446 protein-coding genes, 3 tRNA genes and 2 pseudogenes (2 of these 451 running past the window's edge) are annotated in these 456,266 nt (G+C 67.6%); 222 read left to right on the top strand and 229 right to left on the bottom strand.

Annotation, left to right across the window (positions count from 1 at the left end; all coding sequences use genetic code 11):
* On the top strand, positions 1-384 hold the 3' portion of the coding sequence (locus OG976_RS14525) for a pirin family protein (RefSeq protein WP_328349969.1). The gene continues 372 nt to the left of window position 1, outside the view; only the last 384 of its 756 coding nucleotides appear in the window; its start codon lies off the left edge, out of view; the stop codon is at positions 382-384.
* Entirely contained in the window at positions 365-1,633 is a 1,269-nt protein-coding gene (locus OG976_RS14520; RefSeq protein ID WP_328349967.1) for a PQQ-dependent sugar dehydrogenase, read from the top strand. Before OG976_RS14525 ends, OG976_RS14520 begins: the two co-directional genes overlap by 20 nt.
* 4 nt (positions 1,634-1,637) lie before the next feature.
* On the opposite strand, the gene OG976_RS14515 is transcribed toward OG976_RS14520, so the two are convergent.
* A complete protein-coding gene (locus tag OG976_RS14515; protein WP_328349965.1) occupies positions 1,638-1,916 on the bottom strand; it encodes a GlsB/YeaQ/YmgE family stress response membrane protein in 279 nt (92 codons plus the stop codon).
* A gap of 281 nt (positions 1,917-2,197) precedes the next feature.
* Between OG976_RS14515 and OG976_RS14510 the strand changes: the two genes are divergently transcribed.
* Positions 2,198-3,232, top strand: coding sequence for a phosphodiester glycosidase family protein (locus tag OG976_RS14510; RefSeq protein WP_328363575.1), 1,035 nt, complete (start codon positions 2,198-2,200; stop codon positions 3,230-3,232).
* Between the two features lie 57 nt (positions 3,233-3,289).
* Positions 3,290-4,522 carry an HNH endonuclease signature motif containing protein gene (locus OG976_RS14505; protein ID WP_328349963.1) on the top strand — a complete coding sequence of 411 codons (1,233 nt, stop codon included), beginning with the start codon at positions 3,290-3,292 and terminating at the stop codon, positions 4,520-4,522.
* A gap of 81 nt (positions 4,523-4,603) precedes the next feature.
* Here the strand turns inward: OG976_RS14505 and OG976_RS14500 are convergent, their stop codons facing one another.
* From OG976_RS14500 to fadD5, 14 genes are all read right to left on the bottom strand, one after another.
* Complete coding sequence (locus tag OG976_RS14500; protein WP_328349960.1) at positions 4,604-5,302, bottom strand: YoaK family protein; 699 nt, start codon at positions 5,300-5,302, stop codon at positions 4,604-4,606.
* A gap of 16 nt (positions 5,303-5,318) precedes the next feature.
* On the bottom strand, positions 5,319-5,936 hold the full coding sequence (locus OG976_RS14495; RefSeq protein ID WP_442930334.1) for an Mce protein: 618 nt from the start codon (positions 5,934-5,936) through the stop codon (positions 5,319-5,321).
* Entirely contained in the window at positions 5,903-6,451 is a 549-nt protein-coding gene (locus tag OG976_RS14490) for a mammalian cell entry protein (RefSeq protein ID WP_328349958.1), read from the bottom strand. The genes OG976_RS14495 and OG976_RS14490 overlap by 34 nt, the downstream gene beginning before the upstream one ends.
* Positions 6,448-7,428: an RDD family protein gene (locus tag OG976_RS14485; RefSeq protein WP_328349956.1), complete on the bottom strand. Its 981-nt coding sequence runs from the start codon at positions 7,426-7,428 to the stop codon at positions 6,448-6,450. The genes OG976_RS14490 and OG976_RS14485 overlap by 4 nt, the downstream gene beginning before the upstream one ends.
* Positions 7,425-8,087 (bottom strand): hypothetical protein, encoded by a 663-nt coding sequence (locus tag OG976_RS14480; RefSeq protein WP_328349954.1) that lies wholly within the window; start codon positions 8,085-8,087, stop codon positions 7,425-7,427. Before OG976_RS14480 ends, OG976_RS14485 begins: the two co-directional genes overlap by 4 nt.
* Entirely contained in the window at positions 8,057-9,610 is a 1,554-nt protein-coding gene (locus OG976_RS14475) for a virulence factor Mce family protein (RefSeq protein WP_328349952.1), read from the bottom strand. The genes OG976_RS14480 and OG976_RS14475 overlap by 31 nt, the downstream gene beginning before the upstream one ends.
* Positions 9,611-9,624: 14 nt before the next feature.
* A complete protein-coding gene (locus OG976_RS14470; RefSeq protein ID WP_328349950.1) occupies positions 9,625-10,767 on the bottom strand; it encodes a virulence factor Mce family protein in 1,143 nt (380 codons plus the stop codon).
* Positions 10,768-10,775: 8 nt separating this feature from the next.
* Positions 10,776-12,401, bottom strand: a complete 1,626-nt coding sequence (locus tag OG976_RS14465; RefSeq protein ID WP_328349948.1) for a virulence factor Mce family protein — start codon at positions 12,399-12,401, stop codon at positions 10,776-10,778.
* A 3-nt stretch (positions 12,402-12,404) separates the two neighbouring features.
* Entirely contained in the window at positions 12,405-13,952 is a 1,548-nt protein-coding gene (locus OG976_RS14460) for an MCE family protein (protein WP_328349947.1), read from the bottom strand.
* A complete protein-coding gene (locus OG976_RS14455) occupies positions 13,949-14,989 on the bottom strand; it encodes a virulence factor Mce family protein (RefSeq protein WP_328349945.1) in 1,041 nt (346 codons plus the stop codon). The genes OG976_RS14460 and OG976_RS14455 overlap by 4 nt, the downstream gene beginning before the upstream one ends.
* Positions 14,986-16,200, bottom strand: a complete 1,215-nt coding sequence (locus OG976_RS14450) for an MCE family protein (protein WP_328349943.1) — start codon at positions 16,198-16,200, stop codon at positions 14,986-14,988. The genes OG976_RS14455 and OG976_RS14450 overlap by 4 nt, the downstream gene beginning before the upstream one ends.
* A gap of 4 nt (positions 16,201-16,204) precedes the next feature.
* Entirely contained in the window at positions 16,205-17,074 is an 870-nt protein-coding gene (locus OG976_RS14445) for an MlaE family ABC transporter permease (RefSeq protein ID WP_328349941.1), read from the bottom strand.
* 1 nt (position 17,075) lies between these two features.
* Positions 17,076-17,831 (bottom strand): MlaE family ABC transporter permease, encoded by a 756-nt coding sequence (locus OG976_RS14440; protein WP_442930536.1) that lies wholly within the window; start codon positions 17,829-17,831, stop codon positions 17,076-17,078.
* 275 nt (positions 17,832-18,106) lie between these two features.
* Positions 18,107-19,732 (bottom strand): fatty-acid--CoA ligase FadD5, encoded by a 1,626-nt coding sequence (fadD5, locus tag OG976_RS14435; RefSeq protein ID WP_328349937.1) that lies wholly within the window; start codon positions 19,730-19,732, stop codon positions 18,107-18,109.
* A gap of 145 nt (positions 19,733-19,877) precedes the next feature.
* On the opposite strand from fadD5, the gene OG976_RS14430 reads away from it, so the two are divergent.
* Positions 19,878-20,570 carry a GntR family transcriptional regulator gene (locus OG976_RS14430; protein WP_328349935.1) on the top strand — a complete coding sequence of 231 codons (693 nt, stop codon included), beginning with the start codon at positions 19,878-19,880 and terminating at the stop codon, positions 20,568-20,570.
* A 4-nt stretch (positions 20,571-20,574) separates the two neighbouring features.
* On the opposite strand, the gene OG976_RS14425 is transcribed toward OG976_RS14430, so the two are convergent.
* Complete coding sequence (locus tag OG976_RS14425; RefSeq protein ID WP_328349933.1) at positions 20,575-21,015, bottom strand: SRPBCC family protein; 441 nt, start codon at positions 21,013-21,015, stop codon at positions 20,575-20,577.
* Between the two features lie 30 nt (positions 21,016-21,045).
* On the bottom strand, positions 21,046-21,705 hold the full coding sequence (locus OG976_RS14420) for a TetR/AcrR family transcriptional regulator (RefSeq protein ID WP_328349931.1): 660 nt from the start codon (positions 21,703-21,705) through the stop codon (positions 21,046-21,048).
* A gap of 176 nt (positions 21,706-21,881) precedes the next feature.
* Here OG976_RS14420 and OG976_RS14415 point away from each other — a divergent pair, with 176 nt between their 5' ends.
* Both OG976_RS14415 and OG976_RS14410 read left to right on the top strand, forming a co-directional pair.
* Positions 21,882-21,992: a hypothetical protein gene (locus OG976_RS14415; protein ID WP_005142555.1), complete on the top strand. Its 111-nt coding sequence runs from the start codon at positions 21,882-21,884 to the stop codon at positions 21,990-21,992.
* A gap of 30 nt (positions 21,993-22,022) precedes the next feature.
* The gene (locus OG976_RS14410) at positions 22,023-23,162 is read left to right on the top strand and encodes a low temperature requirement protein A (RefSeq protein ID WP_328349926.1); all 1,140 of its coding nucleotides are present in this window, start codon (positions 22,023-22,025) and stop codon (positions 23,160-23,162) included.
* On the opposite strand, the gene OG976_RS14405 is transcribed toward OG976_RS14410, so the two are convergent.
* The 3 genes from OG976_RS14405 to OG976_RS14395 are packed head-to-tail and all read right to left on the bottom strand — an operon-like array spanning position 23,159 to position 25,861.
* Positions 23,159-23,983 carry an ABC transporter ATP-binding protein gene (locus OG976_RS14405; RefSeq protein WP_328349924.1) on the bottom strand — a complete coding sequence of 275 codons (825 nt, stop codon included), beginning with the start codon at positions 23,981-23,983 and terminating at the stop codon, positions 23,159-23,161. The genes OG976_RS14410 and OG976_RS14405 overlap by 4 nt on opposite strands.
* Positions 23,967-25,001, bottom strand: coding sequence for a taurine ABC transporter substrate-binding protein (locus OG976_RS14400; protein WP_328349922.1), 1,035 nt, complete (start codon positions 24,999-25,001; stop codon positions 23,967-23,969). The genes OG976_RS14405 and OG976_RS14400 overlap by 17 nt, the downstream gene beginning before the upstream one ends.
* A complete protein-coding gene (locus OG976_RS14395) occupies positions 24,998-25,861 on the bottom strand; it encodes an ABC transporter permease (RefSeq protein ID WP_328349920.1) in 864 nt (287 codons plus the stop codon). Before OG976_RS14395 ends, OG976_RS14400 begins: the two co-directional genes overlap by 4 nt.
* An 88-nt stretch (positions 25,862-25,949) precedes the next feature.
* Here OG976_RS14395 and OG976_RS14390 point away from each other — a divergent pair, with 88 nt between their 5' ends.
* Positions 25,950-26,426 (top strand): acyl-CoA thioesterase, encoded by a 477-nt coding sequence (locus OG976_RS14390; protein WP_328349918.1) that lies wholly within the window; start codon positions 25,950-25,952, stop codon positions 26,424-26,426.
* A gap of 60 nt (positions 26,427-26,486) precedes the next feature.
* Here the strand turns inward: OG976_RS14390 and OG976_RS14385 are convergent, their stop codons facing one another.
* Positions 26,487-27,668 (bottom strand): sensor histidine kinase, encoded by a 1,182-nt coding sequence (locus tag OG976_RS14385; RefSeq protein WP_328349916.1) that lies wholly within the window; start codon positions 27,666-27,668, stop codon positions 26,487-26,489.
* A gap of 22 nt (positions 27,669-27,690) precedes the next feature.
* Positions 27,691-28,335, bottom strand: coding sequence for a response regulator transcription factor (locus OG976_RS14380; protein WP_328349914.1), 645 nt, complete (start codon positions 28,333-28,335; stop codon positions 27,691-27,693).
* Positions 28,336-28,488: 153 nt separating this feature from the next.
* On the opposite strand from OG976_RS14380, the gene OG976_RS14375 reads away from it, so the two are divergent.
* From OG976_RS14375 to OG976_RS14360, 4 genes are all read left to right on the top strand, one after another.
* Positions 28,489-28,686, top strand: a complete 198-nt coding sequence (locus OG976_RS14375) for a hypothetical protein (protein ID WP_328349912.1) — start codon at positions 28,489-28,491, stop codon at positions 28,684-28,686.
* 51 nt (positions 28,687-28,737) lie between these two features.
* Positions 28,738-29,232, top strand: a complete 495-nt coding sequence (locus OG976_RS14370) for a hypothetical protein (RefSeq protein ID WP_328349910.1) — start codon at positions 28,738-28,740, stop codon at positions 29,230-29,232.
* Between the two features lie 118 nt (positions 29,233-29,350).
* Positions 29,351-30,568, top strand: coding sequence for an acyl-CoA dehydrogenase family protein (locus OG976_RS14365; protein WP_328363572.1), 1,218 nt, complete (start codon positions 29,351-29,353; stop codon positions 30,566-30,568).
* Entirely contained in the window at positions 30,565-31,359 is a 795-nt protein-coding gene (locus OG976_RS14360; RefSeq protein WP_328349908.1) for a tyrosine-protein phosphatase, read from the top strand. Before OG976_RS14365 ends, OG976_RS14360 begins: the two co-directional genes overlap by 4 nt.
* Here the strand turns inward: OG976_RS14360 and OG976_RS14355 are convergent.
* Positions 31,348-31,833: a DUF456 domain-containing protein gene (locus OG976_RS14355; RefSeq protein ID WP_328349906.1), complete on the bottom strand. Its 486-nt coding sequence runs from the start codon at positions 31,831-31,833 to the stop codon at positions 31,348-31,350. The genes OG976_RS14360 and OG976_RS14355 overlap by 12 nt on opposite strands.
* A 164-nt stretch (positions 31,834-31,997) precedes the next feature.
* Here OG976_RS14355 and OG976_RS14350 point away from each other — a divergent pair, with 164 nt between their 5' ends.
* The 3 genes from OG976_RS14350 to OG976_RS14340 are packed head-to-tail and all read left to right on the top strand — an operon-like array spanning position 31,998 to position 35,832.
* On the top strand, positions 31,998-33,530 hold the full coding sequence (locus OG976_RS14350) for a Re/Si-specific NAD(P)(+) transhydrogenase subunit alpha (RefSeq protein WP_328349904.1): 1,533 nt from the start codon (positions 31,998-32,000) through the stop codon (positions 33,528-33,530).
* A gap of 1 nt (position 33,531) precedes the next feature.
* Positions 33,532-34,953: a Re/Si-specific NAD(P)(+) transhydrogenase subunit beta gene (pntB, locus tag OG976_RS14345; RefSeq protein ID WP_328349902.1), complete on the top strand. Its 1,422-nt coding sequence runs from the start codon at positions 33,532-33,534 to the stop codon at positions 34,951-34,953.
* A 9-nt stretch (positions 34,954-34,962) separates the two neighbouring features.
* Positions 34,963-35,832, top strand: coding sequence for an EamA family transporter (locus tag OG976_RS14340; protein WP_328349900.1), 870 nt, complete (start codon positions 34,963-34,965; stop codon positions 35,830-35,832).
* Here OG976_RS14340 and OG976_RS14335 read toward each other — a convergent pair.
* From OG976_RS14335 to OG976_RS14315, 5 genes are all read right to left on the bottom strand, one after another.
* Entirely contained in the window at positions 35,829-36,524 is a 696-nt protein-coding gene (locus OG976_RS14335; RefSeq protein ID WP_328349898.1) for a haloacid dehalogenase type II, read from the bottom strand. The two genes, OG976_RS14340 and OG976_RS14335, sit on opposite strands and share 4 nt — an antisense overlap.
* 38 nt (positions 36,525-36,562) lie before the next feature.
* Positions 36,563-37,426 carry an SDR family oxidoreductase gene (locus tag OG976_RS14330; RefSeq protein WP_328349896.1) on the bottom strand — a complete coding sequence of 288 codons (864 nt, stop codon included), beginning with the start codon at positions 37,424-37,426 and terminating at the stop codon, positions 36,563-36,565.
* A gap of 94 nt (positions 37,427-37,520) precedes the next feature.
* The gene (locus tag OG976_RS14325) at positions 37,521-38,459 is read right to left on the bottom strand and encodes a class I SAM-dependent methyltransferase (protein WP_328363569.1); all 939 of its coding nucleotides are present in this window, start codon (positions 38,457-38,459) and stop codon (positions 37,521-37,523) included.
* Between the two features lie 101 nt (positions 38,460-38,560).
* Positions 38,561-39,202: a TetR/AcrR family transcriptional regulator gene (locus tag OG976_RS14320; RefSeq protein ID WP_328349894.1), complete on the bottom strand. Its 642-nt coding sequence runs from the start codon at positions 39,200-39,202 to the stop codon at positions 38,561-38,563.
* Positions 39,203-39,509: 307 nt separating this feature from the next.
* Positions 39,510-40,910, bottom strand: coding sequence for an aldehyde dehydrogenase family protein (locus tag OG976_RS14315; protein ID WP_328349892.1), 1,401 nt, complete (start codon positions 40,908-40,910; stop codon positions 39,510-39,512).
* A 138-nt stretch (positions 40,911-41,048) separates the two neighbouring features.
* On the opposite strand from OG976_RS14315, the gene OG976_RS14310 reads away from it, so the two are divergent.
* The 3 genes from OG976_RS14310 to OG976_RS14300 are packed head-to-tail and all read left to right on the top strand — an operon-like array spanning position 41,049 to position 44,313.
* On the top strand, positions 41,049-41,612 hold the full coding sequence (locus OG976_RS14310; protein ID WP_328349890.1) for a TetR/AcrR family transcriptional regulator: 564 nt from the start codon (positions 41,049-41,051) through the stop codon (positions 41,610-41,612).
* A complete protein-coding gene (locus tag OG976_RS14305) occupies positions 41,609-42,133 on the top strand; it encodes a hypothetical protein (protein WP_328349888.1) in 525 nt (174 codons plus the stop codon). Before OG976_RS14310 ends, OG976_RS14305 begins: the two co-directional genes overlap by 4 nt.
* 26 nt (positions 42,134-42,159) lie before the next feature.
* Positions 42,160-44,313 (top strand): FUSC family protein, encoded by a 2,154-nt coding sequence (locus OG976_RS14300; protein ID WP_328349886.1) that lies wholly within the window; start codon positions 42,160-42,162, stop codon positions 44,311-44,313.
* Between the two features lie 6 nt (positions 44,314-44,319).
* Here the strand turns inward: OG976_RS14300 and OG976_RS14295 are convergent, their stop codons facing one another.
* Positions 44,320-45,297 carry a pirin family protein gene (locus tag OG976_RS14295; RefSeq protein ID WP_328349884.1) on the bottom strand — a complete coding sequence of 326 codons (978 nt, stop codon included), beginning with the start codon at positions 45,295-45,297 and terminating at the stop codon, positions 44,320-44,322.
* Positions 45,298-45,333: 36 nt separating this feature from the next.
* Positions 45,334-47,037 carry a phosphoenolpyruvate--protein phosphotransferase gene (locus OG976_RS14290; RefSeq protein ID WP_328349882.1) on the bottom strand — a complete coding sequence of 568 codons (1,704 nt, stop codon included), beginning with the start codon at positions 47,035-47,037 and terminating at the stop codon, positions 45,334-45,336.
* Positions 47,038-47,140: 103 nt separating this feature from the next.
* Between OG976_RS14290 and OG976_RS14285 the strand changes: the two genes are divergently transcribed.
* The 4 genes from OG976_RS14285 (at position 47,141) to OG976_RS14270 (ending at position 51,313) form a co-directional block, all read left to right on the top strand.
* Positions 47,141-47,920, top strand: coding sequence for a DeoR/GlpR family DNA-binding transcription regulator (locus tag OG976_RS14285; protein ID WP_328349880.1), 780 nt, complete (start codon positions 47,141-47,143; stop codon positions 47,918-47,920).
* Positions 47,917-48,930: a 1-phosphofructokinase gene (gene pfkB / locus OG976_RS14280; protein WP_328349879.1), complete on the top strand. Its 1,014-nt coding sequence runs from the start codon at positions 47,917-47,919 to the stop codon at positions 48,928-48,930. Before OG976_RS14285 ends, pfkB begins: the two co-directional genes overlap by 4 nt.
* Before the next feature lie 16 nt (positions 48,931-48,946).
* Complete coding sequence (locus OG976_RS14275) at positions 48,947-50,959, top strand: PTS fructose transporter subunit IIABC (protein ID WP_328349878.1); 2,013 nt, start codon at positions 48,947-48,949, stop codon at positions 50,957-50,959.
* A gap of 96 nt (positions 50,960-51,055) precedes the next feature.
* Entirely contained in the window at positions 51,056-51,313 is a 258-nt protein-coding gene (locus tag OG976_RS14270) for an HPr family phosphocarrier protein (protein WP_328349877.1), read from the top strand.
* 2 nt (positions 51,314-51,315) lie between these two features.
* Here OG976_RS14270 and OG976_RS14265 read toward each other — a convergent pair whose 3' ends face one another.
* The 4 genes from OG976_RS14265 to OG976_RS14250 are packed head-to-tail and all read right to left on the bottom strand — an operon-like array spanning position 51,316 to position 55,074.
* Entirely contained in the window at positions 51,316-52,518 is a 1,203-nt protein-coding gene (locus OG976_RS14265) for an NAD(P)/FAD-dependent oxidoreductase (RefSeq protein ID WP_328349876.1), read from the bottom strand.
* Positions 52,519-52,533: 15 nt separating this feature from the next.
* Complete coding sequence (locus tag OG976_RS14260; protein ID WP_328349874.1) at positions 52,534-53,913, bottom strand: MBL fold metallo-hydrolase; 1,380 nt, start codon at positions 53,911-53,913, stop codon at positions 52,534-52,536.
* Positions 53,914-53,947: 34 nt separating this feature from the next.
* Positions 53,948-54,202: a metal-sensitive transcriptional regulator gene (locus OG976_RS14255; RefSeq protein WP_328349872.1), complete on the bottom strand. Its 255-nt coding sequence runs from the start codon at positions 54,200-54,202 to the stop codon at positions 53,948-53,950.
* Positions 54,199-55,074 carry a sulfite exporter TauE/SafE family protein gene (locus tag OG976_RS14250; protein WP_328349870.1) on the bottom strand — a complete coding sequence of 292 codons (876 nt, stop codon included), beginning with the start codon at positions 55,072-55,074 and terminating at the stop codon, positions 54,199-54,201. Before OG976_RS14250 ends, OG976_RS14255 begins: the two co-directional genes overlap by 4 nt.
* Before the next feature lie 187 nt (positions 55,075-55,261).
* On the opposite strand from OG976_RS14250, the gene OG976_RS14245 reads away from it, so the two are divergent.
* The 3 genes from OG976_RS14245 (at position 55,262) to aqpZ (ending at position 58,683) form a co-directional block, all read left to right on the top strand.
* A complete protein-coding gene (locus OG976_RS14245; protein WP_328349868.1) occupies positions 55,262-56,719 on the top strand; it encodes a chloride channel protein in 1,458 nt (485 codons plus the stop codon).
* 10 nt (positions 56,720-56,729) lie between these two features.
* Entirely contained in the window at positions 56,730-57,788 is a 1,059-nt protein-coding gene (locus OG976_RS14240) for a cupin domain-containing protein (protein WP_328349866.1), read from the top strand.
* 136 nt (positions 57,789-57,924) lie between these two features.
* Positions 57,925-58,683, top strand: coding sequence for an aquaporin Z (aqpZ, locus tag OG976_RS14235; protein ID WP_328349864.1), 759 nt, complete (start codon positions 57,925-57,927; stop codon positions 58,681-58,683).
* A 56-nt stretch (positions 58,684-58,739) separates the two neighbouring features.
* On the opposite strand, the gene OG976_RS14230 is transcribed toward aqpZ, so the two are convergent.
* From OG976_RS14230 to OG976_RS14215, 4 genes are all read right to left on the bottom strand, one after another.
* The gene (locus OG976_RS14230; protein WP_328349862.1) at positions 58,740-59,282 is read right to left on the bottom strand and encodes a Dps family protein; all 543 of its coding nucleotides are present in this window, start codon (positions 59,280-59,282) and stop codon (positions 58,740-58,742) included.
* Between the two features lie 77 nt (positions 59,283-59,359).
* Positions 59,360-60,271 carry a DNA-3-methyladenine glycosylase family protein gene (locus OG976_RS14225; protein WP_328349860.1) on the bottom strand — a complete coding sequence of 304 codons (912 nt, stop codon included), beginning with the start codon at positions 60,269-60,271 and terminating at the stop codon, positions 59,360-59,362.
* A 3-nt stretch (positions 60,272-60,274) separates the two neighbouring features.
* Positions 60,275-60,637, bottom strand: coding sequence for a DUF427 domain-containing protein (locus tag OG976_RS14220; protein ID WP_328349858.1), 363 nt, complete (start codon positions 60,635-60,637; stop codon positions 60,275-60,277).
* Positions 60,638-60,654: 17 nt separating this feature from the next.
* On the bottom strand, positions 60,655-62,025 hold the full coding sequence (locus OG976_RS14215; protein ID WP_328349856.1) for an NAD(P)/FAD-dependent oxidoreductase: 1,371 nt from the start codon (positions 62,023-62,025) through the stop codon (positions 60,655-60,657).
* A 225-nt stretch (positions 62,026-62,250) separates the two neighbouring features.
* On the opposite strand from OG976_RS14215, the pseudogene OG976_RS14210 reads away from it, so the two are divergent.
* A pseudogene (locus tag OG976_RS14210) lies at positions 62,251-63,006 on the top strand (L,D-transpeptidase); the annotation flags it as partial.
* 1 nt (position 63,007) lies between these two features.
* Here OG976_RS14210 and OG976_RS14205 read toward each other — a convergent pair.
* Genes OG976_RS14205 through OG976_RS14195 form a run of 3 tightly spaced genes read right to left on the bottom strand, consistent with a single transcriptional unit; the run spans position 63,008 to position 64,942 of the window.
* Positions 63,008-63,394 carry a cupredoxin domain-containing protein gene (locus OG976_RS14205; protein ID WP_328349854.1) on the bottom strand — a complete coding sequence of 129 codons (387 nt, stop codon included), beginning with the start codon at positions 63,392-63,394 and terminating at the stop codon, positions 63,008-63,010.
* Between the two features lie 31 nt (positions 63,395-63,425).
* Positions 63,426-64,445 carry an NAD-dependent epimerase/dehydratase family protein gene (locus OG976_RS14200; protein WP_328349852.1) on the bottom strand — a complete coding sequence of 340 codons (1,020 nt, stop codon included), beginning with the start codon at positions 64,443-64,445 and terminating at the stop codon, positions 63,426-63,428.
* Entirely contained in the window at positions 64,442-64,942 is a 501-nt protein-coding gene (locus OG976_RS14195) for a nuclear transport factor 2 family protein (protein WP_328349850.1), read from the bottom strand. Before OG976_RS14195 ends, OG976_RS14200 begins: the two co-directional genes overlap by 4 nt.
* Before the next feature lie 102 nt (positions 64,943-65,044).
* On the opposite strand from OG976_RS14195, the gene OG976_RS14190 reads away from it, so the two are divergent.
* A complete protein-coding gene (locus tag OG976_RS14190; RefSeq protein WP_328349848.1) occupies positions 65,045-66,019 on the top strand; it encodes a bifunctional methionine sulfoxide reductase B/A protein in 975 nt (324 codons plus the stop codon).
* Between the two features lie 77 nt (positions 66,020-66,096).
* Here OG976_RS14190 and OG976_RS14185 read toward each other — a convergent pair whose 3' ends face one another.
* Entirely contained in the window at positions 66,097-67,425 is a 1,329-nt protein-coding gene (locus tag OG976_RS14185; RefSeq protein ID WP_328349846.1) for a cytochrome P450, read from the bottom strand.
* 113 nt (positions 67,426-67,538) lie between these two features.
* On the opposite strand from OG976_RS14185, the gene OG976_RS14180 reads away from it, so the two are divergent.
* Positions 67,539-68,159: a TetR/AcrR family transcriptional regulator gene (locus OG976_RS14180; protein WP_328349844.1), complete on the top strand. Its 621-nt coding sequence runs from the start codon at positions 67,539-67,541 to the stop codon at positions 68,157-68,159.
* On the opposite strand, the gene OG976_RS14175 is transcribed toward OG976_RS14180, so the two are convergent.
* The 3 genes from OG976_RS14175 to OG976_RS14165 are packed head-to-tail and all read right to left on the bottom strand — an operon-like array spanning position 68,149 to position 70,343.
* The gene (locus tag OG976_RS14175) at positions 68,149-69,327 is read right to left on the bottom strand and encodes an alcohol dehydrogenase catalytic domain-containing protein (protein WP_328349842.1); all 1,179 of its coding nucleotides are present in this window, start codon (positions 69,325-69,327) and stop codon (positions 68,149-68,151) included. The two genes, OG976_RS14180 and OG976_RS14175, sit on opposite strands and share 11 nt — an antisense overlap.
* Before the next feature lie 51 nt (positions 69,328-69,378).
* Positions 69,379-69,882 (bottom strand): hypothetical protein, encoded by a 504-nt coding sequence (locus OG976_RS14170; RefSeq protein ID WP_328363566.1) that lies wholly within the window; start codon positions 69,880-69,882, stop codon positions 69,379-69,381.
* A gap of 2 nt (positions 69,883-69,884) precedes the next feature.
* A complete protein-coding gene (locus OG976_RS14165; RefSeq protein WP_328349840.1) occupies positions 69,885-70,343 on the bottom strand; it encodes a PPOX class F420-dependent oxidoreductase in 459 nt (152 codons plus the stop codon).
* A gap of 69 nt (positions 70,344-70,412) precedes the next feature.
* Between OG976_RS14165 and OG976_RS14160 the strand changes: the two genes are divergently transcribed.
* From OG976_RS14160 to OG976_RS14140, 5 genes are all read left to right on the top strand, one after another.
* Entirely contained in the window at positions 70,413-71,456 is a 1,044-nt protein-coding gene (locus tag OG976_RS14160) for a zinc-binding dehydrogenase (RefSeq protein WP_328349838.1), read from the top strand.
* Positions 71,457-71,562: 106 nt separating this feature from the next.
* A complete protein-coding gene (locus tag OG976_RS14155; protein ID WP_328349837.1) occupies positions 71,563-72,837 on the top strand; it encodes a GTP cyclohydrolase II in 1,275 nt (424 codons plus the stop codon).
* On the top strand, positions 72,834-74,081 hold the full coding sequence (locus OG976_RS14150; RefSeq protein WP_328349835.1) for a URC4/urg3 family protein: 1,248 nt from the start codon (positions 72,834-72,836) through the stop codon (positions 74,079-74,081). The genes OG976_RS14155 and OG976_RS14150 overlap by 4 nt, the downstream gene beginning before the upstream one ends.
* Positions 74,082-74,090: 9 nt before the next feature.
* Positions 74,091-74,720 (top strand): uracil phosphoribosyltransferase, encoded by a 630-nt coding sequence (upp, locus tag OG976_RS14145; RefSeq protein ID WP_328349833.1) that lies wholly within the window; start codon positions 74,091-74,093, stop codon positions 74,718-74,720.
* A gap of 60 nt (positions 74,721-74,780) precedes the next feature.
* A complete protein-coding gene (locus OG976_RS14140) occupies positions 74,781-76,679 on the top strand; it encodes an ArnT family glycosyltransferase (RefSeq protein ID WP_328349831.1) in 1,899 nt (632 codons plus the stop codon).
* On the opposite strand, the gene OG976_RS14135 is transcribed toward OG976_RS14140, so the two are convergent.
* Together OG976_RS14135 and OG976_RS14130 are read right to left on the bottom strand one after the other, a co-directional pair.
* Entirely contained in the window at positions 76,680-77,777 is a 1,098-nt protein-coding gene (locus OG976_RS14135; protein ID WP_328349828.1) for a fatty acid desaturase family protein, read from the bottom strand.
* Between the two features lie 17 nt (positions 77,778-77,794).
* A complete protein-coding gene (locus OG976_RS14130) occupies positions 77,795-78,841 on the bottom strand; it encodes a ferredoxin reductase (RefSeq protein WP_328349826.1) in 1,047 nt (348 codons plus the stop codon).
* Positions 78,842-78,911: 70 nt separating this feature from the next.
* Here OG976_RS14130 and OG976_RS14125 point away from each other — a divergent pair, with 70 nt between their 5' ends.
* The 6 genes from OG976_RS14125 to OG976_RS14100 all read left to right on the top strand — a co-directional run bounded on the left by OG976_RS14125 (position 78,912) and on the right by OG976_RS14100 (position 85,045).
* Positions 78,912-79,610, top strand: coding sequence for a TetR family transcriptional regulator (locus tag OG976_RS14125; RefSeq protein WP_328349824.1), 699 nt, complete (start codon positions 78,912-78,914; stop codon positions 79,608-79,610).
* Between the two features lie 45 nt (positions 79,611-79,655).
* The gene (locus OG976_RS14120) at positions 79,656-80,357 is read left to right on the top strand and encodes an HAD family hydrolase (protein WP_328349822.1); all 702 of its coding nucleotides are present in this window, start codon (positions 79,656-79,658) and stop codon (positions 80,355-80,357) included.
* 23 nt (positions 80,358-80,380) lie between these two features.
* A complete protein-coding gene (locus OG976_RS14115) occupies positions 80,381-81,118 on the top strand; it encodes a pyrimidine reductase family protein (protein WP_328349820.1) in 738 nt (245 codons plus the stop codon).
* Positions 81,115-81,543: a hypothetical protein gene (locus OG976_RS14110; RefSeq protein ID WP_328349818.1), complete on the top strand. Its 429-nt coding sequence runs from the start codon at positions 81,115-81,117 to the stop codon at positions 81,541-81,543. The genes OG976_RS14115 and OG976_RS14110 overlap by 4 nt, the downstream gene beginning before the upstream one ends.
* A gap of 100 nt (positions 81,544-81,643) precedes the next feature.
* Positions 81,644-83,773: a glycogen debranching protein GlgX gene (gene glgX, locus OG976_RS14105; RefSeq protein WP_328349816.1), complete on the top strand. Its 2,130-nt coding sequence runs from the start codon at positions 81,644-81,646 to the stop codon at positions 83,771-83,773.
* A gap of 225 nt (positions 83,774-83,998) precedes the next feature.
* On the top strand, positions 83,999-85,045 hold the full coding sequence (locus OG976_RS14100; protein WP_328349814.1) for a DUF4185 domain-containing protein: 1,047 nt from the start codon (positions 83,999-84,001) through the stop codon (positions 85,043-85,045).
* 6 nt (positions 85,046-85,051) lie between these two features.
* On the opposite strand, the gene OG976_RS14095 is transcribed toward OG976_RS14100, so the two are convergent.
* The 6 genes from OG976_RS14095 to OG976_RS14070 form a co-directional block, all read right to left on the bottom strand.
* On the bottom strand, positions 85,052-85,657 hold the full coding sequence (locus tag OG976_RS14095; protein WP_328349812.1) for a GNAT family N-acetyltransferase: 606 nt from the start codon (positions 85,655-85,657) through the stop codon (positions 85,052-85,054).
* Between the two features lie 9 nt (positions 85,658-85,666).
* Complete coding sequence (locus OG976_RS14090; protein WP_328349810.1) at positions 85,667-86,596, bottom strand: SDR family NAD(P)-dependent oxidoreductase; 930 nt, start codon at positions 86,594-86,596, stop codon at positions 85,667-85,669.
* Positions 86,593-87,393: an enoyl-CoA hydratase-related protein gene (locus OG976_RS14085; protein WP_328349808.1), complete on the bottom strand. Its 801-nt coding sequence runs from the start codon at positions 87,391-87,393 to the stop codon at positions 86,593-86,595. Before OG976_RS14085 ends, OG976_RS14090 begins: the two co-directional genes overlap by 4 nt.
* Before the next feature lie 43 nt (positions 87,394-87,436).
* Positions 87,437-89,890 (bottom strand): beta-propeller domain-containing protein, encoded by a 2,454-nt coding sequence (locus OG976_RS14080; protein ID WP_328349806.1) that lies wholly within the window; start codon positions 89,888-89,890, stop codon positions 87,437-87,439.
* A gap of 96 nt (positions 89,891-89,986) precedes the next feature.
* Complete coding sequence (locus OG976_RS14075) at positions 89,987-91,219, bottom strand: NRAMP family divalent metal transporter (protein WP_328349804.1); 1,233 nt, start codon at positions 91,217-91,219, stop codon at positions 89,987-89,989.
* Positions 91,216-92,070 carry a magnesium transporter MgtE N-terminal domain-containing protein gene (locus OG976_RS14070; RefSeq protein ID WP_328349802.1) on the bottom strand — a complete coding sequence of 285 codons (855 nt, stop codon included), beginning with the start codon at positions 92,068-92,070 and terminating at the stop codon, positions 91,216-91,218. The genes OG976_RS14075 and OG976_RS14070 overlap by 4 nt, the downstream gene beginning before the upstream one ends.
* A 160-nt stretch (positions 92,071-92,230) precedes the next feature.
* Between OG976_RS14070 and OG976_RS14065 the strand changes: the two genes are divergently transcribed.
* Positions 92,231-93,526 (top strand): acyl-CoA dehydrogenase family protein, encoded by a 1,296-nt coding sequence (locus OG976_RS14065; protein WP_328363563.1) that lies wholly within the window; start codon positions 92,231-92,233, stop codon positions 93,524-93,526.
* On the top strand, positions 93,527-94,171 hold the full coding sequence (locus OG976_RS14060) for a TetR/AcrR family transcriptional regulator (RefSeq protein ID WP_328349800.1): 645 nt from the start codon (positions 93,527-93,529) through the stop codon (positions 94,169-94,171).
* A gap of 9 nt (positions 94,172-94,180) precedes the next feature.
* Here OG976_RS14060 and OG976_RS14055 read toward each other — a convergent pair whose 3' ends face one another.
* From OG976_RS14055 to OG976_RS14040, 4 genes are read right to left on the bottom strand one after another with little or no spacing between them, the layout of a single operon-like run.
* Entirely contained in the window at positions 94,181-95,089 is a 909-nt protein-coding gene (locus OG976_RS14055; protein ID WP_328349798.1) for a TIGR03564 family F420-dependent LLM class oxidoreductase, read from the bottom strand.
* A gap of 22 nt (positions 95,090-95,111) precedes the next feature.
* Positions 95,112-95,918, bottom strand: coding sequence for an acyl-CoA thioesterase (locus OG976_RS14050; protein ID WP_328349796.1), 807 nt, complete (start codon positions 95,916-95,918; stop codon positions 95,112-95,114).
* Entirely contained in the window at positions 95,915-97,117 is a 1,203-nt protein-coding gene (locus tag OG976_RS14045) for a CoA transferase (protein WP_328349794.1), read from the bottom strand. Before OG976_RS14045 ends, OG976_RS14050 begins: the two co-directional genes overlap by 4 nt.
* Before the next feature lie 24 nt (positions 97,118-97,141).
* The gene (locus OG976_RS14040; protein WP_328349791.1) at positions 97,142-97,441 is read right to left on the bottom strand and encodes a hypothetical protein; all 300 of its coding nucleotides are present in this window, start codon (positions 97,439-97,441) and stop codon (positions 97,142-97,144) included.
* 84 nt (positions 97,442-97,525) lie between these two features.
* Between OG976_RS14040 and OG976_RS14035 the strand changes: the two genes are divergently transcribed.
* Genes OG976_RS14035 through OG976_RS14015 form a run of 5 tightly spaced genes read left to right on the top strand, consistent with a single transcriptional unit; the run spans position 97,526 to position 100,315 of the window.
* Positions 97,526-97,702, top strand: coding sequence for a hypothetical protein (locus OG976_RS14035; protein WP_328349789.1), 177 nt, complete (start codon positions 97,526-97,528; stop codon positions 97,700-97,702).
* A gap of 12 nt (positions 97,703-97,714) precedes the next feature.
* Complete coding sequence (locus OG976_RS14030) at positions 97,715-98,224, top strand: metallophosphoesterase family protein (RefSeq protein ID WP_328349787.1); 510 nt, start codon at positions 97,715-97,717, stop codon at positions 98,222-98,224.
* Between the two features lie 18 nt (positions 98,225-98,242).
* Complete coding sequence (locus tag OG976_RS14025) at positions 98,243-98,695, top strand: MarR family winged helix-turn-helix transcriptional regulator (protein ID WP_328349784.1); 453 nt, start codon at positions 98,243-98,245, stop codon at positions 98,693-98,695.
* Complete coding sequence (locus tag OG976_RS14020) at positions 98,692-99,501, top strand: ATP-binding cassette domain-containing protein (RefSeq protein WP_328349782.1); 810 nt, start codon at positions 98,692-98,694, stop codon at positions 99,499-99,501. The genes OG976_RS14025 and OG976_RS14020 overlap by 4 nt, the downstream gene beginning before the upstream one ends.
* Positions 99,491-100,315 carry an ABC transporter permease gene (locus OG976_RS14015; protein ID WP_328363560.1) on the top strand — a complete coding sequence of 275 codons (825 nt, stop codon included), beginning with the start codon at positions 99,491-99,493 and terminating at the stop codon, positions 100,313-100,315. Before OG976_RS14020 ends, OG976_RS14015 begins: the two co-directional genes overlap by 11 nt.
* On the opposite strand, the gene OG976_RS14010 is transcribed toward OG976_RS14015, so the two are convergent.
* Entirely contained in the window at positions 100,312-100,773 is a 462-nt protein-coding gene (locus OG976_RS14010) for a nitroreductase/quinone reductase family protein (protein WP_328349780.1), read from the bottom strand. The genes OG976_RS14015 and OG976_RS14010 overlap by 4 nt on opposite strands.
* On the bottom strand, positions 100,770-101,615 hold the full coding sequence (locus OG976_RS14005; protein ID WP_328349778.1) for an NAD(P)H-binding protein: 846 nt from the start codon (positions 101,613-101,615) through the stop codon (positions 100,770-100,772). Before OG976_RS14005 ends, OG976_RS14010 begins: the two co-directional genes overlap by 4 nt.
* A 102-nt stretch (positions 101,616-101,717) precedes the next feature.
* Between OG976_RS14005 and sigI the strand changes: the two genes are divergently transcribed.
* Complete coding sequence (gene sigI / locus OG976_RS14000) at positions 101,718-102,569, top strand: RNA polymerase sigma factor SigI (RefSeq protein WP_328349776.1); 852 nt, start codon at positions 101,718-101,720, stop codon at positions 102,567-102,569.
* Between the two features lie 2 nt (positions 102,570-102,571).
* Here the strand turns inward: sigI and recD are convergent, their stop codons facing one another.
* From recD to recC, 3 genes are read right to left on the bottom strand one after another with little or no spacing between them, the layout of a single operon-like run.
* On the bottom strand, positions 102,572-104,305 hold the full coding sequence (gene recD, locus OG976_RS13995; protein ID WP_328349774.1) for an exodeoxyribonuclease V subunit alpha: 1,734 nt from the start codon (positions 104,303-104,305) through the stop codon (positions 102,572-102,574).
* A complete protein-coding gene (gene recB, locus OG976_RS13990; RefSeq protein ID WP_328363557.1) occupies positions 104,302-107,601 on the bottom strand; it encodes an exodeoxyribonuclease V subunit beta in 3,300 nt (1,099 codons plus the stop codon). The genes recD and recB overlap by 4 nt, the downstream gene beginning before the upstream one ends.
* The gene (recC, locus tag OG976_RS13985) at positions 107,601-110,879 is read right to left on the bottom strand and encodes an exodeoxyribonuclease V subunit gamma (RefSeq protein WP_328349770.1); all 3,279 of its coding nucleotides are present in this window, start codon (positions 110,877-110,879) and stop codon (positions 107,601-107,603) included. The genes recB and recC overlap by 1 nt, the downstream gene beginning before the upstream one ends.
* 63 nt (positions 110,880-110,942) lie before the next feature.
* On the opposite strand from recC, the gene OG976_RS13980 reads away from it, so the two are divergent.
* Positions 110,943-111,734: an SDR family NAD(P)-dependent oxidoreductase gene (locus OG976_RS13980; protein WP_328349768.1), complete on the top strand. Its 792-nt coding sequence runs from the start codon at positions 110,943-110,945 to the stop codon at positions 111,732-111,734.
* Entirely contained in the window at positions 111,734-111,943 is a 210-nt protein-coding gene (locus tag OG976_RS13975; RefSeq protein ID WP_328349766.1) for a hypothetical protein, read from the top strand. The genes OG976_RS13980 and OG976_RS13975 overlap by 1 nt, the downstream gene beginning before the upstream one ends.
* On the opposite strand, the gene OG976_RS13970 is transcribed toward OG976_RS13975, so the two are convergent.
* Both OG976_RS13970 and OG976_RS13965 read right to left on the bottom strand, forming a co-directional pair.
* Positions 111,912-113,141 carry a sensor histidine kinase gene (locus OG976_RS13970; RefSeq protein WP_328349763.1) on the bottom strand — a complete coding sequence of 410 codons (1,230 nt, stop codon included), beginning with the start codon at positions 113,139-113,141 and terminating at the stop codon, positions 111,912-111,914. The two genes, OG976_RS13975 and OG976_RS13970, sit on opposite strands and share 32 nt — an antisense overlap.
* Before the next feature lie 2 nt (positions 113,142-113,143).
* Positions 113,144-113,815, bottom strand: coding sequence for a response regulator transcription factor (locus OG976_RS13965; RefSeq protein ID WP_328349761.1), 672 nt, complete (start codon positions 113,813-113,815; stop codon positions 113,144-113,146).
* A 66-nt stretch (positions 113,816-113,881) separates the two neighbouring features.
* Here OG976_RS13965 and OG976_RS13960 point away from each other — a divergent pair, with 66 nt between their 5' ends.
* Positions 113,882-114,817 carry an FAD:protein FMN transferase gene (locus OG976_RS13960; protein ID WP_328349759.1) on the top strand — a complete coding sequence of 312 codons (936 nt, stop codon included), beginning with the start codon at positions 113,882-113,884 and terminating at the stop codon, positions 114,815-114,817.
* Entirely contained in the window at positions 114,814-115,035 is a 222-nt protein-coding gene (locus tag OG976_RS13955; RefSeq protein WP_328349757.1) for a ferredoxin, read from the top strand. The genes OG976_RS13960 and OG976_RS13955 overlap by 4 nt, the downstream gene beginning before the upstream one ends.
* Before the next feature lie 10 nt (positions 115,036-115,045).
* Here OG976_RS13955 and OG976_RS13950 read toward each other — a convergent pair whose 3' ends face one another.
* The 9 genes from OG976_RS13950 to OG976_RS13910 form a co-directional block, all read right to left on the bottom strand.
* Positions 115,046-116,368 carry a maltokinase N-terminal cap-like domain-containing protein gene (locus tag OG976_RS13950; RefSeq protein ID WP_328349755.1) on the bottom strand — a complete coding sequence of 441 codons (1,323 nt, stop codon included), beginning with the start codon at positions 116,366-116,368 and terminating at the stop codon, positions 115,046-115,048.
* The gene (gene treS / locus OG976_RS13945) at positions 116,365-118,119 is read right to left on the bottom strand and encodes a maltose alpha-D-glucosyltransferase (protein ID WP_328349753.1); all 1,755 of its coding nucleotides are present in this window, start codon (positions 118,117-118,119) and stop codon (positions 116,365-116,367) included. Before treS ends, OG976_RS13950 begins: the two co-directional genes overlap by 4 nt.
* Before the next feature lie 123 nt (positions 118,120-118,242).
* Positions 118,243-119,217 carry an NADPH:quinone oxidoreductase family protein gene (locus OG976_RS13940; RefSeq protein WP_328349751.1) on the bottom strand — a complete coding sequence of 325 codons (975 nt, stop codon included), beginning with the start codon at positions 119,215-119,217 and terminating at the stop codon, positions 118,243-118,245.
* A gap of 63 nt (positions 119,218-119,280) precedes the next feature.
* Positions 119,281-119,748 carry a GreA/GreB family elongation factor gene (locus tag OG976_RS13935; protein ID WP_328349749.1) on the bottom strand — a complete coding sequence of 156 codons (468 nt, stop codon included), beginning with the start codon at positions 119,746-119,748 and terminating at the stop codon, positions 119,281-119,283.
* A 135-nt stretch (positions 119,749-119,883) separates the two neighbouring features.
* Positions 119,884-120,057, bottom strand: a complete 174-nt coding sequence (locus OG976_RS13930) for a CsbD family protein (RefSeq protein ID WP_328349747.1) — start codon at positions 120,055-120,057, stop codon at positions 119,884-119,886.
* A gap of 83 nt (positions 120,058-120,140) precedes the next feature.
* Positions 120,141-121,193: an ABC transporter ATP-binding protein gene (locus tag OG976_RS13925; protein WP_328349745.1), complete on the bottom strand. Its 1,053-nt coding sequence runs from the start codon at positions 121,191-121,193 to the stop codon at positions 120,141-120,143.
* On the bottom strand, positions 121,190-121,927 hold the full coding sequence (locus tag OG976_RS13920) for an ABC transporter permease (RefSeq protein WP_328363554.1): 738 nt from the start codon (positions 121,925-121,927) through the stop codon (positions 121,190-121,192). Before OG976_RS13920 ends, OG976_RS13925 begins: the two co-directional genes overlap by 4 nt.
* A 65-nt stretch (positions 121,928-121,992) precedes the next feature.
* On the bottom strand, positions 121,993-122,853 hold the full coding sequence (locus OG976_RS13915; protein WP_328349743.1) for an ABC transporter permease: 861 nt from the start codon (positions 122,851-122,853) through the stop codon (positions 121,993-121,995).
* Between the two features lie 5 nt (positions 122,854-122,858).
* Positions 122,859-123,986 (bottom strand): ABC transporter substrate-binding protein, encoded by a 1,128-nt coding sequence (locus OG976_RS13910; protein WP_328349741.1) that lies wholly within the window; start codon positions 123,984-123,986, stop codon positions 122,859-122,861.
* Between the two features lie 151 nt (positions 123,987-124,137).
* On the opposite strand from OG976_RS13910, the gene OG976_RS13905 reads away from it, so the two are divergent.
* Complete coding sequence (locus tag OG976_RS13905) at positions 124,138-124,938, top strand: HugZ family pyridoxamine 5'-phosphate oxidase (RefSeq protein WP_328349740.1); 801 nt, start codon at positions 124,138-124,140, stop codon at positions 124,936-124,938.
* Here the strand turns inward: OG976_RS13905 and OG976_RS13900 are convergent.
* The 3 genes from OG976_RS13900 to OG976_RS13890 form a co-directional block, all read right to left on the bottom strand.
* Positions 124,935-125,177 (bottom strand): hypothetical protein, encoded by a 243-nt coding sequence (locus tag OG976_RS13900; RefSeq protein ID WP_442930333.1) that lies wholly within the window; start codon positions 125,175-125,177, stop codon positions 124,935-124,937. The genes OG976_RS13905 and OG976_RS13900 overlap by 4 nt on opposite strands.
* On the bottom strand, positions 125,177-125,389 hold the full coding sequence (locus OG976_RS13895; protein ID WP_328349738.1) for a DUF3072 domain-containing protein: 213 nt from the start codon (positions 125,387-125,389) through the stop codon (positions 125,177-125,179). The genes OG976_RS13900 and OG976_RS13895 overlap by 1 nt, the downstream gene beginning before the upstream one ends.
* An 80-nt stretch (positions 125,390-125,469) precedes the next feature.
* On the bottom strand, positions 125,470-126,828 hold the full coding sequence (locus OG976_RS13890) for a cytochrome P450 (RefSeq protein WP_328349736.1): 1,359 nt from the start codon (positions 126,826-126,828) through the stop codon (positions 125,470-125,472).
* A gap of 139 nt (positions 126,829-126,967) precedes the next feature.
* Here OG976_RS13890 and OG976_RS13885 point away from each other — a divergent pair, with 139 nt between their 5' ends.
* A complete protein-coding gene (locus OG976_RS13885) occupies positions 126,968-127,192 on the top strand; it encodes a hypothetical protein (protein WP_328349734.1) in 225 nt (74 codons plus the stop codon).
* Here the strand turns inward: OG976_RS13885 and OG976_RS13880 are convergent.
* Positions 127,182-127,787, bottom strand: coding sequence for a TetR/AcrR family transcriptional regulator (locus OG976_RS13880; protein WP_328349732.1), 606 nt, complete (start codon positions 127,785-127,787; stop codon positions 127,182-127,184). The genes OG976_RS13885 and OG976_RS13880 overlap by 11 nt on opposite strands.
* A gap of 69 nt (positions 127,788-127,856) precedes the next feature.
* Between OG976_RS13880 and OG976_RS13875 the strand changes: the two genes are divergently transcribed.
* Positions 127,857-128,660: an SGNH/GDSL hydrolase family protein gene (locus OG976_RS13875; protein WP_328349730.1), complete on the top strand. Its 804-nt coding sequence runs from the start codon at positions 127,857-127,859 to the stop codon at positions 128,658-128,660.
* A gap of 310 nt (positions 128,661-128,970) precedes the next feature.
* Positions 128,971-130,113, top strand: coding sequence for an MCE family protein (locus OG976_RS13870; RefSeq protein WP_328363551.1), 1,143 nt, complete (start codon positions 128,971-128,973; stop codon positions 130,111-130,113).
* A 3-nt stretch (positions 130,114-130,116) separates the two neighbouring features.
* Here the strand turns inward: OG976_RS13870 and OG976_RS13865 are convergent, their stop codons facing one another.
* Positions 130,117-131,019 (bottom strand): LLM class F420-dependent oxidoreductase, encoded by a 903-nt coding sequence (locus OG976_RS13865; RefSeq protein WP_328349728.1) that lies wholly within the window; start codon positions 131,017-131,019, stop codon positions 130,117-130,119.
* A gap of 15 nt (positions 131,020-131,034) precedes the next feature.
* A complete protein-coding gene (locus tag OG976_RS13860; RefSeq protein ID WP_328349726.1) occupies positions 131,035-131,721 on the bottom strand; it encodes a TetR/AcrR family transcriptional regulator in 687 nt (228 codons plus the stop codon).
* Positions 131,722-131,822: 101 nt separating this feature from the next.
* On the opposite strand from OG976_RS13860, the gene OG976_RS13855 reads away from it, so the two are divergent.
* Positions 131,823-133,385 carry an MFS transporter gene (locus tag OG976_RS13855; protein ID WP_328349724.1) on the top strand — a complete coding sequence of 521 codons (1,563 nt, stop codon included), beginning with the start codon at positions 131,823-131,825 and terminating at the stop codon, positions 133,383-133,385.
* Between the two features lie 71 nt (positions 133,386-133,456).
* The gene (locus tag OG976_RS13850) at positions 133,457-135,127 is read left to right on the top strand and encodes an acyl-CoA synthetase (protein ID WP_328349722.1); all 1,671 of its coding nucleotides are present in this window, start codon (positions 133,457-133,459) and stop codon (positions 135,125-135,127) included.
* Here the strand turns inward: OG976_RS13850 and OG976_RS13845 are convergent.
* The gene (locus tag OG976_RS13845; RefSeq protein ID WP_328349720.1) at positions 135,124-135,951 is read right to left on the bottom strand and encodes a mycofactocin-coupled SDR family oxidoreductase; all 828 of its coding nucleotides are present in this window, start codon (positions 135,949-135,951) and stop codon (positions 135,124-135,126) included. The two genes, OG976_RS13850 and OG976_RS13845, sit on opposite strands and share 4 nt — an antisense overlap.
* 98 nt (positions 135,952-136,049) lie before the next feature.
* Here OG976_RS13845 and OG976_RS13840 point away from each other — a divergent pair, with 98 nt between their 5' ends.
* Positions 136,050-136,712: a YoaK family protein gene (locus tag OG976_RS13840; RefSeq protein WP_328349718.1), complete on the top strand. Its 663-nt coding sequence runs from the start codon at positions 136,050-136,052 to the stop codon at positions 136,710-136,712.
* Here OG976_RS13840 and OG976_RS13835 read toward each other — a convergent pair.
* Positions 136,670-137,476 carry an SDR family NAD(P)-dependent oxidoreductase gene (locus OG976_RS13835; RefSeq protein ID WP_328349716.1) on the bottom strand — a complete coding sequence of 269 codons (807 nt, stop codon included), beginning with the start codon at positions 137,474-137,476 and terminating at the stop codon, positions 136,670-136,672. The two genes, OG976_RS13840 and OG976_RS13835, sit on opposite strands and share 43 nt — an antisense overlap.
* Positions 137,477-137,480: 4 nt before the next feature.
* Positions 137,481-138,332, bottom strand: a complete 852-nt coding sequence (locus OG976_RS13830) for a TIGR03619 family F420-dependent LLM class oxidoreductase (RefSeq protein WP_328349714.1) — start codon at positions 138,330-138,332, stop codon at positions 137,481-137,483.
* A gap of 97 nt (positions 138,333-138,429) precedes the next feature.
* Here OG976_RS13830 and OG976_RS13825 point away from each other — a divergent pair, with 97 nt between their 5' ends.
* The 5 genes from OG976_RS13825 (at position 138,430) to OG976_RS13805 (ending at position 144,842) form a co-directional block, all read left to right on the top strand.
* On the top strand, positions 138,430-139,902 hold the full coding sequence (locus OG976_RS13825) for an adenylate/guanylate cyclase domain-containing protein (protein ID WP_328349712.1): 1,473 nt from the start codon (positions 138,430-138,432) through the stop codon (positions 139,900-139,902).
* 124 nt (positions 139,903-140,026) lie between these two features.
* Positions 140,027-140,584: a TetR/AcrR family transcriptional regulator gene (locus tag OG976_RS13820; RefSeq protein ID WP_328349710.1), complete on the top strand. Its 558-nt coding sequence runs from the start codon at positions 140,027-140,029 to the stop codon at positions 140,582-140,584.
* A gap of 13 nt (positions 140,585-140,597) precedes the next feature.
* Complete coding sequence (locus tag OG976_RS13815; protein ID WP_328349708.1) at positions 140,598-142,862, top strand: molybdopterin-dependent oxidoreductase; 2,265 nt, start codon at positions 140,598-140,600, stop codon at positions 142,860-142,862.
* 22 nt (positions 142,863-142,884) lie between these two features.
* Entirely contained in the window at positions 142,885-144,453 is a 1,569-nt protein-coding gene (locus OG976_RS13810) for a class I adenylate-forming enzyme family protein (protein WP_328349706.1), read from the top strand.
* Positions 144,450-144,842: a DUF6941 family protein gene (locus tag OG976_RS13805; RefSeq protein ID WP_328349704.1), complete on the top strand. Its 393-nt coding sequence runs from the start codon at positions 144,450-144,452 to the stop codon at positions 144,840-144,842. The genes OG976_RS13810 and OG976_RS13805 overlap by 4 nt, the downstream gene beginning before the upstream one ends.
* 3 nt (positions 144,843-144,845) lie before the next feature.
* Here OG976_RS13805 and OG976_RS13800 read toward each other — a convergent pair whose 3' ends face one another.
* The 5 genes from OG976_RS13800 to OG976_RS13780 are packed head-to-tail and all read right to left on the bottom strand — an operon-like array spanning position 144,846 to position 150,403.
* Entirely contained in the window at positions 144,846-147,020 is a 2,175-nt protein-coding gene (locus tag OG976_RS13800; protein WP_328349702.1) for a molybdopterin-dependent oxidoreductase, read from the bottom strand.
* Positions 147,021-147,027: 7 nt separating this feature from the next.
* Complete coding sequence (locus tag OG976_RS13795; protein ID WP_328363548.1) at positions 147,028-148,236, bottom strand: cytochrome P450; 1,209 nt, start codon at positions 148,234-148,236, stop codon at positions 147,028-147,030.
* Between the two features lie 8 nt (positions 148,237-148,244).
* Positions 148,245-148,949, bottom strand: coding sequence for an NIPSNAP family protein (locus OG976_RS13790; protein ID WP_328349700.1), 705 nt, complete (start codon positions 148,947-148,949; stop codon positions 148,245-148,247).
* Positions 148,946-149,146 carry a ferredoxin gene (locus OG976_RS13785; protein WP_328349698.1) on the bottom strand — a complete coding sequence of 67 codons (201 nt, stop codon included), beginning with the start codon at positions 149,144-149,146 and terminating at the stop codon, positions 148,946-148,948. Before OG976_RS13785 ends, OG976_RS13790 begins: the two co-directional genes overlap by 4 nt.
* Positions 149,147-149,161: 15 nt before the next feature.
* Positions 149,162-150,403 carry a cytochrome P450 gene (locus OG976_RS13780; RefSeq protein ID WP_442930332.1) on the bottom strand — a complete coding sequence of 414 codons (1,242 nt, stop codon included), beginning with the start codon at positions 150,401-150,403 and terminating at the stop codon, positions 149,162-149,164.
* 104 nt (positions 150,404-150,507) lie between these two features.
* Between OG976_RS13780 and OG976_RS13775 the strand changes: the two genes are divergently transcribed.
* Both OG976_RS13775 and OG976_RS13770 read left to right on the top strand, forming a co-directional pair.
* Complete coding sequence (locus tag OG976_RS13775) at positions 150,508-151,056, top strand: TetR/AcrR family transcriptional regulator (RefSeq protein ID WP_328349694.1); 549 nt, start codon at positions 150,508-150,510, stop codon at positions 151,054-151,056.
* The gene (locus tag OG976_RS13770) at positions 151,053-151,985 is read left to right on the top strand and encodes an LLM class flavin-dependent oxidoreductase (RefSeq protein WP_328349692.1); all 933 of its coding nucleotides are present in this window, start codon (positions 151,053-151,055) and stop codon (positions 151,983-151,985) included. Before OG976_RS13775 ends, OG976_RS13770 begins: the two co-directional genes overlap by 4 nt.
* Before the next feature lie 2 nt (positions 151,986-151,987).
* Here OG976_RS13770 and OG976_RS13765 read toward each other — a convergent pair whose 3' ends face one another.
* On the bottom strand, positions 151,988-152,998 hold the full coding sequence (locus OG976_RS13765; protein ID WP_328349690.1) for a zinc-dependent alcohol dehydrogenase: 1,011 nt from the start codon (positions 152,996-152,998) through the stop codon (positions 151,988-151,990).
* 144 nt (positions 152,999-153,142) lie between these two features.
* On the opposite strand from OG976_RS13765, the gene OG976_RS13760 reads away from it, so the two are divergent.
* Positions 153,143-153,895, top strand: coding sequence for an SDR family NAD(P)-dependent oxidoreductase (locus OG976_RS13760; RefSeq protein ID WP_328349688.1), 753 nt, complete (start codon positions 153,143-153,145; stop codon positions 153,893-153,895).
* Here OG976_RS13760 and OG976_RS13755 read toward each other — a convergent pair.
* Together OG976_RS13755 and OG976_RS13750 are read right to left on the bottom strand one after the other, a co-directional pair.
* Positions 153,892-155,100 carry an FAD-dependent oxidoreductase gene (locus tag OG976_RS13755; protein ID WP_328349686.1) on the bottom strand — a complete coding sequence of 403 codons (1,209 nt, stop codon included), beginning with the start codon at positions 155,098-155,100 and terminating at the stop codon, positions 153,892-153,894. The genes OG976_RS13760 and OG976_RS13755 overlap by 4 nt on opposite strands.
* Before the next feature lie 9 nt (positions 155,101-155,109).
* The gene (locus OG976_RS13750; protein WP_442930535.1) at positions 155,110-157,014 is read right to left on the bottom strand and encodes a potassium transporter Kup; all 1,905 of its coding nucleotides are present in this window, start codon (positions 157,012-157,014) and stop codon (positions 155,110-155,112) included.
* Between the two features lie 135 nt (positions 157,015-157,149).
* Between OG976_RS13750 and OG976_RS13745 the strand changes: the two genes are divergently transcribed.
* From OG976_RS13745 to OG976_RS13730, 4 genes are all read left to right on the top strand, one after another.
* A complete protein-coding gene (locus OG976_RS13745; protein WP_328349682.1) occupies positions 157,150-157,893 on the top strand; it encodes a (Fe-S)-binding protein in 744 nt (247 codons plus the stop codon).
* Positions 157,890-159,356 carry a LutB/LldF family L-lactate oxidation iron-sulfur protein gene (locus tag OG976_RS13740; RefSeq protein ID WP_328349680.1) on the top strand — a complete coding sequence of 489 codons (1,467 nt, stop codon included), beginning with the start codon at positions 157,890-157,892 and terminating at the stop codon, positions 159,354-159,356. The genes OG976_RS13745 and OG976_RS13740 overlap by 4 nt, the downstream gene beginning before the upstream one ends.
* The gene (locus OG976_RS13735; RefSeq protein ID WP_328349678.1) at positions 159,353-159,979 is read left to right on the top strand and encodes a LutC/YkgG family protein; all 627 of its coding nucleotides are present in this window, start codon (positions 159,353-159,355) and stop codon (positions 159,977-159,979) included. Before OG976_RS13740 ends, OG976_RS13735 begins: the two co-directional genes overlap by 4 nt.
* Before the next feature lie 108 nt (positions 159,980-160,087).
* Positions 160,088-160,513 (top strand): hypothetical protein, encoded by a 426-nt coding sequence (locus tag OG976_RS13730; RefSeq protein WP_328363545.1) that lies wholly within the window; start codon positions 160,088-160,090, stop codon positions 160,511-160,513.
* A gap of 4 nt (positions 160,514-160,517) precedes the next feature.
* Here OG976_RS13730 and OG976_RS13725 read toward each other — a convergent pair whose 3' ends face one another.
* Together OG976_RS13725 and OG976_RS13720 are read right to left on the bottom strand one after the other, a co-directional pair.
* The gene (locus OG976_RS13725) at positions 160,518-161,381 is read right to left on the bottom strand and encodes a rhomboid family intramembrane serine protease (RefSeq protein ID WP_328349676.1); all 864 of its coding nucleotides are present in this window, start codon (positions 161,379-161,381) and stop codon (positions 160,518-160,520) included.
* A gap of 43 nt (positions 161,382-161,424) precedes the next feature.
* Positions 161,425-163,185, bottom strand: a complete 1,761-nt coding sequence (locus OG976_RS13720) for an N-acyl-D-amino-acid deacylase family protein (RefSeq protein ID WP_328363542.1) — start codon at positions 163,183-163,185, stop codon at positions 161,425-161,427.
* A 378-nt stretch (positions 163,186-163,563) separates the two neighbouring features.
* Between OG976_RS13720 and OG976_RS13715 the strand changes: the two genes are divergently transcribed.
* The 6 genes from OG976_RS13715 to OG976_RS13690 all read left to right on the top strand — a co-directional run bounded on the left by OG976_RS13715 (position 163,564) and on the right by OG976_RS13690 (position 167,060).
* Positions 163,564-164,001, top strand: coding sequence for an STAS domain-containing protein (locus tag OG976_RS13715; protein ID WP_328349674.1), 438 nt, complete (start codon positions 163,564-163,566; stop codon positions 163,999-164,001).
* Between the two features lie 28 nt (positions 164,002-164,029).
* The gene (locus OG976_RS13710) at positions 164,030-164,665 is read left to right on the top strand and encodes a class I SAM-dependent methyltransferase (RefSeq protein ID WP_328349672.1); all 636 of its coding nucleotides are present in this window, start codon (positions 164,030-164,032) and stop codon (positions 164,663-164,665) included.
* A gap of 68 nt (positions 164,666-164,733) precedes the next feature.
* Entirely contained in the window at positions 164,734-165,144 is a 411-nt protein-coding gene (locus OG976_RS13705; protein ID WP_328349670.1) for a VOC family protein, read from the top strand.
* Positions 165,145-165,167: 23 nt separating this feature from the next.
* Complete coding sequence (locus OG976_RS13700; protein ID WP_328349668.1) at positions 165,168-165,653, top strand: peroxynitrite isomerase; 486 nt, start codon at positions 165,168-165,170, stop codon at positions 165,651-165,653.
* Positions 165,650-166,900 (top strand): lipase LipE, encoded by a 1,251-nt coding sequence (lipE, locus tag OG976_RS13695; RefSeq protein ID WP_328349666.1) that lies wholly within the window; start codon positions 165,650-165,652, stop codon positions 166,898-166,900. The genes OG976_RS13700 and lipE overlap by 4 nt, the downstream gene beginning before the upstream one ends.
* A 37-nt stretch (positions 166,901-166,937) precedes the next feature.
* Positions 166,938-167,060 carry a hypothetical protein gene (locus OG976_RS13690; protein WP_328349664.1) on the top strand — a complete coding sequence of 41 codons (123 nt, stop codon included), beginning with the start codon at positions 166,938-166,940 and terminating at the stop codon, positions 167,058-167,060.
* 73 nt (positions 167,061-167,133) lie between these two features.
* On the opposite strand, the gene OG976_RS13685 is transcribed toward OG976_RS13690, so the two are convergent.
* The 6 genes from OG976_RS13685 to OG976_RS13660 are packed head-to-tail and all read right to left on the bottom strand — an operon-like array spanning position 167,134 to position 171,125.
* A complete protein-coding gene (locus OG976_RS13685) occupies positions 167,134-167,436 on the bottom strand; it encodes a DUF2694 family protein (RefSeq protein ID WP_328349662.1) in 303 nt (100 codons plus the stop codon).
* The gene (locus OG976_RS13680) at positions 167,433-167,750 is read right to left on the bottom strand and encodes an ESX-1 secretion-associated protein (RefSeq protein WP_328349660.1); all 318 of its coding nucleotides are present in this window, start codon (positions 167,748-167,750) and stop codon (positions 167,433-167,435) included. The genes OG976_RS13685 and OG976_RS13680 overlap by 4 nt, the downstream gene beginning before the upstream one ends.
* A gap of 12 nt (positions 167,751-167,762) precedes the next feature.
* Positions 167,763-169,166: a DUF4226 domain-containing protein gene (locus OG976_RS13675; RefSeq protein ID WP_328349658.1), complete on the bottom strand. Its 1,404-nt coding sequence runs from the start codon at positions 169,164-169,166 to the stop codon at positions 167,763-167,765.
* A gap of 51 nt (positions 169,167-169,217) precedes the next feature.
* A complete protein-coding gene (locus OG976_RS13670; RefSeq protein WP_328349656.1) occupies positions 169,218-169,562 on the bottom strand; it encodes a DUF4226 domain-containing protein in 345 nt (114 codons plus the stop codon).
* A gap of 40 nt (positions 169,563-169,602) precedes the next feature.
* Positions 169,603-170,391 (bottom strand): C40 family peptidase, encoded by a 789-nt coding sequence (locus OG976_RS13665; protein ID WP_328349654.1) that lies wholly within the window; start codon positions 170,389-170,391, stop codon positions 169,603-169,605.
* Entirely contained in the window at positions 170,385-171,125 is a 741-nt protein-coding gene (locus OG976_RS13660; RefSeq protein ID WP_328349652.1) for a helix-turn-helix domain-containing protein, read from the bottom strand. The genes OG976_RS13665 and OG976_RS13660 overlap by 7 nt, the downstream gene beginning before the upstream one ends.
* A gap of 129 nt (positions 171,126-171,254) precedes the next feature.
* Here OG976_RS13660 and OG976_RS13655 point away from each other — a divergent pair, with 129 nt between their 5' ends.
* Positions 171,255-171,668, top strand: coding sequence for a WhiB family transcriptional regulator (locus OG976_RS13655; protein ID WP_328349650.1), 414 nt, complete (start codon positions 171,255-171,257; stop codon positions 171,666-171,668).
* A 10-nt stretch (positions 171,669-171,678) separates the two neighbouring features.
* Here the strand turns inward: OG976_RS13655 and OG976_RS13650 are convergent, their stop codons facing one another.
* Positions 171,679-172,818, bottom strand: a complete 1,140-nt coding sequence (locus OG976_RS13650) for a Rieske 2Fe-2S domain-containing protein (RefSeq protein WP_328349648.1) — start codon at positions 172,816-172,818, stop codon at positions 171,679-171,681.
* A 96-nt stretch (positions 172,819-172,914) separates the two neighbouring features.
* Between OG976_RS13650 and OG976_RS13645 the strand changes: the two genes are divergently transcribed.
* The 3 genes from OG976_RS13645 (at position 172,915) to OG976_RS13635 (ending at position 179,473) form a co-directional block, all read left to right on the top strand.
* Positions 172,915-173,514, top strand: coding sequence for a TetR/AcrR family transcriptional regulator (locus tag OG976_RS13645; RefSeq protein ID WP_328349646.1), 600 nt, complete (start codon positions 172,915-172,917; stop codon positions 173,512-173,514).
* 97 nt (positions 173,515-173,611) lie between these two features.
* Positions 173,612-175,849, top strand: coding sequence for a hypothetical protein (locus OG976_RS13640; protein WP_328349644.1), 2,238 nt, complete (start codon positions 173,612-173,614; stop codon positions 175,847-175,849).
* 840 nt (positions 175,850-176,689) lie between these two features.
* Positions 176,690-179,473 carry an ATP-binding protein gene (locus tag OG976_RS13635; RefSeq protein WP_328349642.1) on the top strand — a complete coding sequence of 928 codons (2,784 nt, stop codon included), beginning with the start codon at positions 176,690-176,692 and terminating at the stop codon, positions 179,471-179,473.
* Here the strand turns inward: OG976_RS13635 and OG976_RS13630 are convergent.
* Positions 179,437-179,748, bottom strand: coding sequence for a hypothetical protein (locus tag OG976_RS13630; protein ID WP_328349640.1), 312 nt, complete (start codon positions 179,746-179,748; stop codon positions 179,437-179,439). The genes OG976_RS13635 and OG976_RS13630 overlap by 37 nt on opposite strands.
* A 160-nt stretch (positions 179,749-179,908) precedes the next feature.
* On the opposite strand from OG976_RS13630, the gene OG976_RS13625 reads away from it, so the two are divergent.
* From OG976_RS13625 to OG976_RS13600, 6 genes are read left to right on the top strand one after another with little or no spacing between them, the layout of a single operon-like run.
* Positions 179,909-180,205, top strand: a complete 297-nt coding sequence (locus OG976_RS13625) for a hypothetical protein (protein ID WP_328349638.1) — start codon at positions 179,909-179,911, stop codon at positions 180,203-180,205.
* A 31-nt stretch (positions 180,206-180,236) separates the two neighbouring features.
* Positions 180,237-180,662, top strand: coding sequence for an EVE domain-containing protein (locus OG976_RS13620; RefSeq protein WP_328349635.1), 426 nt, complete (start codon positions 180,237-180,239; stop codon positions 180,660-180,662).
* 30 nt (positions 180,663-180,692) lie between these two features.
* Positions 180,693-181,661: a pirin family protein gene (locus tag OG976_RS13615; protein WP_328349633.1), complete on the top strand. Its 969-nt coding sequence runs from the start codon at positions 180,693-180,695 to the stop codon at positions 181,659-181,661.
* Positions 181,662-181,668: 7 nt separating this feature from the next.
* Positions 181,669-182,013 carry a GNAT family N-acetyltransferase gene (locus tag OG976_RS13610; protein WP_328349631.1) on the top strand — a complete coding sequence of 115 codons (345 nt, stop codon included), beginning with the start codon at positions 181,669-181,671 and terminating at the stop codon, positions 182,011-182,013.
* A gap of 28 nt (positions 182,014-182,041) precedes the next feature.
* Positions 182,042-182,872 carry a thioesterase family protein gene (locus tag OG976_RS13605; RefSeq protein ID WP_328349629.1) on the top strand — a complete coding sequence of 277 codons (831 nt, stop codon included), beginning with the start codon at positions 182,042-182,044 and terminating at the stop codon, positions 182,870-182,872.
* Between the two features lie 9 nt (positions 182,873-182,881).
* A complete protein-coding gene (locus OG976_RS13600) occupies positions 182,882-183,655 on the top strand; it encodes a cyclase family protein (RefSeq protein WP_328349627.1) in 774 nt (257 codons plus the stop codon).
* Positions 183,656-183,658: 3 nt separating this feature from the next.
* Here OG976_RS13600 and OG976_RS13595 read toward each other — a convergent pair whose 3' ends face one another.
* From OG976_RS13595 to OG976_RS13575, 5 genes are read right to left on the bottom strand one after another with little or no spacing between them, the layout of a single operon-like run.
* Complete coding sequence (locus OG976_RS13595) at positions 183,659-183,937, bottom strand: hypothetical protein (RefSeq protein WP_328349625.1); 279 nt, start codon at positions 183,935-183,937, stop codon at positions 183,659-183,661.
* Between the two features lie 34 nt (positions 183,938-183,971).
* Positions 183,972-184,730, bottom strand: coding sequence for a YqjF family protein (locus OG976_RS13590; protein WP_328363539.1), 759 nt, complete (start codon positions 184,728-184,730; stop codon positions 183,972-183,974).
* Positions 184,714-186,057 carry an APC family permease gene (locus OG976_RS13585; RefSeq protein ID WP_328349624.1) on the bottom strand — a complete coding sequence of 448 codons (1,344 nt, stop codon included), beginning with the start codon at positions 186,055-186,057 and terminating at the stop codon, positions 184,714-184,716. The genes OG976_RS13590 and OG976_RS13585 overlap by 17 nt, the downstream gene beginning before the upstream one ends.
* 13 nt (positions 186,058-186,070) lie before the next feature.
* The gene (locus tag OG976_RS13580; protein WP_328349623.1) at positions 186,071-187,723 is read right to left on the bottom strand and encodes an amidohydrolase; all 1,653 of its coding nucleotides are present in this window, start codon (positions 187,721-187,723) and stop codon (positions 186,071-186,073) included.
* Positions 187,720-188,700 carry a nitrilase-related carbon-nitrogen hydrolase gene (locus OG976_RS13575; RefSeq protein WP_328349622.1) on the bottom strand — a complete coding sequence of 327 codons (981 nt, stop codon included), beginning with the start codon at positions 188,698-188,700 and terminating at the stop codon, positions 187,720-187,722. The genes OG976_RS13580 and OG976_RS13575 overlap by 4 nt, the downstream gene beginning before the upstream one ends.
* A 75-nt stretch (positions 188,701-188,775) precedes the next feature.
* Between OG976_RS13575 and OG976_RS13570 the strand changes: the two genes are divergently transcribed.
* Entirely contained in the window at positions 188,776-189,378 is a 603-nt protein-coding gene (locus tag OG976_RS13570) for a TetR/AcrR family transcriptional regulator C-terminal domain-containing protein (RefSeq protein WP_328349620.1), read from the top strand.
* Here the strand turns inward: OG976_RS13570 and OG976_RS13565 are convergent.
* Positions 189,375-190,355: a carbon-nitrogen hydrolase family protein gene (locus tag OG976_RS13565; RefSeq protein WP_328349618.1), complete on the bottom strand. Its 981-nt coding sequence runs from the start codon at positions 190,353-190,355 to the stop codon at positions 189,375-189,377. The two genes, OG976_RS13570 and OG976_RS13565, sit on opposite strands and share 4 nt — an antisense overlap.
* Positions 190,352-191,713 (bottom strand): NAD(P)/FAD-dependent oxidoreductase, encoded by a 1,362-nt coding sequence (locus OG976_RS13560; protein WP_328349616.1) that lies wholly within the window; start codon positions 191,711-191,713, stop codon positions 190,352-190,354. Before OG976_RS13560 ends, OG976_RS13565 begins: the two co-directional genes overlap by 4 nt.
* Positions 191,714-191,899: 186 nt before the next feature.
* Here OG976_RS13560 and OG976_RS13555 point away from each other — a divergent pair, with 186 nt between their 5' ends.
* Positions 191,900-193,039: a LuxR C-terminal-related transcriptional regulator gene (locus tag OG976_RS13555; RefSeq protein WP_328349614.1), complete on the top strand. Its 1,140-nt coding sequence runs from the start codon at positions 191,900-191,902 to the stop codon at positions 193,037-193,039.
* Between the two features lie 22 nt (positions 193,040-193,061).
* Here OG976_RS13555 and OG976_RS13550 read toward each other — a convergent pair whose 3' ends face one another.
* Both OG976_RS13550 and OG976_RS13545 read right to left on the bottom strand, forming a co-directional pair.
* The gene (locus OG976_RS13550) at positions 193,062-193,529 is read right to left on the bottom strand and encodes a nuclear transport factor 2 family protein (protein ID WP_328349612.1); all 468 of its coding nucleotides are present in this window, start codon (positions 193,527-193,529) and stop codon (positions 193,062-193,064) included.
* Positions 193,526-194,062, bottom strand: a complete 537-nt coding sequence (locus tag OG976_RS13545; RefSeq protein WP_328349610.1) for a carboxymuconolactone decarboxylase family protein — start codon at positions 194,060-194,062, stop codon at positions 193,526-193,528. Before OG976_RS13545 ends, OG976_RS13550 begins: the two co-directional genes overlap by 4 nt.
* 109 nt (positions 194,063-194,171) lie before the next feature.
* Here OG976_RS13545 and OG976_RS13540 point away from each other — a divergent pair, with 109 nt between their 5' ends.
* Positions 194,172-194,759 (top strand): CGNR zinc finger domain-containing protein, encoded by a 588-nt coding sequence (locus tag OG976_RS13540; protein WP_328349608.1) that lies wholly within the window; start codon positions 194,172-194,174, stop codon positions 194,757-194,759.
* Positions 194,760-194,763: 4 nt separating this feature from the next.
* Here the strand turns inward: OG976_RS13540 and OG976_RS13535 are convergent, their stop codons facing one another.
* Entirely contained in the window at positions 194,764-195,030 is a 267-nt protein-coding gene (locus OG976_RS13535; RefSeq protein WP_328349606.1) for a YdeI/OmpD-associated family protein, read from the bottom strand.
* 243 nt (positions 195,031-195,273) lie between these two features.
* Positions 195,274-195,900: a stage II sporulation protein M gene (locus OG976_RS13530; RefSeq protein ID WP_328349604.1), complete on the bottom strand. Its 627-nt coding sequence runs from the start codon at positions 195,898-195,900 to the stop codon at positions 195,274-195,276.
* A 39-nt stretch (positions 195,901-195,939) separates the two neighbouring features.
* On the opposite strand from OG976_RS13530, the gene OG976_RS13525 reads away from it, so the two are divergent.
* The gene (locus OG976_RS13525) at positions 195,940-197,154 is read left to right on the top strand and encodes a serine hydrolase domain-containing protein (RefSeq protein WP_328349602.1); all 1,215 of its coding nucleotides are present in this window, start codon (positions 195,940-195,942) and stop codon (positions 197,152-197,154) included.
* Between the two features lie 9 nt (positions 197,155-197,163).
* A complete protein-coding gene (locus OG976_RS13520; RefSeq protein ID WP_328349600.1) occupies positions 197,164-197,889 on the top strand; it encodes a phytanoyl-CoA dioxygenase family protein in 726 nt (241 codons plus the stop codon).
* A 25-nt stretch (positions 197,890-197,914) separates the two neighbouring features.
* Here the strand turns inward: OG976_RS13520 and OG976_RS13515 are convergent, their stop codons facing one another.
* Positions 197,915-200,782: an MMPL/RND family transporter gene (locus OG976_RS13515; RefSeq protein ID WP_328349598.1), complete on the bottom strand. Its 2,868-nt coding sequence runs from the start codon at positions 200,780-200,782 to the stop codon at positions 197,915-197,917.
* Positions 200,779-201,216, bottom strand: a complete 438-nt coding sequence (locus OG976_RS13510) for an MmpS family transport accessory protein (protein WP_442930534.1) — start codon at positions 201,214-201,216, stop codon at positions 200,779-200,781. Before OG976_RS13510 ends, OG976_RS13515 begins: the two co-directional genes overlap by 4 nt.
* A gap of 215 nt (positions 201,217-201,431) precedes the next feature.
* On the opposite strand from OG976_RS13510, the gene OG976_RS13505 reads away from it, so the two are divergent.
* Positions 201,432-202,058, top strand: a complete 627-nt coding sequence (locus tag OG976_RS13505; RefSeq protein ID WP_328349594.1) for a TetR/AcrR family transcriptional regulator — start codon at positions 201,432-201,434, stop codon at positions 202,056-202,058.
* A 23-nt stretch (positions 202,059-202,081) separates the two neighbouring features.
* On the opposite strand, the gene OG976_RS13500 is transcribed toward OG976_RS13505, so the two are convergent.
* From OG976_RS13500 to OG976_RS13490, 3 genes and pseudogenes are all read right to left on the bottom strand, one after another.
* Positions 202,082-204,016: a DUF2075 domain-containing protein gene (locus OG976_RS13500; protein WP_328349592.1), complete on the bottom strand. Its 1,935-nt coding sequence runs from the start codon at positions 204,014-204,016 to the stop codon at positions 202,082-202,084.
* A 324-nt stretch (positions 204,017-204,340) separates the two neighbouring features.
* Complete coding sequence (locus OG976_RS13495; RefSeq protein ID WP_328349590.1) at positions 204,341-204,847, bottom strand: GNAT family N-acetyltransferase; 507 nt, start codon at positions 204,845-204,847, stop codon at positions 204,341-204,343.
* Positions 204,844-205,152: pseudogene (locus OG976_RS13490) on the bottom strand (type II toxin-antitoxin system TacA family antitoxin); the annotation flags it as partial. The pseudogene OG976_RS13490 and the gene OG976_RS13495, both read right to left, overlap by 4 nt.
* A gap of 116 nt (positions 205,153-205,268) precedes the next feature.
* On the opposite strand from OG976_RS13490, the gene OG976_RS13485 reads away from it, so the two are divergent.
* Entirely contained in the window at positions 205,269-206,669 is a 1,401-nt protein-coding gene (locus OG976_RS13485) for a 13E12 repeat family protein (RefSeq protein ID WP_328349588.1), read from the top strand.
* 77 nt (positions 206,670-206,746) lie between these two features.
* Here the strand turns inward: OG976_RS13485 and OG976_RS13480 are convergent.
* Positions 206,747-206,829 (bottom strand) — tRNA-Leu (locus OG976_RS13480).
* A gap of 224 nt (positions 206,830-207,053) precedes the next feature.
* Here OG976_RS13480 and OG976_RS13475 point away from each other — a divergent pair.
* The 7 genes from OG976_RS13475 (at position 207,054) to pknB (ending at position 216,710) form a co-directional block, all read left to right on the top strand.
* On the top strand, positions 207,054-208,478 hold the full coding sequence (locus tag OG976_RS13475) for a DUF3662 and FHA domain-containing protein (RefSeq protein WP_328349586.1): 1,425 nt from the start codon (positions 207,054-207,056) through the stop codon (positions 208,476-208,478).
* Positions 208,479-208,629: 151 nt separating this feature from the next.
* On the top strand, positions 208,630-209,097 hold the full coding sequence (locus OG976_RS13470; RefSeq protein WP_328349584.1) for an FHA domain-containing protein FhaB/FipA: 468 nt from the start codon (positions 208,630-208,632) through the stop codon (positions 209,095-209,097).
* Positions 209,094-210,653, top strand: a complete 1,560-nt coding sequence (locus tag OG976_RS13465) for a PP2C family protein-serine/threonine phosphatase (protein WP_328349582.1) — start codon at positions 209,094-209,096, stop codon at positions 210,651-210,653. The genes OG976_RS13470 and OG976_RS13465 overlap by 4 nt, the downstream gene beginning before the upstream one ends.
* Positions 210,650-212,056: an FtsW/RodA/SpoVE family cell cycle protein gene (locus OG976_RS13460; protein ID WP_328349580.1), complete on the top strand. Its 1,407-nt coding sequence runs from the start codon at positions 210,650-210,652 to the stop codon at positions 212,054-212,056. The genes OG976_RS13465 and OG976_RS13460 overlap by 4 nt, the downstream gene beginning before the upstream one ends.
* Complete coding sequence (pbpA, locus tag OG976_RS13455) at positions 212,053-213,528, top strand: D,D-transpeptidase PbpA (protein WP_328349578.1); 1,476 nt, start codon at positions 212,053-212,055, stop codon at positions 213,526-213,528. Before OG976_RS13460 ends, pbpA begins: the two co-directional genes overlap by 4 nt.
* 66 nt (positions 213,529-213,594) lie before the next feature.
* A complete protein-coding gene (locus tag OG976_RS13450; protein WP_328349576.1) occupies positions 213,595-214,833 on the top strand; it encodes a serine/threonine-protein kinase in 1,239 nt (412 codons plus the stop codon).
* Positions 214,830-216,710, top strand: a complete 1,881-nt coding sequence (gene pknB / locus OG976_RS13445) for a Stk1 family PASTA domain-containing Ser/Thr kinase (RefSeq protein WP_328349574.1) — start codon at positions 214,830-214,832, stop codon at positions 216,708-216,710. Before OG976_RS13450 ends, pknB begins: the two co-directional genes overlap by 4 nt.
* Positions 216,711-216,726: 16 nt before the next feature.
* Here the strand turns inward: pknB and OG976_RS13440 are convergent, their stop codons facing one another.
* Positions 216,727-217,425 (bottom strand): aminodeoxychorismate/anthranilate synthase component II, encoded by a 699-nt coding sequence (locus OG976_RS13440; protein WP_328349572.1) that lies wholly within the window; start codon positions 217,423-217,425, stop codon positions 216,727-216,729.
* A 27-nt stretch (positions 217,426-217,452) separates the two neighbouring features.
* On the bottom strand, positions 217,453-218,244 hold the full coding sequence (locus OG976_RS13435; RefSeq protein WP_328349569.1) for a DUF881 domain-containing protein: 792 nt from the start codon (positions 218,242-218,244) through the stop codon (positions 217,453-217,455).
* A gap of 47 nt (positions 218,245-218,291) precedes the next feature.
* Here OG976_RS13435 and crgA point away from each other — a divergent pair, with 47 nt between their 5' ends.
* Positions 218,292-218,573: a cell division protein CrgA gene (gene crgA, locus OG976_RS13430; protein ID WP_328349567.1), complete on the top strand. Its 282-nt coding sequence runs from the start codon at positions 218,292-218,294 to the stop codon at positions 218,571-218,573.
* Between the two features lie 156 nt (positions 218,574-218,729).
* Positions 218,730-219,146, top strand: coding sequence for a PH domain-containing protein (locus tag OG976_RS13425; protein ID WP_328363536.1), 417 nt, complete (start codon positions 218,730-218,732; stop codon positions 219,144-219,146).
* Positions 219,147-219,165: 19 nt separating this feature from the next.
* On the opposite strand, the gene OG976_RS13420 is transcribed toward OG976_RS13425, so the two are convergent.
* Positions 219,166-219,711, bottom strand: a complete 546-nt coding sequence (locus tag OG976_RS13420; protein ID WP_328363533.1) for a peptidylprolyl isomerase — start codon at positions 219,709-219,711, stop codon at positions 219,166-219,168.
* Between the two features lie 58 nt (positions 219,712-219,769).
* On the opposite strand from OG976_RS13420, the gene cwsA reads away from it, so the two are divergent.
* The 3 genes from cwsA (at position 219,770) to OG976_RS13405 (ending at position 223,530) form a co-directional block, all read left to right on the top strand.
* Positions 219,770-220,177: a cell wall synthesis protein CwsA gene (gene cwsA / locus OG976_RS13415; RefSeq protein ID WP_328349565.1), complete on the top strand. Its 408-nt coding sequence runs from the start codon at positions 219,770-219,772 to the stop codon at positions 220,175-220,177.
* A gap of 5 nt (positions 220,178-220,182) precedes the next feature.
* Positions 220,183-221,541: an L-serine ammonia-lyase gene (locus tag OG976_RS13410; protein WP_328349563.1), complete on the top strand. Its 1,359-nt coding sequence runs from the start codon at positions 220,183-220,185 to the stop codon at positions 221,539-221,541.
* 441 nt (positions 221,542-221,982) lie between these two features.
* Entirely contained in the window at positions 221,983-223,530 is a 1,548-nt protein-coding gene (locus OG976_RS13405) for an Ig-like domain-containing protein (protein WP_328349561.1), read from the top strand.
* A gap of 112 nt (positions 223,531-223,642) precedes the next feature.
* Here the strand turns inward: OG976_RS13405 and OG976_RS13400 are convergent.
* The 10 genes from OG976_RS13400 to dnaA all read right to left on the bottom strand — a co-directional run bounded on the left by OG976_RS13400 (position 223,643) and on the right by dnaA (position 235,610).
* Positions 223,643-223,715, bottom strand: a tRNA-Ala gene (locus tag OG976_RS13400).
* Between the two features lie 134 nt (positions 223,716-223,849).
* A tRNA-Ile gene (locus OG976_RS13395) sits at positions 223,850-223,923 on the bottom strand.
* Positions 223,924-223,987: 64 nt separating this feature from the next.
* Entirely contained in the window at positions 223,988-224,920 is a 933-nt protein-coding gene (locus tag OG976_RS13390) for a DUF3566 domain-containing protein (RefSeq protein WP_328363014.1), read from the bottom strand.
* A gap of 33 nt (positions 224,921-224,953) precedes the next feature.
* Positions 224,954-227,473 carry a DNA gyrase subunit A gene (gyrA, locus tag OG976_RS13385; protein WP_328363012.1) on the bottom strand — a complete coding sequence of 840 codons (2,520 nt, stop codon included), beginning with the start codon at positions 227,471-227,473 and terminating at the stop codon, positions 224,954-224,956.
* Between the two features lie 28 nt (positions 227,474-227,501).
* Positions 227,502-229,532, bottom strand: coding sequence for a DNA topoisomerase (ATP-hydrolyzing) subunit B (gene gyrB / locus OG976_RS13380; protein WP_328363009.1), 2,031 nt, complete (start codon positions 229,530-229,532; stop codon positions 227,502-227,504).
* 223 nt (positions 229,533-229,755) lie between these two features.
* Complete coding sequence (locus OG976_RS13375; RefSeq protein ID WP_328363006.1) at positions 229,756-230,334, bottom strand: DUF721 family protein; 579 nt, start codon at positions 230,332-230,334, stop codon at positions 229,756-229,758.
* Complete coding sequence (gene recF / locus OG976_RS13370) at positions 230,331-231,479, bottom strand: DNA replication/repair protein RecF (protein ID WP_328363002.1); 1,149 nt, start codon at positions 231,477-231,479, stop codon at positions 230,331-230,333. The genes OG976_RS13375 and recF overlap by 4 nt, the downstream gene beginning before the upstream one ends.
* Before the next feature lie 8 nt (positions 231,480-231,487).
* The gene (gnd, locus tag OG976_RS13365) at positions 231,488-232,381 is read right to left on the bottom strand and encodes a phosphogluconate dehydrogenase (NAD(+)-dependent, decarboxylating) (protein WP_328362999.1); all 894 of its coding nucleotides are present in this window, start codon (positions 232,379-232,381) and stop codon (positions 231,488-231,490) included.
* A gap of 24 nt (positions 232,382-232,405) precedes the next feature.
* Complete coding sequence (gene dnaN / locus OG976_RS13360) at positions 232,406-233,599, bottom strand: DNA polymerase III subunit beta (RefSeq protein WP_328362996.1); 1,194 nt, start codon at positions 233,597-233,599, stop codon at positions 232,406-232,408.
* 508 nt (positions 233,600-234,107) lie between these two features.
* Positions 234,108-235,610 carry a chromosomal replication initiator protein DnaA gene (gene dnaA / locus OG976_RS13355; protein WP_328362994.1) on the bottom strand — a complete coding sequence of 501 codons (1,503 nt, stop codon included), beginning with the start codon at positions 235,608-235,610 and terminating at the stop codon, positions 234,108-234,110.
* Positions 235,611-236,172: 562 nt separating this feature from the next.
* Between dnaA and rpmH the strand changes: the two genes are divergently transcribed.
* The 9 genes from rpmH to OG976_RS13310 all read left to right on the top strand — a co-directional run bounded on the left by rpmH (position 236,173) and on the right by OG976_RS13310 (position 242,264).
* Positions 236,173-236,316, top strand: a complete 144-nt coding sequence (gene rpmH, locus OG976_RS13350) for a 50S ribosomal protein L34 (RefSeq protein WP_057149900.1) — start codon at positions 236,173-236,175, stop codon at positions 236,314-236,316.
* 18 nt (positions 236,317-236,334) lie between these two features.
* A complete protein-coding gene (gene rnpA, locus OG976_RS13345; protein WP_328362984.1) occupies positions 236,335-236,685 on the top strand; it encodes a ribonuclease P protein component in 351 nt (116 codons plus the stop codon).
* Positions 236,682-236,996, top strand: a complete 315-nt coding sequence (yidD, locus tag OG976_RS13340) for a membrane protein insertion efficiency factor YidD (protein WP_328362981.1) — start codon at positions 236,682-236,684, stop codon at positions 236,994-236,996. The genes rnpA and yidD overlap by 4 nt, the downstream gene beginning before the upstream one ends.
* Positions 236,989-238,068 (top strand): membrane protein insertase YidC, encoded by a 1,080-nt coding sequence (gene yidC, locus OG976_RS13335; protein WP_328362979.1) that lies wholly within the window; start codon positions 236,989-236,991, stop codon positions 238,066-238,068. Before yidD ends, yidC begins: the two co-directional genes overlap by 8 nt.
* A gap of 34 nt (positions 238,069-238,102) precedes the next feature.
* Positions 238,103-238,648, top strand: a complete 546-nt coding sequence (locus OG976_RS13330) for a Jag family protein (RefSeq protein ID WP_328362976.1) — start codon at positions 238,103-238,105, stop codon at positions 238,646-238,648.
* A gap of 50 nt (positions 238,649-238,698) precedes the next feature.
* Positions 238,699-239,391 (top strand): 16S rRNA (guanine(527)-N(7))-methyltransferase RsmG, encoded by a 693-nt coding sequence (gene rsmG, locus OG976_RS13325; RefSeq protein ID WP_328362973.1) that lies wholly within the window; start codon positions 238,699-238,701, stop codon positions 239,389-239,391.
* Entirely contained in the window at positions 239,388-240,332 is a 945-nt protein-coding gene (locus OG976_RS13320) for a ParA family protein (RefSeq protein ID WP_328362970.1), read from the top strand. Before rsmG ends, OG976_RS13320 begins: the two co-directional genes overlap by 4 nt.
* Positions 240,329-241,297: a ParB/RepB/Spo0J family partition protein gene (locus OG976_RS13315; RefSeq protein WP_328362967.1), complete on the top strand. Its 969-nt coding sequence runs from the start codon at positions 240,329-240,331 to the stop codon at positions 241,295-241,297. Before OG976_RS13320 ends, OG976_RS13315 begins: the two co-directional genes overlap by 4 nt.
* A gap of 229 nt (positions 241,298-241,526) precedes the next feature.
* Positions 241,527-242,264, top strand: coding sequence for an acetyltransferase (locus OG976_RS13310; RefSeq protein WP_328362964.1), 738 nt, complete (start codon positions 241,527-241,529; stop codon positions 242,262-242,264).
* Positions 242,265-242,270: 6 nt separating this feature from the next.
* On the opposite strand, the gene OG976_RS13305 is transcribed toward OG976_RS13310, so the two are convergent.
* From OG976_RS13305 to OG976_RS13270, 8 genes are all read right to left on the bottom strand, one after another.
* Complete coding sequence (locus tag OG976_RS13305) at positions 242,271-243,479, bottom strand: N-acetylmuramoyl-L-alanine amidase (RefSeq protein WP_328362961.1); 1,209 nt, start codon at positions 243,477-243,479, stop codon at positions 242,271-242,273.
* Between the two features lie 138 nt (positions 243,480-243,617).
* Positions 243,618-243,950 (bottom strand): thioredoxin, encoded by a 333-nt coding sequence (gene trxA, locus OG976_RS13300; RefSeq protein WP_328362958.1) that lies wholly within the window; start codon positions 243,948-243,950, stop codon positions 243,618-243,620.
* A complete protein-coding gene (gene trxB / locus OG976_RS13295; RefSeq protein ID WP_328362955.1) occupies positions 243,947-244,930 on the bottom strand; it encodes a thioredoxin-disulfide reductase in 984 nt (327 codons plus the stop codon). Before trxB ends, trxA begins: the two co-directional genes overlap by 4 nt.
* Positions 244,931-245,043: 113 nt before the next feature.
* Positions 245,044-245,559, bottom strand: coding sequence for a hypothetical protein (locus OG976_RS13290; protein ID WP_328362952.1), 516 nt, complete (start codon positions 245,557-245,559; stop codon positions 245,044-245,046).
* A 17-nt stretch (positions 245,560-245,576) separates the two neighbouring features.
* The gene (gene sigM, locus OG976_RS13285) at positions 245,577-246,104 is read right to left on the bottom strand and encodes an RNA polymerase sigma factor SigM (RefSeq protein WP_328362949.1); all 528 of its coding nucleotides are present in this window, start codon (positions 246,102-246,104) and stop codon (positions 245,577-245,579) included.
* A 45-nt stretch (positions 246,105-246,149) separates the two neighbouring features.
* On the bottom strand, positions 246,150-249,551 hold the full coding sequence (gene murJ / locus OG976_RS13280; RefSeq protein ID WP_328362947.1) for a murein biosynthesis integral membrane protein MurJ: 3,402 nt from the start codon (positions 249,549-249,551) through the stop codon (positions 246,150-246,152).
* The gene (locus OG976_RS13275) at positions 249,548-251,884 is read right to left on the bottom strand and encodes a hypothetical protein (RefSeq protein WP_328362944.1); all 2,337 of its coding nucleotides are present in this window, start codon (positions 251,882-251,884) and stop codon (positions 249,548-249,550) included. The genes murJ and OG976_RS13275 overlap by 4 nt, the downstream gene beginning before the upstream one ends.
* 2 nt (positions 251,885-251,886) lie before the next feature.
* Positions 251,887-252,684 (bottom strand): NUDIX hydrolase, encoded by a 798-nt coding sequence (locus tag OG976_RS13270; RefSeq protein ID WP_328362941.1) that lies wholly within the window; start codon positions 252,682-252,684, stop codon positions 251,887-251,889.
* 88 nt (positions 252,685-252,772) lie between these two features.
* Here OG976_RS13270 and OG976_RS13265 point away from each other — a divergent pair, with 88 nt between their 5' ends.
* Positions 252,773-254,224 carry a CCA tRNA nucleotidyltransferase gene (locus OG976_RS13265; RefSeq protein WP_328362938.1) on the top strand — a complete coding sequence of 484 codons (1,452 nt, stop codon included), beginning with the start codon at positions 252,773-252,775 and terminating at the stop codon, positions 254,222-254,224.
* Positions 254,225-254,230: 6 nt separating this feature from the next.
* Positions 254,231-254,743: a pullulanase gene (locus tag OG976_RS13260; RefSeq protein WP_328362935.1), complete on the top strand. Its 513-nt coding sequence runs from the start codon at positions 254,231-254,233 to the stop codon at positions 254,741-254,743.
* A gap of 5 nt (positions 254,744-254,748) precedes the next feature.
* Here the strand turns inward: OG976_RS13260 and OG976_RS13255 are convergent, their stop codons facing one another.
* Entirely contained in the window at positions 254,749-255,525 is a 777-nt protein-coding gene (locus tag OG976_RS13255) for a TIGR03084 family metal-binding protein (protein ID WP_328362933.1), read from the bottom strand.
* Positions 255,526-255,534: 9 nt separating this feature from the next.
* The gene (locus tag OG976_RS13250) at positions 255,535-256,824 is read right to left on the bottom strand and encodes an MFS transporter (RefSeq protein WP_328362932.1); all 1,290 of its coding nucleotides are present in this window, start codon (positions 256,822-256,824) and stop codon (positions 255,535-255,537) included.
* A 77-nt stretch (positions 256,825-256,901) separates the two neighbouring features.
* Between OG976_RS13250 and OG976_RS13245 the strand changes: the two genes are divergently transcribed.
* Positions 256,902-257,507: a YqgE/AlgH family protein gene (locus OG976_RS13245; protein WP_328362930.1), complete on the top strand. Its 606-nt coding sequence runs from the start codon at positions 256,902-256,904 to the stop codon at positions 257,505-257,507.
* Here OG976_RS13245 and OG976_RS13240 read toward each other — a convergent pair.
* From OG976_RS13240 to OG976_RS13230, 3 genes are read right to left on the bottom strand one after another with little or no spacing between them, the layout of a single operon-like run.
* Entirely contained in the window at positions 257,504-258,481 is a 978-nt protein-coding gene (locus OG976_RS13240; RefSeq protein WP_328362928.1) for a bile acid:sodium symporter family protein, read from the bottom strand. The two genes, OG976_RS13245 and OG976_RS13240, sit on opposite strands and share 4 nt — an antisense overlap.
* Before the next feature lie 4 nt (positions 258,482-258,485).
* Entirely contained in the window at positions 258,486-258,824 is a 339-nt protein-coding gene (locus OG976_RS13235) for a hypothetical protein (protein WP_328362926.1), read from the bottom strand.
* A gap of 23 nt (positions 258,825-258,847) precedes the next feature.
* Positions 258,848-259,789, bottom strand: coding sequence for an LpqN/LpqT family lipoprotein (locus tag OG976_RS13230; RefSeq protein ID WP_328362924.1), 942 nt, complete (start codon positions 259,787-259,789; stop codon positions 258,848-258,850).
* Positions 259,790-260,039: 250 nt separating this feature from the next.
* On the opposite strand from OG976_RS13230, the gene leuS reads away from it, so the two are divergent.
* Positions 260,040-262,904: a leucine--tRNA ligase gene (leuS, locus tag OG976_RS13225; protein ID WP_328362922.1), complete on the top strand. Its 2,865-nt coding sequence runs from the start codon at positions 260,040-260,042 to the stop codon at positions 262,902-262,904.
* Between the two features lie 15 nt (positions 262,905-262,919).
* On the opposite strand, the gene OG976_RS13220 is transcribed toward leuS, so the two are convergent.
* Entirely contained in the window at positions 262,920-263,645 is a 726-nt protein-coding gene (locus tag OG976_RS13220; protein ID WP_328362920.1) for an SDR family oxidoreductase, read from the bottom strand.
* A gap of 53 nt (positions 263,646-263,698) precedes the next feature.
* Between OG976_RS13220 and ggh the strand changes: the two genes are divergently transcribed.
* Positions 263,699-265,039 carry a glucosylglycerate hydrolase gene (gene ggh, locus OG976_RS13215; RefSeq protein ID WP_328362918.1) on the top strand — a complete coding sequence of 447 codons (1,341 nt, stop codon included), beginning with the start codon at positions 263,699-263,701 and terminating at the stop codon, positions 265,037-265,039.
* An 8-nt stretch (positions 265,040-265,047) separates the two neighbouring features.
* On the opposite strand, the gene OG976_RS13210 is transcribed toward ggh, so the two are convergent.
* From OG976_RS13210 to OG976_RS13195, 4 genes are all read right to left on the bottom strand, one after another.
* On the bottom strand, positions 265,048-265,503 hold the full coding sequence (locus tag OG976_RS13210; protein ID WP_328362917.1) for a MarR family winged helix-turn-helix transcriptional regulator: 456 nt from the start codon (positions 265,501-265,503) through the stop codon (positions 265,048-265,050).
* A gap of 61 nt (positions 265,504-265,564) precedes the next feature.
* On the bottom strand, positions 265,565-266,314 hold the full coding sequence (locus tag OG976_RS13205; protein ID WP_328362916.1) for an amino acid ABC transporter ATP-binding protein: 750 nt from the start codon (positions 266,312-266,314) through the stop codon (positions 265,565-265,567).
* Positions 266,314-268,080, bottom strand: coding sequence for an ABC transporter substrate-binding protein/permease (locus OG976_RS13200; protein ID WP_328363530.1), 1,767 nt, complete (start codon positions 268,078-268,080; stop codon positions 266,314-266,316). The genes OG976_RS13205 and OG976_RS13200 overlap by 1 nt, the downstream gene beginning before the upstream one ends.
* Positions 268,081-268,129: 49 nt before the next feature.
* Entirely contained in the window at positions 268,130-268,795 is a 666-nt protein-coding gene (locus OG976_RS13195; protein WP_328362914.1) for a GntR family transcriptional regulator, read from the bottom strand.
* 131 nt (positions 268,796-268,926) lie between these two features.
* Between OG976_RS13195 and OG976_RS13190 the strand changes: the two genes are divergently transcribed.
* Positions 268,927-270,099 (top strand): cytochrome P450, encoded by a 1,173-nt coding sequence (locus OG976_RS13190; protein ID WP_328362912.1) that lies wholly within the window; start codon positions 268,927-268,929, stop codon positions 270,097-270,099.
* A 1-nt stretch (position 270,100) separates the two neighbouring features.
* On the opposite strand, the gene OG976_RS13185 is transcribed toward OG976_RS13190, so the two are convergent.
* From OG976_RS13185 to OG976_RS13160, 6 genes are all read right to left on the bottom strand, one after another.
* Positions 270,101-270,886 carry an LLM class F420-dependent oxidoreductase gene (locus OG976_RS13185; protein WP_328362910.1) on the bottom strand — a complete coding sequence of 262 codons (786 nt, stop codon included), beginning with the start codon at positions 270,884-270,886 and terminating at the stop codon, positions 270,101-270,103.
* 19 nt (positions 270,887-270,905) lie between these two features.
* The gene (locus OG976_RS13180; RefSeq protein ID WP_328362907.1) at positions 270,906-272,978 is read right to left on the bottom strand and encodes a PhoX family protein; all 2,073 of its coding nucleotides are present in this window, start codon (positions 272,976-272,978) and stop codon (positions 270,906-270,908) included.
* Positions 272,979-273,042: 64 nt separating this feature from the next.
* A complete protein-coding gene (locus OG976_RS13175; RefSeq protein WP_328362904.1) occupies positions 273,043-273,969 on the bottom strand; it encodes an alpha/beta fold hydrolase in 927 nt (308 codons plus the stop codon).
* A gap of 61 nt (positions 273,970-274,030) precedes the next feature.
* Positions 274,031-275,140 (bottom strand): inositol-3-phosphate synthase, encoded by a 1,110-nt coding sequence (locus tag OG976_RS13170; protein ID WP_328362901.1) that lies wholly within the window; start codon positions 275,138-275,140, stop codon positions 274,031-274,033.
* A gap of 51 nt (positions 275,141-275,191) precedes the next feature.
* Entirely contained in the window at positions 275,192-275,737 is a 546-nt protein-coding gene (locus OG976_RS13165) for a PadR family transcriptional regulator (protein WP_328362898.1), read from the bottom strand.
* Between the two features lie 109 nt (positions 275,738-275,846).
* The gene (locus OG976_RS13160) at positions 275,847-276,704 is read right to left on the bottom strand and encodes a DUF1707 SHOCT-like domain-containing protein (protein ID WP_328362895.1); all 858 of its coding nucleotides are present in this window, start codon (positions 276,702-276,704) and stop codon (positions 275,847-275,849) included.
* Positions 276,705-276,816: 112 nt separating this feature from the next.
* On the opposite strand from OG976_RS13160, the gene OG976_RS13155 reads away from it, so the two are divergent.
* The 18 genes from OG976_RS13155 to OG976_RS13070 all read left to right on the top strand — a co-directional run bounded on the left by OG976_RS13155 (position 276,817) and on the right by OG976_RS13070 (position 295,166).
* Complete coding sequence (locus OG976_RS13155; protein WP_328362892.1) at positions 276,817-277,248, top strand: DUF5318 family protein; 432 nt, start codon at positions 276,817-276,819, stop codon at positions 277,246-277,248.
* Complete coding sequence (locus OG976_RS13150) at positions 277,241-279,751, top strand: transglycosylase domain-containing protein (RefSeq protein WP_442930481.1); 2,511 nt, start codon at positions 277,241-277,243, stop codon at positions 279,749-279,751. The genes OG976_RS13155 and OG976_RS13150 overlap by 8 nt, the downstream gene beginning before the upstream one ends.
* Positions 279,751-281,400 (top strand): glycosyltransferase family 87 protein, encoded by a 1,650-nt coding sequence (locus tag OG976_RS13145; RefSeq protein ID WP_328363524.1) that lies wholly within the window; start codon positions 279,751-279,753, stop codon positions 281,398-281,400. The genes OG976_RS13150 and OG976_RS13145 overlap by 1 nt, the downstream gene beginning before the upstream one ends.
* Positions 281,369-282,007, top strand: a complete 639-nt coding sequence (locus OG976_RS13140) for a DJ-1/PfpI family protein (RefSeq protein WP_328362889.1) — start codon at positions 281,369-281,371, stop codon at positions 282,005-282,007. The genes OG976_RS13145 and OG976_RS13140 overlap by 32 nt, the downstream gene beginning before the upstream one ends.
* Before the next feature lie 110 nt (positions 282,008-282,117).
* Entirely contained in the window at positions 282,118-282,408 is a 291-nt protein-coding gene (rpsF, locus tag OG976_RS13135; protein WP_003931678.1) for a 30S ribosomal protein S6, read from the top strand.
* Between the two features lie 76 nt (positions 282,409-282,484).
* The gene (locus OG976_RS13130; protein WP_328362886.1) at positions 282,485-282,985 is read left to right on the top strand and encodes a single-stranded DNA-binding protein; all 501 of its coding nucleotides are present in this window, start codon (positions 282,485-282,487) and stop codon (positions 282,983-282,985) included.
* A gap of 55 nt (positions 282,986-283,040) precedes the next feature.
* On the top strand, positions 283,041-283,298 hold the full coding sequence (gene rpsR, locus OG976_RS13125; protein ID WP_328362883.1) for a 30S ribosomal protein S18: 258 nt from the start codon (positions 283,041-283,043) through the stop codon (positions 283,296-283,298).
* A gap of 17 nt (positions 283,299-283,315) precedes the next feature.
* A complete protein-coding gene (rplI, locus tag OG976_RS13120) occupies positions 283,316-283,774 on the top strand; it encodes a 50S ribosomal protein L9 (RefSeq protein WP_328362880.1) in 459 nt (152 codons plus the stop codon).
* A 481-nt stretch (positions 283,775-284,255) separates the two neighbouring features.
* On the top strand, positions 284,256-285,635 hold the full coding sequence (gene dnaB / locus OG976_RS13115; protein WP_328362877.1) for a replicative DNA helicase: 1,380 nt from the start codon (positions 284,256-284,258) through the stop codon (positions 285,633-285,635).
* 308 nt (positions 285,636-285,943) lie between these two features.
* Positions 285,944-287,176 (top strand): ankyrin repeat domain-containing protein, encoded by a 1,233-nt coding sequence (locus OG976_RS13110; RefSeq protein ID WP_328362874.1) that lies wholly within the window; start codon positions 285,944-285,946, stop codon positions 287,174-287,176.
* A gap of 104 nt (positions 287,177-287,280) precedes the next feature.
* Positions 287,281-288,342 (top strand): GGDEF domain-containing protein, encoded by a 1,062-nt coding sequence (locus tag OG976_RS13105; protein WP_328362871.1) that lies wholly within the window; start codon positions 287,281-287,283, stop codon positions 288,340-288,342.
* A gap of 321 nt (positions 288,343-288,663) precedes the next feature.
* Positions 288,664-290,277, top strand: a complete 1,614-nt coding sequence (locus OG976_RS13100) for an arylsulfatase (RefSeq protein WP_328362868.1) — start codon at positions 288,664-288,666, stop codon at positions 290,275-290,277.
* A 27-nt stretch (positions 290,278-290,304) separates the two neighbouring features.
* Positions 290,305-290,655 carry a cupin domain-containing protein gene (locus tag OG976_RS13095; RefSeq protein WP_328362865.1) on the top strand — a complete coding sequence of 117 codons (351 nt, stop codon included), beginning with the start codon at positions 290,305-290,307 and terminating at the stop codon, positions 290,653-290,655.
* 44 nt (positions 290,656-290,699) lie between these two features.
* Positions 290,700-291,302, top strand: a complete 603-nt coding sequence (locus tag OG976_RS13090; RefSeq protein WP_328362862.1) for a CIA30 family protein — start codon at positions 290,700-290,702, stop codon at positions 291,300-291,302.
* A 29-nt stretch (positions 291,303-291,331) separates the two neighbouring features.
* Positions 291,332-291,772, top strand: coding sequence for a pyridoxamine 5'-phosphate oxidase family protein (locus tag OG976_RS13085; protein WP_328362859.1), 441 nt, complete (start codon positions 291,332-291,334; stop codon positions 291,770-291,772).
* Between the two features lie 98 nt (positions 291,773-291,870).
* Complete coding sequence (locus tag OG976_RS13080) at positions 291,871-292,371, top strand: DUF4262 domain-containing protein (RefSeq protein ID WP_328362856.1); 501 nt, start codon at positions 291,871-291,873, stop codon at positions 292,369-292,371.
* 222 nt (positions 292,372-292,593) lie between these two features.
* On the top strand, positions 292,594-293,733 hold the full coding sequence (locus OG976_RS13075; RefSeq protein WP_328362853.1) for a GGDEF domain-containing protein: 1,140 nt from the start codon (positions 292,594-292,596) through the stop codon (positions 293,731-293,733).
* 44 nt (positions 293,734-293,777) lie between these two features.
* Positions 293,778-295,166, top strand: coding sequence for a DUF2236 domain-containing protein (locus OG976_RS13070; protein ID WP_328362850.1), 1,389 nt, complete (start codon positions 293,778-293,780; stop codon positions 295,164-295,166).
* Here the strand turns inward: OG976_RS13070 and OG976_RS13065 are convergent.
* Together OG976_RS13065 and OG976_RS13060 are read right to left on the bottom strand one after the other, a co-directional pair.
* Positions 295,163-297,301, bottom strand: coding sequence for a DNA gyrase subunit A (locus OG976_RS13065; protein ID WP_328362847.1), 2,139 nt, complete (start codon positions 297,299-297,301; stop codon positions 295,163-295,165). The genes OG976_RS13070 and OG976_RS13065 overlap by 4 nt on opposite strands.
* 9 nt (positions 297,302-297,310) lie before the next feature.
* Positions 297,311-299,344 (bottom strand): toprim domain-containing protein, encoded by a 2,034-nt coding sequence (locus OG976_RS13060; RefSeq protein WP_328362844.1) that lies wholly within the window; start codon positions 299,342-299,344, stop codon positions 297,311-297,313.
* Positions 299,345-299,703: 359 nt separating this feature from the next.
* On the opposite strand from OG976_RS13060, the gene OG976_RS13055 reads away from it, so the two are divergent.
* Together OG976_RS13055 and OG976_RS13050 are read left to right on the top strand one after the other, a co-directional pair.
* A complete protein-coding gene (locus OG976_RS13055) occupies positions 299,704-300,660 on the top strand; it encodes an alpha/beta fold hydrolase (RefSeq protein WP_328362841.1) in 957 nt (318 codons plus the stop codon).
* Positions 300,661-300,773: 113 nt separating this feature from the next.
* Positions 300,774-301,970 carry a lycopene cyclase family protein gene (locus OG976_RS13050; protein WP_328362839.1) on the top strand — a complete coding sequence of 399 codons (1,197 nt, stop codon included), beginning with the start codon at positions 300,774-300,776 and terminating at the stop codon, positions 301,968-301,970.
* Here OG976_RS13050 and OG976_RS13045 read toward each other — a convergent pair whose 3' ends face one another.
* Entirely contained in the window at positions 301,971-302,735 is a 765-nt protein-coding gene (locus tag OG976_RS13045; RefSeq protein WP_328363521.1) for a DUF1906 domain-containing protein, read from the bottom strand.
* Positions 302,736-302,893: 158 nt separating this feature from the next.
* On the opposite strand from OG976_RS13045, the gene OG976_RS13040 reads away from it, so the two are divergent.
* Positions 302,894-303,619, top strand: coding sequence for a spermidine synthase (locus OG976_RS13040; RefSeq protein ID WP_328362837.1), 726 nt, complete (start codon positions 302,894-302,896; stop codon positions 303,617-303,619).
* 61 nt (positions 303,620-303,680) lie between these two features.
* The gene (locus OG976_RS13035) at positions 303,681-304,100 is read left to right on the top strand and encodes a hypothetical protein (protein WP_328362835.1); all 420 of its coding nucleotides are present in this window, start codon (positions 303,681-303,683) and stop codon (positions 304,098-304,100) included.
* Positions 304,101-304,125: 25 nt separating this feature from the next.
* Here the strand turns inward: OG976_RS13035 and OG976_RS13030 are convergent, their stop codons facing one another.
* Together OG976_RS13030 and OG976_RS13025 are read right to left on the bottom strand one after the other, a co-directional pair.
* Positions 304,126-305,640 carry a serine hydrolase domain-containing protein gene (locus OG976_RS13030; protein WP_328362833.1) on the bottom strand — a complete coding sequence of 505 codons (1,515 nt, stop codon included), beginning with the start codon at positions 305,638-305,640 and terminating at the stop codon, positions 304,126-304,128.
* Between the two features lie 17 nt (positions 305,641-305,657).
* Positions 305,658-306,206, bottom strand: coding sequence for a dihydrofolate reductase family protein (locus OG976_RS13025; protein ID WP_328362831.1), 549 nt, complete (start codon positions 306,204-306,206; stop codon positions 305,658-305,660).
* Positions 306,207-306,320: 114 nt separating this feature from the next.
* Here OG976_RS13025 and OG976_RS13020 point away from each other — a divergent pair, with 114 nt between their 5' ends.
* Positions 306,321-306,656 (top strand): hypothetical protein, encoded by a 336-nt coding sequence (locus OG976_RS13020; protein WP_328362829.1) that lies wholly within the window; start codon positions 306,321-306,323, stop codon positions 306,654-306,656.
* A gap of 9 nt (positions 306,657-306,665) precedes the next feature.
* Here the strand turns inward: OG976_RS13020 and OG976_RS13015 are convergent, their stop codons facing one another.
* The 5 genes from OG976_RS13015 to OG976_RS12995 form a co-directional block, all read right to left on the bottom strand.
* The gene (locus OG976_RS13015) at positions 306,666-307,607 is read right to left on the bottom strand and encodes an ABC transporter substrate-binding protein (protein ID WP_328362827.1); all 942 of its coding nucleotides are present in this window, start codon (positions 307,605-307,607) and stop codon (positions 306,666-306,668) included.
* Between the two features lie 91 nt (positions 307,608-307,698).
* The gene (mmuM, locus tag OG976_RS13010; protein WP_328362825.1) at positions 307,699-308,607 is read right to left on the bottom strand and encodes a homocysteine S-methyltransferase; all 909 of its coding nucleotides are present in this window, start codon (positions 308,605-308,607) and stop codon (positions 307,699-307,701) included.
* Positions 308,608-308,668: 61 nt separating this feature from the next.
* A complete protein-coding gene (locus OG976_RS13005; protein WP_328362823.1) occupies positions 308,669-309,610 on the bottom strand; it encodes an SDR family NAD(P)-dependent oxidoreductase in 942 nt (313 codons plus the stop codon).
* Positions 309,607-310,077 (bottom strand): nuclear transport factor 2 family protein, encoded by a 471-nt coding sequence (locus OG976_RS13000; protein ID WP_328363519.1) that lies wholly within the window; start codon positions 310,075-310,077, stop codon positions 309,607-309,609. Before OG976_RS13000 ends, OG976_RS13005 begins: the two co-directional genes overlap by 4 nt.
* 50 nt (positions 310,078-310,127) lie before the next feature.
* A complete protein-coding gene (locus OG976_RS12995; RefSeq protein ID WP_328362821.1) occupies positions 310,128-310,874 on the bottom strand; it encodes an SDR family oxidoreductase in 747 nt (248 codons plus the stop codon).
* A gap of 239 nt (positions 310,875-311,113) precedes the next feature.
* Here OG976_RS12995 and OG976_RS12990 point away from each other — a divergent pair, with 239 nt between their 5' ends.
* Complete coding sequence (locus OG976_RS12990; protein WP_328362819.1) at positions 311,114-311,995, top strand: universal stress protein; 882 nt, start codon at positions 311,114-311,116, stop codon at positions 311,993-311,995.
* Between the two features lie 126 nt (positions 311,996-312,121).
* On the top strand, positions 312,122-313,033 hold the full coding sequence (locus tag OG976_RS12985; RefSeq protein WP_328362818.1) for a coiled-coil domain-containing protein: 912 nt from the start codon (positions 312,122-312,124) through the stop codon (positions 313,031-313,033).
* Positions 313,034-313,057: 24 nt separating this feature from the next.
* On the opposite strand, the gene OG976_RS12980 is transcribed toward OG976_RS12985, so the two are convergent.
* Entirely contained in the window at positions 313,058-313,618 is a 561-nt protein-coding gene (locus OG976_RS12980) for a TetR/AcrR family transcriptional regulator (RefSeq protein WP_328362815.1), read from the bottom strand.
* Positions 313,619-313,804: 186 nt separating this feature from the next.
* On the opposite strand from OG976_RS12980, the gene OG976_RS12975 reads away from it, so the two are divergent.
* Genes OG976_RS12975 through OG976_RS12960 form a run of 4 tightly spaced genes read left to right on the top strand, consistent with a single transcriptional unit; the run spans position 313,805 to position 317,922 of the window.
* Positions 313,805-314,233: an MmpS family transport accessory protein gene (locus OG976_RS12975; RefSeq protein ID WP_328362812.1), complete on the top strand. Its 429-nt coding sequence runs from the start codon at positions 313,805-313,807 to the stop codon at positions 314,231-314,233.
* Entirely contained in the window at positions 314,230-317,139 is a 2,910-nt protein-coding gene (locus OG976_RS12970) for an MMPL/RND family transporter (protein ID WP_328362808.1), read from the top strand. Before OG976_RS12975 ends, OG976_RS12970 begins: the two co-directional genes overlap by 4 nt.
* Positions 317,136-317,459 carry a DUF732 domain-containing protein gene (locus tag OG976_RS12965; protein WP_328362805.1) on the top strand — a complete coding sequence of 108 codons (324 nt, stop codon included), beginning with the start codon at positions 317,136-317,138 and terminating at the stop codon, positions 317,457-317,459. Before OG976_RS12970 ends, OG976_RS12965 begins: the two co-directional genes overlap by 4 nt.
* Before the next feature lie 31 nt (positions 317,460-317,490).
* Positions 317,491-317,922, top strand: a complete 432-nt coding sequence (locus OG976_RS12960; RefSeq protein ID WP_328362802.1) for a DUF5078 domain-containing protein — start codon at positions 317,491-317,493, stop codon at positions 317,920-317,922.
* A 23-nt stretch (positions 317,923-317,945) separates the two neighbouring features.
* Here OG976_RS12960 and OG976_RS12955 read toward each other — a convergent pair whose 3' ends face one another.
* Positions 317,946-319,688, bottom strand: a complete 1,743-nt coding sequence (locus OG976_RS12955; protein WP_328362799.1) for a ParB/Srx family N-terminal domain-containing protein — start codon at positions 319,686-319,688, stop codon at positions 317,946-317,948.
* On the opposite strand from OG976_RS12955, the gene OG976_RS12950 reads away from it, so the two are divergent.
* On the top strand, positions 319,666-320,163 hold the full coding sequence (locus OG976_RS12950; protein WP_328362796.1) for a hypothetical protein: 498 nt from the start codon (positions 319,666-319,668) through the stop codon (positions 320,161-320,163). The two genes, OG976_RS12955 and OG976_RS12950, sit on opposite strands and share 23 nt — an antisense overlap.
* A 145-nt stretch (positions 320,164-320,308) precedes the next feature.
* Here OG976_RS12950 and OG976_RS12945 read toward each other — a convergent pair whose 3' ends face one another.
* Positions 320,309-321,682, bottom strand: coding sequence for an APC family permease (locus OG976_RS12945; protein ID WP_328362793.1), 1,374 nt, complete (start codon positions 321,680-321,682; stop codon positions 320,309-320,311).
* Positions 321,683-321,833: 151 nt separating this feature from the next.
* Between OG976_RS12945 and OG976_RS12940 the strand changes: the two genes are divergently transcribed.
* Positions 321,834-322,697, top strand: coding sequence for a universal stress protein (locus tag OG976_RS12940; protein WP_328362790.1), 864 nt, complete (start codon positions 321,834-321,836; stop codon positions 322,695-322,697).
* 27 nt (positions 322,698-322,724) lie between these two features.
* On the opposite strand, the gene OG976_RS12935 is transcribed toward OG976_RS12940, so the two are convergent.
* From OG976_RS12935 to OG976_RS12915, 5 genes are all read right to left on the bottom strand, one after another.
* Positions 322,725-323,756, bottom strand: a complete 1,032-nt coding sequence (locus OG976_RS12935) for a fused (3R)-hydroxyacyl-ACP dehydratase subunits HadA/HadB (protein WP_328362787.1) — start codon at positions 323,754-323,756, stop codon at positions 322,725-322,727.
* Positions 323,757-323,863: 107 nt separating this feature from the next.
* Positions 323,864-324,358, bottom strand: coding sequence for an ASCH domain-containing protein (locus OG976_RS12930; protein WP_328362784.1), 495 nt, complete (start codon positions 324,356-324,358; stop codon positions 323,864-323,866).
* A 22-nt stretch (positions 324,359-324,380) separates the two neighbouring features.
* Positions 324,381-325,046, bottom strand: a complete 666-nt coding sequence (locus OG976_RS12925) for a cyclase family protein (RefSeq protein ID WP_328362781.1) — start codon at positions 325,044-325,046, stop codon at positions 324,381-324,383.
* A 74-nt stretch (positions 325,047-325,120) separates the two neighbouring features.
* Positions 325,121-326,362 (bottom strand): acyl-CoA dehydrogenase family protein, encoded by a 1,242-nt coding sequence (locus OG976_RS12920; protein ID WP_328362778.1) that lies wholly within the window; start codon positions 326,360-326,362, stop codon positions 325,121-325,123.
* Between the two features lie 31 nt (positions 326,363-326,393).
* Positions 326,394-327,029 (bottom strand): TetR/AcrR family transcriptional regulator, encoded by a 636-nt coding sequence (locus OG976_RS12915; RefSeq protein WP_328362776.1) that lies wholly within the window; start codon positions 327,027-327,029, stop codon positions 326,394-326,396.
* Positions 327,030-327,216: 187 nt separating this feature from the next.
* Between OG976_RS12915 and OG976_RS12910 the strand changes: the two genes are divergently transcribed.
* Positions 327,217-328,215, top strand: a complete 999-nt coding sequence (locus OG976_RS12910; protein WP_442930533.1) for a glycoside hydrolase family 6 protein — start codon at positions 327,217-327,219, stop codon at positions 328,213-328,215.
* A gap of 12 nt (positions 328,216-328,227) precedes the next feature.
* Here the strand turns inward: OG976_RS12910 and OG976_RS12905 are convergent, their stop codons facing one another.
* A complete protein-coding gene (locus tag OG976_RS12905; RefSeq protein WP_328362770.1) occupies positions 328,228-329,175 on the bottom strand; it encodes a threonine ammonia-lyase in 948 nt (315 codons plus the stop codon).
* Positions 329,176-329,262: 87 nt separating this feature from the next.
* Here OG976_RS12905 and OG976_RS12900 point away from each other — a divergent pair, with 87 nt between their 5' ends.
* Positions 329,263-330,339, top strand: a complete 1,077-nt coding sequence (locus tag OG976_RS12900) for an NAD(P)H-dependent amine dehydrogenase family protein (protein ID WP_442930476.1) — start codon at positions 329,263-329,265, stop codon at positions 330,337-330,339.
* A gap of 8 nt (positions 330,340-330,347) precedes the next feature.
* On the opposite strand, the gene OG976_RS12895 is transcribed toward OG976_RS12900, so the two are convergent.
* Complete coding sequence (locus tag OG976_RS12895; RefSeq protein ID WP_442930532.1) at positions 330,348-331,115, bottom strand: bestrophin-like domain; 768 nt, start codon at positions 331,113-331,115, stop codon at positions 330,348-330,350.
* Positions 331,116-331,302: 187 nt separating this feature from the next.
* Between OG976_RS12895 and OG976_RS12890 the strand changes: the two genes are divergently transcribed.
* Together OG976_RS12890 and OG976_RS12885 are read left to right on the top strand one after the other, a co-directional pair.
* Complete coding sequence (locus OG976_RS12890) at positions 331,303-331,965, top strand: L,D-transpeptidase family protein (protein WP_328362761.1); 663 nt, start codon at positions 331,303-331,305, stop codon at positions 331,963-331,965.
* Between the two features lie 2 nt (positions 331,966-331,967).
* Positions 331,968-332,732, top strand: a complete 765-nt coding sequence (locus tag OG976_RS12885; protein WP_328362758.1) for a DUF1906 domain-containing protein — start codon at positions 331,968-331,970, stop codon at positions 332,730-332,732.
* Positions 332,733-332,735: 3 nt separating this feature from the next.
* On the opposite strand, the gene OG976_RS12880 is transcribed toward OG976_RS12885, so the two are convergent.
* The 3 genes from OG976_RS12880 to OG976_RS12870 all read right to left on the bottom strand — a co-directional run bounded on the left by OG976_RS12880 (position 332,736) and on the right by OG976_RS12870 (position 335,643).
* Positions 332,736-333,968 carry a serine hydrolase domain-containing protein gene (locus OG976_RS12880; protein ID WP_328362755.1) on the bottom strand — a complete coding sequence of 411 codons (1,233 nt, stop codon included), beginning with the start codon at positions 333,966-333,968 and terminating at the stop codon, positions 332,736-332,738.
* Between the two features lie 73 nt (positions 333,969-334,041).
* A complete protein-coding gene (locus tag OG976_RS12875; protein ID WP_328362752.1) occupies positions 334,042-334,695 on the bottom strand; it encodes a nitroreductase in 654 nt (217 codons plus the stop codon).
* A gap of 15 nt (positions 334,696-334,710) precedes the next feature.
* Positions 334,711-335,643 carry an NADP-dependent oxidoreductase gene (locus tag OG976_RS12870; RefSeq protein WP_328363517.1) on the bottom strand — a complete coding sequence of 311 codons (933 nt, stop codon included), beginning with the start codon at positions 335,641-335,643 and terminating at the stop codon, positions 334,711-334,713.
* Positions 335,644-335,757: 114 nt separating this feature from the next.
* Between OG976_RS12870 and OG976_RS12865 the strand changes: the two genes are divergently transcribed.
* A complete protein-coding gene (locus OG976_RS12865) occupies positions 335,758-337,230 on the top strand; it encodes a carotenoid oxygenase family protein (protein ID WP_328362749.1) in 1,473 nt (490 codons plus the stop codon).
* A gap of 53 nt (positions 337,231-337,283) precedes the next feature.
* The gene (locus OG976_RS12860) at positions 337,284-338,186 is read left to right on the top strand and encodes a winged helix-turn-helix transcriptional regulator (protein ID WP_328363514.1); all 903 of its coding nucleotides are present in this window, start codon (positions 337,284-337,286) and stop codon (positions 338,184-338,186) included.
* A 6-nt stretch (positions 338,187-338,192) separates the two neighbouring features.
* Here the strand turns inward: OG976_RS12860 and OG976_RS12855 are convergent, their stop codons facing one another.
* Genes OG976_RS12855 through OG976_RS12840 form a run of 4 tightly spaced genes read right to left on the bottom strand, consistent with a single transcriptional unit; the run spans position 338,193 to position 342,804 of the window.
* Positions 338,193-338,477: a hypothetical protein gene (locus OG976_RS12855; protein WP_328362746.1), complete on the bottom strand. Its 285-nt coding sequence runs from the start codon at positions 338,475-338,477 to the stop codon at positions 338,193-338,195.
* Positions 338,474-339,667: an amidohydrolase family protein gene (locus tag OG976_RS12850; RefSeq protein ID WP_328362743.1), complete on the bottom strand. Its 1,194-nt coding sequence runs from the start codon at positions 339,665-339,667 to the stop codon at positions 338,474-338,476. Before OG976_RS12850 ends, OG976_RS12855 begins: the two co-directional genes overlap by 4 nt.
* A 40-nt stretch (positions 339,668-339,707) precedes the next feature.
* Positions 339,708-341,933, bottom strand: a complete 2,226-nt coding sequence (locus OG976_RS12845) for an acyl-CoA dehydrogenase (RefSeq protein WP_328362740.1) — start codon at positions 341,931-341,933, stop codon at positions 339,708-339,710.
* A 4-nt stretch (positions 341,934-341,937) separates the two neighbouring features.
* Positions 341,938-342,804 (bottom strand): amidohydrolase family protein, encoded by an 867-nt coding sequence (locus tag OG976_RS12840; protein ID WP_328362737.1) that lies wholly within the window; start codon positions 342,802-342,804, stop codon positions 341,938-341,940.
* A gap of 211 nt (positions 342,805-343,015) precedes the next feature.
* On the opposite strand from OG976_RS12840, the gene OG976_RS12835 reads away from it, so the two are divergent.
* The 13 genes from OG976_RS12835 (at position 343,016) to OG976_RS12775 (ending at position 355,430) form a co-directional block, all read left to right on the top strand.
* A complete protein-coding gene (locus tag OG976_RS12835; RefSeq protein ID WP_328362734.1) occupies positions 343,016-343,633 on the top strand; it encodes a TetR family transcriptional regulator in 618 nt (205 codons plus the stop codon).
* A 113-nt stretch (positions 343,634-343,746) separates the two neighbouring features.
* A complete protein-coding gene (locus OG976_RS12830) occupies positions 343,747-345,264 on the top strand; it encodes an aldehyde dehydrogenase family protein (protein WP_328362731.1) in 1,518 nt (505 codons plus the stop codon).
* Positions 345,264-346,229 carry a PDR/VanB family oxidoreductase gene (locus OG976_RS12825; protein ID WP_328362728.1) on the top strand — a complete coding sequence of 322 codons (966 nt, stop codon included), beginning with the start codon at positions 345,264-345,266 and terminating at the stop codon, positions 346,227-346,229. The genes OG976_RS12830 and OG976_RS12825 overlap by 1 nt, the downstream gene beginning before the upstream one ends.
* Positions 346,230-346,311: 82 nt before the next feature.
* Positions 346,312-347,604, top strand: coding sequence for a cytochrome P450 (locus OG976_RS12820; RefSeq protein WP_328362725.1), 1,293 nt, complete (start codon positions 346,312-346,314; stop codon positions 347,602-347,604).
* A 26-nt stretch (positions 347,605-347,630) separates the two neighbouring features.
* The gene (locus tag OG976_RS12815; RefSeq protein WP_328362722.1) at positions 347,631-348,029 is read left to right on the top strand and encodes a hypothetical protein; all 399 of its coding nucleotides are present in this window, start codon (positions 347,631-347,633) and stop codon (positions 348,027-348,029) included.
* Between the two features lie 24 nt (positions 348,030-348,053).
* Complete coding sequence (locus OG976_RS12810) at positions 348,054-349,202, top strand: NAD(P)-dependent alcohol dehydrogenase (RefSeq protein WP_442930474.1); 1,149 nt, start codon at positions 348,054-348,056, stop codon at positions 349,200-349,202.
* An 83-nt stretch (positions 349,203-349,285) separates the two neighbouring features.
* Positions 349,286-350,566: a PucR family transcriptional regulator gene (locus tag OG976_RS12805; protein ID WP_328362719.1), complete on the top strand. Its 1,281-nt coding sequence runs from the start codon at positions 349,286-349,288 to the stop codon at positions 350,564-350,566.
* Between the two features lie 88 nt (positions 350,567-350,654).
* Positions 350,655-351,941, top strand: a complete 1,287-nt coding sequence (locus tag OG976_RS12800) for a LuxR C-terminal-related transcriptional regulator (RefSeq protein ID WP_328362716.1) — start codon at positions 350,655-350,657, stop codon at positions 351,939-351,941.
* A 54-nt stretch (positions 351,942-351,995) separates the two neighbouring features.
* Positions 351,996-352,820, top strand: a complete 825-nt coding sequence (locus tag OG976_RS12795; RefSeq protein WP_328362713.1) for a cutinase family protein — start codon at positions 351,996-351,998, stop codon at positions 352,818-352,820.
* A 40-nt stretch (positions 352,821-352,860) separates the two neighbouring features.
* A complete protein-coding gene (locus OG976_RS12790; protein ID WP_328362710.1) occupies positions 352,861-353,277 on the top strand; it encodes a nuclear transport factor 2 family protein in 417 nt (138 codons plus the stop codon).
* A gap of 2 nt (positions 353,278-353,279) precedes the next feature.
* Positions 353,280-354,095: an SDR family NAD(P)-dependent oxidoreductase gene (locus OG976_RS12785; RefSeq protein ID WP_328362707.1), complete on the top strand. Its 816-nt coding sequence runs from the start codon at positions 353,280-353,282 to the stop codon at positions 354,093-354,095.
* 97 nt (positions 354,096-354,192) lie between these two features.
* Positions 354,193-354,783 carry a DNA-binding protein gene (locus OG976_RS12780; protein WP_328362704.1) on the top strand — a complete coding sequence of 197 codons (591 nt, stop codon included), beginning with the start codon at positions 354,193-354,195 and terminating at the stop codon, positions 354,781-354,783.
* Between the two features lie 11 nt (positions 354,784-354,794).
* Positions 354,795-355,430, top strand: a complete 636-nt coding sequence (locus OG976_RS12775; protein ID WP_328362701.1) for an RES family NAD+ phosphorylase — start codon at positions 354,795-354,797, stop codon at positions 355,428-355,430.
* Here OG976_RS12775 and OG976_RS12770 read toward each other — a convergent pair.
* Both OG976_RS12770 and OG976_RS12765 read right to left on the bottom strand, forming a co-directional pair.
* The gene (locus OG976_RS12770; RefSeq protein ID WP_328362698.1) at positions 355,423-355,818 is read right to left on the bottom strand and encodes a type II toxin-antitoxin system death-on-curing family toxin; all 396 of its coding nucleotides are present in this window, start codon (positions 355,816-355,818) and stop codon (positions 355,423-355,425) included. The two genes, OG976_RS12775 and OG976_RS12770, sit on opposite strands and share 8 nt — an antisense overlap.
* Positions 355,815-356,018, bottom strand: a complete 204-nt coding sequence (locus tag OG976_RS12765) for a CopG family transcriptional regulator (protein ID WP_328362693.1) — start codon at positions 356,016-356,018, stop codon at positions 355,815-355,817. The genes OG976_RS12770 and OG976_RS12765 overlap by 4 nt, the downstream gene beginning before the upstream one ends.
* A 128-nt stretch (positions 356,019-356,146) precedes the next feature.
* Between OG976_RS12765 and OG976_RS12760 the strand changes: the two genes are divergently transcribed.
* Both OG976_RS12760 and OG976_RS12755 read left to right on the top strand, forming a co-directional pair.
* The gene (locus OG976_RS12760; protein WP_328362690.1) at positions 356,147-356,413 is read left to right on the top strand and encodes a hypothetical protein; all 267 of its coding nucleotides are present in this window, start codon (positions 356,147-356,149) and stop codon (positions 356,411-356,413) included.
* A gap of 59 nt (positions 356,414-356,472) precedes the next feature.
* Positions 356,473-357,189: an NUDIX hydrolase gene (locus tag OG976_RS12755; RefSeq protein WP_328362688.1), complete on the top strand. Its 717-nt coding sequence runs from the start codon at positions 356,473-356,475 to the stop codon at positions 357,187-357,189.
* Between the two features lie 7 nt (positions 357,190-357,196).
* On the opposite strand, the gene OG976_RS12750 is transcribed toward OG976_RS12755, so the two are convergent.
* Together OG976_RS12750 and sodN are read right to left on the bottom strand one after the other, a co-directional pair.
* Complete coding sequence (locus OG976_RS12750) at positions 357,197-358,864, bottom strand: DUF1254 domain-containing protein (RefSeq protein ID WP_328362685.1); 1,668 nt, start codon at positions 358,862-358,864, stop codon at positions 357,197-357,199.
* Between the two features lie 126 nt (positions 358,865-358,990).
* On the bottom strand, positions 358,991-359,416 hold the full coding sequence (gene sodN / locus OG976_RS12745; RefSeq protein ID WP_328362682.1) for a superoxide dismutase, Ni: 426 nt from the start codon (positions 359,414-359,416) through the stop codon (positions 358,991-358,993).
* 67 nt (positions 359,417-359,483) lie between these two features.
* On the opposite strand from sodN, the gene OG976_RS12740 reads away from it, so the two are divergent.
* Positions 359,484-359,777, top strand: a complete 294-nt coding sequence (locus tag OG976_RS12740; protein WP_328363508.1) for a S26 family signal peptidase — start codon at positions 359,484-359,486, stop codon at positions 359,775-359,777.
* Positions 359,778-359,781: 4 nt separating this feature from the next.
* Here the strand turns inward: OG976_RS12740 and OG976_RS12735 are convergent, their stop codons facing one another.
* Positions 359,782-360,720, bottom strand: coding sequence for a lytic transglycosylase domain-containing protein (locus OG976_RS12735; protein ID WP_328362679.1), 939 nt, complete (start codon positions 360,718-360,720; stop codon positions 359,782-359,784).
* Between the two features lie 81 nt (positions 360,721-360,801).
* Here OG976_RS12735 and OG976_RS12730 point away from each other — a divergent pair, with 81 nt between their 5' ends.
* From OG976_RS12730 to OG976_RS12715, 4 genes are all read left to right on the top strand, one after another.
* Complete coding sequence (locus OG976_RS12730; RefSeq protein WP_442930473.1) at positions 360,802-361,386, top strand: M15 family metallopeptidase; 585 nt, start codon at positions 360,802-360,804, stop codon at positions 361,384-361,386.
* An 80-nt stretch (positions 361,387-361,466) separates the two neighbouring features.
* Positions 361,467-362,249 (top strand): maleylpyruvate isomerase family mycothiol-dependent enzyme, encoded by a 783-nt coding sequence (locus tag OG976_RS12725; RefSeq protein WP_328362676.1) that lies wholly within the window; start codon positions 361,467-361,469, stop codon positions 362,247-362,249.
* Positions 362,246-362,962: a mycothiol-dependent nitroreductase Rv2466c family protein gene (locus OG976_RS12720; protein WP_328362673.1), complete on the top strand. Its 717-nt coding sequence runs from the start codon at positions 362,246-362,248 to the stop codon at positions 362,960-362,962. The genes OG976_RS12725 and OG976_RS12720 overlap by 4 nt, the downstream gene beginning before the upstream one ends.
* 52 nt (positions 362,963-363,014) lie before the next feature.
* Positions 363,015-363,368, top strand: a complete 354-nt coding sequence (locus OG976_RS12715) for a VOC family protein (protein ID WP_328362671.1) — start codon at positions 363,015-363,017, stop codon at positions 363,366-363,368.
* On the opposite strand, the gene OG976_RS12710 is transcribed toward OG976_RS12715, so the two are convergent.
* The 6 genes from OG976_RS12710 to OG976_RS12685 all read right to left on the bottom strand — a co-directional run bounded on the left by OG976_RS12710 (position 363,343) and on the right by OG976_RS12685 (position 367,693).
* Positions 363,343-363,816: a DUF4262 domain-containing protein gene (locus OG976_RS12710; protein WP_328362668.1), complete on the bottom strand. Its 474-nt coding sequence runs from the start codon at positions 363,814-363,816 to the stop codon at positions 363,343-363,345. The genes OG976_RS12715 and OG976_RS12710 overlap by 26 nt on opposite strands.
* A gap of 71 nt (positions 363,817-363,887) precedes the next feature.
* Positions 363,888-364,232, bottom strand: a complete 345-nt coding sequence (locus OG976_RS12705) for a hypothetical protein (RefSeq protein ID WP_328362665.1) — start codon at positions 364,230-364,232, stop codon at positions 363,888-363,890.
* Between the two features lie 16 nt (positions 364,233-364,248).
* Entirely contained in the window at positions 364,249-365,223 is a 975-nt protein-coding gene (locus OG976_RS12700) for an esterase family protein (RefSeq protein ID WP_442930471.1), read from the bottom strand.
* A 67-nt stretch (positions 365,224-365,290) separates the two neighbouring features.
* A complete protein-coding gene (gene nagA / locus OG976_RS12695) occupies positions 365,291-366,427 on the bottom strand; it encodes an N-acetylglucosamine-6-phosphate deacetylase (protein ID WP_328362662.1) in 1,137 nt (378 codons plus the stop codon).
* A complete protein-coding gene (nagB, locus tag OG976_RS12690) occupies positions 366,428-367,213 on the bottom strand; it encodes a glucosamine-6-phosphate deaminase (protein WP_328362659.1) in 786 nt (261 codons plus the stop codon).
* Between the two features lie 9 nt (positions 367,214-367,222).
* Complete coding sequence (locus OG976_RS12685; protein WP_328362656.1) at positions 367,223-367,693, bottom strand: PTS sugar transporter subunit IIA; 471 nt, start codon at positions 367,691-367,693, stop codon at positions 367,223-367,225.
* 134 nt (positions 367,694-367,827) lie between these two features.
* On the opposite strand from OG976_RS12685, the gene OG976_RS12680 reads away from it, so the two are divergent.
* From OG976_RS12680 to OG976_RS12670, 3 genes are all read left to right on the top strand, one after another.
* Entirely contained in the window at positions 367,828-369,399 is a 1,572-nt protein-coding gene (locus OG976_RS12680; RefSeq protein ID WP_328362653.1) for a PTS transporter subunit EIIC, read from the top strand.
* Between the two features lie 178 nt (positions 369,400-369,577).
* The gene (locus OG976_RS12675; protein WP_328362650.1) at positions 369,578-370,036 is read left to right on the top strand and encodes a hypothetical protein; all 459 of its coding nucleotides are present in this window, start codon (positions 369,578-369,580) and stop codon (positions 370,034-370,036) included.
* 85 nt (positions 370,037-370,121) lie between these two features.
* Positions 370,122-370,406, top strand: a complete 285-nt coding sequence (locus tag OG976_RS12670) for a hypothetical protein (protein ID WP_328362647.1) — start codon at positions 370,122-370,124, stop codon at positions 370,404-370,406.
* Between the two features lie 3 nt (positions 370,407-370,409).
* Here OG976_RS12670 and OG976_RS12665 read toward each other — a convergent pair whose 3' ends face one another.
* A complete protein-coding gene (locus tag OG976_RS12665; protein WP_328362644.1) occupies positions 370,410-371,801 on the bottom strand; it encodes a WS/DGAT/MGAT family O-acyltransferase in 1,392 nt (463 codons plus the stop codon).
* A 197-nt stretch (positions 371,802-371,998) separates the two neighbouring features.
* On the opposite strand from OG976_RS12665, the gene OG976_RS12660 reads away from it, so the two are divergent.
* A complete protein-coding gene (locus OG976_RS12660) occupies positions 371,999-373,231 on the top strand; it encodes an acyltransferase family protein (RefSeq protein ID WP_328362641.1) in 1,233 nt (410 codons plus the stop codon).
* A 130-nt stretch (positions 373,232-373,361) separates the two neighbouring features.
* Positions 373,362-374,066: an Rv0518 family GDSL lipase gene (locus OG976_RS12655; RefSeq protein ID WP_328363501.1), complete on the top strand. Its 705-nt coding sequence runs from the start codon at positions 373,362-373,364 to the stop codon at positions 374,064-374,066.
* Between the two features lie 10 nt (positions 374,067-374,076).
* Here OG976_RS12655 and OG976_RS12650 read toward each other — a convergent pair whose 3' ends face one another.
* Positions 374,077-374,940, bottom strand: a complete 864-nt coding sequence (locus OG976_RS12650; RefSeq protein ID WP_328362639.1) for a DUF4344 domain-containing metallopeptidase — start codon at positions 374,938-374,940, stop codon at positions 374,077-374,079.
* Positions 374,941-375,041: 101 nt separating this feature from the next.
* Here OG976_RS12650 and OG976_RS12645 point away from each other — a divergent pair, with 101 nt between their 5' ends.
* Together OG976_RS12645 and OG976_RS12640 are read left to right on the top strand one after the other, a co-directional pair.
* The gene (locus OG976_RS12645) at positions 375,042-376,637 is read left to right on the top strand and encodes a S53 family peptidase (RefSeq protein ID WP_328362636.1); all 1,596 of its coding nucleotides are present in this window, start codon (positions 375,042-375,044) and stop codon (positions 376,635-376,637) included.
* Positions 376,634-377,374, top strand: a complete 741-nt coding sequence (locus tag OG976_RS12640) for a hypothetical protein (RefSeq protein ID WP_328362633.1) — start codon at positions 376,634-376,636, stop codon at positions 377,372-377,374. The genes OG976_RS12645 and OG976_RS12640 overlap by 4 nt, the downstream gene beginning before the upstream one ends.
* Positions 377,375-377,378: 4 nt before the next feature.
* On the opposite strand, the gene OG976_RS12635 is transcribed toward OG976_RS12640, so the two are convergent.
* Together OG976_RS12635 and OG976_RS12630 are read right to left on the bottom strand one after the other, a co-directional pair.
* On the bottom strand, positions 377,379-378,269 hold the full coding sequence (locus OG976_RS12635) for an aminoglycoside phosphotransferase family protein (protein ID WP_328362630.1): 891 nt from the start codon (positions 378,267-378,269) through the stop codon (positions 377,379-377,381).
* Positions 378,266-378,403, bottom strand: coding sequence for a hypothetical protein (locus OG976_RS12630; RefSeq protein ID WP_328362627.1), 138 nt, complete (start codon positions 378,401-378,403; stop codon positions 378,266-378,268). The genes OG976_RS12635 and OG976_RS12630 overlap by 4 nt, the downstream gene beginning before the upstream one ends.
* Here OG976_RS12630 and hrpA point away from each other — a divergent pair.
* Entirely contained in the window at positions 378,396-382,349 is a 3,954-nt protein-coding gene (gene hrpA, locus OG976_RS12625) for an ATP-dependent RNA helicase HrpA (protein ID WP_328363498.1), read from the top strand. The genes OG976_RS12630 and hrpA overlap by 8 nt on opposite strands.
* 158 nt (positions 382,350-382,507) lie before the next feature.
* Positions 382,508-382,738: a hypothetical protein gene (locus tag OG976_RS12620; RefSeq protein ID WP_328362624.1), complete on the top strand. Its 231-nt coding sequence runs from the start codon at positions 382,508-382,510 to the stop codon at positions 382,736-382,738.
* Positions 382,739-382,812: 74 nt separating this feature from the next.
* Here the strand turns inward: OG976_RS12620 and OG976_RS12615 are convergent, their stop codons facing one another.
* Entirely contained in the window at positions 382,813-382,980 is a 168-nt protein-coding gene (locus tag OG976_RS12615; protein WP_328362621.1) for a hypothetical protein, read from the bottom strand.
* A 200-nt stretch (positions 382,981-383,180) separates the two neighbouring features.
* On the opposite strand from OG976_RS12615, the gene OG976_RS12610 reads away from it, so the two are divergent.
* Together OG976_RS12610 and OG976_RS12605 are read left to right on the top strand one after the other, a co-directional pair.
* Positions 383,181-384,188, top strand: coding sequence for a patatin-like phospholipase family protein (locus tag OG976_RS12610; protein WP_328362618.1), 1,008 nt, complete (start codon positions 383,181-383,183; stop codon positions 384,186-384,188).
* Positions 384,189-384,205: 17 nt separating this feature from the next.
* Positions 384,206-384,835 carry a nitroreductase family protein gene (locus OG976_RS12605; protein WP_328362615.1) on the top strand — a complete coding sequence of 210 codons (630 nt, stop codon included), beginning with the start codon at positions 384,206-384,208 and terminating at the stop codon, positions 384,833-384,835.
* 1 nt (position 384,836) lies between these two features.
* Here the strand turns inward: OG976_RS12605 and OG976_RS12600 are convergent, their stop codons facing one another.
* From OG976_RS12600 to OG976_RS12575, 6 genes are all read right to left on the bottom strand, one after another.
* Positions 384,837-385,871, bottom strand: coding sequence for a phosphotransferase (locus OG976_RS12600; RefSeq protein ID WP_328362612.1), 1,035 nt, complete (start codon positions 385,869-385,871; stop codon positions 384,837-384,839).
* A 169-nt stretch (positions 385,872-386,040) separates the two neighbouring features.
* On the bottom strand, positions 386,041-387,237 hold the full coding sequence (locus OG976_RS12595) for an acyl-CoA dehydrogenase family protein (protein WP_442930531.1): 1,197 nt from the start codon (positions 387,235-387,237) through the stop codon (positions 386,041-386,043).
* Positions 387,200-388,393: an acyl-CoA dehydrogenase family protein gene (locus tag OG976_RS12590; protein ID WP_328362607.1), complete on the bottom strand. Its 1,194-nt coding sequence runs from the start codon at positions 388,391-388,393 to the stop codon at positions 387,200-387,202. Before OG976_RS12590 ends, OG976_RS12595 begins: the two co-directional genes overlap by 38 nt.
* A 48-nt stretch (positions 388,394-388,441) precedes the next feature.
* The gene (locus OG976_RS12585; RefSeq protein WP_328362604.1) at positions 388,442-388,876 is read right to left on the bottom strand and encodes a DUF6636 domain-containing protein; all 435 of its coding nucleotides are present in this window, start codon (positions 388,874-388,876) and stop codon (positions 388,442-388,444) included.
* Between the two features lie 2 nt (positions 388,877-388,878).
* Positions 388,879-389,304 carry a type II toxin-antitoxin system VapC family toxin gene (locus tag OG976_RS12580; RefSeq protein ID WP_328362601.1) on the bottom strand — a complete coding sequence of 142 codons (426 nt, stop codon included), beginning with the start codon at positions 389,302-389,304 and terminating at the stop codon, positions 388,879-388,881.
* Positions 389,301-389,537, bottom strand: coding sequence for a type II toxin-antitoxin system Phd/YefM family antitoxin (locus OG976_RS12575; protein WP_328362598.1), 237 nt, complete (start codon positions 389,535-389,537; stop codon positions 389,301-389,303). The genes OG976_RS12580 and OG976_RS12575 overlap by 4 nt, the downstream gene beginning before the upstream one ends.
* A gap of 109 nt (positions 389,538-389,646) precedes the next feature.
* Between OG976_RS12575 and OG976_RS12570 the strand changes: the two genes are divergently transcribed.
* The 16 genes from OG976_RS12570 (at position 389,647) to eccA (ending at position 409,849) form a co-directional block, all read left to right on the top strand.
* Complete coding sequence (locus tag OG976_RS12570) at positions 389,647-390,543, top strand: DUF1295 domain-containing protein (RefSeq protein WP_328362596.1); 897 nt, start codon at positions 389,647-389,649, stop codon at positions 390,541-390,543.
* On the top strand, positions 390,540-391,664 hold the full coding sequence (locus tag OG976_RS12565) for an NAD(P)/FAD-dependent oxidoreductase (RefSeq protein ID WP_328362594.1): 1,125 nt from the start codon (positions 390,540-390,542) through the stop codon (positions 391,662-391,664). The genes OG976_RS12570 and OG976_RS12565 overlap by 4 nt, the downstream gene beginning before the upstream one ends.
* A 78-nt stretch (positions 391,665-391,742) precedes the next feature.
* The gene (locus OG976_RS12560) at positions 391,743-392,924 is read left to right on the top strand and encodes a DUF5631 domain-containing protein (protein ID WP_328362591.1); all 1,182 of its coding nucleotides are present in this window, start codon (positions 391,743-391,745) and stop codon (positions 392,922-392,924) included.
* 103 nt (positions 392,925-393,027) lie between these two features.
* On the top strand, positions 393,028-393,345 hold the full coding sequence (locus OG976_RS12555; protein WP_328362588.1) for a DUF2710 family protein: 318 nt from the start codon (positions 393,028-393,030) through the stop codon (positions 393,343-393,345).
* A gap of 58 nt (positions 393,346-393,403) precedes the next feature.
* Positions 393,404-394,897: a type VII secretion protein EccB gene (eccB, locus tag OG976_RS12550; protein ID WP_328362585.1), complete on the top strand. Its 1,494-nt coding sequence runs from the start codon at positions 393,404-393,406 to the stop codon at positions 394,895-394,897.
* 2 nt (positions 394,898-394,899) lie between these two features.
* On the top strand, positions 394,900-398,979 hold the full coding sequence (eccCa, locus tag OG976_RS12545) for a type VII secretion protein EccCa (protein WP_442930469.1): 4,080 nt from the start codon (positions 394,900-394,902) through the stop codon (positions 398,977-398,979).
* A gap of 118 nt (positions 398,980-399,097) precedes the next feature.
* Entirely contained in the window at positions 399,098-399,400 is a 303-nt protein-coding gene (locus tag OG976_RS12540; protein ID WP_328362583.1) for a PE domain-containing protein, read from the top strand.
* 3 nt (positions 399,401-399,403) lie between these two features.
* Positions 399,404-400,639, top strand: coding sequence for a PPE domain-containing protein (locus OG976_RS12535; protein WP_328362581.1), 1,236 nt, complete (start codon positions 399,404-399,406; stop codon positions 400,637-400,639).
* 135 nt (positions 400,640-400,774) lie between these two features.
* Positions 400,775-401,080, top strand: a complete 306-nt coding sequence (locus tag OG976_RS12530) for a WXG100 family type VII secretion target (protein ID WP_163805926.1) — start codon at positions 400,775-400,777, stop codon at positions 401,078-401,080.
* Between the two features lie 33 nt (positions 401,081-401,113).
* Positions 401,114-401,401, top strand: a complete 288-nt coding sequence (locus OG976_RS12525; protein WP_328362573.1) for a WXG100 family type VII secretion target — start codon at positions 401,114-401,116, stop codon at positions 401,399-401,401.
* A 61-nt stretch (positions 401,402-401,462) separates the two neighbouring features.
* Positions 401,463-402,296: an ESX secretion-associated protein EspG gene (locus OG976_RS12520; RefSeq protein ID WP_328362570.1), complete on the top strand. Its 834-nt coding sequence runs from the start codon at positions 401,463-401,465 to the stop codon at positions 402,294-402,296.
* Complete coding sequence (locus tag OG976_RS12515; protein WP_328362567.1) at positions 402,296-403,324, top strand: MinD/ParA family ATP-binding protein; 1,029 nt, start codon at positions 402,296-402,298, stop codon at positions 403,322-403,324. The genes OG976_RS12520 and OG976_RS12515 overlap by 1 nt, the downstream gene beginning before the upstream one ends.
* Positions 403,324-404,805, top strand: a complete 1,482-nt coding sequence (gene eccD / locus OG976_RS12510) for a type VII secretion integral membrane protein EccD (RefSeq protein WP_328362564.1) — start codon at positions 403,324-403,326, stop codon at positions 404,803-404,805. Before OG976_RS12515 ends, eccD begins: the two co-directional genes overlap by 1 nt.
* On the top strand, positions 404,802-406,460 hold the full coding sequence (mycP, locus tag OG976_RS12505) for a type VII secretion-associated serine protease mycosin (protein WP_328362561.1): 1,659 nt from the start codon (positions 404,802-404,804) through the stop codon (positions 406,458-406,460). The genes eccD and mycP overlap by 4 nt, the downstream gene beginning before the upstream one ends.
* On the top strand, positions 406,457-407,992 hold the full coding sequence (gene eccE, locus OG976_RS12500) for a type VII secretion protein EccE (protein ID WP_328362558.1): 1,536 nt from the start codon (positions 406,457-406,459) through the stop codon (positions 407,990-407,992). Before mycP ends, eccE begins: the two co-directional genes overlap by 4 nt.
* 3 nt (positions 407,993-407,995) lie before the next feature.
* Positions 407,996-409,849 (top strand): type VII secretion AAA-ATPase EccA, encoded by a 1,854-nt coding sequence (eccA, locus tag OG976_RS12495; protein ID WP_328362555.1) that lies wholly within the window; start codon positions 407,996-407,998, stop codon positions 409,847-409,849.
* A 4-nt stretch (positions 409,850-409,853) separates the two neighbouring features.
* Here eccA and OG976_RS12490 read toward each other — a convergent pair whose 3' ends face one another.
* On the bottom strand, positions 409,854-410,696 hold the full coding sequence (locus OG976_RS12490) for a serine/threonine-protein kinase (protein WP_328362552.1): 843 nt from the start codon (positions 410,694-410,696) through the stop codon (positions 409,854-409,856).
* Positions 410,677-411,750, bottom strand: a complete 1,074-nt coding sequence (locus OG976_RS12485; protein WP_328362549.1) for a MinD/ParA family ATP-binding protein — start codon at positions 411,748-411,750, stop codon at positions 410,677-410,679. Before OG976_RS12485 ends, OG976_RS12490 begins: the two co-directional genes overlap by 20 nt.
* 495 nt (positions 411,751-412,245) lie before the next feature.
* Here OG976_RS12485 and gltB point away from each other — a divergent pair, with 495 nt between their 5' ends.
* Both gltB and OG976_RS12475 read left to right on the top strand, forming a co-directional pair.
* Entirely contained in the window at positions 412,246-416,844 is a 4,599-nt protein-coding gene (gene gltB / locus OG976_RS12480; protein ID WP_442930467.1) for a glutamate synthase large subunit, read from the top strand.
* Positions 416,837-418,303 carry a glutamate synthase subunit beta gene (locus tag OG976_RS12475; protein ID WP_328362543.1) on the top strand — a complete coding sequence of 489 codons (1,467 nt, stop codon included), beginning with the start codon at positions 416,837-416,839 and terminating at the stop codon, positions 418,301-418,303. Before gltB ends, OG976_RS12475 begins: the two co-directional genes overlap by 8 nt.
* Before the next feature lie 442 nt (positions 418,304-418,745).
* On the opposite strand, the gene OG976_RS12470 is transcribed toward OG976_RS12475, so the two are convergent.
* Genes OG976_RS12470 through OG976_RS12460 form a run of 3 tightly spaced genes read right to left on the bottom strand, consistent with a single transcriptional unit; the run spans position 418,746 to position 421,644 of the window.
* On the bottom strand, positions 418,746-419,603 hold the full coding sequence (locus OG976_RS12470; protein WP_328362540.1) for an LLM class F420-dependent oxidoreductase: 858 nt from the start codon (positions 419,601-419,603) through the stop codon (positions 418,746-418,748).
* Between the two features lie 14 nt (positions 419,604-419,617).
* A complete protein-coding gene (locus OG976_RS12465) occupies positions 419,618-421,270 on the bottom strand; it encodes a SulP family inorganic anion transporter (RefSeq protein ID WP_328362538.1) in 1,653 nt (550 codons plus the stop codon).
* The gene (locus OG976_RS12460) at positions 421,267-421,644 is read right to left on the bottom strand and encodes an ArsR/SmtB family transcription factor (RefSeq protein ID WP_328362535.1); all 378 of its coding nucleotides are present in this window, start codon (positions 421,642-421,644) and stop codon (positions 421,267-421,269) included. Before OG976_RS12460 ends, OG976_RS12465 begins: the two co-directional genes overlap by 4 nt.
* A 99-nt stretch (positions 421,645-421,743) precedes the next feature.
* Between OG976_RS12460 and OG976_RS12455 the strand changes: the two genes are divergently transcribed.
* Positions 421,744-422,754, top strand: a complete 1,011-nt coding sequence (locus OG976_RS12455) for a PHP domain-containing protein (protein WP_328362532.1) — start codon at positions 421,744-421,746, stop codon at positions 422,752-422,754.
* On the opposite strand, the gene dinB is transcribed toward OG976_RS12455, so the two are convergent.
* The 3 genes from dinB to OG976_RS12440 are packed head-to-tail and all read right to left on the bottom strand — an operon-like array spanning position 422,739 to position 427,220.
* The gene (dinB, locus tag OG976_RS12450; protein ID WP_328362529.1) at positions 422,739-423,944 is read right to left on the bottom strand and encodes a DNA polymerase IV; all 1,206 of its coding nucleotides are present in this window, start codon (positions 423,942-423,944) and stop codon (positions 422,739-422,741) included. The genes OG976_RS12455 and dinB overlap by 16 nt on opposite strands.
* Positions 423,945-423,969: 25 nt before the next feature.
* Entirely contained in the window at positions 423,970-426,501 is a 2,532-nt protein-coding gene (gene ponA2, locus OG976_RS12445; RefSeq protein WP_328362526.1) for a transglycosylase/D,D-transpeptidase PonA2, read from the bottom strand.
* A gap of 56 nt (positions 426,502-426,557) precedes the next feature.
* Positions 426,558-427,220, bottom strand: coding sequence for a TetR/AcrR family transcriptional regulator (locus OG976_RS12440; RefSeq protein ID WP_328362523.1), 663 nt, complete (start codon positions 427,218-427,220; stop codon positions 426,558-426,560).
* A 76-nt stretch (positions 427,221-427,296) separates the two neighbouring features.
* On the opposite strand from OG976_RS12440, the gene OG976_RS12435 reads away from it, so the two are divergent.
* Positions 427,297-428,766: a flavin-containing monooxygenase gene (locus OG976_RS12435; protein ID WP_328362520.1), complete on the top strand. Its 1,470-nt coding sequence runs from the start codon at positions 427,297-427,299 to the stop codon at positions 428,764-428,766.
* On the opposite strand, the gene rraA is transcribed toward OG976_RS12435, so the two are convergent.
* From rraA to OG976_RS12400, 7 genes are all read right to left on the bottom strand, one after another.
* Positions 428,763-429,245 carry a ribonuclease E activity regulator RraA gene (gene rraA / locus OG976_RS12430; protein ID WP_328362517.1) on the bottom strand — a complete coding sequence of 161 codons (483 nt, stop codon included), beginning with the start codon at positions 429,243-429,245 and terminating at the stop codon, positions 428,763-428,765. The two genes, OG976_RS12435 and rraA, sit on opposite strands and share 4 nt — an antisense overlap.
* Positions 429,246-429,288: 43 nt before the next feature.
* Positions 429,289-429,711, bottom strand: coding sequence for an Rv3852 family protein (locus tag OG976_RS12425; RefSeq protein WP_328362514.1), 423 nt, complete (start codon positions 429,709-429,711; stop codon positions 429,289-429,291).
* A 79-nt stretch (positions 429,712-429,790) separates the two neighbouring features.
* On the bottom strand, positions 429,791-430,717 hold the full coding sequence (locus OG976_RS12420; RefSeq protein WP_328362511.1) for a copper resistance D family protein: 927 nt from the start codon (positions 430,715-430,717) through the stop codon (positions 429,791-429,793).
* The gene (locus OG976_RS12415) at positions 430,714-431,172 is read right to left on the bottom strand and encodes a copper resistance CopC family protein (protein WP_328363493.1); all 459 of its coding nucleotides are present in this window, start codon (positions 431,170-431,172) and stop codon (positions 430,714-430,716) included. The genes OG976_RS12420 and OG976_RS12415 overlap by 4 nt, the downstream gene beginning before the upstream one ends.
* Positions 431,173-431,207: 35 nt before the next feature.
* Positions 431,208-431,906: a YcnI family copper-binding membrane protein gene (locus OG976_RS12410; protein WP_328362508.1), complete on the bottom strand. Its 699-nt coding sequence runs from the start codon at positions 431,904-431,906 to the stop codon at positions 431,208-431,210.
* 41 nt (positions 431,907-431,947) lie between these two features.
* On the bottom strand, positions 431,948-432,460 hold the full coding sequence (locus tag OG976_RS12405; protein WP_328362505.1) for a hypothetical protein: 513 nt from the start codon (positions 432,458-432,460) through the stop codon (positions 431,948-431,950).
* A 5-nt stretch (positions 432,461-432,465) separates the two neighbouring features.
* Positions 432,466-433,122 (bottom strand): DUF6474 family protein, encoded by a 657-nt coding sequence (locus OG976_RS12400; RefSeq protein ID WP_328362503.1) that lies wholly within the window; start codon positions 433,120-433,122, stop codon positions 432,466-432,468.
* Between the two features lie 210 nt (positions 433,123-433,332).
* Between OG976_RS12400 and OG976_RS12395 the strand changes: the two genes are divergently transcribed.
* From OG976_RS12395 to OG976_RS12385, 3 genes are read left to right on the top strand one after another with little or no spacing between them, the layout of a single operon-like run.
* Positions 433,333-434,331, top strand: coding sequence for a hypothetical protein (locus tag OG976_RS12395; protein WP_328362500.1), 999 nt, complete (start codon positions 433,333-433,335; stop codon positions 434,329-434,331).
* Positions 434,332-434,381: 50 nt separating this feature from the next.
* Entirely contained in the window at positions 434,382-434,873 is a 492-nt protein-coding gene (locus tag OG976_RS12390) for an ImmA/IrrE family metallo-endopeptidase (RefSeq protein WP_328362498.1), read from the top strand.
* Positions 434,870-436,006 carry a hypothetical protein gene (locus OG976_RS12385; protein WP_328362496.1) on the top strand — a complete coding sequence of 379 codons (1,137 nt, stop codon included), beginning with the start codon at positions 434,870-434,872 and terminating at the stop codon, positions 436,004-436,006. The genes OG976_RS12390 and OG976_RS12385 overlap by 4 nt, the downstream gene beginning before the upstream one ends.
* A gap of 45 nt (positions 436,007-436,051) precedes the next feature.
* Here OG976_RS12385 and OG976_RS12380 read toward each other — a convergent pair whose 3' ends face one another.
* The 4 genes from OG976_RS12380 to OG976_RS12365 form a co-directional block, all read right to left on the bottom strand.
* On the bottom strand, positions 436,052-436,450 hold the full coding sequence (locus OG976_RS12380) for a transcriptional regulator (RefSeq protein WP_328362494.1): 399 nt from the start codon (positions 436,448-436,450) through the stop codon (positions 436,052-436,054).
* A gap of 300 nt (positions 436,451-436,750) precedes the next feature.
* Positions 436,751-437,476 (bottom strand): TMEM165/GDT1 family protein, encoded by a 726-nt coding sequence (locus OG976_RS12375; protein WP_328362492.1) that lies wholly within the window; start codon positions 437,474-437,476, stop codon positions 436,751-436,753.
* Between the two features lie 265 nt (positions 437,477-437,741).
* Positions 437,742-438,275: a peptidase gene (locus tag OG976_RS12370; RefSeq protein ID WP_328362490.1), complete on the bottom strand. Its 534-nt coding sequence runs from the start codon at positions 438,273-438,275 to the stop codon at positions 437,742-437,744.
* Between the two features lie 147 nt (positions 438,276-438,422).
* Positions 438,423-438,581, bottom strand: a complete 159-nt coding sequence (locus OG976_RS12365) for a hypothetical protein (protein ID WP_167096640.1) — start codon at positions 438,579-438,581, stop codon at positions 438,423-438,425.
* A 584-nt stretch (positions 438,582-439,165) separates the two neighbouring features.
* Here OG976_RS12365 and OG976_RS12360 point away from each other — a divergent pair.
* Both OG976_RS12360 and OG976_RS12355 read left to right on the top strand, forming a co-directional pair.
* A complete protein-coding gene (locus tag OG976_RS12360; protein ID WP_328362482.1) occupies positions 439,166-440,197 on the top strand; it encodes a DUF4328 domain-containing protein in 1,032 nt (343 codons plus the stop codon).
* Positions 440,198-440,201: 4 nt separating this feature from the next.
* Entirely contained in the window at positions 440,202-441,026 is an 825-nt protein-coding gene (locus OG976_RS12355) for a glycerophosphodiester phosphodiesterase (RefSeq protein ID WP_328362480.1), read from the top strand.
* On the opposite strand, the gene OG976_RS12350 is transcribed toward OG976_RS12355, so the two are convergent.
* The 3 genes from OG976_RS12350 to OG976_RS12340 form a co-directional block, all read right to left on the bottom strand.
* On the bottom strand, positions 441,023-442,183 hold the full coding sequence (locus OG976_RS12350) for an LCP family protein (protein ID WP_328363490.1): 1,161 nt from the start codon (positions 442,181-442,183) through the stop codon (positions 441,023-441,025). The genes OG976_RS12355 and OG976_RS12350 overlap by 4 nt on opposite strands.
* Before the next feature lie 134 nt (positions 442,184-442,317).
* Positions 442,318-443,082 (bottom strand): CPBP family intramembrane glutamic endopeptidase, encoded by a 765-nt coding sequence (locus tag OG976_RS12345; protein WP_328362477.1) that lies wholly within the window; start codon positions 443,080-443,082, stop codon positions 442,318-442,320.
* A gap of 18 nt (positions 443,083-443,100) precedes the next feature.
* Positions 443,101-443,871 carry a DUF2470 domain-containing protein gene (locus tag OG976_RS12340; RefSeq protein ID WP_328362474.1) on the bottom strand — a complete coding sequence of 257 codons (771 nt, stop codon included), beginning with the start codon at positions 443,869-443,871 and terminating at the stop codon, positions 443,101-443,103.
* A gap of 93 nt (positions 443,872-443,964) precedes the next feature.
* Between OG976_RS12340 and pheA the strand changes: the two genes are divergently transcribed.
* The 6 genes from pheA (at position 443,965) to OG976_RS12305 (ending at position 449,869) form a co-directional block, all read left to right on the top strand.
* On the top strand, positions 443,965-444,885 hold the full coding sequence (pheA, locus tag OG976_RS12335; protein WP_328362471.1) for a prephenate dehydratase: 921 nt from the start codon (positions 443,965-443,967) through the stop codon (positions 444,883-444,885).
* Positions 444,882-445,568, top strand: a complete 687-nt coding sequence (locus OG976_RS12330; protein ID WP_328362468.1) for a histidine phosphatase family protein — start codon at positions 444,882-444,884, stop codon at positions 445,566-445,568. The genes pheA and OG976_RS12330 overlap by 4 nt, the downstream gene beginning before the upstream one ends.
* A 413-nt stretch (positions 445,569-445,981) precedes the next feature.
* Positions 445,982-446,242, top strand: coding sequence for a hypothetical protein (locus tag OG976_RS12320; protein ID WP_328362462.1), 261 nt, complete (start codon positions 445,982-445,984; stop codon positions 446,240-446,242).
* A gap of 42 nt (positions 446,243-446,284) precedes the next feature.
* Positions 446,285-447,895, top strand: coding sequence for a S53 family peptidase (locus tag OG976_RS12315; RefSeq protein WP_442930465.1), 1,611 nt, complete (start codon positions 446,285-446,287; stop codon positions 447,893-447,895).
* A gap of 16 nt (positions 447,896-447,911) precedes the next feature.
* Positions 447,912-449,126 carry a zinc ribbon domain-containing protein gene (locus OG976_RS12310; RefSeq protein WP_328362459.1) on the top strand — a complete coding sequence of 405 codons (1,215 nt, stop codon included), beginning with the start codon at positions 447,912-447,914 and terminating at the stop codon, positions 449,124-449,126.
* Positions 449,123-449,869 carry a hypothetical protein gene (locus OG976_RS12305; protein WP_328362456.1) on the top strand — a complete coding sequence of 249 codons (747 nt, stop codon included), beginning with the start codon at positions 449,123-449,125 and terminating at the stop codon, positions 449,867-449,869. The genes OG976_RS12310 and OG976_RS12305 overlap by 4 nt, the downstream gene beginning before the upstream one ends.
* Before the next feature lie 7 nt (positions 449,870-449,876).
* Here OG976_RS12305 and OG976_RS12300 read toward each other — a convergent pair whose 3' ends face one another.
* Together OG976_RS12300 and OG976_RS12295 are read right to left on the bottom strand one after the other, a co-directional pair.
* A complete protein-coding gene (locus OG976_RS12300; RefSeq protein WP_328362454.1) occupies positions 449,877-450,227 on the bottom strand; it encodes a metallopeptidase family protein in 351 nt (116 codons plus the stop codon).
* A complete protein-coding gene (locus OG976_RS12295) occupies positions 450,227-451,630 on the bottom strand; it encodes a septum formation family protein (protein ID WP_328362452.1) in 1,404 nt (467 codons plus the stop codon). The genes OG976_RS12300 and OG976_RS12295 overlap by 1 nt, the downstream gene beginning before the upstream one ends.
* Positions 451,631-451,760: 130 nt before the next feature.
* On the opposite strand from OG976_RS12295, the gene serS reads away from it, so the two are divergent.
* Positions 451,761-453,014, top strand: a complete 1,254-nt coding sequence (gene serS / locus OG976_RS12290) for a serine--tRNA ligase (protein ID WP_328362450.1) — start codon at positions 451,761-451,763, stop codon at positions 453,012-453,014.
* Positions 453,011-453,826, top strand: a complete 816-nt coding sequence (locus OG976_RS12285) for a DUF5718 family protein (protein ID WP_328362449.1) — start codon at positions 453,011-453,013, stop codon at positions 453,824-453,826. Before serS ends, OG976_RS12285 begins: the two co-directional genes overlap by 4 nt.
* Here the strand turns inward: OG976_RS12285 and OG976_RS12280 are convergent.
* Both OG976_RS12280 and OG976_RS12275 read right to left on the bottom strand, forming a co-directional pair.
* Positions 453,823-454,158: a hypothetical protein gene (locus OG976_RS12280; RefSeq protein WP_328362446.1), complete on the bottom strand. Its 336-nt coding sequence runs from the start codon at positions 454,156-454,158 to the stop codon at positions 453,823-453,825. The genes OG976_RS12285 and OG976_RS12280 overlap by 4 nt on opposite strands.
* Positions 454,155-455,705, bottom strand: coding sequence for an MBL fold metallo-hydrolase (locus tag OG976_RS12275; RefSeq protein WP_328363484.1), 1,551 nt, complete (start codon positions 455,703-455,705; stop codon positions 454,155-454,157). The genes OG976_RS12280 and OG976_RS12275 overlap by 4 nt, the downstream gene beginning before the upstream one ends.
* A gap of 74 nt (positions 455,706-455,779) precedes the next feature.
* Here OG976_RS12275 and OG976_RS12270 point away from each other — a divergent pair, with 74 nt between their 5' ends.
* Positions 455,780-456,266, top strand: the 5' portion of a protein-coding gene (locus tag OG976_RS12270; protein ID WP_328362443.1) for a lysophospholipid acyltransferase family protein. The gene runs 287 nt beyond the window's last position; the window shows 487 of its 774 coding nt (coding positions 1-487); it begins with the start codon at positions 455,780-455,782; the stop codon falls past the right edge of the window.

The raw sequence follows: 456,266 nt of genomic DNA, 5'->3' as shown, positions 1-456,266 counted from the left end.
TTCGTGCAGATGTGGGTGGTTCCGGACGAGGCGGGCGTCACTCCCGGCTACCAGCAGCTCGAGATCGACGACGAACTGCTGCGCGGTGGCCTGGTCACCATCGCCTCCGGAATGCCCCAACACCGAAACGAGACCGCGATCAGCATCCACAACCGCTACGCCGCACTGCATGGTGCGCGACTGCAGCCCGGTGACAGCGTGGCGCTGCCCGAGGCGCCGTATCTGCACCTGTTCGTGCCCCGCGGCGAGGTGACGCTGGAAGGCGCGGGTTCGTTGACCGACGGCGATGCGGTGCGGTTCACCGCCTCGGGTGGGCAGCGGGTCACCGCTACCGCGCCGTCGGAGATCCTGGTCTGGGAGATGCATGCCGGCTTGGCGGGCTAGTACCGGTTGCGCCGCCATTGTCGCGGTGGCGGTGGGCTGCGGCCACCCTGCGCCGCCCGCCCCGAGCGCTTCGGCGCCGGGCGGGCTGGCGCCGGTCACCGTGACAGTGCCTGCCGGCTTGGCCCAGTCGCCGCTGGACACCCCGCGCCAGGCGCTCGTCCCCCGGGGCTGGACGATGTCGGTCTGGGCACGCGTGCCCAATGCCAGACTGGCGGCCTGGGCGCCCGACGGCGCGCTACTGGTCTCGGTACCCGATGACGGCCAGGTCGTCCGACTGAGCGCCGACGGGCAACAGGCCCGCACCACGGTGCTGTTGGACGGCCTGGTCCAGCCCCATGGCTTGGCGTTCGATGATGCGACTCTCCTTGTCGCCGAAAGCAATCAGATCGACGCGTTCCGCTACGACAACGGAACCGCCACCGATCGCCGGGTGGTCGCCGGTGATCTGCCCGACGCGCGCAGTCCCGATCTCGGCGGTGCCTACGCGCATGCGCTGAAGAGCGTCGCCGTCGGCCCCGACGGTGCGGTGTACTTCTCGATCGGCTCGACCGGCAACATCTCGGCCCAGGACCGGACCGCGACGCCGCCCAGGGCGACGATCATGCGCATTGCGCCCGACGGCGGGCCGTTGGCGGCGTTCGCCACCGGGGTCCGCAACGGCACCGGGTTGGCGATCGCGCCGGACGGGTCGCCGTGGACCGCGGTGAACAACCGGGACAACGTCGCCGACCCGCGGCCCGGCCCGTCCTACGGCCGCGTCGACACCGACTACGTCAACGAGCACCCGCCCGAATCACTGGCGCGACTGACACCGGACCGCGAATTGGGTTGGCCGTACTGCAATCCCGACGTGGGCGGCGAGTTCGTCCGCGACATCCAGACCAACGCCGACGGCAGCGAACTCGACTGCGCGGCACTGACACCGGTGGAGCAGACCTTGGGCGCCCACTCGGCTCCGCTGGGACTGAGCTTCGTCGACGGCGAACTGCCCGAGCCCTTCGCCTCCGGCGCGCTGCTCGGCGTGCACGGATCGTGGAACCGTCAACCACCGCGGGCGCCGGAAGTGTCGTTCTTCCGTTGGAACGCAGGAACTCTCGAATCCCAGCAGACCTTGGTCGGCGGGTTCCAGGACGAGCAGGGTGACCGCTGGGGCCGACCCGTAGCCGCAGTGGTCGGCCCCGACGGCGCGGTGTACATCACCGACGATTACGCCGGTGCGGTGTACCGCCTCGCGCCGCCGGGGCGGTGACCCCTTAGCGGTGGACCTGGTCGCGCCGTCCGGTGATCGCGACGTAGATCCCGATCAGCACCACGGCGACCACGATGCCGACAAGGAACGGGATGATCGCGAATCCGCCGTTGGAGTTGGCGTATCCGAGCTGATAGCTGATCCATGATCCCAGGAAGGAGCCGATCACTCCCAGCAGGATCGTCATGATGACACCGATGTTCTGCTTGCCGGGCATCACCAGTCGCGCCAGCGCACCGACGATCAAGCCGACGACGATCGCTCCGATAATCGTTCCGATCATTGCTGCTCCTCGTGTTGGGCGGCCCCGGGCGGGAACCGCGCAGAGCACGTGTTCCCATTTCTGGGAGTCGATAACCTCCGGGCCGCGGGCAGGGGCGCATGCGCAAACACTTTTGACGGGCCCGTGACGGCGTTGGACCCGAACCGGAATGGGATTGTTACGAAAGTTGACTGTGTGATTGCTGTGACTACAGTGATTGTTGGCGTATTTCGACGTTCTTCACCGAAAGGGCAACTGTGCCAACCCCGGTCGCGATCATTCGCCGCGTCGCCGCCGCCTCGATGGCGGCGATCGCCTGCCTGACCTTGGCTGCCACCACGGGTGCGCCGGTGGCAGTGGCCGACGGCCGCGACCAGTTGGCTCAGGCGATCGCGACGACACGCGGCAGCTACCTCGTCTACAACTTCGGCAGCGGCTATTCCGCCCCGATGCTCAACGCCGCGGGCAACTGGTACGAGATGACCAACGGTGGCCATCTGATGATCATCAAGGCCGCGTCGCAGCGTCTGACTCCCCGGCTGCTCGTCGATACCCACACCGGATACCAGGCGCGCTGCGAGAGCACCCCCGGTGCCCGCACCCGCGAGGGACTCGTCCAGGCCTCCGAGACCTATAGCCCGCTGCAGGCCTGGCAGGCGCTCGGTCAGCCCACCATCGCCATCAACGCCAACTTCTTCGACGTGCGCTCGCAGCAGGCGGGTTCATGGAAGACGACGGGCTGCAGTTCGCCCCTGGGTGCTTACGTCGACACCACCCGCGGGCAGGGCCGCGCCAACGCCGCCGTCACCGGGACCATCGCCTACGCCGGAAAGCAGGCACTGTCCGGGGGCGACGAAGTGTGGACCGCTCTGACCACGATGATCCTGCCGGTGGCTGGGGCACCGTTCGTCGTGACACCCAAATCCCCCGACGACTACGACGCGGCATCACCGGTGATCCAGGGTCTGATGGACAAGGGCACGAGATTCGCCGCGGTCAGCGGTCTCAAGCTGCTAGCACCGGGTGACACCGGGCAGATGAACGACCCGGGCCCCAGCGCGGCCCGCACGGCGTTGGCCTACGCCCGCGACAAGGACGAGATGTACATCTTCCAGGGCGGCAGTTACACCCCCGACCAGATTCAGGACCTGTTCCGCGGATTGGGCAGCGACACAGCCATTCTGCTCGACGGTGGCGGCTCGTCGGCGATCGTGCTGCGCCGCGATACCGGCGGCATGTGGGCGGGTGCCGGGGTGCCGAAGGGGTCCTGCGACACGATGCAGGTGCTCTGCGACTCGCGTGAGCGGGCGCTGCCGAGTTGGCTTGCCTTCAGCTAGTTAGCCTTTGGAATTCGGCGGCGGTTTTTTGTCGGTGGCCTTTGCGATGATGTGGTCATGTCGTCGGCGGCCGCGGTAGTCCTTCCCAAGGAGCGTCTCGAGGGGCTCTTCGAGGAGTTGGCCGAGCTGGCCGGGCAGCGCAATGCGATCGACGGGCGCATTGTGGACCTTGTCGCGGAGATGGATCGTGATGGGTTGTGGGGGTTGACCGGTGCGCGTTCGGTCGCCGCGGTGGTGGCCTGGAAACTGGGCACGTCGTCGGCCAACGCCAAGGCCGTCGCTACCGTGGCGGGCCGGCTTGAGGAGTTTCCCCGCTGTGTGCAGGGCTTACGGGAGGGCCGGCTGTCCCTGGATCAGGTCGGGGTGATCGCCGCCCGCGCCGGCGACGGCTCGGATGAGCATTACGCGCAGATGGCCGCGGTCGCCTCGGTCAGCCAGTTGCGCACCGCGGTCGCACTCGAACCGCGCCCCGAGCCCGATCCGCGCCCCGAGCCGCGGCGTTCGATCACTAAGTCCGGTGATGAGACCTCGACCAAGTGGCGCATCACCCTGCCCCATGACGAGGCCGCCCTGTTCGACGCGGCGCTGGCCTCACATCGGGAGGCGTTGATCGCGCAGTGGACACACGATCACAACGAAAGCTCCTCCGACACTGCACCACCCATGCCGAACACCGTCGATGCGTTCATGCGCCTGGTGACCGACAGTTGGGATGCCGACGCGGCCCGGCGCCCGCACGGCCAGCACACCACCGTCGTGGTCCACGTCGACGTCGAACAACGCGCCGCCGCCCTGCATCTGGCGCCGCTGCTCTCCGACGCTGATCGCCAATACCTGACCTGTGATGCCACCTGCGAGGTCTGGTTCGAACGCCACGGCCAACCCATCGGCGCGGGTCGATCCACGCGCACCATCAATCGTCGGCTGCGCCGCGCCCTGGAGCACCGCGACCGCACCTGTGCGGTCCCCGGCTGTGGGGCCACCCGCGGCCTGCACGCCCACCACATCCGACACTGGGAAGACGGCGGCCCCACCGACCTGACCAACCTGGTCTTGCTGTGCCCGTTTCACCACCGGGCACACCACCGCGGCGACATCACCATCACCGGCCCCGCCCACCGACTCACCGTCGTCGACAGCGACGGCGACCCCCTGACCGACCGATCACTGGCACGACCACCCAACCAGCCGCCACCCGATGTCCCACCCTGCCCAGGACCCCTCGGCGAACGCGCAGACTGGCGCTGGTACCACCCCTACGAACCCAACCCACCACCATCACAGAACTGAGGCTGGCCCCTTGCGGCAACCATTTTCCGACCTCGTGATACAGATGAAATCGATTGGCGTATCGGGCTTTCGAGAACCGCGCTAGTTTTCGGGCACGGCAACCGGCGCAGGTTGCGGCCCGTAGCGGAAGATGGCCAGGCTCGCCGCAACCACCACGGCCGTCAGACCGATCACCGGTGCGACCATGAAGCGGGACATCGTCGCACCGACCGCCGCCCCTGCCAGCATCGTCACAACCACGCTATAGCGCAGCTTTTCACGTTGCCCGGTCCCGCCCGCAAGCCGGCTTTCACTGCCGATGCCGACGATCGTCGACGTCAGCACCGTGGTACTCAACTCCTGGATACCGAACTGACGCGCTGCTGCGTTCTGAGCGCCGAAGATGATCGCCAGTCCGGCGATCAGCAGCAGCTTGCCGTTGTCGTGATACGCCAGCACACCGGTACCCGCCAGGATCGCCAGCGCGGTCAGCAGCACCACTTCGGTGCCCAGTGCGGCGGTGATCCAGACCCGCACCTCGTAGGCGAGATGGCGGGCGAACCGTCCGCCAATGATGGTGCCCACCACGAAGCTGGCGAAAGAGACCACCGCTGCGGTCATGTCGACACCGGAGTGCGGCACGAACCAGAAGCCCAGGAAGATCACGTTGCCGGTCATGTTGGCCACGAACACGTGGCCCAGCACCAACACGCTGATGGCGTCGACCATGCCGGTGCCGAAGGTCAGCAGTAACAGGGCGGCGACGGTGGCGCGTTCCGATACGGGTGAGGCGACGGCCATCAGGCAAGTATCGCCGTCAGAGCTGCGGAGTGAGGTCCAGGGAGGTCACCGTGGTCATCTTCGTCACCAGCCAGTGCCCGCCGTCGCGCGTCAGCTGCAGACGATAGGACAGGTAGCGCATCGCCGGGATGTTCTTGGTCAGCGGGCTTGTCGAGGTGGTGTTGGTGTAGACGAGCGCGGTGGCCTCGTCGCCGTGCAGCGACTCGACCGCCGTTCCCACCACCTGGGTGTTGTTGGTGACCTGAGCCTGCTTGTTGGTCGGCACGATCGCGTCGACGTACTTGCGGTACTGATCCTGGAAGTCACCGGAGAGGTACTTCGCGGAGCGTTCCGGCAACTTGTCCATGTCATCGGGCGTGTAGGTCCACAACGTCGTGATGGCCTCAGCCGAGGTCTTGGCGATGTCCAGCTTGGTCGCCACGGCGGCCCGGTCAGCCAGATACGGCTGGACCGCGGCGCCGGCGAACGCTCCCCCGGCGACGAACAGGGCCGCGGCGGCGCCCACCACGAGCGCAGTCCTCTTGCCGGTCAACCACTTTCGGGCGGCGGGCTGTTCCGATTCGGGCGCGAGAGCCTCTTCCTCGGCGGCTGCCGCTTCGGTCAGATCACCTGAAGCAGATTGCTGATCTTCCACTGCTGCCCTTCCTTGGTCGCGGTGACCACCCATCGACTGCCGTTCTCGATCTTCTTGCCGTCGGGCAGGGTGGTGTTGGTGGTCGCGGCGACGACGACGTCCGCGCTGCCGTCGGAGTTCCAGCGTTCGATTCCGAGGTCCTGCACGTTGCCCTTGGTCGGCTCGGCCTGCGCCACCTGGATGACGATCTCGTTCAGCTTCTCCTGGTAGAGCTTGGCGAACTGGCCGGTGCCCTGAGCCAGAATCTTGTTGGCATAGTCGTTGGCGTGGAACGGATCCGGCGAGGTGTAGTCGGTGACGAATCCCCGCACGAAGCTCAGCACCGTCACGTCACGGACCGCGTCCCGGCGTTGCGTCTCGCGGTCCACCAACATCAGCGCGCTGACGGTCACCGCACCGATGATCGCCACGGCCGCCAGCGCGGCCACCGCAGCCAGAATCCACCGGCGCGGCGTCGGGTCAGGCATCCGGAAGATGCCCTCGGTACCCGGCTCGACCTTGCGGCGCGGGCTCATCGGCCCTGCCCCTGCGCGGCGGAGTTCGGCTTGGCCAGCACCGTGATGTTGGAGACCTGCCACTGGCCGTCGGCGGCCTTCTCGAAGTTCGCCCGGATCGTCGCGGTGATCATTCGTTGTTTGGGCGCCTCGCCGCGCTGGCCCTGCATCAGCAGGAGCATCACCGCAGAGTCGGGCGTATTAGTCAGCACCGCGCTGTTGGTCACCCAGTAGTCGTTGTCGACCGGTCCGGCCTTGCGCACCGCGTCCTGCTGGGCGACCAGCTGCGGCCGGTAGCCGTCGGTGACCAGGCCGCGGGCCCGGGCGAAATCGGCGTCGATACTCGCGGCGTCGTAGCTGAGCGTGTTCTCCACGATCTTGGGCCCCTGCGCAGCAACCTGCCTGCGGGCATCGTCGACGGCGTGGTCATGCCGGTACACCGACAGGTAGTTCAGTCCGGCAGCGGCCAGCGCGATCACGGCCGCACCCGCCAGTACCGCTGCTCCCAGCCGGCGGCGGTCGGGCCGCTCACCGTCGATGCGGTGCGCCTCGGTGCGGGCCAGCACGTCGGCGAAGGTCCGGCCCCGGGAATCCCACAACGGCCACAGCCAGCCGACGAACAGCGGGATGGTGTCGAGCAGGTGAGCGACGTCGCGCAGCAGCAGTCGCCACGGTCCGGGCCGGCCACCGGTTCGGGTGACGACCTCGATGCCGAACAGCGACCGGCCCAGCGTCCAGCCCGCGACTGAGGGCAGTACCCAACGGTTGACGGCCACTGCCAGGAACACCACCACGGCGAAGCCGACCGACAGCCACCAGAGCCACCCACGAAGCGGCGCCGACCAGGCGACCAGCATCAGCGTTGCGAGCACTCCGATGCCGGCCAGCACGTCGACGGCGAACGCTCCCGCCCGCGCGCCCCAACCGGCCTTCGGCACGGCAGGTTCGTCGGCGACGGTGTCGACGATCTCGGTGGTGCCGGTGTCGGTCACCGTCACTTACTCACCTGGGCGAGGTCGGCGATCTTGTAGGTGCCGTTATCGGGCATCATCTTGACCCGCAGGCGATAGCCCTGCTCCTGACCCTGTGCCTCGGTATTGGAGACCTTCACGCGCAACGCGACGAGGACGTCCATCGAGCCGTCGTCGTTGTGGCGCTCGACGGCTGCGCGCATGTTGGAGACCTGAACCTGAACCTTGGCGGCCTGGTAGGCGTCGACCAGCAGGCCGCTGTACAGCGTCGCCTGCGCGCCGAAGCCACCCGTCGCGCACTCGATGATCTTGCGTTGACTGGCTTCCATCGCACTGGCGTCCGGCGCCTGGGTCGCGGTGACGCAATCCATGGCCGCTGCCACGGCAGCCTGCTCGGAGCGCGCGGTGGCCGCGCTGGTCTGGTGCGACCGCATCGCCAGGTAGCCACCCGCAGCCAAGCCGACAGCGCCGATCACAAGGGCAGCGCTGACACCGACCAGCCAACGAGGACTGCTCAAACGAGAGACACGCGGTTGCGCGGTCGCCTCGACCGGATCCACGCCCGGTTCGGCATCGTCGTCGGTGATGGGCGGGTTCTGACTCGCCTGCTCCAGCGCCTCGCTGTGTTCGGCGTCGTCACCCGGCGGGTTGGGGGTCAGCCGGCCGGAGCCAGCATCTCCTTCCATCCGTCGTCTCCTGTACTGCTCGAGTTCTTGACGCTGTACTTCACACCGTCAGGGCCGACCAACTCACCACTTTGCGGGTTGTAGACGGCCGTATTACTTGCTGCCGGAGTGTAGTTGCACGGATTGGGTTGCTGTCCGTTGCACTGCACGGTCCCCGCCCCCGGTGGACTGAGCGGATCGCTCGTCGGCGGTGTCGGCGCCGGAAGCAGGTCCGCCGGCAGCGGGTTCATCCCGTTGTTGATCGTTGGTGCCGGTATCACGGTACCGGGGTTCACCGGTTGGTCGCATCGAGCACCGGGTGCCGGGCACGTCAATATCTGGTTGGGATCGCCGATCCACGGGTTGGTACCCAGTGGCGTGTACGGCTCGTTGCTGCGGCACTCCTCCGGGGTTGCCGCCCGCTTGCCCGGGATGTCGACGCAGGGGAAGTTCCGGGCGCCACGCACCACGTTCGCCGGGGTGTCCTTGGGGATCTTGCAGTAGAGCCCGTTCTCCACCGGCTTGCGGGACAGGTCGGCCGGAGCACGCCACTGGCTGGCGGGCAGGAAGCCCGTCAGACACGGCGGCGGCTGGTTGATCGTCAGTGCGAAGTCCAGTGCGGCCTGGCCTTTATACGGCGCGGACACCGCCTGGGCCACCGACGCGCCCTGCGGCAACAGCACCAGCGACTGCTCGACACCCTTGTTGTAGCGCTTGAGCATGTCGAGGATGACTTCCAGGTTCGCCAACGTCTGCGGCAATGCCTCACGGACGTCGCTGAACACCGCGGTCACCGCATCCGCAGTCGGGGCCGCCTGGCTCAGGCCACTGCGCAACGCCTGATCCTGTGCCGCGGTCTGCGAGGCGATGCTGTTCAGGTTCGCCGCCCAGCGCTGGATCGCATCCGAGGAGTTCACCTGGCTGTCGACGACGGGCGCCGAGTTCGCGATGATGTCGTTGACATCCTGGATGTTGGTCTTGAAATCGGTGACGATCGCCTGGGTGCCGTCGACCAACCGCTGCAGTGACGGACCCAATCCGCCCACCGCCAAAGCGGTTTCGTTGAGCAGCACCGGAATCTTGTCCGCAGGCAACGCCGCGAGGCCCTTGTTGGCCGCGTCGAGGGCGGGACCGACCTCCGAGGGCACCGTGCCCTTGGTGATGGTTTGCCCGTCGGCGAAGAACTTGCTGGGATTGCCGCTGTCGGACACCAGGTCCAGGTACTGCTCGCCGACCGCCGACACCGAGTGGACGTTCGCCGAGGCATCCAGCGGGATCTTGAACTTGTCGCCGATGCTCATCGTCGCGCGCACACCGGTTTCGGTCGGCTCGACGTCGGTCACCCGGCCGATCGTGATGCCGCGATAGGTGACGTTGGCAGTGCGGTACAGGCCGCCCGAGGACGGCAGGTCTGCCTTCAGCGTGTACTGCCCGACGCCGGCCAACGTAGGCAGCCGCAGGAAGTACACCCCCAGCAGCAGCAGTGCGATCACCGTCAGTACGCCGAACACGATGAGCTGCGTCTTGATGAAGCGGGTCAACATCTACTCGTCACCCCTCACTCGCCGCGCTCGACATACGGTCCGCCCTCGGCCATGTTCGGGTGTGGCGTGAACCGCACATCCGGGATCATCGTCTGCGGATCGCGGCCCCAGGACTGCTCGAGGGCGCGCAGCATGCCGGAGACACCGGTTCCGGTGAGGAACGCGTTGTCGAGCGCACTGAGCGTCAGGTCGAACGTGGCTGAGGTGTTGATGTAGTCACCGCGGATCACCTTCGGGATGTTGTCCACCGGGTACGGCGCCGTGATCACCAGCTTGAGGGCGTCGATCATGTACGGGCCGGCCTTGCCCAGCTGCTTGAGCGGGCGCTGCAGGTTCGCCAGGTTGGTGTCGAGATCCGCCCGAGCCGACGACAACGTGTTGGCGGTGACGTTGCTGAACCGGCCCAGTGCCTCGACGGCGCCGGTGAGCTTGTCCCGGGAATCCGCGAAATACTTGACCAGCGGCGGGAATTCGGTCAGCACCCGGTCAAGGGTGGCATTGCGGCTCGCGACGATCTGCAACAGCTCGTTGGTGGAGTCGATGGCGCGGGTCAGGTCCTCGCGCTGCTGGTTGAGCTGATCGGTGAAGGTGTCCAGCTTGCCAAGGAAGTCGCGGATCTGATCGGCATTGCCCGACAGGATGTTGGCGACCTCGGTCTGGATCACTTCGAGGTTGGGGATGCCGCCACCGCGCAGCACGGTGGCGATGCTGGCCAGCGTGCGCTCGGTGGTGGGGAACGACTGCGCGTTCTTCAGCGGAATCGTCGCGCCGTCGCGCAGCGGCTCCGGTGAGGGATCCGGCGGCGGGTCCAACTGGACGTGCTGGGTACCCAACAGACTTGTCTGGCCGATCCGCGCAATTGCGTTGGCGGGCAACTTGACTCCGGGCTGAATATCCAGAGTCAGCGTGGGGATCCAGTTCTTGAGCTCGATTGCCTTCACCGAGCCCACGAAGACGTCGGCAACCCGGACCCGGCTGTTGACGTTGAGCGCCAACGTATCCGGCATTTGGACGTAGACAATCATCTTGTCCCTGCCGCTGCCGGGGCCACCCGGCAGCGGGACGTTGGCGATACCGCGCCAACCGCAGGAGGTCAGCACCAGCGCCGCCACGGTCAGCACCAGCGCACGCCAGCCGTACCGGCGAGTGGAACTCATGAACGCGCTCACTGTCCGCTCCCCATCTCAGCCGGCAGTGCCGGACCCGCCGGGGCGGGGGCTGCCGGGCCAGGTGCCGGTGCGCCACCGTTGATCTGCTGCGACACCGGAAGCGGTCCGGGAATCACACCCGGCGCAGGCGCCGGCGGAGGCGGAGCACCCGGGTACCACGGCGGCGGCAACGGGTTGTACTCGCTGTAGGAGTTCGACGGGGCGCCACCCGGGGGGCCGGCCGGCGGAATCGACGTCGGGTCTGGCCCGCCCATCAGCGCGGCCAGTGAGTCCGGGGTGAGCATGTTGGCGGTGAACGCCTGCACGTCGACACCCTGCATGCCGGCCGCCACGATCCAGCCCGCCTCGTGGTTGCCGTGCGAGAACAGCGTGTCGCGCGACCAGATACCCGGCACCGTCGTGTCCTTGTATCCGGGCGGCGGCTGCAGGCGCGGCTCGGAGTAGGCGATGTACTTCGGCAGCGTCTCGGCCGTGGAGAACTGGTTGACGCCGAACGGCGGGAAATTGAACTTGGTCGCGTCCAGGATCGGTGCCAGATACTGCGCGCACATCTCGGCCGAATCCTGATACCCCAACCGGCTTCCCGCCTGGATCGCGCTGCAGAGGAACTGCATCGGGTTGGCCCAGCTGGCGATCGTCGGGACGGCCACCAACGCGCCGTGGGTCGGGTGATAGATGTTCTGCAGGTTGGCGGCCAGGTTCGGGTACACGTGCAACACCGTCTCGATGCCGTTGCGGGCATCGGGCTGCATCAGCGCATTGGTGGTGTCGGCCAGGTTGTTGATGTCCTTGCTGAGCACCGATCCGTTGTCGTCGACGAACTTGCGCGCCGTCGTCAGCAGGGTGTTGATGTCCTTGACCGCGTTGGCCACTTCCTGGTCGCTGTTGGTGAACGAGTTGGTGAACGTGGCCAGGTCGGTGTTGAGCGCCACCAGCTGCTGGTCGCTCTTGTGCAGGGCGTTGACGAACAGCGCCAGGCTCTTGAGGACGCCGAAGAAGTCACCGCGGCCCTCGTTGAGCGCGGTCACCGCGTCCGAGAGCCCCCGGAACGTCTTGTTGATCTGCTCGCCCTTGCCCTCCAGGCCATTGGCGAACGATTCCAGGGCATCGCCGAACGGGCCCTTGGGCTGATCCTTGGTGGGGCCCAGGGTCGTGACGAGTTCGGAGATCTGGTTGCGCAGGTCGTCCCACTCGACCGGCACCTGGGTGCGCTCGATCGGGATGACCGCGTTGTCGGCCAGTACCGGTCCGCCGGTGTAAGCCGGGGCCAGCTGGATCACGCGTGAGGCCACCAGGCTCGGGTTGAGGATGGTCGCGGACGCGTCGGCGGGCACCTTGTACTTGTTGGCGTAGTGGAAGGTGACCTTCATCTTGTCGCCGGCGGGCTCGATCTTGTCGATGTTGCCGACCCTGACACCCATGATCTGGACGCGGTCACCCGGGTAGAGCGCCAGCGCCTCGGAGAAGTAGGCGACCACGGTGTTGGTGGTCATCTTCTTGTAGAGCTGCCAGCCCACCAGGGCCCCGACGAGGCCGATGATGACGGCGAGGGTGCCGATGATGACCGACATCCGCGACATCTTCGGCAAGCCCAGATTGCGCACGTTCAATTTCGTCGACATCGGTTAGGCTCCCCCTCCCTGATCGACGGGTGCCAGGTCGCCGACCGGCGGCACCTGCGGACCCGGACCCGGCGGCGGGATCGGGCCGACGAGTGCGTTGGGCGGCGGGGCGTATCCGGGGATGTCGGTGGCCGGTCCCGGTGTCGGGGCGACCGGCACCGTGCGAGCTCCCGGCGGGCCGGGAGCCAACGGTGCGGCCGGTACGCCCTGCAGGCTCGGCGAGAGCTCACCCGGGAAGGCGGCACTCGGGACACCGGGGCTGTAGCCCGCGGCGGGGTTGGGTGCCGAGATCGGCACGTCGGCCGTCGGGTAGCCCGGTCCGCCGAACGGTCCCTGCGTCAGGCCCGCACACGGCAGCGGGTTGCCGGTTGTCGGGATGCCATCCGCGGGCGGTGTGTACGAGCAGGGTGAGCCCGGGCCGACTGCGGGGCCCGGATGGTCCGGGGTGCCTTCCAGCGGTGTCGGGGCCGGCGGCGGCGCACCGTTGGGCTGACGCTGACCGTTGGGGTCGGGGAACCGGAAGGCCGGCAACCCGGCGTTGCGCCAGAACTCCTCGGGATCGATACCGCGCTTCTTGAACGCGGCATCCACCCACGGCTGGAGGATCTGATACGGAATCAGGTTGACCACCAGGGTCTTGAAGTACGGACCCGAGCCGATGGCCTCGGCCAGTGCGCCCATGAACTTCGACGCCGTGATGAACACGTCGGCGAGGTCGGTCTTGTGTTTGGCCAGCACACCGCTGATCGTTTCGAGCTGCGTCAGAACGTGATTCAGGTTCGGGTTGTCGTTGATGAACCCGGCGAACTGCTGGGAGATCTGCGAGATGTTCGCCAGCAGATAGTCGATGGCGCGGCCACGCTCGTTGACGGCGGCCAGCAGGGTCTGCGCATTGACCGCGAGCCGGTTGATCTGCTCGCTGCGGTTGCCCAGCACGGCGGCGACCTTGTTGGCGTTGGCTAGCAGCAGCTTGAACTGGTCGTCACGCTTGCCGATGGTGTCCGAGAAGCGCGCCACGCCGTCAAGCGCCGCACTCAGGTGCGGGTAAGTCTGATCAATGGTCTCCGACAACACATTCAGCGACTGCTTGACCGTCTGAAGGTCCCAGCCCTGGGCGGCCTTGGTGACGTCGAAGACGGCGTCGTAGATCTGATACGGCGTGCTGGTCTGGCCCACCGGCAGAATGCCGCTCGGCTTGAGGACCTTGTCGCCGCGGGGCTCCACCTCGATGGCACGCCGGCCCAGGATCGTCTCGGTGCGGATCGCCATTCGGCTGTCAGTACCGACCTGCTTGTCGCCCAACGAGAAACCGACGAGCACGTGGTCGCCTTCGATGTCCAGCGACTTGACCGACCCGACCTCCATGCCGGCGATGCGCACCTTGTCACCGGGGTTGATGCCCGCCGAGTCGGCGAACTGGCCGTAGTACATCGGCTGCGCGAACAGCTGCGGAACGCTCGCAAAGCTCTGGCCCACGGCGACGACCAGAACCACGATCACGATGCCGGCCAGACCGTTCTTGATCCGGTTGGGTGTCTCTAGTGTCCTCATTGCGGGGTGCACCTACCCGTCGGCTGCTGGGTGATCTTCACGGTGCGCACCGGGCCGCCGGGCTGCAGGCCATTGAGCTTGAGGTTGATGTCGCACAGGTAGAAGTTGAAGAAGTCGCCGTAGATACCACCGGCGCGGCCGATGATCTTGATGGCTTCGGGCAGCTTGGTCAGCAGATCGTCGAGCCGGTCCTGCTGGTCGACCAGCGGCTGCTGAACCGTCTCGATCTTGGCGATCGTGTCCTTGAGGATCGGCCGATCGTCGGCCAGCAGGTCGCCGAGTGTGCCGGAGGCGTTGCTGATGTCGGCGATCGAGTTGGCCAGCGGATCGGCGCGGTTACGCAGCCCGGTGATCAGCACCTCGAGGTTGTTGACCGTCTGGTCGAATTCCTTCTCGTGCTTGACCGTCGTGGCCAGCACGGTGTTCAGGTTGGTGATCACGTCACCGATGGCCTGGTCCCGGTCGGCCAGCGCCGAGGTCAACTGCGCGGTCTGGTCGAGGATGTCGTTGATGGTGCCGCCCTGACCCTGGAAGACGGTGATCAGCGAGGACGCGATGGTGTTGACCTTCTCCGGATCGAGCGCCTTGAACAGCGGCTTGAAACCACCGATCAGCGCGTCGAGATCCAGTGCCGGCTGGGTGCGGGCCAGCGGGATGAACCCGCCGGGCGGCAGCACGCGGTCCGCACCTTCACCGGTACCGCGCTCGAGGTTGACGTAGCGGTTGCCGATCAGGTCCTGGTAGCGGATCTGCGCGGTGGTGGACTGGAACAGCGGCAGGGTCCGGTCGACGTTGAGGGTGACCTGAACCCGACGGCCACCGTCGAGAAGCTTGAGGTTGGAGACCTTGCCGACCTCGACGCCGCCGGCGCGGACGAACTCCCCGTCCCGCAGCCCGCTGGCATTGCTGAATTCCGCGGTATAGGCGGTGGTCCGGTCGAACCGGAACTGCCCGAAGACGACGATGATGATCGCCGTGAACAGCAGCAGCACGAACGAGAATGCCCCGAGTTTGAGTGCGGTGCCGGTGATTTTCATGGGTTGATCGTGTTCTCCCCGACTTGGCGTCCCCAGACGTACTCGTTGAGGAGCGGCTGACCCAACTCGAAGTGGTTATAGGGGGCGATCGAGGCGCCGTCGTCGACGACCAGGTACGGCGCCGGCCAGAAGTTACGGTTCACCTCTTGCCAGCAGCCGGGCGCACCGCCGGGCCCGCCGCGGCCGTTGATCCGGGGCAGGTTGTCAGGGTAGACGTAGGGATTGGCGGCACCCAGCAACTCGGTCACTGTGTTGAGCGAATATCCGTTGCCGCCAAAGGAATCCAGCGCCGGCTGCAGCGCCAGGGCCTCGTTGCGAATCTGGCAGTACAGCTGCGGGCTGTACTTGTCCAGAAGCTGGGTGGTCGGCACGAGATCGGACATACCACGCACGAAATAAGGTGCGCCACGCTCGAATACGTCGGCGCCGGTGTTGCCGAAGCCGGTGGCCGCCAGCAGCGCGGCATCGAGGTCACCCTGCTGCGCGTTGAGGCTGCGGGCGGTGGTTGACGCGTTGTCCAGGAAGCTCCAGAAGTCGGGGCTGGCCTTGGTGTAGACGTCCGCCAGGTTCGCCAATTGCTTGATGTTGGAGCGGATCTGGGGCATCTGCGGGTTGATGTCGTCGAGGACCGCGTTGCCGGCGAGGATCGACTGGCCGAACTTGGTGCCCAGCCCGTTCAGCGCTTCGGCGGCCGCACTCAGGGTCAGGTTGAGCTTGACCGGGTCGACCTTCTCCGAGATCGACGTCAGCGTCTCGAACAACGTGTTGAACTCGGTGGTCACGTGCGTCACGTCGATCACGTCGGAACTCGTGATGCGCGCCTTGCTCGGATTCTCCGGACTGGTGAATGCCACGTATTTGTTGCCGAATACGGTGCTGGCCTTGATCTGGGCATCGACGTTGGCCGGGATGAGCTTGATGAAACGCGGCTGGATCTCGAGGTTGAGCTGAGCCGCCTGCTGGCCGTCCCGGTTGATGGCCGAGATGGTGCTCACGCGGCCGATCTCGACGCCGTTGTAGGTCACCTTCGAACCCGGATCCATCACCAGACCGGCACGGTCGGAGACCATCGTCAACGATGTCTTCGGTGTCAGCTCGCCGCGCCACTGCGCGTAGATCAACGCCCCGATCAGGGCGGCGATGATCAGGAACACCACCCCCGCCAACTTGAGCGGGGGTCGGCGAGACGCGTTCAACGGATGTGAGGGCATGGCGCTAAACCGTGAGGTTGAAGTTCGGGTTGGTGCCGTACAGCGCCAACGAGGCCAACAAGACAACGGTCGCCACCGCGACCAGTGACGCGCGCATCGACACCCCGACCGCCTCGCCGACGCCGACCGGGCCGCCGCTGGCGTTGTAGCCGAAGTAGCAGTGGTTGATCATGACGAACATCGCGATGATGATCGCGACCACGAACGACCAGAACACGTCGTCGGGCCGCAGGAACGTGCGGAAGTAGTGGTCGTAGGTGCCCGTGGACTGACCGTAGAACACCGTCGTGGTCAGCTGCGCCGCCAGGAACGACAGCAGCAGCGCCATGGCGTAGAGCGGGACGATGACCACGATGCCGGCCAGGATTCGCGTCGACACCAGGTAGCTGACCGACTTGATGCCCATCACCTCGAGGGCGTCGATCTCCTCGGCAATGCGCATGGCGCCCAGCTCCGCGGTGGCGCCGGCGCCGACGGTGGCCGCCAGCGCGTGGCCGGACACCAGCGGGGCCACGACGCGCACGTTGACCAGAGCGGCCACGAAGCCGGTGAACGCCTCGACACCGATATTGCCCAGCGAGGCGTAACCCTGGATGGCGATCAGCGAGCCGCCGGACAGCGTCACGAAGCCGACGATGGCGATCGTGCCGCCGATCACCGCCATCGCACCGGTGCCCATGCCGATCTCGGCGATCAGTCGCAGCGTCGCGCGCCGGTAGTAACGCAGCGCGTGGGGAATCTGGCCGACCGCGGTGATGGTGAACCAGGCGACCTTGCCGACGTTCTCGGCGAACCGGCCGGGGGCCGACGCCCACTTGGTGGCGGAGTTGTAGGCGCGGGGGTACCGACTCCGCAGGACTGCTGATGTGCTCATGTCACCGCCCCGTTCCGAATCGGACACCGATGGTCGTCAGCACCACGTTCACGGCGAACAACGCGACGACCGAGAGAACCAGCGTCTCGTTGACCGCGGTGCCCAGGCCCTTGGCGCCGCCGGACACCGTCAGGCCGCGGTAGCAGCCCACCAGTCCGGCGATCAACCCGAAGATCAGTGCCTTGACGATGGAGATGATGACCTCGGGAAGTCCGGTGATCAGGGTCAGGGTCGACAGGTAGGCGCCGGCCGACACGTTCTGGCCGTAGACGCCGAAGATGAATCCGCCGACCAGACCGATGGTGATGACGGCGCCGTTGAGCAGGACCGCCACGAAGGTGGAGGCGACCACGCGCGGCAGCACCAGCCGGTGGATCGGATCGATACCGAGCACTTCGAGCGCGTCGATCTCTTCGCGGATGGTGCGGGCGCCGAGGTCGGCGCAGATGGCCGTCGATCCCGCGCCGGCCACCACGAGCACGGTGACGATCGGGCCTAGCTGCGTGACGGCGGCCAGGGCCGCACCGGCGCCGGAGGCATCGGCAGCGCCGAACTCCACCAACAGGATGTTGATGGTGAAGATGATGAGGATCGTGTTCGGGACGGCCACGGCCACCGTGGGCAGGAACGTCACCCGGAACAGGAACCAGCTCTGCAGGACGAACTCACGGAACTCGAACGGCCATTTGGTGATCGCCTTGGCGGTGAGCACACACATCCGGAAGAACCCGCCGACCGCGTTCAGCGGCGCGCGCATCCGGTCCTGGACATAGGCCGACACGGCCGTCGACGCGGTCACCGGGAGGCCTCCGTGACGAGATCGGGTTCGCCGTTGCGGCACAACATCTGCATGCCTGGCACTAACCCTCCTCGCCCCGACGCGCAACCTGTGACCGGCGTCACCCTACCGATGGGTAGTAACGCGGACCACAGGAATGTACCCGATGGAAAGCGGGCGGTGCACCGCATCTGCACTATTAGCCCTCCAACGTAATCTGTCCGGATCTTTCGCATGGGTAAACGTGTCTGTGGTCAGCCGGGATTTGCTGTATCCGAACCTGTTTCGGGTGCAGCGCCCGGATCGACGCTGGCGCCGAACCGAATTCGCAGCTCGGTCTTGAGTACCTTACCGGCAGGGTTGCGGGGCAGTGCATCAACGATTTCGAGAGCCTTGGGGTGTTTGTAGCGAGCCAGCCGCTCCTCGAGGAAGTCGGCCAGATCGGCCAGCCGAAGGTGCGCCTCGTTGATCGCAGCAACCGCCACCGGCACCTCGCCCCACTTGGCGTGCGGCCGGCCGATGACGGCAACTTCGGCGATCGCCGGGTGGGCCGCCAGGGCGTTCTCCACCTCGGCGCAGTAGATGTTCTCGCCTCCGGAGATGATCATGTCCTTCTTGCGGTCGACCACCCACACGTAACCCTCGTCGTCCATACGGACCAGATCGCCGGAGTGGAACCAGCCGCCGGCGAAGGCCTCCGCGGTCGCCTGCGGGTTGTTCCAGTAACCGGCCATCAGCGTGGGCGCCCGGTAGACGATCTCGCCGACCTCGCCCACCGGGACGTCGTTCATGTCCTCGTCGACCACCCGCGCCGCGACGGTGGGGATGACCTTGCCGACCGATCCGAGCTTCCGGATGGCGTCGTCGCCGAGCAGCATGCAGGTGACCGGGGACATCTCGGTCTGCCCGAAGGCGGCCAGGATCTTGCTGTCGGGGAACGTCGCGGCCATCTGGCGCAGCAGCGTGTCCGACGCCGGCGCCGCGCCCCAGGACAATGCCCGCAGCCGGACATCTCGGGGCTTGGCCTGCTGGGCCGCGCACACCGCCTGCCACTGGGCAGGCACCAGGAAGATGCCGGTGACTTTCTCGGCCTCGAGGACATCGAGTAGTTCACCCGGATCGAATCCGCCCAGGGGGTGGATGACTGTCGGGGTGCCCAGCAGCAGGCCGCCGAGAGTGTTTCCGATGCCGGCGATGTGGAACAGCGGCACCCCGATGAAGCCGACGTCGTGGTTGATGTCGGGTGCGGTGGTGTACATCGACGTCATCGCCTGGGCGCTGAGATTGGCGTGGGTCAGCACCGCGCCCTTCGGGCGTCCGGTGGTGCCCGAGGTGTACATGATCAGGGCCGCATGGTCGTTGGGAATGTCGACCGGCTCGGGTGGCTCTCCCGCTTCGGCGAGGAGGTCCTCATAACCGAGCACATCGGTGTCGCCGGCCTCGCCGGACACGATGACGGTGGACAGCGCGGGGGCCAGATCGCGGACAGCTTTGGCGACGTCGGCCAGCACCGGCTCGGTGACCACGACGGCGGCTTCGCAGTCCTGGACGAGGAACGCGAGTTCGGGCGGGGTGAGCCGGAAGTTCACCGGTACCGCGATCGCGCCGAGCCGATTGACCGCCAGGGTCGCTTCGACGAACTCGGGCCGGTTGAGCATCAGCACCATGACGCGGTCGCCGAAACGGACCCCGCGCCGGCTCAGAGCGCCGGCCAGTCTGGTGACCCGATCGTCGAACTGCGTCCATGTCGTGGTCTTGCCCATGAACCGGATCGCGGTGGCGTCCGGTTGCATCAGCGCATGGCGGGCGAGCTGGTTGGCCCAGTTCTGGCGGCGCGACAGATACGGCTGCTCAGTGGCCGTCGTCAACTGTGTGGTCACCTCGTCCTGTGCTCCGTTCGCCTGCTGTGAACGTTGGGTGAACGCGATACCAGAAAGCTCGATCGCCGTTATATTTGATCAAATCTGATGTCGCCCGCGTCACACTATTGGTTACCGGCGGCCCACACAAGTCCTCGGAGGTCACGTGAACGCACCGACCTCAGCACGCCCGGCGAACCCCCCGCGACCTCGCCGTTCCCAGCTGGCCGACGAGGTCGCCCAGCACCTGCGCGAGGCGATCATGACGGGCAGCCTGCGGCCGGGGACCTTCATCCGGCTCGACGAGACGGCCGCCCAACTCGGGGTCAGCATCACCCCGGTCCGGGAGGCTTTGCTGACCCTGCGCGGCGAGGGGATGGTGCGCCTGGAGCCCCGCCGCGGCTACGTCGTGCTGCCACTGAGCCGCCAGGACATCGCCGACATCTACTGGTTGCAGGCGACCATGGCCAAGGAGCTCGCCGCCTCAGCCGTCGAGCGCTTGACCGACGAACAGATCGACGAACTGGCCCACGCCAATGACATCCTGGCGAGCGCCGTCCTCGACGGCGACCCGGCAGCCATCGCCGCTGCCGAATTCAGCTTCCACCGGTCGTTCAACCGGGCCACCGGGCGCATCAAACTGTCCTGGTTCCTGCTGCACGTGGCGCGCTACATGCCCCCGCTGATCTACGTCACCGATATGGCCTGGGGTCACGCGGCGGTCGAGAACCACCGCCAACTCATCGACGCGCTGCGCCGCCGCGACCGGGAGACGGCGATGGGGCTCGTCGAGCAGGAGTTCGCCGACGGTGCCGCACGGCTGATGGAACAGCTCGAAACCAGCGGAATCTGGCGCTGACGCGTCAGGTGGCGGCTAGCTGCTCGGCGCGAGTCTTAAGACTGTTGGCCAGGTGCTCGAGCACGTCGCCGGTCAGTTTCTTGACCATCAGGCTGGGCACCGGCATCGAGGTCTCCACCTCGAGGTCGACGGTCAGCAGGCTGGCCGGGCCCATCGCCACCACCGAGAACAGCTGATCCTGCTTGGTGAACAGGTCACCCTGCTGAAGCACCGTCTGGATCTGACCCTCGCCCGGGTAGTAGACGGCCTGGATGAAGGTGCTCTCGTGGCCCTGGATGACCGTGTCGATCCGCAGCTGGCTGGGCCGGCCGTCGTCATAGCGCGCCAGGATGTAGACGGCTTTGACCTCGTCATTCCACTCGGGGTACGCCTCGAAATCGGCGACGATGCCCAGGATCGACGTGGCGTCGGCGTTGACCTCTAGCGTTTTGGAGACGAGCGGCATCGGCCGATCATATCCAGCTGCGCAGGGCGCCTAGGCGTGCGCCTTGTCGGCTGCGCCGCGGCCTTCGACGGCACCGAGCGGTGATTCCACCCGCACCTTCTCGTCGCGGATCAGGCCGCGCAGCAGGGCCGTGCTGAACTCGGCGGCGATCTCCTTGGCGCTGCGCCGGCCGTCGGGCCGTAGCCAGCGGTAGGCACCCAGGGTCATGCCGATGTAGCCCAGGGCCACCACGTGCGAGTCGCACTCGTAGAACTCCCCGCTGGCGATGCCGCGGTCGATCAGGCCGGTCACGTGCTCGAAGACCTGGGTCTCCTTGTCGCGCACCTCGGCGACCTGCTCGTCGGTGAACCACTCGGTGATGTAGGGCTGCTCCTGGAAGTACACCGCCGCCCCCTCGGGGTTGTCGGCGATGTTGTTCAGCAGCCGCACGGTGTACTGGTAGAGCGCCTCACGGGCGGTCCAGGACGGGTCGTCGTGCACGGCCAGCAAGGTGTTGTCGGCCGCCCGCTGGTAGATGTCGAACAGGATCAGCGACTTACTGGCGTAGTAGTGGTACACGGTGGCCTTGTTCAGGCCGACGACGTCGGCGACGTCATCCATCCGGGTGCCGTGATAGCCACGGGCGGCGAACAGCTTGGTGGCGACGGCCAGCAGCTCTTCGCGCCGGGTCATCCCGTTCTCGGGTGGCATGGTTGTCCTCGCTCGTCCTACTCCGACCGCAGCCGGCTATCTATCAACTGGTTGGACAGTTTAGGCAATGGCGATGATCGGTGTTGCAGTGCGTGCCGTCGGGCTAGACTCCCGGACAGTAAGTGCGGAGCTGGAATGCCTCGAAGTTGCGGCCGAAGGATGCGGAGGAAATAGGTATGGATCCGAATCCGGATTATGACGCGAGCGACGAGGTCGAGTATTTCTTCAGCTGGCTGCCCTGGGCATTGCGTGGGGTCTACCCACCGCCCGCCTACCCGCCGGTTTAGCCGAGCGCCCTCTCACCACTGCCGCCGCCGTTGACGGCCGGCCTGCGGGCCATGCTCGCCCGCGACCCTAATGAATCGCACCGTGCCGCGAGCTCCCTGGAGCTGTTGTTCGACCTGGTCTTCGTCGTCGCTGTGTCCCAGGCCTCCGGCGCGCTGCATCACCTGTGGGAAGAGCAGCACTTCGCGCACGGGATCGCCGCGTACGCGATGGTGTTCTTCGCGATCCTCAATGCCTGGATCAACTTCACCTGGTTTGCCAGCGCGTACGACACCGACGACTGGCTCTACCGGCTGACCACCTTCGTCCAGATGGCCGGCGCCCTGACCATCGCCGCGGGTGCGCAACGCGCCATGCTGGACAACGACTTTCGGGCCATTGTCATCGGCTACGTCATCATGCGGGTGGCGATGGCGGCCCAGTGGACGCGCGCCGCGATCAGCGACCCGGAGTACCGCGGCACCTGTGTGCGCTACGCCGTCGGCATCATCGTGGCCCAGTCACTGTGGGTCGCGTGGGCGGTGTTCGGCGGTCCGGTGTGGCTGTTCCCGGTGCTCGCTGCCGCGGACCTCTCGGTCGCCGTGATCGCCGAACGTCACCAGACGACGAATTATCACCACAGCCACATCGCCGAGCGATACGGCCTTTTCACCCTCATCGTGCTTGGTGAATCCATTCTGGCAGTGGCCAATTCGATCATCGGCGGCATGTCCAACGCAGCGGAGCGCAATGGGCTGATCCTCGTCGCGGCGTGCTCACTGGTGATCGTGGCCGCGATGTGGTGGATCTATTTCGACCGTCCGCAGCGCGACCACGCGGTCAGCTTGCCGCGGGCGTTCTTCTGGGGTTACCTGCACTACTTCATCTTCGCCTCGGCGGCGGCATTCTCGGCGGGCGTGGAGGTCGCAGTGGCCGAACACCTCGGCGAGGGCCACCTGCCCCATGTCGCGGCCGGCCTGACGCTGACCGTTCCGCTTGCCGTGTTCCTGTTCTCGACGTGGCTGGTGCTCGACTCGCTGCGCCGCGACGCACTTCAGGCGGTCGGCACCGTCGCACTGACGGTGGCCATGCTGGCCAGCGCGCTGCTGCCCAACCCCCTGGTCGGTGCCGCCGCCGTGATGGTCGCGGCGGCCGCACTGGTCAGCTGGCGCCACGCCGCTCAAAGCGCTTAAGCGGCAGCCGCTTTCACCGCCCGGCCGACCTCGGAACGCAGCCGGGTGTATTCCGGGGAACGGCGCAGCTCGTCGGGATCGATCCCGGTACGCGGCAGATCGACCGGCAGATCCAGAGCGACCTGACCGGGACGGCGGGTCAGCACCACGATCCGAGAGCCCAGGAAGGCGGCCTCGTCGGCGCTGTGGGTGACGAACACCGTCGTGCGGCCCGACTCGGCGCTGACCTGACGCACATCCTCCTGCAACCGTTCCCGAGTCAGCGCGTCGAGCGCGGCGAACGGTTCGTCGAGAAGCAGCAGCGAGGTCTCGGGGCGCTCGGAGGCCAGTGCCCTGGCGATGGCCACCCGCTGCTGCTGACCCCCGCTGATCTCCCAGATCTTGCGGTCCGCGATGGCTTCGAGCCCGACGCGGTGCAGCAGCTCATCGCGCCGGTGAGCGCGCCGTTCCCGCGGCGTCCCCGCGTACTTCAGCGCCAGCTCGATGTTGCCGCCGACATTGCGCCACGGAAACAGCCTGGGCTGCTGGAAGACCACACCCGCGGTCTTGCCGGGCACCGGATTGCGGCCCGAGACCGTCAGGTCACCCTCGGTCGGCGATTCGAACCCGGCGATCAGCCGGAGCAGCGTGCTCTTGCCGCACCCGGAGGCACCCACCAGCACCAGGAACGATCCCGGTTCGACGTCGAGGTCTACCGGTCCCAGCGCGGTCGTCGTGCCGTAGCGGTGCGCCACACCCCGAATGTGGATGCCGCCGTCGGTGTGTGAGCCCGCGCCGGTTGGCGCCTGGGCGCCTGCCACCGTCTCACTTGGTGATGACATCGGGCAGACCTTGGGTATAGATGGCGTCCTGGAACGTCTTCAGCGGTGCAGCAGCAGGGATCTGCTTCTGCTCGGCGAGGAACTGCGAGGCGCTCTCCAGGTTGGCGGCGATGTTGCCCGGGTTACCTTCGGTGCCCAGCCACTGCGGTGAGGCGACCTCCTGCGGTGTCAGGTACACGCCCTGCTTGAGCTGGCCTTCGACCTCGGCCGGGGACAGCCCGATCTCAGCGGCGATGGCCTTTGCCGCCGCGGCCGGATCGTCCTTGATCACGGTCAGTGCCCGCGCCTGCTGCTTGCGCCACACGTCGACGACCTCGGGCTTGTCCTTGGCGAAGGAGTTCGCCACCGCGGCCAGGTCGAGGGTCGGCTTGCCGTCCTGGGCCAGCTGCCGGCTGGTGATCAGGTCCTTGCCGGTCTTGCGCAGCTGATCCAGCGTCGGCAACCAGGTGTAGGCCGCCGCGATGTCGCCGCGATCCCAGGCCGCCAGGATCGCCTGGGGCTGCAGGTCGATCAGCTGAACATCGCTGGGCGACAAGCCATTCTGGGCCAGTGCGGCGAGCAGGCTGTAATGCGCGGTGGACGCGAACGGGGTGGCGACACGCTTGCCCCTGAGGTCGGCGATCGAGTTGATGCCGGAGCCGTTGCGGGCGACCAGCGCCTCGTTGTCGCCTGCGACGTCGAGGACGAAGGCCACGCTGTAGGGAATGTTGAGCGGGGCCGACAGGCCGCGCGCCACCGGGCTGGAGCCTAGGGCGCCGAAGTCGAGTTCCTTGGCGATGAAGGCGGTGTTCACGTCGGCGCCGGAGTCGAACTTGATCCACTTGATGTTGTAGTCCGGCAGCGCGTCTTCCAGCCACCGGTTGTTCTTGACGATGAGGTCGCCGCTGGGGAAGGTCTGGTACCCGATGCGCAGCGTCGGCTTGCCCGCATCGTTCTTGCCCTGATCGACCGAGCAGCCCGCCAACCCGATCATGGTGACCGCGGCAAGGGCGATCGCGGCAATTTTCCTGCGCTTCATACTTTTCCTCTCCAGGGGACGGCGCGGCGCTCGACCGAGCGCAGCAGACCGTCGATCACCAAACCCGAGATGCCGATGGCGAAGATGCCGACGAGCACCACGGGAGTGTTGTTGTAATTGCTGGCGTCCTTGACCAGGCCGCCGATACCAGGAATGCCGTTGAACAACTCGGCGGCGACCACCGACGAGTAAGCCATGCCGACCGCCAGCCGAATGCCGGTGAACGTCTCGGGCAGTGCCGACGGGATCACGATGTCGCGAACGACGTCACGCCGGGAGGCGCCCAGCGCGCGGGCGGCCTCCACCAGGCTGACGGGGACGGCGACGACCGCCGCGGTGGTCGCCACGGCGGCGGGCGGCAGTGCCGCCAGGGCCAGCAGCGTGATCTTGGGTGCTTCGTCGATGCCCAGCCAGATGACCAGGAGGAAGAAGTACGCCAGCGGGGGCAGCGCCCGCAGGAACGTCAGCCATGGTTCGAGCACGCTGCGCACCCACGGGATGGACCCCATCGCCAGGCCGAGCAGCACGCCGAGCGCGACACCGATGACCACGCCGACGAACACCCGGCGCAGGGTCATGTAGAGGTGCTCCCACAGCAGATATCCGGCGTAGCCACGGACTCCGTCGTGAGTGGTGGAGACATCGACGAAGGCGTGCCACACGGTGCTCGGGTAGGGCACGAACGTCTGGTTCCAGATCTCGCTGGCGGCGGCGAACTGCCAGAGGAGAAAGAAGACCAGGACCGAGAGCAACGGAAGACCGACGCGCGTGGCCAGGTCGCCCCATCGGCTGGAGGATCGCGGCTCGGCAGCAGCCGGCCGGGCCCCCTCATCCGGGGTCACGTCAACGAACACAGACACCCGGACACTGTGACGGCGTCCTCACAGGAAAGGAACGGCTGCGCTCAGCGCGAGTGAAAGTCCACGCAACAGATAGGCTCACCTGCTTGTGACCGAATGGACGACCATCGCCGAGCGGCCCCATCAGGCGCGGCTACAGCTGGACAACTATCCGATCGTCGACGCCGTGCAGGCGCGCTACGGCGATATGGACGCCAACGGTCACCTGAACAACCTGGCGCTGGAGTCGATGCACGAGAACGCCCGGGCCACCATGAACCGCTCGGTGTTTCCCGACATCTACGACGTCGCCACCCGACGGTTCCGGCTGGTGACGTCTCAGAACGCCGTGCACTTCCTGGCCGAGGCGCACTGGCCCGCCCTGGTGCAGACCGGGGCCGGTGTCGGACGGATCGGCCGGACATCGTTCGTGGCGTCCACGGGACTGTTCATCGGCGGCGCCTGCGTCGGCATCTGCGACACCGTCCTGGTGCTGCTCGGCGATGACGGCCCGGTGCCGTTCACCGATGACGACCGCGCCAAGCTGGTGAAGGTCAGCCTCGGCTCGCCGCCGAGATCGACGTAACGGCGCTGCGCACCCGCACTTTCGTGCCCGTTTGTTGGTTTCGGCGCGGGGAGGCGCTGTTCACAGTGCTTTTGGGGCGGGCGCCTGATCCGGCATGGTCACCACGGTCGTCGAGCCGCCGCCTGCGGTGTGGCTGAAGCCGAGCGAGCCACCCATCTCCTCGATGCCCACGACCAGTGAGGCCAGCCCGATGTGTCCGTCGGCCACCTTGCGGTCGAGCCCCGATGGGTCGAAACCCACTCCGTCGTCGACCACCCGCAGTACCACCGCCCCACCGGCCCGGTACAGCGCCACCTGCACATGGGTGGCGCGAGAATGCTTGTGCGCGTTGGCCAATAGTTCACGGGCGGCCCGATACAGCAGGGCCTGCGCCCGTGGTTTGCCGACCTCGTCGATGTCACAGTCGAAGGTGACGTCCCAGCGCTGCTGGTATTGCCGCACCAACTCTCGAAGCGCCGGACCCAACCCGACCTGGGCCAGTACCTGGGGGTGCAGGCTGGTGACGGTGTTGCGCAGCAGCGTGACCGTCTCCCGCAGCGCCGCCTCGACGCGGTCGAAACCCTCATCGCTGGGCCGGTCACGCAGATCCTCGAGATCCAGCCGGGCCGCGAGCAGGTTCTGCAGTGGTCCGTCGTGCAGTTGCTCGGAAAGCCGGCGATTGTTGCGCTCGTCGGCCTGCATCGATTCGGCAACCAACCGCTTGCGCACAGCGAGCAGCGCCTGCACCCGCGCCCGCCGCTTGGACAACACGAAGCACAGCGCGGTGGTCGCGGCCGCCAGCCACAGCAGGCACCCGACCTGGACGTAGACCACGTTGGGCAGCCCCACGGTGTCGTCGCGCTTGGAGTAGACGATCCAGGCGAGCAGGTAGCCGCCGGCCGCACTTAGCCCTAGCGCCGCAGTGAGTTCGGGGCGGTCCAGGAAGGCAACAGTGATCGGCACCAGGAAGAAGACTGGGAGCAGCCAGACCGTCGCGCCGCCGGAGGCCAGGCACAGCACCAGCACGACGAACACGTCCACCGCCGTCGAGGCGACCCCGAACCACCAGCGGATCGGGGTGCGTACGACGACCACCAGCCAGCCCAGGGCGAAGGCCGCGTACAGCAGCAGCACCCCGCCGTAGACATCAGGCAGCCAGTGTTCGACATCCTGGATGTACACCAACAGCGCGATGAGCACGATCAGCGGGAGACGCAGGACGGCGGCGACCCGGACCGGCTCGGTCGTCAGGTAGTCGAGCATGTGAGAAACCCCGCGCGGCACGCTACTCCAGCAGTCCCCTGCGCATGGCCTCGGCGACCGCCGCGGCCCGGTCGCTGACTCCCAGCTTCTCGTAGAGGCGCTGAACGTGGGTCTTGACGGTGGAGGGCGCCAGGAACAACGACCCGGCGATCGACGGGATGCTCTGGCCGTGCGCGATCATCCCGAGGACTTCCCGTTCCCGGGCGCTCAGCGAGGGACCGGACGGCTCGGCGCGACGCCGGATTTCGACGGCCAGTCCGGAGGCCAGCCGGGGCGCCAGGACGTCGCGGCCCTTCGCGCAGTCCAAGACGGCGTTGACGATCTCCGAGCGTGTCGAGTCCTTGGGCAGATAGCCGGCGGCACCCTGCTGCAAGGCGTGGTAGACGATTTCGGCGTCGTCGTGTGCCGACACCAGCAGCACCCGGGTCGCGAGCTCGTCGCGGACCACCGCGGCGGCGACCTCGGCGCCGTTCATTCCCGGCATCTGGTAGTCCAGCAGCGCGACGTCGGGCAGGTGTTCCTTGATCAACGCCAACGCCGACGGGCCGTCGTCCGCCTCGGCGACGACCTCGATCTCACCGCTGCCGCTCAGCGCCCGTACCAGGCCGTCGCGGAACAACGGGTGGTCGTCGCCGACGACAACGCGCACCTTGCTGTTCGCAGACATGGCGAGAGCTTCGCACAGGTTCCCCCAATCGGGGGACAAACACTTCATCACTGCCAGGGGCCACTCGGCGGACAGACGGCCGGGCCCAGGCGAGCGATAGTCGAATCACGGCCGAGAACCTTCGACCAGGAGCACCCAAGCAGGAGATTCGATATGAACCGCAACCTCTCTCGCCGCATCATCACCGCGCTGGCAGGGCCCGCGGTGGCCACCGGAATTCTGGCCGGCACGCTGGCGGTGAGCGCACCCGCCGAAGCTGCGGGCACCACCGGAACCACCGAGTGCAGTGCGGTGGCGATGCCGCCGGCCGCACCCCAGTCCGGCCCCAACACGTTCAACCTGCCCTGCTGACCCCAGGCGCCGAATGGCTTCCACCACAACCGATTAAAGAGGAGAGAGAAGATGACATTCCCGATCAACCATCCGGCCGTGAGGTTCCTGGCAGCACCCATCGTGGGTGCGGTGATTCTCGGCGGTGCCGCGCTGGGCCTGTCGAGCATCGCCTCGGCCGAGTCCGGCGATTCGTCGACCTCGTCGAGTGCGACGTCCAACCGGGGGCCGGGCGGCGGAGCCAAGTCCCCCGCGCAGCGGGGCCCGGGTGGCGGCGGCATCACCACCGCGCCGCCAGTGGCCGCCCCGGCTGCCGCCCCCAAGCCGAAGGCGGTGGAGCCGACCTCGCCGACCTCCCGCGAAGAGGGGCCCAAGAAGCCGAGCGCAGTTCCGGTCGCCCCGAGGCCGCCCGCGCCGTCGCCGAAGCCCGTGGGCCTGACTCCCGTCGAGGTCCCCGCTCCGGTCGTGCACACCCCGGTCGAGGTGCCCGGTTCGGCCAAGCTCGGCCCCGGCGGTGGCAGCGGTCTCACACCGATCAAGCCCCCGTCCCCCTCGGCCGGAGGATAGGAGGTGATGACGTAGCCGATCGTTCATTCACATGCCGTCGAGGCCTTCCCTTTGGTCATGAGGGAGGGCCTCGTCGTTGCGTTGACGCGTGTCATATCGTGACGGCATGGATTTCGCCATGTCCGCCAAGGCGGCCGACTACCACAAGCGCGTCACCGAGTTCATGGTCGAACACGTCTTTCCGGCCGAGAAGTCCTATGACGAGTACCGCGCCGCGGCCGGTGCAGGCGATTTCACCGTTCCACCAGTCGTCGAGGAACTGAAGACCCTGGCGAAGGCACAGGGGTTGTGGAACCTGTTCCTGCCTGCCGAATCCGGCTTGAGCAATCTCGAGTACGCGCCGCTCGCGGAGCTGACCGGCTGGAGCACCGAGATCGCGCCCGAGGTGTTCAACTGCGCCGCCCCCGACACCGGCAACATGGAGACCCTGCATCTGTTCGCCACCGAGGAGCAGCGCAAGCAGTGGCTGGAGCCCTTGCTCGCCGGCGAGATCCGCAGTGCGTTCTCGATGACCGAGCCCGCCGTGGCCTCCAGTGACGCCCGCAACATCCAGACCGCGATCACCCGCGACGGCGACGACTACATCATCAACGGCCGCAAGTGGTGGACCTCCGGCGCCAACGACCCGCGCTGCAAGATCCTCATCGTGATGGGCCGCACCAACCCGGACGCGGCCTCCCACCAGCAGCAGTCGATGATCCTGGTGCCCGTCGACACCCCCGGAGTGAACATCCTGCGGTCGACGTCGGTGTTCGGCTGGCAGGACCAGCACGGCCACGCCGAGGTCGTCTACGACAACGTCCGGGTGCCGGCATCGAACCTGCTCGCCGAGGAAGGCATGGGCTTCGCGATCGCCCAGGCCCGGCTCGGCCCAGGCCGCATCCACCACTGCATGCGCGCGATCGGGGTGGCCGAGCGGGCGCTGGCACTGATGACCGAGCGCGCCCGCACCCGCATCGCGTTCGGCAAGCCGCTCGCCGAGCAGGGTGTGGTGCAACAGCAGATTGCCTTGTCTCGCAACGAGATCGACCAGGCCCGTCTGCTGTGCCAGAAGGCGGCGTGGACCATCGACCAGCACGGCAACAAGGAGGCCCGCAACCTCGTCGCGCAGATCAAGGCGGTCGCGCCGCAGATGTCCTGCAACGTCATCGACCGGGCGATCCAGGTGCACGGCGGCGGCGGCGTCAGCGACGACTTCCCGCTGGCCCGGATGTACGGCTGGCAGCGTGCGATGCGCATCTTCGACGGACCTGACGAGGTCCATATGCGCAGCATTGCCCGCGCCGAAATCGGCTCTGAAAAAAGCGCTTTCGCAGAAGCGGCGACCAAGGGGTGAGCGGCGCACAGCTGTCCGGCGCGTGGAACTTCCGCGACGTAGCAGAGAGTACGGGCATCCGGCCCGGGTTGTTCTTCCGGTCCAGTGAGCTGAGTGGGCTCGATGATTCGGGCCGGGATGTCCTGCGCGGCTTGGGCGTTACCGATGTCGCCGACCTGCGCTCCCCGATCGAGGTCGAAAAGCGCGGCCCCGGTGCGGTTCCCGATGACGTGACGGTGCATCTGTTGCCGTTCCCCGACCTCTCCCACACGCCGACCGCCGCGCCGCACGAGACGGCGTGGGAGAAGATGATGACCGAGGCCACCCCGGACGACGACGTCATGGCCGCCGGGTCGAAGTGGATGAACGACGAGTACGCCCGGTTCGCCAAGCTGGCCGGAGCGCGCCGCGCCGTCCGCCAGGTCGCCACGCTGCTCGCCGACAACCGGCCGGTGCTGGTGCACTGCTTCGCGGGCAAGGACCGCACCGGGTTCTCCATCGCCGTCGTGCTGGAGTCCATCGGCGTTCCCCGCGAGGCCATCATGGCCGACTTCCTGCGCAGCAACGACGCGGTCGGCCGGTTGCGCGACCGGATTCTGGAGTCGGTGCGCAAACGCGAGGGGATCACCCCGGAGGTGGTGGCCTTCGCGGAGTCCCGCCTGCCGGACGGGGTGCTCGGCGTCCAGGAGGACTACCTGGTGACCGCGCGCCGGGTGATCGACGAGGAGTACGGCGGGCTGCCCGGATATCTGGAGGCCGCCGAGGTCACGGCCGACGACCTGGCGCGGCTGCGCGCGGTCCTACTGGGTTAGCACCAGCCCGACCACCCACACCGCGGTGGCCAGCAGGCCGCCGGCCAGTTCGACGCCGACCGACAGCGCGGCGCCCTTGACCGCGTGCACCGTCGACGCCCACGCTCGCCGGCGATCCCGGCGCTGGGCCAGCTCAGCGAGATACACGCCGAGCACGAACCCGAGTACGAGACCGGCCACCGGAACCACGAAGAACCCGATGACACCGGCCACCGCACCAATGGTCAGGCTCCAACCGCCGACGTCGGCGGCACGCATCCGGCGCACCGGCCAGACGTACTTCACCAGCAGGCTGCCACCGATGATCGCAGTGACCACCGCGAGCACCACCCACGACACCACGGTGTGCTCCATGACGGCCCACACCGCGATCGCGGCGAACACCAGCAGCGTGCCGGGGAGCAGCGGCACGATGATGCCGACCAGGCCGACAGCAATGGCCAGCCCAACCAGAAGGATTCCACCGGTGCTCACTGGTCCGAGCCTAGGACCTCATCCGTATGAGTGGACACCTGTCTGGCGATCGGAGCGCGAGGGTACAGCGCGAGGGTACTGAGTCCACAGGTGGACTCCGCCGTTTCATACACTGGCATTTTCCATCCGGCCTCGCCCACGACCAACCAGATCGGATCGCATCGATGCTCATCGGGATTCCGCGCGAGTCTCTAGCGGGAGAGACGCGTGTCGCCGCCACACCACAGACCGTCGGCCAGCTCATCAAACTCGGCTATGACGTCCTGGTCGAATCCGGTGCGGGTGTCGCGGCCAGCTTCTCCGACGAGGCATTCGTCGAGGCCGGGGCCGGTATCGGCACCACAGCCGAGGCGCTCGGCGCCGATATCGTCCTCAAGGTCAATGCACCCACCAGTGCCGAGATCACCGCACTGCGCGACGGCGCGACGCTCATCAGCCTGATCTCCCCAGCCCTGAAACCCGAGCTCGTCGAGGAACTGTCCACACGGCCCGTCACGGTGCTGGCCATGGACGCGGTACCGCGGATCTCACGAGCCCAGTCGCTGGACGTGCTGTCCTCGATGGCCAATATCGCCGGTTACCGCGCCGTGGTGGAAGCCGCGCACGCCTTCGGCCGGTTCTTCACCGGCCAGGTGACCGCGGCGGGCAAGGTCCCGCCGGCCAAGGTCCTGGTGGTCGGTGCTGGTGTCGCCGGGCTGGCGGCGATCGGCGCCGCGGGCAGCCTCGGTGCCATCGTGCGCGCCACCGACCCCCGCCCCGAGGTCGCCGATCAGGTCAAATCCCTTGGCGGAGAGTATCTTTCGATCGAATCAGCCGAGACCGAGGTTTCGGCGACCGGGTACGCCAAGGAGATGGGCGACGACTACAAGGCCCGCGAGGCGCAGCTCTACGCCGATCAGTCCAAAGACGTCGACATCATCATCACTACGGCGCTGATCCCGGGCCGGCCCGCACCGCGCATCATCACCGCCGACATGGTCGCCTCGATGAAATCCGGCAGCGTCATCGTCGATATGGCGGCGGCCAACGGCGGCAACGTCGAGGGCACCGTCAAAGACCAGGCCGTCCTCACCAACAACGGCGTGACGATCATCGGCTACACCGACCTGGTCGGCCGGCTGCCCACCCAGGCCTCGCAGCTCTACGGCACCAACCTGGTCAACCTCCTCAAGCTGCTGACCCCGGAGAAGGACGGCACGCTCGTCCTCGATTTCGACGACGTCGTGCAGCGCTCGGTCACCGTGGTCCGCGACGGCCAGACGACGTGGCCACCACCACCGGTACAGGTATCCGCTGCTCCGGCACAGTCTGCGACGGCAGCCCCGACGATGCAGCAGGCCAAGCAACCGATGACGATGGGCCGACGGCTCGGCGTCACCTTTGGTGCCGCCGCCGTGCTGTTCCTGCTCATCGCATTGTCCCCGGCCGCACTGCAGGTGCACCTAACGGTCTTCGCCCTGGCGATCGTGATCGGTTACTACGTCATCGGCCACGTGCACCACGCCCTGCACACCCCGCTGATGTCGGTGACCAACGCCATCTCCGGCATCATCGTCGTCGGCGCACTACTCCAGATCGGCCACGGTGACGTCATCGTCACCTCATTGGCCGCGGTCGCCGTCCTACTTGCCAGTATCAACATCTTCGGTGGCTTCGCGGTGACGCGTCGCATGCTCGCGATGTTCTCGAGGAGCTGAGTTGTTCACATTGGAAACGGCCGCCACCGCGGCCTACATCGTCGCGGCCCTGCTGTTCATCCTTGCGCTGGCCGGGCTGTCCAAGCACGAAACATCGCGGGCCGGAAACACATTCGGTATGGCCGGCATGGTGGTGGCCCTGGTAGCCACCATCGCGCTGGCCCTGGCCCGCCATATCGAGCCGCTCGGTCTGGGCCTGCTGATCGGAGCCATGGCCATCGGTGCCGCGATCGGGTTGTGGCGTGCCCGCGTGGTCGAGATGACCGGTATGCCCGAGCTGATTGCCCTGCTGCACAGCTTCGTCGGTCTGGCCGCGGTGTTGGTCGGCTGGAACGGCTACCTGCACGTCGAACACGATCTGGCCGGCGCCGAGGCCGCAATGCTCAACAGCGAGGGCATGCTCGGCATCCACTCCGCCGAGGTGTTCATCGGCGTGTTCATCGGCGCCGTCACCTTCACCGGATCGATCGTCGCCAACCTGAAACTGTCGGCGCGGATCAAATCGGCGCCACTGATGTTGCCCGGCAAGAACTTTCTCAATGTCGGCGCCCTGGTGTTGTTCGTTGCGTTCACCGTGTGGTTCGTCATCGAACCCCAACTGTGGCTGCTCGTCGTCGTCACGGTGCTGGCGCTGCTGCTGGGCTGGCACCTGGTCGCGTCGATCGGCGGTGGCGACATGCCCGTCGTGGTGTCGATGCTCAACAGCTATTCCGGTTGGGCTGCAGCAGCTTCGGGCTTCCTACTGTCCAACGACCTGTTGATCGTCACCGGCGCCCTGGTCGGATCGTCGGGTGCCTACCTGTCCTACATCATGTGCAAAGCCATGAACCGGTCGTTCATCTCGGTCATCGCCGGTGGGTTCGGCATCGAGGCTGGGCCGGCCGAGGACAAGGACTACGGCGAGCATCGCGAGATCACCGCCGAGGGAGCCGCCGAGCTCCTGGAGTCGGCCAGTTCGGTGATCATCACCCCGGGCTACGGAATGGCCGTGGCCCAGGCCCAGTACGGCGTTGCCGAGCTGACCCGCAAGCTGCGCGAGCGTGGTGTCACGGTGCGTTTCGGTATCCACCCCGTCGCAGGCCGTCTGCCCGGACACATGAATGTGTTGTTGGCAGAGGCCAAGGTGCCCTACGACATCGTGCTCGAAATGGATGAGATCAACGATGATTTCGAGAACACCTCGGTGGTGTTGGTGATCGGCGCCAACGACACAGTGAACCCGGCGGCGTCGGAAGATCCGGGCAGTCCGATCGCCGGCATGCCGGTGTTGACGGTGTGGAACGCCGAGCACGTCATCGTGTTCAAACGGTCCATGGCCTCCGGTTACGCCGGCGTGCAGAATCCGCTGTTCTTCCGCGACAACACCCAGATGCTGTTCGGCGATGCGCGCGACAGGGTCGACGACATCAACGCCGCACTGTAGGTCCACGCGGTGAACCGCCGCGTCCCGAAGTGGTCGGTGCCGATGTTCTTCATCGTCGGCGCTGTATCGCAATATGTCGGTGCCGCGCTGGCGGTCTTCCTGTTCGCCACGGCCGAACCGGCCACGGTCGCCTGGCTACGCGCAGCGGGAGCCGCCGTCGTACTGCTCGCCTGGCGCAGACCGTGGCGCTGCGGGTGGACGCGCCATGACCTCACCGTCGCCGCAGGGTTCGGGATCGTCACCGTCGGGATGAATGTGGCCTTCTTCGAAGCGATTTCACGTATCCCGCTCGGTACTGCGGTGGCAATCGAATTCATCGGACCCGTCGCCGTCGCGACACTGGGCACACGGCGCCCCCGCGATGTCCTGGCCGTCATACTTGCGGCGGGCGGGGTGGCGCTCCTAGTGGGATTGCAGGCAGGTGCCGACGCCGTCGGTGTGTTCTTCGCCCTAGTCGCCGCGGTGCTGTGGGCGGGTTACATCCTGCTCGGCAAACGGGTCGCCGAGGCGGGGTCGGGGCAAGGTTCCCTGGCCATCGGGATGGCTGTCGCGGCAGTGCTGCTGGCGGCACCTCTGCTGGCTGGTCAGCTACACACCGCTGCGCACGTGCTCACCGATCCCCGGACGTGGTTGGTCGGACTTGGTGTCGGCGTGCTCTCCACGGCAGTGCCCTACGCGCTCGATCAGTTCGTCCTGACGCTCATCCCCCGGGCCCGCTTCGCTTTGCTTCTGGCTCTGCTGCCCGCCACCGCCGCCGGTATCGGCGCGGTCATGCTGCATCAGTGGCCGACACCCACCGAACTTGCGGGTACCGCCTTGGTCATGGTGGCGCTGGTGATCAGTGCGGACGACTCGGTTGTCGAGGACACCGGAAACTAGAGCTTATCGGCCAGTTCGAGGAAATCCGTTGCGACGATATCGAATTCGTCGGCCTCGAACGGCACCCGATAGCGCCCTGCTTGTCCCCATTCCAGCGGACGGTCGACGTAGGCGGTACGCAGCCCGGCATCGCGCGCGGCACGCAGATCGCTCGGGTGCGCGGCGACCAGCATGACCTCTCCCGGTGCGACGTCCAAGATCTCCGCGCAGCCCAGGTAGGCCTCGGGATCGGGCTTGTAGTGCCCGAAGATCTCGGCCGACAGCACGCAATCCCACGGCAGGCCCGCATGTTTGGCCATGTCGGTCAGCAACGAGACGTTGCCGTTGGACAGCGTGGTGATGGTGTAGCGCTCCTTGAGCCGGTGCAGCCCGGCCACCGAGTCAGGCCAGGGGGTCAACCGGTGCCAGGCGCGGTTGAGGTCGTCGACGTCGACCTCGCTCGCCTCGATGCCGGCGTCGCGCAGCAGCTGGTCGAGAATCTCGCGGTGCAGATAGTCCAATCGAGTCCACGGCAGCTCGCCACGACGGACCCGGTCCATCGCCGGAACATAACCGGCTCGCCAGCTGTCGGCGAACGTCGCCCAATCCTGATGCACGCCTTGCTGATCGGCGAACCGTTCGAGTTCGGCGATGATGCTCGAACGCCAGTCGACGACGGTGCCGAAGACATCAAAGGCCAGCACGCGGACCATTAGAAGCCTCGCGTGCCGGCCGGTGATGCTGTCGTTGCTCAGCCCAGCTTGAAGTTGGCGTGCTGGGCAGCCGAGAGGTCGTCGATCTGCGCCCAGTTCGCGGCGACGTCATCGACGCTCGGCACGTGGTCGAAGGTGACGCCGTCGTTCTGGAACAGCGCGGCCCGCTGCACCTTGCCGCCGCCGACGATGAAGATCGACCCGTTGTCGGGCACCTCCTCGGTGCACAGGTAACCGACCACCGGCGCGACGTACTCAGGGGTGAGCTTCTTGAACACCTCGGGCGGCAGGATGTCCTCGGTCATCCGGGTCGCGGCGATCGGTGCGAGGGCATTCGACTTGATGTTGTACTTGGCGCCTTCCTGGGCCAGCGTGTTGATCAGGCCGACCAGTCCGAGCTTGGCGGCGCTGTAGTTGGCCTGCCCGAAGTTGCCGAACAACCCGCTGGTGGAAGTGGCGACGACGATGCGGCCGTAGCTCTGCTCGCGGAAGTGCGGCCAGGCGGCGCGGATCACGTTGTAGCCGCCGTAGAGGTGCACCTTGAGTACCGAGTCCCAGTTCTCGAAGGGCATCTTGTGGAAGGTGCCGTCGCGCAGGATGCCCGCGTTGCTGACCACACCGTCGACCTTGCCGAACTCGTCGATCGCGGTCTTGATGATGTTGGCGGCGCCGTCGGCCTCGGCGACAGAGTCGTAGTTGGCGACCGCACGGCCACCGGCTTCCTTGATCTCGGCGACCACCTGGTCGGCCATGTTGTGGCCGGCGCCGGTGCCGTCGCGCGAGCCGCCGAGGTCGTTGACCACGACGCTGGCGCCCTCACTGGCCAGCGTCAGGGCGTACTCACGGCCCAGACCACCTCCGGCACCCGTGACGACGATGACACGATCCGCAACTCCGGGCATGAGCTTCCTTTCTCCGGCGATTGGTAGCCCGGCCATCGTAGCCAACCAGCCGGTTGGCAATGGGGGCGGGACCGTCCGCTCGGAGGCGGCAGATCTAGGCGGTGCGCTCGGCGACGACGAAGGTGGCGAATGCGTTCGGGGTGGTGGCGATCGGCAGCTCGACCCAGCGCTCCAACCGCTTCATCTCCTCGACCGACGACACACCGGAGGCCGTCCAGCCGTGCGCGCCCAGCCACTCGGTGAGGTCCGCGCGGTCGGGGTCGTTGTAGGTCAGGTCGCCGATGTCGATCTTGCGTTCGATGCCGAGCTGTTCGGCGAACTTGTCGAAGCGGGCGCGGAACTCCTCGCGCCGGCTCTCGTCCTGGTGGCCCACCGCCTCGGCCGATACCCGGCTTCCGGGGGCGCTCAGCGCCGTGATCTGTTCGAAGAGCCGGTCCTGGGCGTCGGCGGGCAGGTACATCAGCAGGCCTTCGGCCAGCCACGCCGTCGGCTGCGAGGCGTCGAAGCCGTGCTCGCGGAGTGCGGCGGGCCAGTCCTGGCGCAGGTCGATGGGCACCTCGTGCAGCTCCGCGGCGGGGCGGACGTCGTGGGCGGCCAACGTCGCAGCCTTGTATTCGAGGACCTTCGGCTGGTCGATCTCGTAGACATGGGTGCCGGCCGGCCAGTCCAGGCGGTAGGCACGCGAGTCCAGCCCGGAGGCCAGGATGACGATCTGCCGGATACCCGAGGCGACCGCCTCGGCGAAGAACCGGTCGAAGAAGTGAGTGCGCACGGCCTGGTAGCTGCCCATGTTGGCGAACATCGCCGCGGCCTCCGGATCGGCCGAGGCCAGCCGGTCGGCCATGGAGTCGTCCAGCATGGATTCCCACATCCCGGTCCCTGCCCCGCTGACGAGGATGCGGGCGTAGGGATCGCGGATCAGCGCGTCGGGGCGGTCGGTCTCACCGGCTCGCGCGGCCGCAACCATCACGGCTGTCGATCCGACGCTGGTGGCGATGTCCCAGGTGTCGTCGTGGGTGCGCAGGTTGCTCATGGCGAAGTTCTTTCGATTGGGTGGCATCACCCCAGTTCAATGAGGTTCATAAGCGATGCTACCGAATAACTTAGCCGGGCTATGCGCAGCTGTGGCTGACCTCACGCATGATCGGAGGCACGCCACATCTCGCCGTTGAGCAGATTCAGGAACTGGTCCATGATCGCGACCAGGCGCTCCTGATCGCCGACGAAACCGGCGTAGAAGCCGAGACCCCACAACACCGCCATCAGCATTTCAGCGGCCGAATTCACGTCCATGTCAGGGCGAATCTCACCGGCCTCGATCGCATCCTTGATCGCTGAGGTGACGAACCCGCGGGTGAAGTTCATCGCGTCGTTATCGTCCTGGTCGAGGTCGGGATGCCGCTGCGACTCCAGCACCGAGGTGACGAGGAACGCGGCCACCGCCCGGTCCTGACCCTGGGCCGCCACGGCGGCGCTGATGAACGCCCGCAGCCTGCCGGCCAGGGTGCCTTCCCGCTGGGAGTGCGCCACCGCGGACTCGACGAGCAGCCCGTTGGTCTGCTCGACGACCTCCTGGTAGAGCAGGCGCTTGCTGGCGAAGTAATGGTTGATGGCGGGGCGGGTCAAATCCGCGCGGATAGCGATCGCCTGGAAGGTGGCAGCGTCATATCCCAATTCGCTGAACACCTCGCGGGCGGCGCGCAGGATGCGTTCGCGCGTTTCCGCCGCCTTAGCTGCGGGCGGTCTTCCTGGACCCCGACTGGCTGTATGCGGCACAGCCAAATTGTGCCACAACTAAGCGCTGAATTTGATGGCGGGCGTCATTTGCCTGTGGCACCGGGATTTAATGTGAGGACACGACGATTTTCACGTTTGAAACACGTTGCACCGCTTGCTGTTTCAGCACGCCTTCGCAAACTGGCAGCCCAGCTTTCTCAGTTAACTTACATCGATGTCGATTATCGACGGATGTTATTAACGCACGAGAATTCGCTAGGCTGCGCGAATTCGCGCGCGGATTCCCGATAGTTCGCACCCAGAGGGGCTATCGCCTGTTTGCCAGCCGGCGTTTGCCTGCTGGCGCTCACAACGCCCTGCGAATGATCTTCTTCGCCCGATCGCTATAGGGCGGGTACATCAGGCGCAGGTCCGGCTTCGCCGGCTTTGCGAGAACTGCGCGCCGGTGGCTGAGCGTCTCGAAGCCCCATTTGCCGTGATAGGCCCCGATACCGCTGGCTCCCACACCGCCGAACGGCAGCTGCGGCACCAGGCAGTGCACCGCGACGTGGTTGATCACCGCTCCACCGGACGGCATCCGGTCGATCAGGGTGCGGGCCTTTCGCTGATCGGCGGTGAAGACGTAGAGCGCCAGCGGCTTGGGCCGGGAGTTGACGAAGTCGACGGCCGCCTCCGTCGAATCGACGGTGAGGATCGGCAGGATCGGGCCGAAGATCTCGTCCGACATCACCGGATCGTCCTGCGGCGGATCCAGGACCACCGTCGGCTCGATGCGCAGGGCGGAGCGGTCGGACCCGCCACCGGTGACCACTGTGCCGGCGGTGGCGCTGATCAGGGCGGCCAGCCGATCGAACTGGCGCTCGTTGACGATCCGCAGCGACGGATCCTGTTCGCCGGAGCGGAACTGTGCGATGGCTGCGGCGATCTTGTCGCTGAGCTGGGCGGCGATCCTGCGGTCGGCCAGCACATAGTCCGGCGCGATGCAGGTCTGGCCCGAGTTGAGCATCTTCGTCCACGCGATCCGGCGTGCGGTGACGTCGAGGTCGGCGTCGTCGAGCACCAGCACCGGGCTCTTGCCGCCCAACTCCAGCGTGACCGGGGTCAGCGTCGGGGCGGCGGCCGCCATGATCTTGCGTCCGATCTCGGTGCCACCGGTGAACAACGCATGGTCGAAGCCCTGGGCCAGCAGCTCCTGCGTGGTCGACGCTTCACCTTCGACCACCCGGATCGCGTCGGTGTCGAGGTACTGCGGCACCAGGCGGGCGATGAGTTCCGAGGTGGCAGGCGCCAGTTCGGAGGGCTTGATCACCGCGGCGTTACCGGCGGCGATGGCGGCCACCAGCGGAGCCATGCACAGGTAGAAGGGGTAGTTCCACGGGCCGATCACCAGGATCACACCCAGCGGGTCGTACTGCACCCAGGCCCGGCCGGGCAGCTGTCCCAGGGGCAGACCCTGCCGCTTGGGCTTCACCCACTTCTTGAGGTGCTTACGGGCGAACGCCGCTTCGGCCTTGGTCGAGCCGATGTCGCCGAGCCACGCGTCGAAAGCGGGCCTGCCCAGGTCGCGACCCAGGGCCTCGGCGATCTCGGGTTCACGTTCGTCGCACATCCGCTCGATGGCCCGGAGCTGCTGGGAGCGCCATTCCAGAGGCCGCGTCCGGCCGCTGTTGAACACCCGGCGAACATCGGCCAGCACACCGGCGGTGCTATCGGCGGTGTGCTGATCACTCGTGATCTGGACAGTCATGCCATCTCCTCGCATCGATCCTCAACCACAAGCTTGCCCCATTACGGGGGTGGCGCGACACCCACGCTGCGAACTCGGCGCCGCCGAACATCCGCGACACAGCTATGCCATTGGGGAGTGGGAACTATCGTGTTCAGAATGGCCACCGTCGCCACCCGCGAGGCGTACTTCGAGACCGGCCTCGAAGTGTTGGCCGACAGCGGCTTCGGGGGGCTCAAGCTGGCCGAGGTCTGCAACCGGCTCGGGGTCACGACCGGTTCGTTCTACCACTACTTCACCAGTTGGCCGGCCTACAGCCGGGAGCTGGTGGCCTACTGGGTCGAGGACCGCACCGTGCGGGTGATCGAGGCGATCCGCGAGGAGACCGATCCCCGGCGTCGCATCGAAACCATCATTCAGGTGGGACTGTCGCTGCCGCACGGCGCCGAGGCCGCCATCCGGGTGTGGAGCTCGATCGATCCGCACGTCTACGACGTCCAGGCCGAGGTCGACCGCCAACGGTTCGAGATCATCTACCAATCCGCCCTCGAGATCGTCCGCGATCCCCGGCAGGCCCAGGTCTATGCCGCCTGGGCGGTGTACGTGTTCGTCGGCTACGAGCAGGCCACCCTGCCGCGGGAGCCCGGGATGTTCCACTGGATCGCCAGCCAGATGCTCGACGAGTTGGAGTCGGGTCGCTTCAGCACGGTGCCGCCGCGGTGAGCGCGCCCGCTCCCGCAGATCACACCGAATCCCCGCCCGACGAGCACGTTTTCGCGGTGCTGCGGGAACGGCTCTACGGTGCGATCTCATGCCTGGCCACGCTGGCGGTGCTGGCCCGATACACCACCGGCGACACCAGCGCGTGGTTCCGGGTCCTCGATGTAGCGGTCGCGACCGGCGGACTGTGGGCGGCGAGTCTGTTCGCCGACTTCGTCGCGCACCTCGGCGTTTACGGGAATCGCCCGAACCGCCGGGAGATCGGCCACATGCTGCAGGCATCCGGGCAGATAGTGCAGGCTGCCGTCATCCCGGTCGGGATTCTGGCGGCGGCCGCCTTCGGCCTGCTGGCGACCTACACCGCGATGTGGGTGGCGATGTGGGCCATCGTGGGCGAACTCGCGATCATCGCCTCGCTCGCGGTGCGCAAATCTGTATTGCCTTGGTGGCAAAAGGTTTTGACGGTGGTGTTACTGGCGTCTCTGGGCGCGGTGGTGCTGGTCATCAAGATGCTCGCACACTGATCGCCGAGAAGTTCTACGATCCAGCCATGTGGACCCCGGCTGGCTTGTGGCGCCGGGCGGCCAATCGGATCCGGACCCGCGACCCTGAAAACGACGGTGCCCGACGGGCCTTGCGCGCGGCCATCGTCATCCCGATCGCCGCGGCGGTCAGCTTCGCCGTCGGCGGCGGCTCCCAGACGCCGATGTTCACCATCTTCGGCTCGATCGCGCTGCTGATCGTGGTGGACTTCCCGGGCAACGTCAACGCCCGCGCCCTGGCCTACGGCGGTCTGGGTTTCAACGGAGCGGTGCTGATCAGTCTCGGCACCTTCGCCGCGCCGATCCCCTGGTTGGCGGTGACGCTGATGTTCGTCATCGGTGCCATCGTGAGTTTTGCCGGTGTGCTCAGCGAGATCATCGCCGCCGGTCAGCGGGCGACTCTGCTGACGTTCGTGCTGCCCATCTGCACGCCGGCCGGTCCACTCGGTGAGCGGCTCACCGGGTGGCTGATCGCGCTGGCGATCTGCGTGCCCGCCGCGCTGTTCGTCTTTCCGCCACGCCATCACGGAGATCTGCGCCGCCATGCCGCCACTGTCTGCGACGTCCTGGCCCGTCGCCTGGTGGGCGCGGCGTCGGGCGCCGAGCTCACCGCGGCCATGGATGCGCTGCGGGCCAACTTCCTCGGCGCCGCCTACCGCCCGGTGGCGCTGACCGCGGGCAGCCGCGCCCTGGTGCGCGTCGTCGACGACCTGCAGTGGCTGTGCGACCGGGTCAACGGCGACACCGGCGAGCTTCTCGGCCCGATGGCCGACCCGGCGGAGCGGGTGCTGCGCGACTGCGCCAGCATCCTGCGCATCGCCCGCCCGGCCGACCGCGCGTCGGCACGATCCGACCTGGCGGAGGCGCTGACCCAACTGCGCACGATCGCCGTCGGTGGCTACCGGCAGGACATCGTCGACATCCTCGCGGTACCTGATGACGATGCCGCGGTGGAGCTCGGCCGCACACTGCTGAGCCGGCGCACCATCGGTGCCACCGTCGCGGTGACCGGCCGGCTGGTCGGCAGCGCCGCCGCCGCCGACGCACGCCCGGTGTGGGCCCGCGTGCTGGGCAGGCAGCTGCCCGAGACCGGCGTGGCCGACCGGGTGTACTCGGAGACGGCGGCGGTGACCGCGCTGACCACCGGTTACCTGATCACCCGCGCGGTGACGGTGCGCAACAGCGTGCGCACCGGTCTCGGTCTGGCCCTTGCCGTCCTGGTGACCTTCGTCTTCCCCGTCCAGCACGGCTTCTGGGTGGTGCTCGGCGCCTTGTCGGTGCTGCGCAGCAGCGCGTTGACGACCGGTACGAGCATGATCCGCGCGATCAGCGGAACCGTCATCGGGTTCGTCATCGGTGCGGTCGTGATCGAGTTGCTCGGCGTCGACCCGGTGGTGATGTGGCTGCTGCTGCCGGTGGTGGCGTTCGGGTCGGCCTACGTGCCCGAGATCGGCTCCTTCACCGCCAGCCAGGCGGCCTTCACGATGATGGTGCTGATCGTGTTCAACCTGATCGTGCCGACCGGCTGGAAGGTCGGCCTGATTCGGGTGGAGGACATCGTCGTCGGAACATGTGTCGGGGTCGTCGTGTCGCTGCTGTTGTGGCCACGTGGCGCGAAGACGTCGGTGCAACGGGCTATCGACGCCGCCTGCGACGTGGGGTCGCGGTATCTGAGGGCGTCGGTGCAGCGGGTCACTCGGGGGGCGTTCGAACAAGCCGAGAACCAGGTCAACACCTTGAGCCACGACGCACTGACCGCGTCGCGGACGCTGGACGACGCAGTGCGCCAATACCTTTCGGAGAGCAGCGGGCCGATCGATTCGCGCGCGCCGGTGGTTCGGGCCTCGAGCCGAGCGATGCGGTTACGCGCGGCGGCCGACCTGATCGCCGATATCGTTCCGCCGCCGCTGGGGGTGTATCCGCAAGCCCGCCAGGTACTGGAGACCCATGCCGCCGCGGTGTGTGCGCGCCTGGACGGCAGTGACCCCACCGCGTCGCTGCCGCCGATCAGCGACGCGCTGGTGCCCGCGCTGCGGGCCGAGGCCGGTGCCGGTGATCTCGCTGTCTCGGCGGCCCTGCCGCTGGTGACGGCGGCGGCCAACATCGGCGAACTGGAGCTGACCTACCCGCCGGCCCTGGCCGCCGAGCCGGCACCCGCCTGAGCGTACTTACCCGCGTCCGGGCCGGTGCGGCATGAGGGCGCCGGGCGGGATCGTGCCGAAGCGGCCCGCGTTGAAGTCCTCGAGCGCCTCGATCACCTCCGACTTGGAGTTCATCACGAACGGCCCGTAGTGGAACACCGGCTCGCGAATCGGCCTGCCGCCCAACAGAAGAACGTCCATCCGTCCGCGGTTGGCGTCCTGCCCCGAATCAGCGGCGACGGTGATGCGGTCACCTTTGCCGAGCACCGCGAGTTGCCCCTGCGCAATCGGGTGCCCGGCCGCGCCGACCGTGCCGCGACCGGAGAGAACATAGACCAGCGCATTGAATTCGCTGGGCCAGCCGAGGTTCAACTGGGCGCCCGCTTCGATCGTGCTGTGCACCAACATGATCGGGGTGTGCGTGGCACCGGGACCGGCCCAGCCGTCGATGTCGCCGGCGATCAGCCGAACCAGCGCCCCGCCGTCGGCCGAGGACAGCAGGCGGACCGCGGAGCCCTCGATCGACTGGTAGCGCGGCTGCGCGAATTTGTCCCGGCGCGGCAGGTTGACCCACAGCTGTATCCCGTGGAACACGCCGCCGCTTTCCACGAGTTCGGCCGGGGGCGTCTCGATATGCAGGATGCCGGCACCCGCGGTCATCCACTGCGTGGCGCCGTCGGCGATCAGCCCACCGCCGCCGTGCGAGTCCTGGTGGGCGAAGCGGCCGTCGATCATGTACGTGACCGTCTCGAAGCCGCGGTGCGGGTGCCAGTCGGTGCCGCGGGGCTCACCCGGCGAGTACTCGACTTCGCCCATCTGGTCCATGTGGATGAAGGGATCGAGGTCGGCAGCGCTGACTCCGGCGAAGGCGCGCACGACGGGAAAGCCCTCGCCCTCAAACCCGCGGGGTCCGGTGGTGATCGACGTGACGGGCCGTTCGGTGTCGGCCGGGTCGGCGGCGCTCACCCGTGGCAATGACAACGTGTCTGCGGTAACTGCTGGCATGTCGAGAGTAACCGGACCGCAGTCCGATTAATTCCGTCAGCCCAGGACGGCGATGGCCGCGGCACGCGCCTCGGTCGCGCTGGCGGTCCGCAGCACCGCCTCGGCGGCCTCCTGGCACTGCTGCAGCGTGACCGATGCCAGCTTGGCGCCGACACCGGTGACCGCGGCGGCGGCCGCCGACAGCGACGTCACCCCCAGACCCGTGAGCACACACGCCAGCAGCGGATCGGCGGCGGCCTCGCCGCACACCCCGACCGGCTTGCCGGCCGCGGCACCGGCGCGGGTGGTCATCGCGACCAGTGCGATGACACCGGGCTGCCACGGATCGGTCAGCGTCGCCAGTTCGGCCGACATCCGGTCTGCTGCCATCGTGTACTGCGCCAGGTCGTTGGTGCCGATCGACAGGAACTCGACGTGTTCGAGGATCCGGTCAGCCAGCAGTGCGGCGGCCGGAATCTCGATCATCACGCCGGGCACCAGCCCGCGGGCGCGGGTCCGCTCGGCGAAGCGCTTGGCCTCGTCCGGCGTGGCGATCATCGGTGCCATCACCCAGGGCGGATTGCCGGTGGCCTCCGCCGCCGCGGCGATCGCGTCGAGCTGGCGTTCGAGCACCTCGGGATGGATGGCCTCGATGCGGTTGCCGCGCACACCGAGAGCCGGGTTCGCCTCGTCGGGGTGGCCGACGAACTTCAGCGGCTTGTCCGATCCGGCGTCCAGGGTGCGGATGACGACCTTGCGGCCGGCGAACGCGTCGAGCACCTCGCCGTAGATCGCGGCCTGCTCGTCGACCGTCGGCTCGGTGTCGCGGTTGAGGAAGCACAGTTCGGTGCGGAACAGCCCGATGCCCTCGGCCGGGGTTTCCCGCGCGGAGCGGGCGGCCGAACCGTCCTGCACGTTGGCCAGGATCGCGACCACATGGCCGTCAGCGGTCGCGCCGGGCCCGGTCCAGCCGGCCATCGCGGCGGTCGCGGCGTCCGCGGTCTCGACGGCGGCCGCGGCATCCGCCGGATCGGGCGAGAGGGTCAGCGTCCCGCGGGTTCCGTCGATCAGAACCTCTGTTCCGGGCTGCACCTCGTCGAGCCCGGTGACGGCGACCACGCACGGGATGCCGAGCTGCCGCGCGATGATCGCGGTGTGACTGGTCGGCCCGCCCAGCGTGGTGGCCAGCCCGACGACGAGGCTGGGGTCCAGCCCCGCGGTGTCGGCGGGCGCGAGGTCTTCGGCACACAGAATCGAGGGCGTGGCCGGCACCGGCACGCCGGGCTCTGCCAACCCACTCAGTTCGGCCACCACCCGGTCGCGGATGTCGCGCAGATCGGTGACCCGCTCTGCCATCAGGCCGCCGATCTGAGTGAACAGGTCGACGAACTGGGCGACCGCCTCGGCGGTGGCCCGCACCGCGGGCATACCTTCCTTGATGCGCTTTTCGGCGGCACCCAGCCAGGCGCGGTCCTGCGCGAGCGTCGCAGTGGCGGCCAGGACCTCCGACGCCGAGCCGGTGGCGCTGGCGGCACGCGCCCGCAGCCGCTCGGCGACGGTGGCCGCGGCGGCGGTGAACCGGGCCGCCTCGGCTTGCCGCTCGCCCTCGGGAATCTCGCCACCCGGGTCGAGATCGTCGAGTGCGGGTAGTCGGCCTGGACGGATCACCGGTGCGAAGCGGACCCCGGGAACGACCGGAACACCGGTGAGAACGGCGCTGGCGGGCGCATCAAGTGAAGTAGGCCGGGTAGAGGCTGACATGTGAACCAGATTACAACATACCGTTGACAAGTCAACACGAACGGGAGTAAAACAACACAAAGCAACATGAACGCACGGGCATAACCCACATAAACGGAGAAACGTGTACGCGGAAGAACGTCAACAGGCCATCGCGGCCCGGGTCCTGTCCCAGGGCCGGGCGTCCGTGGCCGAACTGGCCCAGGACTACGACGTCACCACCGAGACGGTGCGGCGCGACCTGGCCGCGCTGGACCGCGCCGGTCTGGTGCGCCGCGTGCACGGCGGCGCTGTCCCGATCCGCGCCCTGCATGTGGTCGAACCCGGGGTCGACGAGCGCGAGGTCACCCGGGCCGATTTCAAGGAGGCCATCGCCCGCGCCGCCACCGAGTTCCTGCCGCTACCGGGGGCGAGCGTCCTGTTCGACGCCGGCACCACGACAGCGCGGGTGGCGGAGATGCTCCCGCCGGAACGCCAACTGGTGGTGGTGACGAACTCGGTTCCCATCGCGGCGCGCCTGGCCACGATGTCTGCGGTCACCCTGCAGCTGCTGGGCGGCCGGGTTCGCGGCCTGACCCAGGCTGCCGTCGGCGAGCAGGCCTTGCGCGCGCTGGACACCCTGCGGGTGGACATCGCGTTCATCGGCACCAACGGCATCAGCGTGCGCCACGGGCTGTCGACTCCGGACAGCGACGAGGCCGCCGTCAAGCGCGCGATGGTGCGGTGCGCCAACTACGTCGTCGTCGTGGCCGACTCCTCGAAGGTCGGCCGCGAGGAATTCGTCAGCTTCGCTCCGATCGACAGCGTCGACGCCCTGGTCACCGACACCGAGATCAGCCCCGCCGACCGGGAACAGTTGTCCCAGCACGGCGTCGAGGTCGTCCTGGCAGGAGGGGAAGCATGATCGTCACCGTCACTCCGAACCCGAGCATGGACCGCACCGTCACGCTGCCAGGGGAATTGGTACGCGGGGCGGTACACCGGGTGCAGTCGGTGTCGAACGAACCGGGCGGCAAAGGCGTCAACGTCGCCCGCGCCCTCACGCTGGCCGGACTCGATACCGTCGCGGTGCTCCCGGCGGCCGAGCACGACCCGATCGTCGCGGCGCTGCGGTCCTACGGCGTGCCGTTCTATGCGGTGCCGATCGACGGCGCGGTGCGCACCAACCTGACCATCACCGAATCCGACGGCACCACAACGAAGATCAACGAGCCGGGCGCGGTGATCGACGCCCACGCACTGGACGCACTGACCCGCGCCGTGATCGAGCGCGCGGCATCGGCGAAATGGGTGGTCCTGTCCGGCTCGCTGCCGCCGGGAATGCCTGAGCGCTGGTATGCCGACGTGGTCGCCGCACTGGCGCCCTACGACTGCAAGGTCGCCGTGGACACCTCCGACGCGCCGCTGGCCGCACTGGCCGCCGGCTTCGGCCGCGCCGCCCCGGACCTGATCAAGCCCAACTCCGAGGAGCTCGCCGGATTGGCGGGCGTCGACGCGCAATCCCTGGAAGACGCTCTGGCCCAGGGAAATCCGGAACCCGTTGTCCAGGCCGCTCATCAGCTCATCGAGCGCGGCGCCAAGACGGTGCTGGCCACCCTGGGCGCAGCGGGCGCGGTACTGGTCAACGAGACCGGTAGCTGGCTGGCAACCCCTCCCCCGATCACACCCAAGAGCACCGTCGGCGCCGGTGACTCATCCCTCGCGGGCTACGTACGCGCCGACGTCGGCGGTGCCCAAGCGCCGCAACGACTTCAGATGGCCGTCGCCTACGGCAGTGGCGCCGCAGCGCTGCCCGGGTCGGCATTGCCCTCACCCGCACAGATCAACCTCGACGACGTCGCGGTCACCTCGATTTCGCCGTACCCCGCTTCGCCCGCCCCCTCCACTTCCCGCCCAGCTTCGCCCGCCCCCTAGCAAGAAGGCAGACATCATGACCAATCCCGTGTCCATCATCAGCACCGATCTGGTGCTCCTCGACGTCGACGCCGGCGCCGACAAGGAGTCGGTGATCAATCGGCTCGCCGGCCGACTCGCCGACAGCGGGCGGGTGACCGACCGCGAGGCACTCACCGCCGCGGCGCTGGCCCGGGAGGCCCAGTCGGCGACCGGCCTGCCCGGCGGCATCGCGATCCCGCACTGCCGATCGGCCGCCGTCGCCAGCCCGTCCATCGGATTCGCCCGGCTGGCACCGAAAGTCGACTTCGGCGCGCCGGACGGCCCGGCCGATCTGGTGTTCCTGATCGCCGCACCCGACGGGGCGGGGGCCGAGCACATGAAGCTGCTGTCCAGCCTGGCGCGTGCGCTGGTCCGCCCGGACTTCGTCGCCTCACTGCGGGCCGCTAAATCGGCCGACGAGGTGGTGGCACTCGTCGACGGGGTGGTCAACCCCGACGGCGCCGCGGCACCCGCCGCAGCGGCACCGGCGGCACCGGCAGCCAAGGGCAAGTCGATCGTGGCGATCACCGCCTGCCCGACCGGCATCGCCCATACCTACATGGCCGCCGACGCCCTCAAACTGGCCGCCGAGCGGGCCGGGGTGAACCTCGTCGTCGAAACCCAGGGTTCTTCGGGCAGCACACCGGTGAGTGCGGCGACGATCTCCGGCGCCGACGCCGTCATCTTCGCCACCGACGTCGGCGTCAAGGACCGCCAGCGCTTCGGCGGTAAGCCGGTGATCGCCTCCGGCGTCAAGCGCGCGATCAACGAGCCGGACAAGATGATCGCCGAAGCCGTTGCAGCAGCGGATAATCCGAATGCTCCCCGGGTGGAGGGCAGCGGGGCCACAGCTGAGGCCGGCGCACCGGCAGGCGGGGTCGGCTGGGGTACCCGGACCCGGCAGATCCTGCTGACCGGCGTGAGCTACATGATCCCGTTCGTGGCCGCCGGCGGTCTGCTGATCGCCCTGGGCTTCCTGTTCGCCGGCTACGACATCGCCAACAAGCCTGCGGGCGCGACAGATTCACTGGCGCACATCATCGCGACCACCAACTCGCTGACCAACCTGCCGGCCGGCGGCTTCACCCAGTACCTCGGCGCGGTGTTGTTCACCCTCGGCGGGCTGGCGTTCGGCTTCCTGGTCCCCGCGCTGGCCGGTTACATCTCGTTCGCCATCGCCGACCGGCCCGGTATCGCGCCGGGCTTCACCGCGGGCGCGGTGGCGGTGTTCGTCGGCGGCGGCTTCATCGGCGGCATCGTCGGCGGCCTCATCGCCGGCTTCGCCGCACTGTGGATCAGCAGCTGGAAGGTGCCGCAATGGTTCCGCGGACTCATGCCGGTAGTCATCATCCCGCTGCTCGCCTCGCTGATCGTCGGCCTGTTGATGTTCTTCCTGCTCGGCCGCCCGCTGGCCGCGATCACCTCGGGTCTGACGAACTGGCTCAACAGCCTCACCGGCGCCTCGGTGATCCTGCTCGGCGTGATCCTGGGCCTGATGATGTGCTTCGACCTCGGCGGCCCGGTCAACAAGGCGGCCTACGCTTTCGCCACCGCCGGCCTCAACGTCGCCGATCCCGCCTCGCTGCGCATCATGGCCGCGGTGATGGCCGCCGGTATGGTGCCGCCGCTGGCAATGGCGCTGGCCACCACCGTTCGGCCCGGCCTGTTCAGTGAGCCCGAGCGGGAGAACGGCCGCGCCGCCTGGCTGCTGGGTGCATCGTTCATCTCCGAGGGTGCGATCCCGTTCGCCGCTGCCGATCCGCTGCGCGTCATCCCGTCGATGATGGCCGGCGGAGCGGTCACCGGGGCCCTGATCATGGCCTTCGACGTCACGCTCAAGGCGCCGCATGGCGGCATCTTCGTGTTCTTCGCGATTGGCAACCTGCTGTGGTTCCTCGTCGCGCTGGCCGCGGGTACCGTGGTCGCCGCGCTCGCGGTCGTCGCCGCCAAGCAGTTCGCGAACCCGAAAGCCGAGCAAGAGGCCAACGCCACGCTGGCCGCTGCCTAACACGGTCTAACCGATCGCCCAAAGGAGACCTCTGGGCGTCAGTGTTCGAGTAGACATCTCCATAGCGTCGAGTGCGACTCAATCGAAGGGAACTTCATGCACACCAAGACCGTCATCGTCGGTTCAGCGATCGGGCTGCACGCCCGGCCCGCAGCCCTGATCTCCGAAGCCGTTGTCAAGGCCGGTGTTCCGGTATCGCTGTCACTGGACGGCGGCGAACCGGTCGACGCCGGCTCGGCCCTGATGATCATGACGCTCGGTGCCGGTAACGGCGCCCAGGTCACCGTCGCCTCCGAGGACGAGGCGGCCTGTGCGGCCATCGCGGAGCTGGTGGCGCAGGACCTCGACGCCTGACCTCAGGCGAGGCCCTTGAGCATCAGGTTCCAGTACAGGAACGGCAGCCCGTACTTCTTCAGATACCAGTACGCCCGATGCGGTGCGGTGGGGTCCAGACCCGGGAACGACGGCGTGAGGTTCAGGTCGTAGTCGAACTCGGCGAGCAGCATGTCGTGCGACGACGTGACGATGGGGCATGACGAATACCCGTCGTAGGAGCCGGTGAGCGGTCGACCGCCCAGGTGGGCGTCGATGTTGTCGACCACCACCGGGGCCTGCTTGCGCACCGCCGCGCCGGTCTTGGCGTTGGGTGAGGATGCGACGTCCCCGAGAGCGAACACGTTGGGATAGCGGACGTGCTGCAGGGTGTGCTTGTCGACCTCGACGTAGCCGGCGGCATCGCCGGTGGACAGCGGGCTGCGCTTGATCCAGTCCGGTGCCGACTGCCGCGGCACGACGTGTAGTACGTCGTAGGGCAGCATCGCGTCGCTGCCGCTGGGTCCGACCGCCGACACCGTCACCTTGCGGGCGTCCGCGTCGACCGCGGTCATCTCCGACTCGGTGTGCAGGGTGATGCCGTAGCCGGCGATCACCTTGTCGAGATTGTCGGCGATGCCGGGGATTCCGAAGATCCGCGGGCCGGGCACCACGAGATGGACGTCGATGTCGGACAGCACGCCCTGCCTGCGCCAGTAGTCCGACGCCAGGTACGCGATCTTCTGCCCGGCGCCTGCGCACTTCACCCCGCCGGTGGGCATGGTGAACACGGCGGTGCCCGACCGGGTGTTGCGGATGAACTCCCAGGTCTTGGGTGCCAGGTCGAACCGGTAGTTCGATGACACCCCGTCGCGGCCCAGCGTGCTCGCCAGTCCTTCGGTGGCCTGCCAGTCGAGCTGGATGCCGGGTGCGACCACCAGCACGTCGTAGCCGTAGGTGGCGCCGTCCGAACAGGTGACGGTGTTGTTCTCCGGGTCGAAGCTCTCGGCGGATGTGCGAATCCAGCTGGCGTCCTTGGGCATTACCGAGGATTCGGCACGTTCGGTGCTGCCGGCCTTGGCCTGGCCGCCGCCGACGAGGGTCCACAGCGGCTGGTAGTAGTGCTTGTCCGACGGTTCGATGACCGCGACGTCGGTGTAGCCCTTACGGAGCATGCGTGCGGCTACCGTGATTCCGGCAGTGCCGCCGCCGACGATCAGAACCTGGTGTTTTGCTGTCGTGCTCATGATTCTCGTTGCCTCTCAAGCGTTCTGGACTGCTTCGTCCCAGGCGCCGTAGCCACCCAAGACATCACTGACATCGGCGAAGCCGCGCTGGCGCAGCACGCTCGCCGCAACCGAGGAGCGGTAGCCGCCGGCGCAGTACACGACCGTCGGCTTGCCCGGATCGAGTTCACCGACCCGGTCCGGCAGTTGACCCACCGGAATGTTCACCGCGCCGGGGATCATTCCGGCAGCCGCCTCGCCCGGGTTGCGCACATCAACGATCTGCAGCTCGGGAACATCGGCCATCCGCTCGCCCATCGCGTTGGTGGTCAACCGCGACGCGACCTCGACGTCGTCGGGGTTGGCGAACATCACCTGGTAGGGCTCGGCGAGGACACCGACGACACGGTCGAAACCGATTCGGGCCAAACGGTTCTTGCCCTCCAGCTCCATGCCGGGCTCGGTCATGATCACCAGGTCGACGTCGGGCTTGACCACTGAGCCGGCGAATTCGGCGTAGCGCCCACCCAATCCGATGTTGACGGCGCCCCGTAGATGCCCGAGCGCAAACTCCTCCGGCGAGCGACCGTCGATCAGCATGGCGCCGGCGGTGACCGCATTCTTGACCTCGTCATAGGTCATCGGCGCGGGCATCTCGGTCTCGTCGAGCAGGTCGCGGTCCTTGCGGTTGAGGATCGCGTTGTAGACGAAGTAGCCCGGGGCGGGCGGCTGACCCTCGGTGACCATCTCCATGAACGTCGCCTTGTCCGAGGCGCGCAGCGCGTAGTTGGTCCTGCGCTGCTCGCCCATCGTCGACCACAACTCGGTCGAAAGGTTCTTGCCGCACGCCGAGCCGGCACCGTGGGCGGGGTAGACGCGGGTGGTGTCGGGCAGGGGCATCAACTTGTCGTGCAGGGAGTCGTAGAGCTTGTCGGCCAGTTCCTCGCGGGTGAAGCCGATGGACGCCAACAGATCCGGCCGGCCCACATCACCGATGAACAGGGTGTCACCGGTCAGCACGCCGTACGGGAGGGTGTCATCGGCGTGCTCGTAGATGACGATGCTCATCGACTCAGGTGTGTGACCCGGGGTGTGCCGGAATTCCAGCTGCACGTCACCGAGCGAGTAGCGCTCGCCGTCGTAGACCCCCATGAAGTCGAACTCCGGCTGGGCGATCGAGGAGTAGACGATCCGGGCGCCGGTCGCTTTGGCCAGTTCGAGGTGCCCGGACAGGAAGTCGGCGTGGAAGTGGGTTTCGATGACCAGCTCGATGGTCATGCCGAGTTCCGCTGCGTCGGCGATGTATTCGGACACGTCGCGTTGCGGGTCGACCACGACGGCGCGACCGGTGGTCTCGTCGCCGATCAGGTAGGACGCATGCGACAGGCATTCCAGGTAGTACTGGTTGAACTTCATGTCGGTCTTCCTTTCCGGGAATCTTGGGGGTGTGTCAGGCGAGCGCGAGAAACAACTTCTCGAGCTCGCTTTCGGTTAGTGGTGTCTTGTCGCCGGTATCGATTCCGGTGGCGCATTCGCGCAGCCCGGTGGCGACGATCTTGAAGCCGGCCCGGTCGAGTGCCTTGGACACCGCGGCCAGCTGGATCACGATGTCCTTGCAGTCGCGGCCGTCTTCGATCATCGAGACGACACCGGCCAACTGGCCCTGGGCCCGGCGTAGCCGGTGCAGCACTTCGGTGTTACTCATGCCGCAGCTCCGATTCGGGTGGACTGGCCGGTGAATCGGCGCAATGGGCAGGATGCGATGTGGTTGCATGCGAACATCGCTGCGGCTGCAACCACAGTGATTGCGGCGCAGGTGAATCCGACCACCGGGTGGATCTCCTCACCGAGGATCACCGACGCCATGCCCAGGACGAACCAGCCGAATCCCTTGCGCAGCAGTTCCGGATCGACCCGCCCGGCGAACCGGGCGCCGATCAGGGCACCGACGACCGCGGCGGCGATCACCATGCCGGCAAGAGACCAGTCGATCTGCACGCTGGACAGGTAGCCGGCGAATCCGGCGAAGGAGTTCATCCCGATGATCACCAGCGACGTGCCAACGGCGATCGGCATCGGTAGTCCGCCCAACAGCACCAGAGCGGGCACCAGCAGGAAGCCTCCCCCGGCGCCGATCAGCCCGGTGACCAGACCGACACCGAGGCCCACCGCGGCGATCTTCGGCAACGACAGGGCGGCGCCGGTCGCACTACCGGCTGAGTTCTTGCGGCCGCGCAGCATGGCGATCGCGGTGGCGACCATCATGATCGCGAACCCGATCAGCAGCACGGTGCCGGGAACGAAAGCTGCGATGTGCCCGCCCCCGTACGCGCCGACCATGGCGGTCGCACCGAAGAGGCCAGCGGTGCGCCATTGGACGCGCCCGGCGCGGGCATGGGACACCGCCCCCACCAGGCTGGTGGTACCGACCACCAGCAGCGAGGTGGCGATCGCCTGTTTGGTGTCCAGACCAGCCACATAGGCCAGCAGGGGGACGGTCAGGATCGACCCCCCGCCGCCGAGCAGTCCGAGCGAGATCCCGACGAAGACCGCCAGAACGACTGTCGCGATGACCATGGCGGGTGCCTCCTCGGCGTGGCTCGTATACCACTGGGGGTATGTGTTCCCGTCCTACGATAGATACCTATGGGGGTATATGCAAGTGTTCTCCGTCATACCCGTGGGGGTACAGGCGAGAAAGGGTCTTTGGTCCCACCCCGGGTGAGCAGGCCGCAGGTTCGGTTTGCCCAAGTAACATGCCGCTATGGCCGCGGCGGACCCCATCAGCGATAGCACGGCCCTCGGGAAGCTGGGAGCCTTCATCCGCGACTCGGGATACCTGCGTAAGTGGCTCATCCTGGGCGTTTCCATCGGCATCATCGCCGGGCTCGGGGCGGTCGTCTTCTATCTGGCGCTGGACTACACCGGCCGGTTCCTGATCGGTTACCTCGGCGGCTACGACATGCCGGAGGCCTTGGAGGCCGGCGGCGGAACCGGCTCGGGCAGCTTCGCCCGCCCCTGGGCGATCCCGCTGATCGTGTTCGGTGGCGCCCTGGTGTCTGCGTTCCTGGTCGCGAAGTTCGCCCCCGAGGCCGAAGGGCACGGGACCGACAGCGCCATCGAGGCCGTCCACACCGACCCGCGCTCCATCCGGGTGCGCGCCGTGGTGATCAAGATGCTCTCCAGCGCCCTGACCATCGGCTCGGGCGGCTCCGGTGGGCGGGAAGGTCCCACCGCCCAGATCTCGGCCGGCTTCGGTTCGCTGCTGACCCGGGTGTTCAACCTCTCCGACGGCGACGGCAGAGTGGCCGTGTCGCTGGGCATCGGCTCCGGAATCGGGGCGATCTTCGGCGCCCCACTGGGCGGCGCAGTGCTGGCCGCCTCGATCCTCTACCGCGAAGACTTCGACTACAAGGCGCTGGTACCAGGCTTTCTCACCTCGGGAACCGCTTACGCGATCTACGGGTCGATCATGGGCTTTGCCCCGATGTTCGGCTACGTCGAGCCGGACTACAGATTCGACCCGGCGCAGCTGGTGTGGTTCGCCGTCATCGGAATCGTCTCTGCCGCAATCGGTTACCTTTACGCCAGGGTGTTCTACGGAACGGTGTCACTGACCAACCGCCTGCCCGGCGGCAAGATCGTCAAGCCCGCCATCGGCGGCCTGCTGGTCGGCCTGCTCGCGTTGGCGATTCCGCAGGTACTCGCCAGTGGATACGGCTGGGTGCAGATCGCCACCACCCGCGAAGGTCTGCTGACCATCCCGCTGTGGATCATCCTCGTGCTGCCGATCGCGAAAATCGTTGCGACATCGCTGTCGATCGGCACCGGCGGTTCCGGCGGCATCTTCGGCCCCGGCATCGTCATCGGGGCATTCGTCGGCGCAGGGATCTGGCGGCTGGCCGACCTGGCCGGCGCACCCGCCGTCCCGGCCGGCCCCGCGGTGTTCGTCATCGTCGCGATGATGGCCTGCTTCGGCAGCGTGGCGCACGCACCGCTGGCCGTGATGATCATGGTCGCCGAGATGACGGGATCGTTCTCGGTGATCCCCGGCGCGATGGTCGCGGTCGGCGTGGCCTATCTGATCATCTGCCGCACCCCGGTGTCGATCTACCAGGCTCAGCGGCTCAACCGCGAGACCGCCGCCGCCGAACGGGTCACCGTCACGGCACCGGAAGTTCTCAGCACCCCCGTCGACGATGACAAAGAACCCGACAGGTAGGAAGGTCCACGTGCCCAGATCCCGTAGTTCGCATGCCGTTTCGCTCACCGAGGGCGAGATCGTCGAGGAATCCGACCTCGGCTCGATCCGCCGGGTCACCGCCGACAACTTCCCCATCCTGCGCGGCCTGTCGATCAAGCGGGTGGTGATCAATCCCGGCGCGATGCGCACCCCGCATTGGCACGCCAACGCCAACGAGCTGACCTACTGCGTCTCGGGTACCGCACTGGTCTCCGTTCTGGACAGCTACAGCCAGTTCTCCTCGTTCGTGGTCAGCGAGGGCGAGATGTTCCACATCGATTCCGGCTCACTGCATCACATCGAGAACATCGGCGAGGACGTCGCCGAGTTCATCATCGCCTTCCGCAATGAGCGGCCCGAGGACTTCGGCCTGTTCCCGGCATTCGGCGCCATGACCGACGCGGTCCTGGGCAACACCTACGACCTGGACGCCTCCGACTTCACCAAGATCCGGCGCAACACCACCGACCGCCCACTGGCCAGGCGCGCCGGTGATCCCGAGATCCCCGCGACGGCGTACTTCGGCGACCCGCACAAGTTCTCGCTGGAGGCGCAGAGCCCCCAGATCAGCCTCGCTGTCGGCTCGGCGCATCTGGCCCGCGTCCAGTACTGGCCGGCGCTGAAGGACCTGTCGATGTACTCGTTGCGGATTCGCGAGGACGGGATGCGCGAACCGCACTGGCATCCGATCACCGCCGAAATGGGTTATGTCCGAAGCGGATCAGCGCGTATGACGGTGATGGGACCGGGCGGCGAACTGGACACCTGGTACCTCAACCAGGGCGACGTCTACTTCATCCCGCGGGCCTATCCGCACCACATCGAGGTGGTCGACTGCCCGGGCTGGCACTTCCTGATCTTCTTCGACCAGCCCATGCCCGGCGACATCGGCTACCGCGCCTCGATCAGCGCTTACTCCCGCGAGGTTCTGGCCGCGACGTTCAACGTGCACATCGACGATCTGCCGAACTTTCCGTTCACCAACACCGACCCGTTGATCGTCACCCGCAACAACCCACTCGACGAGCACGCCATGGGCGAGGACTGATCAGGCGAGTACTGATCAGTGGGACCTAGGTCACCTTCTCGCGTCGATTAGGCAAAGGTTGGTGCGTTCGGCTGCGGGGGCATGACATCCTCACTCCGACAAACATGCGCACTTTCGACGGCGAGGGGATCGAAAAATGTCAGCTCCGACGATGGCACACAGGCTGGCGGCTGAGTTCGTCGGCACATTCTGGTTGGTTCTCGGCGGCTGCGGTGCAGCAGTTTTCGCCGCTGACCCGGCCGAGGACAAGTCGGTCGGGATCGGGTTTCTCGGCGTCTCACTCGCCTTCGGCCTGACCGTCCTCACCGGCGTGTACGCCTTCGGGGTGATCTCCGGCGGGCATTTCAACCCCGCAGTCACCCTCGGTGCGGCGATCGCCAAACGGGTGGAATGGAAAGCCCTGCCTGCCTACTGGATCACCCAGGTGATCGGCGGACTCGTGGCCGGTCTGGTGATCTACGTGATCGCCAAGGGAAAGCCGGGATTCACCGCCACCGGTCATCTGGCCGCCAACGGATACGCCGAGCACTCCCCGTTCGGCTACTCGCTGGCCGCCGTGGTGATCGCCGAGGTTCTACTCACGTTCATCTTCCTTCTGGTCATCCTCGGCGCCACCGACAACCGCGCCCCGAAGGGCTTCGCCGGGTTGGCAATCGGGTTGACGCTCACCTTGATTCACCTGATCTCCATCCCGATCTCGAACACGTCGGTGAACCCGGCCCGGTCCACCGGTGTCGCGTTCTTCAACGGTGACGGCGCCCCCGCGCAGCTGTGGGTGTTCTGGCTCGCCCCACTGGTGGGCGCGGCCATCGCCGGCGCGGTCTACCCCCTGCTGTTCGGCCGTGGCGAGGAACTCGCCGACCGCCCCGTGCGCGACGACGCCCTGGAGCGCTGAGCACGAAACAGTTCAGCCCCGCCACCGTTGGGTGGCGGGGCTGAACTGTTTCCACGTCAGCGGGCGGCCTTCGCGGCGCCCTTCTCGGTGGACTTGCCCTCGTGGGTCAGCGTGCCGCCGGCGCTCTCCAGGTGCGCTCGCACGAACCACTGGAACTTCTCCAGTTCGGCGGCTTGGCCGATCAGGATGTCCTGGGTGATCGGGTCCAACTCCTCGGTGGTGGCGATGGCCTTGCGGACGTCTTCGATCACGCCGTCGTAGACCAGGTCGAGCGCCGCCAGGTGTGCCTGCACGGTGTCGCGTCCCACCGAGTAGTCGTCCCACGTGCGGTCTTTGAGAATCGCGCCGGGGGTGCCCTGCGGTGAGGCGCCCAGGGTGGCGATCCGCTCGGCGACCTCGTCGGCGTAGGCACGGACCAATTCGACCTGGGGGTCGATCATCTCGTGCACGCCGATGAAGTTGGGACCCACCACGTTCCAGTGCACGTGCTTAAGGGTCAGGTGCAGGTCGTTGTAGGTGCTCAACTGCTTCTGCAGCAGGTCGGCGACCTTACGGCCCTGCGCCTCGGTCATACCGGGAACGGTGAACTTCGAACCCATGTGTCGCTCCTTCGTTTTCGCTGTCGAAGGCACGCATACCCGGGCGACCGGCCAGGTAATCAGGTCGGGGACCAGCGTCACAAAGTGCTGATCTGCTGCACCGGCAGCCGGGCTCCGCGGCGCGGCTCATAGGCCAGACCACTGACCTCGAGTAGGCGCACCGCCCGGTAGCGATGCGGTCGGACCGGTTCGAGCAGTTCGACCATCTCGGCGTCGTCGACCGGCCTGCCGATCAGAGTCCAACCGATCATCTTCGACACGTGATAGTCGCCGACGGACAGGGCGTCGGCGTCACCGAACGCCCGTTGCGCGGTCTCGGCGGCCGTCCACACGCCGACGCCGGGAAGTGAGGTCAGCGCGTCGCGGGCCTCGGCGGCGGGCCGGGTCACCAACCGCTCCAGCGCATCAGCCCGCTGCGCGCAGCCGATGACGGTCCGGGCCCGGCCCGGGTCGACGTTGGCGCGGTGGAATTCCCACGACGGGACCCGGCGCCACACCTCGGCCGACGGGGGCACCCGCATCCGCTCGGGAGCCGGTCCCGGCGCGGGCGTGCCGTACTTCGTCACCAGCAGGCGCCAGGCCCGAAAGGCGTCCGCGCCCGGTACCCGCTGCTCGATGACCGCGGGGATGAGCGCCTCGAGCACGCGGCCGGTGCGGCCCAGCCGCAGATGCGGCACGCGGGTGGCCGCCGTCGCGATCACCGGATGGTGCGGCTGGAAGTCGGTGGCGTCGTCGTCGGCACCCAACAACGCGGGCAGGGCTGCGACGAACTCCTCGGCTCCGGGCCCCCACGCCTGGCAACTCACCGCGTCCGGGGCCGCGCGCGCGATGCGTGCGGTGACCGGGCCGCTGGCCTGCAGGCTGGTGCGCCAGATCGTGCGCTGCGCGTCGAGTTGGTAGCAGGGATCACCCGGACCGCGACGCTGGGGAGCCAGCGTGTGGCCCGGGCTGACCGGGCCGGCGAACCGCAGTGTGCGCTCGACGGGCACGCGTCAGTCCGGGTCGACGCTGATGTCGGCTTTGTTCGGGTAGAAGGCCACGTGACCGGCGATCGCCGCGACCGCGGGGAAGGGCTGCTCGTAGACCCAGACCGCGTCCTCGACGGTCAGGTGACCGACGGTGACGTTGTAGTAGCCGGCGTCGCCCTTGTAGGGACAGTGCGTGCGGCTTTCACTGCGGTCCAACACCTTTGGGTCCACATCGCCGATCGGGATGTACTGGACGACGGGATAGCTCGCCTCCTGCAACCCCAGCGCGGCACGGGTGTCGGCGACGAGTTCACCATTGACGTGGACCCGTACCCGGCCCGAGGTCGGGGTGATCGTGATCGGATGCGCGGACGTCGGTTCCTTCATCCTTCGAGTATGCGCCGCTAGGGCCGCCGCGCGATGGTGTCTGCGACGACTGCGATCGGCGAGGTGCTGGACCGCCCACCTTCCTCGTGCCGGTCGGCCACCTTGTAAGCGGTGTACATCCCGCGCACCCCGATCCAGCGCAGCGGCTCGGGCTCCCAGGTCTTCGAGTGATGCCCGACCCACGGCATCGCGGTCAGCGGGGTGGCACGCTTGAGGACCAGATCGCTCAGGGTGCGCCCGGCCAGATTGGTGGCCGTCACGCCGTGGCCGACGTACCCGCCGGCCTCGCCCAGTCCGGTCACCGGGTCCAGGCTGACGCCGGCCGACCAGTCCCGCGGCACGGCCAGCACGCCGCACCACCCGTGGGCGATCGGCACTCCCCTGGTCTGCGGCAGCACGGTGTTGAGCACACCGGTCAGGTAGGTGATGGTGCCCTCGCCGACCGCGCCGTCGTTGTCGATCCGGGAGGCGTAGCGGTACGGAACCGCGCGACCACCGATGGCGATGCGATTGTCGGCGGTGCGCTGGGCGTAGAAGAAGCCGTGGGCCAGGTCGCCCATCGTCTCGCGGCCCTCCCAGCCGATGCGCGCCCAGATGTCGTCCGACATCGGCTCGGTGGCGATCATCGCGCTGTTCATCGGCAGCCAGCGCCGCCGCAGGCCCTTCATCCGGGCGGTGAATCCCTCGGTGGCCCGCAGCACGATCGGTGCCCGCACCACGCCCAGCGGGGTGTCGGCCCGGCCGGCGCTGATCGTCGTCACCGGGGTCTGCTCATAGATCGTGACGCCCATCCGCTCGACCACGTCGGCCAGCCCGCGGGCCAGTTTGGCCGGCTGGATGCGGGCGCAGTGCGGGTTGAACGAGCCCAGCACCAGGTGGTCGACGCGAATACGCTCGGCGGCCTGCGCCGCGGTCAGCATCTCGATGTCCTCGGTGCCCCACTCGCGGTCTTCGTCGGCCTCGGCGCGCAGCCGCCGGGCCTGGGCGGCGTTGCGCGCGACCTCGAGGTTGCCGCCCTTGACGATGTCGGCGTCGATGCCCTCCCGGGCAGCCACCTCGATGACCTCGTCGACGGCCTCATTGAGGGTCTTCTGCCAGGCCACCACGCTCTCGCGGCCGTACTGCTTGGCGAGCAGGCCGCGGTGCCCGGGAGCCAGCCCGGACAGCCAGCCGCCGTTGCGTCCCGACGCGCCGAACCCGGCGAACCGCGCCTCCAGGATGGTGATCCGCAGCGACGGGTCGGCCTTCTTCAGGTAGTAGGCGGTCCACAGGCCGGTGTAGCCGGCGCCGACGATGCACACGTCGGCGTCACGGTCACCGGGCAGAGCGGGACGGGGCTGGGGAAGTTCGGTGAACCAGTGCGAGACGGCGCCGTTGATCGTGGCCATGGTCGTCAATCCTCTCAGCCGGACCTGGCGGGCGCCTAATGAGTTATCCGCATCCAGGAACGGCCACTACAGTGTGCCGCGACCCCGCAGCCGACAGACCGGAGTGTTCGCATCATGACCTACGTGCGCCGCTTTCTCCTGGTCGTATCGGCCGCCGTGCTGGTGTCGTCGGGCGTCCTCACCGGCCCGGCCGGGCTGGCGCGGGCCGACGAACCCCTTCCGCCGGTCGCGCTGACCACGACCTCGGGTGCCGTGCTGCAGAACGGCGGCACCTACGGCGTCGGGATCGTCGTCGTCGCGCACTTCGACGCGCCCGTCGATCGCGCGGCGGCAGAACAGGCACTCGCGGTCACCACCTCGCCCCCGGTAGCCGGAGCATGGCATTGGGTGAACGACCGCACCGCGCACTGGCGCCCGCCGCAGTACTACGCGCCGGGGACCGCCGTCACGGTGGGCGCGGTGGACGCCCCGTTGGTGACGTTCACCATCGGCGCCTCGCACGTGGCGATCGCCGACGACACGACCAAACAGGTCAGCGTCTTCGACGGCGGCGCCCTGGTGCGCACGATGCCCACCTCGATGGGGCGCGGCGGAACCGAGAAGGTCGGTGACAAGACGCTGAGCTTCTGGACCCAGCCGGGCATCTACACCGTGCTGGACAAGAGCAATCCGGTGGTGATGGATTCCTCGACGTACGGTCTGCCGATCAACAATCACCTCGGCTACAAGGAGTCGATCCCGTACGCGGTGCGCATCAGCACCGACGGGGTGTACCTCCACGAACTCGACGCCACCGTGTGGGCGCAGGGCCACACCGACACCAGCCACGGCTGCCTGAATCTCAACGGCGACAACGCGAAATGGTTTTACAACTTCTCAGTGCCCGGCGATGTGGTCGAGGTCCGCAACAGCGGCGGGCAGCCACTGCAGTTGTGGCAGAACGGCGACTGGAGCGTGCCGTGGGATCAGTGGGCCAACTGACTCACGCCACGACCAGCTGCCCGTGCATGCTCGGGTGGTAGGTGCAGTGGTAGGCGTAGGTGCCCGGCTTGGTCGGCGCGGTGAACGTGGCGGTGCCCTTGCCGTCGATGTCGACGTCGAAGGCGTTGCCGGAGTCGGCGGTGACGGAGTGCTCGGGGCCGTCAGAGTTCACGACGGTCACGGTGGCGCCCGGAGCCACCGTCAGCGGTGAACCGAACTGCATGTCTGCGATCGTGATCGTGGGGCCAGCCGGTGCTGTGGTGGACGTCGCGGCCGGCGCGGCCGCCGTGCTCTCGGGGGTCGACGTGGTGGTTCCGGACGAGCAGGCGGTCAGGAACAGCAGTGCGGCAGCAACGGGTGCGAGCAGGGGTACGAGAAGTCGATTCATATCCGCGACACGTAGTGGCACCGCCGCGGGTTCAGTCCTGCCGGGCCGCCTTGGCCTGCCGCTTGGCTTCGCGCAGGCCGACCCAGAACCGCGCAGCTTCCCGGATCGACTCCTCGACCGGCCGCGGCTGCCAGCCGAGTTCGCGCACAGCCTTGCTGTGATCGAGGGGTCCTTCGGCGCGCATCAGGCGCAGTGATTCCAGCGACAGCCGTTCGTCGGTGCCCTTGAGCTTGGCCTTGACGGTCCCGAATGTCGCCAGCGCGTAGGCCATCGGCAGCGGGATGGTCTTGCCCGGCGGCGGTGCACCCGCCTCCTGCGCGGCGATCCGTGCGACGTCGGCGTTGCTGATCATCTTCTCCGAGATCAGGTAGCGCTCGCCGACCCTGCCGTGTTCGGCGGCCAGAATCATCGCGCGGGCGGCATCGTCGATCCCGACCGCCTCCAAGTCGATACCGCCCATCACGAACGGCAGCTTGCCGAACGCCGCTCCGGCGATGATGGCCCCGTGCGGGGTGCGGCCCCAGTCACCGGGGCCGTAGGTGGTCGACACACACATCGCGATGGCGGGCAGGCCCTTCTCGCGCGCATACCGCAGCACGAGTTCCTCGGCCTGCACCCGGGACCGGACGTAGGGCGTGAGTCCGCGGTCGGAGATGACGTCGGCCTCACTGTTCGTCTCGCCGCGGCGGCGGCGGACGGTGACATAGCTGCTGGTGAAGATGAAGCGGTGCAGGCCTGCGTCCTTGGCGATGTCGAGCACGTGGCGGGTGCCCTCGACGTTGGTGTGGAACAGCGGCGCGGGATCGCGCAGCCAGCCGCGGGCGTCGACCACGCAGTAGTAGACGTCGTCGACACCGGCCATGGCCGCGCGCAACGTCTCGTCATCCCAGATGTCGCCGACGAACCGCTGCACGTCGAGGTCATCGATGGAGATGGTGCTGGCGTTCTCGCGCACCATCACCCGAACCTGCTGCCCGGCGGCCACCAGTTGTCGGGTGACGTGTGAGCCGAGGAAGCCGTTGGCTCCGATGACGAGCTTGGGCGCGCTCACTTCTTACCGCCGTACTGCTCGAACCAGGCGGCCGCCTCCTCGTCGAGGGTTCCGAGCTGCTTGGCCTTCTTGCACCACCTGATGCCGGCCTGGACGAACTTCAGCGGGTTGTAGATGTCCTCCTGCCGCGACCACAGGCCGTCACCGGCGTAGGTGACGATCGAGATGTTGGTGGCGGTGATGATCGTGCCGTCACCGGGATCGCGCATCGGGTTGTCGAGTTCGCAGATGACCCGGCCGGTGTCCTCGTCGAACACCGACCACAGCGACGGGAATTCCGTCATGTAGCTGCCCGGAAAGGTGCCCATGGTCGTGGTGATCCAGGCGCGCACCTCGTCGCGGCCCTTCATGGTGCCCATCGCGTGCTCGATGTAGTCGACGTCGGGGGTGTAGTGCCCCACCCAGGCGTCCCAGTCGCGAGTGCGGGCGGCCTGGGCCACCGTGTCCTCGAACGTCGCGAATGCTTTGGTCAGTTCTTCACGGGAGAATCGCGCCACAGCTCCAAACTAGAACACGTTCTATCGATTCTGACCAGTCCCTGACGCGGGACTTTCCCGGCGGCGCCGCGGGTTGAAGATGACGCACACTAGGAAGGGACTATGGCGCGCAACTATCACAAGAACCCCGCGGCGCTCGATGCGTTGTCACCGGAGCAGTACAAGGTGACGCAACGCAACGGCACCGAGCGTCCGTTCACCGGCGAGTACTGGGACAACCACGAGCCCGGCATCTACGTCGACGTGGTGTCCGGCGAACCGCTGTTCGCCTCGGTCGACAAATTCGACAGTGGCACCGGCTGGCCGAGTTTCACCAAGCCGATCGACACCGCCAACGTCATCTCGAAGCGGGACTTCAAGCTGTTGGTGCCCCGCACCGAGGTGCGCTCGGCGCACGGTGACAGCCACCTGGGCCACGTCTTCAAGGACGGCCCGCGTACCCAAGGCGGGTTGCGCTACTGCATCAACTCGGCTTCGCTGAGATTCATCCACCTCGACGACCTCGAGGCGCAGGGCTATGGCGAATACCGGCGGCTCTTCGGTGCCGCCACGAAGGAAGGAAACGACGTGAGCGACGACAAGAGGGCAATCCTGGCCGGCGGGTGCTTCTGGGGCATGCAGGACCTGATCCGCAAGCAGCCCGGCGTGGTGTCCACCCGCGTCGGCTACACCGGCGGGCAGAACGACCACCCGACCTACCGCAACCATCCCGGCCACGCCGAGGCGATCGAGATCGTCTACGACCCCGCGGTGACCGACTACCGGGCGCTGCTGGAGTTCTTCTTCCAGATTCACGATCCGAGCACCAAGAACCGGCAGGGCAACGACGTCGGCAGCAGCTACCGCTCGGCCATCTTCTACCTCGACGACGAGCAGAAGCAGGTCGCGCTGGACACCATCGCCGACGTGGACGCGTCGGGCTTGTGGCCGGGCAAGGTCGTCACCGAGGTGACCCCGGCCGGTGACTTCTGGGACGCCGAGCCCGAGCACCAGGACTACCTGCTGCACTACCCCAACGGGTACACCTGCCACTTCCCGCGGCCGGGCTGGAAGCTGCCCAAGCGCGCACAGGTCTGACCCCGGGCCGAGCGTGCGTGTCGGTACGCCGACACGCCGCCTGTGGCGTACCGGAGTGCACGCTCGCGGGCCGGGCGTCAGCGGCGGCGGTAGACCACCACGCGTCCGCCCTTCTTGGGGACGTAGGCCACGCCTCGGTTGTGCCACTTCTCATCCGGGGCATCGGTGGTCGCAATCGTGAACTGCCGCAGGACGGTTCGCAACACGATGTCCATCTCCATGTTGGCGAACGCGGCACCGATGCAGCGCCGCGTTCCGCCACCGAAGGGCACCCAGGCGAACGTGTTCGGCTTGGCGTCGACGAATCGCTGCGGGTCGAACCGCTGCGGGTCGGGGAACATCTCCGGGTTCTCGTGGAGCTGACCCAGGCTGACCATGATCGAATAGCCCTGCGGGATAAGCCATTCGCCGAGTTCGTACATCGGTGCGGTGACGTGACGACCGGAGAAGTCGATCACCGTGCGGTTGCGCTGGACCTCGAAGAGCGTGGCCTGGCGGTAGCTGTTGTCGTCGGTGTCAGCCTCGGCGACCAACTGCCGCAACACCTCCGGGTGCCGTGAGATCCGCTCGAAGGCCCAGGCCAGGGTCGAGCCGGTGGTCTCGTGACCGGCCGCCAGCAGGGTCAGCAACTCGTCGCCGACCTCGGCGCGCGTCATCGGTGAGCCGTCCTCGTAGGTGCTGCGCAGGAACAGCGACAGCACGTCGGTACGGTCCTCGAAGTCCGGGTCCGCCTTGGCGCGGGTGATGAGGGTGTCGACCAGACCTTCGTACTGGCGCCGGTATTCGGCGAGCTTGCCCCAGGGCGTCCAGCGCCATTCGCGCGCCGGAGCGGGCATCACCGCAAGCCGGGAACCGAGCGTCACCCACTTGGGAAGCAGCTCGCGCAACTGTTCGAACTCCGCACCACCAGCACCGAAGATGGCCCGGAGAATGACGTTGAGGCTGATGCGCATCAGCGGCTCGAGGGTGGCGAACTCCTCGCCGTCGGGCCACGACGCCACCTCGCGAAGAGTCTCCTCCTCGACGATCGTCTCGTAGGCCTTGATGCTCCTGCCGTGAAACGGCGGGGTGAGCAGTTTGCGCCGAACCCGGTGGGCGGTTCCGTCCAGACCGAACACCGATCCCGGGCCGAGCAGCCGGCTGAGGTTGGGCTGGATGTTGTAGAGCACGTCGGGGCTCGTGGTGAAGATCTGCTTGGTCAGCGCCGGGTCGGAGACGACAACGGTGGGCCCGAACACCGGCACGTCCACGGTGAAGCTGCGCCCGAACCGGCGGGTCAGCCACTCGACCGTCGGCCGGCGCGACGCGAGGAACCCGAGCTTGAGCAGCGGGCTCGGGAGTGTGGGGCGGGGCGGCAGCTTCGGTTCCCGGCGGACGGGGACGTCGACGGTGGGCGCTTCGCTCATCTGTGACAGGCCTCCCAAGGTGGCGTGGTACTGCGTTGTACCACGGGCTTGTGGGGTACGGTACTCGGTGGTACCAGCCCTGACAAGGGGCTGGTCGACAGGGCGGAGATCAGGTGAGCGCACCCGCGAGCGCCCCGTCTTCCCTCGACGCCGTGCCGCCGGGCGGATTCCGGCGTCGCCTGCTCGATGGCCTGGCCGCCTCGATCGACGAGCGGGGTTACCGGGACAGCACCGTCGCCGACATCGTCCGCCACGCCCGCACGTCCAAGCGCACGTTCTACGACCAGTTCTCCGGCAAGGAGGAGTGCTTCGCCGAACTGTTGATGGACAACACCGAGCACATCGTCGCCCACATCCGGCAGGCCGTGGATCCGGATGCGGCGTGGAACGACCAGGTCCGGCAGGCCGTCGTGGCCTACGTCGACACCATCGAGGCGCGCACCGCGATCACCCTGAGCTGGATCCGCGAGCTGCCCGCCCTCGGCGAAGGCGCCCGCCCGATGCTGCGCCGGGGTTTCGGCCATCTGGTCGCCATGATCGTCGACCTCAGCGCCAACCGCGGCTTCCGGGACGCCGGCATCGCGCCGGTGTCCCGGGCCGCAGCCATCATCCTGGTCGGCGGATTACGTGAACTGACCGCCCAGACCGTGGAGGACGGCGACCCGGTGTCGAACATCATCGAACCCGCCGTCGCGGTGTCGACGGCGATCCTCGGCCCCAAAGCTACGGTTTGAGAAGCACTTTCACCATGCCGTCGGCCTTCTTCTGAAAGTCCTCGTACGCCTGCGGGGCCTCCTCGAGAGGCAGGCGGTGGGTGGCGAAGTTGTCCACTCCCAGCGGGTCGTCATCGGTGAGCAGCGGCACGATGTCGGGAATCCAGCGCTTGACGTTGGCCTGCCCCATCCGAAGCTGAATCTGCTTGTCGAACAACACCATCATGTTGATCGGGTCGGCTGCACCGCCGTACACGCCGGACAGCGAGATCGTCCCGCCGCGGCGCACCAGCGCGATCGCGGTGTGCAGCGCGGCCAGCCGGTCCACCCCGGCTGTGCGCATCACCGCCCGGCCGACCGGCGACGGCAGATAGCCCGCCGCGGTCTGCGCGAACCCCGCCACCGGCGACCCGTGAGCTTCCATGCCGACCGCATCGAGCACTGCGTCGGCGCCGCGGCCGTCGGTCTGCGCCAGCACCCGGTCGACGAGTTCGTCGCTGCGCGCGTCGATCACGTCGTCGCAATAGAGCCGGGCCCGATCCAGCCGGTCGGCCACCAGGTCGACGCCAACGACGCGATACCGGTTGCGCTGCGCGGCAATCCGGCACGCCATCGACCCGATCGGGCCGAGGCCGAGCACCACCAGGGTGCCGCCGTCGGGGACCGCGGCGTACTCCAGGCCCTGCCAGGCGGTGGGCAGCACGTCGGACAGGTAGACGAAGCGGTCGTCGGGCCCGGCGGCCGGCACCTTGATGTGGGTGTAGTTGGCCTGCGGGACACGCAGGTACTCGGCCTGACCGCCGGCGACCTCACCGTAGAGCTTCGAGTACCCGAACAGGGCGGCCCCGGTACCTTGGTCGCGGTTCTGTGTTGTCTCACATTGACTTTGCAGTCCCTCGCCGCACATGAAGCAGTGCCCACAGGAGATGTTGAACGGGATCACCACCCGGTCGCCGACGGCGATCTGATCCACCTGGGCACCGACTTCCTCCACCACGCCCATCGCCTCGTGACCGAGGATGTCACCGGGTGACATGAAGGCGCCGAGCACCTCGTAGAGGTGGAGATCAGACCCGCAGATGTTGGTGCTCGTGACGCGGATGATCGCATCGGTGGGTTCCTTGATCTGGGGATCGGGCACGGTGTCCACCGAGACGTTGCGGCGGCCATGCCAGGTCACTGCGCGCATGAAGGTTCCTCCTCGAATCGCATCGAGGCCGCATGCCCGCTGGGCCTGTCCTCAAACCTGGGGCAGGACAAACGCGAACGGCCGGGCAAACCCCAGACCGGACAACCGACGCGCCCGGATGTCCTCGATCGGCACCCCGACCAGAGACCCGGAGGACGGCTCGTAGCAGCGCATCGTGGCGCCGTCGATCTCGGTGAACAGCACCCAGTGCCGGGGCACCGCCGCACCGATGAGCATGGCGACCGGCCAGCCGGCCGCCACCGCATCGCAGACCGCAGGCAGGACGTCCCGGGGTCCGGCGGTGCGCCAGCGGTAGCGCACACCACGGGCGGTGCTGTGTGCGGTCAGGGCGCGGGCCATCCCGGCCGGGGTGGTGCCGAGCGCGCGGGGCCACACCGTGTTGACGACCCGGTGGACGCGGACCTGTTCGGCGTCGAACCACCGTTGCGGGTGTGCGGCGCGCAGTGGTGCGGCGTAGTTCTCGTCGAGCAGGGCACCGGCCATCACCGCCACACTGGGTCCGCAGGTGACGCCGTCGCGCTGTCGAAGCCACATGATCAGCCCGGCGGCGGGAAGCCGCCGGTGGCCACCGGCCCCCAGCTCTGCGGTGTCACCCTGATCAGGCATTTACCCTGATCGACCATGGCCTGCCGGTACTCCGCCCAGTCGGGGTGCTCACCGGCGACCGCCCGGAAGTAGTCGACCAGCGGTTCGACGGCCTCGGGCAGGTCGATCACCTCGGCGGGCCCGTCGACCTGCACGTAAGGGCCGTTGAACTCGTCGGAGAGCACGACCACGCTGGCGCGCCCGTCGCGGCGGATGTTGGCCGCCTTGGCCCGGCGCGGATAGCTGGCGATCACCAGACGGCCCTGCTCGTCGGCGCCGCCGGTCACCGGTGACGCCTGCAGCGATCCGTCGGCGCGGAAGGTGATCAGCACCATGCGGTGGCGGGGGCGGACGAACGCCAGCAGTTGTTCGCGGTCCACGGCTTCGGCCGTCGCATAGGTGCGCGCCATATCGGCCACTCTATCCACGGCGGTGCCGTGGGGGCGTAGTTTGTCTCTCGACGCCAGGAAGGACTGCCCATGGCTGCGACGATGCGCGCGGAACGTTTCTATGCCGACACGAAATCTGTTGTTCTGGAAGATGTTCCGATACCCGAGCCCGGTGCGGGCGAGGTCCTCGTCAAGGTCGCGTTCTGCGGCATCTGCCATTCCGACCTCAGCCTGATCAACGGCACCTTCCCGGCCCAGCGCCCGGTCGTCACCCAGGGCCACGAAGCCTCCGGAACCATCGCCAAGCTCGGCCCGGGTGTCACGGGCTGGGCCGAGGGCGACCGGGTGGTCCTCGCGGCGGGCCGGCCCTGCCTGCAGTGCCCCAACTGCCGGCGCGGTGACATGGCCAACTGCCAGTGGATTCAGTTGATGGCCTTCGCCTACGACGGCGCGTGGGCCGAGTACACCGTCGCCCAGGCGGCCGGGCTGACCCGCGTTCCGGACAACGTGCCGCTGGAGCAGGCCGCGATCCTGGCCGATGCGGTGTCGACGCCGTTCGGTGCGGTGGTGCACACCGGCAAGGTCAGGGTGGGCGAGTCGGTCGGGGTGTGGGGTGTCGGCGGCGTCGGCACCCACATCGTCCAGTTGTCCAGGCTGGTCGGCGCGGTGCCCGTGATCGCCGTCGACATCAACCCGGTCGTGCGGGAGCGGGCACTGGAACTCGGCGCCGACTACGCCTTCGACTCCCGCGACCCGGACCTGAAGGACAAGCTGGCCGCTGCCACCGGAGGCCGCAAGCTCGACGTGGCATTCGACGCCGTCGGGTTGAAGGTGACCTTCGAGCAGGCGTTGGACGCATTGACCGTCGGTGGCCGACTGGTCGGGGTGGGGATGAGCGCCGAGTCTCCGACCGTCGGGCCCACCTCGATGTTCGGGCTGAGCCAGAAGCAGGTGCTCGGCCACCTCGGCTACCAGAACGCCGACATCGAGACGCTGGCCACCCTGGTGTCGCGCGGCCGGCTTGACCTGTCCCGCTCGGTCAGCCAGATCATCCCGCTCGAGGACATCGCCGAGGGCATCCGCATCCTCGAGCACGCCGAGGGCAACCCGATCCGGATCGTGGTGGCGCCCTAGCGCGTCTGCGCCGAACGGCGCGCGCCGCCCAATGTGATTAAGCTGGCGCCTTTCCGGCAGTCGTCCACCGGCTGAGCACTGGAAACTCCTGAACCGAGGAGCCGATATGTCCGCCGAAGCGCCATCGCCTGCAGCACCGAAAGGGTCGGCCGGTCATATCCGGCTGACCTCGCATCGCGGCGCCGACGATGCCCTGCCGATCCGGTGGGGTGCGGCCAGCGCCGCTGAACGGGGCCCACTCATCGGCACCACCACCACGCGCAGCCACCGCAATGTCGTGGGTACCCACAGCGGCTCCTACAGCGTGTACCGCGCCCTGGCGGTGGCGGCCGGGGCGCTGTCCCGCGACCACCGTGCCGACCTCACCAACACCTCACCGACCCACCGCATCGGCCCCTACCCGCAGTGGAGCAGGCCCGAAGCGATCGTGAGCATCGACCCGTGGGGTGCGATGGTGGCCGAGGCGTTCGCCGGCGAGCTGGCCGCCGGCCACGACATCCGCCCGACCATCGCCGTGACTCAGGCGCACGTGATCCTCCCCGAGATCGCCGACGCCATCGACAAGGGCCGGCTGCATCCCGACGGCAGCGTGCTGCTGCCCGGCGGTGCGGCGCTGGTGACCAAGGCCGCCATCGAGCCGGTCTGGTACCTACCCGGTGTGGCAGCGCGATTCGGTTGCAGCGAAGCACATCTGCGCCGGATGCTGTTCGAGGAGACCGGCGGCATGTATCCGGAGTTGGTCACCCGCTCGGACCTCGAGGTATTCCTTCCCCCGATCGGCGGCCAGACCCTCTACATCTTCGGCGACCCGCACGATCTGGCCGATCCCACGGTGGAGCTGACCGCCCGGGTACACGACGAGTGCAACGGCTCCGATGTCTTCGGCTCCGACATCTGCACGTGCAGGCCGTATCTGACGCATGCCATCGAGGAGTGCATCCTCGGCGCGCAGCGCGGCGGGGTGGGTCTGGTCTCCTACTCCCGCAAGGAGGGCCGCGCGCTCGGCGAGGTGACCAAGTTCCTGGTCTACAACGCCCGCAAGCGCCAGGAGGGCGGCGACACCGCCGAAGGCTACTTCGCCCGCACCGAATGCGTTGCCGGAGTGCAGGATATGCGCTTTCAGGAGTTGATGCCCGACGTTCTGCACTGGCTGGGGATCCGCCGGATCCACCGTCTGGTGTCGATGAGCAACATGAAGTACGACGCGATCGTCGGGTCGGGCATCGAGGTCGGCGAACGGGTCGACATCCCCGACGAGCTCATCCCCGCCGACGCCCGGGTGGAGATCGACGCGAAGATGGCCGCCGGTTACTTCACCCCGGGTCCGGTGCCTGATGCCGCCGAGTTGAAGAAGCCCAAGGGCCGGGGACTGCACGGGTGAGTTCAGCCATCGGCGTCGACCTGGACACCCCGGCGGGGGCGGCGGCCGCCCTGCGCACCACGGCCGCGGTTCGTGAACGCGCCCGCCAGCTCACCGAGCGGGCGCGGGCAGGCGCGTCGCGCTGGTTCGTCGTCGACGACGAGGCCCTGCCCGCCGCCGCGGCCGAGGTCGCCGACGTCACCCGCATCAACTACCCGGATCTGCAGATCCCGTTCCACAGCCGGTGGCGCCACTTCGAGGCCGGTGGGCTGGCGCGCAAGGTTGACCTGGACCGGCTGCTGGAGCCGCTCGACGCCACGGGCCGGGCCCGGGCGATGGCCGACCTCACCGTGGTCAGCGTATTGCTCGACGCCGGCGCGGGAGCCGCGTGGACCTACCGCGAACCGGTGACCGGGATACGCCTGGCCCGCTCAGAAGGGCTGGGCGTGGCCAGCTTTCACGCCTTCACACAGGGACTGTTCTCAGCAGACCCCGACGATCCGCTGCGGGTCGACGCAGCAGGTTTGGCAGCGGTGACCCCGGAAAGCCTGGCCGAGGCGTTCCAGGCCGACGCCGCCAATCCGCTCGTCGGAATCGAGGGCCGGGTGGCGATCCTGCACCGCCTGGGCAACGCGCTGGCCGCCACACCCGGCATCTTCGGTGCGCACGGCAGGCCGGGCGGCCTTGTCGACAGGCTGCGGGCGGCGGCGGGCGACACCGTGCGCGCCCACGACATCCTCGCGCTGATCCTGACGTCTCTGGGTGGAATCTGGCCGAACGGCAACACTATTGGTGATCAGCCCGTCGGTGACTGCTGGCGCCACGACGCGGTGCTCGGTGCGGGTTTGACCGCGGGCTGGATGCCGTTTCACAAACTCTCGCAGTGGCTCACCTACTCGCTGCTGGAACCGTTGCGCTGGTCGGGGGTGACGGTCACCGATCTCGACGACCTGACCGGCCTACCCGAATACCGCAACGGCGGACTGTTCCTCGACACCGGCGTGGTTCGGCTACGCGAGGACGGTGTCCGCGATCGAACCCTCAGCGCCGCAGACGGCGTGGTGGTCGAGTGGCGGGCGCTGACGGTGGCGCTGCTCGACGAACTGGCCCCACTGGTGCGGTCATTGCTCGGCGTGGACGCCGAGCGGCTACCGCTGGCATGCGTGCTCGAGGGCGGCACCTGGTCCGCGGGGCGCGCACTGGCACAGCGGTTACGCGGCGGTCTGCCACCACTGACGGTGGCCAGCGACGGCACTGTGTTCTAGGGGGAAATCATGCGCGACATACATCTCGTCGATCACCCACTGGTGCAGCACAAGCTGACGCTGATGCGGCGGCAGGAGACCTCGACCAACACGTTCCGTCGGCTGGCCAACGAGGTGTCCACGCTGATGGCCTACGAGGTGCTCCGCGACACCCCGACCCACGAGATCACCGTGCAGACCCCGCTGGAATCCACCACCGGCACCGTGATCGACGGTAAGAAACTGGTCTTCGTCTCCATCCTGCGGGCAGGCACCGGCGTCCTCGACGGGATGCTGACGGTGGTGCCGGGCGCCCGGATCGGGCACATCGGGCTCTACCGCGACCCGAAAACGATGGTGGCCGTGGAGTATTACTTCAAGATGCCCAGCGACCTCCATGAGCGGGAAGTAGTAGTGGTCGACCCGATGCTGGCCACCGGGAATTCGGCGGTGGCAGCGGTGGACCGGCTCAAGGAGTTCCACCCCCGCTCGATCAAGTTCGTCTGCCTGCTGACGTGTCCGGAGGGCATCGCCGCACTGCACGACGCTCATCCCGAGGTACCGATCTACACCGCCGCGGTCGACCGCGCCCTCGACGAGCACGGCTACATCGTGCCGGGTCTCGGCGACGCCGGCGATCGGCTGTTCGGCACGAAGTAGCGCGCGCTCACAGCGTCCCCACACCGACCTGCCAGTCAATGGTCGGCCGGAGATGGATGAATGTCTGCTGTGACAACCACACACCCGGGCGAGGCGCCGCCGGCACCGGTCGATCCCGCGACTGGGCCGTCGCGGTCCGAACGCATCGGCCTGGTGGTGCTGCTGATCGGCACCGCCGTCCTGTACCTGTGGCACATCACCATCAATGGGATGGCCAATCAGTTCTACGCGGGCGCAGCGCTGGCCGGCTCCACCAACTGGAAGGCGCTGCTGTTCGGCTCGCTCGATTCGGCGAACTTCATCACGGTGGACAAGCCGCCGGTGTCGCAATGGGTGATGGGGTTGTCCGGTCAGGTGTTCGGGTTCAGCAGCGCCAGCATGCTGGTTCCCGAGGCACTCATGGCGGTAGCCACGGTGTGGTTGATCTACGCGGCGGTGGCCCGTATCTGCGGACCCCGGGCAGGCTTGCTGGCGGGGGCCGCCATGGCGCTGACACCGGTGGCGGCGTTGATGTTCCGGTTCAACAATCCGGATGCCGCCATGGTCCTGCTGATGACGGCGTCAGCGTATTGCACGGTGCGCGCCGTCGAGCGGGGCAGCGGTCGCTGGCTGGCCTGGGCCGGGGTGGCACTGGGCTTCGCCTTCCTGGCCAAGATGCTCGAGGGTCTGATGATCGCGCCCGCGGTGGGGCTGGCCTACCTGTTCGCGGCCCCGACCGATCTGCGGCGCCGGGTGCTGCACCTACTCGGCTCGGCCGCCGGTTTCCTCGTCTCGGCCGGCTGGTTCATCGTCTTGACGCTGGTATGGCCGGCCTCCTCGCGGCCCTACATCGCCGGATCCACCGACAACAACTTCATGAACCTGGTACTCGGCTACAACGGATTCGCCCGGGTGGCGGGCCGCAACCACGAGGCCTTCGGGTCACCCCATCCCCTAGGCGCCTCGGCCGGTGACCAGATCCGGTCGGCCCACCTGGGTGGCTTCGGCGGGCAGCGCGAGGGGCTGGTCCGGTTGATGTCCGGTGAGTTCGGCTTCGAGATCGGCTGGTTGGTCCCGACCGCCCTGCTGGCCATCGTGCTGGTGGCGATCTCCCGCGGGCGCGCACCGCGCACCGACCGGGTGCGGGCCGCGACGGTGCTGTTCGGCGGTTGGCTGGTGGTCAACGGGCTGGTGCTCAGCTTCATGAAGGGGATGGTTCACCCGTACTACTGCTTGTCGCTGGCACCGGCGGTCGCGGCACTGGTCGGGATCGGCGGGCACGAGATGTGGGGCCGTCGGCACAGCCTGTTCGGCCGGCTCGGGCTGGCGTCGCTGATCCTGTCGACCGGTGTCTGGAATTGGCTGTTGTTGGGCCGCAACGGCACCTGGCTGCCCACACTGCGGTGGACGATCCTGGTCGGCGCGGTGCTGGCCGCGGCCGCACTGGTCCTGTGGGCACCGACCCGGCGCCGGATGACCGTGGTGGCCGCAGGCGTGGGCGCGGTTGTGCTTCTGGCCGGCCCGGCGGCGTACGCGGTGGCCACCGTCGGCACCGCGCACCGCGGCGGCAGCCCGACCGTGGGGCCATCGCGACCCGAAAACGATGCCATGTCAAAGGCTTTCGGTTCGGTTCCGGACAACCCGAAGCTGGCCTCCCTGTTACGGGCCACCAGCAGCACGTGGTCAGCGGCAACGATCGGTTCGTCGACCGCGGCCGGCCTCGAACTGTCCAGCGGCACAGCGGTCATGGCGATCGGCGGGTTCACCGGCCGCGACCCCGTGCCGACACCTGACCAGTTCAAGTCCGATGTGGCGGCCGGCAAGGTGCGCTACTACGTCGTCGAAAAGGACTGGCGGGGCAAGGCCGGCGGCTGGCCATTCGGCGACAACCACACCGGCATCACCGACTGGGTCAACGCGACATTCCCGAAGACCCAGGTCGGCGATGCCGATGTCTACGACCTGTCCCGGCCGAAATAGTCAGGCAGCCTGAAGCAGCTCGGGAACAGCCTTGCGCACCCTCTCCGGCAGTGCGAGCTTGACGATCTTGCGCACCACCGACGCGAACTGCTTGGGCAGCGGCCCTGCGGTGTACGGGATTCCGTAGCGCCGGCAGATCTCCTGGATCTCCGGGGCGATCTCGGCGTAGCGGCGCGCCGGCAGGTCGGGGAACAGGTGGTGCTCGATCTGGAAGGACAGATTGCCCGACAGGATGTGGAAGAGCTTGCCGCCGGTCAGGTTCGCCGAGCCGAGGACCTGGCGGAAGTACCACTGCCCACGCGATTCGTCGCGGGTCTCCTCGACGGAAAACTCCTGTGTGCCCTCGGGGAAGTGGCCGCAGAAGATGATCGCGTAGGACCACACGTTGCGCATCAGGTTCGCAGTCATGTTGCCGGCGAACACGAACGGCGCGAACGGGCCGGCCAGCAGCGGGAAGGCCACGTAGTCCTTGGCGACCTGGCGGCGCGTCTTACGCCAGATCTCCTGCAGCACTTCGCGTTTGTCGGCGATCGAGATCTCGCCGGCGCGGATGCGGTCGGCTTCCATGTCGTGCAGGGCCACCCCGTACTGAAAGAGCACCATCAGCAGGAACGCATACAGCGGGTTGCCCAGGTAGTAGGGGCGCCACGGCTGATCGGGGCTCATCCGCAGGATCCCGTAACCGATGTCGCGGTCCATGCCGACGATGTTGGTATAGGTGTGGTGGGAGAAGTTGTGCGAGTGCCGCCACTGGTCGCCCGGGCATGCGGTGTCCCATTCGAAGGTGCGCCCGCACAGCGTCGGGTCGCCGGTCCACTCGTACTGGCCATGCATGACGTTGTGGCCGATCTCCATGTTGTCGAGGATCTTCGAGATCCCCAACAGCGCGGTGCCCGCCAGCCAGGCGGGCGGGAAGATGCCGGCGAACAGCAGCGCACGACCGGCGATCTCCATCCCGCGCTGGGCCTTGATCACCCGGCGGATGTAGTCGACGTCGGCCTGGCCGAGGTCGGCGATCACCCGGTCGCGGATCTCATCGAGTTCGCGGCCGAAGGCATCGGCCTGCTCGGGGGACAGTGTGATGTGTTGCTGGGTCATGGGATTCCCTTTCTGGTTTACAGCGCCAGCTCGACGTCACCGACGGGCACGGACACGCAGATCTGCACGTCCTCCTCGTCGGCGGTCGATACCGCGCCGGTGGTCAGGTTGCGCACCGCGCCGCGGTGCTTGCGTCGGGTGCAGGTATGGCAGATGCCCATCCGGCAGCCGCTCTTCGGGGTCAAGCCCGCGTCCTCGGCCTGCTCGAGCAGCGGGCGTCCGTCATCGGTGCTCTCGATTCCGCTGTCGCGGAACGTGATCCGTCCACCCGACGGGGTTTCGGGGATGACGAACGGGGTGGGGACGAAACTTTCCGAACTGACGTTGTCGCAGATGTTTCGGACTGCCTCGACGAGCGCCGGGGGTCCGCAGACGAAGACCGCGTCGTGCTCCGGCATGGCCGCCTGCAGATGAGCCGCGTCGAAGTAGCCGGTGAGCTCGCCGCCCGGTGAACGGGTGTAGCCGTGCAGCACCCGGGCCGGCAGTTCCGCCAGCTCTTCGCGGTAGTCCGCCTCGGCGGGGGTGCGCGAGTAGTGCACAAAGGCGATGTCGCCGTCGAAACCCTCGGCGTGCAGGGTGCGCAGCATCGACATCACCGGCGTGATGCCGCTGCCGCCGGAGACGAACAGGATGCGCCGCGGACGTTGCTCGGGAAGCACGAAGTCGCCGGCCGGATCGGACAGTTCCACCACCATGCCGGGGCAGGCATTGGCGAACAGGTACTCCGAGACCAGGCCGCCGTCGTGGCGGCCGATGGTCAGCTCGATCAGCGGTGCCCCCTCGGCGTTGGCCGGGGAGTAGCAGCGGGTGTGCCTGCGGCCGTCGATCTCCACGGAGAGGTTGACGTGCTGGCCGGCGCGATGGCGGCTGACCGCCTGGTTGGGCGCGAGAACAAGGGTGACGCTGCGCGGTGTGGACCGGCGTACGTCGACCACCTTGGCGCGTGCGTCGGTGGTCCAGGTCCGGTCCAACAGCTCGGTGTAGCGGTCCACACCGTGCGGCCCGGTGAGCAGATCGACCAGCGGCGAACGGAGCACCCTCTTGGTCAAAGTTTGAGTGAACATGTGTACACCGTTGCTGCTGAAAGCCCTAATCGTCAAGGGATACGCCCTGTCTGTGGTAGGGTTCACACCGGTGAACAGTCGTACGCCGAAGTCACGGCATGAACGGTCGTCACGCAGTTCGGCGAGGGGAACCACCTCCCGCGAAGAACGCAAAGAGGCCACCCGCCGCGCGATCATCGACGCGGCGCTGAAACTGCTCGACGAACGTAGCTTCAGCGGCCTGAGCCTGCGTGAGGTCACCCGCGAGGCGGGCATCGTTCCCGCCGCGTTCTACCGCCACTTCGACTCGATGGACGCCCTCGGCCTGGTGTTGATTGACGAGTCGTTTCGGACGCTGCGGGAAATGCTGCGCAGCGGACGGGCCGGCAAGCTCGACCCCAACCGCATCATCGAGTCCACCGTCGAGATCCTGATCGCCGGCGTCACCGATCAACGTGAGCACTGGCGTTTCATCGGACGCGAACGCTCCAGCGGGGTGACCGTGCTGCGCTACGCCATCCGCACCGAGATCCGGCTGATCACCTCCGAGCTGGCGACCGACCTGGCCCGCTTCCCCGGCTTGACCACGTGGAGCACCGAGGACCTCAACATCTTGGCCAGCCTGTTCGTGAACTCGATGATCATCATCGCCGAGGCCATCGAGGATGCCTCCGACCCGACGGCGCTCGAGGACATCAAACGCACCGCGGTCAAACAGCTGAGGATGATCGTGGTGGGCGTGGCAGGCTGGCGCAGCCAACCCGAGAACGAGGGCGTTACCGGCGATTAGGGGTGCAGCGGGCTTCAATGCTGCCCCAAGCGGGAACACCCCGGCATGACCACTTCACGTCCGGCCGTGCTGTTCGACATCGACGGCACTCTGGTCGACAGCAACTACCTGCACATCCATGCCTGGCAGCGGGCCTTTGCCGAGGAGGGTCTCGCGGTCCAGGCGTGGCGCATCCACCGCTCGATCGGCATGGACGGCACCACCCTCGTCGACACCCTGTCCGACGGCGCCGATGACGCTGTTCAGCAGCGGCTCAAGGACTTACACACGCGCTACTACGAGGCCTCCTCCCCGATGCTGGCCACATTGCCCGACGCGCGCGCACTCCTGGCCCGGGTGGCCGGCCTCGGGCTGCAGGTGGTTCTCGCGACGTCGGCCCCGCGCAATGAACTGGAACTCCTGCTCTCGACGCTGGACTGCGAGGATCTGATCTCGGCCATCACCTCATCGGAGAACGTCGACGAGGCCAAGCCGCGGCCCGACATCGTCAACGTCGCCCTCGACAAGGCGGGCGTCACCGCGGATCAGGCGGTGTTCGTCGGCGACACCGTGTGGGACGTCGAGGCGGCCGGACGGGCCGCGGTCCCGTGCATCGGTGTGCTCTCGGGCGGGATCTCCCGCGGCGAGCTCGAAGAGGCAGGCGCGGCAGCAGTTTTCGACGACGCCGCGGACCTGCTGGCCCACCTCGAGCGCAGCCCGATCTCGGCGCTGTTTCCGCACGGTGCGGCGCACGAAGTTTTGCGGTGATCGGGTTCGGGTAGAGGCTGCCCATGATCGGGCCGATCCACCAGTTGCATGCCAGCACAGGGCCGGTCGATGTCTCTGGGTACTACCGCGACCCGCCGGACGGTGTGCGCGTCAACATGATCACCTCGCTGGACGGGGCCGCCTTCTTCGGCGGTGTGGCGGGCCCACTGTCGGATGCCACCGACCAGAACCTACTGCTCACGCTGCGCGGCTACGCGGACGTCGTGCTTGTGGGTGCGGGCACCGTCCGGGCTGAGGGGTACGGTCCGGTGCGGCTGTCGGCTGCTCAGAGCGCCGAGCGCGCACGGCGCTGGGGTGTCACCTCCGCCCCGGCGATCGCGGTCGTCACCCATACCGGCCGACTGCCCGCCTCGTTGTTCGCTGAATCCGGCCAGCGGCCCATCCTGATCACCACCGCAGCGTTACTGACCGCCCGACCGGAGCTGACCGAGCTGACCGACGTCATCGTCGCCGGCGACACCGCCGTCGACCTGCCGGCCGCGATCGCTACTCTGCGCACCCGCGGCTTGAACCGCATCCTCTGCGAGGGCGGCCCGACACTTCTCGACGAGCTGGTGGCCGGCGACCTCGTCGACGAGATGTGCCTGACGGTCTCCCCCACCCTGGCCGCCAGCGCGGTCACCTCCCGCTCCGGCGCCCCCGCGCTGGCCGCCCCATTCCGCTTGAGGCTGCAGCACGCCATCACGATCGACGACTACGTCTACCTCAGATACGCCCGACGAAGGGAAGACCGACCATGACCGAAGCCGAGAATCGACTGGACCGACGGCCCGACGGCACCGACGACGACACCGTCGACGCCGTCGGATCACTCTCGGAGGCACTGGAATACGTCGAGCGGGCCCGCGGGCATCTGTACTCGTTCCACCAGCTGATCGGGCACGCCGACCTGCTGCTGGGTGAGACCTGCGACAAGCTGCGCGACGCCGGGCACCGCGACGTCGCCGACACGCTCGGGACCGACATGGTCGGGCGCAACGTGCTCTACGGCCGGTGGACCTTCCAGGTGGTCGAGGAATTCGACGACAACTACTGGAGCCGGCTGCGCGAACACGAACGGGACATCCGCACCCAGCTCATGGGCGGGCAACGCCACGTCTTCGAGGCCGAGATGAAGGAGCGCCGCCGAACCAGGGGGCGATCCGGCCACGAGGCGACACCCTGACCACGCTGCTTGTCACGACCGTCACAGCCGGCGGGGATTTGAGCATGTCCCATCCGGGGTACCCGCCACAGTCCGACCGCCGATCCTAGGGAGTACCGACGTGACCAACATTGCTTCTGAGGTGTGGCCGGGTAAGGCCTATCCGCTGGGGGCCACCTACGACGGGTCGGGCACCAACTTCGCGGTGTTCTCCGAGGTCGCCGAGCGCGTCGAACTCTGCTTGTTCGACGACGACGGCGCCGAGACCCGGGTCGTGCTTCCGGAGGTCGACGGATTCGTCTGGCACTGCTTCCTGCCCGGTATCGAGTCGGGGCAGCGCTACGGATATCGGGTGCACGGGCCCCACGACCCGGACAACGGCCATCGCTGCAATCCCAACAAACTTCTGCTCGACCCGTACGCGAAGGCGATCGACGGCCATTTCGACTGGGACCAGTCGCTGTTCGGGTACAACTTCGGCGAGCCCGGCAGCCGCAACGACGACGACTCGGCGGCCAACATGCCCAAGTCGGTCGTCATCAACCCGTACTTCGACTGGGGGGTGGACCGCCCGCCGCAGCGCGAGTACGCCGACAGCGTCATCTACGAGGCCCACGTCAAGGGTCTGACCCAGACCCACCCCGACATCCCCGAGGCGGCCCGCGGCACTTACTCCGCGATCGCCCACCCGGTGATCATCGATCATCTGAAGTCGTTGGGCGCCACGGCAATCGAGTTGATGCCGGTGCACCACTTCGCCAACGACTCGACCTTGATCGACAAGGGACTGTCCAACTACTGGGGTTACAACACGATCGGCTTCTTCGCCCCGGACAGCAAGTACTCGGCCAGCGGCACACCCGGCGGCCAGGTACAGGAGTTCAAGGCCATGGTGCGGGCACTGCACGAGGCGGGCATCGAGGTGATCCTCGACGTCGTCTACAACCACACCGCCGAGGGCAACCACATGGGGCCCACGCTGAGCTTCCGCGGGATCGACAACGCCGCCTACTACCGCCTGGTCGACGATGACAAGCAGTACTACATGGACCACACCGGCACCGGGAACAGTCTCAACGTCGGCCACCCGCACACGCTGCAACTCATCATGGACTCGCTGCGCTACTGGGTCACCGAGATGCACGTCGACGGTTTCCGGTTCGATCTGGCGGCCACGCTGGCCCGGGAGTTCTTCGAGGTCGACCGGCTGGCCGCATTCTTCGAACTCGTGCAACAGGATCCGACGGTCAGCCAGGTGAAGCTGATCGCCGAGCCGTGGGACATCGGACCCGGCGGCTACCAGGTGGGGAACTTCCCGCCGCAGTGGACCGAGTGGAACGGCAAGTACCGCGATACCGTGCGCGACTTCTGGCGCGGCGAGGACGCCAGCCTCGGCGAGTTCGCCTCCCGGTTGACCGGTTCGGCCGACCTCTACGAACACACGGCGCGGCGGCCGGTGGCCTCGATCAACTTCGTCACCGCACACGACGGTTTCACCCTGCTCGACCTGGTGTCCTACAACGAGAAGCACAACGACGCCAACGGCGAGGACAACAACGACGGCGAGAGCAACAACAAGTCGTGGAACTGCGGAGCCGAAGGGCCCACCGACGATCCGGAGATCAATGCGCTGCGGGCACGTCAGCAACGCAATCTGATCGCCACCACGGTGCTGTCCCAGGGGGTGCCGATGCTGTCGCACGGCGACGAGCTGGGTCGTACCCAGGGGGGTAATAACAACGGGTACTGCCAGGACAACGAGATCACCTGGATCGACTGGGCCAACGCCGACGCCGGGCTTCTGGAGTTCACCGCGCAGGTATCGGCTCTGCGCGGCGAACACCCGGTGTTTCGCCGCCGCCGATTCTTCAATGGCCGGCCCGTGCGCCGCCGCGGCAGCGAAGGCCTTCCGGACATTTCCTGGTTCCGTCCGGACGGCTCGGAAATGAGTGACGAAGACTGGGATTCCGGCTTCGGCAAGTCCGTCGCGGTGTACCTCAACGGGCAGGGAATCCCCGACTTGGACACCCGCGGGCAGCGGGTGGTCGACGACTCCTTCATGCTGTGTTTCAACGCCCATCACGAGCCGATCGAGTTCACCCTGCCGCCCGCGGAGTTCGGCAAGGCCTGGGATATCACGATCGATACGGCCGCTGGAACTGCGGAAACAGACGAATCGTCGGTTATCAAGGCCGGCGGGCCGGTGTGGGTGCAGGGCAGGGCGATGGTGGTGCTTCAGGCGCAGCCGTAGCCACAGCGACCGACTGGAATCGACCCCGGACAGACAGTCATGGCCGATCCCCTCCCCTCCGGGGGACCCGCCATGACTACTGCCCGAATTATCACCATCGGGAACCCCGAAGTGGGCTACTTCGACAAATGAATTCAAATTTTTTTCAAGTAGCCAGCAAACGGTAGAAAAGTGTTTGCGTAGTGCAAATTAGTGGGCCGGAAACCGCCGTGATGAACTAGCCCGATGGCGGCGGTGAGCGGTCCGGCCGGTGGGTTCGTGGGCAAGGTCAAAGACGTGACCGGGCCCGGCCTGACCGATGCCTGGGGAATGACGTGCACCGACCTCGGCGCGTCCGTCCGGGCGCCCGACGGCAGCCTGGTGTCGGTCTTCGGGGACACCTTCTCCGGCAACCGCGTCGGGGTTGGCGAATGGCGCTCACCGGTGATCCTGATCGGGACCGGCGACGCCACCCACGACGTCGTCTATCACCGGGCGGGCGGGGCCGACCCGCGATATGCCCGCCAACTGTGGCGCTACCGGCACTCACCCAGCGGCGGCCTGCTGCGCCGCGGCATCAGCACGGTGATCCCCTCGGACCTGTTGCGCGTCGGCGACGATCTGTTCCTGCACGCCATCGTCAACCGCGGCTTCGGCAATGTGGTGTGGACCGAGATCTGGCATTCAGCCGACAGCGGACTCACCTGGCGACACCTCGGCGCGAAGTTCCCCGCCCGGCTGCACTCCGGCCACAACCAGTGCTGGTCCTGGGATTTCGACCCCGATGACGGCTGGGTGTACGTCGTGTCCACCGGGTTCCAGCGCGACAAGGGGGTCATCCTGCAGCGCGTGCGCCCGCAGCATCTGGCTCACGGTGATCGTTACCTGGCCTGGGATCCGCACACCCGCGGATGGGGTGCGACGCCGGCGGCGATCACCCCGCCCGGGGAGACCTGGGGCGAGCTGTCGTTGCGCCGTCTCGGCACGGGCCGCTGGATCCTGGGTGGCTTCGTCTCCTCGGACTACGCGCTGGGCTACCGGGTGCTGACCGCCCCGACCGCCGACCTGGCCGCTGCCCCGCTGCAGCATCCGGTGACCGGCTGCTCCTGGGACGACGAGGACCACGCGGCGTGCCGGGTGGCCCAGTTGTACGGCGGCTACGTGCTGCCCGGCAGCCGCCTGGGCGTGCCCGGCGGGGTGGGTCTGATGGTCTCGCAGTGGAACACCGCGCGCGGCTGGCCCTATCGGGTCATGCAGTTCCGGGTGACGCTGGCCGACACCACCGTGTCCTGATCACCGTCAGCGCGCGCGACGCCACATCGGCCACAGCGTCGGCCCGCCGTCGGGGATCACGATCTCCCCGGTTACCACGAAGCCGAACCGCTCGTAGTACGGCACGTTCTCCGGGCTGCTCGACTCCAGGTAGGCCGGGGCGTACTCGGCGTCGCACCGATCCAGCCGGGACTGCATCAGGGCCCGTCCGAACCCGTCGCCGCGCACCTTGGGGTCACTGCCGAGGACGGCCAGGTACCAGTGCGGCTCCTCGGGATGGTTTTCCTTCATCAGGTCGGTGAGCACCCGGCTGACGGCCAGCCGGCCCCGGACGGCGCGCAGCACGGCAGGCAGCATCGCGATGTTCTCGCGCGAGGACTGCTGCCAGCGGCCGGGCGGATCCCACAGTGCGACGCCGCCGAGTCCGTCGTCGGTGGAGGCCACCTCGACACCGCGGCCCGGCAGGAAGTGATGGCGGGCCAACGCGCCGAACAGGCCCGGAAGCGCAGCGGTGCGCCGTTCGGGGTCAGGCTGCAGCCAGGTGATCACCGGGTCGTCGTGGAATGCCCGTCCCAGCACCCGCGCCAGTGCCGGGATATCGGATCGGCGCGCGGAGCGGACATCGATGGGCACCCCGCAAGGCTAGTCACCCAGATGAAGTTCGGCCTGCCGCGCCGACCACTCCCACAGCCGGGCGGCTTGCTCCGGGTCCACGGCGAAGGCCGCGTAACCGCCCACCACGCCGTCGTCCATCCCCGCATCGCTCCGCTCCTGCCCGCCGGGGGCGAACGGCTCGGCGATGCTGCAGTCCTCGAGGTAGAGGCCGCCGAGACCGTCGAGTTCCGGCGATGTCGCCGCCCACACGGTGGTCGCGGCGCCGTGCTCGGCGTCGGTGACCTCGAGATTGGCCAGCCTGCCGCTGTAGTCGTCGCGGGTCATGTGGCGGGCCAGTTCGGTGATCACCACCCCCGGGTGCACGGCGAACGAGTGCACGCCGCGCGGTCCCCAGCGCCGCTCGGCCTCCACGGTGAACAACACGTTGGCGGTCTTGCTCTGGCCGTAGGCCTGCCACTTGTCGTAGGTGGACTCGTCGTCGTAGTTCGGGTCCTCCCAGCGGATGCCGCCGTAGAGGTGGCCCCGGCTGCTGAGGTTGACGATGCGAGTGCCGTCGCCGAAGCTGTCGACCAGCCCGGTGGTGAAGACAAAATGGCCGAGATGGTTTGTGCCGAGCTGCATTTCGTAGCCCTGCGCGGTCCGGGACAGCGGCGGGGCCATGATTCCGGCGTTGTTGATGAGCACGTCGATGCGGCCGTGCCGGTGGGCGATGGCCTCGGCGGCGCCCTGGGCGGTGCGCAGGTCGGTGAGATCCAGTGGCACCACTTCACACTCCAGCACCGCGCGGGTCTTCTCCAGATCGCGCACGGCGGCGACGACCTCGGCCCCGGCGGCCTGCATGGCCTGGGCGGTCTGCAGACCCAGCCCGGAGGATGCACCGGTGATGACGACGACCCGTCCGGTCAGGTCGACGCCGTCGAGCACGTCGGAGGTGGTCTTGGCGCTGGGCGCGGTCATGCGGGGTCTCCTGTCTCGCCGGCCGTCGAACGCCATCGCGGTGCCCTGTGCTCCCGCCAGGCGGCCGGCCCCTCGGCGGCATCCGGGCCGCCCATCAACTTCAGATGCACCGTAGTCTCCTCCGCCGCCACCGCGTCGATGTTCGCCGCACCCCACAACAACCGCTTGCTGTAGGCCACCGACGCGGGGTTGGCGTTGACCGCGACGTCGCGTGCCATCTCCAGCGCCGCCGGCAGGACCTCCTCGGCGGGCAGGGCGCGGCTGGCGATCCCGAGGTCGGCGGCCTCGCGGCCGGAGAACGTGCGACCGGTCAGCAGGATGTCGGCGGCGACCGCGAGCCCCACCGCGTGCGGCAGCGTGTAGTGCACCCCGCAGTCGCCGATCATGCCGCGGCGCACCTGCGGGATGGCGAGCTTGGCGTCGTGGGCCACCAGCCGCACATCGCACTGCAGCGCCAGCGTCAGGCCGATGCCGATGGCCGGGCCGTTGATGGCGGCGATCACCAGCTTGCGGATCCGCCAGGCCGGCGGCTGCACCGGCGAGGCGCTGAACCCGTCACCGGGAGCGTCGAATGCCGCTGCGCCGGCGGCCATGTCGGCGCCGGAACAGAAGGCGCGCCCCGCCCCGGTGAGGACGACCGCGCGCACGGCGTCGTCGCTGTCACAGCGACGGTAGGCCGCACTGAGAGCGTTGGCGGTCTCACCGGAGAACGCGTTGAGCCGCTGCGGCCCGTCCAGGGTGACCACGGCGACACCGGCGTCGTCCACGTCGACCCGGACCGCGGTGGCGTTGCTCACGCAGCGATCTTGGCACACGGCCGGATGGCCGGAGCCGCGCCGATCAGACCTGCACGGGGGTGCTGAAGTCGGCCAGGTTGTAGGCCGTCACATGGTTGTCCGACACCGCGTAGAGCACGTCGCCGATGCGCACGGTGCGGATGACCGGCTCGTCGGTGGCGATGGAGCCGAGTTCGGTGATGCCGTCCGGCCCCACGCGCAACAGCTTCAGGCTCTGCCCATAGTGGTAGGCACCCGTCTGCGCGTCGTAGCCACTGGCATCCACCGGCACCACCAGCAGTCCGTCCTGCGCGGAGTAGAGCACCGCATGATGGTCGAATTGTGCCTGGCTCCAAGACCATTCGCCGTCCCCGTCGAGGAACTGCCGGTCCACCTGGACGGGATTCGACGGGTCGCTGACGTCGAACAGCGACGCATGCACGTGGTTGCGCCAGGTACCGGCCTCCTGCTCCTGGCCGATCCCGAGCAGCAGTCCGTCGCCGACAGGTTGGAGATAGTTGGAGAACCCCGGGATGACCAGTTCCCCGCGAAGTACCGGCGCGGCCGGATCGCTGAGGTCGACGGCGAACAGCGGGTCGGTCCGCAGGAACGTCACCAGGTAGGCCATGTCCCCGACGAATCGGACCGCGTACAGCTGCTCGCCCGGCGCCAGACCGGTCACCCGACCGACCTGCTGCAGGGTGTCCGCATCGAGCACGTACACGCCGTTGTCGTTGCGCGACGTCCAGCTGCCGTTGCCCCAGGCGCTGGAGGTGGTGTGCGTGGCCACCCGGAGGTGTCCGTCGTATTCGTCGAGGGCGAACTGGTTGATCAGCGTGCCCGCCACGACCGCCCCCGCCTGCCACTTCACCGAGGTGCCCGCGACGGCGAAGCGGTCGATGCGGGTGTCGCTCGAGGAACCGGAATCGGTGTAGGTGTAGTTCGAGGTCGCCAGGTACAGCCCGTCGCGCGTCATGTAGACGGTGCCGCCGGTGGGGGCCACCATCGCGGTCGCGCCGCCGGCTCCCGCGGTCACGGCCAACGTATGCGCGGAGTCGATGGACACGACCGTCACCAGCGACTGGTCGAAATCCGCCTTCGGCCGGACGATCTGGCCGGCCTTGGTGAGGACTCCGAGATCGACCACAGTGCCGTTCGCGTCGATGCTGTAGGCGTGCGGCAGCGCGGTGCTGACGATGCTGCCTGCCACCCGGGCGGCGTAGGAGTCCCACGTCTCGTAGGTGCGGTTGGCGACGACGGTCGGGTTGCCACCCCACCGGATCATCAGGTCGGTGAGCGCCGCGGGGCTGACCTCAACCGGGCCGCCCTTCACCGGGGTGTCGGTGTAGAGCGGTTCGGGCAACTTGATCGAGGCGTCCAGGACGACGTGCACCACGCCGTCGACGGAGCGCGCGTCGCGGTAGGCGCCGTCGTAGACCCGACGGGTGACCGCGGTCGGCGCGGTGGGGTCGGCGATGTCGTAGACGGTGACCGTGGTCTGCGGGTTCCATCCGCCCCAGGGTGCGAACGGGCCGGCCGGCTTGGCGTAGATGGCGCAGCACCAGCCGGACCCGGACTGGGTGATGACAGTCAGGCGGTTGCCGGAGAGGAACTGGCCGACGACATTGCCGGACAGGGTGACGGTGGAGACGACGTTGGTGTCGGCGCCGACGATCTTGAGCTCACCGTTGTGCGCGATGTAGATGTAGTGGCCGTCGGTCTCGACGAAGTCGGCCTCGTCAACCCCGTCAACCTGGGTGTTGGTGTCCGAGACGGTCCCGACCACGCCGGTGGATTTGAGGTAGGCGACGTCGAACAGCCAGGGGTAGCCGTAGTCGTAGACCGGCACGGTCTGGCCGAACAGGCCCTCGTAGCGCTGCTTGGCCAGTGCCAGCAGGTAGTCGCGCAGTTGCTGCTCGGTGAAGTAGGTGCCGCCGGGCGCCACGGTGGTCGGCAGCGACAGACCCCGGCGGATCAACGACAGTGCGCCCTGCAGGAATTCGGTGATCGGGCTGGCGGGCAGGCCGTTCAGCTGGTTGGCGGCGATGTCGATGAGGCGGCCGAACTCCGTCTTCAGCGCGATCATCTGGTCGGGGATGGCGGGCGTGAGCCCGCCTGACGGACGACCGGTCCTGGCCACCGGGATCCGGGCGGGCACGGTCTGGGCGGCAGCCGGAGAGGTCTCAGTCGATGCCGCAGCCGGTTCGGTGGTCTGCGCCGGGGTGAGGGCAATCGGTATCCGCCGTGCCGGGGCGGCTGCCCTGGGCCGGGTCACCGAGGTGGTTCGCGAACTGCCGCCGCCGCCCGAGCTGCCTGACGACGCGTTGCCCCGCGGGGCATGCCTGCCCGCCGCCGAGTGCGCCGCCGACCCCGTGTCACTGCTGGTTCCGGCCGACGCCGAGGACGAATCGTCGTCCCCGGTGGCGGCGGTAGCAACGGCTAGGCCCTGCGGGCCCGCCAGGGACAGTCCCAGCGCGAAGGCGGCCGCGCCAACCCGTGCACCACGTTTACCGGCCAACACCCCAACCCTTGTTCGTCCGACATTCACAGCGAGCCCACACTATCTGCACAGCAGCAGGCGCAGTGGGGTTTGCTGGTTACTTCTCGGCGTCGATCACGCGACGAGCGTGGTGATTCCCAGCGCAACGACGCACAGCACCACCACTGCGGTGGTCATGCCGTATCCGACGGTGGCGCGGGGGCCGATCGCGAAGCGGCCCATCAGGGCACGGTCGCGGCCGAGCCCGATCATGGCGAACAGCAGCGGGATCAGCAGCACCGCGTTGAGCACCTGGGTGCCGACCAGGATCGTGACCAGCGGAATCCCGGGTGCCAGGACGATGGCGGCGCCGATGAAGGTGATGATGCCGTAGGTCATATAGAAGGTGCGCGCGTCGCGGTAGGGGTCGTCGACCGCCGCCTCCAGGCCGGCGAACTCACAGACCGAGTAGGCGGTGGACAGCGGCAGGATGGAGGCCGCCAGGAAGGCCGCACCGATCAGCCCGATGGCGAACAGCGTCGAGGCAGCCTCACCGGCAAGTGGTTGCAGCGCGACGGCGGCATCGGCGGCATCGCTGATGCTGCGGCCATCGCGATGCAGGGTCGCAGCGCACGCCACGACGACAAAGAAGCCGATCACCCCGGTGAGTACCGCGCCGGTGACGACGTCGACACGTTCCAGTGCCAGGTCCTCGGTGCGCAACTTCTTGTCCACCGCGTAGGACTGCATGAACGACAGGCCCCACGGCGCCAGCGTCGTGCCCAGGGTGGCGGTGACGATCCCGATCGCCTGGCCCGTCATCGGCATGGTCGGCACCAGCGCCCCGTGCAGTGCCGCACCCCAGTCCGGCTTGGCCAGGATTCCCGAGGCGATGTAGGCCAGGAACACCGTGGACAACAGCAGCAGCAGGCGTTCGACGCGGTGAAAGCTGCCGCGTAGCACCAGCAGCGAGACGACCACGCCGGCGGCGGGCACGCTGACATAGCGGCTGATGCCGAAAAGCTCGAAACCCGCTGCAATGCCGGCGAATTCGGCGCACGTCGTGCCGATGTTGGCGACCACCAGAGCAGCGAGGACGGCACCACCGATTCTGACTCCGTAGCGCTGGCGCACCAGTCCGATGAGGCCCTGCCCGGTGATGACGCCCATCCGCGCGGCGAGCGTGTGGAAGACGATGAGCGCGATGGTGGACAGCAGTAACACCCACAGCAGCTGATAGCCGTGGTCGGCGCCCAGCACCGAGTAGGTGGTGATGCCCGCCGGGTCGTCGTCGGACAGCCCGGCCAGCAGGCCCGGTCCGACGACGGCGAGCAGGGCGGCCAGCCGGGTGTTCTTGCGGCCGGTCACGGCGGTGACCCGGTGCTGTGGTGGCGCCGCGGCCAGACCCGGAACCGCAGGAACTTGCGGCCGCCGAGTGCGGGCGCGTGCTGGAGCAGCGTGCGCCACCGCCGGGCGTGCTCGGCGGGCATGGCCGCCACGATGCGGGCGGCTTCCGGGTCGGGCAGTGCCCGCAGGACACGTTCGGCCACCGCGGGATGGGCGGCGCACACCACGTCGGCGGCCACACCGGGCCCCGTGGCGGCCAGGATCTCGGCGGCCGACTCGGTGTCGAGCCGGCTGACCAGTGCCGCCAGCCCGCGCGGGTCGAGGCGGTGCACGGCGGCGCGGGGGGTGGCCAGTTGCACGGAGTGCCCGCGTTCGGAGGCCAGGTGCAGGTCCGACCACGCGATGATGTCCTCGCGGCGGGCACCCGTGGCGGGCAAGCGCAACCGCTGCAGTACCGCGCCGAAGCCCACCTCGACGCCGACCAGTTCGAGGCGGCCCCCGCCGCTGCGGGCCAGCACGACGTCGGCCACCCGGGCCAGCCGCTGGCCCACGACGTCGACGACCTGGGTGTCCAGCACGTCGCGCGCCAGCAGGATCTCGCGGTCACCGAGTGCCGCGGTCAGGTCGTCGACGGCGAAGCGCCCGGCGTCTGCGGCGTCGAGCGCCAGCACCACCTGGTTGTGCCCGAAGTTGGTGACCTGCTCCCACGGGATCAGCAGCTGCGACCCGCGACCCCGGCTGACCACCACCCGGTCGGCGAGGGGCGGGCCGGACTCCTCCACCAGATCGGCCGTCAGGTCGGCGAGGCGGCCGATGACCCGGCCGTCCCGTCCGAGCACATCGTGACCGGTGACCCGGCTGAGCAACAGCACATCCGCAGCATGCCGCATGGGACCGTCGCGAGATTGAACCCACGCAAAAGAACTGCGAGTGCAGTGCAGCGTCAGCTCAGTCTCGGGAGCATTGATTAATGCAGTTGCATCAAGTTATGCTCGCGCCGCCTTGCCGCCGCCGACCCCCGAGGAAGCCGACATGTGGGATTTCGAGACCGACCCCGAGTACCAGAAGAAGCTCGACTGGGTCGAGGAGTTCATGCGTGACGAACTCGAGCCGCTGGACTTCGCGCCGCTGGACCCCTACGAGAAGAAGAACCCTGCCGTACTCGCGGTGCTGCGGCCGCTGCAGCAGCAGGTCAAGGACCAGGGCCTGTGGGCGGCGCACCTGAGCCCCGAGCTCGGCGGCCAGGGCTACGGTCAGGTCAAGCTGGCGCTGCTGAACGAAATCGTCGGCCGGTCCCGTTGGGCACCTTCGGTTTTCGGATCGCAGGCACCGGACTCGGGTAACGCCGAGATCCTGGCGCTGTTCGGCACCGAGGGGCAGAAGAAGCGCTACCTGCAGCCGTTGCTCGACGGCGAGATCTCGTCGTGCTATTCGATGACCGAACCGCAGGGCGGCTCGGATCCGGGCTTGTTCACCACCCGCGCCGAGCGCGACGGCGACTCCTGGGTGATCAACGGCGAGAAGTGGTTCTCTTCCAACGCCCGCAACGCGGAGTTCTTCATCGTGATGGCGGTGACCAACCCGGAAGCCCGCACCCACCAGAAGATGTCGCTGTTCATCGTGCCCGCCGAAACACCGGGTATCGAGGTGATCCGCCACGTCGGGGTCGGCGGCGAAGCCGACGAGCGGGCCGGGCATGGCTACCTCCGCTACAACGACGTCCGGGTGCCTGCCGACCATGTGCTCGGCGGCGAGGGTCAGGCTTTCGCGATCGCGCAGACCCGGCTCGGCGGCGGCCGCGTGCATCACGCCATGCGCACAATCGCATTGGCGCGCAAGGCTTTCGACATGATGTGTGAGCGCGCGGTGTCGCGGCAGACGCGTCGCGGTCCGCTGGGCGACTACCAGATGACGCAGGAGAAGATCGCCGACAGCTGGATCCAGATCGAGCAGTTCCGGCTGCTGGTGCTGCGCACCGCGTGGAAGATCGACAAGTACCACGACTACCAGTTGGTGCGCCGCGACATCGCGGCGGTGAAAGTTGCTATGCCGCAGGTGCTTCACGACGTGGTGCAGCGGGCCATGCACCTGCACGGCGCGCTGGGCGTCTCCGACGAGATGCCGTTCGTGAAGATGATGGTGGCGGCCCAGTCGCTGGCCATCGCGGACGGTCCCACCGAGGTGCACAAGCTGACCGTGGCACGGCGCACCCTCAAGGAGTACGAGCCCGTCGACTCACTTTTCCCGTCACAGCACATCCCGACCCGCCGGGCCGCCGCACAGGCCCGGCTGGCCGACCTCATCGAACACGAAGTCGCCGAACACTAGATGGCGCTGGACACCCGGCCGAAGCTCGTCGCGGCGGCCGAGCAGTTGTTCGCCGACCGCGGGGTGGACGCGGTCAGCCTGCGTGAGATCGCCCGGCAGGCAGGCACCCGCAATGTGATGGCCGTGCAGTATCACTTCGCCGACCGCGCCGGCGTGCTGGCGGCCATCGCCGCCAAGCATCTGCCGGCGGTCGACGCCCGCCGAAATGCCCTGCTGGACAACGCGGATCCCTCGATGCGATCGATGGCTGAGGCGTTGGTGCGGCCGTTGGCGGCCAAACTCGACGATGCCGACGGCGGGCCGGCGTTCCTGCGGATCCATGCCGACCTGCTCAACCGCGCGGTGCCGGCGTTCGACGTCACCGGCGGACCGGACAGCAGCCTGCAGCGCTGGCGCGACACGGTCGAACCGCTGCTGGATCCGGTCGCGGTGGCGCTGCACACCAGGCTCGCCGCGCTGATCTACACCGCAGTCGAATTGGGCAGGCGGGCCGCCTCAGCCCCGCACACCGACGACCGGTTGTTCACCAGCCACCTCATCGACACCGTGGCCGCGATGCTGGCCAGCACGCCGTCGGCCGAGACCCGGGCGCTGGCCGTGCAGCGGCAGGCCCGGCGGGCCAGGCGCAGCCCGTCGCGAACCTGAGCGTCGGGGTTAGGTCAGCAGGCCCTTGAGGGCCTCGCGGGTGTCGGCGGCCTCGTCGGGGGTCCCCGCAACCTCTACGGCCGCGAAGTCGGTGACGCCGATGTCGGCGAGCGCCGCGATGCGCTCCTGCACCTGGGCCGCGCTGCCGATGATCGCGATCTCGGCGGGCCCCACCACGCCCTCGCGGTCGAGCATGGCGCGGTAGCTGGGCAGCGAGCCGTACACCGAGAACTCCTCGGCGGCGCGGGCCGTGGCGGCGTCGAGGTCCTTGGTGACGCAGACCGGCAGCGCGGCGATGACACGGGGTGCGGGACGCCCGAACTCCTCGGCAGCCTTGTTGATGGTCGGGATCGTGTGGCCCGCCAGCGTCGCCGGACCGGTGCACCAGGTCAGCGTGCCGTCGGCCAGAGCCGCGGTGACCCGCAGCATCTGTTCGCCCAGGGCGGCCACCACCACGCCGAATCCGGTGGAGCCGTTGGCGTTGACGGCGGCGTGCACCCGGTAGAGCTCGCCGTCGAAGTTGGCGGGCTCGTTGCGCGAGAGCGGCATCAGCACACTGAGGTACTCCCGCATGTGGCGCACCGGCTTGTCGTAGCTCAGGCCGAACAGGTCCTCGATGACGAGCTTGTGGCTCAGCCCGATGCCCAGGGTCAGGCGGTTGCCCGAGGCGGCGGCCACCGTGTGGGACTGCTGGGCCAGCGCGTGCGGGTGGCGCGGGAACGTCGGCACCACCGAGGTGCCGAGTTCGATGCGTGGCACCTTGGTGCCCACCACCGCCAGCGCCGTCAGGGCGTCGTGCCCGAAGATCTGCGGCGCCCAGTAGGTGGCGAACCCGTCGCGCTCAGCGGAGGCGGCCTCGGCCACCACGTCGTCCAGAGTTCCGGTGTTGACCGCGCCGCCGAAGATTCCGTACCTCATGAGCCGACCGTACCGCGCCGGTTCAGGTGCGCGGCACCGCCAGTCCCTCCTGGGCCAGGGTGGCGGTCAGGACGCCGTCGGCGTCATAGAGCCCGCCCGTCATCAGACCGCGCCCGCGGGCCGCGGCCGGCGAGCGGGATTCGAGCAGGTTCCAGCGGTCGGCGCGGATCGGGCGGTGGAACCAGATCGAGGAGTCGGTGGTGGCGGTGCGGTGGCTGCGGTCGACCATCGAGTGACCGTGCACGGCCAGCACCGGGTCGATGCCGTAGATGTCGGTGACGTAGACCGCGGCGCAGGCGTGCACCAGCGGGTCCTGCGGCAGCGGTACGGTGATTCGCCACCACAGCCGCCGCACGAATTCCCCTGTGGTGCAGTCATCTTCGCTGCGAATGTCGATCTCGTCGAGCGGTAGCGACGGCGCCGGGCCGATCAGGCCGTCGACAGCCAGGCTCTCCGGGTCGACCGTTGCGGTCTGGTGGGCGTGTTCGGGACCGTCGGCGCTCACCGAGAACGAGGCGGTCGCGGTGACCAGCAGGCGGCCGTCCTGGCGGGCCAGCACCCGCCGCGACGCCGCCGTGCGGCCGTCGTACACCCGCTCCACCTGGTAGTCGACCGGCGCCCCGGCGTCCCCGCCGCGCAGGAACTGCACGTGCAGGCTGGTCGGGGCGGGCCCGGGGTGCAGCGTGCGGCAGGCGGCGGCCAGCGCTTGGGCTGCCAGGTGCCCGCCGTAGGCCCGCTTGTCGGGCGGTCCCGCGGCAACCCCGGTGAAGTGGTCGTCCGCGGAGCCGTCCGGAACAACGTCGAGCAGCCCGGGAAGAACGTGGGTCACGTTGCCACCGTTCCTGATTCGATGAGTCCGGCGATCTGCGCGGCGCTCAGGCCGAGGTGCTCGGTCAGGACGGCGGCGGTGTCGTCACCGAGTGCCGGTGCGGCGACGGCGGCGACGTGCGCACCGTCGACCGACATCGGCAGGCCGGGCGCCAGATAGGTTCCGATCCGCGGTTGGTCCAGGGCTGTGAACAACGGGTTGGCGGTCACCCGCGGATGCTCGGCGACCTCGGCGAAGCTGAGGTAGCGGTCCCAGAGCACCGAACTGCCCGACAGCGCGGCGCTCACCTGCTCAGCGGTGTGGGTGCGGAACCAGGCGGCGAACAACCCGGACAGCACGTCTCGGTGCTCGTAGCGCTGGCCTTCGTCGCTGAAGTCGGCACCGAGCGCTTCAGCCACGGCCGCAACGGCTTTCGTCGTACCGGTGAGGTCGGTGAGGTCGCGGAAATGCCTGCCGGTCAGTGCGACGATCATGAACGACACCCCGTCGCTGCTGGTGAAGTTCTGGCCGTACTGGCCAAACAGGTTGTTGCCCAGGCGTGGCCGCTGGGTGCCATTGACCATCACCTCGGCCAGGAAGCCGAGGTTGGCGGCGGTCGCGAGCGCGACGTCGTCCAGTGGCAGCCGGATGCTGCTGCCCTGCCCGCTGTTGTCGCGGCGGCGCAGGGCGGCCAGGATCGCCAGCGCGGCGTAGAGCCCACAGCTGACATCCCAGGCCGGAAGGACGTGATTGACGGGTTCGCTGTGCTCGGCCGGGCCGGTGACCAGCGGGAAGCCGGTGGCGGCGTTGACGGTGTAGTCCACGCCGGTGGACCCGTCGGCGCGGCCGACGACCTCGAGGTGGATGAGGTCGGGCCGCTGGGCGCTCAGGGTTTCGTAGGAATGCCATTGCCGGCCGGCCACATTGGTGATCAGGATCCCGGCCTCGAGAATGAGCCGCTGGACCAGGGCTTGACCTTCGGGGGATCGCATATCGGCCGCAACCGAGCGCTTGCCCTTGTTCAGTCCCGCCCAGTAGATGCTCTCGCCGGCGTCGGTCAGAGGCCAGCGGTGGTAGTCGGCCGCACCGCCGATCGGGTCGACCCGGATCACTTCGGCGCCGAGCTGGGCCAGCGTCATTCCGGCCAGGGGCACCGCCACGAAACTGGAGATCTCGACGATGCGGACGCCCGCCAGCGGCAGGTCAGCTGAAGCACTCACCGCACGAGTATGGCGTGCGGCCTGCTAGGCCACCGCGACCGGTACGCCCAGGCAGATCAGCATCAACAGCAGCAGAAACCAGGCCGCGCCCTGCCAGATCGGCCAGACGCCCTCGGCCTTCCACACCCGATAGGTGCGGACCAATGCCCCGACTCCGCCGGCGAACAGCGTGCCCGGCACGAGAATCCCCGCGATCAGGGAGTGCCAGACGACGGCGGCGGCGAACGCGACACCGGCCACCGCGACGACGATGACCACATAGGTCACCGCGGCCCGGAACATCGCCGGGTCATGCCAGCGTTTCTCGACGTCGTTGTTCGACATAGTCACCTCGTTTCCCAGCGTAGGCGCAGATAAACGCGGCCGGATACCGGTTGGTGGCCGCCGGTGCCGGGTAGTCCCGCGGTCATGACCCATCCCACAGATGAGAACAGCGAAGACGTCGGCTCCGACGAGCACGTGGCCTCCTCACGTGCCGGCAAGGACGACGACAGCGGCACCTACGTCGGGGCCACCGGACCGGACGACTCGTTCGACGCCGGTGAGACGGGCGCCGAGGCCCGCGCCGAGCGCGGAGGTCGGTGAGAGGATCGGGCCATGCGCCTGCTGCTGCTCGCCGACACGCACATACCGAAGCGGGCGCGCGATCTTCCGCCGCAGGTATGGGATGAGGTGCAGCGCAGCGACGTGGTGGTGCACGCGGGCGACTGGGTGAACGCCGCCCTGCTCGACGAACTCTCGCAACGCTCGCGGCGACTGATCGCGTGCTGGGGTAACAACGACGGGCCGGAGCTACGGTCGCGCCTGCCGGAGCGGGCCGACGTGACACTGGACGGTCTGCGGTTCACCGTCGTGCACGAGACCGGCGCGGCGTCGGGTCGTGAGGCGCGGATGGCGCAGCAGTACCCGGAGTCCGACGTGCTGGTGTTCGGGCACAGCCACATCCCCTGGGACACCACGGCCCGCACCGGTCTGCGACTGCTGAACCCGGGCTCGCCGACCGACCGGCGGCGGCAACCGTTCTGCACGTACATGACCGCAGAAACCGGGGCCGGGACGCTACGGGACGTGCGCCTGCATCAGATCGAAAGAACATTAGCTCTGTAACAGAGCTAATGTGGTGTGATGGACACCCGGACCGATCTGATCGCCGAGCTGTTCGGCACGGTCGGCCGGTTCCGCCGGACCGTGCGCCGGGCCGGCGGGCGCGCCTTCGGCACCTCGGGGTTGACCGAGTCACAGGCCGAACTGCTGCGGCTGGTGGGCCGCCAGCCCGGCATCTCGGTGAGCGCCGCGGCGGCTGACCTCGGCCTGGCCGCCAACACCGCCTCCACCCTGGTGTCCAAACTGGCCGGCGATGGGCTGCTGGTCCGCACGCCGGACCCGGACGACCGCCGGGTGAGCCGGCTTGCCCTGACCGCGCCGGCCCAGCAACTGGCGGATGCGTCCCGAGCGGCTCGTCGCGCAGCCCTGGCCGAGGCACTCGAGCGCCTCGACGCCGACGACACCGAGGCGCTCGCCGCCGGGCTGCGGGTGCTGGCCCGGATCACCGCGACAGTGCAGGAGAAACGACTATGACCGTTGCCGCCATCGACTGCCGGAATCTGACCCACCGCTACGGCGACTTCACCGCCGTCGACGACGTCACACTGCAGGTGCAGACCGGAGAAACCCTGGGCCTGCTCGGCCCGAACGGGGCGGGCAAGACCACTGTCGTGCGGTTGTTGACCACGCTGGCCCCCATCCAGCGCGGCGAGGTGCGCATCTTCGGCCTCGACGCCCGTCGCGACACAATGGACATCCGCTACAACCTCGGCTATGTGCCGCAACAACTTTCGATCGAGCCGGCGCTGACCGGCAGGCAGAACGTGGAATGGTTCGCCCGGCTCTACGACGTACCCCGCTCGGCGCGCAGGCAGCGGGTCGCCGAGGTGCTGGAGTCGATGCAGCTGCTGGAGGTGGCCGACCGATTGGCCGGCACCTACTCCGGCGGTATGGTGCGCCGTCTCGAGCTGGCCCAGGCCCTGGTCAACCAGCCATCGTTGCTGATTCTTGACGAACCCACCGTCGGCCTGGATCCCATTGCCCGCGACAGTGTCTGGTCCCAGGTGCAGACCATGCAGCAGCAGTTCGGCATGACGGTCCTGTTGACCACCCACTACATGGAGGAGGCTGACGTGCTGTGCGACCGGGTCGCCCTGATGCACCACGGCCGGCTGCAGGCGGTCGGGACACCGGCCGAACTCAAAACCCGGGTAGGTGCCGACGCCTCCCTGGAGGACGTGTTCCGCCACTTTGCCGGGTCTGGGCTCGCCGAGTCCGTCGACCAGTCGGGACTGGGTGCGATCCGGGCCGGCCGGAAGGCGGCGCGTGATGCGGGCTGAGTACGCGACCTCACCAGGGCTGCTGCGGGCGCCGCGCGGCTGGCGGCGGGTGCCGAACCTGGCGTCCCGGATGGAGACCTTCGGTTGGGTCGAGTTGCAGAAGCTGCGCCACGACCGCACCGAGTTGTTCACCCGGATGGTGCAGCCGGCCCTATGGCTGCTGATCTTCGGCACGACGTTCAATCGGTTGCACGTCATCGACACCGGCCCGGTGCCCTACCTGGCGTTCCTGGCGCCCGGCATCATCGCCCAGTCGGCGCTGTTCATCTCCATCTTCTACGGCATCCAGATCATCTGGGACCGTGACGCGGGCATCCTGGCCAAGCTCATGGTCACGCCGGCGCCGGCGCCGGCGCTGGTGACCGGCAAGGCGTTCGCCGCCGGGGTGCGCTCGGTCGCCCAGGTGGTCGGCGTGCTGGCGCTGGCCTATCTGATGGGCATTCACATGACCCACAACCCGCTGCGGATCATGGCCGCGATGGGTGTGGTGATGCTCGGGTCGGCGTTCTTCGCCTGCCTGTCGATGACGCTGGCGGGGCTGGTCCGCAACCGCGACCGGCTGATGGGCATCGGCCAGGCCATCACCATGCCGTTGTTCTTCGCCTCCAACGCGCTGTATCCGGTGTCGGTGATGCCGGAGTGGTTGCGTTGGCTGTCGCGGGTGAATCCGCTGAGCTACGAGGTGGATTCGCTGCGGCTGCTGTTGGTCGACATTCCCTCGGCGCACCCGTGGCTCGATCTGGGTGTGCTGGTGCTGGCTGCGGTGGCCGGCGTCGCCTCGGCTTCGGTGCTGCTGCGCCGCCTGGTTCGCTAACGCGGCTTCTTCGACGCCGCCAGCGGGTCGAAGCGGAACACCGGCAATGTTCCTGCCAGGGCTTCGAATTCGTCGGGGCTGCCCTGCTTGACGAGGCCTGATCGTTTCGCGAAGGCCACGCCGACGGGTACCGACACCGGGTAGGCGCGCAGCACCGGACGGGCTTGGTCGGCGTCGAGCTCGATGATCGCGATTCGCCGGGAACGCCTGCCGCGGCTCAGTGTCCCGGCGCCGGCGGCACGCGCATTGCGCGCCCAGTCAGAGCCCGGATAGCCGGCGACGGTGTACAACGCGCCGTCGTACTCGAACGGCGTCATGGGTGTGCTGCGGGGCTTGCCGGACGTGCGCCCGGGAACGGTGAGCACGTAGGCGGGCCCGGTGGGCACCCCCAACTTCTGGACGGCCATCATCAGGCGGTTCATCGGCTTGAGCCACCGGGGTGGGTGCGGATCGGTCATGGCTTCTCCTTGCTGAAGAGTGCGGTGTGGTCGGCCGCCCAGCGGGCGAACGGGGTAGCGGGCCGGTCGAGAATTCTCTCGACGTCGTCGGTGACCACCGCGGGCGTCGTCGCGGTCGCCTCCTGCATCGCGATGTAGGCGTCGGCGAACTGCGCCGAGAACCCGTTGGCGACGAACCGTTCGCGTACCGACTCGGCCGGGACTTCCAGATATCGCAGCGGACGGCGCAGGACGGTGCCGACGATCGTGACGAGCTCGCTGTTGGTCAGCGATTGCGGCCCGGTCAAGGGAATTCGCCGCCCGACGAGATCGTCGGTCAGCAGAGCGCGGGCGGCGACGGCGGCGATGTCGGCCTCGGCGATCGGCGCCGCAGATGCCCCCGCGTACGGCCCCGCGACGACGTCACCGGCGCTGATCTGGGCCGCCCACATGCCGGGGAAGTTCGACGCGAACACCGACGGGCGCAGGCTCACCCAGGACAGTCCGGATGCGACCGCGAGTTGCTCGCATTCCCGATTCCGGTCGCCGCGGTACCGGGACGGCTGGCGGGCGTCGTCGTCGTCGGCATTGATCGCCGACAACGCCACCAGCTTGGCGACGCCCTGGCGTCGTGCGCACGACACGACGTCGGCCAGGGCCGGACCCAGGGCGCGGGAATTGAGGAAGACCGCCGAGGCGCCCTTGACGGCGTCGGCTGCGTCGGCGAACAGCTCGGCACCGGCCGGCATGCGCGCGCCCTCCGCGCGGCGGGTCACCGCACGAACGTGCGCGCCTGCCCTCAGCAGCTGCTCGACGAGGGGCCTGCCCACATTGCCGCTCACCCCGGTCACCACGATGGTCATCGCGAGTCCTTTCTGTCGGTACCAGTAAGGACGAGGCGCAACTGTGGAAAGTGACAGGGCGTGCGCGGTAACTTTTTGCCATGCCGATTCGTCGTCTATGACATGAGTGATCCGATCGCCGGGCTGGTGCAGGCCCACCGCGCGTACCTGACCAACCTGGCCTACCAGATGGTCGGTGACATCGGCGATGCGGAAGACATTGTGCAGGAAGCGTTTCTGCGACTCTCGATGACCGGTGCCGGCGAGATCGACGACCCCCGGGGCTGGTTGACGGTGGTCAGCAGCCGACTGTGCCTCGATCAGGTCCGCTCGGCGCGCCACCGTCGGGTGACGGCCTCCGAACCCGAGGTGGTGGAGCGACGGGAACCGCTGAATCACCGCCCCGAACTCGACCCGAGCGAGCGGGTCACCCTCGACGAGCAGGTCCACGACGCACTGTTCGAGGTGCTGCACCGGCTCACTCCCCCCGAACGGGTGGCGTTCGTGCTGCACGACGTGTTCGGGGTGCCGTTCGACGAGATCTCACAGACCGTGGGACGCCCGTCTGCGACGTGCCGTCAGCTCGCGCGCCGGGCCCGCACCAAGATTCATGCTGCGAGCACGGGTGGCGCGCCTGTCGAGCCGGGCGAGCATCACGCCGTCACGGAGACGTTCATCGCGGCGTGCGCGGGCGCCGACCTGGAGGCGCTGACCGCCGTCTTGGCTCCGGACGTGTGGGGGGTCGGCACGATCCTCGCCGATCCGGCACCGCCACCCCAGGTCAACCACGGACCGGTCGCGGTTGCCACCAACCTGCTGCGCTATCTCGCCGGCGCGACGCTCGTCACCGAGACCGGTGGCCGGCCGGTGATCCTGGCCTACAGCCGCCGACGGTTGTTCGCCGTGGTCGCGTTGACCATCGGCAACGGCCAGGTGCTCAGCATCGAGGCGACGGCGGACCCGTCGGCGCGCTGAGGTTACTGCCGCAGCCGCCGGCTCAGCCCGGATGCGCGCACTGCCCGGCGCGCAACGGCGGCCCGCAGCTGCGCCTCGGTGCCCACCACCCGTACCTTGATGCGGGCCCGGGTGATCGCCGTGTACAGCAGCTCGCGGGTCAGCAGCCGCGAATCCTCAGGCGGCAGAAGCACTGTCACCTCAGCGGCCTGGCTGCCCTGGCTCTTGTGGATCGTCATCGCGTGCATGGTCTCCACGTCGGACAGCCTGCTGGTGGAGAACTCCACCGGCCCCTGTGCGCCGGCCATCACCGCGCGTAGCACGCCGTCGCGCAGCACGGTCACTCCGGTGTCACCGTTGTACAGCCCCAGCCCGTAGTCGTTGGCCGTCACCAGCAATGGCCGTCCGGCGTACCAGAGGGCCCATGGCGGTGTGTCGGTCACTTCGGCCAGCCAGCGTTCGACCTGCCGGTTCCACTGCGCCACCCCGAACGGCCCGTGCCGGTGTGCGCACAGCAGCCGGTGCTCTTCGAGAGTGCTCAGCGCCGCCACCCCGTCGCCGAGCACCGCCGCTTCCCGCAACCTCAGGGCATGGGGCACAAGGATATTGCGCAGGGCCTCGGCCGGGTCCGCGGTGTCCACCCAGTCGATGTGCGCACCACCGGCACCGAGGACCGCCACCGCCTCATCGGCCTCACCCTCACGAATCGCCTGGGCCAGGGCGCCGATCGAGGCGCCGAAGCGGTGCGAGGTGACGAGCTTGGCGACCGGGGTGTCACTGCGGGCACTGAGGCCCTCGACCAGATCGGCGAGCACGGCGCCCGCATCCACCGACGCCAGCTGGTCGGGGTCACCCACGAGCAGCAGCCGCGAGTCGGGCCGCACCGCCTCGACGAGCCTTGCCATCATCGTCAGCGACACCATCGACGTCTCGTCGACCACGATGACGTCGTGGGGCAGCCGGTTGTCCCGGTGGTGCCGGAATCGCGACGAGGTGTCCGGGCGTGAGCCGAGCAGCCGGTGCAGGGTGGTGGCCCGCAGCGCCGGTAGCCGTTCCCGGTCAACGGGATCGAGGTGATCGATCTCGATCTGGACGGCCTCCTGCAGCCGGGCGGCAGCCTTGCCGGTCGGCGCGGCCAGCGCGATCCGCAACCGCGGTGTGCCGTCGAGTTGGGCCTGTTGCGCCAGCAGGGCGAGCAGCCGCGCGACGGTGGTCGTCTTGCCGGTGCCCGGTCCGCCGGTGAGCACCGTCAAGCCGCGGGAGAGCGCGATCTGCGCGGCGCTGCGCTGCTCCTCGAAACCCGTGGGGAACAGCCGGGTGAAGTCCGGCAGCCCGGCGGTGGGCCGCGGGGCCGTCAGCGCCAGCACATCATCGGCGACCTGCCGCTCCTCGAGCCAATAGCGGTCGAAGTACAGCAGGCCGTCGTCGAGGTGCAGTACCGGCGGACTCCCGAGCAGCGGGCTGGCCGTCACCGCGGCCAGCCAGTCCTGCGGCACGGGCCAGTCCAGGTCGGGAAGGTCGACCTGAGCCGCGACCGCCGCGAGGTCGACGCAGACCGAGCCGGCGCGAACAGCCCGCACCACGAACGCCACGGCCAGCGCCACCGCCTCGTCGGTGTCACCGGCCAGGGTCGTCAACCGTTGGGCGACGAGCACATCGGCTGCCTCGATCACCCCCGCCTCGTTGAAGACCCGCAGCAGTCCGGTGGCGTCGACGGCGTAACGCCAGCTCGCGGTGTCCACCTCGTCGATCGTCATGCCGCCGCCTGCCTGCCGTCGAGCAGGTCGGACAGTTCGACCACCAGCGCCGCCGGCGGCTGCCAGCTGAACACCCCCGCCGGGTGGCCATCGGCCACCGGGGTGTCCGCGCCGCACATGCCACGCACGAACAGGTACAGCACGCCGCCGAGGTGGTGCTCTGGTTGGTAGCCGGGCTGCCGCCAGCGCAGGAACCGGTGCAGCACAACGCTGTACAGCAGTGCCTGCAACGGGTAGTCCGAATGCACCATCGCCTCGGCCATCCGGGCCCGGCCGTAGTCGGCGGCGGTGAGCGGCCGGTCGCCCTCGCCGAGCCAGTTGGTCTTGTAGTCGACCACCAGGTAGCGATGCCCGTCACCGTCGGGGACCCGCAGCACCGCATCGAGCGACCCGGACAGGTACCCGCGCAGTGACTGAATGCCGAGCGCATCGCCGGTCAGCCGGTCGACATAGCCGGCGAGCGGGTCGTCGTCGGCCAGGTGGCGGGCCAGGAGAGTTCCGACGTCGCGCAGCCGGATGTCCGGCGCCACACCGCGAAGATCGCCCCCGGCGAGGGGGAACTCGAAGTCCATCTCGCACAATCGATCTCGTAGCCCGATCTGGCGAAGCGTCAGACCGTCGGCCAGCGGGCCCAGTGGGGTGTCGTGCAGGGGCACAAGGGCCTGTGCCAGGTCGGTGGCCGAGGCGTCGACCGGCCACCACACCGCGTGCCGCTCCACCTGCGCGCGCAGTTCTTCGGCGAGGTCGTCGGCCAGCGGGTCAGCCGTCTCCAGGACCGCGTGCACAAGACTGCCGAACGTGGCCCCGGTCGGCATCCCGCCCATCGGGGAGGCAACGTCGGCACCGGCCGGTGCCGCGCTCACCGCGATATCAGTGCTCTCGTCGTCGAGTCCCGCCACCTCCGGTTCGCTGCCGACCCCCTGCGTCTCGGCCGCACGGATCAGCCCGGAGTACGACGTCCGGCGCCACACAGTGTCAATCCCACGGTGAAAGTGCCTGACATCCAGATCATTCCGCTGTGCGGGCACAACGAGCTCGGTCACCGGTGCGATCTGGGAGTCCTCCACGACCAGCCCGCCGACGGCTTCCCACTGCGTGAACAACGCCATCGCGTCGGCGTCGTCGATCTTCTCGGGATCGCAACGGTCCGGCACTGTCGACTGGCCGGGCCGCCTGCCGCGCAGCAGCCGGGACAGCCCGCCGTTGGGTTCGTCCCAAGACGGCGCCCACCACGCCACCACCTGCGACTGGGCGCGGGTTATCGCGACGTAGGTCAGCCGGGTCTCCTCACCGGCGGCCTCGCGCCTGCCCAGTACCTGGGCGGCGGCCAGATCAGGACTGGTCTCGCCGCCGATGTGCAGACAACGCAACTCCTCGTCGTGGAAGCGGACGACATCCTGCTTGCGCACATGGCGGTTGAAAGTGAACGGCAGATACACCACCGGGAACTGCAGGCCCTTGCTCACCCACACGGTCATGATCTGCACGGCCGCCGAGTCACTGTCGAGGCGGCGGTTGCGTTCCGGTGCACCGCTGCGCTCGTCGCGCTGGGTCCGCAGCCAGTCGCGCAGCGCCGTGAGGCTCAGGTGTTCGCGATGGGCGACGTCGTGCAGCAGTTGGGTGACGTGGGCGAGGTCGGTCATGTTGCGCTCACCGCCCGCCCAGGACAACACCCGCCGGCCCAGGCCGGCCCGCTGCGCCGCCTCGAACACCGCCGCCACACCCGCCTCCCGCGCATGGTCGGCCCACTGGCGCAGGGTATCTGCGGTCCGGTCGGTGAGATCGTCACCGCCATCGGCCAGGGTCTCGGCCGTCTCGCCGAAGAACATGGTGGCCGCCGCGGCACGGACCAGGCCCGGGCGGTGCAACTGGTCGAAGGCTTCCAGCAGGCACAGCCAGTCGTCGGCGGCCGGCGACTTCAGCACGTCGGTGTCCCCGGTGTAGACGGCGGGCACACCCGCCTCGACCAGCGCGTCGAAGCACGCCCGCGCGTCGAGGTGGCTTTCGGTGATCACCGCGATCTGGTGGGCCTGCAGCGGCGCACCGTCGAAGGTGGCCCCGCTGCCGAGCAGCGCACCGATGTCGGTGGCCAGGTCGCGGGCGATGTGCGCGCGCAGCGCGTCCATCTTGATGGTTCGGGTCCCGCCGAGCCCGAACGTCTCGCGCGACACCACCCGCAGCCGGAACGGATCGTTGTGCGGTGCCCCGGCCAGCCGGTGGCCGTGGTGGTGTGGCGTCACCTCGAGGACCTTGATGTCGGGGTCACCGAGTTCGGCGCCCCGCAGGACACGCTGGAGCCGGTCGACCAGCGCCGCGTCGCTGCGCCAGTTCGTGGCGAGGGTGCGCCGCTCGCCGGCGGTCTTGGCGGCGTGCAGGTAGGTGACGATGTCACCGCCCCGGAATGCGTAGATCGCCTGCTTGGGATCTCCGATGAGGATCAGCGTGGAGCGGCCGCTGAACGCACGCTCGATGACCTGCCACTGCACCGGGTCGGTGTCCTGGAACTCGTCGACCATCACCACCGACCAGCGCTGGTGCATCCGGGTGGCGGCCGGCGAGTCGGGTGATTGCAGGGCGTCGGCCAGCCTGCTCAGCAGATCGTCGTAACTGAGGATGCCGCGCCGCCGTTTGCGGCGCTCCAGTTCGGCCAGCACGTCGCGGCCGAAGCCCACCCGCACGGCGGGCTCCGACCCGGCCGGCGGCTGCAGTGGCCGCAGTTCGGTACCGGGATTGGCGACGACCTCACGGGCCAGTGTCAGCGCGTCGTCCCGCGTCAGGGGCGGCTGCTCGCGTTCCTGACCGAAGTGGCGGAGGTAGAGGTCGTCGACGATCTCGGACACCAGGTCGTCGAGACTGTCGGCCAGTGTCACGCCGGTGTCGCTGTCGCCCGCTACGCCAAGCGATTTCAGCACCAGGTTGCAGAACTGGTGGGTGGTGGCGATCGTCGCCGCGTCGAAGGATGCCAGCGCGTCACGCAGGCGATCGCGGCGGGCCGCGAGTTCGGCGGCCTCGCCGGTGACGAGCGCGGCCAGCACGCGGTTGGTCCCGACCGTGGTCGGGTCCTCGAACGCCGCCAGCGCTTCCTGCAGTGCGCGCCGGACGCGCTCGCGAAGTTCCTGGGTGGCCGCCCTGCCGAAGGTGATCAGGAGCATCTGGTCCAGGGTGGCGTGGCCTTCGGCGATGTAGCGGGTGACCAGCCCGGCCAGGGTGAAGGTCTTTCCGGTCCCTGCACTGGCTTCCAGCACCGTGGTCGAGCGGTCGGCGGGAAGCGGTCCCAGCAGATCGAATTCGTGCATCACGCACCGTCCTCGGCCACCAGGAGCGGCTCCCACAGGCGCACCGCGAAGGCACCCAGCCGGGTCGTCTCACCGTCGGTCTCCTCGCCGGGGCGAGGTGGTGTCAGCAGCGCGTTGAGGTCGGGTTCGCGGCCCCACACCCGTTCGATGGCGCGGTCGTCGCGCTCGTAACGCCACTTCGACAACGCCTCAGCCTTAGGGTCCTGGCGGCTGTGCCGGGCCGCGGCCCAGGCATGAGATGTCTTGATGGGCAGGGGAATCGGTTCCCGTCGTCCGGCGTCGTAGATGGCCACCAGCTCACGCAGGACGGCGACGGGATCGTGGCGGGGCTGCCCGAGCACACGTTCGGCGGCGCCGGTGCGCCGGCGTTGCCTGCCGATGCAGATCGCCGACCACGCGCCGGGCCGCGCCGCCGACAGCGCCACCAACGGGATCCACGCCTTGAGTAGATGCTGGGCGTCGAGCTTGGAGTAGGTGACCTCCACCAGCCGGCTGCCGTACACCGGGGAGACGGTGCCGGTCAGCCGGCGCCCGCCACCGAGGTCGATGTCGACGTCGTACGCCTGCGGTGAGCCGCTGCGATGGAACAGCGCCGCGCGGGCGAGTTCGGTTGCCTGATCGCGCAATTCGCCTGCCTTGCGCCAGCCGAGCCGGCCGGGCGGCAGGGAACCCCGGCGCCACTCGGCCTGGCCGGCCCGCTCGGGGTCCATCCCGGCCAGCATGTCGGTGAGCAGGCGCTGGCCGACGGTCCATTCCTGCAGTTTGTCGATCTCGACGGGCATGGCATCGTCGACCCCCTCGACCTCCCAGGGCAGGGTGAGGTCGAGTGCGGCGAAGAAGCCCTTGACCGGGTTGGCGAAGAACTTCATCAGGTCCGGCAGCGTCACGTCATCGGGAGGCGGCGCCGGTAGCGGGTGGGCCAGCAGGTCAGGTTGTTCGGGGCGCTGACCACGGGTCACCGACGCGGCATTGATCGCCGCGGTGTCGAAGGTGAACGGCTGCCCGGGCACCCCGAGCGCCCCCGGTGTGACGTTGCGAATATCGAAGGGCTGCAACGGGTGGCGCACGACGAGGTGTTCGCAGATCGGTGCTTCGGTGGTCCGGTCGAGTGCGTCGAGCAGTTCGGCCAGTGGCACGGCGGGCGGGCGCTGATGGCCGGAGTATTCGTTGGCTCCGGTGTAGGTGATGACGAGCTTCTCGCTGGCCGAGCAGATCGCGTCGAGCAGCAGTTGGCGGTCCTCGGAGCGAATGTCGCGCTCGCCGGTCAGGGGGGTCCGGGCCAGGGCGTCGTCGCCGTCGCGGACACCGATGCGGGGGAAGACGGTGTCGTCGAGGCCCACCAGGCACACCACCCGGTGCGGTACGGACCGCATCGGCACCATGGTGCAGACCGTGAGCGTGCCGGTACGGAAGTTGGCCCGGGTCGGGCGGCCCGCGAGGTGGCGTTGCAGCAGGGCGCTGACATCGGGCAACCGCATCGGGATTTCTGCACGCGGCCCGGCGGTCGCCACGACGTCGCCGAACTCACGTTGCAGCTGGCTGGTCTGCCAGGCATCGTCCCCGGCGGTGCGGGTGAGCAGTGCGACCCCGTCGCCGAGTGCGGTGATCCATTCGGCCAATGGCCTTACCCCGCGCAGTGATTCGATGACGCGTTGCAGGCGGGTGACGAACTCAGCGAGGCGGCCGGCCAGCTCCACGCTGTTGCTGCCGACGTCGTCGAGCGGCAGCGTCACGTCGAGCCAGGCCTGGGAGTCGTCGGACATCGCGACTCCTGCGAGCACCCGGTCGATGCCGAATCGCCAGGTGTTCTGGATGAACGGGATGCCGTAGGGGGCGCGGTGTTCGGTGTCCAGGCCCCATCGGATGTTGGCCTGTTGCACCCACCTGGTGATGCTCTCCAGGTCGTCGTCGGTGAAGCCGAACCGGGCCCGCACCGGCGCGGACTGCGCGATGTTGAGCACCTCGGTGGCCGTCACCCGCCCACCCGCAAGCGCGAGCATCTGTGACGCGACCGCGAGCAGCGGGTTGGTCTGCACCAGGGACCGGTCGGCCAGCCGAACCCGCAGCCGGTGGGCGGGGTGCGCGCCGGGGACGATGTCGCCGAGACCGAAGTCGGCGATGATCAGCGCCGCGTACGTCTCGATGTCGGGGCACATCACCAGGATGTCGCGGGGTTCCAGGGTCGGGTCGTCGGTGAGCAGACCGAGCAAGACTTCGCGCAGCACGTCGATCTGCCGGGCGGGCCCGTGACAGCTGTGTACCTGCACGGAGCGGTCGTCCTCGCGCAGCGACCTCCCCTGCGGGCGAACGGCGTTGGCGGCGATGTCGGACTGCAGCCAGCCCAGCAGGGTGTCGGGCCGGTCGATCCCGCCGAGGAATTCGTCGGTGGCCACCGCTGAGGGCAGGCTGCGCTGGAGCTCGCGCAGATCCCGGCCGAGGGTGGCCAGCAGGGGGTGGTTGACGCTTCGGTGGCTGAGGTCTTCACTGCGGGCGACGGTGCCACGCAGCGCGGCCAGCGCAGTCCACAGTTCGGCGCTGGGGTGCGGCAACCACAGGTGCACGTCATGGTGGGTGGACAGCGCCTCGATGAGCTCGATCTCGGTGCTCGCCAGCCGGGTGTGACCGAACAGCGAAAGCCGGGCGGGCAGTTCCGCACCGGATTCCTGAAGCTGCAGAACGGTTTTCGCGTGCCGCACATGGGGTGGGTCGATGGCCATCGTCTCGACCAGCGCACGCCACAGGTGGGGCTGCCACCCTAGATCCGCGTCGAGCTCACCGGGCGTGCCGTCGAGCCAGTCCACCAGCAGTTGCGGGCGCTGCCGGGCGTAGGAGGCGAACAGGCCGGCAAGGCGGCGGGCCACCGCGTAGCGCCGCCCCTGGCGCAGCTCCTTCTCCTCGCCGTCGTCGAAGTGGCCGAGGTGGGTGGCCAGGGTGCGGCACCACGGCTCGTCGAGACAGGCGTCGATGACCTCCAGCAGTGGCCAGGCCATCGCCTCCGGCGACCACGGGTCGTCGTCGCGGGTGCCGGTGATCGGCCCGGAAATGTGAGCGATCAGCGAGCCCGGCGAGCGGAACGACACCCCGGCGCAGATGCCGTCGGCGCTGGCGCCCCGGCCCAACAGGTGGGAGAGCCGCTGGCTGAGCCAGCGTTCCACGCCGCGGGCGGGCACCACCACGAGTTCCTCGGCAAACGGGTCCGGCTGTGGGGTGGCCAGCAGCGCGCCGAGGCCGTCAGCGAGCACATCGGTGCGCTCGGCGCGGTGTACGTGCAGGGCCATCGGCATAACCGTAAACCGCGCGTCCGACAGTTTGGCGCTGCCCTGACCGGGTAGCCGTCGGCCATGACTGACACCAGACCTTTGGCCCTGATCACGGGCGCCTCCAGCGGTATCGGACACCAGCTGGCCCGGCAGTTCGCCACCAACGGATATGACGTGATCGTCGCCGCCGAGGATGACGCCATCGTCACCGCGGCGGCGTCACTCGCCCACGGCGGTGCCTCGGCGGAGGCGGTCCAGGTGGATCTGCGGAGCGCCGAGGGGGTCGACCAGCTCTACCGCACGGTCGTCGAGGACGGCCGCCCCTTGGCGGCGGCGGCGCTCAACGCCGGGGTCGGCCGGGGCGGCAGGTTCATCGACACCGACCTGGCCGACGACTTCGACATCGTCGACCTCAATGTGCGGTCCACCATGCAGCTGGCCAAGCTGATCCTGCGTGACATGGCCCGGCGCAACTCCGGCAAGGTGTTGTTCACCTCGTCGATCGCCTCGACGATGCCGGGGTCCTACCAGCCGGTCTACAACGCCTCCAAGTCGTTCATCCAGTCGCTGGCCGAGGCGCTGCGTGACGAGCTGCGCGACACGGACGTCACCGTCACCTCCCTGATGCCCGGACCGACCGACACCAACTTCTTTCGCCGCGCCAAGATGGACGACACCGTGGTCGGCCGGATGCAGGACAAGGACGACCCGGCCGAGGTGGCGCGGCAGGGATACCAGGCCCTGATGCGCGGCGACCAGAAGGTGGTCGCAGAGTCGTTGAGCACCAAGGTGTTCGGTCTGGCGAACCGGGTGCTGCCCGACTCGGTCAAGGCCGTCGCGAATCGGGTGTTGTCCACCCCGGCGAACCGGTGATGGACGCAGAGGCCGACGGCGACAACGACGTCGACACCGACATCGAGCGCACCCGCCGGGAAATCGACGCCTACCCTGCCGAGTGGGGAGCCAAAAATATTGTGCGACAGTGGGTTCAGCAGAATGCGCCCGCGGCACGGTTGCCGGCGGCGCTGGCCTTCACTGTGCTGGGGTTGATCATCTGGCGGCGGCGGGCAGCGTCAGCGTGAACGTCGCTCCCTGTCCGGGAACCGACGACACCGTGATGTCACCGCCGTGGGCGTGGGCGATCTCACGCACCAGAGCGAGGCCGATCCCGTAGGACTCCCGGCCTTCGCGGGTGGTGTGCTCGGCACCGTGCGAGAACCGGGTGAACAGGGTGGCCAGCGTTTCGGTGTCGATACCCACCCCGTCGTCGGCCACGGCGGCTGCCACGGTCGCGCCCTTCCGGCTGACCAGGATCTGCACCGTGCCGCCCTCATGCTGGTGTCCCAGCGCGTTGTCCACCAGTGCGGTCAATGCACGGCGCAGCGCGGCTTCTGACCCGTTGACGTCGAAACCACCTGCAGCCGCGTTGCTTTCACACTCGTACGTCAGCGCAACACCCAGCGACTCGGCGTAGGACGACATGCTGTCGCGCACAGCGGCAGCCACTGCGGCGATGTCCACCCGGTCGCGCAGCGGCGTCCCGGCGGTCATCGTCGCCGAGGCCAGCAGGTCCTCGACGATGTCGCCGAGCACCCGGGTGTCGGCGACCAGTGCGTCAGCATCCTTCTGGACGGTCTGCGCGTCGGCGGTCCCGACCCGGTGCGCGAGCAGCTGGGCTCTGGTGTGCAGGACCGTCAGCGGCGCCCGTAGCTCGTGGGAGGCGTCGGCGACGAACCTGCGCTGCAGCGCCAGCGCCTGCGCCAGTGGTTGCACCGACCGGCGGGTGAACAAGGCCACCACGGCGATCGAGGCCAGGATGCCGACCAACTCCGCGAAGGCCAGCGACATCAGCAGTCGGCTCCGCCCGGTCTGGTAGGGCGCCATGTCCATCATCGCCACCACCCGCCCCTGCGGCCGGTCCACCGTCAGCGCCCGGAAATGCCGGCCCTCGGCATGAATTTCGCTGAAGCCGGCGGGTCCGGTCAACAGCGCCACGCCCGGCTGCCCACCGTCACTGAAGGAGGTGGCGCCGTCGAGCTGACGCATGGCCAGCTCCATGTCCGGCGGCGGGTCGTCGGTGTCGTCGGCGGCCATCGCGACGCTCTGCAACTCGGCGTCGATCTCGCGGTGCTGGGTGCGCACGTAGACCGCGAAGACGACGCCGCCGACCAGGAGCAGCACCAGGGCCAGCGCTGCGGAGGCCTGGAACGCCGCGACGCGGCCGGCGCGTTTGACGAGCGCGAGGTCACTCGGCGGGGCGGAGGTGTCGGTGGTGCGCATGCTCAGCCGAGCCCGAATCGGTAGCCGGTGCCGTGCACGGTCCGGATCACCTGCTTGCCGAGCTTGCGGCGCAGATAGTGCACGTAGAGGTCGACGGCACCGCTGGATTCCGCGCCGTCGAACACGGTGTCCAGCAGCTGGGTTCGGCTGAACACCCGCTTGGGTGCGCCCATCAAGGCGCCCAGCAGCGACGCCTCCCGCTCGGACAGTTCGACCTCGATGCCACTCGGGGTGTCGCCGGACACCCGCCGCGTCACCCGGTCCAACACCAGTCCACCCGCGCTGACGGTGGCGGTGTTGTCGGTGCGGCGCAGCAACGCCCGCACCCGGGCCAGGAGCTCGGGGATCTCGAAGGGCTTGACCAGGTAGTCCTGCGCGCCGGCGTCGAGGCCTTCCACCCGGTCCTGCACCGCTCCGCGGGCGGTCAGGATCAGCGCCGGTGCGCTGACCCCGCGGGATCGCAGCAGCGCGACCAGTTCCGCGCCGTCCATGACGGGCAGGCCGCGGTCCACGATCAGGGCGTCGTACTCGCCGGACAGGCCGCGGTGCATACCCTGCTGCCCGTCGTAGGCGGTGTCGACCCGGTAGCCCTCGTCGGTGAACAGCTCGGCAAGCATCGCGCTGAGCACGCGGTCGTCCTCGACGACCAGCAGCTTGGGCCCGATGTCTGACACGTTGTCGAGGGTGCCATGACAGCGGTGCCTACCGCCCGCAATGGCGATTCTTACAACGCTCAAAGAATGGTCGCCCACGCTGGGACCATGATGGCGTCGACGCTGGCCGGCCCCGGCCAGTCGCAGTGGAGCCGGTGGAGCACCGATATGCACCTGCTGGTCGCCGACCCGGCTGCGCTGGTGGCGGCCCGGGCCGTCGTCGACGCCGAACTCGACGTGATCGAGGAGGCCGCCTCGCGGTTTCGGCCCGACTCCGAGATCTGTGCGCTGGCCGGTGCGGGCGGTGCGCGCACCGCGGTGAGCCCGGTGCTGGCGGAGTTGATCGACGCGGCGCTCGAGGCGGCTCGGTACACCGACGGTGACGTGGATCCGACGGTCGGTTCGGCATTGATCGAGCTGGGCTACGACCGCGATATCGACGAGCTCGACCCGGCCCTGCCGCGGGTGGCCTCGATCGCCATGCGGGCGGACTGGTCGATGGTCGAGTTCGACGGCGGGACCGTCCGGCTGCCCGCCGGGGTGCTGCTGGATCTGGGCGCCACCGCCAAGGCGGTCGCCGCCGACCGGTGCGCGCGGCTGGTGCACGACCGCACCGGCAGCGGGGTGCTGGTCAACCTCGGTGGCGACATCGCCACGGTGGGGCCGGCCGCCGACGGCGGATGGCAGGTGCTGGTGGCCGACAGCGACGACGACCCGGTGTCCCGGGTGACGCTGGGCGCCGGCTCGGGCCTGGCGACATCGAGCACCCTGCGCAGGCGGTGGTGGCGCGACGGCGATCTGGTGCACCACATCGTCGACCCGCGTACCGGGCGGTCCGCCGACCCGGTGTGGCGAACCGTCAGTGTTGCCGCGGCGAACTGCCTTGCTGCCAACACGATCAGCACCGCGGCCGTGGTTCGTGGGCATCGGGCCCCGGACTGGATTGCGGGCCTCGGTGTTGCGGCTCGGCTTGTCGACCGCGAGGGTGCGGTGCGCACCATAGGAGGATGGCCCCAGACATGAGCGCATCGAAGACCCGGATGCACATCGACTGGACCCGGTGTGACGGTCGCGGGCTGTGCACCGAACTGCTGCCCGAGGTCTTCACCCGGGACGACTGGGGATATCCGTTGGCACACAAAGCCGCTCGCGAGCCGTTGATCGCCCCGGAATCGCTGAAGTATGCCAAGGCCGCGGTGAAGCGCTGCCCGCGCCTGGCGCTGCGGCTACTCGAGGACTAGCGGGGCAACCTCAGCCCACCAGGCGCGCGATCGAGCGCAGCGGGATGTGCAGCCAACCCGGCCGGTGTCGCGCCTCGTATGCCGCCTCGTAGACGGCCTTGTCCAGCTCGTAGGCCGACAGCACCGCCGACTGGTCCCGCGGATCGCTGTGGGATTCGGCGGCATACCCGTCGCAGAACGACGCGCAGTTGCGGTCCACCCACTCCTTGGCGCGCGCGGCCAGCTGCCGGTCGTTGGTCTGATCCACCAACTGCTGATAGGCGGCGTATTCGAAGGACCGCAGCATTCCGGCCACGTCGCGCAGCGGCGAATCCGGTTGGCGGCGTTCATCGAGCGGCTGCCCGGGCTCGCCTTCGAAGTCGATCAGCAGCCAGCGCTCGGGCGTCCGCAACACCTGGCCCAGGTGCAGGTCACCGTGTACCCGCTGCACCGTGATCGGCTCCTCGACCAGCTTCGCGTAGCGCTCCTCGATGGCCGGCACAAAGTCGGCCAGGCCGGGCACTGCGGCCGCGGCCGTCGAAAGCCGTTCGCGCATAACGTCGATCGGCAACACCGCCGTCGCGGTTCCCAACTCCTCGGCCAAGGTGGCGTGCACCGACGCGACGGCCTCACCCAGCCGGTAGGCCTCCCCGGCGAAGTCGCCGCCCACCTCATAGGCGTACAGGTCGCCCTCCGCGTACAGGTCTCGGGTGCTCGCGGTCGCCATGTTCCAGCCCTCTGCGGAGTTAGCGGCGTAGGCCGCAACCATACCCAGCGGGCACGGCTGGCCGGCGTCGGTGGTATCGAATGTCCCGAGAAGCCTTGCCACATGCTCATTCCCGGCCCGGCCCAGCACCCTGTTGAGTTCGATGTCCGGGTTCACTCCGCGCGCCACCCGGCGGAACACCTTCAGGATGGCCTGCTCCTCGAACACCACGCTGGTGTTGCTCTGTTCAGCATCCGACACCCGCGGCGCGGCATCCACCGGCAACTCGACATCGGGTTCCTTGCTGAACGTCACCTCGCCGACCGTCGCCGACGAGTCGATCAGCGACAGCAGGAACCGGGCCGCCGCCGGGTCGTAGAGCGCGTCATACGCGGTGTGATCTCCGGCCGAACCGATCGTCGCCACCGTGCCGTACTCGGACAGTGGTGCCGAATCCCATTGCACCAGAACCTGATAGCGCTCTGCGGTGCCGTTGCTGTAGCCGACGTCGAGAAGGATCAGGTCCAGTTCCTCGCGAAGTCCCACCACCACCGCGGGGTTGGCGGACGTCAACTCGCGTCCGCGGCCGGCATACCAGCGTTGGGTGATCAGCCAGTCGGCCCACGGCAGATTCTGCGCCGAACTCATTGCTTCTCCTCCGAAGGGCACAACCGAAACCAGTAGAACCCGTGCCCAGGAAGGGTCAGCAGATAGGGCAGCTGGCCGATCTTCGGGAACGGCACGTGCCCGGTCAGTTCCACCGGTATGTAGGAATTCCAGTGCTGCAGGTTCAGCTCGATCGGCTGCGGGAACCGGGACAGGTTGTTCACGCACAGCACGGTGTCCCCACCGTCGAGTTCTCGCACATAGGTCAGCACCGACGGATTGGAACCGCCGAGTTCACGGAACGTCCCGACCGCGAACGCGTCATAGCGGCGCCGGACCGCCAGCATGGTTCGCGTCCAGTTCAACAGCGACGTCGAACTGTCGCGCTGCGCTTCGACATTCACCGACTGATAGCCGTAGATGGGGTCCTGGTTCGGCGGCAGATACAGCCGTCCCGGATTAGCGGTGGAGAAGCCGGCGTTGCGGTCCGGTGTCCACTGCATCGGAGTGCGCACCCCGTCGCGGTCACCAAGCCAGATGATGTCGCCCATCCCGATCTCGTCGCCGTAGTACAGCACCGGCGATCCGGGCAGCGACAGCAGCATCGCGGTGAACAGTTCGATCTGGTTGCGGTCGTTGTCCAGCAGTGGGGCCAGCCGGCGCCGGATCCCGACGTTGGCCTTCATCCGAGGATCCTTGGCGTACTCGGAGTACATGTAGTCGCGCTCTTCGTCGGTGACCATCTCCAGGGTCAGCTCGTCGTGGTTGCGCAGGAAGATCCCCCATTGCGCCATGTCGGGGATCGCCGGGGTGTGCGCCAGGATCTCCGAGATCGGGAACCGCGATTCCCGGCGGACCGCCATGAAGATGCGCGGCATCAGCGGGAAGTGGAACGCCATGTGGCATTCGTCGCCACCCATGTCGGGGTCGCCGAAATACTCGACGACGTCGGCCGGCCACTGATTGGCTTCGGCGAGCAGCACCCGGCCGGGGAACTCGTCGTCGATGACCTTGCGGCAGTGCTTGAGGAACGCATGCGTCTCGGGCAGGTTCTCGCAGTTGGTGCCCTCGCGCTCGAACAGGTAGGGCACCGCGTCGAGCCGGAACCCGTCGATTCCCAGATCCAGCCAGAACCGCAGGACGTCGATCATGGCCTCCTGCACGACCGGGTTGTCGTAGTTCAGGTCGGGCTGGTGGCTGAAGAAGCGGTGCCAGTAGAACTGCTTGCGCACCGGGTCGAAGGTCCAGTTGGACTCTTCGGTGTCGACGAAGATGATCCGCGCATCGGTGTAGCGCTGGCTGGTGTCGCTCCACACGTAGAAGTCGCCGTAGGGGCCGTCGGGATCGCGTCGCGACTCCTGGAACCACGGGTGGGAGTCGGAGGTGTGGTTCATCACCAGGTCGGTGATGATGCGGATGCCGCGTTTGTGAGCGGCGTCCAGCAGGGCGACGAAGTCGTCGACGGTGCCGAACTCGGGCAGCACCTTGTAGAAGTCGCGGATGTCGTAGCCGCCGTCGCGCAGCGGCGAGTCGTAGAACGGCGGGAGCCACAGGCAATCCACGCCGAGCCACTCCAGGTAGTCGAGCTGTTCGATCAGCCCGCGCAGGTCGCCGGCGCCGTCGGAGTTCGAATCGTAGAAGGCCCGCACCAATACCTCGTAGAACACCGCACTCTTGAACCAGGTGCGGTCGGCGGGCAGGGCGTGCGCCTGGCCGAAGTCCTCGGCGTTCGGGTGTTCCACGACGCCGTGTTCGACGTGACTGCCCTCTGCAGGGTCGCTGGTCAACTCCATCTACGTTTCACTACCCCACACTGGCCGAACCGAATCGTCGCAAAGCACCTACATTGCAACGCCAATGGCCACTTATCGCACGCTGGAGCGAGTTTGGCGTGCAGTAAGTGGCCACTCGGGGTGCTAGTCGCGCACGCGGACGACGACCTTGCCCTTGGCGGTGCGGTTCTCCAGGGAAGCCACCGCCTCGGCGGCCTGCTCGAAGGGGTAGACCTCGGGCGCAGGCGCCGCCAGCTTGCCGGAGGTGAGCAGGGCGGCCAGGCCCTGCCACTGTTCGGCGAGTGCACCGGGGTGGCTCAGCGTCCAGGCACCCCAGCCGACGCCGACGACGTCGATGTTGTTCAGCAGCAGGCGGTTGACCTTCACGGTGGGGATCTCGCCGCCGGTGAAGCCGACCACCAGAAGCCGCCCACCGGGGGCCAGCGAGCGCAGCGAGTCGGTGAAGCGGTCGCCGCCGACGGGGTCCATCACGATGTCGACGCCTTTGCCGCCCGTGAGTTCGGCGACCGCGTCCTTGAATCCGTCGGCCAGGACGACGTCGGTGGCGCCGGCGGCCCGGGCGACCTCGGCTTTGTCCTCAGTGCTGACGACCGCGATGACCCTGCTCGCACCCAGCGCGGGGGCCAGCCGCAGCGTCGAGGTGCCGATCCCGCCGGCCGCGCCGTGCACCAGCACGGACTCACCCTCGGCCAGCCGGCCACGTTCGGTCAGCGCGAAGTACACCGTCAGGTCGTTGAACAGCAGGCCCGCGCCGGCTTCGAAGCTGACGTTGTCGGGCAGCGGGAACGCGCGATCGGGTGTCAGCACCGCCGTCTCGGCCATCGCGCCGGTGATCAGGGTCAGCCCCGCCACTCGCTGACCGGGCTGCACCGGGGCATCGGCGGGCGCCGAGCGCACCACACCGGCGATCTCGGCGCCGAGGGTGAACGGCAGTTCGGGTTTGTATTGATAGAGCCCGCGGGTCAACAGGGCGTCGGGGAAGGCCACACCCGCGGCGTGGACGTCGACCACGATGCCGCCGTCGGCGATGGGTTCGTCGATCTCGACAACCTGCACCGACTCCGGTCCGCCCAGCTCGGTCACTCTGATAGCCCGCATCGCACCTCCGCATCGACACCGTTGTGTCGTGAGTGTGTCACGGCAGTCGGGCGGCCCGGCAACCTACTTCGGCAACTCGATGGCCAGCAGCTCGACCTGCAGTTCACCACGCGGAGTCGAGTACACGACGGTCTCACCGGCCGTGCGGCCGAACAGGGCCAGGCCCAGCGGACTGTCGGCGGTCAGGGTGCTGTCTTCCTTGCCTGCCGGGGTCTCTTCGAGGAAATTGATCACCCGCATGCGCACCGGTTCTTCGCCGGGAAAGCGGATCTCGACCTCGGTGCCGTTGGGCAGCTGCCCGGCGACGTCGGCGTTGCCGCCCGCCAGCAGCCAGGCCAGCCGGCTGATCTGCTCGTCAAGGCCGCCCAGGTCCTCGGCGCGCTGCAGTGCGTCGGCGGCGTCACCGCGGTCGCCGACGGTGTCGGCGTCGCCCTCGATCTCGGCTCGCAACTGATCGCGTCGCTGCCGCAGGTCGGCGAGTTCCGCCTCGATGCGGCCACGTTCCTGCTCGGCAAAGTTCGTCTCGCTCATGGACGACAAGCTACCTCCGCGCCGGCCCGGTACACCCGGTTTTGTTTGGGTCGCCCGGTACCGGGCAGCAGTCGTGGCGGGTTGGGCCTCGGCGGCGAACCGCCGCGTCGGCCAACCCGCCACGCGCGCAAGCACTTACTTCTTGAAGGCGTCCTTGACCTTCTCGCCGGCGTCCTTCAGGCTCGACTTCGCCTGATCGAGCTTGCCCTCGTTCTCGGTGCTCTTGTCGCCTGACACCTTGCCGAGACCCTCTTTGGCCTTACCTCCGAGGTCGTCGACTTTGTTCGAGATCTTGTCTGAGGCGCTCATGAGCAACCCCTTTCCGTTGACGTCCTGACCAGTGTTGGCCCGAGCTCTCTTCGGGTACCTCGACGGACGCGCGGTCAAACCACTCAGCCGGTGACGCCGGACACCACCAGCACCGAGGTCTGTTCGACGCCGACGGTGACCCGGGTGCCCGGGCTCAGGTCGCGGGTGTGGGCGCTGGCGATCTGGGCGATGATCCGGGCGCCGTCGGCCAGGGTGCAGTGCACCAGGGAGATCGGGCCCAGGAACGACACGGACACCACCTGCGCGTCTCCCGACGGGTCCGCGGTGACCGTCACCGATTCCGGTCGCACCAGCGCGACACCGCGTCCACTCGTAATCGAGCCGGCCGCAACCGGTAACGCGTCGCCGAGCACGTGGGCGCGTCCCCCGGACACCTCGGTGTCGAGTCTGTTGTTGAGGCCGACGAATTCGGCGACGAACGGTGTCGAGGGCCGGGCGTAGACGTCCGACGGCGCGCCGATCTGCTCGAGGCGGCCCTGGCTCATCACCCCCACCCGGTCGGCAACCGCCAACGCCTCCTCCTGGTCGTGGGTGACGAACAACGTCGTGGTGCCCACCTCGAGCTGAACCCGGCGGATCTCGTCGCGCAATTGGGCACGCACCTTGGCATCCAGCGCCGAGAGCGGCTCGTCGAGGAGCAACACACGCGGCTGGATCGCCAGTGCCCGGGCCAGGGCGACGCGCTGCTGCTGCCCGCCGGAAAGCTGGCTGGCGTACTTGTGTTTATGCTCGCCGAGCCCCACCAGATCGAGCATGTCGGCGGCCTTGTCGGTGCGATCGCGCTTGTCGTGGCCACGCAGTTTGAGCCCGAAGGCGACGTTGTCGAGAACCGTGAGGTGTGGAAACAGGCTGTAGGCCTGGAACACCATCCCCATGTCCCGCTTGTTGGGGGCCACGTCGGTGATGTCGTGGGCGTCGACGGTCACCGATCCCGAGGTCGGCTCATCCAGGCCTGCCAGGATGCGCAGCGCGGTGGTCTTGCCGCACCCGGATGGGCCCAGCAGTGCGACCATCTCGCCGGGTTCGAGGTGCAGGGTCAGCCCGTCCAGGGCGCGCACGGTGCCGTATACCCTTGTCACATCGATGAAGTCGACGGCAACGCCGTTGCGGGTCATTCCTGTCCCTTCCGAGTGCTCACCGGTGTGGGCGCGACAACGGCCGCGTTGTGGTGTCGGCCGCGGGTCACCAGCGACAGGATCAGCAACAGCGCGAAGCCGAACACCAGCGTGGCCAGCGAGGCCGCGACCGACGTCGGCCCGTCGCTCTTACCGATCGCGACGATGACGACCTGCAGGTTCTGATACCCGCTCAGCGAGGCGACGGTGTACTCGCCGAGCACCACGGCGATCGAGATGAACGCCGCCGACAGGATGCCCGACCAGATGTTGGGCACAATGACTCGCACGATGGTGGTAGCCCAGCCCGCACCGAGCGAACGGGCCGCTTCGGCAAGGGTTTTCAGGTCGATCGAGGAGAGTGCCGCGTCGATGGACCGGTACGCGAACGGCAGCACCAGAACCACGTAGACAAACGTCAGGGTCAGTGCCGACTCGCCGAAGAAGTAGACCACCCAGAGGTAGACGTTGCGCAGTCCGACCACGACCACCAGGGCCGGGATGGTCAGCGGCAGCAGGCACAGGAACTCCACCAGCCGCCTGCCCCACGGTGCGCGCAACCGCACCCAGATCATCGTCGGTACCAGGATCACCAGCATCAGCACGACGGTGAACGCCGCCAGCAGCAGCGAGATCACGATGGCCTGGTACAGCATCTCGTTCTGCACCAGGTTCTTCCACGCCTGCAGAGTGCGGCCGCCGTGAATCAGGTTGCGGGTACTGAAATCCGCCATCGCGTAGAGCGGAAACAGGAAGAACACCGCGAAGGCGCCCAGCAGCGCCCATCGTCCCACCCGGTTCACTGCAGCCACCTCGCGGTCCTGCGGACAAGCAGGTTGTAGGCGGCCATCACCACAGCGACCACGACGACCATTTCCAACGCCAGCGCGTAGGCGAACCCGGACTGGCCGAGGACCACCTCGGAGGTCAGTGCCGTCCGGATCAGCAGCGGCACAATCGGACTGCCCTGACTGACCAACGCCGCCGCTGTGGCATAGGCGGCGAATGCGTTGGCGAACAACAGAAGTGCCGACCCGAGGAAGGCAGGTGCCAGCAGCGGGAAACCCACCTCACGCCAGTAGTCCCACCGGGTCGCGCCCAGGCTGACCGCGGCCTCGCGCCACTCGGCGCGCAAGCCCTCCAGGGCAGGGGTGAACACGATGACCATCAGCGGGATCTGGAAGTAGGTGTAGACCAGGATCAGCCCGCGCAGCGAGTACAGCCAGCCGTCGCCGGCCAGGTTGAACCCAAAGCGCTCGAACACCCACACCGTCAGCACACCGTTGAGTCCGATGGTGGCCAGGAAGGCGAACGCGAGTGCGACACCACCGAATTGGGCCAGGACGCTGCACAGCGACAGCACCACGCGGCGCAGCGCCGAGGTCGGTGAGCTGGTGAACACCAGCCAGGACAACACCGCGCCGAGGACGGCACCGATCACCGCTGTGCTCGCCGAGAGCAGCACGCTCTTGCCGAGCGCGGACAGCGCCGTGCCCGAGAACAGCAAACCGATCCGGTCCAGCGAGAACTGGCCGTCCAGATAAAACGCCGAGACGATGACCGTGACGGTCGGAACGATCAGGAAGATCCCGACGAACAACCCGAACGGCAGCAGCGGAACCGCTTCACGTAACCGTCGGCCCGCGACGCCGCCTGGCACGTATCTCAGCCGATCGCCTTGGCCCAGTTGTCGGCCAGGTACTTGCCGGCCTGGTCCGTCTGCGCCTGGTTCAGGATCACCGGCGTCCCGCTGACCGGCGGCAGCTTCTCGTAGGCGGCGGCGTCGATCGTGCCGGACTTGACCATGGCGTCGGCGCGCACCGGACGGGCCCCGCCGCCGAGGAACAGGTTCTGTCCCTCGTCGCTGTAGAGGAACTCCTGCCACAGCCGGGCCGCGGCCGGGTGCGGAGCGTCTTTGTTGATCGCCTGGAAGTAGTAGCCGCCCAGGACCGCGCCTTGCGGCACGAACACCTTCCAGCTGGGCAGTTTCTTGGTCACGGCGGCGTTGAGGTAATCCCAGTCGATGACCACCGGGGTCTGACCCGATTCGATGGTCGCCGGGGTCGGGTCGACGGGCAGGAAGTTGCCGGCCTGCTTGAGCTTGCCGAAGAAGGTGACGCCGGGAGCGACGTCGTCGGCCGAGCCGCCTTGCGACAGCGCCACCATGGCCACGCCGGAGAAGGCGGCGCCGGCCTGGGTGGGATCACCGTTGAGTGCGACCTTGCCCTTGTAGTCGGCCTTGAGCAGGTCGTTGACCGAACTCATATCGGGAACTTTGGCCGAGTCGTAGCCGATCGACATGTAGCCGCCGTAGTCGTTGACCCAGGTGCCGTTGGGGTCCTTCAACTCCGCCGGGATGCTGTCGAACGTCGCGACCTTGTAGGGCGCGAACAGCGCGGTGTTGGCCAGCGCCACGGACTGCCCGAGGTCGAAGACGTCGGGCGCGGTGCTGCGACCCTTCTGCTGGTTGGCGGCGTTGATCTCGTCCTGGCTGGCGGCGTCGGGCTGTGCCGAGTTCACCTTGATGCCGTACTTGTCGCCAAATGCCTTGATGATGGCGCCGTAGTTGGCCCAGTCCGGCGGCAGCGCGATGACGTTGAGCTCGCCCTCCTTCTTTGCCGCGGCGACGAGTCCGTCCATGCCGCCGAAGTCGGCGGCCGACGTCGCCTGTGCAGCGGCGACACCGGAGTTCGTCTGCTGGCCGTCATTCTTCTTCTCCGGCGGCGCGCAACCGACCGCGGTTGCGAGGACGGCGGCGCAGGACAGGAGGGCGATCAGACGTGCGGTCTTCATGACTGAACCTTCTTGTGAGCAGGTGGCGATGCGGTGGCGCCGCGGCGTCCACAGCGGGTCGCGAAGGTGAACGAGGTCGTCTCGATCGTGCTCCTTCACTGCCGCCCCGGGTGCGAATTGAGGCATTCGGCCGCCGCGGTATCGTGCCGGGGTGGCATCCCGTGATCATGGCGACCCTGGCGATGCCCCCTCGGTACCGCCGCCGCTGAGCCCGATCATCGACGACATCCGGCCCTCGGCGGCCGAGGAGGCCCGCACCATCGCCGCCTCCACCAACACCGGCGTGCTGGCGAGCCTGACCGCCGCCGGCGATCCGTGGGCCTCGTTCGTCACCTACGGACTGCTGGACGGCGCACCGGTGTTGTGCGTGTCGCACATGGCCGAGCACGGACGCAACCTGGCCGGCGATCACCGGGCCAGCCTGGCCGTGGTCGCGCCGAACAGCGAGACCGATCCGCTGGCCAGCGGCCGGATCACGTTGGCCGGGGTGGTCGAACACCCGGCCGGCGACGAATTGGCCGCCGCGCGCGAGGCGCACCTGGCGGCTGTCGACGCCGCCAAGTACTACATCGACTACTCGGATTTCTCGCTGTGGGTGCTGCGGGTGCACCGGGTGCGCTGGGTGGGCGGCTACGGCCGGATGGATTCGGCTACCGCGGCCGACTACGCTGCCGCCGATCCCGACCCGGTCCGCCCGCATGCCGCAGGCGCCGTCGCACATCTGAACGCTGATCACGCCGGTTCGCTGGCGGCGATGGCTCGCGCACTCGGCGGTTATCCCGACGCCACGGCGGCGGTCTGCTCCAGCATCGACCGCTATGGCTTGGATCTGCGTGTCGAGACGCCGCGCGGCGTGGCCTACACCAGGGTCGGATTCGGCGCGCCGCTCAACTCGGCCGATGAATTGCGTTCGGCCGCAGTCGATCTCACCGCACGCGCCCGCCAAGGCTAGCCGCCCAGCTCCGACACTGCGGAGTCTAGGGCTCCGGCCTGCTCGGCGAGTTCACGCTCCGACAGGTTCGTTCCGCTGCCGGCGACGAGTTCCGATCGGGTGGTGATCTGTAGTGCGCCCCGATAGTCGTCGGTGTCCAAGGCCGCCGGTTCGACGACGTCGACGCGCCCTTCGACGAGCACCAGCACGGCGTCGTCGTCGGCGGCGAGCAGGCGACGGACGTCGTCGGTCGTGATCATCACGCCCCGCGTCCGGTGCTCTGTTGCAGCTCGTCGATCAGTTCCGAGGCCTGCGCCTTGGTCATGTGCGCCGGGACCTCGACCCCGGCCTCTTGCGCCAATGTGCCCAGGTAGCTGCGCTGTGGTCCGGTCATCGGCTCGTCACCGGTGACCCAGTCCGACCGGTCCTTGGTTGGGTTCTCCTGCGCAGTGCGGTTGGGTTCGTCGTTCATCGTGGTCAGGCCTCCTCCGGCTGTCGGTGTAGCTATGCCCACGACAGCTCCGGTCTACGCCTACCTGACGAGGTTGCCGCCTACGAACTGGTCGCCAGTGCGCTGGCAGGACCGTTCGGGCGGGAGGCGTCGGCGCGGCGACGAACCACAGCCAGACCGCCCGCCCCGGGCGCGTTGGCGATCCCGCGCGAATGCAAGGACTCACCCGGCGCACTGGTCGGCTCGAAGGCGAACTCCCGCAACAGGGTTCGCAACGTCACGTTCATCTCCATGTTGGCGAACGCCGCGCCGATGCACCGGCGGATTCCACCCCCGAACGGTATCCAGGCGTAGTTGTCGGGCGGGCTACCGAGAAAGCGGTCGGGGTCGAAGGCCGACGGATCCGGGAAGCGTGACCCGGAGGTATGGGCCAGCGCGATGCTCACCATCACCACGTGGTCGGCTGGAATCACCCACTCGCCCAGCCGGATTCTGGTCAGCGTGCGCCGCGATGTGCCGTCGATGACGGGGCGCACCCGCTGCACCTCCCAGATGGTGGCCTGTTGCAGTTCCGATCCCCCGGCGTCGGCCTCCTGTTGCAGGCGGTCGAGCAGTTCGGGTTGCCGGCGCACCCGTTCCACCAGCCAGGCCAGGGTGGTGGCGGTCGTCTCGTGGCCTGCGGTGAGCAGGGTCAGCAGTTCGTCGGCGATGTGACCGTTGGAGATCCTCGAGCCGTCGTCGTAGCGCGCCCGCACCATCAGCGACAGCACGTCGGCGCGGTCCTCGAAGTTCGGGTCCGCCAGCGCCTCGGCGATCAGTGCGTCGATGATCTCGTCGTAGCGGCGCCGATACCGGCGCATCATCCCGCCCGGGCTGCGTGGACCGAAGTCGCGCCGGAAGGACCTGGGCAGGACCACCATCCGGGAACCCACCTCGACCGCGCGGGGAAGCAACTCCCGCAGTTCGTCGAAGGCGGTCCCTTCGGCCCCGAACACGGTACGCAGGATCGCGTTGAGCGTGATCCGCATCATCGACGGCAGAGTGGCGAATTCCACGCCCTCGGGCCAGGTGGCGATCTCGCACATCACCTCTTCTTCGACGATGGCTTCGTAACCCTGCATCCGCTTGCCGTGAAAGGGCGGCACCAGCAGTTTGCGGCGGGCGCGATGCTCGTCGCCGTCGAGACTGAACGTCGATCCGGGGCCGAGCACCTCGCCGAGGTTGGTGGCCCGCCCGACGAGCTCGCTACCCGTTGTGAACAGGTCCTTGATCAGTTCCGGTTCGCTGATCAGGACCGTCTTGCCGAAGATCGGCAAGTTCAGGGTGAGGCTGGGGCCGTATCGGCGTGCCAGGGCACCGACCGAGGTGCGCCGCGAGGCGACGAACTTCAGGCCCTGGATCGCCTTGGGCGTCCGGGGTCCGGGGGGCAGCCGGACTGGATCGGTCGTCGCCTCTGCCATGCGGTTACCCCTCATCTCGGTACATCGCTGTACCACAGACGGTACGCCGCTGTACCGAGGGGCACAACCCGCGGCGCCCGGATCGGCCCCCGTACCCTGACTTCAGGGCAATGGAGCACTGCGACGAGGAGATGGACCGATGGCTGTCAGCGGCGAGCGGCAGGCTCTGCGCGAATACGGCGAGGGGCGCGGCTGGTACACCCGCGAGGCGGAACGCGCCGATGTCTACACCCGCGACAAGTACCGCGTCCGGGTGATCTGGCAAGGGGATCAGGTGATCAGCGGGGCGTCGTACTTCGACGACGAGATGTTCGAGACGTACACCCGCGACCTCGACAAGGTCCGCGCCTGGCTCACCCGGTAGGGCCGAGCAGGGCGATCGCGGCGGCAACGGCCTCATCGGTGACGTCGCGCATCCGGCCGCCGCTTTCGACAGTCATCGCGGTGAGCTCGCGCAGACCCCCGATGAGCATGATCGCCCGCTGACGCGACACGGTCTTGATGCCGGCGGCATGCAATTCGTCAGTGTCGCTGAGGGTTTGGACCAGCGTGATGAACGCCTCGGTGACGTGCTGCTGCAGATCGCGGGCGGCCATGCCGAGCGCGGGCAGATCCCGTATCCAGCTCAGCATCACCGCCGGGTGTGACTCGGCGTTGGAAATCCAGGCCTGCACCGCCTGGCGGATCTGCGTCTCCCATGGGGCGGCCGGGTCGACGGCGGCCGAGATGACGTCGATCGCCGCCCGGTTGGTGTCGCTGAGCAATGCGACCAGACAGGCTTCGCGATCCGAGAAGTGTTCGTAGAAGGTGCGCCGGGAGGTTCGCGCGCGGCGCACGATGTCGGCGACGGTGGTGGCCGAGTAGCCGACATCTGCGATCGATGCGGCAAGGGCGTCGACGAGTCGCTGGCGCGGCGTCAGTTCGGTCGTCGCCCGCGGTGCCTCAGACCTCAACTTCACCGGCTGTACACCCCACCTTCCCGCTGCGTGCCGATCGTACTTCCGTACCAGCCATTAGAGTCCGACATCATGTCGGATAACGGGTTCGCCCGCTATGTCGCGATCGGCGACAGCCAAACCGAGGGCCTGTGGGACGGCGACGACACCGTCGGAGTGGTGGGGTTCGCCGACCGTCTGGCCGCCAGCCTCGACCACCGCTATCCCGGCCTGATGTACGCCAACCTCGCCGTCCGTGGACGCCGGATCATCGACGTCCTGAGCGACCAGCTGCCCGGCGCGCTGGCGATGAACCCCGACCTGATCACCGTCTGCATCGGGATGAACGACGTGACCCGGCCGGGCCGGGCGTTCACCGCCGCGCTTGCCGACCTCGACGAGGTCTACAACCGGCTGGCCGCCTCCGGTGCGACCGTCGTGACCACGACGTTCCCCGACGTCGCCAAGATGCTGCCGGTCGGCCGGCTCATCGGTGCCCGGGTCCGGCAGATCAACGACGTCATCTCGACCGCCTCGCGGCGCCACGGTTTCGCGATAGTCGACCTCTACAACGCGCCGTCGATGGCCGAGGCGCGCACCTGGAGTCACGACCGCATGCACGCCTCGGCCCTGGGACATCAGTTGTTCGCCGAGGCCGCGGCCGAGGCGCTGGGCCTTCCCGGCAGCAACCACGGCTGGGCCCTGCACAGCGGGGAGGTGGAACGCACCGGATTCTGGCCGCGGGTGTACGCCCAGGCGCAGTGGACCCACGGGTTGCTCATTCCGTGGCTGTGGCGTCATCTGCGCGGCCGCTCGTCGGGAAATGGCCGCGAGCCCAAATACCCTGCGCTGCAACCGGTTTCCGATCTCGCACGGCAGGCGATCAGCGCAGGCTAGCGGTCCGGGCAGTGAGCGTGACGGGCGTCACTTCCACTGCCGTCAGCCATCACCGTCACCCTGGGTCGTTTTGCTGAAAGCCCTGTTGACGAGCACGGTCGTGCGATAGTGAGCTGAAGGTGCACTGAACGACGGGGCGGAGGGGATCGCCGGTGCTTATCCGACCCGTCACCTCAGGAGATGAGGGTGCCATGAGTCAGGTTCACCGCCAGTGAGTGCCGAGAACAAACCCGCGTCCGGCTGGTGGCAGGAGCACACCCGCCACTGGCAGTTCCACCCCCCGCTCAAGACCGCGTTCACCGTCACGGCGATCCTGCTGACAATCCTCCTGGTCCTCGTCTACATGCAGTTTCGCGGTGAGTTCGCACCCAAGACGCAGTTGACGATGGTCTCCGACCGGGCCGGCCTGGTGATGGATCCCGGCTCAAAGGTCACCTTCAACGGTGTCGAGATCGGCCGGGTCACCAGCGTCGACGCCCTCAACCGCGACGGCGTCACCCGCGCCAAGCTGTCGTTGGACGTCGACCCCAAGTACATCGAGCTGATCCCGGCCAACGCCATCGCCGAGATCAAGGCCACCACCGTCTTCGGCAACAAGTACGTGTCGTTCCGCAGCCCGGCCGACCCCAGCAAGGCGCGCATCTCCAGCGCCGAGGTGATCGACGTGACCCACGTGACCACCGAGTTCAACACGCTGTTCGAGACGCTGACCTCGATCTCGGAGAAGGTCGACCCGGTCAAGCTCAACCTGACGCTGTCGGCGGCCGCCGAGGCGCTCGACGGGCTGGGTACCAAGTTCGGCCAGTCGGTCCTCAACGGCAATGCCGTGCTCGACGACATCAACCCACAGATGCCCCAGCTCCGCTCCAACATCCAGCAGCTGACCAAGCTCGCCGACGTCTACAAGCAGGCCTCCCCCGACTTCTGGGCCTTCCTCGACCACGCGGTGACCACCGCCCGTTCGCTCAACCAGCAGCAGGGCGACCTGGACGCAGCGCTGCTGGCGGCCACCGGCTTCGGCAACACCGGAGCCGACGTCTTCGAACGCGGGGCGCCGTACTTCATCGCCGGCCAGCGTGACCTGGTGCCGACGACTCGGCTGTTGGACACCTACAGCCCGGAGTTGTTCTGCACGATCCGCAACTACGCCACCTCGAAGGCCAAGGAGAGTGCGGGCGGAAACGGATTCTCCATCGACTTCCACATCGGCCTGACGGGCGCTCCGAACCCGTACGTGTTCCCCGACAACTTGCCGCGGGTGAACGCCAAGGGCGGGCCGGGCGGGGCGCCCGGTTGCTGGCAGGAGATCACCCACGACTTCTGGCCGGCCCCGTACCTGGTGGCCGACTACGGCGCCTCACTGGCCCCGTACAACCACTTTGAACTGGGCCAGCCGATCCTCACCGAATACGTGTGGGGACGTCAGGTCGGCGAGAACACCATCAACCCGTAGGGCCTAGAGCCCAAGTGCGGCAGCCAGTTCGCGCAGCGACGGGCGCGGGTCCCAGCTCTGGTCGCCGTCACCGAGTACCTGCACGACCACGTGGTCGGCACCGGCGTCGAGGTGCGCGGTCACCGAGGCGGCGGCCTGCTCCACCGAACCCATGCCGACGATGCCGCGGGCCAGTCGGTCCGAGCCACCCTTGACCAGGTCTGATTCGTCAAATCCCTGACGCAGCCACGAGTTCCGGTAATTCGGCAACGCTGAGTAGCCCTCGAGGTGCAGATGCGCCCGGCGCAGTTGTTCGTCGGCATCCTCGCCGACGACGACGGCCTGCTCGGAGACGATCCACTTGTCCGGACCGAGGATCTCGCGGGTGGTCGCCGTCTGCTCCGGGTTGACCAGGTAGGGATGCGCGCCGTCGGCCATCGTGCCGGACAGCTCGATCATCTTGGGGCCCAACGCCGCCAGCAGCCGAGTGGGCCGGCCGGTGCCGGCCTCGATGAAGTCGGGCAGCGCGGCCATGCGCTCCAGGTAGGTGCGCATGGTGGACAGCGGCTTGTCGTAGGACAGGCCGAACATGTTCTCCACCAGCGGGCCGTGGCTGACGCCGAGCCCGAGCACGAACCGTCCGGGATACAGCGCGTTCAGGGTGCGTCCGCCGCCTTCAGCGGCGGTCGCGAGCCGGGCGTGGATGTTGGCGATGCCGGTGCCGATGACGAGTTTGTCGGTGGCCTCGAGCAGCGCCGCCGACTCCACCAGGCAATCCTTCATGCCGACTTCCGGGATGAACAGCGAACCGTAGCCCAGCGATTCGATCTCACGGGCCACCTCTTGGGCGCCCGCGATGGGCCAGGTCATCGCGGCCCACCACACACCGATGCGGGACGGGAAATCGATGCGTGCTCGGTCGGTCACCGGCTGCTCCTTCGCTCAACTGTCGGCGGGAATCCGCAATGTGTCACCCGTCAGCATGGCGATCGAACTGCGGAGCTCTTCAGCCGGGGTCGGTGGCGGCAGTTCACCGTGGGTGCCCGCCCGGAACGAGTCGACCATCAGTGCCGCGAACCGGCGCCAGGCCTCCGGGGCATGTTCACGAGTCGCTTCCAGCACGCCGGCGTTGGCCAGCAGCATCACCACCACGTCGCCCACACCGATGTCGGCCCGTAGCGCACCATCCTGCTGAGCGTGGGCGATCAGCTCGGCGACCTTGTCCACCGTTTCGGCGGCGCGCTGCTCGATGACCGAACTCGCCGGGAACGCGGTGGTGAGCAGGGCGCGCAGGCCGGGGTCGGAGGCCTGCAGCGCGCACAGATCGAAGAGCAGATCGCAGAAGCCGTCCCACGGCCGCGGATTGGCCAGCGCCTTGTCGACCGCCTCGACATAAGCCGTCATATTGCGCTCGAAGGCCGCGATGGCCAGGTCCGTGCGGGTGGGGAAACGCCGGTAGAGCGTCGCCACCCCGACTCCGGCGCTGCGTGCGACATCTTCCAGGGGGACCGAAAGGCCCTGTTCAGCAAACAGCCTGGCGGCGGCGGTGACGATCCGCTCCCGGTTGCGTTCGGCATCGGCTCGAAGTGGCCTGGATCGCTCTACACCACGTTGTGCGGGAGGAATCACCACGTCAGGTTACCGCATAAGTGGAGGAACACCACCACTTATGGCTATCGTCGACCGCAATAAGTGGTGGATACCCTCCGCTTACTGAGAGGAGCCTCAACGTGGCTATCACCACGATGCACAGTCCCCAGGGTGCCCGCCATGCGCGGCCCCGTCAGGGGATGCGCGGGAATCCCTGGTGGATTCTGGCCGCGGTGTCGGCCGGCGTCATCATGGTCGGCCTGGACGCGTCGGTCGTCGCGATCGCCAACCCGCGCATCGCCACCGACCTCAATGCCTCGCTGTCGGACCTGCAGTGGATCACCGACTCCTACCTGCTCGCCCTGGCATCCCTGCTGATCTTCGGCGGCAAGCTCGGCGACATGTTCGGCCGGCGCACCGTCTTTCTCATCGGCGTGGTCGGTTTCGCGGTCACCTCCGTCGGCATCGGCCTGATCGGCACCGTCAGCGGCGTGAACGCCATGCGCGCGCTGCAGGGTGTGTTCGGCGCATTGCTGATGCCCAGCACGCTGGCGATCGTGCGCAACGCCTTTCCGCCACACAAACTCAACATGGCCATCGGCGTCTGGGGTGCCGCCTCGGGCGTCTCGGTGGCGGCAGGCCCGATCCTGGGCGGTCTGCTCGTCGAGCACCTCAACTGGGAATCGGTGTTCTACATCAACGTGCCCATCGCGCTGATCGCCGTCGCCATCGGCGTGGCCGCGATCGTGGAAAGCCGCGGCGAGACCGGCGGCCGGCTGGACGTGGCCGGCATCCTGACCCTGTCCGGCAGCCTGTTCCTGTTCGTCTACGGATTGATCAAGGCCCCCGAGTGGGGCTGGCTGGACCCCCAGACGGTGGCCTTCATGATCGGCGGCGTGCTGCTGATGGCGGCCTTCGTCATCGCCGAACGCAACGCATCCGACCCGATGCTGCCGCTGCGGCTGTTCGCCAACCGCTCGCTGACGATCGGCGCCGCCGCCACCACGATCAACTTCTTCGCCCTGTTCGGTGCGCTGTTCTTCATGACGCTCTACCTGCAGAACCTGCAGGGTTGGAGCCCGGTGGAGACCGGTGTGCGCACCCTGCCGCTGTCCGCGGCGATGATGATCACCGCCCCGCTCTCCGGTGTGCTCACCGAGCGGTTCGGTCCGCGCCCGGCGATGGTCACCGGCCTGCTCGGTGCCGCGGGCGCGCTGGCTCTGCTCAGCCAGTTGCAGGCCGACTCGGGCTACGGCGCCATCTGGCCTGCGTTCGCCCTGCTCGGTGCGGGCATCGGCTTGGTGCTGACCGCCAGCTCGGACGCGATCGTCGGCAATGCGCCGGAGGAGGATGCCGGGGTGGCCGGCGGCCTGCAGAGCACCTCGGTGCAACTCGGCGCCGTGCTGGGCACCACCATCCTGGGCTCGGTGCTCTCCAGCAAGGTCGGATCGTCCTTGACCGAGAAGCTGACCGCAGCGGGCACGCCCGCTCCGATCGCCGAAAAGCTCGCTCCGGCAAAGGAGCTGGTGGCCAAGGGTCTCGCGCCGTCGGTGCCCGGCGCACCGCCTGCGCTGGGCGCGGCGATCACCAGCGGAAGTCACGAGGCCTTCATGGCCGGCCTGCAGACCTCGCTGTGGGTCGGGGCCGCGGCGGCCGCGGTCGGTGCGGTGCTGGCGTTGTTCGTCCAGCGCGGGGAGAACTAGACGCTGCGCTCACCATCGCCTCTGGCACACTAGAACGCGTTCTAGTTCGGCCACACAGCGCAGGAGAGCCCATGGGCAGCAGCGGCGTCAGCTTCGACCTCTCATCGGTCTTCCACACCGTCGCCACCACGCTGCCGGACAAGCGAGTCCTGATCTGGCGCGATCTCGACCTGACCTACGCCCAGCTGGACGCCCGCATCGACGGCGTCGCCCACTATCTGACCGCGCAGGGCCTGGGCTGTCACACCGAGCGCGACCAGCTGCCGCCGCACGAGTCCGGTCAGGACCATGTCGGGCTGTATCTGCGCAACGGCAACGAGTACCTCGAAGCCATGATCGCCGGATACCGCGCCCGGGTGGCGCCGTTCAACGTCAACTACCGCTACGTCGAAGAAGAACTGCTGTACCTGCTCAACGACTCCAAGGCCAAGGCGCTGGTCTACGCCGCGGAGTTCGCCCCCAACGTCGCCGCGATCCGCGAGCAGCTTCCCGAGCTGACGGTGCTGATCCAGGTCGCCGACCACTCCGGCAACGACCTGCTGCCCGGCGCCGTCGACTACGAGTCGATCATCAGCACCCCGGCCCCGGTCGGTGGAATGCCCACGCCCAGCGGCGACGACCTCTACATCCTCTACACCGGCGGCACCACCGGCATGCCCAAGGGTGTGCTGTGGCGCCAGCACGACATCTTCATGTCCGCGATGGGCGGGCGCCCGTTCGGCTCGGACACCGTGCTGCAGTCCTACGAGGACCTGGCCGAGCAGGCCCGCACGAACGTCGGGGTGCGGACGGTCCTGATGATTCCGCCGCTGATGCACGGTGCGGCGCAGTGGGCGGCGTTCAACATGATCAGCACCGGCGGCTGGGTGGCGCTGCCCGACGACGTCGACCACCTCAACGCACCGGCGGTGATGCGGCTCGCCGAACGGGAGCGGGTGCTGAGCATCCCGGTCGTCGGTGATGCGATCGCCCGACCGCTGCTCGACGAGATCGAGACCGGGAAGTACGACCTGTCCGGGCTGCTGACGATCACCAACGGCGGTGCGCCACTGTCGCCGACGGTGCGCGAACGCTTGCTGGCCGCACTGCCCAACATCATGGTGCTCGACGCCGTGGGCGCCTCGGAGACCGGAATGCAGATGACCACGATGGCGGCCAAGGGCGTCGAGTCCAAGGCGGCCACGTTCACCCCGCAGCACGACACCGCCGTCATCTCCGCCGATCTCAGCCACGTCCTGCAACCCGGCGACGGCGAGGGCTGGCTGGCGCGGCGGGCCTACGTCCCGCTGGGCTACCTGGGCGACGCGGAGAAGTCCGCGCGCACCTTCCCCACCATCGACGGCGTGCGCTGGTCGATCCCCGGCGACAAGGCCAACTTCCTTGCCGACGGCCAGATCGAGCTGCTCGGCCGGGATTCGGTGACCATCAACTCCGGTGGCGAGAAGATCTTCGCCGAGGAAGTCGAACGTGCGGTGGCCAGCCACCCCGCGGTGTACGACGTGGTGGTCGCGGGCCGGCCCTCGGAGCGCTGGGGCAACGAGGTGGTGGCCATCGTGCAGTTCGCCGAGGGCAAGTCGGCCACCGACGAGGAACTGGCGAAGGCCTGCTCGGCGCACATCGCGCACTACAAGCTGCCGAAAGCCTTCATCCGCACCGACAAGGTGCTGCGCTCACCGGCCGGTAAGGCCGACTACCGCTGGGCCAAGTCGCTGGCAGCGGAAAGCCTTGGCGCTCAGGGCTAGATCTTCAGGTAGCCCTTGTCGGCGGGGATCTGCGCGGCGGTCACCAGCGCGGAGGCATCGCTGGCCAGGAACAGCACCACTTCGCTGACCTGCGCTGGTGGGGTGAGCGACTCGGTTGGTAGCGCGCCGGGCGAGAAGCTGTACACGTAGTGCGGGTGCGCCTGGAAGGTCTCATACATCGACTGGTCGTTGCCCAGCGCGGTGTCGACGCCGTAGGTGTGAATGGAGTTGACGCGAATGTTGTACTCCCCCAACTCGATTGCCAACGAGTTGGTCAGTCCGACCACACCGAACTTGCTCGCGCAGTAGTGTCCGGCACCGGGGACGGCCTTGAGCCCGGCGGCTGAACTCGTCACGATGATCGACCCGCCGTTGCCGGCCTCGATCATGGCGGGCACCGTCGCCTTGACGGTGTTGAAGACCCCGGTCAGGTTGATGTCGATGATCTCCTGCCACTGTTCGGCGGGGATCTCCCAGGTGCGGCCCCAACTCATCACGCCGGCGTTGGCGACGACGATGTCCAAACGGCCGAATTGCTCGACGGCATTGGCGATCACCCGGGTCTGGCCGTCGAGGTCACGGACGTCCACCCGTTCGGCGCTGATCTTGACGCCCTCATCCTCGACGAGGCGGACGGTGTCGGCGAGATCTTCCGGGGTTGCCGGCTGGTAACCGATGTGGTTGCCGACCGGCCCGCAGGCGTCGATGGTGACGATGTTCGCACCGGCCTGCGCCAGCCGGACGCAGTGTGCGCGGCCCTGACCGCGCGCCCCGCCGGTCACGTAGGCGACCTTGCCTGCCAATGGTTTCGTGGAATCAGTCACGGCCACACCATACGTTCGACGGTGCGCTGGATGGTCGGGAATGCGGGACAACGACGGCGAACCGGGAACAAATCGCGGCCGCTGCGGTTCTGCACCGTATGCGATCCACGAATGCCGGCCTGCTGATCCTCACCGTGGGCACCGGTCTGGTCGATGCCGTGTCGTATCTGGGACTCGGCCACGTCTTCGTCGCCAACATGACCGGCAACATCGTCTTCCTCGGGTTCGCCGCCAACCGCAGCTCAGGACTGTCGGCATCGCTGGCCCTGATTGCCCTTGCGGCGTTCATGTTTGGTGCGTTAGCCGGCGGAGCGGTCGGCCACCGGATCGGCGCATCGCGGGCCTGGCCGCCATCGGTCCTGGGCGCTCAGGCCCTGCTTCTCGGCGGCAGTGCAGGCGTCCTGGCGGTGCTGGGAACGGCGGCGGTCGGGCGGCCCGCGATCGTGGCCGTACTGGCCTTCGCGTTCGGTCTGCAGAACAGCACGGCGCGACGGATGGCGGTACCCGATCTGACCACGACCGTGCTGACGCTGACGGTGACCGGTCTGGCGGCCGACAGCCGTCTCGCCGGTGGACCCGGCGCCCACCCGGCCCGGCGGATCACCGCGATCTCGGCCATGCTCGCCGGGGCGGCCTGCGGGGCGTTGCTGGTTCAGGTCTCGGTCCCCGCGACCATCGGCGCGGTCGCACTGTGTGTCCTGGCCGCGGCGGTGCTGCTTCAGGCCGGACCGAAGCGGACCGAACCAGTAGCCTCGTCGTGATACCACCCGCCCGCGGCGTGGGTGCCACCGTCGACGTGCAGCGTCTGGCCGGTGATGTAGCGGGCCATATCGGAGGCCAGAAAGACTGCAACTGAGGCGATCTCGTCGACATTGCCGAGCCTGCCCAGTGGTACCGCCGCGCTGAGCTCCTGGCGGATTCCGTCGGGCGAGAGCCGCAGAAGCCCCTCGGTCACCGTGATGTCGGGAGCGATGGCGTTGACCCGGATGGCGTGCGGCGCCAACTCGAAGGCGGCCGTGCGGGTGTAGTTGATCACGCCCGCCTTCGCGGCGGCGTAGGCGGCGTAGCCGGGCGCCGCGCGCACCCCCTCGATCGAGGTCAGCGAGATGACGCTCCCACCGCGGTTGTCGGCGACCATCCGGCGGGCGACCCGCTGGGTGCACAGCAGCACATGCCGAAGGTTCGCCTTATACAAGGCATCCCAACCATTTTCGGTGGTGTCGAGCAGCGGCGAGGCGAAGACCCCGCCGGCGTTGTTGACCAGGATGTCCACCGGGCCGAGTTCGGCAACCGTGCGGTCCAGCGCGGCCTCGACCTGTGCGGCGTCCCGCACGTCGGCGACCACGCCCAGAATCCCCAACTCGTCGGCGGCGGCCGCGCAGGTCTGCGGGTCGCGTTCCCAGATCGCCACCTTCGCCCCGAATTGCGCCATCCCCGCAGCGATTCCGCGTCCGATGCCGGCTCCGCCGCCGGTGACCACCGCCACCCGATCGGTGAGCAGAATGTCCGCCGGCGCGATGGTCACGGCGCTACCGCTGGGCCGACGGCGCCAGCACGTCGTCGGCGAAACGTGCGATTCCGTCCAGGGCCTCTCGGGTCCGCGTCCACGGCATCACGATCAACCGGTCGATGCCGGCGTCGGCGGCCCGTGCCACGTCGTCGGCGGATCCGGCCGGTGCCGACGTGGTGACCTCGGGCCGGCCCCGGCGGCCGTGTTCCTCCCACAGCCCGGCGAGGGTGGCCAGCGAGCCCGGAATCTGGTCGAGGGTGTGGTTCATCGGAATCCAGCCCGACCCGAACCGGGCGACCCGTCGCAGTGCGGGCGTCCCGTCACCACCCACGTGCACCGGTGGGCCGCCGGGTTGCACCGGTTTCGGCTCGAACGCGACAGCGTCGAAGTCGAAGAACCGGCCGTGATGCTCGACGGTGGGCTCGGTCCAGAGAGCTCTGCAGACCTGCAGTGCCTCGTCGACGCGGGCACCCCGGGTGTTGAAGTCGAGGCCGACGGCGTCCCACTCCTCACGCAGCCAACTGGCCCCGATCCCGAACTCGAACCGCCCGTTCGAGACGATGTCGAGCGTGGCGGCGGCGCGCGCACTGACGAACGGGTGCCGCAATCCGATGTTGTAGACGTAGGTGCCAAAGCGGATGGTGCTCGTCTGGCCCGCCAGGAACGCCAGGTAGGCGATCGCGTCGTACATCGGGGTCTGCGGCGGGATGGGCGGATGACTGTCCCCGTGGTGCGGGCTGCCCGACATGGTCGCCGGCAAGACCAGGTGCTCGGGCAGCCAGACCGACTCGTAGCCCAGTTCCTCGGCGCGCATCGTCAGCTCTCGCCACAGACCGGGGTGCACGCCACCGAGTGGGATTCCGAACCTCACAGCGCGGATGTTACGCACCCCGCGACGCCCTCGGTAGTACTGCTCTCATTTTTGGAGAGCGTGATTCCGAGTGGTCGTCACAGTAGCGTTGACCACTATGACGGCGAGCAGGCTGAAGGTCCGCTACGCCAGGGCGCTGGCGCTCGGCCAACTGCTGGCCGCCGTCGAACTCACCCTCCTGATCATGCCGATCCGCCATGAAGTGGTGCCCGGGGCCCAGACGGTGTTCGCCAGGGACACCCTGATCGCCGGCATCGTGCTGTCGGTCCTCGGCATCGGCACCGCCATCGCCTACGCCGTGTACGTGGTGGACGTGAAGCTGCGCTGGTTCACCACCGGGCAACAACCCGACGCGCAAGACCGGATGTTCGTGCGCCGGCTGTTGCGCAACCAGTCGGCGGTGTTGGCCGGCATCTGGGCGGCCAGCGGGGTGGTCTTCATCATCGTCAACCGCGACGGCGGAGCGCCCGCGGCCTGGCTGATCGCCATGGCGATGATGTTCGGCGCCACCACCTCGGCCGGCGCCGCACTGCTGCTGTTCCAGCGCACCATGCGGCCCATCACCGCGGCCACCACGACGACCATGGGGCGCGACCGCACACCCGGCGTCCTGGCCCGACTGCTGTTGATGTGGCTGATGTCGAGCGCATTGCCCTCCATCGGCATCGCGGTGGTCGTGGTGATGCACTCACACGGCTGGATCATCGAGAAGAGCGCCAACATCGAGCTCCCCGTTGTCGTGCTGTCGCTCATTTCGGTTCTGGTAGGTCTGCGCGGGATGTCGATCGCTGCCCTGTCCATCTCCGACCCGGTGCGTGACGTCGTCGAGGCGATGGCCAAGGTCGAGCACGGCGAGATCGACGCCAAAGTCGAGGTATACGAACGCTCGGAGATCGGCCGACTGCAGAGCGGGTTCAACCGGATGGTCGCCGGGCTTGCCGAACGCGACCGGCTCCGTGACCTGTTCGGCCGCCACGTCGGACCGGATGTGGCCCGCCGCGCGGTGAGCGAACGAGGCACGCTGACCGGCGAGGTCCGCGACGCGGCCGTGCTGTTCGTCGACCTCGTCGGATCCACCCAGCTGGCGCAATCCCGCTCGCCGTCAGAAGTCGCCGAGGTGCTCAACCACTTCTTCGAGATCGTGGTGGCCGCCGTCGACGAGCGCCACGGGCTGATCAACAAGTTCCAGGGCGACGCCGTGCTGGCCGTCTTCGGCGCTCCCCTGCCCCAAAGCGATCCGGCGTCAGATGCGTTGGCCACGGCCCGCGAACTCGCGGTCCTGCTGCGCCGGCTTCCCTTGGTGGACTTCGGTATCGGCGTGTCTGCCGGGCCGGTGTTCGCCGGCAACATCGGCGCCAAGCACCGCTACGAGTACACCGTCATCGGGGACGCGGTCAACGAAGCCGCCAGGCTGGCCGACCTGGCCAAGCTCACGCCCGCCCGTGCGCTGTGTTCGGCGGTGGCGTTATCAAGTGCGGCACCACCCGAGCGTGCGCGGTGGGCGGAGTCCGGCGCCGAAGTGCTGCGCGGACGACTCGAGCCGACGGTGATGTCGGCGCCCGTGAGCTGACCGCTCGCCCCTTACCTCATCGCCTCTGCGGGGAGAGTGCCTCGCGGGCACTCGAACGCGATCTCCCCGCAGAATCGATGCCGAGTCTGGTGTGCAGCGATTATGTATGGTTACATACATAGCCATGGCGAGCCCTCGTGAACGCATGGTTGCCTCGGCCGCGCTGCTGATCCGCGAACGCGGCGCACACCCAACGGCGATCGCCGACGTTCTCGAGCACAGTGGCGCTCCGCGCGGCTCGGCCTACCACTACTTCCCCGGCGGTCGGAACCAACTGCTCTGCGAAGCAGTCGATTACGCGGCCGACTATGTTGCCGCGAAGATGGCGAAGGCCGCCAGCGGCGCCGACATGCTCGACGCGATGATCCGCTTCTACCGCAAGCACCTCATTGAGACCGACTTTCGTGCCGGCTGCCCCGTCCTGGCCGTCGCGGTCGAAGCCGGTGAACCTGGCGTTGCTTCACCGGTCCTGGATCGCGCCGCTGTGGCATTTGACCGCTGGAATAGCGTCATCGCCCAACAGCTCATCGCCGACGGGATGCCTTCCAAGCGGGCCGAAGAACTCGCGGTGTTCGTGACCGCCGCACTGGAAGGCGGCATCGTGCTGGCCCGCGCGGCCCGCGACATCGCACCACTGGACGTCGTCCATCGACAACTACGCGGCCTACTCGAGGCCGGCTAGAGAAGGAGCCCCCATGTCCGATGACTGGCAGCCCACCGCCTGCATTCTCTGCGAGTGCAACTGCGGCATCGTCGTGCAAACCAGCGTCCAGGACGGGGCCGGCCACCTGGCCAAGATCCGTGGCGACAAGGACCACCCCGGATCTCGTGGGTACACGTGCAACAAGGCATTGCGACTGGACCACTATCAGAACAACTCCAACCGGCTGACCTCCCCGATGCGGCGCCGCGCCGACGGCAGCTACGAGGAAATCGACTGGGACACAGCAATTTCCGAGGTCGCTGCCGGATTCAAGCGGATCGCCGACGCCCACGGTGGTGACAAGATCTTCTACTACGGCGACGGCGGCCAGGGCAACCACCTCGGTGGCGCCTACAGCAGCGCGTTCCTCAAGCCGCTCGGCTCACGGTACCGCTCGAGTGCGCTGGCACAGGAGAAGACCGGTGAGTTCTGGGTCGACTCCCAGCTCTACGGCGGGCACACCCGCGGCGAATTCGAGCATGCCGAGGTGTCGATCTTCGTCGGCAAGAACCCGTGGATGTCGCAGAGCTTCCCGCGGGCCCGCACCGTGCTCAACGACATCGCCAAGGACCCCGCCCGCTCGATGATCGTGCTCGACCCGGTGCTCACCGACACCGCCACGATGGCCGACTATCACCTACAGGTGAAGCCGGGCGCCGACGCCTGGTGCCTGGCGGCGATGGCGGCTGTCCTGGTCCAGGAAAACCTCTGCGACGAAACCTTTCTCGCCGAGCACACCCGCGGCGTCGAGGAGGTACGCGACGCGTTGCGCGACGTTCCGGTCAGTGACTACGCCCAACGCAGCGGCGTCGACGAGGACCTGCTGCGTGCGGCAAGCCGCCGTATCGCCGCCGCGGACAGCGTCGCGGTCTTCGAGGATCTCGGCGTGCAGCAGGCACCCAACAGCACGCTGGTCTCCTACCTCAACAAGCTGCTCTGGATCCTCACCGGCAACTTCGGCAAACGTGGCGGGCAGCATCTACATTCATCGTTCGCACCGCTGTTCAAAGCGGGCGGAGTCGGGCGCACGCCGGTGACAGGTGCACCGGTGATCTCCGGTCTCATCCCCTCCAACGTCGTACCGCAGGAGATCTTGACCGACCACCCGGACCGGTTCCGGGCGATGGTCGTCGAGAGCAGCAACCCGGCCCACTCGATCGCCGACTCGGCGGCCTGCCGCGCGGCGTTCGAATCCCTGGAACTTCTGGTGGTCATCGACGTCGCGATGACCGAGACCGCACGGCTGGCGCACTATGTGCTGCCGGCGGCCAGCCAGTTCGAGAAGACGGAATGCACGTTCTTCAATCTGGAGTTCCCGCACAACGACTTTCAGCTTCGTCACCCGCTGTTCGAGCCGCTGCCCGGCACCTTGGCCGAGCCGGAGATCTGGGCGCGGCTGGTGCGAGCTCTCGGCATCGTCAGCGAGGAGGACCTGCGACCGTTGCGCGAGGCCGCCAGGCAGGGCCGCGACGCCTACACCGCGGCCTTCTTCACCGAGTTGGCCGGCAACCCGGCGCTGGGCAAAGTGCTGCCCTACGTCCTCTACGAAACCCTGGGTCCGACCCTGCCTGAGCGCCTGAAAGGCGCTGCGGCACTGTGGGGTCTGGCGCAGAAGGCCGCCGTGACGTACCCCGATGCCGTGCGCCGGGCGGGGTATGTCGACGGCAACGCGTTGTTCGACGCGATCCTGGACACCCCGTCCGGGGTGACGTTCACCGCCCACGAGTACGGCGACGACTTCGCGATGATCAGCCACCCCGATGGCAAGATCGCCTTGCCGATACCCGAGTTGCTCGACGACATCCGCGCACTGCGGGACGTCACCCCCGGCTTGACCACAGCGGAGTTCCCCATCGTGTTGTCCGCCGGTGAGCGCCGGGCCTTCACCGCCAACGACATCTTCCGCAATCCGAACTGGCGCAAGCGCGACGCCGAAGGCGCGCTGCGGGTCAGCGTCTCCGACGCCGAATCACTCGGCCTCGTCGACGGCGGCCTGGCCCGGATCACCACCGCCGCGGGCAGTGCGGAGGCCCGCGTCGAGGTCAGCGCCACCATGCAAGCCGGTCACGCCGCCTTGCCCAACGGCTACGGCTTGGACTTCGTCGACTCCGACGGCGCGGTCCACGTCCCCGGTGTCTCGCCCAACGAGCTGACCTCGGCCGACTGGCGCGACGCCTACGCCGGGACGCCCTGGCACAAGCATGTGCCCGCCCGCATCGAACGTGTGTCTGCCGACCTCGCGGCGGCGACCGCCTAGCGTCGCCCTAGGATCGCGTTTTGTGCAGTGTCGGTGGGGTGAGGACGTCGAGGTAGGCCACTACGCGGGCCATCCCGGCCTGGTCTACCCGCAACGACCCCACACGTTTGACGAGTTGTTCGATGGTTCGCAGCGCTGGGCGGACCGGACGTTTCTGGTGCAGGGCGACCGGCGGATCAGCTTCGGTGAGTTCTTCGCCGCGGTGGACGCAGCGCGCGAGAAGCTCCGGGCGCTGGGTACGGAACCCGGTCAGCGCATCGTGCTGCTGGGCTACAACAGCCCGGACTGGGTCGTCGCGCTGTGGGCGATCTGGGCGCTGGGCGCGGTACCGGTGCTGGGCAACCGGTGGTGGAGTCCTCGGGAGGCCGAGCACTCGATCGCACTTGTCGCACCCGTCGCGGTCATCACCGACGACACCACCGTCCCGACCACAGCCCCCGTCCTCGACGTCGCCGAATTCGCCTCCTGCTTCGGTGATTTCACCGACGCGCCGCCCGCGCTTCCCGGTCCCGCCGACGAGGACGACCCCGCTGCCATCCTGTTCACCTCCGGCAGCTCCGGCATGCCCAAAGGTGTCGAGCTGTCGTTTCGCGGCATCGTGGCCAACCAGCAGAACGTCCTGGTGCGGTCACGGCAGCTGCCACACCAGCTGAATACTGAAGCGCCGCAACAGGTGAACCTGGTCTGCACGCCGCTGTTCCACGTCGGTGCATTGGCCACCCTGCTGAGCCAGATGATCACCGGCGGGCGGATCGTGCTCAACTCCGGCCGGTTCGAACCGGGCCAGGTGCTCCGCCTGATCGAAGCCGAAGGGGTTCAGCGCTGGGGCGGTGTGCCGACGATGGCGGTGCGTCTGCTCGAACACCCTGACTTCGACTCCTATGACCTGACCAGCCTGCGCGCCTTCCCGCTGGGCGGTGCCGCGGTATCGCCGGTGCTGCTGGACCGGATGGCTCGCAAACTGCCGCAGCTACAGGCCCGCGGCCTGGCCAATACCTGGGGCATGACAGAGGGTGCCGGGTTCTTCACCGTCGCCGGCAGCTCGGACCTGGCGACGTATCCCGCCTCGGTGGGCCGTCCCTACCCGACGGTGGAGCTGGCGATCGGAGACCCCGACGACCGCGGTGTCGGCGAGGTGCTGGTCCGCTCCCCCACCCTGATGCTCGGCTACGTCGGAATCGACGGCGGCCCCATCGATTCCGACGGCTGGCTGCATACCGGCGACCTCGGCCACCTCAACGACGAGGGATACCTGTTCATCGACGGCCGCAGCAAGGACATGGTGATCCGCGGCGGCGAGAACATCTCCTGCCCCCACGTCGAGGAAGCGCTGCTGTCGCACCCGGACGTCGTCGAAGCCGCCGTGATCGGCCTGCCGCACCCCGACCTCGGCGAGGAGCTGGCCGCCGTCGTGGTCCACCGCCAGGGCGGCCGGGCGCCGTCCGAGCACGAACTCGCCGAGCACCTGCGCGGTGTGGTGGCCTACTTCGCGGTGCCGACCCGTTGGGTGATCCGCGAACAACCGCTGCCGACCGTGGCCGGCGAGAAGGTCGACAAGAAGACACTCGCCGCCGAGTTCAGCCACCGATGAGAGCCATGGTGCTGCTGGCCAACAGCGGCCACCTGGACCAGAACGGGACGGTGCATGCCCTCGGGCTGGGCTGGACCACCAGCCCTACGCCGACTGCGCAGCACGTCCTGATCGTGTTCGTCGAGGTCCAGTGGTCGGAGCTGGGCCGATCCTTCCCGATCCGCGCGGAGCTCGTCGACAGCGACGGTGCCCGGGTGGCCCATACCGAGGAGAACACCATCAAGGCCCGCCGCCACCCGGTGCACCCGGAGGGCACGCCGGTCACCATCCCGTTCATTGCGACCATCCCGCCGCTGAAGCTCACGGTGGGTGAGCGCTACCAGTGGCGGGTGTCCATCGCCGGCGAGATGCACGAGGACTGGCTGGCCGGCTTCACCGTGACGGAGTGAGTGCTAGGACACCGCTTCGATGCGCACCGCGACGCCGTTGAGCACCGACATCCCCGCCAGTGTCTCGAGATCCTCGGGCCGGCTGGAGGTCAGCTCGTTGACGTTGGCTCCGGGCATGCTGTTGGCCAGCTGCCAGCCGCCGCGGTGACCCCACCCGTGGGGGACGGCGATGGTTCCGCTGCCGACCTCGTCGGTGACCACCACGTCGGTTTCGATGGCACCCTGGCGCGAGGTGATCCGGACCCGTCCGCCGTCGACGATCCCGGCGGCACCGGCGTCGTGCGGGTTGATCCGGGTGCGCTGCTTACGGTCGCCCTTCATCAGGGTGGGGCTGTTGTGCATCCAGGAGTTCTGCGACCGGACTTCGCGAATGCCGATGGCCAGCAACGGGAACTGCGCATCGTCGTGGCCGCGCGAGCCCAGCCGGCCGACCTCGGCGACGATCTCCGGCGGGTCGAGCCGGACCTTACCGCCTGGGTGGCGGACGACCTTCTCGAGCACCCCGGTCGGAACGTGATCGGCGAGCACCAACCCGTGCGGGTTCGCCCGCAGCTTCTTGAGGTTCAGCCCGCCGCGGCGCAACCCGAATCGATCCCCGTAGGGGCCCAGTCGCAGTAGCAGCGACATCAGGCTCTTCGGTGTCACGTTCATGATGCCCTTGCGTTCCAGCAGGGACAGAACGGGATTGAGGCGCTCTAGCGGTCCGGTGGCGAACAGTGACAGGCCCATCCGCTTGGCGATGTCGGCGTAGACCTCCCACTCCGCGCGGGCCTGTCCGTACGGCTTGAGCACGGCCTCGGTGGTCTGGACGAACACCGAGGGGCAGCATGCCGCGAAGGTGGTCGGCAGGTCGTCGCGCTCCAGCATGGTGGTCGCAGGCAGGATGTAGTCGGCGTATTTGTTGGTCTCGGTGACGTAGAAGTCAAGGGAGACAAGCAGATCCAGTTTCCGGATGGCCGCTTCCAGCGCGTCGCTGTTCGGCACCGTCAGCACCGGGTTGCCGGCCTGGACGAACAGGGCACGCAGTTGGCCCTCACCCGGCGTGGTGATCTCCTCGGCCATCACCGCCGCGGGGAATGTGCCGTTGACATCGGGCAGGTTGCCGACGCGCGAATGCGACTTGCCGTAGGTCAGGTTCCCGGACCGCTCGCCCATGTCCTCCAGCGGGATAACGGCATGCGACATCAGGGTGCCGCCGGGGCGGTCGAGGTTGCCGGTCACCAGTGTCAGCACGTCGAGCAGAAAGCTGACCAGGGTGCCGTGGTTGCCCAGGCATGCCCCGGTGCGCCCGTAGGCGGTCGCGGTGGGTGCGGTGGCGAAGTCGCGGGCCAGGGTACGAAGCGTGTCGGCGGTCACCCCGGTGCGGGTCGCGGTCTCCTCCGGAGGGAACGGCGCGCAGAGGGCGCGTAGCGCGGCACCACCGGTGGACTGCCGGGCGATGGCCGCGGCGTCGTCGAGGCCCTCGGTGAAGATGACGTTGAGCATCGACAGCAGCAGCCAGGCATCCGAGTCGGGTCGCACGGCGATGTGCTCGTGGGCGCGCGCGGTTTCGGTGCGGCGCGGGTCGATCACGACCACCCGGCCCCCGCGGCGGGCGATCGCGGTCAGGTCGTCCTTGATGCGGGGCGCGCGGACCGCGCTGCCCCGCGACACCAGCGGGTTGGCCCCGAGCATCAGCAGGAAGTCGGTGCGGGGCAGGTCCGGGAACGGCAGCTGGCTCACCGCGCCGTAGAGCAGCTTGCTCGCGACGAAGCGGCTGTTGATGTCCTGGGAGCCCGCCGAATACAGGTGCTTGGTGCCGATGCGCGCCATCAGCAGCCCGCCCCACAGTCCGGCCGCATACCCGAACGCGGTCGGGTTGCCGATGTACTGGCCCACCGACGTCCCGCCGTGGCGGGCGATGATCGCCGTCAGCCGCGCCGCGATGTCATCAAGTGCCACGTCCCAGCTGACTTTCTCGAACTGACCGTCGGATCGCCGGCGCAGCGGCGTCAGCACCCGGTCGGGGTCGTTCTGGACGTCGGTGAACGCGATGCCCTTCGGGCAGGCCCGGCCCTGGGATAGCGGGTGGTCCGGATCGGGGCGCAGCGACACCAGCCGGTCGTTCTCCACGGCGGCGATCAGCCCGCACATCGGTTCGCAGATCCGGCAGTAGGTAACGCGATTCTCGACCGACATCGAGCGATTATTGCACTTCGACGGGGACCGAGTTCCAGCCCCATTGGAAGCTCGACGGCGGACGCCAGGCCGCGTTCTCCTCGATGGCGTAGTCGGGCACCCGACGCAGCCACTCGCCGACCAGCACCGCGATCTCGAGCCGGGCCAGGTGATAGCCGAGGCAGAAGTGTTGGCCGCGACCGAAGGCCAACGACCGGTCGATGGGGCGGTCCCAGACGAAGGCCTCCGGGTCGGTGTACTCGCGTTCGTCGCGGTTGGCCGAGGCCAGCAGGCTGATGATCCGTTGGCCGGGCTGGACCGTGGTGTCGTGAATCGTGAAGGGCCGCCGAACCGTTCGGGCGAACCACTGTGCGGGTGCGCAGTATCGGATCATCTCGTCGCGGGCGACCGCAACGGTGGCGGCCGGGTCGGCGCGCACCGCGGCGAGCTGCTCGGGATGCCTGCTGAGTTCCCACAAGCCGTGCGCGACGATCTTGGGCACGGTCTCGGTGCCGCCGATGAACACCCCCAGCAGCTGGACGGCCACCTCGGCATCGGACAGCGCCGACCCGTCCGGCAGCCGGTAGTTCAGCAGCTGCTCGACGATCACCGAGCCGCCACCGGTGCGGGCCCGGGCGACAACCGGGATCAGGTACTCCAGGTAGCCCGGTCGGGCGTTGGCCACCTCGACACCGCTGCCCGGCTGTGCCAGGCTGCCGGCGTTCACGGTGGCCAGCACGTCGGCCGCGAGATCGGTCGGCAGGCCGATCAACTCGCAGACGATCGAGGCTGCGACGATGCCGCCGTAATCCTGGGTGAGATCGAACCTGCCGCGCGGCAACAGCTCGTCGAGACGCTGGTTGGCCAGCTCCTGGATGCGACTCTGCAGGGTGGCGGCCGGTTTCGGGCGGAACGGGCCCGCGGTGCAGCGCCGGACGTCGTCGTAGATCGGTGCGTCGAAGTTGGCGTGAAACGGCATGGGGTGCAACGCAGGATCGGGCACCGGACCGTCGTTGCGGTGCTCGAGCACCGCGGCCGAGGGCAGCGTGCCCTCGGAGGCGACGAAGGTGCCGTCGTTGATCTCGAGCACCCGCCAGATGTCGTCGAAGCGGGACAACGCGAAGGTGTCCAGGTCCTCGATGTAGTACACCGGGTGGCTGTCGCGCAGGGTGCGATAGAACGGCCGCGGGTCGGCCATCACCTCGGGATCGAACGGGTGATAGGAGAAGTTCTGCATCACCACCGCTATCGCAACGGGGACGGCGGGAGCGCCTGCAGGATGGAGTCCTCCCAGCCGTCGCGCAGGGCCGGGGCGACACTCATCCAGGTGACGATCTCGGCGGGTGGGCTGTCCTTCCAGGACGGGTAGTGATTCTCGAAGCAGTCCCAGTCACCGTCGAGCGCCCAGTAGTGGATCACCTCGTTGAACCGGAACGTCGTGATGAACGAGCCGAGCCAGCGTTTACCGGTGCGTTCCGACCATGGCACATAGAGTCGTTCGAGCTCGCGGATGTAGTCGTCCTGACGACCCGGCTTGGTCTGCATGACCTCCTGGATCACCAGCCCGGCACCGACTTTGGCGTCGATGAGTTCGGCCAGGGTGCGATTGCTGCGTCCGGCGTACATGATCCGGCCCTCACCGGAGGCGCCCACCCCGGCGAGGTAATCCGACCAGGCCACGAACGCGTCGCGGTGGCTGCCGCCGGGCGCCTGCGCCCGGCCGATCCCGGCGTAGTCGGCGAAGGCGTCGATCTCCCAGATGATCGTGACCTGCGGCCAGTTCCCGTTGTACGGGGTGCTCTCCCAGATCGAGAACAGCCGTGCACCAAGGGATTCCATCATCGGCTGGTATACGGCGGTGAACTGTTCGGTGAACCGGTCGCTGCGCTCGCTGCCCAGCGCGATGGTCTCGTGCAGGTAGAGCAGGGTGTGGCTGAAGTACTTCTTCACTGGTCGTCCTCGACCACGGTCAGCGCCGCGGCCGGGCACTGCGTCACGGCCTGCTGCATCCGCGCGCGGTCCGACTCGGGCCGGTGGCTGTCGTGCAGGCGCACCAGGCCGTCGTCACCGACTTCGAAGACGTCCTCGGCGATCGTCTCGCAGATGCCATGCCCGGTACATTTGCCGGGGTCGACCTCGATGCGCATAGTCCTCTGCTCTCGTCACCGCACGAATGCGGGCAGCCGCTTGATCCCGTGCACGAAGCTGCTCATCAGGTACTCCGGTTCGCCGAACTCGACGGTGACCCGGGTCAGCAACTCGCGGAAGATGTTTCGCAGCTCGGTGCGGGCCAGTTGGTTGCCCAGACAGAAGTGCGGGCCGCCGCCGCCGAACCCGAGATGAGGGTTGGGCGAACGCTGCAGATCGAATGCCTGCGGGCGATCGAAGGCCGCTTCGTCCCTGTTGGCCGAGCAGTAGAACAGGCCCACCTTGTCTCCGGCGGCCAGCTGCTGGCCGGCCAGCTCGGTGTCTTGGGTGACGATGCGCGCGAACTGCAGCACCGGCGTGGCGAACCGGATGAACTCCTCGACCGACTGGCTGATTCGGCCGTCGAAATCGGCCATCAGCCAATCCCGCTGGTCGGGGTTGGCTGCCAGGGCGAGCATGGCGTGCGACGTCGTCTGCTTGGTGGTGTCGTTGCCCGCCGAGGCCAGCAGGATCAGGAACGCGCCGATCTCTTCGTCGGTCAGACGGTGCCCGTCGACCTCGGCGTTGACGATGCTGGTCATCAGGTCGTCGGCGGGATGGCGGCGACGGAACTTGGCCAGTTCGATGCCGGTGTTGGCCAGCAGGAACATCTCGTTGATGGTCGCCTCGGCGCGCTCGTCGAGGCTGCTGTACTCGTCATCGCTCATGGAGAACAACTTCTCGGCCGCCTTGGCCACGGCTTCACGCTGATCTGTTGGGACGCCGAGCATTTCGGCGATCGTCATCATCGGCAGCCGGGCCGAGCAGGCGGCGACGAAGTCGACCTCACCGGCGCCGACCAGGTCGTCGACGATCGCGGCGGCGTTCTTGCGGACCTGCTCGTCGATCTGGGCCACGTTGCGCGGGGTGAACGCGGAACTGATCAGACGCCGGTACAGGGTGTGCTGCGGCGGATCCATCATCAGGAAGAACGTCGCGATGCGCTGCAGGTCGGCGGGCATCGGGTCCAGCGCGATGCCCTGTGCCGAGCTGAACAGTTCCGGATGCAGACTCGCGTGCACGATGTCGGCCCGGCGGGTCAGCGCCCAGAAACCGGGCTCGTCGGTGTCGAACACCGACGGGACCGGGGGATGCCAGCTCAGCCCGTCGGCGTGCCGCAATGCCGCGAAGGTCTGGTCCCGGACCTCGAAGTGCTGGCCCCAAAATTCGCGCGACGTGATGTCGTGCGGGCTGTAGTCACGGTCAACCTCAGGCACGAGCACAGCGTGACACTTTGGCGCATATTTGTAAATACAGTGGGATGCATCTCGGTTGCGTGAACCTGCGTGACACATTGGCCGCGACCTGTAATCCTGTACAGGTGAGCCACCCGCCCGCCGCAACCGATGCGACACTCGATGCCGACGAGACCTCGTCGCGTCACCGCATCCTGAAGGCCACCGCGGAGGTGCTGGCCCGCAACGGCCAGACCAAGCTCAGCCTGTCCGAGGTGGCCCTGCAGGCCGGTGTCTCCCGCCCCACGCTGTATCGCTGGTTCGCCTCCAAGGAAGAGCTGCTGAAGGCCTTCGGCGTCTACGAGCGGCACATGTTCGACGACGGGATCAGTCGTGCGACCGCCGGGCTGCGCGGAGCCGACAAGCTGGATGCCGCGTTGCAGTTCATCGTGTCCTACCAGCAGTCCTACTCCGGGGTTCGGCTCATCGACATCGAGCCCGAGGTGGTGATCGCCCAGCTCGGAAACATCCTGCCGGTCATGCGTACCCGCCTGGAGCGGCTGCTCACCGGGGCCAACGCGGGAGTGAAGGCGTCCACCGCGATCCGCGTCGCCGTCTCGCACTACGTCGTTCGCAGCGACGACGCCGAGGAGTTCCTGGCGCAGCTGCGCCACGCCGTTGGCATCAGGCAGTGAGCCGGCTCGACATCGGGGTGTACGTCCCGCAGATGGGGTTCACCTACCGCGACATGCTGCACCGCGCCCAGCGCTGCGAGGAACTCGGTATCGGCTCACTGTGGCTCTACGACCACATGTACGGGCCGGGCGTTCCGGGGATCGACTCGCTGGAGGCCTGGACGCTGGCCACCGCGCTACTGAGCCGAACAGAGCGCCTGCGGGTCGGACATATGGTCCTGTGCAACCAGTTTCGTCATCCGGCGGTGCTGGCGAAGATGGCCACCACCCTCGATCAGGTCTCGGACGGCCGACTCGTACTCGGTGTCGGGAGCGGTTCCATCGAGGACGAGCACCGCCGGATGGGCCTGCCCTGGGGGTCGTTCGCGGACCGCTCGCAGCGGCTGCGCGAGACGCTGGAGATCCTCACTCAGGCCTTCGCCGGCGAGCACATCGACTACAGCGGTGCGCATTACACCGTCCGCGACATGCCGATCAAACCCGGACCGGTGCAGCGGCCTCGCCCGCCGATCGTCGTCGGCGGCTCCGGGGAGAAGTACACCCTGCCGTTGGTGGCCCGCTACGCCGACGTCTGGAACGTGCCGACCTACGCCCTGTCAGAGATGCAGCACAAGCTGACGGTACTGCGGTCGCTGTGCGAGGACATCGGCCGCGATCCGTCGTCGATCGTGATGTCGGTGGAGGCGGTGCTGGCCATCGCGCCCGACCAGACGGCGCTGCCTGCCGTCCGCCAGTTGGCCGAAAAACGGTTCGGTGATCCAGCTTTCGGCCTGCACGACGGTGGACTGATCGGCACACCGCAGGCGATCGTCGACCGGCTCGGCGAACTGCACGAGATGGGCTTCGGCCAGGTGGTGTTGTTCACCCATGACCGGGCTTCCGACGCGACCCTGGAGCTACTTGCCGCCGAGGTGCTGCCCCAGGTGTGAGGTCAGTCGAAGGTGACGACGACCTTGTCGGCAGCGCCGGGCGTGAGCGCGGTCTGCAGGGCCTCCTCGACGTCGTCGAATCCGAAGCTGTGGCTGACGATCACGGCGTAGCGCTCCCAGTTGGCCACCAGATCCTTTGTCACTTCGAAGATCTCGGTGGGGTAGCCCATCGAGCCGACCACGGTGATCTCGTTGCCCATGAGGTTGACGAGGTCGATCGACACCGGCTCCTTGTGCACCGCGACGACCCCGAGCGTGGCCCCTTTCTTGGCGGCGGTCAGTGCGGTGGTGATGACGGAGGGCGAGCCGGCGGCATCGAGGTAGATGTCGGTGCCGGCCTTTCCGGGCCACATCGCCTCGCCTTTCCCGTGCAGTTCGATCAAGGCCGCCACGACGTCGTCCTCAGCGGCGTTCACGACGGCGTCGGCGCCCACCGTCAGTGCCTTGTCCAACCGTGATCCGATGAGGTCGACCACGGTGACGTGGCCGACGCCGATCGACTTGTAGGCGATGGTGGCGCCCAAGCCGATCGGGCCCGCTCCGAACACCACGACCTTGTCCGACGGCTTGGGCCGGGTCTGGTTGACGCCGTGGCGGGCGACGGCCATCGGCTCGTTGAGGGCGGCGACCGCGAACGGCACCTCGGGCGGGATCACCTCCAGGCTGATTCCGCGCACGGCGTTCTCGACGAGCAGGTAGTCGGCCAGGGCGCCGGTGGGGCCGCCGTTGCCGATGACGCCGGTCGCGGCGGCCATCGGGTTGACGACGACGTGGTCGCCCACCTTGAGGTCCTTCACATCGCGGCCAACGTCGACGATCTCACCGGCCGGTTCGTGCCCCAGCGGCATCCGGCCCTGCCGCGGCGGAAGGCCGCCGATCGCGATGTACAGCGCGTCGGATCCGCAGATGCCGCATGCCTTCATCTTCACGAGCACGTCGGCGGGTCCGACAGTGGGGTCGGGCACTTCGACGATCTCGGTCTTGCCCGCGCCGACGACCATGGACACCTTCATACCGAACTCCTCGAATCGTCGAATATTCGAACGGCGCAATGCAATTCGCGCCGAGCGATGGTTGACACCTGCGACGGGGGTCCTTACCGTGACCGCCATGGTAGGGCACACGGCCGCAGAGTCGCCGACGATCGAAGCATCTCGGTGAGCGGCCCGCTGGAGGGCACGCGGGTCGTCGTGACGGGCGCCGCCACCGGCCTCGGCGCCGCCGCGGTGCGCGCGCTCACCGCCGCGGGAGCCGGCGTCGTGGCGACCTACCACCGCACCGAGCCGGCCGAGGCCGGCGCGGCGACGTGGCTGCAGTGCGATGCCCGGGATCAGGACGCCGTCGGCGCGATGATGGACGCCGCGGTCTCGGCCCTGGGCGGTTTGGACGTCTTGGTCAATGCCGCCGGTTCGTGGCAGCAGGGTATCCCCGGCGCCATCACCGCCGCGGACATCGACGTCGCTTTCGACACCAACCTCAAGACGACGATCTTCACCAACCAGGCGGCGCACGCCGTCATGCGCGGGTCCGGCGGCCGGATCATCAATTTCGGCTCATCGGAGGCCGTGACCGGCAGCCCCATCTCGGCGGTGTACGCCGCGTCCAAGGGCGCGGTGCAGGCGTGGACGCGCTCGGCGGCCAAGGCCTGGGCAGCCGACAAGGTGACGGTCAACGCGCTGGCCCCGGCCATGCAGACGCGCGGCGCGCAGCGTCTCCGGGAGTTCCTCGGCCCGGCCGCCGCGCCCTTCATCGATGAGCAGATCCGGGCCAGCATCCCGCTCGGCGGGGCGCTCGGCGATCCCGACCGCGACCTCGGCCCGGTGCTGGTGTTCCTCGCCGGTGAGGGCTCGCACTTCATCACCGGCCAGCTGCTCGCCGTCGACGGCGGGCTGGTGATGCTCGGCGGTTAGCGCCGGGCGAAAGCCGGCGCCCGTTCCGGTCGCACCCCGACGCCGACGACGTAGGCCGGGACAGCCGACAGCCAGGGCAGCCGCTGGATCAGCTTTGTCATGGCCGCAGGCGGGTTCGCGCTCTCCCCCCGCAGGATCGGCTCCACCAGCTGCCGGTGCATGACCCGCTGCACGGCCTGGATCAGCGCCGCGGCGGGCAGCCGGCGGCGGCGGACCGCGGCCAGGTCCCGGTCGGTGACATCGCGCCGGCGCAGCGGATCGGCCAGCAGGGTCGCGGCGCCGACCGCGTCCTGGACGGCGACGTTGATGCCCACCCCGCCGACCGGCGACATGGCGTGGGCGGCGTCGCCGATACACAGCACCCCGTCGGTGTGCCAGCGCTTGAGCCGGTTGACCCGGACGTCGAGGAACTTCACGTCGTCCAGTGAGGTCAGGCTGTCGACGTTGGCTTCCGGCACCAGTTCGGTCAGTTCGGCCTTGAACGCGTCCAGTCCGGCCGCCCGCAGGCCGGGGTCGCGGCCCTTCGGGATCAGGTAGGCGATCTGGAAGTAGCCCTCCCGCGGGATCATGATGAGCACCCGGCCGGGCGCGGTCCGCGGGATCAGCGAGTACTGCGCGCCGCTGTCGCGGGGCAGCCGGAACCACCAGACGTCGAAGCCGACCGGGAACTCGCGGGCCTCCAGCCCGGCGCTCTGGCGCACCACCGACCAGCGGCCGTCGCAGGCCACGGTCAGCTCGGCGGCCAACTCGCCGTCGCCGTGCGGCGAGGTGTAGCGCACCCCGGTGGTGCGCCCACCCGTGCGCACCAGCCCGGTGACCTCGTGTTCCAGGAGCAGCGTGAATGTCGGCTCGGCCGCGGCGGCCTCGGCAAGCAGGTTGAGCAGATCCCACTGCGGCACCATCGCCACGTACGGGTGCGGTTGGCGCAACCGGCGGAAGTCGACCATGGTGAGGGACTTACCGTCGACGGTCAGTGTCGCCGCCTCGACCTTGCTCTGCGGCAGTGCCGCGAACTTGTCCCACAGCCCCAGGTCGTCGAGGAGCCGCAGAGTGCTGGGATGCACAGTGTCGCCGCGGAAGTCGCGGAGGAAGTCAGCGTGCTTCTCCAGCACGGTCACCTCGACACCGGCTCGGGCCAGGATCAATCCGAGCACCATCCCGGCGGGTCCCCCGCCCACAATCGCACACGTCGTGGAGTCGGTCATCCCTTCACGCTAGACCTCGATACGCGCCCCGATGATGACCGTCTGCTCCAGGGGCATGCCGAAGTAACCGGCCGCGTCGGCGGTCATGTGCGAGGTCGCGATGAACAGCCGTTTGCGCCACGGCGCCATGGTGGGTTTCTTGCCCGCGCACAGGTCCAGCTTGGACAGGAAGAACGAGGCGTTGTCGACGTCGATGATGCCCTCGGTGTCGGCAGGGTTGACCAGCCGTAGCGCCGCCGGGACGTTGGGGCGCTCCATGTAGCCGAATCGTGCTGATACGAAGAAGATTCCGTCGTAGTGGCTGCCGAGATCGTCGACGGTGATCCGGTCTTTGTCCGATACCCGCGGGACGGGCGGGGTGTCGATGGACATGATGATGATGTGCTGATGCAGCACGTGGTTGTGGTCGACGTTGGCGCGCAGCGACAGCGGCGCGGTCTCGCTGCCTCGGTTGAGGAAGATCGCGGTGCCGGGGATCCGCGGCAACGGCGGGTCGCGGCGGGTGATGTCGTGGACGAACTCGCGCAGCGGGCCCTCGGCGACATCGCGTGCCGCGGTGACGATCACCCGGCCGCGCTGCCACGTGATCAGAACCGTGAAGGCGATCAGACCGATCAGCAGCGGCAGCCAGGCGCCGTGCACGATCTTGGTCATGTTGGCGGCCAGGAACATCAGGTCCACCACCAGCAGCGCACCGCCACCGGTGGCCACCAGCCACAGCGGCCAGCGCCAGCGGTTGCGCGCGATATAGAGGAACAGCACCGTAGTGATGGTGATCGTGCCGGTGACGGCCATCCCGTAGGCATAGCCCAGGGCCGCCGAACTGCGGAACGCGAAGACCAGGATCAGCACCGCCGCCAGGAGCATGCCGTTGATCCACGGCACGTAGATCTGCCCGATCGAGGACTCCGAGGTGTGCGCTATCCGCAGCCGTGGCAGGTAGCCGAGCTGGGCGGCCTGGGATGCCACCGAATAGGCCCCGGTGATCACCGCCTGCGAGGCGATCACCGTCGCCGCGGTGGCCAGCACCATCATCGGTAGTTCCCAGCCGTTGGGCACCAGCAGGAAGAACGGGGCGTTGACCACACTCTGGTCGCCCAGCAGCAGGGCGCCCTGGCCGAAATAGTTGAGCACCAGGGCGGGCAGCACCAGCCCGAGCCAGGCCCACGTGATCGAGGCCCGGCCGAAGTGCCCCATGTCGGCGTAGAGCGCCTCGGCACCGGTCACCGCGAGCACCACCGCGGCCAGCGCGAAGAACGCGATGTGGAAGTGGCTGACCATGAACTCCAGCGCATAGGTGGGCGACAGTGCACGCAGGATCTGCGGATGGCCGAGGATGCCGCGCACCCCGCAGGCGCCGATCACGGCGAACCACACGATCATCACCGGCCCGAAGAACCGGCCGACGGTGGCGGTACCGTGCCGCTGCACCAGGAACAGCCCGATGATGATCACCGCGGTGATGGGCACCACGAGTTCGGCCAGACCAGGGTCGACGATCTTGAGGCCCTCGACCGCGGACAGCACCGAGATGGCGGGGGTGATCATGCTGTCGCCGAAAAACAGTGCAGCGCCCAGTATTCCGAGGCTCGACAGGATCGCGATGACGCGCGGGCTCGAGCGGCTCCCAAGCCGCTGTACCAGCGTGATCAACGCCATCACGCCGCCTTCACCGTCGTTGTCGGCGCGCATCACCAGCGTGACGTAGGTGAGGCTGACGATGATCATCACCGACCAGAAGACCAGCGACACCACCCCGTAGACGTTGGCCGGGGTGATCGGCACCGGATGCGGATCGTCGGGGTTGAACAGTGTCTGCAACGTGTAGATGGGGCTGGTTCCGATGTCCCCGAACACCACGCCGAGCGCACCGATGATCAGTCCGGTGCGGGCTTTGTGGGCGGTCGGATGCACCGGTATCGAAAAGTCTGTGCCCACAGCTGGAGTTCCTCATGTTCGGTCCGCCCGGCGTCGATCCCCGGCGACGTGGACTGAATCGTAGCCACCGGCATTCCTCGGCGCCGGTTAAAGGGACGTACGGTTGTGTGAATGCGGATCGCCCTGTTCGCCACCTGCCTGGCTGACGCGATGTTCCCGCGCGCGGCCATCGCCACTGTGCAGCTGCTCGAACGCCTCGGCCACGAGGTGGTGTTCCCGGACGGCCAGACCTGCTGCGGGCAGATGCACATCAACACCGGCTATCTCGGGCAGGCCACCGACCTGGTCCGCCACCACGTGGAGGTGTTCGAAGACGCCGGCTGCGACGTGGTCGTCGCACCGTCGGGATCGTGCGTCGGCTCGGTACGCCACCAGCACGCGATGGTGGCCAACCGCGCCGGCGACACCGCGCTCGCGGACCGCGCCGAGGCGGTCGCCGCGCGCACCTACGAGCTGTCCGAACTGCTGGTCGACGTCCTGGGCGTCCGCGACGTCGGCGCCTACTACCCGCACCGCGTCACCTACCATCCGACGTGCCATTCGCTGCGCCTGCTGAGGGTCGGCGACAAGCCGCTGCAGCTGCTGCGCCACGTTCGCGGTCTCACCCTGGTGGAGCTGTCCGACGCCGAGACCTGTTGCGGTTTCGGCGGAACGTTCGCCATCAAGAACGCGGACACCTCGACGGCGATGCTGGCCGACAAGATGGCGGCGGTCGCGAACTCGGGGGCCGAAGTCTGCACGGCGGGCGACAGCTCCTGCCTGATGCACATCGGCGGTGGGCTGAGTCGGACGCGCTCGCCGGTGCGCACCGTTCACCTCGCCGAGATCCTGGCCGCCACGGAGCCGGCGCCGTGAGCGCGTTCCTGGGTACCCCGGGGTTCGGCAACCTGCGCGGTGACGAGCCGTTTCCCGTCGCCGCGCGGCGGGAGCTCCGCAACACCCAGATGCGCCGCAACGTGGGGCACGCGACCCGCACGATCCGTACCAAAAGGCTTGGCGCGGTGGCCGAATGCCCGGACTGGGAGCAGTTGCGGGCCGCCGGAAGTGCACTCAAGCAGGATGTGCTGGCCCGGCTTCCGGAGCTGCTGGAGGAGCTCGAGAGCAACGTCGTCGCCCGCGGCGGCCACGTGCACTGGGCGCGCGACGCCGACGAGGCCAACCGGATCGTCACCGAACTCGTGCAGGCTGCCGGGGCCGACGAAGTGGTCAAGGTCAAGTCGATGGCCACCCAGGAGATCGGGCTCAACGAACATCTGCAGGCCCATGGCATCACCGCCGTCGAAACCGACTTGGCGGAGTTGATCGTCCAGCTCGGCCGCGACAAACCCAGCCACATCCTGGTGCCCGCGATCCACCGCAACCGTGCCGAGATCCGGGAGATCTTCGCCGCCGAGATGCCCGGCGCCGGCGACCTCACCGACGACCCGCGCGAACTCGCCATGGCGGCGCGCGCACATCTGCGCCGAAAGTTCTTGTCCGCCAAGGTCGCCGTCAGCGGAGCGAATTTCGGCATCGCCGAGACCGGCACGCTGGCGGTGGTGGAGTCAGAAGGCAACGGACGGATGTGCCTGACGTTGCCGCAGAAGCTGATCACGGTGATGGGCATCGAGAAGGTGGTGCCGCGGTTCGCCGACCTCGAGGTCTTCATGCAGCTGCTGCCCCGCTCGTCGACCGCCGAGCGGATGAACCCGTATACCTCGATGTGGACCGGTGTCCATCCCGGCGACGGCCCGCAGGATTTCCACCTGGTGCTGCTCGACAACGGGCGCACCAACGTCCTGGGTGACCCGGTGGGCCGCCCGGCGCTGCACTGCATCCGGTGCAGCGCCTGCCTCAACGTCTGCCCGGTCTACGAGCGCACCGGCGGCCACGCCTACGGCTCGGTGTACCCGGGTCCGATCGGGGCGATCCTGAGTCCGCAGTTGACCGCGACGCGCGACCACCACGACCCGAATGCCGCACTTCCGTATGCCTCGTCGCTGTGCGGCGCCTGCTTCGACGCCTGCCCGGTGCGCATCGACATCCCGTCCATCCTGGTGCACCTGCGCGCACAGCAGGTCGACTCGAAGCGCAATCCGCTTGCCGGACAAACACTTGCGATGCGGGCCGCCGCGTGGGCCATGGGTTCACCGGCACGCTTCGCGCTCGCCGAGAAAGCACTGGGGGCGGCCCGCCTGCTGGCCGGGTCGGATCATCAGATCTCGGCACTGCCGTGGCCGGCGTCGCGCTGGACCTCCTCACGGGACGTACCCGAGCCGCCGCGGGAGACCTTCCGGCAGTGGTGGGCCCGCACGCACGGCCCGGACGGTGCGCCATGACCGAGGCCCGCCGCGTCGTGCTCGACCGAATCCGCTCGGCGCTGGCCGCCGCACCCGCCGACGCCGTCGAGATACCGCGCGACTACGAGCGCTCGCCAATACACGGTCCCGGCGACGCAGACCGCTTCGCCGAGACCGTCGCCGAATACCGGGCCCAGGTGGTGCGCATCGCGGCCGCCGACATCGCCACGACCATCGCCGGGCTGGTGGGCTCCGATCGCCCGGTGGTGACGCCGGCGGACCTGCCCGCCGACTGGGTGAGCGGTATCTACACGGTCACCGATTCGGCCGAAAATCCCCTCGGCGTCACCGAACTCGACGCTGCCGCGGCCGTCGTCACCGGCTGCGCCCTGGGTGTCGCCGTCACCGGCACCATCGTCCTAGACGCCGGTGCCAGGCAGGGCCGGCGGGCACTGACCCTGGTACCCGACCATCACATCTGCGTGGTGTTCGCCGACCAGATCGTCGACACCGTGCCCCAGGCATTCGCGGCGCTCGATCCGCTGCGGCCCCTGACGTTCATCTCCGGTCCGAGCGCCACCAGCGACATCGAACTCAACCGGGTCGAGGGTGTGCACGGACCGAGAACACTCGACGTGCTGCTGGTGGAGACCAGACATTGAGATTCCGCTCGATTCGAGCGCCCGCACAGCATAGATTCGACTGGTTCGGCAGGACGGCCAGACGAAGGGAGCCCGCTCGTGCGGAGGATCGTGGTCAGCGTTGTGCTCATGATGGCGGCGGCGTTGAGCCTTGCCCCATCGGCATCGGCCGCCTTGCAGCCGGGCAGCTACAACGTCAACATCCCTGACCGGCGCGACTTCCACACCTGGATCTGGAGCGTCGCCCCCTGCAGTCCGCCGAATACGGTCACTCCTGAGTGCACCCGCATCTCGGCCGTCGCGCAGCCCATCGCCAAGGCCTACGCCTGGTACGGCAACGCGGTTCTGGTCAACGGGCAGTACACGCTGACCGTCGACGTGCCGGACGGGTTGCGTTGCGGCGACATCTATTACGGCCCTGTCATTCCGACCCACGACGTCTACACCTTCGACGCCAACACGCTGTCGGGAACGTTGCAGTCGTCCTTCGACGCCGGTTGCGACGGGGCACCGGGCGGAACGTTCACCTACCCGTTCTGGTTGACCCGGCTGTAGCGGCTCACGGCGCGATCAGCGCGCCGAAATGGTCGAGCAGATCGGCGGTCCGCCAGACAATCAGCCCGGTGAAGACCACCAGCGTCGCAATGGTGACGGCAACCTGTACGAGCGTGCGGTTGTCCCTGGGCGCGTACACGTAGGCGGCGGCGATCAACGCTCCCGTGGCCAGCCCGCCCAGATGCCCCTGCCAGCTGATCCCGGGCAGGGTGAAGGTCATCACCAGGTTGACGGCGATCAGGATGACCAGAAAGCGGATGTCGAGATTGAGCCGGCGGGCCACCACGAACGTCGCGCCGAACAACCCGAACACCGCGCCGGAAGCACCCGCGGTCGCCGAGCCGATCGGTGCGACCAGGTACACGAGCACCGAACCGCCCAGCGCGCTCAGCCCATACAACGCACCGAAGCGCAGCCGGCCCAGATGCTGCTCCAGGGGCGGCCCCAGCACGTAGAGCGCCCACATGTTGAACAGGATGTGAGCAATCCCGTAGTGCATGAATGCCGAGGTGATCAGTCGGTAGTACTCGCCGCTGGCGACCGCCGGCGCCCACAGCACCAGTTCCTGCCGTAACCCGCGGGAGGCCATGTCCAGGACGAACATCAGCACGTTCGCTGCGATCAGCCCATAGGTGACCACCGGAGCGCCGGTGCGCTGGACACCGCCGAATGCGGTCCGCACCGGGCGCACACTCTGTGCCCCGGCCGCCACGCAGTCGACGCACTGATGCCCGACGGCGGCGCTGCGCATGCATTCCGGGCAGATCGGCCGCTGGCAGCGGGCGCACCGGACGTAGGTCTGACGGTCAGGGTGGCGGTAGCAGGTCGGCGTCTCGGCCGGCGTCTCCGGTATGTAGGGAATGCTCATGATCCTGACACCGAAGATACTGGGTCGCCGGTCGGCAGGGTCGTCAGCGCATCCCGCGCAGCAGTGTGCCGGGGCGCGCCCCGGTATCGGCTCCGTGCCTGCGGGTGACGACGCCGCTGACCACGGTGGCGTCGTAACCACGCGCACCCTGCATCAGCCGGTTGCCGCCGGCCGGCAGGTCGTAGGCCATCAGCGGCACCTCCAGCGCCAGCGCATCCATGTCGATGACGTTGACGTCGGCCTTCTTGCCAACCTTGAGCACGCCGCGGTCGGACAGGCCGAACAGATTCGCGGTGTCCAGGGTCTGCTTGCGCACCACGTACTCGATCGGGAAGCGCGGACCGCGCTTACGATCCCGGGCCCAGTGCGACAGCATGAAGGTCGGGTAGGAGGCGTCGCAGATCAGCCCGCAGTGAGCGCCGCCGTCGGACAGGCCCGAGATGGCCGCGCGGTGCGACATCATCTCGTAGATGGCGTCGTGGTTGCCCTCGACGTAGTTGAAGAACGGCAGCATCAGCATCGCGGTGCCGTTGGACTCCAACATCAGGTCGTACATCGTGGCCAGTGGATCCTGACCACGCGACTTGGCGATGGCACCGACGGTCTGGTCCGGAGTCGGCTCGTAGTCCGGCGGATCGCCGATCGCGTAGATGGTGTCGACGCTGTACTGGATCATCGCGAACAGCGAGTCGAACAGCGGCAGCGGCTGGGCAGGCAGATCGGTCTCGGCCAGGATCGCCGCGCGCACTGCCGAGTCGGCCAGCTTGGCGCGCAGCTCCGCAGGAGACAGCTCGGCCTTCAGCTTCCGGAACGTCGGGCGGTGGGTGAAGGCGTGATACCCGGCGAAGCCGAACAGCATTCCGAACGGGCGGGCCGCGAACTGCGGGTGCACCCGGATTCCGTCGTCGAGGGCCCGGCCGGCGATCTCGAGCTGCTTGCGCCACAGGTCGGGTGCCGACTGGGTCTGGATGACCGGGAACGACAGCGGCCGGTCGATCTCGGCGGCGAGCCGGACCATCCAGTCGAGCTCCCTCATCGGGGCGTCCAGGCTCTCACCGGCCGTGCCTGCCGGGGCCACCTCGAACACGGCCTGGCCACCGGCGGCCATCGCCCGGCCGAGGGCGAACAGCTCGTCTTCGGCGGCATACGTGCCGGGAACGGGTTCACCGTCGACGGCACGGTGGGCTTCGGTGCGCGACGTCGAGAACCCGAAAGCGCCGGCTTCGATTCCCTCCTGCACGATGCGCGCCATGATGGCGATGTCGTCTTCGTTGGCGGGCTCGTTGCGCGCGCCACGCTCCCCCATGGCGTAGCCGCGTACCGCGCCGTGTGCGATCTGGGTACCGAAATCGACTGCCAAGGCTTGCTTTTCGATGACGTCGAGGTATTCCGGGAAGGACTCCCAGCCCCAGCTGATGCCTTCGGTCAATGCGGTGCCCGGGATGTCCTCGACACCCTCCATGAGCTCGATGAGCCACTGTTCACTGCCGGGACGGACCGGGGCGAATCCGACGCCGCAGTTGCCACTGATGACCGTGGTCACCCCGTGCATGGTCGACGGCTCGAGCAGGCCGTCCCAGCTGACCTGGCCGTCGTAGTGGGTGTGGATATCGACGAAACCGGGGGTCACGATCCGCCCGGTCGCGTCGATGTTCTGCACCGCCTCACCCTGCAGACCCGGGTCGTCGCCCTCCCTGCGGCGGATCTCGACGATCGTGCCGTCCTTGATGCCGATATCCGCTCGGAACGGCTTGTCGCCCGTGCCGTCGACGACGGTGCCGCCGGTGATCGTCAGGTCATACATCCATGCCTCCTCGGTGCCGACCGCCAGCGTAATCGCGATCACACTTCCGGGGTAGACACAATCTCAGATCTGTCATCACCCCCCAGCGCATAGATGAATACGGAATCAATTGTGCACGTCGTCAATATTTGCCGAAATTCCGAGTCTGTGAACTTTTCACATCCGGCAATGCTGTCCCTGATCTGGGAATATAGATATCCGTAATAAATTGTGGAAGTGCTACGAAATCCGTAGTAGATTTCCATCAGGTTGAATTAACAGCCACCCGGAGACGCCATTGTGCGAGGGCTGAACTCTCGCGGTGGGGGTCTTGAGTCCAAGGACCCCGGCCATGGTGCCGCCAGGACAACACCACGGATCTCGACTGACGGAGGCGTCATGTCTGTTGGCATTTCTTCTGCACCGGTGGTTGTCCCTCGTCCCGGGAGCAACCGCATCGAGCGCGGGCAGTTCCGTGCGCGCGAACTCAGCGAGAACACCCTGCTGGTCGCCGCCGTCGGCGAGATCGACGCAGCCAACTCCGCCGAATTCTTCGACTTCATTCAGGAGCATGTCGCGGGCTACCAGCAATTGGTGCTCGACCTGTCCCGGCTGGCGTTCTTCGGCACCGACGGTTTCTCGGCGCTGCACACCGTCAACGTGCGGTGCTCACGCAGCGGGGTCGAGTGGGTGCTGGTTCCCGGTCCCGAGGTGACGCGCGTCCTGCGGTTGTGTGACCCGGAGGGCGCGCTGGCCACCGCCGGCAACATCGTCTCGGCGGTGGCCGCCCTGGCACGAGGCCCACATCGGCACCTGCGGCTCACGCCAGGGCCCTGACCCGGGATTGGCTCCCTAGACTGGCGGCATGCCCCAGCGCGGTCGCAACTACAACGACGTCGTCACCCGGTTCTGGACACTGGCCGCCCCGCTCTATGACCTTCCAGCCCTGCAGCAGTGGGTGTACCGGCCGGCCCAGGACGAAGTCATCGCGGCGCTGCATGCTCACGGCGCCCGCCAGATCGCCGATATCGCTTGTGGCACAGGCATACTCGCCGACCGCATTCAGCGTGAGCTGGATACCGACGCGGTGTACGGCGTAGACATGTCCGACGGCATGCTGCGGGAGGCCCAGGCCCGCTCGGCACAGGTGAACTGGCTCAAAGGGCCCGCTGAGCAGCTGCCGTTCGACGACGACGCACTCGACGCCGTCGTCACCACCTCGGCGTTCCACTTTTTCGACCAGCCGGCCGCCCTGCGCGACTTTCATCGGGTCCTGCGGCCCGGCGGTATGGTGGCGGTGGCGACCATCAGCCCGCCCGCTCCCCCGCTGCTGCGCAAGCTGTCGGAAAGCCTGTCGAATCCGGCGCACAACCCCTCGCCCGACGAGATGAAGGCACTGTTCGCCGGTGCCGGATTCACGCTGACCGACCAGCATCGCGTAAACCGCCCGCTGTGGACCAAGGCGGTGTGGGACCTCATCACGATCGGCACCAAGACCTAGGGATTTGCTGACACCACCGGGCCGCTATCCTCACCGACGTCAGCCATTCTCAACGCAGAGGAACACCGATGGCCATCGAGCTGCTCGCCCCCAACGTCGAAATCGGTCTGGTGACCACCAACCTTGGCCCGATGGTGGAGTTCTACGAGAACTTCCTGGGTCTGCCCTTCCAAGGTGATCTCGATTTCCCGGGCGGCACGATGAAGCGCTACGGCCTGGGTAGCAACGTGCTCAAGCTCGTCACCCTCGACCAGGCGCCCGCCGCGCCCGCGGTGCGCGGTGGTGGTCCGGCCGCCGCCGGAATCCGCTACTTCACCGCGGTGGTGGCCAACGTGACGACCGCGGCCGAGCAGGTCAAGGCCGCCGGATACGAGATCGCGCAGGAACTCGCCGAATTCGCACCGGTACCCGGCATGGGCTGGATGTTCGTCGCCGACCCGGACGGCAACTGGGTGGAGCTCGTCGGCCCGCTGGGGTAACCCAAGCCCGTACGCTGACGGACGTGGCCGATCTGCATCCCGGTATCGCCGTGCTGGCATCCCTGCTCGGAACGTGGTCCGGTGACGGGCACGGCGAGTATCCGACGATCGAACCGTTCGGCTACCGCGAGGAAGTCACGTTCGGGCACACCGGAAAACCGTTCCTGACCTACAGCCAGCGCACCACGGCCAGCGACGACGGCCGCCCGCTGCACGCCGAGACCGGCTACATCCGGATGCCGTCGGCCGGCCGTATCGAGTTCGTCATCGTCCACCCGACCGGGGTCACCGAGATCGACGAGGGCGTGTTGTCCGTCGACGGATCCGAGCTCGGCATCGACGTGGACTCGACGTCGATAGGGCTGACCGGATCAGCCAAAGAGGTTACGGCGCTGAGCCGTTCGATCCGGGTGGTCGGCGACGAGCTGTCCTACACCGTGCTGATGGGCGCGGTCGGGGTGCCGTTGGTCAGGCACCTGACCGCGACCCTGCACAAGCAGCAGCGGTGACGGACTCCCCCGCCGCGGAAGGCCGGATCGTCGTACCGGCCGACCTCGATGCCGTGACCGACACCGGCGCCGAGGACCACAGCGAGGTGGCTCCGGTCGCGGTCGAACGGATCTGGCAGTCCGCGCGGCACTGGTACTCGGCCGGGATGCACCCCGCCATTCAGGTGTGCGTCCGCTACGACGGTGCAGTGGTGCTCAATCGCGCGATCGGGCACGGCTGGGGCAACGGGCCTGCCGACCCGGCGGACGCGGACAAGGTCCCGGTGCGTGTCTCGACACCGTTCTGCGTGTACTCGGCGGCCAAGGCGATCACCACCACGGTGGTGCACATGCTCGTCGAACGCGGCGAGTTCTCCCTCGATGATCGGGTCGTCGACTATCTGCCCGAGTACGGCCGTCATGGCAAGGAGTCCACGACTATCCGCCATGTGATGACGCACAGCGCGGGCATTCCGTTCGCCACCGGACCGCGGCCCAGCCTCAAGCGGATGAACGACAGCGAGTACACCCGCGCCAAGCTGGCCGAGATGAAGCCCATCCACAAACCCGGGTTGATGCACATCTACCACGGCCTGACCTGGGGCCCGTTGATGCGCGAAATCGTCTCGGCGGCAACAGGACGGGGCATCCGCGACATCCTGGCCGCCGAGATCCTCGACCCACTGGGTTTCCGCTGGACCAATTACGGTGTAGCCGAGCAGGATGTGCCGCAGGTGGCGCCGAGCCACGTGACGGGCAAGCCGTTGCCGGCGCCGATGGCCGCGGCATTTCGCAAGGCGGTCGGCGGCACGATGCAGCAGATCATCCCGTTCTCCAACACCCCGCTGTTCCTGACCGGGGTGATCCCGTCGTCGAGCACCGTGTCGACGGCCGACGAACTATCGCGGTTCGCCGAGATCCTGCGCCGCGGTGGTGAACTCGACGGTGTGCGAATCATGTCGCCCGAGACGCTGCAGGGCGCGGTGAAGGAGGCGCGGCGGCTGCGGCCGGACGTCGCCACCGGGTTGACTCCGCTGCGCTGGGGAACCGGCTACATGCTGGGATCGGACCGGTTCGGTCCGTTCGGGCGCCACGCGCCGGCCGCGTTCGGCCATACCGGGCTGACCAATGTGGCGATCTGGGCCGACCCGCAGCGGCGGTTGTCGGTCGGGGTGATCAGCAGCGGTAAGCCGGGGTGGCACCGGGAGGCGGGGCGCTACACCGCACTGCTGGACCGGATCGCCGAGGAGATCCCCCGCACGGGGTGAATTGTGGGGACCGGTCCGGCGGGTTACCGTTGCGGCCATGGGTGATTCGCTGCTGCAGCAGCAACTCGACGAGGTGCGCGCCCTGCTGCAGCGTGCGCGGGAGTTGTTCGGCGCCAATCCCGTTGCCCCGCCGGACGTTATCGCCCCAGAGCCCGACTAGCCCTGGACTAGCGAGATCGACACCAGGGTTGTGATCTCGCCCGATCCGCAGCCGTGATGTCGATGTCGCGCAGTTACTCGGGACCCCGCAGCTGGTGCCGCTGTAGCGCGGCAACGGCGTCGGTGAGATCCCGTTCGCTCGGCACGTCGGCCGACGGCGTGTGCCCGGCGGCGACAATCTCGGCGCGGACCTCCATCAGCGCTTTGAGGTAGGACACGTCGGCCGTGAGCAGTACCGCCTCGGCCAGGGTGTGGGCGTCGGCGTCCATCGCCGCCTCGGCGAGGGTGACGCTGTGCAGATAGCCGCCGCGGCAGGACCGGAACAGCACGTGCCCGCTGGGGTGGACGGCGTCGAACTCGGGATCGGGGTCGGTCATGGGCCGCCTTCGACGACCCGGTTCAGGTCGGCGGCGGCAGCGCTGTCCTGGAGTTCCCAGGTGTCCGCGGCGTAGCGCAGGTTGTCGGCGAGCTCCGCGTGGGCCTCGGATTGCTGCTGATAGCAGGCGCGGCGCTGGTCGAGCAGCTCGCGGCCGGCGTCACGCAGCTCGGCGAAGATCGGGCCGAGCGAGTCCAGGCTGGCCAGGACGTCGGCGTGGCTGGCCGGCGCGGCACCGAGCTGCTCGGCGGCCTGGTCGTGGTGGCGGGCCGCCCGGCGCAGCTCGTCGGGCACCACGTGAATGCGCTCTGCCATGTCGATCTCCTATCAGGACGGTCCGGCCGTCACCGCGGGCCGGGTCGGCGTCGGACGGTCCGACTTCGTGGGTGGGGCTTGCGGGCCCGGCTCCGGCGGATGCTCCCACCCTAGAAAGCTGGGGCCGGTCACGCTCGCGATGGGCTCGATTCGGGTGTTGAACACGGCCTTGCCGTTGCCCAGTGCGACCGCGTGGCGGTCGGCGAGCATGCCGATGTCACCGGGCTGGAGTCGGGTCGGATCGACCGGGCTGGCCACCGCGGTGCCCGGCGCGGGAAGGGTGATGCCCTGGGCCTGGAATGCCTCCGGGATCGGCGTGCCTGCCACCGCAGCGGTGATGGCGGCCGCCAGTTGCGGAGTGGGCGCGGTGACCGTGTCACCGTCGGGCAGATGCACCAGCGTCGGGTCTTCGGCTGCCGCGGCCGGTTCGGTGTCGGCATCCTCGGCGGACTCGTCGCTCGGTTCGTCGTCCGGTTCGTCGGCACCGGAAAGATCCAGCGGATCGTCCCCGCGCAGCAGATCCTCGGGCGCGGTGGTGTCCTCGATGCTGCGCGGCGGCGCACCGAGTGCCTCGAGGGCAGGCGCGAGCCCGGCGCCGGACGGGGCGGGCAGGCCGCCACCACCGAACCCGGGCATTGTGGGCAGCGACGGGATCATGGGTGCGGCGGCGGCCGGAGCGGCCGGCGGGGGTGCCGGTGCAACCGGCTCCTCGGCGAGCAGCGGATCCAGCATGGGATCGTCGAAGGCTTCGGCCGGTAGCGGGCTGGGCGGCGCCGGACTGGCCGGAGGCACCGCGGTCTCCCCCGTCGGCTCGACAGCCTTTGGCGGCGTGCGGGTTTCAGGCTCAGGACCGGGCTCGGTGGCGGGGGTGGCTGCGGAGTACAGCGACGCCAACGCCGCGGCCAGCGACGCCTTGGAGGTGGCGTCCAATCCGGCCGTCTCGACGACGGTCCTGATGTCGCGGAGCTTGTCGATGAGGTAGCGCTGAAAGGCTCGCGCGCCGGCCGGGGTGTCCAGGTCGGTGCGGGTCGTGACAGCCGCCTCGATTTCGTCCTGCAGTGCATCGAGCGCGTCGCGCCCGGCGTCATGAGTGGAGTGCGCGTTGAGCACGGCGGTGATGACCTGCAGGTCCACCTGTGCGCTCAGCGAGTTCTGCTGGGCCAGTGAGGTTTCCGCGACTCTGATCGCGTCGGCAGCACTCCCCTGCTGCGGCTCGCGGGCCGCGCCGAATACGTCGCGGTGCTGGGCCGCAATCTTGGCCAGCACCCCGTCGACGGCGTCGGGTGCGGTCACGTTCAGCGGGTTGGTGACCACCGCCAGATCATCGCCGGACAGTCCCGTCATCCAGGCGTCGGGACTGCCGGTGGCGGCGCGCACCCGCGCTATCGCGTCGAGCAAGTCTTGGTAGCTCGCCACCGGTGGCCTCTCATGCCGGGGACTGTATCCAGGCTTGTCCGGCGCGACAATTCACCCTTGGTAGCGGTGCAGAAGACCTTGTAGCGCAGCGGTCTTGGCCGCCGCGTCGGACTTGGCCGCGGCGACGAGATCGACGAGTTCGCGTTGTTTGTCGAGCAGGAAGCGGGCGAATTCGCGGCCCTGGGCGGGGGTGTCCGCGGCGTGCTGAACCACGGCGGATTCGATCTCGGCGGTCATCGCCTCGATCCGGCGAATGGCGTCGGCGGCCGCCGAGTGGGCGCCGGCGATGACGGCCGACAGTTCGGCGTCGGCGGCGGCGAGATCCCGGTCCCGCGCGGCGAGCACAGCACGGGCGGACTCCAGGGCCTCCCCCGACTGTCCGCTGTGCTCGGTCATGGCTCGACGGTACTCAGGGGGTTTTCGCCGAACAACTCACCTAGAGCGGTCGGCGGATCGCGATGTACGCACCCAGCGGGCTGATCCGCACGTTGGCCCCGGCATGGGGTGCCTCGATCACCAGGTTGTTGCCGATCGCCATCTGCACATGCCCGGCGTGCGGAAACACCAGGTCACCTGGGCGGACCTGCGGCCGGGGGACGGGTGTGCCGTCGTTGATCTGGTCGTAGGTGGTGCGGTCGAGTCGCACACCGGCCTGCGAGTAGGCCCACTGGACCAGACCTGAGCAGTCGAAGCGATCCGGCCCGGTGGCACCCCACACGTAGGGGCAGCCCAGCCGGGACAGCGCGGCGCGCACGGCGAACCCGGCGCGCGAGTTCGGCGGCGGCAACCGACGGCCGCGGCGGCGTAGCCGGTAGCGCAGGGCACGCATCAGGGCGAGCCGCCGCCGAGCCCGTCGCCTGGCGGCCAGTACGTGCGCGCGCTGTTCCCGCAGGCGGGCTGCCCTGCGGCGCAGGAGCTCTCGCTGTGCGACGGGATTGTCCGGCGGGGCGGCGGCATCGGCACGGGCCGCCTGCAGGACGGCGCCGGTTTGGCGGTGAGCGTCCTGGTGGTCGCGTGCCGCGTGAGCCAGGATCGTCGCCAACTCGGCATCCACGCCCCGGGAGGCGACCAGCTGGGCGATGCGTCGGTCGGCGGCGGTGCGGTAGGCGGCGGGTACGGCATCGGAGTGCACGGCCGTCGGTATATCGAGGTGTATCGCGGGGGTCTGCGGCGCGCCTGCGAACAGGGCGTGGGCCCGGCTCAGAACGTCGAGGTCGCTCACCACTGCCCCTCGACGAAGGCCCGGACGCGCGGCAGTGCGCCGGGCGGGATGACACCTCTGTTGCGGATGTCCCACATCTGGTCCGGGGTGACGCCGAGCAGTGCTGCCACGACGGACTCGGGCAGTCCCGAGCGTGTGCACGCCTGGTCGAATCGGGTTGCGATGGCGGCGGGCATGCGCGCCAGCAGTCCGGTGCGGATCGATTCGAGGGTTTGGAGTTGGGCCATCAGCCGGTCGGCGGATTCGGCGCCGGCGTTGACGGCGACCCGCCACGAGTTGGCGGCCAGCATCTCGGCCTTCACGCATTGGGCGATCACGGTCAGAATATACGTCTCGTATTCGTTTGACGTCTCCGCTGGCAGTCGGGCTATCAACGAGTTGAGCGATTCGAGGTGCGCTTCGGCGTGTGCCTCGAGCACGTCGGCGTCGTTGTGCCGGCTGACGACGATCTCCGAGGCCGCCCGGGGCTGGGCCGCCGGGGTGGCCGGACTGGCCAGAAGTTGGGCGAGTTCGGCCTCCGCATCGTCGGCCATGACCAGGCGCGAGTACGTCCCGGCGGGCAGTCCGAGCCCGTTCTCGACCTTCTGAACTGTGCCTTTGTGTGGTTTCCGGGCTCCGCGCTCCAGGAAGCTCAGACCCATGATGCTGACGCCGGTCTCGCCGGCCAGGTCGGCCAGTGACCAGCCGCGTGACTCCCGGAGCGCTCGAATGGCCGCGCCCGCCGCCTCTCGGCTCACCGACGGGCTCCAGCCATATACGGATCGTACACAGCGATCGCTGTTTATACGTTTTGATCTACGTTTCTCTTGCGCCTGGTGCTGCTGTCATATACGGTTCCGTCATCGAATCTCGACAAGGAGGCTCCGATGGACTACCGCCCCTGCACTGCCGATCCCGACCTGTGGTTCGGCTATTCCGACGACGACGCCAGCGACGGCGCCGCCAAGGCCCGCGTCTACGAGCAGTCCGCGATGCGGGCGCGCACCATGTGCTTGCGCCGTTGCCCACTGGCCCAGCAGCGTGCGTGCGCGCGCCGGGCGATCGAGGCGGGCGAGGAGTACGGCGTGTGGGCCGGGGTGAAACTTCCCGGCGGCCAGTACCGCAAGCGTGGGCAACTGGCTCACGCCCATGCGGTGCTGCGGCAGATCGCCGACGGACAGATCAATCCGCGCGAACTACCCGAAAGCGCGGAACTGCTGGCCCGCGGCGACGACCTGCCGGTTGCGCCGGCGACCGTGGTCCACCTGCGGATCGGCCAGATGCCCCGCACCGCCGCCTGAAACAGCTCGGCTAGCTCGATACCGTTGCAGTGGAGCGCTTTTCGAGGTTCTCCTGAACCTCCTGCTGCCACACCCCGTATGCGTGGGTGGTATCGACTTCCAGCTCGAAGCGATCGGTCATATCCGTGGTCACCTCGGCGGCGTCGACGTAGAACTGCTCGTACCACCGACGGTATTGGTACAGAGCGCCGTCTTCCTCGCACAGCAGCGGGTTCTCGATACGCGTCTTGTGCTTCCAGATCTCGACGTCCTGCAGGAAGCCGACTTCGTAGACCTTGGAGTACGACTCGGCAAGCTTGTCGGCCTTTTCCTTGGTCATCCCGTCGGGAACCTCGACCGAGACACCGAACTGAAGCATGAAGGAGTTCTGCGAGACCGGGTAGTGGCAGTTGATCAGCACCGAGTTGGCGGTGAAGTCCGGTCCCAGGTCGTTGTGCAGCCAGTTGATCATGTAGGACGGGCCGAAGTAGGTGGCTTCGGAGCGCAGCTTGGTGCCCTCCCACAACCTTTCCGGATGCTCGGTGAAGTCCTGGCGCGCTTTGGATTCCATGAACTGGCTGGCGGTGTGGCCCTCGAAGACGTTCTTGAAGTACGTCGGGTAGGCGTAGTGGATGTAGAAGAAGTGCGCCATGTCGACGTTGTTGTCGACGATCTCGCGGCAGTGGGCGCCCTCGATGAGGATCGAGTTCCAGGTCCACTTCGACCACTTGTCGGTGCCCATGCCCTCGATCTGCGGGGGGCTCAGTTCGGGCCCGGGGGTCGAGCCTTCGGGGTCGTGCCACACCATCAGCTGGCCGTTGACTTCGAGTGTCTGCCATTTACGGGTACGGGCCAGCTTGGGAACGCGGCGGGCGTAGGGGATCTCCACGCAGCGGCCGGTCGCACCGTTCCACCGCCAGTCGTGGAACGCGCAGGCGAGGTTGTCGCCCTTGATCGAACCCTTGGCGAGGTCGGCGCCCAGGTGCCGGCAGTAGCCGTCGAGAACGTGGATGTCGCCCTTGGTGTCGGCGTAGACCACTAGTTTCCCGCCGAACGCCTGGATTCCGTGCGGCTTGCCGTCACGGAAGTTTTCGGCCAGGCCCAAGCAGTGCCAGCCGCGGGCGAACCGCGTCATCGGCGTGCCCGGATCGATCTCGCGGATCTCAGTCATGGCGCATCCTTCTCGCTCTGGTGTGAACAGTGAGCACCCAGACCCAATTTAAGCACATGTGCTTAAACCTGCTCAACGTTTCGTACACTTCCTCTCGTGGACCGTGGAGCCCGTGCCCGCGAAGAACTGCTCGATGCGGCAGAACGCCTGATCGCCGAGCATGGTTTCGAGGTGCCGTTGCGCGATATCGCCAAGGCGGCCGGGCAGCGCAACAACTCCGCGGTGAACTACTACTTCCGCAGCCGCCAGGACCTCATCGACGCGGTGGTGGCCCGGCGGCTGGTGCCCATGGAGGCCCAGCGCCAAGCCATGCTCGACGGGATGTCCGCCGAGGAGATGGGCGACGCGCACGCCTTGCTTCGGGTGCTCGTCGAACCGTTCGGCAACCTGGAGGCCACGCATTACGCCCGGTTCCTCGAGGTCGTGCGAATCCGGCTGAACCGGGAACCCCAGAGTCCGGCCGAATCGGCGTGGCCGCGCATCACCGGGGCGATGCGCGAACTGGTTCCCGCACCCGATCGTGGCAAGCGCATCCGCAGGGTCGCCGCCGTCGCCACCACGATGTGGGCGCTGCTGGCCGACCGCGAACGTCGCGCCGAAAGCGGGGGAGCGGGCCCGGACAGCCTCGAGGAGATCGTTGCCATGCTGGCCGCGATGCTCACCGCGCCGCAGCGCCAGCAGGCCACCGCGAGATGACGCGCCGATCCTCTGCTCCAGGGAATTCCCCGTATCCCTTGGCCAAGGGCTCGCGCTAACGTCGCACCAGGATTCCCCACTCCGAGCGCGAGGAGGCATGTCCATGGGCGTGCCGAGAGAACAGGCCTTCGATAAACGGCGTGAGTTGGACGACGCCGAAGCCGACGACGACCCCGAACTGGAACATATTCGCCAGCACTATGTTCCATTACCCGGTGCCGAGTCGCTCATCCCAGCGGGCAGCCCGGACGCAGTGTCGGGCGACCGCTCAATCGGGGTGTGCGTCAGCGGGGGCGGTATCCGTTCCGCTGGATTCGCACTCGGCGTGCTCAGCGAACTCGACTGGGGTAAACCAGTTAGCTCGGCCGCCGGAGTGGCACCCCTGCGCCACGAAGCTGTCGCCCGCGACGAGTCCGTCCTCGGTCGCGCCCGATATCTTTCGGCCGTGTCGGGTGGCGCATGGGCGGCGACAGCATGGACTCTGCAGCGCGCCTACCAGCGTCCGGCCAGCGGAACCGAAGCCCACCGCGCGAATGCCGCAGACGAGGTCCTCGACTGGCTCACCACGCATAACCCGCTGCCCAAGTCGGGCTTTCAGCGGCAGAACTACTTGATGAACTGTCGCGGCGGATGGGCCGGATCGATCGCGTGGGTAGCTGTCTGCATCGGGGTCAACACCGCTCTCATCGGGTCTGCGATGACCGCGCTCGGATGGACGTTGGGAATGATCCAGCGTCGCTCGTGCCGGCTGTCCGGCCACATATTCGGGTCATCATGCTGGTTCAAACCCTCTGTCCCCGATGCATGGTTGGTCGCGGTTGCGGCGGTTTTTGCGTTGGGTGCACTATCTGCTCTGCTCTGGATGTTCCTGCCTCGCCTGAAGCGCGTTCTCGCCTTCGGGATGGCGCTGCTGGGTATTTCCGCTGTCGTGTGGTTGTTCGTTCTGGCCGTGCCGTGGCTATTCCGGCTATTCCACGGCGATCTCAACGAGGCGCGGGACGCATTGCTGGCCGCGATAGGTACCTCGGCAGGATTCACGATGATCGCCGGATTGTGGAAAATAGCGGGCGGCCCACTGGTGCACGAGGTCTTTGGTCCACTCGCCCGAGCGATCCCGAGACTTCTGGGCGTAGTACTGGCCGCCTCGTGGTCGGCGGTTGTGTTCCTGGTGATGTACCAGACCGCAGCAGGCCATCTGAGCCATCCCAGAACATTGGTGCTGGCAGGTATCACGGCGGCTGTGGTCATCGTGTGTTGCAATGCCAACTGGCCCACTTTGCACACCATGTTCTCCGCACGCCTCCAACGGTCGTTCCAACCCGAAGCGCTTCAGTCCGCGGGCGGCGACTGGGGCACCTGGGCGGACCTGGCAGCACGCAGCCAACCCGCTTGCAATAGTGGCGTTCCCGAGTTGATCCTGTGTTGTGCCCAGCAGCGCAGCGGCATCGCGCCGGGAGGCCTGCGGGCTGAATCTTTCACAATTTCACCGCAGTGGACCCGGCAAGGCCGCCGCAGCACCCCGACGCGGCTGTATTTGCGCGCGATCGATACGGTCGCGCATGGCCGGTACCGCAACATGGATCGGCCCGCGGGATGGCTGGCAACCACTGGTGCGGCATTCTCCTCGGCGATGGGCCGCTCCAGCTTGGGAAGCAGCAACGCCGTTTTGGCGGCCGCCAACATCGACCTTGGAATCTGGCTGCCCAACCTTCGCTGGCTGCAGACGCGCCGCGGTCCTGGTGCCGACATCATCGGGCCAACACCTCGACTCCTTCGGCCGGGCTTCCTCCACCTCATAGCCGAAATCATGGGGCAGTACCGCAGAAGCTACCGCTACTCGTTCATCACCGACGGCGGCCATTGGGACAATCTTGGTCTCGTCGAACTGTTGCGCCGGGGCTGTGACCGGATCGTCTGCATCGACGCCGGCGGTGATTCACCCGGAACATTCTCGACTCTGCGGGAATCGTTGGCGCTCGCTGCGCTCGAGCTCGGAATTGACTGGTATCCCGATGAATTGGACGAAGCGCTGAAGCCGTTGAGCCCTACACCACACAGCCCAGCTCGCACCAGCGTCACAACGTTCACGGTTCCGCGACCGTCCGCGTTTGCGAACTCACCGACCGATCGAGTGGTTGTGCATTACGCGAAGCTGCAGGCCACCGTCGACATGGACCTTGAGCTAAGACGTTACGCCGCCGCCGACCCCATCTTTCCTCGCTACTCGACACTCAAACAGACACTGTCACCTAAGCAGTTCGAGAAACTTGTCGCGGTAGGCAAGGATGCGGGCCGCCGGCTCAAACCACTTGTGCTGCATGACCAGTGCTGGTAGGCCCGCCAGAGGGCACGCGCAGACCCCGCTGCCGGGCGCTGCACTACTTGGCTAGTTGTTGTGCTGCAAGGTATTTCGATGCCAACTCGAATCACCCGCGCCGTTCCGCGGTCCACTGCGCGGGGCAGGACGTATTCGGCGACATACGCATTGAGCATCCCCCTGCCGAATAGACGTCCGGCCAGCTCGACCGCCGACTACCCGGCCGTCAGCGGTAGCAATGTTCAGGTGGCGCCGTGAGGGACGGTTGGGTTCCAGCCGAGGCGCGCCCAGCGTCGCAGCGGGCGGTGAGCAGGGGGCTGATCGCCGTCGGCGGCCGTGGCCCATTTCACCTTTCATTGCCCACTCACCGGGTCGGAGCAGGAGGCGCTCAGTGCGGCCTCGGGGTACGTCAGTGTGCAGGGTCTGCGGGCGGCGACGCTGTGCGAGGCCCCGCAGATCCACAGCTCGACCGACACCCGTCGGCTCCCTGCCCCAACCGTGTGTCGCGCTGCCGACCCGACGGACGTTCGGGGCACCCCTCGTCGGTCGGAGCTGCTATTCACAGCTGCCTACCGGTACCCCGTCGAAACCGCCTTGCCGGCGCTAGAGCTTGGTCCTGATACAGCGGGACCGTCAGCTCACACGACACATCGCAACCACCACCCCCTCCCCACGAGTCGGAATGCTGCCCTTGACGGTAGGGAGCAGGGCCTGGGCGCCGATACAGGGATTTCCCTGGTACTTGCCAGGGGAACAGGAGGCGAAGAACTGTGTATGGCCTTCTGTCTCGGGACGCGCCGCGGCCGCACTCTCGAGTTTCTGCTGCATCGGCCGGTACCGGCTGAGATCATGCTGTGCGTGGGTGGGGAGATGGTGGGTCGCGGCGATGAGGTGGCTGCGGCGCGAACAGTGTTGGAGCGGGCCCGGCAGGCGCCGGCAACACTGATCCTCGAAGGCCCCGCCGGAATCGGGAAGACCACCCTCTGGCGGGCCGCTGTCGAACACGCTGCGGCCGAGGGGTTCACCGTCTTGACCACCGCCGGGGCGCCCGCCGAGGTGTCGTTAGCGTTGGCCGCGGTGGGCGACCTGCTGGCCGGGATCGACCCCGCCGTCATCGATCGGCTCTCGCCATTGCACCAACAGGCCCTGCGCGCGGTGATCGCCGGCCTGGCGGGACCTGGCGGCGATGAACGGCTGGTAGCGACTGCCGTTCGGGCCGCCCTCGACGAATTCGCCTGCCGGCAACCGGTTTTGATCGCCATCGACGACGCCCAATGGCTCGATGAGGCCAGCCGACTCGTACTCGGCTTCGCCATCCGCCGGTTGAGCGGACCCGTCGGCCTGCTCGCCGCCTACCGCACCGAGGACCCCTCCAGCCCCGACCGTTCCTGGCTACACCCCCGCGACCCGCGCGCTCTGACCCAGGTGGCCGTGGGCCCGATGAGCCTGGGCGCCCTGCACGCACTCATCCGCGACCACCTGGGCATGTCACCACCACGCCCCACCATGGTGCGCATCCACACCCTCTCCGGTGGAAATCCCTTCTACGCACTGGAATTGGCCCGCGCCCTCACCGACGGTCCCAGCGGTGAACCGGCCGCGCTACCGCCCACCCTGGCCGGGCTGGTCCGCGATCGCATCGGCCAGCTCGACCCCGTCACGGCGCTGGCAGCGGTCACTATCGCCGCCGCCGTCGACCCCACTGTCGACCTGATCGCAACCGCCACCGGCCACAGCCACACCGACCTCGTCGAAATCCTCCAGCCCCTCGAAGCACGCGGGATCCTGAGCTTCGACGGCCACCGCATCCGCTTTACCCACCCGCTGATCGCCTCCGGGCTCACTACCACCACCGACCCCGCCACCTACCGAGGGGCGCACCGCCGTCTCGCCGACGCCGTCGATCAACCCGAACTCCGCGCCCGCCACCTCGCCCTGGCCACCCCCCACGGCGACCCTGACACGCTCACCGCCCTGGACACCGCCGCCGAAACCGCGGCCGCGCGCGGTGCATACAGCGTCGGGGCCGAGCTGATCACCCTGGCATTGCGCCTCGGCGGTGATTCCGAAGTCAGGCGGATGCGGTGCTCGGAGTATCTGTTCCGGGCGGGCGCCCTCGACGAAGCCGAGGGCATGATCGCGCCGATCGCCGAAACTCTGCCCGCGGGGTTCATGCGCGCCCTGGGCCTCATGCTGCTCGCCGGCATTCGCGGCTATCGCGACGGCCTCACCAGTACTACCAGCGTCTTGGCCCGCGCGGTCACCGAAGCCGAAGATCATCCGGCGTTGCGGGCTCAGGCCCGAATACTGCTCGCTCTGGCGACTGGACTCGGCGGTGACATGGCGGGTTGCGTCGCTCACGCACGACAGGCACGCGCCGAAGCCGAGACGACGGGCATCGACCCGCTGCGCAGCCAGGCGCTGGCCCTCTGGACACATGTCAGCTTCATGTACGGACTGGGAACCGACGAGCAGGCGCTGCAGGACGGGCTCGACATCGAAGATGCCGAATCTGGCGCACCTGCCACCGTGCAGCCCTCAGCGGTGTTGGCGATGAACCTCGCGTGGACGGGTCGCCTGCAGGAGGCACACACGGCGATGGAAGCGATAGCTCACAGATGTGCGGAGCGCGGCAACGAAGTCGACGTGGTCTGGGCCGCAGAGCAACTCACGATGATCGAGGTGCACCTGGGCCGCTACACCGACGCGCTGAAGACCGCCGGCGAAGCAGTGGAACGGGCCGAGCAGCTCGGCGGCCGCCTGCCCCTCATCACCGCCTACACCGCGGTGGCTGCCGCCGCCGCGTATCTGGGGCGCGCCGAGCAGACCCGGAGCGCAGCCGATCAGGCCATCGCATCCGCGACTGTGGCCGGATCCTGGTACCTCATCCGATCTCCACTGTCCAGCCTGGCTTTCGTCCAAGTGTCAGAAGGTCTGTACGCCGATGCGCTGCAGACACTTTCACCCCTGTTGGAGTTTTTCGACGCCGCCCATGAAACCGAGATCATGGCCGGCGCCTATCTTCCGGATGCGGTGGAGGCTTTGACGGCATTGGGCCGAATCGCGGAGGCCGAAGCCTTGGTGGCCGCACTGGAGACCAACGGCGCCCGATTGGATCGTCCCTGGATGCTGGCTGTCGGCGCCCGCTGCCGAGCCCTCATCCTGGCCGCGACCGGCGACCTCGACGCCGCCGCCGCCCATGCCGAGACCGCCATGACCCACCACGAGCGCCTGCCCATGCCCTTCGAACGAGCCCGCACTCAACTGTTGCTCGGCCAACTTCAGCGGCGGCGCCGGCGCCCCCAACTGGCCCACCACGCCCTGAACGAGGCCGCGACCACCTTCGACCACATCGGCAGCCCGTTATGGGCCGCGCGGGCCCACCGCGAACTTGACCGGTTGGCAACCCGCTCCACCGGGGCCATCCTCACCGAAGCCGAACGCCGCGTCGCCGAGCACGCCGCCGCCGGACTCAGCAACAAAGAGATCGCTGCCATCCTCTACCTGTCGGCAAAAACCGTCGAAATGTACCTGTCCAACGCCTACCGCAAACTCGGCATCCGCTCCCGCACCCAACTCAACGAACACCTCCGCACCACCAATGGTCAGCCGGAGAGCGGATCATCCTCAGCGAGGACATAACTCGTCACGCCGCCGGTGATTCGATCGACAGGACAGCCGGCTTCCTGACAGACGCGCCCGACGTCATCGGCGGTCTCCGCGCGAAACACCCCGAACACCATTTCGTCGTCCGGAACTGCGACCGTCAGCACCACCGAAACCCCGGTGCCACGGGTACGCGCACCCGCCGCGCTGTGGGCCAACCGCCCGGCGAGTTCGGCCAGCGACGTGTGCACCAGCGCCGACGAGTACCACTCGACCAGAAATCGACGGGCTGGCCCGTCAGGAACGCTCACTCGGCCACGCTAATCCTCCAGGTAAACGCCGCACACCAGGGATTTCCCTGGTGTTCAGGGTCCGAGCAGTGACACGGTGACGCGCCGGACGCGGTGGTTCGCGTTCTGAAAGCGGGTACGCGATAGAAACTGTGACGACGGTGTCGACGGAGGGCGGTCAATGAAGCTTGCGGTGGTTCTCGCCCTGGCAGGGCTGCTGGCGCTGGTCATCGCCCTCCTGACCGACAGCACCTGGCTCGCTCTCGCCGTCATCGCGCTGGCAGTGGTCGGCATTGTCTTTCTGGTGCGGGACTGGCGCGCTGACCACCGACACCATGCCGGCGGCACGGCAGACCCGGCGCCGGCCGACGTCGACGAGCCCACCGACAGGGTGCCTGCGCGGTTGAGTCCCGACATGTTCTCCCCGGACATCTCCGCCGACGACGGCGGTCCGTCGGCGGACGCCCGCGCGGACTGAACCTGTCAGACCCCGGTTCTAGGGTCGCGCCATGACGTACTGGATCAACACCGTCAGCGCCGACCATGTGCAGCGCGGAGTCGCAGGCGGTTTCACTCAGGCCAACCACGGCAAACCCCACATGCTGCACAGGATGGACCGCGGCGACTGGATCATCTTCTATTCGCCCAAGACCGCATTCTCCGGCGGTGAGCCGTTGCAGGCGTTCACCGCAATCGGGCGGGTCGCCGACGACGAACCTTTCCAGGTGCGGGTGTCGGCCGACTTCCAGCCGTGGCGGCGCGCCATGGAGTTCGTGCCGTGCACGGCCACTCCGATCCGGCCGCTGCTGGATCAACTGGAGTTCGTCGTCGATCCGCAGCGCTGGGGCTACAAGTTCCGCTTCGGCGTCTTCCGGATCGAGCAACACGATTTCGACCTGATCCGCTCGGCGATGACGCAGCCGCTGGCCGCGTGAGGTAGGCCGGCGGCGGGTAGGCTCGCAGGGGTGAGCAACCTCGAGCCTGCTCCACGTGAAGTACCTTGCCGTTCAACGGGCTTCGACGGTGTGGAGGTGCTGGAACCGCGCGAGGTACCGCTCGGTGGCCCGCGTGCGATCACGGTGCGGCGCACGTTGCCGCAGCGGGAGCGCTCGCTGATCGGGGCCTGGTGCTTCGCCGACCATTACGGACCGCAGGACCTTCGCGACGGACCGGGCATGGACGTGCCGCCACACCCGCACACCGGGCTGCAGACGGTGAGCTGGCTGTTCCGCGGCGAGATCGAGCATCGCGACAGCGCAGGCGTGCACCAGCTGGTGCGCGCCGGGGAGTTGAACCTGATGACCGCCGGCGCGGGCATCTGCCACTCCGAGGTGTCGACGCCGGACACCACCGTGCTGCACGGCGCACAGCTGTGGGTGGCATTGCCGGACTCCGACCGCGCTACCGCACGCGACTTCGAACACTATGTGCCGGAGCCGGTTTCACTATCCGGGGCAACCATTCGGGTGTTCCTGGGCGCGCTGGCCGGCCAGCGCTCACCGGTGCACACGTTCACCCCGCTGCTCGGTGCGCAGCTGGACCTCCCCGCGGGGGCACACGTCGACCTCGACGTCGACCCCGCCTTCGAGCATGGCGTCCTTCTCGACCAGGGCGTCGTGGAGGTCGCGGGCCGACGGCTGGCAGCCGGCGAACTCGCCTACCTGAGCCCCGGTTCGACCGCGTTGCGACTGCACAACCCGGCGGGGCAGTCGGCGCGGCTGCTGCTGCTCGGCGGGCCGCCGCTGCGCGAAGAACTGCTGATGTGGTGGAACTTCGTGGCACGCGACCACGACGAGATCGTCGAGTACCGCCGGCTCTGGCAAGACGGCGATGCACGGTTCGGCACCGTCAGTGGGTACTCCGGTTCGGTCGACCGATTGCCGGCCCCCCCGCTTCCGGCCATCCGCCTGCGGCCCCGCCGCAACCACCGTTAGGAGCACCATGACCACCGACAAGACCGGCGCCCCCACCACCGTCACCGCCGGCCCGGATCAGTTCGTCATCTCCGTCGACGACCAGCAGGTCGGCCTGGCGGCATTCGTCGAACGGGGTAACCAGCGGATCTTCCACCACACCGAGGTCGCCGACGCCTACGAGGGCCGCGGGCTGGCCACCATTCTGGTCGCCGAGGCACTGGCCCAGACGCGTGCCGCCGGGCTGCACATCGTGGCCGTATGCCCGTTGGTCGCCAGCTTCCTGGACAAGCACCACGACTTCAACGCCGTCGTCGACCCGGTCACCGACGATGTCGAGCAGTACCTCCGCCAGGCGGTGCACACCGGCTGACAGGACGCCGCCGCTATCGTGTGACCTCGTGGCGGAATCCGGCAGGACCAGCTCGTCGCTGGCGTACTTCGTGCTCGACGGCGACGTCTTACTTCCCGACCCCGTGAGTAAGGGTCCGTGGGGGCCGGCGATCAGCGGCCACGTCGTCGGAGGGATTCTGGCCCGCGCCCTGGAGAACGCCGGGCACAGCGACGGGTTCCAGCCCGCCCGCGTCACCGTCGACCTGCTGCGCCCCACGGTGATCGCGCCACTGCAAGTCCGGGCATCGGTGCGGCGCGAGGGCCGCCGGATCCGGCTCATCGACGCTGAGGTGGTGCAGAACGACGTGGTGGTCGCGCGCGCCGGCGCCGTCTTCCTGCGCCCCGGTGACAGCCACATCGGTGACATTTGGTCCTCCGACATCCAGATGCCGCCGATGCCGTCTGATCCGGGCCCGCTTCCTGACGACCTACCGATGTTCGTCTGGGGATACGGCGGGGAGGGTTCCAGCGGCGAGATCGGTTTCGCCGAATGGCACACAGGTGGGCCGAAGTACATGTGGATAAGCCAGCGCCGCGTTCTCGTCGCCGGCGAGACGATCAGCCCGTTCGTCGAGGCGACCATGGCCGCCGACGCCACCAGTGCGCTGACCCATTGGGGCACACAGGGATTGCAGTACATCAACGTCGACTACACGCTGAGCCTGACCCGACTGCCCAAGGGGCCTAACATCGGGATGGCTGCGGTGGTGCACACCAGTCACGATGGCATCGCCTCCGGAACGGCCGCCCTATTCGACGAGTACGGCCCGATCGGCAACTCGATGGCGGTGGCGGTGGTGAACCCGGTGGAGTCGTTTCGGCCGGGCTCGATGAAGTAGGAGAACACGATGCGCAGGTTCGTCGACATCTCGGTGCCCTTGCAGGCCGGCATCGCCTCCGACCCGCCCGGCCACCTGCCCGAGATCGACTACTACGACCACCAGCAGACCGCTGCCGAGGTGGTGTCGTTCTTCCCTGGCGCCACGGTCGACGACCTGCCCGACGGGGAAGGCTGGGCGATCGAGCGGGTTCGCATCACCACCCACAACGGCACCCACCTCGATGCGCCCTACCACTACGCCTCGACCATGGACGGCGGCAAACGCGCGATCACCATCGACGAGGTGCCGTTGGAATGGTGTCTGCAGCCCGCCGTCAAACTGGACTTCCGGCATTTCCCGGACGGCTACGTCACGACGGCTGAGGACGTCGCGCAGGAACTGGATCGGATCGAACACACGCTCTCGCCGTTGGAGATCGTGCTCGTCAACACCAGCGCCGGAACCCGCTACGGCGAGCCGGATTACGTCGGCAAGGGCTGCGGCATGGGCCGCGACGCCACCCTGTACCTACTCGAACGTGGCGTACGGCTGACCGGCACCGACGCCTGGAGCTGGGATGCGCCGTTCTCCTACACCGCGCAGCGTTACGAACGACACCACGACGCGTCGATCATCTGGGAGGGCCACCGCGCCGGACGCACCATCGGTTACTCCCACATCGAGAAGCTGCACAATCTGGAAGCGTTGCCCGCCAAGGGCTTTGAGGTGTCGTGCTTTCCCGTCAAAGTGCACAAGGCCTCGGCGGGCTGGACCCGCGCGGTGGCGATCTTCGACGAGTAACCGCTAGGGCCAGATACCGCCGACCGGGGGACCGCCTCCCGGCGGTGACTGGTTCTGCAGGATGCCCAGGCAGGTACCCAACGACTTGCCCGGGATGCAGGGGATGCCGCCGACCGTCGGCACGCCGCTGTTGGCCACGAAGCACTGCCCGGTGATCGGGTCGGCCAGGTGCCCGATCGGGCAGGCACTCGCCGGAGCGGCAACGACCACCGGCACACCGACGAACAACCCGGCGCAGGCAGCCGCCATCAGCGCCCGACCGATCCGTCGCCGTAGTGCCATGCTTCACAGCCTACGTCCAGCTTGGGTGCCGTCGTCAGGTAACCGCGCTGGGCCGGCCGAACTGGGTGCGCATCGCGGGGGAGTACAGCGCCCGCAGCCGCGGCCCGGCCAGCGGGACACCGGCCGCCGCGATCAGCTCGTCGTCGAGTTCCACCAGGTGGGCCGAGCGCAACGGCCACGCGCCGTGGGTGTTGGGCACCCACCAGGTCCGGCCGGCTTTGCGGGTGTGCGCCCCCCAGCGCGCGGTCAGCCACACCTCCAGCGGGGTGGGGTCCACCGGATCACCCGGGGCCACCACCACCCGGCTGCGCAGACCGCGACGGGGCCAGCGGCGCACGCTGTCGTAGCTGATCTCCTCCTTGGACAGCCGCACCCGCATCTTGGCCCAGGTGTACGGAATGCCCATGGCGATGCGGATCGTCGGGACCACCGCCAGCCGGGCGGTCTCCAGCGAGTAGAACAGCACGCCGTGCCGGCCCGCGTCGTCCACCGAGTACAGCCGCACGTTGGTCTCGGCGAAGGTGCCGAAGTAGGGCATCCGCAGCCCGCACCCCAGCGCCGTGTAGCCCATCCGGAACGGCACCAGCGCGATGTAGGTCATCCCGTCGGCGAACACATCCGGCCGGGTGCCCGCCGGGAACAGGTGGGCGACGTCGTCCGGACGAACCGGCCAGTGCAGGAAGGTCAGATCCAGCCAGGTCTGGTCGAACAGCACCGGGCGCGGCAGTGGCGGCGCCGTGACGGGATACCCGGCGAGTGGGTCGCTCACCCGCGGGTCACTCGTAGTCCAGATCCAGCACGGGGGTGGGCCGCCGGAAGCCGCGGGTGACGACCAGCAGCCACACGAATCCTATTGCCAGCCAGATCAATCCAATGGTCAGCGCCGTGCCGGACAGGCTCGTCCACAGCCACGCGGTGAGCAGGAAGCCGATGGTCGGCGCGACCAGGTTGAGCAGGATGTTGCGCTCCCGCATGTCCACGAAGTAGTGCTTGATCACCGACAGGTTGACCACCGAGAAGGCCACCAGCGCACCGAAACTGACGACGGAGGCGAGGATCGCCAGGTCGATCCAGACCGCGAGCAGCGAGATGACGCTGACGATGAGGATGGCGTACACCGGCGTGCTGAATTTCGCGGACACATGCCCGAACACCTTGCGTGGCAGGATGCCGTCGCGACCCATCGCGTAGAGGATGCGGGCTACCGAAGCCTGCGAGGTCAACGCCGAACCGAGTGCGCCGGCCACATACGCCGCGGTGAAGAACGTGTTGACGAACGCCCCGCCCGCGGCCAGCATCACGTCGGTCGAACCGGTGTCCACATCGGCGAACTTGTTGGACGGGAACACGAGCCCCGACACATAGGACAGCAGGATGAAGATGATCCCCGAGACGACGGTCGCGATCATGATCGCCTGCGGGACCGTCCGCCGGGCGTCGCGCGCCTCCTCGGACAGCGTGGATACCGCGTCGAAACCCAGGAACGACAGACACAGGATCGCCGCGCCGGCCAGGATCGGGCTCATCCCGCCCGCGGTACCGTCACCGGTGAAGGGCGCCAACAGGTCGACTGTTCCGTAGCCGCTGGTTTTGGCGATCGCGAGGGCGACGAACACCACGATGAAGATCGCTTGGATCGCGATGATGAGGAAGTTCGCCCGCGCCACCGACACGATCCCGACGATGTTGAGCACGGTGACGATCGCTATCGAGACGACGACGATGACCCACGCGGGAAGCGCGGGCAGCGCAGCGTTCAAGTAGAGCCCGATGACGAGGTAGTTCAGCATCGGCAGGAACAGGTAGTCCAGCAACAGCGACCACCCGGCCAGGAAGCCGACGGGTGCCCCGAAGGTGCGCTGCGTGTAGGTGTACGCCGATCCGGCCACCGGGAAGGCGGCCGCCATCCGCGCGTAGGACAGTGCGGTGAACACCATCGTGATGAGCGTGACGGTGTAGGCGAGCGGCAGTCGGCCACCCGAGGTTTCGGTGACGATGCCGTAGGTGGTGAACACCGTCAACGGCACCATGTACACCAAACCGAAGAGAACCAGCGACGGCAGGCCCAGCGCCCGCTTCAGATGTCCCTCGTGGGGGGCCGTGATGTATTCCGCGGTCATGGTCGTGCTTCCTCTAGTCGGTACCGGTGTAGGCGAGCTGGCCGCGCAGGTAGGTGGCGCGGACCGGGAGTGCGGGTAGCTGCAGCGCGGGGGTGCTGCGCGGGTCGTCGGCGAGCCAGACCAGGTCGGCACTGGCCCCGGGGGAGATACGTCCCCAATTGGCTTCGGCGAAGGCCTGGTACGCGACCGCGCCGGTGTAGGACGACAGGGCCAGATCGATCGGCAGGATCTCGTGTGGTGTCCAGCCGCCTTCGGGTTCGCCCTCGGCGGTGCGGCGCGAGACCGCCACCGCGATACCGTCGAGCGGGGCGCCCGAGGACACCGGCCAGTCCGACCCGAAGGCCAGCGCGGCGCCGGTGCGGTGCAGGGTTTGGATCTGGTACTGCCGGTCGGCGCGCTCCACGCCGAGGCGCGGAATCGTGAGCACGGTCATCAGCGCGTCCATCTGGGCCCACAACGGTTGCATGTTGGGAATGACGCCGAGGGCGGCGAATCGTTCCAGGTCGGCCGGGTCGACGAGCTGGACGTGAGCGATGACCGGCCTGCGGTCGCGGGTTCCGTTGCGCGCCTGGACATATTCGATGGCGTCGAGGGCCTGGCGCACCGCGGCGTCGCCGATGGCGTGGATGTGGATCTGCAGTCCAAGTTCGTCGACGCGCTGCGCGGCCTGCGCCAGCGAGTCGCCCTCCCAGGTCTGCATGCCCAGGTTGTCCCCCGAGTCGCTGCGCTCCTGCCCGCCGTGCGAATGCAAGCCCGAGCAATACGGTGCCAGCAGCGCACCCGTCTCGTTCTCCACCACACCGTCGGCGAAGAACTTCACGGTGTTCGCGGTCAGCAGCGGCGACCCGACTGCCTCGACGGCGGCCCGCGATTCGGCGTACCGGGTGATCTGGGAGTCGAAGTGGCGCGGGTCGGCGTAGAGCGCGAGGTTGAACCGCATCCGCAGGGCATCCTGGCGGGCCGCCTCGACGTAGGTGGCGACGTCCTGCGGCTCGACCCAGGCGTCCTGCACCCAGGTCACCCCGAAGGGGAGGTAGTAGTCGGCGGCGGTACGCAGCGCGGCGATGCGCTTGGCTTCGTCGGCGGGTGGCATCACGGCCGTCACCAAATCTGTTGCGCCCCATTCACGCAACGTTCCCAGCACGGACCCGTCTGGGCGGTGCGGTATCTCGCCGAGTACGGGGTCGGGAGTATCCGGGGTGATGCCGGCGCGGTTGAGGGCCTCGGTGTTGACCCACATCGTGTGGTAGTCCCAGGCACGCAGGGCCACCGGCCGGTCGGGGACCACCGAGTCCAGCCAGCGGGCGTCGAAGAGTCCGCCGGGGGCCAGGCTGCTGTCGTAGGAGGCGCCGACGATCCACTCCTCGTCGGGGTGTTCGTCGGCGTACTTCTTCACCGCAGCCAGGATCTCGTCGACCGACGTGCAGGGCCGCACCGCGGGGCCGGCGGCTTCCAGCCCGCCGTAGAGCGGGTGGGCGTGGCCGTCGCCGAAGGAGGGCATCAGGAATCCGCCGTCGAGATCGACACTGTCGCAGTCGATCCCGGCCGCCTGCTCGCGGGCCTGTTCACCGAGCGCGCGCACCACGCCGTCGACGACCAACAGTGCGTCGGACTCCACGCCGGTGCCGGTCCACACCACACCACCGGTGAACAGCGTCGCGCTCATTTGACCACCGCCGTCGCAGCGTGACCGACACCGTAGGGCTCCTGCGCCACCACCGGTCGGGTCAGGGCGCCGTAGGTGTCGGGGCGGCGGGTCAGCAGGAAGGGGAACAGTTCCAGCCAGTCGCGGCGCTGGTCGAGATCGAGATCAGCCACCAGCACAGCTTCCTCGTTTCTGGGTGCTTGCACCAGGATTCGGCCATACGGGTCAGAGATGAACGACGAGCCGTAGAAACTGACCTTGCCTTCGTTGCCGGTGCGGTTGGGCACGACCATGAACAGTCCGCTGTTGATGCCGTTGGCCACGATGACCTGCTGCCACAGCGGGCGGGTGTCGAAGTCGGGGAAGACCGGTTCGGAGCCGATGGCCGTGGGGTAGACCACGATCTCGGCGCCGGCCAGCGAGTAGTTGCGGGCAACCTCGGGGAACCATTCGTCCCAGCAGGTCGGCATGCCGATGCGGGCGTCCAGGCCCTCGGGTGCGTAGACCGGGTAGGGGTCGGCGGCGGGCCCGGGGCGAAAGTAGGTGTCTTCGTAGTAGCCGGCCGAGATGGGGATGTGCAGCTTGCGGGTGCGCCCGACGAGTTGGCCGTCGGGGGAGACCAGGATCGCGGTGTTGTAGCCCAGGCCGTCGGCGTCGGGCGCCTTCTCGTAGAGCGAGGCGTGCACGAAGATCCGGTTCGTCGTCGCTGCGGCGGCGGCGAGTTCGAAGGTGGGCCCGTTGTGGAGGTCCTCGGCCGCCGCGGACGGGTCGGGTCCGGCCGGGGAATCGGCGGGGTAGCGCAGCAGGGTGATCTCGGGCAGGAAGACGACGTTGGCGCCGTGGTCGGCGGCCTGGTCGATGCCGGCACGTAACGCGGCGACGAGTTCGGCGCGGTCGGGACGCCAGTGGTGCTGGACGAGTCCGACGCGCAACGGCGTCCGATGCGAGGGCGCCGAGCGGGACAGCGGCTCGAGTGCGGGGGAGGTCAGGGTGATCATCCGGCTCCTAAAACGAATGGAATTCGTTTAGTGTGAACTGGCTCATACTTCTTCGCAACAGGAATGGGGAATTTCATGGGCCGGCCACCGACACCGCTGCTGTCCACCGACCGGATCGCGGCTGCCGCCATGGAGTTGGTGAGCGCCACCGGGGGGTTCACCATGCCCGAACTCGCGCGAAAACTGCAGGTCAGCCCCTCATCGCTGTACAACCACGTGTCGGGACGCGATCAGATCGTCGAGCTGCTGCGCGAGCGTGCGATGTCGGAGGTGACACTGCCCGAGGACTCACCGGACCGGCCGTGGGCCGAGGTCGTGGCCGCGATCCTGCGCTCCTACCGCCGTAGCTTTGCGCGCTACCCGCGGCTGATCCCGTTGTTGACGGCGTACCCGGTGAACAGCAGCCACGCGATCCGGATGTACAACGTGCTCGCAGCGACGTTGGCGCGGGCGGGCTTCGATGCGGCCGACATGCTGCGGGTGATCACGCTGATGGACTGCTTCGTGCTGGGTTCGGCGTTGGACGTGGCCGCCCCGGAGGAGCCGTGGCATTCCAGCGACGAAGTGGGCCCGGATTTCGCGGCCGCCCTGGCCACCGGTGTGGGCAAGGAGGACCGGGCCGACGACGCGTTCGAGTTCGGGCTGGCGGTGTTGTTACGGGGGCTTTCGCGGGACTAGCGGCGCGCGTTCTCGCGCTGCCACGGAAAGCCCTGCAGCGCGTGCCTGGCTCGGTAGTGCGCGCTGCCGTGGGTGTTGAAGACGTACCAGCCGACACCCTGGTGCAGGATTCTGCTGGCGTCCGGGATCCACCGGCGATCCAGTACCGGGTCCAGCGGAGCCGGCGCCGCAAGTGTCACCTCAGCACTGATATGACCTTCACCGTCGGACTCGGTCAACCGCGCCAGGATCGTCCCGTCGCGATCACAGATCTGGGACTCGCCGATCATCGTCGTCGGCCAGGAAAGACCTGGCACGAAAGGGGTTTCACCGACGATCGGGCCGACGTGAGCCGCCTGGGCTACCGGCACACCGACGATGCGCGCCACCTGCCCGGGCAGCGCGGCCTGCTGCCGCTTCCACTCGCGGTGTTGATGTGCGCACCAACGGCCAAGCAGCCCAGGCCAATTGGTGGGCATCGACGGCCAACACATCCCGCCCAGCACCAGCCGGGCACCACGCGCCCGGACCCGTTGCGCGGTCGGGTAGCGGGCCCACTCCCAGCCCGACATCAGGCCGACGGTGGCGTCCAGGCTCGCGCATGCGACGACACCGTCGTCGTCACCTCCCCGGTAGTAGTTGTTCTCCCACGCCGTGGGTGTGTCTTTGTCGTGCAGGTGCACCGTGCCGTCGGGTTCGACGAGCGCATAGGTTCCGTAGGCATGCTCGCCGCGGACTGCGAGGAACCCGCCGCACACCACACAGCCGAGTTCGCGGGCGAGCCGGCGTAGCAGCTCGAGTGCCGGCCCGTCGACCGGAATCGGCGCGCCGCGAAGCACTTTGGCGTACACGTTGGGCGAGGTGATGGCCTCGGGCAGAACGAGGACCTCGGGCTGGTGCTCGCGATAGGCGTCTCGGGCCAGGCTCTCGACCCGCCGCAGGTTGGCCTCGACCTCGCCGAGTCGCAGCGCCGGCTGCACCACCGCGATGCGCGTCATGCCCGCGCTCCGACGGTGTCGACCGATCGCGCGAGGACTGCTCGACCGGCTTTGCGGCCCAGCCAGGCCAGCTTCGCCGACCCGGCCAGGTATCGCGGCAAGGGTTCGTAGTGTCCGAAGTACAGCCGGCTTCGCCGCAGCCACAGCGGCATCGCCCGGTTGCAGTTGATCATGTTGCGCAAGCTGACCAGCAGTGCCGCGGGCAGATCCTCTTTGAGCTCGGGGTGGGGGACCGGTGCGCAGATCCGGTTGCGCCGCTCGTCGGTGGTCCGGAGCAATTCCAGATGGGCGATGAGTGCGGCGCTGAAAGTCTGTTGGCACATGAACACCGGCTGCAGAACGACCGCGCCGCCGGAGAACAGCGGCACCGGCGGCAACTTGCCCAGACCGTTGGCCGTGCAGTCGACGAACAGGGTGTCATCCGGGCAGTCGACGGTTCCGTCGACGAGGTGGATGCGACCGCTGCTCAGGCGGGTGACCCGGCCCATGCGCACGACGTCGCGGACCGACCGCAGCTTGCGCAACTCCGCGTGGTCGACGGTGGCGCACCGCCATTTGGTCGGCGCCACGTTGGGATCGACACGGCAGACGATGTTGCGCCGTTCGAGGGTGGAGTAAACCTCATCGATGGCACCGGCGCCTACGACCGACTCCACGAACGCCGACACCGTCGGCAACGCCAGACCGGGCTGGACGCTGGAGCGGTTCCACAGCCATGAGTCGTTGGGAGCGATCCACTGAATCCGGCTGGGCGCCACACCTCCATCGAGCAAGAACGTGATGGAGTCGATGCCGGTCTTGCCCGCACCCACCACGACATAGCGCTCGTACGGGCGATCGACGTGTATCAGGCCGTTGGGCGGCACCACGGTGACCCCGTCATCCACCTGGTAGCGCGGCGGACGCGACGCGGGAATCTCCACCCGCATGTAGGTGCTGTCCACAACCCGCCGGTGGGCAACCACCCGCGTGACCTTGCCCGGCTCGACCAGCGACACCGCTTCGCCGTCGCCCCGATACTCCGTCAGCGACAGAAAGCGCACCCGGCCGGTGGCCAGGAACCGGTCCATCGCCTCGCCGAAGTAGGCGACGATCCCCGGGCCGCCGGTCAGCTCGCTGCCACCCTGACCGAGCTTGGTGGTGTTCAGTCCGTAAAAGGCCGCCGGCTGGTGCAGTCGGACGAAGGGGTAGGAGTCGTTCCAATGTCCCCCGGGTGCGCTACGCCGGTCGACGAAGACGATCCGCGCGGTGGAGTCCTCGGCGAGGATCACGTCGGCGAAGGCCATGCCCATCGCGCCCGCACCGAGAATCAGGTAGTCGCAGTCGACGCGCTCGCACGTCGGGCTGTCCGTGCTCATCAGTCACATGCCTTCCGGGGCGATCTGGTGCCCGAGGCAAAGCTACGGCCGCCGGGCCGATCCGACGACCCCCCGAAAGTCCACAAAACATAGGACCTTGGAGCGATATCCGCCCCCGTGCCGGGCTCGCAGCGGCTGCGGCGCGAATGGGGATGCCAGCGGCGGCGTCTGCGTTATGGTCGCGCGATGGCAGGCGGGCTGGCGGCGCGTGACGGGGCCGACGAGGGGCTGTCCGCCCGCATCGTCGAAGCTCTCGCCGAAGTGGGAGTCGACCTCGAAGCGGGCGGCTACACCTCCCTCACCGACGCGCTGGGTGAGGCCTTGTCGGTGGTCGAGGGCGATATCGATGCCCAGGCGAATGGAGAACTGGCCCAGCGCTGTCAGACGCTGGTCCGGCTGTTCGAACTGCGCGAGGAGCTGACCGAGAGCCACGCCCAGCGCCGACTGCGCACCTACGCCCGGGTGCAGCAAGCGCTGGGCCGACTGCGATCTGCCACCTCCGTCGACGCCATCGTCGCCGAAGCGCCGAGGGCTGTCTGCGAGGCCGGCAACTTCGATCGTTCGGTCATCTACGGGGTATCCGGCAGCGACATGCTCGCCGAAGCCGTGTACGTGCGCGGTGACCCCGATGCTGCACGCGCCTTCCTGGCCTACAGTCGCGAGCACCCCGCGCCGTTGGACGAGCGGATCATGGAATCGGAACTGGCCCGCCGCCGGGTGCCCCTGCTGATTCGGGATGCTCTGAACAATCCCAACACCTACAAGCCGCTGGTCGGTCACTACCAGACGAACTGCTACGTCGCGGCGCCGATCATGCCGGAAGGCAGGGTCATCGGATTCCTGCACGCCGACCGGGAACTCCAACGCCCGAAGGATCCCGACGGTGTCGACGAGTTCGATCGAGATGTGTTGTGGGCGTTCGCCGAAGGTCTTGGTTACGCGATCGAACGCGCGCACCTGGCGGAGAAGCTGCGCAGCCAGGCCGACGAGGTGGCGGCGCTGCTGACGCAGACCCGGTCGGTGGTCACCGAATATCTCGAGAGTCGGGTCGAGATGATCAGCGCGCCGGCGGAGGCCACCGCCGCGACTCGCACCGCGGAGGCCATGTTCGCCGGGCCGGAGTCCAAGGCCGACCGCACGCTGAGCCGACGTGAGCTGGAGGTACTGGCACTGGTGTCCGACGGGGCCACCAACGCCCAGATCGCCGCTCGGTTGTTCATCACCGAGAGCACCGCCAAGGCTCACGTCGGCCGCATCCTGCGCAAGCTCGGCGCGGGCAACCGCGTCGAGGCCGCGAGGATCTACCACCGCGCGCGAAACGAATGAGGCTGGGGCCTCAGGAGATTCGCTAGTCCAGCGGGATGTCGTGCCCGGGCCCGCGTTCACTGTCCGGCCGCGGCCCGAAGATACGGCGATCAGCCTGCGAGATCGCCACGTCGTTGATACTGGCCTCGCGGCGTCGCATCAGCCCGCTGTCGTCGAACTCCCACAGCTCGTTTCCGTAGCTGCGGTACCACTGTCCACCAGCGTCGTGCCACTCGTACTGGAAGCGCACCGCCATCCGGTTCTCCCGGAATCCCCACAAGCTCTTACGCAGCGCATAGTCGAGCTCCCGATCCCACTTCGCCGTGAGGAATGCAACGATCTCCTGCCGGCCGGTGACGAACTGATCGCGGTTGCGCCACAACGAGTCCGGCGTGTAGGCCAGGCTGACCAGATGTGGATCTCGGCTGTTCCACGCATCCTCTGCCGCCTGGACCTTCTGTGTCGCCGTGTCGAGGTCGAACGGCGGTATCGGTGGTCGGGGGGTACTCACAGCGTCACGGCCGGCCAGTCGTTGTCCACCTTGGCCAGGACGTTGAAGTAGTTGGTCAGGATGTTCAGCGCAAGGTTGGCGACCAACTCGCCGATCTCTTCCTCGGTGACCCCGCCGAGGCGGGCCGCAGCCAGATCGGCTTCATCCACGTCACCGGCGTTGGCGGCAATCGCGTTGGACAACGTCAACAGGGCCTCGACATGCGCGTCCTGCGATCGGCCGCGCCGCGCACTGTCCAGCTCCTCGGCGCTGAGCTTGGCAGCAGTGGCACCGAAGTGGGTGTGCGCGGACAGGCAGTACTCGCAGCCGTTGAGCTGGGCGGTGGCGATCGCCAGCCGTTCCCGGACCGGCCCGGACAGCACGCCCTTGGAGACGGCGCCGGACAGGGCGAGGTAGCTGCGGAGCAACCCCGGGCTGTTGGCCATCACCTTTGTCATGTTGGGCGTCACTCCCAGCGCTTTCTGGACCTGCGCCAATAGGTCGGCGGCGGTTCCGGTGGCGTTCTCGGGCTGAACCGCAGTGAAGGTGGTCATGTCGGGTCCTCTCAAATGTCTAATGGTTACTCGTGTTGGCAACCATTAGAAGTAGTAGCACGTTGGTCTAACGGATGCAAGTCCATTCACCCGTGATAATGTGGGACGCATGACGCCGGTCATGGTGTTGCCTGATGAACCGTTGCCAGTCCGGTTTATGAACACCATCTGGGCCGACACCTCCGGCGTGCACGACGCACTCGACTCGCCGGAGGCGCTGCGTGATTGGTTGGCCGCCGCCGGCGTCGGCGCTGACGACGAACTCGACGACCCCACCGAGGACGAGTTCACCGATTCCCGGATGCTGCGCGATGCCCTGCGTCGACTGGCCGCCCACAACACCGGGGATACTCGGGCCTCGGCGCTACCCGCGATCGACGTCGACGCGGCAGTGGCCGCGGTGAACGCGGCGGTCGCGGGGTTGCCTCAGATCCATCTGGTGGTTCACGACGGTCGGCTCGAATGCGAGCAGCTGGTGCGCGGTTCGGCGATCAGAACCGGCTTGGCGGCGATCGCCCGCGAGTCACTCGATGTCGTCACCGGCCCGACCGCCACCCGGCTGCGCGCCTGTTACGCCCCCGGCTGCGTGCTGTATTTCATCAAGGCCCACCCCCGACGGGAATGGTGCTCGGACGGCTGCGGCAATCGGGTGCGGGCGGCGCGGCACTACCAGCGCACCCGCGCCGGCCGGTCCTAGTCGGTCAGGCCTTGCCGGTGCGCTCGCGGTGCTTGCAGCCCGGCCAGCAGCACGGCCGCCGCTTGCCTTCTTCGAGTTCTTCCTGGGTGCGCAGGATGCGCCGTTCCCGGGTTTTCTGCTGCTTGGCGTCCTCGACCCAGCAGATGAATTCGTTGCGGCCCAGCGGCGTGCAGTCTTTCCAGAGTTCCAATGCGGTGGCATTGGCGAGCAACGCGGCACGCAGGTCTGGTGGAAGTTCGTGGACGACGCCCCCCGGCACCTGAGTGCTCATGGGCTCCAGATTAGTCGCCTGCTCCCGGTTCTGGGCCGTGCCTAAGTGCACCGCGGACCTGTCCTGAAGCCGTGCACTGGTTCGACGAGTACGGCAACATCATCGACCTGGACGACGACACCACTTCTCGGCGAGATTAGGCCGAACAAGCCCCGACTGGCTCGCCCTGCTCGGCGACGAACTGCTCATTGATCTCGGCATACTTCCTCGCTGGGGTGCCGACAGTTTGGGGCCGGACCGGCGCTATAACAGCCAGTCTGCCAGCGGGTGCACTAAGTAGCGCAACGAGAACGCCTCGTATACCGCGCCCACGACGAGCAAGGCCAGAGCCGGCAGCATCAGCCAGCCGAGGTCCTTCAGCCCGCGACGGTAGCCCTGCCGACGGGTCTCGGCTCCAATAGTTCGGGGTTGCATCCAGGAAGTGCCGAGCAGATACACACCCAACACCAGCAGGAGGTAGGCCTGAAACTCGATGATCAGCGTGAGCGAGTGCGGGATCAGGGCCACCCAGCCGATCTCGCTGGTTGGGACGAGCGTCATCCCCGTCGTAAAGGCCCAGTAGGCGAACAGCGCAATGCCGGCGAACGGCACGACCATCGACGGCGCAACAATGGTCAGCGCACCCAGCTTGAGTGTGTTGACCGCGAGAATCGTCAGTGCGAATAGCCAGGGGCGGGCGATCAGCGACTGGACGAGATCCGCTGTGCCGTCTTCCTGTAACCGTGTGTATTGCGCCTGGCTGAGTTCCGGGATGGCCAGCGCCAGACCGAAGCCGACCAGAAACACGCCGTACGTCGCCGCGTTCGCCGCCAGATATACCCCGGCGTTCTCAGCGATGATGCGGAACGGACGCCATTGTCGGACGGTCATTCCGACCCTCCTCTCCACTCTGCACCTACCAGTACCGCGGTGTTCGGCGCTGGCCGAAGGAAGTCGACCACCGCCCAACAAGGCGCCCATGGTCTACCCCGCCTCAAGGCGATTGATTCTCTGGTGCCGATATCGTCGAGACTCCAACGACGCGCGGCTGCCCGGGCAGCCCGGACCCCTGCGCGCCACATTTCAGGAGAAGCGACGTCAGGAGTCCTGATTACAGTCAGTGGAGTGCATTCCGCAGCATGTCGCTCTCCCGGACTTGGACCTGCGACAGGCGACTCCGATCTGATCGCGCGCCTCGGACCGCTGGTGCGAGCCGCAGGTCTCGGCGAACGAGTCAGCGCCGTCCACATCCGGGGCAGCTTTCACCGCGCCGCACACTTCGGGGCGGGACCCGACACGGTGTACGAAATCGGATCCATCACCAAGACCATGACTTCGCTGCTCTTTGCACACGCTGTCGAGTCAGGCGAGCTGGGCGCCGATACGCCTCTTGGGGACTTGCTCGATCTTGGCGGCAGCCCCGCGGGCCGTGTGTCACTCGAGGACCTCGCCAGTCACCGGTCCGGGCTGCCGCGCATCGCCCCTCGTGCCCGAGATCAGGTGCAGGCATATGCCGCCGTCCTGCGGCACCGCAACCCGTACACCGCGGATCTGCCGACGTTGCTCGCACAGGCCAGGGTTGCGAAAACGACTGGCAGAGGGGCGTTTAGGTATTCCAACCTCGGTACAGCTTTGCTCGGCCAGGCACTAGCGGTCCATGCCGGGGCCGGCTATCCCGAGTCGCTGGACCGCCAACTGTTCGCCCCGCTCGGGATGAAGCACTCGACCACTCCATTGTCCATCCGCGATCTGCCCGACGCTGCACCAACAGGATGGAACGCGCACGGCAAGAGCGAGCAGGCATGGACGTTGGGCGCCTACGCACCTGCCGGTGGCGTGCGCTCAACACCGGCCGACATGGCTCGCTACGCACAGGCCCTGCTCGACGGTACAGCGCCAGGCCTTACCGCGCTCCAACCGCGATGGGCCGCCGACAACCAAAGCCGGGTGGGTTACGCATGGTTCACCGATCGAGTCGCAGACGTGGACATCACCTGGCACAACGGCACAACAGGTGGCTTCTCCAGCATGCTGGCACTCGACCGGAACGCCGCCGCCGCTGTGGTCATCTTGGCCAATACTGCTGTTGCGGTTGATGAGATCGCGATACGCCTTCTGGTGGATGTGGATGGATGCGACGGGTAGACGCACAGTGTGATCGACATCGACGCATTCCTGCGGGACGGGTTCGTCAAGCTCGAACGGGCTGACCTACGCGCGGCGGCCGACGAGGCGCGCGCGGCGCTGTGGCAATCGATCGGGCTCTCGCCCGACGATCCGTCCACCTGGCACCAACCCGTCGTGTGGGCTGCCGACCTCACCGGAGGTGGACCCTTCCAGCGCTTGGCCAACAGCCCCGCCCTCGCCGACGCACTCGACGCGATCTGCGGGGCGGGTGGCTGGATACCGCGATACTCCTTGGGCAACATCCCGATTCGGTTTCCCGTGCAGCCCGGTGTCGACGACCGCGGGTGGCATATCGACGCCAATACCCCGTGCGTTGACGGCTCATGGCTTGTCAGCGGCCGGCCGCACACCATGCTGGCACTCACCTTGTTGTCGGAGGTGGGCGAGGACGACGCCCCGACCCGGATCCGCGTCGGCTCACACCACGATGCTGTGACGGTCTTCGCCGACCATCCCGAACCATGCACGGCCGCAGAGATCGCTCCGCTGCTCGATGCAGCCAGTGCCGAGCGTCCCGTCGCCTACGCCGCCGGTTCGCCAGGTGACGTGTACCTGGTGCACCCCTTCTGTCTCCACGCCGCCGACGAACATCGCGGCACGAAGCCGCGCTTCATGGCGCAGGCACCCGTGCAGCTCACCGAACCGCTGACGCCGCAATCACACTCGATCCTTGGCGCGGTCTGGAGAGGCTAGCCAGCCACGCCATGCGAACGCGCCGCTACGTCAGCGCTTCCTCAGGTGACTTCTGGATCGGGGCCGGCCATTTGGCCGGGACCGGGCGCTGACGGACCGGCACCGGCCACCAGAACCACTTACCGAGCAGCGCGGCAATCGACGGTGTCATGAACGACCGCACGATCAGCGTGTCGAACAACAGACCCAGACCGATCGTCGTCCCGATCTGTCCGAGGACCACCAGGTCGCTGAAGATGAACGACCCCATGGTTGCCGAGAACACCAGGCCCGCGGCCGTGACCACACGCCCGGTCCCGGCCATCGACCTGATGATGCCGGTGTTCAAGCCGGCATGCAGCTCCTCCTTGAACCGGGACACCAACAACAGGTTGTAGTCGGCGCCGACCGCGAGTAGCAGAACGATCGCCAGCGGTACCACGATCCAGAACAGATGGATACCGAAGATGTACTGCCACACCAGAACTGACAATCCCACTGAGGCTCCCAGTGACACCGCGACCGTGCCGACGATCACGATTGCCGCGACGATGCTGCGGGTCACGAACATCATGATCAACAGGATCAGGGCCAGCGCGGCCAATGCGGAGATCAGCAGGTCGTACTTGATGCCCTCCTGGAGATCCTTGTTGGTCGAGCCGATTCCCGCCACGTAGATCTTGGCGTCGGACATGGGCGTCGCCTTCAGCGCATCGAACACCGCGTCTTTCATCGCGTCGATGTGCGGGATGGCCTCCGGGTCGGCCGGATTGCCCTGGTGGGTCACGATGAATCGGGCAGCCTTGCCGTCCGGCGAGAGGAACAACTTGAGTCCCCGCTTGAAATCGGCGTTGTCGAACGCTTCAGGCGGCAGGTAGAACGTGTCGTCGTTCTTCGCGTCGTCGAAGGCCTGCCCCATCGCCGTGGCGTTCTGCAGGGCTTCCTCACTCTGGGCGTTGGTTCCACCGGTGGTCGCGTAATTCGACAGCGTCAGTTCACGATTGCGTTCCTGGATGGCGATCTGCGGCGGAATCAGGGCCACCAACTGCGGTTGCAGCGCATCGAGTTTGTCCAGGCTTGCCGTGATGTTGGTGAACTTGTCGGACAGCTCGGAGATCCCGTCCAACGAGTCGAAGACGTCACGCAGCGCCGAACACATCGGGATGTCGAAGCAGTGCGGCTCCCAGTAGAAGTAGTTGCGCAGCGGGCGGAACTGGTCGTCGAAGTTGGCCAGTTTGTCCCGCAGTTCGTTCATCGTCGCCACGGTGTCGTGGAACGCCTCGGTCTGCTCGTGGGTGACCGCCGCGCTCTGCTGCTGCAGGGCGAGCTGCTGATGGAGAACGTCGAGGGTTTTGTCGATCTCGCCGGCCTGCCTGAGCAGATCGTCGGCCCGATCCTTCTGATAGCCGAGGTTCATGATCTGACTGGCACTCGACGCGCTGATCTGAAAAGGAATGGAACTGTGCGTGATTGGAGTCCCGAGCGGACGGGTGATCGACTGCACCAGCGCGACGCCGGGAGTGTGCAGAACCGCTTTTGCCGCGCGCTCCAGGATCAGCATGTCCGCAGGGTTGCGCATGTCGTGATCGGTTTCGATCATCAGCAACTCGGGGTTGATCCGCGCCTCGGTGAAGTGCCGCTCGGCGGCCTCCATCCCGACGACGCCGGGCGCGGTGGCCGGAATGTAGGGCCGATTGTCGTAGCTGGTCTGATAGCCGGGTAAGGCGAACAGCCCGATCAGCGCCAGCCCGCACGTCACCATCAGGATGGGCCCCGGCCAGCGCACGATGGCGGCGCCGATGCGGCGCCAACCACGAGCACGCAACTGTCCCTTGGGTTCCAACAACCCGAATCTGGTGGCGATCAGGAGTACGGCTGGACCCAACGTCAGTGAGGCCGCCAGCGTGACCAGCACCCCGATCGCGGCGGGGACGCCGAGGGTTTGGAAGTACGGCAGCCGGGTGAACGCCATGCACGCCACCGCCCCGGCGATGGTCAGTCCCGAACCGACGATGACATGGACGGTGCCCCGGTACATGTCGTAATAGGCCGGAATTCGCTCCAGCCCGTTGCTGCGCGCCTCCTGGTAGCGACCGACGACGAAGATCGCATAATCCGTGCCGGCCGCAATGGCAAGCAGGGTAAGGAGATTCGTGGCGTACGTGGACAGGCCGATGACCCCGGCGTGGGCGAGGAAGGCTACGACACCGCGGGCCGCCGCCAACTCGACGGCGACCGTCACCAGCACGATGAGCATGGTGATCACCGAGCGGTAGACGAACAGGAGCATGATCGCGATCACCAGGAAGGTGATGGCGGTGACCTCGTGGGTGCCTGCGCTGCCAACTTCGAAGTTGTCGGTCACCAGCGGTGACGCCCCGGTGACATAGGCCTTGACGCCCGGCGGGGGAGGCGTGTCGGCGACGATTTTGCGTACGGCGTCGACGGATTCGTTCGATTGCGCTTCGCCCTGGTTGCCGCGGAGATAGACCTGCGTCAGGGCGGCCTTGCCGTCCTTGCTCTGGGAGCCGCCCGCAGTCAGCGGATCACCCCAGAAGTCCTGGACATGCTCGACGTGCTTGGTGTCCGCCTGGAGCTTCTTGACGAGTCCGTCGTAGAACGTGTGCGCTTGCTGGCCCAGCGGCTGCTGCCCTTCGAGCACGATCATCGCCGCGCTGTCGGAGTCGAACTCGTGGAAGACCTGACCGATATGCCGCATCGCCTGGATGCCCGGCGCGTCGGGGGCGTTGAGGCCCACCGACCGTTCCCAGCCGACCACTTCGAGCTGGGGCACCGCGGCGTTGGTGATCGCCGCGATGGCGACCCACGCCAGCACGATCGGCACCGCCAGTTTCCGGATCCAGCGCGCGGTCCACGATCCCTCGACCAGGGTTTCGGTGCTGTGCTGGCTCATGCCGTCTTGTCCAAGCAGGCGATGTATCCGTTCACGTTGTCCGACGACCTTTCGTCCTTGACGATCCCGTTGACGGTGATCCGGCAGCCGATGGTGTCGCCGTCGCCTTGGGCGCGCAGGTCGGCGTACATGGTCGGGTCATCCGTCGTGAGATTGATCGACCACGGCAGCGGCACGTCGGCGACGCGTTGCGGCTGGGCGTGGATGTCGAGGTAGTTGATGGTGGCCGTGGACCCAGGGGTTCCGTAGACCTCGAACAGCACGTGCTTGGGGTTGTATCCGGTGTTCTCCAGGGCTTCCGACCCGGACCGGGAGATCTCGTTGTTGGAGCCGAAGATGCCGTGTAATCGGTCGACGGTGAAGACGACGAGGGCGACCACCAGGACGGCCACGATGGTTATCCAATGCCGACGCGCAAGCTTGCTCACCGAGATCCTGCTCAAGCCTCAGCCTTTCGAGTAACCCCGCCGACGATGACACCCCGCCCCGCCGTGCAGACCGCCACACCGAAAGGAAACGGTACGGTACCGTACTGTCGGTAGCAACTGCTTGACGACCGACGAAAAGCCTGCTCTCGCCGTTGCGGAGCTGCAACGTCGTAGCTCCACTCGGCTATTCCCCGGCTGAAAGAGCGGAAGGAGGCGCGTCGATGTCCGACCACACGGACGACTCGATGTGCTGTCCGTGGAGCGAGCGCGAAGCGCAGCTGCTGGCGATCACGCTGGAGCTGCTGCAGGAACACGGATACGACCGCCTCAGCGTCGACGCGGTGGCCGCCAAAGCCAAGGCCAGCAAGGCGACGATGTACCGACGGTGGCCGTCGAAGGCGGATCTGGTGCTGGCGGCCTTCATCGAAGGGACCCGCGCAACCGCCACACCGCCCCACACCGGTTCGTTGCGCGGTGACTTGTTGGAGATCGGCCGTGGGACGTGTGAGCAGACGCAGGAGCACATGCGCACCCTGCGGGCCGTGCTCAACGAGATGACGCGCAACCCGGCCCTGCAGGAGGTCATGCAGGAGCAGTTTGTCCGACAGCGCAGATCGGTGTTTGAGAGCGTGCTGGCTGACGCCGCGAAGCGCGGCGAGATTCCGTCGTCGACGATCCACGAAGAGCTCTTCGATCTGATGCCGGGGTATCTCGTGTTCCGATCTGTGGTGTGCGACCGGCCGCCGACCGACGAGACGGTCGAAGCCGTCGTCGACCGTGTCCTGATTCCGCTGCTGAAAGCGGGGCAGTCGAGTAACGCCGCGCAATCTGGAGCGGGCACAACGTAGTCCGGGCCGACTTGGCGCGTGGACTATTCGAGCCTGCTCAGCTCCACTTCGGGGATGTTGGTGTGGCCATAGCCATTGTCAGTTACACCAGAACCGACCATCGAGCGCAGCGCCTGACGTGTTTCACGGTCGGTGGAATAGATCACCGTGCCAATCATCCCGCGGGTGAGCAGGACTTTGTAAACATGCCGGACGAGGACGTCGAACCTACTGTCGGGCACCCTGTTCGAATTGCGGAAGTCAGGGTCTTTGCTTGCTTCGCGGACGCTGACGAATCTCCCCCCTCGCCACACTAGATCCGGCCCGATGATCACACCATTCCAGTCGTACTCAAAACCCTGAGCCGTATAAACACAGCCGACTTGACCGAAGCCGCCTTCATCGGTGGCCCATAGCGCACTGGGCGGCGCATCTCCCATGCGCCGCTCGCTCTTGCTATTCCACGGGCGCGACCACGCCCCAATCCGAACGTCAGGAACAAGCGTCCCGTCTTTGCCGGCATCACTCCACGGCCAGCAGTACCCCGCAGTGATCCGCGCGGTGTAGCCCTTCTGCATCTCGCTTCGCAGAAGGTGCTCCATCTCCTCAGGGGTTTCGGCGACACGTACGTCGAACTGCGGATCACCCGACCACACGACTGGTGGCTCATTCTCGGCGAGACCCAGCAGTCGGACCGCCCAACGCACGTATTCCTCGCTGCCGCCGCATCGGAACTGCTCGCCCAACGCGATGTGCTCAAAGCCGAGCCCCAGGTGACTTGCGTGGCGCTCTATCTGAGCGAGGGTGCCCATCTCGCCGGGACGCACGACCTGATGTTCGTCGAGAAGGAATACCGGCACCCGGGCGGCGGCGACGAGTTCGTCGATCTGCAGGCGGTCGGTCCTGTGTTCCGCCCGTGTGAATCTATTCGCGGAGGTTTGTCTAATGCGGTGAGCCTCATCGAGAACAAGCACGTCCAAGCCATTGGGGTCGGCGGTCATGAACTGGTTGAAGTATTTGAACAGCGCCTTGACCTTTGGAGCCCGGACAGCGGCAACTTTCCGCAGCGTCTGGGTGAACGACCGGGAGCCGGTTGCATGGATGACGGTGCGACCGCGACGAGCCAACTCGCCGACCAAAGACAGCGCGATGACGCTTTTGCCACTGCCCGGACCGCCTGTTATCACGATGACCCGCTTGGTGTTTCCGGCACGGGCATGCTCAACGGTGTGCATGACCAGATCGACTGCGAGTTGCTGGTTGCCGATCAGTCGAAATTGCGGCCGGTCGCGGATCTCAGCAGCCGCAAGCTTCAGGAGTTGTTTCGACGGAGCCACGGGTGAGTTGATCAAAAGGTCAGCCGCTTGGCGTCCAGGCCCGGGCGCGAGTCTGGAACGGAGGAATTCAAGCATGGAACCCCGGTCGGCAGCGGTGAACAGGCGGCCTGTCGTCGACACGGGTACCGCGAGCAAATCCTTGACCAGCGCAGGATCGGTCGCGTTATGCAGGTATGCCATTCCGGCCAACGCATCAGGCTGGTCTGCCAATACGCGAGCGAAGTCACACAAGTATTCGCAGTAGCCGCGCACCTGAATCACCGGATGCAGCCGCGGGCCACCCGGAACCCCTGGCACATCAAGGATTTCCGGGTCGCCTTCGAAGGCGTATGCAGCCGACCACTGCTTCAACTCCACGACGACATAGGAGGCTTCGCCGGTTCTCGGATGTGTCCCAGCGAGAACAACATCGGCACGCTGCGACGTCAGCGGCAGGTGATACTCGACGAGCATCTCGATTTCCCCGAGCCCGGCATCGACAAGATCCGCTGCCAGGATTGGAATGCTCCGCTTCCAAGAGGTTTGTTCAGCAGGAGCAGCGCGGCGCCCAGTTCGATAGAGCATCTGCTCCAACAAATGCTCCACCAACGACTCCGGTGCCATCTCACAAACGCGTGCAGCGGTTGTCCGGATGAGCGTCACGTTGAGTCCCCCAGGGCAGCACGAACACAGTCGTGCGGGTGGGGACATATCTGTGGCAGCTGCTACCAGCTGCAGAAGTCCGTCGGACCGCGGAGATCATGCTAATTCAGTTGCGAAGCAGGTCCAGCGCGACCGCCGTGGGGAAATAGATATGGCGATTACGAATGCCCCTCGTGGGCCGGTCTGCTCGGCCTATTGCAAGTCACGATGTGCTTTCCTCGAAAATCTGTGTAGACATCCGCTTGCGTGACACACCAGGGTCGTTGGGGCCGGGCACGGTCCAAGTTTCACTGTCCCCGTTCTTGCTCGGTGCAGGGTCTGAACTCACCAGCGCGGGTCGAGCAGAGCGCGGGCGTCTTTGATCAACAGCAGCAGGTGCAGCGGATCCGTTGGTGAGGGCTCGAAGTCGAAGTGCGCGTAGAACGTGCGAGCCGGCTCATGCAGAGCATGCACCAGTAACGCCCGGACGCCGATAATCTCGGCGGCGGCCACTGCGCGGGTGATCGCGTCCCGCAGCAGTGCAGCGCCCAACCCCTTGCCCTGTTCCCTACGGTCGATTGCCAGCCGGGACAACAGGATCACCGGCACCGGGTCGGGCATGTTGCGCCGTACCTGGCCGGGGGTCCCGGCGCGCTCTACCGCCGCCGAGGCCAATGCGTAGAACCCGACGACACGGCCCTCCCGACACGTCACGAAGCACCGAGAGGCGCCTTCGACGTGGTTGGCCAGCGCCCGGCCCCGCAAGTATTGGTCCAGAGTGGGCTCACCGGAATCGAAGTCGGCGACCACATCGTGCTCGCTGATCGGACGTGGCGCGCTGTAACCGCTCACTCGTCGAAGATCGAGGGCTCCGCGAACAACCTCTCCAGCCGCGGCTTATGCGACACCGGCCGGTCCAGCACCTCCACGAACTCCGACCACGCCGCCGCGTCGAGCATGAACAACCGGCGATCGGCGAGCACTTCGCGGGCGTGCGCCAGCGTCGCGGTCACCGTGAAGTTGGTCAGGTCGGTGCCCTCCACTTCTGCCGCGCGACGAATCACCGCGTCCTGCTCAGCAGTCAGGCGCACCGCGAACCGCTCCGTCTTCGTAGCCATACATGCCATTGTGTGCCCGATAGGCACACAATGCAACGATTGCTCCGCCTCTGCGAACGAAGCGTGGGGATGGGGGACGACAGCCTCCTGGCACCTCGGCCATCAGCGGCGCCCGGCCGCCGAAACTTGTCGGTGCTCGAATGTATGTTCGAAGCATGATCCAGGTTTGCGGCGTCAGCGCCGGTGCGCCGGGTGCTTTCGGCGACCTGGGGCAGGCGTTGACCCGGTTGTCCGAGTTAGACCTGGCGACTCTGACTCCGCGCGAGATAGTGCCGGCCCTGGAGTCCCTGCAGCTGGTGCGCAATGCGCTGCCCGCTGTCGAGCACCAGCTGCTGGCCACGCTGCAGCGCCAGACGACGCCTGGTGAGCTTGGCGACGCACCTACCTGGGCAGTGTGGCTGCGCGACCTGCTGCTTCTGTCATCGGCTGAGGCGCGCCGTCGGGTGGACCACGCCAAGGCGCTCGGGCCACGGACCTCACTGACCGGCCAACCCCTCGGACCCGAACTACCGGCAACCGCTGCCGCCCAGGCTGACGGGCTGATCACCGAAGCGCACGTCGCGGTGATGACCGACTTCGCCGACCGGATTCCCGAAGGTGTCGACCCGGAGGAGGTCGCCGAGGCCGAGGCCAACCTCGCCGAGCTGGCCGCCGCGTTCACGCCCGAAGAACTGCGCACACTGGTCACCAAGCAGCTCTACTGCTGGAACCAAGATGGTCAGTTCACCGACGTCGACCGTGCCAAGAAACGCGGCATCGTCATCGGCAAGCAAGGCCCCGACGGCATGAGCCGAATCGCGGGCTGGCTTACCCCGGCGATGCGGGCCAAATGGGAAGCGGCCCTGAAGAAAGAGGCGGCCCCGGGGCACAACATTCCCGGGAATCCCACCGCCGTGGGCGCGGAGACCACCGAAGATCAGATCAAGGCCGACACGCGCACGCCCGCTCAGCGCACCCACGACGCGATGGAAGCCCTGCTCACCGCATTCCTGGCCGCTGACGTGCTCGGCACCCACCGCGGGCTACCGGTCAAGCTGATCATCCGCGCCGACTTGGCTGACCTCGAAGCCCGCACCGGCCACGCGTTGACCTCCAGCGGGTCGATGATGCCCATCTCAGATGTCATCGCACTGCTCGATGGCAAGCAGGCGCACCACTATCTGGCGATTTTCCAGGGAGCAAAGTCGCTGCAGCTCAACGAAGGCCGGTCGAAGCGTCTCGCCACCGCCGCCCAGCGTCTGATGCTCTTCGCCCGTGATGGCGGCAGCACGCGGCCCGGATCCACAACTCCGTTCGACCATTGCGAGGTCAACCACAACATCAAATGGGCCGCACCACACAACGGGCCCACAGACATCGACGGATTGTCGCTTATGTCCGGACCGGACAACCGCATCCTCGAAAAGGGCGGATACACGGTCACCCTCGGCAAGGGAGGTATCGAATGGCGGCCGAGCCGCCGATCCACCCGCCGACGACCACCCCGCAACTACTACTTCAACCCTCATCAGATCGTCAAAAGAGGGGACGGCGCAGACGACACGGATCCGCCGTGATCGCCGGCCTCGCCGATCATCGTGGACACCCAACGAAAAAACCCCGGCCGAAGCCGGGGTCTATCCGCTCAAAATTGTGGGCGAAGGGGGACTTGAACCCCCACGTCCCGAAGGACACTGGCACCTGAAGCCAGCGCGTCTGCCATTCCGCCACTCGCCCAAAACAACCGGGGGAGCGTATCAGGTCTGCGGGATGATCCCCAACTCGCGCCCACGGCTTCTGATCAGCTTACGGCCCAGGTCACAGTCCTGCGTGTGCGCCCCTGACCTGGTGTAATTCGATTCTCAGAGTTCTCATGGTGACGGCTGAACAACCAGGGCCGATACCATGCAGGAGAAACAAAGGGTGGTGCAACACGCGCCGGACTCGAGGCAGGCGGTGAGATGAGTAACCAGAGAGGTCTGGTTTCACGCATCGAGCGCAAACTCGAGAACACGGTGGGTGATGCCGTTGCCCGGGTATTCGGTGGGTCGATCGTTCCGCAAGAAGTAGAAGAACTACTGCGCCGGGAGGCCGCCGATGGTGTGCAAACGCTGCAGGGCGGCCGTTTTTTGGCGCCCAACGACTACGTCATTACCCTCAGTGGGTCCGACTTTGAGAAGGTCAGCGCCGATCGCGATCTCACATCGGACACTTTTGCCAAACACTTGGGGGGATACATCCAGGAACAAGGGTGGCAAACGTATGGTGATGTCGTTGTCAGGTTCGAGCACTCGCCCAACCTGCACACTGGCCAATACCGTGCGCGTGGCGTCGTCAATCCGGACGCCAGCCCCCACCCGACCGCAGGCGCAACCGCCCCAGCAGAATCGAAAGATGCGTTCACCGCAGAACCAGGAGTACCACCGATGAGCGACAACCCGAGTTACCGCGGCGACCAGGGTCAGGGGCGGCCCGCCGACGACTACTACGAGGACCGCGACCGCTACGCCCGCCCGGCCGACGAGCCGCGTGGTGGCACTCCCGCTCCCGAGCAGCGCGGCCCGTACCCGCCCGACCAGGAGCGTCCCGGCTACACCCCGCCGAACGAGCCGGGCTACCCGCCGCGTGGCGGCTACCCCGAGCAGGGCGGCTACCAGCAGGGCTACCCCAGCCAGGGCGGCTACGAGCAGCGTCCCCCGGCCGGCTACGGCGGCGGCTACGACCAGGGCTACCGGCAGCCGCCTCCCGGCTACGGCCCGCCGCCGCAGGCGCCCTACGGCCCGCCCGCCGGCGGTGGCTACAACGCCCCGTCCGGTGACTACGACTACGGCCGCGCACCGGGCCGCCACGAGGAGCCCGGCTACGGGCGTCCCGAGTCCCGCCCGGGCTACCCCGACCAGGGCGGCTACGAGCAGCAGCAGGGCTATCCCGGCCAGGGCGGTGGCTACGGCCGCCAGGACTACGCCCAGCCCGACTACCCCCGCTACGAGCAGGGGGCGGGCTACGCCGAACCGGGACGTGACTACGACTACGGCCAGCCCGCCGGCGGCGGCTACGCCGGCTACGGCCAGCCGGCCCAGGGTGACTACCCCGGCGCCGCCCACAACGTCACCCTGCAGCTCGACGACGGCAGCGGGCGCACCTACCAGCTGCGTGAGGGCGCCAACGTCATCGGCCGCGGGCAGGACGCCCAGTTCCGGCTCCCCGACACCGGGGTTTCGCGCCGGCATCTGGAGATCCGCTGGGATGGCCAGGTGGCGCTGCTCTCCGACCTCAACTCGACCAACGGGACGACGGTCAACAACGCGCCCGTCCAGGAATGGCAGCTGGCCGACGGTGACGTCATCCGGCTCGGCCACTCCGAGATCATCGTCCGCGTTCACTGAGGTCGGCGGGGGGCCGAGCCTTGGGCGAAGCTGGGTGGCTTCACCCTCGTCGGCCCCGGCGTCCCAGTATCGTGACGGTGCCGAAGTCGGCCCGGTGTCAGCGGGTATCGCCGGGACGGCGACAGCGGTGCGAGGACGGAGAGGACGCCGGATGCAGGGACTAGTTCTGCAGCTGACGCGCGCCGGCTTCCTGCTGTTGCTGTGGCTGTTCATCTGGTCGGTCCTGCGCATCCTGCGCAACGACATCTACGCCCCGACCGGGGCTGTCATGGTGCGCCGCGGTCTGGCCCTGCGCGGTGCGCTGCTGCCCTCGCGTCAGCACCGCAGTAATGCCCGCTACCTTGTGGTGACCGACGGTGCGCTGGCCGGCACCCGCATCACGCTGGGCAGCCAACCGGTGCTCATCGGCCGCGCCGACGACTCCACGCTGGTGCTGACCGACGACTACGCCTCCACCCGGCACGCCCGGCTGTCCCAGCGGGGTTCGGACTGGTACGTCGAAGACCTAGGATCGACCAACGGCACATACCTCGACAGGGCGAAGGTGACCACGGCAGTTCGCGTTCCGATCGGCACGCCGGTACATATCGGCAAGACGGTAATTGAGCTGCGCCCGTGACCCTCGTCCTGCGCTACGCCGCCCGAAGCGACCGCGGCCTGGTTCGCGCCAACAACGAAGACTCCGTCTACGCCGGAGCGCGCCTGCTGGCCCTGGCCGACGGTATGGGTGGCCACGCCGCCGGTGAGGTGGCCTCCCAGCTGGTGATCGCCGCCCTGGCCCATCTCGACGACGACGAGCCCGGCGGGGACCTGCTGAGCAAGCTCGACGAGGCGGTGCACGACGGCAACACGGCGATCGCCGCGCACGTGGAGATGGAACCCGAGCTCGAGGGCATGGGCACCACGCTCACCGCAATCTTGTTCGCGGGCAACAGGCTTGGGCTGGTGCACATCGGCGACTCGCGTGGATACCTGCTGCGCGACGGCGAACTCACCCAGATCACCAAGGACGACACCTTCGTCCAGACCCTAGTCGACGAGGGCCGGATCACCGCCGAGGAGGCGCACAGCCATCCGCAGCGCTCGTTGATCATGCGCGCGCTGACCGGGCACGAGGTGGAGCCGACGCTGATCATGCGCGAGGCCCGCGAGGGTGACCGCTACCTGCTGTGCTCCGACGGGCTGTCCGATCCGGTCAGCTTCGAGACCATCCAGGAAGCGCTGCAGATCGACGACGTCGCCGAAAGTGCCGACCGGCTCATCGAACTGGCGCTGCGCGGTGGCGGACCGGACAACGTCACCGTGGTGGTGGCCGACGTCGTCGACTACGACTACGGCGGCCAGACCCAGCCGATCCTGGCCGGAGCGGTCTCCGGGGACGACGATCACGTCGCGCCCCCCAACACCGCGGCCGGGCGCGCCTCGGCCATCAACCCCCGGCCTAACGTCGCCAAGCGGGTGATGGCCGAACCCGAGCCGCCGCCAAAGCCGCGCTCCCGCAAGCGAATTGTCATCGTTGCCGCCCTCGTGGCGTTGCTCGCGATCGCCGGGTTGGTCGTGGGCCGAGAGGTCATCCGCAGCAACTACTACGTCAGCGCCTACAACGGCACGGTCGCGATCATGCGCGGCATTCAGGGTTCGATGCTGGGCTACCCGCTGCAGGAGCCCTACCTGCTGGGCTGCCTCAACGACCGAAACGAGCTGTCCCAGATCAGCTACGGGCAGGCCACCGACAACCTGGGCTGCCAGCTGATGCGGCTGCAGGATCTGCGGCCCTCCGAGCGCACGCAGGTCTCGGCCGGACTGCCCGCGGGCAGCCTGGACAACGCGATCGGCCAGCTTCGCGAACTGGCGCGCGGTTCGCTGCTGCCGCCCTGCGCCCCGCCAACCCCGACACCGGCACCCACTCCGACACCGGCACCGTCGTCGGCCCCCGCTCCGAGCCCGGCACCCACCAGCGCCTCGCGCTCAGCGGCGCCCACGCCGACATCGGCGGCACCGCGCACCACCACGGTGCCCTCACCGAGCCCGTCGCCGACTGCCACCAGTGGTGAAAGTGCCACGGCAGCAACGGAGTCCGTGGTGCCGACCGCGCCGCCGAGCCCGTCGCCGACCGTGACCCAGTTGCCCGCGCCGCCGCAGAAGCCGGGTGTGGACTGCCGGGCGGCGGCATGAGCACCCAACCGCAGGCCCCCGTGACGGTGGCGCCGGTGGCCCCGACCCGACGCAACACCGAGTTGGCGCTGCTGATCTTCGCGACGCTGATCACCGCGGTCGCGCTGATGATCGTGGAGGCCAACCAGGAGCAGGGGATGAGCTGGGATCTGGCCAGCTCCACCCTTGCCTTCCTGACTCTGTTCATCTGCGCGCACCTGGCGATCCGGCGCTTCGCGCCCTACGCCGACCCGGTGCTGCTACCGATCGTCGCGCTGCTCAACGGCCTTGGCCTGGTGATGATCCACCGGCTCGATCTGGTCCCCGGCGAGCTGGCGGCATCGGCCCAGGGCCCCAGCGACTCTCAGCAGATGTTGTGGACGCTGGTCGGTGTCGTCGGCTTCTCGTTGGCTCTCGTCTTCCTCAAGGACCACCGGATCCTGGCCCGCTACGGCTACGTCTGCGGCCTGGTCGGCCTGGTGTTGCTCGTCATTCCCGCGCTGCTGCCGGCCAGATTCTCCGAGACCAACGGCGCCAAGATCTGGATTCGCTTCCCGGGCTTCAGCATTCAGCCCGCGGAGTTCTCCAAGATTCTGCTGCTGATCTTCTTCGCCTCGGTCCTGGTGGCCAAGCGCAACCTGTTCACCAGCGCCGGCAAGCACGTCCTGGGCATGGACCTGCCTCGGCCGCGCGACCTCGCGCCGCTGCTCGTGGCGTGGATCGCCTCGGTCGGTGTGATGGTGTTCGAGAAGGACCTCGGCACCTCACTGCTGCTGTACGCGTCGTTTCTGGTGATGGTCTACATCGCCACCGAGCGGTTCAGCTGGGTTGCCATCGGCTTGACGTTGTTCGCCGCGGGCAGCGTGGTGGCCTACCACCTGTTCGGCCATGTTCGGGTGCGCGTGCAGACCTGGCTGGACCCGTTCGCCGACCCCGAGGGCGCCGGCTACCAGATGGTGCAGTCGCAGTTCAGCTTCGCCACCGGCGGCATCTTCGGCACCGGCCTGGGTAACGGCCAGCCCGGGACCGTGCCCGCCGCGTCGACGGACTTCATCATCGCCGCCGTCGGCGAGGAGCTCGGCCTGGTCGGCCTGGCCGGCGTGCTGCTGCTGTACACAATCCTGATCGTGCGCGGGCTGCGCACCGCGATCGCGGTGCGGGACAGCTTCGGCAAGCTGCTGGCCGCGGGGCTGGCCTCCACACTGGCCATCCAGCTGTTCATCGTCGTCGGCGGTGTCACCGGACTGATCCCGCTGACCGGCCTCACCACACCGTGGATGTCCTACGGCGGCTCATCGCTGGTGGCCAACTACCTGCTGCTGGCGATCCTGGTGAAGATCTCCCACGCCGCGCGGCGGCCGATCATGACCAACCCGCACACCCCGATCGCGGCGGCCAGCACCGAGGTGATCGAGCGAGTATGAACACCTCACTGCGACGTATCTCGATCATGATCATGGCGTTGATCGTGCTGCTGCTGGTCAACGCGACGGTCACCCAGGTGTTCCGCGCTGACGGCCTGCGGGCCGATCCGCGCAACCAGCGGGTGCTGCTCGACGAGTACTCCCGGCAGCGCGGGCAGATCACCGCGGGCGGCCAGCTGCTGGCCTACTCGGTGTCCACCAGCGGCCATTACCGGTTCCTGCGGGTGTACCCGAATCCCTTTGCGTACGCACCGGTTACGGGCTTCTACTCGCTGCGCTACTCCAGCAGCGGCCTGGAGCGTGCCGAGGACACCATTCTCAACGGCTCCGACCAGCGCCTGTTCGGCCGCAGGCTGGCCGACTTCTTCACCGGCCGCGATCCGCGCGGCGGCAACGTCGACACGACGATCATCCCGCGGGTGCAGCAGGCCGCGTGGGAAGCGATGGAGCAGGGCTGCAACGGGCCGTGCAAGGGCTCGGTGGTGGCGCTGGAGCCGTCCACCGGCAAGATCCTGGCGATGGTGTCCGCGCCGTCCTACGACCCCAATCTGCTGGCCACCCACGACACCGAGGAGCAGGGCAAGGCCTGGCAGCAGTTGCGCGACGACCCCGGCTCGCCGCTGACCAACCGGGCCATCGCCGAGACCTTCCCGCCCGGCTCCACGTTCAAGGTGATCACCACCGCCGCCGCGCTGCAGGCCGGCGTCAGCGATACCGACCAACTGACCGCCGCCCCCCAGATTCAGCTGCCCAACAGCACCGCGACCTTGGAGAACTACGGCGGCACCCCGTGCGGTGACGGCCCGACGGCCTCGCTGCGCGACGCATTCGCCCGATCCTGCAATACCGCCTTCGTCGAACTGGGTATCCGGGTGGGTGCCGAAGCACTGCGCAGCACCGCGCAAGCGTTCGGGCTGGATAGTGCACCGGCGCCGATCCCGTTGGAGGTCGCCGAGTCCACCACCGGCCCGATCGTCGACGCCGCGGCGCTGGGAATGTCGAGTATGGGTCAGAAGGACGTGGCTGTGACGCCGTTGCAGAACGCGGAGGTGGCGGCAACGATCGCCAACTCCGGGGTGCTGATGCAGCCCTACCTGGTCGACAGCCTCAAGGGGCCCGACCTGTCGAACATCGCCACCACCGCGCCGCAGGAGCAGCGGCGTGCGGTTTCTCCCCAGGTCGCCGCTAAGCTAACTGATTTGATGATCGGTGCCGAACAGCTCACCCAGCAAAAGGGAGCGATTCCGGGCGTCCAGATCGCCTCCAAGACCGGTACCGCCGAGCACGGCACCGACCCGAGGAACACCCCACCACATGCTTGGTACATCGCGTTCGCCCCGGCACAGAACCCGAAGGTCGCAATCGCGGTGCTGATCGAGAACGGCGGCGACCGCCTCTCCGCAACCGGTGGGTCGCTGGCCGCGCCGATCGGGCGGGCAACTATTGCGGCGGCATTGCAGGGGGCATCGTGAGCCCGCGCAGTCGAGCGAAGCGAGGCAAGCCATGAGCCCGCGCAGTCGAGCGAAGCGAGGCAAGCCATGAGCCCGCGCGTGGGAGTGACGCTGTCCGGCCGGTACCGGCTGCAGCGCCTCATTGCGACCGGCGGCATGGGCCAGGTGTGGGAGGCCGTCGACAGCCGGCTGGGCCGGCGGGTGGCCGTGAAGGTGCTCAAGGCGGAGTACTCCTCTGACCCCGAGTTCGTCGAGCGGTTCCGCGCCGAGGCGCGCACCGTCGCGATGCTCAACCACCCCGGGATCGCGGCCGTGCACGACTACGGCGAGACCGACATGGACGGCGAGGGCCGCACCGCCTATCTGGTGATGGAACTGGTCAACGGCGAGCCGCTGAACTCCGTCATCAAGCGCACCGGCCGGCTGTCGTTGCGCCACGCCCTGGACATGCTGGAGCAGACCGGGCGCGCGCTGCAGGTGGCGCACGCCGCCGGTCTGGTGCACCGCGACGTCAAGCCAGGCAACATCCTCATCACCCCGACCGGCCAGGTGAAGCTGACCGACTTCGGTATCGCCAAGGCCGTCGACGCCGCCCCCGTCACCCAGACGGGCATGGTGATGGGCACCGCGCAATACATCGCGCCCGAACAGGCCCTGGGCCACGACGCCACCGCCGCCAGCGACGTCTACGCGTTGGGAGTTGTTGGCTACGAAGCGGTTTCGGGCAAGCGTCCGTTCGTCGGCGACGGCGCCCTGACGGTGGCGATGAAGCACATCAAGGAGACACCGGCGCCGCTGCCCGCCGACCTGCCGCCCAATGTGCGTGAGCTCATCGAGATCACCCTGGTGAAGAACCCGGGCATGCGCTACCGCAACGGCGGCCAGTTCGCCGACGCGGTCGGCGCGGTGCGCGCCGGTCGTCGTCCCCCGCGGCCGAACTCCGCACCGACCATCCGGGCCACCCCCGCGGCGATCCCCGGCAGTTCGCCGCGACTGCCCGCCGTCGCACCCACCCCCGCACCGCGTCCGCGCCCGGCCACCGGCGGACACCGCACCCAGCCGGCCCGCCGAACCTTCTCCTCGGGTCAGCGCGCGCTGCTGTGGGCAGCCGGCGTGCTGGGCGCCCTGGCGATCATCAGCGCGATCCTGATCGTGCTGGCCGACCGCGACCGGCGCAACACACCGCCGGTGCAACGCACGGAGACCGAGACGGTCACGCCGAGCCCCAGCGCGCAGCCCGCCCCGTCGGGCTGGGATGGAACCGGTCTGGTGATCCGGTTCGCCGCGATCGAACACGCCCACCCCGACGACGAGACACCGTCATGACCACCCCGCAGCATCTGTCGGATCGCTACGAACTGGGCGAGATCCTGGGCTTCGGCGGCATGTCCGAGGTGCATCTGGCCCGCGACACCCGTCTGCACCGCGACGTGGCGGTCAAGGTGCTGCGCGCTGACCTGGCCCGCGACCCCAGCTTCTATCTGCGGTTCCGCCGCGAAGCCCAGAACGCCGCGGCGCTGAACCATCCGGCGATCGTGGCCGTCTACGACACCGGCGAGGCCGAGACGGCGACCGGCCCGCTGCCCTACATCGTGATGGAGTACGTCGACGGGGTGACGCTGCGCGACATCGTCCACACCGACGGTCCGATGCCGCCGCGGCGGGCCATCGAGGTGATCGCCGACGCCTGCCAGGCGCTGAACTTCAGCCACCAGCACGGCATCATCCACCGCGACGTCAAGCCGGCCAACATCATGATCTCCAAGACCGGCGCGGTGAAGGTGATGGACTTCGGCATTGCCCGCGCACTGGCCGACGCCGGCAACAGCGTCACCCAGACCGCCGCGGTGATCGGCACCGCCCAGTACTTGTCCCCGGAGCAGGCCCGCGGCGAGTCCGTCGACGCCCGCTCGGACGTCTACTCGCTGGGCTGTGTGCTCTACGAGGTCCTCACCGGCGAGCCGCCTTTCGTCGGTGATTCGCCGGTGGCGGTGGCCTACCAGCACGTCCGTGAAGACCCGGTGCCGCCGTCGCAGAAGCATTCGGGCATCTCTGCCGAACTCGACGCCGTCGTCCTCAAGGCGTTGGCCAAGAACCCCGAGAACCGCTATCAGACGACGGCCGAGATGCGCACCGACCTGGTTCGGGTGCACAACGGCGAGGCGCCCGAAGCACCCAAGGTGTTCACCCCTGCCGAGCGCACCTCGATGATGAACGCCACCCCCGGCGTGCCGTCACGCTCCGAGACCACCGACGAGATTCCGCGGCCGGGCCAGTTCGTCGAGCGGGACCGCTCCGGCGGCTCGATCGGGCGCTGGCTGATCGCCGTCGCGGTGCTGGCGATACTCACCGTCGTGGTGACGGTCGCGATCAACATGGTCAGTGGCAGTCCGCGCGACGTGCAGGTGCCCGACGTGCGGGGCCAGGCTTCAGCCGATGCGATCGCGGCCCTGCAGAACAAGGGCTTCAAGATCCGCACCCAGCAGAAGCCGGACAACACGGTGCCGCCCGACCATGTCATCAATACCGATCCGGCGGGCAATTCGCAGGCCGGGGCGGGCGACGAGGTCGTCATCAACGTCTCCACCGGGCCCGAGCAGCGCGAGGTTCCTGACGTGTCCTCGCTGAGCTACGCCGAGGCGGTGCAGAAGCTCAAGGCCGCCGGGTTCGGCAAGTTCAAGCAGACCGACTCGGCGTCGGCGCCGGAGCAGAAGGACAAGGTGCTCTCGACGATCCCGCCGGCCAATCAGACCTCGGCGATCACCAACGAGATCACGATCGTCGTGGGCTCGGGGCCACAGACCGCGGCGGTACCCGTGGTGTCCGGGCAGACGGTGGACGTCGCGGGACAGATTCTCACCGCCTCGGGCTTCCTGAAGTTCTTCCCCGTTCCGGTCGACGGCACCGAGCCCAACGGCCAGGTCGTCGGCTCGGAGCCGGCGGCGGGACAGATCGTTCCCCAGGACACCGTGATCCAGGTCCAGGTGTCCAAGGGCAACCAGTTCGTGATGCCCGACCTCAAGGGTCAGTTCTGGCTGGACGCCGAACCGAATCTGCGGGCACTGGGGTGGACGGGTGTGATGATCAAGGGCCCCAATGCCGACAACAGCGGCGTCCGCAGCAATGGCGTGGTCACCCAGAGTCCCGCGGCGGGCACCGCCGTGGACTTCGGAGCGACGGTCACGCTCAGCTTCGCGTCGTAGCCGGGGTAGCCGGGCCTCAACCCCCGGTCGCTGCGCTCCTGCCCGCCGCTAACAGCGGGTCGTTGGCGGTCGCGTGCCGCACGGTGTCGGCCACTTCCTGCTCGAGCCGGCTCACCAGAGTCTCGGCGGGCGCGGCGCCGCAGTAGCCCAGCCAATTGGCCAGCATCCGGTGACCGCCCTCGGTCAGGATCGACTCGGGGTGGAACTGCACCCCGTGGATGGGCAGCTCAACGTGGCGCACCGCCATGATCACGCCGCCGCGAGTTTTCGCTGTCACCTCGAGCTCGGCGGGCACCGTCTCGGGCAGGATCGTCAGCGAGTGGTAGCGCGTCGCGGTGAAGGGATTCGGAAGCCCTTGCAGCACACCGGCATTCGTGTGATAGACGGTGCTGGTCTTGCCGTGCAGCAGTTCGGGCGCCCGGTCCACCGTGCCACCGAAGGCCACGCCGATCGCCTGGTGACCCAGGCAGACCCCCAGCAGCGGTGTACCCGACGCCGCGCACGCGCGCACCAGCGGGATAGAGGCCCCTGCGCGCTCGGGTGTGCCCGGGCCGGGACTCAGCAGGACGCCGTCGAATTCCGCGGCGACAGCGTCGGCGTTGACCAGGCGGGCATCGTCGTTGCGCCAGACCTGCGCGTGCACGCCTAGCTGGCCCAGATACTGGACCAGGTTGAACACGAAGCTGTCGTAGTTGTCGACGACCAAGACCTGCACCGTGCAAGGTTACCTGGGACTATCGCCTCAATATCCGACAGGACCGGCGGGCTGGGCGTAGCGCATCCGCACCGGTTCGGTGTAGCCGGCGACCTCGACGTCGGAGCGCACCTGCTCGCTGTATCCGAGCCCGAACCGCACCACGTACTGCTTGTAGAGCGTGACGAGCGGCGCGGCGCCCAGCGCGGCCTGCATTGCGCCCGCGTCGCCGATCGCGGTGACGACGTACGGCGGGCTGTAGGTGCGGCCGTTGAGCAGCAGGGTGTTGCCCACACAACGGGGCGCGGAGGTGTTGATGATCCGCTGGTCCTGCATCTGGATCGCCTCGGCGCCAGCGCTCCACAGCGCGTTCAGGACGGCCTCGATGTCCTGCTGATGGACCACCAGGTCGTCCGGGGACGCGTCGCGGGGAAAGCGGCCGTTGGCGTCGCGCTGCGCGTCCGAGAGCGTCACCACCAGGCCGGGGCCGTGCACCGGCTCCAGCCCGGCGTCACCGGCGAGCTCGTCGGCGCGGGCTTTCATCGCCGTCAGCGCCGTGCCTGCCGAGGCACCATGGGTGGAGTCCACCTGGGCGGCCAGGGCATCACGCTGGGCGCTGAGCCGGTCGACGGAGTTCTGCGCGTCGTGCACCAGGTCCACCAGCCGTGGTGCATCGCTGCGGCGGATCTCACCGCCACCGGAGACCCCGTGGGTGGCGGCCAGCAGCAGACCGGCCAGCAGGCACACCACCGGGACGCCGTAGCGCCACGCCGAGTGCGGGGCCGCGGTCGTCGTCGGTGCCGCGTGTGTCTGGTCGCGGCGTCGCTGCGTTAATCTCATAGTCGATCTGCGCACCATCGTCGCACCGATTCGTCCCGAAGGTACCCATGCCCAAGTCCAAGGTTCGCAAGAAGAACGACTTCACCGTCAAGTCGGTCAGCCGTACCCCGGTGAAGGTGAAGGCCGGACCGTCGAGCGTGTGGTTCGTCGTGCTGTTCATCGGTCTGATGCTGATCGGGCTGATCTGGCTGCTGGTGTTCCAGCTTGCGGCCTCCGGGTACGACACCCCCAGCGCGCTGCAGTGGATGTCGAACCTGGGCCCCTGGAACTACGCGATCGCGTTTGCCTTCATGATCACAGGGTTGTTGCTCACGATGCGGTGGCGGTGAGTGTCGGCGACATCCGTTTGGGCTTGCGGCTGTGCGCCGGCCGTTACCGTGCTGGCAACCTACTGGTAAACCAATCACATCGATGTGATTCATCCCCATTGTTGATAGCGCCTGTGGATAACTGCATTCCCCACGGTGAAGGCAGCCGAGGACCCCGTGCAGCAAACTGAGTGGGCGCCCAATCCGGCGGGTATCGCAGCTCTCGGCCTCGTGGGTTTTGTGATGGCTATCGCCTGTGTGACCGTGGTCACAGACCCTCCGGGGCGCATTCTCACCGGCGTTGCCGCGGTGGGCCTCATTCTGTTTGCAACCGGCTCCTGGCGTGCCCGGCCCCGGCTGGCAATCACGCCTGAGGGCCTGGTGTACCGCGGCTGGTTCCGTTCACAGACTTTGCGGAACCCGGACATCTCGCTGATCCGCATCACCGAGTTCCGGCGCATCGGCCGCAAAGTCCGACTTTTGGAAATCGACACCACCGACAACCGGCTGATCGTGCTCAGCCGGTGGGACCTGGGTACCGAGCCGCTGACCGTGCTCGACGCGCTCACCGCCGCGGGCTACGCCGGGCGGTGAGCTGGGCAGCGCCCAGACGTCAGGAGATGGTGATCGACTCGATCACGACCGCCTCGGTGGGCCGGTCGTTGCGATCGACGGAGGTGGTGGCGATGGCGTCGACGACCTTCTGCGACTCCGGGTCGACGACCTCACCGAAAATGGTGTGCCGGCGATTCAGATGCGGGGTCGGGCCCACCGTGATGAAGAACTGCGAGCCGTTGGTGCCCGGCCCGGCGTTGGCCATGGCCAGCAGGTACGGCTTGTCGAACTGCAGCTCACCGTGGAACTCGTCGGCGAACTTGTAGCCCGGCCCGCCGCGGCCGGTGCCGGTCGGGTCGCCGCCCTGGATCATGAAGCCGTCGATGACGCGGTGGAACACCGCACCGTCGTAGAAGGGGCCTGCGGTGCTGCCCGACGCGTTCTGCGTCGAGTACTCCTTGGTGCCCTGGGCCAGGCCGACGAAGTTGGCAACGGTCTTGGGGGCGTGATTGCCGAACAGGGCGATCTTGATATCGCCGCGGTTGGTGTGCAGGGTCGCTGTCGCGGTCGCAATGGGGCTCGTCACGAATTCACAGTGTGCCACTAGCGCCCGCTGCGCCATCTCCCGGCCACCCGGTGCAGGGGTGTGGCAGTGTTGAGCCATGGGCCGAAAGACCGAACCGAAGCTCACCTCCCGGCAGCGTCTGAACCGCGGACTGCACTACACCGCGGTCGGCCCGGTCGACGTCACGCGCGGTGTGGTCGGGTTGACCGTGCACTCGGCCGAGTCGGCCGCCGCGGGCGTGCGCCGCCGATACCGCAACACCCGCGCCGCCCGCCAGCAATTGGCCCTGGAGGCGGCCGCGGTCAAACAAGTGGTCTCCGAGTTGCCTGCCGCCCTGCAGGAGGCGCGCACAGCGCCCCATCGCCGGCGGCGCCTACTGGTGTTCGGCGGTCTCGGCCTGGCGACACTGGTCGGCGGTGCGGTGGCGTTCAGCATCGTGCGCCGCTCCATGCAGCCCGAGCCGTCCGCGCTGCCCCCCAGCGTCGAGGTCGCCCCGAAGCCGTAGTGGCCATGGCCGTTAGCGTCTTCGACCTGTTCTCGATCGGCATCGGCCCCTCGAGTTCGCACACTGTCGGGCCGATGCGGGCCGCCGCCCGCTTTGTCACCCGGCTCGCCGAACGGGGTGTCCTCGGCTCGACCGAACGGATTCGGGTGCACCTGTACGGATCCCTCGGGGCCACCGGAGCCGGGCACGGAACCGTCGGCGCGGTGGTGCTCGGGCTGGCCGGTGCCGATCCTGAGACCGTGGACCCCGCCGAGGTGACCAGTCGCGTGCAGGCCGTGCGCGACACCGGACGCCTGGTGCTAGGTGGTGGCCGGACCATCGACTTCGATATCGACTCCGACATCGCACTTCGCCTGGACCGCTTGGATTTTCACTCCAACGGCATGGCCTTCGAGGCACTCGGCGGCGGCGGGGAGCCGCTCGACCGGCGGATCTACTTCTCCGTCGGCGGCGGAGCGGTGCTCGACGAGGACGAGGCGGCGGCACCGGTTGGTGGCCTCGCCGAGGTGCCCTATCCGTTCGGTACCGCAAAGGAATTGGTGGCACTCGCTGTCGGTCGCCGGTGCAGCATCGCCGAGTTGATGGCCGACAACGAGCGGGCACTGGGCCGCCACGAGGACCTCCGCGCGGGTGTGTTGGAGATCTGGGCGGTGATGCAGGACTGCGTGCGCGCCGGTCTGGCCCACCGCGGCGTGTTGCCGGGCGGGCTGGCGGTCAAGCGCCGAGCCGGCGCACTGGCTGTCCAGTTGGAGGCCAAACCCGACGACCCGTTGTACGCGCTGGACTGGACGACGGTGTACGCGCTGGCCGTCAACGAGGAGAACGCCGACGGCGGCCGGGTCGTCACCGCACCGACCAATGGCGCCGCCGGGGTGATTCCCGCTGTGCTGCATTACTATTCGCGCTTCGTCACCGGGGCATCGGACGACGGGGTGGTGCAGTTCCTGCTGACCGCGGCCGCGATCGGTGTGCTGTTCAAGGCGAATGCGTCGATCTCCGGTGCCGAGGTGGGCTGTCAGGGTGAGGTCGGCTCAGCGTGCTCGATGGCCGCGGCCGGGCTGACGGCGGTGCTCGGCGGGACGCCGGCACAGGTGGAGAACGCTGCCGAGATCGGCATCGAGCACAACCTCGGGCTCACCTGCGATCCGGTGGGCGGCCTGGTGCAGATTCCGTGCATCGAACGCAACGCGGTGGCCGCGGTCAAGGCCATCACTGCCGCGCGGATGGCGATGCACGGCGACGGCACCCATTACGTGAGCCTCGACACCGCCATCAAGACCATGCGCGAGACGGGGGCCGATATGGCCGAGAAGTACAAGGAGACCGCCAAGGGCGGACTCGCCCTCAACGTCGTGGAGTGCTGAGCACGTAAGGGCTGGTGACCACTTCTGGAAGTTGGCGGTCATCAATTCCGCCAACTGGTTGGACCAGCTAACCCAGCTGTGCTAATTTCGCGCAACCTTTCCATAACAGCTGGTCACCAGGGGGTCGCCGTGACGATGTCAAGGATTTCGGCTGGGCTGGGGTCTGCCGCCGTCGTGCTGGGCCTGTCGATCGTGGGCCCGCAGGCAATCGCCGCAGCCGACAGCGGCAACGGGGATTCGTCTGCTGCGCCGAGTTCTACCACCGGACGCCACCAGCGGGCGGCAGCGACTGCACCCGCCGGCCGCGCAGGTGGAGCCGCTACCACCAGCGGCCACACTGCCGCTACGCGGTTGCGTTCTGCGGCCGCAGTGCCGGTCGGTACCGTGCCGCCGAGTTCACCAACTCACCTCACGGCGTCAGCCGCAGCCCGCCGCGCGACGGTGGACTCGGTTGACAAGGGATTGAACCGGACCGCGGCGGTGGGCGAGCCGGTGCCGACGCGGAGTCCGGATCCGATCGAGTCAGAGCTCGTCGCGGCCCACGATCAGACCCGCTCGGCGAGCGCGACGGCGTCCGGCGGCGCAGCAAGCACCGGGGTCTCGGCGCGAGTCTTCAATTCCCCACCGCAACTGACGCCGGCCGATCCGCTCGGCGGACTCAACGCTGCGGTAACCCGCTGGTTCGACGGCACCGCGTCGCTGCTGGGCAACCTGCCCGCTTCGCCGATCAGCGAGTTCCTCCAAGGTGCACTACTGCTGGTCAGGCGTACCCTCTTCAACCAGACTCCCACCGTCGATCCGATCAATTTCATGATCGAGCCGAACGGTGAGACGGTCGGAAGCCTCAAGGCCGTCGACCCCGAGGGCGATGCGCTGACCTATTCGCTGGCACAGCAGCCAACCTATGGGACGGTCCAGATCACGCCGGATGGGGTGTACACCTACATTCCCGGACCCGACTTCAACGGCTATGACTCCTTCACCGCGACCGTCAGTGATCGTGGATTCAACCTGCTCGATCCATTCTCGAGCCGGTCGACCGAGGCGTTCGTGGAGGTTCCCTACTGGTCACAGGGCGGCTACTCCAGGGGGTTCACCGTCACCAATCTCACCGGAAGTTCCATTACCCTCAGCAAGTTCGTTTACGACCGCGCCAATTTCGAGGGCTCGGTCGGATCGCCGCCCGTCGGCACGGTGCTGAAACCCGGCGACACGGTCCGCTTCGAGAGCACGCAGTACCTCAACCCCGCCAGCAACTATCAGACCACCGCAACCTTCACGAGCACCGCGCCGGACGGCACGCCCCGCAAGTGGGCAGTGAATATGTACGTCGACTCCCTCTCAGTGGTGAATCCGGACAATTCGAAGGCTTCGTGCACCACGGGCGACTGCACCTTCACCCGGCCCGACGGCTGGACTCAAAACGGGAACACCTACCTTGTCGACCCGGCCGGCAGCACCTACACGATCGATAGCGGACAAGGCCAGAAGCAAGCCCAAATTCTCAACTCGCTGTGTAGCAACGGCTCGGCCAAGTGCAGCTTCTCACCCAAGACCTTCGAACAGACTCAAACGAAACCCCGCGTAGTAGCCACCGCGGAGAACAAGGGCTCGACGACGATCACGTCGACCTTCACTCGGACGGAGACAAGTGAGACGACGACGAGCCTGACTCTGTCACTGAGCGCGAAGGCCACGATTCTGCAGCTGGTCGAACTCGGGATCAGCCGGGAAAGCACCCAGAGTTGGACTGAAAGCACGCAGTACCAATTCTCGATACAGCAGCCCATCGAGCCGAACTCGGTCGGAATCCTGGAAGCTCGCGACCCCATCAAGCGGGTTACCGGTGACTTCGTCGCGACGATCGGGAACACCACCTACCGACTGAACGACGTCACCTTCGAGACCCCCGATCCTGATCCGACTCGGCCCGATGGCGGCCGGCCCGTATACACGGTCAGGACCGTGCCGCTGGCAGCCGCCGTCTGAAGGAGACCCGCTGACGGCGGACCGCACCCCCGCGCTGCGATCTTGCGCTGCGCGCCGGAACTCACGACTCGGTGTACGTAATTGCGCGGCGCCTGAAGAGCACGAATTCTTGTGGAGCCTAGGAGATTCGAACTCCTGACATCTGCCTTGCAAAGGCAGCGCTCTACCAACTGAGCTAAGGCCCCGAGTCAGTCGCGGTCGTCGAGGGTGTGCCAGGTTTCGCCGCGGCGGCCGATTCCGACCAGCACCGCGCCCGCAACCAGCACCGAAACCAGTACTGCAATCCTCACGGACGCCCCTCCCGTTGACCAGGACATCGTGGGCCTAGGAGGACTCGAACCTCCGACCTCTTCGTTATCAGCGAAGCGCTCTAACCACCTGAGCTATAGGCCCGTATTACGCATACGACCGAGCGCCGAGATTACCGCAAGCCGGGCACTGCACCCAAACCGGTCGATCAGTCCCGGTCAGCCAGGGTGACCTCAACGCCGCCGACGATGTCGGTGCTCAGGTTGTAGATGAACGCACCCACCGTGGCCATCGCGGTCAGCAGCACGATGTTCACCAGACCGATCAACGCGGCACCACCGAAGATCGTCCCGCTGGACACCAGCTCACCACCGCCGCCACTGGTGGCGGTCAGCAGATCGCCGACGTTGCTGTTCAGCTTGCTCCACACACCCATGCCGCCCAGCACCAGATACAGGAACGCCACGGCGATCATCCACACGAAGAACAGCGCCACCGACAGCAGCAGCGACACCTTCAGCGCGCTCCACGGGTCGATGTGCCGGATCTGCATGCTGGCACGCACCGGACCGCGAGAACGGTTGGCGGCGACCTGAATTCGCTGCATCGGGCTGGGGGACTTGGCTGGCGGTGCCTCCGCTGCCGGACGCTCCGGTGCGGGCTTGCGCGCCGGTACCGGCTTGGGCGGCGGACCCGACAGGTCGGGCAGCTCGCTGGCGTAGGCCTCCGGCCGGGCGACCTCGGTGCGCTCGGCCCGGGTCTCCGGGCGCGGTGCGGGTGGCTCGGCGTCCTGGCGGGCCGGTAGCGGGGCCTCCTGGCGGGCTGGCGGCTGGCCGCCGAGCGTCGACAGGTCGGGGGCCGCGGTGCCCGTGATGAAGCGGGTCACCCGGTCCTCGATGCTCGGTGAACCTGCCGGCGGGGCCGGCGGACGCGGCTCGGGCCACGGGCCACCCTCAGCGGCCGGACGCTGCGGCGCGGCCCCCGGGCGGGTCCGCGCGGCGCCCCGCTGCCACGGCGGGACATCAGCAGTACCGCCGTTGGGACCCGAGGCGGGCCGGGGCGCCGCCCGGTCCGCCGAGCCGTTCCCGTTGCCCGGACTCTCGCCCGGTCCGGTCTGACCCGGCTCGTTGGGTGCGCTCACCGCCAGCTCCTCACCTGTTTGCCCTGCGCCACGCTACGTCGCATCGGTTTCAGGGTCCGCGGCCACATCTTCCGCGTCCTCCTGCTCCTCGGCATTGCGGGCAATGGCTAACAGTGTGTCGCCCTCGCCCAGGTTCATCAAGCGAACGCCCTTTGTCTGGCGTCCGGCCTTGCGGACCTGGCGAGCCGCGGTACGGATGACACCGCCGCCGGAGGTGATGGCGAACACTTCACTGTCCTCATCGACGATCAGTGCGCCGACCAGGCTGCCGCGGCGCCGGTCGTACTGGATGGTCAGAATGCCCTTGCCGCCGCGACCCTGAGCCGTGTACTCCTCGATCGCGGTGCGCTTGGAATACCCGCCGGCCGTCGCGACCAGCAGATACGTCCCTTCACGGACCACGTTGAGTGACAGCAGACGGTCGTCCTCGTTGAACCGCATGCCCTGCACACCCGAGGTCGCCCGGCCCATCGGGCGCAGCGCCTCATCGGTGGCCGAGAACCGGATGGACTGGCCGTTGGCGCTGACCAGCAGCAGGTCGTCCTCCGCCGAGCACAGCACCGCGCCGACCAGTTCGTCGCCGTCACGCAGGTTGACCGCCACGATGCCGCCCGAGCGGTTGGAGTCGAAGTCGGACAGCTTGGACTTCTTCACCAGCCCGTTGCGGGTGGCCAGCACCAGATAGGGCGCGTCCTCGTAGCTCTTGATCTGGATGACCTGGGCGATGCGCTCCTCGGGCTGGAAGGCCAGCAGGTTGGCCACGTGCTGACCGCGCGCATTGCGCTGCGCCTCGGGCAGGTCGTAGGCCTTGGCGCGATACACCCGGCCCTGTGTCGTGAAGAACAGGATCCAGTCGTGGGTCGAGCACACGAAGAAGTGCCGCACGATGTCGTCCTGCTTGAGCGAGGCGCCCTGCACACCCTTGCCGCCGCGTTTCTGGCTGCGGTACAGGTCGGTCTTGGTGCGCTTGGCGTACCCGGTCTCGGTGATCGTCACGACCACGTCCTCGCGGGCGATCAGATCCTCGTCGGACACCTCGCCGTCGGCGGCGATGATGCGGGTGCGCCTGTCGTCGCCGTACTTGTCGACGATCTCCCTGAGTTCGTCGCGCACGATCGCCCGCTGACGTTCCGGCTTGGCCAGGATGTCCTCGAGGTCGGCGATCTCGGCTTCGATCTCGGCCAGTTGGTCGACGATCCGCTGGCGTTCCAGGGCGGCCAGGCGGCGCAGCTGCATATCCAGGATGGCTTGGGCCTGGATCTCGTCGACCTCGAGCAGCTCGATCAGGCCGGCCCGGGCGATGTCGACCGTGGCCGAGGCGCGGATCAGGGCGATCACCTCATCGAGCGCGTCGAGCGCCTTGACCAGACCGCGCAGGATGTGGGCCCGTTCGTTGGCCTTGCGCAGCCGGTAGGTGGTGCGCCGGACGATCACGTCGAGCTGATGGATGACGTAGTAGCGGATCATCTGGTCGATGCGCAGCGTGCGCGGCACCCCGTCGACGATCGACAGCATGTTGCAGCCGAAGCTGGTCTGCAGCTGGGTGTGCTTGTAGAGGTTGTTCAGCACCACCTTGGCCACGGCGTCGCGCTTGACCTCCACGACGATGCGCAGACCCACCCGGTCGCTGGACTGGTCCTCGATGTTGGAGATGCCGCCCAGCTTGCCGTCGCGGACCTGCTCGGCGATCGAGGTGATGAAGTTGTCGTGGTTGACCTGATATGGCAGCTCGGTGATCACGATGCCGGTGCGCCCGCGGGCGTCTTCCTCGATCTCGACGACACCGCGCATCCGGACCGAGCCGCGGCCGGTGCGGTAGGCGTCCAGGATGCCCTGGGTGCCGACGATCAGGCCGTGGGTGGGAAAGTCCGGGCCCTTGACCCGTTCGATGACCGCCTCGAGGGTGGCTTCCTCGTCGGCCTCGAAGTTCTCCAGGCACCAGTAGACGGCCTCGGCCAGCTCGCGCAGGTTGTGTGGCGGGATGTTGGTGGCCATACCGACGGCGATACCGCCCGAACCGTTGGCCAGCAGGTTGGGGAACCGGCTCGGCAGGACGGTCGGCTCCTGCACCCGGCCGTCGTAGTTCGGGACGAAATCGACTGTCTCCTCGTCGATTTCACGCAGCATCTCCATCGCCAGCGGCGTGAGCCGAGCTTCGGTGTACCGCATGGCGGCTGGCGGGTCGTTACCCGGCGAACCGAAGTTGCCCTGCCCGTCGACCAAGGGGTAGCGCAGCGACCACGGCTGGGCCATCCGGACCAGGGTGTCGTAGATCGAGGCGTCACCGTGCGGGTGGTAGTTACCCATCGTCTCGGCCACCGAGCGAGCGGATTTCGCGTGGCTGCGATCGGGCCGGAACCCGGAGTCGTACATCGCGTAGAGCACGCGGCGGTGCACCGGCTTGAGGCCGTCGCGCACCTCCGGCAACGCGCGGCCGACGATGACGCTCATCGCGTAATCGATGTAGCTGCGCTGCATCTCCTGCTGGATGTCGACCGGTTCGATGCGGTCTCCGGTTGCGTCGTCGCCCGGCGGCAACGTGGTGTCAGTCATGTGATCCTCTTGTCCCTACAGAGACGGGTTAAACGTCAAGGAAGCGAACGTCTTTGGCATTACGGGTGATGAAGCTGCGGCGTGCCTCGACGTCCTCGCCCATCAGGATGGAGAACAGTTCGTCGGCCGCGGCGGCGTCGTCGAGAGTGACCTGGCGCAGAACCCGCACCGAGGGGTCCATCGTGGTCTCCCACAACTCCTTGGCGTTCATCTCACCAAGGCCTTTGTAGCGCTGGATGCCGTCGTCCTTGTTGATCTTCTTGCCGGACGCCAGACCTGCCTCGAGCATCGCGTCGCGTTCGCGGTCGGAGTAGACGAACTCGTGCTCGCTGCGCTGCCACTTGAGTTTGTACAGCGGCGGCTGCGCCAGGAACACGTGGCCGTGCTCGATCAGCGGACGCATGAAGCGGAACAGCAGCGTCAGCAGCAGCGTCGAAATGTGTTGGCCGTCAACGTCGGCGTCGGCCATCAGCACGATCTTGTGATAGCGCAGCTTGGCGAGGTCGAACTCGTCGTGAATACCGGTGCCCAGTGCGGTGATGATGGCCTGGACTTCGGTGTTCTTCAGCACCCGGTCGATGCGAGCCTTCTCGACGTTGATGATCTTGCCGCGCAACGGCAGGATCGCCTGGAACATCGAGTCGCGCCCGCTCTTGGCCGAGCCGCCGGCCGAATCACCCTCCACCACATACAGTTCGGATTTGCTCGGGTCGGTGGAGCGGCAGTCGGCGAGCTTGCCCGGCAGGCCGCCGATGTCGGTTGCGCTCTTGCGGCGCACCAACTCCCGGGCCTTGCGGGCGGCGATGCGGGCCTGCGCCGAGGACACCGCCTTGTTGACGATCGTCTTGGCGTCCGACGGATTGGCCTCGAACCAGTGGCCGAGCTGCTCGTTGCAGACGCGCTGCACGAACGACTTCACCTCGGTATTGCCCAGTTTGGTCTTGGTCTGGCCTTCGAACTGCGGCTGGGCCACCTTCACCGAGATGACGGCGGCCAGACCCTCGCGGATGTCGTCACCGGTGAGGTTCGCGTCCTTCTCCTTGAGCAGCTTCTTGTCCTTGGCGTACTTGTTGACCACCGTCGTCAACGCCGCACGGAAGCCCTCCTCGTGAGTGCCGCCCTCGTGAGTGTTGATGGTGTTGGCGAAGGTGTGCACCGACTCGGAATAGCCTGCGTTCCACTGCATCGCGACCTCGACCTCGTGGCCCTCGCCCTTGCCGGAGAAGTCGACGACGGTGCTGTGGATCGGCTGCTTGGTGCGGTTGATGTGCTTGACGAAGTCGACAAGGCCGCCCGGGTAGAGGAACGTGCGGTGCTTGACCTTGTGCGGGGCGGCAGCCTGCTCGGCGGCCTTCTCCTCCGCGGACTTCGGCGCCTCGGCGGTGTCGCTGACCACGTCGTCGACGACCTCTTCAGGGGTGACCCGCTCGTCGGTCAGGTTGATGGTCAGGCCCTTGTTGAGGAAGGCCATCTCCTGGAGGCGGCGTGCCACCGTCTCGAAGTCGTAGGTGGTGGTCTCAAAGATGTTGGGATCGGCCCAGAATCGGATCGTGGTGCCGGTCTGGCGGCTGGCCTCACCTTGCTTGAGGGTGCCGGGCACGGAGTTGTCGTAGGTCTGGAACCACTCGAAGCCGTCGCGGCGGATGTCCGCCTCGAGCCGGCTGGACAGCGCGTTGACGACGGAGACGCCAACGCCGTGCAGACCGCCGGAGACCGTGTAGGCGCCCTCTTCGAATTTTCCACCCGCGTGCAGCACGGTCATGACGACGTCGACGGTGGGGACACCGGAGTCGTGCATGGCCACCGGGATGCCGCGGCCGTCGTCGGTGACTTCGACGCCGCCGTCCTCGAGAAGCCGCACGTCGACCTTGGTCGCGTAGCCGGCCATCGCCTCGTCCACGGCGTTGTCGACAACTTCCCACACCAGGTGGTGCAGGCCGCGCTCGCCGGTGGAGCCGATATACATGCCGGGACGTTTGCGGACGGCTTCCAGGCCCTCGAGGATTTTGATCGAGCCGGCACCGTAGGAGTCTGGATCTTTCTTCGTCGAGGCAGGCACGGTCGGACAGGTCTCCTTGGGGATCGCAGGCGCGCGGATCAGACACCGCGCGCAGGTCTTGCTTGAGTCTACCGCCAACCCCTCACCGGACCGATTCTGCGGCCGCGTTTCTGCACACCTAGTTGCGCCGTGCGCGGAATTTCTCGGATTGGCATACGTGATGACGCTTGACACGCGAGCAGATGATCTCCAAGCGGCCGTCAGCCGACTGTGGTAGTACGGGTCATCCGTACGTGTCCCGGGGGCCCCGCCCGGAGATGTGCAGCCGTCCTTTTCGCCACGACGGAGCGGTCGGCCCGGTGATCTTCAGGGACGTGACCACACCGTCGCCGACCGCGGCCGCGATCTTGGCCAACAGCTGGGCCTGGACCATCCGCAACTGGGTCGCCCAGGCGGTCGATTCCGCGGACACACTCAGTACGCCCTCGCGCAGCGCGGTGGGCTCGGCGTGCTCGGCGATCTGCTCGCCGACGACGGTGGCCCATTGGGCAAACACCGCGCCTTCGGCCACCCGCGGTGACCAGCCACGACTCTTGGCGAGGTCACGAGTCGCCGCCCCTAGTGGCTGGGGGTCGCGGCGGTCGGGACCGGGGCCCGACCACCTCCGGCGGTCGGTGTTTCCCGAGGTTCCGCGCCGTCGCGAGGGCGACCGGCCACCGCGGCCGACCTCTTTACCTTGGCTACGGGCGGCCCCGCGGGCCTCTTCCAGGGCCCGGCGCACCAGATCCATCCCGGCCAGTCCGCTCAGATGTTCCGGCGGTGCGACGCCGTCCTCACCCTGATCGTCGCCGACGTCGCTCACGACATCACCGCCGACATCCGGCCGCTGTCGTCATCGACCAGGGAAATCCCGATCCGGGTGGCATCCCAGTCCGGCGGGATGTCTTCACCGACAGCGGCAGTGACGAGTACCTGCTCGGCGTCGGCAGCGACGCCGGCCAGCGCGCGCCGGCGGGAGGTGTCCAACTCCGCGAACACGTCGTCGAGGATCAGCACCGGTTCACTGCCTTCCGTGCGCAACAACTCGTAGGCGGCCAGGCGCAACGCCAGCGCCATCGACCAGGATTCGCCGTGGCTGGCGAAACCCTTGGCCAGCTGATCACCCAACCGCAACTCCAGATCATCACGGTGCGGACCGACCAGACACATCCCGCGCTCCAATTCGGCATCGCGGCGCTGCGCCAGCCCGGCCAGCAGAGCGGACTCCAGGAACTCGGCTCCCTCGCCGTCCGCACCGGACAACTCCACGCTGGTGCGGTAGCTGATGGCGGCCGGTCGCGAGGCCGGGGCCAGCAGCTGGTAGGCCTTCTCGACCTCCGGTGCCAGCAGATTCACCAGTTCGATCCGGGCGGCCATCAACTCCGCGCCGTGTGCGGCGAGGTGACCGTCCCAGACATCCAGCGTCTCCAGGACGCTTCGATCGCCCCGATAGCGTGCTCCCGCAGCGGATTTCAGCAGAGCGGTGCGTTGCTTGAGAACCTTGTCGTAGTCGGCGCGCATCGCCGCGACCCGGGGCCGGCGCACGGTGGCGAGCTCGTCGAGATAGCGTCGCCGCTCGCCGGGATCACCACGCACCAGCGCGAGATCCTCTGGGGCGAACAGCACCGCACGCACCGCTCCGAGGACCTCCCTGGTGCTGCGCACCGGAGACTTGTTGAGGCGCCCCTTGTTTGCCCGGCCCGCGGCGATCTCGAGATCGACCGCAAGTTCGCGGCCTTCGTTGACGACGATCGTCGAGACAACGGCGCGTTGCGCGCCGGCCCTGATCAACGGCGCGTCGGTGGCTACTCGATGAGAGCCGAGTGTGGCGCAATACCACAGTGCTTCAACGAGATTGGTTTTACCGTAGCCGTTGGACCCGACGAACACCGTGCGACCTGGCGTCAAATCCAGGTCGACATGTGCCCACGACCGGAAGTCGCGCAACGCCAGGTGCCGAACGTACATCGTGGTAGCTAGCCCGACAACGGAACTCGTTTGACAGCGTGGCCGCCGAACTGGTTGCGCAGAGCCGAGACCGCCTTCATGGTGGGGGAGTCGTCCTGCCGGGAGGCGAACCGGGCGAACAGCGAGGCGGCGATCACCGGCATCGGGACCCGGTGGTGAATCGCTTCCTCCACTGTCCAGCGGCCTTCGCCGGAATCCTCGGTGTAGCCGGAGATGTCGATGAAGTTCGGGTCTTCTTTGAGTGCCTTGGCCAGCAGTTGCTGCAACCAGGAGCGTACGACTGTGCCGTTGGTCCAGGCCTGGATCACCGCCTGGGTGTCCTTGATCAACGGTTCGGCGGCCAGCAGTTCATAGCCTTCGGCGTAGGCCATCATCAGGCCGTACTCGATACCGTTGTGCACCATCTTGGCGTAGTGGCCGGCGCCGACCGGTCCGGCATGAACGAAACCGTCTTCCACCGGGCCCTGCGGGCGCAGGGTGTCGAAGATCGGCATCACCCGGGCGATGTCCTCGTCGCTGCCACCGACCATCAGACCGTATCCCTCGGTCAGGCCCCACACACCGCCGGAGACACCGGCGTCGACAAATGAAATCCCTTTTTTCCCAAGCATTTCCGCGTGCGGGGCGTCCTCGGTGTAGCGGGAGTTGCCGCCGTCGATCACGAGATCACCGGGACTGAGGACCTCCGCCAATGAGGTGATCGTCTCGTCCGTGATCGGTCCTGAGGGAACCATGACCCACACCACCCGGGGTGCGGTCAGGGCCTCGGCCAAAGCCGCGAGGCTAGCAGTGTCACTCACCTCCGGGCGCGGGTCGAAACCGATGACTTCGTGCCCGCCTTCGCGCAAGCGCTGGCGCATGTTGAAGCCCATCTTGCCGAGCCCGACCAATCCCAACTGCATGTTGTGCCTCTTTCGTCGCCGCGGTCAGCCGGGCAAGCGCACCGGCATCAACAGGTATACGTAGTCCGTCTGAATGGCAGGGAACGGTCCGGTGCCATCCACCTGCTCATCATCGCCCGCCGGTCGTAACACGGCAGGTCGGCTGGGGGTGGTGAATCCGAATGTCACACGATCGGAATGCAGTGAGCCCAGGCCGTCGGTCAAGTAAGTGGGGTTGAACGCGATCGTCAGCGGTTCGCCGAAGAAGTCGACGGGCAGATCCTCTTCGGCACGACCCACATCGTCGGCGCCGGCGGACAGGTGCAGCACACCGTCACTGAATTCCATCCGAACCTGCGCACCACGGTCGGCGACCAGCGCCACACGCTTGATGGCTTCGGTCAGTTCGGCGACACCGATCGAGGCGATCGCGGTGTGCTCACTGGGCAGCAGCTGACGGAACTTCGGGAACTCGGCATCGAGCAGTCGGGTGGTGCTGCGCTTGCCCGCGCTGCGAATCCCGAGAAGCCCTTCCTTGCCGACCGACGAGCCGGCGCCCAAAGCCAGATGCACCTCCGAACCGGACGTGCCTGCTTTGGCGGCCTCGGCCAGCGTCTTGGCCGGAACGAGCACCGCGGCTTCCAGGCTCGGCGACGACGTCGACCAGGTGAGCTCACGCACCGCCAGGCGGAACCGATCGGTGGCCGCCAAAACCACTGTCTCACCGGAAATCTCCACCCGGATACCGGTGAGCATCGGCAGGGTGTCGTCCTTGCCGGCCGCCACCGCGACCTGGCCGATGGCCTCACCGAACACGTCGGCGGAGATGACACCGGTCTCATCCGGCAGAGCCGGCAGGGCCGGGTAGTCCTCGACCGCCATCGTCGGCAGGGAGAAGCGGGCGCTACCGCAGGTCAGTGCGACGCGAGTGCCTTCGACAGCGACGTCAACCGGCTTGGCCGGCAACGACTTGGTGATGTCGGACAGCAACCGTCCGGACACCAAAACGCTTCCGGGAGAAGCTATTTCAGCGGGAACACGGACCTCGGCAGACACTTCGTAGTCGAATCCCGAGATGGTCAGCCCGTCCTCGGTGCCGGTGAGCAACACCCCGGCCAGCACGGGCACCGTCGGGCGCGTCGGCAGGTTGCGTGCAACCCAGGCCACCGCCTCGGCGAAGTCCTCCCGCACCAGGCGAACTTTCAAGTCGGAGCCAACCGTCGTTGTCGCCACGTCCATAGTGTCCCTTCATCACCCCAACAAACCCCTGACCAGCGCACCCAGCACCAAAAGCACCGGGCGAACGTGATCTGCGAGCGACAGCCGCCGAGCGGCAGTCAGAACCACAACCGTAGAGCGTCGGACGCCAACTTGAAAGCTAATCGATCACGGTGACAAAACCGCGGTCAGACACCACAGCGAGCTTGTGCATGACGTGTTCCCCAGGCCCTGCTTTCAAGGAGTTTTCTAGGGAGAGAGATTCGTAACAGTAATAGGGCCTGTGCATTCTGTGGATCGAGGCACTGAACGCCTGCTCGGGTGTCATTCGGCAGTGTGGATGGATTGTGGATGACGGTGGGCTCCGGCGGCCGCGGGTGTGGAATTCGGGGGGTTGTCCATCACCATCCCCGGCCACTGCTGCTCAGTACCCGATGTTGTGCACAGCGGTGTGCACACCGGATGTTGTGACGGCTGTGACAACTGCGTCCAAAGTTTTTTGATCGCAGTGCCGGAAAGAGTGGGAATTTCAGCGCTTGGAGCGCTGGCGAATCCGTGTGGTGAGTTCCTTGACGGTGTCGAAGACCTCGCGGCGGTACGCCATTTCGTTGAGGATCTTCTTCTGCGCGTACATCACCGTGGTGTGGTCGCGGCCGAACGCCTGCCCGATCTTGGGCAGGGACAGGTCGGTGAGTTCGCGGCACAGATACATCGCGATCTGACGCGACTGCGCGAGCGCCCTGGTCTTGCCGGGGCCCCGTAGTTCCTCGACGGTGGTGTCGAAGTACTCGGCAGTGGCGGCCATGATGGTGGCGGCGCTGATCTGCATGCTGCCGGCGTCGGCGATCAGATCGCGAAGGACGATCTCGGCCAGTGCCTTGTCTATCGGCGTCCGGTTCAACGAGGCGAACGCTGTGACGCGGATCAGAGCGCCCTCGAGTTCGCGGATGTTGCGCTCGATACTGCTGGCGATGAGTTCCAGGACGTCATCAGGGACGTCGAGGCGATCCATCTGTGCCTTCTTGCGCAGGATGGCGATCCGGGTTTCGAGTTCGGGAGGCTGGACGTCGGTGATCAAGCCCCACTCGAAGCGGGTCCGCAGCCGGTCCTCGAGGGTGGCCAGCTGTTTGGGCGGCCGGTCGGAGGAGATGACGATCTGCTTGTTGGCGTTGTGCAGGGTGTTGAAGGTATGGAAGAACTCTTCCTGGATACCTTCTTTGCCCTCGATGAACTGGATGTCGTCGACCAGCAGCACGTCGATGTCGCGGTAACTGCGCTTGAAGGCGACTTTGCGGTCGTCACGAAGCGAGTTGATGAAGTCGTTGGTGAACTCTTCAGTCGAGACGTACTTGACCCGCATGCCGGGAAACAGCCGCTGGGCATAGTTACCCGCGGCGTGCAGCAGGTGGGTCTTACCCAGCCCGGACTCACCCCAGATGAACAGCGGGTTGTACGCCCTCGCGGGTGCTTCAGCAATCGCCAGTGCGGCCGCGTGAGCGAATCGATTCGAGGCACCGATGACGAACGTGTCAAAGGTATACCGGCGGTTGAGACTTGTTCCGGGAGTGTCGGCAGAGGTGTTGCTGCGTGGACGCTCGGTGAAGTACGTCGGCCAGGTTTCATGAGCGCTGGCGAGCGCCTCGCGATCCTCGTCGACCTCGTCGAGATCGGATTCAGCGGTGGACGGATCGCTGGCGAGCGCCTCGTCGTGCTGATCCTCGCTGGGCGGCGCGATACGCACACCGAGCTCCACCCGGTGACCGAGACGACGGCTCAGCGCGTCGACGATCTGAATGCGTAGATGACGTTCGATCTCGTTCTGGACGAAACTGCTCGGCACCGACAGCAGAGCGAAGCCCTCGACGATCGTCAACGGCTGTACCAGCTTCAACCAGGCTCTTTGTTGGGGAGTCAGCGGAGATTCCGGGCCGGAGCCGTTGGGGCCGGCGGAGTCGCGATCGCCATCGCCATTCAGTTCGGCGACGACGGAACTCCACACCGAAGCGAATGCGGAACCGGGATCATCGGTCAACGACAGATCCCCCTGGTCCGAGGTCGGGTGGCGAATAAAAAGAGACGACGAAAACTGTCCACAAGGTTATCCACAGGTGTGGACAGGTCAACTGTCCTCGCCTCGCAGCATATCGGCGGAAGGTAACGGGTCGGTGGGTAATCCGGTCAATCGGTGTTGTCTGAACTCTCGACGGACCTAGCCCTCCCGCTTGCACTCCCACTGCCGCTTCCCATGGAAACGGCTCTGGCAGAAGCTAACAGTTTTCCCGGCGAGTGCCAACCGTTCTGCAACATTGCGATCACGCTGATTCTGCGCTATCCCGCGGCGTGCGTGACGGTTGTGACGCCAGTAAATCCGTGCGTCTACCGGGAGCACTGACAAGGCGGTTTGACCTGACGAAATGACGTCAGTACCCTCGAACAGTCGCCCGAACGTCGGCGACACGGCTGCGACCGGATTTTCGGGACCGCGCCGGTTACGAGCGAGACCAGAGCTTATAACGAGCTGTCGTTTCGTCAGGTGTGCAGCGTGAGCGTGTTCACCGGGCGGCGGCGGCCATATGCAACAAGGAGAGACTGCCGTGGCCAAGGGCAAGCGGACCTTCCAGCCGAACAACCGGCGCCGGGCGCGGGTTCATGGTTTCCGGCTGCGTATGCGGACGCGCGCAGGACGCGCGATCGTGTCGGAGCGGCGCCGTAAGGGTCGTCGTTCCCTGACTGCCTGATCCACAGGATCGCGCGGCGTGCTCCCGGCTCAGTTCCGGATGACACGGTCTGCGGAGTTCGGTGCCACCGTCAAGCACGGGGTGCGAGCGGTGCAGCCGGATATCGTCGTGCACGCACGACGCGAGGACGACGGCGGCCCACGGATCGGCCTGGTGGTCTCGAAGTCGGTGGGATCGGCGGTGCAACGCCACCGGGTGTCCCGTCAGTTGCGCCATGTGGCCCGCAACGTGATCTCCGATCTGGGTCCCGGCGACCGCGTCGTCATCCGTGCTCTGCCGAGCAGCCGCACAGCGATGTCGGCTCGGCTCGAGCAGCAGTTGCGCAGTGGACTGCAGCGCACGCACAAACTGATGGAGAAGAACCGGTGAGCACGCGGAGTCAGAGCCCGCTCACCCGTGTTCGGGCACTACCGGTGCGCGCCCTGATTTTCCTCATCGAGCTCTACCGCCACACCATCTCTCCGCTGCGGCTGCCGACATGCCGGTTCACCCCGACCTGTAGCCAGTACGCGGTTGAGGCACTTGCCGAGTACGGCTTCTTCAAGGGGAGCTGGCTGACTGCGGTTCGGCTGGGGAAGTGTGGACCCTGGCATCGGGGAGGATGGGATCCAATCCCCGAGCGCCAGCCGCAGTCGACCCACACGTGCGTCGAACACGAAGCCAGGAGCACACATGTTTAATTGGTTCAGCCTCGACTTCGTCTATTACCCGGTGTCCGGGATCATGTGGCTTTGGTACAAGCTGTTCGGTTTCATCCTGGGCCCGACCAACTTCTTCGCCTGGGCGCTGTCGGTGATGTTCCTGGTGTTCACCCTGCGCGCTCTGCTCTACAAGCCGTTCGTCCGGCAGATCCGCACCACTCGCCAGATGCAGGAGCTGCAGCCGCAGATCAAGGCGCTGCAGAAGAAGTACGGCAAGGACCGCCAGCGGATGGCGCTGGAGATGCAGAAGCTGCAGAAGGAACACGGGTTCAACCCGATCCTCGGCTGTCTGCCCATGCTCGCCCAGATCCCGGTGTTCCTCGGCCTGTATCACGTGCTGATGTCGTTCAACCGCACCCAGACCGGTATCGGCCGGCTCGGGCTGTCGGTCGACGAGAACAAGAGCCTGCCGAACTATGTGTTCAGCGCGACCGATGTCGGCCACTTCCTGGATGCCAACCTGTTCGGAGCGCCACTGGGCGCCACGATGATTCAGCAGCACGGCCTGGAAGCCTTCACCGAGTTCAATCGCGCGGCCGTGATCGCGGTAGGCATCCCGCTGATGTTCGCCGCCGGCATTGCGACCTACTTCAACAGCCGCGCCTCGGTGGCACGCCAAAGTCCGGAAGCCGCGGCCAACCCGCAGACCGCGATGATGAACAAGCTCGCGCTCTACGTCTTCCCGCTGGGCGTTGTCGTCGGCGGCCCCTTCCTGCCGATCGCGATCATCATCTACTGGGTGTCGAACAACATCTGGACCTTCGGCCAGCAGCACTACGTCTTCAACCGGATCGAGAAGGAAGAAGAAGCCAAGAAGGAAGAGGCGCTGGCGCGGCGTTCGGCCAATGCCCCGGCTCCGGGTGCCAAGCCGACGAAGCCCAAGAAGGGCGGCGCGGCGGTGACGAACGGAACCGGCGACAACGCCGAGGAGCCCGCCGCGGACGAGACCGAGGCGAGTGACGACGGCGCACCTGACGCTGCGACGAAGCCAGGGCCGACCCCGGGGCCAACGCCACGGCCCGGTGCGCGCCCCCGGAAGAAGAAACGTTGACCGGATTCGATTCCGGCGAAAGAGGGAGAGACACATGACGGATGCAGACACCACGGAACTGACCGACACCGCCGAGGCGATCGACGCTGACGCGCGGCCGGCCAAGGGCGAAGACCTCGAAGACCGCTTGGTCGCCGAGGGCGAGATCGCCGGCGACTATCTCGAGGAACTGCTCGACCTGTTGGACTTCGACGGCGACATCGACCTCGACGTCGAGGGCAACCGCGCGATCGTCAGCATCGACGGCGGCGACGACTTGGCGAAGCTGGTCGGACGCAAGGGCGAGGTGCTCGACGCGCTGCAGGAGCTGACCCGGCTCGCCGTTCACCAGAAGACCGGTGAGCGCAGCCGGCTGATGCTGGACGTCGCCAACTGGCGCCGCCAGCGCCGCGAGGAACTCACCGCCCTGGGCGACAAGGTTGCGCGCCGGGTGGCCGACAACGGCGGCCGCGAAGAGCTCGCACCGATGACGCCGTTCGAGCGCAAGATCGTCCACGACGCGGTCGCCGCAGTCGACGGTGTGCACAGCGAGAGCGAAGGCGTGGAACCGTCTCGCCGCGTGGTCGTCCTGAAGGACTGAAGTTACATCGATGTAGTTCAGCGCGGCCGGGCGAACGGAGGATGTTTCACGTGAAACATGCGGGCGAGCCACCGCCTCCAGCCGCCGCCGAAGTCTTCGGGGATCGTCTGGAGTTGGCGCAGCGATACGCGGACCTGCTCGCCGGGCCGGGTGTCGAGCGCGGACTGATCGGACCGCGCGAGGTCGACAGGATCTGGGACCGCCACATCCTCAATAGCGCCGCCGTGGCGGAGTTGCTCGAGCAGGATGCGCGGATCGCGGATATCGGTAGCGGCGCGGGACTGCCCGGGCTGCCGATCGCGATCGCCCGCCCGGATGTCCATGTCGCGCTTGTCGAACCAATGCTGCGCCGCACCGACTTCCTCACCGAAGCGATCCAGGAGTTGGGTGTCGCCGCAGAGGTTATTCGCGGCCGCGCCGAAGAGCCCGGTGTGCGCACGGCAGTCGGAGGCGCCGACGTCGTGGTGTCGCGCGCCGTCGCCTCGTTGGACAAGCTGGTTCGGTGGAGCTTCCCGCTGCTGCGCCCCGGCGGCCGAATGCTGGCCCTGAAGGGGGAGCGCGCAGAAGAAGAGGTCGTCGAGGCCGAGCGCGCCATGGCCTTGCTAGGCGCAACCGATATCAGGGTGGTGAGATGTGGCGTGAGCTATTCGAGTCCCCCCGTCACCGTGGTGATCGCGGTACGGGGGGAGCGGGCACCGGGCCGAAGGCGGCCGACGCGAACAGCGGAGAGAAGAAGACCATGACTGTGCCACCTGGCGGGGGTCGCGGAAATGTTTCACGTGAAACATGGAAGTCGGCTGACGAATTCGATACCCCGATCGGCGCCGCTGCTGAGCGTGCGATGCAGGTGCTGCACACGGCCGCGGGCCGCTTGCCGCGCCCGAAGCACCGCCGCGTCTTCACCGTGGCCAACCAGAAGGGTGGCGTCGGCAAGACGACGACGGCGGTCAACGTAGCCGCCGCCCTGGCGGTCCAGGGGCTCAAGACACTGGTGATCGATCTCGACCCACAGGGCAACGCCAGCACCGCCCTCGGCATCGCGGAGCGCCGGTCCGGTACGCCGTCGTCCTACGAAGTCCTCCTCGGCGAGATTCCGCTGCAGGCCGCCATTCGCCAGAGTCCGCACAGCGACCGCCTGTTCTGCGTGCCGGCCACCATCGACCTGGCCGGCGCCGAGATCGAACTCGTCAGCATGGTGGCCCGGGAGAACCGGTTGCGTACCGCGCTGGCGACCCTCGACGAGTCCGACTTCGACTTCGTGTTCATCGACTGCCCGCCCTCGCTGGGCCTGCTGACGATCAACGCCTTGGTCGCGGCACCCGAGGTATTGATCCCCATCCAGTGCGAGTACTACGCGCTCGAGGGCGTCTCCCAGCTGATGAACAATATCGAGATGGTCCGCGCCCACCTCAATCCGCGGCTGCGGGTCTCGACCGTCATCCTCACGATGTACGACGGCCGGACCAAGCTGGCCGACCAAGTCGCCAACGAGGTGCGCCGGTATTTCGGCGACAAGGTCCTCAAGACGGTCATCCCGCGTAGCGTCAAGATCTCGGAGGCGCCGGGCTACAGCATGACGATCATCGATTACGATCCCGGCTCACGGGGCGCGATGAGCTATCTCGATGCGAGTCGCGAACTCGCAACCCGGGACATCTCGGCACCAGGAGAGGCACACGCATGACGCAGCCATCGCGGCGCAAGGGCGGCCTCGGCCGCGGGCTGGCATCGCTGATCCCGACCAGTCCGGCCGACGGCGGTCCGCGAATGGGTGACGCGGCGGCCGACGCGGTGTTCGGTGCGGCACCCAGCGACACCGACAGTGTCGGTGCGGTCTACCGCGAGCTCGACCCGTCGGCGATCGAGCCGAACCCCAAACAGCCACGGCAGGTCTTCGACGAAGAGGCCTTGGCCGAGCTCGTGCATTCGATCCGCGAGTTCGGTCTGATGCAGCCCATCGTCGTGCGTGCGGTCCCCGGCGGGGCCCCAGGAGAGCCGGCGCGCTATCAGCTGGTGATGGGGGAGCGGCGCTGGCGCGCGGCCCAGCAGGCCGGGCTGGCGACCATCCCGGCGATCATCCGCGAGACCGCGGAAGACAATCTGCTACGCGACGCTCTGCTGGAGAACATCCACCGGGCTCAGCTCAACCCACTGGAAGAGGCGGCGGCATACCAGCAGTTGCTCGAAGAGTTCGACGTGACACACGACGAACTCGCCTCCCGGATCGGCCGGTCCCGTCCGGTGATCTCGAACATGATCCGCTTGCTGCGGTTGCCGATCGCGGTTCAGCGGCGGGTGGCCGCCGGGGTGCTGTCCGCCGGGCACGCCCGCGCGTTGCTGGCGCTGGAAGCCGGCTCGGAGGCGCAGGAGGAGTTGGCCGCGCGGATCGTCGCCGAAGGCCTGTCGGTCCGGGCCACCGAAGAGGCGGTCACTCTGGCCAACCGGGGCGACGGCAAGGTGCCGGCCCAGCCGCGCCGCAAGCCGATCCAGATGCCGGGACTGCAAGAGGTCGCCGAGCGACTCTCCGGAACCTTCGATACGCGGGTCATGGTGAGCCTGGGCAAGCGCAAAGGCAAGATCGTCGTCGAGTTCGGATCGGTGGAGGACTTGCAGAGGATCGTGGGCATGATGGACCCTTCTGCGGGCTGAAAACGGCCACACTAGGACACCAGGTAGTTACGTCACAGTGACGCCGACGTCGTCCAGCGTTTGCCCATTGCGACCATCGACAGGGGAATTCCACAGTGCTGCAGAATCTTTCGCCGCCACGCGAGGCTGACGAAAGTAGCCAGGCCAGCACTGGCCGCCATTGGCCAGACTCTCCTATCCTGGAGGGGCTGTCGCCCATCGCGGCACCGCCGAAGAGCCGGGGAGGCTAGTGTCCGTTCGTATCAAGCCGCTGAGGCTCGATGGTTTCGAGCAGCTTCCCAAGCACGCCCGCCGGTGCGTCTTCTGGGAAGTGGATCCGGCGACCTTGGACACCGGGCACTATCTGCCCGACCCCGAGTTCGAGAAGGAGGCGTGGCTGTCGATGGTCATGCTCGAGTGGGGATCGTGCGGCCAGGTCGCCGCGCCGGTGCCCACCGACGGAACAGAGGTCGACGAGGACGAGCCGTGCCTGGGCTACATCCTCTACGCGCCGCCCCGCGCGGTCCCGCGGGCGCAACGTTTCCCCACCGGACCGGTCAGTGCCGACGCAGTCCTACTCACCTCGATGGGGACCGAGCCCGGCCACGCCGACGGGTTGCCGCATTCATTGCTCAGCCAAGTGGTCAGCGAACTGGTTCGTCGCGGCGTGCGCGCACTGGAGGCATTCGGCCGTACCGCGGAGTCCGCGGAACTCCTCGAGCTCGACCCCGAAGATGTCGCACCCGAACTGCGGGCGGCTGTCGAGGCGCTGGGTGACTGCTCGTTCGACCAGTGCATGATGTCGGCCGATTTTCTGATCGACGCCGGCTTCACCGTCGTCGCGCCGCACCGGTACTTCCCCCGGCTGCGCTTGGAGCTCGACAAGGGCCTGGGCTGGAAGGCCGAGGTAGAGGCGGCGCTCAAACAACTGCTCGAGAGTGCACAACTCGAGCAGCCGGTCGGCGCCGGCGCAGAGGTTCGGAGCTAGGAGCGCTCAGAGGGCGGGGCGAGCCTGCTCCACAGCACGTTCGTGTGCGAGCAGCTCGGCGAACGTGAAGGTTCCGGTCGGCCGGTCGTTCTTGCCGAGCAGGTACAGCCGCTTGACCGCGGCGAGGATGCCCTCGGCGAGGGAGTCCCGCGTCTGCGGGGTGACCAGCATGGCACGGTCACCCGGGTTGGAGATGTAGCCGACGTCCACCTGCACGGTGGGCATCCGGGTCAGCCGCAGCAGATCCCAGGTGCGTCCGTGGGTGCGGCAGTCGCGTAAACCGGTGCGCGCCACAACTTCTCGCTGAACAAAGTCGGCGAGGTTCCGGCCGATGGTCGACACCGAGCCGTGCGAGCTGCCGAAGTAGAACGATGCGACGCCGTGGGGTGACGGGCTGGGCTGGGTCTCACAGCGCAGGCTGATCATCAGATCGGCACCGACGGTGTTGGCGGTCCCGGCACGCTCGCCATCGGACGGGCTGCGGTTCGACGGCCGCGACAGGAATGTCTCCATGCCGATGGCGGTCATCCTGCCCTCGAGCCGACTTGCCAAGTCCCACAGGATATCTGCTTCGCTGATCGGACCGTCGGGGCCGTTGGTGATCAGGCCGTGGTCGCTGCCGCCGCGGCCCGGATCGATGATGATGCGCTTGCCCGACAGGCGCGGGCCGGAGCGGCGTACCAGTTCCTCTTCGCGGATGGCGTGCAGTGAGCCTCCGGTGACGCGCGAACCCAGAAAGTACAACGAGCGCAACGTCTCCGGGCCGCAGATGCCGTCGGCGGACAGGCCGTACTCGCGCTGGTAGGACATCAGCCCGTTGTGGGTCTGCAGACCGAAGTAGCCGTCGACCAGGGCGGTGTAGAAGCCCAGGTCCTGCAACCGGGCTTGCAGGGTGGCCACGTCGTCGCCGTACATCGGCGCACCGAACTGGTGCAGCAGTGTCCGGGCGCCCAGCCGGTAGGACGCCTCTTTGAGCGCACGGTAGGTGGCCTCACCGACGATTCCGTCGACAATCAGACCGCGGCGCTGCTGAAAAGCGCGTACTGCGTCGTCGAGGTCGGCGTCGAACACATCGGCCGCCACGTGCCGTCCGGTGGTGAAGTCCTCGTCCGGATTCTCCAGCAGACCCAGCGCCGCCAGGGCCGCTCTGATCTCGACGACGGCTGAGGCGCGGTCACCGCGGCGCAACACGTCGCCGTGGTCCAGACTCGACATACCCGCGGCCCTTCGGTCACCGTGGTCAGCGATTATCGATCGCTGACGCTTGCAGACAGGCTAGGCAGCATTCTCGCAGAAGCCGGGCCCATATCGGAAAACGGCAGGCGAAGCCGTCCGTAACGGATTCGTCTCGACCTAGACGTGGTCGGCGATCTCCCGCAGTAGGGCAGCCTTGCCCTTGGCGCCGACAATCCGCTTCACCGGCTCGCCGTCCTTGAACAGGATCAGTGTCGGAATGGACACCACCTGGAAGTCGCGCGCGGTCGCCGGATTGGCGTCGACGTCGAGCTTGGCAACGGTCAGTGAACCGGCCTTCTCGGTCGCGATCTCCTCGAGCACCGGCGCCACCATGCGGCACGGTCCACACCAGGTGGCCCAAAAGTCAACCAGCACAGGGGTATTGCTGCCCAGGACGTCATCGGCGAAGGAGTCGTCGGAAACGGTTACGGTGTTACTGTCGTCGCTCATCGTTGTGCCCCAATCATCTCGGAAGTATCAGTGCTGCCTGATTCGTGTGCCTCGGCCAGCCAGCGTTCGGCGTCGATGGCCGCCGAACAGCCGCTGCCCGCGGCGGTGATCGCCTGGCGGTAGGTGTGGTCCACGAGGTCACCGGCGGCGAAGACGCCCTCCAGGGAGGTCGAGGTTGTGCGCCCCTGCACCAGGACGTATCCCTCGGGGTCGAGGTCGACCGCGCCGCGCACCAGTTCCGAACGCGGATCGTGGCCGATCGCGACGAACACCCCGGTGACGGGCAGGGTGGACTCCTCGCCGGTGACGACATCGCGCACCCGCAGGCCCTTGACGGTGGTGTCACCTTCGACGCCGAGCACCGCGGTATTGGTCAGGAAGGTGATCTTGTCGTTCTCGCGGGCGCGGTCCAGCATGATTCTGGATGCCCGGAACTCCTCGCGGCGATGCACCAGGGTGACGCTGCGCGCGAAGCGGGTCAGGAAGGTGGCCTCCTCCATCGCCGAGTCACCGCCGCCGATGACGGCGATGTCCTGGTCCTTGAAGAAGAAGCCGTCGCAGGTGGCGCAGGCGCTCACACCGCGGCCGAGCAACTCCTGCTCGCCGGGAACGCCGAGATAGCGGGCGGCGGCACCCATCGCGAGGATGACCGCGCGGGCGAGGTGCTTCTCGCCGTCGGAGGTCACGACCTCCTTGATCGGGCCGTCCAGGGAGACCGCCTCGACGTCCTCCATCCGCAGGTCGGCGCCGAAGCGCAGCGCCTGTTCGCGCATTTCGTCCATCAGCTCCGGGCCGGTGATACCCGCGCGGAAGCCGGGAAAGTTCTCCACCTCGGTGGTGGTCATCAGTGCGCCGCCGAAGGAGGTTCCTTCGAAGACCAGGGGCTTGAGCTGGGCGCGCGCGCTGTAGATGGCGGCGGTGTAGCCAGCGGGGCCTGATCCGATGACGATGACGTCATGCACGGTAGGGGTGGCGGTCATTCCAGCCTTTCTGCTCCGGTCCCGTTCGCCGCGGGCGACGATGCCTGCGCGTCGGATGCCTCCAGGGCACCTGGTCAAACAACAGGGTAGGCCCGGGTGTTCCCCGCCGTGAACTATGGGCGGCGCACGGTGGTGTCGGCGACCAGTCCGGTGGTGACCGCACTGCACGTCGGGGCGACGGCCAGCGCGACGAGTTCGTCGGGATTCTCGCCGGCCAGCACCAGCAGAACGGTGGGCTGCCCGTCGATCTGAAGCTGCTCGGCGCCCAGGATCTGCTGAGATCCCGGGTAGCCGAGACCGGTCAGGCACGACGAACGCTTCGCGGGGTCGGTGAGCGGGCCGAAGTCCGGGCTGCGGCCGATCAGGGCGACCAGCTCGCGTGACGTCAACGGCACCGTCGGTGTGACGGTGATGGTGTCGGCCGTCGTCAGCGCACTGTGTGTGGAGTCATTGGACCGCAGCAGTGCCGTCGTCCCCACGCCGACGGCGGCCAGCACGGCGGCTGCGCCGATCCCGGCCGTCACGAGCCGGCGGGTGCGTGCCGGGGGCCGCGCGGCATGTGCGGCGCGCGGTGAGCCGGCCTGGGGCGCCACGGTGTGCGCGGTGTCGGCGCGGTCGTCGGGCTCCACGCGACCAGTGTGCCGCCTCAGGTGGCGAGCAGAACGGCCAGTCGGGCGCGGGCCCGCGCGCAGCGACTCTTGATGGTGCCTTCGGCGACGCCGAGCAGCGCGGCCGCGTCAGCCACCGAGTAGCCCTGCATGTCGACCGCCAGGATCGCCGCGCGCTGCCCGACCGGCAGCCGCATCAGCGCCCGGCGCACCGTCACCGCGGTGTCCACCTGCGGGGTGCGGTCGCCGACCGAGCCGAAATCGGTGTCGGGAACGCTCGTGGTGGGCAGTCGCCTGCGACGCAGCCCGTCCAGGCAGGCGTTGACGACGATGCGATGCAGCCAGCTGCCAACGGCAGCGTCGTGCCGGAACGACGGCGCCCCGCGGTGGGCGGCCAGCATGGCGTCCTGCAGGGCATCGTCGGCGTCCTCGGCGGTCCGGGTCGTCGCCCGCGCCAGGTGGTAGAGCCGGCGCTGGTGGCGGCCGAACAGTTCGGCGAATGCATAGCGGTCGCCGGCGACGTGGGCGGCCAACAGGTCGGCGTCGCTGCGGGGAAAGCTGGTCACGGCCGGACGCTATGGGCGGGCGGCCGGCCCCGCACTTCACCCCTGTTAGGAACCGGCTTTGACGCTCAACCCGGAGATCTCGGTGCGGTTGTCGCCGTTGGTGGTGCCCATCGTGGAAATCCACACCAGCAGATAGGACGTCGGCGCCGAGGAGTTGACCTCGATGGTGTTGGCGCCGGCCTTCAGCGTCGTCGCCGACGTCAGCACGGTGGTGTCGTCGAGGCTGGACGGGTTGGCGCTCGAGGCCGAGCGGATCTGCACCTGGGTGCCGGTGCTCGGCACGGTCAGCGACACGCTGCCGACCTTCGTCGGCTCGGGCAGCTGCAACATCAGCCCGACACCGTTCTTGAAGTTCGGGAACGGCACCGGGTCGGTGTAGGTGTCGGTGGACCAGCCGGAGCCGGTTGCCCCGGTCAGCGCCAGACCGGCCTTGTCCGGGTTGTCGGCTCCGCCGGCCGGCGAAAACACCGTCGCTTTAATGGATTTCACCGCCTCACCCGCGGCGGCCGGGCTCTGTGAGGTCGACGGGTTGAGGCCGAGCTGGTCGCCCTTGAGGCCCCCGCCGACATCGCCGAAGATGCTGCTGAGGACCGATGCCAGCACGATCAGCGCGATCACCAGCACGCCGGCGCCGATCCCGATGCCGACGAGCAGATTGCGCTTGCGCCGGGCCTGGGCCTCGAGCTCCTCCTCGGAGCCGGCGGCAGGCGGTGCGGAGTTGCCGACCGGCTCGATCAGCTCGGTGCGGTCAGCCACCGCGGTCGCCTGCTGCAGCAGGTTCAAAAGTGTTGGGGCACTGCGAATTCCGCCACCGACCTGAACCGAGCGCGCGGCGGCCGCCGAGATCTGGAACGGGATCTCGCGGTCGATCGCCCGGGGCTCGATCACCTCGCCGGCCGGGTCGGTCTCGGCGGGCGCCAATCCGCTGGGGGTGCCGGCCTCCGGCAGCGGCCACCGGTCGACGAGCAGCGCGTACAGCGCGGCACCGATGCCGCGGATGTCGTCTTCGGGCGTGGCACCGGGCATCGTCGCGGGGAACGCCAGCGCGACATCGCCTTCGATGCTCACCCGCACCCGGTTGGGGTGGTCGATCGACAACGCCACACCGGCTTCGTGTGCCGCACCGGCGGCCGCCGCCAGCGACTGCACCGCGCGCGCCCCGCCGATCGGGGACGGCGAGGTGTCGGCGACCTCCTTGAGCGAGCCGCCGCGGATCCATTCCGACACCACCAGCCCACCGGAACCGGTGTTGGTGACGTCGAGTACCCGGGCCACGCCGGGACGCTCGATACGGCTGAGCTTGAGCGTGCGGGCCAGGATCTCCTGCACCTGCTCGGGAGGCAGGCTGCGGTCGGGGTCGACGAAGGTCAGCGCCACCTGCCGGTCCAGCGCGGTGTCCAGCGCCTGCCAGAACTGCAGGCCCGGCGGCCCGCCGTGCGAGACCAGCAGGCGGTAGCGCCCATTGGCCACACTGGCGCCCGGGATCAGAGCGGTGTCGTCGTCGGTGGCCGACGACTCGACCTCGAGATTCGTCGCGACGTCGGGCTGGAAATCGTCGGCGGCCTGGCGCGGGATCTTCGTCGTCGCGTCACCGGACGGGGGCATGCCCGAGGGTTGGTCGTTCACCGCCGGTCCTTTCCCCGTCCCCCCGGCTACCGTTGCCGAAAGGTCGTACCGGAGCGGGCGGGCCCCGGCTCCAGACGAATTGCTGCGCTCAGGGTACGTGACGTGGGTGTTCGCGCGCGGCGGGTCGACCGTTGCCGTCGCGGACACCGCAATCGGTGTGGTGCGGGTGATCCGGCGCTTGACGGCCGCCCACCCGGCGACGGCATCGGGAACGCGGGCGGTGACCATGACGGCCACGACGATCGGCAGCATGATCACGCCGAGCACCGCCAGCCGCAGCAGCGACCCGGCGCCGCCGCCGTGCACCGTCAACGCCTGCAGCCCCAGCAGCCGGTCCGCGACGTAGCCGATCAACCCGGCCAGCAGCGAGGCGGCCGTCGTGACCAGGATCGTGCGGATCACGTCGACCTCGAGCAGCCGCCCGCTCGGCGGGTTCAACGCCCTGCGCAGCAGGACGTAACCCAGTGCGGCACCGGCCAGGAATCCGATTCCGTTGGCAGCGCCGAGGTATCCGGCGACGAGTTCGGGATCGTCGGTCAGGTGTGGCGCGATCAGCGAGCCGGCGATCTTCACGGCGGTGATCGCGACGATGATCAGGATCGGTGTCCACGGCTGCTCGCGGGCATAGAACACCCGCAGTTGCAGCAGCACCAGGGCGTAGGGGATCAGCGTGAACGCTGACAGCGCGATCGCCACCCCGAGGTAGTTCGCGTCGACCTCACCGAACTTGCCGTAGGCGAACAGCGCGCTGCCCATCGCCGGGCCGCCGACCGTCATGAACGCCACGATCGGGATCAATGTCACCATGGTCAGCCGGGTGGCCAGCGCCAGGTCGGCCAGCACGGCGGGGCCGTCGTCGGCGGCGGCGTTGCGGCTCAGCCGCGGCATCACGACCGTCAGCACGGTCACGCCGATGATGCCGAACGGCAGCATCAGCACCAGCCAGGTGTAGTTGTAGATCGCCGGCCCCGACGCCGCCGCGGTGCTGGCGATCTGGTTGCCGACCACCAACCCGATCTGGCTGATCAGCACGTAGAGCACCATCGCGGCGGCCATCGTGCCGAACCTCTTGAGGCGATCGTCGATGCCCCACAGCGGGCGCAGGCTGATCCGATGGGCCCGGATCGCGATCAGCAGCACCGCCGTCTGGGCCACCACCCCCAGCGTCGTGCCGATTCCGAGAACCAGCAGCTTGGCGTTGCCCATCTGCACCGGATCCACCGAGAGAGGTCCCGGCACAAGGAGATACAGCCCGAGGGTCGCGATCGCGACGATGTTGTTCACCACCGGTGCCCACGCCGGCGGGCCGAACACGTTGCGGTTGTTGAGGATCGCCATGAACACCGACGACAGGCCGTAGAAGATCACCTGTGGCAGCAGCAGGTAGGCGAAAGCCGTTGTCAGCGGCTGGTTCACCTGCGGATCGCGCCCGAGCATCAGCCGCACCAGCAGGGGAGCGGCGGCCACCGAGATGATGGTGGCGACCAACAGCAATGTGGTGGCCAGGGTGACCAGCCGCCGGACGAACGCCTCGCCGCCATCGGGGTCGTCGCGTTCGGCGCGGGCGAGCACGGGCACGAAGATCGCCGTGAACGTGGCCTCGAGCACCAGCGCGGCGATCAGGTTCGGCAGCTGGTTGGCGACGGTGAACGCACTCGACAGCGCGGCACCCAGGATGGCGGCCAGCAGCACGATCCGGGTGAACCCGGTGATTCGGCTGACCAGGGTCGCCAGCGCCATGCCCCAGGACCGCGAGACCACCGCGGAGTCGGAGAGTTCGGTGCGGGTGCCGGGGTCCGGACGGCGCAGCGGCGGTGTCACGCGTCCTCGCCGGGTTCGGGGTACCGCCGGGGCCGGTCGAGGTCGGCGGGGTCGGGCTGGCCGCGGAACCGGTGATACAGCCGCCGGCCGACCAGCAAGGCCAGCACCGCGCCGCCGGCGAGCGTGATCGCGAACAGCACCTTGCCGTAGGCGTTGGAATGCACCGACAGCCGCACCGGCTCACCGAGCTGCAGCCCGTCCGGGGTGCGCAGCGTGACGTCGACGGCGACCCGCTGGGTGAAGTGCACCTCGATGGGGACGCGCAGCGGCAGGTAGCCCGGGGGCACCTCCTGCTCACCGAGGTCGGTCACGCTCATCCCCGGCGGGGCGTCGACCTGTAGCCGGACCCGGATCGGTACGGCCAGGTCGTTGCGCACCGCGAGCGGAAGCGGGCTGTGCTCGGTGGCCAGCGTGTAGGAGCCGCCGGGGTTGACGATGGTGACGGCGCGGAAGAAGTCGTCGATGGTCCTGCCCACCACCGCCAGTCGCTGGCGGGCCAGCTCGTTGCGCGTCTCCGGCGGCTCGGTCTGGCTCAGCGCCCGCAGCATGTCCTCGCGCAGCGGCGCGGTGTACTGCTGACCGGTCAGGCCGGTGCGTGGGTCGGTGGTCAGCGCCGCGGTCAGGTCCCACAACCTGCCGACCTGGCCGGCGATGGTGGTTACCACGTCGTCGTCGAAGCGTCCGCGGACGTCGTCCGACCACGCTTGGGCGGGGGCGGCGTCCGGCGGCAGCGCAGCCGATTCGCTGATCACCGCGGTCAGCGGCCGCGGTACCGCCAGCCCGGAGCGGATGGTGGTGGCCAGCGCGGTCAGCATCGCCTGGGCGTCGTCGGCCTGCGGGCTCCACCGCAACGGGGGCAACAGGATCTGGGTGCGCGGCTCGGCGCCCGGCGCCAGCGCCCGCCACAGCATCGAGGCGATCGCATCCTGGCGGCGCGCCACCGTCGAGTCGTGGTTGAGCGGAACGTTCAGTGAGGAGTCGACGTAGGTCGGCAGCCCGGGGTCGGTGCCCACGCCTGCGAGCGCGGCGCCGACCGCAGGATCGAACGGCGCGACCACCACTTGCGGTGACAACCGTCGTGCCGCCACGTCGGCGACCATCGGTTCGCCGGTCGAGGAGTCCTGGGCGGTGATGCTGGTCGCGGCGATCGCGACGGTGGGGCCCTGGCCGTCGAGTAAGTCCACCGCCGGCGTTGTCAGCGGGCCGTCACCGAGCAGTGTCGCGCCCCTGGTCGACGTCACACCGAGGATCTGGTCGACGATGTCGCTGGCGTTGCCGATGGCGGCGGCCTTCAGGCCCGCGTCGCCGACGCGCTGCAGCGCGCCCAGGTCGGCCTGTGCGTACGGGGTCGCCGTTACGCACGTCCGCTTGGCCAGGCTCCGTAGTTTGTCCAACCACGCCACGGCGGCGGCTTGCCCGGTGCCGGGGTGTGCAGCGGTGCCCAGCCCGTTGGCGGCGTCGGCGACTACGTAACCGGCGGTCATCGCGTTGACGGTGACCAGGAGGTCGGGGTCGATCGCCAGACACAGCGCGAGGCCGGTCTGTCCGTCGGGATCGACCGCCGGGCTGGTGGCGAACTCGGCGGCCGACAGCAAGGTGTCGAGCCGGCCGCCCGGCGCCAGCGACACCGCCAGGTCGTCGTTCATCAACCGCACCGGGTTGGTGCCGCCCGGAACACCCGGCGCCAGCCGCGGCTTATCGGCAAGCGGCCAAAGCATAGTCACCGCAACGGGTTTGGTGGTATCGGGCGGGACGACGTCGGCCAGCGAGTCGCCACCGGCGTTGACCGGGTCCGGGGGTACACCGAGCACCGGAAGCAGGAACCGGGCGTCGTCGAGGCGGGCGGCCTCACCGAAGTCGGGGGTGCCGTTGACGTTGACCAGAAGCGGGTACACCCCGGGCTGGTCGATGCCTAGTGACGGCACGTCCCCGGCGCGAATCGGGTAGGTGAAGCGGAACCCCACCGCCTGGCCGCGGGGGATCTCCGCGGCGAGGTTGGTGAACTCGCCGACGGGCTGGAATTGGTCGGTGGCGCCCTCGAGTGAGGTCCGCAGCCCCGACGACGAACTCACCGCGGCCGCGTGCTCGAGGCGGGCGACGACGTCGCGGACCGGGCGGTCGCCGACATTGGTGACCGTGCCGGTGACGGTGAAGCTCGTCTCACTGGTGGTGGTGACCACGTCGGGGGTGACGGTGTCGATGCGCACCTGCAGGAACGGCGTGGTGCCGGGTTCACCTGCGGCGGCCGGGGCGATGGTGGTCGGCAGCACCAACAGGGCGAGCACTGCCAGCGCCGCCAGCAAGCGCAGTACGCCGGCCACCCGGGCGGGCATGTTCACGTCCCTGGACCGCAGCCGTTCGTCCGCGGGCCGGACTGGCGCGGCCCGGCCTCGTCGGAGCGACGGCTGCGGGTGTGCGAATGCGTCTGGGGGCGCCGCCGCGGTGCGCTACGGGGCAGCGGCGGCAGTGCGGTCGGCCCGTCGGACTGCAGCAGCTCGATGAGTTCACCGGCGACCTCGGCCAGGCGCCGCTCGTCGGCGTAGGCCAGCTTGCGCGGCAGTTCGGCCAGCGGCACCCAGGCCACCTCGGTGACCTCGACGTCCTCATCGCACAGCTCGCCGCCGGAGAAGCGCATCAGATAGTGGTGCACGGTCTTGTGGACGCGCATGCCCTCGGTGACGAACCAGTAGTCGATGCTGCCCAGGGCGGCCAGCACGTGACCCTGGATTCCGGTCTCCTCGGCCACTTCTCGGATGGCTGTCTGCTCGGCGGTCTCGCCCTGCTCGATGTGGCCCTTGGGCAGCGACCACAACATCCGGCCGCGTCGGTCCACCCGGCCGATGAGCGCGGCCACCTGCGTCTCGCGCGGTCCGTCGATGCCGTCGATGACCAGGCCGCCTGCCGACGTCTCGTGCACGGTGCGCAGGCGCGTGGTGCCGCGGCGGTCAGGCCGTGGCCGGTTGGATTTGCCGGGGCGGGGTTTCACGCCGTCAGCCACGGTTGCGGGGGTGGGCTGGGGCCCGGCTTCGGGGGTGCGATTGTCGGCTGCGACGTGCTGCGGCGGACCGGCAGCGCGACGACCACGACGCCGACCCCGGCGCCGTCGTGGTTTGGCCTGTTCGCCGTCCGACACCCAAGCGATAGTAGCTGGCACGCGCTGACCGTCCCGGCCGCACTCGCCGGATGCAGCCCGGACACCCGGACCACTAGGCTGACCCGACGTGTCCCATCCCTCTGAGGACGTCGAGCTCCTCGCCCGCGCCCTTGTCGAGCTCAACCGGCAAGGCGAGCTGCTGGCCGAGGTGGGCGCGCTGTTCGCCGCCGCCGGACACGAGCTCTACCTCGTCGGCGGCAGTGTGCGCGACGCGATCCTGGGCAGACTGACCACGGATCTGGATTTCACCACCGACGCGCGACCCGACGTGGTCCAGCGCCTCGTCCGGCCGTGGGCCGACGCGCTGTGGGACACCGGCATCGACTTCGGCACCGTCGGGGTGGGCAAGTCCGGCCAGCGGCTGGAGATCACCACCTTCCGCGCCGACAGCTACGACCAGGTGTCGCGCAATCCCCAGGTGCGCTACGGCGAGCGCCTCGAAGACGACCTGGTGCGCCGCGACTTCACCGTCAACGCGATGGCCGTGCGGATCACCGCGGACGGCCCCGGGGACTTCATCGACCCGCTCGGCGGGCTGGCGGCGCTGGGGCAGCGGATCCTGGACACCCCGGCCGCGCCCGAGGTGTCCTTCGGCGACGACCCGCTGCGGATGCTGCGCGCCGCACGGTTCGTGTCGCAGCTGCAGTTCGGCGTCGCCGACCGGGTACGCGACGCCATCGCGGACATGGCGCCACAGCTGGCCCGCATCACGGTCGAACGGGTGGCCGTCGAAATGGACAAGATGCTGCTCGGCGCCGACCCGGTGGCCGGGATCGACCTGGTGGTGCAGACCGGTCTGGGTGATGTGGTGCTGCCCGAGATCGGCCGGATGCAGATGGCCATCGACGAGCACCACCAGCACAAGGACGTCTACCAGCATTCGTTGACCGTGCTGCGGCAGGCGATGGCGCTGGAAGAAGCCGGCGAGCCGGATCTGGTGCTGCGCTGGGCGGCCCTGCTGCACGACATCGGCAAGCCGGACACCCGCAGGCACGAATCCGACGGCGGGGTGAGCTTTCATCACCACGAGGTGGTCGGCGCCAAGATGGTCCGCAAGCGGATGCGGGCGCTGAAGTACTCCAAGCAGATGGTCGACGACGTCTCCCAGCTGGTATACCTCCATCTGCGCTTCCACGGATATGGCGACGGCAAGTGGACGGATTCGGCGGTGCGCCGCTACGTCGCCGACGCCGGCCCGCTGCTGCCCCGGCTGCACAAGCTGGTCCGCGCCGACTGCACCACCCGCAACAAGCGGCGGGCGGCGCGGTTGCAGGCCAACTACGACGACCTCGAGGCGCGGATCGCCGAGCTGGCCGCCAAAGAGGATCTCGCCAGGGTTCGTCCGGATCTCGACGGCAACGCGATCATGCAGCTGCTCGGCATCCCGGCCGGCCCGCAGGTCGGCGAGGCGTGGAACTTCCTCAAGGAGCTACGTCTGGACCGCGGCCCACTCGACCCCGAGGAGGCCACCGCCGAATTGCTGGCGTGGTGGAACGCAAAGGGCACGCCCAGCGTCTGACCTGTTGTGGACTACTGCCTTGGGCCCGGTGACGGCACCGCGGAGATGTTCAGCGGCAAACCCGATCTTGACATCGACGGCGACGGCGAATTCGACAGTGTACGAATGGATTTCGACGGTGATGGGCTTTTCGACGACGCCATGACCGACGCCGACTCAGACGGCCTGGCTGATCAGGCCGTGCTGGATCTCGACGACGACGGGACCGCCGAAAGCCACTACAGCGACGACGGATCGGGCACGTGGACGTTGACCGGTGGCGTGCCCGCCGGTCCGCTGCGATGGTTCGGGCTCGACGGTGTCGAGCACGTCGACGGCCCGGCTGACATCGACGGCGACGGCCGCGCGGACCGGTTACTCGATATCGACCGCGACGGGCTGGCCGACCGGGTGCTGCGCGCGGGCCAGGGCGGTGGCTTCGACAGCGGGTGGGTCGATACCGATGGGGACGGGCACTGGGACGTGAAGCTCATCGATTCCGACGGTGACGGCGCAGCCGATGACGCCACCGCTCTCTGAGGGAGTTACCGTCCGCTGCCCGGCGGGCCCGCGAAGGCCTGCGCGATGGTCAGCCACGTCTCGGCATCCGGACCGTGGGCGACCACGTCGAGGTCGCCGAGGGGCCGGCGTTGCGTCACCAGGTAGCAGAAGTCGAGGACCGAACCGGTGACCCGCTCGGCGGCGTCCTGCGGACCCCATGTCCACAGGCCGCCGTCGGGCGCGCGCAACTCGACCCGGAACGGCCCGACTGGCGGGGTCAGCCCGTGCACGGTGAAGGCGAAGTCGCGGGTGCGCACACCCAGGTGCGCGATCGACTTCAACCGTTCGGTCGGCGCCACCGCGACGCCCACCGCGTCGGCGACGTCCAGGCCGTGCGCCCAGGTCTCCATCAGCCGCGCGGTGGCCATCGACGGTGCGCTCATGGGCGGCCCGAACCACAGCAGTTTGCGGCCGTCGGCGACGCCGCGCAGTTCGTGGTGCAGAGCGGCCCGGGTCTCGCGCCACTGGGCCAGCAGGTGCGGCGGCGTCGCGGCGGCGACGATCTCCTCGGTGGCCTTGTCGACGAATCCCAGCGGGTCGGCATTCGCAGCGGCCAGCATCTCGGCGAACCCGGCCTCGTCGGTGATCGACGTCAAGGCGGCCTGGTCCGTCCACCACAGGTGCGCGATCTGATGGGTGACGGTCCAGCCCGCCGCCGGTGTCGGCAGGCGCCATCCGTCGTCGGTCAGTGGGGCGACCAACGCGTCGAGGGCGTCGCTCTCGTCGCGCAGATCGTCGATGATCGGACCCGCATCGGCCATGGCGTCAGCCTAGAGCGCGGTGCTGCCCCGGCTGCCGATGGCCGCGTGCGCCGCGAGCCCCACCAGATAGATCAGCGAGCCGGACAGCGCCAGCAGCGGCGCATGCCCGTCGAGCGGTATCACCGCCGCCGACACGGTCGTCGCGAGGATGAAGGACAGCCAGAACAGTGAGTCCTGCACCGCGAACACGTGTCCGCGCAGCGCGTCGTCGACGTCGATCTGCATCGCGGTGTCAGCACACAGCTTGACCACCTGGCCGGCGAGGCCGAGGAAGAAGCCGCACACCACCATGACCACCAGTTGCAGGGTGGCACCCGCAACGGTGATGACGGCCGCGCTCATCAGTGCCGCGTTCGCCGTCGCATAGCGGCCCCAGCGTCGAACCGCCGCCGGGGTGAGCACGTTGGCCAGGAACGAGCCGCTGCCCGTGGCGGCGACGAAGATGACCGCGGTACCAAGCCCCAGACCGGTGACGGCCGGGGTGTCGCTGTGCCGCACGATCACCAGCACCAGCAGTGAGTTGATGCCGAACACCATGCGGTGGGCAGACAGCCCGGACAGGGTGGCCGCGACGGTCGGTGTGGTCACGACGGTCCGCGCGCCGTACAGCCAGCCGGTGGCCACGGCATAGAACGCAGAACCATGCACGGCCCGTTCGGTTTCGTCGGGCCCCAGTTCGTGGGTCGGGAACCGCATCGACAGCACCAGTGCCACAGCGACGGGGATCGCAACGAGGAAGATGATGGTCGCCGCGCCGGTGTCACCGGCACCGAAGATCCACCGCGGCAACAGCATGAAGTTGGCGCCGAGGAAGGTGGCCGTGGCCCCCGTCGCGGTGGCCACCGAGTTCATGGTCACCACCTGGTCGCGGGGCACCACGTGCGGCAGTGCCGCCGACAGTCCCGAGGTGACGAATCGGCTGAACCCGTTGACGATCAAGGCGCTGCACAACACCACCTGGTCGCTGGCCCCGACGGCCAGCAGCACGCCGGCGGCGATCACCAGAACCAGGCGGCCGGCGTTGGCCCCGACGAGCACGGTGCGGCGATCCCAGCGGTCCAGCAGCGCACCGGCGAACGGGCCGACGATCGAATAGGGAAGGAACAGCACCGCGAACGCGCCGGCCACCGCCCACGGGTCGGCAGCGCGCTCCGGGTTGAACAGCAGGCCTCCGGCCAACGCGGCCTGGAAGAGCCCGTCACCGAACTGGCTTGCCGTGCGCAGCTCGAGCAGCCGCCAGAACTCGGGCATGCCGCGCACCGCACGCCACAGCGAACCGGGTGCGCGGGCGTCGACCATCCCTCCAACACTACAAATCTCTACCGGGCGGCTGCCTGTTCGCCACCTCGAAACCGCGGTGATGCGATGATGGGGGGGTGGCACAGCCGGAGGATCCTGAGGACTTCGTCGCGCCCGCAGCCAACCGCGTGCGGGCCGGAACGCTGCTGCTCGCCAACACCGATCTGATGGAGCCGACGTTCCGGCGCAGCGTCATCTACGTCGTCGAGCACAACGACGGCGGCACCTTGGGTGTGGTTCTCAACCGGCCGAGTGAAACTGCCGTCTACAACGTATTGCCGCAGTGGGCGAAGCTGGTCACCAAGCCAAAGACCATGTTCATCGGCGGGCCGGTGAAACGCGATGCCGCCCTGTGCCTGGGCACGCTGCGGGTGGGTACCGATCCGCAGGGCATGCCCGGCCTGCGCCACATCGCGGGCCGGATGGTGATGGTCGATCTCGACGCCGACCCCGATCTGATCGAACCGGCCGTCGAAGGTGTGCGCATCTTCGCCGGATACTCCGGCTGGACCATCGGCCAGCTGGAGGGCGAGATCGAACGCGACGACTGGATTGTCTTGTCGGCGTTGCCTTCTGACGTGCTGGTCGAACCGAAGGTGGATCTGTGGGGGCGGGTGCTGCGCCGTCAGCCGCTGCCGCTGTCGCTGCTGGCGACCCACCCCATCGACGTCAGCCGCAACTAGTCCGCTGCGCTGCGCGCCAGCCGGCTGGCGATCACCGCGCAGACGAACAGCTGGATCTGGTGAAACAGCATGAGGGGCAACATGATCAGGCCCACGCTGGAGGCCGGGAACAGGACCAGGGCCATCGGTAGCCCGGAGGCCAGGCTCTTCTTCGAGCCGCAGAACATCAGCACGATGGCGTCCCCGCGGTCCAGTCCGGCCAGCCGGCCGGTCAGCACGGTGATGCCCAGCACCACCGCCAGCAGCACCGCGCTGACCACGGCGACGGCGACCACGCGCCACGGCTGCACGCTGCTCCAGATGTGCTCGGTCATGCCCACCGAGAACGCGGCGTAGACGATCAGCAGGATCGAGCCGCGGTCGACGACATGCGTCAGTGCTGTGTGCCGGGCGAGCCACGGGGCCAGCCAGGGCCGCAGTAGCTGGCCGACGGCGAACGGCAGGAGCAGCTGCAGCACGATGTCGGCGATCGCCGAGCCGTCGACGTGTGGCGCCCCGCTCAAGGGCATCAGCGCCACGACGAGCAGGGGAGTGAGCACCACTCCGAGGATGTTGGACAGCGACGCACTGACGATCGCGGCGGATACGTGACCGCGGGCGATCGAGGTGAACGCGATCGAGGACTGCACGGTGGAGGGCACCAGGCACAGGAACAGCAGCCCGGTGTAGAGGTCGGTGGTCAGCACTGTGGGGACTAGGGCCCGGGCGGCAAGCCCGAGCAGCGGGAAGACCACGAAGGTGGTGGCCAGCACCAGCAGATGCAGCTTCCACTGGCGGACGCCGTGCCACGCCTGCTGGGGTGACAGCCGCGCGCCGTAGAGGACGAACAGCAGCGCTATCGCGGCCTTCGTAGCCACCGACAGCACGTCTGCGGCCGCACCCTGGGCGGGCAGCACCGTCGCGAGCGCCACCACGGCGACCAGCAGCAGAAGGAAGGTGTCGAGGGGAATCCGCGACAGCCGGCCCCGGCTCAACGGACTACTGGCAGGACCGCACGCAGCTCGTGCAGCTGCCCGCGCACCCGCTCGAGGTCGCCTCGCGGCGTGCGGCGTAGCGGGCGCCCTGCCAGGATCCCGCGCCGATCGTGCCGAGCGCACCGACCCCGCAGACGATGACCGCGAGGAGCCCGATGGGCGCCGGGGCGGCCATCGCGGTGACCCCGCCGACGGCGAGCATCACGGCGGCTGCCAGCTGGGTGGGTGCCACGGCGCGCATCACCTCGGAGGTGAGGTCGGTGACGGGACGGGTGATCGTCCACAGGCCCGAGCCACCGACCAAGACGGCCAGCGCCAGGGACACCACGCCCGCAATCAGCATGGGGCCAGAATACGAGGCCCGGGTCAGCGGGGTTGCGCCGGATCCGCGGGAACGGTGACGGTGACCGTCGCCGTGGCGGCGGTGTTGGTCAGCGGGGCGGCCGCCGGTGCGCCGCTCGGCGCCGCGACGGCTGGCGCATCGACCGCGGCCGCGGGGGCTGCCGGGGCTGCCGGTGTCGCGGTCGGCGAGCTCACCCGGAACCCGTTGACGATGGAATCGGTGGCGTCAGCGGTGGCGACGACCTGGCTGGCCGAGGTGGTCACGTACAGCGACACCAGGTAGCGGTCGGCACCGGACTGTGCGATGACGTTGCGCCGCGAGGTGTTCAACGTCAGGTCGTTCTCGCGGTAGGTGCCCTCGATGATCGACGACGGGAAACCGCCGAAGTCGCCCATCGCCGCGTCGGTGGACTGCCAGGCGAACAGCTGCTGGCTGTCGACGTAGCCGTGGGTGATCGCTTCCTTGGGGTCGAACTCCCCGACCAGCTTGAACACCTTGAGCTGCGCGTTGGAGGTGTAGAGACCGTCGCCTCCGACTCTGTCGGCCAGCACGGTGAAGGCGTCGGGGACGTTGGGGTCGGGTACGACGCTCCACCCGCGCGGCATCGGCAGCACGATGCTGAGCGCGGTGAAGCCGCTGGCCTTCTGCGGCTCGAGCACCACACCCTTGGCCTTGAAGAACTCGGCCAGGGTGCCCGACGTCGCGGGAACCAGGGCCTCCGGAGCAGCCAACGCGGTGGGCGCGGCGACAGTGGTGGGAACTTCCAGCGGCGCCGATGCGGCGGGGGTGGCGACCACGGATGCGGCCTGGGGAGCTACGACGGCGGATTGGGTGATGGCAGGCGCAGGCGGGACGGGGAGGACCGGTTCGGCTGACGCGCTGGCGCCGGCAAACCCGAGCACGGCTGCCGACCCGGCTGCCACACCACCTACTAGTACCCGCCAGTTACGGGCGATCGTGATCATTGCAGATGTCCTTTTCGACAGTGTTGGGCCAGATAAAACCCCTTGTCAGGGGCCGACTGTATCGGCCGCCGAAACCCGGAGGGTAGGGCCGGAACACAGCTGGAACCAACCCCTGACCGCTCTGCAACGCAACTGATACCAACCCGTTGCGGGGGCGGGGGCAACCGCCACAGCGGGGCACTGCGGCCGGTCGCGTCACAGCGCCTTGCCGGGTCGGCGGAGCCCGTCAGCGTGCTTATACCCTGTCTGCGTGACCGAATCGCCGACCGCGGGGCCCGCCGACGCCGACGCTGACGTGCCGCGGCACCGCTATACCGCCGACGTGGCGGGGCGGATCGAGCGGACATGGCAGGACAACTGGCAGAGCCAGGGGACGTTCAACGTGCCCAACCCGGTCGGCGCGCTGGCACCGTCGGACGGTTCGGCTGTCCCCGCCGACAAGATGTTCGTCCAGGACATGTTCCCCTATCCCTCGGGCGAGGGATTGCACGTCGGCCATCCGCTGGGCTACATCGCCACCGACGTCTACGCGCGCTACTTCCGGATGACCGGCCGCAACGTGCTGCACGCACTGGGCTTCGATGCCTTCGGCCTGCCGGCCGAGCAGTACGCGGTTCAGACCGGCACGCACCCGCGGGAGCGCACCGAGGCCAATATCGTCAACTTCCGCCGCCAGCTCGGGCGGCTGGGGCTGGGCCACGACCAGCGGCGCAGTTTCTCCACCACCGACGTCGACTTCTACAAGTGGACTCAGTGGATCTTCCTGCAGATCTACAACGCCTGGTTCGACACCGCCCAGAACAAGGCCCGCCCGATCGCCGAGTTGATAGCGGAATTCGACAGCGGCGCAAGATCTCTCGACGACGGCAGGACGTGGTCGCAGTTGTCGGCCGGCGACCGTGCCGACGTGGTGGACGGCTACCGGCTGGTGTATCGCGCCGACTCACTGGTGAACTGGTGTCCCGGACTGGGCACCGTGCTGGCCAACGAGGAGGTCACCTCCGACGGCCGCAGCGAACGCGGCAACTTCCCGGTGTTCCGTAAGCGGCTGCGGCAGTGGATGATGCGCATCACCGCCTACTCCGACCGGCTGCTCGAGGATCTCGACGTGCTGGATTGGCCCGAGAAGGTCAAGGCCATGCAGCGCAACTGGATCGGGCGTTCCACCGGCGCCTCGGTGCTGTTCGGCGCCGGCGGCTCCGACATCGAGGTGTTCACCACCCGCCCCGACACCCTGTTCGGTGCGACGTATCTGGTGCTGGCCCCCGAGCATGATCTTGTCGACGGCCTGCTGGCCGCGCAGTGGCCCGACGGCGTCGACCCGCGGTGGACCGGCGGCGCCGCCACCCCCGCCGACGCAGTGGCGGCCTATCGGCGGGCGATCGCGGCGAAGTCGGATCTGGAACGCCAGGAGAACAAGGCCAAGACCGGCGTCTTCCTCGGCACCTATGCCACCAATCCGGCTGATGGACAACAGGTTCCGATCTTCATCGCCGACTACGTCCTGGCCGGATACGGCACCGGCGCGATCATGGCCGTGCCCGGTCACGATCAGCGGGACTGGGAGTTCGCCAGCGAGTTCGGCCTGCCGATCCGTGAGGTGATCTCCGGCGGCGACATCACCGAGGCCGCCCACACCGGCGACGGCGTGCTGGTCAATTCGCAGTACCTGGACGGGCGCAGCGTTGAGGATGCCAAGAAGGCGATCACCGAGCGGCTCGAAGCCGACGGCCGCGGCCGTGCGCGGGTCGAATACAAGCTTCGGGATTGGCTTTTCGCGCGCCAGCGGTACTGGGGTGAGCCGTTCCCGATCGTCTACGACGCCGACGGCCGCGCGCATCCGCTGCCCGACTCGGCATTGCCGGTGGAGCTGCCCGACATCGCCGACTACTCGCCGGTGTTGTTCGATCCTGACAATGCCGACAGCGAACCGTCGCCGCCGCTGAACAAGGCAGGCGAGTGGGTGCACGTCGATCTCGACCTCGGCGACGGACTCCAGCCCTACACCCGCGACACCAACGTGATGCCGCAGTGGGCGGGCAGCTCGTGGTACGAGCTGCGCTACGCCGACCCGCACAACTCAGAAGAGTTCTGCGCCAAGGAGAACGAGGCCTACTGGATGGGCCCGCGCCCGGCGGAGCACGGGCCGGCCGACCCCGGCGGGGTGGATCTGTACGTGGGCGGCGTCGAACACGCGGTGCTGCACCTGCTGTATTCGCGCTTCTGGCACAAGGTATTGCACGATCTGGGCCACGTCACCTCGCGGGAGCCCTACCGCCGCTTGGTGAATCAGGGCTACATCCAGGCGTTCGCCTACACCGATTCGCGCGGCGCCTATGTGTCGGCCGCCGATGTCGTCGAGCGCGGCGGAAAGTTCTTCCTGCCCGGGCCTGACGGCGAGATCGAGGTGTTCCAGGAGTTCGGCAAGATCGGCAAGAGTCTGAAGAACTCGATCTCGCCCGACGAGATCTGCGACAACTACGGTGCGGACACGTTGCGCGTCTATGAGATGTCGATGGGCCCGCTGGAGGCGTCGCGGCCGTGGGCCACCAAGGACGTCGTCGGCGCACACCGCTTCCTGCAGCGGGTCTGGCGGCTGGTCGTCGACGAAAGCACGGACGCCGAAAGGGTTTCCGAGCACGAGTCGCTCGACGAGCAGACCCTGCGCCTGCTGCACCGCACCATCGCCGGTGTCCGCGACGACTACGCGGGACTGCGCAACAACACCGCGGCGGCCAAGCTCATCGAGTACACCAACCACCTCACCAAGGAAGGCATCACCGCCCGCGCGGCGCTGGAGCCCCTGGTGCTCATGGTGGCGCCGCTGGCCCCGCACCTGGCCGAGGAGCTGTGGCGACGGCTGGGTCACGACACCTCGCTGGGACACGGGCCGTTTCCGGTGGCCGACGAGACCTATCTGGTGACCGACACCGTCGAATACCCGGTGCAGGTCAACGGGAAGGTGCGCGGACGCATCACGGTGGCCGCCGACGCCGACAAGGCGAGCCTGGAGGCTGCGGCACTGGCCGATGAGAAGGTGCAGGCCTTCCTGGCCGGCGCCACCCCCAAGAAGGTCATCGTGGTGCCGGGCCGGCTGGTCAACCTCGTCCTCTAGGTCGTCGCGCCGACATCACCGGGGGCGGACGACGACCTGATGAGTGTGGGCGTCGGGTGGGGTGGCGATCACTTCGGCCACGATGCGCGCCACGGTGTGCGGCGACAGGAAGCGGGCAGGGTCATACTCGCCGCCCTCGTAGGCGACCAGGTCCTGCTGCATCTCGGTGTCGACCCGGCCCGGGTGCACGCTGGTGACGCGCAGGCTCGGCTCGTCGGCGCGCAGCGAATCGGCGAACGCGCGCTGGGCGAACTTGCTGGCCGAGTACGCCGCCAGGCCGGGGGAGACGTTGATGCCCGCGCCGGAGTTGATGAACACCACCTGACCTCGGGCTGCGCGCAAGGCCGGCAGAAGGGCCAGTGTGAGGGCGACGGGACCGGTCACATTGATCTCGAAACTCGCCCGCCACTGCTCGGGGATCGACTCGTCGAACCGCCCCGGGTAGGCCACTCCGGCGTTGTGCACCAGGACGTCCAACTCGGCCAGCGGTTCGGCCGCTGCCTCGATCGACTCCGGATCGGCCAGATCAAGCGGCCAGGTGGTGGCGCCGAGTCGCGCGGCGACGGCATCCAGCCGGGCTGACGGCCGGCCTGCCAGCAGCAGCGTGTGGGTGGGTGCCAGCGCCTCGGCGATCGCGGACCCGATTCCGCCGCCCGCCCCCGTGATCAACGCGGTCCTACTCCCCGGGTCGCTGCGCTCCTGCCCGCCGGTCCTACTCCCCGGATCACCCTCGGTCGGCATGCTTGTCACCCTACCGACCTGCGATTCACAGCGGCGGGCCGCAGAATGAACGCGTGGCATTCGACCCGAGCTTCGGTCCAACGCAGTTGGCCGCCCGTGCGGCCTACCTCCTGCGCGGAAACGACTTGGGTGTGATGACCTCGGCCGCCCCGCAGCTCTACCCGCACATGTGGAGTTGGGACGCCGCCTTCGTGGCCGTCGGCCTGGCTCCACTCAGTGTCGAACGGGCCGTCGTCGAACTCGACACACTGTTGTCGGCGCAGTGGACCAACGGGATGATCCCGCACATCGTGTTCGCCCAGGGCGTGGACGGGTACTTCCCCGGCCCAGCGCGGTGGGCCTGTTCGGCGCTGGCCGCCCACGCCCCGCGCAGCCGGCACACCTCGGGCATCACGCAGCCCCCGGTGCATGCGATCGCGGTGCAACGGATCCTCGACCGCGCGCGCATGCGGGGCCGCTCGACCCGGGCGGTGGCCGAGTCGTTCCTGGACCGGCGTTGGTCGGATCTGGTGCGCTGGCACCGCTGGCTGGCCGAGGCCCGTGACCAGAATCAGCGTGGCCGCATCACCCTGTACCACGGCTGGGAGTCCGGGATGGACAACTCCCCGCGGTGGGATTCCGCCTACGCCAACGTGATTCCCGGAAGCGTGCCGGAGTATCAGCGCGAGGACAACCACATCGTCACCGACCCGACCCAGCGGCCGTCGGACACCGAGTACGACCGCTACCTCTGGCTGCTCGAGGAGATGAAGTCGGCGCGCTACGACGACTACCTCTTGCCGAAAGTCATGAGCTTCGCCGTCGAGGACGTGTTCGTCTCGGCGATCTTCTCATTGGCCTGCGACGTGCTGGCCAACATCGGTGAGGAATACAAGCGACCCCACGCCGACGTGCGGGACCTGTATTCCTGGGCAGAGCGGTTCCGCGTGGGTGTCGTCGCCACCACCGACGAAAGAACTGGCGCAGCAAAGGATTTCGACGTCCGAGCGGACAAGTGGATCGCCACCGATACGGCCGCCCAGTTCGCCCCGCTGCTGTGCGGCGGGCTGCCGCATGACCAGGAACGCGCGTTGTTACGCATCCTGGAGGGCCCGCGGTTTTGCGGTCACCCGGACCTCAAGTACGCAGTCGTCCCGTCAACATCGCCGGTGTCCAAGGACTTTCGCCCGCGCGAGTACTGGCGGGGACCGGTGTGGCCGGTGCTGACCTGGCTGTTCTCGTGGGCATTCGCCCGCCGGGGTTGGTCGGAACGCTCACTGATTCTGCGCCGAGAAGGGCTGCGCCAAGCCAGCGACGGCACGTTCGCCGAGTACTACGAGCCGTTCACCGGTGAACCGCTGGGCAGCATGCAGCAGTCGTGGACGGCTGCGGCCGTGTTGGACTGGCTGGGCTAGCCCGACGGTCAGGTCTCGGACTGGTCGGTAATCCGTTCCAGAGGCCCGAGCGCTCTGGCCAACGTTTCGCGCTCCTCGTCGGAGAGCCGGGCCAGCAGCGAGGCCAGGTGGGCGCGGCGGTGCGCCAGCGCTTCACGGTGCTGCACCAACCCCTCCGGGGTGACCTCCACCAAGACCGCCCGTAGGTCCGAGGGGTCGCGGGACCGCTTGACCAGACCGAGTTTCTCCAGCCGGCGAATGGCGACCGTGGTGGTGGGGGTGCGCACCCGCTCGCGTGCGGCGAGCTCGGTCATCCGAATGGGGCCGGTGTCGAGCAGGGTCAACAGGATCGACATCTGGGCGAGCGTGAGGTCACCGCTGTTGGGGGTGCGGGGATCGCCCCGGCGCAAGACCGAGAACAACTTGGAGAGGACGCGCTGCAAGTCCCCAGACAGGTCGGTGACCTGCGGTTCGGCCTCAATCATAGTTCGCTAGTCTAACCGGTCGGTTGGCAACCGTCGTGTAATCGCGTTTTCGGCGGCGAGGCTACAGAACCTGCGACAGGAACCGTTGCAGCCGGTCGGTGGTGGCAGCGGTGAAGATCTGATCGGGCGGCCCGGACTCGACAACTTTCCCGTGATCCATGAACACCACCGTGTCCGCGGTCGAGCGGGCGAAGCCCATCTCGTGTGTCACGACGACCATCGTCATCCCGTCGGCGCCGAGCTCGGCGATCAGCGCCAGGATGCCCTTCACCAGCTCGGGATCCAACGCCGAGGTCGCTTCGTCGAAGAACATCACCTGCGGCGTCATCGCCAGCGCACGGGCGATCGCCACCCGCTGCTGCTGGCCGCCGGACAGGGTCGCCGGCCGCACGTCGGCCTTGTGTTTCAAACCCACCCGGTCGAGCTGGGCGAGCGCCAGCTCGCGGGCTTCGTCAGCCGAGAGGTTCTTGAGCTTGCGCGGGCCCAGCGCCACATTGTCGAGAACCGTTCGGTGCGGGAACAGGTTGAAATGCTGAAACACCATGCCGATCCGCTGACGCAGCTTGTCCGGGTCGTCGCGCAGCACCGACCGGCCGTCGAGCAGGATGTCGCCGCGCTCGGGTTCGTAGAGCCGATTCAGTGTGCGCAACAGGGTGGACTTGCCCGACCCGGACGGACCGATGACGGCAGCGGTCGTCCCTGCCGGAACGTCGATGTCGACGCCGCGCAGCACCGCGTTGTTTCCGAAGGCGAGATGAATGTCGTTGGCCGCCAACGAAACCGGCTCCGGGCGGATGCTCTGCTGGGCCATCACACCATCTCCTGACTCGTGATGCTGGGTTCCAGCGGGTCCTCGTCTGCCGGCGGTCGGCCGCGGCGCAGCCGGTTGTCGATGTAGTTCACCAGGTGGGTCAGCGGAATCGTCAGCAGCAGGTAGAACAGGCCGGCCGCGACCAACGGCGAGAGGTTGCCGGTCTGCGCGTTGAGGTCACGGCCGACCTGGAACAGCTCCCGCTGGCTGGCCACCAACCCGAGGAAGTACACCAGCGACGAGGCTTTCAGCAGCGAGATGAACTGATTGACCAGAGCCGGCAACACCCGGCGAACACCCTGCGGTATCACCACCAGCCGCATCGAGGAGGAGTAGCTGAAGCCAAGTGCGCGAGAGGCTTCCATCTGGCCGGGCTCCACACTTTGGATACCCGAGCGGAAGATCTCGCCGATGTAGGCCGCGGCCATCAGGCCCAGCGCGGCGATACCCAAGGGGTACGGGTTGTTTCCGGTCAGCCCACCGACCACCGGCCCGATTCCCAAACCGATCAGCAGGATGATCACGACTTCCGGCAGTCCGCGGAAGATGTCGGTGTAGATGCGGGCGGGCAGTCTCAGCCAGCGCGAGCGGGAGATCCCGGCGACCGCGAGCGCCATCCCCAGCAGCAGGCCGATGATGCTGGCGCTGACGGTCAGCAGCAGGGTGTTGGGCAGCCCGGTCCGCAGCAGGTCGGGGATCGCCTGCTTGTAAAGCTCGATATCCAAGAAGGACTCCCGCAACTGCGTCAGCACCGACTTGGTGACCACCGGGGCGGCCTCGGCGGGCTTCTGGCTGGCGGCGATCGCGTTGAAGTCGGGCAGTTGCGGCAGCGGGGCCGCCTTGGACCCCGGCTTCCATCCCGGGGGTAGTGCGCGCGGCACCCAGTCGGCGTAGAGCCGCGACCAGGTGCCGTCGGCGATCACGGCGTCCAGGCCGGCGTTGAGGGCGTCGATCAGCGGCCGGTTCTCTTTCGCCACGGCGTAGGCGACGAAATTGTCCAAGCTGAAAGTGTTTTCGACGATCACCGCGGGGTCACCCGGTTGAACGGTGCCCTGCGCCTGCTGCGAGGGCGCCACCCAGGCGTCGATCTGACGCGTCTTGAGGCTGGCGTAGACGGTGTTGTAGTCCGGGAACTTGACCGGCTGTAGTCCCAGGGTGTCGATCACGTAGGACTCCTGCACCGTGCCTTGCACGACGCCGATGCGCTGTCCGGGGCCGAGCTTGCCGAACCCGGTGATCGGCGAGCCCGACGGTACGACCAGCGAGAAGTAACCGAAGTCGTAGCCGTTGGTGAAGCCGACCGTGCGACGGCGTGCGTCGGTGGTGGTGATCGACGACGAGCCGACGTCGAACCGGCGCGCGGCGACCTGGGCGAGCAGGCCGGAGAACTCGGTGCCGACGAAGGTGATCTTCAGCCCGAGCTTCTCGGCGATCGCCCGCAGCAGCTCATTGTCGAAGCCGGTGAACTGTCCCTGGGCGTTGATGCAGATGCTCGGCGGTGCGTCGGACAGGGTGCCGACGGTGAGGGTGCCCGGGGTGATCAGCCGCAACGCGTCCAGTTTCACGGCATCCAACGGCTCGGTGGTCGCAGTTGTGTACTTGTCCTCGCCGGATCCGCTGGCTGCGGCGGCAAGGTTGGTGGGCAGCGCGCTGGCCGACTTCTCGCCGGGTGGGGCGCACTGGTCGGCACTCGCCGGTGCCATCGGAGCGAGGCTGAACGTCAGCAACAACACGATCAGCACGGCCAGCAGCCTGCGCCAGTACATGGTCATCATTAGACGGTAGTCGGGACGCGGCGCGAGGCACGTCTTCGAATCAGGCGGAATCCAGACCCGCGAAAACCCCGCGCCGTTCGAGCTCGGCAATCAGCAGGTCTGCCATCAGGTCGGCCCTGTCGACGCACGCGCGCCGGGCCGCGGCCGGGTCCCCCCGCACTAGGGCGGCATACTCGGCCTCGAGAATCGGCAACAGATGGACGCGCGAATCCTTGTACTCGGCCCAGAACTTCCACGGCATGAAGCTGCGCGAGGAGCGGATGGTCGCCGCCAGGCGCGGACCGGCGTATCCGGCGATGACGACGTCCCGGAACCGCTCGGCGCCATCGACATAGGCCCGCGAGCCGCCGGCGGTACGCACGACCACCATCGCGGCGCCGAGGTCTGCGAGCACCTCCGGTCGGGGGTCGGCGGCAGCGCGGGCTGACACCGCCCCGGTGAGCAGACCGTGCACTTCGTGGTGCTCGCGCAGCGTCGCCTCGTCGAACTTCTGGACGAAGGCCCCGCGGTGGTAGCGCGTGACCAGGATCCCGTCATGCTCCAGCTGAACCAGTGCCTCCTGGACCGGAACGCGGCTGAGCCCCAGGGCCGCCGCGATCTCGTTGCGGTCGACCCGATCACCGGAGCGGAGTCTGCCCGCCATGAGCAGGTCGAGGATATGAACAACGACCTGGTCCTTTTCCTTCACGCCATAGCGTTTGGGCATGGAGTTCCCTCGAATGCGCACCGTTGGGAGGGGTGGCGCGCTCCGGACATCCTGCCTGGTCAGACATGCCAGTGCCACGCGAATCCGCCAATCGGCACAAACGAGACTGCCAGTCTCGTTACGCTGCCGGCATGATGACGACGGAATTGCCCGACGACTACTACTCGTTGCTGCCCTTGGCGCAGGGGCGTACCGCCGCGATGGAGTATCTGCGCCGCCCGGGCCCGGTGTACAAGATGGGCAACACGTGGGTGATCACCAGCTACGACGGGGTGCGGTTCGCGCAGAAGAACCCGGCCCTGTTCTCCTCGGCCAAGGCCTTCGACGGCGTGGCGAACGCCATCCAGATGATCCCGCTCGCGATCGATCCGCCCAAACATGCCGACTACCGGCGCGTGCTCGACCCGATGTTCGGGCCCAAACGCATGGCGGCCATGGATGCCGATCTGCGGGCGCAGTTGCGCGGCCATATCGATGTCTTCGCGCCTACCGGCCGCTGCGACGTGGTCGCCGATCTGTCCTACAAGTTTCCGACGCAGGCGATCCTGACGTTGTTCGGGCTTCCGCTCGAGCACCTGCCCCAGTTCTTGGACTGGGTCTCCGGCATCATCAAGGACCGCGAGGTCGGCTCCCTCGACGGCGAAGCGTCGCCTCGGGTGATCGAAAGCAGCATCGCGCTGTTCGGTTTCCTTGCCGAGCAGCTCGAGATCAAACGCAGCCATCCGGGCAACGACATGCTCAGTTCAGTCTTGGCCCTTGACGGGGACGACGCGTGGACGGACGCCGAAATCTTGGGGCTGTGCTTCCTCATCGTGCTCGCCGGCCTCGACACGGTGACCGGGGCCATCGGGTACTCGCTGCAGACATTGGCCGCCAATCCCGAACTGCGCCAACGCCTCATCGCCGACCCGGCGTTGATCACCCCGTTTGTCGAAGAGGTCCTGCGTCTCGACGGCCCGGTTCCCGGCGTACCGCGCAAGACGACGGCTGACGTCGAGGTCGAGGGCGTGACGATCCCCGCCGACTCACCCGTGCTACTCATGCTCGGCACCGCCAACCGTGAGGGCTCGTACGCCGAGACGCCGCACGAGATGAACCTGACCGCCAAGGCCACCCACCTGGGGTTTGGTGGCGGCATCCATCGTTGCCTCGGATCTCATCTGGCGCGCCGTGAACTACGGCTCACCATCGAGGAGTTTCACGCCCGGATCCCCGAGTACCGGCTGGCCGGCGAGGCGGAGACCCTTTGGCCCGCAGGGACGTTCGGCCTGAAGTCGCTGCCGCTGGAGTTCGAACCCTGCTGAGTCAGCGGCGGTCGCGCCAGTTGATCAGCGCCTGCGCGGCAGTCAGGTCGTAATCCGGGCCATCGCAGCCGACGGTCATCAGCGTCACGCCCAGACCGGCCAGTGCCCCGGCGTTGGCCGCCAGGGTGTCGGCGTCGCGGCCTTCCACACCTGAGGAGCGTTCGATGCTGGCGGGGTCGCGGCCGACGTCGGCACAGTGCCGCGCCAACGCCTCGGCCTTGCCGGGGTAGGTCTCGGCGTTGGTGAAGCTGTGCCACTGGTCGGCGTGCTCGGCGACCAGACGCAGTGTCTTGCGCTCACCCTGCCCGCCGATGAGGATCGGGATGTGCCGGGTCGGCGCGGGGTTGAGCTTGGCCAGCCGGGACTTGATCCGCGGCAGCGCCTGCGCCAGATCGTCGAGCCTGCTGCCGACGGTGCCGAACTCGTAGCCGTACTCGTCGTAGTCCTTTTGTTTCCAGCCTGATCCGATGCCCAGGATCAGCCGGCCGCCCGAGATGTGGTCGACAGTGCGGGCCATGTCGGCCAGCAGTTCGGGATTGCGATACGAGTTACAGGAGACCAGCGCGCCGATCTCGACGCGGGAGGTCTGTTCGGCCCAGGCGCCGAGCATGGTCCAGCACTCGTAGTGAGCGCCGTCGGGATCGCCGTAGAGCGGATAGAAGTGGTCCCAGTTGAAGACCACGTCGACACCCATGTCCTCGCAGCGGAGCACCGCGTCGCGGATCTGGGCGTAGTCGTCGGAATGTTGGGGCTGAAGCTGCACGCCGATGCGAATGGGAAAGGTCACATCGCAACCGTACGTCGTCTCAGACACCGATATTCCCGCCGTCCCGCCACACCGCGACCACTGAGGGGCGCGCGGTTCCGTTGCCTCCCTCCGGCCAGGTCGACAGCGGGTCGTCGATGCTGTTGTCGTCGTGTTCGCCGGGATGCTGGACGGACACCGTGACGAGATCGTCGAGCACGACCGGACCACACGTCTCCGCCCCGATGGGCACGGTGAGGAATTGCCTCGTCTCGCCGCGGTTCGGCCCGTCGAGGGCCACCGCGAAAAGCCCGTCGTTGGAGCCGAGTTGATTGCCGTCGGTGGCGATCCACAGGTTGCCGTGCGAGTCGAACGCGAGGTTGTCCGGGCAGGAGATGGGACTGACCTTGGTCTTGTCGAATCCGCCGTAGTAGGTGTCGGCGGCATCGGGGTCTCCGCACACCAGCAGCAGGTCCCAGGTGAACGAGGTCCCGGCGTGGTCATCGGTGATCTCGAGGACCTGGCCGTTCTTGTTGTCGTTGCGGGGGTTGGCCGCGTCGGCGGCGGCCTTGCCCGGGGCACCGCGTTCGTCGTTGTTGGTCAGGGCGACGTAGAGCTTGCCGCTGACTGGGTTGGCCTCGAAGTCCTCCGGGCGGTCCATCTTGGTGGCGCCGGCCTTGTCGGCCGCGAACCGGGTGAACACGGCGACTTCCTGGGCGGTCATTCCGCTGACGAGCGATTCGGCGGCGCCGTCGGGACCCGAGCGCAGCAGCGCGATCCAGGTGCCCGACCCGCGGAAGGAACCCTGCGTGGGCAGGGTTCCCGAACCGTCGATCTCGGAGGCGGGGATGTCGCTGGACAACTTCGCCACGTACAGGGTCCCCTCATCGAGGATCGTCATGTTCTGGGCGAGTGCCGCCGCGTCGCGGCCGGGCTGAATCTTCTTGCTCGACACGAACTTGTACATGTAGTCGAACCGCTCGTCGTCACCGCTGTAGGCCACGACCGTGCCGTCGGTGGTCACGTAGATGTTGGCGGCCTCGTGCTTGAAGCGGCCCATGGCGCTGTGCTTGACCGGAACCGACTTCGGGTCCCACGGATTCAGTTCCACGACATAGCCGAACCGGTTGACTTCGTTGGGCGTCTTGGTGGGGTCGAACCGAGGGTCGAACGTCTCCCACTTGCGTTCGCTGGGCTTGAGTTTGATGCCGTAGCGCTTCCACTGGTCGGCTTCGACCGGGTTGGCTGCCTGCGCGCCTTCGGCGGTTCCGAAATACGCGTTGAAGTTCTCCTCACCGGAGAGCACGGTGCCCCACGGCGTCACTCCGCCCGAGCAGTTGTTGAGAGTGCCGGTGATGGTGCGCCCCGTCGGGTCGCCGGCAGTCGTGACGAACGGGCTGCCCGCTGCGGGGCCGGTGAGGGTGAAGGCCGAGTCGCCGGTGATGCGGCGGTTGTAGGGGCCCGCCACCGCCTCGAGCCCTTTGTCGGTGCGTTTGACCTCAACGACGGACAGTCCGTGTGCGGCCAGCGCGGTCTCGAATTGTGCTCGGGTGGGCTGCTTTTCGTCGTAGCCGGGGAACATGAACCGTTCGGTGGTGTATTCGTGGTTGACGACGAGCAGATAGCGGCCGGGGGATCCCTCGATCGGGAGCAGCCCGGCGAAGTCGTTGTTGAAGCCGAACTGCTGGCGTTGCGATGCGGCGCTTTGATTCTTGACGTCGAACTTCGGTGCACCGGGTAGCACCGGGTCACCCCAGCTGATGACGACAGCTTGCCGGTAGCCGTCGGGTATGACGACGGCGTCGTCTTTGTTGGGTGCAATCGCGGTGAAGTTCATTCCGGGGGGCGCGACGGCAGGTGTCGTCGAGGACGTCGCCCCGACGACAGGCTTGCCGTCGTCCGCGCAGGCCGCCAATGCCGAACCGCTGCCGACGGCCAGCACCGCCACTCCCGCGGCGCGCAGGACCGAACGCCGCGACACCGCTTGGCGGACGATGTCGCCGAAGTACTCGTTGTCACTGGTGTTGGGCGCCGGTTGCGAGCACGCATCACCACACTTGTAGCGGCAGGTCACGTGCTGGCGCGACGAACGACCACTATGGCTGACAAGCAGATTCAGGGGGACCAGAGCCATGCGGTAACGCTATGGCAGGCTGGCAATCAGCTGGGAATCAGCTGATGAACAACAGGGAAAGCCGTCAGCTATCCAGCACGTCGCGCAGCAGCGCCACCAGGGCGCGCGGTTGGTCGCCCTGAACCGAGTGGCCGGAGTCGGCCACCACGTGCACTGACTGGAATCCCGGTGCGCTGCGGGCGAATTCGGCGGCGTCGTCGTCGTTGACGAAGAACGAGTTCGCCCCGCGGATCAGTGTGGTGGGAGCGGTCACTTTCGGGACGTCGTCCCAGAGGCCCTCGAACCCCTCACCCTTGCGGAAGGTGTCGTAGCGCCATGTCCACGTACCGTCGTCGTTCTGCTTGGAGTTGTGAAACACACCGCGCCGCAACGAGTTCCGATCGCGGTGCGGTGCCGCGGCCACGGTGATGTCCAGCATGGACCGGAAGTCGGGAAAGGTGCGGTCGCCCTTGACGAGCGCGACGGTACCCATCTGGGCCTTGGTCATCTGCTCGTGGCGTTCCGGGGCAGACGGGGTGACGTCGACCATGACGAGCTTGCGCACCAGTTCCGGCTCGGTGGCAGCCAGCCGCATGGCGGTAAGACCACCCAGCGACATCCCGACGATGAGGTCGGCCTGCGGAGCGAGTTCTCGGATCACCGGTTCGACGGCCACGGCGTTGAGCTTGGGTCCGTAGTCCCCGTCCTCGCGCCAGGCGGAGCGGCCGTGCCCGGGCAGGTCGATCGCCAGTGCGGGCACGCCGAGCCCGAGGATCACGGTGTCCCAGGTGTGGGCGTTCTGCCCGCCGCCGTGCAGGAACACCACCCGCACCGGGTCGCCACCGCGGTGCGGTGAATCGGCCGAACCCCAGCGGATCGCGCTGATCGCGCCGCGCTCGATGCGCTGCACCTGTGGCAGTGGTGCGCTCACCCCGGCCTGCTCGGCGTTCTCCGGCAGCAGGGCGAACTCGTCAAGCCCGAGCAGTTCGTCGTCTGTGATCACGGGGTCCATCTAACGCGAAACTGCGGTCGGATCGCGAGAACGATCCGACCGCAGTTTTCGTCGATGGCGGCTAGTTGCCGGCGATGAACTCTTCGAGCTGCTCGCGGGCGACGTCGTCGGCCAGCTGCTTGGGCGGGCTCTTCATCAGGTAGGCCGAGGCCGGGATGATCGGGCCGCCGATACCGCGGTCCTTGGCGATCTTGGCCGCACGCACAGCGTCGATGATGATGCCCGCCGAGTTCGGCGAGTCCCACACCTCGAGCTTGTACTCCAGGTTCAGCGGCACGTCACCGAAGGCGCGGCCTTCCAGGCGGACGTAGGCCCACTTGCGATCATCGAGCCATGCGACGTGGTCCGACGGGCCGATGTGGACGTTCTTGTCGTCGATCTTGCCCGCCAGCGAACCGGTCAGGTTGGAGGTCACGGCCTGGGTCTTGGAGACCTTCTTGGATTCCAGACGCTCGCGCTCGAGCATGTTCTTGAAGTCCATGTTGCCGCCGACGTTGAGCTGGTACGTGCGATCCAGGGTGACGCCGCGGTCTTCGAACAGCTTGGCCATCACGCGGTGGGTGATGGTCGCGCCGACCTGGCTCTTGATGTCGTCGCCGACGATCGGCACGCCGGCATCCTCGAACTTCTTGGCCCACACCGGGTCGGAGGCGATGAACACCGGCAGCGCGTTGACGAAGGCCACACCGGCGTCGATGGCGCACTGCGCGTAGAACTTGTCGGCCTCTTCGGAGCCCACCGGCAGGTAGGACACCATGACGTCGACCTTGTTGTCCTTGAGGATCTTCACCACGTCGACGGGCTGCTCGTCGGAGAGATCGATCGTCTCCGCGTAGTACTTACCGATGCCGTCCAGCGTCGGTCCCCGCTGTACCACCACGTTGGTCGGCGGCACGTCGGCGATCTTGATGGTGTTGTTCTCGGACGCGTAGATGGCCTCGGAGAGGTCGAAGCCGACCTTCTTGGCGTCGACGTCGAACGCGGCGACGAACTTCACGTCGCGGACGTGGTACCGGCCGAGCTTGACGTGCATCAGGCCGGGGACGGCCGAGTTGGGGTCGGCATCCTGGTAGTACTGCACGCCCTGGACGAGCGAGGATGCGCAGTTACCCACGCCGACAATGGCGACCCGCACATCCGTCGACGTTCCTGGCGCCTGGTGCTCAGTCATGGACGTTCTCCTTCTTGTACTTCATCTGGCTGTTGTTCAGGTTCTGTGGACTCAGGCCTGGTCCGGGTGCGTCTGTGCGACCCGCTCCGCGGCGATCAGCTCGTTGAGCCACTTGACTTCCCGCTCGCTGGACTCCAAACCCAGCTGATGCAGTTGCCGGGTATAGCGGTCGAACGAGTTGCTGGCCCGCGCAACTGCTTCACGAAGGCCTTCCCGCCGTTCCTCCACCTGGCGACGACGCCCCTCGAGGATGCGCATCCGCGCTTCGGCCGGTGTGCGGTTGAAAAACGCGAGGTGCACGCCGAAGCCGTCGTCGGTGTAGTTCTGCGGTCCGGTGTCGGCGACGAGCTCGGTGAACCGCGCTCGGCCGGTATCGGTGAGCTGATACACCCGTCGGGCGCGGCGCAACACCGCGGTTCCGGCAGGCAAGGCGTCCTCGGCGATCAACCCGTCGGCCTGCATCCGGCGCAAAGCCGGGTACAGCGAGCCGTAGGAGAAGGCGCGGAACGCCCCCAGCAGGCCCGTCAGTCTCTTGCGCAGCTCGTAGCCGTGCATGGGGGACTCCAGGAGGAGACCCAGGATCGCCAGCTCAAGCATCCGGTCACCTCCTGTGCTTACCGTTACGGTGCTTCGACACCTCCGCAAACTGTATCGGAGCGATATATACGGCGCCAATCGAGGGCTCGCACCAGCAGGGCGAGGCAGGTCAGGACGGGTAGCTGATTCGTTTCACCGAAGCGTCGGGGTTGAGCTCGAGGTAGCCGCTGCCGAAATCGCTGGACACATAGATCGAGATCGACACCGTGCCCGGCGCGGTGGGGTCACCGCTCGGGTCGACGATCAGGTAGGTGTTCTTGACCTCGGCGGGCTTGATTCCCAGCGTCTCGGGCGCACCGCGCAACACGCCGATCACCGCCTTGGTGTCGAACTTGGCTAGGTCCACCGCCACGGCGTCGCTGCCCTTGGACCCGGTGCTGGGATCGTCCCAGCCACCGCGATAGGAGTAGTTCAGCGTGCGGCGGTCGTCGGCCGGGTCGGGGCGGTCCAGCGAGGCGTAGTCGGGGTAGATCACCAGCCGGTAGCCGATGGTGTCGCCGAACTTCTTCTTCATCTGCTCGAACAGACCGGTGAGCCCTCCCAGCGACTGCAACTGCCGCGGCGGGGTGAGTACGACGGGCGCCACTCCATCGGCCTTGGCGCCGGGATCGGAAGTGAAGTTCAGCGGCGACGGGGTGTTGCCGTACAGGCCCCAGCCGATACCGATGCCCAACAGCACCAGCACGCCGGCCACCGCGGCCCGGATTCCCCAGCCGCCGCCCGTCGACGGCATGGCCAGGCGCGCTTTCTTCAGCGTCGGCAGCTGAACCGGCGCATTTCCGGTCTGCAGATCCGACACCAGCGCGCGCAGGTCTCCCAATGTCATCGCGGTGGTGGCGGCCTTGACTCGCTCGCCGTGTTCGGCCATCGACAGCTGTCCCTCCGACAGCGCGGTGTCGAGGATCTGGCAGATGTCGTTGCGGTCGGTGTCTTTGGCGCGGGTGCTTGCGGTCTGGGTGGTCGCCACGTCGATGATCGTAGGAGTTCGCCGCCCAACACCGCAGGACAGATAGGTAAACCGGCCGACCCGGGGGCCGGTTACCCGCCGGTGCTCAGAGAGCCCACGTACTCTGGTCCCCGTGCGACTGCAGCGACAGGTGGTGGACTACGCCCTTCGGCGACGTTCCCTGCTGGCCGAGGTGTACTCCGGTCGCACCGGTGTCACCGAAGTCTGTGACGCCAACCCCTACCTGCTACGGGCTGCCAAATTTCACGGCAAGACCAGCTCGGTCATGTGCCCGATCTGCCGCAAGGAACCGCTGACTCTGGTGTCGTGGGTATTCGGCGACCACCTCGGCGCGGTGTCGGGCTCGGCCCGTTCCGCCGAGGAACTGGTGCTGCTGGCGACCAAGTTCGACGAGTTCGCGGTGCATGTGGTGGAGGTATGCCGAACCTGCGAATGGAATCACTTGGTGAAGTCATATGTGCTCGGAGCGCCACGTCCCACCAACGGACGTGGTCGCCGCGGCACCCAGACGGCGCGCTCCGGCGCGCGCACGGCCAGTGAATAGCGAAGGGCGTCAAGACCGGCCAGCCTCTGACATCCCCACGGGTTCAGGGGGTGACGGTGTGCCCAGCGCGCCCCGGCATAGCAGCGAGACGCCGACGAGCAAGATTCCCACCGGTGAGAACACGGCGCCGGGCGCCGACCCGGCCCCGACCCGCAGTGCACCCCGTCGTCAGGTCCCGCCCGACGATCGGTTGACCACTCTCATCGAGCCGGTGCGCGACGACACCGAACCGCTGCTGCGCGACCCGATCGACGTCGTCAAGGCCGCGTTGGACCGCACGCCGCCGCCGAAGTTCCCCCCGCCCCCGCCACCACCTCCGCCGGGTGGGGGATCTGGTGGCGGACAGCCACCCAAGCCTTCCCGGCAGATCTCCTGGAAGTGGGTGCGCCGGTCAGCGTTGCTGGCCGCCGTCCTCCTGATCGTGTTGCCGATCCTCACCTTCGGCATGGCCTACCTGATAGTCGACGTGCCGCAGCCCGGTGACATCCGTACCAACCAGGTGTCGACGCTGCTGGCCAGTGACGGCTCTGAACTGGCGAAAATCGTTCCACCCGAAGGCAACCGGGTCGACGTCAACATCGATCAGGTGCCGGTGCACGTGCGCGACGCGGTGATGGCCGCCGAGGACCGCGACTTCTACAGCAACCCGGGATTCTCCCTGACGGGTTTCGCGCGCGCGATCAAGAACAACCTGTTCGGCGGTGACCTGCAGGGCGGTTCGACGATCACCCAGCAGTACGTCAAGAACGCCCTCGTCGGCGACGCACGCTCCGGCATCGGCGGCCTGGTGCGTAAAGCCAAGGAACTCGTGATCTCGACGAAGATGTCGCGCGAGTGGTCCAAAGACGAAGTGCTGCAGGCGTACCTGAACATCATCTATTTCGGCCGCGGCGCCTACGGTATCTCGGCGGCCTCCAAGGCCTACTTCAACAAGCCGGTCGAGCAGCTGACCGTCGCCGAGGGCGGACTGTTGGCCGCCCTGATCCAGCGGCCGTCGACGCTGGACCCCGCAGTCGACCCCGAGGGTGCGGCCGCACGCTGGAACTGGGTACTCGACGGCATGGTGTCGATGGGTGCGCTCTCGAAAGAGGAACGCGCCCAACAGGTCTTCCCGGACACCGTCCCACCGGACCAGGCCCGCTCGGAGAACATCACCACCGGCCCCAACGGGCTGATCGAGCGCCAGGTCACCAAGGAACTGCTCGATTTGTTTAATATCGACGAGCAGACGCTGAACACCCAGGGCCTGCAGATCACCACGACCATCGACCCGCAGGCGCAGCAATCCGCCGTGGATGCGGTGTCGAAGTATCTCGACGGTCAAATGCCCGACATGCGTGCCGCGGTGGTGTCGATCGATCCGAAAACCGGAGGCGTGAAGGCCTACTACGGGGGCTCGGACGCCCAGGGCTTCGACTTCGCCCAGGCCGGACTGCCGACGGGTTCGTCGTTCAAGGTCTTCGCGTTGGTGGCCGCCCTCGAGCAGGGGATGGGCCTGGGTTACCAGATCGACAGTTCACCGGTAAACCTCAACGGCGTCACCATCACCAACGTCGAGGGCGGCGGCTGCGGCACCTGCAATATCGCCGAGGCACTCAAGCAGTCGCTGAACACCAGCTACTACCGGTTGATGCTCAAGCTGAAGAACGGTCCCGCCGACGTCGCTGACGCCGCCCACCGGGCCGGTATCGCCGAGAGCTTCCCCGGTGTGGAGCACACCTTGTCCGAGGACGGCAAGGGCGGACCGCCCTACGACGGCATCGTGCTCGGGCAGTACCAGACTCGCGTGATCGACATGGCCTCGGCGTATGCCACGCTGGCGGCGTCGGGCATCTATCACAAGCCGCACTTCGTGCAGAAGGTCGTCAACTCCCGCGGTGACGTTCTCTTCGACGCCACCGAGCAGGACAACAGCGGTGAGCGCCGGATCGAGAAGGCCGTCGCCGACAACGTGACCTCGGCGATGCAGCCCATCGCCGGCTGGTCCAACGGCCACAACCTGGCCAACGGCCGTCCGTCGGCCGCCAAGACCGGTACCAACCAGCTGGGCGACACCGGGGCCAACCGCGATGCCTGGATGGTGGGTTACACCCCGTCGCTGTCGACAGCGGTGTGGGTCGGAACCACCGACGGCGCACAGCCTTTGGTGAACAAGTGGGGCGGGCCGGTGTACGGCTCGGGGATTCCGTCGGACATCTGGAAGGCCACCATGGACGGTGCCCTCAAGGGCACCGACGTCGAGTCCTTCCCCAAACCCGCGACGGTGGGCGGGTATGCCGGCGTGCCGGCACCGCCGCCACCCCCGCCTCCCACAACCACGGTTCCGCCGCCGCCGACTGAGACGGTGATCCAGCCGAGTATCGAAGTGGCGCCGGGCATCACGATCCCGATCGGGCCGCCGACGACGATCACGAATCCGCCGCCGGGCCCGCCTGCGCCGGAAGCGCCGCTGCCGCCGGGGGATCCCAACGCGACTGTTCCGCCTCCACCTCCGCCGCCGTGATCGACGGGGACGGCCACCAGCGCTCGACGGTGTCGCCGCTGCCGCTCGCCGCAGACCTGCGCAGCGCTGACGACCGCGACTTTCCCAGTCGCACCGACACTCTGGGGGCGGCCCTTTCTGAGGCCGTCGGCGGACCGGTCGGCAGGCACTCGATGGTCGGGCGCACCCGGGTGTTCACCCCGCTGCGCATCATGTTCCTGATGGCACTGGTGGTGCTGGCATTGGGCTGGTCGACCAAGGCGCCGTGCCTGCAGACCGTCGGTACTGGGCCGCCCGACAAACGGGTTGCCAACTGGCAGAACCAGCGCGCGTATTACGAGCTGTGCTACTCCGATACCGTGCCGCTCTACGGTGCGGAGTTGTTGAGCCAGGGCAAGTTTCCGTATAAGTCCAGCTGGATCGAGACGGACTCCAGCGGCCGGCCGCAGACCCGCTATGACGGCAAGCCTGCGATCCGCTACATGGAGTATCCGGTGCTGACCGGGGTCTACCAGTACGTGTCGATGGCGCTGGCCAAGACCTACACCGCGGTGGCGAAGATGATGTCGCTTCCGGTGATCGCCGAAGTGGTGATGTTCTTCAACTTCGCCGCCTTCGGCTTGGCACTGGCCTGGCTGGCGACCGTGTGGGCGACCTCGTGGTTGGCCGGTCGGCGAACCTGGGACGCCGCACTGGTGGCGGCATCCCCGGTGCTCGTGTTCCAGATCTTCACCAACTTCGATGCCCTGGCAACGGCTTTGGCGATGGGTGGCCTGCTGGCGTGGGCGCGTCGAAGACCTGTCCTGGCGGGCATCCTGATCGGGTTGGGGGTCTCGGCCAAGCTGTACCCGGCGCTGCTGCTGCTGCCGCTGGTGGTGCTGGCGATCCGCTCCGATCGGGTGGCCGACGCCGCGCGGACGGTTGTCGCCGCGGTGGGTGCGTGGTTCGTGGTGAATCTTCCGGTGATGCTGCTGTTCCCGCGCGGCTGGTCGGAGTTCTTCCGGCTCAACTCGCGTCGTGGCGACGACATGGACTCGCTGTACAACGTGGTCAAGTCCTTCACCGGGTGGGAGGGTTTCGACGGCGGCCTGGGCTTCTGGGAGCCGCCGGTGGTGCTCAACACTGTCGTCTCTGTGCTGTTCTTGTTGTGTTGTGCGGCAATCGCTTACATCGCGCTGACTGCCCCACAACGGCCACGGGTGGCACAGCTGGCGTTCCTGACGGTGGCCGCGTTCCTGTTGGTGAACAAGGTGTGGAGCCCGCAGTTCTCGCTGTGGCTGGTGCCGTTGGCGGTGCTGGCGCTGCCGCACCGGCGAATTCTGTTGGCGTGGATGACGATCGACATGCTGGTGTGGGTGCCTCGGATGTTCTACCTCTACGGGGAGGCCAACAAGGGCCTGCCCGAGCAGTGGTTCACCGCTACGGTGCTGCTGCGCGATATCGCGGTGATCGCCCTGATGGTGCTCGTCGTCCGCCAGATCTACCGGCCGCAGTCCGACCTCGTGCGGTGGGGCGGCCGCGTCGACGACCCGGCCGGCGGGGTGTTCGATCGGGCCCCGGACGCCTACCCGAACTGGTTGCCGCAGTGGTTGCGCCCGCGGGCGGCCGACCGCCCGCCCGCGGCCGAAGGAGCTCCGGATGCAAGTCGCGATAGCGCTGTTCCCGCGTAACACCGCACTGGACGCCGTCGGGCCCTACGAGGTGCTGCAGCGGATCCCGTCCATCGACGTCATCTGGGTGGGACATCGACGCGGCGAGGTGCGCAGCGACAACGGCATGCTCGGTCTGATCTGTGACGCCACGTTCGAGGAGGTGACCGAACCCGATGCGGTGGTGTTCCCCGGCGGGATCGGTACCCGCGAGCTGATCCACGACGACCAGGTGCTCGATTGGGTTCGCCGGGTGCACCAGCAGACGACGTTCACCACCTCGGTGTGCACCGGCAGTCTGGTGCTCGCCGCTGCCGGTCTGCTCACCGGCCTGACGGCCGCGACCCATTGGCGGGGCGCCGAACTGCTGGAATCACTCGGCGCGATTTATACCCCGCAGCGGGTCGTCGAACATCTGCCGCAGCGCATCATCACCGCCGCCGGGGTGTCCAGCGGAATCGACATGGCGCTGCGGCTCGTTGAGCTGCTGATCGACCGGCAGGCGGCTGAGGCGGCCCAGCTGATGATCGAGTACGACCCCCAGCCCCCGTTCGACTCGGGTGAGCTGGCGAAGGCATCACAGGCCACCCGGGACCGGGCCGGCGAGTACTACCGATTCCGGGCCTGATTTCGCTGATCAGCCGCGTTCCGGTAGCCTAGCCAGGTTGCCGACGCAGGCGACTCTCCTGTCACGGAACTACCGTGGCCGCTACGACCATAGGAGGTGATGAGGTTCCCATGCGTCCATACGAAATCATGGTCATCCTTGACCCCACTCTTGACGAGCGCACCGTTGCCCCGTCTCTGGAGACGTTCTTGAACGTCATCCGGAAAGACGGCGGCAGTGTCGACAAAGTCGACATCTGGGGCCGTCGACGGCTGGCGTACGAAATCGCCAAGCACGCCGAAGGCATCTACGCCATCGTCGACGTGAAGGCCGAACCGGCCACCGTGTCCGAGCTCGACCGTCAGCTCAACCTGAACGAGTCGGTGCTGCGGACCAAGGTGATGCGGACCGACAAGCACTAAGTGGAGAACTGCGCGAGCGTCGTACCCGTTACGTAGGCTCGCGACTAAATCCACCCGCCTATGCCAGGAGGACCTAGTGGCCGGTGACACGACCATCACCGTCGTCGGAAATCTGACCGCCGACCCCGAACTGCGGTTCACCCCCTCGGGGGCGGCCGTCGCCAATTTCACGGTGGCGTCCACACCGCGGATCTTCGACCGCCAGAGCAGTGAGTGGAAGGACGGCGAAGCGCTGTTCTTGCGCTGCAACATCTGGCGCGAGGCAGCCGAGAACGTCGCCGAGAGCCTTACGCGTGGCTCCCGGGTCATCGTGACCGGCCGGCTCAAGCAGCGGTCCTTCGAAACCCGTGAGGGCGAGAAGCGCACGGTGTTCGAGGTCGAGGTCGACGAGATCGGCCCGTCACTGCGGTACGCCACTGCCAAGGTCAACAAGGCCTCGCGCGGCGGTGGCTTCGGCGGCGGCGGTGGCGGCGGTTCCCGTCCTCCGGCGGCAGCGTCTGAGCCCAGCGACGATCCGTGGGGCAGTGCCCCGGCGTCGGGCTCGTTCGCCGGCGGAGACGACGAACCACCCTTCTGACACACCCTTCAGCGCGCCGGTGCGCGCTCATTGAATGAACGAAAGAGATTGACTCATGGCCAAAACCTCCACGAAGCGGCGTCCTGCCCCGGAAAAGCCGGTCAAGACCCGCAAGTGCGTGTTCTGCTCCAAGAAGGGCCAGAACATCGATTACAAGGACACCGCGCTCCTGCGCACCTACATCAGCGAGCGCGGCAAGATCCGCGCCCGCCGGGTGACGGGCAACTGTGTGCAGCACCAGCGTGACATCGCGATCGCCGTCAAGAACGCGCGCGAGGTTGCTCTGCTGCCGTTCACCTCGTCGGCGCGATAGACAAGGAAGTAACGACAATGAAGCTGATCCTGACTGCCGAGGTCGATCACCTCGGTGTGGCCGGTGACTCCGTCGAGGTCAAGGACGGGTACGGCCGCAACTACCTGCTGCCCCGTGGTCTCGCCATCCTTGCCTCGCGCGGTGCGCAGAAGCAGGCTGACGAGATCCGTCGTGCCCGCGAGGTCAAGACGATCCGCGACCGCGAGCACGCGGTCGAGATCAAGACCGCCATCGATGCCCTGGGCCCGATCTCGTTGCCGGTGAAGGCCGCTGGCGACTCCGGCAAGCTGTTCGGTTCGGTGACCGCCAACGACATCGTCGGCGCCATCAAGAAGGCCGGCGGCCCGAGCCTGGACAAGCGGACCGTCCAGCTGCCCAAGACGCACATCAAGGCCATCGGCAGCCACACCGTCGGAGTGCACCTGCACCCCGAGGTCAACGTCGACGTGACGGTCGACGTCGTCGCGGCGAATTAGCCACCAGCGTCAATTTCCCCGGGTGGCGGCCCTAGCGGCTGCCCCCGGGGAATTGCTGTCTGCTGGCGAACTTCTGCCGATCATTGAGCGACAGCTAACCTAACCGTCCGTTAACCTGGCGCATAAGTAGCGGCAATACAACACGCCCGGGATCGCAACCTGGGCCGACACGCCGCACAACTTGCCATCCACAGAACATGTGTGGGGCTACTGTGCGCTCAACTGGGCAGATGGTGCATAAGTACACAGTGATCCACAGGTTCTCCCCAACGCCTCAACACCGTTGTCCCCAGCTATACCCAAACCATCAACAGGTTCATGAACAGGCTGGGGTTGCGGTGCTCCTAGCAACGTCTAGCGTGATGGCTCTGCGGTGCAGACCAATCCTCGCGACGACCGGCCTTGTCGGTACCCCGGGGTAGAAATCTGGACAGCAGATCGAACGCGCGTTCGCACACGGCGAGGAGGTGGGGGTTACTCGATGGCGGTAGTTGACGATCTCGGTCAGGCCGGGATGGGCGCTCCTCCGCCCAGCGAGGACTTCGGGCGGCAGCCGCCCCAGGACCTCGCCGCCGAGCAGTCGGTGCTGGGCGGCATGCTGCTGAGCAAGGACGCCATCGCCGACGTGCTCGAGAAGCTGCGCCCGGGGGACTTCTACCGGCCCGCCCATCAGAACGTCTACGACGCCATCCTGGACCTCTACGGCCGCGGTGAGCCCGCTGACGCCGTCACCGTCGGTGCCGAGCTGGACCGGCGCGGACTGCTGCGCCGGATCGGCGGCCTGCCGTACTTGCACACGCTGATTTCGACGGTGCCCACGGCGGCCAACGCCGGGTACTACGCCAGCATCGTCGCCGAGAAGGCGCTGCTGCGCCGGCTGGTGGAGGCCGGCACCCGGGTGGTGCAGTACGGCTATGCCGGGGCCGAGGGCGCCGACGTCGACGAGATCGTCGACCGCGCCCAGGCCGAGATCTACGACGTCACCGAGCGGCGCACGGCCGAAGACTTCATCCCGCTCGAGCAGCTGTTGCAGCCGACGATGGACGAGATCGACGCCATCGCCTCCAACGGTGGAATTTCCAAGGGTGTGCCGACGGGGTTCACCGAACTCGACGAGCTGACCAACGGCCTGCACCCCGGGCAGATGATCGTGGTGGCGGCCCGGCCCGGTATGGGGAAATCGACCCTGGGTTTGGATTTTTTGCGCTCGTGCTCGATCAAGAACCGCCTGCCGAGCATCGTGTTCTCGCTGGAAATGAGCAAGTCCGAAATCGTCATGCGGCTGCTGTCGGCTGAGGCCAAGATCAAGCTGGCCGACATGCGCTCGGGCCGGATGAGTGACGACGACTGGACCCGGCTGGCACGGCGAATGAGTGAAATCAGCGAAGCGCCTTTGTATATCGACGATTCGCCGAACCTGACGATGATGGAGATCCGCGCCAAAGCGCGCCGGCTGCACCAGAAGGCCGGGCTGCGGCTGATCGTGCTGGACTACCTGCAGCTGATGACCTCGGGCAAGAAGGTCGAGTCACGCCAGCAGGAAGTCTCCGAATTCTCAAGGCAGATCAAGCTTTTGGCGAAGGAACTGGAAGTTCCGGTGGTCGCGATGAGCCAGCTGAACCGTGGTCCGGAACAGCGCACCGACAAGAAGCCGATGCTGGCGGATCTACGTGAAAGCGGGTCCATTGAGCAAGATGCGGACATGGTGATATTGCTGCACCGGCCGGATGCCTTCGAAAGTGACGACCCACGCGGCGGCGAAGCGGACCTGATCATCGCCAAACACCGTGCCGGGCCGACGAGGACGGTGACCGTGGCTCATCAGCTGCATCTGTCGCGGTTCACCAACATGGCGCGGTAGCGGGCCAGCGTAGTAGATCCTCACCCCCACGCTTCAGAATCTCACGGCCGGCTTCAAACAGATCTCAAGTTTGAAGCGTCCATGAGACGCGCCGCGGTAGATCTGGAGCGCTTCTCTCCCAACTCAATTGTGGTGTAGGGGAGTATCTGTACGGGACTTTGTCGCGCTGGTAGCGTATCGGTCGGGCGTTGCAGGACCGCCCGATGTCCGCTCGAAGGGGCTAAGCCTCCCTGCCGATGATCACCGAATCGTGACCGACCTCTTCTCGGCCCGACCTCGCGGACGCGGGCGTGTGAGAGGAGGCTGCCATGGCTAGCACGTTGCCCAGCAACCCGTCACTTGACCGTCTCCGCGAGGAGGCGCGGCATCTGCAACGCGGAATCACCACCAGTAAGCGCGACGCTGTGGAGTTGGTTCGCGCGCACCATCCACGACCGGATGTCGCCTTGGTTGGCGCACCGGACCGATTCGCACTGCATGACGCGCAGCTGATCGTGGCGCGCAGATACGGATTCATCGGTTGGCCTGCGCTCGTGCACTACCTCGAGATCGCCGCGGACCTGACCATCGATCCGAGCGCGATCGATGAGGATGCGCTCGGCCAGGCTGATCGGTTCTGTTCTCTGGCGACGCTGCGCTACGACCACACTGATGCCCCACCGCGGCGACAGGCTGCCGCCGACCTGCTCGCCGCTGAGCCGGATTTAGTTGACCGGCATGTGTGGGCCGCGGCATCAGCGGCTGACCCTGAGGCACTCCAACGTCACATTGGCGCCCGACCGGACCTGGCGACAGCGGCGGGCGGGCCGTTCGGCTGGGTCCCGTTGCTGTACCTGTGCTATTCCCGAATCCCTTTGCACCGCAGCGAGGATGAGGTGCTCGCAGCGGCCGGGCTGTTGCTGGACTGCGGTGCCGACCCCAACGCCGGGTACCTATGGTGCGGCATGTCGACACCCTTCACCGCACTGACCGGGGTGTTCGGCGAAGGCGAGCAAGGCCCGCGCCGCCAGCCCCGCCACCCGTTCGCCCCAGCTCTGGCCACCGTCCTACTGCGCCGGGGTGCACATCCTGTCGATCAGCAGACGCTCTACAACCGAATGTTCCGCCCCGACGATTCCCACCTGGAATTGCTGTTCGCCCATGGCCTCGTCGATGCCGGGCCCAGCCCGTGGGAACGCCGACTCGGCGATGCGATGGAAACCCGCGAGCAGATGTGGCAGCGACAGATTCTCTGGGCAGCCGGACATGGATTCGCTTCTCGCCTTGACCTACTGGCCAAACACGGTATCTATTCGGCCGGCGTCGAACTCGTCGTCCCGTCGTTGCCGGATGACCCGAATGTTCGTGACGAGCGGGGTGCAACGCCCCTGCATCACGCGGCGTGGGACGGTGACCTACACCTGATCGGGCAGCTACTCGACTCCGGTGCCGACCCGACCATCACCGACACCCAGTACGGAACAACACCACTGGGATGGGCTGAGCACGCCTATCAAACCGAGGCGGCCGACCTACTTCGGGCACGCACTCAATCCAGCTGACCCCCTCCGGCAAACGTCGGGATGCGCTGGCAAGATTGACACGGCAACTGTTGGCGGCAGTTCCAGGGGAGATTTTGGGAGTGGCGATGGTTCGGTGGGGATGTGTGCCGGACCGTCATGTCGACCAGTACGACTGGATCAGCGCCTACCTGTACGACCGCGGTCTGCAGCGGCTGTGGCGGGTGATGATCTTCACCGCCACCGTGCTGTTGGCGGGTTCGACAGTGTTGATGATCTTCAGCCCCGCCGGGCCGGGCAACCGGTTGACGACCAGCATCTGCATCGTGGCGGCCGGATTGGCGACGGGCGCGGCGCTGCCCTTCCTCTTGCATTGGCCAACGCAGCGGCAGTCGATGGTGTTCTCGCTGACCTCGACCGCGACGATCGCCGCGGCCTGCCTGTCGTTCTCTAACCCTTACGTGGGGTTGATGGGCTGCGTGACGTTCTCGGTGATCGGTGGGTTCGTCGCCTATTTCCGAACGCGGCAGGAGGTGGTTCTCAACTGTGGTGTGGCCGCGATCTGTGCCACGGTGCTGGCCGGTCGTGTCGTAGCCAAAACGGGTGATGTCTACCTGGCGGCCGCTGCCGTGGCGATCGTTGTGGCGCTCAACATCGGCCTGCCGTTCGGCATCGAGTCGCTGGTGAGCACTTTGCGCGTCGACCTGCGCAGCTCAGGTCGTGACTCGCTGACCGGGTTGCACAACCGTCGGTCTTTTCACTACTCGGTTTACGAACTGATGATGCGCCACCACGGCACCGGTGCCCATCTGATGATCACGATGATCGACCTCGATAACTTCAAGCAGCTGAACGACACCCAGGGCCACGCCGCCGGCGACGCCGCCTTGATCGGGGTTAGCGCCGCACTCGAGATGACCTGCCGTCGCTCCGCGGTGATCGGCCGGGCCGGGGGAGAGGAGTTCCTCATCGCCGACGTCGCCCGCCAGCCGACGCCGGAGATCCACGCAGAGCAGCTGCGCCGGGCCGTTGCCGACTTGCCGGCACGAGTCACCGCGAGTGTCGGTACTGCTAGCGCCCCGCTCGACGGTGACACGGCCGCCCCTAGCCCGCAGCTCATCGACGACCTGATCCGAGCCGCCGACGATGCCATGTACCAGGCCAAGCGTGCCGGCGGAAACCGGTCTTGTCACAACGGACAGCTCTGAGCGCCAGTTCAACCGAAGACGCGCATTGATGGTTCAGTACCTGTCCGAACGTGTCTCAGCGCCGGCAATGAACAGGAAGCTCGAGAAGCTGCAACAAGAAGAAGATCCGTTCGGAGCGGCGCCGTATGTACCGGCTCACGTCACTCTGCACGATCACAGGAGATCCGGCCGGAAACCCGTTACGCCCCAGTTCATTCCGATCCCACCTGTGGAAAAGACGCCGGCGTCAGCGGCGGGGCAACACGGCGTGTAGATACTGCCGCTGGTCAAAACTGAGATCAACGGCGGATTTACTTCTCGCGCGTGACAGGATTCTTCAGCGTGACACGTCCCAACTTTCTGGTCATCGTGGCCGACGACCTCGGGTTCTCCGACATCGGCGCCTTCGGCGGCGAGATCAACACCCCGAACCTGGATCGCCTGGCCCACGCGGGTATCAGGCTGACCGATTTCCATTCCGCCCCGGCCTGTTCGCCGACGCGGGCGATGCTGCTGACCGGAACCGATCACCACGTCGCCGGAATCGGCACCATGCTCGAGATGGCCGCCCCGGATTTCCGCGGCGCCCCCGGCTACGAGGGGTATCTGAACGACCGGGTCGTGGCGCTGCCGGAACTGCTGCGCGACGCCGGTTACCAGACACTCATGGCGGGCAAGTGGCATCTGGGCAGCACGATCGACAGGTCTCCGTGGGCACGGGGATTCGACCGCTCCTTCGCCCTGTTGCCGGCCGGAGCAAGCCATTACGGCACCCGCGGGGGCGGCGGGTCCTCGGCCACGCCGACGATATTCACCGAAGACGATCAGTTCGTCACGGTAGGGGAGGACTTCTACTCGTCGGATGCCTATACCGACAAGCTGCTGCAGTATCTCGGCGAACGTCCGCAGGGCCCCGACGACCGGCCCTTCTTCGCCTACCTGCCCTTCCAGGCGCCCCACTGGCCGCTGCAGGCCCCTCGGGAAACCATCGCCACCTACCTCGGTCGCTACGACGCCGGACCGGACGCATTGCGCGAGGAGCGACTGGCGGCGCTGACCCGAATGGGCCTGTGCCCTCCCGATGTCGAGCCGCACCCGGTGGTGGCCGACGGCGCCCCCGAATGGCAGGACATGACCGACGAGGAGCGCGCCGTGTCCGCCCGCAACATGGAGGTCTACGCCGCCATGGTGGACAGGATGGACTGGAACATCGGCCGGGTGATCGACTACCTCGACGGCACCGGCGAGCTCGACAACACGGTCGTGATCTTCCTGTCCGACAACGGCGCAGAGGGAACGATCGTCGAGGCTATGCCGCTGCGCGGCGCCGGAATCGCCGCATTCGTCGCGAAGCACTGTGACAACAGCCTGGACAACCTCGGCGGCCCCACCTCCTACAGCTGGTACGGCCCGCGCTGGGCGCAGGCCGCCACCGCGCCGTCGCGGCTGCACAAAGCCTTCACCAGCGAGGGCGGTATCCGGGTGGTGGGCTTCGTCACCTGGCCGGGCTTTTCCCGGCAGGGGGAGATCGGCACGGCGTTCACCACCGCCATGGACATCGCCCCGACCGTGTTGGAGCTCGCCGGCGCCGAGCATCCCGGCACCGCGTACCGGGGTAGGGAGGTCGAGCCGATGCGCGGCCGATCGATGGTGCCCTACCTGTCGGGACAGACGGCCATGGTGCACGACGCCGAGACCGGCACTGGGTGGGAGTTGTTCGGCCGCCGTGCTATTCGCCAGGGCGATTGGAAGGCGCTGCACCTGCCCGCGCCCTACGGCCCGGGCACTTGGCAGCTCTATGACCTCTCACGCGATCCCGGCGAGGTTCACGACCAGGCCGCCTCCCGACCCGACAAACTGGCCGACTTGATCGAGCTGTGGGACCGCTACGTTGAGGAGAACGGCGTGATCATCGGGCCCGTGTCGCTCTTCGAGGTCGACGTGGAGGCGCTGTGACCGAGCATCGGATTGGAGCCAGGAGCAATGAGGACTATTGACCCGCTGTTGGCGGCCGACGCGGAACTGGAAGATTGGGGCCCCAAGGCGGACCCGATCACCGGCAGCCCCCATGAACGTGGGCTGATGCTTCACGAGGACTCGGTCAGCCAACTCGGCGTGTGGGAATGCACGCCGGGTTCATGGAAATCCAGTAAAGACGGCGTTGGCGAACTCATGCACTTCGTCAGCGGGCACGGCTGGATCACCGACAGTGATGGGTCGTGGGAGATCCGACCCGGGGCCGTGCGGTGGTTCCCGGACGGGTGGAGCGGCGAATGGAACGTCGACGAGACGGTCCGCAAAGTCTTCGCCATCCTCGTGACGCCCACCGACTGACGATGGCGGCCTGAGCGGCTCGCCGACGCGCCTACATTGGGGAGATGGAGAGTAACCAACGCCAGTGGCGGGTGCGGACAGGCTTGGCGATCACGTGCGTGGCGGCACTGATCCTGTCGTTCGGGAACGCCGGGCCTATCGCGCGGGCTGACGAAGCGGTCCTCGTCGACCTCGGTGATCCCGCCGCGGTCGCCGCCTGGACCACGGTGAACGATCCTGTCATGGGCGGCCGGTCGACCTCGACGGTCACCTTCGGCGACGGCGGACTCGTGTTCTCGGGCAACATCTCACTGGAGAACAACGGTGGATTCGCCTCAGCCCGCGGTCCGGTCGATCCCGACATCGGGGCTCGGGCAGCAGGTGCAACGTCGCTGAGCGTGCGCGCACTGGGCGACGGCAAGACCTACGTGTTGAAGGTGGAAACGGGGCAGCCCTGGTCCTATATCCAGCGCTTCTCCACCCAGGCCGGCGTCCTGCGGACCTACGACCTGCCCGTCGGCGGCTTCGAGTCGGTGGGCAGGTTCCTCGATCCCGTACCGGCGCCGCCGCTGGACCCGTCGGCCATCAACAGGGTCGGGATCTACATCCTCGATAAGCAGGAAGGCCCGTTCCAACTCGTCGTCAGTGTCATCGACACGTCACGCTGAGGAGTCCGTCGGGCGCCTAAACTCGTGTCGTGCCAAGAAAACTCACTGACGACGAAGTTGCGGCGTATCTCGACAGCCGCCCGGGCTGGGCAATACTGACCACCATCGAGACGGATGGCTTCCCGCACTCCGTACCCCTGGGATACTTCCGCCTCGGCCGCGACATCATCATGGGTGTGCGAGATGGCACCCGCAAACTGGCCAACATCGAAAGCAACCCGAACGTGAGTGTCTTGCTCGAAGACGGCTCGACGATGGCAGACATCCGCGGCGTGATGATCCAGGGCCGCGCCCGCATTGTCCGCGAACCAGGGGAGGCGCTGGAGCTGGCCAGGGAAGGTGCTCGGGCGCGCGGCGTGCCGGAGTCCGAATGGCCCAGCGCACCCCGACCGGGCGCCGCCTACATCCGCGTGACCCCGGTGCGAACGCGGTCGTGGGATTACGGAAACCCGACGTCGGACCAGGCTTAGCTCGGCCGATCGTCGTCGAAGGCAACCTGCTGCGCTGACTCGTCGACCGACCGAGCCCGCGGAATCTGTCGGAGGCTGCGCGCATGCTGGCGGTATCCATGACGAAGGGAGCCGCGATGTGCTGGCGCTGTGACAATCCGGACGGCACCAACGAGGAGTACCTGGAGGTGCTGCGCGCGACGATCGAGGACCACGGCTGGGCGGTTCAGTACGTCGAAAGCGACAAGCGACCGTTGGCGTACACGGTCGGGCTGCACGCCCGCGGTCTCCCGGAACTGTTGATGACCGGCCTGTCCCCCGAGGTCTCCTGTCGAGTACTCAACTCGATCGCGCACATGATTGTCGACGACGGCGTCGTGCTTGCGCCGGCGATGCACATCGACTTCCAAGATCGGTTCCTTATCGAGGTAGCTCAGGTGGAGCACCCCGATGTCCACATGAGATTCGCTGTCGAGCTATTCGGCTCGAAGATCCTTGCGCTGCAATTGGTATGGGCCGATAACAACGGACGCTTTCCGTGGACGGCAGGCTGGGGCCATGGCCGTCGTCGCCAGCCCGTCCTGGGGCCGCGTGCGGAGTGGCCGAATACAGCTGCCTGAATCAGAGCGAATCGCCGTCCCATATCGACAGTCCGCCGAAATTGACGATGACGGAGATCCGCGGCGAAGGACCTCGCCTGCCCACAGCAGGCAGGGTGTCGGTCGATCGACGTGGATGACGCCGGTGCCGGCACGTGCCGCGCCAGCGCCTCCGACCGGTGAGCAGTCGTCGCCAGGGTCGGTAGTGTCATCGGTGGACGGCCGCACGGCACAGCCGGGGAGGTGGAATTGCTCGCCAGTTTGAGAAGCGTTGGCGCGTTCCACCGGATCATCGGCGAGTGGTGGCGCGAGCCGGTCGACTACGCCACGCAGGTGCATTACTTCAGGCGGGCGATGTCGGGTGCGGTGCAAGTCCTGATCGGTTTGGGAACGGGACTCGACGCGGTGCTCTCCGCCGCGATCCTGTTGCCGTCCGCGAGCACTATCGCCTCGCGGGTGGCCGTAGCGTTCTTTGTTGCGGTCCAGGCTTTCTGGTCGTGGGTGTGGTGTTTCCGGACGTGGCCCTCGCGGCGGATGTCGGTGCTGTTCGTCTTCTCCGCTGACTTCGCGATTACCACGATGGTTTGGCTGGACGCAAACTGGGTGCTGGCCTCGTTCGGGCTCGCCTTCTTCTCCATGCTGTCGGTGTACCTGGTGTTCTTCGACGGCCCGAAAGTGCTTGCGGGCCACATCTTTTGGGCCTTCATCACGACGGCCGTCTTCGTGGCGCGAATCGGCATCGAAGCGCAGGTCGAAGTCGTCGAGTTGGCAGCGACGGCCCTTGTCCCGCTGGCGCTAGTACTTGGGACACCGTTGGGTGTCCAATCCGCAATCTGGGCGTTGCGTCACGACGCAGAGAAGTCGGTCATCGATCCGTTGACAGGGCTGCTGAACCGGCGCGGACTGCACCTGCATCTCGGCGACCTCGTCACCGGCGGCAGTTCCCGAGACGCCCACATCGTGGTGATGGTCGTCGACCTGGACCGGTTCAAAGCCGTCAACGACAGCTTTGGCCATGCTGTCGGAGACGAGGTCCTGATCCGCAGCGCACGACGGATCAAGTCCGCGGTTCGCGGCGGTGCGTTGGTTGCCCGCGTAGGTGGTGAGGAATTCGTCATCGTCGATCTCACCGAACCTGGCCACCCACAACACGTCACCGAGCAGGTGCTCTCCGCGGTTGCCGCGCCCGACGATCACCCTCCGATTACTGCGAGCGTGGGCGTCACCAGTGTCGCGGTGGCCGAATTCGCCGCACTGGAGAGCGATCCAGCCACATTGTTGGAAACGATCATCGGGCATGCCGATCAAGCGATGTTCGACGCAAAGCGCCGCGGAGGCAACTCAGCGATCCACGTACGAGCACCTCGTCCTTTGACGAACTGACAACGGGCGTTGCCAGACGGTCGCGCCCGCGATAACGTCGCCTCATGACGGTGACTGGCGAGCGTCCGGACATCCTCTTGGAGGACGTCGACTTCAATCGGCGCGATCATCCCGATCGGCCGTTGCGGCCCATCCCGCCCGGTCGTGACCACTTCGCCGACCAGTGGCGCCGGATGCGCGAGTTCCTGTTCGGAGAGTGGATCGACACCGACAAAGAGGTCCAACCCAGTGACCTCACCCGCCTGCGCGACGACTATTTCTGGCAGCGCGACGAATACATGATCGGCGCGGTCGACGCGTTCGAGCGCCTCGGTCCCGAACAGGGCCGCGCTCTGTTCGAGCAGGCGTTGACCCGCGGCATCGACACCCTCGACGATCCGCCGCAAGAGTTCATCGAGCTCTTTGAGCACCTGGATCAACTACCGGCGCAGTTCGATCTCGAATCTGCCGAGCGAGGCCGGATGCTGGCGATGTCGAGCACGTGGGCCGCCACCACGATCATCCGCTCGTGGGCGTTCTACGAGACCGCGATGACGGGCGACATCTCCGCAGCCACCGGTGCCACGGGTCGCTTCGCCGACGACGGCCCGCGACGCTTCATCGAAACAGCCCGGGTATTCGCCGCCTTCACGCTTGCCGACATCTTCGACCGGCATTCACAGGCTTTCCAGGACGTGGTGCGGGTGCGGTTGATGCACGCACTGGCCAGTCGGGGGCTCCGTCGGAAGTGGGGTGACGAGGTCTATCTGAAGTTCGGCGAACCCATTCCCGTGACCTCGTTGCTGGGCTTCGGCAGCGGCATGTTGCTCGGACGTCTCGTCGATCACGCGTTCGGGCGCAAGCTGACGCCGCAGCAGCTCGAGGATCTTGCCGAGTATTCGTCGTTCTCCGGCCGGTTGTGGGGAGCACCGGAGTTGCTGCACTCCGAGAACGGCATCGAGCTGATCAAATCGTTGAATTACGTTCTCGCCAGGGGTGGTAACCCGTCGCCGTGGCGTGCTGAGCTGGTCGATGCCATCGCCGGTCCGGCGCACCTGACAACCTTGACCGAGGCACTTCCGGGCTGGGCCAGGAATGTCGTATCCCGATACGCCAATCAGATCACGGCCAGCATCGCCCTGGCGCCGGCTGGCGTTGTGTTCGGATACCAGCAGATCGAGGCCATGCTGGTGGGCACACTCTTTGAGCCGCTGGGCTACAACTTCGAGCGCCGCGTGCGCTACTTCGCGAACCTCACTCGGCTCAATGTCGGCATCGCCATGGTGGCCGACAGCGTGCCGTGGTCCAACCCGGTCCGCGAGCGCAGGAACAAGAGTGGCGAGGCCGCGCGTGAGCGGATTGCCATGCTGGACAAGATCGCCCGCGACCGCAAGACCCCGTCGACCTACACCCACCACGACCGTTCGACATCGGGGGACGGCTTCACCGGTTAGCCGGCCGGGGCCACATCAGCTCCCGAGCCCTTGATCGACGCCTTCGCACGGGGCTCGGCGCGCACGTTCTTCGAGCCGCGCACGTAACCGGTCGCGGAGATCGACGCCGCCAGCAGCGCATCCTCGCCCTTGACGAACGGATGGAATCCGACGCCGGCGCCGCCACGACCCTTCACCGGGATGTCCGCGACTTCGGTGACCTTCCAACTCTTTTCCGACACGGACAGGATGGCCTCGCCGTTGCCGCACGATACCGGCAGTGCGGCGATCACCTCGTCCCCGTCGGCAGCCAGCTTCACTCCGGCGACACCATTGCCCGCCGCCCCCTGCGGATTCACCGCCGCCGGATCGATACGCAGGACCTTGCCCCGTCGCGTCACCAGTGCCAGGTGGTAACCCGCCGGGAGCACCCCCGAGCGCACCAGCCCGGTGATGTCCGGCGCCACCGGGATGTCCCGGATCTTGTAGGGCAGACCGTTGCCGGTCGTGAACTTCACCCGCCCGTCGGTCCACACAGCCCAGCCGAGACCGGATGTCAGCAGCTCTCCGTGGCTGTCGGAGAACACTCCGCGATCGTCGAGGCGCCAGGCGGTGTTGACCTTACGTTCGCGGGAACCGTCCTCGTCGGTGCTGGCGGCGACCGGGGTGGCCTCGGCGTCCAGCACGGTGCGACGGTCGAACTCGGGGCCCTTGAACAGTTTCGCGGTCTCGACGAGCTCTTGGTCGATCACCGCCCGCCGGGCGTCGGGATTGGCCACCAGCTCGGTCAGTGCCGCGAACTCGGCGTCCAGCTTCTCTGCCTCGGCCTGTAGTTCGATGACGTCAAGTTTGGTGAGCCGGCGAAGTTGCAGCGCCAGAACATAATCGGCCTGAACGGCGTCGATCGCGAACCGCTCCTGCAATCCCTGGCGGGCCTCATCGACGGTGTCTGAACCGCGGATGACGGCCACGGCGGCGTCGATGTCGAGGTGGATGGTCATCAGGCCGGCCACCAGGTGGCGGCGGGCGGTCACCTTCTCGAGCCGATACTCGCTGCGGTGCAGCACCACCGAATCGCGCAGCGACAGGAACGCCGAAATCAATTCGCGCACCGACCACCAGCGCGGCACCCGGTTCTCGTCGAGGGCGACCAGGCTGGCGGCGAACGTCGACTCCAGCGGGGTCAGCGCCAGCAGCTGTTCGCGGATCTGTTCAGCGTCGTGGCCACGTTTGGCGGTGACCACGATCCGCAGCCCGTTGCGCCGGTCGGTGAGGTCCGACATGTCGGCGACACCGGACATCTCGCCGGACTCGACGAGGGCCCGGATCCGTTCCTGCACAGTATTACTCGCCACCCCGGGCGGTAGTTCGGTGATGACGCAGTTCTTGCCGTCGATGTTCACCGTGCCACGCACGGTGAAAGCCCCACGGCCGGTGGTGATGTACTCGCGCAGCCCGGCCGTGCCGACGACGGTTGACCCGCATCCCCAGTCCGGCCCCGGGATGAGTTTCACCAGCCGGTCGTCGGTCATGTTCGGGGTCTTCAGTAGGGCGCGGCACGCGGCCATGATCTCGCGGGGGTTGTGTGCAGGCACTTTGGTGGCCCATCCCTCGGCGATACCGACGGCGCCGTTGCACAGCAGTACCGGCCACTGGGCAGGCAGCATCGTCGGCTCGGTCCACTCGCCGTCGAATGTCGGCACCATCGGGACGGCATGGTCGTCGAGTTCGGCGGTCAGGGCCGCGCCGGGTGCCGACAGCCGCATCTCGGTGTAGCGATCGGCGGCGGGGATGTCACCTTGGATACGCGGGAATGCGCCCTGTCCGTCAATGACTTTCACGCGCTGAAACTCGGCGGCCATCAGCGCGGCCGCACCATACATCGACGCGCCACCGTGGGGATGCAGGTTGCCGGTGACCGCGGAGCAGACCTTCGACGACTTCTGCGGCTTGTTGCCGGGCAGCAGCTTCGACTCGTGCATTTGGTAGAGCAGCCGCCGTTGGCCGGGCTTGAGCCCGTCGAACGCAGACGGGATGGCACGGTCGCTGACGCTGTAGAGCGCGAAGGTCAGCTGGTAGTGGTTCCAGTAGTCATCGGCGCTCTGGTCGAGCACCAGATCGGGGTTCTGCTCGGGGATCTCGAGAGTGGCGGTCACGAAGTACTCCTAGTCGAGGTCGAGCGCAGAGGTGTCGACGCGGGCGGCGATGTCGGCCATCCACGTGCGTCGGCCCTCGGGCGGCCCGCCGAACAACGTATGGTGCAGGTTCATCTCGCTGTGGTCGGGGTGGACGCGAATTACCGTGCGCCGCTGGGGATCCAGCACGGTGTTCCAGAAGTCGTCGGCGTCCATCTCACCGAGACCCTTGTTGCGCTGCACCTCCACCCGCTTCTTGGAGGTCGCCTTCAGCTGGGCCACCGCGGCGTCCCGCTCGGACTCGTCTTGGCAGTAGATCCGTTCGTCACCGTTCTTGACCACGAACAGCGGCGGGAGCGTGACGTAGACCAGACCGGCCTCGACGAGCGGACGGTAGAAGTCCAGGAACATCGAGATCAGGCTCGAGTTGATGTTGCCGCCGTCGGGATCGGCGTCGGAGGCGAACAGGATCCGGTCATAGCGGCACTGTTCGGGGTCGCAGTGGTCGCGCACGCCGCAGCCCAGGATGCGTTCGATCGAATCGAATTCGTCCTTGCCCCGAGCCTTGCTCAGGGCGTACCCGTAGACGTTGGGCGGCTTGCCCTTCAGTGGGTAGGCCGCCTGAAATGTGGCGTCGCGCGCGGCTTTGATGGTGCCCAGCGCCGAGTCGCCCTCGCAGAGGAACAGCTCGGCTCCCGACCCGCGCCCGGTTTCCCTGCTGGGCAACAGCTTCGGCGGCAGCGACAGATTGGTGCCGAGCCCCTTGGCTTTGGATGCCGCGCGGGAGCGCGCCTTGGCGCCTTCGGCGCTACGCCGTGCCCGCGCGAACTCGAGCGCCAGCTTCGTCCACAGTGACACGGCGTCACCGTTGGCCGGGTTGGCCGCCCACACGGTGACGCTGCGGGCCACATCCGGTGCCATCGCCAGGTTTAGCGACCGTGACGACACCGCCGTCTTGGCTTGGGAGTCCCACGACACATCGGGAGCGCGGGTGTCGACGGTCAGGGCGGTGACCGCCGCGAAATCCTGTGGCTCAGGGCCTTCCTCGCCTTTGGCCAGACCCAGGTCGCGGATGCGGGACGCCCGGTCGGACAAGGCCTCGGACAGCCCCTTGATCGCCGCGGTCAGGTGCGACCCGCCGCCGGGGGTGCGCACGGTATTGCAGAACGCGGCCACCGTCGCCGGCTCGGCCGGACCCGCTGTCAGCGACCACCGAAACGGTGTCGGGCCGCGGCCGGTGGTGTACTCGCCACGGCCCTCCACGACAGCCCGCACCGACGGTGCAGGGTTACCGGCCGCGGTGCACATGAGGTCAAGCAGCGTGTCGGTACCCCACGGGCCGTTGAACGGCTCGAGCAAGGCCGGCGGGATCTCGTCGCCCGGCCAGCCTTCGTCGACGACGATCAAGTGCACACCGGGAGACATCCGCGCCGCGGCGTGGGCGCGCAGCAGTACCTCGGCGATGTCAATGCTGGAGTCGGGCACGACAGCGGAGTCGAACAGGATGCGCACTGTTGTGCCCTGCGCGTCGGGCTTTCGGTTGCCGATGCCGCGTAGCTTCTGCGCGTCGGCGCGGGTGAACGGCGCCTCCGGATCGAACTCGGAGCCCTCGAACACGCCGGGGTAGCCGCGGCCGAAACTCTGCAGGTAGGTCTTTCCGGCCCGGCGCACCGTGACGTCGGTACGGGCGGAGATGAAGACGGCGGCCGCGGCGCCGATTCCGTTCAGCCCCGCTCCGGTGCTGGTGGCGTCGGCGTGCGCGGAGAACTTCCCACCGGCACGCGCGGTACCCAGCGTCTTGACGATGCCGTTCTTGCCGGTCGTCGGATCGGTGTCGACGGGCAGACCGCGCCCGTCGTCGGCGACGCTGACCGAGCCGTCGCCGTGCAGGGTGATCGTGACGCAGGAGCCGCCGTGGCTGGGGTCTGCCACCTCTTCTACTGCGTTGTCGATGAGCTCCCGCAAAGCGGTGTTCAGGACGTCCAGACCGAGGTTCACCGCCGGCCGCAGGCGGGTGTGCTGGACATCGTCGAGCTCGGTGATGTCAGCAGCGGTGTAGCTCACGTCTCGTCCTTTCCATCGGGTGGGGCGCCGGTGGAATGGTAGACGGCAGGTCCGACTTTCTTGTGTATCCGCAGGTCGCGGCGGCCGGGCCACGTCGCGGCCCGACATCATGCCCGAAGGCACCCACAGTCAGGCACGGCGGCGAAAGCCCAGCGCGGCGCACGCAACAGCTCGTCGGGTGTGATGGGTTCCCCTGAGCCGCAGCGCCATTCGGGTCTGGCGCCTTCGCGACAGCTCAGGTCAGCGACAAGGCTCACGCGAGGGGACGGCTGTGTGGTGGCACCGGCCGACGGGTCGGCTGCGGTGCGCGGACCTGCACAGATCTGGCGATTCGTGCGGGGCCCCTACAATCGGGGGTCATGACGGAGGAGGCATCGCGAGACCTACCACCGCTCGACCTTGCGGGCTCCGGCGTCCTGCCCCCTGTGGGTGCGCGGGTGCGCAGGCTGTTCTGGCTGCTGGAGCGGTCGGTTCCCGCTCTGGGATCTCGGTGGGCAGTCGAGCTGTGGTGCACCCCGCCGGTTCTTGAGTCGAGTTTGCGCATGCCGCCGGGTGTGTCACCGGGCAGGCCGACAGAAGCGTTCTGGGATGGACATCGGGTCGCCGGGGAGCAATGGGGCGAGGGACCGCCGATCTATCTGGTGCACGGTTGGGGCGGTCAGCGCGCCCATTTGGCAGTGTTCGTCAATCCGCTTGTGGCAGCGGGCTATCGGGTTATCGCGTTCGACTTGCCGAGCCACAACGAATCTGAGCCCGGTGCGCTCGCGCCCGGGCGCACCACCGCCATCGAGTGTGCCGACGCGATTGCGGCCATGATTGCGGCACACGGGCCGGCACACGCGGTGGTTGCCCACTCGCTCGGGGCGAACGCAACCGTACTGGCGGCGGCTGCGGGCGCACCGGTCGGACGCTTGGTCTTCCTGGCGCCCATGGGCGAATTCCCGCTCTATCTCGATCTGTTCGCCGCACGTCACGGCTTTGGCCGCCGGATCCGTTCGGGCCTGCATCGTCGCCTGGAGGCGCGGATAGGCAGGCCACTCCATGAGACGAATTTGACGTGGACCGGTCGACGAGCCAACTATCCGCAGCTACTTCTGATTCACGACCCCGATGACCCAGACAGCCCCTATGCGGCCAGTGAACGCGTGGCGACTGCATGGCCAGGCGCGCGCCTCCACACCACGCGTGGACTCGGTCGACTAGCGCATTACCGAATCTTGCGGCACCGCCCCGCAATCCGCGCCGGACTGGACTTCATCGGCCAACCCCTCGCTGATGGGGGCGCCGAGCAGCTACCCGACGGACTCGATCAGTGAGCTGACAGCCGACCCGCCGAACCACCCGGCAGCGGTTGCCACTCGATCCCCGTTCGCCACATGTCCCGGTTATGTCATCGCCGGTCGACACTTCACAGGGCACCATGGAACACATGGACGTCTTGGTGGTCGGGGCCGGACCCGCCGGCATGGCGTTGGCCGCCGCGTGCACAAAGGTCGGACTGGACGTCGGATTGCTCGACCCAAACCCGGACCGGCCCTGGGTGGCGACCTACGGGATGTGGAGCCCGGAAATACCGGCTGACCTGCCGGCTTCCGTCGTCGCGGCAAGAGCGGCTGGGCGGGCGATCGCGCTCACCGAACACCGTCTGGGCTGGGAGTACGCCGTCCTCGACGTCGACGCTCTCCGCGCGCACCTCGCCGACCAGTTGACGGGGGTGACCGTCAACACCGGGCGCGCCGTCGGATCCCCGGAGCCCGGTGTGGTGGCGCTCGCCGATGGCTCGTCACTGCGGGCCGCGGTCGTCGTGGACGCCGCGGGCCGGTGGCGCCCGCTGGACCCCACCCCGTCGCGCCGAGTGCCCGCCGAACAGACGGCCTACGGGGTGATCCTCCCGGAGGAATCGGTCACCACGCTGGTCGACACCGGTGAGGCACTGTTCATGGACTGGCGCGCCGACCACGGTGAGCCCGGCTGGCCGACGTTCCTCTACGTCGTCCCCCTGGGCGAAGGCCAGATACTCGTCGAAGAGACCTCACTGGCACGCCGGCCCGGGCTACCGCTGTCTACCCTGCGCCGCCGCCTCCACGCACGCCTGGCCCACCACGGCATCGTGGCACCGAAAGATGCACGCTCAGAGAAGGTTTCGTTCCGCGTCGATCATCCGCGACACTCGGGGTCCAACGTGCTCGGTTTCGGTGCGGCCGCCCCCCTGATTCACCCGGCAACCGGGTTCAGTGTGGCCGCATCGCTGCAGCTCGCCCCCCAGGTGGCGGCCGCACTCGCCGCGCACCTGCCCGGCCACCCCGACCGCGCGCTCGCCGCAGCCCACGCAACCGTCTGGTCACCGGCGGCGAAGGTGATCCACCGTGTCCGCCAGATCGGCCTGGAAGCGGTACTGCGCATGCCGGATGCCGAGGTCCCCCGCTTCTTCGAGCAGTTCTTCGAGCTGCCCGACGCCCACCGGTGGGCCTACCTCACCGGCCGCGACGATGTCGGCGGCACCGTCGCGGCGATGGCATCGCTGTTCCGCGAGTCGAACTGGCGCATGCGCCGCCACCTCGTCCTGCCCGCGCTCATGCGGCCGCTGCCCACCAACGACGAGGTCAGTGTCGCGGTACCGACCTAGTCACGGATGCAGGTTCCACTGCCCGCAGTCCTGGGCCAGCACATCGCTGACGTCGACCTCGAGACCGCCCACCACCGGCCCGGGATTCGACGCGGTGGCCACCACTCGCTGATACAGAACGGCGGCCGGATAGATCTGGCCGCGCGACCACGACCGCGTCTGCCACGCCCAGACGTGACCGGGCGACTGCGAACGCCCGATCACTCCATCGGCGGTGGCCCACTGGCACGGGTTGATACCGGCGTAGATACCGGTGCGCTGCACGCCGATTACCGAGTTGATGCCGCGGAACCATTGCAGCGCAACGTTGTTCCAGGTCTCCCGGTTGATGTCGTCGTCGACGCTGAAGAAGATCGGTGCGCTCTGGCCGCCACCCGCGGCGGTGTGCAACTGCCAGGCGGTACGCGCGTCGGCGACGCCGCCGGCGTATCCGCGGGTGAAGTCCGACGGTGCGGTGCCGCCAGGCTTGCCGTACTGGTAGTTGCTGACGATGACCAGGCCTGCGGCGGTCAGTGACTGCGCGTAGGGCAGGGTGATCGGCTTGGCGCCGAAGCTCGAGCCGGGTCGCGACGTCGAGACGTAGTTGATGACGCCGGAGTGGCCGGCAGCCCGGATATCCGCGGCCGGGATCTGACGCATGGCGAAGTCGATCAGCGTGGGAGCGGCGGCCGACGCGGCGGGCGCAGCAGCACCCGCCGCGACACCGAGCCCGGCCGCGAACGCCGACCCCGCGGCGGCGTAGCGCAGTGCGTCGCGCCGGGAAATCGGGCGCGACGACCGCAGACCGTTGGTTTCCGGCAAGTCCAGCACCGGGCGACACTAACAACGGGAACGCTGCTATCGGTGCAGCGACGGCTGGCCGTGTCCGGTTCGCGATCCAGGTGACGCGAAACCGAAACCCGGCCGGCAGCTACTGTCATTTGGTGAGCGCACGTTTCGAGGAGTTGGGCTGGCAGGAGACGCCGATGGGCGTCATCAGTCTGCGGCGCCGGTTCGACCCCTCGCTGCGCGCAGATGTGTTCGAGGTCAAGCTCGGTGACGAGCATGTGATGTCGAGCCTGTTCACGGTCGCGGAAAAGGAGCTGGCCCGGCTCGGGCTGGCGCGGACCCCGGGCGCCGCGCTGAACGTGGTCGTCGGCGGGCTCGGCCTCGGCTACACCGCTCAAGAAGTGTTGCACTGCAGCAGAATTCGTACGGTCACCGTCATCGAGTACTCCGATGCCGTCATCGACTGGCACCAACGCGATCTGCTCCCGGATACCGCCGGTCTGGCCGCCGACGGTCGCGTCACGCTCGTGTGCGCGGACTTCTTCGGCGCCGCGACCGGTGCGGTGGGCTTCGATCCACAAACCCCCGGCCGAACCTATGACGCGATCCTGCTCGACATCGACCATTCGCCGCGACACCTGCTCCACGATCCGCACGCGGGCTTCTACACCCGCGACGGCCTGCAGGCCATGTCCACCAAGCTGGTCCCGGGCGGCACCTTCGCGATGTGGAGCGACGATCCTCCCGACGAGGAGTTCACCGCCGTCCTGGCAGCCGTATTCACCGATGTCGAGGCCGCGACCGTCTGGTTCGACAACCCCATCACCCGAGGCCAGTCCGCTGCGACGATCTATCTGGCGACCCGGCCGGGCCCGCAGTGAAGTCCAGGGCGCCTTTCCGGTTCAGGCACCCGATCGTGCCGGAAGGCACATACTCAGGCCCATGACGATCCGATTCGTGCTGGGCACCCTGGGCATCACCGCCGCGCTTGCCCTCACTGCCTGTGGCGGGTCCGCCAAGCCTGCCGCGGACACATCGACTGCCCCCGCTACGTCAGCTGCATCCAGCGCGTCGGTCACGTCGGCCCAAGCCCCGGCCAGCCCGGCGGTGCCGGCTGTGGGGGAGCGGCCCACGCGGGATTTCCTGATCGGGAAATGGGGCACCAATGGTGACTGCACGATGGCCATCGGTTTGCGCGCGGACGGCACCAGTGATGGCCCGTTCGGCAACTGGACCTACAGCGACGGTGTGATCGGATTCGTCGACGAGCCCGACTTCAAGGTCAGCGTCACCGTTATCGACGCCCAGACAATGGAATCGGCCAACGACGGCAAGACCTCGAAGATGACCCGCTGTCCGTAGGTCCGCACGTCACCAACGGGGCGGGCTAACTGCCGTACAGGCCCAGCGCCCGAGCTGTCTCGGTGGCGATCTCGCCGCTCAGCGTGACGACCGGTGGACCGCCGCGCTGATGGATGACGTTGGCCAGCACGATCACATAGGTATCAGAGCCCGGGTCGATCCACAGCGTGGTTCCGGTGAACCCGCCCTGGCCGAAGCTGCCGATCGGGAAGAGCATCCCGCGCGGCCTGGACAGCGCGGTGTCGATATCCCAGCCCAGGCCACGCAGGTTCTGTCCTGCGATCGCCGGATAGTTCACCGCGAGAAGGGGATTGGATCGATTCGGGGTGTCCGCGAGGGCCTGCTGCGCGGCGATGTTCGCCGCGTCGAGCTGGCCGTCGGTGTGGCCGGGCTGCTGTGGTGTCGTCATCAGCTCCAGAGTCGCTTGCGTCAGCGGAAACCTGCTCGGCCGGCCCGCGAGCCGATCGAGCAGGGCCTGCGCGAACAGGCCGAGATCCCGGACCGTCGAGAACACCCCGGCGCTGCCGGCGACCCCACCCATGCGGCGCGCGGTCGGGTCGTGCACGGTGCCGCGCAGCAGCCGGTCGAAGTCGGGGTTGATGCCGGGGGTGTCTTCGTCATGTGCCGTCGGTGCGATCCGGCCGAGCAGATCGGTGTTCCAGCTGCCTGCCGGACATTGCTCAACCTGGGCTGCGTCCGGATCGAAAACGATTGCCGCACCGATGATCCGGTGCGGACCGCAGGCCTTGTCCGCGGGCAGATAGCGGGTGTCGCGCATATCGAGCGGCACGAACACGTTGCGCGCAACGTAAACGTCCTCAGACTCGCCGGTGACCTTCTCGACAAGCGCGCCCAGGATGATGAAGCCGATATCGGAGTAGTGGAACACCTCGCCGGGTTCGAACGCCAACGGCGTGGCGAGCGCACGACGAAGGCCTTCTTCCTTGTCGGCCCGGTCCAGTCCCCACGGCCCGCCCATGCTGAGATCGCCTGCCAGACCTGAGGTGTGGGTGAGCAGCATCCGCAGCGTCACCTGAGCCCGGCGTGGGTCGTTCGCCGGGTTGAACTCGGGCAGGTAGGTCTGCACGGAATCGTCGATGTGAACGTCGGCCCGTTCGTAGAGCTGGAGAACGGCGGTCGCGGTGGCGAGGCTCTTCGTCATCGACGCGAGGTCGAAGATGGTGTCCTCGGTCATCGGCTCAGCGGGTGCCGGCGATCCGCCCAGCCCGGGTTCGCCGGGCAGCTTGCGCGCGCCGAACGCCTGGCGGAACACGACGTTGCCGCCGTGCCCGACCTGGACGACCGCGCCGGGCATGCGGGGCGCCGCGATGGCCTCGGTGACGAGCCGGGCGACCTGTGTGAAATCGCCGGCCGGCACCACGGGCAGGGCCGGCGCTGGGGTGGTCGGCGTGGTCCTCGCCGCCTGTCCGGACACCGGTGGGGTGGGTGCCGGGCGCCCGCCACACGCCGGGACGGTGGCGACGGACAGCGACACCATTGCCACCGCGACCCCCCGAGCGACCCGCGAGCCTGACGCCATCACAGCATCGACGGTAGCTACCGCCTCGGCACGTACCGCAGCGCCACCGCCCCCGACGCATATTCCAGCCGGTCGACGAGTTCCAGGTCGACGTACTTCGACAACCCCGAGAACAGGGTCGGGCCATGACCGGCCAGCCGCGGATGCACCACGAACTCGTACTGATCGATCAACCCCAACTCGACCAGTGCCTGCGGAAGTTGCACGCCGCCGGTCAGCAGGCCGTTACCCGGCTCCTCCTTGAGCCGCCGAACGGCGTCACCCAGGTCGCCGCGAACGAGTTCGGCGTTCCAATCCACCCGGTCGAGCGTCGAGGACACCACGTACTTCTTCGCCGCGTCGATGGTCCGGGCGAACGGCTGCGTCCACGTCGGCATCGAGTCGGCCGACGCCGGCAGACGCCACGCGGACTCCATCATGTCGTAGGTCGTCCGGCCGAACAGCAGGGCGTCGGCCCACTGCAGGTTCTCGATCGCGCGATGGTGCAACTCCTCGTCCGGAATCCCGGCGCGATGGTCACAGCACCCGTCGAGCGTGACGTTGATGGAATACCGAAGCGGGCGCATCCGGCGGCCCTCCCCTTCGTCGATGGTCTGTTTCGAAGGTAGACCGCTGGGCCGAAGCGAAGTCATCGCAGATGCGTTTGTAACGCACGTCAATTAGCAAGCGATAATGGCGGCATGTCCAAGAAAACTGCAACGATCCTGTTGAGCCTGGCTGCCCTGGCGGCAGTCCCCACAGCGATCGCCCCCATTGCCCAGGCCGACGTGTGCGGCGGGGTCAGCGGTCGGCACGTGGCCGTCGGTGGTTGCACCCCGGGTATCGCCGGTGACGCCGTGGACGCTGCGGTGGGCGTCGGCGTGGCTGACGCGGTCGCTGGCGACTGGGTCCGCTACGGCTTCCCGGAGAGCTACGCGTACTCGCTGGTTCCGTCGTTCCCCGGCGAGGCGCCCTGTATCTCCCCGACCGGTCTGCAGTACTACACCCCCGGCGCGGAGCCCTGCTACGTCCCGTAACCCCGGGAGCTAGTTGATGGCCCCGTTGATGAGGGGTTTGTCGATGGCGCCGGCCTCCAGGCCCCAGTTGGTGACAATCGTCTTGTAGTCACCGCTGGCAATGAGGTGCTCGAGCGCCTTCTGCAGCGACTGCGCCAGCGGCGAACCCTTCTTCACCGGCCAGCCGTAGGGAGCGGAGTCGAAGACCGGGCCGGCGGCTTCCAGCTTGCCCTTGCTCTGCTTGATCGCCCACGCGGTCACCGGTGAGTCCGCCGACATCGCGTCGGCCTGGCCGAGCACGACGGCGTTGGTCACGGCGTCCTGGCCGTCGAACGTGAGAATCTGGATTTCCGGCTTACCGGCGTCCACGCACGCCTTGCTCTTCGCAGGCAGTTCGTCGGTCACCTGGGTGCTGGCGGCCATCGCCGAGACCTTCTTGCCGCAGGCATTGTTGGGGTCGATTCCCGCGCCGGCCTTTTGTGCCCACTGGCTTCCGGCGGAGAAGTAGGTGACGAAGTCCACCTGCTGCTCGCGTTCCTTGGTGTCGGTGAACGACGACATGCCCACGTCGAAGGTGCCGCCCTCGATGGACGGGATGATCTTGGCGAAATCGGATTCGCGGTACTCGGCGGTCAGCCCGAGCGTGGCGGCCACGGCGTTGACCAGGTCGACGTCGAAGCCGACGATCTTGCCGTCGGCGTCCTTGAACTCATTCGGGGTGTAGGGGATCGTCACGCCGACGACGAGCTTGCCGGACTTGCGGATCTCTTCGGGCACCGTGGCGGCGATCTCGTCGACCTTCTGCGGTTTGACCTCGACCGTCGAGTTGGTCGGCCCGGCTGAGGTGCCCGATGCCGATTCGCCGCTCTTTGAGCAGCTCGACAGGGTCAGGGCCGATGTCACGGCGATGGCTACGGCCGCCACTGCCGCGGTCCGCCGCCAGCGTTGCCCGTTTTCTTGTCCTGTGAACACCAATCGACCTCTCAACGCCGGATACGCCCGCGTTGCTTGCGGGCGCCTCAAGCAACCTACCGTTCGGCTATCCGGTCGGAGGCCATCCGGATCAGGGTGAGGGAAACTCGGCGACGGCCGCCGCCATCGCGGCGATGGCTTCGGGCCGCACCCGGCAGCAGCCACCGACGATCCGGGCTCCGGCGTCGACCCACTCGGTTGCCAGGCCGGTGTCCAGGCCCGCCGCGCCGACCCACACGCGGTTCTCCCCGTCCCACACCTCCCCGCTGTTGGGGTAGACGATCACCGGCTTACCGGTCACCCGGCGTGCGGTGACGACGGCGCTGAGAACGTCGCCCGGTGCGCTGCAGTTGACGCCGACGGCGACGATCTCGGGAACGTCGGCGGCGACGGCGAACGCCTCCTCGAGGGGTTGTCCGGCCCGGGTCCGGTCACCGGCGATGGTGTAGCTCAGCCAGGCCGGAACCCTGAGTTCGTGGACCAAACCCACGAGCGCTTCGGCTTCGTCGCTGTCGGGAACGGTCTCCAGCGCCAGGACGTCCGGATCGGCGCTGATGAGCACCTCCAGCCGCGGTCGGTGCCAGGCCGCCAATTCGGCGACGGTGAGTCCGTAGCGGCCGATGTACTCCTCGCCGTTGGCGAGCATCGCCCCGTACGGCCCGACCGAGGCCGCCACCCAGGCGGGCGTGGCCGCCGAGTCCCGGGCGGACTGGGCCAGCTCAATACTGCGGCGCATCAACCGTTCGGCGTCGGCCCGGTCGATCCCCCGGCGGGCGAAGCCCTCGAACGACGCCTGGTAGCTGGCGGTGGTCGCGAATTGCGCCCCGGCGTTGAAGAACGCCTCGTGCACCGCGATGATCTCGTCCGGCGCTTCGGCCAGCACCCTCGCCGACCACAGGTCGTCGGACAGGTCGTGGCCGCGAGCCTCGAGTTCGGTCGCCAGGCCGCCATCGGCGATCAGCACGCCGTCGGCGGGCACCGCGAATCCTGGAGTAGTCACCGCCTCACTGTAAGGGCGATATTCCTCCGGGCGATCCCGATGGTTTCCAGTGCGGAGGCCTTCACGAAGTCAGGGAGGTTGCCTCCAGCCATAGCCGCCGCGCGTTCTCAGGGTCGAGCGCGTAGGTCGCGACCCCGCCGGCACGGCCCAGCTTCTCGGCGCGTTCGGTCACCACGTCGGCTTCGGTGTTGTTCTCGAAGTACCGCCCGCTGATTCCCTCGACGAGGGGCGACGCCGCCAGCAGTACCGACGTCGAGGCGCCCTGTTCGACGGTCTTCCGAAACTCCTCCGGCGTGCGCAAGCCGCCGGTGTGCTTTTGAAGGCCCGTGGCAATCGCGCCGGGATTCAGTGCGTTACAGACGATTCCGTCGTCCATCCACCGCGCGGTCACCTCGACGGCCAGCAGCACGGCAGCCGTCTTCGACTGACCGTAGGCTGTCATCGGATCGTAGGGCCGGAACCGGTAATGCAGGTCGTCGAACACCACCGGCGAGAACAGGTGCCCGGTGGAACTCACCGACACCACGCGCGCGCCGCCGGCCGAGGCAAGCGCCTCGCGCAGCTGCACGACGAGGAAGAAGTGGCCGAGGAAGTTGCTCGCGAACTGCATCTCAGCGCCCTGCGCACTGCGTTGCAACTCGGGCAGGGCCATCACGCCGGCGTTGTTCACCAGAATGTGCAACGGGCCCTGCCATTGCCGTGCGAACGCCGAGACCGACGCGAGATCGGACAGGTCGAGCGCCGCCGCTGTGATGCCGCCATTCCCGGTGGCCTCGCGCAACTCCTCGGCGACCCGCTGGCCCGCGTCGAGGCGCCGCACCGCCAGCACGACCTCCGCGCCCGCCGCCGCCAACGCACGTGCCGTCTCGACACCCAGTCCGCTGGTGGCTCCGGTGACCACCGCCCGTTTCCCGGTGAGGTCGACCCCTCTAAGTACATCGGCGGCCGTCGACTCGAACCCGAATGGCGTCGTGAGCCTCGCCGCAGTATCCGGGGGCGTCATAGACCCAGCTCACTGAGCCCCGGATGGTCGGCGGGGCGGACGCCGCCGATGTCCCAGTGGAACTTTCGGTCGGCTTCGTCGATCGCCACGTCGTTGATGCTGGCGTGCCGCCAGCGCATTAGCCCGCTGTCGTCAAAGTGCCAGTTCTCGTTGCCGTAGGCACGGAACCATTGATGGTCGCCGTCGCGATATTCGTAGCAGAACCGCACGGCGATCCGATGTCCGTCGTGCGCCCACAGTTCCTTGATCAGTCGGTAGTCGAGTTCGCGCTCCCATTTCGCAGTGAGGAACTCGATGATCCCGACGCGACCTTGAATGAACGTGGATCTGTTGCGCCACCAACTGTCCTCGGTGTACGCCTGCGCGACCGCTTCCGGGTTACGCGAATTCCAGCTGTCTTCGGCCTTGCGCACCTTCGCGACGGCGGTGTCGAGCGTGAACGGGGGGACCGGCGGACGGACGGTCACTGGCATCAGTTCTCCTCGGGGCCCGTGGTGACATGGCGGTGGAGACGACTCTAGATCTGCTGCTCTCCGCCGTCGATGAACAGTTCGGCCCCGGTCATATAACTGCTCTGGTCCGAGGCGAGAAACGCTACAGCCGAGGCGATTTCATCGGGTCGCCCCAGTCGCCCCATCGGGACGGTTGACGCCATGGCGTCCAACAGTTCCTGTTCCTCGCCGGGGGATGCCAGGCCGGCCAGCCCCGGCGTTTTCACCGGGCCGGGAATGAGGGTGTTCACCCGGATATTGCTGCCCACGAGTTCGGCTGCCCAGGTGCGGCCGAAGGAGCGGATCGCGGCCTTGGACGCGGCGTACACGCTGAAGGTGGGCGTGCCACTGGAGGCGGAGGTGGAGCCGGACAGAATGATCGACGCGCCCGGATTGAGAAGGGGCAGCATCTTCTGGACCGTGAACAGAGTTCCGCCGACGTTGCGATTGAAGGTGTCGAGGAAGTGTTGCGGGGTGATGTCGGCCAGTGCCGCGAACTCGCCGCCCCCCGCGTTGGCGAACACGACATCCAAACCGTGGCCGTGTGCGGCGATCGCCGCGGCGAGCGCGTCCAGGTCAGCGAGATCAGTGATGTCGCCGCGGATGCCGGTGGCGCTCGAGCCGATCGACTCGACCGCGGTGTCGAGCGTGGATTGGCTGCGGCCGGTGAGAAAGACGTGCGCGCCCTCCGCGGCGAGGCGCTGTGCGGCAGCCAATCCGATGCCGGTGGTGCCGCCGGTCACCAGCGCCGTCTTACCTTCGAGCAGGGTCATCGTGGGCCTTCTTCTGTTCCGGCGTGGACCGTCGGAGCGGCCGGCGCTCGTGGCATGAGGTCGCGGATGTACCCGAATCTGACAAGTCCTAATCGGCGCTCTCGCGGTCGCACTGTGGCACCGTGTCGTCTAGATGGCTGCTGCAACTGCGATCATCATCACCGCGCTGTCGGTCCTGCCCGGATTCGGCTGACACCAATCCGCTTGCCTACCGGCAGCGGCTTGAGACAGGGAGAACCATGACCACCGCAGCCAGCGAGCAGCCCGTCGTCGTAGGCATCGACGGGTCGGACACCGCCCTCGGCGCTGCCCGGTGGGCCGCGCAGTACGCCACCGACCATGGCCTTGCGCTGACATTGCTGCATGCGACACCCCGGCTGGACTTGCACTTCGCGAGCGCTGACCCAGCCGGCGAACAGGACAGCGGTGCCGACGCGGACCGGGTGCTGGCCCCGGCGCAGACGGCCGTGCGCTCGACGCATCCCGACCTGCCGATTCACACCGCAACGGTCAAGGGCGCCGTCGCGACGGTGTTGGCGGAGGCCTCCCAGTCGGCCCGGCTGCTGGTGGTGGGCACCGGTGCGGCCGAGCACCGCGCACTGGGCGGCCATGTGGTCAGAGTTACCCATCGGGCGCAATGTCCCGTCGTGGTCTGGCGTGCACCCGTCGCCAAGCGGACCGGCAAGCCGTTGCCCGTCGTCGTCGGCGTCGACGAATCGGAGGCGTCCAGTCGCGCGCTCGCGGAAGCGTTCGACCTCGCCCGCGGATTGCACGCACAGCTGACCGTGGCGCACATGTGGGAGATCGACGCGGCGGTCGGAATGGGTGACCTCGGCGGCCAGTCGAACATGGACTGGCAACTACTCGACGTACTGCAGACGCAGCAGCGCCAGCGGATGGACGAGTTGGTCGAACCGTTCGCCAGGAAGTATCCGAACGCCCACGTCAACAAGGTTTTCCAGGATATCGGTCCGGCCAAGGGCCTCACCGATCTGTCGCGTGAGGCGCAGGTGGTGGTGGTCGGCAGCCATGGCCGCGGTCGGCTCGCCGACTCGATCCTCGGCTCGGTCAGCCAGAACCTGATCCATCACGCGGAGTGCCCGGTGCTCGTGGTCCGGTGATTTCCGGCGGTTGGACCCCGCGGTTGGACAACGCCCACAGCGTTTCGTAACCTTTCCGAGACCTAAGCCACATGAGCCGGCAGTTCGACGCAGACGACGTCGACGGCAGTCAGAGGATGCGCAGTCGTGAAGTTTCACCCGCGTTCAGCCGTGATCGCGATCCTTGTGGCGCTCAGCGTGATGTGGGCCGGCACCGCGTACGCCGAACCTGCGGCAGACGAACTGGCCAAGCTCGATGAGCTGACCAAGCAGGCGCAGCAGATGATCGAGACCGTCCAGGCCGCCGAGCTCGACCTGGACCGGAAGCTGCAACTGCAGAGTCAGGCCGAACAGAAGCACGCCGACGATGTGGCCGCACTCGAAGCCACCAATGTGCAGCTTGCCGCCTATCAGGGGTACGTCGACAAGGCAGCATCCGCGTTCTACGTCGGCGGCAGCACTGACAGCGTCAATGCGATGCTGACAGCCCGGTCGCCGCAGACTCTGATTGACCAGCTCGGCTTCCAGCGGGCCATCGCCGACGACATCTCGCGGCACGTCCAGGGCTTCCGCGAGGCCAACCGACAGGCCGAAACCATGGCGGCGGCCTCGGCTGAATCAGCTGCCGCGGCCAAATCGGCGGCCGACGCTGCCGCGGCGTTGCGTGCCGAAGTTGCGGCCAAACAGTCCGAGGTGGAGACCCAGGTCAGGTTGGTCCGGGCGACCTATTACGCGATGCCCGAAGCGCAGCAGGCCTTGCTCGGTCCGGGTGGCGCGATTCCGACCGTCGGGATGAACGGTCTGGTTCCCAACGCACGGACCCTCGCGGCGTACGTCATCTCCACCTTCCCGGGTGTGCAGTCCATCGGTGGCGTACGCGCCGATGCGCTTCCGGATCACCCGAGCGGCCACGCCATCGACATCATGATCGGCTCGGACATGGCCCTGGGCGATGCCATCAACGCCGACGTTCAAAGTCAGGCCGAACGCTTCGGGGTGTCGTACACGATGTGGCGCGTGGCCAACCACTTCAACCACGTTCACGTCACGGTTCGCTGAGAGCCACGACCGGCCGACCGGCGGTCAGAGCGCTGCGGTGAACTTCTTAACGACCTCTTGGAGCTTTTCGCGCAGTTGGTCGTCGGCCAGCCCGCACAGCCTGGGGTCCGCGGCGCACCCGTAGATCCCGGCGGTCAACAGCGTCATCGCGACCAATTCGGTGTCAGCCGTCCCGGACCCCAGGAGCAAGTCGGTGAACGCGTCGACCATCTTGCGCAGCTCCGCGTTGCTGTCGAGTAGTTCATGCATAACGGGGTCGCCGTAGAACACGTGAGCCACCGTGCGGTGCCGGATGACCAAATCGATGAGGCCGCTGAAGGCGATGTCGCGGCGCGCTTGTGGAGCGGGCAACATGTCGGCGATGCGCTGGATGTGTGCGATGTCGTCGAACAGCGGTTGAGCTACCGCTAAGGCGATGTCGTCCTTGGATTGAAACTGGTAGTAGACCGAGGCTTTCGTCACTCCGAGGCGGTCGGCGATCATCTGGATCGAGGTCCCGCGGACGCCGTTCTGGGCGAAGAGTTCGAGGGCCGCGTCGAGCACGCGCTCGCGGGCGAAGCCGCGGGCGGCGACCGGCTTTGCCATCAGCACCCCTCCTTTCCCTGCAGGTTACCGGTGGGCAGCGCTGTGGCCTCCGTCACTGTGGTGTCCGGGCGTTGCTCGCATTACAACTCCTATCATCCGATTGAGTTCAGTCATACCAACCGTATAACTTAAGGCAGTCGAACGGCAGATAGCGCCTTCGAGGGACTCGCGATGGGAGAAGTCGGGATGAGAGCGCTGAAACGGGTGTGGCTGCCGCTGGTGATGGTGGCCGTCATCGTGGTCGGCGGCACGGCCGTTAGCCGGATCCGTGGGATCTTCGGCTCGGAGGCGGTCCTGGTGGCACCGACCAACTTCGGCGGTGACGCCGAGCGGTTCAACCCGAAGGTGGTGCGCTACGAGGTGTCCGGTCCGGCAGGTGCCACCGTCAACGTCAACTACACCGACCTCGATGCGATGCCGCAGCGGGCGAGCGATGTCGGTCTGCCGTGGTCACTCACGCTGTCGACAACGGATCCGTCCGTGTCCGCGACACTCGTCGCGCAGGGTGATGCTGACTCCCTCAGCTGCCGCGTCTACGTCGACGACAAGCTGCGCGCGGAACGCACCGTCGACGGCTACAACGCCCAGACCTACTGCATTGTGAAGTCCGCGTGAGCGCCCCGGTGTCGGACGCGGTGACCGAGGAGATCCCGGTGCCGATCCACCGCCGTGTGCACTTCGGCCGCATCGCACTGGTGATGCGCAAGCTCTCGGTGCCGATCCTCCTCGGCTGGATCGCGTTGGCTGTCTTCCTCAACGTCTCGACGCCCCAGCTCGAGAAGGTCGGCGAGATGCGCTCGGTGTCGATGAGCCCCAAGACTGCGCCCGCATCCGTGGCGATGCAGAAGATCGGTCAGGTCTTCGAGGAATTCAAGTCCGACAGCTCGGCGATGATCGTGCTCGAGGGCCAGAACAAGCTCGACGCCGATGCCCGGGCCTATTACGCGAAACTGGTTGCGGGCCTTCGTGCGGACACCGCGCACGTCGAGCACGTCCAGGATTTCTGGGGTGATCCGCTGACTGCTTCAGGCGTCCAGAGTGGCGATGGCAAGGCCGCCTACGCCCAGGTGAACCTGGTCGGCAACCTAGGCGAGGCCAAGGCAAACGAGTCGGTGGCCGCGGTGCACCGCATCATCGACGAGACACCGGCGCCGGCGGGGGTCAAGGCCTACGTGACGGGTGGCGCGGCATTGGCCTCCGAGCAGCAAGAAATCGGCCACAGCAGCATGAAGACGGTGGAAGCGCTGACCATGGTGGTCATCCTCGTCATGCTGTTGGCGTTCTTCCGCTCAATCGGCACCACTCTGCTGGTCATGACGATGCTCGGAATCAGTGTGGCGACCGTGCGCGCCTTCGTCGCATTCCTGGGCTACCACAACATCATCGGGCTCTCGACCTTCGCCACGAGCCTGCTCGTCACGCTGGTCATCGCGATCGCGGTCGATTACGCGATCTTCCTCATCGGCCGATATCAAGAGGCGCGCAGCCTCGGCGAGGATCGAGAATCCGCGTACTACACCATGTTCGGAAGCACCGCGCATGTCATCATCGCGTCAGGGCTCACGATCGCCGGGGCCACGTTCTGTCTGACCTTCACACGTCTGCCGTACTTCCAGACGCTTGGCGTGCCGTTGGCCATCGGCATGATCGTGATGGTTACGTTCGCGATGACCTTCGGGCCGGCCTTGATCGTGGTGGCGGGCAGATTCGGCCTGCTCGATCCCAAGCGTTCGCTACGTTCGCGCGGCTGGCGCAAGGTCGGCACTGCGGTGGTGCGTTGGCCCGGGCCAATTCTGGTTGCCAGCCTGGCGATCTCGTTGATCGGTCTGATTGCTCTGCCGAGCTACCAGACAAGTTACAACGACCGTAAGTACCTGCCGTCCACCATCCCGTCGAGCCTGGGCTACGCCGCGGCCGAACGGCACTTCGACCCATCGCGACTCAACCCGGAGATGCTGATGATCGAAACCGATCATGATCTGAGGAATCCGGCGGACTTCCTGGTGATCGACAAGGTGGCCAAGGCGGTGTTCCGGGTGCCGGGAATCGGTCGGGTACAGACGATTACGCGTCCGGACGGTCAGCCCATCGAGCACACCACAATTCCGTACGCGCTGTCCCAGCAAGGCCTGCTGAGCAAGCTCAACGAGCAGTATCAGGGTGACCGGACGGCCGACATGCTCAAACAGGCCGACGACATGCAGACCAACATCGACTCGATGGAGAAGATGCGGGGCATCACCGTGCAGATGGCCGAGACCACCAGCAGCATGGTCACGAAGATGAAGGACATGTCCATTACGCTCGCCCAGGTTCGAGACCAGATGGCGGAGTTCGACGACTTCTTCCGCCCGCTGCGGAACTACTTCTACTGGGAACCACACTGCTACGACGTCCCGGTCTGCTCGGCGCTGCGGTCGATCTTCGATGCGCTCGATGGCATCAACACGATGACCGACAGTATTCAGAGCTTGATCCCGGATATGGAGCACCTCAATTCTCTTATGCCGCAGATGGTTGCGCTCATGCCGACCATGATCGACACGATGAAGTCGATGAAGCAGATGATGCTGACCATGTACCAGTCGCAGAACGGTATGCAGCAGCAGATGACCGAGATGCAAAAGAACTCTGAGGCGATGGGGCAGGCCTTCGACGCGGCGAAGAACGACGATTCGTTCTACCTGCCACCGGACGCGTTCGAGAGCGACGACTTCAAGCGCGGGATCAAACAGTTCATCTCCCCGAACGGAAATGCTGTGCGGTTCATCATCGCTCATGAGGGCGATCCTCTGTCGGCCGATGGCATCACGAAGATCGACGCCATCAAGCAAGCTGCCAAAGAGGCCCTGAAGGGCACCCCGCTTGAGGGGGCGCGGATCTACGTCGGAGGCACGGCGGCGACGTTCAAGGATATGGCTGACGGCACCAGGTACGACCTGATGATCGCGGGCATCGCCGCCCTCGGGCTGATCTTCCTCATCATGTTGATCATCACCAGGGCGATCATTGCCGCAGCAGTGATCGTCGGCTCGGTGGCGCTGTCGCTGTGTGCCTCCTTTGGTATCTCAGTTCTGCTCTGGCAGCACGTCATCGGCTTGGAGTTGCACTGGATGGTGCTGCCGATGGCGATGATCATTCAGCTGGCCGTGGGTGCCGACTACAACCTGTTGGTGGTCTCACGCTTGAAGGAGGAGGTCGGTGCGGGGGTCCGCACGGGCATCATCCGCACCCTCGCTGGTAGCGGCTCGGTGGTTACTGCCGCGGCATTGCTGTTCGCCTTCACGATGATGACGATGGCGGTCGGCGAGCTGAAAGTCATCGGTCAGGTCGGTACCACCATCGGTTTGGGATTGATCTTCGACACCCTGATCGTCCGGGCGTTCACGACGCCGGCCCTCGCCACTCTGCTGGGGCGGTGGTACTGGTGGCCGCAGCGTGTGCGCGTTCGCCCGATACCAGCACCCTGGCCGAAAGTGGCTCAGCCGCAGACCGATCCGGCGGTAGGGGTACTGGTATGAGGTGGGCGTCGATCCTGGCGGTGCCGTTGACCGCAGTGCTGCTCGCGGCACCTGCGGCCGCCGATCCCGACACCGACTTTGCCGCCGAGTTGCACACCTACGGGATCTACGGGCAACGGGACTACAACGCCTGGATCGGCAAGATCACCTGTAAACGCGCTGAGCGCGGAGTCGACAAGGATGCCTATGCCTCTGCAGTTTTCGTCCACGACAACCTCTCCCACGGCACCACCACAGAGCAGGCCTGGCAGTTCTTGGCAGCTGCCGTGCGAACCTATTGCCCAGAACAGTTCGGCCGGATCGCTGATGCGGCCCGCTAGTCAGACATCCGGGTTGATGCGGAAGCTCGGCATGCTGGTAGTGCTTCTCACCCTCATCTTCGCGGTCGGCGTTGCAATCGCCGCCGTGAGCCTCGCCGACGCAACAGACGACTACCCGATTCCGGGCCGCACGTTGCGGACCACGTGCACCGCCGAGCAGATCCTGGCTGCGGCGCGCGATGTCGAGCCGGTCTACTACGAGCGATACATGGCCGACTACAACAACAAGTCACCTGAGGTACAGCAGGCAGTCAAGGACCGTATCCACTGGTTCTACTCAATGGATTACGCCGGTCGCCGCGCCTACTCGGAGGAGACGGCCACCAACGCCTTCTATGAACAGCTGGCGTGGATCTGGCCCAACTGGGCCAAGGTGTTCTTCAACAACAAGGGCGTGGCGGCGCACACCACTGACATCTGCAAACAGTACCCGCGAGACGACACGTCGGTGTGGGTCTGGTGAGCCTCGGCTGAACCGGCCCCGGTTCAGCCGAGGTAGGAGATGGTCGGGAACGAGTAGCTCAAGGCACCGCTGGCGAGGTATCCCTGCGTCACCGGCAGGGGATCGGTCTGCGGCATGACCTCGCGGCTGGTCGCCCCGGGGATGAACGGGTTGAGTGCACGCATCCGAAGGACGTTGCTCCACAGGTAGTTCTCAATGCTGGTGTACTTCTGGTCGGTGGTCTGACCGTCGAGCCCCAGGTAGGTGGTGAAGACGTTGAGAACCTGATCCGTCCACGGGATGTTCGGAGGCGGCTCTTGCGTGTGGGCATCGGCCGCGGTCTCGATGTAGCCGCGGACCGCGGTATTGAACGTCTGCTCGTCGGTGGTGTAGAGGTTGATGCCTCCGCCCGGGGACACGGCGAGGAAGCCCTTGGTGGCCGCAACGCCGATCTGCGCCTCCTTGAGTCCGTCCTGTGGCGTGGGCACGTATCCGAGATCCAGCGCGGCCACCTGGGTGTTGGGATTGATCAGCACGATCGCCGACCACCGGTGGTGTCCGTCGATGATGTAGGCGCCACCGTCTGCGGTCACGATGGGGTTGCCGAACGGCTGGATGACGCCGCCGCTGAAGTACGTGGTCAGCGAAGCCGGGTCCTGCAGCGGGAATTTGAGCGACTTCTTCAGGTCGATCTCGTTCTGGGTGGGGATCAAGTCGGCGACCTGCACGGTGATCGACTTCAGGGTCAGGCTGCTGTTGGACAGGCCCCGATCGGCGCCACCGGTGGTCAGCAGCGAGTAGAGCGCGGGGTTGATGCAGGCGGCGCTCCCGGTGTCGCTGCAGTCGCCCACCAGGGTGCCGTAGAGCTTGACGAAGCCCTCGGGGGTTTCGGTGTAGGCGGCCAGCAGAAGCTGCTGCAACTGCGCGGCGGCCGCCATGTCGGGCAGCACCACCTGCCCGCCCTCGATGTTCCCGACGTTGCTCGAGGTCGCGAGCAGGCTGGTGGCGATCCCAGCCAGTCCGCCGTTCCAGAACCAGTTCTGGACGTACTTGGTGATCTCTTCGGTGGTGGCCGTCTCGCCGAGGACCGAGTAGATCTCCTGCACCTTTGCCTGCCGGTAGGCATCGGAGGTCACGAACTGCAGCGCGGCCAAGCCGATCGGCAGACCGGCCTGAAGCTCCTGCACGTACGCCGACAGTGCGGTCGGGTCGGCCGCCTGGCCGAGAAGCGTGCGGTAGAGCAGGTTCACGTAACTCGTGGCGGTCGGCACCGGACCCAGCGGCCCGCCCCCGTCCGCGCTGGACTCGTAGAACGCCTTGCTGCCGGCGATCGACGCGGCGAACACGGGCTCGGACAGGCCCCACATCAACCGCGTTGTGTCCCAGGCGAGTTCCTGTTGGGTGGCAGGGCGCCCAAGGAGTTCGAGGTAGAAGTTGTTCACCTCGGTCTGGCGGAATGCGGTGGAGCTGTACAGGCCGGCGACGACTCCGTTGACTCCGGTCAGGTTGAACACGTCAAGGTAGTTCTGCAGCTCGGTGGCCGTCGGGTTGATGCGCAGCACCTGGTTGAACAGGCCGGTCACGACCGCGGTGGGGTTCGTCACCGCCGCAGGCCCGGTCCCGCTGAACAGGTCTTCTAGGGTGAGGTTGAACAGGATCGGGAACGCCCCGAGGCTGGGTGCGGAGGTGGCCGGCGCGCCGGGCAGACCGAGGAACGCCGACAGCTGTCCGAGTGGGTTCGCCTGCGCCTGCAGGGATGCAGTGGTGGTGGTGTTGGCTGTCGCCACCGCACTGCTGGTATCCGATGTACTGGTGGCCGGGGCTACCGCGACGGTCGAGGCCTCGACGCGGGCCGAGCGCCCGTGCGTGGTGGCCGTGCTTGCTTCAGATGGGGTGGCTGCATCAATGGCGTTGTCTGCCAACAGCGTTGTGAGTCGTGAACTCGCATTCGCACTCGCCGCAGCGGGAGTGACCCCCGCGCCCTTCGATGCCGCTCTAGCACTGCGGCCCGCGGCCGAGGGGCTATGGGCCGCCGTCTGCGATGACGTCGTGCTGTGCGCATCCCTGGCCGACGATGCCGAGGTGCCGGATCCGTCATCCGCCAGCGCGGTGGGGGCCGCGGCCAACGCGATACCCATCCCGGCTGCCGCCGTGCCGACCTGTAGCCAGCGCACTACCGGCAGAGTGCGACGCCGGTTGCGGCCCGGTGCAGTGCGACGAGACGGTGAAGTGTTGACAGCCAAGACGATTCCCCCTTGTTAGGGCGCCGTTTACCGGCCGCCACTCCAAACGCTCGATCATTGACACGCGTGAAAGAAGTCAATTCTGAGCACCCGCGGATAAATTAACGTGCGGGCAGATTCAGCGCAACACTTTCGGCGAGTTTCGACCAAGGGGGCTTTAAGGGTCAGCCTTCGGGGTCGCCCATGTTGACATTCAACGGACGGCGGAAGAACCGCGTCAGCCATAGCAGCACGACAATCCCGATGCCGAACCAGATGATCCCGTAGCGGGTGGACTCGGCCGAAAGATACAGCCACAGAACGACCGTGAGCATCACGCCGATGGACGGCAAGATGATGTTCTTGAAGATTTCACGTCCGCCGTGGACTTCGCGACGCCGGTAGGCGAAGTAGATGATCACCGTCAGGTTGACGAAGGTGAAGGCGATCAACGCACCGAAGTTGATCAGCGAGGCGACGAAGTCGAGGTTGAACGAGATCGCCAGCAGCGACACCAGACCCACGAAGATGATTGCGTACGCGGGGGTTTGGAAGCTTGGGTGAAGGTAGCCAAAGAAGCGGCCGACGGGTCCGCGGCCGTTGCGGCCCATTACGTAGAGCAGTCGTGAGACCGAGGCGTGGGAAGCCAGGCTCGATGCCACCGTGGCTGCGAACGCCGCCGATGTGAGCAGGATCTTGAACAGATGCCCACCGACATTGAACGCAATCTCAGGCAGGGCGCTGTTCTCCAGCGATTCTTCGCTGAAATTGGACACGTCGGGAAAAAGTGATTGGGTGAAGAACGCCGACACGAAGAAGATGGCGCCACCGATCACCAATGCCAGCAGGATCGCTTTCGGCACCAGCGAAGCGTCTTTTGCCTCTTCGGTGTACATCGTGATCGCGTCGAAACCGATGAATGAGAACGCGACAATGGTGGCGCCGGTGATCACCAAATTGAGGTGCACCCCCTCGTGCCACAGCGGCTGTGTCGAGAACACGGTTCCGTTGCCCATACCGTCGATCAGCGACTTGGCGGCCAGCACGAGGAACACCCCGATCAGTACGACCTCGAAGACGACCAGCACCATGTTCACCCGCGACGTGTTGGTCATGCTGAACAAGCACATGGCGGTGATGACGGCGACGTAGACGACGACCCAGATCCAGGCCGGGGCGGTCGGGAAGAACGAGTAAAGGTAGCTGCGGATGATGAGCGCGTTGACCAACGGAAGCAGCAGATAGTCCAACAGCGCCGCCCAACCGATGAGGAATCCGACGTTGTGCCCGATGGTTTCCGAGGTGTAGGTGTAGGCCGATCCTGCTGACGGGAAGATCTGCGTCATCCGCCCATAGCTGATCGCGGTGAACATCATGACCACCAACGCCAACAGGTAGGCGGTCGGCACGACGTTGCCGGTCTCGGTCGAGACGATGCCGAAGGTGTCGAAGACGACCGTCGGCGTCATGTAGCCCAGCCCGAGTCCGACGATCGCCCACAAACTGAGCGTGCGGGCCAGCTGGGTGGTGCCCTTTGCGCCAGAGGCAACCTGACTCATCTTCGACCCGCCATCGTCTCGTCGGAATCCGTCCTTTGTGGCCTATCACAACGGCGGCTCGTCCGGTGGTTTTTGGCAGCCAGCCGTCACAGAGCAAGAACGTTTTTATAGTCGCCCACCATGGTCGATGACGCGTGTTAGCGTCCGAAGCATGCGGTACGTCGTCGGCTATGGCCCCCGCCAACGCGGTCTTGACGCGGTCAATCTCGCGGCAACCCTGGCGAGATCCTCAGGTGCGACGCTGGATCTGGTCTCGGTGCTGCCCAGTGATGCCCCGACCTTCCACCGGTACTCACCCGATCAGGCATTCAACGCCGAAGTCGAAGAGCAGGGCCGGGAATGGCTCGAGGATGGATTGGCCCACGTGCCGGCCGGTGTACAGGCCGAGGGTCATCTGCGTCGGGCGGACTCGATCACCGAGGGCCTGCTCGACGCGGCCACCGATCCGGATCACGGTGAGGCGGGGCTGATCGTCGTCGGCACCTACCATCGGGTGCGCAGTGGGCGCTTCGGGCTGGGCAGCCTGGCCGACGCCCTGCTGCACGCGTCAGAGGTGCCGGTCGCACTCGCGCCGGCCGAGTACGAGCCGCACCCCCGCATCACGCGAATCACCTGTGCCATCGGTTTGCGGCCGGGCAACGAGAATCTGTTCGACGGTGCCGTGCGATTGGCTGCCGAATGGAAGGTTCCGCTGCGGTTGATGTCGTTGGTTGCCGTCGGCGAGGGCGGCAGCGACGAACGCCGTCACGAGTGGACAAAGCTCGCCGAGCAACACGCCGCGGGTCTGGTGGACAGCGCAACTGCCGCGCTTCCGGCTGGAACATCGGTGACAAGCGTTATCGGCCATGGGAATTCGCTTGAAGACGCGGTGCTGGGACTGGACTTCGAGGACAGCGAGGTCGTCCTCATCGGCTCCAGCCGGCTGGCTCAGCCCAAGCGGCTTTTCCTCGGTCATTCGGCGAGCAAGATCATGCGGGCGCTGCCGGTGCCCATGATCGTGTGGCCGCGCGACTGAACGGGCTGCGCTCGCGCCGCTACCGCATCAGCTGAAGCGGATGTGCTGCGTCGCCAGACCGAAGATCTTCTGGCCGTCCGATTTTGCGCCGACAATGATGACGCCGCTTCGGGTTTCGGGATCCAACGACTTGATGCGGCCGCTGAATTCGATGTCGGCACCCTCCTTGGCCGACACGACCGCGGGCTGGGACAACCGCACCGTGTAGCGGGTCACCGCCCCGGGATCGCGGGTCCAGTCGGAGACGAACCCGGCGCCCAGGCCCATGGTGAGCATGCCGTGGGCGATCACATCGGGCAGCCCCGCCAGCTTGGCGATGTCCTCGTCCCAGTGAATCGGGTTGGCGTCGCCGGCAACCCCGGCGTAGTTGACCAGGTCGCCGCGAGACAGCCGAGTGTGGTGCGCAGGTAGTTCGTCGCCGACCGTGAGCTCGTCGAAGGACGGCGTGCCGGGAGCGCGGGTCAGTCCGCCGTCGGAGATCCGGACCTCGCCTGCCGGCCGCTCCTCCTTCTGGTAGTCACCGTCCGATCCCGGGAGGTCGATGATGTTCATGTCGTGCATCATGGCTTTCTGCACGGCCGCTTTGACTCCCGCGTCAATATCCTCGGCGGTGATGCCGACGACGGTGGTGTGCAGGGTGTGCACCCGCTCGCCCGCGGCATCGGTGAAGGTGTTGGTGACGGTGATGAAGTCGCGGCCCGCCGTCCTGCGCACGGAGGTCAGTTCGACGTCGATGTGCAGCTCGTCGCCGGCCACGATGGGGCGGTGCTGCTCGAAGACCTCTTCGGTCTGCAGGTAGGTGTCGTAGCCGACGACGATCTCTTCGAACATCCGCCGGTTGCACTGCATGCCCGGCGCCGAGGTGAACGTCAGCGGTGCGATCACGTCCGAATAGCCCAGCTCAGCGGCAGCGGCGACATCCCAGTGTGCGGGGTTGTAGTCCTGCACGGCGCGGGCGTATTCGCGCAGCTTCTCGCGGCCGACCAGGTAGGTGCCGTCCATCTGGTAGTAGTGGCCGACCCGGGATTCGAGCGCCGACGCTGCTGGTGCTTCGGTCATGAATGTCTCAACTCTTCCATCGGCCTGTTCACGGAAGCCGATAGGAGAACCCTAACGTCCGGACAGGGCCACAAATGCAGGTAGTGGGTTCAGCCGGTGCCCGGCATTCACTCGGCGACGTCCTGCGGCCACACCACCTCGAATCGTTCGAAGACCACGTCCACGTCGCGGGACCAGGGCAGACCCAGACTGTTCAGCCGCCCCCGGAAGAAGCGCTCGTGTTCGGCCAGCCAGCTTTCGCGGGTGCGGTCGCCCTCGCCTTCGTCCCATGCGAACGCCGCGTCGACGCTGTCGAGCGGGCCCGTTCGCACGTCCACCGTGCGCGTCACGCACTGCGGTCGGCCGGCTGAATCGCAGACGACGCAGTGGCCTCCGACTCCGGGCACCGGCTCGCCGGCAGTCTCATAGTCGGCGACCAATCCAGCTGTGGCGCGTTTGGTTCTCCGCAGGATCAGGGCGAGCAAGTCGTCAGCCAGCTGCGGTGAGTCTCCGAATTGCTCGACGGCCGGCTCCGGAATCGACGGCACATCGGGGTGCGTATCGACATAATGACGCCACAGCGCCAGTGCCGCTTCGTGATTCGGTGGGACCAGGGCGGTCACCCAACAGACCTCTCCGCCGGCCTCATTCGGGGACGACCGCATAGGCGCGGACGGGAAACGTGCCGAAGCCCTCAATTCGCGGTGGTGCCGCCGAGAAGCGGGCGCCTCGGGCGGGAAGCGCCGCAAGGTTGGTCAGGTGCTCGACGACGTGGATGCCATGCGCCAACAGGATCGTGTGCACGGGCCGCCGGCCGGCCGCGGCGGGACTGGTGTCGTCGATGTTCACCGAGTCGATTCCTACGAGCGCCACCCGGGCCTCGACCAGTCGTGCGGTCGCCGCCTCGGTAAGAAAGGGTGCGTCGATGCCGTAGGCCTCGGTACCGAAGTGGCGGTCCCAGCCGGTGTCGATCAACACCGCCGAGCCGGGCTCGATATCGATGGGCAACTCCGCGACGTCTACGGCGCGCGACGCTACGTCGCGGCGGTGGACCACGGTGGCCGGAAGGTCGACGAGGGTGGCCAAGTCCAGGGTGGCCAGGTCACCGCCGTCGCCGTAGCGGTGAAACGGCGAATCCAGATACGTTCCCGTGTTGCCGATCATGGTGATGACGTCCATGGCGAACTCAGTTCCCGGCGCATACACCTGGCGCGAATCTTCCCGGGTCAGATACGGGGTGATCGACGGGGCGGGCAGTCCCGGGTAGGTCACCAACCCCGCGCGGATTGTGTGCGACAGATCAACGATCACTACCTGGTCCTCCCGACGAACAGCCCTACCGACCGCAGAGACAGTAGGGCCGATGCGCGCCGGGCGCATCCGGATTAGCCCGTGACGTCCCGTCCGATGAGCTGGCGCGCGATGATCCACTGCTGTACCTCGTTGGCGCCTTCGAAGATCTCCAGGATCTTCGCGTCCCGGTACATCTCTTCGAGCCGCACCGATTCTCCTGTCTCGCCGACCTGCTGAGCGAAGCCGAGCGCGCCGTGGATCTGGATGGCCTCGCGAACGAGATCGTTGGCCAGGCGGGTGCTGTAGGCCTTGGCCATCGCGGCCTCGGGTTCGGCACCCCGGTCACCGCGGTCGATCAGGGTCGCCGCCTTCTGGTAAAGCGTGCGCGCGCATTCGATCTCGGTGGCGCGCTGGGCCATGACGAACTGCCAGTGCTGCATCGCCCCGAGCGGAGCGCCGAACACCTGCCGGGTCCGCAGCCTGTGCACTGCCAGATCGAGTGCGGCTTGGGCGACTCCGACGCCGGCGGCGGCGATGCCGATGCGGCCCCGCACCAGGGCCGACAAGGCCACTGCCATTCCGCCCCCGACGGTGCCCAGCAGGTTGGCGCGGGGTACCTGGACGTCGGTGAACACGATGTCGGCGGTGATCTGGCCGCGGTGGCCCATCTTGAGGTCCGGGGTACCGATCCGAACTCCCGGCGACGACAGGTCCACCAGGAGCATGGACGCTCGGTTGCCATCGGCCCCGGCTCGCACGAGCACCGAAACCCAGCCCGCCACAATGCTATTGGTGATCCAGCGCTTGCGCCCGTTGAGGATGAATCCGTCGGGGGTCTCCTCGGCCACGGTCTGCAGCCGATCAGCGGTCAGATCAGAACTGGTCTCGGGTTCGGTGGTCGCAAAGGAGAACGCCACCCGGCCGCTGACCAGCTCCGGAATCAGCCGTGCCCGCAGCTCCTCGCTGGCGAACTGCAGGGTCTGCGGAACCAGGAGGCACTGGCCGTCGTAGACACCGGCCAGTGACGAGGAGTGATAGGCGATCTCCTCGGCCACCGTGCACGTGCCGAGCAAGGGGTGCTCGAGGCCGCGCCCGTAGTCCGGGCCGAACGGCACCGCGAACATGCCCTCGTCGGCCAGGCCGCGAAACGCCGCCCACGGGAAGCTGTCGACGGACTCGGGGCGCTGGCCGATCTCGCGGGCATGCGGGACGACCGTCTTCTCCACGGCAACGCGGGCTTCGGCGCGCAGCGACACGATCTCGTCGGGCAGCCAGACGTCGTGGGTCATGTGGTCCTGGGTACGCGGCACCGTCACCGCGGAAGTCGCCGTCATGGATGTAGACAATAACAGTCAGAGTTGACTGTCAATCCCCTTCGTTGGCCAGCAGGGCCGCGCGGGCCAGCCGTTTCCACAACGCCAGGTGGGGATCGACGTCGTGGTCGCGGCCCTCGAGCGCATAGGTCAGCGCAACGCCGCGCATGCTGGTGAACAGCAGCTCGCGCACGTCGTCGAATGCCGGGTGACTGCTGTGCACCGGTCCGAACATGGTGGCGATGACGTGCTCGATGGCGCGTCCGAGCCGGCGCTCGCTGTCGATGAGCTCCGCCCGCAGCTCGGCATTCGTGCGCGCCGCCACCCACAGTTCCATCGCCGCCCAGAAGTAGGGCTGGCGGAACGTGCTCCACAGTAAATCGACTGCGTAGTCGACTCTGTCTGCCCCGCTCGCGGCGCCGGCCGGCCCGGTGTCGAAGCAGCGCTCCATCTCTTCGATGCGCACGCTGGCCAGATGCTGGGCCGCCGCCACGAGCAGTGCCTCACGCGAAGGGAAGTAGTGCAACAGCCGTCCCCGGGATACGCCGGCGAGTTCCTGCACCGTCACCGTGGTGGCGCCGCTGTAGCCGTGTGCCACCAGTGTCTGCACCGCCGCCTGCAGGATCAGCGCGCTGCTGTCCGCACGGCGGGTGCCGTGAGTGCGGCGCTCAGGAGCGGGCTCGGTCATACCGGAAGGCTACCGATCGCGGTCAGAGTTGACTGTTTGACGGCCGCTTCACGCGGGTCGCAGACGGCGGTTAGGGATCGCGCCAGGTGTCGATGTGACCAGTGTGCCCAATGTTGTTTGGCTGCAGCCGTGTCCGCCGGGTGCGGATTGGCACATATTGACACGCGGCACTACTTTCCTTGACGTGGTGTCCTCAGCTGCCGGCGCAGTCGCGCGATGGATCGTTCCCTTCTTCACGGTCGCGGCGGTGGTTCTCACCGCCGCGGTGGCCGGGCCCACCCAGGCCGGCGAGAACCGGCTGGTGCTGTTGGCCGATGAAGGCAACCCGCTGGCCGGGCTGCCGCTCTATGTGAATCCCAACTCGGCCGCGATGCGAGCCGCCAACGCCGACCCGTCGAGCCCGGAGCTGGCCTACATCGCCAACACCCCGCAGGCGTACTGGATGGACAGCCTGTCCACGCCGTCGGTCGACGCCAAGTACATCAGCGCCGCGCAGGCCGCGGGCACCATCCCGCTGCTGGCGCTCTACGGAATCCCGCATCGCGACTGCGGCAACTTCGCGGCGGGCGGCTTCGGCTCCGGTGACGCCTACCGGGGCTGGATCAACGGCGTCGCCGCCGCCATCGGTTCGGGGCCCGCGGCGATCATCCTCGAACCCGACGCACTGGCCATGGCGGACTGCCTGTCGGGCAGCGCGCGCCAGGAACGCTTCGACCTGATCAGCTACGCCGTCGACACGTTGACCGCCAATCCCGGCACCGCGGTGTACGTCGACGGCGGCCACTCGCGCTGGGTCGCCGCCGACGAGATGGCCAACCGGCTCAACCAGGTCGGCGTCGGCAAGACACGCGGCTTTAGCCTCAATACCGCCAACTTCTTCAGCACCGGTGAGGAGATCGGCTACGGGGAAGCCATCTCGGCACAGACCAACGGCGCCCACTACGTCATCGACACGTCGCGTAACGGCGCAGGACCGGTCGAGGGCGATTCGATGTACTGGTGCAACCCGCCCGGCCGGGCATTGGGCGTGCGGCCCACGACCGACACCGGCAACGGGCACATCGACGCGTTCCTGTGGGTCAAGCGTCCCGGTGAGTCCGATGGATCGTGCGGCCGCGGCGAGCCGGGCGCCGGGCGGTTCATCAACTCCTACGCCGTCAGCCTGGCCCGTAACGCGGGCGTGTAGGGACGCCGAACCTCAGGCGGACAGCACGCTCGCCAGCAGCTCCGGCGCGATGTTGCCGCCGGACAACACGATGACCGTGCGCCCCGGCGGAAGCGCGGCGTGCCGATAGGCGGCCAGTGTCACCGCGCCGCTGGGCTCGGCCACCAGATGCGCCCGGTGCGCGAGTTCGGCCACGGCGTCGAGGATCTGGTCCTCCGACACGGTGAGCACGCCGTCGAGGACCCGCTCCAGATGCGCGAAGGTCAACGCCGAGGGCTGCGAGCGCAGGCCGTCGGCGACGGTCCGGTTGCGCTGTTCGATCGACCAGTCGACCCGGTGCCCCAGACGTAGCCCTTCGGCGGCGTCGGCCGCCAGTTCAGGCTCGACCCCGAACACGGTGGTAGTGGGGGAGATCGCCTTGATCGCGGTCCCGATGCCGGAGGCCAGGCCGCCGCCGCTGACCGGCACCAGCACGGTGTCCACGTCGGGAAGGTCCTCGACGATCTCGAGCCCGACCGTGCCCTGGCCGGCGATCACGTCGGGATGGTCGAACGGGGGGATCAGCACCCCGCCGGTGCTCGCGACGAGTTCCTCGGCGACGGCCTCGCGCCGGCCCGCGGCACACAGCACGACCTCGGCGCCCAGCCGGCGCGTCGCCTCGACCTTGATGACGGGTGTTTCCTCGGGCATCACGATGTGCGCGGTGATCCCCGACAGCGACGACGCGTACGCCACCGCCTGGGCGTGGTTGCCACTGGAGTAGGCCACCACTCCGCGGGCCCTGGCCGCGTCGTCGAGACGGCCGATGGCGTTGAACGCGCCGCGCACCTTGAACGCCCCGATCGCCTGCAGATTCTCGGGTTTGATCCACAACGGCCGGTCGGGATCGCCCCACAGCGCGGGAAGCAGCGGGGTGCGCACGACCGACTCGCGGATGCGCTCGGCGGCCGCCCTGATGTCGTCGATGTCGACCAGCTGCATCCCTCGAGTCTGGCAGACCACGGGTGACGCTCTCGCTCAGCGGGAGTGGGCTGTTGTCGTGGTCGCGCGCCGACGAGCATGGCCCGCATGAGCCCTGCACTGCGGATCGCCGTCATCGCCACCGGTACCGTCGGCACGCTCGTCGCCGAGACCGTGCTCGAGCGCGACGGCCTCGATCTGGTTGCGGTGTGGGTACACAGCGAGGGCAAGGCGGACCGCGACGTCGGTGAGTTGCTCGGTGGATCCCCGACGGGACTGCGCACGACACGCAGCCTCGACGACCTGATCGCCCAGAAACCCGACTGCGCGGTGTACACCGCGTCGGGCCCCGAACTCGATGCCGTCAACGTCCCGATGTACTGCCAACTGCTGCGCGCCGGCATCAACGTGGTGACCGTCAGCACGCCCGGCCTGGTCTACCCGCGCTCGTTCAACACCGAACTCACCGCCCAACTCGACGCGGCGGCCGCCGAGGGCGGTGCCTCGCTCTATGCCTCGGGCGTCGAACCGGGGTTCGCCGGTGACCAGCTGGCTGCGGTGCTGACCACCATGTCGCGAACCATCACCTCTATCCGCACGCAGGAAATATTTTGCTACGACACCTATCCCGACGAATTCATGATGCGCGACGTCTTCGGCTTCGGTAAACCACTCGACTTCACGCCGATGATGCAGTTTCCCGGGGTGCAACAGCATGCCTGGGGGCCACCCGTGCACTATGTCGCCGCGGCACTGGGCGTCACCCTCGACGAGATCCGCGAAACCTACGAACGCCAGCCCACTCCAAGGGATCTCAGCGTGGCGTGCGGTGTGATCGAAGCAGGGACCTGTGGCGCAGTGCGAATGGAGTCGATCGGCGTGGTCGACGGCCGCGACGCTATCGTCATCGAGCACGTCAACCGGATGGCGCCCGACCTGGCGCCCGACTGGCCGAGTGCAAGCCGCGACGGAACCTACCGCGTCATCATCGAGGGATCGCCGAATCTCATGTGCGAGTTGATGATCGGTGAACCGGGCACGGCCGGTGATGAAGGTATGGTCGCGACGGCGATGCGGTGTCTCAACGCCGTTCCCTACGTCGTCGCGGCTCCGCCGGGCCTGGTGTCGTCGCTGGAGTTGCCCTTGACCACGCCGCTCGGTGCGTTCGCGTCGGCTGCCGAGTAGTGCTGCGGTCAGCCGATCAGCGCTATCGCCCGTTTGAGAGGTTCGACGGAAACCCGGACATGCCCGCCGAGGGGGTCGTCGAGTTCCATGATCAGGAAGATCGCGCTCGTGACGACGATGGCCGCGGCCGCTATCGACAGGTAGACCGCCGGCGACCGCGGTGACAGAAGCCCGAAGCTGAAGAACTCCAACAGCATCCAGAGAATGACGACGGCGAAGAAGACCGCCGGTAGCGTCGCCGGGTGCACCGAGAACAGCCATCGCTTCTGAGCGATATTGCCGTCGCCGAAGGACAGGTCACCACCGAGCATGTCGAGTGCGCGGGTCTGCAGGCGCTCCTGCAGGTCGGTGGTGGGTTTGAGGGCCGCCACCGCGGTGTAGAGCGCCTCCACCCCACCCCCGGAGCTCGCGGTTGAGGCCGACTGGGTGTCCCATTCCGCGTACGCATCAGGGGAGCTGATGGTGTCGATTCGGCGTCGCAGGCCTGCCTTGACCTCCTTACGGATCGGGTCAGTTTGGGGACCGTAGCTTTCCAGGACGTTGTCCAGGGTCAGGGAGTCGATCGCCAGGCCGGCGACCATCGCGTTGGCGCGTTCGTAGTCGTTCATCGCGGACGCGGCGACCAAGCCGAGTACGACTGCGGTCAACGTCGATGTGAGCCCGAGAGCGACCCGCATCGCCGAGCGCGACTCGTCGTCCTGAGTCTTGAACAAGGCAAGACTGTGCAGCCGAAAACCCAACGCAGCGGCGAGAGCAACGCCGACGAAAACCAGCACAGAAAACAGAAGTGGAGTCACTGCGCCCCCGCTCTCTCGTTCCCCCGCAGAGGCAGAGATTACAGCCCACCTGTCGATCAACGCCGATGATCGGCGAAGATGTCGGCGCTGTCCGGATCGAATAAACCTCTGGTAACGGTCGCCGGGGATCGCGGTGTTGCCGGGCTACCATGAGCCCACTGTGAGAATGTCCAGAAAACTCGCGACGCTCCTCGGGCTGGTGGCGCTGAGCCTGTCGCTCGCCGCTCCCGCGGCAGCCGAACCCGCGGCCGGCCAGCCGAGCCAGTGGATCGTCGTCGGAGTGCCGAAGGCCAGCGCAACCACCGGAACCCTGACCGCCTACCAACGGGTGGGCCAGGACTGGAAAGTGGTGCTCGGACCGACTCCGGCCAAGGTGGGCGAACTCGGCGTCGGCGCGCCCGCCGACGGCGTCTACCGCACGCCGGAGGGAACATTCGGCTTCGACCAGGCATTCGGCCGTCAACCGAACCCCGGCACCAAGATGCCGTATTTCCAAGCCACTGACCAGGATTGGTGGGACGAGGACGCCAAGTCGCCGACCTACAACACCCACGTGCGCGGCGCAGGCAAGCCGTCAGGCATCGCGGAGAACCTCTACGACTCCGGACCGGTCTATGACTATGCGGTCAACATCACCTCCAATCCGCAACGCATCCCGGGCAAAGTGGCCGGGATCTTCCTGCACGTCACCGACGGCAACCCCACCTGGGGATGCGTCGCGATCGGGCGCGATGAGATGCGCTCGATCCTGAGCTGGCTGGACCCCGCCGCCGACCCGCGCATCACCATTGGTGTGGGGGACCCGTCGCTGATCACCGCCGGTTCCTAGCCGTGGCACCCCCGGTCTCGCGGCGTGAGGTCCTGCAACTCGCGCTGGCCGGTGCCGGGACCCTGGCCGCCGGACTCGCGGCGCCGCAGGCGCGTGCGGACGGTCTGCGGTTGATCGACTTCGCCGAACGCCTGGTGTCACCGGAGCAGATCAAGGCCGCCGGGTTCGACGGTGCACTGGTGTACGTCTCGGAGTTGCGGCCCGGCGCGACCTTCGACTTCAAGCCCGTCACCCGCGAGTACGCCGACGGACTGCGGGCCCAGGGTCTGCACGTGGTCAGCTGCTACCAGTACGGCAAGCCCGGCTGGGTGAACTCACCGTCGGACTTCACCCGCGGCTATGACGGCGGGGTGGCCGATGCGCAGACCGCGCTGAGCCTGCACGGTGCGGCCGGGGGGCCGGACTCGGCGCCGATCTTCTTCAGCGTGGACGAGCCCATCGATGCCGCGACCTGGAAAAGCCTCGGCATCAAATGGTTTCAGGGCATCAACTCCGTACTCGGTGTGCAGCGCACCGGCATCTATGGTGGCCGCAGCCAATGCGGCTGGGCTATCGGTGACGGCGTGGTGGGTCAGTCGAGCAGCCCCGGTTATCGCTGGGCGTGGCAGACCAAGGCCTGGTCGGCGGGCCAGCGCGAACCGGCCGCGGTGCTCTTCCAGACCGAGGTCGTCACCGCAGAGGATCCCGGCGCAATGATCGGCGGCGTCCATGTCGACGTCGACGACGTGCTGGCACCGGACTTCGGCCAATGGGACCTGCCGCGCTAGGGACTAGGTCTGCGGGCGTGCCCCCAGCGCATCCTCGAACACCGCCTTGCGCAGAGCGAGTTCGCGCGGGTCGCTGAAGAGGTGAAAACCCAGGCGGTTCATCACATAGGCGAACCCGGTACCCGTGTCGGGGTCGGCGAATCCGAATGAGCCTCCGAAACCCGCTGTGCCGAAGGCCTTGTCGGACGAGCCGAACACAAACGGTGCCTTGGGCTTGCTGAAGCCCAGCGAGTACGCGGTCTGCACGTTGAGCACCTTGTCGCGGGAACTGCGACTCGGAGTGACGGGCGGCGCGGCAAGAGCCTCCAGAACATCGGAGCTCAGCCCGGGCTGTTCGGCGCCGGTCACCGCCCCGCCGTAGAGCTGCGCGACCGCGCGGGCCGTGCCGTGCCCGTTACTCGACGGCATCTCCACGGCGCGCACCGCGTCACGGTTGTAGTCGCCGCCCCAGGGGTTGACGTCGCTCGGCATCGATGTGGCACGCGCACTCAGCCCGAACGGGTTGAGCGCCACCGCGACGAACCCCGGCGGCATCTCGTGCAGGTGCCGCAGCGTTTCGGGGCGTTTCCAGTTGTGCAGGTGCGCAATCCGAGCGCGGTCGACGTCATCGGGAACGCCGATGTGCAGATCAAGACCGGCCGGCCCGGCGATCTCCTGGGCCAGGAACTGGCCCAGGGTGCGCCCGGCAGGGTCGGTTCGGCGGATGAGTTCGGATTGGTACCAGCCCAGGGTGATGGCGTGATAGCCCTGGCGGGTGCCCGGCGGCCACGCCGGCGGCTGCGCGGCCAGCATCGGGGACAGCCGTGCCGGGTCGGACACGTCCCGCAGGGTTGGTGCGGGGTCGAGGGCACACAGGCCGGCCTGGTGAGCCAGCAACTGGCGGACGGTCACCGCCCCCTTGCCGGCCTGGGCGAACTCCGGCCAGTACTCGGACACCGTGGCGTCGAACGACAGCAGGCCCCGCGACGCCGCGGCGGCCACAGTCAGCGCCGAAATGCCTTTCGTCGTGGAGAACATGTTGACCATCGTGTCGGCCTGCCACGGCTCTCTGGTGAGCCCGTTGCGGTAACCGCCCCACAGGTCGACGACCTTCTTGCCGCCGTGGTAGACCGCGACGGCCGAGCCGACTTCCCGGCCGGAGGCAAGGTTCGCGCGGAAAACGTCGGCGACCTTTCCGAAGCCCTCGTCGACGTCGCCGCCCATCATGTCCGGCGACACCGCGACCTTGAGCACCATGGCACACCCCTTTCGCTCCCGGCAGCGTATTCCGCTACGCGGCCCCGATGGCGGGTTTCGGTGTGCGCGATTGTCAGTCGGTGACGAATACGACGTTCTGGTTCAGCGGGTTGCGTGGCACAGCAAGGGAATTGGCGGCGAAGTCGGGATCGGGGTAGCCGATCGCGATGCCGCACAGGATGCGCAGGTCGTCCCCGATGCCGAGGGTGTCGCGCAGGATGTCCGGGTAGCCGGCTACCGAGACCTGCACGCAGCTGCCGAGGCCCCGCGCAGTGAGCCCCAGCAGGAAGGTCTGCAAGAACATCCCGACACCGAGCGCGTCGACGTAGTCCAGCTCGGAATGCATACACACCACACCCATCAGTGGTGCGCGGAAGAACTCCCAGTTGCGCAGAACGGCGATACGTCGTGCTTCGGCATCATGGCGCGAGATCCCCATCGCGCCGTAGACGAGGGCTCCGAGCTCACGGCGCAGGTGTGCAAACGATTCCGGCAGCGGAGGAACATGTGGAGCAGCAATCCCGGCCTGTTCGAGGAGTGCTTCGGCAAGCCGATCTCGGGCCGGCCCGGATGCGAACACCACCTGCCAGGGTTGGATGTTGGAGTTCGACGGCGCCCGGATCGCCAGTTCCAAAGCCTCGGATACCAACTGCTCGGGCACCGGCCTGTCACGCAGGAACAAGCGGGTGGACCGGCGGTCGCGGATCGCTTTCTCCAGGTCGTACACCGTGGCTGCCTTTCGTCAGTCCCGCACGACGAGGACGGTCTTGCCTGGGCGGCGGTGCGGTTGGCGCCCGCTCAGGAACGCGGCTCGACCTTCGAGTAGCGGGTAGGTGGCGGCGATGGCGACGTGAAGCTTCGACGCATCGACCAACTCCGCCAGGTGGGCGAGCTGTGCGTGGTGTGGCACCACGACGAAGAAGGTGGCAGTGACCTCGAAGGCCTCAGCCTTGCCCGGCGGTGGTGGTGCTGACAGCGTGATCAGCCGACCACCAGGACGCAACACCTCGAAGGATCGGGCCAGCGTCTCCCCGCCCACGGTGTCGATCACGACGTCGTAAGGCACGTCCGGGCTATCGAACCGTTCGGATCTGGTGTCGATCACTTGGCTGGCGCCGAGCGCGGCCATGAGGTCGTGGCTGTCGCTGCGCACGGTCGTCGTCACATCAGCCCCGAGACTCACGGCCAGCTGAAGGGTCAGTGCGCCGACACCCCCGGCGCCGCCGTGCACCAGCACCCGCTCATCGCGTTGAACTGCGGCATGGTCGACAAGCGCCTGCCACGCGGTCAGGCCGGCCAACGGGACAGCCGCCGACACGGTATGGGTAACCGTCGTCGGCCGCTGCGCCAGGCATGAAGCTGGCACGGCGACGTACTCGGCGGCCGCTCCATCGCGGTCGAAGGGGATCAACCCGTAGACCTCGTCACCAACGGCAAGGTCAACAACGTCGGGCCCGACCCCGGCGATCACGCCGGACACCTCGTGCGACGGGATCGTCGGTGTCCGGTCCACTCCGGCACGCTGCCAGGTTTCGTCCCATGTCAGTTCGTCGAAGGTGATCGCGGCGGCGTGGACTTCGACGAGGACTTCGTCGGGGCCCACCTCCGGACGTGGTGCCCGCTCGGCAACCAGGACCTCGGGTCCGCCGCGGTGGTGCGCGCGCAGTGCCGTCATGTAGCTCATGTCAGAACCCCTTACGTTCCAACTGCTGTGCCCTTCTGGTCCGGCTTCAACACCTCCGGTCGCCTTCAATTGACAGAGTAACTCTGCTAAACGTAGCGTGCCGGTATGCGTGCTGAGCTGCTCACCACCTTCCCGTCCACCCTGCCGGCCGATGACGACCACCCGTATCGCACGGGTCCGTGGCGGCCACAACGCAACGAATGGCGCGTCGAGGACGTCGAGGTGGTGGAAGGCGCGGTGCCCGACGATCTCGACGGCGTCTATCTGCGCAACACCGAGAACCCGCTGCACCCGCCGATCAACAACTATCACCCGTTCGACGGCGACGGCATGATCCACAGCATCGAGTTCTCCAATGGAAAAGCCAGCTACCACAACAGGTTTGTCCGCACCGACGGCTTTCTCGCCGACAACGAGGCGGGCAAGTCGCTGTGGGCGGGCTTCATCGAGTCGCCGGGCGACGCCGTGGCCACCACCGGGTGGGGTGCGCGCACCCGCATGAAGGACGCCTCGAGCACCGATGTCGTCTTCCACCGCGGTGAGGCGCTGACGAGCTTCTTCATGTGCGGGGACCTTTACCGAGTGGATCCCCGCACCGCCGAGACCCTGGGCAAACAGACCTGGAACGGTCAGATCCCGGGATGGGGGGTCTCCGCGCACCCGAAGGCCGACCCGGTCACCGGTGAGCTGCTGTTCTTCAGCTACAGCAAGGAGGAGCCCTACCTGCGTTACGGCGCGGTGGACAAAGACGGCAACCTGATGCACCTGACGGATGTGGAACTGCCCGGGCCGCGGATGCCGCACGACATGGCGTACACCGAGAATTATGTGATCCTCAACGACTTCCCCCTGTTCTGGGATGCCGAGCTGCTCAAGCACGGCGTGCATATGCCGCGCTTCCACCGCGACATACCGTCGCGGTTCGCGGTGGTTCCCCGCCGCGGCGACCTGTCGAAAGTCATGTGGTTCGAGACCGATCCGACCTATGTCCTGCACTTCACCAACGCCTTCGAGGACGGCGACGAGATCGTGCTCGACGGCTTCTTCCAGCACAACCCCTCGCCGTCGACCAAGGGTGCGAAATCGTTGGAGGACGCGGCATTCCGATACCTTGCCCTCGACGGGTTCGAGTCGCGGCTGCACCGGTGGCGGTTCAACCTGGTCACCGGGAAAGCCTCCGAGGAGCAGCTCAGTGACCGCTTCACCGAGTTCGGCATGGTCAATGCCGACGTCGCGACGCGCGACTACCGCTACATCTACGCCGCCACCGGGGAACCCGGCTGGTTCCTGTTCGATGGCCTGGTCAAGCACGACCTGAAGACAGGTTCGGAGGAACGAATCAGCTTCGGCCCCGGCGTCTTCGGTAGCGAGACGCCGATGGCCCCACGCGTCGGGTCGACCGGTGAAGACGACGGGTACCTGGTCACCTTCACCGTCGACATGAACGAGGACGCCTCCTACTGCCTGGTGTTCGACGCGGCGCGCATCAGCGATGGACCGGTCTGCAAGCTGCGTCTGCCGGAACGGATCTGCAGCGGCACCCACTCCACCTGGGTTCCCGGTTCCGAACTCCGGTGAGCGACGGCTCGCCCTTCCAGCTCGAACCCGACCACACCAATGCGATCGGGCGGATGCTCGCCCTGCTCGGCGACGAGTGGACCCTGCTGATCGTCCGCGAATCACTGCTGGGGGCAATGCGGTTCAGCGACTTCGCCAAGCTGCCGATCTCCAATGCGGTGCTCACCGCACGTCTGCAGGCCCTGGTGGCCGACGGGCTGCTGGAGCGCCAGGTCTACCAACAGCAGCCGCTGCGGGCAGGCTATGTCGCCACCCCCGCATGCCGGCGGCTGTGGCCAGTGCTGGTGTCGATCTGGCACTGGGAGCGGACCTGGGTCGACGATCAGAGTCATACGCTGCCCTCGATGCATCACCGGCGGTGCGGCCACGACTTCGCGCCGGTGCTGCACTGTGCGGAGTGCGACGTTGCCGCCGATATCAGCACCATCACCGCCACCTGGGGGCCCAGCGGCGGCTGGCAGCGTTCGGTGCCGCGGTCGGCCACCCGCAGGCGGCTGCGCTCGACAGATTCCGGCCAGGCGGGCTTCTTTCCGCAGACCATGGCGATCTTCGGAAACCGTTACGCCGCAGCCATCATCGGCGCGGCGTTGCTCGGTACCCGCCGGTTCGGTGACTTCCAGACCCGCCTCGACGCCCCGGCGTCGGTGATCGCCGACCGGCTCAAAGTGTTCTGCACCATCGGGGTCCTTCAGGCCGCGGCGCATCCGAACCGGTCGGACTGGTCGGAGTACCACCTCACTCCCAAGGGTCTGGCGTTCTACCCCGTGGTCGCCACCGCGATCGACTGGGCCGAGTCGAGCTACTCCGCCCCGGAAGGACCGGCGTTGCTGCAGGTCCATACCGCCTGCGGCGCAACGTTTATTCCGAGCCTGGTGTGCGACCAGTGCGCACAGCAGCTGACGGCCGGCAGTATTGAGATCGTCCCGCGGCGCGACACCGGCGCGATCGAGGCGTAAGGGCCGTCAGGTCTGCCAGCGCTCGACCAGTTCAGCCCACCGCCGCGAGATCGTCTTGTGTAGCGCGTCTTGGCGCGCCCGGGTGTTGACGTCGTCGGGCTCGATGGCACCGACCGCCAACTGGGCCACGGCGTCGAGTTGGTCGCGCTCCAATCCGAACGCGAGCAGGGCATCGAGGTCACGGGTGGTGTCGAGCTCGTCGGGCAGGGTGGACCGGGCCAGCAGTACCGCGACGTTCTCTTCGCCGGCCTCCAGCAGCATCGCGACCAGGCCGGCCTTCTCGATCCTCACACCGGGCGGCGCACGGACAGCTCGAGTCCGTTGTCGCGCATCACCTTCCGGCATTCCTCGGGGGTGTAGTCGAAGTTCTCCAGATCCTTGATGTAGGAGGCGGGTTCGGCCAGTCCCTCGACGTGCGGGTAGTCGGAGCCCATCAGAATGTGCTCGACGCCGACCAGCTTGAGCAGGCTGGCCAGTTCGTCCTCGTAGAACGGCGACACCCACACGTGCCGCTTGAACGTCTCCCGGGGATCTTCCTTGTAGATGAAGGGGATCTGGCCGTAGGACTTGGTGAGCTTCTCGAACAGGTGGAACACCCACGTCGAGCCGCTCTCGATGCACGCCATCCGCAGGTTGGGGAACCGCAGGAACAGACCGTTGTGCAGGTGGTTGGCGAAGGTGTCCTGAATCGCGTCGCCGGAGAACAGGGTTCGGAATCCAAGCAGTGCCTGGAACGACATCATGTAGTCCGGCTCGCCCCAGGCCGGCATGAACTTCGAGTAGTAGGTCTCACCGGAGTGGTAGCAGACCGTGATGCCGGAATCATTGGCCAGCTGCCAGAATTCGTCGAACATCGGATCGCCGGGTGGGCGCATGCCGACCTCGGTGGTGATCGGTCCGGGGATCATCACGATGAAGCGGGCGTCGTGCTCCAGCGCCCATTCGAGTTCGCGAACGGCGTTGTCGGGCTGGCACATCGTGATGTAGGGGGCGGTGAAAATACGCTCCTGGTAGGCGAATCCCCAGTCGTCGTCGAGCCAGCGGTTGAAGGCCTTGAAGGTGGCGACCGTCGCGTCGAAGTCCGGCAGCAGCGCCTGTTCCATGCCCACCCCGAGGGTGGGCAGCATGATGCAGCCCTGCATGCCCTGGGCGTCCATCAGCGCCAGGCGGGCATCTCGGTTGCGATAGGCCGCCGGGATCGGCTCCAGCTCGCCGAACAGCGAATTCAGGTCGGAGCCATGCGGATTGCGGCCGCGGAAGTACTCATCGAGCGCGCCGGGCTTGCCGACCGGGTCGAAGGTGGGGTTCGGGATGAACCGGTTCACCCGGCCGCCGACGAGCAACCGCTGCCTGCCGTCGAGTTGTGCCCACTGGATGGCCCGCTTCTTGAGCTTGGGGTCGATGTAGCGGGTGAACGCGTCTTCGGCCTCGTAATAGTGGTTGTCACAGTCGAAGAAGGTGAAGTCGAGCTGAGTCGTCATCGCGGGTGTCCTTTCAGTACCTACTTGACCTACGTGCGGCCTACTTACGCGGAAGTCCCAGGATCATCGAGGCGATGATCGTCAGCTGAATCTCGGGGGTGCCGCCGCCGATCAACTCCGAGGGCATGTCGAAGTACGGCTCCACCACCGGTGGATCGGACTTCTCGAGCATCGCCAGCCGTCCGGTCAGGCCGAGGGTGGCCGTCGCGGCCCGGCGCAACAGCAGAACCATCGCGTACTTCGCGATGCTCGACGCCGGCCCGGCATTCTGACCCTCCACCAGACGCAGCGTCTCGCGCAGCACCATCGCCTTGATCGCGGTGGTGTGTGCCTCGATCTGGCCGAGTGCGCGCACCGTCGCGTCGTGGTCGGCCCCGGCAGTGGCGGCCATGTGCCGCAGTGCCGCCGAGCGGTCGATGTTGACGTAGTTGCCGATCGCGGTCCGCTCCACCGCCACCGTCGACATCGCCAGATCCCAGCCCTCGCCTGGTTCCCCGACCAGCATGTCGTCGGGGACGAAGACGTCGGTGAAGAAGCACTCGTTGAAGTCCGCGTGACCGCTGGCCTGCTTGATCGGCGAGATCACCAGTCCCGGTGAGGCCATGTCGATGAGGAAGTAGCTGATGCCGCGGTGTTTGGGTGCATCCGGGTCGGTGCGTGCCAGCATCGCGCCGTACTGGGCGACGTGAGCCGAGGACGTCCAGATCTTGTGCCCGTTGATCAACCAGCCGCCGTCGACCTTCTGTGCGCGGGTGCTCAGCGAGGCCAGGTCGGACCCGGCGCCCGGCTCGCTGAACAGCTGGCACCAGCGCTGCGTGCCGCGCAGCATCGGCCACGCGAACCGTTCGCGCTGCGCGTCGGTGCCCCGGTCGAGGATCGTGGGCAGGATCCACTCGGCGATGTTCAACGACGGGCGGGTCACCTCGGGCCGCTTGTCGAACTCCTCGGTGAGGATGACCTGCTGCACCGGGGATGCCGCCAGACCCCACGGCGGGGGCAGGTGCGGAGCCACCAGGCCGGCTTCTGCCAGCAGGTCTCGCTGGGACCCGAAGGCCAGGCCCGGTGCGCGGCGGTCGTCGGTGGGCGTCTCGTTGTGCAGTGCGGCTGCGCGGCCGATGATCTCGGCGACACGCGCCCGAAATTCGGACTCCACATCACCGAGATGGATTGCGGTGGAACGCTTCACCGTTCGGGCCAGCTCGCCGGCGTCACGTTCCCATTGCGTCGCCGGTCCCAGCGAGGCCGCCAGGCTGATGGCGCGCCGCCAGTACAGGTGTACGTCGTGTTCCCAGGTGTATCCGATCGCCCCGAACATCAACAGCGCGTCCAGGGTCAGGTCGGGGCCGGTGGCCAGCGTCATGACCGCGGCCGATGCCGCGGCCAGCCGGTGCTGTTCCAGCGACTCGTCGACTGCGCGCACCGCGTCCCAGGCTGCCGCCGAGGCCATCTCGGAGTTCACCAGCAGGACCGCGGCCTTGTGCTGCAGCGCCTGGAAGGACCCGACCGGCTTGCCGAACTGCTCGCGGGTACGGATGAAGTCCACGGCCATCTCGACGCTGCGGCGTACCGTGCCGGCTGTTGCGCTGGCCGCCAGAGCCACCACGACGCAGCGGGCCCGGTCGGTCGGGATCTGTGACAGGACGGAGGCAGCGGTGACCCGATGGTCGGCCAGATGCAGCACGCCGACGTCGGTGGTCATGTCGGTGCCGTGCTGCTGTTCGACACTGAGACCGACACTCGGCGCCGCCGCGTCGAGGACGAACCACAGGTCGGCACCCTCGCCGGCATGCGCCGCGACCAGAATGCGTTGCGCGGCACAGATTCCCAGGGTGGATCCGGTGGATCCGTTGAGCCGCCAGCTGTCACCGTCGCGCACAGCGTGCACCGACGAGTGCTCGGGGAGGATCACGGCGGCGGTCGCCCCGCCGGCCAGCTCGGTCAGCAGGGGCGCGGCCGCGGGTCCGGCCAGCGTCGCGACCGCGCTGGCGGTGGCGGTGCTCAGCAGCGGTCCCGGCAGCAGTGCTGCGGCGGCCGCCTCGATGACGCAGGCCATATCGGCGAGCGTTCCGCCCTGGCCGCCGGTGTCCTCGGGCAGATGTACGGCGTGGAATCCGTGCGCGGTGAACTCCTCCCACCACGTCGGCAGTTCGCCGGCCGCAAGGGAATCGAACGCCGCACGGGTCTTGTCGACGGGGGTGTGCCGGGCGGCGAACTGGGTGACGGCGTCGGCCAGCTGCTCCTGCTCGGTGGTGATTGCCAGGGCCATGTGGTCAGCTCTCCAAGCCGAGGATGCGGGCGGCGTTGCCGTAGAGGAACTTCGGCCACACCTCGTCCTTGAACGGGACTCCTGGCATGTCCCGGAAGATCCGCTCCAGAGACAGGCCCATCGGGAAGTAGCCGGCGTAGAGGACCTTGTCGGCACCGCGGGAGTTGGCGTAGTCGATGATCGCCTTGGGGTAGTACTTCGGGGCGAAGGCGGAGGTGGAGTAGTACAGGTTCGGCCACTTCAGCATCAACTTGACCGCGAGGTCCTCCCACGGCTCGCAGCCGTGCCGGGTGACGAACACCAGATCGGGGAAGTCGAACATGACGATGTCGATGCGCGAAACTTCCTGCGGTTTGAACGGGATCCGCGGTCCGGGGATGCCGGCGCACACGAAGATCGGGATGCCGAGTTCCACACAGGTGGCATAGATCGGGTACATCTTCGGATCGTCGATGGGCACCTGGGGGAAGGTGCCGGACGGGAACACCGACGTTGCCCGGATGCCGTACTGCTCGTACTCGCGGCGGATCGCCGCGACCGAGCCCATGACGTCGTTGGGATCCGACACCGCACCGGAGGGTACGAACCGGTCCGGAAAGAGCTTGAGTGCCTTCTCCGCGGATTCGTCGCTCACGCCGACGACGGCCTTCTCGATACCGAAGCGATCCATCTGCTGCAGCAACAGCGACACCGGGTCGTCGGTGGGCAGGTCCTTGGGCACGTCTTTGAACATGTACTCGACCGGGAACTCGAAGTTCTCCTTGGACTCGCGGTCCTTGGTCTGCTTGCGGATGAAGTCGTACTGATCGAAGCCCTCGTGGGGGAATCCGATCATCGTGTCGATTACCGGGAGACCGACAGGTCCGGCCATGCGCGCTCCGATCAGGGGTGGTCTACTGAAACATCGTTCTACCACAGACGCCGGATGGCAAGACTCTCAGCTGGGACAACTCCGCGACGGCGACAGATTGTCGTAAGCTTGCCCGCACCAGCAAGAAGGTGGTTCTTGAGGAGGTGGCACCGTCAACACGCCTGTGTCCGCTGTCACGCCCGCCGGGGAAGCGCCTCGCGGGCGCCCGCGCGTGAGCCGGGCCCACACTGATGTCGTCGCCCCGACGGACATGACCAGCGACCAGTTGGTGCGCCGGGCCAGGGTCATCGAAGAGGTGATCGGGCTCATCGGCGAGGTCGGCGCGGACGCGGTTCAGATGCGCGACGTCGCGCAGCGCTCCGGGGTGGCACTGGCGACGGTGTACCGGTACTTCAGTTCCAAGGAGAACCTGCTGGCCGCCGCACTCGAGGACTGGCAGAAGCGGTTGACCCGCCGGGTCCTCTCCGGTGGTTCGGCGGGCAAGGACCCGCTGCCCGGGGTGCTGGACTACCTGCGCCGCGCCCAGCGGGCGTTCGCCCGTAGTCCGCAGATGACGGCGTTGATGCTGCAGATGGTGACCTCGACCGACCCAGAGGTGAAGCCGATCATCGATCAGATAGAGCGCAATAACGTCGAGCTGTTCAACAGGTTGCTGGAAGGTCTTGCACCGGAGGCGATTTCGAATGTCAGCTTCGGGCTCAACACCGCGCTCAGCGGCGCGTTGGGCGGGTTGCTCGCCGGCCGGTTGACGTTGGAGGACTCACTGGCCCATGTGGAGTGGGTGGCGCGGACTCTGCTCGACGAGGCACACGCGCCGCGCAGGCGATAAACCTGCGCCACCTGGTGCGGGACCCAACAGGACTACGCGAAACCTCCGATCGAGTGATGGTGGTGGGGTGAGTGCTCACGGTTGACTTCTGGTCGAAAGGCTAAGGAGTCGACATGGCAGCAGACATCACCCACTACCGGATGTTCATCAACGGAGCGCACGTCGATTCCGCCGACGTCGACGAGATCCGCGATCCGGCGACCGGGGACGTGGTCGCCACAGTGGCGCGCGGCGGCGTCGCGGACGCCGATGCGGCCGTCGCAGCGGCCAAAGCGGCCTTCGAATCCGGAGTCTGGTCGCGGATGACGCCCTCGGACCGGTCGGTCATCATGACCAGGATCGCCGACCGGCTCGGACAGGAACTCGACGAGCTCGTCGACCTCGAGATCCACGCCAACGGTGCCACCGTGCGGCAGGCGACGGGATTCCACATCGGCTACGCGTCGGCACACTTCCTGCACTTCGCCGAACTGGCCAACACCTACCAGTGGACCCGGCAGGTCGCCACCCAGGCGTATCCGACGTTGTCGACCAACGTGGTCCATCGCGAGCCGCTGGGGGTCTGCGCCGCGATCGTGCCATGGAACTTCCCGCTGCTGCTGGGCATCTGGAAGATCGGACCGGCCCTGGCGGCGGGCAACTCGGTGGTCGTCAAACCCGACGAGAAGACACCGCTGACCCTGCTGCGGCTGTGTGAGATCGCCAAGGAATGCGGCGTCCCGGACGGCGTCATCAACCTCGTCACCGGTCCGGGACCCACCGTGGGCGCCCGCCTGGCCGAACATCCCGACGTCGACAAGGTGGCCTTCACCGGCTCGACAGCGGTCGGCCGCGAGATCATGCGCCTGGCGGCCGGGACGGTGAAGCACGTATCCCTGGAACTCGGTGGCAAGGGCGCCCAGATCCTGCTCGACGACGCCGACCTCGACGTGGCGATCGACGGGGCGCTGTTCGGCTGCATGCTGTACTCCGGGCAGATCTGCGAGTCCGGCACGCGACTGCTGGTGCCCGCCGAGATGTACGACCTGGTCGTCGATCGACTCGTCGACCGCGCCTCCGCGCTGAAACTGGGCGATACCGACGACTTCGACACCGATGTGGGCCCGGTGATCTCGGCCAGGCAGCGCGACCGGGTCTTGAGCTTCCTCGAGGGCGCCCGGCGAGACGGCGCCAAAATCGTGCTCGGCGGCGGTGTACCGCCCGGCGATCGCTTCACCAAGGGCTACTGGATCGAGCCGACGATCGTCACCGAGGTCACCAACGATATGGAGATCGCCCGCGAGGAGATCTTCGGACCGGTGCTCTGCGTCCTGCGCTACACCGGCGAGGCGGACGCCGTGCGCCAGGCCAACGACTCCCAGTACGGGCTGAGCGCCGGGGTATGGAGCACCGACTACGAGCGTGCCGTCGATCTGGCCGCCCAACTGCGGGCCGGCACCGTGTGGATCAACAACTGGCATCAGATCGATCCCGCACTGCCGTTCGGCGGCTACAAGCAAAGCGGTGTGGGCCGCGAGCTCGGCGAACACGCACTCGACGAGTACACCGAGACCAAGCATGTGCACATCGATCTCACGCAGAAGGTCGATCGCCACATCTTCGATGCCCTGTTGTCCGAGCCGAGGCACTAGTGCGTCCGGATGCCGACGAGCAGCTTGACCTGATCGTCACGGCACGCGAAGAGCTCGCCGACGGCGTTGTCGGCCTGGTCCTGGAAGATGCTGGGGGTCAGGAGCTTCCGCAGTGGGAGGCCGGAGCACACATCGACCTGATGCTGACCGAGTCGCTGGTCCGCCAGTACTCGCTGTGTTCGAGCCCGGCCGATCGCCGGAGGTGGCAGATCGGTGTGCTCCTCGAAACCGCCGGCCGCGGCGGTTCGGCGTATGTGCATCGCGAACTGCGTGAGGGCACACCGATTGCGGCCCGAGGCCCGCGCAATCACTTCGCGCTGGCACCGGCGGACCGCTACCAGTTCATCGCCGGCGGCATCGGCATCACCCCGATCATCCCGATGATCGAGGCGGCCGAGGCCAACGGCGCGGACTGGCACCTGCTCTACGGTGGCCGCCAGCGCTCGTCGATGGCATTTGCCGAGGAACTCACGAAATATGCTGAGCGCGTGACCATATGGCCTCAGGACGAGGCCGGACTGCCCGATCTGGACGCGGTGCTCCAGCCCCCGCGCGAGGACACCCTGGTGTACTGCTGCGGGCCGGAGGGCCTGCTCACCGCGGTGGAGCAGGCGTGTGCGTCCTGGCCTGCCGGCACACTGCGGGTGGAACGATTCGCCGCGGGCGCCGTGCAGCCCGCGGCGGCACCGGATGCCCTGGAGCGATTTCAGGTGGTGTGCCGGCGATCGAATCTGACGATCGACATCGGTCCGGGCGAATCGATCCTGGACGCACTGCGGGCCCACGGGGTCAACATGTTGTCCTCCTGCGGGGAGGGTATCTGCGGAACGTGTGAGACCCCGGTGCTCGACGGTCGGCCCGATCACCGGGATTCGGTGCTCGCCGACGACGAGAAAGCCGCCAACGACGCCATGATGGTGTGCGTCTCGCGGTCGCTGTCCGCGCAGCTGGTTCTCGACGTATGAGCGGCCGCCACCCCCAACGGGAGATGAGCATGCCTCGTGTGCCGGATCGTCAGCGGCCTGCCCCGGTGGCAGCCTCGTTGTCATGACCAGCATTGCCGATCACCGACCGATGATCACCGATCCCGAACTGGACCTGTCGGCCAGATCGTTCTGGGCTCAGGATTTCGAGACGCGCGAGAAGGCCTTCGCCAGACTTCGCGACGAGCACCGGGTCTCCTATCACCGGCCCTACGAGTCGACGTTGCTTCCGCCCGAAGAGGACACCCCGGGTTTCTGGTCGGTGACCAAACACAAAGACTGCCGGTTCGTTTCGCGCAACCCGAAGCTGTTCTGCTCGGGTAAGGGCGTGTTGATGGAGGACATGCCCGAGGTCGTCATCACCGCCACCGCCTCCTTCCTGGTGATGGACGGCGAGCAGCACCGCAAGATGCGCGGCGTGATGGAGCAGGCCTTCTCCCCGCGTAACGTCCGCAAGATCTCCGAGTGGGTCACCCAGCACGCCCGCGACCGCCTCGACGAGATCATCGATCGCGGTGAGGGCGACTTCTCCGAGGACTACGCGAAGTACGTGCCCGGCCGGATCTTCGCGCATTTCTTCGGCCTCGAACGCGACAGCGAAGAACAGCACATCGTCATGGAGGCCGCCGAGCGGATGCTGGCCTGGGACGACCCGCGCATGGCGTTGGGGCGCGACGCGCTGACCACCCACGCCGAGGAGTCCGAGCGCATCCAGGACATCGCGTTGATGATGGCCGAACGCCGGCGCAAAGAGCCGAAGGACGACCTGATCACCTGGGTCATCAACGCCGAGTTCGAAGGCCAGAAGCTCGACGAATGGGAAATCGGTTCGTTCTTCTCGCTTCTGGGTTCGGCCGCCAACGACACCACCCGCCATTCCATCGCCCACGCGATCCGGTTGCTCTCGGAGAATCCCGACCAGCGGGCGCTGCTGCTGGAAGACCTCGAGGGCCGGGTCGGCGGGGCGACCGAGGAAGTCATCCGATTCGCCAGCCCGGTCATGCATTTCCGCCGCACGGCCACCGAGGACGTCGTCATCGGCGACGCCGAGATCAAGGCGGGCGAGCATGTGGTCATGTGGTACTGCTCGGCCAACCGGGATCCGGAAGTGTTCGAGGATCCGGGCACGTTCAACATTCTGCGCAGCCCCAACGACCATGCCGGCTTCGGTGCCGGTGGCCCGCACTTCTGCCTCGGCAGTGCGCTGGGCCGGCAGATGCTGCGCTCGGCGATCACCGAAATCTACACGCGCATACCGGATATCACCGTGACCGGCGATCCCGACTTCCAGGTGAACAACTTCATCCACGGCGTGCACTCGCTGCCGGTGCGCTGGACACCGCCCGTCACACGCTGACCCGCCACTTCCATAGGAGAGAGAACATGCCGTACTACGCCAACGCAGAAGAGATCTACACCTACCTCGGAGGCGTGTTCCGCGCCGCCAACGGCACCGATGTCGGACCCAAACTCATGTCCGCCGACATCGATCTTCAGGTCTACTACACCGATCCGGACGCGTGCATGACCGTCCGGTTGCGCGAGCCCAGCATCGAGGTCACCGACGGCGGTGACAACGCCGACGCCGACGTGAAGCTGTACATGCCCGCAGACATCGGCGACAAGTTCTGGCGCGGTGAGTACAACCTGGGTGTCGGCCTGGCGAAAGGCCAAGTCAAGGCCAAGGGCCCGGTCAACAAGATCCTGAAGCTGGTGCCGCTGACCAAGCCGCTGTTCCCGATCTACCGCGACCTCGTCGCCGACAAGGACGCCGCCGTCTAGCACGGCCCCAGACAGGAGAAGACGTTGACTGACACCGCATCCGACATCCACGCCGACAGCCCGTCCCGACCCGTCACCGCCCGCGCAGCGATCCTGCGCGAGGAGGGCAGTCCGCTGTCACTGGAGGACGTCGAAATCGCGGACCTGTGCGACGGTGAGATCCTGGTCCGGATCGCGGGTGTCGGCGTCTGCCACACCGACATCTCCGCGGCCCAGGGACTGGTGCCCTTGCCGCTGCCCGCCGTCCTCGGCCACGAAGGTGCCGGTGTGGTGGTGGCCGTCGGCCAGGGGGTTCGGACGCTGGTTCCCGGCGATCACGTGGTGCTGAGCTTCGCCTACTGCGACGAATGCGACACCTGCCGCAAGAAGACCCCGGCCTACTGCGATCTGTTCGCCCCGCTGAACTACTTCGGTGAACGGCTAGACGGCACAGTCACGATGCACGCCGGCGCGGAGGACGTGCACGGCAACTGGTTCGGGCAGTCCTCGTTCGCCAGCCTGGCCGTGGCCAGCGCCCACAACGCGGTCAAGGTTCCCGAGGACCTGCCGTTGCACCTGTTGGGGCCGTTGGGCTGCGGACTGCAGACCGGCGCCGGTGCGGTGATGAACGTGCTGCGCCCCGCCCCGGGCGAGAGCGTTGCCGTGTTCGGCATGGGCGCAGTCGGCCTGGCCGCGGTGATGGCGGCCAAAGCTCTGGGCTGTGATCCGGTGATCGCCATCGACATCAACGAGTCCCGGCTCGAGGTCGCGCGGGAGTTGGGTGCCACCCACACGTTCAACCCGGCGACGAGCCGCGACCTCGTCTGGGACGTGATGAGCACGGTGCCCACCGGAGTCGACCACTCCCTGGACGCGGTCGGGTCCAATCAGGTGATCCGGCAGGCGTTGGAAATCCTTAGCTCACCGGGGCATTGCGTCACCGTGGGATTCCAGGGTCTGCAGCACGACATCACCATCGACCAGGGCCACCTACTCCTGGGCCGGCGGCTGTCCGGAGTGATCGAGGGCGATGCCGACCCGCAGTCGTTCGTGCCCGCATTGATCCGGCTCTACCGGGAGGGCAAGTTCCCGTTCGACCGCCTCATCGAGACCTTCCCGTTCTCTGCCATCAACGACGCCATCGAGGCGTCGACACGTGGTGATGTCATCAAACCGGTCGTCGTCTTCGATTGATCGGGGCGTGGCCGATCGGGCCAGGACAGCGGTGCGCGAGTGCTAGCGTCAGCCCCCTCGGGGCGCGCATGTGGGGAGCGTAGATGGCTTCAGACCTCACTCGGACATCGGCGCAGGAGTTCGCGTCGCTGGCGGGTTCGATGGATGTCACCGGTTTGGGTGAACGCGTCGGACTGCGCGCCATGGAGGTCATTGCCGAGCTGCACGACACCAAGGACAAAGACGTCGAGCAGCTGACCGTCGACGCGGCCTTGAGCAACGTGCATGCCGTCTTGCGGGCGTTGGCCGCCGGGGAGTCTCCGACGTCGGCGACACCGACGGAGGTATCCCTGAACTGGGCGGCCACCCTGGCCCAGCGTGGAATCACCGTCGCGGTGATCCCACGCTGCTACGTGATCGGGCTGGGCTTGTTCGACGCGGCGCTGCGGACCGCGGTCAGTGAGCTCGACGCCCCAGACGACGTCAAGTGGCAGCTGGCCGGCGCCGCCTCCCAATACCTGTTCGGCTACTGCGAGAAGGTGTCCGGAGACCTCGTCGACCACTACCAGCGGGAGCGTGAACTGTGGGCGCGCGGCGCCGACTCCGTGCGGGCCGAGCTGGTCCTCGGTCTGGTCTCGGGTCGCCCGATGGACCTGCGGGCGACGAGCGCGGCGCTGGGCTACAACCTCGACCGGTCACATGTCGCGATGATGGTCTGGATCGATCCGCGCAGCCAGGACAGACCGCCGCTACAGGCACTCAAGCGCGCCGCCGCGGCTATCGCACATCAGCTCAAGGGCATCGAGTTGCTGGTCGTTCCCGCCGGCGCCGGGACGGTGTGGGCCTGGATCAGCGGACCCGCCGTGACCGACCGGCCCCAGGAAACCGTCTGCGTCGACGCCCCGCTGCTCGCGTCGGTCGGCGGCCTGGCCCGCGGACTGGACGGCTTCGTCGCGTCCCACCATCAGGCGCGTGACGGTCGCCGGATGAGCGGCGTCCTGGGCCAGCCGGCGGGCACGGTCATCCACCACCGCGACGTGGCCCTGGATGCCCTGCTCACCCAGGACCTGTCGGCCGCCGGCCGATTCGTCAAAGACGAGCTCGGCGAGCTCAGCCCGGATACCGAGCGCAACCGCCGGCTGCGCACCACCCTGATCGTGTTCTTCGAGGAGAACATGAGCTGGGGCCGGGCCGCCGAGCGGCTGGGTGTGCACCAGAACACCGTGATGTACCGCGTCCAGCAGGCAAAAGACCTGCTCGGACGCTCGCTGACGGACCGCCGGCTGGAGTTGGAAGTGGCGCTGCGCCTTGCCGACGCAAGCGCGAACCTCAGCCCGGGGGGATTGGCCAGCGCGGGTCAGCCCGATTCGCCGCCCGTCAGGTAGCGGGATGTGAGCACGTTCCAGTGTTCCCCGCCAAGTTTGGAAGCCGCTTCCATGTCGCAGTAACGGCCGTCTCCCTACCGTCTGGAGTGTGACTGTCGCCACTCTCGAGACCCCAGAGATCGCCTACAACAGCCGGCCCCACGGCGGTGGCGTCCACGCGCTCCCGCCGGTCCGATCGATCCGCGCCCGCGACCACGAAGAATGGTCCCTCGTTGGTGAGCCATTACGGGACCGCGACCTGCGCGACCGGGTCATGGCTGTGCTCGACGCGGTGTCCACGGTGCCAGGGTGCGACGCCGTCGCCGTCTTCGACGACCGCGACTTCACCAGCCTGGCAGCCGCCCTCGACTCGGCCGGTGAACAGCTCACCCAGTGCCTCTCGAGCGGGGGTGACCTTGTCCGACGAGCGGCCGCTGCCAAAATCGTCGCGACGCTGTCCGAGGTGACCCGACTGCGCACCGAGCTGGCCGAGGCGCGCGCGACACAGAAGGACGAGCGCTACGCCGCAGTGCGCAGCGCGCTGTCGCGGCTGCACGGTATCGAGTCGACCCAGCAGATGCTCGAGCGGGCGCTCGCGGAGTTGTGCCGGTGCGGGTTCGACCGCGCCATCATCTCCCGGGTCGAGGACTCGACATGGTGGGTGGAAGGCGTGCACGTCAAGTCCGACCCCGAATGGGCCAGCGAGATCGCCAGGGTCGGCCAAGCCCACCCGCTGCACATCGACCACATGGTCGTCGAAAGCGAGGTGATGCGGCGGCGCGCACCGGTACTGGTCCGCGATGCCGAGCATGATCCCCGGATCAACGCGGCCATCGGCGCGGCCTCGCTGTCACGGTCCTACGTGGCGGCCCCGATCATGCCGGAGGGCCGGGTCATCGGTCTGCTGCACGCCGACTGCTACAGCAGCCATCGCCACGTCGACGATGACGACCTGGCCATCCTGTGGATGTTCGCCGAGGGCTTCGGCTACGCATACCAGCGCACCGTCCTCAGTGAGCGACTTCGTCATGCGCGCAACGAGATTCAGCGTATGGCGCGCAACGTGGCCAGTGCCGCCGACGACCTGTGTACGGCCCGTACGACGTTCGGCCGGTCGCTGTCATCGTCGGGCGGGCACAACACGGCGCCGCCGGTGGCCGCCTCGCTGGCCGCCGATTCCCCCATCGAGTCGCTGCTGTCGCGCCGCGAGATCGAAGTGGTGTCGCTGATGGCGGAAGGTAAGAGCAACGGTGCGATCGCCACCCATCTGGTGATCGCCGAGGGCACCGTCAAGAGTCACGTCAAGCACATCCTGCGAAAGTTGAAGGCCTCCAACCGCGCCGAAGCGGTGTTCCGGTACATGCGGCTCACCGAGGTGCACGGCACCGGAAGGTAACGCCCGGCGCTCTCGTCACGATCAACCTCCTGACCATATGGGAGGGATTTCATCGTGTTCAGCCGTTTGGCCCCGGCAGTGCTGGCGGCCGCGATCGGGGTGGCCGGGCTGGCCACCGGTACCGCTGCCGCCGCCTCGTCGTGCGCCGACTACCACTGGATCGGCGCCGCCGGATCGGGGCAGCGCGACGGAGCAGGCGTCGCCGCCAACGGCGGCATGGGCGACGTGGTGTACCAGTCCTACCAGCAGCTGCGAGGCGAATTGCTCGCCAGCGGACGCACCATCGACGCCGAGGCCGTGCAGTACCCGGCCGCGGCCGTCCCGCTCGAGGGCGGTCTGGGCGGGTGGCTGGACTTCCTCGGCAGTGTGGGCGACGGAACTGACGCCGTCGCCAAGCAGTTCACAGCCTTCACCGAGCGGTGCCCTGACACCAAGGTCGTGCTGGCCGGGTATTCGCAGGGCGCGATGGTCGTGCACCGAAATCTCTACGACCTCGCCGGTGACCCGCGGGTGGCCGCCGCGTTGTTGATCGCCGACGGCGACCGGCTGCCCGTCGACACCACCGTCAACCTCGGTTCGACGACGCTCGCCCCGAGCCGCGGCAAGGGAGTCGCCCAGGAGCACTCACTGCTCGCCTCGACCAACACCTCGATGCTCCCGCCGGCCATCGGCGCGCGCACGGTCAGCGTCTGCGACGTCGGCGACCCGGTGTGCGACTACGACTCCGACACCGCCGCGGTGTCCGACACCGCGATCGCGATCCACACCGCGTACGCGCCCGCCGTGAGTGGCACCCACGCCTGGGGCGGGCCGCTGTACAACCTGGTGATGAGTGCCGTTGCCCCGTCGGCGTCGACGGTCGCGCTGACCGCCGGCTGATCCGGCTCCGCCCGGCCGCAGGTCGAGTACGGTGACACCCGTGACGACCGAACAGCAAGACCGGCAGGATATCTCGGACCTGCTGATTCGCTACGCCACCGGAATCGACCGCCGGGACTGGCCACTGTTTCGCACCGTGTTCACCCCGGACTGCCACTGCGACTACGGCGAGATCGGGGTGTGGGATGGCGTCGAGGCCATCACCGAGTTCATGGATGTCGCCCACGCCGGGGCGGGGCACCTGTTGCACCGCATCACCAATCAGGTGATCGACGTCGATGGCGACCGGGCGACCACCCGCAGCTACGTCGACGTGTGGGTGATGGCCGCAGACAACGCATCTGGTGTCAACGCATCTGGCTTCTACGACGACGAGATCGTCCGCACCGACGACGGCTGGCGCATCGCCCGGCGAGTCTTCACCTCGGTGCGTATCGCGTTCCGGGACAAGGGGTAGCAATGGACTTCGCTGAACAGTACGGGCCGTGGGCGCTGGTGGCCGGCGCCTCCGACGGAGTGGGCGCCGCTTTCGCCGACGAACTGGCAGCCCGGGGTGTCAACGTGGTGTTACTGGCCCGGCGCCAGGCCGTGCTCGACGACGTCGCCGCCGGAATACGGGAGAGGCACGGCGTCGAAACACGCACGCTGGCAATCGATCTTGCCGAGCCGGGGGCTGCCGCCGCGGTCGCAGCAACCACCACGTATCTGGCAGTCGGCTTTCTGGTGTACTGCGCGGGCGCCGACCCGGCTTTCAGTCCGTTCCTATCGAACTCGCTGGCCGCCGCCGAGGCCATGGTTCAGCGCAACTGTGTGGTGCCGATGCAGCTGTGCCACCACTTCGCCCCGGCGATGGTCGAGCGGGGCAGCGGCGGGATCGTCATCCTGGGATCGGGAGCCGGCTTCCTCGGCGGACCCAACATGGTGGCCTACGGCGCGACGAAGGCCTTCGACATGGTGTTCGCCGAAGCACTGTGGAGCGAGCTGCACCCCAAGGGAGTCGACGTGATCGGCCTGATCCTGGGCAAAACCGACACCCCCGCGCTGCGCAAGCTCGAACACGAGCGCGGCAGGCTGGCCTCACTCGACGAGCCGCCGCCGGACACCGACAGGGTCGAGGGTGTGATCGCGGCCGCGTTCGACAACCTCGCCAACGGGCCCACTGTGCTCGTCGGTGAGCAGTTGCGGGGCGTCGGTCAGCTGCTGGCGGCGATGGACCGCAACGACGCGGTCGGCTTGATGGCCCAAGCCATCGAATCCGCGATGGGTGCCGACTAAGACGCGGGCAGCGGTTTCCTCGTCGTTCCGGCCCTCAGCAACCGGCGCATTAACGGTAGTATGCTGTCGTTAGCGACCGTTACACTGAGGAGTTCTGATGGCTGTCGATGAGCTAGACCAGCTGCTGCAGGACCGGTTCAGCCTGAGTCGGTCGGATTTGATTGCTGCGCTGAAGACGCTGCCGGCGCACCGCCCGTGGGCGGCGTCGTTGACTGCGGCGGAAGCCCAGCTGTTGGACGACGCCGGCTTCGTCGAAGATCCCGACGCCTACACCGAGATCGCCGTCGATGTGATCGGGCACATGGCCCGGCTGATCAATACCGCTTATTCTGCCGCGGCGGTTGCCGCGGGTTTGGGGGTCAACGAGTCCCGGGTCCGGCAACGCCGCCTGGCGCGTTCGCTGTGGGCGATCGAGGACAACGGCGCCTGGGTTTTTCCGGTGATTCAGTTCGACCTTGTGACCACGGAGGGCCGAGAAGTCCTCAAACAGGTCCGCGGGCTTGACCAGGTGTTGTCCGCATTGCCGATCGATCTACACCCGACGGCGGTGGCAGGCTTTTTGCTGACTCCGCAGGAGGACCTGACTATCGGTGGGCAACCCCGCAGTGTGCGCGACTGGCTCAGCAGCGGCGGCGCCGTCGAGCCGGTACTGCGCCTGGTTGACAGGGGCGAGTGGGCAGGCCGTTGAACGACGCGGACATGTTGCCCGATCCCCCGGATCCGGCAACACTGCGCGGCCTGGGTTTTCAAGACGGCGAGACCCGCGTGGTCGGTCCTGGCGAGGTGTGGTGGCGCGCCCACTTCACCGAGGGTGCGCATGTGCTGCCGTGGAACGGGTTTCGGACATTTGGTCCGGTGCTTCGCTTTGATCCTCATCGGCTGCCCCAAGGCGAAGACCTTACGAAGGGGGTGTGGTACGGGGCCTCGACTCCCGACGCCGCCCTCGGCGAGCTGTTCCAAACCGACCGGGTGATCGATCGACACCGCAACAGGCCCTATTTGACCGCGCTGTCTTTCACGCGCCCGTTGACAGTTCTCGACGTTGCCACCGACAGCGATGGTGCCTGGATCACCCGTGTCGGCGGCACCTACGCGGTGTCAACAGCGCCACACGCGATCACTCAGAGATGGGCGCGCGCGACCGCGGCCGCCTTCCCCGAAGTCGACGGCATCCGCTACAACAGCCGCTACGCCGGTCGCGTCTGCTTGGCCCTGTTCTTGCCTGCCAAGACGGCGATGCCGCCTAGGCCCGAACTCTCGCTGCCGCTCGACCACCCCGCCTTGACCAACCGCCTAGCGCCCGCCGCCCAACGCCTCGGATACCTGCTCATCTGACTCTGCGGTTCTCACCGCGGCCTCCGGTCCACAGCGCCAACACCGCTGCGGCCCTGTGGAAGTCGGCCGCGCCAGAGGCCAGTTCGACGATCAAGTCGTAGGCGTCGTCGTCGGGCGCCTCGAGCTCGTATTCGTTCATCTCGTAGAACACGTAGGTCGCAAGCCAGCCGAGGCGCTTGTTGCCGTCGACCAGCGGCTGGTTGCGGACGATGGACTCCAGGAGAACGGCCGCCTTCTCGTGAACTCCGGCGTAAGCGTCGGCGCCGAATGGCGAGGACGCAGGTCGATGGGCAGCCGAGTCGAGCAACCCGATGTCCCGGACGTGCAGACAGCCGAGATCGTCGGCGAGGGCGAGCAGATCCTCCAGCGACAGGTAGACGATGCTCACTGCGACAGGCGGTCGAGCAGGTCTGCGTAGCGTGTGCGGCCCCGGGCGGAGAGTTCTCGCACCTGTGCATCGTGAGTGCGACGGGCGGCCGCGTCAACGATCGCCCGACAGGCGGCCTCCTGTTTACTGACCCCGTCCGCCTCTGCCAGCAGGGTGAGAGCACGGTCCTGCTCGTCGGTCAAACGCAAGGTCATAGCCATATGCCGATGGTATCAAAGTGATACCACGCCCTCCGGAGCAAGCGCGTCACCGGCGGTTTACCGATCGCAGATCTGGCTATTACTTGTTCTGACCAGTATCGGACGACCCAGATTGGAGTTTCGTACCCATGAGGTTGAAGGAAATCCTGGCCGGCGCGGCAGTCGCCGGCGCATTGACCGCAGGCGCGATGGGAGCCGGACTCGGCACGGCATCCGCCGACATGGCGCCGCCTCCGCCCGCACCGCCAGCAGGCCCCGAGGTCGGCACCCCGCCGGCCTGGGCACCCCCGCAGCCGGTTGCGCCGGCCTGGGCGGCCGGCAACAAGCAGGTGTGGGACGAGGGCTGGAATCACTGGGGTGTGTGGGTCAACGGCGTGTTCGTTCCCACCTTCTGATTCAGCAGTCGGCATGGGCGGGGTCGTTCCCACGGGACGGCCCCGCCTATCGTCGTAGCGTGGCGATCACCTACGACGAGACGCTGCGTGAGCAGATCCAGCGCCATCTGACCGGCCATGAGCGCCGCACCGTGTCCGACCCGGCCAAGCGGCATGCCGCGGTCGCCGTGGTGCTCGTGGATTCCGAGTTCGGCGAGGACCGGGTGGACCCCGCTGACGTCGACGACTGGATCGACGGGCGGCCGATGGAAGACGGACTCGACGGCCGGATGGTCGACGTATCCGGTGGTGCGTCGTTCTTCCTGTGCCGCAGGGCCTCCCGGTTGCGGGCGCACGCCGCGCAGTGGGCACTGCCCGGCGGGCGCCTGGACCCCGGCGAAACCGTGATCGAGGCCGCGCTGCGCGAACTCGACGAAGAAGTGGGTGTGCAACTACCGGAGTCCTCGGTGCTGGGTCTGCTCGACGACTACCCGACCCGGTCGGGGTACGTCATCACACCGGTGGTCATCTGGGGCGGCGGTCGGCTGGATCCGCGCCCGGCACCCGACGAGGTGGTCGCCGTCTACCGCGTCGGCCTGCACCAGCTGCAGCGCGAGGATTCGCCGCGGTTCGTCAGCATCGAGGAAAGCCCCCGGCCGGTGGTACAGATCCCGTTGGGCAACGACCTCATCCATGCCCCCACCGGCGCGGTGCTGCTGCAGCTGCGGTGGCTGTGCCTGGAGGGCCGCCACGACCCGGTCGACGAACTCGAGCAACCACTGTTCGCCTGGAAGTAGTTGCGGGTCAGCGCCGTTGGATTCCCGGCGGTGTCCAGCTCCCGTCGAGCGCGGCCTGCTGCGGCACGTAGTTGCGCAGATAGACCCCGAACGACCCGGCCGGGATCGGCAGCCAGTTGGCCGTCGGGTCACCCGGATCGGTCGTGGAGAAGATGATGTCGATCGACCCGTCGGAGCGGGTGCGGAGTTCGTCGGGTCGGCTACTGCTGACGCTGTAGCGGTTCTCGGAGTTCGGCACCAGATTGCCGTCGCCGTCGTAGACCGTCACCGACCAGAACGCATCCGACGGCGGCGCCTGTCCGGGCGCGAAATGCAGTGTGTAGGAACTACACCCGTTCAACGGCAACAGCTGTGAGTCCAGTAGGGCAGAGGAGTACATCGCTTCATCGGGGGTGTTGGCGATCAGCCCGACCTGGGCGACACCGGCGCGAAGCACATAGTCGGTACCGAAGTTGCCGATCGAGGAGTCCGGAATGGCCCAGCCCCGGTGCTGAACTGCCGACACCAGCTGGGTCAGGTTCGCCAGCGCGGGAAGCAATGCCGCCGTTGCCTTTACGGCCAGATCGGCGGCCAGCCGCGACAACGGTCCGAGCCCGGCGCCGGCCACGGTCCGGCCCGGGCCCACCCCGATCCGCGCCAGTGTGGCCAGCTGCGGGTCGTCGCGCGCGGGCGGCGGACTGGCCGCCATGGCGGCGCTGATGGCATCCAGATAGTCCAGGCCCGGCTGGGGTTGCGGGCCCGCGGGTGGGGTGCCGCCGGACGGGGTCAGCGAGTACTGATCGATGAGGGCGATCGCCTGCTGTTGATCGGCGGCGTCTCCGGCCAGCGTGCGACCCAGCATCAGGATGCTGCTGTAGGGCACTTCGACGACCTGTGCGCCCACCGGAATACTGCCCTGCGGACCGCCCGTCCAGACGATGGCGTACGTGCCCGGGCCGGTGCCCGTGGTCCGCGAACCGATGTAGTCCACGACGTTGGTGTACGGGTCGGTCAGCTGGAAACTGAAGTAGCGGTCACCCATGTCAGGGATCGACAGCACCACCGGGCCGCTGGACAGGTCCAGCTCCGCCAGCGAGTAGAAGGTGTCGGTATTGGGTCGCTTCCCGCCGCCGATCGCCTTCCAGATCGGGTCGACGTCGGGGCTGGCGAAACTGGTCAGCGAGTAGATGGTGTTGAGTGCCGTCACCGTCTGGCGGACCCGCTCGTACTCCATGAGTGGATACCCGTAGATGTAGGCCTGCGCGGCGATGATCGCGGCCCGCACCGGGCCGATGAAGCCGGTGGTGGACGAGGCCTGCTGCTGAGCCGGCTGGGCGGCGGGGGCCGACTGATCCGTGCTGGGCGTCGCGGCGGGGATGCTCAGCGTGACCCTGGCCGACGATCCGGTACTGCGCGGCAGGCGCGTCACGGCCTGCGTCGGCGTTGCGGTGTCGGATACCGCGGCGGCCGCAGCCGCGCGGCGTGACGCACCGGGAGTCGGCCCGGCGTGACCCGCCTTGGCCGCCGCCCGCGCACTGCCACCGTGTGCCGAGCCCGCCGAAGGGGTATGGCCGGTGTCATCGCCGGGCGCGGCATTGGCCACCGCGGCCCCACCGAGGAGCGCGGCCGCGAGCCCCGCAGCGACCACACCGGCTTGCACCCAGTACCTGCCCGCGGTGTATTTGCCAGATGTCACGTCGACCCCATCGCGTCCGCACCCACGACGGGACTGTACGCCGGTCGATATGCAGCAGTCGCGGACATGACTGAGGCCAGGCCCCACAAAATCTGGGGCCTGGCCTCGGTTGACGAACGGGTGCCGTTACTTGGCGGGCGGGTAGACCCCCATGCCCTTGGCCTTCTCGGTCTGCCAGAAGATGTCGGAGATCTTCTCGATGGTGTCGAGCAGCTTCTCGGCGACGGCCACGTCCAGCGACTTCTTGACGTCACCGGCGCCGTGCACGCCGTCCCAGAACAGCTGGTGCAGGTTCGGGAACTGCTCGAAATGCTCCTTGGTGAAGAAGTCGGCCCACAGCACCGTCAGGTGATGCTTGACCTCTTCGGCCCGCTGCTCCTTGATGATGATCGCGCGGGTCTTGAAGTGGTCGTCGTCGGAGTCGTGGTACTTCTGGAGCGTCTTCAGGCAGGAGAGCGCCTCGATCTTGGCCTGGGCGGGGTCGTAGACGCCGCAGTACAGATCGCAGTGGGCATGGGCTTCGGTGGCGTTGGCGAAAAGTCGTTGCAGCATGTGCCTAACTTACCCTTTGAGGGTGCGCGACAACCATGGGCCGGGCCTGGAACTTCGCGGCTGGCTTGTGCGCCGTTTTGTCGTGGTCGAGGACTCGATGCGGCCGACCCTGAACCCCGGCGACGGGCTGCTGGCGCTGCGCGGCGGCAGGCCGCGGGTGGGGCAGGTGCGGGTGTTCCCCGACCCGACCAAGCCGACCCGCTGGCTGGTCAAACGCGTCGGGGCCGTGCAGGGCGCGACATTCGAGGCGCGCTCGGACAATCCGCAGGCGGCAGGCGTCGTCGACTCCCGGCAGTTCGGGTGGGTGCCGGTGGCGGGTTCCTACCGGGTGGTGTGGCGGGTCCGCGGCCGACAGGCCTGATCGGCTACTGCGGGTGACTGGCCAGGTAATCCTGGACCGGTATCCGGTCGGCTTCGTCAAAACCGATGGGCAGCAACACATCTCCCGCTGTGGAGAAGTAGTACACATTCCAGCGGTGGTAGATGCCGAGTGCCGCGGGATCGGCGGCCATCGCCGCGGCGTACTGATTGACGGCGGCCACGTACTGGTCGGCGTGGTTGTAGCGGAAGATCGCGTGGTTCGGGTCGGAGGCGAACCCGTTGGCGGCCAGATAGCGCCCGGCGGCCATGATGCTGTCGCGGGGTGAATGGATGTCGCCGCCTTCGCTGTAACCGGCGTACGTCGAGGGCAGGAATTGCATCGGACCCTGCGCGCCGGCGGTGCTGACCCCGTCGATGCTGCCGAAGCGGGTCTCGATGAAGTTGATGGCCGCCAGGACATTCCAGCTGACGCCGGTCGCCGCCTCGGCGTCCCGGTAGTAGCCGAGGAGTTCCTCCGGCGGTGGCGGCGGCTGGATGCGCCAGGCCGGCAGGGTGGACTTGGGCTCGGCCATGGCCGCGAGCTGACGGCGGGCCTCGATGTTGTGGTCGTAGAACTCGAGGAGCTCCGGTGGGATCTGTGGCCGGATGACGGCGTCCCATTCCGGGTGCCGCCCGATGGCGCGGTACGCCACCTGCTGACGGTGCGCCGCCGCGGCCAGCGCGTCCTCGGGCGTCGACGGGTCCCGCAGGGCGCGTTCGTCGGCGACCAGGTCGGCGCCGATCTGGGCGGGGTCCGCGGCCAGCTGCGGTTGGGCGCCGACCAGGGTGGCCGTGGGGGATGCCGGGGCGGTTGCCGTGGCCGTCGCCGCGGTGGCACCGGTGTCGCTGGAGGCGATGGGCGTCGTCGGGGCGCTGCCGCAGCTGAGGAGGGTGAACGCCATCGCCGCCGCGGCCAGCGGTGCGACAACCCGCAGAGAGTTCATCGGCACGAGTCTTTCCTATGAGTGCCGTCCGGTACAGCCGGTTTGCCCATCACGTCGGGTTTTCGGGATGATGGCCCGATCATGGGCTTCGACGGCGGTTGCGTTACGGCGGCACTCCTGGGTGCTGCCGCGACGGCCGCGATCACCCTCAACGTCACTGCCGTACCAGCGCAGCCCCCGCGAATCATGCTTGCCGACAACACCGTTGCGGTCGATCCGGCCATGGTGTCACCGGGCGACGGGTCGCTGGGCGACGGTCAGGTGCTCACCGCGTTCGACGTGGCGAACCCGGCGATCGGACGGCTGGACCCGGCTCTGCTCAGCGCCGTCCAGGCGGCCACGACGGCCGCGTCGGCCGACGGCGTCCCGATGACCATCACGTCGGGGTGGCGTTCCCCGGAGTTCCAGGAACGCCTGCTCGACGACGCCGTGGCCACCTACGGCAGCATGGCGGCCGCCCGCCAGTATGTGCAGACACCCGCGGGGTCCAAGCACGTCATCGGCCAAGCCGTGGACGTGGGCGGGGCCGCCGCCGACCAGTGGCTGATCGCCAACGGCGCCCGGTTCGGGCTGTGCCGGATCTACGCCAACGAACTGTGGCACTTCGAGTTGGCCACCGACGCGGCCGGGAACTGCCCGCCACTGCTGGCCAACGCCGCGGGCTGACCTGCCCATCCCCTATGGAAGGGCGCCGCGCTGCGAGTAGGTTCTGGCGAGGAGAGCCCCGACGAGGAAGTGGTGGGTGGATGAGGACCCTGGACGAACTCCGGACCGCGTTGGAGAGCTGCTACTCGCAGTTCGAGGCCCTGTGCGACGACCTCAGCGAGGCCGACTGGCAGGCGCAGTCGCTGTGCCCCGACTGGGACGTGCGTGAGGTCGTCCGACACGTCACCAGCATCGAGGCCGTGATGGCCGGGTGGCTGCCCGAGGACACCACCACCCCGCCGCCGTTCGAACGGGCAGCGGAGTTCCTCACCGGGACCGACGACACCGCCGTCCTCGTCGACAAGGTGCGCGCGGTCTACGACCGACGACGACGCGACCTCGCCGCGCTGACCGCCGAGGATCTGCAACGCCCGTCGTGGATGCCTGTCGGACCCGGCACCTACGGGCGATTCCTGGAGATCCGGGTGTTCGACTTCTGGGTGCACGAGCGCGACATCACCACCCCGCTGGGCCGCAAGACCGACGACAGCACCCTGACCGCCGAGATGTCGCTGGACGAAGTGGAGGGCTCGATCGGCTACATCGTCGGCAAGAAGGTCGGTCTGCCCGACGGTAAGAGCCTGGCGATTCAGCTCACCGGCCCGCTCGTCCGCGACATCAACGTCCGCGTCGACGGCAGAGCGAAGCGGGTCGACAACCTGGAGGACCCCGACACCACGTTGACGGCTGATTCGACGACGTTCATCCAGCTCGCCTGCGGCCGCATCGACCCGCAGGCCCAGATCGACTCGGGCGCGGTCAGGTGGACCGGCGACGCCGAGATCGGGGAGCGGGCCGCCCGCAACCTCAGGTTCACGATGTGAGCGGCGAGAACCGAGTCGAGTCGGTGGACTTCCACTTCGACGTGATGTGCCCGTACGCCTATCAGACGTCGAAGTGGATCCGCGAGGTACGCGACCAGACCGGGCTGGTGATCAACTGGCGGTTCTTCAGTCTCGAGGAGATCAATCGCCAGGAAGGCAAGAAACATCCGTGGGAGCGGGAGTGGTCCTACGGCTGGTCGATGATGCGCATCGGGGCGCTGCTGCGTCGGCAGTCGATGGCCGCCGTCGACGCCTGGTACGAGACCGCGGGCCGGGCACTACACGAAGACGGGCACAAGCCACACGATCCCGACGTGGCCCGCCACCTGTTGCGGCAGTTGGGTTTCGACCCCGGTGTCGTCGACGAGGCCATCGCCGACCCGACGACCAGTGACGAGGTGCTGGCCGACCATCGGCGCGTCGTCGACGCCGACGGCTACGGAGTGCCGACGCTGTTCTTCCCCGACGGGCAGTGCCTGTTCGGGCCCGTCCTGATCGACCCGCCGACCGGCGCTGCGGCGCTGCGGCTCTGGGATGCGGTGGCGGCGTGGACGGAGTTCCCGCATCTCTACGAACTCCAGCGACCCAAGACCGCCGCCGACGGACAACTGATCACCGACACGTTCCGCCCGTATCTGGAGGCACGGGACTGGGTGTCGATCAACCGCGGTGAAGTGATCAACTTCGATGCCGCGGCCCCGGAAAGCAGCTGACGCAGAACAACTCCGGTGTCTGACGCCCCGGTCCACCGGGTAGCCATCAGACATGCGCGTTCTGAAGATCACCCCGAACCTGCCCGTCGCCGACATCGCAGCGGCCAAGGGCTTCTACATCGACTACCTCGGGCTGAGCACCGAGGAGTTCAATCTCGGCTGGGTCGCCCGCTACACCGACATCCGGTCCGGTGCCCACGTCCAGCTGGTGACCGGCGATGCGACCGCGCCCGTGGATTCGGTCCTATCGGTGCACACCGATGACCTGCTGGCCGCGTACGAACAGGCCCGCCGGGCCGGCTACGACATCGTCCACCCCCCGACCGTCGAGCCGTGGGGTGTGCACCGATTCTTCGTGCGGGCGCCGGATGGCACCGTGCTCAACATCGTCGAGCACCGGGACTGAGCGACGCCCGGATCCCCACGACGGGCTGCCTGCTCTCCCGATCGCAGAAGTCGGCGGCCCATGGCCACCTGCCGCGGCCGTCAGCCCAGACGAGTTGGAAGGCGCGGATCGGCCCGTGGATCGCCACCGCCGCCGGCAGATGCACGTCGGGCTGGTCGACCTCCACAACCTCGGTGAGCGGACCGCCCGGCAGGGAGATCTGCTGGCCCGGCGACAGATCCAGGCCATTGAGTTGACGCTCGGCAAAGGCGTTGAGGACCCGGGCGGCGCGGGCCGGCGACACGTTGGTCATGAAGAGTTCCGGCAGCCCGAACTCCGTCATGCCCGCGGTGTAGGCGAACGGCATCCGCGGGTCCTCCACGTACTGCACCGCCCAACCGCGCTTCTCGATCTTGGCGCGGATGACGTCGAGAAAATCCGCAACGGTGCTGCCGGGGTGATCGCACATCCAGCACATGGTGTCCCCTTTCGTCGGTGGTACCGACACCGTGCACCAGGGGTCCGACAAGAAGTCGAACGTCAGTTCGATTGTGGTGGGCGCGGCTTGTCGGGCGGCCGCAGCGCCGGCTCGGACAGCGAGAGCACGAAGATCATCGCCAGCAGCCCGAAGATGATCAGCGCCGAGACGATATCGAACCACTGGAAGGGATAGAACGACCCGTCGATGGAGAGCACGAGGGTCGTCTCGATCAGTCCGAAGAGTACGAAGAAGACTCCCAGCCGCAACCGGGACAACCCCCGATGACGTCGGGTACGGCGCAGTTCGACCGCGAGCGTGAGAAGCAGAATCGGAAGGATCTGCGACAGCGTGGCGGCGGTGGCGCTGTCCACCAGAACAATGCTCTGGGCGCTCAACTGGGTCATGGGTGCGGGGGTGGCGTCATCCGGCCGGCGTGGCGCCCAGCACCCGTTGCAGGTCACCCTTCATCGCCTGCAACTGGGCACCCCAGTACCCCCAGCTGTGGGTGCCGTTGGGCGGGAAGTTGAACACCGCGTTGTGCCCGCCGGCGGCCACGTACTTGCGCTGGAACTCCTTGTTGGTGTCCAGCGTGATGTTCTCCAGATAGCCGGCGGTGAACAGGCCGCCGAAGCTGGGGTCCTCGGTGTTGTCGAGCTCCGACGGTGCACCGGTGCCGCAGTAGACCCACACGGCGGTGCCATTGGCCACCAGCCGTGCGATGTTGACGGTCGGGTCGTTGCGCCGCCATGCCGGGTCGCTGCCGGCGCCCCACATGTCCCGCGCGCTGAAGCCGCCGGCGTCGCGCATCGCCACCCCGATCAGCGTCGGCCACAGTCCCAGTGAGGGATTCAGGAACCCGGACAGGCTGGCGGCGAAGATGAACTGCAGCGGGTGCCAGATCGCCAGGGTCAGCGCCGAGCCGCCCGACATCGACAGGCCGACAACCGCGTTCCCGGTCGGGGCGATTCCCCGGTTGGCGGCCAGCCAGGCCGGCAGTTCCTGGGTCAGGAAGGTCTCCCACTTATAGGTGACGGTCCCGGCCGAACCGGCGGCCGGCCGATACCAGTCGCTGTAGAAACTCGACTGGCCGCCGACCGGCATCACCATCGACAGACCGGACTGGAAGTACCACTCGAATGCGGCGGTGTTGATGTCCCAGCCGTTGGCATCGTCCTGTGCCCGCAACCCGTCCAGCAGGTACACCGCGTGCGGACCACCGCCCTGGAACGTCACGCGAATGGTGCGGCCCATCGCCGGGGACGGGATGTCCAACTGCTCGACGGGCAGGCCCTCCCGCGAGTAGGCGGCCGCGGGAGCGGCCTCGCCGGTGACGACGAGTCCGGCCGCCAGCAGCGCGGCGCTCACGACGACAGCAAGCCGCTTGACTGAGAACACGGCAAGGACGCTAACAACGCCGAGCCCTACCGCACTGCTCGCCACACCTGCCGTAATGCCTTTGTGATCAGGGGGTTTGCCACCGGCCGCCGGACATCACCCCGGCCACCGCCAGCGCCTCGTCCAGGACCACCAGGTCGGCGCGGGCACCGGCAGTCAGGGCAGGCGGCGGAAGTCCCAGGGCCCGGGCGGGATTGCGCGATGACGCCGCGACCGCGTGCTGCAACGCCTCGTCGCGGGGCAGCCCGCTGTGCTCGACGGCGAACCGGAAGACCCGGTCCATGGTCGCGGTGCTCCCGGCGATGGTCTGGCTGTCTGCCAGCCGCGCCACCCCGTCGGCGACGTCCACCGCCAGCGTCCCGATGCGATAGGACCCGTCGGTCATGCCTGCGGCTGCCATCGCATCGGTGATCAGCGATACCCGATCCGGTCCCGCGCTGCGCACGACGTGCCGGTATAGCGCGCCGTCCACATGGACGCCGTCGGTGATCACCTCGACGGTCACCCGGGGATCCTCCAGCAGCGCGATCACCGGCCCGGGTTCGCGGTGATGGATCGGGCGCATCGCGTTGAACAGATGGGTGCCGACCGTCGCTCCGGCCGCGATCGCGGCCCGGGTCTGCGCGTAGGTGGCGTCGGTATGGCCCACTGCCGCAACCGAACCGGCGGCTACGATACGCTCGATGGCGTCCAGCGCACCGGTGCGCTCCGGTGCCACCGTGACCATCCGGATCGTGCCGTCACCGGCGGTCAGGACGCGTTCGACTTCGGCGGGATCGGGATCGCGCAGCAGCGCCGGGTCATGCGCCCCGCAGCGCCCGGCGGCCAGCCACGGTCCCTCCAGGTGGATGCCGGCGATCAGGCCATCGCGCACCTGACCGGCCAGCGCCCGCACCTGATCCATCAGCTCGGCCGGGCCTGCGCTGACCAGTGAGGCCACCAACGTCGTGGTGCCGTGGGCCCGGTGAAGCGCCACCGCTGTTGCCGTCGCGGCGCCGTCGGCGGCCGAGAAATCCGCGCCGCCGCCGCCGTGCACATGCGTGTCGACGAACCCGGGCACCACCGTCACCGCACCCAGGTCCCGGTCGGCGCGGCGCGGCGGGGCACCGGCACCGGTCGCGTGCACGGTCGTCCCGGAGATTTCAATCCAGCCCGGCCGCAACAACTCTCGGCCGGTGAGGACCGTATCGGCGGTCAGCAGCACTCAGATGCCCTGCCAATCGGGCTTGGCCGCATACGTCTCGCGGTAGTAGTCGGCCAGCTGCAGCCGGCGGGCGGCGCCGCCGTCGAGCAGCACTGTCACATGCCGGTGATGTTGCAGGATCGTGGCCGGCCACATCGCACTGACGGGACCTTCGACGAGCTGATGCACCGCCTCGGCCTTGGTGCGCCCGGTGGCCACCAGGATCACGTGGCGAGCCTCGGAGATCGTTCCCAGACCCTGGGTCAGGCAATGGGTGGGCACCAGATCGACGTCGCCGCCGAAGAATCGGGCGTTGTCGATCCGGGTCTGCCGGGTCAGCGTCTTGATCCGGGTGCGTGAGGCCAACGACGACCCGGGCTCGTTGAAGCCGATATGCCCGTCGGTGCCGATACCCAGGATCTGCAGGTCCACCCCGCCGGCCGCCTGGATCGCCGCCTCGTAGGCCGCGCACGATGCCGGGATATCGGTGGCCAGCCCGTCGGGTCCGTCGACCGCGCCGGGCGCGAAGTCGACGCGCGAGACGAACACCGAGTCGATGACATTGCGGTAGCGCTCGGGGTGGTCGGCGGGCAGGCCGACGTACTCGTCGAGGGTGAACCCGCGGGCCTGGCGAAACGAGATCCGGCCCGCCTCGTAGCGCGCGGCCAGCTCGTCGTAGATGCTCAGCGGTGAGGACCCGGTGGCCAGGCCCAGCACCGCGGCGGGCTTGGCGACGAGCAGCGCCTCGATGGCGTCGGCGGCCAGGGCGCCGATCTGCCCGGCGTCATCGGTGATGATGACCTCCACCACGAGCTCCTATTTGTTTGCGGTGAAAAGCATTGAGCCCAAATCAATTCCAGTGCCCGCCACGACGGCGTCACCGGCCACGACGTTACCCGGTTCGCGTTCGTCCATCACGACCACCGGCACGATCGGATTGAGGCCCGCGGCCACGATCGACGGGACGTCGTAGGTGATCACCGGCTGGCCGGCGGTCACGGTGTCGCCCTCGGCGACGAGAGCACGAAACCCTTCGCCCTTGAGGGCGACGGTGTCCAGGCCGAGATGAACCAGGACGCCGACATTGTCGGCGGTCATGATGATGTAGGCGTGCGGCATCAGCTTGAGGATCCGGCCGCTGACGGGTGCGACCGCGTCGACCAACGCGTGGGGCGGGTCGACCGCGGCGCCGTATCCGACCATTCCTTGCGAGAACACCGGATCGGGAATGTCAGCCAGCGCGACGGCGCGCCCGCCGACCGGTGCGAGGACGGGCGTGCTGCTCACGAAAGACTCCTTATGTCTCTGGTGGTCAAAGAATAGAGACTCGATGCCGACTGCCGTGGCCGAAACAGCCGCTCACGTGCGGCCATTGTGGTTTAAGCTTCCGCTGAGCTGCGACATAGGGAGGTCAGCCGAATATGAGTGAGGCAGCCAAAGAAGCAGGGGCACAACGGAAATCGGGATTGAGAATCCCCGGCTTCGCGCAGTTGCAGCGGCTCGGCAAGAGTTTGATGTTGCCCATCGCCGTCCTCCCCGCGGCGGGCATCCTGCTGCGACTGGGCCAGGACGACCTGCTGGGCCGGATCAAGGCACCCGTCATCGGACCGTTCTTCCAGGCGATGAGCGCGGCAGGCGGTGCGGTGTTCACCAACCTGCCGCTGCTGTTCGCGATCGGTGTGGCCATCGGATTTGCCCGCAAGGCAGACGGCTCCACGGCGTTGTCGGCGGCCGTCGGCTACCTGGTGATGCAGGCGGTGTTCAAGACGATGTCGCCGTTCGTGCTCGAGGGACAACTCGACAAGGCCGGCGATCAGGCGCAGATCAACTACAGCGTGTTCGGCGGCATCGTGATCGGTCTGCTCACCGCCTACCTCTTCGATCGCTACCACACGATCAAGCTGCCGCCATATCTCGGCTTCTTCGGCGGCCGCCGCTTCGTGCCGATCGTGGTGTCGCTGGTGTCGCTGGTGGTGGCCTTCGCCATGAGCTACTTCTACCCGGTGTTCGACGCCGGGCTCACCGGGCTGGGTCACTTCATCGGTGGGGCGGGCGCGCTGGGTGCGTTCGTCTACGGCTTCGCCAATCGCATGCTGATTCCCCTTGGGCTGCACCACATCCTGAACTCCTACGTCTGGTTCATCTACGGCAGCTACCCGAAGCCGGACGGCGGCGGCGTCGTCACCGGCGAACTGACCCGCTTCGCCGCCGGTGATCCCAGCGCCGGGCTGCTCACCTCTGGCTTCTACCCGATCCTGATGTTCGGCCTGCCCGCCGCGGCGCTGGCGATGATCCACGTCGCCAACAAGAAGCAGCGCAAGGTGGCCTTCGGCATCCTGTCGGCCGCGGGGTTGACGGCGTTTCTCACCGGTGTCACCGAGCCACTCGAATTCGCCTTCATGTTCGTGGCGTTCCCGCTCTACATCGTGCATGCCGTGCTGACGGGCCTGTCACTGGCGATCGCCTACCTGCTCGACATCCATCTCGGGTTCTCGTTCTCGGCGGGGCTGATCGACCTGTTGCTGTACGGCACCGCCCCGGCGGCCAAGAACATCCCGCTGCTGATCGTGATGGGCGTGGTGTTCTTCGCCATCTACTACCTACTGTTCCGGTTCGCGATCACGAAGTGGAACATGCGCACGCCCGGGCGCGAGCCCGAGGGCGAGTTCGAGGCCGAGGAGAAGGCGAACCTGAGCGAGGGCACTGAGTCCGCGACCGCGGTCACGGCCGGGTCAGCCGTGGCCACGGCGCCGGCTGCGGTCGACAGCCAGGCCGAGCAGTTGATCGCGGCATTCGGCGGCCGGGAGAACCTGCGCAGTGTCGACGCCTGCATTACCCGGCTGCGGATGGAGGTCGCCGACCCCGCCAAGGTGGATCAGGATCGGTTGCGTGCCTTGGGGGCCGCCGGTGTCATCGAAGTCGGCAACAGCGTTCAGGCAGTGTTCGGAACCCAGGCGGAGGCGCTCAAGAACGACATCACCGACGTCCTCTGAGCGAGCCCTCGGAGCGCGGCAGTCTCGCATCCGTGCCGAATAGATCACGCAGAGGAAACGCATAGGCTTCAAACCTTTATAGCTCTGTGTCCTCGTTGTGACTCAAGAAGCCCACTGTTGCCAAAGTGATATCTGTGGCTCTTGCTTCTGGGCCGACCGAGCCAGATGAGGAAACCACATGGGCGCTTCGACATTCAGCCTCGAGATCGTCGCTGTCACCGCCGGAGTACTTCTCGCCGGCACCGCCTGGCCGGCGCAGGCCCACGCGGACACGACCGACCTCACGGGTGTGCTGAGCACCGTCGGTATCGGCAACGGCGGCCCGATCACCCAGTTGATCGAACAGATCGGACTACAGATCTGCCCGCTGCTGGTGAAGCCGGGGAGCAACCTGGTATCCAGCGCCACCGAGGCAAGCGGCCACGGAGGGCTCGCATCCCAGGTCACGGGATTCGTCGCAGAGCAGGCCATCCAGTCCCAATGCCCCGGGGTCATGTCCCAGCTGGCCAACGGTAACCTCGAGCCGCTCATGCAGATGCTGAACACCGCCAACCAGGCGTCGGGCACGCTGAACACGCTGAGCGGCACGGCCGTGCCATCGATCACGTTGCCGCAAACGGGTGTGCTCAGCCCGTAACCCGAGCGGCTAACGACTCTGGCTGCGGCGTCGATAACGTGGTTAGGTTGGGATGGGCTGGGGACGGCCCTGAAAGCGGAATCGAGTGACTGTGAAACAACGGGTCGTCATCGGGCTGGGTGTGGTGTCGCTTGCCCTCAGCGCGGTGGCAGTGGCCGCGCCCGCCTCTGCCGACTGCCCGTCCGGCACGGTGCCCTCCCACTATCCCGGCGTCTGCACAGCGGGCCAGTCCGGCGGGCGGGTGCCCACGGTCATCAATCCCTCGGACGTGACGACCAACATCGCGCCCAACCAGATCCCCACCATGAACGGCGTGCCCTGCAACCTCGCCCACCAGGTCACCTGCTGGGGTTTCGCGCAGAACCCCTGACCGTCAGGACACTGGCACCAGGCCCGCGGCAACTTCCAGTTCGCGCAGTGCGGGTTCGAGTGCGTCGGAGATCTCGTCGATGTCCCCGGCGATCTCGGGCGTGCTGGCCAGCCCGAAGTCCAACGCCCCGCGGTAGCTGAAGCAAGTGATGTTCAAGCCGACATCGAGCATCAGCGGGCCGATGGGGACCAGCCGCTCGACCGGCGCCCCGGCCAGATAGAGCGGGAAGTCCGGCCCGGGCACGTTGGAGACCACCAAGTTGATCGGCACCACCCGATCGCCCAGATGCGCCGCCGAGTAGGCCCGCACAGCCAATCCGAGCAGTCCCGGTGGCGTCGTCTCGGTCAGTCCCACGATCTGATGGTCCGACAGCGTCCGCGCCATCTCTTTGGCGCCTTGGGAGTTCTCGTAGATCGCCGCGATGCGTTCGGCGGGGTCCTCGATATCGGTGGCCAGGCTGACCGTGGTGGAGGTGATCTGGTTGCCTCCGGTGGAGGCCTCGGTGTGGGTGGACACCGGGATCTGGGCCACCAGCGGCCGGTCCGGGAGCTCGCCGCGCTCCAGCAGATAGCGGCGCAAAGCACCGGAAATCGTCGCCAGCACAACATCATTGACTTTCACGCCGAAGGCGTCCTTGACGGCCTTGACCCGGTCGAGCGGCAGGCTGGTGGAGGTCACCCGGCGCCGGGCCGTCAGCGCGGTGTTGAAACGGGTGGCCGGCGCGTCGAAGAAGTTCGGTGGTTTGTTGGTCACCGACCGCGCCGCCAGCTGCTGGGAGACGGTCTGTTGCACCACCCGCATGACCCGGTAGGGCGTCATGACCGCCAGGTTGAACAGGGCGCCCAGGGCGCGCCGCTCCACACCGGGCAGGTGCTCGCCCGGGTCGTCGTCCGCCGCGGTGGCGACCGGCTTCCGCGGTACGGGCGTGACGTCGAGCAGGATCTCGCTGAGCCCCGCCCCGGACACCCCGTCGACGATCGCGTGATGCATCTTGGTCAGATACGCCACCCGGCCGCCCTCGAGGCCCTCGATGAACCACAGCTCCCACAGCGGGCGCGCCTTGTCCAGCGGGTAGGACATCAGCCGGCCCAGCAGCACCTCGAGTTCGCGCCGTCCACCGGGAGCGGGCAGCGCGACCCGCCGGATGTGATAGTCGATGTCGAGCTCGGTGTCCTCGACGAGCCACGGCCGGTCCAGTCCGTGGCGCGCCCCGGCGACCCGGTGCCGCAGCAGCGGAATCTCGGGCAACCGGGTCAGGATCAGTTCGCGAACGGCCTCGAAGCTGAAGCCCGCCACGCCGGTCGGGTCACAGATACCGAGGGCGCCGATATGCATCGGACACGTGGTCGTATCGGCCCACCAAAACGCCGCGTCGAGGCCGGAGAGGCGCTGCATGGCGCCAGCGTAGAACCGTTGACGGGAACGGATTCGGCATTGCGCAGATCGGTGTCTTTCAGCCACCACACAGCTCGTGGAACCGGGGCCCGGAGGTGCCCGCTGATAAACTCTTGCGGTCGCCGATGACGTGATGGCGGGGAGGCGGACGGTCGGCTGGGTCGCCGATGTGACGTCGAATCGGCAAGAAATCGGAAATGGGTGTCGTGCGAACCGGAGAGATCAGAGCGCTTACCGGCCTCCGCATCGTCGCCGCCCTATGGGTGGTCCTGTTCCACTTTCGTCCGCTGATCTGGGCGGCGTCCCCGCGGCTCAAGGACGACCTGGCACCGCTGCTGGACGCCGGAGCCCAAGGCGTGGACCTGTTCTTCATCCTCAGCGGGTTCGTGTTGACCTGGAACTACCTGGAGCGGATGGGACCCTCCTGGTCGACGCGCGCGAGCCTGCACTTCCTGTGGCTGCGGCTGTCGCGGGTGTGGCCGGTCTATCTGGTGACGATGCACATCGCCGCGCTGTGGATCATCTTCACGCTGCACGTCGGCACCGTGCCGTCGCCGGACGTCGAGAAGCTCACCGCGATCAGCTACGTGCGCCAGCTGTTCATGGTCCAGCTGTGGTACGAGCCGTTCTTCGACGGCACCAGCTGGGACGGCCCGGCCTGGTCGATCAGTGCCGAATGGCTGGCCTACCTGTTGTTCGGCGTGGCGGTGCTGGTGATCTTCCGGATGGCCACGGTCACGCGGGCGCGGGGTCTACTGCTGATCGCGTTCGTCGCCTCACTGCCCCCGACCATCCTGTTGCTGGCCAGCGGACACTTCTATACGCCGTGGAGTTGGCTGCCGCGCATCGTCGCCCAGTTCCTCGCCGGGGCGCTCGCCTGTGCCGCCGTCCGCCGGCTGCGGCTGACCGATCGCAGCCGCCGCGTGGCCGGCTACTGCGCGGTGCTGATGACCGCGGTGATCGTCGGAATTCTCTACTACTACGACGCGAATCCGGTGAACGGGATGATCGACCCCGGTGGTGTGGTCGTCGTGTTGTTCATGCCGCTGGTCGTCGCGCTGGCGATCGGGGTGGGCAGCCTGCCCGCCCTGTTGTCCACACGGCTGCTGGTCTACGGCGGGAAGATCTCGTTCAGCCTGTACATGGTCCACGAACTGGTACACACGGCGTGGAACTGGATAGTCGCCGAACACCAGCTCGACTTCTCCAAGGTCGTGGCGAAATTCGTCGTGCTCGGATTGATCGCGGCGGCGCTGGCCGGTGCGGCACTGCTCTACCACGGTGTCGAGGAGCCGGCCCGGCGCTGGATGCGACGCATGGTCGACTTCCGCGACGTCAAGACCATCCGGGCTGAACTGCCGCCCGACCCCGTCGGGGGCCGGGTGGCCTCGATCGAGAGCCACCCGCCGCGCTCGGCGCGCGCCGGGTGAGGTAGTTCCCAGTCCAGCCGTATTGTGCTGCAACGCCTTCCGGTGTGTCGACGGCGCGTCGCCGGGCAGTTTCCGTTGGCGGCCGTAGAATTCGACGGTCGGGACACGAACCAGTGAGGTGTCTTTGTCCCTGAGGGATGCACTAACTCGGACCGCCGCCGCGGTGTTCTCCGCCGCTGTGGTGGTCGGCGCCGTCGTCGGGCACTCCCCGGCGACGCACGCCTACCAACTGGTCAACCGCGGGTCGGCCGACAATCGCGTCGCGGTGATCGGGGACTCATACACCACGGGCACCGACGAGGGCGGCCGTGGACCGCAGTCCTGGACGGCGCAAGCCTGGCAGATGCTGGACGGCCAGGGATTCAGAGTCGACGCCGACGTGGCCGCCGAGGGCGGGGCGGGTTATGCGGTGCGTGGTAACCAGGGCAGCGTCTTCGAAGATCTGACCGTTCGGGCCGTCAAACGCGACGACCAACTGGTGGTCTTCTTCGGTTCCCGCAACGACCAGCCCGCCGATCAGCAGAAGTTTCCGGTGCTCGTGAGCGAGGCCTTCCAGATCGCGCGCCGGGTCGCGCCGTCGGCGAAGCTGCTGGTGATCGGGCCACCCTGGCCCACCGCCAACCCGCCCGATGCGGTGCTGGCGATCCGGGACAGCCTGCGCAACCAGGCCAGGGCTGTCGGCGCCATCTTCATCGATCCGCTGGCCGAGGGCTGGTTCGTCGGCCGGCCGGACCTGATCGGCGCCGACGGGGTTCACCCCAACGACGCCGGGCACGCGTATCTGGCCCAGCAGATCGCCCCGCTGATCCGCAACCAGCTGACCATCCCGCTGTAGGTCGCCGCCGTCAGCGGAGATGCGGCTCCAGCAGGGTGCTCCAGCCGCGGGTCAGCTGCTCCCACTCCTGCTCGCATCCCTCGGCGCGATCCTCGGGCAGCGACCCGTCGGCGACGATGTCGGCATTGGCCGTCGGATCCGATCCGTAGATCCAGCACTCGAAGTTGTAGGCGCGGGACTGGTCCATGGTGTGCACGTCGGCGAACGCCTCCTTCTCCAGCTCGCCGCCTTCCTCGCTGAGTACGGTGTATTCGCGGGCGGTATCCCGGGCGGCCTGCACGTAATCCGGGTCGACCTTGCCGTCGTCATCGGGGGCCAGCAGTTCGTAGGCCGAAAGTTGGTCGGCCACATCCTCTTCGCGCCCGGTCACCGGCAGGTCGTAGATGTCAATCGCCATGTGGCCGAGCTCATGGAAGAACGAGGCGATCCCGATGCGCCGCGCGGTGTCCTCCGGATCGGGGTCGCCGGCCTCGGTGAAGACGCGGATGCTCTCGTCGACGTCCTCGTAGCACATCACCAACTTCTTCTCGTCGCCGTCCCAGAAGTCGTTGGCCTCGCCGCACTGCGATCCGACCACCGGGATATCGAACGGCAGGCGGAAGTTCTCGCTGACAGCCGCGGCCACGTCGTCGAGAAAATGGGTGCGCGCCATGAGATCTCGACCCTTGATCGCCTCGGGTGTGGTCGCCTCCTCGTAGCTCACCACCATCCGGCCCGCCGCGTCGTCGGCTGCGGTGGGGGCCGGGGCCTTGCTGGTCGAGGACTGCGTCTCGCGAGCGGTCGATGACGCAACGGGCGCGGTGGTGTTCCCGCCACACCCGGCGGCCAGGATCGCTGCCGTCACCACCGTCCATACCGCCGGCGTGCGTACCACCGCGACCTCCTTGCCAGGTTTTTCCGTCGACAGCGCATCAGACTAGGGGACGTGCGGTCCGTCGACTTGTCCTCACCCCGCCCGCCGGTGATGCTGTGGGCATGAGCCCACCGCGTCCTGTTCGTAGGATGCTGCTGCCGTTGGTGCTGGCAGTGGTGGTGGCGTTACTCGTCGCCGACCGGGTGACCCCGCCGCTGCCCTATAACCACGTCGGCGGGCCGTACGCCAGGCTGCTTGCGCAGTTCGTCGACCTCGGGCCGGCCCGCTCGGATCTGGTGCGACTGACCGCCGAGTTGCGCGACCCTGCCCAACCGGTGGCGTTGATGTCGTGGGCGCGCGAGCGCGGCCTGTCGGTGCAATGGCGCGACGGAGATCCGTGGGCGACCGTGGAGGGAACGCCGCGCCGGGTCGCCGGTGCCTTGGACGTGGCCGTCCACGACTACCGGGGCAAGCGCGGCGACGTGTTCTACGCCTCGCCGCAGCAGCCGGCGGTGCCCGGCGAAGTCGGCGGCGAGGTCGCCGAACTCGGCCGGATTCTGGGCTACACGCCCTATCACGAAGGTGTTCCGCCGACACCACCACTGGACGTCCCCGACGGCGGCCTGATGCCGACCGAACTGCTGACCGCCTACAACGTCGACACGCTGGCTGCCGGCGGCTACAACGGCGCCGGCCGAACCGTCGCCGTGTTCGCCTTCGACGGGTTCGATCAGCGCGACATGGACAGCTTCGCCGACTGGTTCTCGTTGCCCCGCTTCACCCCCGAGGTGGTCGGCGGCATGCCCGAGCACCGGCGCGGTGAGGCGACCATGGACATCCAGCTGATCCACGCCATCGCGCCGGCAGCCAAGATCGTGTTGGTCAACGCCCGCTCCACCGTCGAGGGCGACGCCGCCTACGTCAAGATCGGCAAGCTGATGGAGTCGGTCGATCAGCGCTATCCCGGTGCGGTGTGGAGCTTTTCGATCGGCTGGGGATGTGACCGCGTCATGACTCGGGCGGATCTGGCACCGGTCCGCTCGGCGCTGTCACGCGCCCATCGCCACGGCACCACCGCGTTCGACGCCAGCGGCGACCTTGCCGGTTTGGAGTGCAAGGGCGGCCGGACGTGGTCGGACACGCCCAGCCCGGACGACATCGGCGTCGATGCGGTGGCGTCGCTTCCGGAGATGACCGCCGTCGGCGGGACCACGCTGTCTACTGATGCCGAGGGGCGGTGGCTGGCCGAACAGGGTTGGTACGACGTGCCGTTGACCCAGGGCAGCGGGGGCGGCGCGTCGGCGTTGTTCGGGCGACCGTCCTGGCAGGAGGGCTTCGAGCGTGCCGGGCCACACGACAAGCGCCTCGTACCCGACGTGGCGGCGGTCGCCGATCCGTTCACCGGAGTGAAGTTCGTCTTCAACCAGCAGGTGCTGGTGGGTGGGGGCACGTCGCAGTCCGCTCCGATCTGGGCCGGGCTCGCCGCGGTGATGAACCAGTTCCTCGTGGAGCGTGGTCTGGCCCAGTTAGGTGATCTGAACCCGCTGCTCTATGAGCTGTCCCGGGGCGTCGGGGTGCCGGCTTTCCGTGACATCGCCCTGGGTGCCAACGCCGTCACCCCGGTGGTACCCGGCTACGACATGATCACCGGGTTGGGCACGCCGAATGTCGAGAACCTGCTCAAGGATCTGCTCATCCTCAAGTCGGTGGGCCGATGACCGAGGTAACCGAATCCGACGAGGAGGCGTTCTCCGGGTATGCCGTGCCGCCGGGACGGTACCGGGCGCACCGGCTGCGTGGGCCCGCCTACTTCGCGACCGTGGGAACGTGGGTCATCCTGCTGGTGCTGGCGATGATGGCGTTGAGCATCCTGACGACGCGCATCAGCCGCGGCCCCGCCCGCTACATCTGCCCGCCCGACTGCGGCCGCCCGCCGACGGGGCTGCCGGTGGCGACCAACCCGCGGTTCGTCGCCGCGGACGGATCGTTCGCGGTCTCCTATCCGGGGCCGGACAGCGCCTACGTGGTGACCAAGGATCCGACCGGTGTCACCGCGGACTGGAACGGCGGCGACGGCGGGACCCTGCGGCTGTTCAGCGAACCGGCCCGGGGCCGCGACGCCCGGCGGGTCGCCGACGACCTGCTGGCCGAGAAGTTCCCCGACGCCGTGACGGCCTACGAACTGCCCAATGCGATCCTCGGTTACCAACCGGGCTATGGCGAAGTGGCCGACGATTGGCCTAAGGGAACCTCGAGCGATTCCGACCATCTGCGGATCATCCTCGTCGTCGCGGTGAAAGACGACCTGGCCCTGGTGGCCGGCGCGATCGGACCGTTTCACCAGTTCGGCCCTGACTTCGGGCCCGGGCCGCCGTCGGCGGCGAACCTTCAGATCGCTCAGGACATGGGCAAGTACGTCAACAGCTTCATCTGGCGTGGCGACCCGCCGCGCTGAGGTCTCACCCTTGGACGGCTTTGGCGAGCGCAATGCAGGTGGTGAGCCAGCCGGGGTCGGCCTGGGGGCCGTCCTGTAGCGCCCACATCGCGTTGTGCACCATCCGGACGACCACCCACGCCCGTGCCCTGTCCTCGTCGAACCCCGCCGCGTCGACCAGCGTGTAGAACCGGCGCCGCACCCCCTCGCGGACGTCCCCGGCCAGCTCGTCCCAGCGGTTCCACAACATCGGGGCGATCTCGTAGTGCGGGTCGCCGTTGACCGGCTTGGGGTCGATTACCAGCCACGGTTCCCGTTGGGCGGCAAGCACATTGGCGTAGTGCAGGTCGGTGTGGATGACGCGCAACGGGGTCTGGTCCGTGCCCAGGTCGGCGCCTAGGGCCAGCGCCTGCTCCACCAGCCGACGGGGGATCGGTGCGCTGCGGGGCAACTCCGCAAGCTCGGTGTTCCAGCGCTCGACGTAGGACGTCAGCGTCCGCAGCGCGGGCATGGCCGGGACGTGGATGCGCCGGTAGAGGCGGGCGACGACGGCACACGCCTCGACATCGGGCACAGCGGTGAGGTCGGTGGGGTGCAGCCGTTCGAGCAACAGCGCGCGCCGGTGCGGATCGGCGCTGAGCAGCCGCACCGCGCCGTCGCCGCCCCAGCGCCGCAGCGCCAGGTGTTCGTGTTCGGATTCGTCGTCGGGGAAGCCGATCTTGAGCACCGCCGCGGCTCCGCTCGGGGTGCGCACGGGCATGACCAGTGAGCAGTAGCCGTGGCTGGCGGGCCCGTCGGCGGTCAGCTGCCACTGGGCGAGCACCTCACGGCTGAGCTTGGGCAACGTGGCGACCCACGCCGCCCACCGGGGACCGCGGCCGGCCATGGTCCGGACGGCGTGGGGCAGCTCGGTCAACGGCTGGTGTCGTCGGGGTGATCGTCAGCAGGGGGCGGCGGCTGACGATTGAGCCAGTCCCTGAGCCGAAACAGCTGGCTGGCCACGATCCCGAGGCCCACCAGCAATAGACCCACGACGATGGCAATGGTCATTTGTTGCGAGCCTACGCATATCCTGGCCCGAGTGTCCGGACGGTCCAGCGACGAGTTGCGCGAGGTGCGAGAGCTGCGCGCCCGCCTCGACGGCCTGACCATCCGCGACGCGGCCCGGCTGGGCCGTCGGCTGAAGTCCCTGCGCGACGTCACCCCGGAGAAGGTCGCGCAGATCGCCGAGCAGGTCGCCGCCGCCGAGGCGCTGATCGCCACCCGAACGGCGGCCGTGCCCGCCATCACCTACCCCGATCTGCCCGTCAGTGAGCGCCGCGACGATCTGGCCAGGGCCATCAGCGAGCACCAGGTCGTGGTCGTCGCGGGGGAGACCGGCTCCGGCAAGACCACCCAGCTGCCCAAGATCTGCCTCGAGTTGGGCCGCGGGATTCGCGGCACCATCGGGCATACCCAGCCGCGCCGGCTGGCCGCCCGGACCGTCGCCCAGCGGATCGCCGACGAACTCGGTACCCCACTGGGTGAGGCGATCGGCTACACCGTGCGATTCACCGACCAGGCCAGTGACCGCACGCTGGTGAAGTTGATGACCGACGGCATCCTGCTCGCCGAGATCCAGCGCGACCGGCGGCTGCTGCGCTACGACACCCTGATCCTCGACGAAGCCCACGAGCGCAGCCTCAACGTCGACTTCCTGCTGGGCTACCTTCGCGAGCTGCTGCCGCGCCGGCCCGACCTGAAGGTGATCGTCACCTCGGCGACCATCGAACCCGAGCGGTTCGCGGCTCACTTCAGCGGTGCGCCGATCGTGGAGGTCTCCGGACGCACCTATCCCGTCGAGATCCGTTACCGCCCTTTGGAAGTCGCCGTCACCGCTGATGACGTCGACGACCCCGACGACCCCGATCACGAGATCGTCCGTACCGAGATGCGGGACCAGACCGAGGCGATCGTCGACGCCATCGCCGAACTGGAAGCCGAACCGCCCGGTGACGTGCTGGTGTTCCTGTCCGGCGAACGCGAGATCCGCGACACCGCAGAAGCGTTGCGGGGCTTGAAGAATACCGAAGTGCTGCCGCTGTACGCGCGGCTGCCGACCGCCGAGCAGCAGCGGGTGTTTCAACCGCATGTCGGCCGGCGGGTAGTGCTGGCAACCAACGTCGCGGAGACGTCACTGACGGTGCCGGGTGTCCGGTATGTGGTGGACCCCGGCACGGCACGAATCTCGCGCTACAGCAGGCGTACCAAGGTGCAGCGCCTTCCGATCGAGCCCATCTCGCAGGCCTCGGCAGCGCAACGCGCCGGGCGCTCCGGCCGCACGGCGCCCGGGGTTTGTATCCGGCTCTATTCGGAGGCCGACTTCGAGGCGCGCCCCCGCTACACCGATCCGGAGATCCTGCGCACCAATCTTGCCGCGGTGATCCTGCAGATGGCCGCCCTGCAACTCGGCGACATCGAGGACTTTCCGTTCCTCGACCCGCCGGACCGGCGCAGCATCCGAGATGGCGTCCAATTGCTGCAGGAGCTAGGGGCTTTCGACCCCGCGGGGAATATCACCGACACCGGGCGCCGCCTCGCACAGCTGCCGGTCGATCCGCGGTTGGGCCGGATGATTCTGCAGGCCGACGCCGAAGGATGCGTGCGGGAAGTCCTGGTGCTCGCCGCGGCGCTGTCGATTCCCGACCCGCGGGAGCGCCCCGCCGACCGGGAGGAGGCCGCCCGGCAGAAACACGCCCGGTTCGCCGACGAGCACTCCGACTTCCTGTCCTACCTCAACCTGTGGCGCTACCTCACCGAACAGCGCAAGGCATTATCGGGCAGCGCATTTCGGCGAATGTGCCGTGAGGAGTTCCTGCACTACCTGCGAATCAGGGAATGGCAGGACCTCACCGGTCAGCTGCGCAGCATCGCCCGCGACATCGGCATCCGTGAGTCCGGCGACCACGAACCGGCCGATCCTGCCCGGGTGCACGCGGCGCTGGTGGCGGGTCTACTGTCGCATGTCGGCCTGCGAGAAGGTGATTCGCGCGACTACACCGGTGCCCGCAATTCGAAGTTCGTGCTGGCACCCGGTTCGGTTCTGACCAAACGGCCGCCCCGTTGGATCGTGGTGGCCGATCTGGTGGAGACCAGCCGGCTCTACGGGCGCATCGCGGCCCGTGTCGATCCCGACATCGTCGAACAGGTCGCGGGAGATCTGCTGCAGCGCACCTACAGTGAGCCGCACTGGGATGCCCAGCGCGGCGCCGCGATGGCCTTCGAGCGGGTGACGCTCTACGGCCTGCCGTTGGTCCCGCGCCGCCGGGTGAGCTACGCCGAGGTCGATCCGGTGGTGTCCCGGGAGCTGTTCATCCACCACGCCCTGGTCGAGGGCGAGTGGCAGACCCGGCACCACTTCTTCCGCGACAACACCGCGCTGCGTGCCGAACTGGCCGAGATCGAGGAGCGCGCCCGCCGACGTGACCTGCTCGTCGGTGAGGAGGAGATCTACGCGTTCTACGACACCCGGATTCCCGCCGAGGCGGTCTCGGTGCGCCACTTCGACGGCTGGTGGAAGAAGCAGCGTCATCGCACCCCGGACCTGCTGACGTTCACCCGCGACGACCTGCTGCGGGTCGATGACGCCGACGCCGACCGGCCCGACACCTGGCAGGCCGGTGACCTGTCGTTGCCGTTGAGCTACCGGTTCGAGCCGGGCGCTGCCGACGACGGTGTGACGGTGCACGTGCCGGTCGAAGTGCTGGCCCGCCTCGGCGGTGCCGAGTTCGGTTGGCAGGTGCCGGCGCTGCGCGAGGAGCTGGTGACCGCGCTGATTCGCTCACTGCCGAAAGACCTGCGGCGCAACTTCGTTCCCGCACCCGACACCGCCAAGGCGCTGCTGTCGGCGATCACCCCCGACGGTGCGCCCCTGCTGGAGACGCTGCAACGCGAATTGCACCGGCGTACCGGGGTTCTCGTGCCGATCAGCGCTTTCGATCTGGACAAGCTACCGGCGCACCTGCGGGTCACCTTCGCGGTCCAGGGTGCCGACGGCACCGAGGTGGCCCGCGGCAAGGACCTCGAGGTCCTCCAGGAGAAACTGGCCGGCTCGGCTCGCCGCGCTGTCGCCCAGACTGTGGGCGCCGACCTGGAACGGGCCGGGTTGCGTGGCTGGCCCGACGATCTCGACGCACTGCCGCGCAGCGTCGAACGCGCTGTCGGCGGGCACCTCGTCAAGGGCTACCCGGGATTCGTCGACGCCGGGACCGCCGTCGACATCCGGGTGTTCGCCACCCAGTCCGAACGTGATCCGGCGATGGCGGCGGGCTTGCGGCGACTGTTGCGGCTGTCGGTTGCCTCCCCGGTGAAGTCGGTGGAGAAGGGATTGGATCCGCGGTCCCGTCTGGTGCTGGCCGCCAACCCCGACGGATCGCTGGCCGCCTTGCTCGACGACTGCGCCGACGCCGCCGTCGACGTGCTGGCCACCACCCCGGTGTGGACGAAGGCCGAGTTCGGTGTGCTGCGTGATCGGGTGGGCACCGCACTGGCCGGAACCACGCGTGAGGTGCTCGGACGCGTTGAGAAGGTGCTGACAGCGCTGCAGGAGGTTCAGGTGGCGCTGCCCGAGCGGCCGGCCGCGTCGACCGCCGACGCGGTGGCCGATATCCGTGCCCAGCTTGCCGGACTGCTGCCCGAGCGCTTCGTCACCGCCACCGGGGCGACCCACCTGGCAGATCTCGCCCGATACCTCACCGCCGTCGTCCGCCGCCTCGAACGGCTGTCGCAGGCACCGGGCGCCGACCGTGACCGAATGGCGCGGGTGCATGCGGTCCGCGACGCGTATACCGAACTGCTGCAAGCACTTTCACCGGCACGCGCAGCCGCGGCCGACGTCCGCGACATCGCCAGGATGATCGAGGAGTTCCGGGTGAGTCTGTGGGCCCAGCAGCTCGGAACCCCCAGGCCGGTCAGCGAACAACGCATCTACCGCGCGATCGACGCCGTCCTCTCCTGACTCGCTGTCCCCCAATCGGTGGACACTACCTGTCCACCGATTGGGGGACAAACGTGCCATCAACTACATCGTTGGTTTGCCCGAGGAGGCAAACGCCCAGGTCAGCGATTCTTGTATCAACAGCGAACGAGCTGAAGATCAACGCAAGGGAGATAGACATGACCACCATCTGGATGAAGCGACTGGCCGCCGGTGCGATGCTGACCGCAGCGCCCGCCCTGTTCGCCCTCGGCGCCGCCGGCGTCAGCAGTGCCGCGACCGGCAGCGTCGACAATGGCGCGAACCTGAGCCAGCCGGCTCACCACTCGACCTTCCCGCACCAGGATTTCGGGTCGGACGCCCCGGGCAGCCGGTCCCATCACCACCACCAGTGGCATCACGCCGAGTGATCGCCACGCCGGCCTGACACAGCAAGAGGGGCACCCATCCGGGGTGCCCCTCTTGTTGTTGTCGTGCGGGTCGGTCAGTGGCCGCCGTGCACCGACGTGTCCACCTGAGGCGCGGTCGCGGACGGCCCGATCTGGTTGACCCACGTGTTGTGGCCCAAATCAGCCTGTGCCGGCGCGGCAATGCTCAGGGCCGCGGCGACGAGTCCGCTGGCGATGGCGCTGGTGACTGCAAACTTCTTCACTTTGTGTTCCTCTTCCTCGATGGCCGGAGGACCTTCTCGTACCGGCCTGATCCTCACAACGTCGCCATGTCAGCCGTTTAGTTCCGCTGGCAGCACTTGATCGGCGGTTGGCAGCAATTGAACGACCGCTGGCCCGAGGTGGTTTGGTGTCGGTGTGGCCGGGGACACTCGGAGGCGAGCGTCTGGCAGAGGGGAACGTGATGGCCAAGTCGGAGACCAAGCCGGTGGACCTCGTGCTGGCCGGTGGCGGCGTCAAAGGCATCGGTTTGGTGGGAGCGGTGGTCAAGCTGATGGAGGCGGGCTACCGCGCGCACCGGGTGGCCGGATCGTCGGCCGGCTCGATCGTCGGCGCGCTGGTGGCCGCCGCCGCCAAGGACGATCAGCTGTCCCCGCAGGAGGTCGGGGACCTCGCGCTGAGCCTGGACTACCGCAAGTTTCGTGATCCCGGCCCGGTGGAACGGCTTCCGCTACTGGGGCCGTCGTGGGCGATCCTGCAGGGCAGCGGCATCTACCAGGGCGACTATGCCCGCACATTCGTCGCCGACCAACTGGCCAACCTCGGTGTGCGAACCTTCGGTGACCTCAAGCTCGACGACGACGAGCTTCCCGAAGAACAGCGCTACCGGCTGGTCGTCACCGCCGCCGACGTGACCACCGGCCAACTGGTCCGGCTGCCGTGGGACTACCGCCGGGTCTATGGCCTGGACCCCGACGAGCAGCTGGTGGCCGACGCGGTGCGGGCGTCGATGTCGATTCCGTTCGTGTTCCGGCCGGTGACCCTGTCCAGCGCAGCCGGGCGCACGTCCACACTGGTCGACGGCGGGCTGCTGTCCAACTACCCGATCGATTCCCTCGACCGGCGTGACGGCAAGAAACCGCGGTGGCCGACGTTCGGCGTCACGCTGCTGCCGAACCTGCCGGAGAACAACCACCAGGTCATCCCCGCGCTGGCACCCCTGCAACTGTTCGGCGGCCCGAGCCTGCTCGAGGACGTCATCACCACCATCCTGGTCGGCCGCGACCAGGCCTATCTCAACCTGCCGCGGGTGAGCGCACGGACCGTCCGCGTCGACTCCACCGGAGTCGGTGTGCTCGACTTCGACATCTCCCGCCGTGAGATCGACGCGCTCTACACCCGTGGCTACGAGGCCGCGACCGACTTCCTGTCCACGTGGGACGAGCGGACCTATCTCACCCGCTTCCGGTGAGGTGATAGACACAGCCGATGGACATCTCATCGGTGGACGAACTGCTGTCGACGACGCGCGCGGTGCGTAAACGGCTCGATCTGAATCGGCCGGTCTCGCGTGAGGTGATCCTGGAGTGTCTGCAGCTGGCGTCGCAGGCGCCGACGGCGACCAACAACCAGGACTGGCGCTGGGTGGTGGTCACCGACCCCGACAAGCGGGCCGCAATCGCGCAGATCTACGCCGACGTCGGCGCAGATTACCTGGCGCACAAGGCGCAGACCACCGATGACCCCCAGACCCGTCGGGTCTACGAGAGCGCGTCGGCGCTGACGTCGATCCTGGCCGATGTGCCCGTGCACGTCATCCCCTGCATCGACAAGCGTTTGGAGGGCGCGCCGCTGATGGCCGCCGCCGCGGCGTGGGGCTCGATCCTGCCTGCGGCCTGGAGCTTCCTGCTCGCACTGCGCTCGCGTGGGCTCGGATCTGTCTGGACCACACTGCATTTGGCCAAGGAGCGTGAGGTCGCCGAGTTACTCGGAATCCCCGACACCGTCACCCAGGTAGCCCTGTTCCCGGTCGCGTACACGATCGGCACCGACTTCAAGCCGGCCACCCGTCCACCGGTGGAGACGATCACGTCGTGGAATACCTGGGGAGAGCACTGATTTAGGCATCCAGCCGATTCCGAAGTAGCTCCAACGTCTCCAAGTCGTCGAGGGCGGCGATCGCGCGGGCAAGGCTGGCGCGGGTGGTGTCGACCTCCTGCAGGCGGCGACCGAGATTGGCGGTGAACACCGCGCCGATGAAGCCGATGAAGGTGAACAACCGATAGCTGTGCCACGCCTCGTCGAAGGTCAGCGCCCGCTCGCCGCCGGCGTTGAACGCCTCGAGGTAGATCCGGACCAGATCCTTGTCGACGGCGCGGCGCTCGGCGGTGTTCAACGACAGCGAGGCGAAGTAGGTGAGGTCTTTGAGGCCCGGCCCTTTCGACGAGACCTGCCAGTCGAAGAAGACGGGCCGGTTGTCGACGAAGCAGATGTTGCCCAGGTGGGTGTCGCCGTGGATCAGCGTGTCCGAGGACGATTCGATGAGGGCGGCGACCTCACGGCGGCGGGTATTGATGAAGGCCGCCTTGGCCAGAAAGCCCTCCGGCACCAGATCGGTGTAGTCGTCGGGGACGGTGCGGATGGTCCGCCAGGTGTAGGGGCCCAGTACCTGAGCCGGTGGCGTCGGCGTGGTGACGAACGAGAGGTCACCGCCGCGCTCCAGTCGCGGTGAGCGATGAAACCGGCTGTGCAACGTCCCGAGTGCCTCGGCGACGGCGGCTGCCTGATCTGTGGTGCAGCCGTCGGCGACGTTGCCGAACTGTGCTCCGCGGGCAGCGAGATCCTCCATCACGATCACCGCCCTGCCACTGCCCGGATCCGATGCGGCACCGAAGATGTGCGGGATGACGTCGCCGAGTTCCGGTCCGATCCGGCGGTAGATATCGGCCTCGTTGCCGGCCAGGTTCATCGCGTTGTTGAACAGTCGCGTGATGGGCTTGACCGGTGCGAGCTTGACGAAAACCGTTTCCGGACAACCGGGTCCACCGCTCAGGCGCAGCCGCAGGTGCAGGGCTGTCCCGTGGTGTTCGTAGACCGGCTCGACGCGGGTCAGGTCGGTCCGGCCGGTGATCCGCCGCACGGCGTCCAGGGTCATGTCGTGCGGGTGACTCGGAAACCCACGCTCCCCGCGCCACGGCAGCAGGGAACCGAGGGCGCTCAGGACGATGCCGGCCGTGGACCTATCGTTTCCGCGGGTCACCCCACGGACTGTGGCAGCCCCGCCGGAATCATGTCAATGGCCAAACGTGTGCCGCACCGCGTCGTCAGACCGGAAGGCCGTTCGCCACCCGGGCGAGGTCGGCGTCGGCTTCCGCGGTGTCCAGAACCATGTCGGCGATCCGCGACCGGTGCTGCTCGGCGGTGCCCAGCAGCGCGGCGTCGGTGGCCGCACGCTTGAAGTACAAGTGCGCCTGGTGTTCCCAGGTGAACCCGATACCGCCGTGCACCTGGATGGTGTCGGCGGCGATCCGGCTGAACGCCGCCGATGCGGTGGCCTGGGCGATGCTCGCCGCCAGTGCCGGGTCGTCGGAGCCGTCGCTGATCGCCCACACCGCGTGGTAGGCGGTGGAGCGGGCGTGCTCGAGGTCGACCAGCATGTCGGCCAGCTTGTGCTTGACCGCCTGGAAGGAACCGATCTGGCGGCCGAACTGCAGGCGCGACTTGGCGTACTCGACGGACAGGTTCAGCAGGTGCTGGGCGGCCCCGACCTGCTCGACCGCCAGCAGCGCGGAACCGACCTGCAGCGCATGGTCGATCACTCGTTGCGCCTCCTGCGGTCCCGCGACCAGCCGGGCGGGCGCGCCGTCGAACTCGACGGTGGCCTGCGGGCGGGTCAGGTCCATGGTGACCAGCGGGGTGCGCGTCACGCCGGCGGCATCGGTGGCGACGGCGTAGAGGCCGAGTCCATCGGATCCGGTTGCGGCGACTAGGATTTCGTCTGCGGCGCCCGCGTCGACCACGCGCTCAACGGTGCCGGTGACGGTGTCGTCGGTGGCTTTCACGCGCACCGCGGCCGGATCGAATGCCCCGGCCTTGTCGGCGACGGCGAACGCGGCGGTCTTGGTGCCCTCGACCAGATCGGCGAGCAGCGCGTCACGCACCGGCCCGGCCGGTGATGCCACCAGGGCCGGGATCGCCAGGAACACAGTGCCGAACAGCGGCCCGCACGCCAGCGTGGCGCCGAACTCCTCGACCGCGACGGCCTGGTCGACCAGCGAGCCGCCGACGCCACCGTCGTCCTCGGGCACCGAGAGCCCGAGCACGCCGAGTTCGGATCCCAGCCGGTGCCACACCGCGGCGTCGAAGGGCACCTCGGATTCCATCAGCTGCCGAACGGTCGACTCGTCGAAGTTGTCCGTGCAGAACTTGCGCACCGCGGTGCGCAGCTGCTGCTGCTCGTCGGTGAACGTGAACTCAGCGTTCTCAGCCACGCGGGATCTCCTTCCACGGCATGCCGGAATCGGCACGCAGGTCACCGGGCAGGCCGAGGACCCGCTCGCCGAGAATGTTGCGCATCACCTCGGAGGTGCCGCCCTCAATGGTGTTCGCGCGGCTGCGCAGGAACCGCTGCTGGATCGGCCCGCGCCAGTCGCCCTCTTTGTTGGCGCCGTGCAGTGCGTAGCTGTGGTACAGAATGCCTTCTGGCCCAAGGAAATCCATGCACCACGAGTAGATCTGCTGGTTCAGCTCGGCGCCGACCATCTTGCCGATCGAGCCCTCCGGACCGGGGCCGCCGGTGGTGGCCGAGGCGCGGGAGCGCTCCGAGGTCAGCCGCTGTGCCTCCGAGCGAAGCCACAGCTGGGTCAGCTTGTCGCGCGACACCGGGGTCTGCAGCTCGGGCCGCGACGCCCACAGCGACACCGCCTCGGCGATGGTGCCGCCGCCGCGCCTGCTGCCGCTGGCACCCAGTGCGCTGCGCTCGTTCATCAGCGTGGTCATCGCCACCCGCCAGCCGTCGCCGATCGCGCCCAGGCGGTGGGTGTCGGGGATACGGGCGTCGGTGATGTAGACCTCGTTGAATTCGGCCTGGCCGGTCAGCTGGCGCAGCGGCCGGGTCTCCACACCGGGGGCGTGCATGTCGAGCACGAAGTACGTCAGCCCCTTGTGCTTGGGAGCGTCCGGGTTGGACCGGGCCAGCAGCAGACCAAAGCGGGCGCGGTGGGCCAGGCTGGTCCACACCTTCTGGCCGTTGATCACCCAGTCGCTACCGTCCTGCACCGCCGAGGTGGCCAGGCCGGCGACGTCGGAGCCGGCGCCGGGCTCGGAGAACAGCTGGCACCAGATGTGTTCGGTGGTGGCCAGCGGGCGCAGCAGTTCCTTCTTGAGGTCGTCGTTCTGGGCGTGCTCGCGCACGGTCGGGGCCGCCATGCCGTAGCCCATCGGGTTCAGGCCCAGCGGCACCGGCCCGCCGGCGCCTTGCAGGATCCGGTCGGAGACGGCCTGCAGCCCGCGGGACAGGCCGAGCCCGCCCTGGCCTTCGGGGAAATGGATCCAGGACAGTCCGGCGTCGTAACACGCGCCGAGGAACTCTGGGATCGGGACCTTCTTGGGGTCGTGGTCGGCCACGACCTGCCGGGCCAGGTCGGCGACCCGGTCGGCATCAGCGACGGTGCTCATGTCGCCACGATAGGGAACCCGATTCTCGGCTTAGTTGGCAGGTGTCAACTAATGCAGTTCGTAGGCGTCGCGGGACAGGCTGAAGTAGTGCCCGGTGGTCGAATCGGTGCAGGTGATACCCGCTTCTTCGCTGGCACAGGTGAGCCCGGCCAACGTGTGTGTGGTGCCGTAGGCGAGGGCCGGCAGCCCGAGGCCGCGGGTGGTGTCGGTGTGACAGGTCAGTGCCGGTGTGGCGCCCTGCTGCAGGGTGATCCGATCGCCCCAGTCGCCGTCGCAGGTCGCCGGTTTCGCGGGTGGGTTCCAGGTGCGCTCGACGATCTCGCAGGCCACCTGCGGGGTGGTGCCGGACAGGGCTGCCATGACGCAGGCGATGTTCCCCGACGGGGACTGGAACTGGTAGAGGTCGTCGGCGTGAGCGACCGCTGCGGGTGCGGCGAGTGCAAGGACCGACGCCACTGCAGCGGCCCATCGAATGCCTGTCATGGTCAGGACGGTATCGGTACCGCGCGCACGTCCAACCCTGAAATGCCCTCGAAGTCGGAGGGATTGCAGGTGTACAGCGGCAGGCCCTGCGCGATCGCAGTGGCCGCGATCAACGCGTCGTACGCGCGGGCTGCCGGCTTGCGTCCGGAGGCCCGCAGCGACGCGGCGACGGCGCCGAATGCGCGCGCTGCCGCGCCGTCGAACGCGACGACGTCGAAATCCGATTCGGCCTGTTGGAGGTGTGCCTGACGGATTGCCCGTTCCTGGTCGGACGTCGTGACGTGTGGGCCCACCGACAGCTCCGCCAACGTGATGGCACTGATGACGGATTCGTCGGGCAGTGTGGAGGGCTCGGTGAGCTGCCCGAGCAGGATGACTGTTGAGGTGTCGAGCATTCCGCGGGTCGGTGTGCCGGCGGCGTCGGTCACAGCGACGGATCCAGGACGGTGTCGATGTCGCGACGCAGCGATGCCGGATCCATCGGCGGCAGGTGTTTGCGTCGCGCGATCAATTCAGCAGGCGCGGGGGAGCGTCGCGGCAGTGGCCGCAACTCCGCCACTGGGCGGCCGTCCCGTGTCACCACGACGAGTTCGCCGTGCTCGACGCGTTCGAGTACCTCGCCACCCTTATTGCGCAGGTCTCGGATGCTCACCGATGCCATGCCAGCCACTGTATCACCGGTGATACACCTATCGACCTCGTAAACTAGAACGTGTTACCGTTTCGCCGCTGTTCTGCCATGTGAGCGGGCCTGCGACAGAGGAGGCTGCATGTCGGTGCACCGGACCAAGGCGCACTCGTTATTGCTGGTCACAGTGGCCTACGTGGTCGCCATCGCGGCGGGTGCGGCCTGGCTGGTGTGGGGGCCCTCGGCCACCGGCAGTCTGCTGCTAGACGCGTTCATCGCCGACGTGCTGGCCACCCTGGTGATCTTCGTCTTCAGCCGGGCCTACAAGAACTCCAGCTTCTACGACGCGTTCTGGAGCGTGATCCCGCCGCTGCTGCTGCTGTATTGGTGGGCGGCCGGGCCCCTCGGATGGGACTCGCTGCGCTGCTGGCTGGTGACCATCGTGGTCGTGTACTGGGCGGTGCGGCTCACCGGCAACTGGGTGTACGGCTTCCCCGGCCTGCACCACGAGGATTGGCGTTACCCGCTGCTGCGCGACAGCGCGGGGCGCGGGGAGTTCCTCGCCGACCTGTTCGGCATCCACCTGGTGCCGACCGCGCAGGTCTTCCTCGGCATGCTGCCGGTCTACGTCGCGGTGACGACTCCCGGCGACGGGCTGGTGTGGCTGAGCTGGGTCGCGCTGGTCGTCGGCATCGCCGCGGTGACACTCGAACTGGTCGCCGACACCCAGATGCATCGCTTCGTAGCCGCCAAACAGCCTGGGGCAGTGATGGATCAGGGACTGTGGGCGTGGTCGCGCCATCCCAACTATCTGGGCGAGCTGGGCTTCTGGGTGTCAATGGCGCTGTTCGGCCTCGCTGCCTCGCCGTCCGACTGGTGGTGGTTGTTCGTGGGTGTGGCGGCGATGCTCGCCATGTTCCTCGGTGCGAGCATCCCGTTGATGGAAAAGCGCAGCCTCGAGCGCCGCCCGCACTACCAGGCCGTCATCGACACGGTGCCCAAGCTGATTCCGCGCCCACCACGCAAGGCCGTCGCGTGAGCCGGCCGCGGGTCGTCATCGCCGGACTGGGCGACAGCGGGGTGCTCACCGCGATCAAGCTGTCCCGGCACGCCGACATCGTCGGGATCTCGGTCAAACCCGGCCTGGTCAGCGGCCAGGAGCTTGGCCTGCGCGTGGCCCGGCCCAAGGACTGGGCCCGCGACAACTGGATCCCGTTCGACAAGTTCCGCGGCCTGGACCGGGTGCGGACCGTGCAGGCCACCCTGACCGGGGTCGACTTCGAACACCGCGTGGTCCACGCCCTGACCCCCGACGGCTCCCCGGTCGAGGAGCCCTACGACGTGCTGGTGATCTCCACCGGGGTGAGCAACGGGTTCTGGCGCAAACCGACCGTGCAGACCTCCGAGGAGATCGCCGCAGACCTCAGGGCCACCAACGAGAAGCTGGCCGCGGCGCGCTCGGTGATCGTCATCGGCGGCGGGGCGGCGGCGGTCAGCACCGCGGCCAACCTGGCCATCACCTGGCCCGACAAGAAGGTCGACCTGTACTACCCGCATGAGCGCCCGCTGGTCGAGCACCACCCGCGGACGTGGGAACAGTTGCAGGACAAGCTGATCAAGCTTCGCGTGGGCTTGCACCCCGGCCACCGGGCCGTGATCCCCGAGGGCTTCGAGTGCAACGAGATCACCGACGCGCCGGTGCAGTGGAGCACCGGGCAGGCCGATGTGTCGGCCGACGCGGTGATCTGGGCGATCGGCAAGGTGCGGCCCAATACTTCCTGGCTGCCTCCGGAGTTGCTCGACGACGACGGTTTCATCAAGGTCACCCCGCAGCTGCGGGTGTGCGGTCACGAGCGGGTGTTCGCCATCGGCGACGTCGCGGCGACCGACCCGCTGCGGGCCTCGGCGCGGGCTCGGGCCGACGGGATGCTGGCGCACAACATCCGCGCCGAGCTCGAGGGCGGCACGCTCAAGACCTACCGAGCGCCCCGGCGGCGCTGGGGATCGGTGGTCGGCATCCAGCCCGACGGACTGGAAGTGTTCGCCCCCAATGGACGTAAGTTCCGGTTCCCGGCCTGGTCGATCGACCGGCTACTGATGCCGCTGATCGTGCGCCGCGGCATCTACGGCGGAGTGCGCCAGAATCGGCCGCCTCTGTAAGGCGAGGCCCAAATGCGTTCGAGGGCAAGACCATCTCGGCCGAACTGACAGCCCGGCGAATGACGGTACGCTTTCGCTGTGGCGAAGTTCGGTCGGAATTCGGCGCGTCAGCGTCTGCGCAGGGCGACGCGCCAGGCGCTGTCCGTGCCGGCGTTCGACACCCCCGCCGACTGCACACCGTGGGTGATCGGCGGCTTGTGGCCCGCGGAGTTGGAGACCGTCACCGCGCACACCGCGATGGTCGCCGAGTATCTGAAGAACGACTTGCAGCGGATCGCGACCTCCGCCAATGAACGCCTTCGGGCCCTGCAGTTCGCCGGCTACGCCGACGACGTGCGGCGGGCCGAGGAGGCCCGGATCATCAACGTAGCGCGTGCCTTCGCGGTCCTGCGGGTGGAGTCTACAGTTCGCCAATTGCATAATGAGTCAATGGTTTTCGCGGCCGAGTACGCGAGCCTGACCGCCGCCCCTGAGCCGCCGCAGCCGCCCGTGCCCACCTTCGACGCGACGGAGTTGATCGACTTTAGCGACGATGCCGTCGTCGCCGAGGAACCCGACGCGGACGTCGATCCCGAACCCGCACCGCCGCCACCGGCGCCGGTCGCCCAGGTCGTCGAGTCCGAAGACGACGACCACCGGCTCGCCCGACTGCTCGAGTTCGTCGCCCGCCAGGAGCCGGGGCTGCGCTGGGCGGTCGGGGACCGCGCCGACGGCACCACCATCGTGGTTACCGATCTCGCCCACGGCTGGATCCCCGCCGGGGTCAGCCTGCCCGACGGCGTCGAGCTACTGGCTCCGGGCCGGCGCGGCGGTCGGGTCGCCGACCTGCTCGGCGATGTCGTCCGATTGGCCGTGTATCACCCCGGTGATCCGTTCGCCCCGCGCCGCAGCGGCGGTACGGCCGACTCACCCGATGCCCGACGGCTCGCCGCCGTCGACGACCTCGGCTGGAAGCTTGGTGAAGCCACGCACTGGCGGGACGGTTTGCCACGTATCGTGCACACGCTGGCCAAGGCGGGAGCCGCCCGCACGGGTGTGGTCGATGCCGAAGTCGATGTGCTGAGGGTGCACTCCGATACCGCGCGCTACCAGTTACTGGCCCAGTATCCCGAGGTCGACGCGGCGTTGCTGAGCAACTGCTTACTGCTGGCGGCGACCGAGGCAATCGCCACCGGCGACGAGGTGTCGGCCAACTATCACTACGCCTGGTTCGAGGCGCTCAACGCTCCACCGAAGAGCCAATGGCGCGACCAGGCGTGACGGATGGGGCCCACTGAGGTTGCTGGGGCGATTTCCACCGTTGATCGCGAGCCTTCCGCAAAGGTGAATTGACGCAGGTAGTGCCACCCGACATACTTGCCAGATGGCCAGGGATGGCAGTGGTGACGCCCTTAGCGAGCGCGATCTCGTCGATGCGGTACTGCGTGAGCTCAGTGAGGCGGCGGACCGGTGGGAGGCTCTCGTCGCGCAGGCCGAGACGGTCACGTTCAGCGTCGACCTGGGTGATATCCAGGCGGTGGTCAACTCCGACGGCAAACTTGTGGAGCTGACTCTGCACCCGGCTGTCACCACCAACTACACCCACGGTGAGCTCAGCGACCGGCTCAATCTCGCGTTCGCTGCGCTGCGCGAGGAGGCCGAGACCGACAATGCCATCCGCTACGGAGGTGGCCTGAGATGACGTCCGCGAATCCGTCGGCCGGAGCCTTCGTCGAGTTGCTGGCGAGAGGACCGCACCCGTGCCGCTGAATCTGTCCAACAGGGACCAGAACTCCGGTCACCTGTTCTACAACCGGAGGCTGCGCGCCGCCATCACCCGCTTCTCGGTCCGGATGAAGCACGACGATCGCAAACAACAAGCAGCCGTGGTGCTGTCGATCGTGTTCGTCCTGATCGGCTGTGGCTGGATGGCACTGCTCCACTTCATGAAGCCGGCCGGCCTGGTGGGCCAGTCCTCGATCATCGGCAACCGTGACACCGGCGCGCTGTACGCCAAGATCGACGGCAGGCTCTACCCCGCGCAGAACCTGACCTCGGCGCGGCTGGCCACGGGGAACTCGGCCTCGCCGACATGGGTCAACGCCAAGGAGATCAGCAAGTATCCGACCGGGCCGATGATCGGCATTCCCGGTATCCCCGATGATCTGAGCATCGCGGCCAACTCTGTTTCGGCATGGTCGTTGTGCGACACCGCACCGACCCGAGGAAGTGGACAGCCCCCGGTGGTCACCGCGATCGCAGGCGAGCTGTCACCCGGCGACCGCGCCGACGCGATGAAGCCCAACCAGGCGATCCTGGCCACCCACAACGACAACACCTACCTGATCTGGAACGGTCAGCGCACCCAGATCGATCCCGCCGACCGCTCGGTCACGTTCAACCTCGGGCTCGATCCGGGGGCCACTCGGCCGATCCAGGTCTCCAACGCCCTGTTCGACGCGATGCCCGCGACTGAACCGCTGGTGGTGCCTGCGATTCCGGAGGCGGGCACGCCCTCGCGATGGCTGCCGGACTCGGTTGTGGGCCGGGTCCTCGAAACCAAGGACGCCAACGGCGCAGTCAGCGGGTTTTATGTGTTGCTGCCCAACGGAGTTCAGAAGATCACCGGCTTCGTCGCCGATCTGCTCCGAACCGCTGACAGTCAGGGATCGACTACCCCGCAACTGGTTTCACCCGACAAGCTCGTCGACATTCCCGACGTCACTGTCCTCAATGTCGATTTCTATCCCACCGGGAAGCTGAATTTCGTCGACACCGACGCCAACCCGGTGACCTGCGTCGGCTGGCAGAAGCAGACGACCGACCGTCAGGCGGCGGTGACGTTCTTCAGCGGACGCGGCTTGCCGACGCCGCAGGCCATGGATTCCCACATCGTCACGTTGGTGCGCGACAGCCGTGACCCGGATTCGGTTGAGGCCAACAAGACCTTGATGCTGCCGGGTGCGGCGAACTTCGTCGCCTCGACCTCCGGCGTCATCACCTCAGACACCCGCGAGAGCCTCTATTGGGTGTCCCCGCAGGGTGTCCGATTCGGCATCGAATGGGACCAGAGCACGCTGCAGGCACTCGGCCTGGACCCGGGCCGTGCCGTGCAGGCGCCCTGGCCGATCCTGCGGACCTTCGCGCCCGGGCCGGCGATCAACCGGGCCACAGCACTACTGGCCCGCGACACCATCGACGCGGGTGGGGCTGTCGCGCCCGTCGCCGCCAACCAACAGAACTCGGGAGGGTAGCGGTGTCGAAAAGGGGATTTGTCCGCGGCTCACGCACCGCCGCGCCCAGTGTGCCGCCGGCGCGTGTGGTCGTCGCGCCGCCGCTGGCCCTGCCGGAACGCGAACCCCGCAACATCCTGTTGATGATCGCGTTGCCCGCCTTGCTCGTCGGCATCATCGGCACGCTGGTGGTGATGTACACCTCCGGTGTCCGCTCACTGCAGTCCGGCTTCTTCCCGTTGATCGGCCTGGTCGGCTTCGGCGCCCTGATGTTCAGTGGCCGCTTCGGCCGCGGCCGCCGGATCAGCTGGGGTGAACAGGAAAAGCAGCGCCGGATGTATCTGCGCCAGCTCGACGACGACCGTGACGAGGTGCAACGCGCCGCGCAGGAGCAGCGCCGCAGCCAACTGTTCGTCCACGGTGATCCGCAGGAACTCGACACCATCATCGGTGGCCCGCGGATGTGGGAGCGCCGGCCTGCCGACCCGGATTTCCTCGACGTCCGCCTGGGCATCGGTGTGCAGTCGACTGCGGACTCCGCGGTATCGCTGCAGTGGCCGGAAGTGCCGGTTGGTGAGGAGCTCGAGCCGGTCACCGGGCGCGCGTTGCGGGACTTCATCCTCGAGCAGAGCAAAATCCGCGGTATCGGCAAGGTGCTGAGCCTGCGCTCCAAGCCGGGCTTCAGCTTCGTCGGCGAGGATCCCGCCGAACTGCACGCCCTCATGCGAGCGGTGCTGTGCTCACTGGCGGTCTACCACAGCCCGAATGACATCAAGCTGATGGTCGTCACCCGTCACCCGGAGCTGTGGTCCTGGCTGGTGTGGTTGCCGCACAACCAACATGACGAGATGTTTGATGCCTGCGGTATGCGCCGGTTGGTGTTCGGCTCGCCGACCGAACTCGAAGACGCCCTCGATTCCGAATTGCACCGCAAGGGGCGTGGACCGTGGACCCCGCCGAGCGGCTCGAGCCCGACGACGATGCTGTCCCCGATGGAGGCGGCCGCAGCAGGCTCGGCTCTGGGCCCGCACTGGGTGATCGTCGACGACAACGTCGGAACCCCGGAGCAGTGGGAAGGTGTCACCGGACAGAAGGGCATGGCTGGGATCACGGTGCTGCGCTTGGCAACCCGGCCCGGTATCGGTGTCGGGTTCTCCGACGACGACGAACGGTTCGAGCTGCGCGAAGGGCGGCTGAACCACCGCAAGGCCTTCTATGCCGTCGCCGACATGCTCGCCGAGAGCACCGCCGACCGTTATGCCCGCGCACTGGCCCGCTGGTCACCGATGACCGCCGGTGAGCTGTCCGAGACCGATAGCCAGGGCGGCGAGTTGTTGCGCGCGCTGGGAATCACCGATCCCCGCCGACTCGACCTCGACCGGCTGTGGGCTGAGAGCCGGGGCCGTGGTGACCCACGCTGGGCGATGGTTCCGGTCGGCGTCAAGCCGGGTGGCGAACTGCAGAATGTCATTTTGCGCGCCAAGGACTTCGGCGGCTTCGGCTTTCATTCCGTGGTGATCGGCACGTCTGGTTCGGGTAAGTCGGAGTACTTCCTGTCACTGTGCAACGGGATCGCGCTCACCCATTCGCCCGAGACGTTCATCGTGATCTTCGTCGACATGAAGTTCGAGTCGGCCGCCCAGGACCTGGAGGGCCTGCCACACGTCGTGGGATCGCTGTCCAACCTCGGCAAGGATGACCGCCACCTCGCTGAACGCATGAGGAAGGCCGTCGACGGCGAGATCGCGCGCCGCTACCGGCTTTTCAAGGATGCTGGTGCCCGCGACGCCAACGAGTACGAAGAAATGCGCCTGGCGGGCCGCGATCTGGAGCCGGTGCCGATCCTGCTCGTCATCATCGACGAATACCTCGAGCTGTTCCACCATCATCCGGAGTGGATCGACCTGGTCATCCACATCGGCCAGGAAGGCCGTGGTTGCAACGTTTTCTTCACCCTCGGCGGGCAGCGACTGGACCTGTCCTCGCTGAGTAAGGCCAAGAGCAACATCGCTTTCCGGGTCGCGCTGCGCGCCGAGACCGCCGAGGACTCCCGCGACGTCATCGGTAGCGACGCGGCGCTGCACCTGCCGTCGAAGGAGAACGGTTACGGGCTGCTCAAGGTCGGCCCGCGTGATCTCGAACAGTTCCGCTGCTTCTACGTCTCTGCGCCGTTCGTGGTGCCCAAGCGGCAGGTGACGACCGACAAGACGGTCGACGTCAGTTTCACCCAGCCACGCCCGCTCACCTGGGAGTATCAACCGTTGTCCGTCGAGGACAGCGCGGCATTGGCATCGGCCGACGCCCCGGAGGAGCCCGACGAATTCCTCTATCACTCAGACGGATTCAAGAAGAAGAAGCTGCTCGACGTCATCCGCGAGTCTCTCGTGTCGCACCCGGCACGCGCGCCGCACCAGATCTGGTTGCCCCCGTTGGAGGTCAGCGAGACCGCCGATGCCCTGGTGCAGCGGTGGCGGGGTAAGCCGTGGTGGTCCGACTACGGCCAGAACCCGGGACTGGTGTTCCCGGTCGGTGTCGAGGACTTCCCCGAAGACCACGCCCAGCGCGTCCACGTCATCGACGCGGAGATGGACAACATCATGGTGGTGGCCACCGCGCAGCGCGGTAAGTCCACGACCTTGATGACGTTGATGACCTCGGCGGCGTTGATGTACCGCCCGGAGCGGGTGACGTTCTTCTGCATGGGTGCCTCGCTGTACCCGGTGGAGGACCTTCCCCATGTGGCCGGCGTGGTCAGCCTCACCGACACCGAAGGCGTGTCGCGCACGCTGGCCACGATCGAGGGAATCATCCGGGCCCGGGAAGCCTCGTTCAAGCGCTACCAGATCGACATCTCGGAGTTCCGCGAGCGCAGGTTCGGTGCCGGCGGTGGCGGCGGAACCGACCCCGAGGACAAGTTCGGCGACGTCTTCCTGGTGATCGACAACTTCGGTGACCTCTACGACAAGGACAACGGCATGGGTGATCGCGCGATCGCGATCGCCCGCCAGGGCCTGTCCTACGGGGTCCACGTAGCCACCAGTGCCAGCGGCTGGCTCGTCGGTCAGAAGCAGGCGCTGCTCAACGTGGCCAACGCGAGAATTCAACTGCGGCTGAGCAATCCGGATGAGACCCAGATGGGTACCGGAATGGAGCACCGCCGCGCTGCGCGCCAGACCCTGGATCGCCCCGGCTTCGGAGTGACCCGGCTGGGCCAGGAGCTGTTGGTCGGCGTGCCCGAGATCATCGGGCCGGACGGCGAGCGGGTGACCACTCGCCAGATCGGCCCGGTGATCGCCGCCCAGACTGGCGCAGGCAAGGTCGAGACGCTGGCCCGGTTGCCCGAACGCATCGCGCTGCGGGAGATCGTGGCGGCCTACTCCAGTACCGCCCAGACCGACGCCCTGGACATTCCGTTCGCGATGGGGGAGAGCGCACTGCAATCGGTTGCGTTGCCGAGCAGGCTGGCTCCCAATCTCTTGATTGTCGGCCGCCAAGGTTGCGGCAAGACCAGTGCCCTGGCCGCATTCGGGCAGTCGATCACGGCGCGGCTCTCGCCGGAGCAGGCACAGATCACCATCATCGACCCGAAGACCAGCCTCATCGGCAAGATTCAGGGCCCGCACGTACGTGCCTACGCCTACACCCCCGACGACATCGACGCGGTATTGGCCGAACTGGCCGAGATGATGCGCGACCGGTTGCCCCCGTCCGGCTTGAGCCAGGAAGAACTGCTGAGCCGGTCGACGTGGAGCGGTCCGCACCAGTTCGTCCTCATCGATGACGAACAGGAACTGCGCACCACCGCGGCCGTTGGAAAGCAGGCGGCCACCGCGCCGCTGTGGCCGCTGATCGAGCGAAGCCGGGAGATCGGCCTGCACGTCATCGCCGCCCGCCTGCCCGGCAACTGGGCCGGCATTTCGGCGATGAGCCCGTTCCTGCAGAAGCTGACCGGTTCGCGGGCGCCGACCCTGTTCATGGACAACGACCCGCAGACGGTCAAGGTGTTCGGCCGTACCAGCGCTCAGCAACTCCCGCCGGGCCGTGGACTGCTGGTCACCACGGACGGAGTGATGGAAGGGGTGCTCGTCGGAACGCCGGACTGAGTGACGGGTCCGGGGTTAGCTGGCTCATCTGGCGGCATAAGTCGACATAGGTTGCCAGCACACTCTACAATACGACAATATTGCAGGTCCGCCCTGTGATCACCAGAAGGAGAGCAACATGGTTCTGAATGTCAACGCCGCTGTTGTCGGTACCTCTGCGGCCACCGAGTCCGGAATCAGCGCGGAAATGGGCGCTGCCACGGCGGCCGCCTCCGAGGCACTGGTCGGCGTCATGCCCATGGGTGCGGACCTGGACTCGGTCGAGTTCGCCGCAGCGCTCAACGCCGCGGGTGCGACCTACATCGGGACCGCCAACGAGCACCTGGCCAACCGGGGGATGTTCGCCGGTTCCCAGAACCTGGCAGCCGCCACCTACACCGCCACCGACGCCCTCAACAACGCTGCGCTCGGATTGGGCTGATCCGTGCCCGATCCCGCCTGGCCGTGCTCCTCGCCTGAAACCAACTACCTCCGCCTCGTCGGGCCGGGGGCGGCTGGCACGTCGACGACCATGGCCAACGGCGTGGCGTGGCAGGCCCTGATGGGCAGCCATGAACTGGCCTTCTCGTTGTCGACGCTGAACACCGCCGTGACCTCGCTGAACTTCGAGGGCGTCGGCGGGCTCAGCTCGACAAGCGCGGTGACCGGGCTCAATACGGCATTGCAGCTGCTGGCCGGTTGGGTGCAGGAGAAGCCGCCGATCGCCGCCAGTGCTGTCGCGGCATACGAAACGGCGGTGTCGTCGATGATCCCGGCCGAAGTGTCGATCGCCAACCGCACCGAACAGGCCGCCGACGTCGCCATCAACCCGGCGGTTCTCGGCGCACTGACTCCGGCCATCGTCGCCCTGGACACCGAGTACTTCGGCGAGCACTGGCCGCACAACGCCGGAGCCGGCGCGGCCTACGGCGCCGCTCTTGCCGCGCTGGTGGCCGCGCTGACCGTCCCGCCGCCGTTCGCCCCGCTGGGGGCGTCCCCCGCCGCGCCGGCCACCGCGGCGGCCGCAGTCGCCCAGGCCGCCGGAACCACTGGCATGCAGGCCGCCACGCAGGGCACCGGCCAGGTCACCCAGATGGCCGGCCAGACCGCCGCTGCCCCGGCCTCCGCCGTCGGCGAGATGGGCCAGATGAGCTCGATGATGATGCAGCCGATGCAGGCTGCGATGGGGGCCATGCAGCCGTTGATGGGCATGTTCCAGGCCCCGATGCAGGCCTTCCAGGGTCTGTCGAGCCTGCCGCAGTCGATGATGGGCTCCCTCGGCGGCATGTTCAACGGGATGAAGGCCGGCGACGCCGCGATGCCGGCGGCCGAGCTCGTCAAGGCGGGCGCACCGGGACTCGGTGGCGGCGTCGGTGGCGGCGTCGGTGGTGGCGGTGGCGGCGGGGGTGGTGGTTTCCCGGGCGCCGGGCTCACCAGCTACACCCGACCCACCAGCAGCTTTGCCCCCGAAAGTGCGGGCAGGCCGACGTCACTCAAGACGGGTCTGCTCAGCGCGGCCGAACTGCGTGGGCCCACCGGAATGGGTGGCTCCGCGATGCCGATGTCGCCTGCCCACGCTGGCATGCTCGCCCACGGCAAGGGTGAGGACAGCAAAGACGACGTTTCGCACGCCCGCATCGTCCTGGACCGTGACCATCAACGCGATCCGAGGCTCAGCTAATGAACCGGCTCAAGGGGGTGCGGCCGTCATCGTTTGCCAGAGGGTGAAGTGACAGCTGTTCGCCTGCACCCGATACTCGTCCACATCCCCGCCACGGGGCCGACCATCAGCAAAACGTAACCGAAAGGGAAAGACATGACGCTCGTCGTTACTCCGGAGGTGCTGCGCAGCACCCAGCAGGCCATCGAGTCCGCACTCGAGCACGCCACCGCGATCGCCAACGGATACCTCTCCAGCCATGAAGGCATCGGCTCGGCGGTCTGGGGTGGCCAGGCACAGCTGGCATCGGTGAACACCGCCGCTCAGATCAACCACGACCTTCAGCAGACCATCACCGGCGGTACCCGGCTGGCCCACGGGCTGAGCCAGGCCGCCTCGATGATGGAGCAGCACGAGGCCGACGCAGCCCACAGCCTCACCAGCTTCGCCGCCAACGCCTAATCCCCAGACCCACACTTACGGAAGGACATTCCCATGTCGGACAACATCACCTACAACCACGGCGGCGTCGCGGACTTCGCCTCCGACGTCGGCTCCCGCTCGGCGCTGCTCATGGAGATTCACGACGACATCGCGCAGCGCACCAACGCGATCGCCGATTTCTTCCAGGGCACCGCGGCCACCTCGTTCCACGAGGCGCAGATGCAGATGCTGCAGGGCCTCCAGGGTCTCATCGAGACGATGAACCAGCACGGTTCGACCATCAGCAACGTGAACGACAGCGCCCACCAGACCGACGTCATGATGGGCAACCTCTTCTAAACCGGAATCCGGCAGCGGGGCGCACGCTCGGTGCGCCCCTGCTGTCTGTCTTGGGAAAGCTATGTTGACGACGACAGTGGACGGCCTGTGGGTACTGCAGGTGCTCTCGGGCATCGAGGTACTCGCGCCCGAACTCGGCCTGCGGCCACACCTGCCCAGCGTCGAAACCGAACAGATGGCCCTGGCCCATCCGGTGGCTGCCGAACTGCGCGCCGCTGGCGTGATCACCGCCAGCGGCGGGGTGGACCAGGCGGTGCTGGAATGGCTGACCGTACTGTCCCGCCGCGACGTCGCGCTGCTGGTCTACGCCCAGACTCCCGCCCATGACGCCGAGCCTGAACGGGTCTTACTGGCGCGGTTCGCCCAGTGGTGGGTCGCCCTCGAGCGCAGCGGCATCATGGTGCGGCTCAGCAGTGCGGGCACGGCGACCTCGGAGGAGTCGGCCGGGGTCCTGATCAACACACAGATCGATCGACTGTGCGGGCAGCTGAAGCCCGCCGCCCTGCGCCCGGTCACCCTCGACACCGCCGAACTGCTTGCCGCCGTTCATGATCGGGCGAGTCTGCGTACCTTCCTGATGGACAAGCGGCTGGACGGCGATCAGATCGCGACCCTGACGCTGGCCGCCGACACCGACCGCTCGGCGCAGGCGTCGGTGGTGGCGATCCAGGCCGGGGTGGCAGGCGGGCCCGCCCGCTCGCACATCGAACACGGCGCCGTCACCATCATCGACACCCCGCAGGGCCGGTTGGTGTCCGAGCATGTCAGCCGCGGCGGCACGTCGTGGATGATCGTCAGTCCCGGATCCGCGGGCAACATCGCCTCGGCGGTGCAGAAGATGGTCCGCCGCCTGCCGGCCGAGGACGAGTGGTACTCCCACAGAAAGGTTGTCTAGTGACGAATCCCTGGAACGAGCCGGGGCATTCCGCTGACCCCCGCGAACCGCTGCGCCGCGAACCCTTTGGCGCGCAGCACCGTCAGCAGGACTCGGTATCGGGAACGCTGCGCATCTCCGACATGGTGGCGCCGCGCAAGATCCCGCCCGGTTCAGGCTGGCGCAAGTTCGTCTACAACATCTCGTTCAAGACGATCAACCTCGGCGAGTCACCGGCCGAGCGGCACTACCGCGAACTCCGCGAACGCATCCGCAGGCATATCCGCAAGCAGTACGTGGTCGGCTTCGTCTCCGGCAAGGGCGGCGTCGGCAAGACCACGATGACCGCGAGCGTCGGCGCCATCTTCCGCGAGTGCCGCCCGGAGAACGTCGTGGCGATAGACGCCGCGCCCGGATTCGGCACCTTGGCAGGCCGCATCGACGAGGCGCCGCCCGGTGACTATTCGGCGGTGCTCAACGACACCGACGTCCAGGGTTACGCCGACATCCGGGAACATCTGGGACAGAACCAGATCGGGCTCGACGTGCTGGCGGGCAACCGTGTTTCGGATCAGCCCCGCCCGCTGGTGCCTGCGATGTTCGCCGGGGTGTTGTCCCGGTTGCGCCGCACCCACAACGTCATCCTCGTCGACACCGCAGACGACCTCGAACACCCGGTGATGAAGGCCGTGTTCGACGCCTGCGACACCCTGGTGTTCGTCTCCGGCCTCACCGCCGATACGTCGCTGCCGGTCACCCGCGCCATCGACCTGCTGCGGTCGATGGGCTACCACGAACTGGTGTCGCGCAGCATGGTGATCCTCAATGACAGCCGCAACGGCTACGACAAGGATGCCCGGGCCTACCTCACCGAGCGTTTCGGGCAGTCCGGCGCCACCGTCGAGTTCATGCCGTACGACCCGCATCTGGCCAAGGGCGGCATCATCGACGCCCAGAACGAGTTGCAGAAGAAGACCCGGCTGCGGTTGTTTGAGATCACCGCGGCGCTGGCCGACAAGTACATTCCGGACGCTGACAGGCCGCGCTGATGGCTAAGGTCTCCTTTCCGGCCCGCTGTGCCATCGCGGTCATCTGCGGGGACAACCTTGTCTCCCAGGTGTATCCGGCCTCGGTCCCCGTCGAGGTGTTCATCGACAATGTCGTCGAACTTCTCAACGAGGAGTTGAAGCGGCGCGGGGTGGCCGCCCTTGACCCTGGCGTCGCCTACGAACTTCACCGGGCCAACGGAACTCGTCTGGACGTCACCAAGACCCTCGACGAACTCGGCGTGGAGGACGGCGCCACACTGGTGCTGGTGCCGGCGCAGGAGGGCGAGTCTTTCGAGCCGCAGTACGAGTCGCTGTCCACCGGGCTGGCCAGGGTCGGAAAGCGATTGTTCGCGCCGGTGACCGCCGAGACCGCGGCACACACCGCCCTGGCCGTGGTGGCGATGATCGCGCTGACGGTGCTGGGCCTGGCCGTGCACACCCGGATGCACTCCGACTCGCTGATCCCTGCCGTGGTGACCGTGACCATCGGTGTGTTGTTCGCCGTCGGGGCACTGTCGGTGTGGCGCTGGTGGCCCGGACGCGGCGACCTGCTCAGCGGATTCGGTTGGCTGGCAGTCCCATTGCTTGCCGCGGGATTCGCCGCAGCCGCGCCAGGCGGAGTCGGAGCCGCGCACCTGTTCATCGCGGGCCTCGCTGTCGCAGTCCTCAGTTGCGCGGTAGTCGTACTCACCCAACGTCATGTCACCGTCGCGGCCACCATCGTCACGTTGTGTGTGGTCGGTGGCGTCGTGGCCGCCGCCAGGATGTGGCGTCCGGTCCCGGCGCAGTGGCTCGGGATGCTGACACTGATCGGCTTGTTGCTGTTGCTCACCCTCGGGCCGACGTTCGCGCTGTGGGCGGCTCGGATTCGCCCGCCGCACTTCGGCTCTATCACCGGACGGGACCTCTTCCGGCGCAGCGACGGCCTTCCGGTGGACACCGTCACCCCGGTCGACGAAGAGACCGAGGACGAGCCCAACCCGGACACCACACCACCCGGCGAGATCATCACAGCAGCGGCCACCCGGGCCAACGGGGTGCTCACCGGCATCTGTGTGGCCGCCGCGGCGGCGTTGCCGGCCGCGGTGTGGGTGACCCTCATGCCGGGACGGCCCAAGAGCACCGCCGCCGCGGTGCTCGCGGGACTGTTCGTGCTGATCTTCGTCAGCCGTGGCCGTGCCTTCGCCGACAAGCGTCAGGCGGTGGCGTTGGTGTGCGGTGCGGCCGCCGCGTTCAGCGTGGGCGTCATCCGGTATGTGCTTGCTGCGCCGCCGGATTCGAGCGCCGCGTTGTTCTGGGGCGCGCTGGTCCTCGTCGCGTTCGGTGGTGCCGGCCTGGCAGCCGCCCTGTTGGTCCCCGTCACCCGGTTCACCCCGCTGGTCAGGATGCTCGCCGAATGGCTGGAGTTGGCCGCGATCGTGGCGGCTTTCCCGCTGGCAGCGTGGATCGGCGGCCTGTTCACCTGGGTTCGGATGCGATGAGCGCACCCCGGGGACAGCGGATCGCGGCGACGGCGATGGTCGTGCTGATCACGGGAGTGGTCGCCAATATTCCAGCAGCGCAGGCTATTCCACCGCCTTCGGTCGACCCATCGCTGGTGCCGCCGGACGGCCCGCCGCGCCCCGACCAGCCGATGCGGCAGAGCAACGTGTGCGCGCGCACCATCACTGTCGCCGATCCCAACGTGTCCGTCCCGGCGCCCGGCTTCACGATGCTCAACATCAGCAAGGCCTGGAAGTACTCGACCGGCAACGGTGTGACGGTCGCGGTGATCGACACCGGCGTCAACCCCAGTCCGCGGTTGCCCGTCGTGCCCGGCGGGGACTACATCATGGGCGGTGACGGTCTGCAGGACTGCGACTCGCACGGCACGATCGTCGCGTCCCTGATCGCGGCCGCACCCCAGGGCAGCCCGATGCCGGCACCCATGCCCGCCGCTCCCGCGTTCCCGCCGCCGGCGGGTCCGCCGCCGGTCAACGGTGCACCGCCGCCACCCGGATCGCCGCCGCCTCCGCCGGCACCACCCCCGCCACCGGCCCCGGTGACGGTCACCGAGACCAAGCAGGCGCCGCCACCCCCGCCGCCCGCCGAGCCTCTGCCGCCCGCGGACCAACCGTCCAACGGCCCAGGGGATCCCGACCCGGGCGGCCCCGAGGACCCCGAGGTTCCCCCGCCCGCACCTGGCGCACCCGATGGTGTGGCAGGCGTCGCCCCGCACTCCACGGTCATCTCCATCCGCCAGTCCTCGCGCGCCTACGAGCCGGAGAACCCGTCACCCGGCGACAACGAGGCCCGGAGGAAGGCCGGCACGGTGGCCACCCTGGCCAGCGCCATCGTGCATGCCGCCAACATGGGCGCCAAGGTCATCAACATCAGTGTGACGGCGTGTGTGTCGGCCGCCGACCCCCTCGACCAGCGGGCCATCGGTGCGGCCGTCTGGTATGCCGCGACGGTCAAGGACGCGGTGATCGTCGCCGCCGCCGGCAACGAGGGTGAGGACGGGTGCGCGCAGAATCCGTCATTCGACCCGTTGGACACCAACGATCCTCGCGACTGGCACCAGGTCAAGACCGTCTCGTCGCCGTCGTGGTTTTCCGATTACGTGCTCTCGGTGGGGGCCGTCGACAACTCCGGCGCTCCGATCAACAAGAGCCTGGCCGGACCGTGGGTGGCCGCCGCGGCTCCCGGCGTCGGGATCATGGGCCTCTCGCCGCAGACCGGCGGTCCGGTCAACGCCTATCCTCCGGTGCGGCCCGGTGAGAAGAACATGCCGTTCTGGGGCACCAGTTTCTCGGCGGCATACGTCAGCGGGGTGGCCGCACTGGTCCGTGCGAAGTACCCGAACCTGACGGCCAACCAGGTGATCCACCGGATTCTGCAGACCGCGCACAATCCGCCACGCGGGGTCGACAATCAGGTCGGCTACGGCGTGGTGGATCCGGTTGCGGCGCTGACCTTCAACGTGCCACCGGGGGACGCGCTCGCGCCGGGCTCCAAAACCCGCGTCGTGCCGCCGCCCGCGCCCCCCGCTGCCCCCGATCATCGCGCCCGCAACGTCGCGCTCGGCTTCGCCGGGGCGGTCATCGGAGCGGTCCTGCTGGCGAGCATCATCGCTCGCGCCAGGCGGGCCCGATGAGGCGACAGACCGTGCAACTTGCCGTGATCATCGGTGTGCTGCTCCTCGGGTTCATCGGCTGGTTCGTCGGCGAATATGTCGGCGCCGGAATCGGTCTGGTTCTGGGGCTGATCCTGTTGGCCATTCCGTGGCGGCGCCAACCGCTGTGGTCATGGGCGGCGCGGTACCTGCGACGCAACCGGGCTATCGAGCTGGCCGACCCGGTGACGGTCGCCAACGATCGCTCCGGCGGTGGCGTTCGATTCCAGGACGGCGTGGCCATCGTCGCCGTGCAGCTGCTCGGCAAGGCCCACACCCCAACCATTTTCACCGGCTCGACCTCGACGCAGACCCGCAACACCGTCGACGTCAGCACGATGCTGCAGGACATGCGCCAAAGCCTGGGGCTCACCATTGAGTCCCTCAGCGTGATCAGCGCCGGATCGCGGCGGCGCAGCACCGGTGACTACCCGCGGGTCTACGACACCCTGATCGGGACCCCGCCGTATGCCGGTCAGCGGGAGACCTGGTTGGTGATCCGGCTCAACGCTCTCGAGAACGCTGATGCTCTGCAGTGGCGGTCCACTGTCGGCACGGCCGTGCTGGCGGCGGCGCAACGTATCGCGGCCCGACTGCGCTGCAATGGGATTCGGGCGAAGGTAGCCACCGCTACCGACCTGGTGGAGCTGGAGCGTCGCCTCGGACGTACCGCTCTGGAACCCCACAACCAGCGCTGGCATTCCGCCCGCAGCGACGCCGGCTGGCTGACCACCTACGCCTATCATCCACGTGATATCACCGCCGACGTGCTCGCCCAAGCGTGGTCGTTGCGTGCCGACGGCATCATCCAGAACATCACCCTGTTTCCGGACGGGACCGCGACTGCGACGGTCACGGTCCGCAGTGCACAACCGCCCACCGCTGCACCGAGTGTCACGCTCAAGACCCTGCCCGGAGAGCAGGCCGCCGCGGTTGCCGCTAACCTCTGCGGCCCGCGGCCGGAGTTGCGCGGGATCAGCGTCGGACGCCTGCCTGCCACACTTCCGCTGCCGATCGGTCCCTCCGGTGTACTGCTCGGGAAGGTCGGCTCCGGCGACCGGCTGCTGCTGCCGATGGGTGACCCGGGCGAGTTCAGCAGGATTCACATCGCCGCCGAGGACGCGATCGCCAAGCGCATCGTGGTGCGTACCGCGGGTGCCGGGGACCGGATCACCCTGCACACCAGTGACCTTGCCCGCTGGGACAGTGTGCGCATGCCGCATATCGCGGTCAGCGACCAACCCCGGCCGGTGTCGGGGACGACAGTCAGCGTGGTCGACGGAACCGTCGCGCCCGCACCGAGGCCCAACACCGTCATCTCGATCGGCCGCCCCGGCGAAGCACCCCGCGGATCGGTCGACGTCGTCATCACCCAGACCGGGCCCGCTGTCGTCGAGGTCAACACCGCGGGCCAGGTGTACGAAGTGGAGATCGAACTGTTCCGTGCCGAGAACCGCTACATATCGAATGAACCGACAAACCTGCGATCCGCGGAACTCGAGCCGGTGGACTGACCGATGACAAGCACCACGTCCACTGCCGCCGCACGTCGCCAGTTCGATCAGGCGATGTCGGTCCTCGACGCTGACCCCGCTGCCGCACAACGCTACTTCCGCGAGGCCACCGCGACCGAGCTCTCGATGGCGGATGCGTGGCTGGGCAGGATCGCCACCGGTGACGGGGCGCTGGAGAGCCTGCAGCAGCTCTACGCCTACGGCGCCAGACTGCATCGGGAGTGCAACCGGCTGGGCGTGACACTGGCGGCGCCGATCAAGGCCGGCCCCTATCTGTCGATCACCGTCACCGAGGCGTCCCATGCCGGGCTGGCGCTGGCAAGTGCGCTGATCGACGACAAGCAGTTCGAGAAAGCCGAAGCACTCCTTGACGATTCGGCGCTGCTGGACAGCTGGGAGAATCACCAGTGGCAGCAGTACATCCGGGCCTACCTGATGTTCGCCACTCAGCGCTGGCCCGATGTCATCGCCGGGGCGGCGAAAGTGCTTCCACCCCAGGCGATCATCATGTCTGCCGTCACCGCAGGTACCAATGCGCTCGCTGCCCATGCCGCAGCCCACCTGGGCCAGGCCAGAGTCGCGCTGGACTGGGCTGACCGGGTGGAACTGCGCGCCGAGCGCGGCGGCGCCGCCGAAGGCCGAAGGCACAGCTTGCTCGACACCGCGGTCACCGCGATCGATCCGCTCGAATTCCCTTTGATCGCCGCCGACCTCGCCTACGCGCGCGGTATGGCCCACCGTCAGCTCGGCGAGGAGGACAAGGCACAGATCTGGCTGTCGAAGGCCACCATCAACGGCGTGCTGATCGAGCCCGCCAAGCAGGCGCTGGGCGATCCGCGGTTGCAGCTGGTGGTCACCGACGAGGACACGATCAACAGCCGCACCAACAAGTGGGATGTCAGCACCGAGCAGTCCGAGCATGAGCGAGCGGAGGAGGAGAACGCCGAGCGCCGCACCGAACTCCTGGCCGAAGGCCGCGCACTGCTCAACAACCAGGTGGGATTATCCGATGTCAAGCGCGCGGTCGCCGAGCTCGAGGACCAGATCGAGGTCCGGGCCCTGCGGCTCGCTCATGGATTGCCGGTGACCAACCAGACCAACCACATGCTCCTGGTCGGCCCTCCCGGAACCGGTAAGACCACCACCGCCGAAGCGCTCGGCAAGATCTACGCCGGACTCGGTATCGTGCGCCACCCGGAGATCATCGAGGTCAAGCGCGCTGACTTCTGCGGTGAGCACATTGGGTCGTCAGGGCCGAAGACCAACGAGCTGATCGACCGTTCGCTGGGCCGGATCCTGTTCATGGACGAGTTCTACAGCCTGGTCGAGCGTCATCACGACGGCCGGCCGGACATGATTGGGATGGAAGCCGTGAACCAGCTGCTGGTCGCGCTCGAGGTGCATCGCTTCGACTTCTGCTTCATCGGTGCCGGCTATGAGAAGGAAGTCGACGAGTTCCTCACCGTCAACCCGGGTTTGGCGGGTCGCTTCAACCGCAAGCTGCGATTCGAGTCCTACAGCCCGAGCGAGATCGTCGAGATCGCGGTCCGCTACGGGCAGCCCCGCGCGACCGTGATCGAGCCGCCCGCGCAAAATGCGCTCAACGCCGCGTGCCGTAATCTGCGCGCTTACCTCGCGCCCGACGGCACCCACGGAATCGACGTCATGCAGAACGGCCGGTTCGCGCGCAATATCGTTGAACGTGCTGAACGGCTGCGAGATTCACGGGTTGCCGCGCAGAACCGCACCAACCGGGGTTCGGTGACGGTGGAGGATCTCGAGACGCTGCGCACGCAGGACGTCGTGGCCGCGGTCATCGACGCCTGCACCGAAAAGCACGTGCCCGTGGAGCTCTGAAGAGTCACCGTACGGCGAGGACGGCGGATGCCAGTTCCCCAGCGCACCGGTATCGCGCGGCCGGATCCTTTGCCATCGCCGTGTAGATCACCTCGTCGATACCGGCAGGCAGCCACGGCGCGTACTCGGTGACACGAGGTACCTCGCGACGCAGATGTGACTGCACCACAGCATCTTTGGAGACCGCATCGAAGTACGGCGGTTTGCCGGTCAGCAGCCGGAACAGCGAGGCGCCCAGCGAGTACACGTCGCTGCGTCCATCGATCGTCTGCCCGCGCAGCAGCTCGGGGGAAGCGTAGGCGGCGCTGGCCAGCACCACCCCGTCACGGCCCGTGGGGGTGCGGTCCCGGGTGCTGCGGGCCAGCCCGAAGTCGGCGAGCAGTACCCTTTCACCCTGGGCCAGAAGGAAATTCGACGGCTTGAGGTCACCGTGCACGACGCCGTGGCTGTGCGCGTAGTCCAGGGCCGCAGCGACCTGAGTGATGATGTGTACGGCCCGCTGTGGCGGCATGTTCCCGGCCCGTAATTCTTGGTCGGCATCGGTGCCGGGCACGAAATGCATCGCCATCCAGAGGATGCCCGTTGGGGTCTCGCCGCAGTCGTATACCGCGACGATGTTGGGGTGCTGCAGCGACTGCGCCCACCGGGCCTCCTCGGTGAAGCGGAGGCGATACGCCGGATCACCGGACACCGCGGTGTTGAGAACTTTCAGCGCGACACGTCTACCCGAATCTGCATGGTGCGCAACGCAGACGGTGCCCATCGCGCCCGAACCGATCACCCACTCGACGATGTAACCGCCGATGCGGGTACCCGGCCCGACGGCGCTAACGGGGTTTGGATCCATGGTGGGGCAGGGTGGCGAAGAACTGCGCGAGCACTGCCGCGACTTCCACGAACGCCTCCCGCGTCGGCGCCGCCATCTCACCGGTGCTGTTGATCACCCCGCCCGGGCGTAGCCCCGGATCGAACGGCACCTCCACCACCGCCTGGCCGCGGGCCCGGAACTGCTGGGCCAGCGTGCCGCGGGTGCGCTTGTCGGAGTGCCCGTCGGAATCGTTGAGCACCACCACCGAGCGCTGCATCAACCCGGTCTTGCCATGGTGGGCAAGCCATTCCATGGTCTGCGCGGCTGCCGAGGCGCCGTCGGGCCAGGGCGAGGACACCACGATCAGCGCGTCCATGTCGCGCAGCGCCTCCTGGGTGACAGGGGCGTCCATCGTCGAACCGCAGTCGACGATCGAGATGGTGAAGTGGCGGTCCAGGCGCATGGTCGCCTCGCGGTAGATCGCCGGATCCAAAATTCCTCGGCGGCTGCCGTTTTCGCCGGCCAGCACGAACAGTCCAGCCGAGTTGCTGCCCATCCGGGTCAGTACCTCGGCGAAGGACTGCAGGTTCTTGTTGCGCGCCAGCTCCAGATAGGAGCCATCAGCGCGCGGGTCGATGCGGCTGCCCAGCCTGCCAAACGCGGTATCGGCGTCCACGGCCACCACCCGGTCACCGCGGCGCAACTCGGCGAGCACCGAACCGACGCTGGCGGCCACCGTCGTCTTACCGACCCCGCCCTTGCCGAGCACGCCGATCTTGTAGTGCCCGCGCAGCGGTGCGGCCACCATGGCCTCCATCGCGGCCTGGCGCCGGTCGGTGCGCGACGGACCCGGATTGACCAGGCCGAAGGTGCCCGCGTGTACCGCCCGGCGCCATCCCCGGGTCGGTTTGGGCTTCACGGTGCGCGGAGCAGGCGGCGCGGGCAGCGGGGGATAGGGGGCTCGCGGCGGCGCCTGGCGCGGGTCGATGCGGGGCATCTGCACCGTCGGCGGGCCCGGATCAACCGGCGGGCGGGCCGGCGGCGGGGCAGGCGCCCGGTTGCGCTCGCGGGAGAAATCGTCGCGGTCGGTCATGGTCTCTTTCGTATCCAGGGGACCGCTTCAGTATCCCCGTGTGCGCAATTCCCCAGGTCGGCGCCCAGCTGTTCCTAAGAATCCACCCAGACTTTGCGCAAAGTCCCGGGCGGCCGTCCCTGACGCCCGCGACCTGCGGCGATGGTCGCCGGCGTGTGGTGTTTAGCACCTCGCGTCCCGCCAGGCGCGGTCCACAGCAAACAGCCCGCAAAACCGGCCACGGTCGACCTCGTCTGGCCGCGGGCACCCCGAAAGTGCAACAGGTTCTCAAAAGGCGACGTAGACGACGGATTCCGTAGGTGTTCGCCGGAGAACGCCGCAGCGCGGCGCAGAACCGCCCGCCAGCCAACTTAGCCTGCACTAAGTTGGCATGTCAGGCGGTGTTTGTCATATCGTTTTACGACTTGTTGACACCACAGTAGGGCCGCCGTTCACCGACGCACGGAGGACCCCCTGACGGGGCGCGGCGACGTATCACGATTTGTCGCGCAAATAATGCTTGTGAAGGGCCAGGTGCGAATGCCCAGGAGTGTCGGGCTGTACAACCCCGCGTATGAACATGATGCGTGTGGCGTCGCCATGGTGGTCGACATGCACGGGCGGCGCAGCCGCGACATCGTCGACAAGGCGATCACCGCCCTGCTGAACCTAGAACACCGCGGTGCCGCCGGTGCCGAGCCGCACAGCGGCGACGGCGCGGGCATCCTGCTTCAGGTTCCCGACAGCTTCCTGCGTGCCGTTGTCGACTTCGAGCTTCCGGCCGAGGGTTCGTACGCCACCGGCATTGCCTTCCTGCCGCAGTCCGCCCGTGACGCCGTCACGGCATGTGAGGCCGTCGAGAAGATCGTCGAAGCCGAAGGCCTGCAGGTGCTCGGCTGGCGCGACGTGCCCACCGACGACTCCTCGCTGGGCGCGCTGTCCCGCGACGCGATGCCCACCTTCCGCCAGGTGTTCATCGGCGGGGCCTCCGGGATGGACCTGGAGCGCAAGGCTTACGTGATCCGCAAGCGCGCCGAGCACGAGCTGGGCTCCAAGGGCCCCGGCCAGGACGGCCCCGGACGCGAAACCGTCTATTTCCCAAGCCTTTCCGGTCAGACCTTCGTCTACAAGGGCATGCTGACCACCCCGCAGCTCAAGGCGTTCTACCTCGACCTGCAAGACGAGCGCATGGAAAGCGCTCTGGGCGTTGTGCATTCGCGGTTCTCCACCAACACCTTCCCGTCGTGGCCGCTGGCCCACCCGTTCCGCCGGATCGCCCACAACGGTGAGATCAACACCGTCACCGGCAACGAGAACTGGATGCGCGCCCGCGAGGCACTGATCAAGACCGAGATCTTCGGCACCGACGTCGAGAAGGTCTTCCCGGTCTGCACCCCCGGCGCCTCGGACACCGCACGCTTCGACGAGGTTCTCGAACTGCTGCACCTGGGCGGGCGCAGCCTGGCCCACGCCGTGCTGATGATGATCCCGGAGGCCTGGGAGCGCAACGCGTCGATGGACCCGGCGCAACGCGCGTTCTACGAGTACCACTCCTCGCTGATGGAGCCGTGGGACGGCCCCGCCTCGGTGTGCTTCTCCGACGGCACCGTCGTCGGCGCCGTCCTCGACCGCAACGGCCTGCGGCCCTCGCGGATCTGGATCACCGACGACGGCCTGGTGGTCATGGCCTCCGAAGCCGGCGTGCTCGACCTGGACCCGGCCAAGGTGGTCAAGCGCATGCGGCTGCAGCCCGGCCGCATGTTCCTGGTCGACACCGCCCAGGGCCGCATCGTCGCCGACGAGGAGATCAAGGCCGAACTGGCCGAGCAGAACCCCTACCAGGACTGGCTCGACGAGCAGCTGTTCCACCTCGACGACCTGCCCCAGGGCCCGTACGTGCGGATGCCGCACCACCGGGTGGTGCTGCGCCAGCAGGCCTTCGGCTACACCTACGAGGAGCTCAACCTGCTGGTGGCGCCGATGGCGCGCGCCGGGGCCGAGCCGCTCGGCTCGATGGGCACCGACACCCCGATCGCGGTGCTCTCCGCACGGCCGCGGATGCTGTTCGACTACTTCCAGCAGCTGTTCGCCCAGGTGACCAACCCGCCGCTGGACGCCATCCGCGAAGAGGTGGTGACGAGCCTGCAGGGCACCGTCGGCCCGGAGGGCGACCTGCTCAACCCGACCGCACAGTCCTGCCACCAGATCGTGTTGCCGCAGCCGATCCTGCGCAACCACGAGCTGGCCAAGCTGATCAACCTCGACCCCGATAACGAGATCCGCGGCCGCAAGCACGGGATGCGCTCGGCCGTCATCCGATGTCTGTACCCGGTCGCCAAGGGCGGCGAGGGCCTGCGTCGCGCGCTCGACGACATCCGCGACGCGGCGTCGAAAGCCATCGCTGAGGGTGCGCAGCTGCTGATCATCTCCGATCGGGAGTCCAACGAGAACCTGGCGCCGATCCCGTCGCTGCTGGCCGTCTCGGCCATCCACCACCACCTGGTCCGCACCCGCACCCGCACCCAGGTGGGCCTGGTCGTGGAGGCCGGTGACGCCCGCGAGGTGCACCACATGGCCGCGCTGGTGGGCTTCGGTGCCGCCGCGGTCAACCCCTACATGGCCTTCGAGTCGATCGCCGACATGATCGACAGAGGCGTCATCCAGGGCATCGACCGTGAGAAGGCCCTGCAGAATTACATCAAGGCAGCCGGCAAGGGTGTGCTGAAGGTGATGTCGAAGATGGGCATCTCCACCCTGGCCTCCTACACCGGCGCCCAGCTGTTCCAGGCCATCGGCATCTCGCAGGCGGTGCTCGACGAGTACTTCACCGGGCTGTACTGCCCGGTCGGCGGGATCGACCTCGACGACATCGCCGCCGACGTCGCCACCCGCCACCAGCTGGCCTACCTGGATCGCCCCGACGAGCGCGCCCACCGCGAACTCGAGGTCGGTGGCGAATACCAGTGGCGCCGCGAAGGCGAGTACCACCTGTTCAATCCGGACACGGTGTTCAAGCTGCAGCATTCCACCCGCACCGGGCAGTACTCGATCTTCAAGGAGTACACCAAGCTGGTCGACGACCAGAGCGAGCGGATGGCCTCGCTGCGCGGCCTGCTGAAGTTCAAAGACGGTGCGCGCCCGTCGATTCCGATCGAAGAGGTGGAGTCGGCCGCCGATATCGTCAAGCGGTTCTCCACCGGTGCGATGAGCTACGGCTCGATCTCGGCCGAGGCGCACGAGACGCTGGCGATCGCGATGAACCGTCTCGGTGCCCGGTCGAACTCCGGTGAGGGCGGCGAGGACGTCAAGCGTTTCGACCGCGACCCGAACGGCGACTGGCGGCGCAGCGCGATCAAGCAGGTGGCCTCCGGCCGGTTCGGGGTGACCTCGCACTACCTGAGCAACTGCACCGACATCCAGATCAAAATGGCCCAGGGCGCCAAACCCGGTGAGGGCGGCCAGCTTCCGGGTCACAAGGTGTACCCGTGGGTGGCCGAGGTGCGACACTCGACGCCCGGCGTGGGTCTGATCTCGCCGCCGCCGCACCACGACATCTACTCGATCGAGGATCTGGCGCAGCTGATCCACGACCTGAAGAACGCCAACCCGCAGGCCCGCGTGCACGTGAAGCTGGTGTCGGAGAACGGCGTCGGCACCGTCGCGGCCGGTGTGTCCAAGGCGCACGCCGACGTGGTGCTGATCTCCGGTCACGACGGCGGCACGGGTGCGACCCCCCTGACGTCGATGAAGCATGCCGGTGCGCCGTGGGAGTTGGGCCTGGCCGAGACGCAGCAGACCTTGCTGCTCAACGGACTTCGGGACCGGATCGTGGTCCAGGTCGACGGCCAGCTCAAGACCGGCCGTGACGTCGTCGTCGCCGCGCTGCTGGGAGCCGAGGAGTTCGGCTTCGCCACCGCGCCGCTGGTGGTCTCGGGTTGCATCATGATGCGGGTCTGCCACCTCGACACCTGCCCGGTGGGGGTGGCCACCCAGAACCCGGTGCTGCGTGAGCGGTTCAACGGCAAGCCGGAGTTCGTGGAGAACTTCTTCATGTTCATCGCCGAAGAGGTCCGCGAACTCATGGCCCAGCTGGGCTTCCGCACCGTCAACGAGATGGTCGGCCAGGTCAGCGCGCTGGACACCACGCAGGCCGCCGAGCACTGGAAGGCCCACAAGCTGGACCTGACTCCGGTTCTGCACGAGCCGGATTCGGCCTTCATGAACCAGGACCTGTACTGCAGCTCGCGTCAGGACCACGGTCTGGACAAGGCGCTTGATCAGCAGCTCATCGTGATGAGCCGGGAGGCGCTGGACTCCGGTACGCCCGTCCGCTTCGCCACGACGATCGCCAACACCAACCGCACCGTCGGCACCATGCTGGGCCACGAGCTGACCAAAGCCTATGGCGCCAAAGGTCTTCCGGACAGCACCATCGACATCACGTTCACCGGGTCGGCAGGCAACAGCTTCGGTGCGTTCGTGCCCAAGGGCATCACCCTGCGGGTCTACGGCGACGCCAACGACTACGTCGGCAAGGGTCTCTCGGGTGGCCGGATCGTGCTGCGCCCGTCGGACAACGCTCCGGAAGGCTATGTCGCCGAGGACAACATCATCGGCGGCAACGTCATCCTGTTCGGCGCCACTGCCGGCCAGGCGTTCATCCGCGGCACGGTGGGCGAGCGGTTCGCCGTGCGTAACTCCGGCGCCCAAGCGGTGGTCGAGGGTGTCGGCGATCACGGCTGCGAGTACATGACCGGTGGCCGGGTGGTCATCCTCGGTGAGACCGGCCGCAACTTCGCCGCGGGTATGTCCGGTGGCGTGGCGTACGTGTACGACCCCGACGGGCAGCTGCCCGCCAACCTCAACACCGAGATGGTGGACATCGACGAATTCGACGACTCCGACGAAGGGTGGCTGCGCGACATGATTGCCGCGCATACCGATGCCACCGATTCGGCTGTGGGCCAGCGCATCTTGGCGAACTGGCCGGAACAGGTAGGTAACTTCGTGAAAGTAATGCCGCGCGACTACAAGCTGGTGCTGCAGGCCATCGCCGCAGCCGAGGCTGCCGGCGAGGATGTCGACAAGGCGATCATGGCGGCAGCTCATGGCTGATCCGTCAGGCTTCATGAAGTTCACCCACCGCGAGTTGCCGACCCGCCGTCCGGTGGATCTGCGCCTGCGGGACTGGAAAGAGGTCTACGAGGACTTCTCCCATGACACCCTGGAGCATCAGGCGTCGCGCTGCATGGACTGTGGAATCCCGTTCTGCCACAACGGCTGTCCGCTGGGCAACCTCATTCCGGAGTGGAACGACCTGGTATACCGGGACCGCTGGCAGGATGCGATCGAGCGGTTGCACGCCACCAACAACTTCCCGGAGTTCACCGGGCGGCTGTGCCCCGCGCCGTGTGAGGCGTCCTGTGTGCTCGGTATCAACCAGGATCCGGTGACGATCAAGCAGGTCGAGGTCGAGATCATCGACAACGCCTTCGATGAGGGCTGGGTCGTCCCGATGCCGCCGCACGTGATCACCGGCAAGAAGGTCGCCGTCGTCGGCTCCGGCCCCGCCGGGCTCGCCGCCGCCCAGCAGCTGACCCGCGCCGGACACGACGTCACGGTCTTCGAGCGGGCCGACCGCATCGGCGGGCTGCTGCGTTACGGCATCCCCGAGTTCAAGATGGAAAAGCGCCACATCGACCGCCGGCTGGCCCAGATGGAGGCCGAGGGCACCACCTTCCGCGCCGGCGTCAACGTGGGCGTCGACATCACCGTCGAGCAGCTGCGCGACGAGTACGACGCGGTCGTGCTGGCCGGCGGCGCGACCGCCTGGCGTGACCTGCCGATCCCGGGCCGCCAGTTCGAGGGCATCTATCAGGCCATGGAGTACCTGCCGTGGGCCAACAAGGTTCAGCAGGGCGATCCCGTGGTCGACGAGGACGGCCAGCCGCCGATCACCGCCAAGGGCAAGAAGGTGATCATCATCGGCGGCGGCGACACCGGCGCCGACTGCCTGGGCACCGCGCATCGTCAGGGCGCCGCCAGCGTGCACCAGTTCGAGATCATGCCGCGCCCGCCGGAGACCCGGGCAGACGTCACCCCGTGGCCGACCTACCCGCTGGTGTTCCGGGTGTCCTCGGCCCACGAGGAGGGTGGCGAGCGGGTGTTCTCGGTCAACACCGAGAAGTTCCTCGGCAACGAGGGCAAGGTCACCGGGCTGCGCGCCCACGAAGTGGTGATGTCCGGCGGCAAGTTCGAGAAGGTCGAGGGCACCGACTTCGAACTCGAGGCCGACCTGATTCTGCTGGCGATGGGCTTCGTCGGCCCCGAGCGGCCGGGCCTGTTGACCGATCTCGGTGTCGAGCTCGACGGGCGCGGCAACGTGGCGCGCGGCAAGGACTTCGACACCTCGGTGAAGGGCGTCTACGTGGCCGGTGACATGGGCCGCGGCCAGTCGTTGATCGTCTGGGCGATCGCCGAGGGGCGAGCTGCCGCTGCCGCCGTGGACCGCCACCTGATGGGTCATTCGGCGCTGCCGGCTCCGATCAGGCCGACGGCCGCCCCGCAGCGCTAGGCACGTCTTCGTCGAGACTGAACTCACGCAGGAAAAGTGCGAGTAGGCCCCTGCGTAGGTTCAATCTCGGCGACGGGCCGAACCTCTGTAGCCACTCCAGTCACACCAGAATCATCAGATGATTCATCGGCGCGCCTTCTCAGGTTTGCAGTGTGATCTATGTCTAATTGCTGGAGCGGTCGCTGCGGTAAAGTAGTGCTCCGGTCATTGGAAGTCGACCACAGGAGTGATCCTTGTGTACCTCAACCCGATATCTCGCTCGCGGGTAGCGCGTATAGCCTGGTCATTGTTCCGGCACCCGGTGAAGAGCCGGGGGTTTCCGGAACGACTGGAGCGGCTTGCCACTGCCGACGAACTCGTTCGTTTCGGCTTCTAGCAACGGTTTCCGGCGGCAGTTGACGCTGCAAATATTTTGCCGGCCCACGCAACGGCGTTGTCTGGCTCAGTCGGCCGGACGCCACAGCCCGGAATCGCGGATCGCCTCCGCCAACGGTTCGAGGACCGCCGGGTCGTGCGGGGTCGGCAGGTACACGATCGCAAGGTCCAGTCCTTCGGCGCCCAGCGCGATGGAATCCTCGATCACGCCGCGGTATCCGCGTTCGGGGTCCAGGCGCACATGCGCCGACAGCATGATGTCCTTCGGGTTGCGGCCGACGTCGGCACAGTGCGCCTTCAGCACGTCGCGCTTGCGGGCGAATTCCTCGGGTGGTCCACCGACGAAGTTCCAGTGGTCGGCGTACTTGGCGGTGATCCGCAGGGTCCGCTTCTCACCGCTGCCACCGATACAGATCGGCGGATGCGGACGTTGTGGCCCCTTGGGCTCGTTGCGGGCAGCCTTCAGTTGGTAGTACTTGCCGTCGAAGTCCGTAGTTTCCTGGCTCAACAGACCCTTGAGGACCTGGCAGGCCTCTTCGAAACGGTCGAAGCGCTCCTTGATGCTGCCCAGCTCGATGCCGTAGGCGCCGGACTCTTCTTCGTTCCACCCGGCGCCGATGCCGAGTTCGAGCCGCCCGCCCGAGATGATGTCCAGCGCCGCTGCCATATTGGCCAGCACGGCCGGGTGGCGATAGTGGATGCCCGTCACCAGCGTGCCGAGCCGCAGCCGCGTGGTCGCCTGCGCCAAGGCGGTCAGCGTGGTCCAGCCCTCCAGGCACGGGCCCGACGGGTCGGCGAAGATCGGATAGAAGTGGTCGAACGTCCAGCCGGACTCGTAGACCTCGATATCGTCGGCGGCCTGCCAGACCGCCAGCATGTCGGCCCAGGTGGTGTTCTGCGGTGATGTTTTGAACGCGAATCGCACTCGATCAACCCTACTCAACCCGGGTTGGCGGCGTGCGCCACGTGCGAGCGGGCGTGGGCGATGGCCTCGTCGAAGGAATCGATCAGGTGGTTCTCGTGGCGCAGCGCGTCGACGATCCCCATGTTCTCCAGCAGGGTCATGTGCTCGGGCCGCACTCCCTTGATGATCACCGTGATTCCGCGGGACTCGAGTTCCTCGGCGATCTCGGCCAGGGTGTGCGCGCCGGTGGCGTCGAGCATGCCCAGCTGTGACATCCGGATGATCACGACGGTGACCTCGGGACGCTCCGCATCGGTGATCGCTCCCGAAATGCGTTCGGCCGCACCGAAGAACATCGCGCCATCAAGGCGGAGCAACGCGATGCGCTCGTCACCGGGCTGACTCGGGCCGGGCAGCTCCTCGCGCACCACACTGCTGCGCCGCGCCACGGTCCGCAGCGCGAAGAACGCCGCGAAGAGCAGGCCGATCTCCACCGCTTCGATCAGGTCGAAGCCGATCGTGACGAACGCCGTCAGGACGAACGTGGCCGCGTCCGACCGGGTCGAGCGCAGGATCTTGCGCACCGTCGTCACCGAGATCATCCGGAACGAGGTCACCATCAGCACGCCGGCCAAGGCGGACAACGGAATTGCGGCCACCGGCCCGGTCGCCAGGTACACGATGCCGAGCAGCAGAACCGAGTGCACGATCGCCGACACCCGGGTGCGCGCACCGGAGCGCACGTTGACCGCGGTGCGGGCAATCGCGCCGGTGGCGGGCATGCCACCGAATAGGCCCGAGGCCACCGAGGCCAGCCCCTGTCCGACGAGCTCACGGTCAGGGTCGTACGGACCGGTCGGCGACATGGTGGCCGCCACCCGGGCCGACAGCAGCGACTCGATCGCCGCCAGTGCGGCGATGGCCAGCGCGGCGCCGAGCAGTGTCCGCGCCGACCCGAGGTCGGCGTGCGGCATGACCGGGGCCGGCAGATGCGACGGCAGTGCCCCGATGCTGGCGACCGGGATGTGGAAGGCCACCACGATCACCGTGGCGGCGACGACGGCGGTCAGCGACTCCGGGATGCTGCGGTGCACGAGGGGCAGGCCGAGCATCAGGACGGCGACGAAGGCGACGACCGCCAAAGTCCGCCACGCCGAACCCCATTCGGCGTGGGCGACGACATTCCACGCCGCCACCAGCGTGCGCTGGCCGGCCGGGGAAGTGGTGCCGAACGCGGCGGGAACCTGCTGCAAGAAGATGATGGCGGCGATGCCGAGGGTGAAGCCCTCGATGACCGGCCACGGGATGAAGGTGACCGCGCGTCCCAGACCGGAGATGCCCGCGGTCAGCACGACCACTCCGGCCAGCACGGTCACCAGCGCCACGCTGCCGATCCCGTGCAGGGCGACGATCGGCGCCAGCACCACTGCCATCGCGCCCGTCGGCCCGGACACCTGGACGTGGGATCCGCCGAACACCGCGGCGACCAGGCCGGCGATGACGGCGGTGATGAGACCGGCGGCCGCACCCACTCCGGAGCTGATGCCGAACGCCAGGGCCAGCGGCAGTGCCACCACCCCGACGGTGACCCCGGCCAGGATGTCGCGACGCCATGACCGGGACAGGCCTGCGTAGTCACTGCGGTGGGGCAGCAGCCGGGCGATGCTGCCTGCCGCTGTGGCGATCACTTGGGCCCGCCGATCGGCGGTAGCGCGGCGAACGCCTCGAGCTGTTGCTGCTGGGATTTGAGGGTGTCGGCCAGGAAGGCGCGGGCGATCACGAGCAGGTCGCGGATCGAGGGGTGGGCGAGCTCGTAGTAGACCGCGTTGCCGACCCGTTCGGCGCGGACCACCTGGTGGCGCTTGAGGACGGCCAGATGCTGCGACAGCAGGGTGGGCTCGATATCGGTGTGGGCGAGGATCTCGCTGACCGTGGTGGCGCGGGCGTTGGCCGACAGGATTTCCAGGACCCGGATGCGGGCCGGATGGGCCAGCGCCTTGAACAGGTTGGCCTTGATCTCGTAGAGCGGCCGTTCGGTTCCGCCGGGAACGGTGCTGGGCACGGCGATCCTCACTTGATACTGATTGATGGATTGAACGATTCCTCAATCCACTGTAGCCGTGGATGGCAGTGCGGCCAAAACCGGGAGCAGACTGGAGTGATGGACCCGGTGGCCGCCCTGCGCGAGATCGCGTACTACAAGGACCGCGCGCGGGAGGACTCCCGACGTGTGATGGCCTACCGCAAGGCTGCCGACATCGTCGAAGCCCTCGACGAGACCGCGCGTGACCGGCACGCCACGGCCAACACCTGGCAGTCGATCCCCGGGATCGGACCCAAGACCGCCACCGTCATCGCCCAGGCCGTCGGTGGCGAGATCCCCGACGCGCTTGTCGAATTGCGCTCGACGGCAACGGATCTCGGAGGCGGGCACATCAGGACTGCCATCCGGGGCGATCTGCACTGTCATTCCAACTGGTCGGACGGCTCCGCCCCGATCGAGGAGATGATGCTCACCGCCGCGGCGCTGGGACACGAGTACTGTGCGCTGACCGACCACTCGCCGCGCCTCAGGATCGCCAACGGGCTGTCGGCTGAGCGCCTGCGTCGCCAGCTCGACATCATCGACGAGCTGCGCGAGAAGGTGGCGCCGCTGCGCATCCTGACCGGCATCGAGGTCGACATTCTCGACGACGGCACCCTCGATCAGGATTCTGAGCTGCTCGACCGCCTCGACATCGTGGTGGCCAGCGTGCACTCCAAGCTCTCGATGGACGCCCCGTCGATGACGCGGCGCATGGTGCGCGCGGTGACCAACTCCCGCGTCAACGTGCTCGGGCACTGCACGGGCCGGCTGGTGACGGGCAGTCGCGGCATCCGGGCCGAGTCGAGTTTCGACGCGGAGAAGGTGTTTCACGCCTGCCACACGCACCGGACGGCCGTCGAGATCAACTCCCGCCCGGAGCGTCGCGACCCACCGACCCGGTTGCTGAACCTCGCCCTGGAGATCGGCTGCGAGTTCTCCATCGACACCGACGCCCACGCGCCCGGCCAGCTGGACTTCCTGGGCTACGGCGCACAGCGCGCGCTGGACGCCGACGTCCCCGTCGACCGGATCATCAACACCTGGTCGGCGGACAAGCTCGTCGGCTGGGCTCAGTCTGGAAGCTGAGGCATCTCCAGGCCGGGGTCCCGGCCCACCAGCACGCCGCGGGTCACCGCCGAGTTGCCGTAGCGGCGGCGCACTCTGTCGACCGCGGCATCGAGGTCGAGCAGGTCGGGTTGCGGACCGTCGAGCGGCAACTCCAGCTGCTGGGCCCCGTCGCGGTCGATGTTGGAGACCGCGAACCCGATCAGCGTGATGCCCCGCTCGGCGATCAGCGGCGCCGCCTCCCCGACGAGCGCCCGGGCCGTCGCCAACACGGCCTCGGTCGACGCCGTCGCCCGCGGCATTGTGCGTGAGCGGGTGACCCGATCGAAGTCGTCGAAGCGCAACCGGAGCACGACGGTCCGTCCCGTGCGCTGCGCTGCCCGCATCCGCCGGGTGATCCGGTCCACCAGGCCGACGACCACAGCGTCGAGTTCGGCGGGCGGCATCCGACGCCTGCCCAGGGCCCGCTGCGCTCCCACCGACCGGCGCTGGCTGCCGGTCTGCACCCGTCGGCGGTCGATGTTGCGCGACAGCGCGAAAAGCTGCCTGCCCATCGCGCCGCCGACCAGTGCGGCCAACGTCGACTCGCCGAGTTCGGCCACCTGGGCGACGGTGTGGATGCCGTGCGACTGGAGCTTTTCCGCGGTCTTGGCGCCGACACCCCACAAGCTGCGCACGGGCAGCGGATGCAGGAACTCGAGCTCGGCGTCGGGCGAAACCAGCAGCAGCCCATCCGGTTTGGCCTGCTGGCTGGCCACCTTCGCCAGGAACTTGGTGCGCGCAATGCCCACCGTGATGGGCAGTCCCACCCGATCGCGAACCTGCTCGCGCAGCCGCGCCCCGATCTGTACCGGGTCGCCGCTGAGCCGGCGGAGCCCGGAGACGTCGAGGAACGCCTCGTCCACCGAGAGCGGCTCGACCAGCGGGGTGACGTCACCGAACACCTCGAACACGGCCGCGCTGGCGCGGCTGTAGGCCGACATCCGGGGCGGGACGACGATGGCGGCCGGGCACAGCCGACGAGCCTGCTGGCCGCCCATCGCCGTGCGCACGCCGTACGCCTTGGCCTCATAGCTGGCGGCCAGCACGACACCGCCGCCGACGATCACGGGCCGGCCGCGCAGCGTCGGGTCATCACGCTGCTCCACCGATGCGTAGAACGAGTCGAGGTCAGCGTGCAGGATGGTCGCCAGACCGCCGGACACGAACATATGTTCGCATGCCGGTCCGACAGTCCTACGGCGGTGGCGGCGGGGCCTCCGGCGGTGGTGGTGGTGGCGGTGGCGGGGGTGGCTCCGGTGGTGGGGGTGGTGGCGGCGGGGCCGGCGGCGGGAACATCGGGATCGTGATCGGCGGCAGGCCCGGTATCTCGATGATCTGGACGTCCGGTGGGGGCGGCAGGCCATCCGGTGGCGGCGGGGCGTCCGGTGGCGGCGGGGGCAGAGCCATCGGTGGCGGCGCCGGCGCGATGCCATTGCTGGTGTTGATGGTGATGATCGAGCCCGGGATGGTCTTGCCCTTCGGGGTGGTGCCGACGACCGATCCCTTGGATGCGTAGCTGTTGATCGGCGTCGGCAGGTCGGAGACCTGGAATCCGGCGTCACGTATACGCCTCTTCGCCGCGTCGACACTGAGTCCGGTGATGCTGGGCACCTCGCTGCCGGGGCCGCCGTCGACATAGCGGGGATCGGTGGGGGGCAACGCGATTGGACCGAAGTCCTCGGCGATCGGCTTCATCGCCGTGAACCACGTCCGGGCCGGCTCGTTGCCGCCGTAGAGGTTGCCGTACCCGCATTTGCGCAGCGGCCAGGAGCACAGCCCGCCCGGCTTGGGTGAGTCGTCGAAGATGTAGTTCGCCGCCGCGTACTGGTTCGTGAAGCCGAGGAATCCCGAGGAGCGGTGCGACTCGGTGGTTCCGGTCTTACCCGCCATCGGCAGGCTCCAGCCCACCGAGCCCGCCGAACTCGCGGCGGTGCCGCCGGTGGAGTCCTTACTCAGCGCGTTGGCCATGGTGTTGGCCAACCCCGGCGGCACGACCTGTTCGCACTTCGAGGTTTCGACCGCGACCGGTTTGCCACTTCGATCGAAGATCTCGGCGATCGGGCTTGGCGGGCACCACATTCCGCCCGAGGCCAAGGTGGCGGCGACGTTGGACAGCTCCAGCGCGTTGAGCTGGAACGGGCCCAGCGTGAACGAACCCAGGTTCTGCCGCTTGATGAAGTCGGCCAGGCTCTCGTTCTTCTCCGGATCGTAGGCGCGGGCGGTGCCCGGCTCGGCGTAGGAGCGCAGCCCGAGCTTGACCGCCATGTCCACCGCGCGCGGCACACCGACCTGCTGGATCAGGCGGGCGAACGCGGTGTTGGGCGACTGCGCCAGCGCGTCGGTGACGCTCATCGGCGTGCGGTAGCCGCCCGCGTTCTTCACACACCAGGTGTCGGGCGGGCAGCCGGGAGTGCCGCTGGTCCCCAGCCCTTTGCCCTGAAAAGTGGGCGGCACCTCGAGTTGAGCGTTGATACCCATGCCCATCTCGAGGGCGGCGGCTGTCGTGAAGATCTTGAAGATCGATCCGGCGCCGTCTCCGGCCAACGAAAATGGTTGTGGCTGAACTGTTTCACCGGCATCCAGCCGCAGGCCGTAGCCGCGGTTGTCGCCCATGGCCAGCACCTTGTGGGCGTCTTGGCCCGGCCGGATCACCGTCATGACGCTGGCCACGCCGTCCAGGGTCGGGCTGGCGACCGAGTCGATCGCCTTCTTGACGCTGTTCTGCACCTTGGGGTCCAGCGTGGTCTTGATCAGGTAGCCGTTGCGGGCGATGTCGGCCTTGCTGATGCCGGCCCTGGCCAGGTACTGCAGGACGTAGTCACAGAAGAATCCGCGGTCGCCGGCGGCGATGCAGCCCTCCGGCAGCGTCGCGGGCTGGGGCAGGATGCCCAGCGGTTGTGCGCGGGCGGCGCGCAGTTCGTCGGCCTTGTCGGGCAGGTTCTCGATCATGGTGTCGAGCACCAGGTTGCGGCGGGCAAGTGCGGCATCGGGATTGGTGTACGGGTTGAGCGAACTGGTCGACTGCACCATCCCGGCCAACAGTGCGGCCTGCTGCCAGTTCAGGTCGGCGGCGTTGACCGCGAAATAGGTCTTCGCGGCGTCCTGGACGCCGTAGGCGCCGTTGCCGAAGGACACCAGGTTCAGATACCGGGTCAGGATCTCGGGCTTGGACAGCACCTTGTCCAGCGCCAGTGCCATCCGGATCTCGCGGAGCTTGCGGGCCGGCGTGGTCTCGACGGCGGCCCGCCGCTCGGCATCGGTCTGCGCGTTGACCAGAAGGTTGTAGTTCTTGATGTACTGCTGCTCGATCGTCGAGCCGCCGCGGGTGTCGACGTCGCCCTTCAGAAAGCCGGCCAGACCCGTCAGCGTGCCCTGGATGTCCATCCCGTTGTGATCGGCAAATCGCTTGTCCTCGATGGAGACGATCGCCAGTTTCATCGTGTCGGCGATCCGGTCGGTGGTGACCGGCCAGCGCCGCTGGGTGTAGATCCAGGCGATCGGGTTGCCCGCGGCGTCCACCATGGTCGAGACGGTGGGCACTTCGCCTTCCATGAGTTGAGCCGAATCCTGGGCCGCCACATCGGAGGCATTGTTGATCACCAGCCCGGCGCCGCCGACAAGCGGGAACAGCAACCCGGCAACGAGTACGCCGGCGAGCAGGCAGTACAGCGCCAGCCGTGCCACGGTGGTTCTCCTGGTCGGCAACCCCGGTTGCTCCTCCGACATGTCCGCCAGATTAGGGCCAACCGGAGGGAGAACCGTCCAGTTTAGGAAGCAGTGAGTTAAGAAGTGGCGTTCGTCATGTTCTGCACGGTGCCGTAGATGCTCGTCACCCAGACGTGCGCGACGGCGTCGAGAGCGGCGTCCTCGGGCAGGGTGGGCTCCTGGTCGCCCTGCGAGGCGAATACGACGCGCTCGTTCATCAGGTTCAGCGCCGTCGCGAGGTCGCGTGCCGGGATGGTGTTCGGCGCTGCGCCGCGGGCCCGCTCGGCCTCGATGAGAGTGGCGGTGTGATCAATCCACGCCGTCATGAACCTCGACCACAACTGCCGTAGGCCGGGGCTCGACCCCATCGCGGTCAGCCCGGCCAGCGCCACGTTGCGGTGTGGCCGCAACACTTCGAAGAACGCGAAGATGCCGTCGCGCCACACCTGTGCGGGATTGTCGGCGGCCGTCGGGTCGGCTGCCTTCAGGGCCGCCGGGTCGGCGGCCGTGATCATCCGCTCGAACAGCCGCACCAGGACGGCGTCCTTGGACGCGAAGTAGAAGTAGAAGGTCGGCCGCGACAGGCCCGCGCCCTTGGCGAGGTCGTCGACCGAGATCTCGGCGAACGGCCGCTGCTCGAGCATTCGCTCCAGCGTGGTGAGGATCGCCGACTCGCGTTCGTCACCCGAGGGACGGGTGGCGCGGCGGCCTCGAGAGCGGGTCGGACTGACGGCGGACACGGCCCTCACCTTACAGGGTGTTGAATTTCTCGACACAGCGTTGACCTATTCAACACGGTGTTGATAACGTGACCGCATGACCGAACACGTCGATGTGGTGATCGTGGGCGCAGGGATCTCCGGAATCAGCGCCGCCTGGCATTTGAAGGACCGCTGCCCGGGCAAGACCTTCGTGGTGCTCGAACGCCGGTCCAATCTCGGCGGCACCTGGGATCTGTTCAAGTACCCCGGTATCCGCTCGGACTCCGACATGTTCACCCTCGGTTTCCGGTTCAAGCCGTGGACCGACACCAAGGCGATCGCCGACGGGCCGTCGATCATGCGCTATCTGCAGGAGACCGTGCGCGAGTACGGCATCGACCGGCACATCCGCTACGACCAGCGCGTCGTCAGTGCCGAGTGGTCGAGTGCCGATAACCAGTGGACCGTGCGGGTCCAAGCCGACGGCGAACAACGCGACATCACCTGCTCGTTCCTGTTTGCCTGCAGCGGCTACTACAACTACGACGAGGGCTATTCGCCCGAGTTCCCCGGCGCGCAGGACTTCACCGGCACCGTCGTGCACCCGCAACACTGGCCCGAGGACCTCGACTACACCTGCAAGCAGGTCGTCGTCATCGGCAGTGGTGCCACCGCAGTGACTCTCATTCCGGCGCTTGCGAATTCGGGTGCCGCACACGTGACCATGCTGCAGCGCTCACCCACCTACATCGGGGCGCTGCCCGATGTCGACCCGTTCGCCAGCAGGGTCAGCAAGGTACTGCCCGACAAACCCGCCTACGTGGTGAACCGGTGGAAGAGCATCCTGTTCCAGTCCGCCCAGTACCGGTTGGCCCGGCGCTTCCCCGACTTCATGCGCAAGCAGTTGATGACGATGGCGCAGCGCCGGTTGCCGGAAGGCTACGACGTCGAGAAGCACTTCGGCCCGGCCTACAAGGTGTGGGACGAGCGACTGTGCCTGGCCCCCAACGGCGATCTGTTCCGGACCATCCGCAAGGGCCACGCCGAGGTGGTGACCGACACCATCGAGCGTTTCACCGCGACGGGGATCAAGCTGAGCTCCGGGCGTGAACTGGAAGCCGACATCATCGTCACCGCAACGGGTCTGAACCTCCAGCTCTTCGGTGGGGCGGAGATCCGCAAGGACGGGCAACCCCTGGACCTGACCACCACCATGGCTTACAAGGGCATGATGCTCTCCGGCGTGCCGAACATGGCGTTCACGATCGGTTACACCAACGCCTCGTGGACCCTCAAGGCCGACCTGGTCTCCGAATTCGTCTGTCGCGTACTGAATCACATGGATGCCGGCGGATTCGATCACGTCGAACCCGGCAGTCCGGACGCCGGGGTCGACGAACGTCCGCTGCTGGACTTCACGCCCGGGTACGTACTGCGCGCGCTGGACCGTCTGCCCAAGGCCGGCTCACGGGCGCCGTGGCGACTCAAGCAGAACTATCTGCTGGACCTTCGGTTGATCCGGCACGGCAAGGTCGACGACGAAGCGCTGCAGTTCTCCAGACAGCTTGCGGCGGTGCGGGTTTAGCCAGCCGGGGTGACGACGATACCGTCGTCGTCGCTGTAGGCAAGCTCACCCGGGGTGAAGGTGACGCCCCCGAAACTCACGGGCACATCGCGCTCGCCGGCACCGGTCTTTGTGCTCTTGCGCGGATTGGTGCCCAGCGCCTTGATGCCGATGTCGAGGGTGCGCAGCGTCGAGGCGTCGCGTACCGCGCCGTGCACGATCACGCCGGCCCAGCCATTGGAGCGCCCCAACTCGGCGATGACATCGCCGACCAGGGCGGCGTGCACGGATGCCGCACCGTCGATGACCAGAACGCGGCCGTCGCCGGACTCGGACAGTACCGACTTGAGCAAGGCGTTGTCTTCAAAGCAGCGCACCGTGCTGATCGGCCCGGCGAACTCCTGGCGACCGCCGAACTGGCGGAACTGGACATCGCAGCTGCGGACCTCGGGTCCGATGTCGTCGACGAGGTCGGCGGTCGGGCGGAAGGCGACGGTCACCGACGCAGCCGCCGGATGAGCAACGCGAGCAGGACGGTGACGGTCACCGACGCAGCCGCCGGATGAGCAACGCGAGCAGGACGGTGACGGCGAATGCCACCGCGAACGGCAGCGGGGACCGGCCCGGCTCCGGGACGGCCGGTACCGACGGCGTCGACAGCGGGCTGGCGGCCTGCTCCACCGTCGACTTCGCGTTGGCGGCTGCTTCCCGGGCCGCCTCGGCGACCGGCGGGGATCCGTTGCCGGCGGCCAGTGCCGCGTGGGTGGCCGGTGCCTCGAGCGCCGGCGGGGCAACCTTCTTCGCCGGTGCCTTCTTCGCGGGCGCCTTCTTGGCGGGCGCCTTCTTCACCGCCTTCTTGGCCGGTGCCTTCTTGGCCGGAGCCTTCTTCGCGACGGCCTCCTCGGGCTGTTGCGGCTCCGGCGGCGTGGCACCACCCTGTTCGGGCTGGTCCTGAGCTTCTGCCATCGGGCTGCTCCTTTGCAGTGTCTTCTCACCTACGCCAAGCGGTACCCATCATGCCAGCGGGGTCGCAAGGACCGGCGGGCTAACCGGCAACCGAGAGTGCCGCGCCCAATGTCAGCGCGACAACCATCAGGGCGATCTCCCGCTGTGCCCGACCGCGCGACTGCGTCGCCGTGATCCGATGGGCCCGCGCGGCAGGGACCCAGCCAGACCTGTTCAGCCAGCCCAACAGCAGCAGCAGGGCCGCCACCAGAGCCTTGGCCAGCACCAGCCGGCCATAGCCCGTGGTCATCAGCGCGCCCGGACTGGCGACGGTGACCAGTGCGCCGAGCGTGCCCGCCGTCAGCAGCGCAACCACGCAGACCAGCGCCAGCCCGGAGAACCGCGGCAGTATCCGGGCCCACTGACCCCGGTGTTCGACGGTCAGCGCGATCGCGGCCAGGCCGCCGCACCACAGCGCCGCAGCAAGGATGTGCACGACGATCGCCAGCGCACCCACGGTGCCGTCGGCGAGATGCCCTGACACCGCGCGTGCCCCGAGACCGGTCGCGACGGCTGCCGCGACCACGATGCGCCCAGCGGTCTCACCCGGCCCGATGACGGTGGCGAGGATCGCGGCAGCCGCGCAGACCAGGCTGATCAGTCCTGCCCGCCCCGCGATCGTGGTGACGAACTCCGAGGCGGTGGCCAGCCGCAGATGTGACAGGGGAACGTCGGCGGCCTGCGCCGCCGAGATCGCCAACCGGACGCCTTCGGCCAGCAGCCACGTCACGCTCACCGTCAGCAGTGGACCGGTCGTGGCGCGCAGCATGTCCGCCCGGTGGCGCACCTCGTCGAGCGCGGGCACAACGGCCAGCCCGAGCGCAACGACGGCGGCGCAGTCGGCGACCGCCCGAACCGCCGACTGCGCGGGAGCGGCCTGGCCGCCGGCCAGCAGCCAGGCCAGCGCCCACGCCAGGGTGGCAGCGAGCGCCGCGCTCCCCAGGAGGTGTCGGCTGGTGGGTGTCACGCCCGGCGTCGTAGCGCCCACGCCGCACCGGCGGCGATGAGCAGCGCGGCACCGGCCAGGAATGGCCACACCGGCAGGCCCCCGTCCGACGCACTGGCGGCCGACGCCGACGGGCCGGGGGTGCCCGCACCGGCCGCCGTCAACGTGAACGACCACGAGCCGGAGACGACGTGGCCGTCCGCCGAGGTGACCCGGTAGTTCACCGTGTACGTGCCCGCAGGCCCGAGTGGGCGAACCCCGACGCTGACCGTTGCGCCCTGAACCTGGGCCGATCCGTCCGACCAGAGGTTGCCGTCCGGCCCCACCACGGTCATCGCGGCGAAGTCGGCCTGCAACTGCTCGTTGAAAGTGGCCGTCACCCGGCTCGGGCCGCCGGTGACCGACGCGTCAGGAGCGGGGTCTGCCGCCACCCGAACGGCATGCGCCCACGCCACGCCGGTCCCGCTGATCGCCATGGCGGCGACCAGCAGGACCGTGGCGAGCAGCTTCCTCACGTTCGGCGCCGGGCGAGTGCGACGCCGACGCCGATCGCGCCGACCAGCAGTGCACCCCCGGCCAGGGCTCGGGCGGTGTTGTCCGGGGCGGCGGCGGGCTCGGCGGCGGGGGCGGCGCTGACCGACGGTGCGGCCGACGCCGGTGGCGCCGTCGGCGTCGCGTGGTGTTCTTCTGCCTCGTGCGGTCCGGCGGCCAGCGTCAGCGCCGGTACGGGGAATTCGGGTTCGTCACCGTTGGCCAGCGGGGGCTGATCCCAGTGCACGGTGGTGCCGTCGGCATAGGTCTGCACCACCGGGAACGTCACCGAGTCGGCATCGGGCAGCTGCACGGAGATCGGGAACAGTTCGAACTGCCCGGCTCCGATGCCCGCGTTGGGTGTCGCGGTGAACGTGACCGACCGGTATGCGCCGTCCGGGTTGCGGTCCAGCTTGGCCGTCCAGCCTGCCAGCACATCGGTGCTCGCCGACGAGACGTTGGGCAGCGTGATCGTGACTTGTGTTGTGGGAGAACCCTTTTCCGACTCGTTAGGCACCTGGAAGGTGACCAGCGCGTCGTCGCCCCGGATGGCATGGTCGGACTCGACATGGACATGGGCGCCTGCGCTCGCCGCAGCGATCCAGGCCCCGAGGGTCAAGGTGGCGGTAACCGCGGCCGTCTTGAGGGCGCGCGGCACCAACCGATGGTGGGTCGTCATGAATTTGTGCTTTCTGTTGTCGAAGTTTCGCGGATTCGGGGTCAACGCCAGGCGGGCGGCCCTCGATGCGAAATCGACACGGCGACAATAAGTCTGGACTGCAATGGGTGATCGGCGCGGGTCGGCCGTCGCGGCTGGCGGACCATCGGCCGGTGGCTGGGGCGCCCGCCGGGAGCCTGCAGCACGCTCGACAGCGTCCGATACAGCCGCTCGGCGCCGGCCAGTAACAACCCGCCGGCCACCACGGCGAGCAGGTGCGCCGACAGCATCGCAGAATCGGGCGACCCGCCGTGGACATGGCCTGCTGCGGCCAGGACGACGTGTCCGAGGACCTGACCCAGCGCCAGCATGGCAACGAGGACGACGGGTTCACCGGCCCGCCGCACCGAACTGGCCAGCCCGCCGACACCGGCCGACACAAGCAGCAGCAGCGCCAGGGCCGCTCCTGACATCGCCGCTCCGGCGGCGCCGTGAGCGGTTACGGCCAGCGCAGCTGTCAGCGATCCGACGGCCACCCCGCGCAGCGCGGCGGGATCAGCGGGCCGGATGGGCATGGGGGTCAGAGCACGCCGAGGCGGGCCATCAGGTCGGCGTCGATGCCGTCGAGCTGTTCGGAGATCGCGGCGTGGGCTTCCCGTCGTCGCGGGCCCGGCATGTTCTCGGCTGCCGTCACAGCCGCCGACAGCGAGCTCAAGCGCTCGGTCATCGCGGCGACGAACTGTTTGGTCTCGGCGTCTTTGGGCTTCTTGTCGGCCACCGCGCGCAGCGTGCTCTCCGCCCCGGCGATCCGCGCGGACAACTGCCCGCCCTGACCGGAGAACTGGCCGAGCTGGCTCAGCGGGACACCGAGCCGGTCTGCGCGACGCTCGTCGATAACCCCCCGCGCGGCGATGGCGGCGCGGTAGGCGATCGGCACGACGACCGGGGCCAGCAGCCGCGAGACCGTCAGGGCTCGGCGGATCCGGGCAGGGGACAGGAGTTTGCCCTCGCGGGCGGCTTTCAGCTCGGCCTGGGCAACCTTCACCGAGGCCCGGTCGGAGTCGCGGGCGGCCTTCAGCTGAGCGTTGATCGCCCTGTTCTCGGCACGCTCGGTAGCCTTGATTCGCTTGGCCTCGTTCTTGGCGCCGAGCCGGGCTTCCAGCTTGGCGCGGGCCTTGATCGCGCGGGCTTCCGCACGACGGGTCGCACGGCTTTTGCGCTTGGTGAACAGGCCCATCCCTGCTGCCTCCCGGGTAGGTCGTCGGCGATCGGCGAGGTGGCCTCGCGACCAGGTGTTCCCACCCTATCGCCCGGCCCAAGGCGGCAGTTCACGACCTGCGCCTATGCCACAATGATCGGGAAGCTTCCGACTCGGCGCACCGTACGCGCCGCTAACTCGAGGAACCCTGTGAACCGGTCGTCCGTGAGGGCCGCTGCGATTAGCTGGATGATCGCCGGCGGCGTGCTCTACGGCGGTGCGGGCACGCTGGCGGCAGTACCGGCCGCGGCGGAACCCGGCACGGTGAATAACGGGCCGGCGACAGCCGACACCGACGCCGGTGAGCCCAGCAACGACCAGGGTGCCATTAACGTCGGTGGCCACCGCCCTCGTCGACCGGGCGGCGGCCACGGCGGCACAGACACCTCCGCCGACACCGCCTCGCCGAGCGTCGAGGGTGGCCAGGTCCCCGCCGCCGGTCGTCCCGGAGCGCACCGCTTTCCGCGGGCCAACCAGCTGCCGGCACTCCCGATCCGACCGGGCGCCGCCGCAGCGGACGAGCCCGACCCGGACATCGAAGTCCCCGGATTCCCCGAGGATCCCGAGTACCCGAACTGGCCTTGGCCGTGGCCGCCGTGCGACCACGACCCCGGAAACGGCGGGAATGGCGGAAGTGTCGGATCGCCGGCCCCCAGCGTCGGCATCGCCCGACCGCCGCAGAGCGCGGGCGGTGGAAGCGGCGGCGGGATCGGCTTCCCGCCGGTCACGGTCCCGACGGTCCCCGGGGTCCCCACTGAGCCGACTCCCGTCAGCGCCGGTGGCGAGCACGCCGCGCCTGCTGCCACCGGCGAGCCGGCCACCCTCGAGATGCCGCCTTTGATCGGGCTGCCGCCCGTCTTCGAAGCCCCGCTGCGCCCCGTCGGTGGACCCAACGGAAATGCCCCGGCCGAATCCGGGCCGGGCCGCGGCAATCCGGTCAAGGAGCCCGCTACCGGGCGGGAGCGACTGCCCGCCAGCGTCGGCAGCGGTACAGAAGCAGCGCCGTCCTTTAGGGTGGGCTATCCCGAATACCTTCGGGAGGCCAAGATTGGGGAGGTCGCCGCGCTGGCGCTGCCGGGATTCGCCGGCCTCCTCGCCCTGACGGCCCTTGGCGGTGTCTTCGGATACCGCCAAGCCAAAGCCGGACATGGCGTACGGGCCGCAGGCACCGCACGGTTCATGCGCTAACGGTAGGTAAGGGCGTCCACCACCCGCAGCCGACCGGGGAAGGGGTTGAGATGTCGGCGAGTCGCCAAGTCACCAAAGCGGTGAACGACGTCCTGGACCTGGCTCCCCGGCACGGCGAGGTCTCACTGATCCGCCTGGTGGCGGCCGTCAGCGAGCAACAGGGCAGGCCCATCGAGATCACCATGGCCGATCTGCCGCCGGGGGTGTGCGGCCAGTGGCGCCAGTACGCCGATCACGACGTGTTCCTGATCCAGCACGGGCTGCCGACCTGGGACCGCACGCTGGCTCACGAACTGGGCCACCTGGTCCTGGGCCACTTCGGCATTCCCGTCACCGAAGCGGCCCGCGACGTCGCCGAAGTGGCCAGCGACGACCTGATCGGTTACATGCTCAACCAGCGCACCGGATGCATGGGCCCCAGCGGGGAGGATGCCGAGCAGGAGGCCGAGGACTTCGCGGCGCTTCTGCTCTACCGGCTCGGCCGACTCCCGTCGGACCGCTCCTCGATCGTGCAGGTCCGCCTCGGAGAGGCGTTTGGTTGATCGTCTGGGTGATCGCCGGTCTCCTGGGGATGGCCACCGGCCTGCGTATCGGGTGGGCACTGGTCAACAAACAGTCGGTAGTCAGCACCGCGATGATCGTCGCGCTCGGCAGCCTGGCTCTGGTGGCTGCTCTGAACTGGCCTCCGTTGACGCTGTTGCTCGATACCACCCTGCACTGGGCGAACATCTCGATCGGCCTGAGCCAGGTGGCGCTGATCGCATGTGCGGCGGGCAGTTGCGTGATGATCACCACGGTCGCCTCCACCCGGAGCCCGGCGGCCACCCGGCGAATCGCGATCGTTCAGTACGTGATCGCGGCGGCGATCGCGGTCGTCACCCTGGTGCTGTTCTTCGCCGGCGGCGAGCAGCCCGAGATGGCCCCGCAGGAGTACCTGAGCCGCAACCTCGGCTCGTCGAAGACCTCGCTGCCGTGGTTGTTGCCGTTGCTCTACGTGTTGCTCGCGCTGACGTTGGTGCTGTGGGCGGGTATGCGGAACTCCAACCGGACCCGTCGGGGGCGCGCATTGTTCGTGTTCACCCTCGGTATCGCGCTGATCGTCGCAGCCAGCGCGTTCTTCCTGATCCGCGCGGTGGGCAGCACCCAGCTGGTCGGGGTGGGCACGGCCGCCACCCTGCTGGGGGCGGCGATGGCGATCGTCGCGGCCGGATCGCTGTTGCCGGCCATCGAGGACTGGTTCGGCGGTCGGCGCGAACTCAAGCTGATCGACCCGCTGCTGCAGGAACTGGAACGCCGCCAGCCCGACGTCGGCATCGGTGAACGCCCCCGCGGCCCGCTGGTCTTCCGGGTCGCCGAACGGCTGTCGCTGATCTCTGACGCGTTGTACCTGGAGGCCACCGTGGCTCAACGGGCGCACGCCGGCCGATCCGACCACACCACGCTGGACGTGCTCACCGATGCGCAGCGGCCGATGGTCAGCCCTACCGAGCAGGCTGCCGCGATCGCGGCCTGGATCGACGCCGGCCGGAAAACCCCGCGACTGGCCAATCCGGCCGCCGAGGGGGAGTTCCCCGGTCTTGAGTGGCTGCGGCAGCCGGAGAACTACTCCGACCGGGAATGGATCCTGGAAATCGCCCGTCAGTACCGCGTACTGACGGCGCTCAAGACCGCCTGAACAGCAGTTCGATGTTGCCGCGACTCCCAGGAAGGGAGTGGCGGGCTAATCGTCGAGGTGCTCCTGGCGGCGCAGTTCGTCGACCTTGTGGACGATGTCCTGCTGGGCCTCCGGAGACAGTCCGACCGTCCGTGCGGCAATCCGGCGTACACCCTCGTCACGCATGTTCGCGAGCCACGTCAGCTCCTTGTCGAGCTTCTCGTAGTACTCATCGTCGGTGAAGTACGCCGGCTTGATTCGGAAGAAGTTGGCAAGCGCGGTCATCGTGGTCGACGACGGGTTGGTCCGGTTGCCTGAGCGCAGCTGCGACAGGTACGGGGCCGACATCGTGACACCTTCAGACTTGAGCGCGGCGATCACTTCGGCGGAGGTATGAGGGCCGCGGCCGGGCGGATATACCGTGTCGAACAGGCGATTCAGACGCGCCGAGAACGTCGTGCTCATCTCAAGGACCTCCGCATGCATAGAAGAGCGATCGTTTCCGTTGGCTTATTTGCTGATCATCGTAGCGACACATGTCCCGACAACCAAGTGCAAACTATCGCATAATTGACGCACGCGGTCATTATTGACCCCCGGGCAAACTTTTCCCGGCGTCCCCTGTACCACCGTCGCGGCCATTCCCGAATGGCGTTAGGCAAAGAATCCGGTGGTCGGGACGGGTATGGCTCAGCATTCCGCTCGCCACCGGACGGGGGGATACCGCCGGTACCACTGGGCAACCACCTACGGAATCAGTTGCCGTCAGTATTCGCTTTGCTGCGCGGAGCTGTCGGGCCGCGGCGGGGTGGCCGGGGCATCCTCGTGCCGCCGGGCACGCCACAGCCGCACCCCGCCGGCCACAGCGGCGGCCAGGGCCACCGTGCCGGTCGCGGCGATCGCGACCGGGCGCCAGCCCAGCGCGGCATCAAACAGCATCCACAGGCCGAACAGAAGGAACAGCAGGCTGGCCATCACGTGCAGGAGGCGCTCGGGGAGGCGGCGATTCAGGAGACGGCCTGCCGCGATCGCCACCCCGTCGGCGAGCACCATGCCCACGGTCGCACCGATCCACACGCCGGCCCAGCTGTAGTCGCTCGCCAGCGCGACTGTGGCCAGCATCGTCTTGTCACCGAGCTCAGCGAGCACGAAGGAGGACACCACCGCGAACACGACGAACCTGGGCTCGGCGGGCGGCTGGGCGGTGTCGGGATCCTCGTCGTCGCCGGACTTCTCGCGCCAGGTCCACCACGCGAACCCCAGGAAGGCGATCGCGGCCGCGAAAGCGATCGGACGCTCGGGCAGCGTCAGCCCGAGGAAGTGGCCGATCATCACCGACACACCGTGAACCAAAAACGCCGCGATACCGACGCCGCTCAGCACCACCCACCATTTATGGCGCAACGCATAGGTCATGGTGATCAGCTGGGACTTATCGCCTAGTTCCGCGAGGAAAACCACCCCAAGACTGACCAGGACTGCAGTGAGCATCTGCCACGACCTTCCGACACGTCGCCCGTGGGCGGCGCGCACGCGGCCGCCGGGCATCCGGTCGAAGGTCTCACCCACCGGACCAGAGGTCCGGTTCGCCGGCCGGGCTTTCGCCAGTATGTCGACACGACGATTGGGGGCTACTCCCCTTCGCTGACGGGTCCAACGCTAGCGGCGTTGATGGGGGTGCGCCAGCCGGGGAGCGAAGTTCGGGTCACCGTAATTCGTCGTCGCGAGCTACCGAAACCCGTCTCGCCCAATCCTGCTACGCCGCAAGCAACATCGCCAGGATCGCGGTGTCCGGATGGCTGATCGGGTCGACACCCACCCGGCTGACCATGCTGGTGATGGTGCCGTCGGACTCGGCCTCGACCCAGGCGGCCCGATGCTCGAGCCCCAGATGTGGCAGTCCAGGCAGCAGCACGCATCCCGACGCGGCACCGGAACATTCCGGCAGCGACGGCATGGTTTCCGACGGCGGGTGCAGCATGAGTAGGGCCGGGGGCTGCCGGTCGGCGAAATGTCCTGGCGGAACGGCTGATTCACCCACCACAGTGCCCTCGGCGAGTACGAGGCCGACGGTACCTGGCTGGGGTCTGTCGGGGAGTTCTTCCCGGACACCGAAAATCGTTGTCGTGGAAAGCAATCCGGGCAGCGATGCCACTCGGACCGCGACCATTAGAAGTTGCGCCCATTCCTTGGTGGAGTTCGGCCACCGGCCTGAGACGACGAAGCCCTTGAGGGCACCGCGAGAATGAAAGGGGGCGACTTCAACTGCTGGCCCGGATCCTGTATCCATCTCGCCTCCGCGACACTTCAGTACTTCTTCGTGCGACACGACAGCGGGTCGGTTCGGATCAGGATGAGGCACCGTGCGGTTGGCACGCAAGAGGACACGAGTGCTAACGGGGCATGAACTGAATCTGTCTGGCCGAATGCGGCGTTCTCAGAACAGGACGATCAGGGCCAGAATCCCGAGCAGGACCAAGGCGATGAGTCCAGCGCGCATCGCGGCCATCATGTACGAGCGGTTGCATGTCGACGACGATGCGTACCACTGCGATGGCTGCGGTGTGGACCGCGGCCCCACTGATTGCGACGCCATCAAACCGTCCTGACCTGTGTGTTCAACTACCGCGCTTGGTGAAATTTGTCACAGCACCAAGTGTGAGCGCGATCATAACCCCTCGTGTAGCCGGAGGAAAATCCGGCGGGCGCTGTGCCGTCGGATACGGATCATGGTGAGCAGAATCGCCGTGATTGGTCTGCCCTGTCGGTGGGTATTTGCCTGCCAAGAGCTGACCGCCAAAATGGCGTCCGGCGTGTCGCGCGGCGCGTCGCGGCCCGTCCTCATGCGGTTAGGACACCAACCGATTTCGCTCGGCCATGATCAACCTGTTGATCGCACCTCCCGACGGCCCCTCGGTTATCCACAAGTTCCGGACCGCCGCACGCCCGCATAGTGCGCTAAGTGGCACTATGCCCGCCTCAGGTGTTGTGGATAAACCTGTGGAAACTGTGGATAGCCGGAGGATTGCTGTGGCGGTGCGGCCGCCTAAGCGGCACTGCGTGCCAGAATCGGCAGCCAATCCGCTGCGGAATCCGCAGGCAGATCGGGGCTCCGGTCAAGCGGAGGCGATCACGGCTCGCTTCACCACCGGGCGCCGCCGTCATCGCTAGGCTGGTCCGGTGATTCAGGTGTGTTCCCAATGCGGGACGCGGTGGAATGTGCGGGACCGGCAGCGTGCCTGGTGCCCGCGCTGCAACGGTGCGCTGCTGGCACCGAGTAGTCCGCCCGACCCGCGCTGGGATCCGCGCGCGACGACGCACCCGCCGACACACCCGCCGACGCAGCAGGGCAACACGCCGCGTCTGCCATCCGGATTTCGCTGGATCGCCGTCCGTCCCGGTCCGCCGCCCCCGCCTCGGCGGCGACGTCGACCGCTGGGCCCGACCCCGCGCTATTTCACGATCCCGCGCTGGGGACTGTACGACCAGCTCACGCCGCAGGCCCCCGCCGAGCAGACCGCCGTCCGGCGTGGCCCCGCACCCACGACGGTCCGCGCCGCGCTGCTCTCGGTGGCCACCATCTTCGGCCTGGCCGCCGCAGTCCACATCGTTCGTTACGTGCTGCTGCTGATCAACCGCACCTCGCTGCTGCCCCCGCTCGTCGCCGGTGGGGCCCTGTGGCTGGGTGTGTTGGTCAGCCTCGCCGCGATCGTGGCGGTGATCCTGGCAGCGGTCGTCATGACGTCGTGGCTGATCGCCCGGCGGTCGGCGGTGTACCAGTTCCGCGGCCAGGAGGACCCCCGCCCGGCCTGGGCCTTGTGGGCCGGCTGCCTCGTGCCCGTCGTGAATCTGGTCTGGGCGCCGGTCTTCGTCCTGGAACTTGCCCACGCCGAGGACTCCCACGCCCGGCTTCGCCCGCCGATCACCGCGTGGTGGATCGCGTGGTTGTTCTCCACCGGCATCTCGATCTTCGGCATCGCGACGAGCTTCACGACCGAGCCGCAGGGCATCGCTGACAACACCGTCACGGTGATCATCGCCTATCTGGTCGGCCTGGCCACCGTCGTGTTGTTGTGGCGGGTGTTCGACGGATTCGTCCGCAAGCCGGTCGAGCGGCCGCTGCACCGGTGGGTGATCGTCGCCGATGATGAGCCGGCGCCTGTCGAATCCGTCGCTGCGGTTGAGTCGGACCGACAGGAACCGGCAGCATAGGCCTATGACGACGGCCGACGGAGCCACCGGCGGGCACCCTTTCGTGGTGGCCCACCGTGGTGCGTCGGCCGATCGGCCCGAGCACACCCTGGCGGCCTACGAATTGGCCCTGCAGGAGGGCGCCGACGGCGTCGAGTGCGATGTGCGGCTGACCCGCGACGGTCACCTGGTCTGTGTCCACGACCGCCGCGTCGACCGGACCTCGACCGGTAGCGGACTGGTCAGCGAGATGACGCTGGCCGAATTGAAGCGGCTGGACTGGGGCGCGTGGCACAGCAGCTGGCGCGCTGACGGCACTCTCGGGGACACCGGCCTGCTCACTCTCGACGACCTGGTTCGCCTGGTCCTGGACTGGAACCGGCCGGTCAAGCTCTTCATCGAGACCAAGCACCCGGTGCGCTACGGCGCCCTGGTGGAGAGCAAGGTCCTGGCCCTGCTGCACCGCTACGGCATCGCTGCCCCGCTGTCGGCAGACCTGTCGCGCGCGGTGGTGATGTCGTTCTCGGCCGCCGCGGTATGGCGCATCCGCCGGGCGGCCCCCCTACTGCCGACCGTGCTGCTCGGTGAGACGTCGCGTTACCTCGGCGGCAGTGCGGCGACCACCGTCGGGGCCACCGCCGTCGGACCCTCGATCGCCACCCTTCGCGAGCATCCTGAACTCGTCGATCGGGCGGCCGCCCAAGGCCGGGCGATGTACTGCTGGACCGTCGACCACTACGAGGACGTCGGCTACTGCCGCGACCTCGGTGTCGGCTGGATCGCGACGAACCACCCGGGCCGCACGAAAGCCTGGCTGCAGAACGGGCTGACCGTCCCGGGCCCCGACTAGGGCTGGGCGTCGAGCACTTGCTGCGGGATCGGCGCATCGGTGCGCAGCGCGTCGAACAACTGTTGTGCGGCATCGGAATCCCACACCACGACCGAACCGGAGTCGTTGCCGGTGAACTCGCCGATCGGCACCGTCAGCGCGGTGGTCGACCCGTGCAGAGCCCACCCCAGACGGGCGAGATCCCAGACGCGCTCGCCGTCGTCGACGGTCAGTGACGCGACCGCGGCGTGTGGCACCGAATACCAGCGCCACGGGTTGAGCCACACCGCCGGACTACTGGCCCGATGCAGCAGGGCGGACATGAACTCGCGCTGGTGGATCATCCGGTCCAGGTCGGCCCGCGGGGTGGCCCGGCTGCGGACGTACCCGAGCGCATTGCGTCCATCCAGCGTCTGGCAGCCCGGCGGCAGCTCGATTCCGGCCAGCGGGTCGCTGATTGGTTCGGCCGGGCACACCTGCACACCGCCGAGGGCATCGACCAGACCGGCGAAGCCGCCGAAGCCGACTTCGGCGTAGTGGTCGAGGCGCAGCCCGGTGGCCTGTTCGACGGTCTGCGCCAGCAGGGCGGCCCCGCCCTCGGCGAAGGCGGCGTTGATCTTGTCCTGGCCATAGCCGGGGATCTCGACGTAGGAGTCGCGCGGAATCGAGACCATCGTGGTGGGCGCACCCGACCCCAGTGCGGGGATGTGCACCACCAGGATGGTGTCGGTGCGGCCGTTACCCAGGTCGCCGCCGGTGGTCAGCTCGGCCTGCTGTTCGGGGGTCAGCCCCTCGCGGCTGTCGGAGCCGACAAGCAGCCAGGTGGTACCCGCGCCGGCGGCGGGCCGTGCGGTGTCGGTGTCGGTGTAGGCACTGAAGACCGGAATGCGACGCAGGGTCGAGTCGATCCAGAACGCGGTACCCACTAGCGCGGTGACCGCTGCCAGCAGCAGCACCATGAGGGTCACGAAAATCCTTCGGCCCCAATGCTTTTTCTTCTTCGGCCGGCTGGGTTTCGGGGGAGTGGGCGGAGCCGGGGGTGGGCGCCGGGTGACCGGTGGCGGCGGGGGCGGGGGTCGCCGGGGTGGGGGAGCCGGCGGCGGTGGACGTCGCGGTGGCGGTGGGGGAGGTGAGGGCGGAACTGGGGTAGCCCGATAGCCGGGGTTGCGCGGGATCATCTGTGGCGGCTCGCGGCGTGGCCCCAGCGACGGCGGCCGCGGTGGGGCGGGCCGTGGGATGGGCGTGGTGGGCTGATCCGGCACAGGCCGGTTCGGCCAGTCGTCGCTCACCGGTGTCAATTTACGTGGCTGGATTACTTCAACCAGCCAAGTTGGCCGGCCAGCAGGGCATAGCCGACGAAAGCGACGGTGTCGATGACGCCGTGGGCGATCACCAGCGGCCACAACCGCCCGGTGCGAGTCCAGGTGTAGCCGAACACCAGACCCATCACGAGATTGCCCAGGCCCGCGCCGAAGCCCTGGTAGAGGTGGTAGGTCCCGCGCAGCACACTGGTGGCGAGGATCGCCCGGTTCTCGGTCATGCCCAGCTGCTGGAGCCGGGTGATCAGATAGCCGACAACCACGACTTCTTCGGCGAATCCGTTGGCGAAGGCGGCCAGGATCAGTACCGGGATCCGCCACCAACTGCTGTGTAGCGCCGACGGCTCCACGTCGGCGTTCATGCCCAGCCAGCGCGCCGCCAGGTAGAACAGCAGCCCCGGTATGCCGATCAGTGCGGCCAGGCCCAGCCCGCCGAGAACGTCGGCGCGCCAGCGCAGTCTGCCGAGCCCGAGCCGGGCCGGGGAGATCCCGCCGCGCCACAGCAGGTAGAGGGCGAGTGCTCCCCAGGCGACGAGCTGGGCGATCGTCGCGAGGTTCAGTCCCAGGTTGATCAGGTCGTAGCGGGACAGGTTCTCGTTGAGGCGCACCCGGCGTCCGGCCAGACCTGACAGCACCGCGTCGATGAGCTGGAGGACGGCGATCGCCGCGCTCACCCCGAAGCTGACGGCGAGCATGACGCCGACCTCGATCGTGAGTCCCCGCCGGCTCTCGGCCGATTCGTCGGGGGGCGCGCTCACCCCGCCACGGTAGCGGCCCTAGATTCGGCGCGCCCTCAGCCCGTTGACGAACGGGCAGCCCATCAGCACGCGGATCGCCCGGCCCAGGCCGCCGACATCGTGCACCGGGGCGGGAAACGGCAGACGCACGTCATGGTCGCCGTCGGCGTTCTCGACCCGCAGCCGAACCCCGTACCGGTCCAGCCCGAGGGGACGGACCTGCCCGCGGCGCAACGGCGCGGGCAGCTTGCCCGCCAGCCGGGCGAGTACCTCGGGGTGGTCGCTGTCGAGGTGCTGCAACCAGGCCGCCTCGAACTCGCAGAACGGGTCTGGCCGGGCGGCCAGCAGCTCGGCGATGCCGACCGGCTCGGCGCCGGAGGCGTCGGCGACGACGACGGACTCCACCCCGAGTAGCAGCAGGCTCTGCCCGGCGCCGATGTCGAGCAGTGCGGGGTCGGGATGCTCGGCGGCGATCATGTCGACCAGCTCCCGCACGGCGTGTGCCGGCACCGGGTGGACGCGCCCGCGCACCCAGACCAGCGACCGCACCGGTTCCCGAAGCGGCAGGGGTGCATAGTCGGTGAGCTCCAGAACGGCGGCCACACCGTCGCTGCGGGTGTCGCCGGCGGCCTGGGCCATCGCCGAGTCACTGGGCACAGTCAGGGCGAACGATCCGTCGGCCATCAGATGATGCAGGGGAGCGGCAGCCGGCGGTACCGAGTCGGCGGCCAGGATCGCACCGGTGGCACGCATACAGGCGCTACGCACGCGTTCGGCGGTGGTCGGTGTTGAGAGCGTCGCTGAGGTCATCGCGCACCTTCCGTTAGTGAGGTAAGCCTAAGTTAACTTCGACGAGTGAGCGGCGCAAGGCTTACGCGCGGTGTGACCGGATAGGGTTGAGACGTGGTGCGCATCGCCTTCCTCGGTCCCGAGGGCACGTTCACCGAAGCGGCGCTGTTGAAGATGATCGCCACCGGCGTGGTCCCCGGCGGCAGTGACGTGCAGCCGCAACCCGAGGACAGCACACCGGCAGCGCTGGAGGCGGTCCGGTCCGGCGCGGCGGACTTCGCATGCGTGCCGATCGAGAACTCCATCGAGGGCAGCGTGCTGCCGACCCTCGACAGCCTCGCCGCCGGTTCGCCGCTGCAGATCTACGCCGAACTGACCCTCGACGTCGCGTTCAGCATCGTCGTCGGCGACGGTGTCGGCGCCGAGAGCGTGCGCACCGTGGCGGCCTTCCCGGTCGCCGCCGCACAGGTACGCCGCTGGCTGGCCGACAACCTGCCAGGCGCGCAGATCGTTCCGGCCAACTCCAACGCCGCCGCCGCACAGGACGTGGCCGACGGGCGCGCCGATGCCGGTGTGAGCACCGCACTGGCTGCCCGGCGCTTCGGTCTGTCCACTCTGGCCGACGGCGTCGTCGACGAACCCAACGCCCGCACGCGGTTCGTCCTCGTCGGCACCCCGGGCCCACCGCCGGCTCGCACCGGGGCCGACCGCACGTCGGTGGTTCTGCGCATCGACAGCGCCCCGGGTGCGCTGGTGTCGGCGATGAGCGAGTTCGGAATCCGCGACATCGACCTGACCCGCATCGAGTCCCGGCCGACCCGCACCGAACTGGGTACCTACATCTTCTTCCTGGACTGTGTCGGGCACATCGACGACAGCGCGGTGGCCGAGGCGCTCAAGGCTCTGCACCGGCGCTGCGCCGGTGTCCGCTTTCTCGGGTCCTGGCCGACGGAGTCGGCCGCCGGCGCGGTGCCACCCCAACTCGACGATTCCGACCGCTGGCTGGCCCGGCTGCGTCAGGGCGATGCGACATGAGCGGACGTCTGATCCTGGTCCGCCACGGCCAGTCCCACGCCAACGTCGAGCGTCGCCTGGACACCCGGCCGCCGGGTGCCGACCTCACCGATCTCGGCCGTGACCAGGCCCGTGCGTTCGCCCGCGACAGCGAGCGGCCGCCCGGCCTGCTGATCCACTCGATCGCGCGGCGCGCGGCGCAAACCGCCGCCGAGATCGGCGCCGAACTGCGGGTGGACCCCGCGGAGTTCGAGGGCATCCACGAGGTGCAGGCCGGTGACTTGGAGAACCGCAACGACGAGGACGCGATCGCCGAGTTCAACGCGATCTACCAGCGCTGGCACGAAGGCGATCTCGACCTCGCGATGCCCGGTGGGGAAACGGCGCGCGACGTGCTCGACCGCTACCTGCCGGTGATCACCGACCTGCGGCTGCGCTACCTCGACGACCACGCCTGGCACGAGGACATCGTTGTGGTCAGCCACGGCGCGGCGATCCGGCTGACCGCGGCGACGCTGGCCGGCGTGGAGCACAGCTTCGTCCTCGACAACCATCTGGCCAACACCGAGTCGGTGGTACTGGCACCCATCACCGACGGCCGCTGGAGCTGCGTGCAGTGGGGATCGAAGAAACCGCCGTTCTACCCCGAGCCGGACGTCCATCCCGTCGAGGACGCACTGGAGTCCGCCGATCCGATGGGCTGAGGGCCCCAGTTCAGACGGCGACCCGTTCGAGGGTTTGCTGGACGCAGTCGCAGCCGACGGTCTCGCAATCAATCACCAGCCCGTGCAGAATTAGCTCCGGAGCCTCGCAGCCGTCGTCGGTGCATTCCGCGCGATACCGGGAATGACGAATCAGAGTGCCATGACAGTGTGCGAGCCCTGCGGCACAGTCTCGGCAGTTCATCCCCATAGTCCGTTCATAACATCCGGCTCCGACAAAGAGGCGTTGCCGCGCGGGAGTCGATGGCTGCGCTTTACGCCGCGGGCGAAAGCGGGATGCAATTGCTGGCGAGGTGAGTTATGTTTAGTACCCTCAGCCCTTCGGGGGTGGGCTGGTTAACTGCCGGGCCAGCCAGCGTTATTCAATTACACGGCCTAGAAAGTTAGGACTGACCATGATGTCACGTCGTCTGACGCGCCAGATTGCACTTGTTGCTGGCGGTGTCGCGATCGTCGGTATGGGGACCCTCACTGCTTGCAGCAAGGACAAGGAGAAGGCTCCGGAGACCACGTCGCCCACGAGCACCTCTGCTCCCGCGCCGTCGCCGACCGAGAAGGCCGTGTCGCCTGGTGGCGCCAACTCCTTCACCCCCACGGTCAAGGCTCCGCCGGCACCGACCGCGCTGCCCGGCAACGTCATCACTGGCGGTAACTGAGCCGCTCGGCCAGCAACCGTCCGCAGCTCCTGCTGACCGACAGTGAACCGAAGCCATCGTTCACGGACGCTGTCCGTCGTAGGGCTGCTGACGGTGCTGGCCATCGGCGCGGCACTGGTCGCTGATCTTCGCCACCCCTTGGCCCCGGCCGAGGCGGTCGGCACGATCAGCGGCCCGTACGCGTCTCTGCTGGCGAGTTCGACGGACCTCGGTCCGGCTCGAACCAATCACGTCCAGCTCACCGTGGCCCTGCGTGCTGCCGACCGACCCGATCTCTTGATGGGGTGGGCGCAGCAGCAGGGCCTTTCGGTGCGCTGGCGCCCCGGCGACACCTGGGCCATCGTCGAAGGTGAACCCACCGCGGTGGCGGGGGCCTTCGACGTTGACGTTCACGACTATCGCGGCAAGCGCGGCCAGGTGTTCTATGCCTCCCCGCAGCAGCCGGTCGTCCCGTCCGGGTTGCGCGTCGAGGTGGCCGAACTCGGCCGGATTCTCGGCTACACACCGCACCACGAGTCGACGCCGTCGGTGATGCCACTGGAAGTGCCCGACCAAGGCCTGACCCCCGGCGGCATACTGCGCACCTATAACGCAACACCGTTGCGTGACAAGGGTTTCAGCGGCAAAGGCCAGACCGTCGTGGTGTTCGCATTCGACGGGTTCGACCAGGCCGACCTCGACATGTTCGCCACGACGTTCAACCTGCCCAAGTTCACCCCGGACGTCGTCGGCGGCCAGCCGGAAGCCCGCCGCGGCGAAGCGACGATGGACCTCGAGGCGATCCACGCGATCGCCCCCGACGCCAAGAAAGTCCTCGTCAACGCGCGGCCCACCGTCGAAGGCGACGGGTCCTACGAGAAGATCGCCGCGCTGATGGAGGACACCGAGAAGCGGTATCCCGGTGCGGTGTGGAGTTTTTCGATCGGCTGGGGCTGCGACAAGCTGATCACCGCCGCCGACCTCGCTCCGGTGCGTGCGGCGCTGGCCAGGGCGCACAAGTCCGGCACCACCGCGTTCAACGCCAGCGGAGACCTCGCGGGCCTGGAATGCAAGGGCGGTCAGGAGTGGTCCTCGCCGCCGAGCACCAACGATGTGGGACTCGACGCGGTGGCTTCGATGCCGGAGATGACCGACGTCGGCGGCACCACGTTGTCGACGGACACCGACGGCACGTGGCTGGCCGAGCAGGCGTGGTTTGACGCGCCCCTGTCGCAGGGCACCGGCGGTGGGGTATCCGCGTTGTTCGAGCGCCCCGACTGGCAGGAGAACGTCACGGTGACAACGGGTGCCGGCCAGCGCCTGACACCCGACATCGCCGCAGTCGCCGACCCGTTCACCGGCGTCAAGATCGTCTTCAACCAGCAGGTCGTGGTCGGCGGCGGGACCTCGCTGTCAGCGCCCATCTGGGCCGGACTGACCGCACTGATGAACCAATTCCTGATCAGCCGCAACGGGCGCCTCATCGGTGATTTGAATCCGCTGCTCTACCACATCGCCGAAGGCGCACCGTTTCGTGCGTTCCGCGATATCACGCTCGGCGGCAACGCCGTTGCCATCGCCGGCCCCGGGTATGACCTGGTGACCGGATTGGGTACACCTGATATCGCGAACCTCGCGCAGAACATTCTGGTGACGCAGAAGGTAATCGATTGACCAGGGGGAACCGCCCATGACTACCGATAGCGACACCGGTGCGAACGGCGTGCCGCGGGTCGAATGCTCCGTCTGCGAGATTGATGTCCCGGCAGGCGCATTCTGTGGCTACTGTGGCGGACACCTGACGTCGGAGCCCGGCCCGGGACCGAAGTGGTTGCGGCAGGACACCTTCGGGGCAGCACCCAACGAGAGTGTGCTACGGCCGTCGATCGCCAGTTCGTTGTTCCCGCACCTGCCCAATCAGTCGCGCACCCCATTCCGGATCGGCCTGGCGCTGGTGCTGGTCGGCTTGGTTGGCTTCGCGGTCCTGAAATTGCCGGCCGCACTGATAACCGTTGCGGCGCTGGGGCTCCCGTTGCTCTTCGTGCTCTACATCAGCGAATCCAGCGTGTACCGCGACGTGTCTGCGCTCTCGCTGGCGGTCGCCGCCCTGCTCGGTCTCGGTCTCGGTGTCGGCTGGGTGCTGCTGACCGGCGAGATGGTGGCCCGCGCGTACGGCGTCCCGATGGCGGCCGGCCTGGCCATCCATCACCTGGTGCGGGAAGGCGTCATCATCCCCGCGGGCGGGATGATCCTGATGCTGGTGCCGACCTTTGTCGTGCGGCTGATCGAGCGACGGTCTCGAGAGTCGTTGGACGGGTTCGCCATCGGCGCGCTGGCCGCGCTGATGTTCACCGCCGCCGCCACGCTGACGAGGCTGGCGCCGCAGTTCGCCACCGGTCTACTGGCTCACGCCCGCCCCTTCATGAGCCTTCTCGTCGAGGCTGTCATCTGCGGGGTGACGATCCCACTGACCGGCGCAGTGGCCGGCGGCATGGTCGGTATTGCGTTGTGGTTCAAGGGACAGACCGAGAATCCGCACGAACATCCCGCCCGCACCCGGGCGGCCCTGTGGCTGCTGGCGATCCTGGTCGTGCTGATCCACACCGGGGTCGCCATCACCGACATCGTCGGGATGCCGCAGATGCAGATGTTGGTGATTCACCTCGCGATGACGATCATCGTGCTGGTCCTGCTGCGGATTGCGTTGCAGATGGCGCTGTTACGCGAGGCCAAGGACCCGATTCAGGAAGATGAGCCGCTGCTGTGCGTGCACTGCGAGCACGTCGTTCCTGACATGGCGTTCTGCCCGGCCTGCGGAGTCGCTACCCGTGCGTCGTCGCGTTCCTCGCGCCAGGAGCGCCGGGAATCGCGACCAGTGCGCCAGGTCGTCGCGGAGGGTTCGTGAGCGATCCGAAGACGGCCGACCCCGACGAGGAGCTCTACCCCGGGTACGCGGTGCCGGCGGGGACCTACGTCGCCCCGGAGATCAAACGCACCGGGTTGGCCCGCACCGTCGGTGTGTGGACGGCCGGCATCGTCGTCGTGGCCGCGGTGCTCGTCGGGGTCTCCCTGACGGTCACCAAGAAGGCCCCGCGTTTCATGTGCCCGCCGGACTGTGGTCGGCCCCCCACCGGCACGCCGGTGGCCGCGCTGCCCCGCTATACCTCGCCGGATGGTTCGTTCTCGGTGTCGTATCCCTCGCCGGAGTCGGCCTACGAGGTCTCCCAGGACAAGCGCGGCATCACCGCGAAATTCACCGGCGGTGACACCGGCGTCCTGCAGCTGTTCTCCGAGCCCGCCCGGGGCCGCCAGCCCCGCCAGATCGCCCTGGATCTGCTCGCGAAGAAGTTCCCCGACGCCAAGATCGCCTACGAGATCCCCAATGCGATGGTCGGCTACCAGCCCGGCTACGGCGAGGTGGCCGACAGCTGGCCGCAGGGCACCTCCAACAGCTACATCCGGATCCGCACCGTGCTGCTGGTCGCCGTCAAGAACGATCTGGCCCTCGTAGCCGGCGCGGTTGGCCCGTATCACGCCTTCGGACCGGACTTCGGCCCTGGCCTGCCGTCGGGGGTCAACCTGCAGATCGCGCAGGACATGGGCAAGTACGTCAATAGCTTCACCTGGAAAGGTGACCCGGCGCGCTGAAAAGCGTTTAGCCCCAGCCGAGTTCGTGAAGGCGGTCGTCGTCGATTCCGAAATGGTGGGCGATCTCGTGGATCACCGTGATCGCCACCTCCTCGACCACGTCGGCGTCGGTGTCACAGATCTCCAGCAGGCTGTCGCGATAGATGGTGATGGTGTCGGGCAGTGCGCCGGCATAGCTCGAGTCCCGTTCGGTCAGCGCGATGCCCTCGTAGAGCCCGAGTAGATCGGGTTCTTCGGGATGGCGTCCTTCGACGAGCACCACCACGTTGTCGATGGCTGCTGCCAGTTCGGGCGGGATCAGATCCAGCGCGTCGGAAACGAGTTCCTCGAACCGCTGCGGGCTCATCTCTGCGGGCACTAAGCCGCCGGCGGGAGGATGACGGGCTCGACGGGGCCCGGCGGCGCTCCGGCGGGGGCACCACCTTCCATCGGCGGTGCGTCGTTCTGGGGCGCCGGTGCCGGAGCGGGGTCGCCATTGATGACGTTGCCCTGCGGCGGGGGAGCGGCCGGCGAACTCGGTGCCGCGGTCGAGGTGGGCGCCTGCGACTGGCTGGTCGGCGCGGTCGACTGCTGCGGGAGGTGCTGGGTCGGCCCCTGCTGCTGTTGTTGCTGCTGCTGGCTGCCGGAATACTGCGAGTTGTCGGTCTGCGACGGCGAGTAGGTGGTCGCCGGCGCCTCGGGCAGCAGCGGGATCGGCGGCATGTTCAGCCGCTCCTCGGGAATGTCCGGCGGCGGCACCGGCGGCAGCCCGTTGATCAGCAGCGGCCCCTTGGCCGGGTTGATAAGGGTGGCCCAGCCGCCGTTGCCCAGGGTGGCGCCGATGCTGCAGGACACCTGGTGGCTGCCCGCGGACCAGCTCGGCAGCGAGATCGTGCTGTAGATCAGCGTCAGCGTGGTGGTCCGCAGTTGCAGCGGGGCCAGGTAGGCATCCGTCATCCGGGTGCAGGCGTCCTTGATGAACGCGTCCTGGTCGGCGTCCGGCGGCAGGGCGCCGGGGAACTTCTCGGCCAGGTTCACCGAACCGGTGACCTCCATGGCGTGGGGTGCTCCGCAGTCGACCGGAACGTCGGTCGGCTGGTTGGTCGACGGGTCGATGCCCAGGCAGGTACCCGCGGGCCACACCTTGGACTGGTCGAGGTCGGCGACCTTCCCCTTGAAGGCGATCTGCTGGTTGTCGGCTCCGGGCAGCTGCACGCCGCACAGCATCCGGCGCTCGCCGGACTGCTTCCAGGCCTTGTCGCCGGACCACAGCATGCTGATGGTGAAGCGGCTGTTCGGGTCGTACTTGGTGCCGAGGTAGCGCTCCACGGCCGGCTGGCACTGCTCCAGGCTGATCTGCTGGATCCGCGCCGGTGACGGCGGTGCGGCGTCGGGTCCGTACTCGGTGCCCGGGTAGGTCCGCATGTCGACGGACTCGGCGACCTCGAAGCGGTGGTCGTCTTTGCAGTCCACGATGGTCGCGGCGTCGGGGTTCTTGTTCGGCCAGTTCAGGCAGCTACCGGCCCTGGCGTTGGCGAATGCCGCGGTGCCCTTGGAGCCGACGAATGGGTCGCCGGCGTATCCGGTCAGGCGGTTGCTCATGCTCACTGGCAGGGCGGTGAGCACGCCGGCGATCAGCAGGCCGCCGAGCGCAGTCAGCAGCAGGACACGTCGGGTCGACGTGGCCTGCAGGGTGCCGAGGAACGTCCGCCGCGACGTGGCCGCATCGGCCTCCGTCGCGGGCGTGTCCTCACGCTCGGTCAACTGCAACATCGCGTCCATTGTGTCAGGCGCGCCGAGCAGTGTGACAAGTGATACAGAAGTAATGTTATGGGGTTGTGCTGTGCCGATGGGTCGTCGTCACCCGGAGGGGCTGACGCGCGGCTCGACGGACAAAAGTAGGGTTCAGGTCGTGATCGACCTGAAACTGCTGCGCGACGACCCCGAAGCGGTGCGGCGGTCCCAGCTCAGCCGTGGCGAGGATCCTGGTCTCGTCGACGCTCTGCTGGACGCTGACACGGCGCGCCGCGCGGCGATCTCCGCCGCCGACAACCTGCGGGCCGAGCAGAAGGCCGCCAGCAAGAAGGTCGGCAGCGCCTCGCCCGAAGACCGGCCCGCACTGCTCGAGCACGCCAAAGGACTTGCCGCTGAGGTCAAGTCGGCCGAGGCCGACCAGGCTCAGGCGGAATCGGCGTTCTCGGCTGCCCACATGGCGATCGGCAACGTCATCATCGAGGGCGTCCCGGCCGGCGGTGAAGACGACTTCACCGTGCTCGACGTCGTCGGTGAGCCGCCGGTAATCGAGAACCCGAAGGACCACCTCGAACTCGGCGAGAACCTCGGGCTCATCGACATGGAGCGCGGCGCCAAGGTGTCGGGCTCGCGGTTCTACTTCCTGACCGGCCGCGGTGCCCTGCTGCAGCTGGGCCTGCTGCAGCTGGCGGTGCGGGTGGCCGTCGACAACGGCTTCACGCTGATGATCCCGCCGGTCCTGGTGCGTCCCGAGGTGATGGCGGGCACCGGGTTCCTGGGCTCCCACGCTGACGAGATCTACAAGCTCGAGGCCGACGACCTGTACCTGGTGGGCACCTCAGAGGTGCCGCTGGCCGGTTACCACGCCGACGAGATCCTGGACCTGTCCGACGGCCCGTTGCGCTACGCCGGCTGGTCGTCGTGCTTCCGCCGGGAAGCGGGCAGCTACGGCAAGGACACCCGCGGCATCATCCGGGTGCACCAGTTCGACAAGGTCGAGGGCTTCGTCTACTGCCGGCCCGAGGAGGCCGAGGCCGAGCATCAGCGGCTGTTGGGCTGGCAGCGGGAGATGCTGGCGCTGATCGATGTGCCCTACCGGGTGATCGACGTCGCCGCCGGTGACCTGGGCTCGTCGGCGGCGCGCAAATTCGACTGCGAAGCGTGGGTCCCCACCCAGCAGACCTACCGCGAGCTGACCTCGACGTCGAACTGCACCACGTTCCAGGCCCGCCGCCTGGCCACCCGCTACCGCGACGAGAACGGCAAGCCGCAGATCGCCGCGACGCTCAACGGCACCCTGGGCACCACCAGGTGGCTGGTCGCAATCCTGGAAAACCATCAGCAGCCAGACGGCAGCGTGCGGGTGCCCGCCGCCCTGGTGCCCTATGTGGGGACGGAGGTCCTGCAACCGTGATCGAACTCGACCTCGACGAGTTACGCGGCTGGTTCGGCTTCGGTGTGGCGGGCAACTTTGCCGGTCACCTCGAACAGGCCGGTGAGGCAGTCGATTTCGCGAACGTCACCAGCGTGGGCGCCGCCCCGAAGGGCATCTTCCCCTGGTATGCGCCGGGTTACGACAGCTTCCTCGGCGAGTTCCCGTTGTCCCACGATGCGCTGATCGTGCCGCAGACCACGGAGGCGGACGGCCCGCTGAACCTGCAGATCGAGCCCGAGGTCGGTCTGGCGTGCGAGGTGGTCTGGCAAGGCGACACCGTGGTCACGTTGCGGCCCTTCGCACTTGGTGCGTTCAACGACTGCTCGATCCGCCGGCCCAACGCGCCGAAGATCAGCTACAAGAAGAACTGGGGCCCGGCATCCAAGGGTGTCGCGCACGAGTTCTTCGACATCAGCGACCTGACTCCGGACGGACCCACCGCGACACTGCGGCTGCTGTGCCACCTGCGCACCGCCGACGGCGTGCACCACGAGTATGGCGTGGACAGCCCGCTGCTGGGCTACTCCTACTACGGCGAGGTGCTGCTGGACTGGATCGTCGAGCGGCTGGCCAACCAGAAGGGTTCGCCCGACACGCCTTTGGAGGATGTCGGCGCTCTGATGGTGGCGTGTGGGCGGCCGAAGAACGTCCTGATCGGCATCGGCGCCACCAAGTACACCAAGCTCGGCGAGACGACCTATCTCAAGACCGGCGACGAGGCGATCGTGCGGGTGTACGACACCGAGAGCGATGCCGCATCCGAACTGCGCCAGCTGGTCTGGGAGCCCTAACCCAGCACTTCGTCGAACACCGCGAGAAACTCCCGCGGCCTGACCGGGGTGAACGCCGGGGCGGGATAGGTGCCCGGCACGTCGAGGGTCACCAGCGTCGACTTCATCGGCCGGTACATATCCAGCGGCAGCCAACGACGGAAATCCGAACTGCCCCATAGGCGGAACCGCTGCGTCAGTAACCCCAGCGATTCGGCCTTGTAGCCCCGGATCGACTGCAACGGGATGATCTTCGAGGTTCCCGACGGAAAGTGGTAGCGCCGCAACGTCAGGGCCTGGCGGTCCAGCGCAACCAGACCGTCGTCGTAGAACTGCTGCGGCGGGGCGCTCATGTTCGTGAACAGCGAATCTCGTGGCCCTTGGTGGTCAGGCATTTTCCGTTCTCCAGATTCCATTGCCAGCCGTGCAGATTGCAGGTCAGCGTCGAGCCCTCGACCACGCCGAACTTCGACAGGTCCGCCTTCAGGTGCGGGCAGCGGCGCTGAATGTTCCAGCCGTCCAGCGTGATATCGGTGGTGTCATCGTGTGTCTCGGCGAACCAGCCGTCGGCGTAGGCGATCCGTTCGTCGGTCAGGCACTTGAAGAACGTGTACAGATACTCGTTGTATCCGCCGACCCGCCACGCCTTGAATCGCGTCGACAGGAAGATGGTGTTGACCCAGTCCGGCTCGTTGTCACGCAGCACCGTGCGCACCAACTCCGGGGCTATCCCGAAGCCGTAGCGGAACTTCTCGTCCGCAATAGGTTCCCGCACAGCGCGTTTGGGGAAGTCGAGAACCACGATCTCGGCGCCGATCTGCAGCTCCACCGGGTAGCCGATCCCGTCGCAGATCTGGTCGCTCTGCAGCATGATCGGCTCGAACAGTGCACGCAGCGGCTCGAGGAACGGTTCCCCGGCCGCGGGTGCCCAAGCAGCCTTCTCGGCGGCCAGCACCGGCGCCATCCGTTCGGCGTAGGCGGCGATGTAGTCGGCCTTCCCGGTGGTGAAGATCGCCTCGACCTCGTCGGTGGGCAGCGGATGGGTCAGCGAATTCAGTTGGGAGCCAGTGAAATCAGCGACCGATCCGGGGATCATCAACAGGCCGCCGGTGTGCCCGTGCTGGCGCATCTGGTCGAGGAAGACCATCTCGTCGGGGAAGATGTTCGCCGGATCGCCGTGGTCGTCGTTGAGATCGCGCAGCTCGGGATCCAGGAAGCACGGCGGGCCGGCTGACGGAATCACCCATGTTGCGTCGGTGTCGGCGATGTACTGCCGGCAGCGGTCCATCCCGCGCTGGCGCTTCTGGCTGCCGAAGGAAGCCTTGGCGCGCTCGGGCATGTCGTAGACCATCGGGTACCAGATCGCGCCGGAGTACTGCAGCATGTGCACGTCGATGTGGCCGAACTCCTCGGCCACGACGTCGACGGCCAGCGGGCGCGAGTCGTTCATGTTGAACACCGTGGTGGTGCCGTCCGAGACCACGAGCCCGGAGTCGCCGATCGGCCCGTCCGCCGGTGCCCGCAGCGCGACGATCATCACGTCGAGGTCGCCCTTGGGTCCGCTGATCCGGTGTTTGACGCCGTCGGTGGTCTCGTAGAAGCGGTGAAAGCCGAGCTTCTCGAACTCGCGCTTGAGGTCCGGGACGGGGAAGTCCGGCAGCAGCACGACCGCGTCCTTGTTGACGTGCTCGGCCAGCAGCCTGGGATCGAAATGGTCCTTGTGCAGGTGCGATACGTAGAGGTAGTCGCAGTCGCCGATGGCTGTCCAGTCCAGGCCGCTGTTATCCGGGAAGACGAACCACGAGCCGAAGTACGCCGGGTTCAGCCAGGGGTCGCACAGGATGCTTCCCGCCGGGGTGTCGATCCGAAAGCCGGCGTGGCCGATGCATGTGACCTGCACGTATTCCCTCTCCAGTGGTCGTGGCACCCGATACGAGCTTAGCCGCCGCAGGCTCTGGGTCTAGGCTGGCCGCTGTGGAGCCGGTGTACGGGACAGTCATCCAGCTAGCCCGCCTGGTCTGGCGCACGCAGGGGCTGAAGTTCACCGTGACCGGTGTCGAGAACCTGCCCGTCACCGGCGGTGCCGTCGTCGCGATCAACCACACCAGCTATTTCGACTTCACTTTCGCGGGGTTGCCCACCTACCTGCAGCACCGCGGCCGCAAGGTCCGCTTCATGGCCAAGCAGGAGGTGTTCGATCACAAGATCACCGGGCCGATCATGCGCAGCCTGCGGCACATCCCCGTCGACCGGGACAGCGGCGCCGCCTCGTTCGACTCGGCTTGTCTCGCGCTGAAGGCCGGCGAACTGGTCGGCGTCTACCCCGAGGCGACCATTAGCCGCAGCTTCGAACTCAAGGAGTTCAAGTCCGGTGCCGCACGGATGGCGATCGCTGCCGACGTGCCGATCATCCCGCACATCGTGTGGGGCGCCCAACGCATCTGGACCAAGGACCATCCGA

It is taken from the genome of Mycobacterium sp. NBC_00419 (assembly GCF_036023875.1).
Lineage (GTDB): Bacteria > Actinomycetota > Actinomycetes > Mycobacteriales > Mycobacteriaceae > Mycobacterium.
This window is presented reverse-complemented; position numbering and strand designations above follow the sequence as displayed.

Coding starts and splice junctions, on each gene's coding strand:
- OG976_RS14520 (WP_328349967.1), top strand. CDS start 365: ATGCCGGCTTGGCGGGCTAGTACCGGTTGCGCCGCCATTGTCGCGGTG.
- OG976_RS14515 (WP_328349965.1), bottom strand. CDS start 1,916: ATGATCGGAACGATTATCGGAGCGATCGTCGTCGGCTTGATCGTCGGT.
- OG976_RS14510 (WP_328363575.1), top strand. CDS start 2,198: ATGGCGGCGATCGCCTGCCTGACCTTGGCTGCCACCACGGGTGCGCCG.
- OG976_RS14505 (WP_328349963.1), top strand. CDS start 3,290: ATGTCGTCGGCGGCCGCGGTAGTCCTTCCCAAGGAGCGTCTCGAGGGG.
- OG976_RS14500 (WP_328349960.1), bottom strand. CDS start 5,302: ATGGCCGTCGCCTCACCCGTATCGGAACGCGCCACCGTCGCCGCCCTG.
- OG976_RS14490 (WP_328349958.1), bottom strand. CDS start 6,451: ATGAGCCCGCGCCGCAAGGTCGAGCCGGGTACCGAGGGCATCTTCCGG.
- OG976_RS14480 (WP_328349954.1), bottom strand. CDS start 8,087: ATGGAAGGAGATGCTGGCTCCGGCCGGCTGACCCCCAACCCGCCGGGT.
- OG976_RS14475 (WP_328349952.1), bottom strand. CDS start 9,610: ATGTTGACCCGCTTCATCAAGACGCAGCTCATCGTGTTCGGCGTACTG.
- OG976_RS14470 (WP_328349950.1), bottom strand. CDS start 10,767: ATGAGTTCCACTCGCCGGTACGGCTGGCGTGCGCTGGTGCTGACCGTG.
- OG976_RS14465 (WP_328349948.1), bottom strand. CDS start 12,401: ATGTCGACGAAATTGAACGTGCGCAATCTGGGCTTGCCGAAGATGTCG.
- OG976_RS14460 (WP_328349947.1), bottom strand. CDS start 13,952: ATGAGGACACTAGAGACACCCAACCGGATCAAGAACGGTCTGGCCGGC.
- OG976_RS14455 (WP_328349945.1), bottom strand. CDS start 14,989: ATGAAAATCACCGGCACCGCACTCAAACTCGGGGCATTCTCGTTCGTG.
- OG976_RS14450 (WP_328349943.1), bottom strand. CDS start 16,200: ATGCCCTCACATCCGTTGAACGCGTCTCGCCGACCCCCGCTCAAGTTG.
- OG976_RS14445 (WP_328349941.1), bottom strand. CDS start 17,074: ATGAGCACATCAGCAGTCCTGCGGAGTCGGTACCCCCGCGCCTACAAC.
- OG976_RS14440 (WP_442930536.1), bottom strand. CDS start 17,831: ATGCGCGCGCCGCTGAACGCGGTCGGCGGGTTCTTCCGGATGTGTGTG.
- OG976_RS14425 (WP_328349933.1), bottom strand. CDS start 21,015: ATGCCGCTCGTCTCCAAAACGCTAGAGGTCAACGCCGACGCCACGTCG.
- OG976_RS14420 (WP_328349931.1), bottom strand. CDS start 21,705: ATGCCACCCGAGAACGGGATGACCCGGCGCGAAGAGCTGCTGGCCGTC.
- OG976_RS14415 (WP_005142555.1), top strand. CDS start 21,882: ATGGATCCGAATCCGGATTATGACGCGAGCGACGAGGTCGAGTATTTC.
- OG976_RS14405 (WP_328349924.1), bottom strand. CDS start 23,983: ATGTCATCACCAAGTGAGACGGTGGCAGGCGCCCAGGCGCCAACCGGC.
- OG976_RS14400 (WP_328349922.1), bottom strand. CDS start 25,001: ATGAAGCGCAGGAAAATTGCCGCGATCGCCCTTGCCGCGGTCACCATG.
- OG976_RS14385 (WP_328349916.1), bottom strand. CDS start 27,668: ATGCTCGACTACCTGACGACCGAGCCGGTCCGGGTCGCCGCCGTCCTG.
- OG976_RS14380 (WP_328349914.1), bottom strand. CDS start 28,335: ATGTCTGCGAACAGCAAGGTGCGCGTTGTCGTCGGCGACGACCACCCG.
- OG976_RS14375 (WP_328349912.1), top strand. CDS start 28,489: ATGAACCGCAACCTCTCTCGCCGCATCATCACCGCGCTGGCAGGGCCC.
- OG976_RS14370 (WP_328349910.1), top strand. CDS start 28,738: ATGACATTCCCGATCAACCATCCGGCCGTGAGGTTCCTGGCAGCACCC.
- OG976_RS14365 (WP_328363572.1), top strand. CDS start 29,351: ATGTCCGCCAAGGCGGCCGACTACCACAAGCGCGTCACCGAGTTCATG.
- OG976_RS14350 (WP_328349904.1), top strand. CDS start 31,998: ATGCTCATCGGGATTCCGCGCGAGTCTCTAGCGGGAGAGACGCGTGTC.
- OG976_RS14335 (WP_328349898.1), bottom strand. CDS start 36,524: ATGGTCCGCGTGCTGGCCTTTGATGTCTTCGGCACCGTCGTCGACTGG.
- OG976_RS14330 (WP_328349896.1), bottom strand. CDS start 37,426: ATGCCCGGAGTTGCGGATCGTGTCATCGTCGTCACGGGTGCCGGAGGT.
- OG976_RS14325 (WP_328363569.1), bottom strand. CDS start 38,459: ATGAGCAACCTGCGCACCCACGACGACACCTGGGACATCGCCACCAGC.
- OG976_RS14315 (WP_328349892.1), bottom strand. CDS start 40,910: ATGACTGTCCAGATCACGAGTGATCAGCACACCGCCGATAGCACCGCC.
- OG976_RS14310 (WP_328349890.1), top strand. CDS start 41,049: ATGGCCACCGTCGCCACCCGCGAGGCGTACTTCGAGACCGGCCTCGAA.
- OG976_RS14300 (WP_328349886.1), top strand. CDS start 42,160: ATGTGGACCCCGGCTGGCTTGTGGCGCCGGGCGGCCAATCGGATCCGG.
- OG976_RS14295 (WP_328349884.1), bottom strand. CDS start 45,297: ATGCCAGCAGTTACCGCAGACACGTTGTCATTGCCACGGGTGAGCGCC.
- OG976_RS14290 (WP_328349882.1), bottom strand. CDS start 47,037: ATGTCAGCCTCTACCCGGCCTACTTCACTTGATGCGCCCGCCAGCGCC.
- pfkB (WP_328349879.1), top strand. CDS start 47,917: ATGATCGTCACCGTCACTCCGAACCCGAGCATGGACCGCACCGTCACG.
- OG976_RS14275 (WP_328349878.1), top strand. CDS start 48,947: ATGACCAATCCCGTGTCCATCATCAGCACCGATCTGGTGCTCCTCGAC.
- OG976_RS14270 (WP_328349877.1), top strand. CDS start 51,056: ATGCACACCAAGACCGTCATCGTCGGTTCAGCGATCGGGCTGCACGCC.
- OG976_RS14265 (WP_328349876.1), bottom strand. CDS start 52,518: ATGAGCACGACAGCAAAACACCAGGTTCTGATCGTCGGCGGCGGCACT.
- OG976_RS14260 (WP_328349874.1), bottom strand. CDS start 53,913: ATGAAGTTCAACCAGTACTACCTGGAATGCCTGTCGCATGCGTCCTAC.
- OG976_RS14255 (WP_328349872.1), bottom strand. CDS start 54,202: ATGAGTAACACCGAAGTGCTGCACCGGCTACGCCGGGCCCAGGGCCAG.
- OG976_RS14250 (WP_328349870.1), bottom strand. CDS start 55,074: ATGGTCATCGCGACAGTCGTTCTGGCGGTCTTCGTCGGGATCTCGCTC.
- OG976_RS14245 (WP_328349868.1), top strand. CDS start 55,262: ATGGCCGCGGCGGACCCCATCAGCGATAGCACGGCCCTCGGGAAGCTG.
- aqpZ (WP_328349864.1), top strand. CDS start 57,925: ATGTCAGCTCCGACGATGGCACACAGGCTGGCGGCTGAGTTCGTCGGC.
- OG976_RS14230 (WP_328349862.1), bottom strand. CDS start 59,282: ATGGGTTCGAAGTTCACCGTTCCCGGTATGACCGAGGCGCAGGGCCGT.
- OG976_RS14220 (WP_328349858.1), bottom strand. CDS start 60,637: ATGAAGGAACCGACGTCCGCGCATCCGATCACGATCACCCCGACCTCG.
- OG976_RS14215 (WP_328349856.1), bottom strand. CDS start 62,025: ATGGCCACGATCAACGGCGCCGTCTCGCACTGGTTCACCGAACTTCCC.
- OG976_RS14205 (WP_328349854.1), bottom strand. CDS start 63,394: ATGAATCGACTTCTCGTACCCCTGCTCGCACCCGTTGCTGCCGCACTG.
- OG976_RS14190 (WP_328349848.1), top strand. CDS start 65,045: ATGGCGCGCAACTATCACAAGAACCCCGCGGCGCTCGATGCGTTGTCA.
- OG976_RS14185 (WP_328349846.1), bottom strand. CDS start 67,425: ATGAGCGAAGCGCCCACCGTCGACGTCCCCGTCCGCCGGGAACCGAAG.
- OG976_RS14175 (WP_328349842.1), bottom strand. CDS start 69,327: ATGCGCGCAGTGACCTGGCATGGCCGCCGCAACGTCTCGGTGGACACC.
- OG976_RS14170 (WP_328363566.1), bottom strand. CDS start 69,882: ATGTGGCTTCGACAGCGCGACGGCGTCACCTGCGGACCCAGTGTGGCG.
- OG976_RS14165 (WP_328349840.1), bottom strand. CDS start 70,343: ATGGCGCGCACCTATGCGACGGCCGAAGCCGTGGACCGCGAACAACTG.
- OG976_RS14160 (WP_328349838.1), top strand. CDS start 70,413: ATGGCTGCGACGATGCGCGCGGAACGTTTCTATGCCGACACGAAATCT.
- OG976_RS14155 (WP_328349837.1), top strand. CDS start 71,563: ATGTCCGCCGAAGCGCCATCGCCTGCAGCACCGAAAGGGTCGGCCGGT.
- upp (WP_328349833.1), top strand. CDS start 74,091: ATGCGCGACATACATCTCGTCGATCACCCACTGGTGCAGCACAAGCTG.
- OG976_RS14140 (WP_328349831.1), top strand. CDS start 74,781: ATGTCTGCTGTGACAACCACACACCCGGGCGAGGCGCCGCCGGCACCG.
- OG976_RS14135 (WP_328349828.1), bottom strand. CDS start 77,777: ATGACCCAGCAACACATCACACTGTCCCCCGAGCAGGCCGATGCCTTC.
- OG976_RS14130 (WP_328349826.1), bottom strand. CDS start 78,841: ATGTTCACTCAAACTTTGACCAAGAGGGTGCTCCGTTCGCCGCTGGTC.
- OG976_RS14120 (WP_328349822.1), top strand. CDS start 79,656: ATGACCACTTCACGTCCGGCCGTGCTGTTCGACATCGACGGCACTCTG.
- OG976_RS14115 (WP_328349820.1), top strand. CDS start 80,381: ATGATCGGGCCGATCCACCAGTTGCATGCCAGCACAGGGCCGGTCGAT.
- OG976_RS14110 (WP_328349818.1), top strand. CDS start 81,115: ATGACCGAAGCCGAGAATCGACTGGACCGACGGCCCGACGGCACCGAC.
- OG976_RS14100 (WP_328349814.1), top strand. CDS start 83,999: ATGGCGGCGGTGAGCGGTCCGGCCGGTGGGTTCGTGGGCAAGGTCAAA.
- OG976_RS14090 (WP_328349810.1), bottom strand. CDS start 86,596: ATGACCGCGCCCAGCGCCAAGACCACCTCCGACGTGCTCGACGGCGTC.
- OG976_RS14065 (WP_328363563.1), top strand. CDS start 92,231: ATGTGGGATTTCGAGACCGACCCCGAGTACCAGAAGAAGCTCGACTGG.
- OG976_RS14060 (WP_328349800.1), top strand. CDS start 93,527: ATGGCGCTGGACACCCGGCCGAAGCTCGTCGCGGCGGCCGAGCAGTTG.
- OG976_RS14055 (WP_328349798.1), bottom strand. CDS start 95,089: ATGAGGTACGGAATCTTCGGCGGCGCGGTCAACACCGGAACTCTGGAC.
- OG976_RS14040 (WP_328349791.1), bottom strand. CDS start 97,441: ATGTCGAACAACGACGTCGAGAAACGCTGGCATGACCCGGCGATGTTC.
- OG976_RS14035 (WP_328349789.1), top strand. CDS start 97,526: ATGACCCATCCCACAGATGAGAACAGCGAAGACGTCGGCTCCGACGAG.
- OG976_RS14030 (WP_328349787.1), top strand. CDS start 97,715: ATGCGCCTGCTGCTGCTCGCCGACACGCACATACCGAAGCGGGCGCGC.
- OG976_RS14025 (WP_328349784.1), top strand. CDS start 98,243: ATGGACACCCGGACCGATCTGATCGCCGAGCTGTTCGGCACGGTCGGC.
- OG976_RS14020 (WP_328349782.1), top strand. CDS start 98,692: ATGACCGTTGCCGCCATCGACTGCCGGAATCTGACCCACCGCTACGGC.
- OG976_RS14015 (WP_328363560.1), top strand. CDS start 99,491: ATGCGGGCTGAGTACGCGACCTCACCAGGGCTGCTGCGGGCGCCGCGC.
- OG976_RS14010 (WP_328349780.1), bottom strand. CDS start 100,773: ATGACCGATCCGCACCCACCCCGGTGGCTCAAGCCGATGAACCGCCTG.
- OG976_RS14005 (WP_328349778.1), bottom strand. CDS start 101,615: ATGACCATCGTGGTGACCGGGGTGAGCGGCAATGTGGGCAGGCCCCTC.
- sigI (WP_328349776.1), top strand. CDS start 101,718: ATGAGTGATCCGATCGCCGGGCTGGTGCAGGCCCACCGCGCGTACCTG.
- recD (WP_328349774.1), bottom strand. CDS start 104,305: ATGACGATCGACGAGGTGGACACCGCGAGCTGGCGTTACGCCGTCGAC.
- recB (WP_328363557.1), bottom strand. CDS start 107,601: ATGCACGAATTCGATCTGCTGGGACCGCTTCCCGCCGACCGCTCGACC.
- recC (WP_328349770.1), bottom strand. CDS start 110,879: ATGGCCCTGCACGTACACCGCGCCGAGCGCACCGATGTGCTCGCTGAC.
- OG976_RS13980 (WP_328349768.1), top strand. CDS start 110,943: ATGACTGACACCAGACCTTTGGCCCTGATCACGGGCGCCTCCAGCGGT.
- OG976_RS13975 (WP_328349766.1), top strand. CDS start 111,734: ATGGACGCAGAGGCCGACGGCGACAACGACGTCGACACCGACATCGAG.
- OG976_RS13970 (WP_328349763.1), bottom strand. CDS start 113,141: ATGCGCACCACCGACACCTCCGCCCCGCCGAGTGACCTCGCGCTCGTC.
- OG976_RS13960 (WP_328349759.1), top strand. CDS start 113,882: ATGGTCGCCCACGCTGGGACCATGATGGCGTCGACGCTGGCCGGCCCC.
- OG976_RS13955 (WP_328349757.1), top strand. CDS start 114,814: ATGAGCGCATCGAAGACCCGGATGCACATCGACTGGACCCGGTGTGAC.
- OG976_RS13950 (WP_328349755.1), bottom strand. CDS start 116,368: ATGAGTTCGGCGCAGAATCTGCCGTGGGCCGACTGGCTGATCACCCAA.
- treS (WP_328349753.1), bottom strand. CDS start 118,119: ATGGAGTTGACCAGCGACCCTGCAGAGGGCAGTCACGTCGAACACGGC.
- OG976_RS13940 (WP_328349751.1), bottom strand. CDS start 119,217: ATGCGGGCTATCAGAGTGACCGAGCTGGGCGGACCGGAGTCGGTGCAG.
- OG976_RS13935 (WP_328349749.1), bottom strand. CDS start 119,748: ATGAGCGAGACGAACTTTGCCGAGCAGGAACGTGGCCGCATCGAGGCG.
- OG976_RS13930 (WP_328349747.1), bottom strand. CDS start 120,057: ATGAGCGCCTCAGACAAGATCTCGAACAAAGTCGACGACCTCGGAGGT.
- OG976_RS13925 (WP_328349745.1), bottom strand. CDS start 121,193: ATGACCCGCAACGGCGTTGCCGTCGACTTCATCGATGTGACAAGGGTA.
- OG976_RS13920 (WP_328363554.1), bottom strand. CDS start 121,927: ATGGCGGATTTCAGTACCCGCAACCTGATTCACGGCGGCCGCACTCTG.
- OG976_RS13910 (WP_328349741.1), bottom strand. CDS start 123,986: ATGAAGACCGCACGTCTGATCGCCCTCCTGTCCTGCGCCGCCGTCCTC.
- OG976_RS13900 (WP_442930333.1), bottom strand. CDS start 125,177: ATGATCACGACCGACGACGTCCGTCGCCTGCTCGCCGCCGACGACGAC.
- OG976_RS13895 (WP_328349738.1), bottom strand. CDS start 125,389: ATGAACGACGAACCCAACCGCACTGCGCAGGAGAACCCAACCAAGGAC.
- OG976_RS13890 (WP_328349736.1), bottom strand. CDS start 126,828: ATGGCAGAGGCGACGACCGATCCAGTCCGGCTGCCCCCCGGACCCCGG.
- OG976_RS13885 (WP_328349734.1), top strand. CDS start 126,968: ATGGCTGTCAGCGGCGAGCGGCAGGCTCTGCGCGAATACGGCGAGGGG.
- OG976_RS13875 (WP_328349730.1), top strand. CDS start 127,857: ATGTCGGATAACGGGTTCGCCCGCTATGTCGCGATCGGCGACAGCCAA.
- OG976_RS13850 (WP_328349722.1), top strand. CDS start 133,457: ATGGGCAGCAGCGGCGTCAGCTTCGACCTCTCATCGGTCTTCCACACC.
- OG976_RS13840 (WP_328349718.1), top strand. CDS start 136,050: ATGCGATCCACGAATGCCGGCCTGCTGATCCTCACCGTGGGCACCGGT.
- OG976_RS13825 (WP_328349712.1), top strand. CDS start 138,430: ATGACGGCGAGCAGGCTGAAGGTCCGCTACGCCAGGGCGCTGGCGCTC.
- OG976_RS13820 (WP_328349710.1), top strand. CDS start 140,027: ATGGCGAGCCCTCGTGAACGCATGGTTGCCTCGGCCGCGCTGCTGATC.
- OG976_RS13815 (WP_328349708.1), top strand. CDS start 140,598: ATGTCCGATGACTGGCAGCCCACCGCCTGCATTCTCTGCGAGTGCAAC.
- OG976_RS13805 (WP_328349704.1), top strand. CDS start 144,450: ATGAGAGCCATGGTGCTGCTGGCCAACAGCGGCCACCTGGACCAGAAC.
- OG976_RS13800 (WP_328349702.1), bottom strand. CDS start 147,020: ATGTCGGTCGAGAATCGCGTTACCTACTGCCGGATCTGCGAACCGATG.
- OG976_RS13795 (WP_328363548.1), bottom strand. CDS start 148,236: ATGCAGAACTTCTCCTATCACCCGTTCGATCCCGAGGTGATGGCCGAC.
- OG976_RS13785 (WP_328349698.1), bottom strand. CDS start 149,146: ATGCGCATCGAGGTCGACCCCGGCAAATGTACCGGGCATGGCATCTGC.
- OG976_RS13765 (WP_328349690.1), bottom strand. CDS start 152,998: ATGAAGGTGTCCATGGTCGTCGGCGCGGGCAAGACCGAGATCGTCGAA.
- OG976_RS13755 (WP_328349686.1), bottom strand. CDS start 155,100: ATGACCGACTCCACGACGTGTGCGATTGTGGGCGGGGGACCCGCCGGG.
- OG976_RS13745 (WP_328349682.1), top strand. CDS start 157,150: ATGCGGATCGCCCTGTTCGCCACCTGCCTGGCTGACGCGATGTTCCCG.
- OG976_RS13735 (WP_328349678.1), top strand. CDS start 159,353: ATGACCGAGGCCCGCCGCGTCGTGCTCGACCGAATCCGCTCGGCGCTG.
- OG976_RS13730 (WP_328363545.1), top strand. CDS start 160,088: ATGATGGCGGCGGCGTTGAGCCTTGCCCCATCGGCATCGGCCGCCTTG.
- OG976_RS13725 (WP_328349676.1), bottom strand. CDS start 161,381: ATGAGCATTCCCTACATACCGGAGACGCCGGCCGAGACGCCGACCTGC.
- OG976_RS13720 (WP_328363542.1), bottom strand. CDS start 163,185: ATGTATGACCTGACGATCACCGGCGGCACCGTCGTCGACGGCACGGGC.
- OG976_RS13715 (WP_328349674.1), top strand. CDS start 163,564: ATGTCTGTTGGCATTTCTTCTGCACCGGTGGTTGTCCCTCGTCCCGGG.
- OG976_RS13710 (WP_328349672.1), top strand. CDS start 164,030: ATGCCCCAGCGCGGTCGCAACTACAACGACGTCGTCACCCGGTTCTGG.
- OG976_RS13705 (WP_328349670.1), top strand. CDS start 164,734: ATGGCCATCGAGCTGCTCGCCCCCAACGTCGAAATCGGTCTGGTGACC.
- OG976_RS13690 (WP_328349664.1), top strand. CDS start 166,938: ATGGGTGATTCGCTGCTGCAGCAGCAACTCGACGAGGTGCGCGCCCTG.
- OG976_RS13685 (WP_328349662.1), bottom strand. CDS start 167,436: ATGACCGACCCCGATCCCGAGTTCGACGCCGTCCACCCCAGCGGGCAC.
- OG976_RS13680 (WP_328349660.1), bottom strand. CDS start 167,750: ATGGCAGAGCGCATTCACGTGGTGCCCGACGAGCTGCGCCGGGCGGCC.
- OG976_RS13670 (WP_328349656.1), bottom strand. CDS start 169,562: ATGACCGAGCACAGCGGACAGTCGGGGGAGGCCCTGGAGTCCGCCCGT.
- OG976_RS13655 (WP_328349650.1), top strand. CDS start 171,255: ATGGACTACCGCCCCTGCACTGCCGATCCCGACCTGTGGTTCGGCTAT.
- OG976_RS13650 (WP_328349648.1), bottom strand. CDS start 172,818: ATGACTGAGATCCGCGAGATCGATCCGGGCACGCCGATGACGCGGTTC.
- OG976_RS13640 (WP_328349644.1), top strand. CDS start 173,612: ATGTCCATGGGCGTGCCGAGAGAACAGGCCTTCGATAAACGGCGTGAG.
- OG976_RS13625 (WP_328349638.1), top strand. CDS start 179,909: ATGAAGCTTGCGGTGGTTCTCGCCCTGGCAGGGCTGCTGGCGCTGGTC.
- OG976_RS13620 (WP_328349635.1), top strand. CDS start 180,237: ATGACGTACTGGATCAACACCGTCAGCGCCGACCATGTGCAGCGCGGA.
- OG976_RS13610 (WP_328349631.1), top strand. CDS start 181,669: ATGACCACCGACAAGACCGGCGCCCCCACCACCGTCACCGCCGGCCCG.
- OG976_RS13600 (WP_328349627.1), top strand. CDS start 182,882: ATGCGCAGGTTCGTCGACATCTCGGTGCCCTTGCAGGCCGGCATCGCC.
- OG976_RS13595 (WP_328349625.1), bottom strand. CDS start 183,937: ATGGCACTACGGCGACGGATCGGTCGGGCGCTGATGGCGGCTGCCTGC.
- OG976_RS13585 (WP_328349624.1), bottom strand. CDS start 186,057: ATGACCGCGGAATACATCACGGCCCCCCACGAGGGACATCTGAAGCGG.
- OG976_RS13580 (WP_328349623.1), bottom strand. CDS start 187,723: ATGAGCGCGACGCTGTTCACCGGTGGTGTGGTGTGGACCGGCACCGGC.
- OG976_RS13575 (WP_328349622.1), bottom strand. CDS start 188,700: ATGATCACCCTGACCTCCCCCGCACTCGAGCCGCTGTCCCGCTCGGCG.
- OG976_RS13570 (WP_328349620.1), top strand. CDS start 188,776: ATGGGCCGGCCACCGACACCGCTGCTGTCCACCGACCGGATCGCGGCT.
- OG976_RS13565 (WP_328349618.1), bottom strand. CDS start 190,355: ATGACGCGCATCGCGGTGGTGCAGCCGGCGCTGCGACTCGGCGAGGTC.
- OG976_RS13560 (WP_328349616.1), bottom strand. CDS start 191,713: ATGAGCACGGACAGCCCGACGTGCGAGCGCGTCGACTGCGACTACCTG.
- OG976_RS13555 (WP_328349614.1), top strand. CDS start 191,900: ATGGCAGGCGGGCTGGCGGCGCGTGACGGGGCCGACGAGGGGCTGTCC.
- OG976_RS13545 (WP_328349610.1), bottom strand. CDS start 194,062: ATGACCACCTTCACTGCGGTTCAGCCCGAGAACGCCACCGGAACCGCC.
- OG976_RS13540 (WP_328349608.1), top strand. CDS start 194,172: ATGACGCCGGTCATGGTGTTGCCTGATGAACCGTTGCCAGTCCGGTTT.
- OG976_RS13535 (WP_328349606.1), bottom strand. CDS start 195,030: ATGAGCACTCAGGTGCCGGGGGGCGTCGTCCACGAACTTCCACCAGAC.
- OG976_RS13530 (WP_328349604.1), bottom strand. CDS start 195,900: ATGACCGTCCGACAATGGCGTCCGTTCCGCATCATCGCTGAGAACGCC.
- OG976_RS13515 (WP_328349598.1), bottom strand. CDS start 200,782: ATGAGCCAGCACAGCACCGAAACCCTGGTCGAGGGATCGTGGACCGCG.
- OG976_RS13505 (WP_328349594.1), top strand. CDS start 201,432: ATGTCCGACCACACGGACGACTCGATGTGCTGTCCGTGGAGCGAGCGC.
- OG976_RS13485 (WP_328349588.1), top strand. CDS start 205,269: ATGATCCAGGTTTGCGGCGTCAGCGCCGGTGCGCCGGGTGCTTTCGGC.
- OG976_RS13475 (WP_328349586.1), top strand. CDS start 207,054: ATGAGTAACCAGAGAGGTCTGGTTTCACGCATCGAGCGCAAACTCGAG.
- OG976_RS13470 (WP_328349584.1), top strand. CDS start 208,630: ATGCAGGGACTAGTTCTGCAGCTGACGCGCGCCGGCTTCCTGCTGTTG.
- OG976_RS13460 (WP_328349580.1), top strand. CDS start 210,650: ATGAGCACCCAACCGCAGGCCCCCGTGACGGTGGCGCCGGTGGCCCCG.
- pbpA (WP_328349578.1), top strand. CDS start 212,053: ATGAACACCTCACTGCGACGTATCTCGATCATGATCATGGCGTTGATC.
- OG976_RS13450 (WP_328349576.1), top strand. CDS start 213,595: ATGAGCCCGCGCGTGGGAGTGACGCTGTCCGGCCGGTACCGGCTGCAG.
- pknB (WP_328349574.1), top strand. CDS start 214,830: ATGACCACCCCGCAGCATCTGTCGGATCGCTACGAACTGGGCGAGATC.
- OG976_RS13435 (WP_328349569.1), bottom strand. CDS start 218,244: ATGAGATTAACGCAGCGACGCCGCGACCAGACACACGCGGCACCGACG.
- crgA (WP_328349567.1), top strand. CDS start 218,292: ATGCCCAAGTCCAAGGTTCGCAAGAAGAACGACTTCACCGTCAAGTCG.
- cwsA (WP_328349565.1), top strand. CDS start 219,770: ATGGGCCGAAAGACCGAACCGAAGCTCACCTCCCGGCAGCGTCTGAAC.
- OG976_RS13410 (WP_328349563.1), top strand. CDS start 220,183: ATGGCCGTTAGCGTCTTCGACCTGTTCTCGATCGGCATCGGCCCCTCG.
- gyrA (WP_328363012.1), bottom strand. CDS start 227,473: ATGACTGACACCACGTTGCCGCCGGGCGACGACGCAACCGGAGACCGC.
- recF (WP_328363002.1), bottom strand. CDS start 231,479: ATGTACGTTCGGCACCTGGCGTTGCGCGACTTCCGGTCGTGGGCACAT.
- gnd (WP_328362999.1), bottom strand. CDS start 232,381: ATGCAGTTGGGATTGGTCGGGCTCGGCAAGATGGGCTTCAACATGCGC.
- dnaN (WP_328362996.1), bottom strand. CDS start 233,599: ATGGACGTGGCGACAACGACGGTTGGCTCCGACTTGAAAGTTCGCCTG.
- yidC (WP_328362979.1), top strand. CDS start 236,989: ATGTTTAATTGGTTCAGCCTCGACTTCGTCTATTACCCGGTGTCCGGG.
- OG976_RS13330 (WP_328362976.1), top strand. CDS start 238,103: ATGACGGATGCAGACACCACGGAACTGACCGACACCGCCGAGGCGATC.
- OG976_RS13320 (WP_328362970.1), top strand. CDS start 239,388: ATGACTGTGCCACCTGGCGGGGGTCGCGGAAATGTTTCACGTGAAACA.
- OG976_RS13315 (WP_328362967.1), top strand. CDS start 240,329: ATGACGCAGCCATCGCGGCGCAAGGGCGGCCTCGGCCGCGGGCTGGCA.
- OG976_RS13305 (WP_328362961.1), bottom strand. CDS start 243,479: ATGTCGAGTCTGGACCACGGCGACGTGTTGCGCCGCGGTGACCGCGCC.
- trxA (WP_328362958.1), bottom strand. CDS start 243,950: ATGAGCGACGACAGTAACACCGTAACCGTTTCCGACGACTCCTTCGCC.
- trxB (WP_328362955.1), bottom strand. CDS start 244,930: ATGACCGCCACCCCTACCGTGCATGACGTCATCGTCATCGGATCAGGC.
- OG976_RS13275 (WP_328362944.1), bottom strand. CDS start 251,884: ATGCCCGCCCGGGTGGCCGGCGTACTGCGCTTGCTGGCGGCGCTGGCA.
- OG976_RS13255 (WP_328362933.1), bottom strand. CDS start 255,525: ATGGCCGATGCGGGTCCGATCATCGACGATCTGCGCGACGAGAGCGAC.
- OG976_RS13250 (WP_328362932.1), bottom strand. CDS start 256,824: ATGGTCGACGCCCGCGCACCCGGTTCGCTGTGGCGTGCGGTGCGCGGC.
- OG976_RS13235 (WP_328362926.1), bottom strand. CDS start 258,824: ATGCTGATTGCGGGCGTGGTGTCCCTGGCGCTGGCCGTCTTGGTCGGT.
- OG976_RS13230 (WP_328362924.1), bottom strand. CDS start 259,789: ATGATCACGATCGCCCGTAACTGGCGGGTACTAGTAGGTGGTGTGGCA.
- OG976_RS13220 (WP_328362920.1), bottom strand. CDS start 263,645: ATGCCGACCGAGGGTGATCCGGGGAGTAGGACCGGCGGGCAGGAGCGC.
- OG976_RS13210 (WP_328362917.1), bottom strand. CDS start 265,503: ATGATTGAGGCCGAACCGCAGGTCACCGACCTGTCTGGGGACTTGCAG.
- OG976_RS13205 (WP_328362916.1), bottom strand. CDS start 266,314: ATGGCCCAGCAGAGCATCCGCCCGGAGCCGGTTTCGTTGGCGGCCAAC.
- OG976_RS13200 (WP_328363530.1), bottom strand. CDS start 268,080: ATGTACTGGCGCAGGCTGCTGGCCGTGCTGATCGTGTTGTTGCTGACG.
- OG976_RS13195 (WP_328362914.1), bottom strand. CDS start 268,795: ATGCCCAAACGCTATGGCGTGAAGGAAAAGGACCAGGTCGTTGTTCAT.
- OG976_RS13190 (WP_328362912.1), top strand. CDS start 268,927: ATGATGACGACGGAATTGCCCGACGACTACTACTCGTTGCTGCCCTTG.
- OG976_RS13180 (WP_328362907.1), bottom strand. CDS start 272,978: ATGGCTCTGGTCCCCCTGAATCTGCTTGTCAGCCATAGTGGTCGTTCG.
- OG976_RS13175 (WP_328362904.1), bottom strand. CDS start 273,969: ATGGACCCCGTGATCACAGACGACGAACTGCTCGGGCTTGACGAGTTC.
- OG976_RS13170 (WP_328362901.1), bottom strand. CDS start 275,140: ATGACTGAGCACCAGGCGCCAGGAACGTCGACGGATGTGCGGGTCGCC.
- OG976_RS13165 (WP_328362898.1), bottom strand. CDS start 275,737: ATGCTTGAGCTGGCGATCCTGGGTCTCCTCCTGGAGTCCCCCATGCAC.
- OG976_RS13140 (WP_328362889.1), top strand. CDS start 281,369: ATGCAAGTCGCGATAGCGCTGTTCCCGCGTAACACCGCACTGGACGCC.
- rpsF (WP_003931678.1), top strand. CDS start 282,118: ATGCGTCCATACGAAATCATGGTCATCCTTGACCCCACTCTTGACGAG.
- rpsR (WP_328362883.1), top strand. CDS start 283,041: ATGGCCAAAACCTCCACGAAGCGGCGTCCTGCCCCGGAAAAGCCGGTC.
- rplI (WP_328362880.1), top strand. CDS start 283,316: ATGAAGCTGATCCTGACTGCCGAGGTCGATCACCTCGGTGTGGCCGGT.
- dnaB (WP_328362877.1), top strand. CDS start 284,256: ATGGCGGTAGTTGACGATCTCGGTCAGGCCGGGATGGGCGCTCCTCCG.
- OG976_RS13110 (WP_328362874.1), top strand. CDS start 285,944: ATGGCTAGCACGTTGCCCAGCAACCCGTCACTTGACCGTCTCCGCGAG.
- OG976_RS13095 (WP_328362865.1), top strand. CDS start 290,305: ATGAGGACTATTGACCCGCTGTTGGCGGCCGACGCGGAACTGGAAGAT.
- OG976_RS13090 (WP_328362862.1), top strand. CDS start 290,700: ATGGAGAGTAACCAACGCCAGTGGCGGGTGCGGACAGGCTTGGCGATC.
- OG976_RS13080 (WP_328362856.1), top strand. CDS start 291,871: ATGACGAAGGGAGCCGCGATGTGCTGGCGCTGTGACAATCCGGACGGC.
- OG976_RS13070 (WP_328362850.1), top strand. CDS start 293,778: ATGACGGTGACTGGCGAGCGTCCGGACATCCTCTTGGAGGACGTCGAC.
- OG976_RS13055 (WP_328362841.1), top strand. CDS start 299,704: ATGACGGAGGAGGCATCGCGAGACCTACCACCGCTCGACCTTGCGGGC.
- OG976_RS13050 (WP_328362839.1), top strand. CDS start 300,774: ATGGACGTCTTGGTGGTCGGGGCCGGACCCGCCGGCATGGCGTTGGCC.
- OG976_RS13035 (WP_328362835.1), top strand. CDS start 303,681: ATGACGATCCGATTCGTGCTGGGCACCCTGGGCATCACCGCCGCGCTT.
- OG976_RS13030 (WP_328362833.1), bottom strand. CDS start 305,640: ATGGCGTCAGGCTCGCGGGTCGCTCGGGGGGTCGCGGTGGCAATGGTG.
- OG976_RS13025 (WP_328362831.1), bottom strand. CDS start 306,206: ATGCGCCCGCTTCGGTATTCCATCAACGTCACGCTCGACGGGTGCTGT.
- OG976_RS13020 (WP_328362829.1), top strand. CDS start 306,321: ATGTCCAAGAAAACTGCAACGATCCTGTTGAGCCTGGCTGCCCTGGCG.
- OG976_RS13005 (WP_328362823.1), bottom strand. CDS start 309,610: ATGACGCCCCCGGATACTGCGGCGAGGCTCACGACGCCATTCGGGTTC.
- OG976_RS12995 (WP_328362821.1), bottom strand. CDS start 310,874: ATGACCCTGCTCGAAGGTAAGACGGCGCTGGTGACCGGCGGCACCACC.
- OG976_RS12990 (WP_328362819.1), top strand. CDS start 311,114: ATGACCACCGCAGCCAGCGAGCAGCCCGTCGTCGTAGGCATCGACGGG.
- OG976_RS12980 (WP_328362815.1), bottom strand. CDS start 313,618: ATGGCAAAGCCGGTCGCCGCCCGCGGCTTCGCCCGCGAGCGCGTGCTC.
- OG976_RS12975 (WP_328362812.1), top strand. CDS start 313,805: ATGAGAGCGCTGAAACGGGTGTGGCTGCCGCTGGTGATGGTGGCCGTC.
- OG976_RS12965 (WP_328362805.1), top strand. CDS start 317,136: ATGAGGTGGGCGTCGATCCTGGCGGTGCCGTTGACCGCAGTGCTGCTC.
- OG976_RS12960 (WP_328362802.1), top strand. CDS start 317,491: ATGCTGGTAGTGCTTCTCACCCTCATCTTCGCGGTCGGCGTTGCAATC.
- OG976_RS12945 (WP_328362793.1), bottom strand. CDS start 321,682: ATGAGTCAGGTTGCCTCTGGCGCAAAGGGCACCACCCAGCTGGCCCGC.
- OG976_RS12940 (WP_328362790.1), top strand. CDS start 321,834: ATGCGGTACGTCGTCGGCTATGGCCCCCGCCAACGCGGTCTTGACGCG.
- OG976_RS12935 (WP_328362787.1), bottom strand. CDS start 323,756: ATGACCGAAGCACCAGCAGCGTCGGCGCTCGAATCCCGGGTCGGCCAC.
- OG976_RS12920 (WP_328362778.1), bottom strand. CDS start 326,362: ATGACGGCGACTTCCGCGGTGACGGTGCCGCGTACCCAGGACCACATG.
- OG976_RS12915 (WP_328362776.1), bottom strand. CDS start 327,029: ATGACCGAGCCCGCTCCTGAGCGCCGCACTCACGGCACCCGCCGTGCG.
- OG976_RS12905 (WP_328362770.1), bottom strand. CDS start 329,175: ATGCAGCTGGTCGACATCGACGACATCAGGGCGGCCGCCGAGCGCATC.
- OG976_RS12900 (WP_442930476.1), top strand. CDS start 329,263: ATGAGCCCTGCACTGCGGATCGCCGTCATCGCCACCGGTACCGTCGGC.
- OG976_RS12890 (WP_328362761.1), top strand. CDS start 331,303: ATGTCCAGAAAACTCGCGACGCTCCTCGGGCTGGTGGCGCTGAGCCTG.
- OG976_RS12880 (WP_328362755.1), bottom strand. CDS start 333,968: ATGGTGCTCAAGGTCGCGGTGTCGCCGGACATGATGGGCGGCGACGTC.
- OG976_RS12870 (WP_328363517.1), bottom strand. CDS start 335,643: ATGACGGCACTGCGCGCGCACCACCGCGGCGGACCCGAGGTCCTGGTT.
- OG976_RS12865 (WP_328362749.1), top strand. CDS start 335,758: ATGCGTGCTGAGCTGCTCACCACCTTCCCGTCCACCCTGCCGGCCGAT.
- OG976_RS12860 (WP_328363514.1), top strand. CDS start 337,284: ATGCTCGCCCTGCTCGGCGACGAGTGGACCCTGCTGATCGTCCGCGAA.
- OG976_RS12850 (WP_328362743.1), bottom strand. CDS start 339,667: ATGACGACTCAGCTCGACTTCACCTTCTTCGACTGTGACAACCACTAT.
- OG976_RS12845 (WP_328362740.1), bottom strand. CDS start 341,933: ATGGCCCTGGCAATCACCACCGAGCAGGAGCAGCTGGCCGACGCCGTC.
- OG976_RS12840 (WP_328362737.1), bottom strand. CDS start 342,804: ATGGCCGGACCTGTCGGTCTCCCGGTAATCGACACGATGATCGGATTC.
- OG976_RS12830 (WP_328362731.1), top strand. CDS start 343,747: ATGGCAGCAGACATCACCCACTACCGGATGTTCATCAACGGAGCGCAC.
- OG976_RS12820 (WP_328362725.1), top strand. CDS start 346,312: ATGACCAGCATTGCCGATCACCGACCGATGATCACCGATCCCGAACTG.
- OG976_RS12815 (WP_328362722.1), top strand. CDS start 347,631: ATGCCGTACTACGCCAACGCAGAAGAGATCTACACCTACCTCGGAGGC.
- OG976_RS12805 (WP_328362719.1), top strand. CDS start 349,286: ATGGCTTCAGACCTCACTCGGACATCGGCGCAGGAGTTCGCGTCGCTG.
- OG976_RS12785 (WP_328362707.1), top strand. CDS start 353,280: ATGGACTTCGCTGAACAGTACGGGCCGTGGGCGCTGGTGGCCGGCGCC.
- OG976_RS12780 (WP_328362704.1), top strand. CDS start 354,193: ATGGCTGTCGATGAGCTAGACCAGCTGCTGCAGGACCGGTTCAGCCTG.
- OG976_RS12775 (WP_328362701.1), top strand. CDS start 354,795: ATGTTGCCCGATCCCCCGGATCCGGCAACACTGCGCGGCCTGGGTTTT.
- OG976_RS12765 (WP_328362693.1), bottom strand. CDS start 356,018: ATGGCTATGACCTTGCGTTTGACCGACGAGCAGGACCGTGCTCTCACC.
- OG976_RS12760 (WP_328362690.1), top strand. CDS start 356,147: ATGAGGTTGAAGGAAATCCTGGCCGGCGCGGCAGTCGCCGGCGCATTG.
- sodN (WP_328362682.1), bottom strand. CDS start 359,416: ATGCTGCAACGACTTTTCGCCAACGCCACCGAAGCCCATGCCCACTGC.
- OG976_RS12735 (WP_328362679.1), bottom strand. CDS start 360,720: ATGAACTCTCTGCGGGTTGTCGCACCGCTGGCCGCGGCGGCGATGGCG.
- OG976_RS12730 (WP_442930473.1), top strand. CDS start 360,802: ATGGGCTTCGACGGCGGTTGCGTTACGGCGGCACTCCTGGGTGCTGCC.
- OG976_RS12725 (WP_328362676.1), top strand. CDS start 361,467: ATGAGGACCCTGGACGAACTCCGGACCGCGTTGGAGAGCTGCTACTCG.
- OG976_RS12715 (WP_328362671.1), top strand. CDS start 363,015: ATGCGCGTTCTGAAGATCACCCCGAACCTGCCCGTCGCCGACATCGCA.
- OG976_RS12710 (WP_328362668.1), bottom strand. CDS start 363,816: ATGTGCGATCACCCCGGCAGCACCGTTGCGGATTTTCTCGACGTCATC.
- OG976_RS12705 (WP_328362665.1), bottom strand. CDS start 364,232: ATGACCCAGTTGAGCGCCCAGAGCATTGTTCTGGTGGACAGCGCCACC.
- OG976_RS12680 (WP_328362653.1), top strand. CDS start 367,828: ATGAGTGAGGCAGCCAAAGAAGCAGGGGCACAACGGAAATCGGGATTG.
- OG976_RS12675 (WP_328362650.1), top strand. CDS start 369,578: ATGGGCGCTTCGACATTCAGCCTCGAGATCGTCGCTGTCACCGCCGGA.
- OG976_RS12665 (WP_328362644.1), bottom strand. CDS start 371,801: ATGCAGCGCCTCTCCGGCCTCGACGCGGCGTTTTGGTGGGCCGATACG.
- OG976_RS12660 (WP_328362641.1), top strand. CDS start 371,999: ATGGGTGTCGTGCGAACCGGAGAGATCAGAGCGCTTACCGGCCTCCGC.
- OG976_RS12645 (WP_328362636.1), top strand. CDS start 375,042: ATGAGCCCACCGCGTCCTGTTCGTAGGATGCTGCTGCCGTTGGTGCTG.
- OG976_RS12640 (WP_328362633.1), top strand. CDS start 376,634: ATGACCGAGGTAACCGAATCCGACGAGGAGGCGTTCTCCGGGTATGCC.
- hrpA (WP_328363498.1), top strand. CDS start 378,396: ATGGTCATTTGTTGCGAGCCTACGCATATCCTGGCCCGAGTGTCCGGA.
- OG976_RS12630 (WP_328362627.1), bottom strand. CDS start 378,403: ATGACCATTGCCATCGTCGTGGGTCTATTGCTGGTGGGCCTCGGGATC.
- OG976_RS12620 (WP_328362624.1), top strand. CDS start 382,508: ATGACCACCATCTGGATGAAGCGACTGGCCGCCGGTGCGATGCTGACC.
- OG976_RS12610 (WP_328362618.1), top strand. CDS start 383,181: ATGGCCAAGTCGGAGACCAAGCCGGTGGACCTCGTGCTGGCCGGTGGC.
- OG976_RS12605 (WP_328362615.1), top strand. CDS start 384,206: ATGGACATCTCATCGGTGGACGAACTGCTGTCGACGACGCGCGCGGTG.
- OG976_RS12600 (WP_328362612.1), bottom strand. CDS start 385,871: ATGACCCTGGACGCCGTGCGGCGGATCACCGGCCGGACCGACCTGACC.
- OG976_RS12590 (WP_328362607.1), bottom strand. CDS start 388,393: ATGAGCACCGTCGCTGATGCCGACCGGGTCGCCGACCTGGCCCGGCAG.
- OG976_RS12585 (WP_328362604.1), bottom strand. CDS start 388,876: ATGACAGGCATTCGATGGGCCGCTGCAGTGGCGTCGGTCCTTGCACTC.
- OG976_RS12575 (WP_328362598.1), bottom strand. CDS start 389,537: ATGGCATCGGTGAGCATCCGAGACCTGCGCAATAAGGGTGGCGAGGTA.
- OG976_RS12570 (WP_328362596.1), top strand. CDS start 389,647: ATGTCGGTGCACCGGACCAAGGCGCACTCGTTATTGCTGGTCACAGTG.
- OG976_RS12555 (WP_328362588.1), top strand. CDS start 393,028: ATGGCCAGGGATGGCAGTGGTGACGCCCTTAGCGAGCGCGATCTCGTC.
- OG976_RS12540 (WP_328362583.1), top strand. CDS start 399,098: ATGGTTCTGAATGTCAACGCCGCTGTTGTCGGTACCTCTGCGGCCACC.
- OG976_RS12530 (WP_163805926.1), top strand. CDS start 400,775: ATGACGCTCGTCGTTACTCCGGAGGTGCTGCGCAGCACCCAGCAGGCC.
- OG976_RS12525 (WP_328362573.1), top strand. CDS start 401,114: ATGTCGGACAACATCACCTACAACCACGGCGGCGTCGCGGACTTCGCC.
- OG976_RS12520 (WP_328362570.1), top strand. CDS start 401,463: ATGTTGACGACGACAGTGGACGGCCTGTGGGTACTGCAGGTGCTCTCG.
- eccD (WP_328362564.1), top strand. CDS start 403,324: ATGGCTAAGGTCTCCTTTCCGGCCCGCTGTGCCATCGCGGTCATCTGC.
- mycP (WP_328362561.1), top strand. CDS start 404,802: ATGAGCGCACCCCGGGGACAGCGGATCGCGGCGACGGCGATGGTCGTG.
- eccE (WP_328362558.1), top strand. CDS start 406,457: ATGAGGCGACAGACCGTGCAACTTGCCGTGATCATCGGTGTGCTGCTC.
- eccA (WP_328362555.1), top strand. CDS start 407,996: ATGACAAGCACCACGTCCACTGCCGCCGCACGTCGCCAGTTCGATCAG.
- OG976_RS12490 (WP_328362552.1), bottom strand. CDS start 410,696: ATGGATCCAAACCCCGTTAGCGCCGTCGGGCCGGGTACCCGCATCGGC.
- OG976_RS12485 (WP_328362549.1), bottom strand. CDS start 411,750: ATGACCGACCGCGACGATTTCTCCCGCGAGCGCAACCGGGCGCCTGCC.
- gltB (WP_442930467.1), top strand. CDS start 412,246: ATGCTTGTGAAGGGCCAGGTGCGAATGCCCAGGAGTGTCGGGCTGTAC.
- OG976_RS12475 (WP_328362543.1), top strand. CDS start 416,837: ATGGCTGATCCGTCAGGCTTCATGAAGTTCACCCACCGCGAGTTGCCG.
- OG976_RS12455 (WP_328362532.1), top strand. CDS start 421,744: ATGGACCCGGTGGCCGCCCTGCGCGAGATCGCGTACTACAAGGACCGC.
- dinB (WP_328362529.1), bottom strand. CDS start 423,944: ATGTTCGTGTCCGGCGGTCTGGCGACCATCCTGCACGCTGACCTCGAC.
- ponA2 (WP_328362526.1), bottom strand. CDS start 426,501: ATGTCGGAGGAGCAACCGGGGTTGCCGACCAGGAGAACCACCGTGGCA.
- OG976_RS12435 (WP_328362520.1), top strand. CDS start 427,297: ATGACCGAACACGTCGATGTGGTGATCGTGGGCGCAGGGATCTCCGGA.
- OG976_RS12425 (WP_328362514.1), bottom strand. CDS start 429,711: ATGGCAGAAGCTCAGGACCAGCCCGAACAGGGTGGTGCCACGCCGCCG.
- OG976_RS12415 (WP_328363493.1), bottom strand. CDS start 431,172: ATGGCGATCAGCGGGACCGGCGTGGCGTGGGCGCATGCCGTTCGGGTG.
- OG976_RS12410 (WP_328362508.1), bottom strand. CDS start 431,906: ATGACGACCCACCATCGGTTGGTGCCGCGCGCCCTCAAGACGGCCGCG.
- OG976_RS12405 (WP_328362505.1), bottom strand. CDS start 432,460: ATGCCCATCCGGCCCGCTGATCCCGCCGCGCTGCGCGGGGTGGCCGTC.
- OG976_RS12400 (WP_328362503.1), bottom strand. CDS start 433,122: ATGGGCCTGTTCACCAAGCGCAAAAGCCGTGCGACCCGTCGTGCGGAA.
- OG976_RS12395 (WP_328362500.1), top strand. CDS start 433,333: ATGATCGCCGGCGGCGTGCTCTACGGCGGTGCGGGCACGCTGGCGGCA.
- OG976_RS12390 (WP_328362498.1), top strand. CDS start 434,382: ATGTCGGCGAGTCGCCAAGTCACCAAAGCGGTGAACGACGTCCTGGAC.
- OG976_RS12380 (WP_328362494.1), bottom strand. CDS start 436,450: ATGAGCACGACGTTCTCGGCGCGTCTGAATCGCCTGTTCGACACGGTA.
- OG976_RS12375 (WP_328362492.1), bottom strand. CDS start 437,476: ATGCTCACTGCAGTCCTGGTCAGTCTTGGGGTGGTTTTCCTCGCGGAA.
- OG976_RS12370 (WP_328362490.1), bottom strand. CDS start 438,275: ATGGATACAGGATCCGGGCCAGCAGTTGAAGTCGCCCCCTTTCATTCT.
- OG976_RS12365 (WP_167096640.1), bottom strand. CDS start 438,581: ATGGCGTCGCAATCAGTGGGGCCGCGGTCCACACCGCAGCCATCGCAG.
- OG976_RS12355 (WP_328362480.1), top strand. CDS start 440,202: ATGACGACGGCCGACGGAGCCACCGGCGGGCACCCTTTCGTGGTGGCC.
- OG976_RS12350 (WP_328363490.1), bottom strand. CDS start 442,183: ATGATCCCGCGCAACCCCGGCTATCGGGCTACCCCAGTTCCGCCCTCA.
- OG976_RS12340 (WP_328362474.1), bottom strand. CDS start 443,871: ATGACCTCAGCGACGCTCTCAACACCGACCACCGCCGAACGCGTGCGT.
- OG976_RS12330 (WP_328362468.1), top strand. CDS start 444,882: ATGAGCGGACGTCTGATCCTGGTCCGCCACGGCCAGTCCCACGCCAAC.
- OG976_RS12320 (WP_328362462.1), top strand. CDS start 445,982: ATGATGTCACGTCGTCTGACGCGCCAGATTGCACTTGTTGCTGGCGGT.
- OG976_RS12310 (WP_328362459.1), top strand. CDS start 447,912: ATGACTACCGATAGCGACACCGGTGCGAACGGCGTGCCGCGGGTCGAA.
- OG976_RS12295 (WP_328362452.1), bottom strand. CDS start 451,630: ATGGACGCGATGTTGCAGTTGACCGAGCGTGAGGACACGCCCGCGACG.
- OG976_RS12280 (WP_328362446.1), bottom strand. CDS start 454,158: ATGAGCGCCCCGCCGCAGCAGTTCTACGACGACGGTCTGGTTGCGCTG.